359 protein-coding genes, 9 tRNA genes, 9 pseudogenes, 1 CRISPR repeat array and 1 riboswitch (2 of these 379 only partly in view) are annotated in these 461,373 nt (G+C 72.2%); of the genes and pseudogenes, 217 read left to right on the plus strand and 160 right to left on the minus strand.

From position 1 onward, the window contains the following. Positions 1 to 30, minus strand: partial view of a helix-turn-helix transcriptional regulator gene (locus OG711_RS25945; RefSeq protein ID WP_073793780.1) — the 5' portion only. The gene continues 186 nt to the left of window position 1, outside the view; only the first 30 of its 216 coding nucleotides appear in the window; its start codon is at positions 28 to 30; its stop codon lies off the left edge, out of view. Between the two features lie 489 nt (positions 31 to 519). Further along, positions 520 to 1,443, minus strand: a complete 924-nt coding sequence (locus OG711_RS25950; RefSeq protein ID WP_329560739.1) for a sugar phosphate isomerase/epimerase family protein — start codon at positions 1,441 to 1,443, stop codon at positions 520 to 522. 338 nt (positions 1,444 to 1,781) lie between these two features. Between OG711_RS25950 and iolC the strand changes: the two genes are divergently transcribed. The 7 genes from iolC (at position 1,782) to OG711_RS25985 (ending at position 12,535) form a co-directional block, all read left to right on the plus strand. Further along, positions 1,782 to 2,720: a 5-dehydro-2-deoxygluconokinase gene (gene iolC, locus OG711_RS25955; RefSeq protein ID WP_266518226.1), complete on the plus strand. Its 939-nt coding sequence runs from the start codon at positions 1,782 to 1,784 to the stop codon at positions 2,718 to 2,720. Between the two features lie 65 nt (positions 2,721 to 2,785). Further along, positions 2,786 to 3,643 carry a Cgl0159 family (beta/alpha)8-fold protein gene (locus tag OG711_RS25960; protein WP_107499424.1) on the plus strand — a complete coding sequence of 286 codons (858 nt, stop codon included), beginning with the start codon at positions 2,786 to 2,788 and terminating at the stop codon, positions 3,641 to 3,643. A gap of 127 nt (positions 3,644 to 3,770) precedes the next feature. Next, complete coding sequence (gene iolB, locus OG711_RS25965; protein ID WP_073793777.1) at positions 3,771 to 4,607, plus strand: 5-deoxy-glucuronate isomerase; 837 nt, start codon at positions 3,771 to 3,773, stop codon at positions 4,605 to 4,607. Positions 4,608 to 4,731: 124 nt separating this feature from the next. Continuing rightward, entirely contained in the window at positions 4,732 to 6,615 is a 1,884-nt protein-coding gene (gene iolD / locus OG711_RS25970; protein ID WP_329560741.1) for a 3D-(3,5/4)-trihydroxycyclohexane-1,2-dione acylhydrolase (decyclizing), read from the plus strand. A 74-nt stretch (positions 6,616 to 6,689) separates the two neighbouring features. Further along, the gene (gene mmsA, locus OG711_RS25975; RefSeq protein WP_073793775.1) at positions 6,690 to 8,192 is read left to right on the plus strand and encodes a CoA-acylating methylmalonate-semialdehyde dehydrogenase; all 1,503 of its coding nucleotides are present in this window, start codon (positions 6,690 to 6,692) and stop codon (positions 8,190 to 8,192) included. Positions 8,193 to 8,897: 705 nt separating this feature from the next. After that, the gene (locus OG711_RS25980; RefSeq protein WP_329560743.1) at positions 8,898 to 11,561 is read left to right on the plus strand and encodes an alpha/beta fold hydrolase; all 2,664 of its coding nucleotides are present in this window, start codon (positions 8,898 to 8,900) and stop codon (positions 11,559 to 11,561) included. A gap of 116 nt (positions 11,562 to 11,677) precedes the next feature. Next, positions 11,678 to 12,535 carry an ABC transporter permease gene (locus OG711_RS25985; RefSeq protein WP_073794361.1) on the plus strand — a complete coding sequence of 286 codons (858 nt, stop codon included), beginning with the start codon at positions 11,678 to 11,680 and terminating at the stop codon, positions 12,533 to 12,535. A gap of 103 nt (positions 12,536 to 12,638) precedes the next feature. Here the strand turns inward: OG711_RS25985 and OG711_RS25990 are convergent, their stop codons facing one another. Continuing rightward, positions 12,639 to 12,803, minus strand: coding sequence for a hypothetical protein (locus OG711_RS25990; protein WP_266515677.1), 165 nt, complete (start codon positions 12,801 to 12,803; stop codon positions 12,639 to 12,641). 229 nt (positions 12,804 to 13,032) lie between these two features. Here OG711_RS25990 and OG711_RS25995 point away from each other — a divergent pair, with 229 nt between their 5' ends. From OG711_RS25995 to OG711_RS26005, 3 genes are all read left to right on the plus strand, one after another. Next, on the plus strand, positions 13,033 to 14,202 hold the full coding sequence (locus OG711_RS25995; RefSeq protein ID WP_266515674.1) for a sensor histidine kinase: 1,170 nt from the start codon (positions 13,033 to 13,035) through the stop codon (positions 14,200 to 14,202). Continuing rightward, entirely contained in the window at positions 14,190 to 14,843 is a 654-nt protein-coding gene (locus OG711_RS26000; protein ID WP_073793772.1) for a response regulator transcription factor, read from the plus strand. The genes OG711_RS25995 and OG711_RS26000 overlap by 13 nt, the downstream gene beginning before the upstream one ends. Before the next feature lie 217 nt (positions 14,844 to 15,060). Then, positions 15,061 to 15,591 (plus strand): SET domain-containing protein-lysine N-methyltransferase, encoded by a 531-nt coding sequence (locus OG711_RS26005; protein ID WP_266515668.1) that lies wholly within the window; start codon positions 15,061 to 15,063, stop codon positions 15,589 to 15,591. A 218-nt stretch (positions 15,592 to 15,809) separates the two neighbouring features. Here the strand turns inward: OG711_RS26005 and OG711_RS26010 are convergent. After that, positions 15,810 to 15,882: transfer RNA gene (locus OG711_RS26010), tRNA-Arg, on the minus strand. A 288-nt stretch (positions 15,883 to 16,170) separates the two neighbouring features. Here OG711_RS26010 and OG711_RS26015 point away from each other — a divergent pair. The 7 genes from OG711_RS26015 to OG711_RS26045 all read left to right on the plus strand — a co-directional run bounded on the left by OG711_RS26015 (position 16,171) and on the right by OG711_RS26045 (position 26,670). Continuing rightward, positions 16,171 to 17,973 carry a GTPase domain-containing protein gene (locus tag OG711_RS26015; RefSeq protein ID WP_329560747.1) on the plus strand — a complete coding sequence of 601 codons (1,803 nt, stop codon included), beginning with the start codon at positions 16,171 to 16,173 and terminating at the stop codon, positions 17,971 to 17,973. 53 nt (positions 17,974 to 18,026) lie between these two features. Next, entirely contained in the window at positions 18,027 to 20,480 is a 2,454-nt protein-coding gene (locus tag OG711_RS26020; protein WP_405674976.1) for a GTP-binding protein, read from the plus strand. A gap of 415 nt (positions 20,481 to 20,895) precedes the next feature. Continuing rightward, positions 20,896 to 21,534, plus strand: coding sequence for a single-stranded DNA-binding protein (locus OG711_RS26025; RefSeq protein ID WP_329560751.1), 639 nt, complete (start codon positions 20,896 to 20,898; stop codon positions 21,532 to 21,534). Between the two features lie 390 nt (positions 21,535 to 21,924). Continuing rightward, positions 21,925 to 23,391 carry a TQXA domain-containing protein gene (locus OG711_RS26030; RefSeq protein WP_405674078.1) on the plus strand — a complete coding sequence of 489 codons (1,467 nt, stop codon included), beginning with the start codon at positions 21,925 to 21,927 and terminating at the stop codon, positions 23,389 to 23,391. Between the two features lie 355 nt (positions 23,392 to 23,746). Beyond that, positions 23,747 to 25,411 (plus strand): energy-dependent translational throttle protein EttA, encoded by a 1,665-nt coding sequence (gene ettA, locus OG711_RS26035; RefSeq protein ID WP_073793769.1) that lies wholly within the window; start codon positions 23,747 to 23,749, stop codon positions 25,409 to 25,411. Between the two features lie 6 nt (positions 25,412 to 25,417). Next, complete coding sequence (locus OG711_RS26040) at positions 25,418 to 25,882, plus strand: acyl-CoA thioesterase (protein WP_073793768.1); 465 nt, start codon at positions 25,418 to 25,420, stop codon at positions 25,880 to 25,882. After that, on the plus strand, positions 25,879 to 26,670 hold the full coding sequence (locus tag OG711_RS26045; protein WP_266515660.1) for a hypothetical protein: 792 nt from the start codon (positions 25,879 to 25,881) through the stop codon (positions 26,668 to 26,670). Before OG711_RS26040 ends, OG711_RS26045 begins: the two co-directional genes overlap by 4 nt. 259 nt (positions 26,671 to 26,929) lie before the next feature. Here OG711_RS26045 and OG711_RS26050 read toward each other — a convergent pair whose 3' ends face one another. The 4 genes from OG711_RS26050 to OG711_RS26065 all read right to left on the minus strand — a co-directional run bounded on the left by OG711_RS26050 (position 26,930) and on the right by OG711_RS26065 (position 35,994). After that, complete coding sequence (locus OG711_RS26050) at positions 26,930 to 27,961, minus strand: ABC transporter ATP-binding protein (protein WP_266515658.1); 1,032 nt, start codon at positions 27,959 to 27,961, stop codon at positions 26,930 to 26,932. A 76-nt stretch (positions 27,962 to 28,037) separates the two neighbouring features. Next, a complete protein-coding gene (locus OG711_RS26055) occupies positions 28,038 to 31,262 on the minus strand; it encodes an FtsX-like permease family protein (RefSeq protein WP_329560754.1) in 3,225 nt (1,074 codons plus the stop codon). A gap of 422 nt (positions 31,263 to 31,684) precedes the next feature. Continuing rightward, positions 31,685 to 35,071 (minus strand): ABC transporter permease, encoded by a 3,387-nt coding sequence (locus tag OG711_RS26060; protein WP_329560757.1) that lies wholly within the window; start codon positions 35,069 to 35,071, stop codon positions 31,685 to 31,687. Between the two features lie 509 nt (positions 35,072 to 35,580). After that, positions 35,581 to 35,994 carry a globin gene (locus tag OG711_RS26065; protein WP_073793765.1) on the minus strand — a complete coding sequence of 138 codons (414 nt, stop codon included), beginning with the start codon at positions 35,992 to 35,994 and terminating at the stop codon, positions 35,581 to 35,583. 97 nt (positions 35,995 to 36,091) lie between these two features. Between OG711_RS26065 and OG711_RS26070 the strand changes: the two genes are divergently transcribed. After that, entirely contained in the window at positions 36,092 to 37,096 is a 1,005-nt protein-coding gene (locus OG711_RS26070) for a methyltransferase domain-containing protein (RefSeq protein WP_073793764.1), read from the plus strand. Positions 37,097 to 37,207: 111 nt separating this feature from the next. Here the strand turns inward: OG711_RS26070 and OG711_RS26075 are convergent, their stop codons facing one another. The 13 genes from OG711_RS26075 to OG711_RS26135 form a co-directional block, all read right to left on the minus strand. Next, complete coding sequence (locus OG711_RS26075) at positions 37,208 to 38,425, minus strand: FHA domain-containing protein (RefSeq protein WP_073793763.1); 1,218 nt, start codon at positions 38,423 to 38,425, stop codon at positions 37,208 to 37,210. 98 nt (positions 38,426 to 38,523) lie between these two features. Next, on the minus strand, positions 38,524 to 39,867 hold the full coding sequence (locus tag OG711_RS26080; RefSeq protein WP_073793762.1) for a vWA domain-containing protein: 1,344 nt from the start codon (positions 39,865 to 39,867) through the stop codon (positions 38,524 to 38,526). Positions 39,868 to 39,945: 78 nt separating this feature from the next. Continuing rightward, complete coding sequence (locus tag OG711_RS26085) at positions 39,946 to 41,418, minus strand: protein phosphatase 2C domain-containing protein (protein ID WP_329560759.1); 1,473 nt, start codon at positions 41,416 to 41,418, stop codon at positions 39,946 to 39,948. A 3-nt stretch (positions 41,419 to 41,421) separates the two neighbouring features. After that, positions 41,422 to 44,127, minus strand: a complete 2,706-nt coding sequence (locus tag OG711_RS26090) for a serine/threonine-protein kinase (RefSeq protein WP_329560762.1) — start codon at positions 44,125 to 44,127, stop codon at positions 41,422 to 41,424. After that, positions 44,124 to 45,452, minus strand: a complete 1,329-nt coding sequence (locus OG711_RS26095) for a hypothetical protein (RefSeq protein WP_073793760.1) — start codon at positions 45,450 to 45,452, stop codon at positions 44,124 to 44,126. The genes OG711_RS26090 and OG711_RS26095 overlap by 4 nt, the downstream gene beginning before the upstream one ends. A 187-nt stretch (positions 45,453 to 45,639) precedes the next feature. After that, positions 45,640 to 46,614 carry a glutamate ABC transporter substrate-binding protein gene (locus OG711_RS26100; protein ID WP_073793759.1) on the minus strand — a complete coding sequence of 325 codons (975 nt, stop codon included), beginning with the start codon at positions 46,612 to 46,614 and terminating at the stop codon, positions 45,640 to 45,642. A gap of 14 nt (positions 46,615 to 46,628) precedes the next feature. Further along, on the minus strand, positions 46,629 to 48,101 hold the full coding sequence (locus OG711_RS26105; protein WP_073793758.1) for a hypothetical protein: 1,473 nt from the start codon (positions 48,099 to 48,101) through the stop codon (positions 46,629 to 46,631). Positions 48,102 to 49,139: 1,038 nt separating this feature from the next. Beyond that, positions 49,140 to 50,153 (minus strand): N-acetylglucosamine kinase, encoded by a 1,014-nt coding sequence (locus OG711_RS26110; RefSeq protein WP_073794348.1) that lies wholly within the window; start codon positions 50,151 to 50,153, stop codon positions 49,140 to 49,142. Beyond that, positions 50,150 to 51,415, minus strand: coding sequence for a 6-phospho-beta-glucosidase (locus tag OG711_RS26115; protein WP_329560766.1), 1,266 nt, complete (start codon positions 51,413 to 51,415; stop codon positions 50,150 to 50,152). The genes OG711_RS26110 and OG711_RS26115 overlap by 4 nt, the downstream gene beginning before the upstream one ends. A gap of 8 nt (positions 51,416 to 51,423) precedes the next feature. Beyond that, the gene (locus tag OG711_RS26120) at positions 51,424 to 52,338 is read right to left on the minus strand and encodes a carbohydrate ABC transporter permease (RefSeq protein ID WP_073793756.1); all 915 of its coding nucleotides are present in this window, start codon (positions 52,336 to 52,338) and stop codon (positions 51,424 to 51,426) included. Between the two features lie 3 nt (positions 52,339 to 52,341). Continuing rightward, positions 52,342 to 53,286, minus strand: a complete 945-nt coding sequence (locus tag OG711_RS26125) for a carbohydrate ABC transporter permease (RefSeq protein ID WP_073793755.1) — start codon at positions 53,284 to 53,286, stop codon at positions 52,342 to 52,344. Positions 53,287 to 53,288: 2 nt separating this feature from the next. Further along, positions 53,289 to 54,629, minus strand: coding sequence for an ABC transporter substrate-binding protein (locus OG711_RS26130; protein WP_073793754.1), 1,341 nt, complete (start codon positions 54,627 to 54,629; stop codon positions 53,289 to 53,291). Positions 54,630 to 54,955: 326 nt separating this feature from the next. Then, the gene (locus OG711_RS26135; RefSeq protein ID WP_329560771.1) at positions 54,956 to 56,212 is read right to left on the minus strand and encodes an ROK family transcriptional regulator; all 1,257 of its coding nucleotides are present in this window, start codon (positions 56,210 to 56,212) and stop codon (positions 54,956 to 54,958) included. 1,105 nt (positions 56,213 to 57,317) lie between these two features. Between OG711_RS26135 and OG711_RS26140 the strand changes: the two genes are divergently transcribed. Then, positions 57,318 to 57,521 carry a DUF397 domain-containing protein gene (locus OG711_RS26140; protein ID WP_073793752.1) on the plus strand — a complete coding sequence of 68 codons (204 nt, stop codon included), beginning with the start codon at positions 57,318 to 57,320 and terminating at the stop codon, positions 57,519 to 57,521. 87 nt (positions 57,522 to 57,608) lie between these two features. Here the strand turns inward: OG711_RS26140 and OG711_RS26145 are convergent, their stop codons facing one another. The 3 genes from OG711_RS26145 to OG711_RS26155 form a co-directional block, all read right to left on the minus strand. After that, positions 57,609 to 57,776 (minus strand): hypothetical protein, encoded by a 168-nt coding sequence (locus OG711_RS26145; RefSeq protein WP_178391170.1) that lies wholly within the window; start codon positions 57,774 to 57,776, stop codon positions 57,609 to 57,611. A gap of 99 nt (positions 57,777 to 57,875) precedes the next feature. Beyond that, a complete protein-coding gene (locus OG711_RS26150; RefSeq protein WP_329560775.1) occupies positions 57,876 to 58,238 on the minus strand; it encodes a hypothetical protein in 363 nt (120 codons plus the stop codon). Continuing rightward, positions 58,235 to 58,426 (minus strand): hypothetical protein, encoded by a 192-nt coding sequence (locus tag OG711_RS26155; protein ID WP_329560776.1) that lies wholly within the window; start codon positions 58,424 to 58,426, stop codon positions 58,235 to 58,237. Before OG711_RS26155 ends, OG711_RS26150 begins: the two co-directional genes overlap by 4 nt. Before the next feature lie 376 nt (positions 58,427 to 58,802). Here OG711_RS26155 and OG711_RS26160 point away from each other — a divergent pair, with 376 nt between their 5' ends. The 4 genes from OG711_RS26160 to OG711_RS26175 all read left to right on the plus strand — a co-directional run bounded on the left by OG711_RS26160 (position 58,803) and on the right by OG711_RS26175 (position 61,642). Further along, positions 58,803 to 59,627, plus strand: coding sequence for a helix-turn-helix domain-containing protein (locus tag OG711_RS26160; protein WP_329560778.1), 825 nt, complete (start codon positions 58,803 to 58,805; stop codon positions 59,625 to 59,627). Next, on the plus strand, positions 59,624 to 59,833 hold the full coding sequence (locus tag OG711_RS26165) for a DUF397 domain-containing protein (protein WP_073793749.1): 210 nt from the start codon (positions 59,624 to 59,626) through the stop codon (positions 59,831 to 59,833). Before OG711_RS26160 ends, OG711_RS26165 begins: the two co-directional genes overlap by 4 nt. Before the next feature lie 124 nt (positions 59,834 to 59,957). Next, positions 59,958 to 61,001 carry a DNA polymerase III subunit beta family protein gene (locus OG711_RS26170; protein WP_329560780.1) on the plus strand — a complete coding sequence of 348 codons (1,044 nt, stop codon included), beginning with the start codon at positions 59,958 to 59,960 and terminating at the stop codon, positions 60,999 to 61,001. After that, positions 60,998 to 61,642, plus strand: coding sequence for a hypothetical protein (locus OG711_RS26175; protein WP_329560782.1), 645 nt, complete (start codon positions 60,998 to 61,000; stop codon positions 61,640 to 61,642). Before OG711_RS26170 ends, OG711_RS26175 begins: the two co-directional genes overlap by 4 nt. Before the next feature lie 9 nt (positions 61,643 to 61,651). Here the strand turns inward: OG711_RS26175 and OG711_RS26180 are convergent, their stop codons facing one another. Further along, on the minus strand, positions 61,652 to 62,713 hold the full coding sequence (locus OG711_RS26180) for a mechanosensitive ion channel family protein (RefSeq protein ID WP_266515603.1): 1,062 nt from the start codon (positions 62,711 to 62,713) through the stop codon (positions 61,652 to 61,654). Positions 62,714 to 63,147: 434 nt separating this feature from the next. Here OG711_RS26180 and OG711_RS26185 point away from each other — a divergent pair, with 434 nt between their 5' ends. Then, on the plus strand, positions 63,148 to 63,684 hold the full coding sequence (locus OG711_RS26185) for an HNH endonuclease (RefSeq protein WP_073793747.1): 537 nt from the start codon (positions 63,148 to 63,150) through the stop codon (positions 63,682 to 63,684). A gap of 550 nt (positions 63,685 to 64,234) precedes the next feature. On the opposite strand, the gene OG711_RS26190 is transcribed toward OG711_RS26185, so the two are convergent. Continuing rightward, the gene (locus OG711_RS26190) at positions 64,235 to 67,288 is read right to left on the minus strand and encodes a beta-N-acetylglucosaminidase domain-containing protein (protein ID WP_329564036.1); all 3,054 of its coding nucleotides are present in this window, start codon (positions 67,286 to 67,288) and stop codon (positions 64,235 to 64,237) included. Positions 67,289 to 67,741: 453 nt separating this feature from the next. On the opposite strand from OG711_RS26190, the gene OG711_RS26195 reads away from it, so the two are divergent. From OG711_RS26195 to OG711_RS26205, 3 genes are all read left to right on the plus strand, one after another. After that, positions 67,742 to 68,155 (plus strand): hypothetical protein, encoded by a 414-nt coding sequence (locus OG711_RS26195; RefSeq protein ID WP_329560785.1) that lies wholly within the window; start codon positions 67,742 to 67,744, stop codon positions 68,153 to 68,155. A gap of 120 nt (positions 68,156 to 68,275) precedes the next feature. Further along, a CRISPR array of direct repeats spans positions 68,276 to 68,548; the repeat unit is 29 nt; unit sequence GTGTTCCCCGCAGGCGCGGGGGTGGTCCC. Positions 68,549 to 68,767: 219 nt separating this feature from the next. After that, a complete protein-coding gene (gene malQ / locus OG711_RS26200) occupies positions 68,768 to 70,954 on the plus strand; it encodes a 4-alpha-glucanotransferase (RefSeq protein ID WP_329560787.1) in 2,187 nt (728 codons plus the stop codon). Positions 70,955 to 71,077: 123 nt separating this feature from the next. Further along, positions 71,078 to 71,263, plus strand: coding sequence for a hypothetical protein (locus OG711_RS26205; RefSeq protein ID WP_073794336.1), 186 nt, complete (start codon positions 71,078 to 71,080; stop codon positions 71,261 to 71,263). A 164-nt stretch (positions 71,264 to 71,427) separates the two neighbouring features. Here OG711_RS26205 and OG711_RS26210 read toward each other — a convergent pair whose 3' ends face one another. Further along, complete coding sequence (locus tag OG711_RS26210) at positions 71,428 to 72,003, minus strand: MarR family winged helix-turn-helix transcriptional regulator (protein WP_329560789.1); 576 nt, start codon at positions 72,001 to 72,003, stop codon at positions 71,428 to 71,430. Between the two features lie 164 nt (positions 72,004 to 72,167). Here OG711_RS26210 and OG711_RS26215 point away from each other — a divergent pair, with 164 nt between their 5' ends. Further along, positions 72,168 to 73,106, plus strand: a complete 939-nt coding sequence (locus OG711_RS26215; protein ID WP_329560792.1) for an EamA family transporter — start codon at positions 72,168 to 72,170, stop codon at positions 73,104 to 73,106. Positions 73,107 to 74,031: 925 nt separating this feature from the next. On the opposite strand, the gene pepN (OG711_RS26220) is transcribed toward OG711_RS26215, so the two are convergent. Next, complete coding sequence (gene pepN / locus OG711_RS26220; RefSeq protein ID WP_329560794.1) at positions 74,032 to 76,599, minus strand: aminopeptidase N; 2,568 nt, start codon at positions 76,597 to 76,599, stop codon at positions 74,032 to 74,034. Positions 76,600 to 76,759: 160 nt separating this feature from the next. Here pepN (OG711_RS26220) and OG711_RS26225 point away from each other — a divergent pair, with 160 nt between their 5' ends. Then, positions 76,760 to 77,290: a DUF1203 domain-containing protein gene (locus OG711_RS26225; RefSeq protein ID WP_329560795.1), complete on the plus strand. Its 531-nt coding sequence runs from the start codon at positions 76,760 to 76,762 to the stop codon at positions 77,288 to 77,290. 523 nt (positions 77,291 to 77,813) lie between these two features. Here the strand turns inward: OG711_RS26225 and OG711_RS26230 are convergent. After that, positions 77,814 to 78,842, minus strand: coding sequence for an aspartate-semialdehyde dehydrogenase (locus tag OG711_RS26230; protein WP_329560797.1), 1,029 nt, complete (start codon positions 78,840 to 78,842; stop codon positions 77,814 to 77,816). Between the two features lie 363 nt (positions 78,843 to 79,205). On the opposite strand from OG711_RS26230, the gene OG711_RS26235 reads away from it, so the two are divergent. After that, positions 79,206 to 79,748 (plus strand): sigma-70 family RNA polymerase sigma factor, encoded by a 543-nt coding sequence (locus OG711_RS26235; RefSeq protein WP_266518217.1) that lies wholly within the window; start codon positions 79,206 to 79,208, stop codon positions 79,746 to 79,748. 1 nt (position 79,749) lies between these two features. After that, a complete protein-coding gene (locus OG711_RS26240) occupies positions 79,750 to 80,649 on the plus strand; it encodes a hypothetical protein (protein ID WP_329560799.1) in 900 nt (299 codons plus the stop codon). Positions 80,650 to 80,763: 114 nt separating this feature from the next. On the opposite strand, the gene OG711_RS26245 is transcribed toward OG711_RS26240, so the two are convergent. Beyond that, entirely contained in the window at positions 80,764 to 84,087 is a 3,324-nt protein-coding gene (locus OG711_RS26245) for a S8 family serine peptidase (RefSeq protein ID WP_329560801.1), read from the minus strand. Between the two features lie 344 nt (positions 84,088 to 84,431). Here OG711_RS26245 and OG711_RS26250 point away from each other — a divergent pair, with 344 nt between their 5' ends. The 3 genes and pseudogenes from OG711_RS26250 (at position 84,432) to OG711_RS26260 (ending at position 86,441) form a co-directional block, all read left to right on the plus strand. After that, positions 84,432 to 84,944, plus strand: a complete 513-nt coding sequence (locus OG711_RS26250; protein WP_266515574.1) for an NUDIX hydrolase — start codon at positions 84,432 to 84,434, stop codon at positions 84,942 to 84,944. A gap of 170 nt (positions 84,945 to 85,114) precedes the next feature. Beyond that, positions 85,115 to 85,678: pseudogene (locus OG711_RS26255) on the plus strand (serine hydrolase); the annotation flags it as partial. 139 nt (positions 85,679 to 85,817) lie between these two features. Continuing rightward, entirely contained in the window at positions 85,818 to 86,441 is a 624-nt protein-coding gene (locus OG711_RS26260; protein ID WP_329564043.1) for a serine hydrolase domain-containing protein, read from the plus strand. A gap of 709 nt (positions 86,442 to 87,150) precedes the next feature. Here OG711_RS26260 and OG711_RS26265 read toward each other — a convergent pair. Together OG711_RS26265 and pepN (OG711_RS26270) are read right to left on the minus strand one after the other, a co-directional pair. Next, entirely contained in the window at positions 87,151 to 88,305 is a 1,155-nt protein-coding gene (locus OG711_RS26265; protein WP_329560803.1) for a hypothetical protein, read from the minus strand. 433 nt (positions 88,306 to 88,738) lie between these two features. Beyond that, positions 88,739 to 91,327 carry an aminopeptidase N gene (gene pepN, locus OG711_RS26270; protein ID WP_329560805.1) on the minus strand — a complete coding sequence of 863 codons (2,589 nt, stop codon included), beginning with the start codon at positions 91,325 to 91,327 and terminating at the stop codon, positions 88,739 to 88,741. Between the two features lie 233 nt (positions 91,328 to 91,560). Between pepN (OG711_RS26270) and OG711_RS26275 the strand changes: the two genes are divergently transcribed. Further along, positions 91,561 to 92,199, plus strand: coding sequence for a DsbA family oxidoreductase (locus OG711_RS26275; RefSeq protein ID WP_073793736.1), 639 nt, complete (start codon positions 91,561 to 91,563; stop codon positions 92,197 to 92,199). A 149-nt stretch (positions 92,200 to 92,348) separates the two neighbouring features. Here the strand turns inward: OG711_RS26275 and OG711_RS26280 are convergent, their stop codons facing one another. The 3 genes from OG711_RS26280 to OG711_RS26290 all read right to left on the minus strand — a co-directional run bounded on the left by OG711_RS26280 (position 92,349) and on the right by OG711_RS26290 (position 95,717). Beyond that, entirely contained in the window at positions 92,349 to 93,107 is a 759-nt protein-coding gene (locus OG711_RS26280; RefSeq protein ID WP_329560807.1) for a DUF4240 domain-containing protein, read from the minus strand. Positions 93,108 to 93,408: 301 nt separating this feature from the next. Beyond that, entirely contained in the window at positions 93,409 to 94,050 is a 642-nt protein-coding gene (locus OG711_RS26285; RefSeq protein WP_073793734.1) for a superoxide dismutase, read from the minus strand. Positions 94,051 to 94,268: 218 nt separating this feature from the next. Then, positions 94,269 to 95,717 (minus strand): amino acid permease, encoded by a 1,449-nt coding sequence (locus OG711_RS26290; protein WP_079185072.1) that lies wholly within the window; start codon positions 95,715 to 95,717, stop codon positions 94,269 to 94,271. Positions 95,718 to 96,320: 603 nt separating this feature from the next. Between OG711_RS26290 and OG711_RS26295 the strand changes: the two genes are divergently transcribed. After that, on the plus strand, positions 96,321 to 96,914 hold the full coding sequence (locus OG711_RS26295; RefSeq protein ID WP_329560812.1) for a biotin transporter BioY: 594 nt from the start codon (positions 96,321 to 96,323) through the stop codon (positions 96,912 to 96,914). Between the two features lie 175 nt (positions 96,915 to 97,089). Here the strand turns inward: OG711_RS26295 and OG711_RS26300 are convergent, their stop codons facing one another. Together OG711_RS26300 and OG711_RS26305 are read right to left on the minus strand one after the other, a co-directional pair. Beyond that, positions 97,090 to 98,454, minus strand: a complete 1,365-nt coding sequence (locus tag OG711_RS26300) for an FAD-binding oxidoreductase (protein ID WP_329560813.1) — start codon at positions 98,452 to 98,454, stop codon at positions 97,090 to 97,092. Positions 98,455 to 98,546: 92 nt separating this feature from the next. Further along, positions 98,547 to 100,199 carry an amino acid permease gene (locus OG711_RS26305; protein WP_329560815.1) on the minus strand — a complete coding sequence of 551 codons (1,653 nt, stop codon included), beginning with the start codon at positions 100,197 to 100,199 and terminating at the stop codon, positions 98,547 to 98,549. 139 nt (positions 100,200 to 100,338) lie between these two features. Between OG711_RS26305 and OG711_RS26310 the strand changes: the two genes are divergently transcribed. After that, a complete protein-coding gene (locus tag OG711_RS26310) occupies positions 100,339 to 100,824 on the plus strand; it encodes a ribose-5-phosphate isomerase (protein ID WP_073793732.1) in 486 nt (161 codons plus the stop codon). 145 nt (positions 100,825 to 100,969) lie between these two features. Continuing rightward, complete coding sequence (locus tag OG711_RS26315; protein WP_329560818.1) at positions 100,970 to 101,809, plus strand: Fpg/Nei family DNA glycosylase; 840 nt, start codon at positions 100,970 to 100,972, stop codon at positions 101,807 to 101,809. Between the two features lie 58 nt (positions 101,810 to 101,867). On the opposite strand, the gene OG711_RS26320 is transcribed toward OG711_RS26315, so the two are convergent. After that, positions 101,868 to 103,097 (minus strand): GNAT family N-acetyltransferase, encoded by a 1,230-nt coding sequence (locus OG711_RS26320; protein WP_073793731.1) that lies wholly within the window; start codon positions 103,095 to 103,097, stop codon positions 101,868 to 101,870. 199 nt (positions 103,098 to 103,296) lie between these two features. Between OG711_RS26320 and OG711_RS26325 the strand changes: the two genes are divergently transcribed. Together OG711_RS26325 and OG711_RS26330 are read left to right on the plus strand one after the other, a co-directional pair. Continuing rightward, on the plus strand, positions 103,297 to 104,445 hold the full coding sequence (locus OG711_RS26325; protein WP_073793730.1) for a PP2C family protein-serine/threonine phosphatase: 1,149 nt from the start codon (positions 103,297 to 103,299) through the stop codon (positions 104,443 to 104,445). 87 nt (positions 104,446 to 104,532) lie between these two features. Continuing rightward, on the plus strand, positions 104,533 to 105,618 hold the full coding sequence (locus tag OG711_RS26330; protein ID WP_329564045.1) for a sugar ABC transporter substrate-binding protein: 1,086 nt from the start codon (positions 104,533 to 104,535) through the stop codon (positions 105,616 to 105,618). A gap of 20 nt (positions 105,619 to 105,638) precedes the next feature. Here the strand turns inward: OG711_RS26330 and OG711_RS26335 are convergent, their stop codons facing one another. Beyond that, positions 105,639 to 106,853: a cation:proton antiporter gene (locus OG711_RS26335; protein ID WP_073793728.1), complete on the minus strand. Its 1,215-nt coding sequence runs from the start codon at positions 106,851 to 106,853 to the stop codon at positions 105,639 to 105,641. Positions 106,854 to 107,443: 590 nt separating this feature from the next. Here OG711_RS26335 and OG711_RS26340 point away from each other — a divergent pair. Beyond that, positions 107,444 to 108,262, plus strand: coding sequence for an ABC transporter ATP-binding protein (locus OG711_RS26340; RefSeq protein ID WP_266515548.1), 819 nt, complete (start codon positions 107,444 to 107,446; stop codon positions 108,260 to 108,262). Continuing rightward, the gene (locus OG711_RS26345) at positions 108,262 to 110,742 is read left to right on the plus strand and encodes an FtsX-like permease family protein (RefSeq protein ID WP_329560823.1); all 2,481 of its coding nucleotides are present in this window, start codon (positions 108,262 to 108,264) and stop codon (positions 110,740 to 110,742) included. The genes OG711_RS26340 and OG711_RS26345 overlap by 1 nt, the downstream gene beginning before the upstream one ends. 601 nt (positions 110,743 to 111,343) lie before the next feature. Here the strand turns inward: OG711_RS26345 and OG711_RS26350 are convergent. Next, positions 111,344 to 112,561, minus strand: a complete 1,218-nt coding sequence (locus OG711_RS26350) for an acyltransferase family protein (RefSeq protein ID WP_329560825.1) — start codon at positions 112,559 to 112,561, stop codon at positions 111,344 to 111,346. A gap of 724 nt (positions 112,562 to 113,285) precedes the next feature. On the opposite strand from OG711_RS26350, the gene OG711_RS26355 reads away from it, so the two are divergent. Then, positions 113,286 to 113,480 carry a hypothetical protein gene (locus OG711_RS26355; RefSeq protein ID WP_073793725.1) on the plus strand — a complete coding sequence of 65 codons (195 nt, stop codon included), beginning with the start codon at positions 113,286 to 113,288 and terminating at the stop codon, positions 113,478 to 113,480. 311 nt (positions 113,481 to 113,791) lie between these two features. Here OG711_RS26355 and OG711_RS26360 read toward each other — a convergent pair. Further along, positions 113,792 to 113,865 (minus strand) — tRNA-Gly (locus OG711_RS26360). Between the two features lie 149 nt (positions 113,866 to 114,014). On the opposite strand from OG711_RS26360, the gene OG711_RS26365 reads away from it, so the two are divergent. From OG711_RS26365 to clpX, 5 genes are all read left to right on the plus strand, one after another. Next, positions 114,015 to 114,091 (plus strand) — tRNA-Pro (locus OG711_RS26365). Positions 114,092 to 114,315: 224 nt separating this feature from the next. Continuing rightward, positions 114,316 to 115,710, plus strand: coding sequence for a trigger factor (gene tig / locus OG711_RS26370; protein ID WP_073793724.1), 1,395 nt, complete (start codon positions 114,316 to 114,318; stop codon positions 115,708 to 115,710). A 463-nt stretch (positions 115,711 to 116,173) separates the two neighbouring features. Further along, entirely contained in the window at positions 116,174 to 116,782 is a 609-nt protein-coding gene (locus tag OG711_RS26375) for an ATP-dependent Clp protease proteolytic subunit (protein WP_073794309.1), read from the plus strand. Between the two features lie 122 nt (positions 116,783 to 116,904). Next, positions 116,905 to 117,585 carry an ATP-dependent Clp protease proteolytic subunit gene (locus OG711_RS26380; RefSeq protein ID WP_073793723.1) on the plus strand — a complete coding sequence of 227 codons (681 nt, stop codon included), beginning with the start codon at positions 116,905 to 116,907 and terminating at the stop codon, positions 117,583 to 117,585. Between the two features lie 155 nt (positions 117,586 to 117,740). Then, a complete protein-coding gene (clpX, locus tag OG711_RS26385; RefSeq protein ID WP_073793722.1) occupies positions 117,741 to 119,027 on the plus strand; it encodes an ATP-dependent Clp protease ATP-binding subunit ClpX in 1,287 nt (428 codons plus the stop codon). Positions 119,028 to 119,150: 123 nt separating this feature from the next. Here clpX and OG711_RS26390 read toward each other — a convergent pair whose 3' ends face one another. Next, positions 119,151 to 120,095 (minus strand): hypothetical protein, encoded by a 945-nt coding sequence (locus OG711_RS26390; protein ID WP_266515537.1) that lies wholly within the window; start codon positions 120,093 to 120,095, stop codon positions 119,151 to 119,153. A 136-nt stretch (positions 120,096 to 120,231) separates the two neighbouring features. Between OG711_RS26390 and OG711_RS26395 the strand changes: the two genes are divergently transcribed. From OG711_RS26395 to obgE, 23 genes and pseudogenes are all read left to right on the plus strand, one after another. Further along, positions 120,232 to 122,856, plus strand: coding sequence for a valine--tRNA ligase (locus tag OG711_RS26395; RefSeq protein ID WP_073793720.1), 2,625 nt, complete (start codon positions 120,232 to 120,234; stop codon positions 122,854 to 122,856). A gap of 175 nt (positions 122,857 to 123,031) precedes the next feature. Further along, on the plus strand, positions 123,032 to 124,546 hold the full coding sequence (gene folC, locus OG711_RS26400; RefSeq protein WP_073793719.1) for a bifunctional tetrahydrofolate synthase/dihydrofolate synthase: 1,515 nt from the start codon (positions 123,032 to 123,034) through the stop codon (positions 124,544 to 124,546). Between the two features lie 2 nt (positions 124,547 to 124,548). Continuing rightward, on the plus strand, positions 124,549 to 124,920 hold the full coding sequence (locus tag OG711_RS26405) for a DUF4233 domain-containing protein (protein WP_073793718.1): 372 nt from the start codon (positions 124,549 to 124,551) through the stop codon (positions 124,918 to 124,920). Positions 124,921 to 124,988: 68 nt separating this feature from the next. After that, the gene (ndk, locus tag OG711_RS26410) at positions 124,989 to 125,402 is read left to right on the plus strand and encodes a nucleoside-diphosphate kinase (protein ID WP_073793717.1); all 414 of its coding nucleotides are present in this window, start codon (positions 124,989 to 124,991) and stop codon (positions 125,400 to 125,402) included. A 444-nt stretch (positions 125,403 to 125,846) separates the two neighbouring features. Further along, positions 125,847 to 126,866 carry a rod shape-determining protein gene (locus OG711_RS26415; protein WP_073793716.1) on the plus strand — a complete coding sequence of 340 codons (1,020 nt, stop codon included), beginning with the start codon at positions 125,847 to 125,849 and terminating at the stop codon, positions 126,864 to 126,866. Positions 126,867 to 127,500: 634 nt separating this feature from the next. Further along, positions 127,501 to 128,457 carry a rod shape-determining protein MreC gene (gene mreC, locus OG711_RS26420; RefSeq protein WP_073793714.1) on the plus strand — a complete coding sequence of 319 codons (957 nt, stop codon included), beginning with the start codon at positions 127,501 to 127,503 and terminating at the stop codon, positions 128,455 to 128,457. Positions 128,458 to 128,467: 10 nt separating this feature from the next. Beyond that, positions 128,468 to 129,142 (plus strand): rod shape-determining protein MreD, encoded by a 675-nt coding sequence (gene mreD / locus OG711_RS26425; RefSeq protein WP_073793713.1) that lies wholly within the window; start codon positions 128,468 to 128,470, stop codon positions 129,140 to 129,142. Next, entirely contained in the window at positions 129,139 to 131,313 is a 2,175-nt protein-coding gene (gene mrdA / locus OG711_RS26430) for a penicillin-binding protein 2 (RefSeq protein WP_073793712.1), read from the plus strand. The genes mreD and mrdA overlap by 4 nt, the downstream gene beginning before the upstream one ends. Beyond that, entirely contained in the window at positions 131,313 to 132,512 is a 1,200-nt protein-coding gene (rodA, locus tag OG711_RS26435) for a rod shape-determining protein RodA (RefSeq protein ID WP_073793711.1), read from the plus strand. The genes mrdA and rodA overlap by 1 nt, the downstream gene beginning before the upstream one ends. Positions 132,513 to 132,770: 258 nt before the next feature. Next, on the plus strand, positions 132,771 to 134,438 hold the full coding sequence (locus tag OG711_RS26440) for a CYTH and CHAD domain-containing protein (protein WP_329560835.1): 1,668 nt from the start codon (positions 132,771 to 132,773) through the stop codon (positions 134,436 to 134,438). A gap of 62 nt (positions 134,439 to 134,500) precedes the next feature. Continuing rightward, positions 134,501 to 136,426: a TIGR03960 family B12-binding radical SAM protein gene (locus tag OG711_RS26445; protein WP_073793709.1), complete on the plus strand. Its 1,926-nt coding sequence runs from the start codon at positions 134,501 to 134,503 to the stop codon at positions 136,424 to 136,426. 188 nt (positions 136,427 to 136,614) lie between these two features. Beyond that, complete coding sequence (locus OG711_RS26450; protein ID WP_073793706.1) at positions 136,615 to 136,806, plus strand: hypothetical protein; 192 nt, start codon at positions 136,615 to 136,617, stop codon at positions 136,804 to 136,806. Next, positions 136,790 to 137,317, plus strand: a complete 528-nt coding sequence (locus OG711_RS26455; RefSeq protein ID WP_073793705.1) for a DUF6879 family protein — start codon at positions 136,790 to 136,792, stop codon at positions 137,315 to 137,317. The genes OG711_RS26450 and OG711_RS26455 overlap by 17 nt, the downstream gene beginning before the upstream one ends. After that, positions 137,314 to 138,144 (plus strand): helix-turn-helix domain-containing protein, encoded by an 831-nt coding sequence (locus OG711_RS26460; RefSeq protein ID WP_329560839.1) that lies wholly within the window; start codon positions 137,314 to 137,316, stop codon positions 138,142 to 138,144. The genes OG711_RS26455 and OG711_RS26460 overlap by 4 nt, the downstream gene beginning before the upstream one ends. 85 nt (positions 138,145 to 138,229) lie before the next feature. Beyond that, positions 138,230 to 138,439, plus strand: a pseudogene (locus tag OG711_RS26465) (DUF397 domain-containing protein); the annotation flags it as partial. A 130-nt stretch (positions 138,440 to 138,569) separates the two neighbouring features. Then, the gene (locus tag OG711_RS26470; protein ID WP_073793703.1) at positions 138,570 to 139,046 is read left to right on the plus strand and encodes a hypothetical protein; all 477 of its coding nucleotides are present in this window, start codon (positions 138,570 to 138,572) and stop codon (positions 139,044 to 139,046) included. Between the two features lie 131 nt (positions 139,047 to 139,177). Beyond that, complete coding sequence (locus tag OG711_RS26475) at positions 139,178 to 140,428, plus strand: hypothetical protein (RefSeq protein ID WP_329560844.1); 1,251 nt, start codon at positions 139,178 to 139,180, stop codon at positions 140,426 to 140,428. Positions 140,429 to 140,475: 47 nt separating this feature from the next. After that, entirely contained in the window at positions 140,476 to 141,291 is an 816-nt protein-coding gene (locus OG711_RS26480) for a TIGR03936 family radical SAM-associated protein (RefSeq protein ID WP_329560846.1), read from the plus strand. A gap of 236 nt (positions 141,292 to 141,527) precedes the next feature. Next, on the plus strand, positions 141,528 to 142,064 hold the full coding sequence (locus tag OG711_RS39250; RefSeq protein WP_329560848.1) for a hypothetical protein: 537 nt from the start codon (positions 141,528 to 141,530) through the stop codon (positions 142,062 to 142,064). After that, positions 142,061 to 145,744, plus strand: coding sequence for an Rne/Rng family ribonuclease (locus OG711_RS26490; RefSeq protein WP_329560850.1), 3,684 nt, complete (start codon positions 142,061 to 142,063; stop codon positions 145,742 to 145,744). The genes OG711_RS39250 and OG711_RS26490 overlap by 4 nt, the downstream gene beginning before the upstream one ends. 302 nt (positions 145,745 to 146,046) lie before the next feature. After that, entirely contained in the window at positions 146,047 to 146,367 is a 321-nt protein-coding gene (rplU, locus tag OG711_RS26495; protein ID WP_073793699.1) for a 50S ribosomal protein L21, read from the plus strand. A 14-nt stretch (positions 146,368 to 146,381) separates the two neighbouring features. After that, positions 146,382 to 146,636, plus strand: coding sequence for a 50S ribosomal protein L27 (gene rpmA, locus OG711_RS26500; protein WP_073793698.1), 255 nt, complete (start codon positions 146,382 to 146,384; stop codon positions 146,634 to 146,636). A 178-nt stretch (positions 146,637 to 146,814) separates the two neighbouring features. Beyond that, the gene (gene obgE / locus OG711_RS26505) at positions 146,815 to 148,251 is read left to right on the plus strand and encodes a GTPase ObgE (RefSeq protein ID WP_329560853.1); all 1,437 of its coding nucleotides are present in this window, start codon (positions 146,815 to 146,817) and stop codon (positions 148,249 to 148,251) included. Between the two features lie 230 nt (positions 148,252 to 148,481). Here obgE and OG711_RS26510 read toward each other — a convergent pair whose 3' ends face one another. Both OG711_RS26510 and OG711_RS26515 read right to left on the minus strand, forming a co-directional pair. After that, complete coding sequence (locus tag OG711_RS26510; RefSeq protein ID WP_329560855.1) at positions 148,482 to 152,048, minus strand: bifunctional glycosyltransferase/CDP-glycerol:glycerophosphate glycerophosphotransferase; 3,567 nt, start codon at positions 152,046 to 152,048, stop codon at positions 148,482 to 148,484. A gap of 21 nt (positions 152,049 to 152,069) precedes the next feature. Next, entirely contained in the window at positions 152,070 to 154,301 is a 2,232-nt protein-coding gene (locus OG711_RS26515; protein ID WP_266515496.1) for a bifunctional glycosyltransferase/CDP-glycerol:glycerophosphate glycerophosphotransferase, read from the minus strand. 339 nt (positions 154,302 to 154,640) lie between these two features. Between OG711_RS26515 and galE the strand changes: the two genes are divergently transcribed. Continuing rightward, positions 154,641 to 155,612, plus strand: a complete 972-nt coding sequence (gene galE, locus OG711_RS26520; RefSeq protein ID WP_329560857.1) for a UDP-glucose 4-epimerase GalE — start codon at positions 154,641 to 154,643, stop codon at positions 155,610 to 155,612. Between the two features lie 237 nt (positions 155,613 to 155,849). Here galE and OG711_RS26525 read toward each other — a convergent pair whose 3' ends face one another. Beyond that, on the minus strand, positions 155,850 to 157,832 hold the full coding sequence (locus tag OG711_RS26525) for a hypothetical protein (protein ID WP_329564048.1): 1,983 nt from the start codon (positions 157,830 to 157,832) through the stop codon (positions 155,850 to 155,852). 538 nt (positions 157,833 to 158,370) lie between these two features. On the opposite strand from OG711_RS26525, the gene proB reads away from it, so the two are divergent. From proB to OG711_RS26550, 5 genes are all read left to right on the plus strand, one after another. After that, positions 158,371 to 159,489 carry a glutamate 5-kinase gene (gene proB, locus OG711_RS26530; RefSeq protein WP_073794300.1) on the plus strand — a complete coding sequence of 373 codons (1,119 nt, stop codon included), beginning with the start codon at positions 158,371 to 158,373 and terminating at the stop codon, positions 159,487 to 159,489. 822 nt (positions 159,490 to 160,311) lie between these two features. Then, positions 160,312 to 160,770 carry a hypothetical protein gene (locus OG711_RS26535; protein WP_073793693.1) on the plus strand — a complete coding sequence of 153 codons (459 nt, stop codon included), beginning with the start codon at positions 160,312 to 160,314 and terminating at the stop codon, positions 160,768 to 160,770. 135 nt (positions 160,771 to 160,905) lie between these two features. Continuing rightward, the gene (locus OG711_RS26540; RefSeq protein WP_329560859.1) at positions 160,906 to 162,219 is read left to right on the plus strand and encodes a glutamate-5-semialdehyde dehydrogenase; all 1,314 of its coding nucleotides are present in this window, start codon (positions 160,906 to 160,908) and stop codon (positions 162,217 to 162,219) included. A 113-nt stretch (positions 162,220 to 162,332) separates the two neighbouring features. Next, positions 162,333 to 162,908 carry an SCO2584 family spore wall biosynthesis protein gene (locus OG711_RS26545; protein WP_399502814.1) on the plus strand — a complete coding sequence of 192 codons (576 nt, stop codon included), beginning with the start codon at positions 162,333 to 162,335 and terminating at the stop codon, positions 162,906 to 162,908. A gap of 100 nt (positions 162,909 to 163,008) precedes the next feature. Next, positions 163,009 to 164,079 (plus strand): SCO2583 family membrane protein, encoded by a 1,071-nt coding sequence (locus OG711_RS26550; RefSeq protein ID WP_266515490.1) that lies wholly within the window; start codon positions 163,009 to 163,011, stop codon positions 164,077 to 164,079. Between the two features lie 117 nt (positions 164,080 to 164,196). Here OG711_RS26550 and OG711_RS26555 read toward each other — a convergent pair whose 3' ends face one another. After that, positions 164,197 to 165,351, minus strand: coding sequence for a M48 family metallopeptidase (locus OG711_RS26555; protein WP_329560862.1), 1,155 nt, complete (start codon positions 165,349 to 165,351; stop codon positions 164,197 to 164,199). A gap of 341 nt (positions 165,352 to 165,692) precedes the next feature. On the opposite strand from OG711_RS26555, the gene OG711_RS26560 reads away from it, so the two are divergent. The 9 genes from OG711_RS26560 (at position 165,693) to OG711_RS26600 (ending at position 171,272) form a co-directional block, all read left to right on the plus strand. After that, positions 165,693 to 165,851, plus strand: coding sequence for a hypothetical protein (locus tag OG711_RS26560; protein WP_099284147.1), 159 nt, complete (start codon positions 165,693 to 165,695; stop codon positions 165,849 to 165,851). Positions 165,852 to 165,960: 109 nt separating this feature from the next. Further along, positions 165,961 to 166,587: a nicotinate-nucleotide adenylyltransferase gene (gene nadD, locus OG711_RS26565; RefSeq protein WP_073793689.1), complete on the plus strand. Its 627-nt coding sequence runs from the start codon at positions 165,961 to 165,963 to the stop codon at positions 166,585 to 166,587. Positions 166,588 to 166,603: 16 nt separating this feature from the next. Beyond that, positions 166,604 to 168,802, plus strand: a complete 2,199-nt coding sequence (locus OG711_RS26570; RefSeq protein ID WP_329560865.1) for an LCP family protein — start codon at positions 166,604 to 166,606, stop codon at positions 168,800 to 168,802. Positions 168,803 to 168,956: 154 nt separating this feature from the next. Beyond that, a complete protein-coding gene (gene rsfS, locus OG711_RS26575) occupies positions 168,957 to 169,415 on the plus strand; it encodes a ribosome silencing factor (protein WP_073793688.1) in 459 nt (152 codons plus the stop codon). Then, positions 169,412 to 170,092, plus strand: a complete 681-nt coding sequence (locus OG711_RS26580) for a histidine phosphatase family protein (protein ID WP_073793687.1) — start codon at positions 169,412 to 169,414, stop codon at positions 170,090 to 170,092. The genes rsfS and OG711_RS26580 overlap by 4 nt, the downstream gene beginning before the upstream one ends. A 113-nt stretch (positions 170,093 to 170,205) precedes the next feature. Next, positions 170,206 to 170,278: transfer RNA gene (locus tag OG711_RS26585), tRNA-Ala, on the plus strand. A gap of 349 nt (positions 170,279 to 170,627) precedes the next feature. Next, positions 170,628 to 170,825 (plus strand): hypothetical protein, encoded by a 198-nt coding sequence (locus OG711_RS26590; protein ID WP_073793686.1) that lies wholly within the window; start codon positions 170,628 to 170,630, stop codon positions 170,823 to 170,825. Between the two features lie 3 nt (positions 170,826 to 170,828). After that, positions 170,829 to 171,062: a hypothetical protein gene (locus OG711_RS26595; RefSeq protein WP_016643127.1), complete on the plus strand. Its 234-nt coding sequence runs from the start codon at positions 170,829 to 170,831 to the stop codon at positions 171,060 to 171,062. 137 nt (positions 171,063 to 171,199) lie between these two features. After that, positions 171,200 to 171,272, plus strand: a tRNA-Ala gene (locus tag OG711_RS26600). Positions 171,273 to 171,373: 101 nt separating this feature from the next. Here OG711_RS26600 and OG711_RS26605 read toward each other — a convergent pair. Further along, a complete protein-coding gene (locus OG711_RS26605) occupies positions 171,374 to 172,984 on the minus strand; it encodes an NADH-quinone oxidoreductase subunit NuoF family protein (protein WP_266515460.1) in 1,611 nt (536 codons plus the stop codon). After that, complete coding sequence (locus OG711_RS26610) at positions 172,981 to 174,183, minus strand: cytochrome b/b6 domain-containing protein (RefSeq protein WP_329560869.1); 1,203 nt, start codon at positions 174,181 to 174,183, stop codon at positions 172,981 to 172,983. The genes OG711_RS26605 and OG711_RS26610 overlap by 4 nt, the downstream gene beginning before the upstream one ends. Positions 174,184 to 174,855: 672 nt before the next feature. On the opposite strand from OG711_RS26610, the gene leuS reads away from it, so the two are divergent. From leuS to OG711_RS26665, 11 genes and pseudogenes are all read left to right on the plus strand, one after another. Then, positions 174,856 to 177,846: a leucine--tRNA ligase gene (gene leuS, locus OG711_RS26615; protein WP_329560871.1), complete on the plus strand. Its 2,991-nt coding sequence runs from the start codon at positions 174,856 to 174,858 to the stop codon at positions 177,844 to 177,846. 186 nt (positions 177,847 to 178,032) lie between these two features. Continuing rightward, the gene (locus OG711_RS26620) at positions 178,033 to 178,827 is read left to right on the plus strand and encodes a hypothetical protein (RefSeq protein ID WP_266515453.1); all 795 of its coding nucleotides are present in this window, start codon (positions 178,033 to 178,035) and stop codon (positions 178,825 to 178,827) included. A 74-nt stretch (positions 178,828 to 178,901) separates the two neighbouring features. Continuing rightward, complete coding sequence (locus OG711_RS26625) at positions 178,902 to 179,750, plus strand: DegV family protein (protein ID WP_329560874.1); 849 nt, start codon at positions 178,902 to 178,904, stop codon at positions 179,748 to 179,750. Positions 179,751 to 180,622: 872 nt separating this feature from the next. Next, a complete protein-coding gene (locus tag OG711_RS26630; protein WP_405674091.1) occupies positions 180,623 to 181,309 on the plus strand; it encodes a helix-hairpin-helix domain-containing protein in 687 nt (228 codons plus the stop codon). Further along, positions 181,306 to 183,207: pseudogene (locus OG711_RS26635) on the plus strand (ComEC/Rec2 family competence protein); the annotation flags it as partial. The gene OG711_RS26630 and the pseudogene OG711_RS26635, both read left to right, overlap by 4 nt. Before the next feature lie 119 nt (positions 183,208 to 183,326). Continuing rightward, positions 183,327 to 184,793 carry a hypothetical protein gene (locus OG711_RS26640; protein WP_329560876.1) on the plus strand — a complete coding sequence of 489 codons (1,467 nt, stop codon included), beginning with the start codon at positions 183,327 to 183,329 and terminating at the stop codon, positions 184,791 to 184,793. A gap of 95 nt (positions 184,794 to 184,888) precedes the next feature. Next, complete coding sequence (locus OG711_RS26645) at positions 184,889 to 186,718, plus strand: hypothetical protein (RefSeq protein WP_329560878.1); 1,830 nt, start codon at positions 184,889 to 184,891, stop codon at positions 186,716 to 186,718. Then, the gene (locus OG711_RS26650; RefSeq protein ID WP_329560879.1) at positions 186,715 to 188,814 is read left to right on the plus strand and encodes an integrase; all 2,100 of its coding nucleotides are present in this window, start codon (positions 186,715 to 186,717) and stop codon (positions 188,812 to 188,814) included. The genes OG711_RS26645 and OG711_RS26650 overlap by 4 nt, the downstream gene beginning before the upstream one ends. Next, entirely contained in the window at positions 188,811 to 189,260 is a 450-nt protein-coding gene (locus OG711_RS26655; protein WP_329560881.1) for a hypothetical protein, read from the plus strand. The genes OG711_RS26650 and OG711_RS26655 overlap by 4 nt, the downstream gene beginning before the upstream one ends. 487 nt (positions 189,261 to 189,747) lie before the next feature. Beyond that, positions 189,748 to 191,229: an AAA family ATPase gene (locus tag OG711_RS26660; RefSeq protein ID WP_329560884.1), complete on the plus strand. Its 1,482-nt coding sequence runs from the start codon at positions 189,748 to 189,750 to the stop codon at positions 191,227 to 191,229. A gap of 77 nt (positions 191,230 to 191,306) precedes the next feature. Further along, positions 191,307 to 192,080, plus strand: a complete 774-nt coding sequence (locus OG711_RS26665; RefSeq protein WP_329560886.1) for an HNH endonuclease — start codon at positions 191,307 to 191,309, stop codon at positions 192,078 to 192,080. Positions 192,081 to 192,431: 351 nt separating this feature from the next. Here the strand turns inward: OG711_RS26665 and OG711_RS26670 are convergent, their stop codons facing one another. Together OG711_RS26670 and OG711_RS26675 are read right to left on the minus strand one after the other, a co-directional pair. After that, the gene (locus tag OG711_RS26670; protein ID WP_329560888.1) at positions 192,432 to 193,544 is read right to left on the minus strand and encodes an XRE family transcriptional regulator; all 1,113 of its coding nucleotides are present in this window, start codon (positions 193,542 to 193,544) and stop codon (positions 192,432 to 192,434) included. 76 nt (positions 193,545 to 193,620) lie between these two features. Further along, complete coding sequence (locus OG711_RS26675; RefSeq protein WP_329560890.1) at positions 193,621 to 194,448, minus strand: hypothetical protein; 828 nt, start codon at positions 194,446 to 194,448, stop codon at positions 193,621 to 193,623. A 323-nt stretch (positions 194,449 to 194,771) separates the two neighbouring features. Between OG711_RS26675 and OG711_RS26680 the strand changes: the two genes are divergently transcribed. The 4 genes from OG711_RS26680 to holA all read left to right on the plus strand — a co-directional run bounded on the left by OG711_RS26680 (position 194,772) and on the right by holA (position 198,240). Then, positions 194,772 to 195,410, plus strand: coding sequence for a ComEC/Rec2 family competence protein (locus OG711_RS26680; RefSeq protein WP_329560892.1), 639 nt, complete (start codon positions 194,772 to 194,774; stop codon positions 195,408 to 195,410). A gap of 243 nt (positions 195,411 to 195,653) precedes the next feature. Beyond that, positions 195,654 to 196,538, plus strand: coding sequence for a YceI family protein (locus tag OG711_RS26685; protein WP_329560894.1), 885 nt, complete (start codon positions 195,654 to 195,656; stop codon positions 196,536 to 196,538). A 207-nt stretch (positions 196,539 to 196,745) separates the two neighbouring features. Next, positions 196,746 to 196,991 (plus strand): hypothetical protein, encoded by a 246-nt coding sequence (locus tag OG711_RS26690; protein WP_073793678.1) that lies wholly within the window; start codon positions 196,746 to 196,748, stop codon positions 196,989 to 196,991. 262 nt (positions 196,992 to 197,253) lie between these two features. Continuing rightward, a complete protein-coding gene (gene holA, locus OG711_RS26695; protein ID WP_266515445.1) occupies positions 197,254 to 198,240 on the plus strand; it encodes a DNA polymerase III subunit delta in 987 nt (328 codons plus the stop codon). Positions 198,241 to 198,749: 509 nt separating this feature from the next. Here the strand turns inward: holA and rpsT are convergent. After that, positions 198,750 to 199,016, minus strand: coding sequence for a 30S ribosomal protein S20 (gene rpsT, locus OG711_RS26700; protein ID WP_073793676.1), 267 nt, complete (start codon positions 199,014 to 199,016; stop codon positions 198,750 to 198,752). 303 nt (positions 199,017 to 199,319) lie between these two features. On the opposite strand from rpsT, the gene lepA reads away from it, so the two are divergent. The 4 genes from lepA to hemW all read left to right on the plus strand — a co-directional run bounded on the left by lepA (position 199,320) and on the right by hemW (position 207,825). Beyond that, a complete protein-coding gene (gene lepA / locus OG711_RS26705; protein WP_073793675.1) occupies positions 199,320 to 201,197 on the plus strand; it encodes a translation elongation factor 4 in 1,878 nt (625 codons plus the stop codon). A 444-nt stretch (positions 201,198 to 201,641) separates the two neighbouring features. Continuing rightward, positions 201,642 to 203,531 (plus strand): AMP-dependent synthetase/ligase, encoded by a 1,890-nt coding sequence (locus tag OG711_RS26710; RefSeq protein ID WP_266515440.1) that lies wholly within the window; start codon positions 201,642 to 201,644, stop codon positions 203,529 to 203,531. A gap of 294 nt (positions 203,532 to 203,825) precedes the next feature. Next, entirely contained in the window at positions 203,826 to 206,081 is a 2,256-nt protein-coding gene (locus OG711_RS26715) for a SpoIIE family protein phosphatase (protein WP_329560897.1), read from the plus strand. 511 nt (positions 206,082 to 206,592) lie between these two features. Continuing rightward, a complete protein-coding gene (gene hemW, locus OG711_RS26720) occupies positions 206,593 to 207,825 on the plus strand; it encodes a radical SAM family heme chaperone HemW (protein WP_073793672.1) in 1,233 nt (410 codons plus the stop codon). A 16-nt stretch (positions 207,826 to 207,841) separates the two neighbouring features. On the opposite strand, the gene OG711_RS26725 is transcribed toward hemW, so the two are convergent. Both OG711_RS26725 and OG711_RS26730 read right to left on the minus strand, forming a co-directional pair. Further along, on the minus strand, positions 207,842 to 208,651 hold the full coding sequence (locus OG711_RS26725; protein WP_329560900.1) for a DUF3097 domain-containing protein: 810 nt from the start codon (positions 208,649 to 208,651) through the stop codon (positions 207,842 to 207,844). A gap of 360 nt (positions 208,652 to 209,011) precedes the next feature. Beyond that, a complete protein-coding gene (locus OG711_RS26730; protein ID WP_329560902.1) occupies positions 209,012 to 209,752 on the minus strand; it encodes an MBL fold metallo-hydrolase in 741 nt (246 codons plus the stop codon). Between the two features lie 182 nt (positions 209,753 to 209,934). Here OG711_RS26730 and hrcA point away from each other — a divergent pair, with 182 nt between their 5' ends. The 7 genes from hrcA (at position 209,935) to OG711_RS26765 (ending at position 219,869) form a co-directional block, all read left to right on the plus strand. Then, a complete protein-coding gene (gene hrcA, locus OG711_RS26735; protein WP_073794294.1) occupies positions 209,935 to 210,951 on the plus strand; it encodes a heat-inducible transcriptional repressor HrcA in 1,017 nt (338 codons plus the stop codon). Next, positions 210,952 to 212,088, plus strand: a complete 1,137-nt coding sequence (gene dnaJ / locus OG711_RS26740; RefSeq protein ID WP_073793669.1) for a molecular chaperone DnaJ — start codon at positions 210,952 to 210,954, stop codon at positions 212,086 to 212,088. A gap of 317 nt (positions 212,089 to 212,405) precedes the next feature. Further along, positions 212,406 to 213,479, plus strand: a complete 1,074-nt coding sequence (locus OG711_RS26745) for a nitronate monooxygenase (protein ID WP_329560906.1) — start codon at positions 212,406 to 212,408, stop codon at positions 213,477 to 213,479. Continuing rightward, positions 213,476 to 214,234 (plus strand): 16S rRNA (uracil(1498)-N(3))-methyltransferase, encoded by a 759-nt coding sequence (locus OG711_RS26750; protein ID WP_329560908.1) that lies wholly within the window; start codon positions 213,476 to 213,478, stop codon positions 214,232 to 214,234. Before OG711_RS26745 ends, OG711_RS26750 begins: the two co-directional genes overlap by 4 nt. Positions 214,235 to 214,779: 545 nt before the next feature. Continuing rightward, positions 214,780 to 218,361: a S41 family peptidase gene (locus OG711_RS26755; protein WP_329560910.1), complete on the plus strand. Its 3,582-nt coding sequence runs from the start codon at positions 214,780 to 214,782 to the stop codon at positions 218,359 to 218,361. A 242-nt stretch (positions 218,362 to 218,603) separates the two neighbouring features. Beyond that, positions 218,604 to 218,957: a histidine triad nucleotide-binding protein gene (locus tag OG711_RS26760; RefSeq protein ID WP_073793666.1), complete on the plus strand. Its 354-nt coding sequence runs from the start codon at positions 218,604 to 218,606 to the stop codon at positions 218,955 to 218,957. A gap of 6 nt (positions 218,958 to 218,963) precedes the next feature. Beyond that, positions 218,964 to 219,869, plus strand: a complete 906-nt coding sequence (locus OG711_RS26765; RefSeq protein ID WP_329560913.1) for a ribonuclease Z — start codon at positions 218,964 to 218,966, stop codon at positions 219,867 to 219,869. Positions 219,870 to 219,967: 98 nt separating this feature from the next. Here the strand turns inward: OG711_RS26765 and OG711_RS26770 are convergent, their stop codons facing one another. The 5 genes from OG711_RS26770 to OG711_RS26790 all read right to left on the minus strand — a co-directional run bounded on the left by OG711_RS26770 (position 219,968) and on the right by OG711_RS26790 (position 221,970). Then, positions 219,968 to 220,183, minus strand: coding sequence for a DUF397 domain-containing protein (locus OG711_RS26770; RefSeq protein ID WP_329560915.1), 216 nt, complete (start codon positions 220,181 to 220,183; stop codon positions 219,968 to 219,970). Between the two features lie 78 nt (positions 220,184 to 220,261). Further along, positions 220,262 to 220,471, minus strand: a complete 210-nt coding sequence (locus OG711_RS26775) for a DUF397 domain-containing protein (protein WP_399545118.1) — start codon at positions 220,469 to 220,471, stop codon at positions 220,262 to 220,264. Positions 220,472 to 220,578: 107 nt separating this feature from the next. Beyond that, positions 220,579 to 220,785, minus strand: coding sequence for a DUF397 domain-containing protein (locus OG711_RS26780; RefSeq protein WP_329560917.1), 207 nt, complete (start codon positions 220,783 to 220,785; stop codon positions 220,579 to 220,581). 142 nt (positions 220,786 to 220,927) lie between these two features. Next, complete coding sequence (locus tag OG711_RS26785) at positions 220,928 to 221,140, minus strand: DUF397 domain-containing protein (protein ID WP_329560920.1); 213 nt, start codon at positions 221,138 to 221,140, stop codon at positions 220,928 to 220,930. After that, positions 221,140 to 221,970 (minus strand): helix-turn-helix domain-containing protein, encoded by an 831-nt coding sequence (locus tag OG711_RS26790; protein WP_266515404.1) that lies wholly within the window; start codon positions 221,968 to 221,970, stop codon positions 221,140 to 221,142. The genes OG711_RS26785 and OG711_RS26790 overlap by 1 nt, the downstream gene beginning before the upstream one ends. 706 nt (positions 221,971 to 222,676) lie before the next feature. Between OG711_RS26790 and OG711_RS26795 the strand changes: the two genes are divergently transcribed. From OG711_RS26795 to OG711_RS26805, 3 genes are all read left to right on the plus strand, one after another. Beyond that, the gene (locus tag OG711_RS26795; RefSeq protein ID WP_329560922.1) at positions 222,677 to 223,033 is read left to right on the plus strand and encodes a hypothetical protein; all 357 of its coding nucleotides are present in this window, start codon (positions 222,677 to 222,679) and stop codon (positions 223,031 to 223,033) included. Continuing rightward, positions 223,030 to 223,227, plus strand: a complete 198-nt coding sequence (locus tag OG711_RS26800; RefSeq protein WP_143201314.1) for a hypothetical protein — start codon at positions 223,030 to 223,032, stop codon at positions 223,225 to 223,227. The genes OG711_RS26795 and OG711_RS26800 overlap by 4 nt, the downstream gene beginning before the upstream one ends. A 753-nt stretch (positions 223,228 to 223,980) precedes the next feature. Next, on the plus strand, positions 223,981 to 224,619 hold the full coding sequence (locus tag OG711_RS26805; protein ID WP_329560925.1) for a hypothetical protein: 639 nt from the start codon (positions 223,981 to 223,983) through the stop codon (positions 224,617 to 224,619). A gap of 189 nt (positions 224,620 to 224,808) precedes the next feature. On the opposite strand, the gene OG711_RS26810 is transcribed toward OG711_RS26805, so the two are convergent. The 3 genes from OG711_RS26810 to OG711_RS26820 all read right to left on the minus strand — a co-directional run bounded on the left by OG711_RS26810 (position 224,809) and on the right by OG711_RS26820 (position 227,348). Next, positions 224,809 to 225,321: a hypothetical protein gene (locus tag OG711_RS26810; protein WP_329560927.1), complete on the minus strand. Its 513-nt coding sequence runs from the start codon at positions 225,319 to 225,321 to the stop codon at positions 224,809 to 224,811. 496 nt (positions 225,322 to 225,817) lie between these two features. Continuing rightward, entirely contained in the window at positions 225,818 to 226,411 is a 594-nt protein-coding gene (locus OG711_RS26815) for a hypothetical protein (RefSeq protein ID WP_329560929.1), read from the minus strand. Between the two features lie 25 nt (positions 226,412 to 226,436). After that, positions 226,437 to 227,348 (minus strand): NucA/NucB deoxyribonuclease domain-containing protein, encoded by a 912-nt coding sequence (locus OG711_RS26820; protein ID WP_329560931.1) that lies wholly within the window; start codon positions 227,346 to 227,348, stop codon positions 226,437 to 226,439. A gap of 1,398 nt (positions 227,349 to 228,746) precedes the next feature. On the opposite strand from OG711_RS26820, the gene OG711_RS26825 reads away from it, so the two are divergent. Beyond that, positions 228,747 to 229,049 carry a DUF7677 family protein gene (locus OG711_RS26825; RefSeq protein WP_218623293.1) on the plus strand — a complete coding sequence of 101 codons (303 nt, stop codon included), beginning with the start codon at positions 228,747 to 228,749 and terminating at the stop codon, positions 229,047 to 229,049. A gap of 1,991 nt (positions 229,050 to 231,040) precedes the next feature. Continuing rightward, complete coding sequence (locus tag OG711_RS26830; protein ID WP_329564058.1) at positions 231,041 to 233,260, plus strand: glycosyl hydrolase family 18 protein; 2,220 nt, start codon at positions 231,041 to 231,043, stop codon at positions 233,258 to 233,260. Between the two features lie 99 nt (positions 233,261 to 233,359). Here OG711_RS26830 and OG711_RS26835 read toward each other — a convergent pair. After that, a pseudogene (locus tag OG711_RS26835) lies at positions 233,360 to 234,721 on the minus strand (MFS transporter); the annotation flags it as partial. A 579-nt stretch (positions 234,722 to 235,300) separates the two neighbouring features. Between OG711_RS26835 and OG711_RS26840 the strand changes: the two are divergent. The 6 genes from OG711_RS26840 to OG711_RS26865 all read left to right on the plus strand — a co-directional run bounded on the left by OG711_RS26840 (position 235,301) and on the right by OG711_RS26865 (position 240,357). Continuing rightward, positions 235,301 to 236,431, plus strand: a complete 1,131-nt coding sequence (locus tag OG711_RS26840; RefSeq protein WP_329564060.1) for a PfkB family carbohydrate kinase — start codon at positions 235,301 to 235,303, stop codon at positions 236,429 to 236,431. Positions 236,432 to 236,702: 271 nt separating this feature from the next. Then, the gene (locus tag OG711_RS26845) at positions 236,703 to 237,761 is read left to right on the plus strand and encodes a PhoH family protein (protein ID WP_073793649.1); all 1,059 of its coding nucleotides are present in this window, start codon (positions 236,703 to 236,705) and stop codon (positions 237,759 to 237,761) included. Between the two features lie 12 nt (positions 237,762 to 237,773). Continuing rightward, the gene (ybeY, locus tag OG711_RS26850) at positions 237,774 to 238,271 is read left to right on the plus strand and encodes an rRNA maturation RNase YbeY (RefSeq protein WP_073793648.1); all 498 of its coding nucleotides are present in this window, start codon (positions 237,774 to 237,776) and stop codon (positions 238,269 to 238,271) included. A 5-nt stretch (positions 238,272 to 238,276) separates the two neighbouring features. Continuing rightward, complete coding sequence (locus OG711_RS26855; protein ID WP_073793647.1) at positions 238,277 to 239,608, plus strand: hemolysin family protein; 1,332 nt, start codon at positions 238,277 to 238,279, stop codon at positions 239,606 to 239,608. Next, positions 239,608 to 239,964: an MmcQ/YjbR family DNA-binding protein gene (locus OG711_RS26860; RefSeq protein ID WP_329560935.1), complete on the plus strand. Its 357-nt coding sequence runs from the start codon at positions 239,608 to 239,610 to the stop codon at positions 239,962 to 239,964. Before OG711_RS26855 ends, OG711_RS26860 begins: the two co-directional genes overlap by 1 nt. A 45-nt stretch (positions 239,965 to 240,009) precedes the next feature. Further along, complete coding sequence (locus tag OG711_RS26865) at positions 240,010 to 240,357, plus strand: cytidine deaminase (RefSeq protein WP_073793645.1); 348 nt, start codon at positions 240,010 to 240,012, stop codon at positions 240,355 to 240,357. Positions 240,358 to 241,220: 863 nt separating this feature from the next. On the opposite strand, the gene OG711_RS26870 is transcribed toward OG711_RS26865, so the two are convergent. Further along, positions 241,221 to 241,571, minus strand: a complete 351-nt coding sequence (locus tag OG711_RS26870) for a MerR family transcriptional regulator (RefSeq protein ID WP_329560938.1) — start codon at positions 241,569 to 241,571, stop codon at positions 241,221 to 241,223. A gap of 90 nt (positions 241,572 to 241,661) precedes the next feature. On the opposite strand from OG711_RS26870, the gene OG711_RS26875 reads away from it, so the two are divergent. Both OG711_RS26875 and era read left to right on the plus strand, forming a co-directional pair. Next, entirely contained in the window at positions 241,662 to 242,456 is a 795-nt protein-coding gene (locus OG711_RS26875) for an aminotransferase class IV family protein (protein WP_329560940.1), read from the plus strand. Positions 242,457 to 242,659: 203 nt separating this feature from the next. Continuing rightward, entirely contained in the window at positions 242,660 to 243,619 is a 960-nt protein-coding gene (gene era, locus OG711_RS26880; protein ID WP_099282063.1) for a GTPase Era, read from the plus strand. 56 nt (positions 243,620 to 243,675) lie between these two features. Here the strand turns inward: era and OG711_RS26885 are convergent, their stop codons facing one another. Next, positions 243,676 to 244,392, minus strand: a complete 717-nt coding sequence (locus OG711_RS26885) for an SGNH/GDSL hydrolase family protein (RefSeq protein WP_073793642.1) — start codon at positions 244,390 to 244,392, stop codon at positions 243,676 to 243,678. A 150-nt stretch (positions 244,393 to 244,542) separates the two neighbouring features. Here OG711_RS26885 and OG711_RS26890 point away from each other — a divergent pair, with 150 nt between their 5' ends. Then, positions 244,543 to 245,199, plus strand: a complete 657-nt coding sequence (locus tag OG711_RS26890) for a TetR/AcrR family transcriptional regulator (protein ID WP_079185064.1) — start codon at positions 244,543 to 244,545, stop codon at positions 245,197 to 245,199. 521 nt (positions 245,200 to 245,720) lie between these two features. Here the strand turns inward: OG711_RS26890 and OG711_RS26895 are convergent. Both OG711_RS26895 and OG711_RS26900 read right to left on the minus strand, forming a co-directional pair. After that, positions 245,721 to 245,987 carry a protealysin inhibitor emfourin gene (locus OG711_RS26895; RefSeq protein WP_073793641.1) on the minus strand — a complete coding sequence of 89 codons (267 nt, stop codon included), beginning with the start codon at positions 245,985 to 245,987 and terminating at the stop codon, positions 245,721 to 245,723. 19 nt (positions 245,988 to 246,006) lie between these two features. Continuing rightward, positions 246,007 to 247,074: a M4 family metallopeptidase gene (locus OG711_RS26900; RefSeq protein ID WP_266515373.1), complete on the minus strand. Its 1,068-nt coding sequence runs from the start codon at positions 247,072 to 247,074 to the stop codon at positions 246,007 to 246,009. A 437-nt stretch (positions 247,075 to 247,511) separates the two neighbouring features. Here OG711_RS26900 and leuA point away from each other — a divergent pair, with 437 nt between their 5' ends. The 5 genes from leuA (at position 247,512) to OG711_RS26925 (ending at position 255,119) form a co-directional block, all read left to right on the plus strand. Beyond that, positions 247,512 to 249,206 carry a 2-isopropylmalate synthase gene (leuA, locus tag OG711_RS26905; protein ID WP_266518187.1) on the plus strand — a complete coding sequence of 565 codons (1,695 nt, stop codon included), beginning with the start codon at positions 247,512 to 247,514 and terminating at the stop codon, positions 249,204 to 249,206. A 165-nt stretch (positions 249,207 to 249,371) separates the two neighbouring features. Beyond that, positions 249,372 to 250,094, plus strand: coding sequence for a TerB family tellurite resistance protein (locus OG711_RS26910; RefSeq protein ID WP_329560949.1), 723 nt, complete (start codon positions 249,372 to 249,374; stop codon positions 250,092 to 250,094). Between the two features lie 679 nt (positions 250,095 to 250,773). Beyond that, positions 250,774 to 252,789, plus strand: coding sequence for an MMPL family transporter (locus tag OG711_RS26915; RefSeq protein ID WP_329564063.1), 2,016 nt, complete (start codon positions 250,774 to 250,776; stop codon positions 252,787 to 252,789). Between the two features lie 37 nt (positions 252,790 to 252,826). Continuing rightward, complete coding sequence (locus tag OG711_RS26920; RefSeq protein WP_405674102.1) at positions 252,827 to 254,404, plus strand: sensor histidine kinase; 1,578 nt, start codon at positions 252,827 to 252,829, stop codon at positions 254,402 to 254,404. A 46-nt stretch (positions 254,405 to 254,450) separates the two neighbouring features. After that, positions 254,451 to 255,119: a response regulator gene (locus OG711_RS26925; RefSeq protein WP_073793637.1), complete on the plus strand. Its 669-nt coding sequence runs from the start codon at positions 254,451 to 254,453 to the stop codon at positions 255,117 to 255,119. Positions 255,120 to 255,263: 144 nt separating this feature from the next. On the opposite strand, the gene OG711_RS26930 is transcribed toward OG711_RS26925, so the two are convergent. Further along, entirely contained in the window at positions 255,264 to 256,277 is a 1,014-nt protein-coding gene (locus tag OG711_RS26930) for a saccharopine dehydrogenase family protein (protein ID WP_329560951.1), read from the minus strand. A gap of 95 nt (positions 256,278 to 256,372) precedes the next feature. Between OG711_RS26930 and OG711_RS26935 the strand changes: the two genes are divergently transcribed. Together OG711_RS26935 and OG711_RS26940 are read left to right on the plus strand one after the other, a co-directional pair. Continuing rightward, a complete protein-coding gene (locus OG711_RS26935; RefSeq protein ID WP_073793635.1) occupies positions 256,373 to 256,963 on the plus strand; it encodes a TetR/AcrR family transcriptional regulator in 591 nt (196 codons plus the stop codon). 462 nt (positions 256,964 to 257,425) lie between these two features. Further along, positions 257,426 to 263,281: a DUF7927 domain-containing protein gene (locus OG711_RS26940; RefSeq protein WP_329560953.1), complete on the plus strand. Its 5,856-nt coding sequence runs from the start codon at positions 257,426 to 257,428 to the stop codon at positions 263,279 to 263,281. A gap of 136 nt (positions 263,282 to 263,417) precedes the next feature. Here the strand turns inward: OG711_RS26940 and OG711_RS26945 are convergent, their stop codons facing one another. From OG711_RS26945 to OG711_RS26955, 3 genes are all read right to left on the minus strand, one after another. Further along, the gene (locus OG711_RS26945; protein WP_073793633.1) at positions 263,418 to 263,654 is read right to left on the minus strand and encodes a hypothetical protein; all 237 of its coding nucleotides are present in this window, start codon (positions 263,652 to 263,654) and stop codon (positions 263,418 to 263,420) included. 75 nt (positions 263,655 to 263,729) lie between these two features. Beyond that, complete coding sequence (locus OG711_RS26950) at positions 263,730 to 265,157, minus strand: serine hydrolase domain-containing protein (protein ID WP_329560955.1); 1,428 nt, start codon at positions 265,155 to 265,157, stop codon at positions 263,730 to 263,732. Beyond that, a complete protein-coding gene (locus OG711_RS26955) occupies positions 265,154 to 265,402 on the minus strand; it encodes a hypothetical protein (protein WP_245876990.1) in 249 nt (82 codons plus the stop codon). Before OG711_RS26955 ends, OG711_RS26950 begins: the two co-directional genes overlap by 4 nt. Before the next feature lie 211 nt (positions 265,403 to 265,613). Between OG711_RS26955 and OG711_RS26960 the strand changes: the two genes are divergently transcribed. From OG711_RS26960 to OG711_RS26985, 6 genes are all read left to right on the plus strand, one after another. Further along, on the plus strand, positions 265,614 to 266,615 hold the full coding sequence (locus OG711_RS26960; RefSeq protein WP_329560958.1) for a GbsR/MarR family transcriptional regulator: 1,002 nt from the start codon (positions 265,614 to 265,616) through the stop codon (positions 266,613 to 266,615). 274 nt (positions 266,616 to 266,889) lie between these two features. Then, positions 266,890 to 267,408 (plus strand): toxin-antitoxin system HicB family antitoxin, encoded by a 519-nt coding sequence (locus tag OG711_RS26965; protein WP_073793630.1) that lies wholly within the window; start codon positions 266,890 to 266,892, stop codon positions 267,406 to 267,408. An 81-nt stretch (positions 267,409 to 267,489) separates the two neighbouring features. Then, positions 267,490 to 268,335: a DUF4097 family beta strand repeat-containing protein gene (locus OG711_RS26970; RefSeq protein WP_073793629.1), complete on the plus strand. Its 846-nt coding sequence runs from the start codon at positions 267,490 to 267,492 to the stop codon at positions 268,333 to 268,335. Positions 268,336 to 268,434: 99 nt separating this feature from the next. After that, positions 268,435 to 269,466 (plus strand): ATP-binding cassette domain-containing protein, encoded by a 1,032-nt coding sequence (locus OG711_RS26975; RefSeq protein ID WP_405674988.1) that lies wholly within the window; start codon positions 268,435 to 268,437, stop codon positions 269,464 to 269,466. Beyond that, a complete protein-coding gene (locus OG711_RS26980; RefSeq protein WP_073793627.1) occupies positions 269,463 to 270,254 on the plus strand; it encodes an ABC transporter permease in 792 nt (263 codons plus the stop codon). The genes OG711_RS26975 and OG711_RS26980 overlap by 4 nt, the downstream gene beginning before the upstream one ends. Before the next feature lie 92 nt (positions 270,255 to 270,346). Continuing rightward, positions 270,347 to 271,246, plus strand: coding sequence for an aminoglycoside phosphotransferase family protein (locus OG711_RS26985; protein ID WP_266515332.1), 900 nt, complete (start codon positions 270,347 to 270,349; stop codon positions 271,244 to 271,246). 90 nt (positions 271,247 to 271,336) lie between these two features. On the opposite strand, the gene OG711_RS26990 is transcribed toward OG711_RS26985, so the two are convergent. The 7 genes and pseudogenes from OG711_RS26990 to OG711_RS27020 all read right to left on the minus strand — a co-directional run bounded on the left by OG711_RS26990 (position 271,337) and on the right by OG711_RS27020 (position 273,619). After that, complete coding sequence (locus tag OG711_RS26990) at positions 271,337 to 271,546, minus strand: DUF397 domain-containing protein (RefSeq protein ID WP_266515329.1); 210 nt, start codon at positions 271,544 to 271,546, stop codon at positions 271,337 to 271,339. Between the two features lie 49 nt (positions 271,547 to 271,595). Then, positions 271,596 to 271,799, minus strand: coding sequence for a DUF397 domain-containing protein (locus OG711_RS26995; RefSeq protein WP_266515326.1), 204 nt, complete (start codon positions 271,797 to 271,799; stop codon positions 271,596 to 271,598). A gap of 55 nt (positions 271,800 to 271,854) precedes the next feature. Then, positions 271,855 to 272,046 (minus strand): annotated as a pseudogene (locus OG711_RS27000) (DUF397 domain-containing protein); the annotation flags it as partial. Positions 272,047 to 272,049: 3 nt separating this feature from the next. Next, a pseudogene (locus OG711_RS27005) lies at positions 272,050 to 272,241 on the minus strand (DUF397 domain-containing protein); the annotation flags it as partial. Between the two features lie 37 nt (positions 272,242 to 272,278). Beyond that, positions 272,279 to 272,482 (minus strand): DUF397 domain-containing protein, encoded by a 204-nt coding sequence (locus tag OG711_RS27010; protein ID WP_329560970.1) that lies wholly within the window; start codon positions 272,480 to 272,482, stop codon positions 272,279 to 272,281. A gap of 94 nt (positions 272,483 to 272,576) precedes the next feature. Then, the gene (locus tag OG711_RS27015; protein ID WP_329560972.1) at positions 272,577 to 272,786 is read right to left on the minus strand and encodes a DUF397 domain-containing protein; all 210 of its coding nucleotides are present in this window, start codon (positions 272,784 to 272,786) and stop codon (positions 272,577 to 272,579) included. Next, the gene (locus OG711_RS27020; RefSeq protein ID WP_073793621.1) at positions 272,783 to 273,619 is read right to left on the minus strand and encodes a helix-turn-helix domain-containing protein; all 837 of its coding nucleotides are present in this window, start codon (positions 273,617 to 273,619) and stop codon (positions 272,783 to 272,785) included. Before OG711_RS27020 ends, OG711_RS27015 begins: the two co-directional genes overlap by 4 nt. 106 nt (positions 273,620 to 273,725) lie before the next feature. On the opposite strand from OG711_RS27020, the gene OG711_RS27025 reads away from it, so the two are divergent. From OG711_RS27025 to OG711_RS27035, 3 genes are all read left to right on the plus strand, one after another. Next, positions 273,726 to 273,983 carry a hypothetical protein gene (locus OG711_RS27025; protein WP_329560974.1) on the plus strand — a complete coding sequence of 86 codons (258 nt, stop codon included), beginning with the start codon at positions 273,726 to 273,728 and terminating at the stop codon, positions 273,981 to 273,983. Next, entirely contained in the window at positions 273,980 to 274,240 is a 261-nt protein-coding gene (locus tag OG711_RS27030) for a DUF7848 domain-containing protein (protein WP_073793619.1), read from the plus strand. Before OG711_RS27025 ends, OG711_RS27030 begins: the two co-directional genes overlap by 4 nt. Before the next feature lie 340 nt (positions 274,241 to 274,580). Next, positions 274,581 to 274,949: a hypothetical protein gene (locus OG711_RS27035; protein WP_073793618.1), complete on the plus strand. Its 369-nt coding sequence runs from the start codon at positions 274,581 to 274,583 to the stop codon at positions 274,947 to 274,949. A gap of 235 nt (positions 274,950 to 275,184) precedes the next feature. On the opposite strand, the gene OG711_RS27040 is transcribed toward OG711_RS27035, so the two are convergent. Further along, the gene (locus OG711_RS27040) at positions 275,185 to 276,570 is read right to left on the minus strand and encodes a hypothetical protein (protein WP_329560977.1); all 1,386 of its coding nucleotides are present in this window, start codon (positions 276,568 to 276,570) and stop codon (positions 275,185 to 275,187) included. A gap of 830 nt (positions 276,571 to 277,400) precedes the next feature. Then, complete coding sequence (locus OG711_RS27045; RefSeq protein WP_329560979.1) at positions 277,401 to 277,805, minus strand: hypothetical protein; 405 nt, start codon at positions 277,803 to 277,805, stop codon at positions 277,401 to 277,403. Between the two features lie 167 nt (positions 277,806 to 277,972). Here OG711_RS27045 and sigJ point away from each other — a divergent pair, with 167 nt between their 5' ends. Next, the gene (gene sigJ, locus OG711_RS27050; RefSeq protein WP_329560981.1) at positions 277,973 to 278,932 is read left to right on the plus strand and encodes an RNA polymerase sigma factor SigJ; all 960 of its coding nucleotides are present in this window, start codon (positions 277,973 to 277,975) and stop codon (positions 278,930 to 278,932) included. An 83-nt stretch (positions 278,933 to 279,015) separates the two neighbouring features. After that, positions 279,016 to 279,489 (plus strand): NUDIX hydrolase, encoded by a 474-nt coding sequence (locus OG711_RS27055; RefSeq protein ID WP_329560983.1) that lies wholly within the window; start codon positions 279,016 to 279,018, stop codon positions 279,487 to 279,489. 57 nt (positions 279,490 to 279,546) lie between these two features. On the opposite strand, the gene OG711_RS27060 is transcribed toward OG711_RS27055, so the two are convergent. Beyond that, positions 279,547 to 279,924 (minus strand): VOC family protein, encoded by a 378-nt coding sequence (locus OG711_RS27060; protein ID WP_266515299.1) that lies wholly within the window; start codon positions 279,922 to 279,924, stop codon positions 279,547 to 279,549. A 181-nt stretch (positions 279,925 to 280,105) separates the two neighbouring features. Between OG711_RS27060 and OG711_RS27065 the strand changes: the two genes are divergently transcribed. From OG711_RS27065 to OG711_RS27075, 3 genes are read left to right on the plus strand one after another with little or no spacing between them, the layout of a single operon-like run. Continuing rightward, a complete protein-coding gene (locus OG711_RS27065) occupies positions 280,106 to 280,300 on the plus strand; it encodes a hypothetical protein (protein ID WP_329564067.1) in 195 nt (64 codons plus the stop codon). A 16-nt stretch (positions 280,301 to 280,316) separates the two neighbouring features. Next, positions 280,317 to 280,811, plus strand: coding sequence for a DUF6879 family protein (locus OG711_RS27070; RefSeq protein ID WP_329560985.1), 495 nt, complete (start codon positions 280,317 to 280,319; stop codon positions 280,809 to 280,811). Continuing rightward, positions 280,808 to 281,644, plus strand: coding sequence for a helix-turn-helix domain-containing protein (locus OG711_RS27075; RefSeq protein ID WP_329560987.1), 837 nt, complete (start codon positions 280,808 to 280,810; stop codon positions 281,642 to 281,644). The genes OG711_RS27070 and OG711_RS27075 overlap by 4 nt, the downstream gene beginning before the upstream one ends. Before the next feature lie 21 nt (positions 281,645 to 281,665). On the opposite strand, the gene OG711_RS27080 is transcribed toward OG711_RS27075, so the two are convergent. After that, positions 281,666 to 282,781, minus strand: coding sequence for a DUF5937 family protein (locus OG711_RS27080; protein ID WP_329560989.1), 1,116 nt, complete (start codon positions 282,779 to 282,781; stop codon positions 281,666 to 281,668). Positions 282,782 to 283,244: 463 nt separating this feature from the next. Here OG711_RS27080 and recO point away from each other — a divergent pair, with 463 nt between their 5' ends. The 3 genes from recO (at position 283,245) to OG711_RS27095 (ending at position 285,499) form a co-directional block, all read left to right on the plus strand. After that, positions 283,245 to 283,994 (plus strand): DNA repair protein RecO, encoded by a 750-nt coding sequence (gene recO, locus OG711_RS27085; RefSeq protein WP_073793610.1) that lies wholly within the window; start codon positions 283,245 to 283,247, stop codon positions 283,992 to 283,994. 15 nt (positions 283,995 to 284,009) lie between these two features. Next, complete coding sequence (locus tag OG711_RS27090; protein WP_073793609.1) at positions 284,010 to 284,840, plus strand: isoprenyl transferase; 831 nt, start codon at positions 284,010 to 284,012, stop codon at positions 284,838 to 284,840. Positions 284,841 to 284,914: 74 nt separating this feature from the next. Next, a complete protein-coding gene (locus OG711_RS27095) occupies positions 284,915 to 285,499 on the plus strand; it encodes a YcxB family protein (RefSeq protein ID WP_329560992.1) in 585 nt (194 codons plus the stop codon). 105 nt (positions 285,500 to 285,604) lie between these two features. Here the strand turns inward: OG711_RS27095 and OG711_RS27100 are convergent, their stop codons facing one another. The 4 genes and pseudogenes from OG711_RS27100 to OG711_RS27115 form a co-directional block, all read right to left on the minus strand. After that, complete coding sequence (locus OG711_RS27100) at positions 285,605 to 286,018, minus strand: Fur family transcriptional regulator (protein ID WP_073793607.1); 414 nt, start codon at positions 286,016 to 286,018, stop codon at positions 285,605 to 285,607. A gap of 398 nt (positions 286,019 to 286,416) precedes the next feature. After that, positions 286,417 to 287,319, minus strand: a pseudogene (locus tag OG711_RS27105) (metal ABC transporter permease); the annotation flags it as partial. 10 nt (positions 287,320 to 287,329) lie between these two features. Continuing rightward, complete coding sequence (locus OG711_RS27110; RefSeq protein ID WP_073793606.1) at positions 287,330 to 288,145, minus strand: metal ABC transporter ATP-binding protein; 816 nt, start codon at positions 288,143 to 288,145, stop codon at positions 287,330 to 287,332. Positions 288,146 to 288,465: 320 nt separating this feature from the next. Beyond that, a complete protein-coding gene (locus OG711_RS27115; RefSeq protein WP_266515284.1) occupies positions 288,466 to 289,629 on the minus strand; it encodes a metal ABC transporter substrate-binding protein in 1,164 nt (387 codons plus the stop codon). A 253-nt stretch (positions 289,630 to 289,882) separates the two neighbouring features. Here OG711_RS27115 and OG711_RS27120 point away from each other — a divergent pair, with 253 nt between their 5' ends. Then, positions 289,883 to 291,265 (plus strand): glycine--tRNA ligase, encoded by a 1,383-nt coding sequence (locus OG711_RS27120; protein WP_073793604.1) that lies wholly within the window; start codon positions 289,883 to 289,885, stop codon positions 291,263 to 291,265. A gap of 399 nt (positions 291,266 to 291,664) precedes the next feature. Next, positions 291,665 to 293,197 carry an MFS transporter gene (locus OG711_RS27125; protein ID WP_329560996.1) on the plus strand — a complete coding sequence of 511 codons (1,533 nt, stop codon included), beginning with the start codon at positions 291,665 to 291,667 and terminating at the stop codon, positions 293,195 to 293,197. A 72-nt stretch (positions 293,198 to 293,269) separates the two neighbouring features. Here the strand turns inward: OG711_RS27125 and OG711_RS27130 are convergent, their stop codons facing one another. Continuing rightward, positions 293,270 to 293,677, minus strand: a complete 408-nt coding sequence (locus tag OG711_RS27130; RefSeq protein WP_073793603.1) for a RidA family protein — start codon at positions 293,675 to 293,677, stop codon at positions 293,270 to 293,272. Between the two features lie 235 nt (positions 293,678 to 293,912). Here OG711_RS27130 and OG711_RS27135 point away from each other — a divergent pair, with 235 nt between their 5' ends. Next, complete coding sequence (locus tag OG711_RS27135) at positions 293,913 to 294,050, plus strand: hypothetical protein (protein ID WP_329560998.1); 138 nt, start codon at positions 293,913 to 293,915, stop codon at positions 294,048 to 294,050. An 87-nt stretch (positions 294,051 to 294,137) separates the two neighbouring features. Here OG711_RS27135 and OG711_RS27140 read toward each other — a convergent pair whose 3' ends face one another. Then, positions 294,138 to 294,938: a CPBP family intramembrane glutamic endopeptidase gene (locus OG711_RS27140; protein ID WP_329561000.1), complete on the minus strand. Its 801-nt coding sequence runs from the start codon at positions 294,936 to 294,938 to the stop codon at positions 294,138 to 294,140. Between the two features lie 275 nt (positions 294,939 to 295,213). On the opposite strand from OG711_RS27140, the gene OG711_RS27145 reads away from it, so the two are divergent. After that, entirely contained in the window at positions 295,214 to 295,903 is a 690-nt protein-coding gene (locus OG711_RS27145) for a peptidoglycan recognition protein family protein (protein ID WP_241561814.1), read from the plus strand. Between the two features lie 22 nt (positions 295,904 to 295,925). On the opposite strand, the gene OG711_RS27150 is transcribed toward OG711_RS27145, so the two are convergent. The 5 genes from OG711_RS27150 to OG711_RS27170 form a co-directional block, all read right to left on the minus strand. Further along, entirely contained in the window at positions 295,926 to 296,426 is a 501-nt protein-coding gene (locus OG711_RS27150; RefSeq protein WP_329561003.1) for a GNAT family N-acetyltransferase, read from the minus strand. Positions 296,427 to 296,510: 84 nt separating this feature from the next. Continuing rightward, positions 296,511 to 296,768, minus strand: a complete 258-nt coding sequence (locus OG711_RS27155; protein ID WP_079185058.1) for a hypothetical protein — start codon at positions 296,766 to 296,768, stop codon at positions 296,511 to 296,513. Then, positions 296,765 to 297,340, minus strand: a complete 576-nt coding sequence (locus tag OG711_RS27160) for a hypothetical protein (protein ID WP_329561006.1) — start codon at positions 297,338 to 297,340, stop codon at positions 296,765 to 296,767. Before OG711_RS27160 ends, OG711_RS27155 begins: the two co-directional genes overlap by 4 nt. An 18-nt stretch (positions 297,341 to 297,358) precedes the next feature. Continuing rightward, a complete protein-coding gene (locus OG711_RS27165; protein WP_329561008.1) occupies positions 297,359 to 297,580 on the minus strand; it encodes a DUF397 domain-containing protein in 222 nt (73 codons plus the stop codon). Then, entirely contained in the window at positions 297,550 to 298,404 is an 855-nt protein-coding gene (locus tag OG711_RS27170; protein WP_329561010.1) for a helix-turn-helix domain-containing protein, read from the minus strand. Before OG711_RS27170 ends, OG711_RS27165 begins: the two co-directional genes overlap by 31 nt. Before the next feature lie 119 nt (positions 298,405 to 298,523). Here OG711_RS27170 and OG711_RS27175 point away from each other — a divergent pair, with 119 nt between their 5' ends. Both OG711_RS27175 and OG711_RS27180 read left to right on the plus strand, forming a co-directional pair. Then, a complete protein-coding gene (locus OG711_RS27175) occupies positions 298,524 to 298,817 on the plus strand; it encodes a hypothetical protein (protein WP_073793596.1) in 294 nt (97 codons plus the stop codon). 26 nt (positions 298,818 to 298,843) lie between these two features. Next, on the plus strand, positions 298,844 to 298,978 hold the full coding sequence (locus OG711_RS27180; protein ID WP_329561013.1) for a hypothetical protein: 135 nt from the start codon (positions 298,844 to 298,846) through the stop codon (positions 298,976 to 298,978). 231 nt (positions 298,979 to 299,209) lie between these two features. On the opposite strand, the gene OG711_RS27185 is transcribed toward OG711_RS27180, so the two are convergent. Together OG711_RS27185 and OG711_RS27190 are read right to left on the minus strand one after the other, a co-directional pair. Next, positions 299,210 to 300,313, minus strand: a complete 1,104-nt coding sequence (locus tag OG711_RS27185) for a serine hydrolase domain-containing protein (protein ID WP_329561015.1) — start codon at positions 300,311 to 300,313, stop codon at positions 299,210 to 299,212. Positions 300,314 to 300,472: 159 nt separating this feature from the next. Beyond that, on the minus strand, positions 300,473 to 301,957 hold the full coding sequence (locus OG711_RS27190; protein ID WP_329561018.1) for an MFS transporter: 1,485 nt from the start codon (positions 301,955 to 301,957) through the stop codon (positions 300,473 to 300,475). Between the two features lie 270 nt (positions 301,958 to 302,227). On the opposite strand from OG711_RS27190, the gene dusB reads away from it, so the two are divergent. Continuing rightward, positions 302,228 to 303,298, plus strand: a complete 1,071-nt coding sequence (dusB, locus tag OG711_RS27195; RefSeq protein ID WP_329564069.1) for a tRNA dihydrouridine synthase DusB — start codon at positions 302,228 to 302,230, stop codon at positions 303,296 to 303,298. Positions 303,299 to 303,506: 208 nt separating this feature from the next. Here dusB and OG711_RS27200 read toward each other — a convergent pair whose 3' ends face one another. Then, positions 303,507 to 305,462 carry an amylo-alpha-1,6-glucosidase gene (locus OG711_RS27200; protein ID WP_329561020.1) on the minus strand — a complete coding sequence of 652 codons (1,956 nt, stop codon included), beginning with the start codon at positions 305,460 to 305,462 and terminating at the stop codon, positions 303,507 to 303,509. Continuing rightward, positions 305,455 to 306,957: an MGH1-like glycoside hydrolase domain-containing protein gene (locus tag OG711_RS27205; protein ID WP_329564071.1), complete on the minus strand. Its 1,503-nt coding sequence runs from the start codon at positions 306,955 to 306,957 to the stop codon at positions 305,455 to 305,457. Before OG711_RS27205 ends, OG711_RS27200 begins: the two co-directional genes overlap by 8 nt. A gap of 420 nt (positions 306,958 to 307,377) precedes the next feature. Between OG711_RS27205 and OG711_RS27210 the strand changes: the two genes are divergently transcribed. Next, the gene (locus tag OG711_RS27210; protein WP_266515238.1) at positions 307,378 to 308,577 is read left to right on the plus strand and encodes an ROK family protein; all 1,200 of its coding nucleotides are present in this window, start codon (positions 307,378 to 307,380) and stop codon (positions 308,575 to 308,577) included. A gap of 611 nt (positions 308,578 to 309,188) precedes the next feature. Here the strand turns inward: OG711_RS27210 and OG711_RS27215 are convergent. Continuing rightward, on the minus strand, positions 309,189 to 310,046 hold the full coding sequence (locus OG711_RS27215) for an SMI1/KNR4 family protein (RefSeq protein ID WP_329561022.1): 858 nt from the start codon (positions 310,044 to 310,046) through the stop codon (positions 309,189 to 309,191). A gap of 538 nt (positions 310,047 to 310,584) precedes the next feature. Here OG711_RS27215 and ppdK point away from each other — a divergent pair. From ppdK to OG711_RS27235, 4 genes are all read left to right on the plus strand, one after another. Then, complete coding sequence (gene ppdK / locus OG711_RS27220; protein WP_073793590.1) at positions 310,585 to 313,311, plus strand: pyruvate, phosphate dikinase; 2,727 nt, start codon at positions 310,585 to 310,587, stop codon at positions 313,309 to 313,311. Between the two features lie 428 nt (positions 313,312 to 313,739). Then, complete coding sequence (locus tag OG711_RS27225) at positions 313,740 to 314,723, plus strand: ArsR/SmtB family transcription factor (protein WP_073793589.1); 984 nt, start codon at positions 313,740 to 313,742, stop codon at positions 314,721 to 314,723. 180 nt (positions 314,724 to 314,903) lie between these two features. Beyond that, a complete protein-coding gene (locus OG711_RS27230; protein ID WP_266515233.1) occupies positions 314,904 to 315,839 on the plus strand; it encodes an oxidoreductase in 936 nt (311 codons plus the stop codon). 161 nt (positions 315,840 to 316,000) lie between these two features. Continuing rightward, positions 316,001 to 316,657, plus strand: coding sequence for a hypothetical protein (locus OG711_RS27235; protein WP_178391164.1), 657 nt, complete (start codon positions 316,001 to 316,003; stop codon positions 316,655 to 316,657). A gap of 422 nt (positions 316,658 to 317,079) precedes the next feature. Here OG711_RS27235 and OG711_RS27240 read toward each other — a convergent pair whose 3' ends face one another. Both OG711_RS27240 and OG711_RS27245 read right to left on the minus strand, forming a co-directional pair. Beyond that, positions 317,080 to 317,766 carry a class F sortase gene (locus OG711_RS27240; protein ID WP_266515230.1) on the minus strand — a complete coding sequence of 229 codons (687 nt, stop codon included), beginning with the start codon at positions 317,764 to 317,766 and terminating at the stop codon, positions 317,080 to 317,082. Positions 317,767 to 317,879: 113 nt separating this feature from the next. Further along, positions 317,880 to 318,395 (minus strand): hypothetical protein, encoded by a 516-nt coding sequence (locus OG711_RS27245; RefSeq protein ID WP_329561027.1) that lies wholly within the window; start codon positions 318,393 to 318,395, stop codon positions 317,880 to 317,882. 415 nt (positions 318,396 to 318,810) lie between these two features. Here OG711_RS27245 and OG711_RS27250 point away from each other — a divergent pair, with 415 nt between their 5' ends. Both OG711_RS27250 and OG711_RS27255 read left to right on the plus strand, forming a co-directional pair. Further along, positions 318,811 to 319,533: an NADPH-dependent FMN reductase gene (locus tag OG711_RS27250; RefSeq protein WP_329561029.1), complete on the plus strand. Its 723-nt coding sequence runs from the start codon at positions 318,811 to 318,813 to the stop codon at positions 319,531 to 319,533. Between the two features lie 633 nt (positions 319,534 to 320,166). Continuing rightward, positions 320,167 to 320,655, plus strand: coding sequence for a gamma-glutamylcyclotransferase family protein (locus OG711_RS27255; RefSeq protein ID WP_329561031.1), 489 nt, complete (start codon positions 320,167 to 320,169; stop codon positions 320,653 to 320,655). A gap of 4 nt (positions 320,656 to 320,659) precedes the next feature. Here OG711_RS27255 and OG711_RS27260 read toward each other — a convergent pair whose 3' ends face one another. After that, the gene (locus tag OG711_RS27260) at positions 320,660 to 321,271 is read right to left on the minus strand and encodes a SanA/YdcF family protein (RefSeq protein WP_073794242.1); all 612 of its coding nucleotides are present in this window, start codon (positions 321,269 to 321,271) and stop codon (positions 320,660 to 320,662) included. A 305-nt stretch (positions 321,272 to 321,576) separates the two neighbouring features. Here OG711_RS27260 and OG711_RS27265 point away from each other — a divergent pair, with 305 nt between their 5' ends. From OG711_RS27265 to OG711_RS27280, 4 genes are all read left to right on the plus strand, one after another. Further along, positions 321,577 to 322,932 (plus strand): deoxyguanosinetriphosphate triphosphohydrolase, encoded by a 1,356-nt coding sequence (locus tag OG711_RS27265; protein WP_073793586.1) that lies wholly within the window; start codon positions 321,577 to 321,579, stop codon positions 322,930 to 322,932. Between the two features lie 176 nt (positions 322,933 to 323,108). Further along, entirely contained in the window at positions 323,109 to 324,371 is a 1,263-nt protein-coding gene (locus OG711_RS27270; RefSeq protein ID WP_073793585.1) for an NAD(P)/FAD-dependent oxidoreductase, read from the plus strand. A gap of 147 nt (positions 324,372 to 324,518) precedes the next feature. Then, the gene (gene dnaG / locus OG711_RS27275; protein WP_266515214.1) at positions 324,519 to 326,429 is read left to right on the plus strand and encodes a DNA primase; all 1,911 of its coding nucleotides are present in this window, start codon (positions 324,519 to 324,521) and stop codon (positions 326,427 to 326,429) included. A 293-nt stretch (positions 326,430 to 326,722) separates the two neighbouring features. Next, complete coding sequence (locus OG711_RS27280; RefSeq protein ID WP_405674115.1) at positions 326,723 to 327,826, plus strand: RNA polymerase sigma factor; 1,104 nt, start codon at positions 326,723 to 326,725, stop codon at positions 327,824 to 327,826. 132 nt (positions 327,827 to 327,958) lie between these two features. Here OG711_RS27280 and OG711_RS27285 read toward each other — a convergent pair whose 3' ends face one another. Further along, positions 327,959 to 328,420, minus strand: coding sequence for a hypothetical protein (locus tag OG711_RS27285; protein ID WP_073793582.1), 462 nt, complete (start codon positions 328,418 to 328,420; stop codon positions 327,959 to 327,961). 294 nt (positions 328,421 to 328,714) lie between these two features. Here OG711_RS27285 and OG711_RS27290 point away from each other — a divergent pair, with 294 nt between their 5' ends. Further along, positions 328,715 to 331,903 carry a helix-turn-helix transcriptional regulator gene (locus OG711_RS27290; protein ID WP_329561035.1) on the plus strand — a complete coding sequence of 1,063 codons (3,189 nt, stop codon included), beginning with the start codon at positions 328,715 to 328,717 and terminating at the stop codon, positions 331,901 to 331,903. Positions 331,904 to 332,003: 100 nt separating this feature from the next. On the opposite strand, the gene OG711_RS27295 is transcribed toward OG711_RS27290, so the two are convergent. Together OG711_RS27295 and OG711_RS27300 are read right to left on the minus strand one after the other, a co-directional pair. Continuing rightward, positions 332,004 to 333,755, minus strand: coding sequence for a hypothetical protein (locus OG711_RS27295; RefSeq protein WP_329561037.1), 1,752 nt, complete (start codon positions 333,753 to 333,755; stop codon positions 332,004 to 332,006). A gap of 370 nt (positions 333,756 to 334,125) precedes the next feature. After that, positions 334,126 to 335,481, minus strand: coding sequence for an esterase-like activity of phytase family protein (locus OG711_RS27300; protein WP_329561039.1), 1,356 nt, complete (start codon positions 335,479 to 335,481; stop codon positions 334,126 to 334,128). A 442-nt stretch (positions 335,482 to 335,923) separates the two neighbouring features. Between OG711_RS27300 and OG711_RS27305 the strand changes: the two genes are divergently transcribed. From OG711_RS27305 to OG711_RS27315, 3 genes and pseudogenes are all read left to right on the plus strand, one after another. Continuing rightward, complete coding sequence (locus tag OG711_RS27305) at positions 335,924 to 337,177, plus strand: helix-turn-helix domain-containing protein (protein WP_329561041.1); 1,254 nt, start codon at positions 335,924 to 335,926, stop codon at positions 337,175 to 337,177. Between the two features lie 72 nt (positions 337,178 to 337,249). Beyond that, positions 337,250 to 337,913 (plus strand): annotated as a pseudogene (locus OG711_RS27310) (HAD family hydrolase). 125 nt (positions 337,914 to 338,038) lie between these two features. Then, entirely contained in the window at positions 338,039 to 338,815 is a 777-nt protein-coding gene (locus OG711_RS27315; RefSeq protein ID WP_329561043.1) for a fumarylacetoacetate hydrolase family protein, read from the plus strand. On the opposite strand, the gene OG711_RS27320 is transcribed toward OG711_RS27315, so the two are convergent. After that, positions 338,801 to 340,093 carry a tetratricopeptide repeat protein gene (locus tag OG711_RS27320; protein WP_329561045.1) on the minus strand — a complete coding sequence of 431 codons (1,293 nt, stop codon included), beginning with the start codon at positions 340,091 to 340,093 and terminating at the stop codon, positions 338,801 to 338,803. The genes OG711_RS27315 and OG711_RS27320 overlap by 15 nt on opposite strands. Before the next feature lie 238 nt (positions 340,094 to 340,331). Here OG711_RS27320 and OG711_RS27325 point away from each other — a divergent pair, with 238 nt between their 5' ends. Then, the gene (locus OG711_RS27325; RefSeq protein WP_329561047.1) at positions 340,332 to 340,748 is read left to right on the plus strand and encodes a hypothetical protein; all 417 of its coding nucleotides are present in this window, start codon (positions 340,332 to 340,334) and stop codon (positions 340,746 to 340,748) included. Beyond that, entirely contained in the window at positions 340,745 to 341,053 is a 309-nt protein-coding gene (locus tag OG711_RS27330; RefSeq protein ID WP_266515189.1) for a hypothetical protein, read from the plus strand. The genes OG711_RS27325 and OG711_RS27330 overlap by 4 nt, the downstream gene beginning before the upstream one ends. Before the next feature lie 21 nt (positions 341,054 to 341,074). Here OG711_RS27330 and OG711_RS27335 read toward each other — a convergent pair whose 3' ends face one another. The 5 genes from OG711_RS27335 to OG711_RS27355 all read right to left on the minus strand — a co-directional run bounded on the left by OG711_RS27335 (position 341,075) and on the right by OG711_RS27355 (position 343,491). Next, on the minus strand, positions 341,075 to 341,398 hold the full coding sequence (locus OG711_RS27335; RefSeq protein WP_329561051.1) for a hypothetical protein: 324 nt from the start codon (positions 341,396 to 341,398) through the stop codon (positions 341,075 to 341,077). Between the two features lie 211 nt (positions 341,399 to 341,609). Continuing rightward, complete coding sequence (locus OG711_RS27340; protein ID WP_329561052.1) at positions 341,610 to 342,461, minus strand: helix-turn-helix domain-containing protein; 852 nt, start codon at positions 342,459 to 342,461, stop codon at positions 341,610 to 341,612. Positions 342,462 to 343,101: 640 nt separating this feature from the next. Continuing rightward, positions 343,102 to 343,175 (minus strand) — tRNA-Ile (locus OG711_RS27345). Positions 343,176 to 343,340: 165 nt separating this feature from the next. After that, a tRNA-Asn gene (locus OG711_RS27350) sits at positions 343,341 to 343,413 on the minus strand. 5 nt (positions 343,414 to 343,418) lie between these two features. Next, positions 343,419 to 343,491 (minus strand) — tRNA-Asn (locus tag OG711_RS27355). Between the two features lie 148 nt (positions 343,492 to 343,639). Here OG711_RS27355 and OG711_RS27360 point away from each other — a divergent pair. From OG711_RS27360 to OG711_RS27375, 4 genes are all read left to right on the plus strand, one after another. After that, a complete protein-coding gene (locus tag OG711_RS27360; protein ID WP_073793573.1) occupies positions 343,640 to 343,942 on the plus strand; it encodes a YtxH domain-containing protein in 303 nt (100 codons plus the stop codon). 83 nt (positions 343,943 to 344,025) lie between these two features. Continuing rightward, positions 344,026 to 345,486: a xylulokinase gene (locus tag OG711_RS27365; protein WP_073793572.1), complete on the plus strand. Its 1,461-nt coding sequence runs from the start codon at positions 344,026 to 344,028 to the stop codon at positions 345,484 to 345,486. A 545-nt stretch (positions 345,487 to 346,031) separates the two neighbouring features. Then, positions 346,032 to 347,768, plus strand: a complete 1,737-nt coding sequence (locus OG711_RS27370) for an ABC transporter ATP-binding protein (RefSeq protein ID WP_073793571.1) — start codon at positions 346,032 to 346,034, stop codon at positions 347,766 to 347,768. A gap of 17 nt (positions 347,769 to 347,785) precedes the next feature. Beyond that, the gene (locus OG711_RS27375; RefSeq protein WP_399545285.1) at positions 347,786 to 349,693 is read left to right on the plus strand and encodes an ABC transporter ATP-binding protein; all 1,908 of its coding nucleotides are present in this window, start codon (positions 347,786 to 347,788) and stop codon (positions 349,691 to 349,693) included. A gap of 256 nt (positions 349,694 to 349,949) precedes the next feature. On the opposite strand, the gene OG711_RS27380 is transcribed toward OG711_RS27375, so the two are convergent. From OG711_RS27380 to OG711_RS27395, 4 genes are all read right to left on the minus strand, one after another. Further along, positions 349,950 to 350,750, minus strand: coding sequence for a ScbR family autoregulator-binding transcription factor (locus OG711_RS27380; protein ID WP_329561061.1), 801 nt, complete (start codon positions 350,748 to 350,750; stop codon positions 349,950 to 349,952). Positions 350,751 to 351,042: 292 nt separating this feature from the next. Continuing rightward, entirely contained in the window at positions 351,043 to 352,713 is a 1,671-nt protein-coding gene (locus tag OG711_RS27385; RefSeq protein ID WP_329561063.1) for a GAF domain-containing protein, read from the minus strand. A 171-nt stretch (positions 352,714 to 352,884) separates the two neighbouring features. Then, on the minus strand, positions 352,885 to 353,928 hold the full coding sequence (gene mreB / locus OG711_RS27390) for a rod shape-determining protein (protein WP_073793567.1): 1,044 nt from the start codon (positions 353,926 to 353,928) through the stop codon (positions 352,885 to 352,887). A 203-nt stretch (positions 353,929 to 354,131) separates the two neighbouring features. Then, complete coding sequence (locus OG711_RS27395) at positions 354,132 to 355,022, minus strand: NAD(P)-dependent oxidoreductase (RefSeq protein WP_073794237.1); 891 nt, start codon at positions 355,020 to 355,022, stop codon at positions 354,132 to 354,134. Positions 355,023 to 355,201: 179 nt separating this feature from the next. Here OG711_RS27395 and OG711_RS27400 point away from each other — a divergent pair, with 179 nt between their 5' ends. Further along, entirely contained in the window at positions 355,202 to 355,531 is a 330-nt protein-coding gene (locus tag OG711_RS27400; RefSeq protein ID WP_073793566.1) for a winged helix-turn-helix transcriptional regulator, read from the plus strand. 198 nt (positions 355,532 to 355,729) lie between these two features. Then, positions 355,730 to 356,965 (plus strand): MFS transporter, encoded by a 1,236-nt coding sequence (locus OG711_RS27405; RefSeq protein WP_266515169.1) that lies wholly within the window; start codon positions 355,730 to 355,732, stop codon positions 356,963 to 356,965. 229 nt (positions 356,966 to 357,194) lie between these two features. Here the strand turns inward: OG711_RS27405 and OG711_RS27410 are convergent, their stop codons facing one another. Further along, on the minus strand, positions 357,195 to 358,097 hold the full coding sequence (locus tag OG711_RS27410) for a LysR family transcriptional regulator (RefSeq protein ID WP_329561067.1): 903 nt from the start codon (positions 358,095 to 358,097) through the stop codon (positions 357,195 to 357,197). A gap of 251 nt (positions 358,098 to 358,348) precedes the next feature. Here OG711_RS27410 and OG711_RS27415 point away from each other — a divergent pair, with 251 nt between their 5' ends. Beyond that, positions 358,349 to 358,792: a hypothetical protein gene (locus OG711_RS27415; protein WP_329561069.1), complete on the plus strand. Its 444-nt coding sequence runs from the start codon at positions 358,349 to 358,351 to the stop codon at positions 358,790 to 358,792. 229 nt (positions 358,793 to 359,021) lie between these two features. Here OG711_RS27415 and OG711_RS27420 read toward each other — a convergent pair whose 3' ends face one another. Further along, a complete protein-coding gene (locus OG711_RS27420; protein WP_329561071.1) occupies positions 359,022 to 361,808 on the minus strand; it encodes an AfsR/SARP family transcriptional regulator in 2,787 nt (928 codons plus the stop codon). 140 nt (positions 361,809 to 361,948) lie between these two features. On the opposite strand from OG711_RS27420, the gene OG711_RS27425 reads away from it, so the two are divergent. Next, the gene (locus OG711_RS27425; RefSeq protein WP_073793563.1) at positions 361,949 to 362,254 is read left to right on the plus strand and encodes a beta-Ig-H3/fasciclin; all 306 of its coding nucleotides are present in this window, start codon (positions 361,949 to 361,951) and stop codon (positions 362,252 to 362,254) included. 195 nt (positions 362,255 to 362,449) lie between these two features. Here OG711_RS27425 and OG711_RS27430 read toward each other — a convergent pair whose 3' ends face one another. The 6 genes from OG711_RS27430 to OG711_RS27455 all read right to left on the minus strand — a co-directional run bounded on the left by OG711_RS27430 (position 362,450) and on the right by OG711_RS27455 (position 372,939). Next, a complete protein-coding gene (locus tag OG711_RS27430) occupies positions 362,450 to 366,175 on the minus strand; it encodes an SAV_2336 N-terminal domain-related protein (RefSeq protein WP_329561073.1) in 3,726 nt (1,241 codons plus the stop codon). A 125-nt stretch (positions 366,176 to 366,300) separates the two neighbouring features. Then, the gene (locus OG711_RS27435) at positions 366,301 to 367,344 is read right to left on the minus strand and encodes an AAA family ATPase (protein ID WP_073793561.1); all 1,044 of its coding nucleotides are present in this window, start codon (positions 367,342 to 367,344) and stop codon (positions 366,301 to 366,303) included. Between the two features lie 43 nt (positions 367,345 to 367,387). Then, positions 367,388 to 369,310 (minus strand): VMAP-C domain-containing protein, encoded by a 1,923-nt coding sequence (locus OG711_RS27440; protein WP_329561075.1) that lies wholly within the window; start codon positions 369,308 to 369,310, stop codon positions 367,388 to 367,390. Continuing rightward, positions 369,307 to 369,678: a CU044_2847 family protein gene (locus tag OG711_RS27445; RefSeq protein ID WP_266515147.1), complete on the minus strand. Its 372-nt coding sequence runs from the start codon at positions 369,676 to 369,678 to the stop codon at positions 369,307 to 369,309. The genes OG711_RS27440 and OG711_RS27445 overlap by 4 nt, the downstream gene beginning before the upstream one ends. A 521-nt stretch (positions 369,679 to 370,199) precedes the next feature. Next, positions 370,200 to 371,678 (minus strand): acyl-CoA synthetase, encoded by a 1,479-nt coding sequence (locus OG711_RS27450; protein WP_073793560.1) that lies wholly within the window; start codon positions 371,676 to 371,678, stop codon positions 370,200 to 370,202. 82 nt (positions 371,679 to 371,760) lie between these two features. After that, the gene (locus OG711_RS27455; RefSeq protein WP_079185051.1) at positions 371,761 to 372,939 is read right to left on the minus strand and encodes a MerR family transcriptional regulator; all 1,179 of its coding nucleotides are present in this window, start codon (positions 372,937 to 372,939) and stop codon (positions 371,761 to 371,763) included. Between the two features lie 137 nt (positions 372,940 to 373,076). Here OG711_RS27455 and OG711_RS27460 point away from each other — a divergent pair, with 137 nt between their 5' ends. After that, on the plus strand, positions 373,077 to 373,961 hold the full coding sequence (locus tag OG711_RS27460; RefSeq protein WP_073793559.1) for an ATP-grasp domain-containing protein: 885 nt from the start codon (positions 373,077 to 373,079) through the stop codon (positions 373,959 to 373,961). Positions 373,962 to 374,898: 937 nt separating this feature from the next. Here the strand turns inward: OG711_RS27460 and OG711_RS27465 are convergent. From OG711_RS27465 to OG711_RS27505, 9 genes and pseudogenes are all read right to left on the minus strand, one after another. Continuing rightward, positions 374,899 to 375,480: a hypothetical protein gene (locus OG711_RS27465; RefSeq protein ID WP_073793558.1), complete on the minus strand. Its 582-nt coding sequence runs from the start codon at positions 375,478 to 375,480 to the stop codon at positions 374,899 to 374,901. Between the two features lie 35 nt (positions 375,481 to 375,515). Continuing rightward, complete coding sequence (locus tag OG711_RS27470) at positions 375,516 to 375,746, minus strand: Trm112 family protein (RefSeq protein WP_073793557.1); 231 nt, start codon at positions 375,744 to 375,746, stop codon at positions 375,516 to 375,518. Between the two features lie 5 nt (positions 375,747 to 375,751). Further along, a complete protein-coding gene (locus OG711_RS27475; protein ID WP_329564073.1) occupies positions 375,752 to 376,702 on the minus strand; it encodes a hypothetical protein in 951 nt (316 codons plus the stop codon). A gap of 14 nt (positions 376,703 to 376,716) precedes the next feature. Further along, the gene (locus OG711_RS27480) at positions 376,717 to 377,508 is read right to left on the minus strand and encodes a class I SAM-dependent methyltransferase (RefSeq protein ID WP_245876988.1); all 792 of its coding nucleotides are present in this window, start codon (positions 377,506 to 377,508) and stop codon (positions 376,717 to 376,719) included. After that, positions 377,505 to 378,893 (minus strand): condensation protein, encoded by a 1,389-nt coding sequence (locus tag OG711_RS27485; RefSeq protein ID WP_329561081.1) that lies wholly within the window; start codon positions 378,891 to 378,893, stop codon positions 377,505 to 377,507. Before OG711_RS27485 ends, OG711_RS27480 begins: the two co-directional genes overlap by 4 nt. Next, a complete protein-coding gene (locus tag OG711_RS27490; RefSeq protein ID WP_329561083.1) occupies positions 378,890 to 383,407 on the minus strand; it encodes an alpha-(1->3)-arabinofuranosyltransferase domain-containing protein in 4,518 nt (1,505 codons plus the stop codon). Before OG711_RS27490 ends, OG711_RS27485 begins: the two co-directional genes overlap by 4 nt. Further along, on the minus strand, positions 383,404 to 384,210 hold the full coding sequence (locus tag OG711_RS27495; protein WP_073793555.1) for a class I SAM-dependent methyltransferase: 807 nt from the start codon (positions 384,208 to 384,210) through the stop codon (positions 383,404 to 383,406). The genes OG711_RS27490 and OG711_RS27495 overlap by 4 nt, the downstream gene beginning before the upstream one ends. Before the next feature lie 396 nt (positions 384,211 to 384,606). Beyond that, a pseudogene (locus tag OG711_RS27500) lies at positions 384,607 to 385,758 on the minus strand (glycosyltransferase family 4 protein); the annotation flags it as partial. A gap of 594 nt (positions 385,759 to 386,352) precedes the next feature. After that, the gene (locus OG711_RS27505) at positions 386,353 to 387,330 is read right to left on the minus strand and encodes a DUF3068 domain-containing protein (RefSeq protein WP_329561085.1); all 978 of its coding nucleotides are present in this window, start codon (positions 387,328 to 387,330) and stop codon (positions 386,353 to 386,355) included. Positions 387,331 to 387,652: 322 nt separating this feature from the next. Between OG711_RS27505 and OG711_RS27510 the strand changes: the two genes are divergently transcribed. After that, positions 387,653 to 387,805, plus strand: a complete 153-nt coding sequence (locus OG711_RS27510) for a hypothetical protein (protein WP_178391163.1) — start codon at positions 387,653 to 387,655, stop codon at positions 387,803 to 387,805. Between the two features lie 75 nt (positions 387,806 to 387,880). Then, positions 387,881 to 389,161: a helix-turn-helix domain-containing protein gene (locus OG711_RS27515; protein WP_329564075.1), complete on the plus strand. Its 1,281-nt coding sequence runs from the start codon at positions 387,881 to 387,883 to the stop codon at positions 389,159 to 389,161. Positions 389,162 to 389,404: 243 nt separating this feature from the next. Here OG711_RS27515 and OG711_RS27520 read toward each other — a convergent pair whose 3' ends face one another. Then, positions 389,405 to 389,842 (minus strand): MarR family winged helix-turn-helix transcriptional regulator, encoded by a 438-nt coding sequence (locus OG711_RS27520; protein ID WP_073793553.1) that lies wholly within the window; start codon positions 389,840 to 389,842, stop codon positions 389,405 to 389,407. A gap of 200 nt (positions 389,843 to 390,042) precedes the next feature. Here OG711_RS27520 and OG711_RS27525 point away from each other — a divergent pair, with 200 nt between their 5' ends. Together OG711_RS27525 and OG711_RS27530 are read left to right on the plus strand one after the other, a co-directional pair. After that, a complete protein-coding gene (locus tag OG711_RS27525; protein WP_329561089.1) occupies positions 390,043 to 391,062 on the plus strand; it encodes an NADP-dependent oxidoreductase in 1,020 nt (339 codons plus the stop codon). 100 nt (positions 391,063 to 391,162) lie between these two features. Next, a complete protein-coding gene (locus OG711_RS27530) occupies positions 391,163 to 391,948 on the plus strand; it encodes an EI24 domain-containing protein (RefSeq protein WP_329561091.1) in 786 nt (261 codons plus the stop codon). 513 nt (positions 391,949 to 392,461) lie between these two features. On the opposite strand, the gene OG711_RS27535 is transcribed toward OG711_RS27530, so the two are convergent. After that, positions 392,462 to 393,754, minus strand: a complete 1,293-nt coding sequence (locus OG711_RS27535) for a pyroglutamyl peptidase (protein WP_329561094.1) — start codon at positions 393,752 to 393,754, stop codon at positions 392,462 to 392,464. Positions 393,755 to 393,896: 142 nt separating this feature from the next. Further along, positions 393,897 to 394,469 (minus strand): TetR/AcrR family transcriptional regulator, encoded by a 573-nt coding sequence (locus OG711_RS27540; protein ID WP_266515113.1) that lies wholly within the window; start codon positions 394,467 to 394,469, stop codon positions 393,897 to 393,899. A gap of 156 nt (positions 394,470 to 394,625) precedes the next feature. Between OG711_RS27540 and OG711_RS27545 the strand changes: the two genes are divergently transcribed. Further along, positions 394,626 to 397,154: a glycoside hydrolase family 3 protein gene (locus tag OG711_RS27545; protein ID WP_329561096.1), complete on the plus strand. Its 2,529-nt coding sequence runs from the start codon at positions 394,626 to 394,628 to the stop codon at positions 397,152 to 397,154. A 109-nt stretch (positions 397,155 to 397,263) separates the two neighbouring features. Here OG711_RS27545 and OG711_RS27550 read toward each other — a convergent pair whose 3' ends face one another. Continuing rightward, positions 397,264 to 398,187 carry an SGNH/GDSL hydrolase family protein gene (locus OG711_RS27550; RefSeq protein WP_073793548.1) on the minus strand — a complete coding sequence of 308 codons (924 nt, stop codon included), beginning with the start codon at positions 398,185 to 398,187 and terminating at the stop codon, positions 397,264 to 397,266. 419 nt (positions 398,188 to 398,606) lie between these two features. Between OG711_RS27550 and OG711_RS27555 the strand changes: the two genes are divergently transcribed. Next, positions 398,607 to 399,101: a DUF3145 domain-containing protein gene (locus OG711_RS27555; protein WP_073793547.1), complete on the plus strand. Its 495-nt coding sequence runs from the start codon at positions 398,607 to 398,609 to the stop codon at positions 399,099 to 399,101. Positions 399,102 to 399,491: 390 nt separating this feature from the next. Here the strand turns inward: OG711_RS27555 and fabF are convergent, their stop codons facing one another. From fabF to OG711_RS27580, 5 genes are all read right to left on the minus strand, one after another. Beyond that, positions 399,492 to 400,754 carry a beta-ketoacyl-ACP synthase II gene (fabF, locus tag OG711_RS27560; protein WP_073793546.1) on the minus strand — a complete coding sequence of 421 codons (1,263 nt, stop codon included), beginning with the start codon at positions 400,752 to 400,754 and terminating at the stop codon, positions 399,492 to 399,494. Between the two features lie 76 nt (positions 400,755 to 400,830). After that, a complete protein-coding gene (locus OG711_RS27565; RefSeq protein ID WP_073793545.1) occupies positions 400,831 to 401,079 on the minus strand; it encodes an acyl carrier protein in 249 nt (82 codons plus the stop codon). A gap of 75 nt (positions 401,080 to 401,154) precedes the next feature. Next, the gene (locus OG711_RS27570; protein WP_073793544.1) at positions 401,155 to 402,156 is read right to left on the minus strand and encodes a ketoacyl-ACP synthase III; all 1,002 of its coding nucleotides are present in this window, start codon (positions 402,154 to 402,156) and stop codon (positions 401,155 to 401,157) included. A gap of 25 nt (positions 402,157 to 402,181) precedes the next feature. Beyond that, complete coding sequence (locus tag OG711_RS27575) at positions 402,182 to 403,156, minus strand: ACP S-malonyltransferase (protein ID WP_266518167.1); 975 nt, start codon at positions 403,154 to 403,156, stop codon at positions 402,182 to 402,184. 90 nt (positions 403,157 to 403,246) lie between these two features. Beyond that, complete coding sequence (locus OG711_RS27580; RefSeq protein ID WP_266515100.1) at positions 403,247 to 404,674, minus strand: PucR family transcriptional regulator; 1,428 nt, start codon at positions 404,672 to 404,674, stop codon at positions 403,247 to 403,249. A gap of 1,183 nt (positions 404,675 to 405,857) precedes the next feature. Between OG711_RS27580 and OG711_RS27585 the strand changes: the two genes are divergently transcribed. Next, positions 405,858 to 406,625 carry a pirin family protein gene (locus tag OG711_RS27585; RefSeq protein WP_329561101.1) on the plus strand — a complete coding sequence of 256 codons (768 nt, stop codon included), beginning with the start codon at positions 405,858 to 405,860 and terminating at the stop codon, positions 406,623 to 406,625. A 318-nt stretch (positions 406,626 to 406,943) separates the two neighbouring features. On the opposite strand, the gene OG711_RS27590 is transcribed toward OG711_RS27585, so the two are convergent. Next, complete coding sequence (locus tag OG711_RS27590; protein WP_266515094.1) at positions 406,944 to 407,783, minus strand: serine hydrolase domain-containing protein; 840 nt, start codon at positions 407,781 to 407,783, stop codon at positions 406,944 to 406,946. 274 nt (positions 407,784 to 408,057) lie between these two features. Here OG711_RS27590 and OG711_RS27595 point away from each other — a divergent pair, with 274 nt between their 5' ends. Both OG711_RS27595 and OG711_RS27600 read left to right on the plus strand, forming a co-directional pair. Next, positions 408,058 to 408,543 carry a MerR family transcriptional regulator gene (locus OG711_RS27595; RefSeq protein ID WP_073794199.1) on the plus strand — a complete coding sequence of 162 codons (486 nt, stop codon included), beginning with the start codon at positions 408,058 to 408,060 and terminating at the stop codon, positions 408,541 to 408,543. After that, on the plus strand, positions 408,540 to 409,550 hold the full coding sequence (locus tag OG711_RS27600) for an aldo/keto reductase (RefSeq protein ID WP_329561104.1): 1,011 nt from the start codon (positions 408,540 to 408,542) through the stop codon (positions 409,548 to 409,550). The genes OG711_RS27595 and OG711_RS27600 overlap by 4 nt, the downstream gene beginning before the upstream one ends. A 215-nt stretch (positions 409,551 to 409,765) precedes the next feature. On the opposite strand, the gene OG711_RS27605 is transcribed toward OG711_RS27600, so the two are convergent. From OG711_RS27605 to OG711_RS27635, 7 genes are all read right to left on the minus strand, one after another. After that, on the minus strand, positions 409,766 to 411,016 hold the full coding sequence (locus tag OG711_RS27605) for an acyltransferase family protein (RefSeq protein ID WP_405674997.1): 1,251 nt from the start codon (positions 411,014 to 411,016) through the stop codon (positions 409,766 to 409,768). 134 nt (positions 411,017 to 411,150) lie between these two features. Further along, positions 411,151 to 412,308, minus strand: coding sequence for an alpha/beta hydrolase (locus OG711_RS27610; protein WP_405674121.1), 1,158 nt, complete (start codon positions 412,306 to 412,308; stop codon positions 411,151 to 411,153). 644 nt (positions 412,309 to 412,952) lie between these two features. Then, on the minus strand, positions 412,953 to 413,630 hold the full coding sequence (locus OG711_RS27615; protein ID WP_266515082.1) for a response regulator: 678 nt from the start codon (positions 413,628 to 413,630) through the stop codon (positions 412,953 to 412,955). Continuing rightward, positions 413,627 to 415,033: a sensor histidine kinase gene (locus tag OG711_RS27620; protein WP_329561110.1), complete on the minus strand. Its 1,407-nt coding sequence runs from the start codon at positions 415,031 to 415,033 to the stop codon at positions 413,627 to 413,629. Before OG711_RS27620 ends, OG711_RS27615 begins: the two co-directional genes overlap by 4 nt. 103 nt (positions 415,034 to 415,136) lie before the next feature. Then, a complete protein-coding gene (locus OG711_RS27625; protein WP_329561113.1) occupies positions 415,137 to 416,003 on the minus strand; it encodes a DUF4429 domain-containing protein in 867 nt (288 codons plus the stop codon). 75 nt (positions 416,004 to 416,078) lie between these two features. Beyond that, positions 416,079 to 417,290 (minus strand): alpha/beta hydrolase, encoded by a 1,212-nt coding sequence (locus OG711_RS27630; protein WP_073793537.1) that lies wholly within the window; start codon positions 417,288 to 417,290, stop codon positions 416,079 to 416,081. Positions 417,291 to 417,514: 224 nt separating this feature from the next. Next, complete coding sequence (locus OG711_RS27635; RefSeq protein ID WP_073793536.1) at positions 417,515 to 418,183, minus strand: TetR family transcriptional regulator; 669 nt, start codon at positions 418,181 to 418,183, stop codon at positions 417,515 to 417,517. 102 nt (positions 418,184 to 418,285) lie between these two features. Between OG711_RS27635 and OG711_RS27640 the strand changes: the two genes are divergently transcribed. Both OG711_RS27640 and OG711_RS27645 read left to right on the plus strand, forming a co-directional pair. Then, complete coding sequence (locus OG711_RS27640; protein ID WP_266515067.1) at positions 418,286 to 419,908, plus strand: MFS transporter; 1,623 nt, start codon at positions 418,286 to 418,288, stop codon at positions 419,906 to 419,908. A gap of 207 nt (positions 419,909 to 420,115) precedes the next feature. Further along, positions 420,116 to 420,601: a peptidase inhibitor family I36 protein gene (locus tag OG711_RS27645; RefSeq protein ID WP_329564078.1), complete on the plus strand. Its 486-nt coding sequence runs from the start codon at positions 420,116 to 420,118 to the stop codon at positions 420,599 to 420,601. 69 nt (positions 420,602 to 420,670) lie between these two features. Here OG711_RS27645 and aceE read toward each other — a convergent pair whose 3' ends face one another. Beyond that, positions 420,671 to 423,418 carry a pyruvate dehydrogenase (acetyl-transferring), homodimeric type gene (gene aceE, locus OG711_RS27650; RefSeq protein ID WP_329561118.1) on the minus strand — a complete coding sequence of 916 codons (2,748 nt, stop codon included), beginning with the start codon at positions 423,416 to 423,418 and terminating at the stop codon, positions 420,671 to 420,673. A gap of 557 nt (positions 423,419 to 423,975) precedes the next feature. On the opposite strand from aceE, the gene OG711_RS27655 reads away from it, so the two are divergent. The 6 genes from OG711_RS27655 to OG711_RS27680 all read left to right on the plus strand — a co-directional run bounded on the left by OG711_RS27655 (position 423,976) and on the right by OG711_RS27680 (position 428,937). Then, complete coding sequence (locus OG711_RS27655; RefSeq protein ID WP_073793532.1) at positions 423,976 to 424,413, plus strand: DUF3052 domain-containing protein; 438 nt, start codon at positions 423,976 to 423,978, stop codon at positions 424,411 to 424,413. A gap of 462 nt (positions 424,414 to 424,875) precedes the next feature. After that, positions 424,876 to 425,334, plus strand: a complete 459-nt coding sequence (locus tag OG711_RS27660) for a peroxiredoxin (RefSeq protein WP_329561120.1) — start codon at positions 424,876 to 424,878, stop codon at positions 425,332 to 425,334. Positions 425,335 to 425,448: 114 nt separating this feature from the next. Further along, the gene (locus OG711_RS27665) at positions 425,449 to 426,024 is read left to right on the plus strand and encodes a TerD family protein (RefSeq protein ID WP_073793530.1); all 576 of its coding nucleotides are present in this window, start codon (positions 425,449 to 425,451) and stop codon (positions 426,022 to 426,024) included. A gap of 217 nt (positions 426,025 to 426,241) precedes the next feature. After that, positions 426,242 to 426,817, plus strand: coding sequence for a TerD family protein (locus tag OG711_RS27670; RefSeq protein WP_073793529.1), 576 nt, complete (start codon positions 426,242 to 426,244; stop codon positions 426,815 to 426,817). A 73-nt stretch (positions 426,818 to 426,890) separates the two neighbouring features. Then, the gene (locus tag OG711_RS27675) at positions 426,891 to 428,033 is read left to right on the plus strand and encodes a DUF475 domain-containing protein (RefSeq protein ID WP_329561122.1); all 1,143 of its coding nucleotides are present in this window, start codon (positions 426,891 to 426,893) and stop codon (positions 428,031 to 428,033) included. A gap of 166 nt (positions 428,034 to 428,199) precedes the next feature. After that, a complete protein-coding gene (locus OG711_RS27680; RefSeq protein WP_073793527.1) occupies positions 428,200 to 428,937 on the plus strand; it encodes a TerD family protein in 738 nt (245 codons plus the stop codon). Between the two features lie 59 nt (positions 428,938 to 428,996). Here OG711_RS27680 and OG711_RS27685 read toward each other — a convergent pair whose 3' ends face one another. Beyond that, positions 428,997 to 429,899 (minus strand): TerD family protein, encoded by a 903-nt coding sequence (locus tag OG711_RS27685; protein ID WP_329561124.1) that lies wholly within the window; start codon positions 429,897 to 429,899, stop codon positions 428,997 to 428,999. Between the two features lie 197 nt (positions 429,900 to 430,096). On the opposite strand from OG711_RS27685, the gene OG711_RS27690 reads away from it, so the two are divergent. The 3 genes from OG711_RS27690 (at position 430,097) to OG711_RS27700 (ending at position 435,039) form a co-directional block, all read left to right on the plus strand. Next, entirely contained in the window at positions 430,097 to 431,263 is a 1,167-nt protein-coding gene (locus OG711_RS27690) for an HpcH/HpaI aldolase/citrate lyase family protein (RefSeq protein WP_329561126.1), read from the plus strand. A 456-nt stretch (positions 431,264 to 431,719) separates the two neighbouring features. Then, entirely contained in the window at positions 431,720 to 434,188 is a 2,469-nt protein-coding gene (locus tag OG711_RS27695) for a phosphoribosyltransferase (protein ID WP_405675000.1), read from the plus strand. After that, positions 434,185 to 435,039, plus strand: coding sequence for an HAD family hydrolase (locus tag OG711_RS27700; protein ID WP_329561128.1), 855 nt, complete (start codon positions 434,185 to 434,187; stop codon positions 435,037 to 435,039). Before OG711_RS27695 ends, OG711_RS27700 begins: the two co-directional genes overlap by 4 nt. Here the strand turns inward: OG711_RS27700 and OG711_RS27705 are convergent. Further along, complete coding sequence (locus OG711_RS27705) at positions 434,954 to 435,634, minus strand: DedA family protein (RefSeq protein WP_329561130.1); 681 nt, start codon at positions 435,632 to 435,634, stop codon at positions 434,954 to 434,956. The two genes, OG711_RS27700 and OG711_RS27705, sit on opposite strands and share 86 nt — an antisense overlap. A 132-nt stretch (positions 435,635 to 435,766) precedes the next feature. On the opposite strand from OG711_RS27705, the gene OG711_RS27710 reads away from it, so the two are divergent. Both OG711_RS27710 and OG711_RS27715 read left to right on the plus strand, forming a co-directional pair. After that, positions 435,767 to 435,961 carry a hypothetical protein gene (locus OG711_RS27710; protein ID WP_329564274.1) on the plus strand — a complete coding sequence of 65 codons (195 nt, stop codon included), beginning with the start codon at positions 435,767 to 435,769 and terminating at the stop codon, positions 435,959 to 435,961. Beyond that, complete coding sequence (locus OG711_RS27715; RefSeq protein WP_329561132.1) at positions 435,952 to 436,596, plus strand: response regulator transcription factor; 645 nt, start codon at positions 435,952 to 435,954, stop codon at positions 436,594 to 436,596. The genes OG711_RS27710 and OG711_RS27715 overlap by 10 nt, the downstream gene beginning before the upstream one ends. Positions 436,597 to 436,634: 38 nt before the next feature. Here the strand turns inward: OG711_RS27715 and OG711_RS27720 are convergent, their stop codons facing one another. From OG711_RS27720 to OG711_RS27730, 3 genes are all read right to left on the minus strand, one after another. Continuing rightward, positions 436,635 to 436,856 (minus strand): FmdB family zinc ribbon protein, encoded by a 222-nt coding sequence (locus OG711_RS27720; protein WP_073793521.1) that lies wholly within the window; start codon positions 436,854 to 436,856, stop codon positions 436,635 to 436,637. 83 nt (positions 436,857 to 436,939) lie between these two features. Then, a complete protein-coding gene (locus OG711_RS27725; RefSeq protein WP_405675003.1) occupies positions 436,940 to 438,523 on the minus strand; it encodes a coiled-coil domain-containing protein in 1,584 nt (527 codons plus the stop codon). 119 nt (positions 438,524 to 438,642) lie between these two features. Further along, positions 438,643 to 439,458: a DUF4097 family beta strand repeat-containing protein gene (locus OG711_RS27730; protein WP_329561134.1), complete on the minus strand. Its 816-nt coding sequence runs from the start codon at positions 439,456 to 439,458 to the stop codon at positions 438,643 to 438,645. A 391-nt stretch (positions 439,459 to 439,849) separates the two neighbouring features. Here OG711_RS27730 and OG711_RS27735 point away from each other — a divergent pair. Continuing rightward, a tRNA-Val gene (locus OG711_RS27735) sits at positions 439,850 to 439,921 on the plus strand. 84 nt (positions 439,922 to 440,005) lie between these two features. On the opposite strand, the gene OG711_RS27740 is transcribed toward OG711_RS27735, so the two are convergent. Further along, on the minus strand, positions 440,006 to 440,350 hold the full coding sequence (locus OG711_RS27740) for a hypothetical protein (RefSeq protein WP_073793518.1): 345 nt from the start codon (positions 440,348 to 440,350) through the stop codon (positions 440,006 to 440,008). A gap of 168 nt (positions 440,351 to 440,518) precedes the next feature. Between OG711_RS27740 and OG711_RS27745 the strand changes: the two genes are divergently transcribed. Next, positions 440,519 to 440,761 (plus strand): DUF2277 family protein, encoded by a 243-nt coding sequence (locus OG711_RS27745; RefSeq protein ID WP_073793517.1) that lies wholly within the window; start codon positions 440,519 to 440,521, stop codon positions 440,759 to 440,761. Positions 440,762 to 440,882: 121 nt separating this feature from the next. On the opposite strand, the gene OG711_RS27750 is transcribed toward OG711_RS27745, so the two are convergent. From OG711_RS27750 to OG711_RS27765, 4 genes are all read right to left on the minus strand, one after another. After that, on the minus strand, positions 440,883 to 441,518 hold the full coding sequence (locus OG711_RS27750) for a DedA family protein (RefSeq protein ID WP_073793516.1): 636 nt from the start codon (positions 441,516 to 441,518) through the stop codon (positions 440,883 to 440,885). Between the two features lie 520 nt (positions 441,519 to 442,038). Next, the gene (locus OG711_RS27755; RefSeq protein ID WP_073793515.1) at positions 442,039 to 442,494 is read right to left on the minus strand and encodes a DoxX family protein; all 456 of its coding nucleotides are present in this window, start codon (positions 442,492 to 442,494) and stop codon (positions 442,039 to 442,041) included. Positions 442,495 to 442,884: 390 nt separating this feature from the next. After that, positions 442,885 to 444,657, minus strand: a complete 1,773-nt coding sequence (locus tag OG711_RS27760) for an alkaline phosphatase D family protein (RefSeq protein ID WP_329561138.1) — start codon at positions 444,655 to 444,657, stop codon at positions 442,885 to 442,887. Between the two features lie 146 nt (positions 444,658 to 444,803). Continuing rightward, the gene (locus tag OG711_RS27765; protein ID WP_073793514.1) at positions 444,804 to 445,499 is read right to left on the minus strand and encodes an HNH endonuclease family protein; all 696 of its coding nucleotides are present in this window, start codon (positions 445,497 to 445,499) and stop codon (positions 444,804 to 444,806) included. 631 nt (positions 445,500 to 446,130) lie between these two features. On the opposite strand from OG711_RS27765, the gene OG711_RS27770 reads away from it, so the two are divergent. Together OG711_RS27770 and OG711_RS27775 are read left to right on the plus strand one after the other, a co-directional pair. Then, on the plus strand, positions 446,131 to 446,712 hold the full coding sequence (locus OG711_RS27770; RefSeq protein ID WP_073793513.1) for a TMEM165/GDT1 family protein: 582 nt from the start codon (positions 446,131 to 446,133) through the stop codon (positions 446,710 to 446,712). A 185-nt stretch (positions 446,713 to 446,897) separates the two neighbouring features. Then, positions 446,898 to 447,557, plus strand: coding sequence for an HAD-IA family hydrolase (locus tag OG711_RS27775; RefSeq protein WP_266514973.1), 660 nt, complete (start codon positions 446,898 to 446,900; stop codon positions 447,555 to 447,557). 159 nt (positions 447,558 to 447,716) lie between these two features. Here OG711_RS27775 and OG711_RS27780 read toward each other — a convergent pair whose 3' ends face one another. Beyond that, complete coding sequence (locus OG711_RS27780) at positions 447,717 to 449,420, minus strand: peptidoglycan-binding domain-containing protein (protein ID WP_329561143.1); 1,704 nt, start codon at positions 449,418 to 449,420, stop codon at positions 447,717 to 447,719. A gap of 707 nt (positions 449,421 to 450,127) precedes the next feature. On the opposite strand from OG711_RS27780, the gene OG711_RS27785 reads away from it, so the two are divergent. The 7 genes from OG711_RS27785 to OG711_RS27815 all read left to right on the plus strand — a co-directional run bounded on the left by OG711_RS27785 (position 450,128) and on the right by OG711_RS27815 (position 460,087). Next, on the plus strand, positions 450,128 to 452,173 hold the full coding sequence (locus tag OG711_RS27785; protein ID WP_399502427.1) for a DHA2 family efflux MFS transporter permease subunit: 2,046 nt from the start codon (positions 450,128 to 450,130) through the stop codon (positions 452,171 to 452,173). Positions 452,174 to 453,149: 976 nt separating this feature from the next. After that, positions 453,150 to 453,220: riboswitch (cobalamin riboswitch) on the plus strand. A 139-nt stretch (positions 453,221 to 453,359) separates the two neighbouring features. After that, entirely contained in the window at positions 453,360 to 454,628 is a 1,269-nt protein-coding gene (locus tag OG711_RS27790; RefSeq protein WP_329561145.1) for a prenyltransferase/squalene oxidase repeat-containing protein, read from the plus strand. Between the two features lie 137 nt (positions 454,629 to 454,765). Next, positions 454,766 to 455,443 carry an SCO2322 family protein gene (locus OG711_RS27795; protein WP_329564087.1) on the plus strand — a complete coding sequence of 226 codons (678 nt, stop codon included), beginning with the start codon at positions 454,766 to 454,768 and terminating at the stop codon, positions 455,441 to 455,443. A 13-nt stretch (positions 455,444 to 455,456) separates the two neighbouring features. Then, a complete protein-coding gene (locus OG711_RS27800) occupies positions 455,457 to 456,665 on the plus strand; it encodes a CbiQ family ECF transporter T component (protein WP_405674126.1) in 1,209 nt (402 codons plus the stop codon). Further along, positions 456,662 to 458,272 (plus strand): ABC transporter ATP-binding protein, encoded by a 1,611-nt coding sequence (locus tag OG711_RS27805; RefSeq protein WP_329561147.1) that lies wholly within the window; start codon positions 456,662 to 456,664, stop codon positions 458,270 to 458,272. The genes OG711_RS27800 and OG711_RS27805 overlap by 4 nt, the downstream gene beginning before the upstream one ends. Beyond that, positions 458,269 to 459,186 carry an ECF transporter S component gene (locus tag OG711_RS27810; protein ID WP_329561149.1) on the plus strand — a complete coding sequence of 306 codons (918 nt, stop codon included), beginning with the start codon at positions 458,269 to 458,271 and terminating at the stop codon, positions 459,184 to 459,186. The genes OG711_RS27805 and OG711_RS27810 overlap by 4 nt, the downstream gene beginning before the upstream one ends. 445 nt (positions 459,187 to 459,631) lie before the next feature. Then, positions 459,632 to 460,087: a lytic transglycosylase domain-containing protein gene (locus OG711_RS27815; protein WP_073793507.1), complete on the plus strand. Its 456-nt coding sequence runs from the start codon at positions 459,632 to 459,634 to the stop codon at positions 460,085 to 460,087. Between the two features lie 84 nt (positions 460,088 to 460,171). On the opposite strand, the gene OG711_RS27820 is transcribed toward OG711_RS27815, so the two are convergent. After that, positions 460,172 to 460,321, minus strand: a complete 150-nt coding sequence (locus tag OG711_RS27820) for a hypothetical protein (RefSeq protein ID WP_266514962.1) — start codon at positions 460,319 to 460,321, stop codon at positions 460,172 to 460,174. Positions 460,322 to 461,110: 789 nt separating this feature from the next. Here OG711_RS27820 and OG711_RS27825 point away from each other — a divergent pair. Further along, positions 461,111 to 461,373 carry the start of a hypothetical protein gene (locus tag OG711_RS27825; protein ID WP_073794178.1) on the plus strand. It continues 1,300 nt past the right edge of the window, so only the first 263 of its 1,563 coding nucleotides appear in the window; it begins with the start codon at positions 461,111 to 461,113; its stop codon lies off the right edge, out of view.

The following is a 461,373-nucleotide window of genomic DNA, read 5'->3' on the forward strand; positions in this document are numbered from 1 at the left end:
CTTGTACGACCAGAGCCTCTTGTCGGTCACAGCGGTACCTCCCCACGAGTGCCACAGGGGCGGCAGGGGGGCCGCCGGTGAGCTGGGCACCGCGTTGGTGATCACTCAGCCTGTGCCCAGGGGCCGATCCGGGGAGAGGGGACAAGAGGGACTGTCGGGGACGCGTGACGCAAGTCCCGCGTACTCGGGACATGTGTGACAGAAAGCGAATCTTTGTGACGTGAGTGATGCAAGCGGTCGGGCGGTTCCGCTGGCGGTGCGCTCGGCAATCCGCGCACAGCGCGGGAACGTTCAGCCTGAACGTTTCTGCGAAATCATGTGTCAGGGCCCTCGCCGCGTCCGCGCGGGCGCGACCTCGCGGACGGGCGCACGGGTCGCCATGGAGGGCTCACCGCTCGTCCGCCCCGGTTTCCCTGCCGCCCGGGCCCCTGCGGGTGCCAGACGGTCGCACAGGGCCCTTCTTGAGCCTCCTGGGCTGGAAGCCCGCCGGTCCGTCTGGCAGGGTGCGCCGAGGCACCGTCAGGCCCCGCAGGAGCGGAGATAGGCGCGGGTGCGGCGGGCGATGGGGAGCGGCTTGTCCGGCTCGCAGGGGTACATGTCCTGCTCCACGATGGCGAACAGCTCCACCCCGAGCCGCTGGGCCGCGGCGAGGACGGGTTCGAGCGCGGGCACCCCGGTCGGCGGTTCGCACATGACGCCCCGGGCCACGGCCGGGCCGAAGGGCGTTTCCTGGGCGCGCACTTCGGCGAGCACCGCCGGGTCGACCTGCTTGAGGTGGAGGTATCCGACGCGCTCCCCGTAGGTCTCGACGAGTTTGACGCTGTCACCGCCGCAGTAGGCGTAGTGCCCGGTGTCGAGGCACAGCGACACCAGGTCCGGGTCGGTGCCGTCGAGGAAGCGGGTGACGTTCTCCTCGGTGTCGACATGGGTGTCGGCGTGCGGATGGACGACGATCCGCAGGCCGAATCGTTCCCTCACCTCGCGTCCCAGCCGTTCCGTCTGCGAGGTCAGTGCCCGCCACTGGGCGGCGGTGAGGGTGCGGTCCTCCAGCACCTCGCCGGTCCTGTCGTCCCGCCAGAACGAAGGGATGACGACCAGATGTCCGGCGCCCATCGCCTGGGTGAGGGCGGCTACCTCGGCCACATGGGCCCATGTGCTGTCCCATACGGCGGAGCCCCGGTGCAGTCCGGTGAAGACGGTTCCGGCGGACACCCGCAGGCCCCGGCGGGCGGTCTCCTCGGCCAGGACGGCGGGATCGGTGGGCAGATAGCCGTAGGGGCCGAGCTCGATCCACTCGTACCCCGAGGCGGAGACCTCGTCCAGGAAGCGCCGCCACGGCACCTGCCGCGGATCGTCGGGGAACCACACACCCCAGGAATCGGGCGCCGAGCCGATACGGATTCGGGAGAGCGGGGAGGACGGGTTCCCGGCCGGAGTGGTCATACGGCTCAGACTTCCGGCCGTCCGAGAAGGGTGTCAAGGACTGGTCCGAATGTCCGGACAAAATGTTGACAGGGCTCGGTGACCGGCATTAGACCTGACACGACAGCAGGACCGGAACGGCCCCGGGCGGGACGGCCGGACCGGAGCGGGGCACCGGTGTGTGTCCCGGTCCGCCGGATGTCCGACGGTGGCCGCTGACCGCCGTCGCGAAGGCGGCCGGGCGCGGCGCCGATACAGGACACCGGCGCGCAGGCCGAGGAAGGGACGTGCAGGTGACCGGCCCGCAGGACGAGAACCGCGAGGACGACGGTCCCGGTACCCCGTACGACGTCATCGTGATGGGCCGGATCGGTGTCGACCTGTACCCGCTCCAGACCGGGGTACCCCTCGCCGACGTCACCACGTTCGGGAAGTTCCTCGGCGGATCCGCGACCAATGTCGCGGTCGCGGCGGCCCGGCTCGGCCGGCGTACGGCGGTCATCACCCGCACCGGGCCCGACCGGTTCGGCGACTATCTGCACCAGGCGCTGCGGGACTTCGGTGTGGACGACCGCTGGGTCACCCCGGTCGAGGGCACCCAGACCCCCGTCACGTTCTGCGAGGTGTTCCCGCCGGACGACTTCCCGCTGTACTTCTACCGCCGCCCCAAAGCGCCCGACCTGGTCATCCACCCCGCGGAACTGGACCTGCCCGCCATCGCCGCCGCCCGGGTGTTCTGGATGACCGGCACCGGCCTCAGCGAGGAACCGAGCCGTACGGCGACCCTCGCCGCCCTCGCGCACCGCGCCGGGGCCGCCGGGCCGGGAGCCACCGTGTTCGACCTGGACTGGCGGCCCATGTTCTGGCAGGACCCCGAGAGCGCCCGCCCCCACTACGCGCGTGCCCTGCGCCACGCCACCGTGGCCGTCGGCAACCTCGACGAGGTGGAGATCGCCACCGGGGAACGCGAGCCGCACGCGGCGGCCCGCGCGCTCCTCGCCGCGGGTGTACGGCTCGCCGTGGTCAAGCAGGGCCCCAAGGGCGTCCTCGCGCTCTCCGCCGACGGGGAGAGCGCCGAGGTGCCGCCGCTGCCGGTGACCGTCCTCAACGGCCTCGGCGCGGGCGACGCGTTCGGCGGTTCGCTGTGCCACGGTCTGCTGGCCGGCTGGGACCTGGAACACACCATGCGGTACGCGAACGCGGCGGGCGCGATCGTCGCGTCCCGACTGGAGTGCTCGTCCGCGATGCCCGTACCCGCCGAGATCGAGGCCGCCCTCGCCGCGGGGGAGGTCCGGTGAGCCCCCGCACACCGCTGTCCGGGCGCACCGGTGCCACCGCCCGCCCCCATGTCGACCCGGGCGCGCTGGCGCGCACCCGCGCGCGCCACCCCGAAGCCGTCGCGGAGGCCGCCGCGCGCCGGGTGCGAAGGCCCCTGCTGGGTGACTCCGGACGGCTGATGATCGTCGCCGCCGACCACCCCGCGCGCGGGTCCCTCGCCGTCGGTGACCGGCCCTTCGCCATGGCCAACCGGGCCGATCTGCTCGAACGGCTCTGCGAGGCGCTGTCCCGCCCCGGGGTCGACGGAGTGCTGGCGACCGCCGACGTCCTGGACGATCTGCTGCTGCTCGGCGCCCTCGACGGCAAGGTCGTCATGGGCTCCATGAACCGGGGCGGACTCGCCGGTTCCGCCTTCGAGCTGGACGACCGCTTCACCGGGCACCGGCCGTCCGACCTGGCCCGCCTCGGCTTCGACGCGGGCAAGCTGCTGCTGCGGATCGACTACGACGACCCCGGCTCGCTCACCACCCTGCACACCGCCGCGCGCGCCGTGGACGAGATGGCGGGCCTGCGGCTGCCGGTGTTCGTCGAACCGTTCCTGTGCCGCCGCGCGGACGGGACGCTCCGGACGGACCTCGGCGCCGACGCGGTCACCCGGTCGATCGCCATCGCCTCCGGACTCGGCGGCAGTTCCGCGTACACCTGGCTCAAGGTGCCCGTCACCGACGACCCCGACGACATGGCCCGGGTCATGGAGACCTCCACGCTTCCCGCCGTGCTGCTCGGCGGCGATGTGGGCGACGACCAGGACGCCGCCTACGGGAGGTGGCGCGACGCCCTGCGGCTGCCGACCGTACGGGGCCTGGTGGTGGGCCGTTCGCTGCTGTACCCGTCCGACGGTGATGTCACGGCGGCGGTCGACACGGCCGTGGCACTGCTGTGAACGCCGGGGGCGGGCCCCTGCCCGGCGCACCGCGAACGCGCTCCACGCGCGCGGTGCGTCCTGCCACCGGCACCCGTCCGGGCCACCGCGAGGCACCACATGCCCGTGCGACGGGTAGGGGAACACCGTGAGCGACGACAACCTGTACCTGCCCCGGGGCTCGGCCGTGGACGGCCCCTACGACATCGGCGTCGGTCCCGGGTCGCCGGGACGGCCCGGCTGGTCCTTCACCAGCCTGCGGGTCCTCACGCTGGACCCCGGTGCGTCGCACACCCTGGACACCGGGGAGAGTGAGTGGATCGTGCTGCCTCTCTCAGGTGGCTGCACGATCGGGGTGGAGGGCGGCATCATCGAACTGGTGGGCAGGGAGGACGTGTTCGGGCAAGTCAGCGACTTCGCCTACCTCCCGCGCGACACCCACGCCCAGATCGCCTCCGGTGCGGGAGGCCGCTTCGCCCTGGCAGGAGCGAAGTGCGAGCGCCGACTCCCCGCCCGCTACGGCCCCGCGCCGGAGGTTCCCGTCGAGGCCCGCGGCAGCGGGGTCAGCGCCCGGCAGGTGCGCAACTTCGCGTCCGCGGACGCCTTCGAGTGCGACCGGCTCATCGCCGTCGAAGTGGTCACCCCTGGCGGCAACTGGTCCTCCTACCCGCCGCACAAGCACGACGAGCACCGCCCGGGGCAGGAGTCCGTGCTGGAGGAGATCTACTACTTCGAGTGCGAGCCCGCCGAGGGCGGCCGCCCGGGCTTCGGCTACCAGCGGGTGTCCCCCTCGCGCGCGGGCGGCGCCGACGTGCTCGCGGAGGTGCGCTCGGGGGACGCCGTCCTGGTGCCCGACGGCTGGCACGGTCCGTCGATCGCCGCGCCCGGCCACCGTATGTACTACCTCAACGTGATGGCGGGACCGGGTCCCGGACGGGAGTGGCGGATCAGCTTCCACCCCGACCACGGCGAGGGCTACCGATGAACGACGACCACCGAGGCACCAGGGCCACCAGATCCGCCGACGACAGCCGCACGCACGGCAGCCGCCCGGGGGACAGCCGCCCGGCGGACAGGGCGACGGGGGCACCGCAGACCAGGAGGCACCGATGACCGCGCCGATCAGGCTCACCGTCGCCCAGGCGCTCGTCCGCTTCCTCACCGTCCAGTTCACCGAACGCGACGGGGAACGCCATCGGCTCATCGGCGCCACCTGGGGCATCTTCGGCCACGGCAACGTCGCCGGTATCGGGCAGGCGCTCCTGGAGAGCGCCGCCGACATGCCGTTCCACCAGGGCCGCAACGAACAGGCGATGGTCCACGCGGCCGTGGGCTACGCCCGCCAGAGCGGACGGCTGTCCACCCACGCCGTCACCACGTCCATCGGCCCCGGCGCGACCAACCTCGTCACCGGCGCCGCGCTCGCGACCGTCAACCATCTGCCCGTCCTGCTGCTGCCCGGCGACACCTTCGCCACCCGGCCCGCCGACCCCGTCCTCCAGCAGCTCGAAGTGCCGTACGCGGGCGATGTGTCCGTCAACGACTGCCTGCGGCCCGTGTCCCGCTACTTCGACCGGATCACCCGCCCCGAGGCGCTGATCCCGGCGGCCCTCCAGGCGATGCGCACGCTCACCGACCCGGCCGCCACCGGGGCCGTCACCCTCGCGCTGCCGCAGGACGTGCAGGCCGAAGCGTACGACTGGCCAACGGAGTTCTTCGCGGAACGGATCTGGACGGTCCGCCGGCCACCGCCCGACCCGGACGAGCTGACGGCCGCCGTCGCGGCCGTACGGGCCGCCCGGCGCCCACTGGTCGTCGCGGGCGGCGGAGTCCGCCACAGCGCCGCCGAGGACGCGCTACGGGCCTTCACGGCGGCGACCGGCGCCCCCGTCGCGTCCACCCAGGCCGGCAAGGGGGCCCTCCCCTGGGACGACCCGGCCGATGTCGGCGGAATCGGCCACACCGGTACGGCCACCGCCGACGCGCTCGCCCGGACCGCCGACCTCGTCCTCGGCGTCGGCACCCGCTGGACCGACTTCACCACCGCGTCCGGCACCCTCTTCGCCCCCGGCACCCGCTTCCTCAATCTGAACATCACCCCCTACGACGGCCACAAGATGGCGGGCCTGCCGCTGATCGCCGACGCCCGCGCGGGCCTCGACGCGCTCACCCGCGCGCTCACCGGAGCGGACCCGTACCCGCCCGACCCCGCGTACCGCGCCGAGTACACCCGGGCGAAGGCCCACTGGGAGACCCGCGTCGACACCGCCTACGCCGCGCCCGACCCCACCGCCCGCCCCACCCAGACCCAGGTGCTCGGCGCCCTCGACGCCCTGGTCACCGCCGACGACATCGTCGTCAACGCGGCCGGCTCCCTCCCCGGCGACCTGCACAAGCTCTGGCGCGCCCGGTCCCGTGACCAGTACCACCTGGAGTACGGCTACTCCTGCATGGGCTACGAGATCCCCGCCGCCATCGGGGTACGGCTCGCCGCACCCGGCCGGCCCGTCTGGGCGCTGGTCGGCGACGGCACCTATCTGATGATGCCCACCGAGATCGTCACCGCCGTCCAGGAAGGCGTACCGATCAAGGTGGTGATCCTCCAGAACCACGGCTACGCGTCCATCGGCGGACTGTCCGCGTCGGTCGGCGCGGAACGCTTCGGTACGGCCTACCGCCACCGCGCCGACGACGGCACCTTCACCGGCGCCCCGCTGCCCGTCGACCTCGCCGCGAACGCCGCCAGCCTCGGTATGCGCGTCCTGCGCGCGCGGACGGTCGGTGACCTGCGTGAAGCACTCGCCGTCGCCCGCGCCTCGGACGTACCCACATGTGTCTACACGGAGACCGAAACGCCAGACACAGTGTCGGGCGCGCCCCCGGCACAGGCGTGGTGGGATGTGCCCGTGGCCGAAACGGCGACCCGCGCGGCCGCCGTCGAGGCCCGCGAGGAGTACGACCGGCAGGTGACGGCCCGCCGCCGCTCCCTGTGAACGGCGCGCCCGTCCCGCGCGCCCCGAGGGATACGGCGCCCCCCGACGCCCGCTTCGAGAGTAGGGAACTTGTCATGACGAAGACCGTCCACCACTGGATCGGCGGGACGACCGTCGAGGGCGCCTCGGGTACCTACGGCCCGGTCACCGACCCGGCGACCGGCCAGGTCACCACCCGGGTCGCGTTCGCGGACGCCGACGAGGTGGACGCGGCGGTCGCCGCCGCGCGCGAGGCGTTCGCCACCTGGGGCACCTCGTCGCTGGCCAAGCGCACCTCGGTGCTGTTCGCGTTCCGCGCGCTCCTCGACGCCAACCGGGACGCCATCGCCGAACTGATCACCGCCGAGCACGGCAAGGTCCACTCGGACGCGCTCGGGGAGGTCGCGCGCGGTCTGGAGGTCGTCGACCTCGCGTGCGGGATCGCCGTACAGCTCAAGGGCGAACTGTCGACGGAGGTCGCGAGCCGTGTCGACGTCGCCTCGATCCGCCAGCCGCTCGGGGTCGTCGCCGGCATCACGCCGTTCAACTTCCCGGCGATGGTCCCGATGTGGATGTTCCCGCTCGCCATCGCGTGCGGCAACACCTTCGTCCTCAAGCCCTCCGAGAAGGACCCCTCCGCCGCGATGAAGCTCGCCGAGCTGCTCGCCGAGGCGGGCCTGCCGGACGGGGTCTTCAACGTCGTGCACGGGGACAAGGTCGCCGTCGACCGGCTCCTCACCCACCCGGACGTGGCCGCCGTGTCGTTCGTCGGCTCCACCCCGATCGCCCGGTACATCCACACCACCGCGTCCGCCCACGGCAAGCGCGTACAGGCGCTCGGCGGCGCCAAGAACCACATGCTGGTCCTCCCGGACGCCGACCTCGACGCGGCGGCCGACGCCGCCGTCTCCGCCGCGTACGGCTCCGCCGGGGAGCGCTGCATGGCCATCTCCGCGGTGGTCGCCGTCGGCGCCGTCGGTGACGAACTCGTCGCCCGCATCAAGGAGCGCGCCGAGAAGATCAAGATCGGCCCCGGCAACGACCCCGCGTCCGAGATGGGGCCGCTGATCACCGCCGCCCACCGCGACAAGGTCGCCTCCTACGTCACCGGTGCGGCGGCCCAGGGCTCCCAGGTCGTCCTCGACGGCACCGGGTACACCGTCGAGGGCCACGAGGACGGCCACTGGATCGGGCTCTCGCTGCTCGACCACGTCCCGACCACGTCCGACGCCTACCGGGACGAGATCTTCGGCCCCGTGCTGTGCGTGCTGCGCGTCGACTCCTACGACGAGGGCATCGCGCTGATCAACGCGTCGCCGTTCGGGAACGGGACCGCGGTCTTCACGCGCGACGGGGGTGCCGCGCGGCGCTTCCAGCTGGAGGTCGAGGCGGGCATGGTCGGCGTGAACGTGCCGATCCCCGTGCCGGTGGGGTACCACTCCTTCGGTGGCTGGAAGGACTCCCTCTTCGGGGACCACCACATCTACGGCAACGACGGAACGCACTTCTACACACGCGGGAAGGTCGTCACGACCCGCTGGCCCGACCCCTCCGAGGCCCCCACCGGGGTCGACCTCGGCTTCCCCCGCAACCACTAGTCCCCGTCACGGGGAGTCCCGCGGTCACGTCCACCTCGGGTCGGACGTGGACCCGCTCCAGGGTTCCCCGTGCCGGGCCCACTTGTCCCTGTACGGGTCGTCCGTGGGTGCGCAGTTCCCCGCGCCCCTCAGGTCGCGCCCCTTGCGGTTCCCGTTCGGCTGCGGATAGCCCTTGGCCGCTCGCGCAGTTCCCCGCGCCCCTTGGGTTCCACACCTGGACGTACTTGTTCCTGTGCGGGTCGTCCGGGGGTGCGCAGTTCCCCGCGCCCCTTTGGGGGCGCCCCATCATGTTGTCCGTCGTCTGCGGAACCATCCTCCCCGCGCACCCGCCCGGCTGCGGGAGGGGGTGGGCGGGAATCTCTGCCCGCAGACTCCGACGCCACCAGTACGGCCACTGGACGTCCGTACCGAGCGTGTCGGATCGAGGACGGAGAATCCCGACCGGCACCGACCCGAAGAACAAGCCGGACGCGCCCCAAAGGGGCGCGGGGAACTGCGCAAAAGACGAGAACAGCCCCGCACTCGACGGACAACGAACAGGGGCAGCATCCAGGGGCGCGAGGAACCGCGCAGAACGAGAACCGCCCCGCACCCGAGGGACAACAGCAGCAGGCAGCATCCAGGGGGCGCGGGGGCACCCCCCCCCGCAAGCACTCCTGGGCACCCACAAGGTGACCGGCCACCCCCTCCGCTTACGGTTGTCGCATGGATCTGCGACTGCCCACCCCACCAAGGCCCCGCCGGCCAAGGCGCCTGCTGGCCGCCGTGGCCGGTGTCGCCCTGCTCGCCGGGGCCGGTACCTGGACGGCCGCCGCGTCCGACGACGCCCCGTCCGTCCGCAGAGCGGACCGCGCACTGGACTCGGGCGGCACCCGGATCGACACCTCGTACTTCACCACCCCCGGCGCCGGCAAACGCCCCGCGGTCCTCCTCGGCCACGGCTTCGGCGGCAGCAAGGACGACGTCAGGGAGCAGGCCGAGGACCTGGCCCGCGAGGGCTACGCCGTGCTCACCTGGTCCGCCCGCGGCTTCGGTGACTCCGGCGGCCGGATCGGCCTCAACGACCCGCGGACCGAGGTCGCGGACGTCTCCCGTCTGATCGACTGGCTGGCCGACCGCCCCGAGGTCGAACTCGACAAGGCGGGCGACCCGCGCGTGGGCATGACGGGCGCCTCCTACGGCGGCGCGGTCTCGCTCCTCGCCGCCGGACACGACGGCCGGGTCGACGCACTCGCCCCGCAGATCACGTACTGGAACCTCGCCGACGCCCTGTTCCCCGGCGGCGTCTTCAAGAAGACCTGGGCCGGACTGTTCATCAACAGCGGCGGCGGCTGCGACCGCTTCACCGCCGAACTGTGCCGGATGTACGAGCGGGTGGCCGAGAGCGGGGTGCCCGACGACCGGGCCCGCGCGCTGCTGGAGGCCCGTTCCCCGGTCGCCGTCGGTGACCGGATCAAGGTCCCCACCCTTGTCGTCCAGGGGCAGTCGGACTCCCTGTTCCCGCTGGACCAGGCCGACGCGATGGCCCGCGCGATCCGCGCGAACGGCGCACCCGTGGACATGGACTGGATCTCCGGCGGTCATGACGGCGGCGACATGGAGCGCGACCGTACGCACGACCGGATCGGCGCCTGGTTCGACCGGCACCTCAAGGGCGACGACAGCGTGGGCACCGGCCCCGCGTTCCGGGTCACGCGCACCGGCGGGGTCGACTCCACCAACGGCGCGGCCCTGCTGCGCGGCGCGAGCGGCGACTCCTACCCGGGGCTGCGCGGCGACCCGCGCGACATCGCGTTGACGGGACGTGAGCAGACGTTCGACAACCCGGCGGGCGCCAGTCCGCCCGCCGTCTCCGGGCTGCCCGGGTTCGGCGGCGCGGGCGGGGGCGGCGGCGGGCTGTCCCAGCTCTCCGCGCTCGGCGTCGGCCTCTCCCTGGACTTCCCCGGCCAGTACGCCCGTTTCGACTCCGCGCCGCTGACCGAGGACCGGCGCATCACCGGCACCCCCAGTGTCCGCGTCCGGGTCACGTCCACCAGTGACGACGCCGTGCTCTTCGCCAAGCTGTACGACGTGGCGCCGGACGGCGAACGGCAGGTGCTGCCGGCCCAGCTCGTCGCCCCCGTGCGCGTGGCCGACGCGAAGGACGGCAAGGACGTCACACTGACGCTGCCCGCCATCGATCATGAGGTGGAGCGCGGCCACAAGCTGCGGCTCGCCGTGTCCTCCACCGACCTCGGCTACGCCTCGCCGCTCGCCCCCGCCCGGTACACCGTGTCCGTCCAGGGCGAGCTGTCGGTGCCCACCGCGCCCGGGGTGACCACCGCGGCCGCGCCGCTGCCCGCCTGGGTGTGGGCGCTGCCCCTGGCCGCCGTGGTCATCGGCGCGGCCCTGCTGCTCACCGCCCGCCGCCGGACGGCCGCGCCCGCGCCCGACCCGGCGCTCGCGGACGTCCCCCTCCAGATCACGGACCTCAGCAAGCGGTACGCCAAGTCCGCCGACCGCTACGCGGTACGGGAGCTGTCGTTCCGGGTCGAGCGGGGCCAGGTGCTCGGACTGCTCGGACCCAACGGCGCGGGCAAGACCACCACCCTGCGGATGCTGATGGGTCTGATCCGGCCCGACCAGGGCGAGATCCGGGTGTTCGGCCACGCGATCCGTCCTGGCGCCCCGGTGCTGTCCCGGGTCGGCGCGTTCGTGGAGGGCGCCGGATTCCTCCCGCACCTGACCGGCCGCGAGAACCTGGACCTGTACTGGCGGGCCACCGGACGCCCCACCGAGGACGCCCGGATGGCGGAGGCCCTGGAGATCGCCGGGCTCGGCGAGGCCCTTCAGCGCGCGGTGCGCACGTACTCCCAGGGCATGCGGCAGCGTCTCGCGCTCGCTCAGGCCATGCTCGGGCTGCCCGACCTGCTCATCCTCGACGAACCCACCAACGGCCTCGACCCGCCGCAGATCCGCGAGATGCGCGAGGTCATGATCCGCTACGCGCGCGACGGACGGACCGTGATCGTCTCCAGCCATCTGCTGTCCGAGGTCGAGCAGTCCTGCACCCATCTCGTGGTCATGGACCGCGGACGGCTCGTCCAGGCCGGACCCGTCGCGCAGATCGTGGGCTCCGGGGACGCGCTGCACGTGGGACTCGCGGGCGAGGTGTCCGACCCGCTGGTCGAGAAGATCGCCGTACTGCCGGGAGTGGCGTCGGCGGTCCGCTCGGAAGGCGGACTGCTCGTCCGTCTCGCCGAGGCGGGCCCCGAGGCGTCCCGAGAGCTCCTGGTGGAGCTCGTACGGCTGGAGGTGCCCGTCGAGTCGATGGGCCCCCACCGCACGCTGGAGGACGCGTTCCTGACCCTGATCGGAGGACCCCAGTGACCACCACCGGACCTGTGGGCGTCCGCCCGGACGGCGAAGGACCCCCGGACGGCGAAGGACCCCCGGACGGCGAAGGACCCCCGGACGGCGAAGGGCACCCGCTCCGTGACGGCGCGGTGGCCGTGCAGAGCGCGCCGGGCTACCGGGCCCGGGGCACCCTGCCCATCAGGGTGGAGTTGGTGCGCCAGCTGGGGCGGCGGCGGACGCTCGTGATGGGCGCCATCCTCGGACTGCTGCCGTTCGTCCTCGCCGTCGCGTTCGCCATCGGGGGCAGCCCCGACGAGCGCGGTGGCCCGGGTGAGCGGATCTCGCTCATGGACACCGCCACCGCCTCGGGGGCGAACTTCGCCGCCACCTGTCTGTTCGTGTCGGCCGGGTTCCTGCTGGTGGTCCCCGTCGCGTTGTTCTGCGGGGACACCGTCGCCTCCGAGGCGAGCTGGTCGTCGCTGCGCTACCTCTTGGCCGCGCCCGTGCCCCGGGCCCGGCTGCTGTGGTCGAAGCTCGTCGTCGCCCTCGGTATGAGTCTCGCGGCGATGGTGCTGCTGCCTCTCGTCGGGCTCGCTGTGGGATCGGTGCTGTACGGCTGGGGCCCGCTCGCCATCCCCACCGGCGGCACGCTCGACGCGGCGACGGCCGCACAGCGGCTCGTGATCGTCATCGCGTACATCTTCATCTCGCAACTCGTCACGGCGGGCCTCGCGTTCTGGCTGTCCACCCGCACCGACGCCCCGCTCGGCGCGGTCGGCGGCGCGGTCGGGCTGACGATCGTCGGGAACGTCCTCGACGCGGTCACCGCACTCGGCGACTGGCGGAACTACCTGCCCGCCCACTGGCAGTTCGCCTGGGCGGACGCCGTACAGCCCCGGCTGGAGTGGAGCGGCATGATCCAGGGCGCGGCCGTCTCGCTCACCTACGCGATCATCTTGTTCGCCCTGGCCTTCCGTGGCTTCACCCGCAAGGACATCGTCTCGTAGGGCACCTCCGGCTCCCGCCGGTCACCCGTCACGGCGCCAGGTCGCAAGAGGGGTGGGTCGGTGGGAGCCGACGGACGCGCCCGCCCCTGACCGCCTCACCGGCTCAGGACTCCGCTCTGCGCGTCCGGTAGATCGCGATCGCGCTGCCGACGGCGACCGCGCCCGCGGGGAGACTGACGGCCAGATGCGTCCCCTCCGACAGGACGAAGCTCGACACGGCGTTGAGGGCGAGAGCGGTCACGAACAGGAACCACAGGAAGGGCCGCACGGTCGGATGATCCTTTCGAGGCGTGGCGCGCACCACGGGGAGCGCGCGCAACTGGAGTGGGCGCCGCCGGAGCGAGTGCGGCGTAAGCGCGTACCCCTCAAGGATCACCGCCGACGGAACGGTCCGGTAAGGGGGCCGGCCACCGTGTCCGTGGTGGAGCAGGCTCCACCACGGACCGGGGGGACCACCCACCTGAGCGGCGCCCACCAGGTCGTTTAGCCTGATCGGCATGGAGAGACCGATACGGGAGGCGGCGCAGGCGACACGCCGCCTCGGTATATCCGCAGGCTTCACCGTCGTGTCGTACTTCTTCATGCCCGTCCTCGCGTTCACGGCCGTCGGCAGCGTCATCGTCATCGGCGCGGGAACGCTCCCGGAGACCACACTGCTGCTGCGCCGGGTCGCCGGGGCCAAGCGGAAGCTCGTGGGGGAGTGGACCGGGACCCCCGTCCCGGAGGCGTACACACCGCTCGAAGGCACGCTCGTGGAGCGTGTCAGAGCGGCGCTCGGCGACCCGGGTACCTACCGCGACCTGCGCTGGCTCGGCGCGCACTACGTGTACGGGCTGCTGCTGGCGTGCGCGACCCCCGCCCTGTGGGTGGTGGGCCTCATCGTGGACTTCGTCTGGCACGGCATGGCAGGACGCCGCCCGGTCGTCCTGCCGCTGATCGGGCGGCTCGCGGAACTCGACGCGGACTGGTCCCGCACCCTGCTCGAACCGTCCCCCGAGGCCCGCGACAACGCCCGCCTCGCCGAGCGGGTCGCCGAGCTGACGGTGACCCGCGAGGGCGCGGTCGCGGCGCACGGCGCGGAGCTGCGCCGTATCGAACGCGACCTGCACGACGGCGCCCAGGCCCATCTCGTCGCCCTGTCCATGCGGGTGGGGCTCGCCAAGCGCGCGTACGAACGTGATCCGGACCTGGCCCGCCGGCTTCTCGCCGAGGCACAGGACCAGGCCGAGGAAGCCCTCACCGAACTGCGCCACGTCGTACGGGGCATCCATCCGCCGATCCTCACCGACCGGGGCCTGCTGGGCGCCGTCCGGGCGCTGGCGGCGGGCAGCGGGCTGGCCGTGGAGGTGACCGACGACGGGGTGGAGGCCGCCGGGGCCCGCGCCTCCGCGGGGATCGAGGCCGCCGGGTACTTCGTCGTCGCGGAGGCCCTGACCAACGCGGCGAAACACGGCGGCGGCGAACACGCCGGGGTGGAACTCCGCAGGGCGGGTCGCGCGTTGCAGATCACGGTACGGGACGACGGGCGGGGCGGGGCGGACGAGTCGGGCGGCAGCGGGCTGCTCGGCATGCGGCGCCGGGTGGCCGCGCTCGACGGCACCGTCCGGCTGACCAGCCCCGTCGGGGGGCCGACCGTGATCGATGTGGAGCTGCCGTGCGCCTGGTGATCGCCGAGGACAACGCCCTGCTCAGGGAGGGCCTGACGCTGCTGGTCACGACCGCGGGACATGAGGTGGTCGCGAGTGTGGGCACCGGCCCCGAGGTGCTGCCCGCCCTCGTGGCCCACCGCCCGGACGTCGCGGTCCTCGATGTCCGGATGCCGCCCGGCTTCCGTGACGAGGGTCTGCGCGCCGCGCTCGCCGCGCGCCGGGAGATCCCGGGCCTGCCGGTCCTCGTGCTGTCCCAGTACGTGGAGGAGACCTACGCCGCCGAACTGCTCGGCGGCGGCGCGGGCGGCGTCGGATATCTCCTCAAGGACCGCGTCGGCCGGGTGGACGAGTTCCTCGACGCGCTGGAACGCGTCGCCGCGGGCGGTACGGCTCTGGACCCGGAGGTCGTCACCGAGCTGATGTCCCAGCGCCGGGACGACCCCCTGGGGACCCTCACACCCCGCGAGCGCGAGGTGCTGCATCTGATGGCCGAGGGCCATGACAACGCCACCATCGCGACCACCCTCGTCATCACCGAACGCGCCGTCAGCAAGCACATCGGCAACGTCTTCCTGAAGCTCGGCCTTCCCCCGACCGACACCGGCCACCGCAGGGTCCTCGCCGTCCTGGCCTACCTCGAAAAGCGGTTCACCCGCTGAACCCGCTGAACCCGCTGAACCCGCTGAACCCGCTGAGGCGGCACCCCCGGCCCGGCCGCCGGTCCGGGGCGGGGCCGTGCGACGGGGCCGGTAAGGGTCTGGTGCCCGACCCGGTTGTGCGGTTGTGTGGGGGCGTCCGCGTTCTGATCTCGCCGGGTGCCCGACCTGCGGCTGAGACGAGCGTGCGCGCGCCGGGCGATGACCGAAGGGCTCATCGATGAGTGTTCAGGAGTCTGCCGATCCGTCGAGGACGGTCGTTCTCCCCGGTCGGGAGCAGGGAGTCGAACTGCGGGAGTCCGGCGACAAGGGAGCCGGCGTGTTCGCCGTGCGGCGGTTCCGGACGGGCGAGCTGGTCCTGGCCGGAGCCATCGGGGCGGAGCTGGACCGCAACGACGCGCACGCCTCGCAGGTCGCGCTGGACCGCTTCGTGCGGCACGAGGGCATGATGCCGAGCGTGAACCACTCCTGCGATCCGTCGTGCGGGATCAGGCTGAACGCCTCCGGCGCCCATGACCTCTTCGCCCGGCTGCCGATCACCTCCGGCGAGGAGATCACCTTCGACTACGCGATGCGCAACCACACCGTCGACCACTTCCCCGCCCGGTGCCGCTGCGGGTCGGCCCTGTGCCGTGGCCGGATCACCGGCTGGAAGGACCTGCCCGCCGACCGCAGGAACGCCTACCAGGGCTTCGTCGCCCCCTACCTCCTCACCGAACCCCCCGCCCCGGCCCGCCCCGGCCCCGCGTAGCCCCCGCGGCGGTATCTCCCGCACCTCCCGCACCTCCCGCCCCGAACCGCCCGGAGCTCTCCAGGAACCCGCCCCGGCACGCTCCCGAACCTCCCCCGGAACGCTCCAGGAACCCGCCCCGGAGCCTTCGCCGGGAGGCAAGGCGCTTGTCCTATCAGCGATGTGCATCCGGACATGAAGAAGCCTCACCGGCGTTTCCGCTGGTGAGGCTGGGTTTGCGCCCCCGGCAGGACTCGAACCTGCGGCCAAGCGCTTAGAAGGCGCCTGCTCTATCCACTGAGCTACGGGGGCCGGGTGACGGCCGGGTGGCCTGGTGCCCGGGGGGTGGTCCGGGGACCGTGTCCGGGACAAGGATAGGGCTCCTGATTCCTAGTACCCGGCGCTTCGCCTCCGTGGCTCGATGTGGAGGTTCGGTGAAGCGGTCCTGATAATCGCAGGCAGGTGCGAATCGTGCATCGCTTTTCGCGTCTCGCGCCCCGGGTGTTGTGCACTCGTTATGCCTGCGCCCCACTCACGCCTTCCGTCCCAGGTGTCCGTTCGGCCGTTTCCTGCCGGGTCGTCGGCGCGCAGGATACCCATATGCTTCAGAAAGTCGCCAAAGTTGGGCATTCTTCGCATGTGGTGACCTTGGACGTACGGCCTCAACTGCTCGACGCTCTCTCCGCACTGCGTGAGCGGGTCGCCGCCGCCCGCTTTCCGCTCCCTCTCCCGGGGGCGCCACGCGCGCGTGCCAACCGCGACGAGCTGCTCGCCCAGCTCGACGACTACCTGGTGCCACGGCTCGGAGCCCCCGACGCACCGCTGCTGGCCGTCATCGGGGGCTCCACCGGCGCCGGGAAGTCGACCCTGGTCAACTCCCTCGTGGGCCGCCAGGTCAGCGAGGCGGGCGTACTGCGCCCGACCACCCGGGTCCCCGTGCTCGTCTGCCACCCGGAGGACCACCACTGGTTCAGCGGCCTGCGGGTCCTCCCCGGCCTCACCCGGGTCTGGGTACCCCCGCAGGACGCCCTCGGCGGCGACGCCCACGACCTGCTGCCCGGCCACGGCCACAGCCACGGCCGAGGCGGCGGACACCGGGACGGCGACGGCCCGGACGAACGGCAGCTGCGCATCGAGACGGCGACCGCCCTGCCCCGCGGACTCGCCCTCCTCGACGCCCCCGACATCGACTCCCTCGTAGCCCAGAACCGCCTCCTCGCCGCCCAGCTCATCTGCGCCGCCGACATCTGGGTCATGGTCACCACCCCCGCCCGCTACGCCGACGCCGTCCCCTGGCATCTGCTGCGGACCGCCAAGGAGCACGACGCCACCCTGGTCAGCGTTCTCGACCGGGTGCCGCACCAGGTCGTCGGCGAGGTGTCCCGTCAGTACGCGGCCCTGCTCACCAAGGCCGGACTGGGGGACGTACCCCGGTTCACCGTCCCGGAACTCCCCGAGTCCACCGGCGGCGGCGGACTCCTCCCGTCCACCGCCGTCGCCCCGCTGCGCGCCTGGCTCACCCAGCGCGCCCAGGAACCCACCACGCGCGGGCACACCATCATCCGGACCGCCGGCGGCATGCTCCACTCGCTGCGCTCCCGGATGCCGGAACTCGCCGGGGCCGTGGCCGCACAGCACGCCGCCGCCGTCCGGCTCACCGCCGTCGTGGAGGACGTGTACGAAAGCGAGCACGCGCGCGTGAGGGGCCGTCTCCAGGCCGGAGCGGTGCTCTCCGGGGACGCCCTGAAGCGCTGGCGCAGCTACCCCCTCGACTGCGGCCCCGGAGAGCTCCTCGACACCCTCGTCGAGAACCTCGGCGCTCTCCTGCTGTGCTGCGCCACCGCCGCCGACGAACAGATCGACGAACGGTGGCGGCGCGAACCCGGCTGCGCGGCGCACGGCCTGACCGCCCGTGACCCCGACCTGGAGAGCGCCGAGCACCGTGTCGGGATGGCCGTACGGCGCTGGCGGCGCGAGCTGGAGGAGTACTGCGAGGACGAGGTGCGCGACGTCGACCGGAGCACCGCGCCCGATCCGGAGGCCGTCGCCGCGATGCTCGCGGTGGCCCTCCTCGGCGGTCCGCGCGGTCGCGCGGCCGGGGAGAGCCTCGCCGACCGCATCGGCGCGCAGAGCGCGCTCAGACTGCGCGAGAGGGGCGGCCGGCTGGTCTCCGACTACGTCGAGAAGGTGCTCTACGCCGAACGGGAACGCCGTCTCGCCCCGCTGGACGCCCTGGACATCCGTCCCGAGCCCCAGTCCGAGCTCATCGCCGCCCTGTCCGTCCTCCAGCGTGAGCAGCGGCGGCAGGGGGAGCCCCCGGACGCGCCCGCGAGCGACGACGCCCCGCAGGGCCGGAAGGCGCAAGAGGGACACAGCCGTCAGAGTGATCCGAGGGAGAGGTGACCGCGGTGACCGCCGTGACCGACCACACCGACCGTGCCGATGGCGCGGACGGCATGACGACGCACGCACCGCACGCGGCGCACGGCGAGCGCGCCGGGGAGGCCGGGGAAGCGGGGAAGGCCGAACAGGGCGAGCGGGGGGCCGGGGACACCGCCGAGCAGGGGGAGCACGCGGACCAGCCGCGGGACACCGAGAGCGGCGGCCGGACGGACGACCCGGAGCGCGCGGAGGTGTCGGACGATGTGGAGGAGCCGGGGCGGTCGGGGCAGTCGGAGGAGCCGGGGGAGCCGGATGAGCTGCGGCGCCCCGAGCCGGTGGGGCCGGTGGGATCGGTCGGGTCTGCGGGCTCGGTGGGCTCGGTGGGGCGTCATGACGGTCGCTCAGGTCACCCCGGTCACCAGGACCATTCCGCGGGTCACGGGGAGCACACCAGGTCCGTGGAGGACCCTCGGGGCACCGGTGGCGCACGGGGCGGCGGCGCCGAGGACACCGACCGGGCGGCCGTCGGTTCCGATGACACCCGGGCTGGTGCTGGTGCCGGGACTGCGGCGCCCGGAAACGGCGGTCGCGACGGGAACGGGGCCGTCGACCCGGACGAGGACGAGGACGCGCGCGCGGGAAGCGCGGAACGCGACTCCTCCGTGTCCCCCGGTACGTCCGCGGGTACGTCCCCCGTCGCGGATGCCGCCGCCCCCTCCCGTACCTCCCTGGGGACACGCTTCCGGACCGCCGCCGAAGCGCCCTTCACGCGTGCGCGTGCGCGTCGCGAACCGGGTGCGGACAGCGGGCGGGTCTGGGACGACGGACTGATCGCCCGACGGGTCACCGACGCCGACGTGGCCACCACGGGCGTGGTGGACCACACCGCCCCGCACGCCGCCGCGCCCCGTACGGACACCGCCGCGGCCGGGTACGACACGGAGCTGCGGGGGCGGCTCGACGCCCTGCGTGAGCTCGTGGGGCTCTCCCGGGCGCGGCTCGACCGGGCCACGCTCGCGGAGGCCGGGCGGGTGCTGGACGAGGCCACCGCGCGGCGACGGCTCTCCGACCGGCACACGGTCGTCGCCGTCGCGGGCGCCACCGGCAGCGGCAAGTCGACACTGTTCAACGCGCTCGCCGGGGTCAACATCTCCGACACCGGGGTCCGCCGCCCCACCACCTCCTCACCGATCGCCTGCACCTGGACGGACGGCGCCGCCGGGCTCCTCGACCGGCTCGGTGTGCCGGGACGGCTGCGGCGCAGGCCCGTGCCCCACGCGGGAGGCGAGGTTCAGCTCGACGGACTCGTCCTCATCGACCTCCCCGACCACGACTCGGCGTCCGTGGTCCACCGGGAGCAGGTCGACCGGGTCCTCGCGCTGGTGGACGCCGTCATCTGGGTGGTGGATCCGGAGAAGTACGCCGACGCCGTGCTCCACGAGCGGTATCTGCGGCCCCTGGCCGGGCACGCCGAGGTGATGTTCGTCGTCCTCAACCAGATCGACCGGCTGCCCGGGGACGCCGCCGACCAGGTGCTGGACGATCTGCGGCGGCTCCTGGACGAGGACGGGGTCGCCCTCGGCGAGTACGACGAGCCCGGTGCCACCGTCCTCGCGCTGTCCGCGCTGACCGGCGAGGGAATGGACCAGCTCAGGGAGGCGCTGGACCAGTTCCTCGCCGAACGCGCCGCACCGGCCCGCCGGATCGCGGCCGATGTGGACGCCGCCGCGAGCCGTCTGCGGCCGGTGTACGCCGCCGCCCGCCGGCCGGGGCTGACGGAACGGGCCCGTGACGAGTTCTCGGACCGTCTCGCCGAGGCGGTCGGCGCGAGCGCCGCCGGTGACGCCGCCGAACGCGCCTGGCGCCGCCACGCCGGTACCGCCTGCGGGACCCCCTGGCTGCGGTTGTGGCGCTGGTACGAGTCCCGGCGCGACCCGGCGTCGGTGTTCCCGCAGCCCCCCGCGCCGGTGGACGAGGAGTCCACGGCCCGTCAGCGTGTCGAGCAGGCCGTGCGCACCGTGGCCGACCAGGCGGCGTCGGGACTGCCGACCCCATGGGCCCAGGCCGTGCGCGAGGCCGCGGTACGGGGCGCGTCGGGACTCCCCGAGGCCCTGGACCGCCTCGCGATCGCCGCGGGAGCGTCCGGACGGCCGCCCCGGCCTGGCTGGTGGCCGTTCGCCGTGCTCGCCCAGGCGTCGATGACGGTTCTTCAACTCGTCGGGGCACTGTGGCTGGTCGGCCAGATCGTCGGGATGATGTCGCCCAACCTGGGGGTGCCGGTCCTGCTGATGGTGGTCGGCATCGTCGGCGGCCCCTTGGTCGAGTGGCTGTGCCGACTGGCCGCCCGGGGTCCGGCCCGGCGGTACGGGACCGAGGCGGAACGGCGGCTGCGGGAGGCCGCGGCCGGGTGCGGACGGGCCAAGGTGCTCGATCCGGTGGCGGCGGAGCTGCTGCGGTACCGGGAGGTCCGTGAGCAGTATCTGCGGGTCACGGGGGTGGTTCCGGTGCCGCTCGGCGCGGGCGGGTAGCGGGTCGCGGGTCACACGGGTACCGGGGCGGGCGGCCCCGTCGGAGGGAGTGGGCAGCAGCGCCGGCGGATCGGCGGCGAGCGCCCGCGCTACCCCCACCCGCTGCTGCTGCCAGGGCGGCCCGGAGCGGGCCCGTCCGGGGTGGGCCCGGCTGGCGTGGGCGGATGGCGTCATCCGTTCGGGTGGCGGGGTTTTCCACAACCGTCGCGCCACACACAGGGCTCAGCGGGATCGGGCCCGGCCGGGCACTCTGGAATCCGGCCCGGGAAAGCGCGGTGCACCTCGCGTGGCCCGGGAGCCGGTGGGGCCGGCGGCCTTGTGCCGTCGTGCCGTCCACCGGTGTCCGCGAATCCACGGGGGATCGCGGAACCCGGTCGTGCGGGGAGTGCCCGCGCGGGTCCGTAGGGGGTAGGCAATGAACGACACGCTGGTGACAGTGGTGGGCAACGTCGCGACGGCACCGGTCTTCCGGGAGTTGCCGACGGGCGCGGTGGTGAGGTTCCGGATCGCGGCGACATCGCGCTACCGGGACCGGGGGCGGGATTCCTGGATCGACGGCCACACCAACTTCTTCACGGTGTACGCGTGGCGGGCGCTCGGGGAGAACGCGGCGGCGTCCCTGTCCGTCGGCGAACCGGTGATCGTGCGGGGCCGGTTGAAGGTGCGGCAGGAGGACCGGGGCAACGGCCAGCAGTGGTTCAGCGCGGACATCGAGGCGAGCTCCATCGGTCACGACCTCGCCCGGGGCACCACGGCGTTCCGCCGTGACAGGCCCGGCCCGCGCTCGCGCGCCGACGGTACGGCGGAGGGCGGCGGCAGCGGGACCCCGGCCTCCGCCCCCGGCAAGCCCGGTGCTCCCGGTGCTCCCGGCGGTCCCGGCGCGGCGGTCGGCGGGCAGGCGCCCGCTCCGCCGGGGCCGGACGACGGATTGTGGGACACGGGAGCGGTGCCCGACGGCGCGGTGGGCCCACCGGCACCACCGACCTCATCGGCCCCACTGGCACCACCAGTCCCACCCGCCCCGGCGCGCAGGCGTCCGACGCCGGTCGTTTGAACGAGGCGGGTACGGGAGCCGGTACGAGCCCGTGCGCGCGGGCGGGGCGGGTGTGGGGCGGGTCCGGGCCCGGGTCCCAACCCGCACGCCGGTCCGTACCGTGTCGCGACCGTCGCCGCCGCTGTCACCGCGACCGCGACGTTCCCGAGGCCGTGAGGGTCACCGCAACCGCCGCGGCCACCCCCGTACGAATGCGTGGATTTGTCGATAAGCCCAGGTCGGAAGCGTGAAAAGCGATAACGATTCCGAGTCGGAACGGTTATCCGACGGTATGTGTGGGGCGACCGGTGTGCCGGACTTCTTAGGATGCCGGGACAGCTCATGGAGCATCTCGTTCTGCTGGTGAGGACCACCCCCCACGCCAACGGGCCTCACCCGAAAGGGAATTCTGTGTATTCAGTCAGCTCTCCCCCGAGGAGGAGCATCTGTCGTACGGCCGTCGTGGCCCTGGCGTCCGGCCTGTTCGTCACGGCCATGGTGACCGGTGCCCCGCTCGCCGCCGCCGGTGAGGGCGCGCAGGATCAGGGCGGAGCCACCGCCACCCTCGCCGGTCTGGAACTGTCCGGTGCGGCGATCGTCCGGGTGAACGGCGAGGAACGACACGTCCAGGCCGGTCTGTTCGAGATGGCCGTGGACAACGGCGGCATGCTGCGGACCTATGGCGTCGACCTCGACGCCGCGACCCAGCGGGACGCCAGATATCAGGAAACCCCCTGGGCGGGCACCTCGCTCGGGACCAACGCCGCCGCCGGGAAGGTGCGCTGGATTCTGCGGAACTCGTATCCGCAGGTCAACGATCTCGCGGAGCTCGCCCGCCGCGCCGGCGCGCCCGGTCTCACCGAGCAGGACGCGGCGACCGGCACCCAGATCGCGATCTGGCGCCACTCGGACGGCGCCGGGGCGCGCAGCGGCACGGAGCGGACCGCGCGCGAGATCCCCCGGATCACGGCGGTCGACCCGCAGGCGGAGAAGCTCGCGGACCATCTGGAGCGCAAGGCCCGCAGCCTCCCCGAACCCGAGGCATCGCTGCTCCTGGACGACTCCGCGCTGTCCGCCCGGACCCCGCCCACCGCGCGGGACGACGGCCGGGTCGGCCCGGTGAAGGTGCGGTCCAACGCCCGGCAGGCGATCGTCCAGCCGGACGCGCGGGCCCTGGCGGCCGGGGTGCGGATCGTCGACGCCAAGGGCCGGCCGGTCACGACCGTACGGGACGGCGGCGAGCTGTACTTCGCGATACCCGAGGGCGCAGCGCCCGGTTCGGCGGCGCTGACCGTGCAGACCTCGACCACGGTGCCCGTCGGCCGGGCCCTGGCCTCCGGGAGCCGCAGCCAGACCCAGGTACTCGCCGGGTCCAGTGTGTCGACGGTCTCCGCGACGGCGACCGTGAACTGGGCGGGCGCCGGTCCGATACCCGCGCTGTCCGGCGAACGGAACTGCGCCGAAGGCGGCCTCGACCTCACCGTCGGCAACGCCGGCGACGAGGTGTTCGCCTTCGAGCTGATGGGCACCCGCCACCGGGTCGCCGCGGGGCGCACCGGCACGGTGACCGTGCCGCTCAAGGAGGACCAGAGCTACGACTTCACGATCAGGGGACCGTACGGCTACGAGAAGCGGGTCGACGGCATCCTGGACTGCCGTACCCGCAGCGGTGACACGGAAGGTCCCCGCCCGATGTCGGCGCCGAGCCCGGCGTCCGCGGGGGTGCTCGGCGGTGACAGCGGCAGCACGGTGGACCTCGCCGCGACGGGCAGTTCCAGGGCGACCTTCGTGATCGGAGGCGTCGCCGTGGCGCTGGTCGTGATCGGCGGAGCGGCGATGCTGATCCTGCGCCGGAAGCCCTCCGGCCGGGACGAGTGAGCGGCGCGATGAGGTGCGGACCGCGGCATTCCGGTGTGAGCTGAGTCACTCCGGTGGGAGGGTGTGCGGTGTGGAACGGCCTTCGCGTGGGGCCGTGTCACCGGTCCGTCACCCTCCGGGAGCCCTTCCCCCGCTTCGGCGGGGGTACGGATACCGGCGGTCCGGTCCGGCCTTGAACGGAGGAACGGGCAGGTGACGCCCGGTACGCGGGGACCGGCGGAGGGTTCGCGGGGAGAACGGGTTTCGTCCGCAACCCCCCTGTACGGCAAGATGGACAGGTCTGCCCTCACGCGGCGGAGCAACATGCGGAGTCACATGTTGACACTTCACGTTTCAAGCTGCCGGACGGTTTCCCTTGGCTGAGTACATCTACACCATGCGCAAGGCGCGTAAAGCGCACGGCGACAAGGTGATCCTCGACGACGTCAACCTGAACTTCCTGCCTGGCGCGAAGATCGGTGTCGTCGGACCGAACGGCGCCGGAAAGTCGACCGTCCTGAAGATCATGGCGGGCCTGGAGCAGCCGTCCAACGGTGACGCGTTCCTCGCGCCGGGCTTCAGCGTCGGCATCCTCCTCCAGGAACCGCCGCTCGACGAGACGAAGACGGTCCTGGAGAACGTGCAGGACGGCGTCTCTGAGGTCAAGGGCAAGCTCGACCGCTTCAACGCGATCGCCGAGCAGATGGCGACGGACTACTCCGACGCGCTGCTGGAGGAGATGGGCAAGCTCCAGGAGGAGCTGGACCACGCGAACGCCTGGGACCTCGACGCCCAGCTCGAACAGGCCATGGACGCCCTCGGCTGCCCGCCCGGCGACTCGCCCGTCACCAACCTCTCCGGTGGTGAGAAGCGCCGCGTCGCGCTCTGCAAGCTGCTGCTCGAACAGCCCGACCTGCTGCTCCTCGACGAGCCCACCAACCACCTCGACGCCGAGTCGGTGAACTGGCTGGAGCAGCACCTCGCCAAGTACGCCGGCACCGTCGTGGCGATCACCCACGACAGGTACTTCCTGGACAACGTGGCCGAGTGGATCCTCGAACTCGACCGGGGCCGTGCCTACCCGTACGAGGGCAACTACTCCACGTACCTGGAGACCAAGCAGACCCGGCTCAAGGTCGAGGGCCAGAAGGACGTCAAGCGCGCCAAGCGGCTCAAGGAGGAGCTGGAGTGGGTGCGCTCCAACGCCAAGGGCCGGCAGGCCAAGTCGAAGGCGCGTCTGGCCCGCTACGAGGAGATGGCCGCCGAGGCGGACAAGATGCGGAAGCTGGACTTCGAGGAGATCCAGATCCCGCCGGGCCCCCGGCTCGGCAGCATCGTCGTGGAGGTCGACAACCTCTCCAAGGGCTTCGGCGAGAAGCTGCTGATCGAGGACCTCGCCTTCACGCTCCCGCGCAACGGCATCGTCGGTGTGATCGGCCCCAACGGCGCCGGCAAGACCACGCTGTTCAAGATGATCCAGGGCCTTGAGGACCCGGACGGCGGTTCGATCAAGGTCGGCGAGACCGTGAAGATCTCGTACGTGGACCAGAGCCGCGAGAACATCGACCCGAAGAAGAGCCTGTGGGCCGTCGTCTCGGACGAGCTGGACTACATCAAGGTCGGCCAGGTCGAGATGCCGTCGCGCGCGTACGTCAGCGCGTTCGGCTTCAAGGGCCCGGACCAGCAGAAGCCGGCCGGCATCCTCTCCGGCGGTGAGCGCAACCGGCTGAACCTCGCGCTCACCCTCAAGCAGGGCGGCAACCTGCTGCTCCTCGACGAACCGACCAACGACCTCGACGTCGAGACCCTGTCGTCGCTGGAGAACGCGCTGCTCGACTTCCCGGGCTGCGCGGTGGTCGTCTCCCACGATCGCTGGTTCCTGGACCGCGTCGCCACGCACATCCTGGCGTACGAGGGCGAGTCCCGGTGGTTCTGGTTCGAGGGCAACTTCGACTCGTACGAGAAGAACAAGATCGAGCGGCTCGGCGCGGACGCGGCCCGTCCGCACCGTGCCACGTACAAGAAGCTCACCCGGGGCTGACCGGCCATGACCCGTCACCTCTACAGCTGCCCGCTGCGCTGGTCGGACATGGACGCGTTCGGCCATGTGAACAACGTGGTCTTCCTCCGCTATCTGGAGGAGGCGCGGATCGACTTCATGTTCCGGCTGGCGCCCGGTGACGGGTCGCCGTCGTTCTCGGGCGGGTCCGTCGTGGCCCGTCATGAGATCGACTACGTCCGGCCGCTGGTGCACCGCCACGAGCCGGTCGTCATCGAGTCCTGGGTCACCTCGATCCGGGCGGCGTCGCTGACGATCGCCTACGAGGTCAAGGACCACGAGGGCGCGGACGAGGTGTACGTCAGGGCCTCCACCGTCGTCGTGCCGTTCGACCTGGAGGCGCAGCGGCCCCGGCGGATCACCGCGGAGGAGCGGGAGTTCCTCCAGCGGTACGTTCCCCCGGCCGCCGACGGCGCCGAGGGCGCCGACGCGCAGGAGGCCGTGGCGGCATGACCCGGATCGTGGATCTCGCCGACGCCGGGGAGGCGGCGGACCTCGCCGGATTCCTCGGCCGGCTGCTCCACTACGACCGGGGCGCGGCGGTCCGCCTCCAGGCGGCGGGCACCACCCTCGCGGTCTTCGGCCGCCCCCCGTCGTTCGAGGTGCTGGCGATCCGTACGGCACGGCTGGCCAAGCCGTACGAGCACGGCATCGAGGACACGCTGGACATCACGGTGTCGGCGGGTGAGCTGCTGGAGTCGATCGATGACAACGACGGGACGGCGCGGGTGCCCGACGCGGTGACCGGGCCGCCTTGGGCCGGGGTGCTGCCGCCGCGGGGCGGCTGGCATCCGGAGCCGGGGCTGCCGTCCCCCGGGGCCGTACGGGCGATGATCGCCCAGGCCGTGGCCGAGTTCCGGAGCCGGACCGAGGGGCTTCCGGAGGCCGAGCGGGGCAGGGCCGCGCTGGACCGTATCGGGCGGGAGATCTGGTCCCGGCCGCTCGGTGACAGCGATCTGCCCGTGCGGGCCGCGCATGCCGCCCACGCGCTGGGGTTCCTCCCCGGTGCCGACACCGGTGCGGATGCTGGTGCGGGCGCCGATGCCGGTGCGGGTCCCCGTCCCGGTCATGGGCATGGCTCTGCGCCGGGTGGGGCGGGGTCCGGTGGTGGGTCCGGGCGGGGTTCCGGTGTGCCGCTGACGTTGTTGGCCAGTGGTGCGTGGCTCCGGCTGCGGACTCCGTACGGGTCGGTGGCGGTGCGGCGTGCGGGCACGGGGGCGTTGAACGTCAGCCCTGTCTGAGGTCCCACACCCCGGCGTCACCTTTTCCCGTGCGGGTCGCCCGTGGGCGCGCGGTTTCTCGCGCCCCTGAGGCCGCGCCCCTTGCGCTCCCCGTTCGGCTGCGGACGGCCCTTGGTTGCTCGCGCGGTTTCCCGCGCCCCTGGGCACTCGTCCCTGGGCGCACTTGTTCCTGTGCGGGTCCGACGTGGGGCGCGGTTCCCCGCGCCCCTTCGGGGCGCCACATCCTGGCGTACCCGGCCCGGTGCCCAGGTCCGGTGGGTCACTCCGGGTGGGGGGTGGGGGAGTGGTCCGCGGGCCATACGCCGATGTGGTCCTCCTCGCGTTCCAGCAGGACCCGGTCCCGCATCCCGAGGCTCTCGGTGTACTCGGCGGGCAGCTGGAGCCGTCCCGCGCGGTCCAGCATCGCGTACTCCCGCGCGACCAGGGACTCCTCGCCCGTCGCCGCGTCGACCTCCGTACGGCGCAGCACCTCCGTGGACGTACGGCCGTCGCGGATCGCGACCGTGCGGCGGACCTCCCCGGCGACCGCCTGGTCGTGGGTGACGATGACGACCGTGGTGCCGAGCTGTTCGTTCGCCGTGCGGAACGCGGCGAAGATCTGCTCGGCGGTGTGCGAGTCGAGTTCCCCGGTCGGCTCGTCGGCCAGCAGCACCGACGGGTTGTTGGCGAGGGCCACGGCGATCGCGGCGCGCTGCTGCTGTCCGCCGGACATCTGGTGCGGACGGCGGTCACGGCAGTCCGCGACCTCCAGCATCCCCAGCAGTTCCACGGCCCGCTCCGACCGCGCCCGGCGTGAGCGCGGTCCGTCCGGACCCGGAGCGCCCCGCAACTGCATCGGCAGGGTGACGTTCTGCGCGGCCGTCAGATAGGGCAGCAGGTTCCGGGCGGTCTGCTGCCATACGAACCCGACGACCTCGCGGCGGTACGCCAGCCGCTCCTTCGCGCCCATGGTGAGCAGATCGCGGCCCGCGACGCTCGCGGCACCCGCCGTCGGCTCGTCCAGGCCGGCGAGGATGTTCATCAGCGTGGACTTGCCGCTGCCCGACGCGCCCACCAGCGCCATCAGTTCGCCCTCCCGGACCAGCAGGTCCAGGCCCTGGAGCGCCTGCACCTCGACCCCGTCCGTGGAGAAGATCCGCACCAGCCGGTCACAGCTGATCAGCGCGTCGTGCCCGAACGCGGGCCGGGTGCGCCGGTCGGCGGCACGGCGTTCCAGCTCCGCGAGCGAGGTGGCCTGACCCTTCCCGGCGGGGGAGGAGGTGCTGGGGCCGGTGGTCGAGGTGGTCGTCATGAGAGGTGCTCCCGGGGTGGGGCCGTCGGTGTACGGGACACGTCGTGGTGGGTCGTGGTCGTCGTCGGGCTCGTGGTCATCGGTCGCCGATCCTCAGCTCCTGGACGGAGTCGTGGCGGCCGGTCCACCACGCCTGGAGGGCGGCGACACCGACCGTCAGCACGACGACGGCGAGGGAGGGCACCAGCAGCGACACCGGATCGGCCCGCAGCCCGGCGATCGGGGCCGTCGTCCCACCGGCCGCCGCGGCGAGCGCGACGGCCGTGAGGTCGGTACCGGGCGCGAGCAGCCGGATCGCCGCCCACCCCGCCACCGCGCCACCGGCCGACGCGAGCAGCGCCTGTGGGAGCGATTCCAGGACGAGCAGCCTGCGACCGTCGCGGCGGGTCAGCCCCATGGTGCGCAGCCGCGCCAGCAGCGCGGCCCGCTCGGGAGCCGCGCGGGCGAGAGACAGCAGCAGTGCCAGGGCCGCGTATCCGGCGCCCGCGGCGACGGCGGCCAGATAGATCCGCTCGGCGCCCGACTGGAGGGGCGAGTCGGCGTAGCGGGCGCGCTCCTCGGTGCGCAGATGGACGACCGTCTCGTCGCCCGCGGCCTTGGCCAGTGGTTCCCGGTCGAGCCGGTCACCGGTCAGCAGAAGGGTGGTCGGCCGGAGCGGTCCGCCCAGGGCGCGGGCGTCCACGACGAGGAATCCGGCGGCCTGGACCGCCGGTGTCGAGGCGCGGACGGCGGCCACCCGGACCTTGACGCGTTCCCCGTCGACGAGGAGGGTGACGGGCTTGTCGCCGAGGCGGGCGGCGGTGGCCGGGGCCGCCAACGCGGGCACCACACGGCCGTCGCCGTCGCCGGAACCCTGGGCATTGCCGGAACCACCGGAACCACCGGAACCGTCGCCGCCCTCGCCGGAACCCCCGGAACCCCCGGAACCCCCGGAATCGCCGGAACCCCCGGAATCGCCGGAACCCCCGGAATCGCCGGAACCCCCGGAATCGCCGGAACCCCCGGAATCGCCGGAACCCCCGGAATCGCCGGAGCCCGCGGAACCGTCGCCGCCCCCGCCGGTCAGGACCGAGGGCGGGAACGCCCCGACGCCGACCCGCTCCGACAGCCGCGCGTACGCCTTCGCGTCGACCACGGCCAGCGGCACCCGCAGGTCAGGACCGGTCGCGCCGGCCCCGTCCGCCCCGTCGGCCGTGCCCGAGGACGACGTACCGGACGCGGACCCCGAAGCGGACGCGGACCTCGAAGCGGACCCGGACCCCGAAGCGGACCCGGACCCGGAAGCGGACCCGGACCCGGAAGCCGTGTCGGTGTCCGTCGTGGGGTCGCCGCCCAGGCCCTCCGCCATGGCGGTGTAGTCGACGGCCGCCTCGGTGACGCCGTCCACCCCGTCCACCGAGGCGACCCGCTTCGCCGCACCCGCGTCGAGCAGGTACCGCGCGTCGACGCGGGCGTCCGCGCCCGTGGCGAGGAGGGCGGCCCGCTCCCGGGTGTCCGCGACCCCGGCCAGTACCGAACCGCCGAACGCCGCCGTGGTCAGGGCGGTCAGCAGGGCCAGCAGCGGCAGCACCGCCGAGGCCGAGCCGCGGGCCGCGCGGGCCAGCGCCAGCTTCCCGGTCAGTCCGCGCAGGCGGCCGACCGGGCGGGCCAGCGCCCGCAGCGGCAGCGGATGCAGCCGGACGAGCAGCAGCGCGGCGATCACCCCGACCAGCACCGGGGCCAGGGCCACCAGGCCCTCGCCGCCGGAGGTGCCCCGGCGGCGGAGCGCCACGACGGCGCTCACGGCCACCGCCAGCGCGGTCAGTTCGGCGACCGTACGGTGCCGTGAGGGGCGGGCGCTCGTCAGATCCTCCCGGTCCTGGGAGACCCGTACGGGCCGGTGCGTGGCCATCGCGCGCACCGGCAGTGCCACGCAGGCCACGAGGGTCACCGCACCCGCGGCACCCGCCGCGACCCATGGGCGCCCCTCCCCCACGAGGAGCAGTGCCGTCAGGAAGCCCAGTGCCCCGGCGGGCACGGCCACGACGGCCGTCTCCGCGAACAGCCGTCCGCCGAGCGCGCGCAGCGAAGCGCCCCGCGCCCGCAGCACGGTGAACTCGGCGTGCCGGCGGCCCGCCGCGAGTCCGCCGGACATCAGCAGCACCACCAGCGCGACGGTGGCCGTGCCGGTCGCGGCGACCGTGATCAGCGGGGTGATGCCGGCACTCAGCTTCTGGTGCGCGATGAGGACGTCGTCCAGCTCGGTGCGCGCGGCGGTGTTGACGTCGGTGACCCGGCGGACCTCCAGCAGCCCGCCGCCGTCGACGGTCGCCGTCACCGCGGCCTGGAGCGCGGACAGTTCGCCGCCGTCGAGGCTCCCGGTGTCCGGGGCGATGTTCCAGTACCGCTCGGGTTGGCCCGGGATGTCGAGCAGCGCGGGGGCGGCGTCCGGCGGCAGCAGCAGTCCGGCCAGCCAGTACGTGGGCGGGTCGGGGACGCGGCTCGGGACCCGCACGAGGCTCGGGGTGCGCAGCACGTCATGGGTGGACCAGTAGGCGCCCCGGGGGTTCTCCGGGGTGACGATGCCGGTGATCCGGATGCCCAGCGGACCGCGCAGCTCACCCGGGATACGGATCAGCGCACCCGTCTTGATGTGCAGCCGGGCGGCGGTCTCCTCGGTGACGACGGCCTCGACCTCGGGGCTGCGGGACGTGACGGTGCCGTCGGTACGGGGCATCCGGCCCTCGCGGACCCGGGCGTGCGAGGCGAGGTCCTGCTGGGTGGAGAGCACGAAACGCGGGTGCAGCCCCCGGGGGCGGGGCAGCCACTTCTCCCATGACTCGGGCGGCTCGGAGGTACGCACCCCGAACGAGGACTGGTCGCGGTCGGCGGCGATCGGGGCCCGCAGCGCGTCGATCACCCCCTCGTACTCAGCGCGGATCTTGTCCGCGCCGAGGGCCGCCTCGCGTTCCTCCGGGGAGTGCTCCAGACCGGGCTGGGGGGCGTTGAACTGGATCGTGGTGCGGTGGGGCGTCGTCTCGGCGACGGCCTGGCGCAGTGCCTTGTCCCGGCTGCTGTCCATGGCGAGCGGGAACGCGGCGGCGAGGGCCGCGGTCAGCAGGACGAGCAGCGCGAGTGCGAAGGCCGTGCCCGGGGCGCTGCGCAGCCGGGTACGGACCCAGGGCACGGTGTGCCGTCCGACCCGCCGGTCCTCCGCCGCGCCGCCGCCCTCCGGGGGTGGGGGCGCGGGCCGGGAAGCCCGCCGTTCCCGTGCGGGTTCGTCGGGTTCCTCCGTGGGGCTGTTCGCCGCCTGTTCGTTCACTGTCCGCTCGTCCGTCCGCCGGTCGGTCGACCTCCGGCTCGCCGTGGGGGTTCGTGGGGTGGGGTGCGTCGCCTGGCCGCCCGATGACGGTGGACGGTCCACGTTGCCGTCGCCGTCCCGGTCCCGGTCCGGGGACCCGTCCTGATCGGGGGCCGTCGGCCGGTGGTGTCGGACCGGGTCCGCCGTCCCGTACCGGTCCGGGCCCGGCGCTGGTGGCTCGTGTCGCTCCGGCAGATCGTCCCGGCCCAGGTCCCGTTCCCGGTTCTGACCCCGGCCCGAACCTGAACCTGAACCCGAATCCGAACCTGAAGCCGGACCGTCGCCCGAGTCCCTGCCCGCGCCCGAGCCCGCCCCCGAACCCGGGTCCCGCCCCCGCCCTCGCCCCCGCGGCCCGTCCCGCTCAGGCCCGTCGTCCCGTTCCGTCATCGTTCGACGACCTCCCCGAGCGCGCTCGCCAGCCGGGTCGGTCCGCGCAGCGGCAGGGCGGCGGTGATCAGCAGCGGGCCGAGCGCGACCAGGGCCAGCAGCAGGGCGACCTGGCCGGGCGGCAGTTCCACGAGGACCTGGGGCACGGGCTGGGTGGCGCCGGGGGTGAGGACGATCAGGGGTACCACCGCCCGGGTGAGGACCGTCCCCAGTGCCACACCGACGAGCAGGGCCACCGTCACGAGGATGCCCTGCTCGGCGGCGACGAGCCGGGCGAGCCGTCGTCTGGGGGTGCCGAGCGCCCGGAGCACGGCGAACTCGGCGGCGCGTTCCCGCAGCGCCCCGGCGGTGCTCACCCCGAAGCCCACCGCGGCGAGGGCCGCCGCCGTCAGGGCCACCGCGGTGAGCGCGGAACCGGGGCCCGCGCCCAGCGGGTCGTCCCGCAGAGCGTCGGCGATCTCGTCGCGCACGATCACCGACGCGGGGTCCGCGTCGGAACGGGACCGCAGCGCCGAAGCGGCCTCGGCGGACCGGCCGGGACCGGTCGTCAGCCACCACTCGTTGGGCGCGGGACCCGCACCGGTCTTCTGGACGAACATCCGGTTGACGGCCGCCAGGTCCATCAGCAGCGCACCGCCGTCCCGTTCGGCCACCGAGGAGGCCCCCGCCTCGGTGACGGACCCGTCGATGTCCGTCAGGGCCGCGCTCCGGGTGTCCGGTGCCGTCGTCGGCAGCGCCCGGACACTGCCGGTGATCCGTACGGGCAGGTTGACGCCGTTCACCGGGACCTCCACCCGGTCACCGGTGCGCGCGCCCAGGACCTCCAGGAAGCGGTCGGTGGCGATGGCCGTGAACTCGGTCGGTGCGGGCCGGTCCGCGATCAGCCGTACGGTGATCTCGGCGGGCATGGGGAACCAGCCGTCGGCCTCGACATGGGTCTGACCGGTGGTGTAGGTCATCGCGAGCCCGCCGCCCGGCTTCTTGTCCAGGGGGGTGCCGGCACGCTGCTCGGGGCCGGACACCGTCTCCTCCCCGGCGGTTTCCTTCGCCCCCAGCCAGTCGGCGCCGAGCGCGATGTCCCGCGGCCCGTCCCGGCCCTCGGCGGCGGTGGCCCGCAGGCCCTCCAGGGTGAGGGTGTGCTGTTCCTCGCGGCCCACCGGCTGCTGGACACCGACTTCCAGCCCGACCAGCGTGAGCGGCTCGGCGGCCCGGCCGTCGGACGCCTTGGCGGCGCCCGTGAGGTCCAGGGCGATCCGGTGCCGGTCGCCGTCGGCGGGCAGGTTCCCGCCGGGCAGCCGGTAGGTGACGCCGTACCGGTCCTCCAGGACCACCGACACCTTGGGCGGGCCGTCGGGCTCGCCGCCCTCGGGCACCTCCCCCGGGCCGGGGACCGACCGCAGCCGCATGTCCAGGGCCAGTTCGCCGGTGCCCTCGGGGATCGGTGTCCCCTGGGGTCCTGCGCCCGTGTCCCGCTTCAGATCCTTGGTGAGGTTCCCCAGGTCCTCACGTATCAGGGTGCTTCCGGCGCCGCGCGCCATGTCGAGCGCGAGGACCGTCGCCTCGCGCCCGCCGGACAGCTGCATCGAGGTGCGCAGCGCGGGCGCCGCCCCCTCGATCCCCGGGGTGTCCTCGTACCGTCCCGCCTGCCCGAGCTGGGCCGCCCCCGAGGTGAGCACCCGGATCGGGGCCCCCGCCCGGAAGTCCGCCTGGTCGTCCTGCGAGCGGTCCCACGAGGCGCCCTGACCGATCGCCAGCATGCCCATCGCCACCGACAGGACGAGCAGCAGCACCGGCCCCGCGCCCCGCAGCGGACGGCGGCTGAACTGCCAGCCCGCGAGGGCCGAGGTCAGTCCCCGCCCGCTTGCCGCCCGGCGTTCCGCGAGCCGGGCGACCGGCGGCAGCAGCCGCAGGGTGAGCACCGTACCGGCGAGCAGCGCCAGCGCGGGCGCGGTCACCAGCAGCGGGTCGATGCCCAGCCGGCCGGTCCGGTCCCCGCTCAGCGCGCCGGAACCGGAGGTCTGCTGGTCGAGCTGCCAGTAGGCGACGCCCGCGACGACCAGCAGCGCCAGGTCCGCCCCGGCCCGCAGCGGACCGGGCAGCGCGCGGGCGCGCGGCGGCCCCGCGGGGGTCGCCGAACCGAGCGCGGGCAGCGTCACCGCCAGCGCGCAGCCCAGTGCGACGGTCGCCGCGACCAGCCACACCGTGCCCGACGCCTCCGCGTCGACGCGCAGCCCGATCCGGGACAGCGCGCCCTGCCCGGTCAGCAGTCCGGTGAGCGGGCCCGCGAGCAGCGGGGCGAGCAGGGCGGCGGGCACCGCGAGAAGCAGGGCCTCCAGGGCGGCGAGCGAGGCGATCCGGCCGCGCGACGCGCCACGCGCCCGCATCAGCCCGGTCTCCCCGGCGCGTTCGGAGCTCAGCAGCCGCGCGACCAGCAGCAGGGTGTACCCGGCCAGCAGACAGAGCTGGAGCGCCACGATCAGCAGCGTCGAACGGGACACCAGCATCGCGCGTTCGGCCCGGTCGAGGACCCCGGGCAGCCCGGTCGACACCTCGTCGCTCCCGGCGAGCGCGGCGGACCCGCGCAGCGCTGCGGTGCCCTCCCGCGCGGCGTCGCGCAGCGCCCCGATCCGTTCGGTGGTCATCGCGGAGAAGTCCCCGGTCGCCAGCCACGCCGTCTCGCCCCTGCTGACCCGCCCCTCGGCGGTGAGCACCGAACGGTCGGTGAGCAGCGGCCCGTACGTCGCGAAGGACACCTTCTGCGCGCCGCGCCCGCGCAGCGGGTCGAGCTGCCAGTACGCGGCGCCGGTGGCGACGGGCCGGTACACACCGACGATCCGTATCCGCACGGCGGGGCCGTCGCGCCGGTCGCCCAGGGTGAGGGCGGAGTTCCGCGCCCCGGGGCGCACCCCCAGCTCGGCGGCGGCCGTCTCCGGCAGGGCGACCTCCACCCGGCCGCGCGCCGAGGGGCGCGGCAGCCGGCCGTCGGTGACCCGGACCTGCGCCGGGTCGAGGGCGGCGAACTGGGTCAGATACGGGTTCCCGGCGCGGGCCGCGGGCGGCTGGAGGGACCGGGGGAGCGAGTAGGGGCCCGAGCGCACCAGATCGGTCACGGTGACGGGAAGCCCGTCGAACGCGGTCCTGGCGGCGTCCCGTACGGCGCTCTCGGCCGTCTTCCGCTCCGGGGTGCCGACCTCCGCCCTGGCGAGCAGCGCGGTCTCGGCGGTGTCCCGGGTGCGCAGGGAGTGCCGCAGCGCGGCGTCCCCGATGCCCCCGGAGAAGGCCGCCAGCGTGGAGAGGACCGTGGTGGTCAGCACCACGGCGATCAGCGCGGCGGCGAGCAGCAGGCGGTGCGCACGGACGCGCGCCAGTACGAACCCCGTCACTGCTGTTCCGCCCCCGTGTCCCCGTGCGTCCGCGCCGCGGATGCCTCATTCGTCGCTGTGCGGGCCGTACCGCTGTCGCGCGGTCCGCCGCCGCGGCGCCGGTCGTCGCCCGCGCCTGTCGTGCCGTCCGTGTCGTACGGGGGCACCGGGACCGGACAGACCGGTGGGCCACGCGTGTTCGACGAAGGTCCCCTGGATGTTTTCAGAGGTTCCCCGGCCGGGGAAAGGGGATGGACCGGAAAATGACGACCGGAATCCGACTATCGGGAGGTCGGGGACGGTTCCGGCGCCCCGGAGCGTCCGGGAACGGGCATGGCGAAGCCGCCCCTGGGCACCGGACCGGGGACACCGGGAACCGGCTGCTGAGAACCGGGCCACCGAAACCCGCGACATCGGACAGCGGGGCACCAAGCCACCAGGGCACCAAGCCACCAGGGCGCCGGACAGCGGGGCGGCGGACAGCGGGGCGGCGGACCCCGGTTCGTCGTCGGAGGAGGGGGAGCCGGGCGTCAGCCCTCAGTGTTGATCATGGAAGCGGCGGCGTACGTCATGTACCGCCACAGCTGCTCCTCGTGCTCCTCGGCCAGCCCCAGCTCGTCCACCGCGTCCCGCATGTGCCGCAGCCACGCGTCGTGCGCGGCGCGGTCCACCTGGAACGGGGCGTGCCGCATCCGCAGCCGGGGATGCCCGCGGGTGTCGCTGTACGTCCGCGGACCGCCCCAGTACTGGATGAGGAACAGCGTGAAACGCTCCTCGGCGGGCCCGAGGTCCTCCTCCGGATACATCGGACGCAGCAGGGGGTCTTCCGCGACCCCCTGGTAGAACCTGTGCACCAGACGGCGGAAGGTCTCCTCACCACCGACCTGCTCGTAGAAGGTCTGCTCCTGAAGCGTGCCTCGCCGGATCTCGTTCACACCGTCCATGGTCTCAGACGGGATGACGGAGGACCCGGGTCCTAGGACCCGGATACGGGGCCCCGGAGCCCTCGCGCAGCCCGCCGCGGCACAGCACAGTGGAGGCATGGCCCCGCATCCCGCGCCCGACGACCCCGCCGCCCCCGGTGACGACCTGGAACGGATCGCCGCCGAGGCCCGCGCGGGACTGGTCCGCGCGATCGCCGCGAGCGGCGCCTTCGAGGCCGACCCCGGCTGGCGGACCGCGTTCGAGGAGGTGCCGCGCCATCTCTTCGTGCCCTACTACTGGATCGGCACGGCCGGCGGCCATGAGCGGCTGTGGCGCGAGGACCCGGACCCGGCCCGGCGGGTGCGCTGGGTACGCGGCGCCTACGCGGACGCCCCGCTCGCGACCCGGCTGCGCGACGGTGAGCTGCTGTCGTCGTCCAGCCAGCCCTCGCTGATGGCCCGGATGCTGGCCGAACTGCGGGTACGGCCCGACTCCCGGGTCCTGGAGATCGGCGCGGGCACCGGCTACAACGCGGCGCTCCTCGCCCACCGGGTCACCGACGCCCGGGTCACCACCGTCGACCTCGACACGGAGATCACGGAGTCCGCGCGCACCCATCTGCGGGCCGCCGGACACACCCCCACAGTCGTCACCGGCGACGGCGCCCGGGGCTGGCCGGGCCGGGCCCCCTTCGACCGGATCATGGCGACCTGCACCCTGCCGTCCGTACCCCGGGCCTGGCTCGCGCAGTGCGCGCCGGACGCGCTGGTCCTCGCGCCGCTCGCCACGGGACTGATCCGTCTCACCGTGCGCGGCCCCGACCAGGCCGAGGGCCGCTTCCTGCACACCTCGGCGTACTTCGTGCCGCTGCGTGGCGCGGCCCGCCATCTGCCGGAACCCGGCTACTCGGGCGGGCTCCCGCGCCGCGCCCTGCACAGCGAACTGTTCCAGTTCCTGCTGGCGCTGACCGCCGGGACCCTGGACCCGCACGACGCCCTCACCCTGTGGCAGCGGGAGGGCCGTCCGGCCCGGGAACGCTACGGGGTCACCGTCCGCGGCGAGCACTCCTGGGCCTGGCTCGACGACCCCGACGGCCCGTACGCCTGGCCCCTCCCGCACTGACCCGGCACCGAACGAACGGGGACGGGAGCGGCGGGGGCATCGACGGGAACGGCTGTCGGGGCACGCGGGATCCCGCGTGCCCCGACAGCCGTTCCCGGACGGAAGAAGAAGCTAGCCGCGGTGGATCGTGATCGTCGTCCACGCCCCGACATGCACCCGGTCGCCGTCCTGGAGCGGTACGGGGGCGAACGGCTGGATCGGCTCGTCGGAGCCGTTCACGGTGGTGCCGTTGGTGGAGTTCTGGTCCACGATCGCCCAGCCGCCGTCCGGCTGCTGCACCAGCTTCGCGTGCTGGTGCGAGACACCCGGGTCCTCCGGCGGCACGGACAGGTCGATGTCCGGGACCTCGCCCGTGGAGTGCCGCCGCCGGCCGATGGTGATCTGGTTCCCGATCAGCGGACGCTGCTGCTCCGGCGAGTACGCGGGCAGGTTCAGCCCGGCCGCCTCCGGCCCGGAACGCTGCATCATCGCCAGGAAGTAGTCACGGTCCGGACCGATCGTCGCCGACCAGTTCGCGGGCTGCTGATAGCTCCCGGGGCCCGGCTGGGTGTACGGCAGATGATCGCCGCCACCGGGGCCCTGGCCGCCCGGTCCGCCCTGGCCGTGCTGACCGCCGTGGCCGTGCTGACTCCCCGGGCCGTGCTGGCCGTGCTGGGAGCCCGAGGGCGGCGGGATCACCCAGTCGTCACCGTTGCCGTTGCCGAAGCCCTGCCCGGGGGGCGGGGGAGGCGGCGGCCCCTGCCGCGGTCCGGCGTCCGGGAAGGAGCCGGGGTACGCGGGCGGCGCGGGGGGACCGGACTGCTGCTGGAAGGCGCTCGGCGCGCCGGGACCGCCCTGCGGCGGGGGCGGCGGTCCCCCGGGGGGGCCGCCGAACGGCGGGATCGGCTCGGCGGGCCGGTTCACCTGCGAGGGACGGGACCCCTGGTACCCGAACGGGTCGTGCCCCGAAGCCTGCGGGGGCCCGCCAGGGGGTCCTCCCGCGGGCGGCGGGAAATGCGACGGCGCGGGGCCGGGCCCGGGACCGCCGCCCGGCGGACGCGGCGCGGCCGGGGTGTACGACGTGGCCGTGTTGGTGAGGAAGTTCCACCGGCACTCCTCGCAGAACGGTGCCCCGCTCTCCCGGGGGGTGTGGCACTGCGGGCAGTACTCGGGCTGTATGGGGTCCTGTACCGCGCTCCCCGACGACTGCCCGCCGTGCACGGGCGGCGGGTAGCCGTACCCCTGGGCGGACGGCGGCGGTGGCGGCGGCACGGCACCGGCCATGCGGTGACCGCAGACCTCGCACCAGTCGTCCGAACCCGATTGGTGTCCGTTCGGGCAGGTCGGCATGTCGGCGCCTCCCCCTCTCCTCTTCCGGCCTGGGCCGGATGTCGGTCCGCCCGGCCGGGGGCCGGACGGGCAACGGCGGTGAGGCCGTTACCGTCTGCTCACTTCTTCACGCGGACGGTCTTGGTGGACCGTGTTTCGAGAGTCATCTCGTCGGCCACTTCGACCTTCGCCTTCAGTCGCACAGTACCCGCAGCCGCGTCGACCACGTCCACCACCTTGGCGAGCAGTTTGGCGGTGTCCGCGTTCCCGGAGGCGCTCGCGAGCTGGACCGCGCGGCCCAGTTTCGCCGTCGCCCCGTCCACATCGCCCGATTTGCGGGCGTCCAGTCCCTGCTGGATGACGCGTGCCAGTTCGGCCTGTCCGGTGTAGTGCGCGACCTGCGGATTGATCGACGTGGACGCCGCCATGTCGTCCGTCCACACCGCCCGCACCAGGTCCTGGGAGAGGGTCCGCGTCGTCCCGTCGGGCTCCCCGATCACCAGGGACACCCGCGCCGCGAGCATCTCCTGACCGATGGAGGCGGCGGGCACCTCGACGCATACGTGGTAGTCACGGGACTCGTCGCCCCATGAACCGGTGGGGTAGTCGCCCGCCCGGGGACCCGCCTCGGTGCGCCGCCCGGTCAGCTCCTCGACCTTCGGCGCCACCTGCTTCACGAACTTGACCTCGGCGCCCATCGGGGTCCACAGCCGCAGTCCCACATCGGCGATCTCCTTGCCCATCGCCGCCTCCATCATCCCGGTGAAGTCGGCGGCGAGCCCGGACGGATCGGCGACGATGTCCGCGGTGCCGAGCAGCGCGGAGGCTATCGCTGTGACCTCTTTCACTTCCCAGTCCGTACCAACACCGCGGGCGTCACAGGTGAAGCGGCCCGCGCACGCGTCGAGGGCGGACCGCAGCGCCTCGGGCGTCTCGTGCTCGTTGCGGCCGTCGGTGAGCAGGATGCCGTGCCGGATCGCGACGTCCGCCGAATCCAGCAGATGGTCGGCCAGCCGCAGCCAGGTGCCGATCGCGGTGCCGCCCCCGGACGTCAGCTGGCGCAGCGCCTCCTTGGCCTGACCCCGGGTCGTCGCGCTCGCCACCGCGAGGCCCTGCCCGCCCGGGTAGACCTCCTTGGCGACATGCGTCCCGGCGACCACAGCGAACCGCACCCCGTCCCGCAGGGTGTCGATCGCGGCGGCCGTCGCGTCCCGGGCGCCGCGCATCTTCGTCGCCGGGTAGTCCATCGACCCCGAACAGTCGACCATGATCACCACGGCCGCGTCGGGGACCTGCCCGGGCCGGTACGACGGGGACCCGCCGGCCACCTGACCGACCGTGCCGCCACCGGTCGCGGTGACCGTCACGATCGCGTTGACCTCACGCCCGCCCTCCGGCAGGTATTCGTTCTGGTACACCTCAACCGAGAACCGCGGTACGGACGGTTTCGAGAAATTGGCCATGGTCTCCGCTCCCCCTCGTGGTCCCACGACGCGTGGGCGTGCTGCTGTCATCGACTCCGGTGACGGTGGCCCCCCCGGTCACGGACCGCCGGTGGCCGTCCGCTCCGCCGCCGCGCCCCAGGCCGATCCTGCCCCTTGCCCGGGGACCGGGAACGGAACCAGGGCCACTGTTACGTTGTCGTGGCCCCCGCCGTCCAGGGCGTGTCCGACCATCGTCCGGGCCGCCTGGAGCGGCCGGTCCGCCGCGTCCACCGGCAGCACCGAGGCCATCTCGTCCGCCGACTCGGCGTAGTTCCACAGACCGTCGGTGCACACCACGACGATCCCGGGCCGGTCCGGTTTGAACGACACGGTGTGGGGCTCCAGTTCGTACGCGTCGGCGCCGAGCCAGCCCGTGATGGCGTGGGCGCGCTCGTCGGCGTACGCCTCGGCCTCGCTCATCAGGCCCGCCGCGACCATCTGCGCCGCCCAGGAGTCGTCCTCGGTGAGCCGCGCCGACGGGCCCTCGCGGTCGATCGGCACCCAGTAGGCGCGGCTGTCGCCGACCCAGCCGATGATCAGCAGGTCCTTGGCGACGATCGCGCCCACCAGGGTGCACGCGGGCGCGTTCTGGTGGGCGGCGTGCTCCTGGTCCGCGCCGCCGTCCCCGGCCAGCGCGTTGACCGCCTCGGACGCGGCCAGGATCGCCTCGTGCATGGCCGCCTGCGGATGCGTCCCGAGGGCCAGCAGATCGAGGACGCGGGCGCTCGCCGCGCGGGACGCCGCGAGTGACGCCTCGTCGGGACGGCTCGCCGACGACACCCCGTCGCACACGATCGCCACCACGGCCGGGGAGCCGTCGGGCAGCGTGGCGGGGGAGACGGCGTACGCGTCCTCGTTGCGGTGATGGCGCAGCCCCCGGTCGCTGACCGCCGCGAGGGTGTCCAACGACGTCTCCATATGGTCGCGTTCCCTCGGCTGGGCCTTGCCGCAGTGCTCGCAGTAGTCGTCCAGGGCCACTCGGCCCACCCCGCAGAAGACACAGGTGCGGGGGCTCGCGCCGGTCCCCGCGGGCGGCTGCGCGGCGGGCTCGTGCCCCGGGTCCTCACCGGTGGGCGTCCCCGCTTCCGGTGCCTCGGGGGCCTCGCCGGCGGGACGGGCCCGGGGGTCGGGGGCGGGCAGCGGGTAGTCGCCGGTGCCGGTGGGGCTTTCGGACGGGTCGTCCGTGCGGTAGCGCGGGCCGGTGCCGTCGGACGCGGGCTCTCCCGGGGGGAGTTCGCCGCCGCCGGACGTGGTGCCCGGGAGATCGGTCGCCAGATGCACCGGCGCGGGGGTGTCCGCGCTGTCCACCTCCGGCGCGGTGGGCCACCGCACCGCGCCCGCCGGGGCACCCGGGACGGCGCCCACGGCCCCGGGGCTCTGCATCGCGATGGTCGGATGGTCCTCCTGGCCGGTCCCGTCCGGCGACACACCGCGACCGCAGAACCCGCAGAACCGGTCACCCGGCTCCAACGGCTCCGCACACCTGGGGCACCGGGAACCGGCTGCCGACTCGGGCTGCTCCGACGACATCAATCACACCCATGTCCGGGGGCGGAAACGGTTGGCACGTTCCACCAGTTCGATCCTCTCCTCGCCGCCCCGCGCGAGCCGCGCCAGCGTGCGGTACGACCGTTCGAGCCCGAACCGCAGCCCGCGCTCGTCGAGCTCACTGCCGAGCAGCGCGGTACGGCCACCCGCGGCGCCCGCGGGGGCGGACCCCCGGCCACCGGAGAGTACCCAGTCCAGCGCCGTGCCCAGTACCTCGGCCGACAGCCGCTCCCGCCGGACCGCGTCGAGACCGAAGCCCTCCAGCGCCTCCACCTGGCCCGCCGCGGCCGTCAGATCGTCCAGCAGCGGCTCGTCCGGCCCCGCGCCGGGGCGCCCCCGCAGCCGGGCGCGGACCGCCGCCACCCGGGCCGCCGTGTAGTGGATCGAGGACTCCGGCACCGACTCCAGCGCCCGGACGGCGCCCCCCCGGTCACCCGCCGCGAGCCGCACCCGGGCCAGCCCGAACGCCGCCGAGACATAGCTCGGGTCGGTCGTCCACACCAGCCGGTAGTACTCGGCGGCGTTGTCCAGCTGACCCAGCACCTCCGCGCACACCCCGAGCGCCAGCTTGGGCGCGGGCTCGCCGGGGAACGCGTCGTACACCGCGTCGAAGGACAGCGCCGCCGTCTCGTGGTCGCCCGCCGCGAGCGAGCCGATACCCCGGTACCAGACGACCCGCCAGTCGTCGGCGTGGTCCCGCTCCAGCGCGGCCAGCGCCCGCCCGGCCCCCGCCTCGCCCATCTCCAGCAGGGCCCGCAGCTCCCGCAGCCGCAGCTCCAGCGACGTCCCCGGCGCGGATCGCAGCGCGCCGATCAGCTCGGCGGGCGCCGAGGTCGCCATCAGACCGGCGAGGAAACCGGCGTTGGGGTCGTGCGGGTCGACATGCGGCACGGGCAGCGCCAGCGCCGCCGCGGTCGCCCCCAGCGGAAGAACCGGCGTGCCGGTTCGCGCCGGGCCGGGGGCGAGGGCGGCGGGGGAGGACGGCCCGCCGCCGGTCCCGGGCGCCCCGCCCTGATGCGGGACGGTGGCCGCGCCGGGGGTACCGGCGACCGGGACGGCTCCCGTGGCGCCGGGTCCGCCGTTCGACGGTACGGGGGCGGCCAGGGCGGCGGGCCCGGGTGCGCCGGGCAGCGCCGTACCGCCGGGCAACGGGCCGCCGGGCAGCGCCGTACCGCCGGGTGTGCCGGGGACGGCCCTCCGGCCGCGCGCTCCGCCCGAGGTCCGCTCGCCCAGCAGCGACACCTCCACCCCGGCCGTCCCGAACAGCACGGTGTCCGTGACCTTCAGCTCCGGGCCGAACAGCGTGGACAGCGCGGGCTTGGGGCGGCCCGTCTGGACGGCGACGACCTCCCGCAGCACACCCGTCAGCTGCTCCGCCATCTCCTGCGCGGACGCGAACCGGCGCGCCGGGTCCGGGTCGGTGGCCCGTACCAGCAGCCGGTAGAACGACTCGTACGTCCGGAAGACCTCGATGTTCTCCGGATCGGGCAGGGAGTCCACGAACACATTCGTGTAGCCCTGGAAGTCGAACGTCAGCACCGCGAGCGTCCGCGCCACCGTGTACAGGTCCGACGCCACCGACGGACCCACGTCCGCGACCTCCGGGGCCTGGTACCCCACCGTCCCGAAGATGGCCGACTCCTCGTCGTCGGTACGCCGTACCGCGCCCATGTCGATCAGCTTCAGCTGGTCCTCGGTCTGGATGGCGTTGTCGACCTTGAAGTCGCAGTACAGCAGATTGCGGCTGTGCAGATGCCCGAGCGCCTCCAGCGCCTCGATGCCGTACGCGCACGCCTGCTCCACCGGCAGCGGGTCGCGCTTGCCGGTGGGGGTCCGCCGCTCGTTGGCGATCTCCTTCAGCGACTTGCCGCCGACGTACTCCATGACGATGTACCCGTCCAGCGAGCCGGTGCGCTGGTCGAGATGCTCGACGAAGTTGTAGATCCGGACGATGTTCGCGTGCTCGATCTCGGCGAGGAACCTGCGCTCCGATATCGCCGCCGCCATCGCGTCCTGGTCACCCGTGTCCAGCAGACCCTTCAGCACCACCCAGCGGTCCGCCACCGCGCGGTCTATCGCCAGATAGATCCAGCCGAGCCCGCCGTGCGCCAGACAGCCCATCACCTCGTACTGCCCGCGCACGATGTCCCCGCCGCGCAGCTTCGGCACGAACGAGTACGGATGGCCGCACTTGGTGCAGAACCCCTCCGTACGTCCCTCCCGCTCGCCGCGCGAACGGCCCACCGGCGCCCCGCAGTCCGAACGCGAGCAGAACCGCTTGCGCTCCGGGACCTCCGGGTTGTCCAGCACCATCACACGCGGATCGGGACGCGGCACCCCCGGCACCTCGACCAGGCCCGCGCCGAGCCGCCCCCGGCTCGTCGCCGACGCCGCCGCGCCGGAACTGCGCACCGACACCGACCGGGCCGTCAACCGCCCCGACACCGACCGCGACAGCCGCCCGGACACCGAACGGCGCGACGCCGACGACCGCGACGAGGTACGGGACGACGCCCGGGAACCACGGGTCGACGTACTGCGCGAACCCCGGGTGCCGCCCGTGCCACGGCTGCCGGACCCGCCCGGCGCGACCACCGGGGCCAGACCGCAGGTGCCGCAGTACAGCTCACCGCCGCCCATGTCCTCGTACAGGCCCTCGCATTCGGGCCGCTGGCATGTCGTCTCGGTCATCGCTCCCCCCTCCGGTCCATGGGACCGCTCTGCTCGGGCACCGCGGGCACCAGCACCTCGGCCGCCGCCCGCTGATAACGCAGCACCGCCGACTCCGCCGCCCGCAGATCGCACGGCGCGCTCCACAGCATCCGGCGCGCCACGTCGTACCGCTCGATGAGCAGCGGGTCCTCCGCCATGCCGTGCCGTGCCACCTTCGCCTTGTACGCGTCCAGCCTGCCCCGCAGCTCCGCGCGGACCGCGAGCGGGGCCGTCACCGCCGTGAGCGACTCACGCGCCCGCAGCAACTCGTCCTCCGCGCGCCGCTCCAGCGCCTCCAGCAGCGGCGACAGCCGGTGCCACTGCCCATGGCGACGGTACTCCGCCGCCGTCGACACCTGCTCCTGGAGGGCCGTGGAGGGACCCGACACGGCCGGGACCTCCGAAGCCGCGATCTTCGCCAGCACCTCCCCGCGCGCGGAACGGGCCTCCGCGAGCGTACGGTCCGCGCGGGACAGGATGTCCCGCAGCCGCATCAGCCGTGACTCCGCGTCCTGACGCACCGTCAGCACCGCGTCGATCTCGCGCCGCACCTCGTCCAGGGCGCGGGCCTCCCGGTCGTACCGCTCGGTGTCCGGACGGCCGCCGCCGGGCGCCGAACTCCCGCGCGCGGGGCGCCAGAACTCCAGCGGGTCCGACACGACCTGCTCCCGCAGCGCCGTCAGCGTGCGGGTGATGCGCTCCAGATCGTCGCCCGAGGGATGCTCACCGGGCCGCACCCCCACCGAGTGGGCGAGCCCGCGGGTGCGCTGGAGCTCCGCCGCCAGCAGATCGATCCGCGCGGGCAGCGCCGACCACACCGCGTCCGCCGCGACCACCACGTCCAGCGAGGCCGCGTACAGGTCGTTCATCCGGGAGACCAGGTCCTCCAGGGTGAAACTGCTGCTCAGCTTCGCCGGGCCCGTGATCGCCGGCATCGGCTGCCCGCCCGGGACGGGCTGCCCGCCGGGCACGGTGACGCTCTCCCCGCGCAGCAGCTCCGTGAGCCGCGTCAGATCCTCCTGGTTCGACCAGCGCCTGCGGGCCCGCAGCTCGCGCGCCGACCGCAGCACCTCCGTGTAGCGGTCGAAGTACGTCCACAGCAGGGTGATCGCGCCGTCCGTCACGGCCCACCGCTCCTGGGTGACACCGGTCAGCCGGGCGCCTTCGAGGAGCCTGCGGCCCGCGTGGTCCTGAAGCGCGAGGAGCGAGGTCTCGATCGCCTCGTGCTCCGCGCCGAGCCGCGCCAGCGCACGGTCCACCTCGTCCCGGTCCATCACCGGACCAGCGGGACCCGTGCCGCCCATCGATCACCTCGCCGTTCTCCGTGCCGCTCCGGGGACCGGGTCCGGTCCGCCGCCGTCCTGCCCTGCGGTGCTCTGCCCTGCGGTGCCCTGTCGTGCCCGGCCGTCGTGGTGCTCAGCCCTCGTGGTGCCGGGCCCTGCCGCCCATGTCCGGCCGTGCGGTCGGTGTCCGGCGGGCCGGTGCCCCCGCTCAGTCGCGGTACTGCGGCTCGGGCGGCTTCCCGCCCTTGCCGAGGTCCTCCGCCAGCCAGTCGTCGTACGACTCCTGCCAGTCGCCCCGCCGGTAGTCCACCAGCACCTGGTTGACCCGGCGGACCAGATCGTCCGCGCCCTTCTTCATCGCGACGCCGTAGTACTCGGTGTTGTACGGCTTGCCCTTCAGCTCGACGGTCGGGTCCTGCGCCGCCTGACCCGCCGCCAGCGCGCTGTCGGTCACCACCGCGTCGACCTCACCGAGCTGGAGCCGCACCAGGCAGTCCAGCTGGTTGGGCACCGTCACCGAGATGTCCGCGCCGAAGCTCCGCTTCTTGAGTTCCGTCTCGGCCGTGGAGCCCGTCGCCGAGCAGACCCGCTTGCCGGCCAGCGTGCCGTTGAAGCCGGTGATCGGCGAGGTACGCGGAGCGAAGACCTGCACCCCCGTCTTGAAGTAGGCCGTCGAGAAGTCGACTTCCTTGAGGCGCTCGCAGGTGATCGTCATCGTCCGCACGATCATGTCGACATGCCCGTCCTTGAGGGCGGGTATCCGCTGGTTCGTCGGAATGGCCCGGTACTGGACCGTACCGCCCTCGGGGAGTATCGCGTCGGCTATCGCCCGCGCCAGATCGATGTCGAACCCCTCAAGGCTGCCGCTCTCCTTGTTCGGGTCGCGGTAGCCCCAGCGGTAGCTGTTCTGGTCCACGCCGATCACCAGCCGGCCCCGCTCGCGGATCTCGGACACCGTGGGCCCGGCGTTCGACGTCGAGGGCCGCAGGCTCGACGCCTCCGGCTTGCAGTCCGCCGCCTTCGTCCGGATGACGTCGGCCACCCCCGTGCCGCCCAGCGCGGGGGCACCGCTCCCGCCGCCGCGGGTCACCGGCAGCAGGACGAAGAGCGCCGTCAGCACACAGGCCACCGCCATCGCGGCGACCCCGCCCCAGCCCCGCAGGCTCACGCGTCGCGCACGCATCGTCGCGTCCCCTCTCACCGGTACTCCGAAAGCCTGCGGCCGATACCCAGCAGCGCGCCGGCGGCGGCCAGCACCGCGCCCGCGGCCGAACCCGGCGCCAGGCCCGTCATCGCGCCCCGGCCGCTCTCGGCCGCCTTCTCGAACTCGCCCCGCTCGTGCGTGAGCGCCTTGTCCAGCGCGGCGTCGACCGCGTCGAAGCACTCGCCCGTGGACTTGTCGTCCCCCGTGCCGATGATCTTGTTCAACGCGCCCTGGTAGTCCCCCGCGTCGTCCCGCTCACGGGCCACGTCATGACGCTTCTGCCATTCCTTCATCGCGTCCGTCGCGTCCGACACCGGGGTACTGCCGTCCGTGTCGTCCGCGAGCTCCGACGCCTGCGCCAGCAGACCCGGTGTGCCCGCGGAACCGGCGAGCAAACCCATCTGCTCGTCGAACGCCACATCGAACTTGTCGACCTGGTCGTCGCCGACCTTCACCGTCTCCGCGCCCCGGCTCACCAGCGTCAGGTTCTCGTTGCCCCGCGCCTTCAACGACGCGATACGGGCGTCGTTCAGCACGTTCAGCGAGCGTACGCCGTGCTCGTAGGAGTCGTTGAGCCCCGAGCGCGCCACGGTGTGGCCGACGGCCAGCCACAGCACCACCACCGTGGACGCCGCGGTCGCCCCGAGCAGCCCGTGGTTGAACACCCGGTTCGTGCGCCGGTAGTTGCGGCGCTGCGCCCAGCCCAGCGCGCCGAGCGCCACCACGCCGAGGGCCAGCGCCACCCACGGATAGGGCGTCGCGCTGTCGTAGTCCGTCCGCAGGCGCGTGTTCTCGCCCTTGTACAGCTTCTCCGCCGCCGGAAGCATCTCCGTCTGCATCTTCTCGTTGGCGTACCGCAGATAGGCGCCTCCGAGGGGAAGGCCCTGGCGGTTGCTCGCGCGGGCGCGCTCCACCAGACCCGTGTACTGCGGGAGCAGCCGGTTCAGCTCGGCGATCGCCGCGGCCGACGCGGAGCCGGGCTCCGCGCTGGTCGCCGCCGTGGCCAGCTTCTCCGACGCCGTCTCGATGTCCTGCCGGTAGCGCCGGGTCACCTCCTGCGGCTCCTGGCCGCCCGCGAGGAATCCGCTGGACGCCGCGGTGTTGGCGTCCGCCAGCGAGCGGTACACCGCCGCCGCGTCCCGGGTGAGGGGCTGGCTGCGCTTCAGCACGTGGTCCGCGGCGGTCGCGCGGTCCGTCATCTGCCAGGCCGTGACCCCGCCGAACGCGAGTACGAGCGCCGCGAGCACGGCGCCGATGATCCTGAGCCTGCCGGGCTCCGTCGTCGCCGCAGCGCGCAGCCGGTCCACGCCTTCGGCCCACGCCGTGCGGGGCGGCGGGGGCGGCGGGGCGCCGGGCGGGGGTGGCTGCGTCGTCGGTACGGGCGGCTGGGCGCCGGGCTGTACGGTGCCGTTCGGCTGCGCGCCTCGGCTCGGCGTCTGCGTCAATGCGACCTCCCCCGTGGTCATCCGTGTGCGTTTCCTCGCGTGTGCGGTGCGGCAAGTATCGCGGTGCGAGCGGTGCCGCGCACCGGCATTGACTCGATCTTGTGCCCCCCTTGGTGAATACGTCCCCCAGCCCCCATCGGTTCCACGAGGTCGCCTTCGCTTGCGCCTTTGAGGTCCGTCCGGCGGGACGCACTTGTCCCTGTGCGGGTCGTCCCGGGTCTGTCCGGCTGGGCGAACTTCGTTCCTGTGCCGTCGCTCGGTGGTTTCGCGCAGTTCCCCGCGGGTCGCCTTCGCTTGCGCTTCTGAGGTCCGTCCGGCGGGGCGAACTTCGTTCCTGTGCCGTCGCTCGTCGTTTTTGCGCAGTTCCCCGCGCCCCTGTCGGGGCGCCTTCTGCCGGTTCTTTGGGTCGGTGCCGGTCGGGATTCTCCGTCCTCGATCCGACACGCTCGGTACGACGTGACCTTGCCCGACTGAAGAGCATCGGAGTCTGCGAGCAGAGATTCCCGCCCACCCCCTCCCGTAGCCGGGCGAGTCCGCGAGGAGGGTGGTTGAACCCCGGCCCCGGGCTGATGCCGGCCCGCACCCTGACGACAGCCCCAGGTGGGCGCCCCCAAAGGGGCGCGGGGAACTGCGCGAAGACGAGGACGGCCCCGCACCCGAAGAGCGACCGCAAGGGGGCAGCATCCAGGGGCGCGGGGAACTGCGCGAGCAACCAGGGGCCATCCGCACCCGAACGGGAACCGTAAGGGGCGCGACCTCAGGGGCGCGAGGAACTGCGCACCCCCGGACGTACCTGCACGGGAACAGGTACGCCCAGGTGTGGAACCCCAGGGGCGCGGGGAACTGCGCGAGCAACCAGGGGCCATCCGCACCCGAACGGGAACCGTAAGGGGCGCGACCTCAGGGGCGCGAGGAACTGCGCACCCCACGAGCGACCTGTACTGGGACAAGTGCGTCCAGCACAGGAGACCCAGCGGCGCGAGCGAAGGCGACCCGCGGGGAACTGCGCACCCCACGAGCGACCCGCACGGGGACAAGTGCGTCCAGCCCAGGGACCGGTCAGGGCGCCCCAGGTGTGAAGTGCTGGCGGACACGTGTGAACGCCTCCGCCTCCGCCCGGACATGGTCCAGCCCCAGCAGCGCAGCGCCCAGCACGGGCCGCGCGGAGACCACCTGCGCGACCGCCTTCGGCGCCCGCGCCGCGAGCCGCTCCCGCACCCCCTCGTCCAACTGCGGATGCCGCGCGGCCAGCACCCCGCCCCCGAGCACCACGGGCACCACCTCGTCCAGCAGCTCCAGCCGCCCCAGCGCCACCACGGCCATGCTCACCACCTCGTCGGCGAGCCGGTCCACCAGGGACCGGGCCACCGCGTCCCCCTCCAGCGCCGTCGCGAACAGCACGGGCGTCAACTCGTGCCACCGCGCGAAGGGGATGTGCCCGAGATGCAGCGCCTCGATCAGCGCGGGCATCGAGTCCAGCCCGAAGTGCGCCGGCACCGTACGGGCCAGCGCGCTCGGCGCGCCCCGTCCGTCCTCGGCGCGCGCCGCGTGCCACAGCGACTCCTCCGCGAGCCCGAAGCCGCCGCCCCAGTCCCCGGAGATCTTGCCGATCGCGGGGAACCGCGCGGTCCGCCCGTCGGGCCGCATCCCCACGCAGTTGATGCCCGCGCCGCAGACCACGGCCACCCCGAGGGGTTCGGTGACCCCGGCCCGCAGGATGGCGAACGTGTCGTTGCGGACGTCCACACTGCCCCGCTCGCTCCAGCCCCGGCGGCGCAGCGCCTCGGCGAGCTGGGCCTCCTCGACCGGGAGGTCCGCGTTGGCGAGGCACGCCGACACATGGCCGACGGAGTCGGTCCCGGCCTCGGCGAGCGCGGCCCGTACCGCCACGGCGAGGACGTCGACCGCCGCCTCCACCCCGACCTTCGGCGGCTGGAACCCGCCGCCGCGGCCGGTCCCGGCGACGGTGCCGTCCGCCAGGACCACCGCGACGTCGGTCTTGCTGTTGCCCGCGTCGATCGCGAGCACCGCGGCCCCGGCGGGGGGCGGCGGTCCGGGCACGGAGCCGGTCATGCCCACGTGAGGTGCTCCCGGTTGTGGCTGATCAGTTCGCCGGTGAGGGCTTCCGCGTACTCGTACTGGCCGATCAGCGGATGGGACAGCAGCGCCTTGAACACCCGGTCACGGCCCCCGCGCAGCGCGGCGTCCAGTGCCAGGTCCTCGTACGTGGTGACGTTCGCGATCAGCCCCGCGTACAGCGGGTCCAGCTTCGGCACCGGCAGCGGGCTCGCGCCGTCCCGGCCGACGGACGCCTGCACCTCGATCACCGCGTCGTCCGGGAGGAACGGCAGGGTGCCGCGGTTGAGGGTGTTGACCACCTGGTACGGGCTGCCGCCGCCGGCGAGCAGCGCGGCGGCGAGGTCCACGGCGGCCTCCGAGTAGAAGGCGCCGCCCCGCTTGGCGAGCAGCGCGGGCTTCTCGTCCAGCGCGGGGTCCCCGTACATCGCGAGGAGTTCCTTCTCCATCGCGGCGACCTCGGCGGCCCGGGACGGCTTGGTGCCCAGTTCCCGGACGACCTCGTCGTGCGCGTAGAAGTAGCGCAGGTAGTACGAGGGCACCACGCCGAGCCGGTCGAGGAGCGGGCGGGGCAGGCTGAGCGAGGAGGCGATGGCGTCGCCGTGGTCCGCGATCAGCCGGGGCAGCACGTCCTCGCCCTGGGGTCCGCCGAGGCGTACCCCGGTCTCCCAGGTGAGGTGGTTGAGCCCCACATGGTCGAGGTGGACCTGGCCCGGGGTGACGTCCAGCATCGCGGCGAAGCGGCGCTGGAAGCCGATGGCGACGTTGCACAGCCCGACGGCCTTGTGCCCGGCGCTCAGCAGAGCCCGGGTCACGATGCCGACCGGGTTGGTGAAGTCGATGATCCAGGCGTCCGGGTTGGTGCGCCGGACGCGCTCGGCGATGTCGAGGACCACCGGCACGGTCCGCAGCGCCTTGGCGAGGCCGCCCGCCCCGGTGGTCTCCTGGCCGACGCAGCCGCAGGTCAGCGGCCATGTCTCATCGTCGTTGCGGGCGGCCTGGCCGCCGACGCGCAGTTGCAGCAGGACCGCGTCGGCGCCCTCGACGCCCGCGTCGAGATCACCGGTCGTGGTGATGACGCCGGGGTGGTCCTGCTTGGCGAAGATCCGCCGGGCGAGTCCGCCGACCAGCTCCAGCCGGTCGGCGGCCGGGTCGACGAGGACGAGTTCCTCGATGGGGAGGGTGTCCCGCAAGCGCGCGAACCCGTCGATGAGTTCCGGGGTGTAGGTCGATCCTCCGCCGACCACGGTGAGCTTCATCAGTTGTTCTAGCCCTTCACTCCAGTGAGCGTGACACCCTCGACGAACGCCTTCTGGGCGAAGAAGAAGACGAGGATGACCGGTGCCATGACCAGCACGGTCGCGGCCATGGTCAGGTTCCAGTTGGTGTGGTGCGCGCCCTTGAAGGACTCCAGTCCGTAACTGAGGGTCCAGGCGGCGGGGTTGTCGGACGCGTAGATCTGTGGTCCGAAGTAGTCGTTCCAGGCGTAGAAGAACTGGAACAGGGCGACCGCGGCGATGCCCGGCTTGGCCATCGGCAGGACGACCCGCAGCAGGGTCCGCAGCTCCCCGCAGCCGTCGACCCGTGCCGCGTCCAGGTACTCGTCCGGGATCGTCAGCAGGAACTGGCGCAGCAGGAAGATCGAGAACGCGTCGCCGAAGGCCATCGGGATGATCAGCGGCCAGAGCGATCCCGACATGTCCATCTGCTTCGCCCAGAACAGGTACATCGGGATGATGATGACCTGCGGTGGCAGCATCATCATCGAGATGACCAGCATGAGAGACAGCCTGCGGCCCCGGAAGCGGAACTTGGCGAGCGCGTAAGCCACCGGGATCGAGGAGACCACCGACAGCACGGTCCCGAGGCCCGCGTAGAGCAGCGTGTTGCGCCACCAGGTGAGGAAGCCGGGGGTCTCCCACACGGTGAGGTAGTTGTCGAACTTCCAGTCCCGCGGCCACAGATCGCGGGTGAGTGCCTGCTGGTCGCTCATCAGCGAGGTCAGCAGCACGAAGACGAACGGCAGCAGGAAGAACAGGGCCGCCGCCACGCCGAGCGAGTGCACGGCTATCCAGTGCAGCAGGGCCTTGCGGCGGGCGGTGCGCTGGGCGGGTGTGACGGGTCGGGACGCGGGCCGTGCGGTGGGCACGGCCGGGTTCTTCTTCTCGGTCGGCTGGGCCATGGTTCAGTCACCTGTCCCGATGAGGCCGCCGCGGCGCCGCATGAGCAGTGCGGTGAACGCCATGGCGAGGACGAACAGGACGAGCGCCCCCGCACAGGCGGTGCCGTAGTCGAAGCGCTGGAAGCCGACGTTGTAGACCAGCTGGGGCAGGGTGAGCGTCGACGCCTCCGGATAGCCGGGCTCGAACGGCTGGCCGGACCCGCCCATGCGCCCGGAGGCGACCTTGGCGGCGACGATCGGCTGGGTGTAGTACTGCATCGCCGCGATCACACCGGTCACCACCGCGAACAGGATGATCGGGGAGATGTTCGGCAGCGTGACGAACCGGAACCGCTGGAAGCGGGAGGCGCCGTCCAGTTCAGCCGCCTCGTACTGCTCCTTCGGCACGTCGAGCAGGGCGGCCATGAAGATGACCATGAGGTCGCCGATGCCCCACACGGCCAGCACGGTCAGCGCGGGCTTGGACCAGTCCGCGTCGTTGAACCAGCTGGGCGCGGAGATCCCCACCGACTCCAGGACGGAGTTGACGGGGCCGGTCCCCGGGTTGAGCAGGAACACGAACGCCAGCGTCGCCGCGACCGGCGGGGCGAGGTAGGGCAGGTAGAACAGGGTCCGGAAGACTCCTGTACCCGACTTGATCTTGGTGATCAGCATGCCGATGGCCAGCCCGAAGGTGACCCGGCAGGTGACCATCACCAGGACCAGCCACAAGGTGTTCTGCATCGCGGGCCAGAACTTCGGGAAGTCGTTGAAGAGGTACGACCAGTTGTCGAACCCGTTCCAGGTCGGCGGCGTGAAGCCGTCGTACTGCATGAACGAGAAGTAGACGGTCGACACGAGCGGGTACGCGAAGAAGACCGCGAACCCGATCAGCCAGGGCGAGAGGAAGGCCAGCGTACGAAGCGCCGATTTCCGGCGCTTCGCACGCAGCGTGTACTGGGTGGCCACGGTTACCGGGTGACCTTCGCGAGGTCCGTGTCGATCTGCCGCGCGGTCTTCTCCAGACCGGCCTTCAGGTCCTTCACCTTGCCGGCCTCGAACTGGTAGCCGAAGTCCTGGAGCGTGTTCTGATAGCCGATCCCGTCGACCGCGCCGGGCGAGGTGTTCGACTTGGGGTGCTTGGCGATGTCCAGGAACGTCTTGAACCGCGGGTCCAGCTTCAGATCCGGGGAGTCCAGGGCGGCCAGGGTGGACGGGACGTTCTTGATCCCGTTCGCGAACTGCACGACCGCGTCCGTGTCGGTCGTCATGTACTTCATCAGCTTCCAGGCCGCGTTCTTCTTCTTGCTCTGCGGCGCGATGCCCATGATCGTGCCCGACAGATAGCCCTTGCCGTAGTCGGCCGCCTCGTCGTCCGCGACGGGCAGCGGCGCCACCCCGATCTCGAAGCCGGGATCGGTCGCCTCGGCCATCCCGAGCCGCCACTCACCGTCGAGCTGCATGGAGACCTGCCCCAGATGGAACGGGTGCTCCGCCGCCCATTCGTCGCCGAAGGTGGTGCGGTACTTCTCCAGCTTCTTGAAGCCGCCGAGTTCGTCGACCATCTTCTTCTGGAACGTGTACATCTCGGCGAAAGACGGGTCCTTGGCGATGTTGGACTTGCCGTTCGCGTCGAAGTACGCGTGGTCCCACTGCGACATGTAGTGCGAGACGACCGTCTCGTAGCCGTGGTAGTTCGGCATGAACCCCAGGGTCTCGTAACTGTCGCCCTTGGTCTTCGTCAGCTTCTTGGCGACAGCGAGGAACTCGCTCCAGGTCCTGGGCGGCGCCTTGATCCCGGCCTTCTTGAACTCGTCCTTGTTGTAGTAGAGGCCGTACGCGTCCGAGAGCAGCGGCAGCGCGCAGCGCTTGCCCTCGAACTGCGTGTACTCCAGGAGCACCTTCGAGAAGGTCTTCTCCAGGTCGACCTTGTCCTTCTCGATGAACGGCGCGAGATCCGTGAAGGCCCCCGACGAGCAGAACTTGCCGATGTTCGCGGTGGTGAACGAGGACACCACATCGGGCCCCTTGGAACCGCCCGCGCGCAAAGCCTGGTTCAGCTTGTCGTCGTTGATCCCGCCGACGACCTTCACCTTGATGTTCGGGTGGGCGTCCTCGAAGCGGCCGATGTTCTCCTTGATCGCCTTCACCTCGGACGGCGCGGTCCAGCCGTGCCAGAAGGTGATGCTGGTGTCCTGGGACGCGTCGTCGTCGGCGCCCGTGTCGGACTGGCCCGTACAGGCCGTGGCGAACAGGGCTATCGAGGTGGTCACGGCGAGCGCGGTCGCTGTCTTCCGGCGGAGTCCGGGCATGACGGTGTCTCCCTTGCGCGGGTCGGGACGAACGGGACGAGGTGCGTGCGCCGTACGGGACGGGTGGTGCGGGCGGTGCGGGGGCGGTGCGGTGCGTGCGCGTTCCGTACGGCGGTGCCGGGCCCGGCCGACCTTGCGGGGGTGTTGTGGTGCGGTTGCCGGCCGGGCGGGGTCGGCCTTGCTGGGCTGAGCTGGGTCGAGCTGAACCTTGCTGGGCCTTGCGGGTTGTACGGGTTGTGCGGCTTGTACGGCTTGTGCGGGTTGCGCTGGGGGTGGTCGTGCGGTGGGACGGCGGTGCGAGTACTGCTTTGTGGTGCGGGTGGGGTCTAGGGGGCGCGGGAGGTGTCGAAGACCTCGTCGCGGGTGGCCGCGAGCGCGCTCTCCAGGGCGCCGCGCAGTACGGGGTGTCCGGTGACCTCGCCGAGGACCAGCTTCGGCCGGGACGCGGCCAGGTCGTCGAGCTCGGCCTGGACCAGTGCGCGCAGGGGCTCACCGCCCGCCGCGAGCACCGTGCCGCTGAGCACGATGAGTTCGGGGTCGAGCACCGAGACGAGCGAGGCCAGCCCGGTCGCGAGCCCGGTGGCGTACGTACGCAGCAGTTCCTGGTACGGACCGCCCTGCCCGCCGGTGTGCCGGGAGGCCTCGGGGTCCGCGAGGTGTTCGGCGGCGCGCCGGATCAGGGCCGCGGCGACCTCGGGGTGGGGGCCCTGGGGTACCGGGGTGATCCCGAGGGACCGGGCGAGTCTGCCGACGACCTGGGCGCCCGCGAGTTCCTGGTAGCCGCCGCTGTTGACCCGGGTGACCTGGCGCATCAGCGGGGTGCCGGGCACGGGCAGGAACCCGACCTCGCCCGCGCCGCCGGTCCAGCCCCGGTGCAGCCGTCCGCCGAGGACCAGGGCGGCGCCGAGTCCGTCCTCGTTCCACAGCAGGACGAAGTCGTCGTGGCCGCGGGCCGCGCCGAGCCGCTGTTCGGCGACGGCCGCGAGGTTCACGTCGTTCTCGTACCCGACCGGCAGCGGCAGGGCCGCGGCGAGGTCGTCGAGCAGGGTGGGGGAGTGCCAGCCCGGCAGATGCGAGGCGTAGCGCAGTCGGCCGGTGTTCGGGTCGAACGCGCCCGGGGTGCCGATCACCAGGCGGTGCAGGTCCGCGCGGACGAGTCCGGCGGCCGTCAGCGCGCCGTCCAGCGCCTCCGTGACCAGGTCCACCACGGGTCGGGTGGCGTGGCGGCCCGGGGTGCGCAGGGCGGACTCACCGACCACGCGGCCGGTGATGTCCGCGACGGCGGCGCGGATGCCCTCGGGCCTGACGTCCAGGCCCGCCGCGTGGGCCGCGGTCGGGTCGACCGCGTAGAGCTGGGCGTTGGGGCCCGGCCGGCCTTCCGTGGTGCCGGTGGCGCGGACCAGTCCCGCCGTCTCCAGGCGGGCCAGGAGCTGGGACGCGGTCGGCTTGGAGAGGCCGGTGAGCTTCCCGATCCTGGTACGGGACAGGGGGCCTTCGGCCAGGAGGAGGTCCAGGGCCGCGCGGTCGTTCATCGCGCGGAGGACGCGGGGGGTGCCCGGGGTGCCGGTCGGACCCGTCGTCATGCCGGACTCTCACCTGCCTTTCCCTGTCGGGGGCGGCCACTGTTAGGAAACTTTCCTGTCTGATGCAGGAAAGTAGGGCGTGCGCCCCCGGGCCGTCAAGGGTTCGGCCCGCGTTGGCCATTACGGTGCGCCTTCGCTTGCGCTTCGTAGGTCTGTCCGGCTGGACGTACTTGTTGCCTGTGCCGTCGCTCGTGGGGTGCGCGGTTCCCTGCGGGCCGCCTTCGCTTGCGCTTCCCAGGTCTGTCCGGCTGGGCGCACTTGTCCCTGTGCCGTCGCTCGGTGGGTGCGCAGTCCCCCGCGGGTCGCCTTCGCTTGCGCTTCGTAGGTCTGTCCGGCTGGGCGCACTTGTCCCTGTGCCGTCGCTCGTGGGGTGCGCAGTTCCCCGCGCCCCTGGGTGCTGCCCTCTTGCGGTCGCTCTTCGGGTGCGGGCCGGTTCTCGTCTTTTGCGCAGTTCCCCGCGCCCCTTTGGGGCGCACCCGGCTTGTTCTTCGGGTCGGTGCCGGTCGGGATTCTCCGTCCTCGCTCCAACGCGCTCGGTACGGACGTTCAGTGGCCGTACTGGTGGCGTCGGAGTCTGCGGGCAGAGATTCCCGCCCACCCCCTCCCGCAGCAGGGCGAGTGCACGGGGAGGGGGGCTGGTGCGGCGGGTCAGGGTCTGTCGGGCGGTCATTGGGCTGTGGGAGGATGCCGCGCGTGATTCGCATGCGAAGGGGCCGTGCCTCGTAGAACACCAGCTTCACTTCGGGCACGGGAGCGTGGCTGGGGAGGACCCTGGGTGCGGTATCGCGATGTCCCAGGTCTGTCGGGAGCGGCGAATGCCGCCGTCCGTGTCCTTGAACGGAAGCGATTGTCCCCGGGCATCGTGTCGGTCGCGCTGAGCGTGTGGTCCGTGCGCGTCCACGGCACCGAGCGCCGGTGGAGGCGTTGGGAGGCCGAGTTCACCGGCGAAGGGTGGTCGGTTCCCTCGCTTGCGCAAGGGAACGTCCGGTCGCTGTGCACCGCTTGGCGCAAATCTTCGGCGCGGCGTTGTCATTGGATGGCAGACGGCGATCTCGACGACCCGCTCCATCAGGAAAACAGCTTTGGAAAGGAAGGGACTGAAGCGATGACTGCTGCGAGCTCGTCTCCTACGGGCTGGATGGCCTCCAGCTACAGCACCAACGGGGGCAACTGCGTCCAGTGGGCCCCCGGCCACGCGGCCGTGCACGGGGTCGTGCCTGTTCGGGACAGCAAGGTGGCCGCCGGGCCCGTGCTCATGGTGAGTATTGAGGGGTGGGCCGGGTTGGTCTGTCTTGCGCGGCGGGTCTGAGTCGTTGCCGCGTCCCGTTCGGTGATCGGAGAAGGGGCTCACTCCCCGGGGTGGGCCCCTTTGCTGTCTGCCTGGGACGGGGGACGGTCATGTGCTTTCGTGCTCTTCGCCGTAGGTGATGTCCAGCTCTGCGGTAAGGGCCTCGGCCAGTTGGAGGGTCTGGGCCCGGTCGATGATCACTTGGCGGAGTGAGCTGAGGCCGCGGAGCTGGGAGAGGTCGTTGCCTCGTAGGTCCAGGCCCGTACGGGTGCTCATCGCGGTGCCCTTCATCTTTGTGTGAGGCGCGAACGTGCTGATCGCGTGGGGTGCTGCGGGCGGATAGCGTGGCACTCTCTGCTGCCGCGCGGCTGTGGGCTAGAACTTGAGATCGAACGGGCTCTCGACGGCCCAGGAGCACGGTCCCGGGTGCGCACCGAACAGGAGGCATGGTTCGTCGTTGAGCTCGGACGGGCAGGCGCCTGCCCTCTCCACCCTGACGGCGCCACCCGCAGGGTTCCATCGGGCCCATACCTGGACGTGCGAGTCCTCCTGGTGCAGGAGGTACGCCGCACACGGGACGCCGCGTGGGTGTGCGGCCAGTTCGCAGCTCGTCACTTCCTCCTCCAGCCGGGAGTGATAGCGGTCGAGGTGTTCCGCGTGGCAGCGGATGTCCTCGGTGATGACCAGAGGCTCAAGGCAACGGGGGCGCTTTCCACGGAGTCGATGCGCGCCCTTCATTTGTCGACCTCGCGCTGGTCGCAGAGGCCGCAGGGGAAGGGGCACTTCGGGGGGTCCGCGCCGCGTGGGAGGTACACCACCCCGGTTTCGGGGTCCTGCGCGCCCCCGTACTCCGTCCACCACCCTGTCGGGCTGTTCTCGTACGGGGTTCCGGCGAACGGGTCCGGCTCGGGGCGGGTGTTCACCATGGCCTCCCGGGTTCGGCCCCGTGACGCCGGCCGTTGATCTCGCGTACCCGCGCGCGGAGTTCGTGAAGGGCGGGACTGTCGGCGGACTCTTCTGGCTGCCGGTCGGGGCACTTGGTGTGCCCGCACCGGCAGGGCGGCCATGTGAGCGCGTGACTCGCCGGCGGGTCGGCACCCTCGAAGGCGGTGCTCCGTACCTGGGGATTCGCGTTGTCGGTCGTGGCTGGGTCTTCATGGCCGTGGGTGAACGGATGCATGGTGATGGCCTTTGCGGGACTTCTTCGGTGTTCGGATCGACACCCAGAGTGACCGGATCGGCGTACCCTTAGGAAGGGGAAAACGGTTTCCAAACCATGTGGAAAACAAGGGAGTTGAACGCATGAGCGAAGGGATGGAAGCTCCTGCGAACGGCCTTGAGTGGTTCGGGCGCGAGGTAGCGGAAGCATTGCGGCACAAGGGGGCCACACAGCGGCAGCTGGCGTCGTTCGTCGGATACAAGGAGCCGTATGTGTCCAAGGTGAAGAACGGCAGACAGCTCCCGTCCCCGCTGTTCGCGGATCGGTGCGATGCCTACTTCAACACGTCGGGATGGTTCACCCGCCTTCTCGTCCGGGTGGGTGAACAGGGGCATCCGGAGTGGTTCATCCCGTACGTGCGTCTTGAGGAGAAGGCCACTCAAGTGCAGGACTTCTCGCCGATCCTGGTGATGGGTCCCCTTCAGACACCGGAGTACGCGGAGGCTCTGTTTCGCGCTGCTCATCCCCGTGCGGGGGATGCGCAGATCCGGGAGAAGGTAGGCGCTCGGTTGGCCCGCAGAGCGGTGTTGGAGCGGCCTGATCCGCCTCTACTGTGGGTCGTGTTGGACGAGGCTTGCTTGTGGCGGGAGGTCGGGGGACGCGAAGTGATGCACCAGCAGCTTGAACACCTCGTCAAGGATTCGGAAGACGCCAATGTGACGCTTCAGGTCCTGCCGTTCGATTCTGGTGCGCCACCTGCCGCAGACGCGTTCACGTTGCTCGTGTTCGATCAGGACGGGTCGAGCCCCGTTGTCTACACGGAGGCGATGGGGCTGGGCCGCGTGGTCGACTCCCCGTCCGTCGTGGCTTGCGGGGCGGCTTGGTTCGAGCGGCTTCGCGCAGACGCACTGTCGCCGGAAAAGACCCGTAGCTTGCTACGGGACAGGGCTAAGGAGTACGCAAGATGAGTCATCAGGTTCCAGCCATACGTTGGGTCAGGTCCAGCTACAGCAGTGGTGAAGGTGGCCAGTGCGTGGAATGGGCCCCCGGCCACGCGGCCGTGCACGGGGTCGTGCCTGTTCGGGACAGCAAGGTGGCCGCCGGGCCCGTGCTCATGGTGGGCGTCGAGGGGTGGGCCGGGTTGGTCGGGCTTGCGCGGCGGGCTGATGTCTGAGGCGTCGCCGCGTCTTGTTCTGTGATCGGAGAAGGGCTCGCCCACCGGGGTGGGTCCTTCTTCTGTTGCTGTGGGTTGACCTTCGGGTTGGTGGAAGGGGGACTGTGGGGGTGTGGATGAGCTGATGAGTATCGGGGTGTTCGGGCGGCGTGTGGGGCTCAGTGCGGGAGCCTTGCGGTTCTACGACGACTGCGGGGTGCTGCGGCCCGCGCGGGTGGACGGGGACACGGGGTACCGCTTCTACGCGGAGGGACAGGTGGAGCGTGCCGTACGGGTGCGGCGGTTGCGGGCGGCCGGGGTGCCGTTGGCCGAGGTGACGGCCGTGCTCGACGGGGACCCGGCGGGTGCCCGCGCGCTGCTGGAGGCGCATGCCCGGCGGATGCGGGAGACGGCCGAGGCGGCTCGTGAGGCCGTGGGGGAGTTGCTGCGGGAGCTGCCGGAGGGCGTCGCCACCGCGCGTGTCGGCGGGGCGGAGTTCGCGAGCGCCGTACGGCAGGTGGTGTCCGCGACAGCGAGCGGGGCCGTGCGGGAGGAGTTCCCCGTACTGGGGTGCGTCCTTGTGGAGGTGGACGGGCCGGAGGTGCGGCTGGTGGCGACGGACCGGTACCGGCTGGCGGTCAGGACGCTGCGGGCGGACGCCGATACGGGCGGCCCGCGCCGTTTCCTGGTCGGGGCGGAGCACGCAGGGGAACTGGCGCGGTGGGCGGTGCGGTGGCCGGAGGTACGGGTCGAGGCAGGGCCGGACGGGGTGCTGTTGCGGGGGCCGGACGGGGCCCGGACCGTGACCGTTCACCCGGGGGAGTACCCGGACTGGCGGGTGGTGCTGGACGGGCTGGGGGCGGTGCGGAACCGGGTCGTCGTGGACCGGACGGAACTGCGCAGCGCCCTCGCCGGGGCGTCGGGGCCGGTCGTCACCCTGTCGGCCGGTGACGGGGGACTCGCGGGGCCGGGCGGGCCCGTACCGCGTGCGCTGTGCGACGGGCCGCCGCTGCGGATCTCGTTCGATCCGGAGGTGCTGCTGGCGGCGGTCGACGCGGGGGTCGGGCCGGACGTCCTGCTGGAGATCCGCTCCGCGACCGGCCCTGTGGCGGTCCGCTCCGCCGACCAGGGCAGTTTCACGACCCTGGTGATGCCCGTCCGTGAGACCTCGGAAGGGGACGGGTCATGAACCCGGGGAACGCGGTGGTGCGGCTGTGCGCCGACGGGATGCGCGCCGAGACCGAGGGGCGCGCCGACGACGCCAGGGAACTGTTCGAACGGGCGTGGGACCTCGCCGCCGACGACTACGAGGCATGTGTCGCCGCGCATTACCTGGCCCGCCATCAGACGAGCCCCGAAGGGGTACTCCGCTGGAACCAGGAGTGCCTCGACCGGGCCGACCGGGTGGGCGACGAACGGGTCACGGGCTTCTATCCGTCGCTGCATCTGAACCTGGGCAGCGCCCACCGGGAGCTGGGGCGGACGGACCTCGCGCGTGAGCAGTTCGTACGCGCCGCCGCGCGGCTGGACGGTCTGCCGCCGGGGGAGTACGCGACGGGGATGCGGTTCGCGGTCGCGGAGGGGCTGCGGGCCACCGGCGGGGCTTTGCCGCGGGACACGGACAGCGGGCTCGGGGAACTGCTGGCGCGGCTGTGCGCGCGGGCGGACCTCAAGGCGCTGGGGATGATCCTGCCCGCCCACCTCGGGGACCTCGGGTCGCGGGACGACCGGGCCCGGCTGGTCACCGCGCTGGGTCTGGTGCACGCGGGCCGGTGGCTGCCCCAGGACGAACAGGAGGCCCTGGGGCGGGTGATCGGCGCGCTCGGCTGAGCGCCCGGGTCACTTGGTGAGGTTCTGCGGCGGTATCGGGGAGGCGGCCATCGACTGCGGCGAGGCGGCGTTCGCGTAGGCGGACGGGGCGGCGACCCCCGCGGTCGGGTCGGCGGGGGCATCGCCTTCCTGCGGTACGGGCAGCCCGCCGACGATACGGATGCCCGCCTCGTCGAACGCCCGCTTGATCCGCCAGCGCAGCTCCCGCTCCACCCCGAGCGACTTGCCCGGCATCGCCTTCGCGGTGACACGGATCACCATTTGGTCCAGCAGCACGCTGTCCAGGCCGAGGATCTCGATGGGGCCCCACAGCTGCTCGTTCCACGGCTCGTCCTTGGCCATCCGCGCACCGACCTCGGCGAGCTTCTCGCGGACCCGGTCCAGGTCCTCGCTGGGCCGTACGGTCACGTCGACACCGGCCGTGGACCAGCCCTGCGAGAGGTTGCCGACCCGCTTGACCTCGCCGTTGCGGACGTACCAGATCTCGCCGTTGTCGCCGCGCAGCTTCGTCACCCGCAGCCCGACCTCGATGACCTCACCGGAGGCCACCCCCGCGTCGATGCTGTCCCCCACCCCGTACTGGTCCTCCAGGATCATGAAGACACCGGACAGGAAGTCCGTGACGAGGTTGCGCGCGCCGAAGCCGATCGCGACGCCCGCGACACCGGCCGACGCCAGCAGCGGGGCCAGATTGATCTGGAACGTGGAGAGGATCATCAGCGCGCCGGTGCCGAGTATCACGAACGACGCCACCGAGCGGAGCACCGAACCGATCGCCTGCGAGCGCTGGCGGCGGCGTTCCACATTGACGAGGAGTCCGCCCAGCGCGGTGCCGTCCACGGCCTGCACGGTGCGGTTCATACGGTCTATCAGCTTGGTGATCGTGCGCCGGATGACCACCCGCAGGACGACCGCGATCAGGATGATCAGCAGTACCCGCAGGCCGATGCTCAGCCAGGTGGACCAGTTCTGCTCGACCCAGCTCGCCGCGTTGGTCGCCGTCTCCGACGCGTCCTCCAGGGTGACGGGACCCGGGTCGGTGTCGGCGGCCGACAGGACGGACAAGAACACGGCAGGTACCTCCAGGCGTAGCGGCCCGCCCGTCTCGGGGCCGAGCGCGAGGCGCACGGAACGGGCAGACCCACCACACTAACGGGGCAGTGCGGGCCGATCTATGTCCGCTTCGTCACGTATCGCGCCTTTGGTGGGGGTGGCCCGCAGGCTTCACCTGGGCGGGAGCGAGCCCTGGCCCCGGCCCCGCTGTGGCCGACCCCACACCGGGCGGCGTGCCCGCCACGGGGCCGCGCGGGGACCGGACCCCGGGCAGGTGGCGAGGGGTGCGGCCACACGGGAACGGACAGCTCGGGCGACGGGTGCGGGGGTACGGGGCAAAACTCCCTCACCCCGTTACCGGGAGGTGGTGGCGCTTCGACCAGGCAAGAGGGGAGACTGAATCAGATCGTCCCGGCGCGAGCCACGCGCCGCCGGCGTACAAGGAGGCATCCGTGCCGCATGTCCTGGTCCTCAACGCGTCGTACGAGCCGCTGGGCGTCGTACCGCTGCGCCGCGCGCTCGTCCTCGTCCTGGAGAACAAGGCGGTCTGCCTGGAGGAATCCGGCGCCTTCATGCACAGTGCGACGGTGACGGTGCCAGCGCCCAGTGTGGTCCGCCTCAAGCGGTTCGTCCGGGTCCCCTATCGGGGGCCCGTTCCTTTGACCCGGCGGGCCCTGTTCGCGCGGGACGGCGGCCGGTGCATGTACTGCGGTGGGGTCGCGACCAGCGTCGACCATGTGATCCCCCGCAGCCGTGGGGGGCAGCACGCGTGGGACAACGTCGTCGCGTCGTGCCGTCGCTGCAATCACGTCAAGGCGGACCGGCATCTGGTGGAGATCGGGTGGCGGCTGCGGCACCAGCCGGCGCCGCCGAGCGGGCTCGCGTGGCGGATCATCGGTACGGGGCATCGTGATCCGCGGTGGCTCCCTTACCTCCAGCCGTACGGGGCGGACGCGGTGATGGCCCGCATCGACGGCGTCTCGGCGTGACGCCTTCGCTTGCGCTTTCCAGGTTTCCCGTGCCGGGAGTACTTGTTCCCGCCCAGGCCGTTCGTGGCTGCGCAGTTCCCCGCGCCCCTTAGGCTGCGCCCCTTGCGGTTCCCCTCCGGCTGCGGGTGGCCCCTGGTTGCTCGCGCAGTTCCCCGCGCCCCTGGATGCTGCCCCCTTGTTCTTGTCCGTCGGGTGCGGGTTGCCCTCGTTTTTGCGCAGTTCCCCGCGCCCCTTTGGGGGCACTCCTCTCCTCGTGCAGTCGCTCGGCTGCGGGAGGGGGTGGGCGGGAATCTCTGCCCGCAGACTCCGATGCTCTTCAGTGGAGCAACTGCACGACTTACCGAGCGTGTCGGATCGAGGACGGAGAATCCCGACCGGCACCGACCCGAAGAACCGACAGAACGCGCCCCAAAGGGGCGCGGGGAACTGCGCAAAACCACCGAGCGACGGCACAGGAACAAGTGCGCCCAGCCGGACAGACCTCACAAGCGCAAGCGAAGGCGACCCGCACAGGGAACAAGTGCGCCCAGCCGGACAGACGCCGTGACCCTCAAGGGCGAATCGCGTGGGCCGTGACCGACCAGAGGGAGTACCCGAAGCGCGTCCCGCGGCGGTCCATCTGGACACGAATGTGCCGGACATCCCGCGCGTCCATCCGGACGGACTCCGTCCCGCCCCGCCCGTCCGCGACGGTCGCGGCGGTACGCCACGTACGACCGTCGGACGACACCTGCACCCGGTACCGGGACGCGTGCACCTCCCACCGCAGCGAGACCATCCCGAGCCGCACCGGCTCGGCCAGCTCCATCTGCCACCACGCGTCGTCCTCCACGGGCGAGGACCACCGCGTCGCGGGGTCCCCGTCCACCACCGCGGCGGCCGGGAAGTCCGGGGTCTCGTCCCCGGAGGAACCGGCCCGCGCCCCGGCCGCGAGATCCGGACCGGCCGTACGGGGGAAGGCCCGGACGGTCAGCACCCGGGTCTCGCCGCCGAAGGACACGGCCACGTCGTACGTGCCGGAGGGGGTGTCCTTCGCCGCGGACACGCTCAGCGGCACGTCCAGCCGGGTACCGCGGGGAACGGTCGTCTCCTTGGGCACCCGGACCTCGATGCCCTCGGGCGCCCGCACGGTGATTTTGCCGCGCACCGCGGCGGGCCGCTGCGAGGTGAGCCGCACGGCGACCCGCGCCGGATCACCGCCGATCGCCACATCGGCCTCCTCGCGGGCCAGCGAGAACGCGGTGGCGCGGGTGTCGGCGTACCAGGGGACCAGATGGCGCACCCGGGACGGCTGCGGCCCGGAGACCCGCAGCGCCTCGGCCCGGAGGGCATCCGCACGCAGCTCCGTCCAGCCACCGCCACCGAGCTCGCCCACCCGCCGCCAGCCCGCCCCGGGCACCAGCGCCTCGACGGTCCCGGAGACGCCCTGTTCGGTGAGCACGGTCACGGCCAGCAGCTCGCGCGGACGGTCGAAGGGCACCGTCCGGCCGTCGCCGGAGCCCGTCGGGTCCGGCTCACGGGCCACCCCCGACCAGTGGTCGAAGGAGGTACGGGCCCGCTTCAGGAAGGGCTCCAGGACACCCGCTCCGACGGTCACCGTCGCGGCCTTCCGGGTCGCCGTCGCGAGGTCGAGGTCACGGGCCAGCGCCCAGGCCGCCGGACCGTCGCCCCGGTCCTGCGCGGCCAGCAGATCCAGCGCGGTGAGCCCGGCCGTGCCGTACCGGGCGAGCTGGTCGGCCCACGGCCGCACCTCCCCGTACAGCTCGGTGCCCGCGAGGTCGCGGGGCACCCGGGCCAGCTCCGTGAACGCGTCACGCAGGGCGCGTTCGGCCTTGTCGCGTTCCTTGCCGGGGGCCGGCCGGCTCCGCCAGTACGCGTCGATGACCGGACGCAGATACGCGGACTCCTCCGCCCCCAGCACCGATGACGCGTCGTGCGCGGCGAGCGCGGTGACGGCCGCCCGGGTCCGTTCCGTACCGCCCTCGGCCACCGCCGCGATCGCCGCCCGCCAGGACTCGCCCGGCCGGTACGCGCGGGGGTTCCACGCGAAGTCGGCGGCCGTGAACAGCGGGATGCGGGACGCCACCGGCTGCTGCATCGCGTTGCCGAGCAGCGCCGCCGAACCGCCCGCGACGGCCGGCTCCCGGCCCAGATAGGGGCCGAGGAAGACCCGGTCCCGGGCGAAGTCGTTCACCGGGTAGTTGTCCATGGTGACCAGCGGGTGCCCGAACGCGGCCCGCGCCCCGGAGAGTTCCCGGCCCGTGATGGTGCGGGGCACCACCCCGACCCCGGTCCATACGATCTCCACCTTGCCGCCGGGCCGCGCGGAGCGGTCCAGTTCGGCGGCGAGCGCGCGGCGGTAGGGGGTCGCGCCGTCCTGGTAGTACTCCGTCGGCATCAGCGACAGCGGCGCCGAGCCGGGGTAGCGGTCGGCGAGGTACCCGGCGACCGTGTTGGCGACCCGGGCATGGGCCTGCGCCGCCGCCTCGGGCCCGGAGCCGAACGCGCGGGCGTCCCGGGCGCAGTGCCACTCGCTGTAGCTGACGTCCTGGAACTGGAGCTGGAAGGCGCGGAAGCCCAGCGCCCACATGGCGTCCATCTTGCGGGTGAGCGCCTTGACGTCGGCGTCGGACGACAGACACATGCCCTGCCCGGGAGCCACCGCCCAGCCGAGGGTGACATGCCCGCGCTCCGCCCGGTCGGCCAGCTCGCGGAACATGGCGCGCTGCTCCGCCGGGTACGGCTCCCGCCAGCGCGCCTGACGGTAGAGGTCGTCCCCGGACGCGTACAGATAGCGGTTCTGCTTGGTGCGGCTGAGGAAGTCGACCTGGTCGAGACGCTGTTCCCGGGTCCACGGGGTGCCGTAGAAGCCCTCGGTCATCCCGCGCACGGCCGAACCGGGCCAGTCCCGGACCGCGACGGAGGCGATCCGGCGCCCCTCGACGAGCTGACGCAGTGTCTGCGCGGCGTGGAACTGGCCGTCCTCGCCGGTCCCCGCGAGCACCACGGTGTCCCGGCCGCTGTCCCGGCCGACCGCGAGCCGGTAGCCGCCGGACGGCATGTCGCCGCGCGCGGGCGTGCCGAGAGCGCGCAGCGTGGCGTCCAGCCGCGCCTCGAAGCTGCCGCCGCCCAGCGGACCTACCCCGGTGTCCTGCCCGAGGCGCACCACCAGGGCGGGCGCGGCGGGCAGCGGGTCGTCCGCGGCGGTCCGGGTCACCCGCCGGGCGCCCGCGTCGGTGAGCATCCCGGTCAGCGTGTCCACGGCCCGCTCGTCGGTGCCGTCACCGGTCACGAGGACCACGTCGTCCCCGATCCGGGCGGACGCCTTGCCGGGGCGCAGATACTGCGGTCGCGGCCATACGTCGGGCACCGGCCCGGCCTTCACACGTTCGCCGGGCGTCAGCGCGGAGGCGCCGGAGACCCCGGGTACGGGCGCGGGGGCCGTCGCGCCGCTCGCACCGGGGGCGTTGCCGGTCTGCTGCGGGACGCCGCCGGGCGTGGCGCCGACGGGCGCGCCGGACTGCTCGGCGGGTCCGGCGGCGGTCGGACCGTTCGACGCCACCGGGCCGAAGGCGCTGGGGCCGCCGCCGAGGGCGCCCGCCATGACGGCCACGGCCAGGGCCCCCGCCTTTGTCCTGAGTCTCACCGCGTCCGCCCTTTCCCGAGGCCACCGGGCCGCACACCCTGTCGGCGCGACAGCGTGCCCGCCGGTCGGCGGTGCCGGTCGCGACGAGGGGACCCGGCCGCCCGAAGCGTCACCGACCACACCACTCGGCGGGGGAGGTGTCAACGTCCTTGGCCGTTGTGCCCCGATTGCCCGGACTGTGAGGTGTCCGGCGCGCGCTGACGGAACATCGGTCCGGGGTCTCATACGTCGGCGGGAGCGTGTTTGTTCGACGGCCGCCCGGACGGTGTCCCGATGTGACCGGGAACACGGTCCTCATCGGCCACGTCTGTACCGGCTCGCTCTGGGTAGGTGTGCCGGGATCACGGCTCCTCGTGCTGCGGCGACCGGCGCGGACCGGGCGGGCCCACGACGTACGCGAAGGAGACCGTCATGGCAGCATCGGCCCATCTTCTGCTTTCCGCCCTGGCCCCCCGCCCCGAAGCCCGCACGGGCCGTGGGGGCCCGTCCGGGCCGCGCACGCCGGATCCCACGGCCGTGGCCACCGAGGCCCGCTCCAAGCCGGTGCTGCGGGTCGTCCCGGCGCTGCCGGGGCAGACTCCCGCGCCCGACGACGACAGCCGGGATACCGGGGCGCGGGTGACGCGGGACGGCCGCCGTCCCGCCCGTGCGGCGGCCCCCGAGGGCCTGTCCCCGTACCCGGCGCCCGCGCCCCTGACCAGCGAACCCCCGCTCGCCGACACCGTCCCCCTGACCAGCGAGTCCCCCTACACCGGAACCCTCCCGCTCACCAGCGAGCCCTCGACCCCCACGACGGCCTACGGCCAGGACCCCTCGGTGGCGTAGCGGGGCCGCCCGCCCGTACCCCCGTCACTCGGCCGGTTCCGTTGCCGCAAGCAGTGTGGGAGTGTGATGCGACCGAAGGAAAACGGCCCGACTTCCTGAAAGACCCCCAGGTCGGGAAGGGTGTTCCCCGCAGGCGCGGGGGTGGTCCCCCGATGTCAACGGTGAGGACTTCCGCTCCGTGGTGTTCCCCGCAGGCGCGGGGGTGGTCCCATTCTCGGCGGGACGACCGCGCTCGTCGTCCTGTGTTCCCCGCAGGCGCGGGGGTGGTCCCGTGACACTGGAGGTCACCCTGGTCGGCCCCCTGTGTTCCCCGCAGGCGCGGGGGTGGTCCCCGTACGCAGCGCGGACCAGCGACGAAGAGGCCGTGTTCCCTGCAGGCGCGGGGGTGGTCCGCCGAACGCGTCGATCTGCGCGATGGCCAGGTCGTGGTCCCCGCACACGCGGGGGTGAGCACCAAGCGGTCCAGTTCCGGTACGACCCCCTCCGGCCGGGGTACCGGGTCCCCCGGCGCGCTCGGGTCCGTTCCGCGCTGATCGGACATGATCAAGGTAATTTCGTTCGCATTCGGTGAGATCTCGCCAGATCCATCCTGATCCGAACGAAAGGCACCGGATGACCCTTGCCCGGCTCGCCGCCCTGTACTCGGTCGACACCTCGTACTCCCCGTCCCCCGGCCGTACGGTCACCGTGGCGGAGAGCGCGGTCCGCGCGGCCCTCGCCGCGCTCGGGGTGGACGCCGACGGCCCCGGCGCCGTCGCGCACGCCCTCGCCCGGCGCGAGACGGAACTGCGGGAGCGGCTGCTGCCGCCCACGCTCGTCTGGTGGCCGGGCCGTGTCCCCGAGGCGCTGGCCGCCCTCCCGCCCGGCACCCGGGTGGACGTCGTCCCGGAACCGGACGCGGACGCCGCCCCACGCGGACCGCACACGTCCGCCCCGCCGCCCGGCGGCCACGCCCCGATCAGCTGGACGATTCCCGCCGCGGGCGCCCCCGCCCCGGAGCCGCCCCCCGGAGTGCCGTACGGGGTGCACCCGCTGACCGCGACCACCCCCGACGGCCGCACCGCGCGGGTGAACCTCGTCCTCGCCCCCGCGCGGGCCCCCGCCCCCGGCCCCCGCGCGTACGGGTTCCTCGTCCAGCTCTACTCGCTGCTGTCGCGGCGCTCCTGGGGCATGGGCGACCTGGGTGACCTCGGGGAACTCGCCGCCTGGGCGGGCCGCTCGCTCGGCGCCGGATTCGTCCAGGTGAACCCGCTGCACGCCGCCGTGCCCGGTACCCCCACCGACCCGTCCCCCTACCGGCCCGCGTCCCGCCGGTTCCCCGACCCCGTCCATCTGCGGATCGAGGACGTCCCCGAGTACGCGTACCTGGACCCCGCCGCCCGCCGCCGCGCCGATGAACTCGCCGCCCGTGCCGCGAAGCTGCGCGCCGGGGTGCTCGACGGGGACGCCCGGATCGACCGGGACGCCGTATGGGAGCTCAAGCGCGCGGCGCTCGAACTGGTCCTGGACGTACCGCTCGGCCCCGGACGGCTCGCCGCGTACCGGGAGTTCCTGGCACGTGAGGGGCGGGCGCTGGAGGACCACGCCACGTGGTGCGCCCTGGTGGAGCGGTACGGACCCGACCGGACCGGCTGGCCCGCCGGGCTGGACGACCCCCGCTCACCAGGGACCGCGCGGGCCCGTGGCGAACTGCGGGACCGCTACGACTTCCACCGCCGGGCGGCCTGGCTGACCGACTGCCAGCTCGCCGCCGCGCAGCGGGCCGCGCGGGACGCGGGCATGCCGGTGGGCCTGGTCCACGACCTCGCCGTCGGCGTCCACCCCGACGGCTCCGACACCTGGGCCCGGCCGGACGGCTTCGCCGCCGGGATGTCCGTCGGCGCGCCCCCCGACGCGTTCAACGAACGGGGCCAGGACTGGGGTCTGCCGCCCTGGCGCCCCGACCGGCTCGCCGCCGAGGGCTACGCGTCCTACCGGATGCTGCTGCGCGCGCTGTTCCGGCACGCGGGCGCCCTGCGCATCGACCATGTGATGGGCCTGTTCCGGCTGTGGTGGGTCCCCGAGGGCAGCCCCCCGGCCGACGGTACGTACGTCCGCTACGACGCCGACGCGATGCTCGCCGTGCTGGTCCTGGAGGCCGACCGGGCCGGGGCCCTCGTCATCGGGGAGGACCTCGGCACGGTGGAGCCGGGCGTCCGCGAGACGCTGCGGGAACGCGGGGTGCTGGGCACGTCGGTGCTGTGGTTCGAACGCGACTGGGCGGGCACCGGCCGACCGCTGCCGCCGGACGCGTGGCGCGCCGACTGCCTGGCCACCGCCACCACCCACGACCTGCCGTCCACCGCCGCCCGGCTCACCGGCGCCGACACCGGACTGCGGCACTCGCTGGGGCTGCTGGCCCGCCCGCTCGCCGAGGAACGCGCCGCGGCCGAGGGGGAGCTGGCCGAATGGCTGGAGCTCTTCGTCCGGCTCGGTCTGCTGACACCGGACGGGGGCGGCGCCGATCCTGGCGGGGACGGGGGCGGCGACTCGTACGGGGACGGGGACGAACAGGAGCGGGTCCGCGCGGTGCACCGGTTCCTGCTGCGGACCCCGGCCCGGCTCGTGGGTGTCTGGCTGCCGGACACGGTCGGGGACCGCCGTCCGCAGAACCTCCCCGGTACCTGGGCCGAGTACCCGAACTGGCGGTTGCCGCTGGCAGGCGCGGACGGACGGCCGGTCAGCCTGGAGGACCTGGCGGCCTCGCCCCGGCTGCGCGCGCTGGCCGATGTGCTGCGCGGGACCCCCGGTGACGGGTGACTGACGAGGCCGCTCCGGCGTGTACGGGACCCCGGGCGCGCGTGGCGTCCGGGCGTTCGCTACGTTGGCACCGTGAAGAAGAACGCCCTGCGCGCCGGCGCCCTGGCCTCCGGCACGACGCTGATGATGCTGCTCATGTCGTCCCCCGCGCTCGCGCTGACCCGCGACGACGGTGACGACCCGGCTCCCCGCCTGAGCGTCGTGGAGACGCTGGGGCTCTTCGTGGTCACCCCGATCGTGCTGTTCCTGGTGATCGCCGGTCTGGTGATGGTGGCCGACCGGCCCGCCAAGCAGCCGAAGCAGGGCTGACCTCCGCCGACTCCGCCACGAGGGCGGCGACCGCGTTCCGGCGCGGTCGCCGCCCTCGTGCTGCGTGGGCCCGGGTACGGGGCCCAGGTGCGGGACTGGGCGCGGGCCCGGGTGCGAGTCCCAGCGTGGGGCCGGGCATGGGACGGCTGGGCGTGAGGCCCGGCTCAGCCCTTCTCCCGGCCTGTGTCCGCCCCCGCCCCCGTGTCCTTGTCCGAGTCCGCGCCGCCCGGCTCCTCGGCCCGCGCGAGCAGTGGACGCAGCAGCGCGGCCAGTTCCTCCGCCTGGCTGTCGTCGAGGACGGACAGATGCGCGCGCTGGATGTCGAGCCCGGCGACGACCGCCCGGTCCACCAGCGCGAGCCCTTCCTCCGTCAGGCTCACCCGTAGCCCCCGCCGGTCGTGCGGATCGGGCGCGCGGCGCAGCAGTCCGGCCCGCTCCAGCTTGTCCAGCCGCCCCGTCATGCCCCCGGTCGTCAGCATCAGCGTCGCGGAGAGCTGCCGGGGGGAGAGCGTGTACGGCTCCCCTGATCTGCGCAGGGTGCCCAGGACGTCGAACTCGCCGCGGCTGATGCCGTAGCGCTCGTACGCCTTCTCCATCTTGTCGGTCACGGCACGGGACAGCCGGAAGACCCGGCCGAACACCTCCATGGCCCGGGTGTCGAGTTCGGGCCGCGTCCTGGCCCACTGGCCGATGATCGCGTCGACGGGGTCCGGCGGGGGCGCCGGGGGGAGCTGGTTCATGGGGGAATTATCGACGAGCGGTCGCTTGCTTGTAAACGAGCTGCTTCCCGAAAAGTGAATTAGTGGCGAGAGGCTTGACTAGAAGTAGCTTACGGCTAATCTACTTATGTGCGAGCGACCGTCGCTCGTACGGGCCGACCGGCCACGCTCCCCGGGGGGACGCCATGAACCGCACCGCCACCATCGCCCTCACCGCGCTCGCCCCCGTCTCCTGGGGCTCCACCTACGCGGTGACCACGGAGTTCCTGCCACCCGACCGCCCCCTGTTCACCGGGCTGATGCGGGCACTGCCCGCCGGACTCGCCCTCCTCGCGATCACCCGGCTGCTGCCCACCGGGGCCTGGTGGTGGAAGTCCGCGGTGCTCGGCGCGCTGAACATCGGGGTCTTCTTCCCCCTGCTGTTCCTCTCCGCGTACCGGCTGCCCGGGGGGATGGCCGCGGTCGTCGGGTCGCTCGGACCGCTGTTCGTCGCCGGGTTCGCCGCGCTGCTGCTCTCCGAGCGGCCCACCACCCGGACGCTGCTCACCGGGATCGCGGCGGCGCTCGGGGTGAGTCTCGTGGTGCTCAGGGCGACCGGGTCCTTCGACACGATCGGGGTCGCCGCGGCTGTCGGCTCCAGCCTTTCGATGTCGGCGGGGGTCGTGCTCACGAAGCGGTGGGGGCGGCCCGCGGGGGTGGGGCCGCTGGCGCTCACCGGATGGCAGCTGGCCTGGGGCGGGCTGCTGATGGCTCCGCTCGCCCTCGCGGTCGAGGGCGCGCCGCCCGCGCTCGACGGGCGGGCCGTCGCCGGGTACCTGTATCTGGCGGTCGCGAACACGGCGATCGCGTACTGGCTGTGGTTCCGGGGGATCGGGACGCTGTCCGCCACGCAGGTGACGTTCCTCGGACCGCTGTCGCCGCTGACCGCGGCGGTGATCGGGTGGATCGCGTTGGGGGAGGCGCTGACGCCGCTTCAGGTGGTGGGAATGGGGGTCGCGTTCGCCGCGACGGTTGCCGGTCAAGTGACCGTCCGCCCTCGTTCGACCCGTACCCCGTCGGTTGCTGCCCCGGGCGCCGAGGTTCCGGCCGTCCCGAAGCGGTCTGACCTGCGGGTCGCGCCATAGGTACCTGTGCGGGTCGCCTTCGCTTGCGCTTCTCAGGTCTGTCCGGCTGGGCGTACTTCGTTCCTGTGCCGTCGCCCGTGGGGTGCGCAGTTCCCCGCGCCCCTTTGGGGCGCATCCGGTCGGTTCTTCGGGTCGGTGCCGGTCGGGATTCTCCGTCCTCGCTCCAACGCGCTCGGTCGGACATCCCCCTTGCCCGACTGAAGAGCATCGGAGTCTGCGGGCAGAGATTCCCGCCCACCCCCTCCCGCAGCCATGCGACTGCGCGAGGAGGGGGGACAAGCAACAGCAAGGGGCTGAGGGCCCCTTCAGGGGCGCGGGGAACTGCGCACCCACGGAGTACCCGCACGGGAACAAGTAAGCCCAGGTGGGGAACCCCAGGGGCGCGGGGAACTGCGCGAGCAACCAGGGACCACCCGCACCCGAACGGGAACCGTAAGGGGCGCAACCTAGGGGGCGCGGGGAACTGCGCAAAAGACGAGGGCGGACCCGCACCCGAAGAGCGACCGCAACGGGGCAGCATCCAGGGGCGCGGGGAACTGCGCACCCCTGTCCGACCCGCACGGGAACAAGTACGCCCAGGTATGGAACCCCAGGGGCGCGGGGAACTGCGCGAGCAACCAGGGACCATCCGCACCCGAACGGGAACCGTAAGGGGCGCAACCTAAGGGGCGCGGGGAACTGCGCAAAGGACGAGGGCGGACCCGCACCCGGAGAGCGACCGCAATGGGGCAGCATCCAGGGGCGCGGGGAACTGCGCACCCACGGACGACCCGCACAGGGACAAGTGGGCCCACCCGGACGGACCTCACAAGCGCGAGCGAAGGCGACCCGCACAGGAAACCCGGGGGACGGGGGACCGGAACCCCCGGACGCGGAACCCCGGGGCCGGGCACCGGAGGGGTGACCGGCCCCGGGGAGGGCGGGGTTACGCCGATGCGTCGGCGGACTGCGCCCGCAGGGCCCGCTCGACCCCCGACTTCGCCTCGGAAACGAGGCGGAGCAACGACGCCCCGGGCCCAGCGGCAGCGCCCCACGCGTCGGTGGCCTCAACGGTCCCCGAAGACACCTGGAGCACGGGGTACAGCCCCACCACCACCTGCTGGGCCATCTCGTGCGAACGGGACTCCCAGACGCCCTTCACCGCGGCGAAGTACTTCTCCGTGTAGGGAGCCAGCAGCTCACGCTGATCCGTCTGCACGAAGCCCGCGATCACCGCTTCCTGCACCGCGTTGGGCAGCTGGTCCGACTCCACGACGGACGCCCACGCCTCGGCCTTCGCCTCCGCCGTGGGCCGCGCGGCCCGCGCGGCAGCCGCGTGCCGCTCACCCGCGGCCGTCCGGTCCCGCTCGTACTCCGCGGAGATCTCCGCCTCGTCGAACCGGCCCACCGCCGCGAGCCGCTGCACCAGCGCCCACCGCAGCTCGGTGTCGACGGCCAGCCCCTCGATCGTCCGCGTACCGTCCAGCAGCGCCTCCAGCAGATCGAGCTGCTCGGGCGTACGGGCGGTCGCCGCGAAGGCCCGCGCCCACGCCAGCTGATGGTCGCCGCCCGCCTCGGCGGCCCGCAGATGCGCCAGCGTCGCGTCGGTCCAGCGGGTCAGCCCCGCCTCCCGCCAGGACGGCGCCGCGTACAGGTCCAGCGCGAGCTTGACCTGCCGCTGGAGCGACTGGACGACCCCGATGTCGGACTCCTTCGCGATCCCCGAGAGCACCAGCTCCAGATACTCGCGCGCCGGCAGCTCCGCGTCCCGCGTCATGTCCCACGCCGACGCCCAGGACAGCGCCCGGGGCAGCGACTCGGCGAAGTCGCCCAGGTGCTCGGTGACGAACGCCAGCGACGCCTCGTCGAGCCGGACCTTCGCGTACGACAGGTCGTCGTCGTTGAGCAGCACGACCGCCGGCCGCGCCTTGCCGACCAGCTGCGGTACGTCGGTCAGCTCGCCGTCCACGTCCAGCTCGACCCGCTCACCGCGCACCAGCTTGCCCGCGCCGTCCAGGTCGTAGAAACCGACCGCGATCCGGTGCGGGCGCAGCGTCGGCTCGCCCTTCGCCCCGGCGGGCAGCGCGGGTGCCTCCTGACGGACCGCGAAGGAGGTGATCACCCCGTCCGCGCCGGTGGAGATCTCGGGCCGCAGGATGTTGATCCCGGCGGTCTCCAGCCACAGCTTGGACCAGTTCTTCAGATCACGGCCGGAGGTCTCCTCCAGCGCGCCCAGCAGGTCCGACAGCCGGGTGTTGCCGTACGCGTGCGCCTTGAAGTACTTCTGCACGCCCTTGAAGAACTCGTCCATGCCGACATAGGCGACGAGCTGCTTGAGGACGGAGGCGCCCTTCGCGTACGTGATGCCGTCGAAGTTGACGATGACATCGTCCAGATCGCTGATCTCCGCCATGATCGGATGCGTCGACGGCAGCTGGTCCTGCCGGTACGCCCATGTCTTCATCGAGTTCGCGAACGTCGTCCACGAGTGCGGCCAGCGCGAACCCGGCGCGTACGCCTGGCAGGCGATCGACGTGTACGTGGCGAACGACTCGTTCAGCCACAGGTCGTTCCACCACTCCATGGTGACCAGGTCACCGAACCACATGTGCGCCAGCTCGTGGAGGATCGTCTCCGCGCGGACCTCGTACGCCGCGTCCGTCACCTTCGAGCGGAACACGTACTGGTCGCGGATGGTCACCGCGCCCGCGTTCTCCATCGCGCCCGCGTTGAACTCCGGCACGAAGAGCTGGTCGTACTTCGCGAACGGGTACGCGTAGTCGAACTTCTCCTGGAACCACTCGAAGCCCTGACGGGTCACGTCGAAGATCGCGTCCGCGTCCAGGAACTCCGCGAGCGACGGACGGCAGTAGATGCCGAGCGGCACGGACTGCCCGTCCTTCTCGTACACACTGTGCACCGCGTGGTACGGGCCCACGATCAGCGCCGTGATGTACGTCGAGATACGCGGGGTCGGCTCGAAGACCCACACGTCGTCCTTGGGCTCCGGCGTCGGCGAGTTGGAGATCACCGTCCACCCGGCGGGCGCCTTCACGGTGAACTGGAACGCGGCCTTCAGGTCCGGCTGCTCGAACGACGCGAACACCCGCCGCGCGTCCGGCACCTCGAACTGCGTGTACAGATACGCCTGCTGGTCCACCGGGTCCACGAAGCGGTGCAGACCCTCACCGGTGTTCGTGTACGCGCAGTCCGCGACCACACGCAGCTCGTTGCGCCCCGCCAGCAGCCCCGGCAGGGTGATCCGCGAGTCGGCGAAGACGGCCGCCGGGTCGAGCGCGGTGCCGTTCAGCACCACCTCGTGGACCTCGGGGGCGACCAGGTCGATGAAGGTCTCCGCGTCCGCCTCGGCGGAGTCGAAACGGACCGTCGTCACCGACCGGTACGTCCCGCCCTCCTGGGCGCCGCCGAGATCGAGATCGATCCCGTACGAGTCCACGGTGAGCAGCGCGGCGCGGCGCTGCGCCTCTTCGCGGGTCAGGTTCGTGCCAGGCACGCGGTCATCTCCTAGGTCGCATGACGTATTCGTGACGTTTCCCGTCATCCTTCCATGCGCCGCCGGGCGATCGCCCTGGGATATCGGGCCGTCCGCGCGCGTCGGGCACGAGGTCCGGATTCCGCCGGAAACCCGCTGGTGGGGGAGGCACGCTGAGGGCATGACCATGACCACGACCACTTCGCGCCCGCGCCACCCCGCCCACCCCATCGACCCGGCCACCCTGACGCAGCTGAGGGCCGCTGATGACGCCGGACACGCGTGCGAGGCGTACACCGACGAGGAGGGCGGGGCGCCGCTGCGGTGCTGTCTGCGGCGCAGCCGCCCCGGTGAGTCCGTCGCGCTAGTGTCGTACGCGCCGCTGCGGCGCTGGGCCGCCGAGCGCTGGGCCCGTCCCGGGGCGTACGACGAGCAGGGGCCCGTCTTCATCCACGCGGAGGACTGCGGGGGGCCCGTGGCCGGTGCGGCCGGGTATCCGTTCGCCCGGCCCGGGGCGCTGCGGGTGCTGCGGCGCTACGACGCGGACGGGCGGATCACCGGAGGACGGTTCATGGAGATCCCCCAGGAGCCGACCCCCGCTCTCGACGAGGCACTGGACGAGGCGTTCGCGGACCCGGCGGTGGCCCTGGTCCAGCTGAGAGCAGCGGAACACGGCTGCCTGCTCTTCACCATCCACCGCCCCCACCCCTGACCCGCCCCCGCCCAGTTCCCCGCGCCCGGTCAACCCCAGGCGCGCGGGGAACCGCGCGAAACCACCGAGTACCGCACAGGAACAAGCACGATCAGCCGGGAACCCCAGGCGCGCGGGGAACCGCGCGAAGCCGACCGGAACCCGCACAGCGACGGAACCACCCACGGGTGGCCCCAAAGGGGCGCGGGGAACTGCGCGAAACCACCGAGTACCGCACAGGAACAAGCACGATCAGCCGTGGAACCCCAGGGGCGCGGGGAACTGCGCAAAACGGACCGGTACCCGCACAGCGACGGAACCATCCACGGGTGGCCCCAAAGGGGCGCGGGGAACTGCGCGAAACCACCGAGTACCGCACAGGAACAAGCACGATCAGCCGGGGAACCCCAGGGGCGCGGGGAACTGCGCGAAGCCGACCGGAACCCGCGCAGCGACGGAACCACCCACGGGTGGAACCCACAGACACGGGCACCGGACCGACCACGGGGACCCGGAACAGCTACGGGCCCCCGCACGGGCCCCGCTACGACGAAAGGCTGGCGGCAACCAGCTCCGCGATCTGCACAGCGTTCAGCGCAGCGCCCTTGCGGAGGTTGTCGTTGGAGACGAACAGCGCCAGCCCGTGCGCGACGGTCTCGTCGTCCCGGATACGCCCCACGTACGACGCGTCCCGCCCCGCGGCCTGAAGCGGCGTGGGGATCTCGGACAGCACCACCCCGGGCGCCCCGCCCAGCAGCTCGTACGCGCGCTCCACACTGATCGGCCGCGCGAACCTCGCGTTGATCTGGAGCGAGTGCCCCGAGAAGACCGGCACCCGCACACAGGTCCCGGACACCTTCAGCTCCGGGATCTCCAGGATCTTGCGGGACTCGTGCCGCAGCTTCTGCTCCTCGTCGGTCTCGAAGGAACCGTCGTCCACGACGCTCCCGGCGAGGGGCACGACGTTGAACGCGATGGGCCGCTGGTAGACCGCGGGCTCGGGGAAGTCCACGGCGTCCCCGTCGTGCGTGAGCTTGTCCGCGTCGGCCACGACCTTCTGCACCTGTCCGTGCAGCTCGGCGACCCCGGCGACCCCGGACCCGGACACCGCCTGGTACGTCGCCACGACCACCGCTTCGAGCCCGGCCTCCTCGTGCAGCGGACGCAGTACGGGCATCGCGGCCATCGTGGTGCAGTTCGGGTTGGCGATGATCCCCTTGGGCCGGTCGGCGATCGCGTGCGGGTTCACCTCGGACACCACCAGGGGCACCCCGGGGTCCCGCCGCCACGCGGAGGAGTTGTCGATCACGACGGCGCCCTGCGCGGCGACCTTCTCCGCGAGCGCGCGGGAGGTCGCGCCGCCCGCGGAGAACAGCACGATGTCCAGATCGCTGTAGTCGGCGGTGGCGGCGTCCTCGACGGTGACCGCGGTGCCCTTCCAGTCGATCGTGGAACCGGCGGACCGGGCCGAGGCGAACAGGCGCAGCACGCCGACCGGGAAGTCCCGCTCGGCGAGCACCTTGCGCATGACCGTGCCCACCTGACCGGTGGCTCCGACGATTCCGATCCTCACGGTGACTCCTTCTGGGTGCTGTGCCCCGGGGCGTCGGCTGCCCGCCCGGGTGTACTACGGCGTCCGTACCGCGCTGTACGGGGATTCTGAGGTGTTTCGTCCCCGTACGTACACCTCTGCTGACGTACAAGGACGGCCGAACGGTTCCATGATGCGTCTGTCCACGTCCCGTGTGTCCAATCCAGCGTCCCTCTTCCCGGGAAGTGGGACGCCCGGTCACTCCGCAGCGCCCGGGTCCCACCTTCCGTGCGCGCGGACCGGGCGGAGAACCCGTTCGAACGTTTCCGTGTCCTCCGGCGTCATAGGAGCGACACAGGGCCCGGGGGACCCCGGAGCGCGGGGCGAGGGGAGGAGCGGCCATTGCTGTGGCGACGAGTCCGGGACACGGTCCGGGAGCCGTCCCGGGAGACCGCCCGGGACGCGGACCCGCTGGACGCGGCACAGGAGGACCGGGTACGCGCGGTCCTGGCGCTCGGGGGAGTGCCGCGGTCGGACCTGCCGGACGGGGTGCAGCAGGTCCGGCTGCGGCTGCTGGAGCGCGCGGCGAAGGGGCAGGAGGCACCCCGTGACGTGGCGGCGTGGGCCGCCGTGGTCGCCTCCAACCTCGCGATGGACTGGCACCGCTCCAGACGCCGTCAGGAACGCGTCGGTGAACGTCTCGCCTCGCTGCCCGCCGAGCAGCCGGGCGGCGGCGAGGACACCCGGGTCCTGTCGGTCGCCCTCGCCCAGGGGCTGGACGGCCTCCCGGACAGCCAGCGCCAGGTGATCGTGCTGCGCTTCTACGCCGACCTGCCGGTACGGGAGATCGCGGACCGGCTCGGCGTCCCGGAGGGCACGGTCAAGAGCAGGCTGTACACGGCGGTACGGGCCCTGCGCGCGCGGCTGCACGAGGACGAGGTGGTGTGAGATGACCGAGGAGCTGCCCCACGACGACGTACTGATGTCGGCGATCCTGGACGAGCCCCTGCCCCCCGGACGGTCCGCCGATCCGGCGACCGCCGCCGCCCATCGCGCGGCCGTCGCCGACCTCGCCGAACTCCGCGCCGGACTCCGGCTCCTGGGCGACACCCTCGCCCGCGACCCGTCCCCCGACCCGGCCTCGGACCCTTCCGGTGCCGCCGGTCCCTCCGACCCGCCCCCCGACCCGTCCTCCGCCCCGTCCTCCGGCACGGCCCCGACCCCGGACCCGGAGGCGCCCCCCGTCCCCACTCCCGCCCCCGCCGCGTCCAGAGCCCCCCGCCCCGCGTCCCGTCGCCCGCCCGGCCGGCGGGACGGTCGCCGGATCGCCCGGCGGTTCGCGGTCGGCGTCTCGGCGCTGACCTGTGTCGCCGCGCTGGCGGCCGGGGTGAGCTGGCTGAACGCGACGGGCGGTCTCGGCGCGAGCTCCGAGAGCGCCAAGGCCGCCGGGGAGCCGGCCACGCGACCGCTCCCGTCGGACGCGGACCGCAAGGGCGACAACGCCTCGCTCGGCCCGGAGGGCTTCGTCGCCTGCTCGCGTCTCATCTTCGAGGGGACGGTCACCCGGGTGGAACCCGTCCCGGGCGCCCCGCGCGACCGGATCACCCTGGACGTCGAGCGGCACTACAAGCCGGACAAGGGACCAGGGCGCATCACCGTCACCATGGACCACGACGTCGACCCCCGGCTGACGCCCGGTCAGCGCACCCTCATCAGCGTCCCGAAGGGCGAGGACCACCCCGACAACTGGGCCACCGGCGAGGACATGGCGGAACTGCGTGAGCTGGTCGTAGGGGCGCTGCCCGGCGCGAAGGCGATCGAGTGCGACGGCGCCGGACCACGCGGCTGACCGGGGGCCGCGAGGCTCGGGACACGGGAAAGGGGCGGACTCCCGAAGGAGCCCGCCCCTGGCGCGTACCGGCGGATCACCGGGGCCGCGTGGCCCCGGACCCGGTACGCGGTACTACGGAACGACCTTGTCGACCCTCACGCTGCCGACACCTGTGACCGAACCGCGCTCGTTGACGAGCTGCACATCGCCCTGGAGCTGACGGTCGGCGGCGACCGAGGAGTTCGCGACGACCTCGGCCGGGACCTGCACCGAGCTGCCGAGACCCAGCGGGAACCGCTTCGTCTCGTCGACCGTGATCGAGCCCAGCGAGGGCGCGACGAACAGGTCGAGGTAGTCGTACGCGGTGGGGCCGTTCTGCACCGCGTAGCCGACGACCTCGACGGTGTACGTCCCGGCCGCCGGGTTGCGCACCGACACCGCTTCCTCGGAGTTCGCGTCCGCGTCGTCCGCGAGGAGGTTGCCCGCCGCGTCGTACAGGAAGAGGTCCAGGTCGGCGCTGGCGATCGCCGTGTTGCCGATCGAGGCGTCGAGCCTGGCCGTGCCCTGCGGCACGGTGACCTCGAACCTCTGGCTCTCCCCCTCACCGATCGACGGCCGCTGCGACTTGGCGGAGCTGAGCGGACCGCCCTTCAGCGCGCCCTCCAGCTTCGCGAAGTTGTTCGTGACCTTCCAGGAGACGGGGGCCGGGACGCCGACCTTCGCCTCGGGGAGCGACTGGGTCGCCGGGTCGAAGGAGGCGCCCAGCACCGTCGCGTCCAGCTTGAACGGGTTGTCCAGCAGCGGCGACGTACGGCGCGACTCGACCTCGATCTCCCAGACGCCCGGCGTCGGGTTGAGGTACGAGCGCACGTCGGGACGGCACTGGTTCAGCGGGTGCTCGTAGTTCGGGTAGCAGAAGATGGTGCTGGAGTCCTCCATCTGCACGCCGTACGGGTGCAGCGTGATGAACCGGGTCTGGCTCTTGGCGGCCAGGCCGCTCATCTTGACCTCAAGGCTCTTCGCGCCCTCGGGGACCGTCACGAAGTACGACTGGTGGCTGTTGCGCGTCGAGACACCGGACGCCGAGAACACCGACGACGGCTTGGCGATCGGCGTGGAGACCACGACCGTCGACATGATCTGGTGGTCGACGCCCTCGGTGCGCTCGTCGTCCACCTCAAGGATCGCGCTGTGCACGCCGCCCGAGACCGGACGCGCCTGGACCTTGACGGTCACTGGCTTGTTCAGCGGCAGCAGCACCTCGTCGTCGCCGACGATGCGGAACGTGTTCTCGTGGTTGTTCTCCAGGTCCAGCTCATGGCGGACCGGGCGGTCGGGGCCGGAGGTACGCGTGACGACCACGTCGTACGTCTTGCGCTCGCCCTTCTTCAGGCCGCCCTCACGGTCGTAGAGACCGGTGCCGAAGCCCGGGTCCTTCAGCGCCCAGTCGATGTTGGTGTCGACGGGGGCCTTGACCGAGTACTCATGGGCGGTCGCGCCGCGCCGGATCGACTTCCAGGCGCCGACCACGTCGAGCAGACCGGTGCCCTGCGCGTGCGCCTGCTCGCCCCGGACCTCCTTGGTGGTGGAGGTCAGCGCGGTGCGCAGCTTCGCCGGGGTGAGGTCGATGCCCCGCTGCTTCGCCGCCGACAGCAGCAGCGCCGAGGCGCCCGCCGCCTGCGGGGACGCCATCGAGGTGCCCTGGAGCATCGAGTAGCCGGGCGGCAGCTGGTAGCCGGCCTCGGCGACCGGACCGCCCGCGGTCCAGGTCTGCGTGGTGTTGATGGCCGCGCCGGGCGCGGAGACGACCGGGGCGAAGCCGCCGTCCTCACGCGGTCCGCGCGACGAGAACGGGATCATCGCGTACGACTTGCGGACGCCGGAGCCGTAGTTGGCGGCCCAGGTCTCCTTGGAGATCGTCGCGCCGACCGAGACGACCTTGCTCGCGAGGCCCGGGTCACCGATGGTGTTCACACCGGGACCGTCGTTGCCGGCCGCGATGACCAGCTGCACACCGTAGGTGTCGATGAGACGTGTGTAGAGCTCGGCACGCGCGTTGTTGCCGTCGTTCAGCGCGGGGAGCCCGCCGATGGACATGTTGACGATGTCCACACCGCGGTTGACGACGAGGTCGATCATGCCCTCGGTCAGCGCGATGTTGGTGCAGCCGCCGCTCCAGGAACAGGCGCGCGAGGAGACGACCTTGGCGCCGGGCGCGGCACCGTTCATCTTCCCGCCGAACAGGCTGTTGGCCGCGGCGATACCGGCGACATGGGTGCCGTGGTCGCCCTCGATGATGCCGATGTTGACGAAGTCGGCCTTCTTGCCGACCCAGTCACCGCCGTACGGGTCGGTCGGCACGTCCTTGCGGATCTCGATCACGAACGGCACCCGCTCGGCGATCGCCGTCGCCGGGTCGTCCGTACCGAAGTACCCGACCTGGAAGCCGTCCTTGTAGGGCTTCAGGGCCGAGTCGTCGGTGAAGTTCTGGTTGTTGTTCAGGTCGACGCGTACGGTCCCGGCGGCCGGGTCGTACAGCAGCGCCCATACGTCGGTGGTGTCGCCGTCGCGGTTCAGGTCGCCCTTGGCGTCGCCGTTGGCGGTGACGCTCTCGCGGAAGGTGCTGATCTGGTAGCTGCCCGCGGGGGCGGTCCAGGTGGTGTTCGACCAGGTGAAGTCGGGTCCGGTGACCGGGTTGGTCATCCGCCGCCAGGTGCCGTCCGAGTCGAGGATCGGGTCGGTCGCGGTGACCCAGTCCACGATCTTGCGCTCGCCGGTCGTCGTCTTCTGGAGCGACGGGTGTCCGAGGTCCACACCGGAGTCGATGACCCCGATGGTGACACCGCGGCCGTCGGCCTTCGGGTTCTGCTGTACGAAGTCGACCGCGCCCGTCTCGAAGGACGGGTTGTACGGGTTCTTCGCGGGGGTGTCACGGCCCGGCGCCGGGTACGAGCCGGGGGCCGGGGAGCGCTTGCCGGACGTGCCCTTGGCGCCGCCGGAGGGGGAGGGGTCGTCCAGCTCGATCTCGTGGCGCAGGTCGATGCCGTGCACCGACCGCAGCTTCCCGGCCGCCGCGATGGCCGCTTCGGCCTTCGCCGTCGGGACGGTCGCGCGGACATAGCCGAGCTTGTCGTGCGTGCGGGCCACCGAGCCGCCCTGGACGGCGTCGAGCTGGTCCTTGACCTGCTCGGTCGCGCCGGGCGCGGTGGCGATCATCATCGTGACGTTCTTCGCGCCACTGGCCTTGGCGGCGACGAGGAGGTCCGCGTCGGCGGAACCGAGCTTCTCGTCGGCCGACTTGACGGCGGCGTCGGCCGGGACAGGCTCGCTGTCCGCGGAGAAGGCCGAGGGCAGGGGGCCGGCGGCGGAGAGCGCGGCGACCAGGCCCGCGGCCACGGCTATGCGTGCCGCGCGTCTCGCACCGGAGCGGGGTGCCCGCTGGGGGTTGGGGGTCATCTGCATCCCTGTACGTGTAGGAGCGGACGGTTCGGGTCTCCCCGGCCCCGGGTCAACGCGCGTCCACCACACCGTTTCCGGTGCCGCGCCGCCGGACGGACCGTCCGGCCGCGCGCCGGGCCCGAGCCCGGGACGGTCGTCGTGGTGACCGACCGTGTCCGTCGTTGTTCCGGATTTCGGGGCCGGATGACCGCTCAGCTTTACGTACGAGGTCGATGTTTGGGGAGAGTTGGCCGGGGCATGTCGTGCCCATGGCGCACTTCCGCCATACGCCATGGGCCGCATGGCGGGCGAAAGCCGCATTTGTCCCCGCCGTCCGGAGGGCCGCGTCGTAACGTGCGCGCATGCGGAACGTACTGAGAGTCGCTGCCTACGCCGTCTGCGTGGACGACGGACAGATCCTCCTCGCCCGATGGGTCGCCCGCGACGGCGCCCGCCGCTGGACCCTGCCCGGCGGCGGCATGGACCACGGCGAGGACCCGTACGACACCTGTGTCCGCGAGGTCGCCGAGGAGACCGGCTACCGCGTCGAACCCCACACCCTGCTCGGCGCCGACACCCTGATGCGCCCCCGCGAACCCCGCCCGCTGCGCCGCTCCGCCGAGGTCCACGCGCTGCGGCTCGTCTACGAGGCCCGGGTGACCGGCGGTTCGCTGCGCGACGAGAAGGACGGCTCGACCGACCGGGCGGCCTGGCATCCGCTCGCCGAGGTCCCCGGACTCGTCCGGGTCGATCTCGTGGACCACGGGCTGCGGCTGTGGCGCGAACGCCCACCGGCCGGACGGTTCGGCGTGCCACCGCGCCCGCAGGACGAACAGAGCGCGAACCGGTACGACGGTTCACCTGATCGGGGCTGATCACGGGGAAAGAGGCAACCGCTCCCGCCATCCGGGGTGTCCTGCTGGAGGAGCTCTCGCGCGCCGCGGTCCGCACCACCGGACCGGCGGTCCGTGACGGCCCGACCGTGACGACCGAAGGAGCAGGGGCAGACATGGCAGCAGGACGCGCGCGCACCGCGCTCGTGGGGATGGCGGCGGCGGTCGCCGTCACCGCGTTCACCGTCCCGGCCCACGCGGCGGGTCCCGGGGGGACCGTACGTATCCCGTCCGCCGTGGCCCCGCCGCCCGGCCCGGTCCCCGCGGTCCCGTACGGCATCCTCAGCGATGTCGCCGCGACCCCGCCGCCCCTCGTACCGGACGCCGTACGGGACCCGGGTCCCCGCGCCGCCGTACCGCGCGCACTGTTCGGCCCCCTCCGCCCTGTCGCCCCCGTCCGGCCGCTGCGCGACGACCACGGACCGACCGCGCGCGCCCTGGAGGACCTGGTCCGGGCGGGGGTCCCCGGGGTGACCGCCCAGGTCCGGGACCACGCGGGCGTCTGGCGCTCCGCCGCCGGAACGGGTGACCTGCGCGCCGGTACCCCGCGCGGCACCGGCGACCACTACCGCGTCGGCAGCATCACCAAGACCTTCGTCGCCGCCGCCCTGCTCCGACTGGAGGCCGACGGACAACTCGACCTGGACGACACCGTCGACCGCTGGCTGCCCGGACTCGTCCGGGGCCACGGCCACGACGGCCGCCGGATCACCGTCCGCCAGCTCCTCAACCACACCAGCGGTATCCGCAACTACACCGCCGACGAGGACTTCGACCGCGAGTACTTCCGCGCCCCCGGGTTCTACGAGCACCCCATACCACACTGTCGCTCCGGGGGACCTGGTACGCATCGCCCTGCGGCATCCCGCGGACTTCCCGCCCGGCACCTCCTGGAACTACTCGAACACCAACTACGTCCTCGCCGGGATGGTCATCGAGCGGATCACCGGCCGCCCCTACGGCGAGACCGTCCGGGACCGTGTCATCCGCCCGCTCGGACTGAGCTCCACCACCGTCCCGGGCGCCGACCCCCGGATGCCGCGTCCCAGCGGCCACGCCTACTCCAAGCTCTCCGCGGACCCGGCGGCCACCCGGGTCCACGACGTCACGCACTTCAGCCCGACCCTCGCCCACGCGGCCGGCGAGATCATCTCCACCTCGGCCGACCTCACCCGCTTCTACTCGGCGCTGCTGGGCGGCCGGCTGCTTCCGCCGGAGCAGCTCGCCGCGATGACGACCACGGTGGAGTCCCCGCGGCACCCGGGGGCGGGGTACGGGCTCGGCATCGTCAGCCGCACGACGAGCTGCGGGGTCCAGCTCTGGGGCCACGGGGGCGGGATGCCCGGCTCCCTCTCCCAGGCCGTGAGCACACGCGACGGCCGCAGGGTCCTGGCGTACAACCTCAACGGCGACTGGACGGAGGCCGCCGGAACGATCGAGGAAGCGGAGTTCTGCGCAGACGGTTCCCCCGTTTCCTGAGCCACCCGCCTCGCTCGCGCCCCCGAGGTCTGTCCGGGTGGGCGCACTCGTCCCCGTACCGTCGTTCGTGGGGTGCGCAGTTCCCCGCGCCCCTGAGGTGCTGCCCCATTGCGGTCGCTCTTCGGGCGCGGGTCGGTCCTCGTTTTCGCGCAGTTCCCCGCGCCCCTTTGGGGGCGCCCTCCTGGGGCTGTTCTCCGTCTGCGGGGGCGGGGTTGGACCATCCTCTTCGCGCAGTCGCATGGCTGCGGGAGGGGGTGGGCGGGAATCTCTGCTCGCAGACTCCGATGCTCTTCAGTAGGACCACATGTACGTCGTACCGAGCGTGTCGGATCGAGGACGGAGAATCCCGACCGGCCCCGACCCGAAGAACCGACAGGGGGCGCCCCAAAGGGGCGCGGGGAACTGCGCACCCGACGAGCGACGGCACAGGAACGGAGTACGCCCAGCCGGACAGACCTGGGAAGCGCAAGCGAAGGCGACCCGCGGGGAACTGCGCAAAACCACCGAACGACGGCACAGGAACGAAGTACGCCCAGCCGGACAGACCTGGGAAGCGCAAGCGAAGGCGACCCGCGGGGAACTGCGCGAAACCCACGAGCGACGGCACAGGAACGAAGTACGCCCAGCCGGACAGACCTACGAAGCCGAGCGACAGCACAGGAACGATGTGCGCCCCGCACAAGAAACCCAGGGGCGCCGGCCAAGGCACTCAACGGGGGAGAACCGCGACGTAAGCCGCAGGTTCCCGGTCCCCCGCCGCGGTCAGAGCGGCCCGCACCACCGTGGCCTGCTGCTCCAACCCGTCCCGCAACTTGCGGGGCGTCACATGCACCACCGTGATCCCGAGCCGCTCCAGGTGGTCCCGCCGCCGCGCGTACTCGGCCCACTCCGCCTGCTCCGCCGCCCCGTCCTGACGCCCCCCGGGCCGCGGCGCCCGGGTGTCCAGCTCCACGGCGACCGCGTGCTCCGGCCAGAACGCGTCGACCGCGCCCAGATACGGACCGTCCGGAATCCGCAGATCCACGTTCCACACCGGCTCGGGCAGCCCGTACTCCGCCACCATCCGGTACAGCCGGTCCTCCGCCACCGACCGCCCCTCCGCGAGGAGCGCGTCCACCGCGTCCACCACGTACGGACGCGACAGCAACCGCGCCTGGGTCAGCTCCCGCACCAGGGAGGCCGGTTCGCAGTGCCCGTCCCGGACGGCCTCGGTGAGCAGGGTCCGGACCGTGCCCCCGTCGGTGAGCTGCGCGACGGCGTCGGCGACCGCCCGGGCCACGGGTGCCAAGGGAACCCCGTCCACCATCCGTGCCGTCGGGAGCGCCGCCGTCCGCACCAGCCGCACCGACGGCGTCGACCGCAGCCTGCGGGTCCGGGGCACCAGCACGTCGAACCGGTCGAGCGCCGGCAGCGCGGCCACGCCACGGAACCCGTACAGCGCGAGAGCCGCCGCGCCGGTCACCAACGCGTCCCGGTACGGCGCCGGTTCCCCGTACGGCGGCGCGTCCCCGCCGCGCTCCCCGCGCTCGGACTGCTCCGGCGGCTCCTGCGCGGCGGGCTGGACGGGGACCCCGCCCCGGGCCACCGGCACGGGCACCCCGCTCCGGGCCACCGGACGGCCCGCGTACAGCAGGGCCGCGTGCAGCCGCTCCTCGCTGGTGGGCGGACCCTGGTGCAGCAGGTACACACCGGGGAGGTACTGCTGCCAGACCCCGCCCGGACGGCACCGCGCGTTGGTCTCCGCGGCGCTCACCCCGCGCACCCGCAACTGCGCGGCGCTCAGGACGCGGAGCCGGACATCACCGGCACCGCGGAGGTGGGGGAGCTGAGGGGCGCGGGGCGAGAGCGGGGCGTTGTGGTTCATGGCCGCAATCTCCCCACCATCGACCACCCCTTGAACCCCTGTTACGTATCTGTCGGCATTTCAGGACAAGACCACCCTCGGGCCCGTCCGATCCCCGCCGAAACCCCCGCCCCCCCGAAAGCCTGACACCCGGACCGCCGGGTCCCGGCGCGAACACCCCCGCGCACGCCCGGCGGCGGGCCGGTGGGCGGCGGTGGACAGGGTCCCGGCGCGGAGTCCCCGGCCGCCGTGCGATCCCCCGGGCGACCCGCACCCGAAAGGCGGGCGCACGGGGGCACCCGCCCCGGGCGCGGGACGGCCCCCCGAACAACCACCCGCCGCCCGCGACCACCCGGGGGCCACCCGTGACCGACCCGGGGACGGGGAAGACCGGCACCCGGTGAACGGGCGACCCCCGTCACAGAGCTGCGCCCGCACCCCCGAGGTCACAAGGTCACAGACCCGCGCCCACACCCCCCGCGTCGCACACCTGCGCCCGCAGTGCCCGCGCGAGGTCGTCCCGCGCCTCCAGCACGAGCCGCCGCAGCGCGGGAGCCGCGTCGGCCCGCTCGGAGAGCCACGCGTCGGCCGCGTCCAGCGTCGCCTTGTCCCCCTGCACACCCGGGAACAGGCCCCGCACCACGTCCATACCGATCTGGATGGACCGCTCGGCCCACACCCGCTCGATCGCGGCGAAGTACTTCGGCGTGTACGGCGCGATCAGCTCCCGCTGCGACGGGCGGGCGAACCCGGCGATGGTCGCCTCGACCAGCGCGTTGGACAGCGTGTCGGACTCCACCACGTCGGCCCAGGCACGTGCCTTGACCTCCGCGAGGGGTCGCGCGGCCAGACACCGCACCTGGTGGCGCCGCCCGGACGCCGTGTCGTCCCGGGCCAGTTCCGCCGCGATCGCGTCCTCACCGACCGCCCCGTACGTGGCCAGCGGCTCCAGGAACGCCCAGCGCAGTTCCTGGTCGACGTCGAGGCCGTCGATGCGCGCGGTGCCGTCCAGGAGTCCCGCCAGCAGCCCGAGTTCGGTGTCGGCGCAGGCCGTCGCGGCGAGGAAACGCGCCCAGACGAGCTGGTGCTGACTGCCCGGCTCGGCGATACGCAGCTCCCGCACGGCCCCCTGCGCCAGCGCGGCGCCGCCCTCCGCACGCCACTCGGGCGCCGCGTAGTGGGTGACCGCCGAGCGCACCCAGGTGTGCAGCATCTGGAGCACCCCGATGTCGGTCTCCCGCCCGGCGAACCGCAGCACCAGGTCGACGAAGTCGCGGGTGGGCATCAGCGCGTCCCGGGTGAGGTTCCACAGGGCGGACCACACGAGCGCCCGCGCCAGCGGGTCGGTCAGGTCACCGAGCCGCTCCCGCAGGGTCTCCAGGGAGTTCTCGTCGAAACGGATCTTGCAGTACGTGAGGTCGTCGTCGTTGACCAGCACCAGCTCCGGGGCGCGCTCGCCGACCAGCTCCGGAACCAGGGTCCGGGGCCCGTCGACGTCGACCTCGGCGCGCGCGTAGCGCACCAGCTCCCCGCTCACGTCCTCGCGCGCGTACAGCCCCACCGCGATCCGGTGCGGACGCAGCTGCGGATACGCCTCCGGGGCCTCCTGGAGCACCGCCAGCTCACTGATCCGCCCCTCGGCGGTCAGCAGCACCTGCGGGGTCAGCGCGTTCAGCCCGGCGGTCTGGAGCCAGGCGCGCGACCAGGCGGTCATGTCCCGGCCGGAGGTCTCCTCCAGCACGGTCAGCAGATCGCTCAGCTCGGTGTTGCCGTACGCGTGCCGCTTGAAGTAGCGGCGGGCGCCCTCCAGGAAAGCGTCCTGACCGACGTACGCCACGAGCTGCTTGAGGACGGAGGCGCCCTTGGCGTACGTGATCCCGTCGAAGTTCAGCTTGGCGGCCTCCAGATCACGGATGTCGGCCGTGATCGGATGGGTGGACGGCAGCTGGTCCGCGCGGTACGCCCAGGCCTTGCGGTTGTTGGCGAAGGTGATCCAGCCGTCGGTGAACCGGGTGGCCCCGACCATCGAGAACGCGCCCATGAAGTCGGCGAACGACTCCTTCAGCCACAGGTCGTCCCACCACCGCATGGTCACCAGGTCGCCGAACCACATGTGCGCCATCTCGTGCAGGATGACGTTCGCCCGCGCCTCGTACGCCGCCCGGGTCACCTTGCCCCGGAAGATGTACTCCTCCCGGAAGGTCACACAGCCCGGGTTCTCCATCGCGCCGAGGTTGTACTCGGGGACGAACGCCTGGTCGTACTTGCCGAACGGGTACGGGTAGTCGAAGTGGTCGTGGAAGAAGTCCAGGCCCTGCTTCGTCACCAGGAACACGTCGTCCGCGTCGAAGTGCCTGGCGAGGCCCTTGCGGCACAGCGCGCCCAGCGGGATCTCCAGCGTCGTCCCGTCCGCGAACGTCCGGCTGTAGCTGTCCGTCACGTAGTGGTAAGGCCCGGCCACGACGGCCGTGATGTACGTGGAGATCGGCTTGGTCTCCGCGAACCGCCAGACCCCGTCCACCTGCTCCCCGGCGCCGTTGCCCCACACCGTCCAGCCCTCCGGGGCCCGTACCTCGAAGCGGAACGGGGCCTTCAGGTCGGGCTGCTCGAAGGTGGTGAACACCCGGCGCGCGTCGGCGGGCTCGTACTGCGTGTACAGATAGACCTCGCCGTCCTCCGGGTCGACGAAGCGGTGCATGCCCTCACCGGTGCGGCTGTACGCGCAACGCGCGTCAACCACCAGTTCGTTCTCCTCGGCGAGATCCTCCAGCGCGATCCGCGAACCGTCGAAGACGGCGCCCGGGTCGAGGTCCTTGCCGTTGAGGGACACCGACGTGACCTGGGGCGCGACGAGGTCCGCGAAGCTCGTGGCCCCGGGCTCGGCGCAGCGGAACCGGATCGTGGTCACGGACCGGAACGTGCGCGGCTCGTCCTCCACGTCCCCGATCGCGGAGCGCAGGTCGAGGGCGACCTCGTAACCGTCGACGGACAGCAGCGCGGCCCGCTCCTGGGCCTCGTCACGGGACAGATTCTCACCGGGCACGGGCGGCACTCCCTTGTGGCTCGCTTGGTCTGAGTACGTGCTGGTCACTCGCTGGTCCCGGTACGCGCTGGTCCCGGCACCCGGTGGTCGATCCTGCCATGGGCGCCCGTGCCCGGAGGGGGCGCCCCACCAGGGTCCGCCGACCGGGAATGCCCTGGGTGACCTGTGGTGTTCTTCACAGATGAGTGCAGTCCCTACCCACGTGTGCGCGCCTCCGGGCGCTGAGGAGAGACATGGCTGAGACGTCGCAGAAGACTCCCGTCGACTTCTGGTTCGATCCCATATGCCCCTGGGCCTGGATGACCTCCCGCTGGATGCTGGAGGTCGAGAAGGTGCGGGATGTCGAGGTCCGCTGGCATGTGATGAGCCTCTCCGTGCTCAACGAGGACAAGCTCGACGAGCTCCCCGAGCAGTACCGCGAGGGAATCCGGCAGGCGTGGGGCCCGGTGCGTGTCGTGATCGCCGCCCAGCAGAAGCACGGCGACGAGGTCGTCGGCCGCTTGTACACCGCGCTGGGCACCCGTTTCCACAACCGGGGCGAGGGCCCGAACCGTGAGGCGGTCCTCGGCGCGCTGGCCGACGCCGGGCTGCCGGAGTCGCTCGCCGACTACGCGGAGTCCGACGAGTTCGACGCGGAGCTGCGCGCCTCCCACAAGGAGGGCATCGACCTGGTCGGCCAGGAGGTGGGCACCCCTGTCATCGCCGTCCCCGGCGCGGACGGTGAGCAGGTCGCCTTCTTCGGTCCCGTGGTCACCCCGTCGCCCAAGGGCGAGGACGCCGCGAAGCTGTGGGACGGGACCTTGCTGGTCGCGTCCATTCCCGGCTTCTACGAGATCAAGCGGACCCGCACCCAGGGCCCGGTCTTCGACTGACACCTCTGAGGCGGCGGGCCCCGCACCCCGGTCCGGGGCCCGCCGCCTCCCCTCGGCGCCGTACCTCGAACCGGCGCCGCACCCCGTGGCTCACGCGGCGGCACCGCACTCCGTACCGACGCCCCCCGCCGGTCACCGCCCCGCTCCCGTCACCGCGCGCCTCCGTCCTCCTCCGGCGCCGCGCCGGTGCCGTCACGGTCGTCGGCCCTCCCGGTCGCGTCGCCCTCGGCGGTCCCATCGGCCTCATCGGTCCCGTCCTTGAAGAACAGCGCGGCGAGCGCCGGGAGTCGGCGGGCGATCTCCCGCTCGTCGTCGAAGTCGAAGGACCAGTCGGGGTCGAGGGGCGCGTAGCTGACGCTCCATGTCGCGGGCAGCTGCTCGCCGGTGGCCGCGTGGTGCGCGTCCCACGCGACGCCGAGCACACGCTCGCACTCCAGCTCGGCCCAGCTGCCGGCCACCTCACGTACCGCGTCCAGCCCGGCCAGCGCGTCCGGGTCGGCCACCACCCGCTCGAACACCTCACGGCCCTGGCCTATCAGCCAGGCCCGGAAGTAGTCGAAGCCGTCGTCCGAGCAGCCGCCGTTGACCGTGTACGCGGCGGCCCACAGCGGGGCCCGGTACGACTCGGCCATCAGGTCCCACAGGACCTGCTGGGCGGCGCTGATGTGCTCGGCGGGCCGCTCGGCCAGCAGTTCGGCGACGCGGTCGGCCACCGCACGGGTGTCCGGCCGCCCGGCTCCACCACCCTCCCCGTCCGCCCGAGCCCCCGACCCGCTGCCGGCCCCTGACCCGTCACCCGGCCGCGACCCGCTGCCCGGCGCCGACCCGCCACCCGTTGCCGGTACCGCCCTCGCGGCCACATCGGCGCGGGCCCGCCCCACCAGGTCCCAGAACTCCGTCTTGTCCATGCCCCCAAGCGTGCCACCGGGGTCTGACAACCGGCCCTGACCTGCCGCTTCCCCGCACCCCGGGAACGCTCACCGGGATCACCGACCGGACCACCGACCGGTCCCGCTCACCAGGGAACGCCCCGGGATCGCTCACCGGAAACGCGGAAGGCCCCGCGAGTCATGTCCTCGCGGGACCTTCCGTTACTTCACCTGCCCGGTGGATCGGTGAGAAGACGATCACGAGCAGGATCTTGGGTGCGCCTGCCCCGGAAGCGGCCCTGACCCGGGGTGCGGCGCGCGCCGCGCTGCGGACGTGCCGTCAGGGCGCCAGGATGAGGTTGTCCACCCGCTGCTTGGCCGAGGCGTAGCGCTTGGCCACGTCCTGCCAGTTGACGACCGCCCACATGGCGTCGATGAAGTCGACCTTCTGGTTGCGGTACTGGAGGTAGAACGCGTGCTCCCAGGCGTCGAACACGAGGATCGGCGTCGAGCCCTGGCCGACGTTGCCCTGGTGGTCGTACACCTGCTCCACGATCAGCTTCCCGCTCACCGGCTCGTAGGCGAGGACGCCCCAGCCGGAGCCCTGCGTCGTGGCCGACGCCTTGGTCAGCTGCGCCTTGAAGTTGGCGTACGAGCCGAACGAGTCGGCGATCGCGTCGGCGAGGTCGCCCACGCCGTCGGCGGACAGGGGCTCGCCACCGCCGTCACCGGTCATGTTGTGCCAGTAGATGGAGTGCAGGATGTGGCCCGACAGATGGAAGGCCAGGTTCTTCTGGAGGCCGTTGATGGAGCCCCACTGGTCCTTGTCCCGGGCCTCCTCCAGCTGCTCCAGGGTGTCGTTGGCGCCCTTCACGTACGCGGCGTGGTGCTTGTCGTGGTGCAACTCGATGATCTCGGGGCTGATCACCGGCGCGAGCGCGGAGTAGTCGTACGGCAGTTCGGGAAGTGTGTAGACGGCCATCGCGGTCCCCTCTGACCTCTTATTGCAATGTACTTGCATCTGCACGCTACCAGCAGTAAAACGCGGACGCAGGGCCACCCCCGTCCGGCGAACGGAGCACGGCGAGGCTCTGTGCGACGGCGCCGTAGGCGCATCGCGCGGACCGCACGGACCGCACGGCAAAGCCGAAGGGGGCCCCATGGGGACCCCCTTCACTCAGGAACGACCGGCCTGCCGGATCACTCCTCGCGCCCCGCGCGGGAGCGCAGCCGCTGCCACAGGTACCCGCCCAGCGCGAGCGCCAGCACCATCGCCCCGGTGGAGTACAGCTGCACCCGGGTGCCCGGCTGGCGGGCCATCAGGACGAAGATGCCCGCCATCGCCGCCAGCGAGACCCAGGTCAGCCCCGGGTACGCCCACATGCGCACGGTCAGCCGCTCCGGCTCCTCCCGCTCGATCCGCCGCCGCAGCATCAGCTGCGAGACGGCGATGAAGATCCAGACGACCAGGATCACCGCCCCGATCATGTTGAGCAGCCAGCTGAAGATGTCGTCGGGCCGCCAGTAGCTCAGCAGCACGCACAGGAACCCGAACACCGACGACGCCAGCACCGCGACCCGGGGCACCTGCCCCGTCACCCGGCCCAGCACCTTCGGCCCCTGTCCGCGCGCGACGAGCGAGTACGCGATCCGGGAGGCGCCGTAGATGTTGGCGTTCATCGCGGACAGCAGGGCCACCAGGACGACGACGTTCATGATCTGTCCGGCGCCGCTGATGCCCAGGGTGTCGAGGGTGGCCACATAGGGGCCCTTGTCGACGATGTTCTTGTCGTCCCACGGCACCAGGGTGACGATCACGGCCATCGACCCGATGTAGAACAGCGCGATACGCCACATCGCGGTCCGCACCGCCGTCGCGACACCCCGCACCGGGTCCTCGGACTCGGCCGCCGCGATGGTCACCGTCTCCAGCCCGCCGTACGCGAACACCGACGCCAGCAGTCCGATCACCAGTCCCTCGGTGCCGTTCGGCAGGAATCCGCCGTCGCCGGTCAGATGGGAGGTGCCGGGGGCGTCCGTCCCGGGCAGCAGTCCGGCGATGGCCAGGGCGCCCAGGATCAGGAAGAGGGCGATCGCGCCGACCTTGAGCGCGGCGAACCAGAATTCGAACTCACCGAAGTTGCGCACCGCCGCCAGGTTCGACAGACAGAACACCGCCATGAACAGCGCGACCCACGCCCACTGCGGGGTGCCGGGCAGCCACCCGGTGACGATCGAGGCGGCCCCGATGGCCTCCAGGCCGACGGCCGTGCACAGCAGCACCCAGTAGGCCCATCCGGCGGTGAAGCCCGCCCAGGGGCCGATGGCGCGCTCCGCGTGCGCCGAGAACGACCCGGACGACGGGTACGCCGCCGACATCTCGCCCAGCATCCGCATCACGAGCATCACCAGCAGCCCGGAGCTCGCGTACGCCACCACGATCGACGGACCCGCCGCGGCGATCCCGGCCCCGGAGCCCACGAAGAGACCCGCGCCGATCACCCCGCCGAGGGCGATCATCGACAGATGGCGCTGCTTGAGGCCGTGCCCCAGCGCCCCGTCCGGCGCCTTCCCGGGGCCCGCCGCACCGGCGCCCTCGGCCGGATCCGGACCTGATTCCACGCGCGCGTCGGCGCCTGTTCGAGCCATGGTGTGAGGGACTTCCGTGAGGTGGGGGTGGTGGGGGAGCCATCAGTGTGACGTACAAGCGTGGCGCGCCCAAGGCGTCGGCGGAACCGGGGTGAGGGGGGAGCGTGAAGGGTGTGGAGGGCCCGCACACGCGTGCGGGGGGCGTGCGGAGATCCCCGCGAAGCGCGCGTGGGGCGGGTGCGGCCCGATGGCCGACCAGGGCCGGAGCGGGGGGCGGACGGGAGCCGGTGGAGTCCCGGCGGCGGCGGGAACCGGCCTCCGCCCGCGGGCCGATGGGAGCGCGGACGGGGACGGTGGGTAGGAGGACGGGAGCCGAACGGGAGCGGGGCCGGGCCCGGTCGCGCGGGCCCGGCCCGGGGGCCGACGGGGGCCGGGCCCGCGGCCGGGGCGCGTCCCGGACGGCCGTCCTCCGGGGGCGCTTTGGTGGGACTCCACAGCGCCGCAGTGACCAGTGTCACCTTGACCCCGGGATTCCCGCAGGGGCTTTGTGGAGACCGCACCAACGCCCGGTGACGCCCTTGTCGGCCGCTGACGGTGATCGCCGCGCGACCCCTGGGATAGCGTCGCCGTGTTCCGAACCGTCGCCAGCACCGGGGAGCCCCGTTGAGCACCGCACCCATCTCCGTCCGCCCCGGCGAGGTCCTCGCCGACCTCCTCCCCGCCTCCTCGGTGGCCCGGGCCCGGGTCCGGGACGCCGTCCTCGTGGTCGGCGGCGCCGCGCTCACCGGGATCGCCGCCCAGCTCGTCGTCCCGGTCCCCGGCTCGCCGGTGGCCGTGACGGGCCAGACCTTCGCGGCGCTCCTCGTCGGCACCTCGCTCGGCGCGGGCCGCGGCTTCCTCGCGCTGGCCCTGTACGCGCTCGTCGGCATGGCGGGCATGCCCTGGTTCGCGAACGGCACCTCCGGCGCGGGCGGCGCGACGTTCGGCTATGTGCTGGGCATGCTGCTCGCCGCGACCGTCGTGGGCGCCCTCGCCCGTCGCGGCGGCGACCGCTCGGTGCTGCGCACGGCGGGCACGATGGTGATCGGCTCGGCCATCATCTACGCCGTCGGAGTCCCCTACCTGGCCGCGAGCACTCCGCTGTCGCTGACCGGCGCGGTCGCCGCGGGCCTGACGCCCTTCCTGATCGGTGACGCCCTCAAGGCGGCCCTGGCGATGGGCGCGCTGCCCACCGCCTGGCGCCTCGCCAAGGGCTGACCCGAGCACCGATCCCGAGCGAGCACCGATCCCGAGCACCGACCCCGAGTACCGATCCCGAGCACTGCCCGGGGTCGGTGCTTCCCGGGACGTCGTTGACCGGGACCGCCACCCCGGGAAGCGGGGCCGGACCGCCGACCTGGACCGCAGCCCCGGACCGTCGGACCACTCCCGTTCAGCCGTCCAGGTGACGGCTTCCCACGAAGAGGCCCGTCGGGTCGTACGTCTTCTTCAGCCCGGCGAGCCTCCCGCGCGCGTGCGCCCCGTACAGGGCCCGCGCGCGTTCCTCGTGGCCGTCGCCGTCCGCGTCCCCGAACGCGAAGTTCAGCGAGCGGCCCAGGGCCGACGGGGCGAGCAGCGGCAGCACGCGCGCGTAGTGCGCGCGGACGGCCGCCGGGTCGGTGCCCTGGAGCATCGACAGCAGCCGCACCAGGAACCGGCCCTCCCGGTAGGGCACCGCGTTGGGCACGGCGGGCTCCCGGCCGAGGGCGCCGCCCAGATGGGTGATCTGCGTGATCGTCATCCCGGGCGCGTCGGGTCCGGTGAGCGCCAGCAGTTCCGCGCCGGCCGCCGGGGCGAGGTCCCGCACCACGGCGTTGTCGCCGTAGTACGCGTGCGGGGTGTCGGGCTCGTCGTGGATGTGGCCGCTCCCGGTGTAGGGGATCGTGCGCAGGGTGTCCTCGGTGACCGGGCCCACCGCGCGCAGCGGCGCCATCAGCCGGGCGCCCTCCTCCGGGTCACCCGTGTACGCGACGCGCACCGTGATCGTGTAGCGGCCCCGCAGCGCGGGCGGGAGCATCGGCGCGTCGGGAAAGGGCAGCGCGGCGAACGTCGACGACATGGCGTCCGGCAGACCGGCCGTCCACCCGGTCCAGGCCCGCAGCAGCGCGCCCGGGTCGGTCTCCCGTCCGTCGAAGGACAGCCCGCCCCCGTACACATGGGTGACGGGCACCAGGCCCGTCTCCAGGGCCGTGACGACGCCGAAGCCGTGCCCGGCGCCGCGCAGCCCCCAGAACAGCTCCGGTTCGCTGTCCGCGGTGACCCGCAACTGTTCGCCCCCGGCGGTGACGAGGTCGACGGACCGGACATGGTCGGCGGCGTAGCCCCAGGAGCGTCCGAGGAGTCCGAGTCCGCCGCCGAGGGTGTACGAGACGGCGCCCACCCCGGGTGACGACCCGCTCAGCGGGGCCAGGCCGTGCGGGGCGGCGGCCTCGATGACCTGGCTCCACCGCGCGCCCGCCCCGATCCGCGCCACACGCGCGTGCGGGTCGATCCGTACCTCGTCCAGCCGCCGGGTACTGATCAGCATCCCGCCCTCGCTGTTCCCGGGCGTGCCGTGCCCGGTGGCCCGTACCCGCACCGGCAGGCCCGCCTCGCGCGCGTGGGCGACGGCGCCGACCACCTCCGCCACGGACGCCACCGGGCGCACCTGTTCCGGCCGCTGGGTGAATCCGGTCTGGAATCCGCTGGTCTCCCGCGCGTACGCGCTGTCCCGCGCTCCGAGCACGACACCGTTCGTGCCGACGTTCCGCAAGGTCACGACAAGGCCCTCCGTGGTTACCGGCGGGGCACCGGCTGTGCGGTGCCCCGCGCTGACGAGGAGACGCTCCCGTCCCAACCTGACAGATCCCGTCAGGTTTTCCCGGACAGGTCGTGGGATTCGCTGTCCGCGTGTCCGGCGGTGCGCCGGCCGCGCAGCTCCCGGACGACGGCGATCGCCACGACCACGGCGGCCACCAGCAGCGACAGCAGCACCTGCTCACGCCCGACGTCGTCGAACAGCATGTAGACGAGCACGAAGACGATCATGCCGATCGTCGCCCAGGTCAGATACGGGAACAGCCACATACGGACGACGAGCTTCTCCGGGGTCTCCTGTTCGATCACCCGGCGCATCCGCAGCTGGGTGCAGCAGATGACCAGCCAGACGAACAGCGCCACCGCGCCGGAGGAGTTCAGCAGGAACGCGAACACGGTGTCCGGCCACAGGTAGTTGAAGAACACCGCGACGAACCCGAACACGACCGAGCCGAGGATCGCCGGACGCGGCACCCCGCTCGTGGTGGTGGTGGCGAACGAGGCCGGGGCGTCCCCGCGGCGGCCCAGCGAGAACGCCATCCTGGACGCCGTGTAGAGGCCGGAGTTCAGGCACGACAGCACGGCGGTCAGCACGATCACGTTCATGACCTCACCGGCGTGCGGGATGCCGATCGAGTTCAGCGCGGCCACATAGGAGCCCTCGTCGGTGATCGACGGGTCGTTCCACGGCAGCAGCGTCAGCACCACGAGGACGGAGCCCAGGTAGAAGAACCCGATACGCCAGATCACGCTGTTGGTGGCCTTGGAGACGGCCCGCTGCGGGTCCTGGGACTCACCGGCCGCGAGCGTCACGATCTCGCTGCCCATGAACGAGAACACCACCATCAGGATGCCTGTCAGGATCGACCCCCAGCCGTTCGGCAGGAAGCCCCCGGTGTCGGTGAGATGGGCGAATCCGGCGCCCGGGTTGTCGGAGCCGGGCAGCAGCCCGAACACGGCCAGCAGTCCGACGACGATGAACCCGCCGATCGCGACGACCTTGATCCCGGCGAACCAGAACTCGAACTCACCGTAGGAGCCGACGGACACCAGATTGGTCGCGGTGAGCACCACCATCACCGCGAGCGCCCAGGCCCATTGCGGTACCGCGGGCATCCAGCCGTTCAGGATCACGGCCCCGGCGGTGGCCTCCACGGCCAGCACCACGACCCAGAAGAACCAGTACAGCCAGCCGATGGAGAACCCCGCCCAGCGGCCGAGCGCCTGGTCCGCGTACTCGGAGAACGATCCGGACGCGGGGCGCGCGGCGGCCATCTCGCCGAGCATCCGCATCACCAGCACGACCATCGTGCCGACCAGGGCGTACGACACCAGGATCGCGGGCCCGGCGGCGGCGATCCCGGCGCTGGAGCCGACGAACAGCCCCGCGCCGATGACCCCGCCGATGGCGATCATCGACAGATGCCGGTTCTTGAGCCCGGCCTTCAGCTCCCCGCCCGCCGCCGGTCCGCCGCCGGAGCCCCCGGAGCCGCCGGGGGAGGGGGCGCTTCGGGGTGTGCCGGAGCCCGGGGGCGCGTTCCCTGGCGCGCCGGGCCCGCCGCGCGCCGCGTCCGGCGCGGCCGTCCCCGCCCCGGCTCCCGTTCCGCTTCCGGTGCCGGCCGCCGCGCCGCCGTGACCGCCGTCGCCGCGGGCTCTGCTGTTCTCGTCGTTCTCGTCTGCCTTCGCGAGGTGGTGCTGCGATGCCATGGACGATCCTTGTCTCGGTTCACGGACCCGCGCGCCGGGCGCGGGACGAGCACGGGACAGGAGCCGCGCCGGGGAGCGCGGGACCTGCATCCCGACCCATGCGCGTCTGCCCACCCGGCGGCATGCCACACTCGGGGCCATGCGCGTGTACCTCGGCTCGGATCATGCCGGCTACGAACTGAAGAACCACCTCGTCGAGTGGCTCACGGCCCATGGCCACGAGCCCGTCGACTGCGGGCCCCACGTCTACGACGCCCTGGACGACTACCCGCCGTTCTGTCTGCGGGCCGCCCAGCGGACCGCGGCCGACGAGGGCTCCCTGGGCATCGTCATCGGCGGCTCCGGCAACGGCGAGCAGATCGCCGCGAACAAGGTCGCCGGTGTACGCGCCGCGCTGGCCTGGAGCGAGCAGACCGCCGCCCTCGGCCGTGAGCACAACGACGCGAACGTCGTCGCCGTCGGCGCCCGGATGCACAGCACGGAGGAGGCCACGAAGTTCGTGGAGATCTTCCTGGGCACCCCGTTCTCCGCCGAGGCCCGCCACCAGCGCCGTATCGACATGCTCTCGGCGTACGAGACCACCGGCGACCTCCCGCCGGTCCCCGCCCACCACCCGCAGCCGTAACACCCGGCGGCGCCCGCCCCTTTGGAACGGCGGGCGCCCCCTCACGGGCGCGCACCGGTACCCGTCGGGTGCCGGGCGGAGATCCCACGCCCCGCCGTCCCGCCCGTCCCGTCCCACGTCCCCGAGGACCCGAGGAGCCGTGCTCGTGCCGGAAGGGCACACGATCCACCGACTCGCCCGCGACCACCGGGAACGCTTCCTGGACCGGGCGCTCCGGGTCAGCAGCCCCCAGGGCAGGTTCGCCGACGGCGCCGCCCTGCTGGACGGCAGCCCCCTGAGCGAAGCCGAGGCGCACGGCAAGCATCTGTTCCTCGGCTTCCCCGGGGCGGGTGAGAGCCGCTGGGTCCACATCCATCTCGGGCTCTTCGGCAGGCTCGACTTCGGCACGGCCCCCGTCCCGCCGCCCACCGCCACCGTCCGGCTCCGGCTCGCCACCGCCGAGGCCTACGCCGATCTGCGCGGGCCCACCACCTGCGCCCTGATCACCGACGGCGAGAAGCGCGCGATACACGACCGGCTGGGCCCCGACCCGCTGCGCGACGACGACCCCGGTCCGGCCTGGACGCGGATCTCCCGCAGCCGGGTGACCGTCGCCGCGCTGCTGATGGACCAGAAGATCGTCGCGGGCGTCGGGAACGTCTACCGCGCCGAGGTCCTCTTCCGGCACGGCATCGACCCCTACCGCACCGGCCGGGACCTGGACCGCGCCGAATGGGACGCCGTCTGGGCCGACCTGGTGGACCTGATGCGCGAGGGCGTCCGCAACAACCGCATCGACACCGTGCGCCCCGAACACCTCCCGGAGGCCATGGGCCGTCCGCCGCGCGTCGACGACCACGGCGGCGAGGTGTACGTCTACCGCAGGGCGAACCAGCCCTGCCACATCTGTGGCGGCGAGATCCGCACCGCCGGTCTCGCCGCCCGTAATCTCTTCTGGTGTCCCACCTGTCAGCCGACGGCCGGAAAGGCCCCAGAAGACCGCTGAGGGGCTTTCCGGGGCCTTTCCGGCGACCCTCCGGCCCCGGGGGCCGTGAGGCCGTCCGCTAGAAGCCGTGCGGCAGCCAGGGCGCCACGGACGAACCGAAGGCCGTGTCCGCCTCGGCCAGGGCACCCTCACGCAGTTCCCGCACCCGGCCCGCCGCGCCGAGCGCCGTGAGACCGGTACCGCCCAGATAGGCGGCGCCCAACTCGGCCACCGACAGCTCCAGATCGGCGGCGTCCCCGGTCCGCTCGCAGGTCGCGCCCTTGTGGTCGCCGGTCAGCCGCCAACGCCCCGCGTTCCAGGGGCAGAAGTCGTCCGTCACCTCGAACACCACGTCCACCGGAGTCCGGTACGTCCGCGCCTCCAGCGCCGCGCCCACGTCGACCAGCCGCACATGCAGCACGTCCCGCACCCCGAGCCGGCAGCGCCGGATGTCCGACACCAGATGCTGCCAGGCGTCGTCCACCGGACGGTTGCGCACCACCAGGGTCGACATCAGGTCGATGTTGAACAGGAACCGCCACAGCGCCGCGTACGACCCCGGGTCCAGCGCCTCCAGGTCCCGCAGGGTGACGACCCCCTCGGGCCCGGCGTCCGCCCACTCCGGCTTGGTGTGGAAGCGCGCGTACCCGACGATCCGGCCGTCCCGCTCCGCGACCACGCAGTTCAGCGGCGAACCGCCGCCGCGCCCCGACTCCGGGTCCAGCAGCGGCAGCCGCTCCCAGCCCGCGCCACGCGCCAGCATCCCCGGCCGCCCGGCGACCTGCCGCGCGTACACCGCCTCGCACTCCTCCTGGACGTCCGCGGGTACCGCGAACCGCAGCCGCACCCCGTCGGCCTCCGGCGGCACGGACAGCGTCACGCGCGCGGTGTCGATGCTCGCGGTCAGCTGATGACTGCCGATCCCGTACCCGAACCGGCCGTAGATCGCCGGCTCCGACGCCGTCAGCACGGCCAGCGGCTCACCCAGCGCCCGGACGTCGTCCAACTGCCGCCGCATCATCGACGACAGCACCCCCCGGCGCCGGTGCGTCGCCGCCACCGTCACCATGGTCACGCCCGCGGCCGGCACCAGCGCGCCACCGGGCACGGTCAGCCGGAAACTGAACGCCCCCGTCGTCCCCACACACGTGTCGCCGTCCCATACCCCGAGGGAACGTTCCGCCTCGGTGAGCGCCTTCCACAGCGCACGCTCCTCAGGCGCTTCGGCCGCGCCACCGAAAGCCCGTTCCAGTGTGGCGAACCACACATCCCAGTCGTCCGGGTGCAATACCCGCAGCTCTGTCGTCATGTAGACATGCCTATCAGGGCGAAGCAGGATGAGCGAACGGATTCCGGTCCGCCGGGACCGGGCCTGCGCCGGCGCTCCACAGGTCTGCCGACGGCCTGTGCGAAAGGGGGGTTCACCTGTGCTTTTCCTGGTCCCGTCGTGCCGCCGGGAGGGACCTCCCGTGCGCCCGAGCCCACCCGCTGGATAGGGTCCGGGTGCGATGGCACGACGACGAGCGGAAGCAGAGACGTTCCCGGCCCGGATGAGGAAGCAGCTCCACCGGGTCCGCGTCGGCGTGCGCAAATCAGGGGTCGACTACTTCCGGGGCGACGGTTCCGACTGGATCGCGCTGGCCGGTCTGATGCTCACCGTCCCGCTGATCGCCGCGGGCACCCTCGTCAACTCGGTGTGGTTCTCCCCGGCCGCCCTGGTCCTGCCCATCGTCGCGGGCGGCCTGCTGCTGCGCCCCGCGAGCCTCCTCGCGCTGTACGCGGCCGCCGCGACCGCCCTCATCGTGGAGTCCGTCCGGCTCGGGCCCTATGCCGAGGGCCCGGCCAGGGTCACCCCCGGAGTGGTCCTCGTCGTTGCCGCGTGCGGCTTCTTCGGCCTGCTCATAGCCCAGTTCCGCAGCCGGGTCGGCGTGCCCTGGCGACGCGGCGGCACGATGCTGTTCGACCTGCGCGAACGCATCCGCGTCCAGAGCAAACTGCCCTCCCTGCCACGCGGCTGGCACCGCGAGATGGCCCTGAGACCCGCCGGCGGCCAGTCCTTCTCCGGCGACTTCGTCGTCGCCGCCCGCACCGGCGGCGGACGCAGCCTGGAGGTCGTCCTCACCGATGTGTCCGGCAAGGGCATGGACGCCGCGTCCCGCGCCCTGCTGCTGTCCGGGGCCTTCGGCGGACTGCTCGGCTCGCTCCCCCCGCACGACTTCCTGCCCGCCGCCAACGGCTATCTGCTGCGCCAGGACTGGGACGAGGGCTTCGCGACCTCCATCCATCTGGTGCTCGACCTGGAGTCCGGCGACTACGAGCTCTACTCGGCGGGCCACCCACCGGGCATCCAGCTCAGCGCCGGTTCCGGCCGCTGGGAGGAGAAGGCCGCCGAAGGCCCGCTGCTGGGGGTCTACGACGGCGCGCAGTTCGACCCCCTCAAGGGCTCGCTGCGCCCCGGGGACGTCCTGATGCTGTTCACGGACGGCCTCGTGGAGACCTCCGAACGCGACCTCGAAGAGGGCATCGGACGGCTGACCGGCGAGGCCGACCGCTATGTGGCCGGCGGTTTCCGCGGCGCGGCCTGGCACCTCATCGAAGCCGTCGCCAAGGACGTCAACGACGACCGCGCGCTGCTCCTCATCTGCCGCGACACCTGACCCGTACTTCGCCCTCGCGGAGCGTGCCCCCCTTGCTACGCTCGGCGCGGAATCCGGCGCGCTGGTGGGGGAGTGGCCTTGGACCGAGTGCGGCGGCTGCGCGGTGTGCTGGTCCCCGAGATCCTGATCTCCGTGGTGAGCGGGGCCGTGCTGGCCCTGGCCGGGAACGCGCTGGCGGCACTCACGGGCGTGCTGTCGGACAGCAGGGTCCCCTTGTGGGTGTTCGCCGCGATCGCCTCGGTGTCCATGCTGGCCGGGTTCCTGTGCGCGCGGCTGCTGCCCCGTGACGCGACCCAGGCGTTCCTCCTGGTGTCGTCCTTCACCCGGACCCGCTATCTCTCCCTGCTGCTCGACCACACCGTGCGCTCGCTCGACCGGCACGGCGTCGACCTCCTGGTCAAGCTGCCCCCGTACGACTTCAACGGGCGCAGCCAGATCCTCCAGATGGACGCCCTGCGGGCCAGGAAGGACCGGTTCATCGGGGGCCTGGTGGTGCCCCGTCAGCCCGAGCGGATGCGGCGTGAGCTGCTGGAGTTCTGCGCCGGGCTCGGGCTGCCCGTGGTGTTCGTGGACGTCCGGCCCTTCCCCCGGGCGGAGGACCAGCCCGAGCGGACCGCGTTCGTGGGGTGCGACCCCGACGAGATAGGGGAGCGCGCGGCGAGCTGGCTGGGCCGCGAACTGCTCGAAGCGGGCAAGGAACGGCCGTCCCTGCTGGTGGTCGGCGGTGACGCCCAGACGGGCCGGCAGGAACGCTTCACGGAGCGGATACGTGAGCTCGTGTCGCCCGTGCGGCTGGACGTCAGCGAGGAGGGGCGGTTCACCCGGGAGAGCGGCCGGGACATCGTCGACCAGCATCTGCGCCATCTGCTCAGACGCGCACAGGGGCTGGACGCGATCTACTGCACCAACGACGAGATGGCGCTGGGCGCGCTCGACGCGCTCCGGGAGCACGAGGCGCGCGGCAACCACCACGACGGCCTGATGGTGGTGGGGGTGGACGGGACACCGGACGCGCTCGCGGCCATCAAGTCCGGTACCCCCTTCCGGGCGACGATCGTCCAGGACACCGAGCGGATCGCGGACATCGCCGTCGATCTGCTGCTGCGGATGGGGGCCGGTGAGCGCGTACCGGCGGAGAACTCCGTCCCCACCACGGTGTATCCGCCGCGCTAGGGGGTGGGACGGCCGGGCCGCTACACGGCGGCACCGGCCGGGCTTCCCTCCCTCGTGTCCTGGGCGGTGTCCGGTCCGCCGGGTCCGTCCGGTCCGGAGCGTCCGCCGGGCAGTACCCGCGCGAGCCAGTGGGAGCGTCCGGCGGCCATCGGCCCGAGGACGGCGAGCAGCAGCACGTATCCCGCGATGAACGGCGACAGCCGGTCGTCCAGTCCGGCGCCCGCGGCCATGGTCGCCAGGATCAGCGCGAACTCCCCGCGCGCGAGGAGCGTCGTGGAGATGTTCGCGGCGGGTCCGGGACCGAACCCGTAGAGCCGGGCGGCGCCCACTCCGGCGAGGACGTTCATGAGGAGCGTCAGCACGACGGCCGCGAGGACGGGCCACAGCACCACCGGCAGGTCACCGGGGGCGATGGACAGTCCGAACGCGAAGAAGAAGATCGCGCCGAAGGCGTCCCGCAGCGGATGCACCAGCTGCCGGATGCGCTCGCCGGACGTGGTGCTGCCGAGCATCAGACCGACCATGAACGCGCCGATGGCGTCGGCGACCCCGAACCACTCGGACACCCCGGCGACCAGTACGGCGGCCCCCAGGAAGGAGATGACGAGCAGCTCGTCATCTTTGGTGGCGAAGAGCCGTCCCACCACGTTCGTGCCGAACCGGGCGGCCAGCGCGAGCAGCAGCAGGAACCCGAAGGCCTTCCCGCCGTCGGCGGCGGCGGCGGAAAAACTGTCGGCGCCGGACAGGATGGGCTGGAGCGCCGCGAGATACAGGGCGAGGAAGATGTCCTCGACCACGATGATCCCGAGGATCGGCTTGGTCTCCGGGTTCCCGAGACGCCTGGTGTCGACGAGCACCTTGGTGACGATCGCGGACGACGAGATCCCCAGCACACCGGCCAGGACCAGCGCCTCCGAGGTCCCCCAGCCGAGGGCGAACCCGAAGCCGAGGCCCGCGCCGACGTTCAGCACGAGATAGACCGTCCCGGCGAGCGCCATCCGGCGGCCGCCCGCCTTGAGGTCGTCCAGATGGAATTCGAGACCGAGGTAGAAGAGCAGCAGCACCAGGCCGAGCGCGGAGAGCATCTCCAGGTCGTGCGGGTCGGCGACCAGCACGAAGCCGGGTGTGTGGGGGCCGAGGAGTATCCCGGCCAGGATGAAGAGCGGGATGGTAGGCAGTCCGATACGGCCGCCGAGCCGTGCCAGGACCGCGGCGGCGAGAAACGCGCCGCCCATGGCGATCAGTGTGTCCGCGTGTCCGATGGGCTTCCTCCTCCGTGCGATTGGGCAAAGGGGGCGTCAAGAGAACGTCAATACTTAGCTTACCGAACGATTGATATAGAAAGTATCGCCGCGACCGGAGATGAGTGCTGACCCCCATACGGACCCCGGCACCCCGCCCCCCGGACCCGCCCCACAGCCACACCGGTCGTACACCGGCCGCACCCGCCATCACCCGGGCCCGCACCGGCCATCACCCCGGCCCGCACCGGCGATCACCCCGGCCCGCACCGGCGATCACCCCGGCCCGCACCGGCCATCGCACCCGCCGTCGCACCGGGTTGCCCGCCGCACCGCATCCGCCCCGCCCCCGTACCAGGTCGTCCCCCGCACCGGACCCGGCCTCCCTCCCTGCCCCGGACAAGGGGCCGCAATCGGGCCCGGCGGTCGTCCCCTCCACCCCCCGGGGGAAAGAAACCCCAGGTCGGGGGGTGGGGAGAACCCCACCCCCCTTCGGCGGCGCACCTCATGGTGCGCCGGTCCCCGGCTCCGTAACTTCGAAGGCGGCACCACACGACGAAGATGAATCAAGAGAGGCGGAGGCCATGCGCTTGCGCAGGACCCGTGACCCGAAGCGCCCCGTGCAGGCATCCGCACCCCACACCTCCCGGACCTGGGCGGTGGAACTGCGCGCCGTCCAGCGGCGCTACGGCAAGGGCAGGGCCACCGTCCACGCGCTCCGCGGCATCGACCTCGCCCTCCCGCACGGCAGCTTCACCGCCGTGATGGGCCCCTCCGGGTCCGGCAAGTCGACCTTCCTCCAGTGCGCCGCCGGCCTCGACCGCCCGAGCGACGGGACGGTCCGCCTCGGCGGCACGGACATCACCACCATGAACGAGAACAAGCTCACGGAGCTGCGCCGGGCCCGTCTCGGCTTCGTCTTCCAGGCGTTCAACCTGCTCCCCTCCCTGACGGTCGAGCAGAACGTCCTCCTCCCGATGCGCCTCGCGGGCCGCCGCCCCGACCGCCACCGCGCGGCGGAGGTCCTCGGCCAGGTCGGCCTGGGCGACAAGGGCCACCGCCGGCCGTCCGAGCTCTCCGGCGGCCAGCAGCAGCGCGTGGCCGTCGCCCGCGCCCTGGTCACCCGCCCCGACGTGATCTTCGCGGACGAACCGACCGGCGCCCTGGACACCACCACGGCCACCGAGATACTGGGCCTGATGCGCACCGCGGTCGACGGACTCGGCGCCACCGTCGTGATGGTGACCCATGACCCGGCCGCCGCGGCCTGGGCCGACCGGGTCCTGTTCCTGGCCGACGGCTCGCTCGCCGACCAACTCGACCACGCGTCCGCGCAGACGATCGCCGCCCGGATGACCGACCTCACCACGCGCCACCGCCGCACCGCCGGAGCGGTCGCCTGATGCCCCGGACCAACGGCCTCGCCCGCGCGGCGGTCCGCTTCAAACCCGCCGCCTTCATGGGCACCTTCGTCGCCCTCTTCATGGCCGCGATGGTCGTCACCGCCTGCGGTGTCCTCCTGGAGACGGGCCTGCGCGCCTCCGTCGCGCCCACCCGCTACGCGTCCGCGCCGGTCGTCGCCGCGGCCGACCAGCGCGCCCACTTCCTCACCGGCACCGGCGAGGAACGCACGGACAACGGCGCGCCCGTCCCCGACCGCGCCCGGCTCGACCACGCCCTCGTGGCCCGGGCCGCCGCTGTCGACGGGGCCCGTGCCGCCGTCCCGGACGTCACCTACCCCGTCCGCGCGGGTGGCCATACGCTCACCGCGCACGGCTGGGGAGCGACCGCCTTCACCGGGGAACAGCCGTCGAAGGGGCGGGCCCCGGGCAGCGGCGAGGTCGCCCTCACCCAGGACACCCCCGTACGCACCGCCGACGGCGGCGCCCCCGCGGTCGGTGACCGGGTCACCCTCACCACGGCCGACGGCCCGCGCGACCTCCGGGTCTCCGCGCTCGTCGCGGGCAGCACGCCCACCGTCTGGTTCGACGACCAGGAGGCCGTCCGGCTCTCCGGCCACCCCGGCCGGGTCGACGCCATCGCCGTCCTGCCGAAGGGCGGGGTCTCCACGTCCGAGCTGAAGGCCCAGGTCGGCGCCGCGCTCGGCAAGCACGCCATGGTCCACACCGGTGACAGCCGGGGCAGCGTCGAGGAGACCCGCGTCGACGACGCCGAGGAACTCCTCGTCGGGATCGGCGCCTCCTTCGGCGGCGTCGCCACCATGGTCGCCGTCTTCACCGCCGCCGGTACGGTCGCCCTCTCGGTGGGCCAGCGCGCCCGTGAGTACGCGCTGCTGCGCGCGATCGGCACCACACCCCGCCAGATCCGGCGCACCATCGCCACGGAATCCCTGCTGGTCGCCCCCATCGCGGGAGCGCTCGGCTGTCTGCCCGGGATCGCGCTGGCCTCCTGGTGGTTCGGTCAGCTCCAGGACAAGGGCGCGGTCCCCCGCGCCGTGGACCTGGCGGTGTCCCCGCTGCCCCCGCTGGTCGCGGTCGGTGCCGTGGTCCTCACCGGACTCGCCGCGGGCTGGGCGGCGGCGCGCCGGCCCTCCCGCGTCCGGCCGGGCCAGGCACTGGCCGAGGCGGCCGTCGAGCGGACCCGGCCCGGCTGGATACGGATCGGCCTGGGCGTCGCCGCGACGGCCGGCGGTCTCACCTTCGCCGGACTCGCGCAGAACATGTCCGGGGACGACGCGGCGAACGCCGCACTCGGTGTCGTCATGCTCTTCATGATCGCGGTCGCCCTGCTCGGACCGCTCGTGGCACGCGCCTGCGCCGCCCTCGTGGGACTGCCACTGCGCGGCGCCGGGCCCTCCGGCTCCCTCGCGGCGGCCAACTCCCGCAGCAACGCCCGGCGGCTGGCCTCCGCCATCACCCCGATCGTGCTCGCCGTCGCGTTCGCCTCGACCCTCGTGTTCATGCACACCAGCCAGGACCGGGCCACGGCCCGTCAGCAGAGCGCCGGGATCACCGCGGACCACATCGTGCGGCCCCCGTCGGGCGGGCTGGACCCCGGTGCGGTCGCCGAGGCGGCCGGGCGTCCCGGTGTCACCGCGGCGGTGGGGCTCCTGAGGACCACGGTGCTGTTCGAGTCGGGCTCGGGCGCGAGCGCCATGCTGCAAGCGGCCTCGACCCAGGGCGTCAGCGGCTCCACCCAGCACCTGGGCGCCGTCCAGGACCTCGACGTCCGGACGGGCGCGCTCGACCTCGCACCCGGCCGGGTGGCCCTCGACACCCGCGTCGCGGCGGGCGCCGATGTCCGGGTCGGCGACCGGATCACCCTGCGGCTGCCCGACGGTACGAAGTCCTCCCCGAAGGTCGTCGCCACCTATGAGCACGGACTGGGCCTCTCCCAGGTCACCATGGCCCGGGGCGACCTCGCCCGTCATGTCACCGACGCCTTCGACAGCGAGCTGTGGGCCAAGGGCGGCTCCGCCGGGGACCTGGCCGCGTACGGCACGGTGCTGGACCGGGACGGCTACCACACGGCGGCCTCGGTGGAACGCGAGCTGAACGCCTGGGCCAACACACTGATGGCGGCCGTCCTCGGCGGCTTCGCCGCGGTCGCGGCGGGCAACACCCTGGTCATGACGGTCCTCGACCGGCGTCGGGAGCTGGGCATGCTGCGGCTGATCGGTTCCACGCGGCGTCAGGTGCTGCGGATGATCCGCTGGGAGGCGCTGCTGGTGGCTGTCGCGGGAGTGGTCATCGGCAGCGCGATAGCGCTGGCGACGCTGGTCCCCATGGTGCGGGGCCTCACCGGCGGGGCACCGTACGTCCCGCCCCTCCTGTACGGGGCGTTCGTCGCCGCCGCGATAATCCTGGGCCTCGCCACCACAGCCCTCCCGGCCCGAGCCATCCTCCGCACCCCCCGCACCTAGCCCTCCGGGGTTCCCTGGGCTGGTCGTACGTGTCCCGTGCGGGTCGGACGTGGGTGCGCAGTTCCCCGCAGGTCGCCTTCGCTCGCGCCCCCGAGGTTCCCTGTGCTGGTCGTACTTGTTCCCTGTGCGGGTCGTTCGTGGGTGCGCAGTTCCCCGCGCCCCTGGATGCTGCCCCCTTGCGGTCGCTCTTCGGGTGCGGGTCCGCCCTCGTCTTTGCGCAGTTCCCCGCGCCCCTTTGGGGGCGCCCACCTGGGGCTGTTCTCAGGCTGCGGGTGGGGTCAGTCTGCGGGCCGGCGTCAGCCCGGCTGGGGTTCACCCCCCCTCCTCGCGCACTCGCCGGACTACGGGAGGGGGTGGGCGGGAATCTCTGCCCGCAGACTCCGATGCTCTTCAGTCGGGTAAGGGGGATGTCCGACCGAGCGCGTTGGAGCGAGGACGGAGAATCCCGACCGGCACCGACCCGAAGAACCGACCGGGGGCGCCCCAAAGGGGCGCGGGGAACTGCGCAAACCCACCGAGCGACGGCACAGCAACGAAGTACGCCCAGCCGGACAGACCCAGGGGCGCGAGCGACGGGGCGCGGGGCGACAGGGTCACGGGGTCACCCGGGAGAGTGAACCCGTTCGCGCGCGACCTCCGCCGCATCCTTCCGCATGGCCCACGCCAGCCTCGGCTCCAACGCGAACCCCAACGCCCGCCGCACAGGCGGCGTACACATAAGAGTCACCGCGCCCCCCGCGACCAGCGTCACGACCACCTGCCCGTAGGGCTCATGCACCCACGGCGCGTCGTACCAGCCCCAGAAGCGGGACCCCTTCGCGAGGAACCCGTGCAGCAGATACCCGCACAGCGTGCCCGCGCCCAGCACCGTGAACCAGGTCCGGCGCCGCGGCACCCAGGACAGGAACCCCACGGTGAGCGCCATCGAGCACCCGAACAGCGCGAACGTCATCACCGGCCCGGTCCACCAGGGCGCGCCCAACTCCTGCGCGCTGCTGCTGTGGTAGAGCCAGCCCGTCTCCATCCGGGGCACCGCCCACCAGGCGACGACCAGCGCGGCGGCGAACACCGGCAGCGACAGCAGCCGCACCTCACGGCGCCGCATCAGCTGGAAGTGCTCGGGCCGCGCGCGCAGACCGATGACGAAGAAGGGGAGGAACTGGAGGACCCGCTGGAGGTCGAAGTCGTCGCCGATGCTCGGCGAGACGGAGGCGAGCGCGGCGATCCCCAGGGAGACGGGCACCGGCCAGCGCACCACCCTCCACAGCGGGGTGGACACCCGCCAGACGAAGAGGGCGATCAGGAACCAGGTCAGGTACCACGGATCGAGCAGGCTGAGCTGGTGCCCGGGATCGTCGTCGGCCCAGCGCTTGAAGACGGTGTACGCGATCTCGAAGGCGATGTACGGCGCGACCACCGTGGTCAGCAGCTTGCGGACCCGGGCGGGACTCATGTCGAAGTTCCGCGAGAAGTAGCCCGAGATCAGGATGAAGGCCGGCATATGGAAGGCGTACACGGTCAGATAGAGCGCGTTCGCGGTGCGGCTCTGATCGGTCAGCGGCTCCCACGCGTGTCCCATGGCGACCAGCACGATGGCCAGGTACTTGGCGTTGTCGAAGAACGGGTCGCGCTGCGCGGCGGGCTTGCCCGCGTCCCCGGAGGGGGTCGACGCCGCCGGGGGACCGCCGCGGCGGGTGCGGGGGGTCGGCACGCCGTCGGCGGGTTCGCTGTGGTCGGTCGGCGTGGTGGTGCGGTCCGGTCCGGTGGCCGACGGGGTTGGTGCGGAATGACGGCCGGACGGTCGTAGCGAGTTGATCACAGGCCCTCCCACCAGGAGCTGGGGGAAACGATCCGTGACCTCACCGCGCGTGCGTGGGGCAGGGCAGTGGGAAACATTTGAGGAACCCTAGCGTCGGGGGCGGCATTTGGTGAAACGCGCCCCGAGGTTTCTCGCTCCGTATCTCGCGGAAATCGACCCATGCGATGCGCCTACCCCGTATTCGGAGAAGTGCACCTGCGGGTTGCGCGTCCCTGGTCAGAGCCCTGAAGGTGGCTTGCGCAGCACCAGAGTTGACTGTTACGTACGCTTTCTTCCGGCTTAAACGGTGCATAACGTGCACGGGTGTCACCGGCGGAATGTTCGCCCATCGCCCATTCGGGGGACACCCCCGGCCGAACGGACGACCCGGCCGTGATGCCGGCGGTCGTGTCTTCCGGGATAGCGGCTCGGCGCATTCGAAATACCTGCGAACAAACTGTGTGAACCTCGAAACGATCGGCTTGAATTCAACCGGCGGGACATGCGGGAATTCCCGGCTTCCCCGTCCGGGACCCACCCCGCCCTCCGCGTGCCCGGGGCTCCGGCCAGGGGTCCCGCCCCTCTCGCGCGGCCCTTCGCGCGAGGTCCGCCGTCAACCCGTATCCCGACGATCTGTCACCGGCCGCATGGTCCGGGCCGGTTGGTGGCACGATGGTTCTGGCGGGGCGTGCGGGGTCGCACCCCCGGCCGGGGAGCCTGAACCGACCGAGGGTGTGTGATGAGAGTGGCCATTTCGCTGTCAGTGGTACTGCTGTTGGCGATCATCCTCGTGGTGCTGATCAGGGGAGGATCGCTCAAGGCGGGACCCGCCGTCGTCGCCATACTCTTCGGCTTCTTCCTGGCTTCCACGGGGATGGCCGACGACATCGAGAACTTCCTGGACGCCGTGGGCAACTCGATCGGCTCGATCGACCCCTGACCGGCCCGGACCGACGGTCCCGTCACCGACCCGTGGCCGCACGCCGGGCCACGGGCCTCTTCGCGCGCCCACGGTCCGCGCCCGTGCGCGAAGTGGGGATGAAGCTGTCCCCTGCGGCGGAGCGGGAATGGCCGAGGCGTGCCACGTCCCCGAGCGAGGCGTGCGCGCGACAGGGCCGGAAAAGCCGGGGGCCGGAAGAACCGCGGCGCCGGGCAAGGTCGCCGGGCAGAGCCGCAGGGCCGGGAACGCCGCGGGGCCGGGTCGGCGGACGCCCCCTCAGGGACATCCCTCCGACCCGCCCCGGTACGGCCTGGAGCGGGCGACGGGAATCGAACCCGCGTAGCTAGTTTGGAAGACTAGGGCTCTACCATTGAGCTACGCCCGCACGGTCGCGCCGCAGGTCAAGGACCGCGGCACGGGCAGCATCCTAGCGGGTCGCGGCCCCTCGTCGCACACCCGTGTCCAGGAGCCACGCCGCCCGCGAAATGCGGGAGCCCCGCAGCCTGCGGCCATGTACCCTCTGTGTCGCACCGACGGGGTGTGGCGCAGCTTGGTAGCGCGTCCGCTTTGGGAGCGGAAGGCCGTGGGTTCAAATCCCGCCACCCCGACCACATGAAGATCACCTTTGGGGCGCGTATCGCCTGCGGTTACTATGCAGGTTGCGCGCCCGTGTGTCCGCACGTTCAGTACACAGCACCGCCACACCGAGAATCAGGTTCGGCGGGTCTGTGACACGCACACGTACGTCTCTCGGGGCCGCGACTCCGCCGAGGCTCCCCGTTCCCGGGTGCGGCCAGGTAGCAACCCAAGCAGTCAGCCACAAGGAGACCGAACCGTGAAGAGCGCCGTGGAGACCCTGAACCCGACTCGGGTTCGGCTCACTGTTGAGGTGCCCTTCGAGGAGCTCAAGCCCAGCCTCGACGCGGCGTACAAGAAGATCAACCAGCAGGTCACGGTGAAGGGTTTCCGGAAGGGCAAGATCCCGGCCCGGGTCATCGACCAGCGCTTCGGCCGTGGTGCCGTGCTGGAGGAGGCCGTCAACGACGCGCTTCCGAAGTTCTACACCGAGGCCGTGAACGAGGCCGAGCTGAATGTCCTCGGACAGCCCGAGGTCGACATCACGGAGCTGAAGGACGGCGAGACGCTGAACTTCACCGCCGAGGTCGACATCCGTCCGGCGATCGAGATCCCCGACTACTCGGGTATCGAGGTCGAGGTCGACGCCATCGAGGTCACCGACGAGGACATCGCCAAGGCCGTCGAGGAGCTGCGCGAGCGCTTCGCGTCCACCTCGCCGGTCGAGCGCGCCGCCCAGGACGGTGACGTCCTCACCCTCGACCTGGAGGCCAAGGTCGACGGCGAGGTGCTGGAGGACGGCGTCGCCAGCGCCGTGTCCTACACCATCGGCTCGGGTGAGCTGCTGGAAGGCATCGACGAGGCCGTGAAGGGCCTGGAGGCCGGGGCTGAGGCCACCTTCACCTCCGAGCTCAAGGGCGGCTCCGCCGCGGGCAAGGAGGCCGAGGTGACCGTCAAGGTCAGCCAGGTCGCCTCCCGTGAGCTGCCGGAGCTGGACGACGACTTCGCGCAGCTCGCGTCGGAGTTCGACACCCTCGACGAGCTCAAGGACGACAGCCGCAAGCGGCTGGCGAACATGAAGCAGTACGACCAGGCCACCCAGGCCCAGGAGCGGGTCCTGGAGAAGCTGCTCGAACTGGTCGAGGTGCCCGTCCCGGACAAGCTGCTCGAGGACGAGATCAACACCCGCAAGCACAACCTTGAGCACCACCAGCTCGGCCAGATGGGTCTGACCCTCGACAAGTACCTGGAGATCCAGGGCAAGACCGCCGAGGAGTTCGACAGCGAGACCAAGGACGCCGCGCTCAAGGGCATCAAGACCCAGTTCGTCCTGGACGAGCTGGTCAGCAAGGAGAAGCTGAACGTCAACCAGGAGGAGCTCACCGAGCACCTCATGCGGCGTGCGGCGTCCTCCGGTATGTCCCCCGACCAGTTCGCCCAGGCCGTCGTCGAGGGCGGCCAGGTGCCGATGCTGGTGGGCGAGGTCGCCCGCGGCAAGGCGCTCGCCGTCGTCGTCGAGTCGGCCACCGTCAAGGACACCAACGGCGAGGTCGTCGACCTGGACGACGAGGACGAGGAGGAGACGGTCACCGAGGCCGCCGCCGAGCCGTCCGAGTCCGCCGAGGCGAAGTCGGACGCGTCCGACCAGTCCTGATCCACGCGGTACACAGCGGCACCCCGAGGGGCCCGGAAAGCGTCACGCTTCCCGGGCCCCTCGGCCGTTCCCGCACCCCGTACAGGCCACCCGCGGGCCCCCGCCGGACCCGCACCCCGGCCCCCGCCGGACTCGTCCTCCGGCCCCCGCCGGACCCCCTCCCCGGTACCGGCCGGCGCCGCCCCGCGCCCCCGTCCTCGTACACCCGTGCCCAAGGGGGACAAGGGGGACGGGTCCCACCCGGCCGCTCGCCGGGCCCGGTGCCGACGACCTGCGCTGACAGCGAACAGTTCCTTATGCGGGATGGCCCCCGGCCCCCATCGCGTTAGGGTCCATGAATACGAGGGCAGGGGAGCCCCCGGACCGCCGCGACGCGGCGCAGCGAGGGCCCCATGCCCCAGCAGAAGACGTGAGACGGCCCGGCGCCGTCGTAAGACGAGCAGGTGGATACGTGACGAATCTGATGCCCTCCGCCGCCGGTGAGCCTTCCATCGGTGGTGGCCTCGGCGACCAGGTCTACAACCGGCTGCTCAACGAGCGGATCATCTTCCTCGGCCAGCCGGTCGACGACGACATCGCCAACAAGATCACCGCACAGCTGCTGCTCCTTGCCTCCGACCCGGACAAGGACATCTTCCTCTACATCAACAGCCCCGGCGGCTCGATCACCGCGGGTATGGCGATCTACGACACCATGCAGTACATCAAGAACGATGTGGTGACGATCGCCATGGGCATGGCGGCCTCCATGGGCCAGTTCCTGCTGTCCGCGGGTACCCCGGGCAAGCGGTTCGCCCTGCCGAACGCCGAGATCCTGATCCACCAGCCGTCCGCGGGTCTCGCGGGCTCGGCCTCGGACATCAAGATCCACGCCGAGCGGCTGCTGCACACCAAGAAGCGGATGGCGGAGCTGACCTCGTTCCACACCGGTCAGACCGTCGAGCAGATCACCCGTGACTCGGACCGTGACCGCTGGTTCGACCCGATCGAGGCCAAGCAGTACGGCCTGATCGACGACATCATGCCCACCGCGGCCGGTATGCCGGGCGGCGGAGGCACCGGGGCGGCCTGAGTCCGGACGGCCGGTGCGGGCAAGGGGCCGGGGCGAGGAAGCCCGGTGCCCCGCCCCCGCCCGGGCCGCACGACCCCCTCAGCGCCCCCAGCCGACCGCCACAGCGCCTATCAGGAGAGACAGTGAACGATTTCCCCGGCAGCGGCCTCTACGCCCGTACGCAGGCTGAGTACGCCGGCCCCCGAGCCGAGTCCCGCTACATCATCCCCCGCTTCGTCGAGCGCACCTCGCAGGGTGTGCGCGAGTACGACCCGTACGCGAAGCTCTTCGAGGAGCGGATCATCTTCCTGGGTGTCCAGGTCGACGACGCCTCCGCCAACGACGTCATGGCGCAGCTGCTGTGCCTGGAGTCGATGGACCCCGACCGTGACATCTCGCTGTACATCAACAGCCCCGGTGGCTCGTTCACCGCGCTCACGGCGATCTACGACACGATGCAGTTCGTGAAGCCGGAGGTGCAGACGGTCTGCATGGGCCAGGCTGCCTCCGCCGCCGCGATCCTGCTCGCCGCCGGCACGCCCGGCAAGCGCATGGCCCTGCCCAACGCGCGGGTGCTGATCCACCAGCCGTACAGCGAGACCGGCCGCGGACAGGTCTCCGACCTGGAGATCGCCGCGAACGAGATCCTGCGGATGCGCGCCCAGCTGGAGGACATGCTGGCCAAGCACTCCACCACGCCGATCGAGAAGATCCGCGAGGACATCGAGCGCGACAAGATCCTCACGGCCGAGGACGCGCTGGCCTACGGGCTGATCGACCAGGTCATCTCCACCCGGAAGATGAACAACACCTCGGTCGTCTGACCCATCACGGCATGATTTGCTGCCTCTTGGCGTGGTCCACGTCGAAGTGAACCGCGCCAAGAGGGGCCCGAACGGGGGGCCCGGCAAGGTACCGTCGGATATGAGGCACCAGGAGTCGCTTACGCGGCGTCTCCCAGGCGAAGGGGAAGCACCTCGTGGCACGCATCGGTGACGGCGGCGATCTGCTCAAGTGCTCGTTCTGTGGCAAGAGCCAGAAGCAGGTCAAGAAGCTCATCGCAGGCCCCGGTGTGTACATCTGCGACGAGTGCATCGACCTCTGCAACGAGATCATCGAGGAGGAACTCGCGGAGACGAGCGAGGTGCGCTGGGAGGAACTGCCCAAGCCCCGCGAGATCTACGAGTTCCTTGAGGGATATGTCGTCGGCCAGGAGGCCGCGAAGAAGTCCCTCTCGGTCGCGGTCTACAACCACTACAAGAGGGTCCAGGCAGGTGAGAGCGGCGGGTCCCAAGGACGCGACGACATCATCGAGTTGGGCAAGTCCAACATCCTGCTGCTCGGACCCACCGGTTCCGGCAAGACGCTGCTCGCGCAGACGCTCGCCCGGATGCTGAACGTCCCGTTCGCCATCGCGGACGCGACGGCGCTGACGGAGGCGGGTTATGTCGGCGAGGACGTCGAGAACATCCTGCTGAAGCTGATCCAGGCCGCTGACTACGACGTCAAGAAGGCCGAGACCGGCATCATCTACATCGACGAGATCGACAAGGTCGCCCGCAAGAGCGAGAACCCGTCGATCACCCGCGATGTGTCGGGCGAGGGCGTCCAGCAGGCCCTGCTGAAGATCCTGGAGGGCACCACCGCCTCCGTACCGCCGCAGGGCGGACGCAAGCACCCGCACCAGGAGTTCATCCAGATCGACACCACGAACGTGCTGTTCATCGTGGGTGGCGCCTTCGCGGGGCTGGAGAAGATCATCGAGTCCCGGGCGGGTGCCAAGGGCATCGGTTTCGGGGCGACCATCCGCTCCAAGCGGGAGCTGGAGTCGAAGGACCAGTTCGAGGAGGTCATGCCGGAGGACCTGGTGAAGTTCGGGATGATCCCCGAGTTCATCGGCCGTCTCCCGGTGATCACCTCGGTCCACAACCTGGACCGTGAGGCCCTGCTCCAGATCCTGGTCGAGCCGCGCAACGCGCTCATGAAGCAGTACCAGCGCCTCTTCGAGATCGACGGTGTGGAGCTGGACTTCGAGCGCGGCGCCCTGGAAGCCATCGCCGACCAGGCGATCCTCCGCCAGACCGGCGCGCGCGGTCTGCGCGCCATCATGGAGGAGGTCCTGATGTCGGTGATGTACGAGGTGCCGTCCCGCAAGGACGTCGCCCGGGTCGTCATCACCGCCGAGGTCGTCAAGTCGAACGTCAACCCGACCCTGATCCCCCGGGACGCCCGGGGCCGCGGGCCGGGCGAGCAGAAGACGGCGTGACCGTGACCGTGTGAGGCGGCGCACGGCCACCGGCCGGACGGATACGTACAGGAGGGGCCCCGGACGACATGTCGTCCGGGGCCCCTCCCGCGATCCCGCACCCGCTTCGGCGCGGGTCATGGGTCAGTTCTTCACGCGTACGTCCTTGCGGACATCCGCGGTGACCTGGGCGGAGACGTTCAGCGAGACGCCGGTGCCGCTCTCGGCCGGGATCACCAGGGCCAGGGTGCTGTAGTCGGCCCACATGCACAGGTACTGGGTGTCGAGCTTGCCCGTCTCGTCCTTGGCCTGGGCCTTCTGGCACTTCATGACGGCGCCGTCGAGTCCGTCCGGGGTCACCTTCTCGGGGGCGCCGAGGACCTTGAGGGCCTCGCCCTTCTCCTTGGCCATCCCGGTGAACGCGGAGTCCAGGGCGGCCTCCGGGTCCTTCACCTTGCCGTACAGGCCGACGAAGGTGACGGCCTTGGAGCCGGCGATCTCCTCCGGGGTCGGCTGGGTGCCGCCGCTCATGTCGAACGTCGAGTAGATGCCGGTGACGGCCTTGGCCTCGGTGACCCCGCTCTTCGCGAGCTCCTTGGCGCTGTCGGACGTCGAGGCGTCCTCCGGCGGGTTGTCCGGCGACATCCGCTTGTACTCGCCGTCCAGGATGCTGGCCGGTGTCGTCAGCTTGTGCGGCCCGTCGTCCGACAGGGCGGAGCTCCCGCCCGAGCCGCCGACGACGAGGTACACACCGACGCCGATCGCCGCGACGACCGCGACGGCACCGATGATCAGGCCCGTCTTCTTCTTGCCGCCGCCCGGTGCCGGGGGCTGCGCGTAGCCGTAGCCGGGGTCCTGGCCCGGTGCCTGCGGCTGACCGGGCTGACCCGCCTGCGGGTAGCCGTAGCCCGGCTGCGGGGGCTGCGCTTGCGGGTAGCCGTACCCCGGCTGAGGAGGCGGCTGCTGCGGATAGCCGTAGCCGGGCTGCGGAGCCTGCGGCTGCTGGCCGTAAGGCCCCGGCTGACCGTACGGCCCGGGCTGCTGCGGCTGCTGCTGCCCGTCGTACGGGCCCGGCTGGTTGTAGCTCATGCGGACGTTCCCTCCCCGATGTTTACGTGTTCCCGACATCCTGACGCAACGGACCGGCGAAGTGACCGGCGGGGGCCGCACCGTTACCAAAACAACGGGTTTCAGTGCGGGACCGTGACGCCTCTAAACTGACCCCGTGACCGAGAACTCTCAGCAGCAGAATCCAGCGCCCACCTCCGAACTGCCGACCCAGTACGCGCCGGCCGAGGTAGAGGGGGAGCTGTACGAGCGCTGGGTGGAGCGTGGTTACTTCGCCGCCGACGCGGCGAGCGACAAGCCGCCGTTCACCGTCGTCATCCCGCCGCCCAACGTCACCGGCAGCCTGCATCTCGGGCACGCCTTCGAGCACACGCTGATCGACGCGCTGACCCGCCGCAAGCGTATGCAGGGCTTCGAGACGCTGTGGCAGCCCGGTATGGACCACGCGGGCATCGCCACCCAGAACGTCGTCGAGCGTGAGCTGGGCAAGGAGGGCAAGTCCCGGCACGACCTCGGCCGGGAGGCGTTCGTCGAGCGGGTGTGGCAGTGGAAGGACGAGTCCGGCGGGCAGATCTCCGGGCAGATGCGCCGTCTCGGTGACGGTGTCGACTGGGACCGTGAGCGCTTCACCATGGACGAGGGCCTTTCCCGGTCCGTCCAGACGATCTTCAAGCGGCTCTTCGACGACGAGCTGATCTACCGCGCCGAGCGCATCATCAACTGGTGTCCGCGCTGTCTCACCGCGATCTCCGACATCGAGGTCGAGTACCAGGACGACGACGGTGAGCTGGTCTCCATCCGCTACGGCGAGGGCGAGGACTCCCTGGTCGTCGCGACGACCCGCGCGGAGACCATGCTCGGTGACACCGCCGTCGCCGTGCACCCCGACGACGAGCGCTACCGCCACCTCGTCGGCCGGACGATCGCCCTGCCGCTCACCGACCGGCGGATCCCCGTCGTCGCCGACGAGCACGTCGACCCCGAGTTCGGCACCGGCGCGGTCAAGGTGACGCCCGCCCACGACCCGAACGACTTCGAGATCGGCCGGCGGCACGGTCTGCCGTCCATCAAGGTCCTCGACGAGCGCGCGATCATCACCGTCCCCGGGCCCTTCCAGGACCTGGACCGGATGGAGGCCCGTTCCGCGATCGTCGCCGCGCTGCGCGCGGAGGGCCGGATCGTCGCCGAGAAGCGCCCGTACACGCACTCCGTCGGCCACTGCTCGCGCTGCCGCACCACCATCGAGCCGCGGCTGTCCCTCCAATGGTGGGTCAAGGTCGGGACCCTCGCCAAGGCCGCCGGTGACGCGGTCCGCGACGGCCGGGTCGACATCCACCCGAGGGAGATGGAGAAGCGGTACTTCGACTGGGTCGACAACCTGCACGACTGGACGATCTCCCGCCAGCTGTGGTGGGGCCACCGCATCCCCGTCTGGTACGGCCCGAACGGCGAGGTCGTCTGCGTCGGCCCCGACGAGCAGCCGCCGTCCGGTGCGGGCTGGCACCAGGACACCGACGTCCTCGACACCTGGTTCTCGTCGGGCCTGTGGCCGTTCTCCACGCTCGGCTGGCCGGAGCGGACCGACAGCCTCGCGAAGTTCTATCCGAACTCCGTCCTCGTCACCGGCTACGACATCCTGTTCTTCTGGGTCGCCCGGATGATGATGTTCGGTCTGTACGCGATGGACGGCACGCCCCCGTTCCGCACGATCGTCCTGCACGGCATGGTCCGCGACCAGTTCGGCAAGAAGATGTCGAAGTCCTTCGGCAACGCGGTCAACCCGCTCGACTGGATGGACAAGTACGGCTCCGACGCCCTGCGCTTCACCCTGGCGCGCGGCGCCAACCCGGGCGTCGACGTGCCGATCGGCGAGGACTGGGTCCAGGGCTCGCGCAACTTCGCCAACAAGATCTGGAACGCCACCCGGTTCGCCCTGATGAACGGGGCGACCGTCGAGGGCGAGCTGCCGTCCGCCGAGGAGATGTCGGCGACCGACCGGTGGATCCTGTCCCGGCTGAACGCGACCGTCGCGGAGGTCGACGCCCTCTACGACGACTACCAGTTCGCGAAGCTGTCCGACGCGCTGTTCCACTTCGCGTGGGACGAGGTCTTCGACTGGTACGTCGAGCTGTCCAAGACCACGTTCATGGGCGGCGGCGAGGCGGCGAAGGTCTCCGGCCGGGTCCTCGGCGAGGTGCTCGACGTCACCCTGCGGATGCTGCACCCGATCGTGCCGTTCGTCACCGAGACCCTGTGGACCACCCTCACCGGGGGCGAGTCCCTGGTGATCGCGGACTGGCCCAAGGACAGCGGCTTCCGGGACACCGCCGCCGAGCGGGAGATCGGCACCGTCCAGCAGCTGATCACCGAGGTCCGCCGCTTCCGTGCCGACCAGGGCCTCCAGCCCGGTCAGCGGGTGCCCGCCCGGCTCGGTCTCGACGGTTCGCCGCTCGCCCCGCACGAGGCGGCCATCCGGCAGCTGCTGCGGCTCCAGCCGGAGGGCGGGAGCTTCGCCGCCACGGCGACACTGCCGGTCTCCGGGGTCGAGGTCGCCCTGGACCTGTCCGGGACGATCGACATCGCCGCCGAACGCAAGCGGCTGGCCAAGGACCTCGGCGCGGCGGAGAAGGAGAAGGCCCAGGCCACCGCCAAGCTCGGCAACGAGGCGTTCCTGGCGAAGGCGCCCGACCAGGTCGTGGACAAGATCCGGGGCCGGCTCACCAAGGCGGACGAGGACATCGCCCGTATCCAGGCGCAGCTCGACGCCCTGCCCGCCGCCTGATCCGCCCGGCCCCGCCAGGGGCCACCGCACCCCGCCCTCCCCGGCCCGTCCCGGGGAGGGCGGGGTGCGTAACTGCCCCCGGCTCCGCCGCCCCGGACGGGTTCCCGGCCCGTCCGGCCGGTGGGACGGCGGCGGCGGGTGAGCCGCTGTCGGTGGGCCTCCGTAGACTGGGCGCGTGAGCCAGTACCCCCCGCGTGACCCGGACCGTGACCCTCTGGACCAGTTCGACGAGATCGTCGAGGCCGAGACCGGTCGCGACCCCGATCTCGCCGCGATCGAGGCAGGGAGCCGCACCCTGCGCACCCAGGGCGGTGCCCCCTCGCCGGATCTGCCCGGCCGCCCCGAGGACCCCGAGGTGGACCGCGCGCTGCGCGAGGTCGAGACGGAGCTGTCGAGCCGCTGGGGCGAGACCAAGCTGGAGCCGTCCGTCACCCGGATCGCCTCCCTGCTGGACATCCTCGGCGACCCCCAGCGCACCTATCCGTCGATCCACATCACCGGCACCAACGGCAAGACGTCCACGGCCCGCATGATCGAGGCCCTGCTCGCCGCCTTCGATCTGCGCCCCGGCCGGTACAGCTCGCCGCACGTCCAGTCGATCACCGAGCGGATCAGTCTGGACGGCGCCCCGATCGACCCCGAGCGGTTCGTGGAGACGTACCGCGACATCAAGCCGTACATCGAGATGGTCGACGCCCAGCAGGAGTACCGGCTGTCGTTCTTCGAGGTGCTGACCGCGATGGCGTACGCGGCGTTCGCCGACGCCCCGGTCGATGTCGCCGTGGTCGAGGTCGGCATGGGCGGCACCTGGGACGCCACCAACGTCATCGACGCCTCGGTCGCCGTGGTCACCCCGATCGACCTGGACCACACCGACCGGCTCGGCTCGACACCCGGCGAGATCGCGGGGGAGAAGGCCGGGATCATCAAGCAGGACGCCACGGTCATCCTCGCCCAGCAGCCCGTGGACGCGGCGCAGGTGCTGCTGAAGAAGGCCGTCGAGGTCGACGCCACGGTGGCCCGGGAGGGCCTGGAGTTCGGCGTGGTGGCCCGGCAGGTGGCCGTCGGCGGTCAGCTGCTGACCCTGCGCGGTCTCGGCGGCGAGTACGAGGAGGTCTTCCTCCCGCTGCACGGCGTCCACCAGGCGCACAACGCGGCCGTCGCGCTCGCCGCCGTCGAGGCGTTCTTCGGGGTGGGCGCCCAGCGCTCGGAGCCGCTCGCCATGGACACCGTCCGCAAGGCGTTCGCGTCCGTCACCTCCCCCGGCCGGCTGGAGGTCGTGCGCCGTTCGCCGACCGTCGTGCTGGACGCGGCGCACAATCCGGCGGGCGCGCGTGCCGTCGCCGGTTCGCTGGACGAGGCGTTCGGCTTCAGCAGACTGATCGGTGTCGTCGGGGCCAGCGCGGAGAAGGACGTCCGGGGGCTGCTCGAAGCGTTCGAGCCGGTCTTCACCGAGGTCGTCGTCACCCAGCACACCACCCATCGCGCGATGGACGTGGACACGCTCGCCGCGATCGCCGTGGAGGTGTTCGGGGAGGAGCGCGTGCAGGTCGAGCCCCGGATCGACGACGCCATCGAGGCGGCGATCACGCTCGCCGAGGAGGACGGCCAGTTCTCCGGCGGGGGAGTGCTCGTCACCGGTTCCGTCTTCACCGTCGGGGATGCCCGACTGCTCCTCGGGAGGGGCTGACTGTGCGGGTTCTCTGTTCGTCCACACTGCTCGGTGAGTTCTTCGTGATCGGTTTCGCCGGTCTCGTCGCCATGAAGGACCCCGATCTCTCGCTGGGCGCGGTATGGGGGGTGTGCGGGGCCCTGATGGCGCTGAGCCTGCTGCTCTGCGGCTTCGTCACCCGGCCGCTGGGCGTCCAGCTGGGCTGGGCGCTCCAGGGGCTGCTGGTCCTCAGCGGCTTCGTCGTGCCGATGATGTTCGTGCTCGGGCTGTGCTTCGGCGCGCTGTGGTGGGCGTCCCTGCACTACGGCCGCAAGGTGGACGAGGTGAAGGCCCGCTGGGCCGCCGCGCAGGAGGGGACGGCGACGGCCGGGCCAGGGCCTGACGCTGCGTGACGGAGGGGTGTGCGGTGCCTGTAACCTCTGAGGACCCGTACACCAGGTGACCGAAGGAGCCGCACACCATGACCCAGCGCAGCCTCGTCCTCCTCAAGCCCGATGCCGTGCGGCGGGGTCTGGTGGGCGAGATCGTCGGCCGTATCGAACGCAAGGCCGACTGGCGGATCACCGCGCTGGAATTGCGGACGCTGGACCGGGAGACCCTGGAGCAGCACTACGCCGAGCATGTCGGCAAGGTCTTCTACGAGCCGCTCGTCACGTTCATGTCCTCCGGCCCGGTCGTGGCGCTGGTCGTCGAGGGCGAGCGGGTCATCGAGGGCATCCGGGTGCTGGCCGGTCCCACCGACCCGATCACGGCGGCCCCCGGTTCCATCCGCGGCGACCTCGGCACCATCACCCGCGAGAACCTGATCCACGCGTCCGACTCCGAGGAGTCCGCGAACCGCGAGCTGAAGATCTTCTTCCCGAACCTGGCCTGACCGGCCCCCCGCGCCGCGCGTCCGCCGCCACCCCGTCCCCGTGTCCAGCTCCCGGGTGCGGGGTGCGCCGTCCGGGACACGCCCGGCGGGTCCCGTCCGGTGGTGTCCACCCGGTCGCGCAGGACCCGCCGACGACATGTTCACGTAGAGAATTTCCTGACGGGACGTCATCGGGGTCCGCATTCCGAACAGGATTCCCCGCGAAAAAATCAGCTGGACCATGGACATATGCGCGCCGATCGGGGGAACGCATGGCTCCATCCGCACGTCCCCAATAGCGGGGCAGTGCTTCATCTGCTGACAATGGCGAGGACCTTAGCGCCGTGTCCGTGCGGGCGAGACTACGATGGAAGCCTTCACGCCACACAGCACCCACATGCCGACCTGAAAAGCACTCAACACGCTCCACTTGGGAAGGCCAGACGCATCCTCATGGGGAACCACATGTCGTTCATCGGCCGTGACATGGCTGTCGACCTCGGGACCGCCAACACGCTGGTGTACGTCAGAGGCAAGGGGATCGTGCTCAACGAGCCGTCCGTCGTCGCGATCAACACCAACACCGGTGGCATCCTCGCGGTCGGTTCCGAAGCGAAGAAGATGATCGGACGCACCCCCGGCAACATCGTGGCCGTGCGTCCCCTGAAGGACGGCGTGATCGCCGACTTCGAGATCACCGAGCGGATGCTCCGCTACTTCATCCTCAAGATCCACAAGCGGCGCTATCTCGCGCGCCCCCGGGTCGTCGTCTGCGTCCCCTCGGGCATCACGGGAGTGGAGCGCCGCGCCGTCATCGAGGCGTCGTCGCAGGCCGGTGCCCGCCAGGTGCACATCATCGAGGAGCCCATGGCGGCCGCCATCGGCTCCGGGCTCCCCGTCCACGAGGCCACCGGCAACATGGTCGTGGACATCGGCGGCGGCACGACCGAGGTCGCGGTCATCTCGCTGGGCGGAATCGTCACGGCGCAGTCGATCCGGGTCGCGGGCGACGAGCTGGACAACGCGATCATCCAGCACATCAAGAAGGAGTACAGCCTTCTGCTGGGCGAGCGCACCGCCGAACAGATCAAGATCACGATCGGCTCCGCGTACGACCTCGACAACGACGAGCACACCGAGATCCGCGGCCGCGACCTGGTCTCCGGCCTGCCGAAGACCGTGGTCATCTCGGCCACCGAGGTCCGCAAGGCCATCGAGGAACCCGTCAACGCGATCGTCGACGCCGTCAAGACGACCCTCGACAAGTGCCCGCCGGAGCTGTCCGGCGACGTCATGGACCGGGGCATCGTGCTGACCGGCGGCGGCGCCCTGCTGCGCGGCCTCGACGAGCGGCTGCGCCGCGAGACGGGCATGCCGATCCATATCGCCGAGAACCCGCTCGACTCCGTCGCCCTCGGCTCCGGGAAGTGCGTCGAGGAGTTCGAGGCGCTCCAGCAGGTGCTGGACGCCCAGCCGCGCCGATGACGCCCGGGTTCCGCCGTGGACCCCGGGCCCCGGCCCCGATACCCCGGCGGACGCCCCGCCCGTGACCACCCCCGGGGGCCCCGGCCCCCGGCCCGGCGTCCACACCGCCGCTCCCGGCCACCGCGGCACCCGGCCGGCCGCCGGGCAGCGGATATCGGGTATCGGCACCGGGCGGGTGCCGACCGTACGGCCCGTCCGGCGGGACCGGGAACGTCAGCGGGACCGGACGTCAGCCGGACCGGCAACGGAAACGGGACCGGCAACGGAAGCGGGACCGGCAACGGAAGCGGGACCGGCAACGGAAGCGGGACCGGTATTCGAAATCGGGGCCAGGATCAGTACCGGTACCGGTACCGGTACCGGCACCGGTACCGGCACCGGCACCGGAACGCAGGCGCAGGCGCAACGACACCCACCGACATCCCCCACAGCCCCGGCCCCGATCCCCGGCCCGGCCCACATCCACAGCCCGCAGACACACATAGCCACATAGCCACATAGCCACATAGCCACATAGCCACATAGCCACATAGCCACATAGCCACATAGCCACATAGCCACATGGCTCCATAGCTCCATAGCTCCACAGACAATCCCCACAGACATTCCGACGAGGAAGGCACGGCCGCCGCACGTGAGGGACACACGAGAGAGCCGACTGCTCCTGGTGCTGCTGATCGTCATCGCGTTCGCGTTGATCACGGTCGACATCAGGGGCGGCGAGGACTCACCGGTCGACGGCGCCCGCAGAGCCGCCGCAGCGGTACTCGGACCGGTGGAGAACGGCGTCTCCTCGGCGGTGGACCCCATCGGCAACGCCATCGGCGCCGTCCGCGACTCCGGGGAACGCCACGACCGGATCGCCGTACTGGAACGGGAGAACGCCGGGCTCAAGGCCCGGCTCGGCAGCGACGACCGCAACCGCAGCCGGGTCCGCCAGCTCGACGCGATGCTGAAGACGGCGGGCGCCGGACAGTACGGCATCAAGGCGGCCGAGGTCATCGGGATAGGAGCAGCGCAGGGCTTCTCCTGGACCGTCACCATCGACGCGGGCGCCAAGGACGGCCTCCGGCGCGACATGACCGTCCTCAACGGCGACGGCCTCGTCGGCCGGGTCACCACCGTCGGCCCCTCCACCGCCACGGTCCTGCTCGCCAACGACCCCGACTTCACCGTCGGCACCCGGATGGAGAAGACCGACGAACTCGGCTTCGCCTCCGGCGGCGGCGACGGCCCGCTGCGCGTCCAGCTCCTCAACGGCAAGTCCAAGGTCAAGAAGGGCGACCGGCTCGTCACCTTCGGCTCGGAGGCCGACAAGCCGTTCGTCCCCGGGGTCCCCGTCGGCGTGGTCACCCGCGTCGACCCCTCCGGCGGCGACCTCACCCGCACCGTCTACGTGAAGCCCTACACCGGCTTCACCAAGCTGGACATCGTCGGCGTCGTCGTCGAGGCACCGCGCGAGGACCCGCGTGACACCGTGCTGCCGCCCGCCGCCAAGCCGACCCCCACGCCCACCGTGACCGTCACCGTCACCCCGTCCCCGCAGGCACCCGGCGAGCTCGCGCAGTCCGGTCAGCCGCAAGAGCAGTAGGAGCTGGACCATGCGCTTCAACCGGATGCTGCTCTCCGCCACCCTGGTGGTGGTCGCCCTGGTCCTCCAGGTGAGCGTCCTCGCCCGGCTGCAACTGCCCGGCGCCGTCCCCGACCTGCTGCTGCTCACCGTCCTCGGCCTCGCCCTGGTCTACGGCCATGTCAGCGGCGCCCTGATCGGCTTCGGCGCGGGACTCCTCGCCGACCTCGCCCCGCCCGCCGACCACGCGGTCGGGCGGTACGCGCTGGTCCTGTGCGTGATCGGCTACCTCGCGGGACTCGCCAAGCCGGAGAACGGCCGGCTGATGTCCGCCGTCGGACCCATGTTCGTCGTCGTCGGCTCCGCCATCGGCTCCACCCTGCTGTACGCGGGCGTCGGCGCCCTCGTCGGTGACACCGCCGCCCGCCATGTGGGACTCACCAGCCTGCTGTTCACCGCCGCGCTCTACGATCTGCTGCTCGCGCCGTTCACGGTGCCGTTCATCATGGCCCTCGCCAGACGTGCCGACAACGACCCGCTCGCGGAGACCAACGCCGCCGCCAAGAGCGATGTCTCGGCGGGCTGGCTGTCCTCCGGCACGGGCCTGCGGATCGGCAACCAGCGCGGCGGACTGCGGGTGAAGGCGGCGCGGGCCCGGGTGGCACGCGCGGGACGTATCAAGGTCAAGGGGGCCAAGCGACTGTGACGAACATTCCGGAGACCGGACGCACACCCCGGGTCCAGGTCCGGCTCGTCGTCATCCAGGTACTGGTGGTGTCGCTGCTGCTCACCCTCGGCGGACGCCTCTGGTACCTCCAGATCCGCAACGGCGAGGAGTACGCCGAGGAAGCCTCCGGCAACCACGTCCAGCAGGTCGTGCAGCCCGCCGTGCGCGGCTCCGTCCTCGACGCGCGCGGAGTGCCCCTCGCCGACAACGAGACCCGGCTCGTGGTCTCCGCGTCCCGCACCGACCTGATGAAGATGCCGGACGACGGCAAGGCGGCCCTCACCCGGCTCGCCGAGGTCCTCGGGATGAAGCCCAAGGAGGTCACCGACAAGGTCCGCCTCTGCGACGCCGAGACCAAGCAGCCCTGCTGGAACGGCTCCCCCTACCAGCCGATCCCGATCACCGACGAGGCCACCCCGAAGCAGGCCCTCCAGATCCGGGAACGCTCCGAGGACTTCCCCGGCATCACCGCCGAACCCACCGCCGTCCGCCGCTACGCCGCGCCCGGCGACGCCAACACCGCCCAGGTGCTCGGCTATCTCTCCCCCGTCACCGACGCGGAGATCGAGAAGGCCAAGGACAGCGACTCGCCGTACCTGCGCTCCGACCAGGTCGGCCGCAGCGGACTGGAACGGCAGTACGACAAGGAACTGCGCGGCAAGGCCGGCATCACCCGCTACGAGGTCGACAACCTCGGCCGGGTCATCGGCGAGGCCAAGAGCGACAAGGCGGAACCCGGCGCCAACGTCGTCACCAGCATCGACGCCCGCGTCCAGCGGGTCGCCGAGTACGAGCTGCAAGCGGCGCTCAAAGAGGCCCGCAAGGTCTACGACGACAACACCAGCATGAACTACAAGGCCGACTCCGGCGCCATCGTCGTGATGGAGGCCAAGACCGGCCGGGTCGTCGCCATGGCGTCCAACCCCACATACGACCCCAACGCCTGGGTCGGCGGTATCTCCGGCAAGGACTACGCCCGCCTCACCGGCAAGAACTCCAACTACCCGCTGCTCAACCGGGCCATCCAGGGCCAGGCAGCCCCCGGCTCCATCTTCAAGGTCGTCCCCGTCGCCGCCGCCGTCAACGCCGGATACGGCTTCGACGACAACTACGAGTGCTCCAGCTCGTACGCCATCGGCGGCCAGGTCTTCAACAACTTCGAGTCCAAGGGATACGGCTCGATCGACCTCGGGCAGGCCCTGGAGGTCTCCTGCGACACCGTCTTCTACCGCCTCTCCCACGAGGAGTGGAAGCGCGACGGGGGCATCAAGCCCAAGAACAAGACCAACGACTGGTTCTACAAGACCGCCCACCAGTTCGGCCTCGGCAAGGAGACCGGCATCGACCTCCCCAACGAGGTCACCGGCCGAATCCCCGACCGGCAGTGGAAGAAGGACTTCTGGAAGGCCAACAAGGACGCCTGGTGCAAGGCGGGCAAGAAGGGCGGCGACTTCATCCAGCAGCTCTCCTACGAGAACTGCCTCGAAGGCAACCTGATGCGCGCCGGTGACTCCGTCAACTACAGCATCGGCCAGGGCGACACCCTGGTGACCCCGATCCAGATGGCCGCCATCTACGGCGCCATCTCCAACGGCGGCACCCTCTACCACCCCAGCGTCGGCAAGGCGGTCATCAGCCCCGACGGCAAGCAGGTCCGCGAGATCGCGCCCCGCGCGGGCGCCAAGCTCCCCATGACCCGCAAGACCCGCGACGAGATAGACGGTGCCCTCGAAGGGGTCGCCACCCGCGGCACCGCCGCCTGGCGCTTCGGCGGCTGGCCCCAGGACAAGATCCCGATGCACGCCAAGACCGGCACCGCCGAGGTCCACGGCAAGCAGACCACCTCCTGGTTCGCGACCTACACCGACGAGTACGCCATCGTCATGACCATCGCCCAGGGCGGCACCGGCTCCGGCGCCTCCGCGCCCGCCGTCCGCAACGTCTTCAACGCGCTCTACGGAGTCAGCCCCGAAGGCAAGATCGACCCCAGGAAGGCCCTGCTGCCCCAGCCGCAGAAGAGCCTGCCGAGGATCGGCCGCGACGGCGCCATCGACTCCCCGAGGATCAGGCCCTACGACCCCCAGCCCGAGCCGTCCCCGAGCACCCAGGCGCTCGCCGGACCGCCCGCGACGACCGGCAGGCGCGACTGATGAGCGGCTCCCACGGCTTCTCCGTCTCCGGCTACGGCCCCGAACGCTCCTGGCTGTCCCGGGTCACCGCCCGGGACGGCCTGCTGCGCCGCCTCGACTGGCCGATACTGCTGTCGGCCCTCGCGCTCTCGCTGATCGGCGCCGTCCTCGTCTACTCCGCGACCCGCAACCGCACCGAGCTCACCGGCGGCGACCCCTACAACTTCCTCTTCCGCCATCTGCTCAACACCGGTATCGGCATCGTCCTGATGATCGGCACCATCTGGCTCGGCCACCGCAATCTGCGCACCGCCGTGCCGATCCTCTACGGCGTCTCCGTCTTCCTCGTCCTGCTGGTGCTCACCCCGCTCGGCGCCACCATCAACGGCGCCCACGCCTGGATCGTCATCGGCGGCGGCTTCACCCTCCAGCCCTCCGAGTTCGTGAAGGTCACGATCATCCTGGGGATGGCGATGCTGCTCGCCGCCCGGGTCGACGCCGGTGACCGGGCCCACCCCGGCCACCGGACCGTCGTCCAGGCCCTCGGTCTCGCCGTCATCCCGATAGTGATCGTCCTGCTGATGCCCGACCTCGGGTCGGTCATGGTGATGGCGATGATCGTGCTCGGGGTGCTGCTCGCCTCCGGCGCCTCCAACCGCTGGGTCTTCGGGCTGCTCGGCACCGGCGCGCTCGGCGCCATCGCGGTCTGGCAGCTCAACGTCCTCGACGAGTACCAGATCAACCGTTTCGCCGCCTTCGCCAACCCGGAGCTCGACCCGGCGGGCGTCGGCTACAACACCAACCAGGCCCGGATCGCCATCGGCTCCGGCGGACTCAGCGGGATGGGCCTGTTCAAGGGTTCCCAGACCACCGGCCAGTTCGTCCCCGAGCAGCAGACCGACTTCGTCTTCACCGTCGCCGGTGAGGAACTCGGCTTCGTCGGCGCCGGACTGATCCTCGTCCTGCTCGGCGTCCTGCTGTGGCGCGCCTGCCGGATCGCCCGCGAGACCACCGAGCTGTACGGCACGATCGTCGCCGCCGGGATCATCGCCTGGTTCGCCTTCCAGTCGTTCGAGAACATCGGGATGACCCTCGGCATCATGCCCGTCGCGGGTCTGCCCCTGCCGTTCGTCTCCTACGGAGGGTCCGCGATGTTCGCGGTCTGGGTCGCCGTCGGACTCCTCCAGTCGATCCGGGTGCAACGGCCCCTGTCCGCCTGACCGGTACGGGCCGCCTCACCGGTACAGGGTGCCTGGCCGGTACAGGGTGCCTGGCCGGTACGGCGTGCGCGGGCGCGCGGCGGGGACGGCCCCCCGTGCGGCAGCAGGCCCACGCATGCGCCAGGGGGAGTTCACGCGTGCGGCAGCCCGGCCACCGGGCTCCGCGAGGGTGGTCCACCGGCCAATTCCGCACGACGACCGGCCGCGCACCCGACGCGAGGGCTGCCCCGGACGGATAAATCCGTCTACATTCGGTGCATGGCGGACACAAAGCGTGAGATCGAGCGTAAGTACGAAGCCAGGGGCCGGGACACCGACGCGACGTCGCTGCCGGATCTGACCGCGGTCGGCGGTGTCTCGGCCCTCGTCCACCGCGGGGTCACCGAGCTGGACGCCGTCTACTACGACACCGCCGACCAGCGGCTCGCCGCCGCGTCGATCACCCTGCGCCGCCGCACCGGCGGCGACGACGCCGGATGGCATCTGAAGCTCCCGGTCGCCGACGGCGTGCGCGACGAGATCCGCGCCCCCCTGTCCGCCGGGGTGCCCCGGGCCCTCGTCGGCCTCGTGCGCTCCCGTATCCGGGACGCCCCGCTGCTGCCCGTGGTCCGGCTGCGCTCCCTGCGCGACGTCCACCACCTCGTCGACTCCGACGGGGCGCTGCTCGCCGAGCTCAGCGTCGACGTGGTCACCGCCGACCGGCTCTCCGGCGGCGACGGCAGCACCGGCTGGACCGAGATCGAGGTCGAGCTGGCGGACGACCAGGAGCCCGCGTTCCTCGACAAGGTCGAGAAGAAGCTGAAGAAGGGCGGACTGCGCCGCTCGAAGTCCGCCTCCAAACTGGCCCGCGCCCTCGCGGAGACCGCACCCGCACCCGTACCCGCACCCGTGCCCGTAGCCGCGCCTGAGCCCGCCGCCGAGGCCGTACCGGTGTCCGATGCCGTGTCCGCCGAAGCCGGACCCGCGCCCGACGCCGTGGCCGCACCCGGGGCCGCGCCCGTCTCCGCGCCCGGGGCCGGACCTGATCCCGTCGTGCCGCCCCACACCGCCGCCGCCCCCGTCCTCGCCTATATCACCGTGCAGCGGGACGCCCTCGTCACCCTCGACCCCGCCGTCCGCCGCGACGAGCACGACTCGGTGCACCGGATGCGGGTCGCCACCCGCCGGATGCGCAGCACCTTCCGCTCCTACGGCAAGGTCCTCGACCGCACCGTCACCGACCCCATCGCCGACGAGCTGAAGTGGCTCGCCGGGGAGCTCGGTGTCGACCGGGACGCCGAAGTGCTGACCGAGCGGCTCACCGGCCATCTCACCGGACTGCCCCGCACCCTCACCGCCGGACCCGTCCGCACCCGGCTGCGCACCTGGGCGCACGCCCGGCGCGGCGGCTCCCGCCGACGGCTGATCGCCGTACTGGACGGCAAGCGGTACCTCACCCTGCTGAACCGGATCGACGCCCTGCTCGCCGCCCCGCCGCTGCTGCCCGCCGCGCACCGGGACCCCGCCAAGGTGATCCACAAGGCCGCCGCCAAGGACTTCGGCAAGCTCTCCGCCTTGGTCGAGGACGCCCTCGCCCGGCCGCGCGGCCCCGAACGCGACCTCGCCATGCACGACGCCCGCAAGAAGGCCAAGCGGCTGCGCTACGCCGCCGAGGCCGCCCTGGACACCCTCGGCGCGCCCGCCAAGGACGCCGTACGCGGGGCGAAGGCCCTGCAAGGGCTGCTCGGCGAGCACCAGGACAGCGTGATGACCCGGGGCGCTCTGCGGGACATCGCCGCCCAGGCCCAGGGCGCCCGCGAGAGCTCCTTCACCTACGGTCTGGTGTACGGCCGCGAGGAGCACCTGGCGGCCGGGTACGAGGACGCGCTGCCCGAGGCGTGGGAGGAGGCCCAGCGGCGAACCCGGGAGATCCGCGGAACGCGCTAGGCTTGAGGGTCACCCGCCTCTTTCGCGGGATGTCCCCCGTTCAGCTCACGAGAGACACCACGATGCCTGTCGAGTCGGTCTTCCCACGCCTGGAAGCGCTTCTCCCGCACGTCCAGAAGCCCATCCAGTACGTCGGTGGGGAACTCAACTCCACGGTGAAGCCGTGGGACGCCTGTGACGTCCGCTGGGCGCTCATGTACCCGGACGCCTACGAGGTGGGGTTGCCCAACCAGGGCGTCATGATCCTCTACGAGGTACTGAACGAGCGCGAGGGCGTCCTCGCCGAGCGCACCTACAGCGTGTGGCCGGACCTCGAAGCGCTGATGCGCGAGCACGACGTGCCCCAGTTCACGGTCGACGGGCACCGCCCGGTCAAGGCGTTCGACGTGTTCGGGCTGAGCTTCTCCACGGAGCTGGGCTACACCAACATGCTCACCGCCCTGGACCTCGCGGGTATCCCGCTGGAGTCCAAGGACCGGGACATCGACGACCCGATCGTCCTCGCGGGCGGTCACGCGGCGTTCAACCCGGAGCCGGTCGCGGACTTCATCGACTGCGCGGTCATCGGCGACGGCGAGCAGGCCGTCCTGGAGATCACCGACATCGTCCGCGCCTGGAAGGCAGAGGGCCGTCCCGGCGGGCGCGAGGAAGTGCTGTTCCGGCTCGCGCGCACCGGCGGGGTGTACGTCCCCCGGTTCTACGACGTCGAGTACCTGCCGGACGGCCGGATCGGCCGGGTCGTGCCCAACCGCTCGGGCGTGCCGTGGCGGGTGTCCAAGCACACCGTCATGGACCTCGACGAGTGGCCCTACCCCAAGCAGCCCCTCGTCCCCCTCGCGGAGACCGTCCATGAGCGGATGTCCGTGGAGATCTTCCGCGGCTGCACCCGGGGCTGCCGCTTCTGCCAGGCGGGCATGATCACCCGTCCGGTCCGTGAGCGCAGCATCACCGGTATCGGCGAGATGGTCGAGAAGGGCCTCAAGGCGACCGGCTTCGAGGAGGTCGGTCTGCTGTCGCTGTCCAGCGCCGACCACACCGAGATCGCGGACGTGGCGAAGGGCCTCGCGGACCGGTACGAGAAGGACAAGATCGGACTGTCCCTCCCGTCGACCCGGGTGGACGCCTTCAACGTCGACCTGGCGAACGAGCTGACCCGCAACGGCCGCAGGTCCGGGCTGACCTTCGCCCCCGAGGGCGGCTCGGAGCGGCTGCGCAAGGTCATCAACAAGATGGTCTCCGAGGAGGACCTGATCCGTACGGTCGCCACCGCCTACGGCAACGGCTGGCGCCAGGTGAAGCTGTACTTCATGTGCGGTCTGCCCACCGAGACCGACGAGGACGTCCTCCAGATCGCCGACATGGCGATGAACGTCATCCAGAAGGGCCGTGAGGTCTCCGGCGCCAACGACATCCGCTGCACGGTGTCCATCGGCGGGTTCGTGCCCAAGCCGCACACCCCCTTCCAGTGGGCGCCCCAGCTCTCCGCCGAGGAGACGGACGCCCGGCTCGGCAAGCTGCGGGACCGTATCCGCGGCGACAAGAAGTACGGCCGCTCCATCGGCTTCCGCTACCACGACGGCAAGCCCGGCATCGTCGAGGGCCTGCTGTCCCGCGGCGACCGCCGCCTCGGCCCGGTCATCCGCGCCGTCTACGAGGACGGCGGCCGGTTCGACGGCTGGCGTGAGTACTTCTCGTACGACCGCTGGATGGCCTGCGCGGCGAAGGAACTGCCCGCGGTCGGTCTCGACGTCGACTGGTACACCACCCGCGAGCGCACCTACGAGGAGGTCCTGCCCTGGGACCACCTCGACTCCGGCCTCGACAAGGACTGGCTCTGGGAGGACTGGCAGGACGCCCTCGACGAGACCGAGGTCGACGACTGCCGCTGGACCCCGTGCTTCGACTGCGGGGTCTGTCCTCAGCTGGACACGTCCATCCAGATCGGCCCCACGGGTAAGAAGCTGCTGCCGCTGACGGTCGTGAAGTAGCGGCGCACCGGCCTGACCGGGACACCCGCCGAAGTGAGAGGCGGCAGGACAGCGATGTCCTGCCGCCTCATTTCTGTCCCCGTTGCGGGAGCCCGGCCGGTTTCCAGTAGTGGAAACCCGAACCCCTTGTCTCTCCCCGGCCGGGACCGCGAGCATCTGTCGGGACACCCGAAGAGCAGGGGGAACATGTGAAGCTGACGCGGCTGGTGGGCGAGTGCGAAGAGGGCGAGTGTCCTGCCCTCTACCTCACGAACCGGGGCACGCTCGCTGTCCAAGGGGCCAGGATCACCGAACACGGACTGGAGATCCCCGCCCACGAAACCCTGGTGGAGATCCCCGTGGAGCTCATCCGAAAGGCCGTTCGTGACGATCTCATCTAGGACGCTGGGGGATTGCTTCAAGGAATTCGACCGGGAGGCGTTCCGGCTGGAGACCCTGGACGACTACAGCAAGTCGGGCGGTGCCGACGCGTACCGGGCGTTTCTCGCAGGTGAGCCGCAGCCGGAAGAGTACAAGACGGCCGCGTGGGTGAAGACGGTCGGGGATGCGGTCCGGTCGGGAAAGCGGATCTACCGTGTCCATGTCCTGGCCCGTCCGCTGACGGACTATCTCCGGTTCGAGCTCTCCTGGGGATACCGTCGGAACATGGCGGCCGGGGAAGAGTTCTTCATCCTGGACACGACGCACCAGGAGAACCCGATTCCTCAGGCGCCGGACTTCTGGCTGTTCGACGAGCGGACCGTCGGAGCCATGAAGTACGACGGGGACGGCCGGTACCTGGGTACTGATTTCCATGGGGAGGAACAGCTCTCCAGGTTCTTGGCCTACCGGGACACAGCCATGGACCGGGCTGTGCCGTTCTCCGAATGGTGGACAGAGTACGGCGGGTGAAGAAGTCCGGCCTCGGGCCAGCGCTGCGGGAACTGCGGGAGTCCTCCGGACTGGAGGCCAAAGCGGTCGCCCGTAGCGCTGTCATGTCCCGTTCCAAGCTGTCCAAGATCGAGAACGGGAAGACAGCTCCGAGCGTCACGGACGTCGACTGTATTCTCACCGCCATCGGTGTCTCGGACGAAGTCAAGGGCGAGTACATGGCGGCGGTCAGAGAGGCCACCACGGAGGTCACGGCGTGGCGCCTCGTGCGGCGGCTGGGGTACAGCCGGAAGCAGGAGCAGGTAAAGGCACTTGAATCACAGACAACCCTGCTCCGCCTGTTCCAGCACTCGCTCGTCCCTGGTCTGCTCCAGACCCCTGAATACGTGAGAGCGGTCTTCGCCGGGAAAGGTCTCACCGAAGCGCAGCTGGAGCGAACCGTCGGTGTGAGGCTGGCTCGGCAAAGCATCCTGTACTCGGAAGAGAAGGCGTTCCGTTTCATCATCACGGAATCCGTCCTCCGGTGGCGCATCGTTCCACCACTGGTCATGGCGGGACAGCTCGACTGGCTGATCTCCGTGTCCCGGCTGCCCGGCGTGGACATCGGGATCGTCGGGCTGTCCGCCGCGCAGACGGAATTTCCGGGCCACTCGTTCTCCATCAAGGACGAGCGTACGGTGACCGTCGAGATGATCCATGCGGAAACAGTGATGACAGATCCCAGGGACATCGCGCTGTATGTTGCCAAATTCGAACGGTTCAGTGGTGTCGCTGTTTCCGGCGACGATATGCGCACCCTGATCGCGGCCATTCGGGACGAGCTTTTTCGTGAACAGGAAACCGTCTAGGAACCGGCCCGCTGTCCGGACATGATTGGTCCCGACGCATTCGGATGAAGGCGAAAGGCGACGCGATGACGACCGATCTGTACGGGCTCTCCCCCTCCACGGAGTCGCGTTCTCGAAGGCATGCGGTGGCAACACGCACCCGGACGGTGAGTCGTGCGTGACGCTCGCGAGGATCGCGCCGGGTGCCTGGGCCGTGGGTGACAGCAAACGGCCGGACGCCGAACCGCTGCGCTTCACCACGGAGGAGCTGGCCGCGGCGGGTATCGACCCCGTGTGGTTCGGCCTCCCCGCCTGAAGCGCGGGCCCGGCCTGAAGCGCGGCCCGGTCCGAAGCGCGGCCCCGCCTGAACGCGGCCACACCTGAACCGAGGGCCCCGTCCCGCACCGGCGGGCGGGGCCGTCGCCGTCCCTTGGAACGGAGCGGCAGTGCACCACCACGGCTACGCATGGCTCGGGGAGAAGAAGACGTTCGACAAGGAGAGCATCCGCAGACCCCCTGGTCAGGCCCCGACGGCGACCAGTGAGACGGAGGTGCGCGACCGGTACCGCGAAGCCGTGAGCGTGTTCCCGACCTCTGACGTGCCGCCGGTCCAGACCGCGCACTGGCTTATGAAACCGCCCTCCATGATCCGGGGGACATGGGCCGAACCCAAGGAAGCCGGCGTATGGCTGGGCCTCCAACTCGCCGAGTTCGCTCCTCGGTTCGCCTCTGGGCAGGACCGGGAGGCGATCAGGCTCGTCCTCCTGGTGAAGACTGCCGTCGAGCGGCTGACATGGGGAGGGGACGTCTCCCTCGGCCACTATCTGAAGGGCGCGGTCTTCCACTCGGTGGCCCTGGTCACCTGCTCCCCGAACCGCGCCTCTCCCGACCTGCCCTGCCCCTCCCGACAGCCCCGTATCTGACAGCCGGCGGGTCCCTGGCACTCGCCGGGTGCCCCCGGGCAAAGGGGGAGTGACGGTACATCGCGTAACACCTTGGGCACAGAGCCGACCCCGGGGAAACGATCCGGGGCCGGTCCGTGTCTCCTGGGGGCATGGACCTGAACAAACAAATGAGCGAGCGGGCGCGGCAGGGGCCCGCGCGGGAGGCCGAGGGGCGGCTCGCCGTCGCGGTCCGGCTGCCTGTGCGCATCGTGGTCCTGGTGCTCGTCGTGCCGGTACGGCTGCTGTGGGACGTGCTGGTCGCGGGGGGCGCGCTGCTGAACCGGGCCGTGCTGCGGCCGGTCGGCCGGGGCCTCGCCGTGCTGGGGCGGGTCCTGGTCGTGACCCCGCTGAACTGGTGCGTGCGGTGGATCGCCGTACCGCTGGGCCGGGGCACGCTGTGGACGCTGAAGGGGCTGTGGGCGGGATGCGCCTGGCTGCTGCGGGTCCTGGTCGCCGTTCCGGCGAAGTGGCTGTACGCGGCCGTGCTCACCCCGCTCGGGCGCGGCCTCGCCCGCGCGGCGGACGGTGCCGGGGTCGGACTGCTGTGGGTGCTCCGGGTGCTGGTCGTCGTCCCCGTGTCCTGGCTGTGGACCTGGGTGCTCGCACCGGTCGGCAAAGCGGTCGGGTACGTCCTGGTCAAGGGCGCCCGTGGTGTCGGTATCGGCCTCTACTGGACGCTGCGGGTCCTGCTGTACTACCCCGCGCTCGGACTGTGGCGGTGGCTGCTCGCCCCGGTGGGCCGGGGGCTCGCCGTCGTCGGGCGGGAGGTCGGGGACGCCTTCGGGCACGCCTGGCGGATCGCGGGCCGGATCTCCCGCGCGGTCGGCCGGTTCCTCGGCGGGCTGCTGCGGCTGCTGGTCGTGGGCCCCGCCGTCCGTTTCTACCGCGCGGTCTGCGTCCCGGTGGGCCACGCCGTCCGGGACACCCTGTGGCGGCCCGCCGCGCGGCTCGCCCGGGAGGCCGGCCGTGCGACGCGCCAGGCGCTCGGGACCGTCCGGGACACGGCCCGCCAGACCCGCGCCGACATCCGCCGGGCCTTCTCCGGTGCCCGGCGCGAGCCGGTCGCCGTGGCCGTACCGGCCGCCGCGCGGGAGCCCGCGGCGACCGGTGCCGCGGGCGGTTCCACCGCCGGTCCCGCACGGGTCGGCGCTCCCGGGGGCGGACGGTACGGCGACCCGCTCGCGCCGGCCGTCGCGAGCGGGCCCGTACCCCGTCCCGTACCGCTGCCGGGGCCGGGGGAGGGCGTACCGGGGACCGCCGTGGCGGGCGGGTCGCGCGCAACGGGTTCCGGGCCACGGGAACCCGGCGGCGATCCGCGACGTACTCTAGGTAGCAGCACGACCGCACTCACGAAGGACTGACGACACTGGGCAAGCGACAGCCCGAAGGCCCTCCGCCCGCACCGGCGGTGCAGCGCATCAGACTGCGCTACACCAAGCGTGGCCGCCTCCGGTTCACCAGCCACCGTGATTTCCAGCGCGCGTTCGAGAGAGCGCTGCGCCGAGCCGAGGTGCCGATGGCGTACTCGGCGGGGTTCACGCCCCATCCGAAGGTGTCGTACGCCAATGCCGCACCCACCGGCACGGGCAGTGAGGCGGAGTACCTGGAGATCGCGCTCACCGAGCCGCGTGACCCCGACGGGCTGCGGGCCCTGCTCGACGAGTCGCTGCCCACCGGGCTCGACATCGTCGACGCGGTCGAGGCCCGTACCCCGGGTCTCGCGGACCGGCTGACGGGCTCCGTGTGGGAGCTCCGGCTCGACGGTGTCGAGCCGGAAGCGGCACACCACGCCGCCGCCGCCTTCCTGGCGGCGGAGTCGGTCGAGGTCAGCCGTCAGACGAAGAACGGCGTACGTACGTTCGACGCGCGCGCCGCTGTCGCCCAGCTCACGACCACCGGGCCCGGTGCCCCGGGCACGCACGGAACCCCGGCTGATGGGCCGGGCGACCGGCCCTGTGCGATACTGCGCCTGGTTGTTCGGCACGTGACGCCTGCCGTACGACCCGACGACGTCCTGTCCGGTCTCCGAGCTGTGGCCGACCTGGCGCCGCCGGTCCCCGCAGCGGTGACCAGGCTGGCGCAGGGGCTTTTCGATGACGAGACCGGCACGGTGACCGACCCGCTCGCGCCCGACCGCGAGGCAGTCGTGGCCGCCCCAGTTCATGCTTCAGGGACCGCCGAGGCCGCCGCCGCGAAGGCGCCGACGCCGGAAGGCCCCGCGTAAGGACGTACGTCGTAGCGCCGCCCTTGTATCCGGGAGCCACCTGGGTCGGGCAGCGCACCGACCACAAGACTTTCGCCAGGCCGTACGCGACATGGTGTACGGAACCGGCGAGACAGGACACAGATCGCTCCCGAGCGGCGCACGCGCCCCGGACGGCGGCTCCGCGCAGGACGCGCGAGCCGCGGACGTCAACCGGATCAGCGCGGCGCCCGGGAGCCGACGGGAGAACCGCCCGCATGCTCGAACCGACCGAACCCGTAAAGGGTTCCGCCACCGACAACGATCCCGCCGCCGGGGCCGACAGCCCCAGCGACACCCTGCCGCCGCGCCGCCGGCGCCGCGCCGCCTCCCGCCCCGCGGGCCCCCCGGTCGCCGATCCGGCCATACCGGCCGCCGCCGGGGCCGACACCGCCGAGGCAGCGGCCTCCGGTACGGCCGTCCCGGCCGACGACCCGGCGGAGACCACCGAGGCCACCGAGGCCCCCGCGCCCCGCCGCCGCCGTGCCACCCGCCGCGCCACCGCGCCCACCGGGGCGCCCGCCGCCGAGGTGACCGCACCGGCCGCCGCCGAGCCCGCCGCCCCGGACGAAGCGGAGGAGGCCGCCGAGGCCGCCGAACCCGCCGTCGGGGCGACCGAGGCCGCACCGCCCGCGCGCACCCGCCGCAGGGCCACCCGCCGTGCCGCCGCCCCGCGGGCGCGCCGCAGGCCACCGAGGAGGTCGCCACCGCGACCACCACCCCCCAGGCCACCGCACCCGAGGAGGTCGCCGTGACCGCGACCGACCAGCCGGAGGTTCCCGCCTCCGCCACCGACGACACCGCCGCGCCCAAGCGCGCCCGCCGCCGCGCCACCCGCGCCGCCGGGACCGCCGCCGCGCCGCAGAACAGCACCCCCGCGGCCCAGGCCGCGCCCGCCGCCGAGGCGGCTCCCGAGCCCGCCGCGGCGCCCGCCGAGAGCCCCGCGCCCGCCGAGAGCACGGAGGCGCCCCGCACCCGCGGTCGCCGCCGGGCCACCCGCGCCGCCGCCTCCGCCGCCGAAAGCGACACGGCCCCGGCCGTCGAGCCCGCCGCCGCGCCCGTGGCCGAGGAGCGGGCCGCCGAGCCCGCGCCCGCCGAGGACGCCGCCCCCAAGCGCCCCCGCCGCCGGGCGACCCGCGCCACCCGCACCGTCGAAGCCGCGCCCGCCGAGGCCCAGGAAGCCGCGCCCGCCGCACCCGTGGAGGCGCGGCAGAGCGCCCCCGAGGCCGACGAGGCCCCGCGTGGCCGTGGCCGCCGCCGGGTCGCCCGAGCCGCCGTCGGATTCTCCGAGCCCGCCCAGCAGCGCACCCGCGGCAAGGGCGACGACCGGCCCGCACGGCCCGCCGTGGCCGTGTTCCAGCCGCCGGTCTTCGCCGAGCCGATGTTCCAGACCCCCGAGCGCGCCGCAGCCGAGGCCGCCCAGGCCCGCAACGCCGTCGTCGAGGAGGAGGCCGAGCCCGAGGACACCGCGACGGCCGAGGCCGCCGAGCCGGTCGTGGAGGCCCCCGAGGCCCCCGCTCAGGAGGCCCAGGAGGCCCAGGACGACACCGCCGGTTCCCGCCGCCGTCGCCGCCGCCGGGTCGCCGTCCCCGCCACCACCACGGACGCACCCGTCGCCGACGCGCCGGCCCCCGCCGCCGAGCCGGTCGAGGAGCCTGCCGAGGCCGCCGGGAGCGACACCGAGGACGAGGAGCGCGCCGACGCCTACGGCGACGACCACGACGACAGCGACGGGCCCGGCTCACGCCGCCGTCGCCGCCGTGGCGGCCGCCGGCGCCGTCGGGGCGAGCACGCCGAGGGCAACGGCGACTCCGCCGACGACACCGAGGACGACGGCGCCGCCGACGAGGACACCGACGAGCAGCGCCCCGCCGAGCACGACGACCACGACGACAGCGACGACCAGGACGGCTCGGGCTCCAGCAGCAGCCGTCGCCGTCGCCGCCGCAGGCGCCGGGCCGGTGACAGCTCCGGCGAGGCCGTCGCCCCCACCGGGGCCGACGACCCGGAGCGCACGGTCGTCAAGGTCCGCGAACCCCGTAAGAAGGAGGAGCGGCCCGCGTCCGACGAGGTCCAGTCCATCAAGGGCTCGACCCGCCTGGAGGCCAAGAAGCAGCGCCGCCGCGAGGGCCGTGAGCAGGGCCGCCGCCGGGTGCCGATCATCACCGAGGCCGAGTTCCTCGCCCGTCGCGAGGCCGTCGAGCGGGTCATGGTCGTCCGCCAGCACGGCGAGCGCACCCAGATCGGCGTCCTGGAGGACGACGTCCTGGTCGAGCACTACGTCAACAAGGAGCAGTCGACCTCCTACGTCGGCAACGTCTACCTCGGCAAGGTGCAGAACGTCCTGCCGTCGATGGAGGCCGCCTTCATCGACATCGGCAAGGGCCGCAACGCCGTCCTGTACGCGGGTGAGGTCAACTTCGAGGCCCTCGGCGGCGGTCCCCGCCGGATCGAGAGCGCGCTGAAGTCCGGCCAGTCCGTCCTCGTCCAGGTCACCAAGGACCCCATCGGCCACAAGGGCGCCCGGCTCACCAGCCAGGTCTCCCTCCCCGGCCGCTACCTGGTGTACGTGCCCGAGGGCTCGATGACCGGGATCAGCCGCAAGCTGCCCGACACCGAGCGGGCCCGGCTGAAGTCCATCCTCAAGAAGGTCGTCCCCGAGGACGCGGGCGTCATCGTGCGCACCGCCGCCGAGGGCGCCAGCGAGGACGAGCTGCGCCGTGACGTGGAGCGCCTCCAGTCGCAGTGGGAGGACATCAAGAAGAAGGCGAAGACGGGCAACGCCCCGACGCTGCTCTACGGCGAGCCGGACATGACCGTCCGGGTCGTCCGCGACATCTTCAACGAGGACTTCTCGAAGGTCATCGTCAGCGGTGACGAGGCCTGGGAGACCATCCGGGGCTATGTCGCGCATGTCGCGCCCGATCTGGTCGACCGGCTCCAGCGCTGGACCTCCGAGGTCGACGTCTTCGCGACGTACCGCATCGACGAGCAGCTGATGAAGGCGCTCGACCGCAAGGTCTGGCTCCCCTCGGGCGGCTCCCTGGTCATCGACAAGACCGAGGCCATGATCGTGGTCGACGTCAACACCGGGAAGTTCACGGGTCAGGGCGGCAACCTTGAGGAGACCGTGACGAGGAACAACATCGAAGCGGCGGAGGAGATCGTCCGTCAGCTGCGGCTGCGGGACCTCGGCGGCATCGTCGTCATCGACTTCATCGACATGGTCCTGGAGTCCAACCGCGACCTCGTGCTGCGACGGCTGCTCGAATGCCTCGGCCGGGACCGCACCAAGCACCAGGTCGCCGAGGTCACCTCGCTGGGTCTGGTGCAGATGACCCGCAAGCGGGTGGGCCAGGGCCTGCTGGAGTCCTTCTCCGAGACCTGTGTCCACTGCAACGGCCGCGGTGTCATCGTCCACATGGAGCAGCCCACCTCCACCGGTGGCGGCGGCAAGCGCAAGAAGCGCGGGCGCGGCGCCGGTGGCGAGCACGACCACGAGCACACGCACGAGCACACCCAGGACACCGCGCACGAGGCCGTGGCGGAGCACCCGGAGCACGAGTCGGCCGCCGAGGTCGAGGCGGAGGCGGCCGAGCCCGTCGCGCTGAGCGCGCCGGAGTTCGCCGCGGACGAGGAGCTGTACAGCAGCGTCGCCGAGGCGGAGGCAGCGGCGGGCCGTGGCCGTTCGCGCCGTCGGGCGACCCGTCGGGCGTCCGCCCCGGCCGGTGCGCCGCGCGGTGCCGAGGCTCCGGCCCCGGTCGCGGAGCCCGTGGCCGAGGAGGCCGCGCCGGCCGCCGAGCCGGTCGCCGCCGAGCCCGAGGCCGCTCCCGTCGAGCCGGTGGCGGAGGCCGCTCCGAAGGGGCGCACCCGTCGCCGGGCCACCCGTAAGGCGTCCGCTCCGGCGGGCTCCCCGCAGGGTGCGGCGCCGGCCGCCGAGGCCGAGGTCACGATCCCGGTGGCGGCCCCGGAGCCGCAGCCGGTCGCGCCGGAGCCCGAGGCCCCGGCCGCGGAGGCCGCCGAGGCGGCTCCCGCCCGTCCCAAGCGGCGTGCCGTCCGCAAGGCCACGGCGCCCACCGCGTCCGAGGAGGCGGCCGTCGTGGTCGTCCCCGCGGCCGAGACGCCTGTCGAGGCGAACGAGGCGGCGGGCCGTGACGAGGAGGCCGTGGCGGAGGCCGCGGCCGACGAGACCTCGGCGGACGAGGAGGCCGCGCCGGTGAGGAAGACCGCGCGCAAGGCCGCCAAGAAGGCGCCCGCGGCGAAGAAGGCACCCGCCGCCAAGAAGACGGCGGCGAAGAAGACCGTGGCCAAGAAGACGACGGCGAAGAAGGCCACCACGGCCAAGAAGGCCGTCGCCAAGAAGACGGCGAAGAAGACCGTCGCGGCGGAGCAGGCGGCGGGTCCCTCCGTCACCGCCACCACCGACGACGCGTGAGTGTGTGCCCCCGTACGGTGCGCGCCGGTTCCTCCGGCGCGCACCGTACGGGGGCGCTGTCCTTCCGTGGCGGTCCCCGTCACGGCGGGTGGCCCGGACGGGGCCGGTTTGACCCGTGTGGGTGGGGGACCGTAACCTTGACCGTCGGCGTTGTTGCGTCGCGCTTCTGAGCAAATCCCTCCAGGTGGGGCCGTTCGGCCGAACCGGAGAGGCCGCTCATCCTTGCGGATCATCGGGCCCTCGGGCCTGTGTGGGCGGCTGGCTTCAGAGGTTCCGTTTCGAAAACAGAGAGTGAGACCCGCGTGTACGCCATCGTGCGCAGCGGTGGTCGCCAGCACAAGGTTGCTGTCGGCGACACCGTTGAGGTTGACAAGATTTCCACCGGCAAGGTCGGCGACACGGTCGAGCTCTCGACCCTGCTCGTGGTCGACGGCGACGCCGTCACCAGCGACCCGTGGGTGCTGGCGGGCATCAAGGTCCAGGCCGAGATCGTGGACCACCACAAGGGCGCCAAGATCGACATCCTGCGCTACAAGAACAAGACCGGCTACCGCCGTCGTCAGGGCCACCGCCAGCAGTACACGGCGATCAAGGTCACGGCGATCCCCACGGCTGCGAAGTAAGGGACTGAGGAGAGATGGCACACAAGAAGGGCGCATCGTCCACCCGGAACGGTCGCGACTCGAATGCCCAGCGGCTCGGCGTGAAGCGCTTCGGCGGTCAGGTCGTCAACGCGGGTGAGATCCTGGTCCGTCAGCGTGGCACCCACTTCCACCCGGGCTCCGGCGTCGGCCGTGGCGGGGACGACACGCTGTTCGCGCTCCTGCCCGGTGCGGTGGAGTTCGGCACGTTCCGTGGCCGCAAGGTCGTGAACATCGTTCCGGTCGCCTGATCAGGCAGCCGTAGAGCGGTTCTCTTTCGCGGAGGCGGACCAGGTTTTCCCGTGCACCATGGTGTGCGGGGAAGCTGGTCCGCCTTCCGTTTGTTGTAGATCGAGCCGGCGTCTCTTCGCCGGAACGGCGAGTACGCCGTACCGCACAGACATCCGTAGTAACTGGAGGCACTGAACCATGACCACCTTCGTGGACCGCGTCGAGCTGCATGTCGCCGCGGGTAACGGGGGCCACGGCTGTGCCTCCGTTCACCGGGAGAAGTTCAAGCCGCTCGGCGGCCCGGACGGCGGCAACGGTGGCCGGGGCGGTGATGTGACCCTGGTCGTCGACCAGTCGGTCACCACCCTGCTCGACTACCACCACAGCCCCCATCGCAAGGCGACCAACGGCAAGCCCGGTGAGGGCGGCAACCGCTCCGGCAAGGACGGTCAGGACCTGGTCCTGCCGGTGCCGGACGGCACCGTCGTCCTCGACGGCCAGGGCAATGTCCTCGCGGACCTCGTCGGCCACGGCACCACCTATGTCGCCGCGCAGGGCGGCCGGGGCGGGCTCGGCAACGCCGCGCTGTCGTCGGCCCGCCGCAAGGCGCCCGGCTTCGCGCTGCTGGGTGTGCCCGGCGGCCTCCAGGACGTGGTCCTGGAGCTGAAGACGGTCGCGGACGTGGCGCTCGTCGGCTACCCCAGCGCGGGCAAGTCCTCGCTGATCTCCGTGCTCTCGGCGGCCAAGCCGAAGATCGCGGACTACCCCTTCACCACCCTGGTGCCCAACCTCGGGGTGGTGACCGCGGGCTCGACCGTCTACACCATCGCGGACGTGCCCGGACTCATCCCGGGCGCCAGCCAGGGCAAGGGCCTCGGCCTGGAGTTCCTGCGCCATGTGGAGCGGTGCAGCGTCCTCGTCCATGTCCTCGACACGGCGACGCTGGAGTCGGACCGTGACCCCGTCTCCGACCTCGATGTCATCGAGGAGGAGCTGAAGAGCTACGGCGGGCTGGACGACCGGCCCCGCGTCGTGGTCCTCAACAAGATCGACGTCCCCGACGGCAAGGACCTCGCGGAGCTGGTCCGCCCCGATCTGGAGAAGCGCGGATACCGTGTCTTCGAGATCTCGGCGGTCGCGCACACGGGTCTGAAGGAGCTGTCCTTCGGGCTCGCCGACATCGTGGCGAAGGCGCGTGCCGCCAAGCCCAAGGAGGAGGCGACCCGGATCGTCATCCGTCCCAAGGCGGTGGACGACGCGGGCTTCACCGTCACTCCCGAGGAGGACGGCCTGTACCGGGTGCGCGGCGAGAAGCCGGAGCGCTGGGTGCGGCAGACCGACTTCAGCAACGACGAGGCCGTCGGCTACCTCGCGGACCGGCTCAACCGGCTCGGTGTCGAGGCCGCGCTGATGAAGGCGGGCGCGCGCAGCGGTGACGGGGTCGCGATCGGACCCGAGGACAACGCGGTGGTCTTCGACTGGGAGCCCACCATGATGGCCGGCGCGGAGATGCTCGGCCGCCGCGGTGAGGACCACCGTTTCGAGCCGCCCCGCCCGGCCGAGCAGCGCCGCCGGGACAAGGAAGCGGAGCGGGACGAGGCCCAGCGCGAGTACGACGACTTCGAGCCGTTCTGACCGGCCCGAACACCGTCACGGCGCCCCCGGCAGGTTTCCCTGCCGGGGGCGTCCCTGTTCCTACCGGGCTCCGAAGCCCCCGCGCACCCCAGGGCGGGCGGAGGCGGACCCGTGTATCCGCAGGTCCGTGTATCCGCAGGTCCGCAGATCCCGGGGACGGGGCCGGGGACGCGTACGGGGCCGGGAGGTAACCTCCCGGCCCCGTACGCGTGGGCCGAACGGCCCACACCTCAGCCCTGGCGGGCCTGCTCCAGCATCCGGTCCACGACCCGCTTCGACGCGGACCCGTCGTCCAGGTCGCAGAACAGGTGGTGGAAGCGGTCGAACCGCGCCTGGTACTCCACCTTGACCTCCTCGATCCGCCGGATCGACTCGATCAGCTCCTCCGAGGTACGGATCAGCGGACCGGGCGAATCCTCCTCGAAGTCGAAGTAGAACCCGCGCAGCGTGTCCCGGTAGTGCTCCAGGTCGTACGTGAAGAACAGCATCGGCCGCTTGAGGTGCGCGTAGTCGAACATCACGGACGAGTAGTCGGTGATCATGATGTCCGCGGCCAGGTACAGCTCGGCGATGTCCGGGTACTCGGAGACGTCGTACACGAAGCCGTTGCCCGCGCCGGGCACCGCGTCCACGATGTTCGAGTGGCGCCGGACCAGCAGCACATGGTCGTGGCCCAGCCGGGCCTTCGCGTCCTCAAGGTTGATCTTCATGTCGAACCGGTACTGGCCCGCGCTGTGCGACCGGTCGTCCCGCCAGGTCGGCGCGTACAGCACGACCTTCTTCTCCGGCGGCAGCCCCAGCTTCGTCTTCACCGACTCGGTGATCTTGTCCCGGTCGGGGGAGTACAGATAGTCGTTGCGGGGGTAGCCCGCCTCCAGGATCTCCCCGTCGTACGAGAAGGCCCGCTTGAGGATCGGGGTGGAGAACCGGTTGGACGAGACGAGCAGGCTCCAGTTGTTGGCCTCCAGGGCCAGCCGCGCCTGGTACTCGCGGTCGAAGTGCAGCGTCTCGATGTCGTGGCCGATCTTCTTCAGCATGGTGCCGTGCCACGTCTGCACGATGACCTGGCCCGGCCGCCGCTCCACCCACTCGGGCAGATGCCCGTTGGTGACGATGTAGCGGGAGGTCGCCAGCGCCTCGAACCACTCCCGGCCCCACATCCGGACCTTGTCGGCGGACGGCGGAAGGACCACCTGTCCGTCGCGCACGGCCCACAGGTACTTGAGGTCGCTGCCGCGCGACAGCAGCTCCTCGTGCATGGCCCGGGGGCTGTCGGAGTACTGCTTGCCGTTGTAGCTGAAGAAGAACACCTGGTCCTTCAGCGGCAGCTGACGGCTGGGCTCGTACACCTCGCGGCGCAGCTGGAGCTGACGGTAGGGGCCGCGCTCCATGTCGTTGAGCTCGGAACGGCAGTTGAGCTGGGGGAAGTCGCCCCAGCGGTTCTCGAACCAGTAGCGGCGGCCGGCGATCACCGTATGGAGCGGGAAGCTCTTCGCCGCGAGGCGCTCGATGACGAACGCGGCCTTCGGCACCTCGTCCTGGTCCGGCAGCCGCAGGAAGATGTTCCAGCGGCCGGCCTTCAGCGAGACGTTGCCCGCGCCGCCCAGCGACGAGGGGTCGAACGCCACGGCGAAGCGCCCGTCCGACTGCCACTCGACGGGCACGGTCCGCTCGTCGTACCGGCCACGGGCCTTGACCAGCAGTTCCGCGCCGATGAGCCGCTCGCTGCTGTAGCCGTTGAGGACGAGCTTGCCGCCGCGCTCGGCGATGGCGGTCAGCACCGCGCGACGGGCCCGCCCGACGACCTTGAGATAGCCGTTGTTGCCGGAGATCATCGCGATCTCATGGTGGGCCGCGTCCGGTCCCATGGACGCCGGGAGGTCCTGGCGCAGGTCCACCAGGCCGTCCCGCATGACACTGCTGTAGCGGTGCTCGGTGCCGTCCGCGTCGGTCGCGACGAGGACCGTGCTCCACATCCGGCGGCGCGGCTGGGCCTTGCCCTCCAGAGCCGGGTTGGGGACCAGCGCCACCTCCGCGAGCGGCACCCGCGCGGTGAAGACCCGGCCCGCGGACGTGATCTGCACGTCGGCCGGGTACTCCATGGCCTCGCCGCTCTTGGAGTTGCTGAGCCGCAGCGTCAGGTTCTCGGCGGACGGCGCCCCCGCGCGCAGCTCACCGATGACCACGAGGTGGTCGTCCTCGACCCGGCGGTCGGTGATGACCGCCTTGACCTTCTCCAGCCGCAGCTTCAGCGCACTGCGCTCCACCACGGGGAGCAGCCGGTGGTCGTTGTCGAGCCAGTGGTACATGGGGAAGTTCGCGGCCGAACCGCCGCGCGCCCAGACACCGCTGCGCCGCACCAGACCGGAGGCGTACACATTGATGCCGACGTGCCAGATGCCCTCCTGCCAGGCTCCGCCCTTGCGCAGCTTGGCCGGGTCGACGGTCAGTTCCCAGCCGGCCCAGTCGTAGTTGTAGCGCTTCTGACCGGAGTCGGTGGTCGTCTCGGGCCGGTGGACGTTCTTGGCGGGCGCGAAGATACGGCGGCCCGACTTGCCGTGCTTGAGCTGGACGACCTTCACGCTGCTGCGCTTGGAGGCCATGTCGACCTTGTCGATCCACGCGTCACCGGACAGCACCAGCTTGCCGTCGTGCCATTCCACCGAACGCAGCGGCGCCTTCAGCGCGAGGTCCTTGTCGATCCGCAGGGCGGCCTTCGGCAGCTCGATACCGGCCGCTTCCAGCGGCGCGAACCCGGCGTACTTGCGGAACGTGCCGGTGACCTCGATGGGGTCCTTGCGGCGCTGCGAGGCGAGCAGCGCGATCAGCTCGGCCATCTGGTGCTTGCGGACCAGCAGCCACTGCACCCGCAGGCTGATCGGCAGCGCCATGACGATCTTCTGGTCGATCGTGTCGAGATAGCGGTTGGTGGCTTCGAGGAACGCCGCGTGGAACTCCGCGTCGGCCTCGGGGAGCACCCGCAGGAACAGCCGCAGGTCGTCACGGAGGACCCGGTTGTCGTACTTCCGCTTGTACTCGGCGAACTCGGGGCCGGGCTGGGCGGCCAGGAACTCACTGACCATGCTGACCGCGGCGACCCGGTCCCGGATCGCCTGCGGCTCCTTGCGGCGCTGGGTGATCGACGGGGCCGCCTCGCCCTCGCGCAGCCGCCAGAAGTACGTCGGCTCACCGATGATGTCGATGGCCTCGGCACGGTAGTGCGCGGGCAGCACGACGGGGATGTCCTCGTGCAGGATGCCCTCGGGGAAGGAGAAGCCGTACTTCTCCCAGAAGGTCCGGCGGAACACCTTGTTGCAGGCGATACGGTCCGCGACCAGCTTCGGCATCTCCGAGATGTGGGTGCGCTGCTGCGCCTCACCGGAGAGCATCTTGAACAGCGGCACCTGCCAGGACTTCTCGCCCCGCAGATGGAAGACGTTGCCGGTGCAGAAGTCCGAGCCGGACTCGTCCAGGCTCGTGACCATCAGCCGGTAGGCGTCCGGCGGGATCACGTCGTCGCTGTCCACGAAGGCCAGGAACTCCGACACGGGGGACATCCGGCCGATGCCGGTGTTCCGGGCCGCCCCGAGACCGCCGTTCTCCTTGCGTATGAGCTTGAAGCGGGAGTCGCGGGCCGCGTACTCGGCGGCGATGGCCGCCGAGCCGTCCGGGGACCCGTCGTCCACCATGAGGACTTCGATCTCACGCAGCGTCTGCGCCTCCAGCGAGTCGAGGCACGCCGGAAGGTACTCCTCCACGTTGTAGATGGGTACGACGACACTGAGCCGGGGGGCCATGTGACGTGGGTTTCCTTTCGTTCAGGCCCGCTCGACCAGTTCGAGCAGCTGGGCGGGATACGGAGCGTGTGAACGCTCGTCGAACGGCACGAGGGGGAGCGGGGTCTGCTCGCCGAGGAACACCCGGCGCACCACCCGCTCGGCGGCCCGGCCGTCGTCGAACTCGCAGAACCTGCGGCGGAACGCCGACCGCAGCCGCGCGGCGTCGGCGCCGCGCCACTCGTCGGAACGCAGCAGGGAGATCAGCGCGTCCTCGGAACGGGCCACCGGACCCGGCGGCTCCGCCATCAGGTCGAAGTAGGTGCCGCGCACCACCCGGTACACGTCCCAGTCGTCCGCGAAGACGACGATCGGACGGTCCAGCACGGCGTAGTCGAACATCGCCGACGAGTAGTCGGTGATCAGCGCGTCCGCCGCCAGGTACAGGTCCTCGACGGGGTGCGTCCCGGACACATCGATGACCCGGCCGCTGCGCTGGAGGTCCGCGAGCTGCGGTGACGAGGAGTAGAAGTAGTGACCGCGCACCAGCAGCGTCACGTCCTCCCCCAGCTCCTCGACGATCCGGGCGAGGTCCAGCCGGGAGCGGAACTCGCCCTGGTACTCGCGGTGGGTCGGCATGTAGAGGAAGGCGGTCGTCGAGTCGGACAGCCCGAGCGCGGCACGGGCCCGGCGGACATCGTCCGCGGTGCCGTTCACCAGCACGTCGTTGCGCGGGTAGCCGGTCTCCAGCGAGGTGTACGAGCAGGGGTAGACCCGCTCCCAGACGGTGGTGGAGTGGCGGTTGGAGGCGAGGCTGTAGTCCCAGCGGTCGCAGCGCTCCAGCAGCTTCTCGAAGTCCATGCTGGTCGACGCGGGGTACTTCCGCTGGTCGAGCCCCATGGTCTTCAGCGGGGTGCCGTGGTGGGTCTGGAGATGGATCTGGCCCTCGCGCTTGACCAGCGCGTCGGCGAAGTTGACGTTGTTCACCAGGTACTTGGCGCGGGCGAGCGCCGACCAGTACTCACGGGAGCCGACCCGGACGATCTCCACGCCCTTCGGCACCCCGGCCGTGCTGTCGGCCCGCACCGCCCACACCTGCCGCATCCGCGGGGCCAGCCGCGCCAGCTCCGCGGCGATCGCGGCCGGGTTGCAGGAGACGCTGCGGCTCCAGTACGCGGAGAACAGCGCCAGGTTCTCGTCGATCGGGGCGCGCAGCTGCGACTGGTAGTAGAGGCCCATCGCGCCGCGCTTGGAGCGCTTGACCGCGGCGGTGGCCCGGCGCTTGACGGCCGCCCGGGTCCGGACCGCCTTGGTGGCGCCCACCAGCGCGGAGTAGGAGTCCCGCTCCAGCATCGCGTACTTGTAGCCGACGTGGCCCGACGGGCGGGTGAAGCCCTCCGGGACCCGGGCGGCGTAGTCGGCGGCGGCCCGGTGGAAGAACTCGGCGCGCGCGTCCTGCGGGAGGCGGTCCGGACGGCCGAGGATCGTCAGGTACTGGTCGACCATCTTGCGGAACAGCCGGGGCCGCCACCGGTCCCGCTCGGGGCGCGCCGCCAGGAAGCCGAAGACCCGCTCGTACTGCTCGAACACGTCGAAGTGGTTGCGGCTGACCGTACCGAGTATGTTGCCGCCCTCACGGCGCTGCCGGTAGTGGACGCACACCCGGTCCAGTACGGCGATGCGCTCGGCGGAGATCAGCGCGCAGAACGTCCAGGGGGCGTCCTCGTAGTACCCGGGCGGGAAGCGGAGGCCCTCGCGCTCCACGAACTCCCGGCGGTACGCCTTGTTCCACACGATCTGGAGCAGGTCCAGCAGCTCGGGGCGGTCCTGGAGGGGGAGTGCCCCGTCGCCCTCGTCGCGCAGTACGCCGGCCCACTTGTTCGGCTGTATCTCACCGCTCCAGTAGGTGCGCACATAGTCATAGACAAGGATGTCGGGGTCACCGGTTGCCTCAAGGCGGTGGCCTATTGCCGCCAGCGCGCCCGGGTCCAGGGTGTCGTCGCTGTCGAGGAAGAGGACGTAGTCGCCACGGGCCTGCGCGAGGCCGGCGTTGCGGGCGCGGCCGAGGCCGACGTTCTCCGTGAGGTGGATCACGCGTATTCGGTCGTCGCGTGACGCGTAGTCGTCGAGTATCGCGCCGGATCCGTCGGGCGAGCAGTCGTCGACCGCGACGACCTCGAAGTCCGTCCAGTCCTGGCGCAGGATCGAGTCGAGACACTCGGCCACATAGCCTTGCACCTTGAAAACGGGAACGACGAGCGTGAGTCTGGGCATCCTTCAACCTGTTCCGAGAACTGTCCGGGGGAGCGTCGGGCTGCGCTGGGACTTCGCCGGACCAGTGCCGAGACCGCGCCGGCCAATCCTAAAGGATTCACCCGAAGTTTCCCGGGGGCGGTAGCACACCGTCGCACTCCTGTGACGGTCGAAACCCGTACCCGGATCGGATGGTAATGGTCGGTACATGACCGGCACACGATCGGCTTCGATCGTGGAGAGATGTGTCACAGAACCGGCCGTTCACCGCAAAACCAGCAAGCCGTACGGAATGTCCGATTCGATTTTCGGGCGCCGCCGGGTGATTCTGCCTCGGACAGCGTCGACGAAGGGAAGTCCATGAGCTGGCTGGTGACGGGCGGTGCCGGATACATCGGGGCGCATGTCGTGCGCGCGCTGACCGAGGGCGGCCAGCGGGTCGTCGTCTACGACGATCTGTCGACCGGAAGCCGCGACCGGCTCCCGGACGGGGTGCCGCTCGTGGTCGGCAGCGTCCTGGACCGTCTCGCGCTCGACGCGGCCCTGCGCGAGCACGGGGTGACGGGCGTGGTGCACATCGCGGGGAAGAAGCAGGTCGCGGAGTCCGTCGAGAAGCCGCTCTTCTACTACCGCGAGAACGTCACGGGACTCCAGACCCTCCTCGACGCCATGCGTGACGCGGACATCGACCGGCTGGTGTTCTCCTCGTCCGCCGCCGTCTACGGCATGCCGGACGTGACCCTCGTCACCGAGGACACCCCCTGTGCCCCGATGAGCCCCTACGGCGAGACGAAGCTGATCGGCGAGTGGCTGATCAACGGCGCCTCCCGCGCGTACGGGCTGCGGGCCGCCTCGCTGCGGTACTTCAACGTCGCGGGCGCCGCCTCCGCCGAACTGGCCGACTCCGGGGTCTTCAACCTGATCCCGATGGTCTTCGAGCGGCTAGAGGCCGACCAGGCCCCGCTGATCTTCGGCGACGACTACGCCACCCCCGACGGCACCTGCGTACGCGACTACATCCACGTCCAGGACATCGCCTCCGCGCATCTCGCGGCCGCCCTGCGGCTCACGGACGCCGAGCCGGGCACCGCGCTCACCCTCAACATCGGCCGCGGTGAGGGCAGCTCGGTCCAGGAGATGGTGGAACGCATCCTCAAGGTGACCGGGCGCGAGGACATCGCCCCCGAGGTCACCGCCCGCCGGCCGGGCGACCCCGCCCGGGTCGTCGCCGCCGCCGACCGTATCCGCGCGGAACTCGGCTGGTCCGCGCGGCACGGGGTGGACGAGATGATCGAGTCGGCGTGGGCGGGCTGGCGCCACCGCCACCCCTGACCTCCGGCCGGGTCGGTCCTGATCCCCGGCCCGGTCGCCGACCTCCGGTGACCTCCGGACCGGCCCTGCCTGGCGGCCCCGGCCCGGACCTCCGGCCTGGTCCTGGGGCCCGGGCGCCCGGCGCACCGCGTACAAGGCGCCCGGCGCACCGCGTACGAACGGCGCAGGACCCGCACGCCCGGCGTGCGGGTCCTGCGCCGTTCCCGCCGGTCCGCCCCTGGCCCGGGGCGGGACCGGCTAGCCCTCCACGGTCCGCGACGGCACCGCGCCCCGCGCGGACGCCTCCCGCCGGGGCGCGCCCGGCTGGGTCGGGATCGCCGACACGATCCGCTCCCGGTGCGCCCGCGCGGCCTCGGCCAGGGCCCGGACCCCGTCCTGGAAGCGCAGGGCCGACGCCTCGGAGGCCGGTCCCAGCAGCCGGGTCCGGAGCGTGGCCCGCGCCCCGGCCAGTCCGTCGCGCGCCGGATGCCGCACCATGTCCAGCAGCTCCGCGACCCCGGCGCCGTCCGGGGTGAGGATCGCCGCCGCGCCGACCGTCGGGAACACCTCCCGGAACGTCTCCTCCGGCAGCCCGCTGGTATTGGCCACCGCGTACGGCTTCTCGCTCGCCAGATAGTCGGAGACCACGCTCGACACATCGCTGATCAGCAGATGCGCCTGGTCGAAGCAGGAGTACAGCGCGGGCCGCGACCCCGTCACGACCTGGTGCTCACCGGCCGGGAGCGACGCCCAGTAGAGGTCCTCCCAGCGCGCGGTCGCCTCCGCCACCGCCTGTGCGCGGCCCGGCTCCGGCGTGGACTGGAGCAGCATCCGCTCCGCCTCGTCCGCCGCCGTCCGGAACCCGCCGTTGGTCAGCCGCTCCAGCTCCGCCGTCGCCCGCTCCAGTTCCGCCGTGACCGCGGGGTCGGGCCGCGCCGCCTCCCGGCGCGCGTTCGCCGCCCGGATCAGCTCCTGGACACGGAGGTTCGCCGCGCCCGCGCACGGATCGACCGAACCGGTCATCGGATGCGGCTTGTACAGCAGCCGTACCCCCGGGTCCGCGAGCAGTTCCCGGACGATGTTCTCGCCCGCCTCGACGACCGAGGTGTTGCCGGGATTCCCGTCCCAGCCCTCCCAGGTCGGCGCGTACAGCACGGTGACCGGACCGCCCGCGGGCCCGCCGGTGTCCGCGCGGATACCGTCCAGCTGGGGACGCCCGACCTCCACGATGTCCTTGTCCTCGACACCGACATCGGCGAGCGCGTACCGCTCCCGCGCCGCGGTGCCCGCCACCCACACCTCGTCGTAAGCCTTCGAGTACGGGTTGACCGACGACAGCTTGTCGCTCTCCCCGTGGTTCACGAACGCGTGCTTGATCGTCGGGATGCGCAGCACCTGCGAGGTCTTCCCGGAGTTCGCCGGATGCAGCAGCACCTGGAGCGTCGAGTGCTCCAGCCGCATCAGGTCGGCGACCTTCGGCACGCACACGATCGGGAGGTCCGTCGCACCGATCTTCTGGAGCATGAACCGCTCCCGCAGCACGATCAGCGGACGGCCCTCCACCTTGCCGAGGGTGTCGAGCCACATGTTCGCCTGGTAGGCGGACGACGTGCCGCCGGAGAAGTACATGCCGACCGTCGGCCGGTACTCCGCCAACCACGCGTCGAACCATTCGAGGACCTCCTCCGGCCGCGCGGGACGCCGTCCCGGCAGCAGCCGCACCAGCAGCTCGGCGAGGCCCACCGCCCCGGCGGCGATCGACAGGCCCACGCCCGCCGCCGCGTACCAGGGCCGGTCGGTGAGGGCCGTCGCCATCAGCCCCGCCGTGGCCGGCAGTCCGAAGAGCAGCAGCCGGTTGCTGGGCCTGCGGGCCAGCAGCGCGGGCGGCGCCGCACTGAGCCGCAGCGCCGAGGCGTCGATGTTGCGGGTGACGACCGGCAGGGTACGGGTGCGCCGCACCAGCAGCGCCGTGGCGTGGCACGCGAAGTGCAGGGCGTAGAACGTCAACAGCCCGAGCAGCAGCGGCAGGTACACCGTGCGCTGCTCCGGCTGGTGCTGATGGCCGAGCAGTCCGGCGACCAGCAGCAGATCGCGGAGCACCACACGGACGGTGACATCGGCTCGGGTACGGGCGATCGCCGACGCCACCGGCCGCTGCCAGCGGTGCAGTACGCCCTCGGCCGCGAGTCCGGCCGCGGTCGCCGCGACCAGCAGCCGGATGTCGGGCAGCAGGGCTCCCATGACCTGGGCCGCGAACGACAGCACCAGGACAGCGGGAAGGCCGAGCTTCCCCACGCGGAGCAGGGTTGGGGGGATGGAACGCAAGATGGGGACTCTCCTAGCAGCTCGAACGCGAGATCCGCGCGGGCGTGTGGGGAACGCGGCGCGGCTGTCGGGCTTGCTGGTCAACGCTGGGGCGGGGGTACCGGTATCGGGTTCGTTTCCGGGTTCACGCTATGGAATCGTTCCCTGTGGTCAGTGACCCACCCGTGAGATTTCCGTGAGAGGGACGCAACGGTTCCAGTCACCGGACCGGCACGGGGGCCGTCGCAGGTCTCCCGTAGATTGCGAAGCGGCGTCCGGCGTTGTGCCGGGACCGGTGTGCGGGGCGGCTGGGAGGAAGCGCGTGTCAGGGGCAAGGCGGGTGCCGGGAACGGAGCGGGACACGGGCGGCCGGGACGGTACGGGCACCCGGGAGGGTACGGATTCCGGTCAGGGCACGGACGCCCGGGAGGGTACGGACGCCCGGCGGGACGCGGACACCGGGCGCGACGCGGACATCCGGCGGGGGGTCGGGCAGGCGCACCGGATCGTCGTCAAGATCGGGTCGTCCTCGCTCACCACCGCGGCGGGCGGACTCGACGCGGACCGGGTGGACGCCCTCGTGGACGTCCTCGCCAAGACCCGCGACGGCGGGGCGAGGGAACTCGTCCTGGTGTCCTCCGGCGCGATCGCGGCCGGACTCGCCCCGCTCGGGCTGCGCCGCCGCCCCAAGGACCTCGCCCGGCAGCAGGCCGCCGCCAGCGTCGGCCAGGGGCTGCTCATGGCCCGGTACACCGCGTCGTTCGCCCGGTACGGCATCCGCGTCGGCCAGATCCTCCTCACCACCGACGACACCAGCCGCCGCGCCCATCACCGCAACGCGTCCCGCACCCTCGACAAGCTCCTCGCGATGGGGGCGCTGCCCGTCGTCAACGAGAACGACACCGTCGCCACCGACGAGATCCGCTTCGGCGACAACGACCGGCTGGCGGCCCTGGTCGCCCATCTGGTCCGCGCCGACCTGCTCGTCCTCCTCTCCGACATCGACGGTCTGTACGACGGTGACCCGAGCCGCCCCGGCACCTCCCGGCTCGCCGAGATCCGCGGGCCCGCCGACCTCGACGGGGTGGAGATCGGCAGCACCGGCCGCGCCGGGGTCGGGACCGGCGGCATGGTCACCAAGGTCGAGGCGGCCCGGATCGCCGCCGCCGCCGGGATTCCCGTCGTGCTGACCTCCGCCGTCCACGCGGCGGACGCCCTCGCCGGACGGGACACCGGGACGTTCTTCCACGCCACCGGCCGCCGCTCCGCCGACCGGCTGCTGTGGCTCCAGCACGCGTCGACCCCGCGCGGTGCCCTCACCCTGGACGACGGCGCCGTACGGGCGGTCGTCGAGGGCCGCAAGTCGCTGCTGCCCGCCGGGATCGCCGCGGTCGAGGGCGAGTTCACGGCGGGTGACCCCGTCGAGCTCCGTGACACCGCGGGACGGGCGGTCGCCCGCGGTCTCGTCAACTTCGACGCGAAGGAGCTGCCCCAGCTGCTCGGCCGCTCCACCCGGGACCTCGCCCGGGACCTCGGGCCCGCGTACGAGCGGGAGGTCGTCCACCGCGACGATCTGGTCCTGCTCGCTCCGTGAGACAGGGGTCCCCGTCCGGCGGACATCCCGAACGCCAGTGCCGGTACCGATGACCGAAGAGGCCCGGACCGCCGTGTGACCAACGGCACGATCCGCGCGTCCTACCGGGTGGGGCGAGTCGCACGGTGCCGTTCCGGGGACGCCCCCGGAACCTGGACCGGCCCGCGCGACTCGCCCCACCCTTCGAACGTCCTGCCAGCTGGACGCTCCGTGCGGTGTCCGCCCGGGGGCTGGTCCGCGCGATCCCGGCCGGGGGCGCGGCCTGCCAGGTGGACGTTCCGTGCGGTGTCTGTCCAGGGGGCGGCCCCCGGACCCCCGGCCGGGGTGTCACTTACCGCACGATCCGAACGTCCTGCCAGGTGGACGTTCCGTGCTGCGTCTACCCGGGGGGCGGCCCCCGGACCCCCGGCCGGGGTGTCACTTACCGCACGATCCGAACGTCCTGCCAGGTGGACGTTCCGTGCTGCGTCTACCCGGGGGGCGGCCCCCGGACCCCCGGCCCAGGTGTCACTTACCGCACGATCAGAACGTCCTGCCAGGTGGACGTTCCGTGCTGTGTCCACCCGGGGGGCGACCCCCGGACCCCCGGCCGGGGTGTCACTTACCGCACGATCAGAACGTCCTGCCAGGTGGACGTTCCGTGCTGTGTCCACCCGGGGGGCGACCCCCGGACCCCCGGCCGGGGTGTCACTTACCGCACCATCCGAACGTCCTACCAGGTGGACGTTCCGTAAAAGTGCCCCATCGGAGTCGATCGGCTGTCAACTTTGTTGCAGGGACCAGCGGCATGACCATTGCGTGAAGGAGGTCGTCGTGAGACGAGTGCGCCAAGGGGCGGCAACACGTGGCGCCCGTGCCTCCCACACCCTCCAGTCGGTGGGGGAGGAGCGCGCGGTGACGAACCTGGCGGGCGGAACGGCCGGGGAGGGCCCGGGGCCGGTGGCCCGGCTGTGGCACGTGACGCTCAGCGTCTCCGGCGCCGAGGCGCCGCTCGCGGAGGTGAGACGGGGGCTGGAGCAGCTCGCCCACGACCACCCCTTCCTACTGACCAGCCGGTACGCGCGCGACCACGCGGAGATCCGGTACTGGGAGGAGGCACGTGACCTGCACGACGCCGCCGCCGTCGCGCTGCGGCTGTGGGGCGAGCACCGGCAGACCGCGAAGCTGCCGCCGTGGGAGATCGTCGGCCTTGAGGTGATCGACCGCGAGACGTACCACCAGCGCGTCGCGGCGGGCTACGGCCCGGCTCCGGCGACCCCCGTCGGGGTCCACCCGTACTGAGCCGCCGCCGGGCGCGGGGTGCGCGGCGGGCCGCCCGGGACCACCGGCGACCCGCGCCGTTCCATCCTCCGGACGCCTGTCTCGGGGGATGGGACAACCGCCGACGGCCGCGCGGCGGCGCATTACCCTGCCGTCATGACGTCGCTGCCGCCGCATCCCCCGCTCTCCGCGCCCTCGCCGTACGACAACATGTCCGAGGTCGCCCGCGCCGCCTACCGGGCCCGCGCCGCCGCCGCCGACATCGCGCCGCTGCCCAGGGCCACCAAGGACGACGCGCTGCTGGCGATCGCCGACGCCCTGGAGGTACGGGCCCGCGAGATCGTCGAGGCCAACGCCCGGGACATCGCCAAGGCACGCGAGGCGCGCACCAGCGAGGCCATCGTCGACCGGCTCACCCTGACCCCGGAGCGGGTCCGCGCCATCGCCTCCGACGTACGGGACGTCGTCGCGCTGCCCGACCCCGTCGGTGAGGTCGTCCGCGGCTCCACCCTGCCCAACGGCATCGACCTGCGGCAGGTCCGGGTCCCCCTCGGCGTCGTCGGGATCATCTACGAGGCCCGGCCCAACGTCACCGTCGACGCCGCCGCGCTCTGCCTCAAGTCCGGCAACGCGGTCCTGCTGCGCGGCTCGTCCTCCGCGTACGAGTCGAACAGCGCACTCGTCCGGGTGCTGCGGGACGCCGTCGGCGGCGCCGGACTGCCCGCCGACGCCATCCAGCTCGTCCCCGGCGAGAGCCGTGAGTCGGTCCGGGAACTGATGCGCGCCCGCGGCCTGGTCGACGTGCTCATCCCGCGCGGCGGCGCCTCCCTGATCCGTACGGTCGTGGAGGAGTCCACCGTCCCGGTCATCGAGACCGGCACCGGCAACTGCCATGTCTACGTCGACGCGCAGGCCGACCTCGACATGGCCGTCGACATCCTCATCAACTCCAAGGCGCAGCGCCCCAGCGTCTGCAACGCCGCCGAGACGCTCCTCGTCCACGCGGACATCGCCGACGCCTTCCTGCCGCGCGCCCTCGAAGCGCTCGCCGAGGCCGGGGTCACCGTCCACGCCGACCCCCGCGTCCAGGCGTACGCCGAGGGCAGCAAGGCGACCGTGGTGGAGGCCACCGCCGAGGACTGGGACACCGAGTACCTCTCGTACGACATCGCCGCCGCCGTCGTGGACTCCCTCGACAAGGCCGTCGAGCACATCCGGCTGTGGTCCTCCGGTCACACCGAGGCCATCGTCACCGGTTCGCAGCAGGCGGCCCGCCGCTTCACCCAGCTGGTCGACTCCACGACGGTCGCCGTCAACGCGTCGACCCGCTTCACCGACGGCGGACAGTTCGGCTTCGGTGCCGAGATCGGTATCTCCACCCAGAAGCTGCACGCCCGGGGCCCCATGGGCCTCCCCGAGCTCACCAGCACCAAGTACATCGTCACGGGCGACGGGCACATCCGGGGCTGACCCCGACCGGGCGCCCACCCCCCCCCGGACGGCCCCGTCCGCGCCGGGGGACGGGCGGCCTGGAATCCTCCGTCCGTCTGCCCAAAACGACCCCCCGGGTCTACTCTGGAGACGTGCCGGAGGACGTGGGGGGCAAGCCGCTTCCGGGCGGCGAGGAGCCCGACGACCGCGACCACGGAAGTGCGGACGAGGAGTTCGCCTCCGTGGTCCTCGACGAGGACTTCATCCGGGCCGCCGAGATCCGCGAGCCCAGCGCGGTGGAGCGACTGCTCGCCGCCGCCGAGGCCCGGGCCGAGGCGACCGAGGCGGAGGCCCGCCGCACGGGCTCACGCGCGGGTCGCCATGACGACCCGGACGGCTCCGACCAGGACGGATTCGGTCCGCACCGCGACTACGACCCCGACGACCGGTACGCCCGGGACATCCTGGAGGAGTCCTACGGCCGCTCCGCCACCTTCATGGGACACGCCCGCTGGCACCGGCCCGTGGCCTGGCTGCTCGCCCTCGTCATGGGCGTCGGCATGGTCGCCCTGGCCTTCGCCGCGGTCTACCGGGGCGCCTCCTCCAGCCGGCAGGACCCGGTGCCCCGGCCCAGTTCCACCGGACTGGAGAAGAGCCTCCCGACGGGCCCCGCCACGTCCGCCGACCACTCCCGGCCCCCCGTGACGGCACTGCCCCGCACCCCCTGACACCGCACGGCACCGTAGGGTTCCGGCCGCCCTCACCCCTGGGGCAAGTTGTCGCGCGGCAGCGCGTTTACCGTGCCCTCTTCAGACCTACCCTGAAGGTATGGGCGGGCCAGGAGACCCACCGCCGGGGACACCCGAGGGCGGCCCCGGCGAGGACGAGTACCGATCCGTCGTCTTCGACGAGTCGTTCGTCCGTGCTGCCCGGCTCCAGGAGTTCTCCGCCGAGGAACGCATCACCGAACACGCGCCCGCCGTCCGCCGCCGCGCCCCGCAGCGCCGTGGCGGTATGCCCCGGCAGGCCCTGCTCCTCGTCCTGCTGATCGCCATGGCCTTCGTCACCGCCGTCTACCTCGGTGTCCGCCATCCGTACGACACCCCGGTGGTCAGACCGCCCGGCGCGCTGCGGATGACGGTCATCCCGCTGGCGCCCTTGTCCGCCGTGCCCGGGGGCGTCCCGTCCCGGCTCTACGCGCACAGCCCCGCCGCCCAGTTCCGGATCGGGGCCGAGGGCATCACCCTTCCGGCCGCACGGCGTACGGCGAACTTCTCCGACAGCCAGGTCGTCACCGCGCTGACCACCGCCAAGGACTATCTGGTGGAGTCCTCCCTCGACCCGGACGTGCTCACCGGCCGCGCCGTCCGGCCGGTGCGCATCCTGCTGGACCCGGAGCAGCTCACCCAGTTCGACCGCAGCTTCGCCCGCCCGGCCACCGACGGACTGCACGCCGCGACCGGATGGCTGGTGCGGTTCGACCCCGCCCGCGCCGCCCTCGCGGAACCCCGCGTCCATGTCCAGGGGACGCTGCGGGCCGCCGAGACCGGGCCGGACACCCTGGAGGTCAGCAGCGACCACACCTTCGTGTACGCGCTGCGGCCCGCGCGGGGCGGACCCTCGGCACCGGCGTCGCTGTTCACGGTCCGCCGCGAGCTGCTGTTCCGGTTCGACCGGGACGATCTGCGGCGGCATCAGACCGAACTGGTGATGTCCTACGCGCAGGCCGGGCCGCTGGCCTGCGCGGCCGACTGGGCGAGGCATCTGCGGCCACTGCTCGCGGGGCAGGTCCCCGGGGCGGGGACGCCCCCGGGGACCGACCCCTACGCCACGGGCACCCCGACGAGTCTGTGCGGGACGCTCTCCTCGAACGCCCAGCCGGATCCGCCCCGCGACTGAGTCCCGCGGTGAGGTTCCACGGGGCACCGGGCTCGTCGGGGCACCGCAGTGTCCGGCTCGGCGGGCGCGGATCGCGGGACCCGGGGCGCTCGGGCCGCGGCGCGGGACGCCAGGCGCTCAGGTCGCGGAGGGGCCGCCCTTGGCCTCGCCGCTCCCGCCGCTCTCCTCGCCGGAGGCGTCCGGACCCCTGCCGGAGCCGCCTGAGCTCTTGCCGGAGCCGCCGAACCTGCTGCGCACCCGGCCGCCGAGGTCGCCCGCGCCGCCCGCTATGTCGGTCACCAGCTTCATCAGCGGGTCCTTGGAGTCACGGACATCACTGGCGTACGCCGAGGCCGACTGACGGAACGAGTCCGTCACGGAGGTGTCCTTGTCCTCGTCGCGGCGGGGGTAGTGACCGTCCATGAGCCGCTGGTGGTCGCGGGACTCGGCCCACTTCTTGAGCTCGGCCGCCCGCACCGTGGTGAAGGGGTGCGTACGGGGGAGCACGTTCAGGATCTTCAGGACGGAGTCCCGCAGATCGCCGCCCTGCTCGTACTCCTCGGCCTGCTTGAGGAACGCGTCGACGTTCATCTCATGGAGGTGGTTGCCGCCCGCCATCTTCATCAGGCCCCGCATCGACGCCTGGAGGTCCTGGCCCACCAGGAGCCCCGCGCGGTCGGCCGACAGCTCCGACTTGCGGAACCACTCGCGCAGCGCCGTCACGATCGCCATGATCGCGACATTGCCGAGCGGTATCCACGCCACCCGCAGCGCCAGATTCGTCAGGAACAGCAGGACCGTGCGGTACACCGCGTGCCCCGACAGGGCGTGCCCGACCTCATGGCCGACTACGGCCCGCATCTCCTCCTCGTCCAGCAGCTCGATCAGACCGGTGGTGACGACGATGATCGGCTCGTCGAGACCGATGCACATCGCGTTCGGCTGGGGATTCTGACTGACGTACATCGCGGGGACCTTCTCCAGGTCCAGGATGTAACACGCGTCCCGCAGCATGTCGTTGAGATGGGCGAACTGGGCGTCGGAGACCCGCACCGAGTCCGAGAGGAACAGCAGCCGAAGGCTCCGCTCGGGAAGCAGCCCGCTCAGCGCCTTGAACACCGTGTCGAAACCGCTGAGCTTGCGCAGCGCCACCAGCGCCGAGCGGTCGGCCGGATGCTCGTACGCCCGCGAGGAGATACCGGGGAAACGCCTGCGCCGCCTGCCGGGCAGATTCTCCGCGCCGGTGTCCTCGCCCGTCGGCCGCGGTGTGCCGTTGGTGTTGTCGTCGCTCATGACGCCCCCCATGTCTCGCGTTGTCGTCCGGTTGAACGGGTGGCCGTCCGCTTCGGTTCCCGTGCCGCGCCGTTCCGCCCGGACGGTTCGTCACGACGGCTCGTCACCGACGGCTCGCCGCGGGCGCGGGGCGCGGTCGTGGAAAGGGACGCCGAACAGCGCCGTGCCGTTGCCCGGGGTCCGGTCGGGACTCCCCGGGTGACGGGGCGTGACCGCCGCCGCGGCGACCCGGGTCCCCGTAACCACGGCCCTCCCGCGAATCCGCTTTACCTCACGCTTACGATGGCCTCAGAGGCTTCCTGTCTCCAGCCCGTTCCCACTCCGGATTGGTCCTCCCGAAGATGACTCTGCACAGCAACGCGGCCCAGCTCGTCACCCTCGCCGAGGGCGGGCACCACGGCCCCCACGCGAGCATCAACCCGTTCGTCACGGGTGGTGGCGCCCTTCTCGCCCTGCTCCTGCTGCTCTGGATCACCACCCGCTTCAACCGGGACCGCTGACCTTCGTACGCAGGCGGATCACCGGCCCGCTGAGCCACCGCGCCCGCCGAACGTGACGGAATCCCTCCGGCGTCCGGTCCCGCGGTACGGGCCGGTAGGGTCTGCACGCATGGGACAGCAGGACATGCCTACCGGCCCGGCGGACAGCGGCAAGCGCCGCCTCGGCGTCATGGGCGGAACGTTCGACCCGATCCACCACGGGCACCTCGTGGCGGCGAGCGAGGTCGCCGCGCAGTTCCATCTCGACGAGGTCGTGTTCGTGCCGACCGGGCAGCCCTGGCAGAAGAGCGACACGCGCGTGTCGCCCGCCGAGGACCGCTATCTGATGACGGTCATCGCCACCGCGGAGAACCCCCAGTTCTCCGTGAGCCGGATCGACATCGACCGCGGCGGCCCCACCTACACCACCGACACGCTGCGTGATCTGCGCGCGCTCAACCCGGACACGGACCTCTTCTTCATCACGGGCGCCGACGCCCTCGGCCAGATCCTGACCTGGCGGTACACGGAAGAGCTGTTCTCCCTGGCACACTTCGTCGGGGTCACCCGGCCGGGCCACCCCCTCACCGACCCCGGACTCCCCGAGGGCGGTGTCTCCCTCGTGGAGGTCCCGGCACTCGCCATCTCGTCCACCGACTGCCGCGCGAGAGTCTCGGCGGGAGCCCCCGTCTGGTACCTGGTGCCCGACGGCGTGGTGCGCTACATCGACAAGCGCGACCTGTACCGCGGCGACTGAACCGGGAGGGGGACCTGTGAACGGTCGAGACGACCGCTACGACGGCCATCCGGGCGGGACGGACCCCGAGGGTTCCGACGGCTCCGACGGATTCGCCAGCTACGAACTGGCCGGTTACGACGAGTACGGCCGTCCCGTCTACCAGCAGGCGAACGCCCCCGAGCAGTCCCGCCGGCAGCCGGAGTGGACCGACCCGTACGGCGGCCAGGGCCAGGCACCGGGGCAGTCGTACGACGCCCAGCAGGGCTACGGCACCCCGGACGCCCAGGGTTACGGCACCCCACAGGACCACGGCGGCTACGGCGAGCAGCAGCAGTCGTACGGCACCTTCCCGGCCGACCAGCAGCAGCCCTACGGCACGGCCACGGGCTACGACCCGGCGCAGGGCCAGGGCGGCGGCTACGGGACCGGCCAGGGCTACGGCGACTCCTCCCAGGGCTACGGCAACACCGGGCAGAACTATGGCGACACCGGGCAGGGCTACGGTGACCCCTCCCAGGGCTACGGGAACGCCGCTCAGGGCCACGAGAGCGCCGCTCAGGGCCACGGCGACGCCCATGGCGGCCAGGACCAGGGCTACGGCTCCTACGCGGCCCCAGCGCCCTCCTACGGCGATTACGGGGACGGGCCCGGGGCCCAGGGCCAAGGCCAGGCCGACCCATACGACCCCTACGGCCAGGCGGGCGCCGCCGGACAGCGGCAGCACGCCGACGCGCCGGCCCCCGGCACCGCCGAACAGACCGCCTACATCCCCCAGCAGACCGCCGCGCCCACCGCCGCCCACCCGGCCGGACCCACGGCGTACCCGGGCCACGGGACGGACCCCGGACAGACCGCCGGCGGCCCCGGGACGCAGTACGCGGCCGAGGCCGCCGCACCGGACACCGCGGCCGGGCCGACCGGTCCGGACGCGTCGGACCAGGCGGACGGACAACGCGACTACCGCACCGAACAGTTCGCCTTCGTGGAGGAACCCGAGGGCGAACCCGAGGACGTCATCGACTGGCTCTCGTTCACCGAGAACCGCACCGAGCGCCGCGAGGAGGCCAAGCGCCGCGCGCGGGGCCGGGTCGTCGCGCTCGTCGTCGTCCTCGCGCTGATCGTGGTCGGCGGCGTCGGCTATCTGTGGCTCGCCGGCAAACTGCCCGGACTCTCGGACGACGAGGGGTCGAGCGGCCCAGCGGCGGGACCGCAGAAGCGCGACGTGGTCCTCGTGCACCTGCACAACACCAAGAAGGGCGGCACCTCCACCGCGCTGCTCGTCGACAACACCACCACCAAGCAGGGCAACACCGTCCTGCTGCCCAACGCGCTCTCCGTCAGCGCCGACGACGGCTCCACCACCACGCTCGCCAAGTCCGTCGAGGCCGACGGCTCCAGCGGCACCCGCGAGTCCGTGGACACCCTCCTGGGGACCCGTATCGAGGGCACCTGGCGACTGGACACCCCGTTCCTGAGCAACCTGGTCGACCTGGTCGGCAACATCGACGTCGACACCGACGCGAACGTGCCCTCGGAGAAGGCCAGGAAGGGCGAGGCGCCGCTCGTCAAGCAGGGCGCCCAGCAGACCCTCAGCGGGCGGATGGCCGTCGCCTACGCCACCTACCGCGCCCCGGGGGAGGGCGAGGAGTTCCAGCTCGCCCGCTTCGGCCAGGTCATGCAGGGCATCCTGCGCAAGATCTCGTCCGACGCCGGGTCCGCCACCGTCACCGTCGAGTCGCTCGCGCAGATCCTCGACCCGTCCCTGTCGGAGAAGGACCTGGGGGCCTTTCTGGCGAGGCTCTCCGACCGGGCCAAGGGCGGCGACTACAAGACCGCGCTGCTGCCCGTCGAGTCCGACGGCGCGCTCACCGCGCAGGCCACCGAGACCGTCGTCAAACCGCTGCTCGGCGGCACCGTGAAGAGCCCCGAACAGGGCGACGCCGTCCGGGTCAGCGTCCGTGACGCCGGCGGCTCCGGTGACGCCACCGAGGCCGCGCGGGTCGTGCTCGTCAACGGCGGCTACACCTTCGTCGAGGGCGGCAAGGGCGACGCCGTCGCGGCGACCCGGGTGCTCTACGCCAGTGACGCCCGCGAGTCCGACGCCGTGGAGGTCGCCAAGACCCTGGACCTGCCCGCGTCGGCGGTCCGCAAGGGCGAGGTCGACGGCAACGCGGAGGTCGCGGTGGTCCTCGGTCCGGACTACACCCCCAAGAAGGGCGCCGACAGCCCGTAGCGAGCGTTCGGAGCGGGGGTCCACGCGCGCGTGGCCCCCCGCCTCCGCCCAGGCGGGGCGTATTCGTGCGGCCACGGAAGGTGACCGTTTCGTGAGCTGTCAGCGGTCCGTGAGACGCTTGGGAGACACCCGACCGTCGAAGGAAAGCCGCGCAGTGACCGCAACTGACCGTTCCCTTGAGCTGATCTCCGCCGCCGCACAGGCCGCTGCCGACAAGCTCGCGCACGACATCATCGCCTACGACGTCAGTGACGTCCTGTCGATCACGGACGCCTTCCTGCTGGCCTCCGCGCCCAACGACCGCCAGGTCAAGTCGATCGTCGACGAGATCGAGGAGCGGCTGAGCAAGGAGCTGGGCGTCAAGCCCGTGCGCCGCGAGGGCGACCGCGAGGCCCGCTGGGTCCTGCTGGACTACGTCGACATCGTCGTCCATGTGCAGCACAGCGAGGAGCGCGTCTTCTACTCCCTTGAGCGGCTGTGGAAGGACTGCCCCGAGATCGACCTGCCCGAAGAGGCCAAGGCGACCCGCGGCAAGGGCGCCGAGCACTCCCAGCGCACCCAGGCGGCCGAGGAGGCTTCAGGGCTGCGCGAGCTCGGCGGGGAAATGCTGTGAGCGCTTCCTCCCGCACGGACCTCAAGCCCTTCTCCGAGTCGGGCCCCAGCCGCCGGATCATCCTCTGGCGGCACGGCCAGACCGCGTGGAACCTGGAGCGGCGCTTCCAGGGCACCACGGACATCGGCCTGACCGGTACGGGTGTCCTCCAGGCCCGTCGTGCCGCCCGGCTGCTCGCCTCGCTGAACCCCGACGCGATCATCGCCTCGGACCTCCAGCGCGCGGCCTCCACGGCCGCCGAGCTGGCAGCGCTCACCGGCCTCGACGTCACCCACGACGAGGGCCTGCGCGAGTCGTACGCGGGCGTGTGGCAGGGCCTCACGCACGACGAGATCATCGCGCGGCACGGTGACGAGTACGCGGCGTGGAAGCGCGGCGAGCCCATCCGCCGGGGCGGCGGCGAGCTGGAGACCGAGGTCGCCGACCGCGCGGCCCCCGTGGTCCTCGCGCACGCCGAGAAGCTTCCCGACGAGGGCACGCTGGTCGTCGTCAGCCATGGCGGCACCATCCGCACCACCATCGGGCGCCTCCTGGGGCTCGACTCCCACCACTGGGAGAGCCTCGGCGGCCTGTCCAACTGCTGCTGGTCCGTACTGGGCCGCGGCGCGCGCGGCTGGCGCCTGCTGGAGCACAACGCGGGCACCCTCCCGGAGCCGGTCCTCGGCGACGACGACTGACGGGTTCACGCCACCGCGTGACCGGTCGGGCGGCCGTCGGCACGGATTTCACTTTCCGGCGGCTCCCAGGCTAAAGTTCTTCTTGTTCAGCCCGCAGGGCGGGAAGAACGCAAGGGGCTATAGCTCAGTTGGTAGAGCGCCTGCATGGCATGCAGGAGGTCAGGAGTTCAATTCTCCTTAGCTCCACACTTGGAAGGGCGATCGGTACCGCGCGGGACGCGGCCCGGTCGCCCTTCGCGTATGCCCGTGCCGAGACAGGACGCCTGTGCGGGGCACGGGTACTGGACAAACGCGGGTTCTTGGTGGCCATTTTCCCGGCCCGCGCGGTTGCCCGGCGCTCCGTCGAGGTACGTGGAGGGGCACAGACGTATCGCACCGGTGGACGCGTTCCCCGCGCACGGGTCCTCGTACAAGCCTGGGCCCTGGGCGGACGCCGTGTCCGGACCGGTACGCGTACGTCGCTGACCGTGGTGCTCCCGTCGTGGCAGAATCAAACGGCCGGATGGGGGACGCGTCCCGACGGGAGGGAGAAGCGATGCCTGCGAGCATCCGCGAGGGGGAAGACCACCTCCTCGCCCTGGCGGTGCCACGCGGGGACGGCATACTCCCCGGGCGCCCCACCAGGTCCCTCATCGACTGCCCCTCCTGCGGCTCCACCCAGGTCGCCCAGCTGCTCGGCGACAACGGCGGGGTCTCCTTCATGTGCACGGCCTGCGGCCACTCCTGGAGCTGATCGATGGGTGCACACAGGCGCAAATGCGATTGGTGCGGCAGCGGGACGCCGATCGTCCGGGACATGGAGCCGGTCAACCCGGACTACCAGTACTGGTGCGAGGAATGCGCGCGGGCGCTGATCATAAAAGGCGACCCCATCGAGACCTATCGTGAGCTGGAGGGCGAGCCGATCTACGGCCGGCTGCTGGACGAGCACTGCACCCTCAAACGCTTCTACTCCTTCGCCACGGCCTGATCCGCCCGCCCGCCCCGGCGGGGGACATCCCGGGCGGAATCCTCCGCGCCGCCGCGAACCGGAATCGATTTGGTGAACGGCTGGGAGGACCGTTAATGTTGGCGTCGCCGCCGGGGAGACCGGGCGGTGCACCACGAGGGGCTATAGCTCAGTTGGTAGAGCGCCTGCATGGCATGCAGGAGGTCAGGAGTTCAATTCTCCTTAGCTCCACAAGCGGTTGACGGAAGGTCCCGCCCGGTACTCCGGGCGGGACCTTCCGCGTCCACCCCGTCGTCTCAGTCAACGTCCCGCGCGCGTGCGTGCGCGTGGTCTCACTCCCGGCCGCTGCCCAGGGCGCGGCGGCCCCGGCCCGGCTGGAGCATCGGCAGCACCGAACGGCCCGCCGCCTTCGCGGGGTCCTCCTCCAGCCGCAACGCCAGGGCCGGGCAGCGGCGCACGGCCCGCACCGCGCGGGCCTGCGAGTAGCGCGGCACCGCGGCCTCCGCCACGGACGGATAGCCGTCCTGCCCGAGCTGGATCAGCTCGGGCACGATGTCGGCGCACAGCCCGTGCCCCTGGCACAGCGTCCAGTCCACCGCGAGGCGCTGTCCGCTGGGGCCCGCGTCGCCCCCGGTCCCCGTGCCCGGCGCGGGCTCCTCCTGGAGCGGCAGCACGCCCCGCACGGGACGGCCGCAGCCGCTGCCGAGCACATGCGCCGCGAGGTCGTCGGTGAACGCGGAGACGGAGGACTCGATGAACGCCGCGGAACCGTCCGGGTGCTTGCACGCGCCCCGCCGCTTCACGGCGTGGGTGATCTGTCGCAACGCCTCCAGTGCGGCCGGTCCGCCGCCGTTCAGCACGTCCTCCAGGCCCCGGGCGGCGGCCGGGAGCCCCCGGTAGCAGGGGCCGCACTGCCCGGCGCTCTCGCCCGCCAGCCACCGCGCCACCAGCAGGGCCTCGCCCAGCGGACAGGTGTCCTGGCCGAGGGGCAGGATCGCGCCCGCGCCGAGCGCGCCGCCCGCCGCCTCCAGCGCCGCGCGGGAGACGATCGCGTCGTGCGCGGTGGCCGTGTCGAGCCATCTGCCGTGGTAGCCGCCCGTCAGCACGCCCTGCGGCAGCGGCGGGGCACCGGCCAGTTGCAGGACGTACCGCAGGGGGACACCCGAGGGCGCCTCCAGGACCATCGGCCGGGCGACCGCGCCGGACACCGTCAGCAGCACCGTGCCCGGCTCGTCCCGCAGACCGGTCCTGCGGTACCGGTCGGCGCCCGTCCGGGCGGCTATCGCGAGCTGCGCGAACGTTTCCGCGTTGGACAGCAGTGTCGGGGCGCCACCGACACCCGCCTCCGAGGCGCGCACCTTGCGCCCCGGAGGCCGGGCCGGGCCCCCGTCGGCCGAGCGGATCAACGCCGACGACTCACCGGTGACCATGCGCACCGGGTTGCGCTGCACCCGCGCGCGCATGGAGGCCCCGCGCCGGTTCGACAGACCGCGCTCGGCGAGCGCCCGCTCCATGGACCGCTGGGTGGACTCCCGGGTCACCCCGACCACCAGGGTCCGCGCGCCGAGGGCCTCCGCGGCCAGCAGCGCGCCGTCGAGGACGAGATGCGGGGCCCGGTTGATCAGGACCGTGTCCTTGCGGCACGCGGGCTCGTCCTCGCTGCCGTTGACGACGACCACGGGGCGCACTCCCCGGCGGATCGCGGCGTCGGCCACGGAACGCAGTTTCCTGGCGAACGGGAACCCGGCGCCGCCGCGCCCCCGCAGCGAGATCCGCTCGGCCAGCGCGGCCAACCGCTCCCCGCCGATCGGTTCGAGGGGACCGTGCACCTGGAGATGCGTGCCGAGGTCGAGCCGTTCCACGAGGTCGAACCCCGAGGTCAGCTGAGGCAGTCCGACGACCCGGACCTCGGGCACGTCGGGCAGGGCCGCTCCGCCGTTCAATTGGCTCCTCCGGTGGGCGCGTTCCAGGGCTCACCGGAGCTGGGCGCCTGGAAGGGCCCCGGGAGCTGTTCGGTGGGGGTGTGGCCGGTCGCGGGGTACGTGGGGGTGCTTCCGTAGGGGGTCGAGGCGAGCGGGTCGTAGAGCGACCGCGGGGCCTCGGCGGGCGGCCGGGGTGACGGGGCCGGCCAGCGCTCCGCGCCGTCGCCCTGGCGGGGGACGCCGCCGGTGGGCCGCACATCCACGGGGACCCGGCTGCCCGGGTAGCTGTCCGGTACCGCCCGGTGGTCGTCGGGGAAGGCGCCGGGCGGTGCCTCCGGGTACGGCGGCGGGGGCGTCGGGACGGCCCGGTACGCGGCGGCCATCCCGAGCCCGCCGCCCGGTTCGTCGGGGCGCCCCGGGGACGCGGTGACCCGGGCGGCCGGGGCGGGCGCCGGGGGTTCGCCGGAGCGGGGCCGGAGCGTGGTGGACAGGGGCGGCGGACCGGTGTCCCACGCGCGGGATGCCGTGGCCCACCCGCGCGTGGGGGGCGCGACACCCGGCAGCGGCATCTCGGCGGTGTCGCGCGGGGCCCGGCCGCCCGGCCGATGGCCGGACCCCAGGACGGCGAGCACCTGGGCGGTGACCCTCCGCCGCACCGGGGCGGGCGCCGCACGCAGCCCGAGCGCCCCGATGACGGCCACCAGGCTCATGCCGTACAGGAACGTGATCCACCCCGCCGCGGGGCGTCCGGCGAACAGCCCGTGCACCAGGGCCGAGCACCAGGCGGGGTACGCCAGCGTGTGCACCGCACGCCAGCGGGCGGCCACCGGGGCCGGGGAGGCGAAGGCGCTGCGCAGGGCGCCGGTGAGGCCCGTGGCGACCATCAGCAGGGCCGCCAGCGAGCCGAACCCGATGAGTCCGGCGGCGCCGTCCACGCCGAGCCCGAAGGGGACCAGGGCGGCGAGGACGGTGGTGTGGTCCAGCGCGATCTTGACGCTGATGTGCAGCAGGAGGAAGACGATCGCGGCGACGGCCGTCGCGCGGTGGATGCCCTGGGCCACCAGTCGCTGACGGGAGTTCAGGAAGACCCGGTCCGACGCGACGAGTCCCCAGAGCACCGAGGAGGTGAGCGAGACCAGGGAGAGCACTCCCGCGCCGTGGTTGACGAAATCACGGAATCCCTCACCTCCGATGACGGCGAGCAGGGGTATCAGCAGCATCACTCCGGCTGCCGTGCCTCCCCGGGCCCACGGTTTAGGGGCGCGGGAGGGGCGGACTTTCCGACGAGGGTTCATGGGGCGACTCCGAACGACGCGGCACAGTGGTCCCGCCGCCGCACTCTAAGTGGCCCCATACCGAGGGGTGCGGGGTTTGAGTTATTACCCTGTTATCAAAGAGGCGCATGATCTTTGTGTTGTCCCGTTAGCGGGCGGTACGCGAAGTAATCGATGGCCAATGATTCTGTGTGCCGATCCTCATCAAGGCGTCACCGGTCTCTCACATGACGCCGGACACCGCGCCCCTTCGGTCGCATCCACGCACGCGTGGGGACTCCCGTGCCGGACGCCCCCACCCACAGCTCGCCACCGGTCACCCCGCGCGCGTGAGGGCGTTCCCATGTCCGGGTGAGAGGGCTCCCACGCGCGCGCGGCGACCGCACGCCTGTACCGTCGCGACGATGCGGGCCCTGCGGTACCCTGGCGCCATGCGTGCCGTACGCCTTCTGCTTAGCGGGCCGCGCTGATCAGTCCCGACGGATGACGAATCCGGTCGGCATCGGCGCGGCGCCCCCTCCTGTGCGAGGGGTTTTTTCGTTTCCGGACCGTGCCGCGACCGGACCCGAACGGGTCGACGCCCGCAGGCAGATGACGATCGATGGAGCTTTAGGGATCATGAGCGAGACGAATTCTTCCCCCGCCGCCGCGGAGAGCGCCCCCGAGGGGCCCGCGGGCGGGATCGCCCAGGCCGCCGTCGAGGCGGCCGCTCCGCACCGCTACACGGCCGCCATGGCCGCCGGTATCGAGGCACGCTGGCAGGACTTCTGGGAGGCCGAGGGCACCTACGAGGCGCCCAACCCGACCGGTGACCTGGCCGGTGACCCCGCCACCGTCGCCCGCCCCAAGAAGTTCATCATGGACATGTTCCCGTACCCCTCGGGCGCGGGACTGCACGTCGGCCACCCCCTCGGGTACATCGCCACCGATGTGTACGCCCGCTACCAGCGCATGACCGGGCACAACGTCCTGCACACCCTGGGCTTCGACGCCTTCGGCCTGCCCGCCGAACAGCACGCGGTCGCCACCGGCACCCACCCCCGGGTGTCCACCGAGGCGGCCATGGACAACATGAAGCGGCAGCTGCGCAGGCTGGGCCTGGGCCACGACCAGCGCCGCTCGATCGCCACGATCGACCCCGCGTACTACAAGTGGACCCAGTGGATCTTCCTCCAGATCTACAACTCCTGGTACGACGACGAGGCCGGCAAGGCCCGCCCGATCGACGAGCTGATCGCCCAGTTCGCCTCCGGTGAGCGCGCCGTACCGGGTGCCACGCGCGCGTGGCCCGAGCTGGACGCCGCCGAACGCGCCGAGGTCCTGAGCGGCTACCGCCTGGCCTACGCCTCCGAGGCACCCGTCAACTGGGCGCCCGGTCTGGGCACCGTCCTGGCGAACGAGGAGGTCACCTCCGACGGCCGTTCCGAGCGCGGCAACTTCCCCGTCTTCAAGTCGAAGCTGCGCCAGTGGAACATGCGCATCACCGCCTACGCGGACCGCCTGCTGGACGACCTGGACGGCCTGGACTGGCCCGAGGCCATCAAGCTCCAGCAGCGCAACTGGATCGGCCGCTCCGAGGGCGCCCGCGTCGACTTCCCGGTGAGCACCGACGGCCCGGGGGCCGTCCCCGCCACCGGCGCCGTCTCCGGCGGCCCGGCCACCGCGCCCGGCACCGGCGTCATCACCGTCTTCACCACCCGCCAGGACACCCTCTTCGGGGCCACCTACATGGTGCTGGCGCCCGAACACGACCTGGTCGACCGGATCGTCCCGGCCGCCTGGCCCGAGGGCACCCACGACGTCTGGACGGGCGGCCACGCCACCCCCGGTGACGCCGTCGCCGCCTACCGCAAGCAGGCCGCCGCCAAGTCCGACGTGGAGCGGCAGGCCGACGCCAAGGAGAAGACCGGCGTCTTCACCGGCGCCCACGCCACCAACCCGGTCAGCGGCGAACAGGTCCCCGTCTTCATCGCCGACTACGTCCTCATGGGCTACGGCACCGGCGCCATCATGGCCGTGCCCGCCCACGACACCCGCGACTTCGCCTTCGCGCGCGCCTTCGAACTGCCCATGCGCTGCGTCGTCGAGCCGAGCGACGGCCGCGGCACCGACCCCGCCGAATGGGACGACGCCTTCGCCTCGTACGACGCGCGGATCGTCAACTCCGCGGGCGACGGCATCACCCTGGACGGCCTGGACGTCACCGCCGCCAAGGCCCGTATCACGGAGTGGCTGGAGCGCGAGGGCATCGGCCACGGCACCGTCAACTTCCGGCTGCGCGACTGGCTGTTCAGCCGCCAGCGCTACTGGGGCGAGCCCTTCCCCATCGTCTACGACGAGGACGGCGTCGCCCACGCCCTGCCCGAGTCGATGCTGCCCCTGGAACTGCCCGAGGTCGACGACTACTCGCCGCGCACCTTCGACCCCGACGACGCCGACACCCGCCCCGAGACCCCGCTGTCGCGCAACGCCGACTGGGTCAACGTCACCCTGGACCTCGGCGACGGCCCGCGCGCGTACCGCCGCGAGACCAACACCATGCCCAACTGGGCGGGCTCCTGCTGGTACGAACTGCGCTACCTGGACCCGCACAACGACCAGCGGCTGGTCGACCCCGACATCGAGCGCTACTGGATGTCCCCGCGCGCGGGGATGCCCACCGGCGGCGTCGACCTGTACGTGGGCGGCGCCGAACACGCCGTCCTGCATCTGCTGTACGCCCGCTTCTGGTCGAAGGTCCTGTTCGACCTGGGCCACATCTCCTCGCCGGAGCCGTTCCACAAGCTGTTCAACCAGGGCATGATCCAGGCGTACGTCTACCGCGACAGCCGTGGCATCGCCGTACCCGCCGCCGAGATCGAGGAGCGCGACGGCGCGTTCTTCCACCAGGGCGAGCGGGTGAGCCGACTGCTCGGCAAGATGGGCAAGTCCCTGAAGAACGCCGTCACCCCGGACGAGATCGCCGCCGAGTACGGCGCCGACACCCTGCGGCTGTACGAGATGGCCATGGGCCCCCTGGACGTCTCCCGGCCGTGGGACACCCGCGCGGTCGTCGGTCAGTACCGGCTGCTCCAGCGGCTGTGGCGCAACCTCGTGGACGAGACGACCGGCGACGTCACCGTCACCGGCGACGAGCCCGCCGAGGACACGCTGCGCGCCCTGCACAAGGCCGTCGACGGCGTCCGCCAGGACCTGGAGGGGCTGCGCTTCAACACCGCGATCGCCAAGCTCACCGAGCTGAACAACCATCTGACCAAGGCGAACGGCCCCCTCCCGCGCGCGGTGGCCGAGCCCCTGGTGCTGATGATCGCGCCGCTGGCCCCGCACATCGCCGAGGAACTGTGGCGCAAGCTGGGCCGCACCGACTCGGTCGTCCACCAGGACTTCCCGGTCGCCGACCCCGCCTACGTCGTGGACGAGACCGTGACCTGCGTCGTCCAGATCAAGGGCAAGGTCAAGGCCCGGCTGGAGGTCTCCCCGTCGATCTCAGACGAGGAACTGGAGCGGATCGCCCTGGCCGACGACAAGGTACGGGCCGCGCTGGACGGCGCGGGCATCCGCAAGGTCGTCGTGCGGGCGCCGAAGCTGGTCAACATCGTCCCCATGTGACCCGCCGATCCACCGGCCCGCCCGCTTGAACGGCCCGGCCCCCGGGGACACTGTCCTCGGGGAGCCGGACCCGGTCGGCGGGCCGGGGGTATCCCCTACGGGTGGGACGGGGGCCGGGATGGAACTCGCGCACCGCCTTTTGCGTTTACCGTTGAAGAGACGTCGCAGGACCGGGAGAGGACCGTCATGGAAGCCGTGATCGCCGTCGTGGCGTTGCTCTTCGTCCTGCTGGTCGCGCTCGGGGTGTACGCCACGGTCAAGGTCGTCGGCGCGGCCAAGCGCGGCGTGGACCGCACGATCCACCAGGCGCGGCGCACCGTCGAGGACACCACCCTCAAGGCGAAGTCCTACACCCAGCCGGGTGCCGCCGGGGAGCTGGCCCAGCTGCGGCTGAAGCTGCGCACCTCCATGCGGGCCACCCAGGACGCCCTCCAGGCGGCCGTCGGCGAGGACGAGTCGCTGCGGGAGTCCCTCAGCCTCTTCGACCGGCTCAGCACCCACGGCCATGAGCTCGACCGCGAGCTGAAGCGGCTGGAGACCGAGCCCGACCGCTCCCGGCTCTCCGCCGCGCTGCCCGAGATGCGTGAGCGCACCGACCAGATCACCAAGTCCGCCGACGCCCTGCGCTGGGCGGCCCGCGACCGCGCCCACCGCTTCGCCAACGACGACCTGGACTCCCTCAGCCTCCAGATCGACATGGAGGCGGGCGCCCTGCGGCACTGGACCACCGAAGCGGGCCCCGGCGCGCAGGACCCGGCCGGCGCACCTTCGTCGGCGTCCACCGCGTCCGCGTCCGCCGAGCCCGCCAAGGACGGCCCCGCGCCCTGGCCCGCGCCCGCCGGTCCCGAAGGCCGCGCCGGGGCCCAGGAGCAGACCTGGCCCGCAGGCGGTGCCGAGCCGGCCGCTCCGGCCATCGCGCCGCCCGTCGCCCGGCCCACCTACTCGTGGGAGAAGAAGCCCCGCCCGGAGAGCACCACCTGACCGGGCCCCTCCGGTCACCGCTCCCCGACGGCCCGGACTGCCGCTCCGCAGGCCCGGCGGGTAATCTCCAGCCCATGTCCAGCCATGTCGCCATCGTCACCGATTCCACGGCCTACCTGCCGGAGCGGGCGATGCGGCAGCACGACATCACCTCGGTTCCGCTGACCGTCGTCCTCGGTGACCAGGCGCTGGAGGAGGGCACCGAGATCTCCGCCCGCTCGCTCGCCCAGGCCCTCCAGAAGCGCCGCCCCGTCACCACCTCCCGGCCCGCCCCCGAGGTCTTCGCCGCCACCTACCGCGAGGTCGCCCGGTCGGGAGCCCCGGGCATCGTCTCGCTCCATCTCTCCTCGGAACTGTCCGGTACGTACGACGCGGCCGTGCTCGCCGCGCGGGACGCTCCGGTGCCCGTCCATGTGGTCGACACCGGCATGATCGCCATGGCCCTCGGGTTCTGCGCCGTCGCCGCGGCCCAGGCCGCCGCGGCGGGCGCGGGGATCGACGAGGCGGTCGCCGCGGCCGAGAAGCGCGCGGCGGCCACCTCCGCCTACTTCTACGTCGACACCCTCGACTATCTGCGACGCGGCGGACGGATCGGGACGGCCCAGGCGCTGTTCGGGTCCGCGCTCGCCGTGAAACCGCTGCTCCAACTGGCCGACGGGCGGATCGAACCGCTGGAGAAGGTACGCACCGCGGCGAAGGCGATCGCCCGGCTGGAGGAGATCGCGGCGGACCGGGCGGGGGTCGGGGGACCGGTCGACATCGCGGTCCATCACCTCGCGGCGGCCGAGAAGGCCGCGGCGCTCGCCGAGCGACTGCGGGAACGTATCCCCGGGCTGGGGGAGTTGCACGTCAGCGAGGTGGGCGCGGTGATCGGGGCGCATACCGGGCCCGGGCTGCTCGGGGTCGTGGTGTCCGGACGGTAGTCCCTCGCGGGTCGCCTTCGCTTGCGCTTCGTAGGTCTGTCCGGCGGGACGCGCCTGTTCCTGTGCGGTCGCTCGTGGGTTTTGCGCAGTTCCTCGCGCCCCTGGGTTTCCTGTGCTGGGCGCACTTGTTCCTGTGCCGTCGGTCGGTGGTTTTGCGCAGTTCCTCGCGCCCCTGGGTGCTGCCCCTTCGGGTCTGTTCGTCGGGTGCGGGTCTGTCCTCGTCTTCGCGCAGTTCCTCGCGCCCCTTTGGGGCGCGTTCTGTTTGTTCTTCGGGTCGGGGCCGGTCGGGATTCTCCGTCCTCGCTCCAACGCGCTCGGTACGGGCGTTCAGTGGCTGTAGTGGGGGCGTCGGAGTCTGCGGGCAGAGATTCCCGCCCACCCCCTTCCGTGAGTCCTGCGACTGCGCGAAGAGGGGGGTCCCAAGTGTGTTCCGGAGGTGTCCGTCACTCCTTCGGGGGGTGGAGTTATCCACAACCGGGGTGCTGTCCACGGGAATCGTTCATGATCATCGCGGGTCGGGCGAAATCCCTACCGTCGAAGGCATGAGTTCTCGAATTCTTCCTGGTGAGGGTACGGATGCGTCGGCGGAGCTCGCGGAGCCCCCGGCCGAGGTAGCGCGGCGGCGGCGCGGGCCGAGTGGAGCGGGCAGCGGTCCCGGCCGGGCCGCGGGGTCGGACGGGCGGGTGCGGCGGCGGGCGGACGCGTCGTTCGCGGAGTACGGGCGGCGGGGACCCGGGCCGGGGGAGCGGTACGGGCCGTTGGGTGGGGGGTCTTCGCGCCCCGGGCCGCAGGGGTCCGGTCCCGGCGGGCGGGAGTCCGGGGGGCGACTGCCTCCGGGCCCCGACGCTGAGCTGTCGCGTGGGGCACGGGCGGTGCTCGCGGTACGCGAGCGGCTGCCGCTGTGGCTCCGGACGCGCTGCGGGCTGGAGCGCCGGAGCCTGGTGGCGCTGACCGTCGTCCTGGTGATCGCGGTCGGGTTCGCCGTCCAGCACTTCTGGGCCGGCCGTCCGCAGCCCGTACGCGCCCCGGAGCTGGTGCGCGCGGCTCCTCCCGGACCGACCGCGTCCGCGCGACTCGCCGGGCCACGGGTGGTGGTCGACGTCGGCGGCAAGGTACGTGATCCGGGGCTCCAGCGGCTGCCCGCCGGGTCCCGGGTGGCCGACGCGCTGGGCGCGGCGGGCGGCGTGAAACCGGGCACGGACCTCACCGGGCTCAATCGCGCGCGGATGCTCGTGGACGGTGAGCAGATCGTCGTGGGGGCACGTCCCGAAGGGCCGGGGACGGCGACCGGTGCCGGGTCGGTGGCCGGTTCCCCAGCGGGGCCGGTGACCGGCGCCGGACCTTCCGCGGGCGGCGCACCGGGGTCCGCGCCGCTCACGCTCAGCTCCGCCACCGCCGCCCAACTCGACACACTGCCCGGGGTGGGACCGGTGCTCGCCCAGCGGATCGTCGACCACCGCGCCCAGCAGGGCGGCTTTCGCACCGTGGCACAGCTCCGCGAGGTGACCGGGATCGGTGACCGGCGCTTCGCCACGCTGAAGGACCTGGTCCGGCCATGAGCGGGGCTCCTGGGGTCGTCTCCTCCGGCAGCCCAGCCCTTGGCAGCACAGCGCGTGGCAGCACAGCATCCGGCAACACGGCGCTCGGCAACACGGCCGCGGACCTCCGGCTGGTGCCGCCCGCGCTCGCCGTGTGGCTGACCGCCGCGCTGCTCCTCGGAGCCTCACCGTGGTGGACGGCGGGGGTGGTGCTGTGCGCCGCGGTCGGGGCCGTGGCGCTGCTTGTGCCCTGGCGCCCGAGCGGTGGCCGGACGGCGGCACGGCGGGTGACCTGGGCTGCGGTGCTGCTGTGTGTGGCGGCCTCGGCTGCCGCGGCCGGTCTGCACGGGGCCGATCTATGGCGGGGGCCGGTCCCGGAGCTCGCCGACCGGTACGCGGCGGCGACCTTCGAGGTGGAGGTGGCGGCGGACCCGCGCCGGGCGCGCCCGCGTCCGACGGGAGCCGCGGCGCCGCCGCTCGTGCTGGTCGACGCCCGGGTGGTCCGGGTGACGGCGGCGGACGGCGCGGTCACCCGGACCCGTACGCCCGTGCTGCTCATGGTGGACGCCGGCCGGGCGCCGGGGCGGTGGCTGGAGGTACTGCCGTCCACCCGGCTGCGGGTCATGGGACGGCTCGCCCCGCCCCAGCGGCGCGGCGGTGACATCGCGGCCGTCGTACGGGTCGACGGGGAGGGACCGCCGCGTGTGGTCGCCCCGCCGTCGGCGGTGCAGCGGATCGCCGGGGAGTTACGGACGGGCCTGCGCCGGGCCACCTCGGGGCTGCCCGAGGACGCGCGGGCGCTGTTGCCGGGACTGGTGGTCGGGGACACCTCGCGGGTCACCCCGGAGCTGCGGGACGCGTTCGAGAGGACGGATCTGACGCACCTCATGGCGGTGAGCGGTTCGAACTTCGTCGTGCTGCTCGCGTTGCTCGTCGGCCCGCCGGGGATGTCGCAGTCCGTGGAACGGCGGGGGCTGGCGCCCAGGCTCGGCATCGGACTGCGGGCGACGGCGGTCCTGGCCGCAGGGCTCAGTCTCGGGTTCGTCGTGGTGTGCGGACCGGAGCCGAGTGTGGTGCGGGCGGCGGCCTGCGGCGGGATCGCGCTGCTCGCGATGGTCACCGGACGCCGGAGATCGTTGCTGCCCGCGCTGGCGGCGGCCGTGCTGTTGCTGGTGCTCCATGACCCGTGGCTGGCCCGGAAACCGGGCTTCCTGCTGTCCGTCCTCGCGACGGGCGCCTTGCTCACGGTGGCGCCGGGGTGGAGCGCGGCACTGCGGCGGCGCGGTGTGCCCGGCCGGGTCGCCGAGGCGCTGGCGGCGGCGGCCGCCGCCCAGGCGGTGTGCGCGCCGGTGGTGGCGACGTTCGCGCAGCGGGTGAGTGTCGTCGGGGTGCCGTGCAATCTGCTGGCGGAGTTCGCGGTGGCGCCCGCGACGGTCCTGGGGTTCGGCGCCCTGATCACGGCGTGGGTGGCGATGCCGGTGGCGGAGGTCATCGCGTGGTGCGGCGGCTGGCCGGCGGGGTGGATCGCCGGGATCGCCCGGACGGGGGCCGCCTTGCCGGGCGGTTCGCTGGGGTGGCCGGGCGGCTGGCGGGGCGCGCTGCTGCTGGCGGCGGCGGTCGCGCTGGCCGTGCCGACGGTACGGCGGTTGCTGCGGAGTCCGGCCCTCGCGTCGGCGTGCGCCTTCGCCCTGGTGCTGGCCGTGGTGCAGCCGGTGCCGCTGACCCGGGTCATGACGGGATGGCCGCCGCCCGGGTGGCGGTTGGTGATGTGCGATGTGGGGCAGGGGGACGCGTTGGTGCTGGCGGCGGGTGGGGGCAGTGCGGTGGTGGTCGACGCGGGACCCGATCCGGGGCGGGTCGACCGGTGTCTGCGGCGGCTCCAGATCACCCGGGTGCCACTGGTGCTGCTCACCCACTTCTTCTTTCCGCTGTTCAGATCTGTCTCATGAGATCTGTGGTTCAGTCTCGTTCCGTTGTGGCGGTATGAGACAGGTGAGCCGACAGGAGTTTCTCTCCGGGCCCCTGGGAAGGGGCGAGAGTGGATCTTGCTTTTGTGCAGTCCGGACTGTTGGAGAGGTTCCTGGACAGCGACGTCATCTCCGCGGCGGAGGTGGACGCGATGCTGAAACGGCGAGGTGTGCTCGACGGGACGCCGGTTCTCCTCGACGAGGAGACGATGATGCCGGTGCCGACCCTGTGCGAGTACGGCCGGTATCTGTCAACGGCACTGTTGGACGAGACGACGCTCAAGGATTACGGCCGGGTGATCAGCCGACTGAACAACTACCTAGTCAAATTGGAAAGTGACGTTTTGTCGGCGGTGGAAACGGATCTCGTCTCTTACCGCAGTCATCGGACGCAGTGGCAGGAGAAGCCGATCGGCGGCTCGGCATGGGGCAAGGAGTCATTCGTCCTGGACGACCTCTATGGGTTCCTGGTCGACCGTGGATTCCTGTCACACCGGCCAGCCCGGGTAGCGGCGCGAGGACGCAACGCGCTGGCACCGCGCGTCCGGTCGAGCAAGGACATCCGGCACCTGACCTTCGATCAGTACCGGTACTTCCGGGACGTGGGGTTCGGCGGCCAGCTGCCCGACGCCCAGGTTGACCTGCATTTTCGTGGATGGTCTCCGCTGCGCAACCGGGCTGGCTCGGATATGGCCCTGGGGTCGGGGATGCGATGGCGGGAATGGTCCACAGTGCTGATGCCAGAGATCGGCCTGTGGCCTGGGATGCCGGGCGGGGCAGCGGAGTTCACGGTCCAGGCATGCGCGAAGTACGGCAAGGCTCGCCCCATCTATGTCCCCGAAGACGCGGTCGGATCCGCTGACCTGTTCTGTCTATTGGAGCGTCCGGACATCGTCCGCCGGGCCGCGCGGACTCTGGAGCGCAAAGCCCGCGACCTGTTCGTGGTGAGCAAGGTGGACGTGGCTGGCGGACGGGTGCGGGGTGTACAGGACGGCGTTGTGCGCGAATATCAGATGTCGGCGATGCCCGCGAAACTGCGGCGGATCGCTGTTCACGAGGGCGAGTTCGGCCTGGAGGCATTGTCCCTGTTCGTCTGCCGCGGCGGGCTGATGCCGGGGGCGGACGCCTGGAAGGGTTACCGCCATCGGGCCTGGGTGCGCATGAACGCGCTCGCTGACGAGACCACGCCGCTTCTGCCCGTCCGGCGGTGGAGATGGCACGACCTGAGGCACACATACGCTCTGCGGCTTTTGACCTACCTGGAGAACGTCATGGACGGCGAGGAGCCGAACCTGCAGGCCCGTCGGCGCCGGCATCGTTCCTACCTGACGGGGCACCTCCGGCATAATCCGCTGCTCATTGTCAGCCGTAGGCTCGGTCACGCAAGTCCGGAGACCACGTACCAGTACCTCCAGTACACGGACGATCTGATCAACGAATTCGAGAACGCGTTTGCCTGCTGGGTGGGCGACGACGAGGCGACCTACGCCGAGATCGCCACGCATGCCCTGACCGCAGCAGACGAGGGCCGTCGATGACCGCGCCGAGCAGGAAGCGCCGGACCAAGCAGGAACGCGAGCGGTTCCTCGCAGCCTTGGCGAACCCTGTCCCGGCTGGAGGTGTCGGCCCCCGCGTGGTGCAGACCCCCGGACGCCTTCTGGCGGTGGATCCCGCAAATTACCGTTCCTCGCTGCTGGCCATGCAACTGGCGGACGAGTGGACTGAGTACGTCGCTGCCACCGCGATCGGGGCACACGCGCGGAATTACCAGCAGGCGATCGACCGCCTCTGCCAGCACGTCGACAAGGTGCTCGGCCCTGCGGCCGAAGAAGCCAGCCTGGCCGATCCGGACCTCTTCGACATCCTGGTGAAATGGGAGCTGTCCCTAACTGAAGGCTATGCCTCGGGTTCAACAAAGCCGGGCCTGCTGGCTGCCTCGTTGCGTGTGCTGATCATCCGCCGGGACGACCACTCTGACCGCGTGGTCGCTGCGGACCTGGCACGCCTGGCCCGCGGTCCGGCGCTCCTCGGCAGCGGCGAGAAGGCAGAGCGAGATGAATTCACCCGCCCGGAGAAGCGGGCCCTGGTTCGCGCAGCCTGGAAGAGCGCGCACGCCACCCGCAAGCGTCTGAACGACGGCTGGGCTCTGGCCGAACAGGGTCGCCACCCCGATGAGGGAAGCTGGACCAACATTCCTGACCTGCTCTGGGGCCTGGCCCGCGAGCAGATCGTTGCCGAGGACTTGCGCCGGTTCGTGCCCGGGTCACTTGAGTGGCCGAAGGAACTGATGGAGTTCACCGCTGGGCCCGGCAAGGTCCCGTATCCGCAGACCGCGCGACCTCAACTGGCGCGCAGGCTGTTGGCATCGTTGTATCCAACCAACCTCGACCTTCATGCTTTCCGCGTCTTGCTGATGGATGCCACCGGCCACACCTCCGAGGAGGTCGCTGGCTTCGGAGAGGCGGATGTGGAATTCCTTCCTAAGGGTGTTCGGCTGACCTTGCTCAAGAATCGCGCCGGACGGCTGCGGCGCCGGGCGTTCCGGGACCAGGACCCGCCCGATGCTCCAGCACCGGATGGCGATGGACAGCTCACCGTGAACTGGCCGCGGCGGGAGGCCAGCGAGGTGGTCCGGCAGCTTATGGATCTCACAGCCCGGGTTCGCGCCAAGGCCCCGCACATCGCCGACACCCTCTTTGTCAGCGCCAGCGTCCGCCCCGACTACACCACCGTGTTCGACCAGTGGAACCCGCGCTTCCCAGGAGGACGCTTCTCCGAGTGGCTGGCTGTCATGGACGTCGAAATTGAGGGAGACCAGCACATCGGTCGCCTGCGCAAATCGACCAAGGTCGAGAAGGCCATCGTCACCGAGGGTCGCATCGACGCCGCTGCGGATGACCACACCGAGGAGACCTTCGCCCGTCACTATGCCCAGGGCACCACACTGCGGATCCTGTCCGGGCGGACGATCGCCACGGCTCAACAGCATTGGTTCGACACGGCTCTCGGCCGAATCTACGGCCCCACCGTCATCTCTGACGCCGAAAGCATTGACCAAAAACTCCTGGAGGACGTCGGCTTGTCCGCGCAGGAGGCTGAGGACATCATGACCGGCCAGCTCGACATGGGCGTCTCCCACTGCAAGAACCCATACCAGGGGCCATACAGTCGCCCCGGCGAACTCTGCGCCGTCGCTCCTCTTCGCTGCCTCGAGTGCCGCAACGCCTGGATCCTGCCCGACAACCTCCCTCAACTCCTGCTCTTCAAAGCGCACCTGGAACGACTTCGTACGCTTCTGACACCGCAGGCCTTCAGCCGGCTATGGGGGCAGAGCTGGGTGAACCTGAACACCGTCCTGGACGACCGTACGCCTGAGGAACGTGCCCAGGCCCGCAAGCACATCGAAGCCGGCGAGGCGTCCCTCGACCTGCCGTTGGCCGCCCATACGGAGTTTGACGCATGATCCTGACTTTGCCCCAGCAGCGACATCCGTCGCTGTTCTTGAACGACGAGCCTGTCGTCCAAGGCCAGCCACTGCTGCCCGAGGCCCGTAAACCCGGCGCCTACGTTCCCCGATTCGGCGACACCGTCCTGTGGAACTTCAACGGTGTCCTCAAACGGCCTGCAAACGTTGCCCCCAGCAGCTGGAAGATCCACTTCAGTCTGGAGCTGGAGGACCTTTACTGGAACCTGCTGGCGCGGGAGCTGACGATGATCACCTTCAATCAGCGCCACCCTGCAGTTCTCAAGAGCGGCGTCATCCTCGAAGGTCTCACCAGCCCCCGCAGTCTGGCCCAAGCCACCTCCCACCTGCGGACGCTCGCGCGATGGGCCCGCAAGAACGGGCTTGCCGCTTACCCGGACGGATGGACGGTGGAGGATCTGCGGCAGCGCATCGCCAGCATGGCCACCGACGGTCTCGCCCCGGCAACGATCAGAGGCCACGTGGGCACCTTGAAAAACCTGGCAGCAGTTGGGCCCGTCTTGAGCCTGCCATGGCCAACGGGAGATCCATGGCCTGGCCAGAGCGCGGGCGATGTCGCCAAGGTCATTTCCACCGGAGTCATCTCAACCCCCACGGTTCACCCGGCGACCTGGTTCCCGCTAATCCGCGCCGCCTGGGCCTACATTCATGACTTCGCCCCTGACGTCCTGCGCGCCGACCGCCGCCTCCACGAACTGAGAGCCGTCGCCCACTCGTCAGCCCGAGGCATCGATAGGCGACTTGAGGAGTGGCTTGCGGACACTCAGAACAAGATCCCCGTCCATCCCGCATCCCTGTCCGACCAGACCCCACAGGTTCAGTGGAGGCTTCTGACGCTCCTGCTCGGCTACAAGCCCGTCGTTCGCACACAGATCGCCCAGACCGACCGGCCGGGGAAGAGACGCCGACGCACCCTGATCCTGGACGCAGTTGCCGAGGGCCGGACCACGACTCACGCACTGACTGGAGAACTCCTCCAGGTCACCCGACCGGATGGCAGTATTGGGCCCTGGCACCCAGGCCTCGACCAGCGGACCCTGTTCGAGGCAAAGAAGGCACTGCGTGACGCAGCATTCGTGCTGGTCGTGGGCTTGTCGATGATGCGCGACTCGGAGATCCACGAGATCCTGCGGAATCCCGTCGTCGACCACTACAACACCCCTGCCATCGCCTCCACGAAGATCAAAGGCACTACCAACCGCCCACGCAAACATTGGTGGATCGCCGAACCGCTCGTGGAAGCCCTTGAGGTCGCCGAGGCCGTCTCTCTACACCCCGAACGAGTCTTCGCACCCGTCCGTGCTTCCAGGCAGGACGACGGCACCCTGGTGGGAGTCCAGATGCTGGCGGCGTTCGTGACGTTCACCAACGAGGGCCGGGCCTGGACCGGGCTCGATGAGATTCCCACCGCCTACATCCGCCCGCACATGTTTCGCCGGACCATGGCGATGCTCACCGACCAGTTCCCGGGCTCCGAGATCGCCACCGGGATCCAGCTCAAGCACCTCGCCACGAGAGCCCTGGCCAATGCCACAACCCGTGCCTACGCCGCCTCCACCAAGGAATGGGCCAAGTATCTAGAGGACGCCCTCGACAACGTCAAGTTCCGCAAGATCAAGGACCTCTACCAGCGTCACAGCGCAGGCGAGGAGATCGGGTTCGGGCCTGGCGCCGAACGCGTCAAGGACGCCTTCGACCAGATCGCCGCCACCGTCAAGGCCCGCAACGGCGACGCCCGCACCGCCGACACCCTCTTGCGCACCACGCGGATCCACATCCGGTTCGGCCTGCTCAACAACTGCACGGCCGACCACACCAATCCCGTCGGTGCCGTCTGCCTTGAGAACGCGATCGTCCCCGAAGGACATGTCGGCCCGCTTGACGAACGCTGCCGGCCCGACCGATGCGCGAACAGCATGATCGGCCCCGAGCATCTACCAATTTACGACTCGCACCAGCGCACACAGCTCCAGCTCATCAATAACCCCTCCATGCCGACCTGCCGCCGCGACCTCGCCGAACGCGAACTCGACATCACCCGCAACGTCCTCAAGATGGCGGGTGTGTCCCAGTGACCGGGCCCGTCGATGTTGACCTCAAGGACCAGGTCAGCCCCAAGACCGCCGCCGCCCTGGGGGCGGCGATGACGCGCCTTATTGAAGGCCGCCCCCAGCGGACCGACGGCCGCCTCACCAAAGAGAATCTCTACAAGGAGGCCCAGGTCAGCCGCGCGACCATGAACAGGGCGCACGCCACCCTGGCCGAATGGGATGCCTACCTTGCAGCCCATGGCAAGGCCACCCCTGGCGAGGCAAAGCGCGACGTGACCATCGCCGACCTCAAGAAGCGCCTGACCAAGAAGACCCAGGAGTGCACGTTCCTGGAGAACAAGCTCAAGGCTGCCCACACCGCGATCGCTGCCCTCTTTCACGACAACGAAGCCCTCCGGCAGCAGCTCGGCAAGGACGTCTCCAGCACCGTCACACCCATCCGTCCCCGCGGGCCCAGGCAAGGACGCTAAGCCAGACCAGACGAATTTTGAGGACCACGGAGGCCGCGCTCGGCAGAAAGGTCAGATCTGCCGAGCGCGGCCGCCAGGCAGCGACGACGAGTCCCTTCCAGGGCAGCTGGACGAACTCGCGTACAGCTGGCTCGCGTACCGCCAGGGAGCGAAGGCTGCCTTGGACGCGCGGACGTAGTCCTGGATCCGGCCTACCGGACGCGGGCAGGGCGTCCACACTGAGGTTGCCAGGTTCGAGGCCGACGATGCGGAGCTCGCTTCCCTGTCAGTCGCCATGTCTAGATTTCGGGCCTACGTTCCGGGTTTTGGGATGCGGGCAGGGAGTTCGGTCAGGGCATTGGTGGAGATCCGTGGACGATTGCGGCAGGTGACTGCTTCACTTAGCGAAACACGGTTGTGACGTGCTCAGGGGGTCGCAGTGCACTTTTCCGTTTCGCCAGTCCGTGTCTTTCCTCGGGCGGCCCAGCCAGGGAAGCCTCGCGTCTACTTGGTCACCGATGACTGGGACGACTGGTTTCAGTTCAATACGCAGTACGACCTGCGCTACCAGGACGAGCACGGCGACATCCATGATGTTGGCCAGGTCAAGATTGGGCAGTTCGACATGGCGGCAGACCAGAGCCGTCCCGATCTGCCCAGCACGTTCTCGCAGCTCGACAACCGCTTCTTCTCGGTTGGGCAGGATGACAGCTACTACCAGAGTCTCAATCGATTGGGCAGCAAAGTCAGAGATGAGATCCTTCGGGGTCTACATGACATTGCCCTGGATTCAGCTCTCTATACACGGGCCTTGCGTGAGAACGTAACGGGTACGTCGCTCCTCCGATCTGTGAGTCGAGCGACTGTAGAAATTCAATTTCGCCGTCTCGCCCGAGGTGGGCGCCGACTCTCGCGATATCACTTCACGTATGAACTACCTTCGACACCTAGATCTCAGCAACCTGCCTTGTCCTTGGAGTTCGAGGTAGTGCCAGAATCCGAACCGCCTACTAATATTCACGTACTAATTGGGCGCAATGGAGTCGGCAAGACCCATCTACTCAACCATATGGCCCGCGCACTAGCGGATCCCCACGCCGACCCAGAGGAAGTTGGCACATTCACGATGAGAGGTTCTGACAGGAACCGGCTCGCAAATCTTGTTTCGGTCACTTTTAGTGCCTTTGATCCGTTCGAGCCTATCAGCCAGCCTCGTGATAAGACGAAAGTGGTACTGCCTTATGCTTATATTGGCCTGAAGCGAATTGGATCTAAGGTCGACGGAAAACCCCTGCCGCCTAAGGATCCGCGAGCACTAGCCAGTGAATTTACGAAGAGCGTGCAAGTCTGCGTTCAGGGTGCCCGCCTGGTGCGCTGGCGTAGAGCGCTAGAGATGCTAGAAGCTGATCCAATCTTCAGCGATGCGCGCGTTGCCGATCTCGCTGAGTCTGCGGCAGACGCCGCCGATCTCGCTGAAAGGGCAAGTCTGCTCTACCGGAACCTTAGTTCGGGTCATAAGATCGTACTGCTGACAATAACTCGCCTCGTTGAAACCGTTGAGGAGAGTTCTCTGGTTCTCCTGGATGAGCCAGAGGCCCACCTTCATCCACCGCTACTGAGTGCTTTTACTCGCGCTCTCTCTGACCTTCTGATCAATCGAAATGGCGTTGCTGTGATTGCCACTCACTCGCCCGTTGTATTGCAAGAAGTGCCGCGAAAGTGTGCATGGCGGTTGAGGCGTTCCGGGCGAGAGGTATTGGTGGAGCAGCCCGGTGTGGAGACCTTCGGCGAGAACGTCGGCGTGCTTACCAGAGAGATCTTCGGATTGGAAGTTACGCGCTCCGGTTTTCATCGGGTGCTGCAAGAAGCCGTAGAGGGTGGCGCTTCCTATGAGGATATCTTGGAGCGATTCGATGGGCAGTTGGGTGGGGAGGCTCGCGGGCTAATTCGTGCCCTGGTTGCAGCGAGGGTCCAGGAGGGTGAGCTCTGATGTGGAGAGTTGACCGACCCGAAGACACGGCGAAGGATACCTTCCGGTTGTGCATTAGTCGCGTGCGCGTCGCGGACTTGAAGAAGCGTCTCCAAGAGGCCGAAGGGCAGGTTGTTGCAGCTGGTAAAACGTATGTCGAGGCCGCCGAGTCGGCGACTCTTCATGATCTAGATGTAGAGGACTTCGAGCTCACCAGAGTCGGCACCTCAGAGATGGTCACCGTCTATAGCGGTCGCATGGCTGGTAAGAGATCCCCTGGGCGGGTAGTCTACGACGCGCTTATATTGGGTGCTAAGGATGGCTGTTGCCCGCTTTGTGGCCAGCGTACGGTATCCACCCTCGACCATCACCTGCCTAAGTCTCTTTACCCGGCCTTGGCGGTTAACCCACTGAACCTGGTTCCTGCCTGCTCTGATTGTAATAAGCTGAAGCTGGACGTCGTCCCATCCAGTGCAGAGGATCAGACGCTTCATCCGTATTTTGATGACGTCGAGGGGCAGGCTTGGCTCCGTGCTCGAGTTGTTAAAACCTCTCCAGTTGCACTGCAATTCTTCGTGGATACTGCGTCGGATATGGATGAGATCCTCGCTCGGCGCGTGCGTGCACATTTCAAGAAGCTGAGGCTCTCCTTCCTCTACGGTTCTCAGGCCGCCCAGGAGCTAAGTAATATTCGTTTCCGCTTGCTCGACATCTATGCAAGTGGTGGAGCCCTTGGGGGGCAGCAGGTACAGCAGCACTTGGCCGCAGAGGCGAAAAGCCGATGTAAGGCAAATGTGAATAGTTGGCAGACTGCGATGTATGCGGCTTTGGCTAGCAGTTCGTGGTTTTGTAATGGGGGGTTCGACGCATGATGATGAGGGAGCGTTGACTTTGCTGGCACCTGCAGTTCGTCTGGTAAAGGACGGAACCGGGATTAAGCAGTCGGCAGCGGAGTACGGGGCGATCACGTCGTAACGTCAGCCGGGAGCGATAGCCTGGTTCTGGTGCGTCGAGCGGGCCGAAACGTCGTCACATACCAGGACGCCGGCGGGCGTCCATCTTGGCTGGTCCTCCACTGTCTCACGGCGCCTTGATCCTGTGTGTTCCATGACCAAGTCACAGCTTCCCGGCCGTGCCGCGGCCGGGAAGCTGTGAGTGGTAAAGATGTAGCCGTCCTGGCTTTGTGGTGCATGCCGGGATGGTCTATCGGCGCGTGTCTTGACTTATCCTTCAACAAGTTGAAGGAAGCCGTACGCGTTATCGGGGGAATCAGACGGTTCTTCGGTGTCGGGATTAGGCTTCAGGTTGATCCGAGGGCGCGTCATTGTGGCTGTCGTGTACACCTGATCGGCCAGCTCGGCGGGCAGGCCGGATCGTGCAACGATTTCAGCAAATGGCACGCCGGTCTCCTCACACAGTCGAACCGCTGACTCAAGGAGCGCGGGGGATTCGCGAGGGCCGAGATCGCATGGTTCCGGATCTCCATGTTGAGAAAGCGCCATCATCGCCCTTTTGTAGGTGGTATCGCGAAACACGCCAATAGAGTGCGCACGGTAAACGAGAGCCTTTAGCGAGGTGCCCCATCTGAGCTTTAGGGAGTAGAGAGTCTCCCAATCCAGGCGTCGCGGCAATTCATCGGCAATTTCGGCGCGAGGCATCAAAAATTCTGCAGCGAAGTCGTGCGCTTGATTCTCTACAATTCTGCTGCCGGGTTCGGCATCGAGATGCATAATCAGATGCCCTACTTCGTGAGCGACATCGAAGCGGGAGCGGGGTAGATCATTCTTGAGAGGATTGCGAAAAATGATTGGCCGGCTGCCGTACCAATGAGAGAAGGCGTCGACCCGCTCGGAGACCGGCGGGAGTTCCATGACTACGACGCCGTGTGCTTCTAGGAGTCGGGTCACGTGGGGCAAGGGGCCGCTCTTCACGCCCAGGGCGGAACGGGCCTGCTGAGCAGCGGCCGCTACCTCTGAGCGCGTTGGGTCCGAAGGGATTGGTAGTCGTGGCAGGACCACGGTCGGGAGTTCGACGTACTTCTCAACCGTGGTCACCAACTGCCAAGCGATCTTTCCGAATGCAAGAGCTTGGTCCCGTTGCAGTTGAGTCGTTGCGCGAAGGCTGCGGAAGTGGGCGGCGCTCGGCATGGCTGGATGGGGGTGCCCGCTCGCGAAGAACGCGGCTGGCACCCCTAGCGCCATTGCAAGCTGAGCAACGACAGAAGCTGATGGCCGGCTCTGCGCAAGCTCGTACTGGCTCACTGCCGCAGGCGTCAGTCCTACTTGCTTGGCCAATTCGTTCTTGCGCAATCCGCGCAACTGCCGTGCAGTGGTCAAGGATTGAGGGTCGAACGCGCGAGACGCGAAACCGGCCTCTCCCTGACGATGGTGCGTCGTGGACATCGTTGAAATCTCAGTCTTCTTGGTTTTGAGTCTTCGGCTGCTCGTCCGGATCATTCCGGCGACGCTTCAGGGGGATCTTGGACTCGCCGAGGTCCATGAAGTTCTGCTGTTCCTTCGAGCCGCTCTCCTCAGGGAATCCTTCATCATCGCGCGGTTGCTCGGCAGTACCAGCCGGCCGCAGGGAGTCGGTGGGGTCCGCGGAGGCTGAGGCCTTCTCGAGATCCTCGGGCTTCGCCTGTGTTCTTGGAGCTGGCAGCGATACCTGCAAGCCGTTGTGCAGCTGCGCTGTCCCGTCGAGCCAGGGAGAACCACCTGCCCGGTTGTCTCGGGGGAGACCCAACTCGATGACACAGCCACCGGTCTCAGGGTCGCCTGTGTGCATAATGCGGACATGCCCCTGCGTGATCGCCGGGGCGAAGGCCGAATCCCATCCGGACTCTTCGCTCAAGGCGAGCTGAACGCCAGCGGAGCTGTTGGCCACAGCGCCACGCAGTCGCGGACTACTCCCGTCCCAGCGGACCTTCTCCAGCGCCGCCGGGATCTTGTCGGGTGTGGTGAAGCGGAACTTATAGAACCGCACTACCCACGGCCCACTGGTGATCTCGACTGCGCCACCCGCCACGATGCGAGCCGAGATTCCAGCCTGCACCAAGCGCAGCCGAACCAGGTTGGCGATGTTTCGCCAGGTTTGCTGCCCGAACGTGCCCATGTCGTCGCCGAACCTGGGCTCGAAGCGGTCGGCGTTGGTTTCGTAGACCTGCTGAGTGACTTCCTCAACGATCCCAAGTACGCCGTCTCGGCGCAGATCTGTCATGGCTTGCCGCAGAGTCATATCCACGGGGAGAACATAGCAGAAGGCCACCGTTTCTGCGTGAGAATCAAGTAGGCGATGTGTGGCGCTTCTGGCCAAGCGGCCTCGTGTGGAAGGGCACCACCGACAGGCTGCCTACCGATGATCTTGTTCAGCCTGGCAGTTGCTTCGCAGTCATGGCGTGCGCCTCGGTGGAGGTCGCATCTACTGACGCCCCTTCAGGGATGGCGCTCTTCGAGGGGTTACCTGCAGCTGTGTCAGCGGCTGCATAGACGGTGATGTTTCCTGAAGCTCCACGAGCAACGGTGTTCCCTGGTCCAGCGCGTAGCTCGTGATCGGCCTGATGTCTCATGAGACATGCTGAGCGCGAAGAAGTGTGCCATCTGGACCATGTGGCGGGACTGGAGGGGGTGTTGCGGGGCCGGGACGTGGGGGTGATCGAGACGACGGGTCTCGCGGAGCCCGCCGCGCAGGCCGCGGCGGTGCGACGGACCGCCGCCGGGCGGGGGATCGCGCTGCGGCACGCGGTGGCGGGGGAACGGCGGCGCACCGGACCCGTCGAGTGGGAGGTGCTGTGGCCGCAGGACACACGGGCGCCCGGTGCGATGGGTCCGCTGGAGCCGAACGACGCGAGCGTGACGCTGTTGGTGCGCAGCGGCGGGCTGCGGATGTTGTTGCTCGGTGATCTGGAGCCGCCCGCGCAGCGGGCGTTGGTGCGGGGGCCGCTCGGCGGCCGGTCCGCGCGGGTGGACGTGGTGAAGGTGGCGCACCACGGGTCGCCCTTCCAGGACCCGGAGCTGCTGGAGCTGACCCGTGCGCGGCTCGCCCTGATCTCCTGCGGCCGGGACAACCCGTACGGGCATCCCTCGGCGAGGACGATCGGGGCGCTGGAGGCGGCCGGGGCACAGGTGTCGCGCACGGACCGTGACGGTTCGGTGGCCGTGCTCGACGGGGACGGGCGGGGTCCCGCGACGGTCGCGCACCGCTGACCGGCACCGGGCATCGCGTTGGCAAAGCGGAGGGGGGAGGGGGAGAGCGGGCGGAACGGTGGGAACGGAGCCGCGGATCAACGTGCGAGGGAGAGAATGGGCGGTGCCGGGGAAGTCGCGGGCAGCGGGACCGGACGGTGGGGGTGGTGCGGATACGGCGCGCGTTTGCCGGGAATGCGCTGCGGATGGTCGAATGCGTTATCGAATCGAACGACGTCGCGCCGCACTGGAGTGTTTTCGGGAATGCTGGGCCGTTGGCTGGGAAATCGTAGGAACGCTCAGCGGGTTGGTCCCGTGTCGGCGGTGAACGTCCCGCAGAGCGCCGGGGTGCTCGGTTGCCGGGTGCTCGACCCGGTGCACGAACCGGCGCGCGGCGCGACACTGACCGTGACGGACAGCGACGGACGTATGACGGTGAACGGCGGCACGGACCCGTACGGATCTTTCGTGGCGGCCGTACCGGCGGGGGAGTACCGAATCGTGGTGACCTCGGACGGCTACGCACCGTACCGGGCCGATGTCACGGTCGCGGAGGGCACGCACTCCTCCCTCGGTGACGTGGTGCTGCAACTCGCCCCGGCGCAACCGCTGCCCTCGACCGGGGACTGGGAGATCGAGCCCACGCATTCCTCGATCGGTTTCACGGCACGGCATATCGGGCTGGCGCGGATTCACGGACGGTTCAACAGGTTCGCGGGGGCGTTGCGGATCGGTGAGCGGATGGAGGAGTCGGCGATGCATGTGGTGATCGACGCGGCGTCCATCGACACCAATGTGCGGATGCGTGACGATCATTTGCGGTCGGCGGACTTTCTCGACGTCCAGCGCTTTCCGACCCTGGAGTTCTACAGCGAACGCTTTGCTCACCGGGGTGGTCAGCGATGGGGGATCACCGGGGCCCTGTCGCTGCACGGGGTGACACGGACCGTGACGCTCGACGCGGAGTACCTGGGCCTGGGCAACGGTATGGAGGGCGAGACACGAGCCGCGTGCCGGGCCACCACCGAACTGCACCGTGACGACTTCACGGTCAGCTGGCAGACGATGCTCGCGCGCGGGATAGCCGTGGTCGGCCCGAGTATCGGGATCACCCTCGACGTGCAGGTCGTCCCCATGGCGGCGGGGTGACCCTCGGCCGTTGACCGCCGGTAGTCGTGACGCCCGCCGGTAGCCGTGACGCGTGACGCCCGCTGGTCGCTGACGGCCGGACCTCCGCTGGCGGCTGGACTTCCCGCTGACCGCTGACCGCTGACCGCTGACGGCTGGACCTCCCGCTGACCGCTGACTGGGCCGGCCGCTGTCCCGGGCGTTCCGCCGGTGCCGGACAATGTTCCGGTGAGCGATGTGAGACATGTGCTGGTGCTGCCCGACCGGGACGCGGCGGAGGAAGCGGCCGAGGCGTTGGGCGACCGGTTCGGGGTGCGGGAGGAACCGCAGCTCGTCCGGGACGCGCTGGCGGGGGAGGACGACGCCGAGGACGCCCAGTGGCTGGTGGTCGTCGAGGACCCCGACGCCCGCTTGGACGCCGCCGCGCTCGACGCCTTCGCCGGTGAGTGGGACGGCTGGCGCGAGGCGCCGTAGCGGCGAGCCGGCCGTGCGGGTGCGGCGGCCGTACCTGGTCGGTTCCGGCGGCCGTACCCGGCGAGTTCTTCGGTGCCGCCCGGGTGGGTCGGCATCCACGCCAGGGTAGCGCGACACCGTTGAGGCGAGGTACCCCGCGCCACCCGGGAAACGGGACCGCCAGGGGAACGGGACTCCCCGGCAACGGCTCCCCCCGCAACGGAACCGCTCAGCGCGTCGTCCACGCGGGGACTGTCGGTGGGGCGTGGGATGCTGGACCGTGATGGCCAAGAAGACCGCAAACGACGATCCGCTCGCCCCCCTCACGCTCGCCGTGGGCCAGGAGGACCTCCTGCTCGACCGCGCCGTGAAGCAGGTGGTGACGGCCGCCCGCGCGGTCGACGCGGACACGGACGTCCGTGACCTCACGTCCGATCAGCTCCAGCCCGGCACCCTCGCCGAGCTGACGAGTCCTTCGCTGTTCGCCGAGCGCAAGGTCGTCGTCGTCCGTAACGCGCACGACCTGTCCGCCGACACCGTCAAGGACGTGAAGGCGTATCTCGGGGCGCCCGCCGAGGAGATCACGCTGGTGCTGCTGCACGCGGGCGGTGCCAAGGGCAAGGGCCTGCTGGACGCCGCGCGCAAGGCGGGTGCGCGGGAGGTCGCCTGCCCGAAGATGACGAAGCCAGCGGACCGGCTGGCCTTCGTCCGGGGGGAGTTCCGCGCGCTCGGCCGGGCGGCGACCCCGGAGGCGTGCCAGACACTGGTCGACGCGATCGGCAGCGATCTGCGGGAGCTGGCGTCGGCGGTGGCGCAGCTCGTCGCGGATGTCGAGGGCACCATCGACGAGGCGATCGTCGGCCGCTACTACACGGGCCGGGCCGAGGCGTCGAGCTTCACGGTCGCGGACCGGGCGGTCGAGGGACGGACGGCGGAGGCGCTGGAGGCGCTGCGCTGGTCGCTGTCGACGGGTGTCGCGCCCGTGCTGATCACCAGCGCGCTGGCGCAGGGGGTGCGGGCGATCGGGAAGCTGTCGTCCGCGCGGGGCGGCCGTCCCGCCGACCTCGCCCGGGAGCTGGGTATGCCCCCTTGGAAGATCGACCGGGTGCGTCAGCAGATGCGCGGCTGGACCCCGGACGGGGTGTCGGTCGCGCTGCGCGCGGTCGCGGAGGCCGACGCGGGGGTCAAGGGCGGCGGTGACGATCCGGAGTACGCGCTGGAGAAGGCGGTCGTCACGATCGCCCGCGCGGCCCGTTCGCGACGAGGCTGAGGCCCGTTCGACGTGACGTGACGTGACGTGACGTGACGTGACGGTGTGGGTGTCCCGCACCCGGCTCCCCGTACCGGCCCCATACCCAGAGCCCCCGGTACCCCAGAGCGCCCCGTAGTCACGGCCCCGTACCCGTACGACTCAGTATCTGCGGCTCCCGTACCCGCAGGCGCGGCCCCAGGTCCCCGTACGCATACGGACGGCTCCCGTACGCATGCGGAACGTAAGCGTACGTAACGTGCAGATGTGAAAACGCCGAGGACCCCGGGTCCGGCGCCTGGGGAAGGCGGCGGACGCGGGGTCCTCGGTTCACGATGCTGAGCCCGTACCCGCGTGGCGAACGCAGGCCGCGTACAGGCTCGGGGTGCCGGACGGGAGCGGAGAGAGAGGGCCCGCTGGGTCCCTTCCGGCGGTCAAGTCGGTGCGGACGGGTCCGTCGGTCCCGGCCCTGGGGGCCGGGCGGTCCGTGCCGCTGCCGGGTCCGTGGGGCGGGGCCCCACGCCCTCGGCTCAGCCCTTGAGGGAGGCGACCTGCGAAGCCAGGGCCGACTTCTTGTTGGCGGCCTGGTTCTTGTGGATGACGCCCTTCGAGACGGCCTTGTCCAGCTTGCGCGAAGCCTCGCGGTTCGCGGCGGTGGCCTTCTCGACGTCGCCGGCGGCGACGGCCTCACGGGTACGGCGGATCGCGGTCTTCAGGGAAGACTTGACGGCCTTGTTGCGCAGCCGCGCCTTCTCGTTGGTCTTGATCCGCTTGATCTGGGACTTGATGTTCGCCACGAATGAGCCTTCTCAGGTTCAGAGGCGCGCACGGACCTCGGTCCGTACCCGCCGATGATTTGAATCTTCGGGTGGCGCCACGGGCCAGGACCGGAGAACCGGCCGGACCGGGGTGCCGAGCGGACACCGGGACCCGGTGCGCCGCGCGTGTCCCCGCTGAGAGGGGCAGGAGACACAATGACCTAGGTTATCAGCCGTGCTCCCGGCGGCCCAAACCGGTCGCAGTGCCGCGCCCATGGGACGATGGAGGCTACGTAACGATCCGCGCCGAGGCGTGAGAAGCCTCAAGAGACAGGACCCTGCGTGCCCGCGACCACTCCCCATGTGCCTGAGCCGAGCCGTACCCCGCCGGCTCTGCTCCGTAATTTCTGCATCATCGCGCACATCGACCACGGCAAGTCCACGTTGGCCGACCGTATGCTCCAGCTCACCGGAGTGGTCGAGCAGCGGCAGATGCGCGCCCAGTACCTCGACCGCATGGACATCGAGCGTGAACGCGGCATCACGATCAAGTCCCAGGCGGTGCGGCTGCCCTGGGCCCCCACCGGTGGGCCCGACGTGGCCGACACCCACATCCTCAACATGATCGACACCCCGGGGCACGTGGACTTCACGTACGAGGTGTCGCGGTCGCTGGCCGCGTGCGAGGGGACCGTCCTGCTCGTTGACGCCGCGCAGGGCATCGAGGCGCAGACCCTCGCCAACCTGTACCTGGCGATGGAGAACGAACTCACGATCATCCCCGTCCTCAACAAGATCGACCTGCCCGCCGCGCAGCCGGAGAAGTTCGCCGAGGAGCTGGCGAACCTGGTCGGCTGCCAGCCGGAGGACGTGCTGAGGGTCTCCGCGAAGACGGGACTCGGCGTGGACGCGCTGCTGAACCGCGTCGTCGCGGAGGTCCCGCCGCCCGTGGGGGTCGCCGACGCGCCCGCCCGCGCCATGATCTTCGACTCGGTGTACGACTCGTACCGCGGTGTCGTCACCTATGTCCGGGTCATCGACGGTCAGCTCAGCAAGCGTGAGCGGATCAGGATGATGTCGACGGGCGCCACCCACGAGCTGCTGGAGATCGGGGTCACCTCGCCCGAGATGCTGGCCTCCGACGGGCTCGGCGTGGGCGAGGTCGGCTATCTGATCACCGGGGTGAAGGACGTCCGGCAGTCCAAGGTCGGTGACACCATCACCAGCCTGCACAAGGGCGCGACCGTGGCCCTGGGCGGCTACAAGGACCCCAAGCCGATGGTCTTCTCGGGGCTCTACCCGATGGACGGCTCCGACTACCCCGATCTGCGCGAGGCGCTCGACAAGCTCCAGCTCAACGACGCCGCGCTGGTCTACGAGCCGGAGACCTCCGCCGCGCTCGGCTTCGGCTTCCGCGTCGGCTTCCTGGGGCTGCTGCACCTCGACGTGATCCGGGAGCGGCTGGAGCGCGAGTTCGGCCTCGACCTGATCGCGACCGCGCCGAACGTGGTCTACCGCGTGATCATGGAGGACGGCGTCGAGCACGTCGTCACCAACCCGAGCGAGTTCCCCGAGGGGAAGATCGCGGAGGTGTACGAGCCGATGGTCCGCGCGACGATCCTCGCGCCCAGCGAGTTCATCGGGTCGATCATGGAGCTGTGCCAGGCGCGGCGCGGGACCATGCTCGGGATGGACTACCTCTCCGAGGACCGCGTGGAGATCCGTTACACGCTGCCGCTCGCGGAGATCGTCTTCGACTTCTTCGACCAGCTCAAGTCCAAGACCCGTGGTTACGCCTCGCTGGACTACGAGACCACCGGCGAGCAGAGCGCCCATCTCGTCAAGGTCGACATCCTGCTGCACGGCGACAAGGTCGACGCGTTCTCCGCGATCACGCACCGGGACGCCGCGTACGCGTACGGGGTCCGGCTCGTCGCGAAGCTGCGGGAACTGATCCCGCGGCAGAGCTTCGAGGTGCCCGTCCAGGCCGCGATCGGGTCCCGGGTGATCGCCCGGGAGACCATCCGCGCCATCCGCAAGGACGTGCTCGCCAAGTGCTACGGCGGTGACATCTCCCGTAAGCGGAAGCTGCTGGAGAAGCAGAAGGAGGGGAAGAAGCGGATGAAGATGGTCGGGTCCGTGGAGGTCCCCCAGGACGCGTTCATCGCCGTGCTGTCGAGCGACGACAGCGGTCAGAGCGGCGGCAAGCCGAAGAAGTGACGCAGCGGAGCGGGCCCCGAGGGGGTCCGTGACGGTCGTCGGGCTCGGGGACCGGTTGGGGGGACATCCCTCCGCCGGTCCCCGAGGCCGTTCCGCCGGACCGTTTCCCCGGACGTTTCCCCGGCCGTTCCGGGGCGGCGATTCTCCCCCGCCCGGCGCGCCCGGTCCCGGCACGGACCGTGGAAGTGACAGCTCACGGGCCGCGGGGTGACAGCTCGGGGGCCGCGGAAGTGACAGGCCGCGGGCCGCGGAGTGAAAGCTCACGGACCGCGGGCGTGGCAGGACAGGGCCCGTGGAAGTGACAGCTCACGGACTCTTACGCGGCGGGCGACCTCGCTCTACTCTGATCACTGCCCGGTAGTTACTGGTGAGTTAAACAACAAGCCGAAACCAAGCAGCCGCACGCAGTCGGACGCACGCACTGTCGCGGGCCCGGAGGATGTCGTGAGCGACACACAGACCCTGATCGAGAACCGGCCGCCCTCGGTGGCGAATCTGTTCCTGGAGCGCGTCGTCAAGACACCGGACGCCGAGGCGTACCGGTATCCCGTACCGGCCGCGTCCGGCACGGGACCCGATGAGTGGAAGTCCCTGACCTGGGGTGGGACCGCCGAGCGGGTGTTCGCCATCGCCGCCGGACTGGTCGATCTCGGGCTCCGGGCCGAGGACCGTGTCGCGCTGATGTCCGCCACCCGGGTCGAGTGGATCCTCACGGACCTGGCGATCCTGTGCGCGGGCGCCGCCACGACCACCGTCTATCCGCAGACCAACGCCGAGGAAGCCGCGTTCATCGTCGCGGACTCCGCGAGCAAGGTCCTCATCGCGGAGAACGCCGAACAGCTCGCCAAGGCCCGAACCCAGCGCGCCGCGCTGCCCGAGCTGGACCATGTCGTCCTCATCGACGCCGCCGGCCACCAGGCCGACCCCGGTGACCCGGAGGGCTGGATCCTCACCCTCGCCGAGCTGGAGGCCCGGGGCGCCGCCCTGCTGGAACGCGAGCCCGGTGTGGTCAAGGACCGGGTCGCCGCGATCACCGCCGACCAGCTCGCCACCCTCATCTACACCTCCGGCACCACCGGCCGCCCCAAGGGCGTACGGCTGCCGCACGACAACTGGTCGTACATGGCCAAGGCGATCGCGGCGACGGGTCTGATCGGCGCCGACGACGTGCAGTACCTGTGGCTGCCGCTCGCCCATGTCTTCGGCAAGGTGCTCACCTCCGGACAGATCGAGCTCGGGCACGTCACCGCCGTCGACGGCCGTATCGACAAGATCATCGAGAATCTGCCGGTGGTGCAGCCGACCTACATGGCGGCCGTACCCCGCATCTTCGAGAAGGTCTACAACGGCGTCGCCGCCAAGGCCCGCGCGGGCGGACCCGCCAAGTACAAGATCTTCCAGTGGGCCGCCGGGGTCTCCCGCGAGTACGCGCGGACCAGCCAGGACAGCTTCCGCCGCACCGGCCGCGCCGATGTCCCGTTCGGGCTGCGCTCCAAGCACAAGGTGGCCGACGCCCTCGTCTACAGCAAGCTCCGCGACGCGTTCGGCGGACGGCTGCGGGCCTGTATCTCCGGCTCTGCGGCCCTCTCCCCGGAGATCGGGTTCTTCTTCGCCGGGGCCGGGGTGCACATCCTGGAGGGCTATGGCCTCACCGAGTCGTCGGCGGCGTCGTTCGTCAACCCGGGCGAGGCGTACCGCACGGGCACGGTCGGCAAACCGCTGCCCGGTACCGAGGTGCGGATCGCCGAGGACGGCGAGGTGATGCTGCGCGGCCCCGGCATCATGCAGGGCTACCACGGACTGCCCGAGAAGACCGCCGAGGTGCTGGAGAGCGACGGCTGGCTGCACACCGGGGACATCGGGGAACTCTCCGAGGACGGCTATCTGCGGATCACCGACCGCAAGAAGGACCTCATCAAGACCTCGGGCGGCAAGTACGTCGCCCCGGCGGAGGTCGAGGGACTGTTCAAGGCGGTCTGCCCGTACGTCTCCAACATCGTCGTCCACGGCGCCGACCGGAACTTCTGCACCGCGCTGATCGCCCTGGACGAGCCCGCGATCCTCGGCTGGGCCGCGGAGAACGGCCTGGAGGGCAAGTCGTACGGCGAGGTGCTCGCCGCGCCGGAGACGAACGCGCTCGTCCAGGGCTATGTCACGGAGCTGAACCAGGGGCTCCAGCGCTGGCAGACCGTGAAGAAGTTCCGGCTCCTGCCGCGCGACCTCGATGTCGAGCACGGCGACCTCACCCCGAGCCTCAAGCTCAAGCGGCCGGCCGTGGAACGTGAGTTCAAGCACCTTCTCGACGAGATGTACACAGGGGCCAGGGAGGCCTGAGCGGACGCCGCGGCACCGGGCCCATGGGTCCGGGTACGCCGTTCTCCGTACCGGACCGGCCCGGTACGGAGCGGGTGTTCTCAGTCGCACGGCCAGTACACGTCCCCTGATCGGGACGGGGCACTTCGGTCACCCGGCGCGTACGGGTGCGCTCGGTCTGTCACTCTGTCCGTGTCGCCCGAGGCGTATTCGCCCGAAGTTCCCAGCAGTTGAGGAGTGGGGTCCGTTCCGATGCGACGGGAGAACACGGTCCGTGCCGGAGTACGCCGTGGCCGGGGGCGCCCACGGGCGCGCGTGGCGCGCACATCGCTGCCCGGGAACTCCGCGGCGCCCTCGGCCGCGCGGGTGTTCGCCCGCAGCGTCCTCGGGGAGTGGTCGCGCGGCGGCACGCCGGGCGCGCCGTCCGGCCGGGTACGGATACCCGAGCGGCTGATGCAGGACGCGACCCTCCTGGTCAGCGAACTGGTCACCAACGCCGTCGTCCACGCGGGCACGGACGTGGGACTGCTCTGCCGCTGGGAGGAACGGTCCGCCGACACGGAGGACGAGGGCGGGGACGGGGACGAGGGCGAGGGCGAAGGCGAGGAAGCGGACGAGGTCGGGGGCGGGGACGGTACCGAGGGCTCCGGGGGCTCCGGCGGCTCCGAGGGTTCTGACGGCTCCGCGGCGGACTCCGATGACATCGATGGCGCGGCGCACGGGCACGACGGGGACGCCGGCGGGCACGACCCCGGCGCACTGGTCATCGAGGTGTCCGACCAGCACCCCGCGCGCCCCATCAACGGCGCCCCCGCCGCCCGCAGCAGCGACGCCCCCGAGTACGGCCGGGGGCTGCAACTGGTCGCGCGGCTCGCCACCGCCTGGGGTGTCACCTACCGCTCCGGTACCAAGACCGTCTGGGCGCGGCTCCCCGCCCACCGCCCCGACCACCCCGCCGCCGGACCGGACGCCCGGCCCGACGAGGCGATGCCGGGGTACGAGGCCGTCGCCGGGTACGGCGTGATGGCGGGCTCCGAGCCCGGCGGGCCGCGCCCCACCGGACCCGGCTGGCCCGAACCGGGCGACGACACCGGGGGAGCGGCACCCGGGCACACCCCCGGACCGGCCGGACCGCTGCCCTCCGGCCCGGCGCCCGCCCTCCCGTCCCGTGTCCCCGACGGCACCGCCGCGTGCGCCCGGAGCGGCGAGGAGGGCAGCTGCGCGGAGGACGGTTCGTGCGGTCAGGGCGGCCAGGACTGGGTCAACCGGGGCGCGCTGTCCTTCCTCGCGGAAGCCTCCGAACTGCTCGCCGGACAGCTCGACGAGGACCTGGTCGCCGCCCTGGCCGGGCAGCTCCTCGTACCCCGGCTCGCGGAGTGGTGCGCGGTCTGGCTCAGCGACGAGGCCGACCGCTCCGGCTCCGACCCCGGCGCGGGTGCCACGACCGGCGGCGGCCCCCGGCTGGCCCGGGTGTGGCACGGCAGCGAGAACCGGATGGAGGAGCTGCGCCGCGTCCTGGAGAAGGAACCGCCTGTCCTCGGCGGGGACCCGGCCCGGTCCGGTCCGCTGCCCGTCCCCTGGCCCGGCGCGTCGTTCGGGGAGGCCGAGCCGACCGGCGCGGCCGTGGCGTTCCGGCTGGTCGCGGGCGGCCGTCCGCTGGGCGCCCTGCTGATCGGCCGGTCCGGGGCGACCCGGTTCCCCGACGAGGTGACCGGGCTGGTCGAGGACTTCTGCCGCCGGGTCGCGCTCGCGATCGGCGCGGCCCGTCAGTACGCCCGGCAGGCCACCATCAGCCGGGTCCTCCAGCGGGGGCTGCTGCCCAGCGCCGTCGCCGAGATCCCGGGCATGCGCAGCGCCCTCGTCTACGAGCCCCGGGAGCGGGGCGGCCCCGGCGGCGACTTCTACGACGTGTTCCCCGCCGGGGACGGCCGCTGGTGCTTCGCCCTCGGCGACGTCCAGGGCAAGGGCCCCGAGGCGGCCGTCGTCATCGGGCTGGCCCGGCCCTGGCTGCGGCTGCTCGCCCGCGAGGGGTACGCCGTCGGCGCGGTGCTGGACCGGCTCAACCAGCTGCTGCTCGACGACGCGACGGAGGCGGCGGACGCGGGGGCGCGGGCCCTCGCGGGTACGGGCGGCATCGGGATGCCGCCCGAGGGTTTCATGCCGCGGTTCCTGTCCGCGCTGTACGGGGAGCTCGTGCCCACCCCGCACGGTGTGCGGTGCACCCTCGCGTCGGCCGGACACCCGCTGCCGCTGGTGCTGCGGCCCGACGGGGAGGTGTCGGTGGTGTCCGGGCCCCAGGTGCTGCTCGGGGTGGTCGAGGACGCGACGTACTGGGCCGAGTCCTTCGATCTCGCGCCCGGCGACACGCTGCTCTGCGTCACGGACGGGGTCACGGAGCGGAGGTCCGGGCGGCGGCAGTTCGATGACGGTGAGGGGCTCGCCGTGGCGCTGTCCCACTGCGTGGGGCTTTCGGCGGAGGCGGTGGCGGAGCGGATCCGGGCGGAGGTCCACGGGTTCGCGGTCGAGCCGCCTGAGGACGACCTGGCGATCCTGGTCCTCCAGGCGACGTAGCCGTGCGGCCCGCCCCGGGTTTTCTGCGCGGGTCGCCTTAGCTTGCGCTTCCCAGGTCTGTCCGGCGGGGCGCACTTCGTTCCTGTGCCGTCGTTCGTGGGTTTTGCGCAGTTCCCCGCGCCCCTATCGGGGCGCCATCTGCCGGTCCTTCGGGTCGGGGCCGGTCGGGATTCTCCGTCCTCGATCCGACGCGCTCGGTACGACGTCCAGCGGAGCTACTGAAGAGCATCGGAGTCTGCGGGCAGAGATTCCCGCCCACCCCCTTCGGTAGTCGGGCGGGTGCGCGGGGAGGAGGGTGAAAGACAACCTCAGGAGGCTGAGGCGCCCCAAAGGGGCGCGGGGAACTGCGCAAAGACGAGGGCGACCCGCACCCGAGGTACAACGGATCGGGGCAGCATCCAGGGGCGCGGGGAACCGCGCGGGCCGCCGGGTGCCCGTATCGACGTGAGAACGCTCACCTGGGGTGGTCCGGAGGGGCGGGGGGAGGTGGGCCCGGGGGGACAATGGGGGTATGCCTTCCGTACTCCCCGAGGGGGAACCCGTGCCCGAGAGCGGCGTGCTGCCCCCCGCCGCGCTCGAAGGCGCGGACACCCGGCCCCTCGGGTTCTACCTCCACGTCCCCTACTGCGCGACCCGCTGCGGTTACTGCGACTTCAACACGTACACCGCCACCGAACTGCGCGGCACGGGCGGCGTCCTCGCGTCCCGTGACAACTACGCGGCGACCCTTGTCGACGAGGTCCGCCTCGCCCGCAAGGTGCTCGGGGACGACACCCGTCCGGTCCGGACCGTCTTCGTCGGCGGGGGCACGCCCACCCTGCTGCCCGCCGACGACCTGGTGCGGATGCTCGCCGCGGTCCGTGACGAGTTCGGGCTGGCGCCCGACGCGGAGATCACCACGGAGGCCAACCCCGAGTCCGTCGACCCGGCGTATCTGACCGCCCTGCGCGAGGGCGGCTTCAACCGGGTGTCGTTCGGGATGCAGAGCGCCCGCCCGCACGTCCTGAAGATCCTCGACCGCACCCACACCCCCGGCCGCCCCGAGGCGTGTGTCGCGGAGGCGCGGGCCGCCGGGTTCGAGCACGTCAACCTGGATCTGATCTACGGCACCCCCGGTGAGTCCGACGACGACTGGCGGGCCTCCCTCGACGCGGCGATCGGCGCCGCGCCGGACCATGTGTCGGCGTACGCGCTGATCGTGGAGGACGGCACCCGGCTGGCCCGCCAGATCCGCCGCGGGGAGATCCCCATGACCGACGACGACGTCCACGCCGACCGCTATCTCATCGCCGACGAGACCTTCGCCGCCGCCGGGTACGACTGGTACGAGGTGTCGAACTGGGCGAACTCGCCCGGCGGCCGCTGTCTGCACAACGAGCTGTACTGGCGGGGCGCCGACTGGTGGGGCGCGGGACCCGGTGCGCACAGCCATGTGGGCGGGGTGCGCTGGTGGAACGTCAAGCACCCCGGCGCGTACGCCGCCGCCCTCGCGGAGGGGCGTTCGCCCGGGGCGGGACGCGAGCTGCTGTCCGACGAGGACCGCCGGGTGGAGCGTGTGCTGCTGGAGCTGCGGCTGCGGGACGGCTGCCCGCTGGACCTGCTGCGTCCGGCGGGCCTCGAAGCGGCGGGGCGCGCGCTCGGGGACGGGCTCCTGGAGCGCGCGCCCTTCGAGCGGGGGCTGGCGGTGCTGACCCTGCGGGGACGGCTGCTGGCGGACGCGGTGGTCCGGGACCTGGTCGACTGACCCGCCGCCGGGGCCGTCAGCTCGTGCCGACCGTCACATGGTCGATCAGATGCTCCACCGGGCCCAGCAGCTCGGGTTCCAGGTCCTTGTACGTACGGACCCGGGACAGGATGTGCTGCCAGGCCGCGCCCGTGTTCGCGGGCCAGCCGAGGGCCGCGCACACGCCCGTCTTCCAGTCCTGTCCGCGCGGGACCTGCGGCCAGGCGCGGATACCGACGGACGCGGGCTTCACCGCCTGCCACACATCGATGTACGGATGCCCGACGACCAGGGTGTGCGGGTCGGTCACGGAGGCCGCGATACGGGACTCCTTGCTGCCCGGGACCAGATGGTCGACCAGGACGCCGAGACGGGCGTCGGGGCCCGGGCCGAATTCCGCGACGATCGCCGGGAGGTCGTCCACGCCCTCCAGGTACTCCACGACCACGCCCTCGATACGGAGGTCGTCGCCCCAGACCCGTTCGACGAGTTCCGCGTCGTGGCGGCCCTCGACGTAGATGCGGCCCGCGCGGGCGACCCGGGCCCGGGTGCCGGGGACGGCGACGGAGCCGGACGCGGTACGCGCCGGCCGACGGGGCCCACCGGCCGGGGGGCGGGTCAGGGTCACCGGCCTGCCGTCCAGCAGGAAGCCCCGGGGTTCCAGGGGGAAGACCCGGAGCTTGCCGAAGCGGTCCTCCAGGGTGACGGTGCCGGCCTCCACGCGGGTGACCGCGCCGCAGAAGCCCGTGGTCGCCTCCTCCACGACAAGGCCCGCCTCCGCGACGACCTCGGCGATCGGCCCCTTCTTCTTCCAGGGCGGTGTCAGATCCGGAGAGTACTGGCGCATCCCCCGACGATAGTTCCCCACTCGCGACAGACACCCGTTCCCGGGGTCCCGTCTGCCCGCACCCGGGAGCCGGCCTCAAGGGTCGCCCCAAAGGGGCGCGAGGAACCGCGCACCCCCGGACGACGGCACAGAAACAAGTACGGCCACCCGGCCAGACCTCAGGGGCGCGAGGAACCGCGCACCCCCGGACGACGGCACAGGAACAGGTACGCCCACCCGGCCAGACCTCAGGGGCGCGAGGAACCGCGCACCCCCGGACGACCCGCACAGGAACAGGTACGCCCACCCGGACAGACCTCGAACCACCTGTACAGGAACAAGTGCGCCCGGCACAGCGAACCCAAAAGCCAGCGCACCGATTCAGCGGAGACGCCCCAGCACCACCCGCTGCTCCCGCAAGAACCCCGCGTCGACCACCGCCCCGTGCCCCGGCACGTACACCGCCCCCGCGCCCCCGAGCCCCAGCAGCCGGTCCACCGCGAAAGGCCAGCGCAGCGCCTCCGCGTCGGGGCCCGCCTGCGGTTCCCCGGACTCCTCCACGAGATCACCGCAGAACACGACCGCGGGTTCCCCGGGCACCAGCACCGCGAGATCGTTGCGGGTGTGTCCGGGGCCCACGTCCGCGAGGACGACCACGAGCCCCCCGAGATCCAGCGACAGCGACCCCGTCACCTCCACCCCGGGCGAGGCCAGCGCCTCCGCGGCCCGCGCGGCGTCGTCCGGCGCGACCCCGTGCCGTACCGCGTCCGCCCGCAGCTCCTCGCGCCCCGCGGTCAGCACCGCCCCGATCCCCGCCGCCCCGTACACCCGCGCGGTGCCGAAGACGGACGCCCCCATCACATGGTCGAAGTGCGCGTGCGTCAGCGCGACATGGGTGACCTCGCGGACACGCCCGGGTCCGCCCCGCAGCAGCCGCCGGGTCTGCTCCCGCAGCTCGGCCCCCTCCCGCAGGGTCGACCCCGCGTCGACCAGCAGGGCCGCACGGTCGCCCACGACCAGCCCGACCGTGCAGTCCCAGCCCGGCAGCCGCCGCCGCCCCGCCCGGGGAGCCAGCCGTTCCCAGCCCTCCGCCGCCCAGTCGGTCTCTTCCGTTCTCCGCATACCGTGACGCTAGGTCATCCCCGCAGGACGCACGACGGCACCCGTCCTGAGCCTCGTGTGCCCCGGCCTTGCTACGTGCGCACCCACCGGCCGTACACTGGGCCGGGGAACTCTGGCACTCGACCGTCATGAGTGCCAAGCAGTGGAAAGAGCTGGGGCAGGCGAAGCGGGAGGTGTGCGCGATGCTCAGTGAACGCAGGCTGGAAGTGCTGCGCGCCATCGTCCAGGACTACGTCGGTACGGAGGAGCCCGTCGGCTCCAAGGCGCTGACCGAGCGGCACAGTCTCGGTGTCTCCCCGGCGACCGTCCGCAACGACATGGCGGCGCTGGAGGAGGAGGGGTTCATCGCCCAGCCGCACACCAGCGCGGGGCGTATCCCCACCGACAAGGGGTATCGCCTGTTCGTGGACAAGCTGGCGGGGGTCAAACCGATGACGGCGCCCGAGCGGCGCGCCATCCAGAACTTCCTCGACGGCGCGGTCGACCTCGACGACGTGGTCGGCCGTACGGTGCGGCTGCTGGCGCAGCTCACCCGGCAGGTCGCCGTCGTGCAGTACCCGTCGCTGACCCGTTCGACCGTGCGGCACGTGGAACTGCTGTCGCTGTCGCCCGCGCGCGTGATGCTCGTCCTGATCACGGACACGGGCCGGGTCGAGCAGCGGCTGGTCGACTGCCCGGCGCCCTTCGGGGAGAGCTCGGTCGCGGATCTGCGGGCCCGGCTCAACAGCAGGGTCGCCGGCCGCCGCTTCGCGGACGTCCCGCAGCTCGTGCAGGACCTCCCCGATGTCTTCGAGAACGAGGACAGGGGTACCGTCTCGACTGTCCTCTCCACCCTGCTGGAGACCTTGGTCGAGGAGATCGAGGAGCGGCTGATGATCGGCGGAACCGCCAATCTGACCCGCTTCGGACATGACTTTCCTCTCGTGATCCGGCCCGTCCTGGAGGCCCTTGAGGAGCAGGTCGTGCTCCTCAAACTCCTTGGTGAGGCGAAGGATTCGGGCATGACCGTACGGATCGGTCATGAGAACGCCCACGAGGGGCTCAACTCCACGTCCGTCGTGTCGGTGGGCTACGGTTCGGGCGGCGAGGCAGTCGCCAAGCTCGGCGTGGTCGGCCCGACCCGCATGGACTACCCGGGAACGATGGGAGCAGTACGCGCAGTGGCACGTTACGTCGGACAGATCCTGGCGGAGTCGTAAGTGGCCACGGACTACTACGCCGTACTCGGCGTACGCCGCGACGCATCCCAGGACGAGATCAAGAAGGCGTTCCGCAGACTCGCACGCGAGCTGCATCCGGACGTCAACCCCGATCCGAAGACCCAGGAGCGGTTCAAGGAGATCAACGCCGCCTACGAGGTGCTGTCGGACCCGCAGAAGAAGCAGGTCTACGACCTCGGCGGCGACCCGCTGTCCGCGTCGGGCGGTGCGGGGGCCGGTGGCTTCGGCGCCGGTGGCTTCGGCAACTTCTCCGACATCATGGACGCCTTCTTCGGCACGGCGTCGCAGCGCGGTCCGCGCTCGCGGACCCGCCGTGGCCAGGACGCGATGATCCGGCTGGAGATCGAGCTGGACGAGGCGGCCTTCGGGACCACCAAGGACCTCCAGGTCGACACGGCCGTCGTCTGCGGCACCTGTAGCGGCGAGGGCGCGGCTCCGGGCACCAGCGCGCAGACCTGTGACATGTGCCGGGGCCGGGGTGAGGTCTCCCAGGTGACCCGCTCGTTCCTCGGCCAGGTCATGACCTCGCGCCCGTGCCCCCAGTGCCAGGGCTTCGGCACGGTCGTGCCGACGCCGTGCCCCGAGTGCGCGGGCGACGGCCGGGTCCGGTCCCGTCGCACCCTGACGGTGAAGATCCCGGCGGGCGTCGACAACGGCACCCGTATCCAGCTCGCGGGCGAGGGCGAGGTCGGCCCCGGCGGTGGCCCCGCCGGTGACCTCTATGTCGAGATCCATGAGCTGCCGCACGCGGTGTTCCAGCGTCGCGGGGACGATCTGCACTGCACGGTCACCCTCCCGATGACAGCTGCCACGCTCGGTACGAAGGTGCCGCTGGAGACGCTGGACGGGATGGAGGAGATCGACATCCGGCCCGGGACCCAGTCCGGGCAGTCGATCCCGCTGCACGGCCGGGGTGTCACGCATCTGCGGGGCGGCGGCCGGGGCGATCTCGTCGTCCATGTCGAGGTGCAGACCCCGTCGAAGCTGGACCCCGAGCAGGAACGCCTGGTGCGGGAGCTGGCCAAGCTGCGCGGCGAGGAGCGGCCGACCGGTCAGTTCCAGCCAGGTCAGCAGGGCTTGTTCTCCCGGTTGAAGGACGCGTTCAACGGTCGCTGAGCCGTCGTCCGGCGCCGCGTCGCTGGTACGTGGACGCGGCGCCGGACATCTGTCCGTGACGCGTCGGCGCGCGGCGGTCTGGACCGGCGCCGAACCGGTTCCCGAGCGGTTCCCGAGCGGTGTCCCGGGGGTGGCTTGTCCCCGCCCCCGGCCCTACGGTGCGTACTCGGCCACCCATACTCGTAGAACCGTCAATTACCGCCCTGACCAGCGGAAACAGTGGTCTTTAGAGGGGCTGTCAGTACGCTCTCGCGGCTGAATATGCCAGGCACACGGCTGGATTCGGACTTGCGCGGGCGACGTGACAACATGCCGTCATGTCCTCCGCACTGACCGATCTCCTCCCTCGTCCGATCGTGCAGGCCCCGATGGCGGGCGGTGTGTCCCGGCCTCTGCTCGCCGCCGCCGTGTCCGACGCGGGCGGGCTGGGATTCCTCGCCGCCGGGTACAAGACCGCCGACGGGATGTACCAGGAGATCAAGGAACTGCGGAGTCTGACCGCCCGGCCGTTCGGCGTCAATGTCTTCATGCCCCAGCCCGAGTACGCCGACCCGGCCGTCGTCGCCGTGTACGGCCATCAGCTCGCGGGCGAGTCCGCCTGGTACGACACCGAGCTGGGTGACCCCGACCACGGCCGCGACGACGGGTACGACGCGAAGCTCGCGATCCTCGTGGACGACCCCGTCCCCGTCGTCTCGTTCCACTTCGGCTGTCCGATCCCCGGGGTCCTCGACTCGCTGCGCAAGGTCGGCACCGTCACCCTCGTCACCGCCACCACCCCCGAGGAGGCGCTGGCCGTGGAACGGGCGGGCGCCGACGGGGTGATCGTCCAAGGCATCGAGGCGGGCGGCCACCAGGGCACCCACCGGGACACCACCGAACACGACGGCACCGGCATCGGGCTCCTCACCCTTGTCGCCCGGGTCCGGGAGGCCGTGGAACTGCCGGTCGTCGCGACCGGGGGACTGATGCGCGGCAGCCAGATCGCCGCCGTCCTCGCCGCCGGGGCCGACGCCGCGCAGCTCGGCACCGCCTTCCTCCCCACCCCCGAGTCCGGCGCCCATCTGCTGCACAAGCACGCCCTCACCGACCCGCTGTACGCGCGCACCGAACTCACCCGCGCCTTCACCGGCCGCCCCGCCCGCGGCCTGGTCAACCGCTTCCTGCGCGAGCACGGCCCGTACGCCCCCGCCGCGTACCCGCAGGTCCACCACCTCACCGCCGGACTGCGCAAGGCCGCCGCGCGGGCCGCCGACCCGCAGGGCATGGCCCTGTGGGCCGGACAGGGCCACCGGCTCGCCCGCGAGATGCCTGCCGGACAGCTCATGGACGTCCTGTACGACGAACTCGCCGACGCCGCCGAGACCCTGGCCTTCGGGAGGGCTTCATGACCGCACCCGTCTTCGTCGTCGACGACCTCGCGAGCGTCAGGTCCGGGCCCGGCGGACGCTTCGTCCTCGACGGTCCGGAAGGGCGGCACGCCGTGTCCGTCAAGCGGCTGCGTGCCGGCGAGGACGTCGTCCTCACGGACGGGCGGGGCGCCTGGGCCGACTGCGTCGTCCTCGCCACCGAGGGCAAGGACCGGCTCGTCGTCCAGCTCGACTCGGTCAGCGAGGAACCCGCCGAGACGCCCCGGATCACCGTCGTCCAGGCGCTGCCCAAGGGCGACCGCGGGGAACTCGCCGTCGAGACCATGACCGAGACCGGTGTCGACGCGATCGTGCCGTGGGCCGCGTCCCGGTGCGTCACGCAGTGGCGCGGCGACCGGGGCGCGAAGGCCCTCGCGAAGTGGCAGGCCACCGCCCGGGAGGCCGGGAAGCAGTCCCGCCGGGTGCGGTTCCCCGAGGTGTCCGACCTCATGACCACGAAGCAGGTCGCGGGGCTGCTGGCCGGCGCGGATCTCGCGGCGGTCCTGCACGAGGACCGCGAGCACGGGAGCGTGCCGCTCGCGACGGCCGAACTCCCCGTGGACGGGGGGATCGTGCTCGTCGTGGGGCCCGAGGGGGGTGTCTCGCCGGAGGAGCTCGCGGTGTTCGCGGGGGCCGGGGCGGGGACGTACCGGCTGGGGCCGAGCGTGCTGCGGACGTCCACGGCGGGGACGGCCGCGACGGCACTGGTCCTCGGCCGGACGGGCCGCTGGTCCTGACCCCTACGGCCCGCCGCGTTTCCTGGATCGCACCCGCGCGCCCCTTGGGTCACCCCACCTGGACGGACTTGTCCCTGTGCGGGCGGTTCGTGGGTGCGCGGTTCCTCGCGCCCCTGAGGTCTGCCCGGCTGGGCGTGGTCGCTCCCGTGCGGGTCGCTCGTGGGTTCGCGCAGTTCCCCGCGCCCCTTGGGCCTGTGCCTCCGTCGTTGTCAGACTGCGGCAGCACCCGCCCCAAAGGGGCGCGGGGAACTGCGCACCCCGGACGTACCCGCACGGGAACAAGTAGGTCCAGGGGGACGAACCTCAGGGGCGCGGGGAACTGCGCACCCCGGACGTACCGCACGGGGACAAGTAGGTCCAGCGGGACGAACCTAAGGGGCGCGGGGAACTGCGCGAACCCCTGAACCACCCCGCACCGGAGCCCGCACCGGAACCCGCACCGGAGCCCGTACGGGCAACCCCGGGGACCCGGGGACGTGGGGTGACGGGCGGTGAGGTGATCGAAACCGCTGACCGGCGGAGCCACCGCTGCCTAGGGTGATCGGGTGACTCAGTCTGCGTACTTCCGGTACCCCCATGTCCACGGCGAGTTGATCGCCTTCACGGCAGAGGACGACGTCTGGATCGCGCCACTCGACGGCGGCCGCGCATGGCGGGTCAGCGCCGACAACGTGCCCGTCAGCCACCCCCGTATCTCCCCGGACGGCACCACCGTCGCCTGGACCTCGACCCGCGACGGCGCCCCCGAGATCCACGTGGCCCCCGTGGACGGCGGCCCCTCCCGGCGGCTCACCCACTGGGGCGGCCCCCGCACCACCGTCCGCGGCTGGACCCCCGACGGCCGGGTCCTCGCACTCGGCGCCCACGACCAGGCGAGCACCCGCCGTTCCTGGGCCCGCGCGGTCCCCCTCGACGGCGGCCCCGCCGAGACCCTGCCCTACGGACCCGTCGGCGACGCCGTGTTCGGCCCCGGCGGACGGACCGTCCTGCTCTCCGCGCCGATGGGCCGCGAGGCCGCCTGGTGGAAGCGCTACCGGGGCGGCACCGCGGGCAAACTCTGGATCGACCGCGACGGCGACGGGGAGTTCGTCCGGTTCCACGAGGACCTCGACGGCAACATCGAGTACCCGCTCCAGGTCGGTGAGCGCGTCGCGTTCCTCTCCGACCACGAGGGCGTCGGCGCGCTCTACTCGTCCCTCGCGGACGGGACGGACCTGCGCCGCCACACCCCCGTCGACGGCTTCTACGCCCGCCACGCGGCCACCGACGGCACCCGCGTCATCTACACCAGCGCCGGTCAACTCCTGCTCCTGGAAAGCCTGGACAGCCTGGACAGCCTGGACAGCCTGGACGACGTGAACGGCCCGGCGGGCTCCGACCGCCCGACCACCGGCCCCCGCCCCCTGACCGTCCGTCTCGGCGGCCAGCGCACCGACCTTCAGCCGCATCCCGTCAGCGCCGCCCGCTGGTTCGGCGCCGCCGCCCCCGACCACACCGGACGCGGCAGCGCGCTCGCCGTCCGGGGCGCGGTGCACTGGGTCACCCACCGCGAGGGCCCCGCCCGCGCCCTCGCCGCCGAGCCCGGGGTACGGGCGCGGCTGCCCCGGACCTTCCGGGTGGCGGGGGAGGAGCATGTCGTCTGGGTCACCGACGCGGAGGGCGAGGACGCGCTGGAGTTCATCCCCGCGACCGGCACCCCGAGCGCCACCGGTACCCCGGACGCCACGGGCACCCAGAGCGCCACCGGCACCCCGAGCGCTCCGGACGCCACCGGCACCCCGAGCGCCACCGGAGCCTCCGCCGACGCCCAGAACGGCACCGGCACCGGCACTCCGAACGGGGACGCCACCCCGAACACCACCGGCACCCCGGACGCCGACGCCACCCTTCCGGACAAGGCCCCCGGCGCCACGGCCGACGCGACCCCCCAGACCACCCAGACCACCCCGACCCCCGACAAGACCACCACCACCTCGGGCCCGGCGACCACCCCCGACCCGCCCACGGAGGACACCACCTCCCCGGCGCGGGCGGCCCCCCGGCGAATCGCGCGCGGCCAGCTCGGCCGTGTGGTCGGACTGGCGATGGCCCCCGACGGCGGACGGGCCGCCGTCGCCGCGCACGACGGACGCGTCCTCCTCGTCGAACGGACCACCGGCGACGTCCGCGAGATCGACAGCAGCGAGTACGGCGACGCCTCCGGACTGACCTTCTCCCCGGACTCCGCCTGGCTCGCCTGGTCGCACCCCGGACCGGGCCCGCTGCGCCAGCTCAAACTCGCGCACACCGCCGACGGCACCGTCACCGAGGCGACCCCGCTGCGCTTCCAGGACCACTCGCCCGCCTTCACCGCCGACGGCAGACACCTCGCGTTCCTCTCCGCCCGCGCCTTCGACCCCGTCTACGACGAGCATGTCTTCGACCTCGCGTTCGTGGAGAGCGCCCGGCCGCATCTGATCACCCTCGCCGCGACCACCCCGTCCCCCTTCGGACCCCAGCGCCACGGCCGCCCGTTCGAGACCCCCGACAAGGACGAGACCCCCGACAGCGAGGGCGCCCCCGCCACCCGTATCGACCTCGAAGGGCTCGCCGACCGCATCGTGCCGTTCCCCGTGGAGGCCGGCCGCTACTCCACCCTGCGGGCCGCGAAGGACGGCGTGCTGTGGCTGCGGCACCCGGTCGTCGGTGTCCTCGGCGCCACCCGCGCCACCCCCGACGACGCGGAACCCAAGACCGAGCTGGAACGTTACGACCTGGTCCAGCGACGGGTGGAGCATCTGGCGGGCGACGCCGACCACTACGCCGTCAGCGGCGACGGCAAACGCGTCCTGCTGTGGACCGACGGCAAACTCAAGGTCGTCCCCAGCGACCGGCGCGCACCCGCCGACGAGGACGGCGACAGCAATCTCACCGTCGACCTCTCCCGCGTCCGCCAGCAGATCGACCCGGCCGCCGAATGGCGGCAGATGTACGCGGAGGCCGGACGGCTGATGCGCGACAACTTCTGGCGCCCCGACCTCGGCGGCGTCGACTGGGACGGCGTCCTCGACCGCTACCGACCCGTCCTCGACCGGATCGCCACCCACGACGACCTCGTCGACCTGCTGTGGGAGGTCCAGGGCGAACTCGGCACCTCCCACGCGTACGTCATCCCCAGCGGCGGCGGCTGGGGCTCGTCCGACTCCCAGGGGCTCCTCGGCGCCGACCTCACCCGGCACGCCGACGGCCGCTGGCGGATCGACCGCGTCCTGCCGTCCGAGACCTCCGACCCCCGGGCCCGTTCCCCGCTCGCCGCGCCCGGCGTCGCGGTCCGCGTGGGCGACGCCGTCGTCGCGGTCGGCGGACGCCCCGTCGACCCGGTCACCGGCCCCGCCCCCCTGCTCGCCGGGACGGCGGGCAAACCCGTCGAACTGACCGTCCTGCCCGGCGCGGGCGGCGAGCCCCGGCATGTCGTCGTCGTCCCGCTGGACGACGAGGAACCCCTGCGCTACCACGCCTGGGTCACCGACCGGCGCGCCCATGTCACCACGCTGTCCGGGGGGCGCCTCGGCTACCTCCACGTCCCCGACATGATGGCGCCCGGCTGGGCCCAGATCCACCGCGATCTGCGGGTCGAGGTCACCCGCGAGGGCCTGATCGTCGACGTCCGGGAGAACCGGGGCGGCCACACCTCGCAGCTCGTCGTGGAGAAACTCGCCCGCCGGATCGTCGGCTGGGACCTGCCGCGCGGCCAGGCCCCGACCAGCTATCCGCAGGACGCGCCACGCGGCCCGGTCGTCGCCGTCGCCAACGAGTTCTCCGGCTCCGACGGCGACATCGTCAACGCCGCCATCAAGGCCCTCGGCATCGGCCCCGTCGTCGGCACCCGGACCTGGGGCGGTGTCGTCGGCATCGACAGCCGCTACCGCCTGGTCGACGGCACCCTCGTCACCCAGCCGAAGTACGCGTTCTGGCTGGACGGATACGGCTGGGAGGTGGAGAACCACGGCGTCGACCCGGACGTCGAGGTCGCCCAGACCCCGCAGGACCACGCGGCCGGACGGGACCCCCAACTGGACGAGGCCGTCCGTATCGCCCTCGCGTCCCTCGCGGAACGCCCGGCCCGCACCCCGCCGCAGCTCCCCTGACCGGATGGCCACGGGCGCGGTTGCCCTGACCCCGCCCTGACCACCGGTCCGGTTCATCCGACCCCGGCCCGGCCACCGTGCGGTTCATCCGACCCGGCCCGGCCACCTGTGCGGCGCCCCGTCCCCCGACCGGGCGCCGCACGGGTGACCCCCGGACGGCGCCCCCGCCCCGGATAGCATGCGAACCGACGCCCCGGCACCGCCCGTGTGCCGCCCCGATCACCGAGGAGACGTGACGAAACGTGGCCGGAGAGCCGCAGGCCGACTGCCTGTTCTGCAAGATCGTCGCTGGCGACGTACCCGCGACGGTCGTCCGCGAGACCGACACCACGGTCGCGTTCCGGGACATCAACCCGCAGGCGCCCACCCACATCCTGGTCATCCCGAAGGTCCACCACCCCGACGCGGCCTCGCTCGCCGCCGCCGAACCGCAGATCGCGGCGGACGTGCTCAAGGAAGCCGCCGAGGTCGCCGCGCAGGAACAGGCGACCAGCTACCGGATCGTCTTCAACACCGGCTCCGGCGCGGGCCAGACCGTCTTCCACGCCCACGCGCACGTCCTGGGCGGCCGTGGCCTCCAGTGGCCCCCCGGGTGATCCGCCGTGTCGGTACGTGAACTCGTCGTCCTCGGCACCGCCAGCCAGGTACCCACCCGGCACCGCAACCACAACGGCTATCTGCTGCGCTGGGACGGCCAGGGCATCCTCTTCGACCCCGGCGAGGGCACCCAGCGGCAGATGCTGCGCGCCGGGGTCGCCGCGCACGACATCGACCGGATCTGCGTCACCCACTTCCACGGCGACCACTCGCTCGGCCTCGCCGGGGTCATCCAGCGCATCAACCTCGACCGCGTCACCTACCCCGTCACCGCCCACTACCCCGCCTCCGGCCAGCACTTCTACGACCGGCTGCGCCACGCGACCGCGTACCGCGAGACGGTACGGCTGGACGAGGCACCCGTCAGCGGCGACGCCGCCGTCCTCACCCACTCCGGCCCCTACCGGCTGGAGGCACGCAGGCTCTCCCACCCCGTCGAGGCGTACGGCTACCGCCTGGTGGAGCCCGACGGCCGCCGGATACTGCCCGCGCTGCTCGCCGAACGCGGCATCTCGGGCCCGGACGTCGGCCGCCTCCAGCGCGACGGCGAGCTGCGGGGCGTCCGCCTGGACGAGGTGAGCGAGGTCCGGCGCGGCCAGCGGTTCGCCTTCGTCATGGACACCCGGCTCTGCGACGGCGTGCACGAACTCGCGGCCGGCTGCGACATGCTGGTCATCGAGTCCACGTTCCTCGCCCCCGACGAGTCCCTCGCCACGGAGTACGGCCACCTCACAGCGGCCCAGGCCGCCCGCGTGGCCACCGAGGCAGGCGTCCGCCACCTCGTCCTCACCCACTTCAGCCAGCGCTACCCCGACCCCGAGGCCTTCGAACAGGAGGCCCGCGACGCGGGGTTCGAGGGCGAACTGACGGTAGCGGCGGACCTGATGAGGGTGTCGTTGCCGAAACGGTGACCCGGTCTCGACACGGAGAAGCCCCGCCGCTCCGGAGGAGGGAGCGGGCGGGGCGTGGCACATGTGCGGGTGGTGGTGCGGTTCGGTACGGCGCGGTTCTACAGCGCGGTGGACCGGGCGAGACGGACGAGTCCGGCGAACGCGTCGGCGGACACCATCAGTACGGGGTCGTCGGTGCGTTTGCTGTCCCGGATGGGGACGGTGCCGGTCGCGGTGACGTTGGACGGGGCCCACTCGACGCAGGCGCCACCGTTCTCGGTGCTGTAGGAGGACTTGACCCAACGGAACTGGGGAGCGTTGGTCTTGGCGATCACGCAATGCCCTTTCGTAGGTGGTCGACCTCGGCGAAGGACTTCGCCTGAGCGCGGCAGCTTTGAGCTGGAGCCGCGTTTCTACAGTGCGCTGGACCGGGCGAGACGGACCAGTCCGGCGAAGGCGTCGGCGGAGAACATCAGTACGGGGCCGGTCGGACGCTTGCTGTCCCGGACGGGGACGATGCCGGTCGCGGTGACGTTCGAGGGGGCCCACTCGACACAGGTTCCACCGTTGTCGGTGCTGTGGGAGGACTTGACCCAGAGGATTGCAAGGGAGTTCATTGTCATGGGATGCCCTTTCGTGCTCGGTCGGAAGAGCCCCGCCACACCCCTGGTTCCGGAGGGTGGCGGAGCTGCCGGATGAGAACGGATGGGAGGTGCAACGCCCCGGATGATCAGATGGCGCTGAACTCTTCAGCCTTGATGGCTGCCACGAAGGTGGTGAACGCGGTGCTGGGGAGCTTTAGCACCGGCCCACCCGCAGTCTTCGAATCACGGACGGGAACGGTGCCTCGTGAGGCCGCGAGATTGGCGGCGACCTCCACGCAGGCGCCACCGTTGCCGCTGTAGGAAGACTTGAACCAGAGGGGAATGTCCGTCACGGGGTGCCCTTTCGTCACTGCGATCACGCCCACCGATGCCGCTTCAGGCAGCGATTCGGTCTGGGGTCGGTTTGGAGCCCCACCGCTCCGGAGGAGGGAGCGGCGGGGCGTGGCGCACGTGCGGGGTGGGGCGGTTCGGCTTCTACAGCGCGGTGGACCGGGCGAGGCTGACGAGCCCGGCGAACGCGTCGGCGGACACCATCAGGACGGGCCCGTCGGCGCGCTTGCTGTCCCGGATGGGGACGATGCCGGTCGCGGTGACGTTGGACGGGGCCCACTCGACGCAGGACCCGCCGTTCTCGGTGCTGTATGAGGACTTGACCCAACGGAACGGGGAAGCGTTGGTCTTGGCCATCACAAAGTGCCCTTTCGTAGCTGTTCGATCATGGCGACAGACTCCGCCTGAGAGACTGCCCCGATCTGAAGCTGATGGTAGTTCCTCACCAGCGGCAGTACGGATGACAGCTCACGGTCCAAGTACCCCTGGATCTGCGACTCTACGTAGGACATCAAGGACCGGTCAGGCAACGTCAGCAGGTGAACCAGCCGGACGAACGGCTTCCGCTCCCCCATGGAGAACGGGGCAATCTGTAAGCCGGAGTTCGGAAGCGAGGCGAACTCGATCAGCCGTGCCAGCTGAGCGTCCATCACGTCGGCCCCGCCAATGGGCCTGCGGATACAGCTCTCGTCCAGCACCGCGAAGATGAGCGGGGGCGGAGTGCGGTTGAGTGCCGCTTGTCGCCCTATGAGGTAGTCGACTCGTTCAGCGGCCTGTTCGGGTGTGATGTCCCCTCGCTCCACGGCACCGTCTGCCAGCGCACGTGCGTACTCGCGGGTCTGAAGCGGCCCGGGAATCACTCCCGACTCGAACAATCTGATCTCTGCCGCTCGACCTTCATGCGCCACGTATTCCGGAAACCCCTCCAGAAGTGCCGTCTGCCGCACCGCCATGCTCTGTCGCTCGAACTGGTCTCCGGTATCGAATACCCGGTCAACACTTGCCGCGAACCGTCGAGTTGGTGGGCGGCGTCCAGTTTCAACGGCGGAGATATGCGACCCGGTACACCCGATGCGCTCTGCCAGCTCGTCCTGAGTCCAGCCACGGGCATCCCGCTTCATGCGCAGACGTGCACCGAAGGCTGCTTGAGGGCCGTCCTCGGGGTCCAGTTGTTTGCGGTTCACCATCCGAATCCCAACCAACCAATCAAATATCGCAAGTTGAACAGTGCTCCGAATCTAGGCCAACCTGAAGCCCTCCGGTAGTGGAGTCGCTACAGAGAGGTACGGCCGTGTCCGGTGAAAACGTAGCCACAGAGCGGCATGAACCCCAACTCAAGGTTGGGGAGCTGGTATTCGACAGGTCCAGGGGAGTCCTCGGGGTGGTCATGGATCTGATCACGGGGACGGGTTCGGGACGGTGCTGTCTACGGCCGCCCCGGGGTGGTGTCGAGTGGGACGCGTCGTGTGCGGACGTTCGGCCGGCCACGGTGACGGACCAGCTCCGCCCCGCGCTGACCGAGGTGAACACGCGGAGCCGGGTGGAGCGGATGTGGGGATGACCGGCCCGAACGCGCGACTTCCTCGCTGACGCAAGGGCGACTTCAGACCACCGCTTCGCGTGGCAGCGTCCCTCCCCCGACGCTGCGGAGGACACGCGGAGCGGTACCCCCTCGGACCGGTGTGGTCATCACGCGGGCCGAGGGAAGGGGAGCGGATCGGTCCGCTCCCGGCCCCGGTCACTCTCGCCCGCCCTGTAGGAGCGGCCGGGGCCACCCGCCGGCGGGCGATGAGCCGCAAGCACGGCTCCGCTCACAAACAAAAGCGCCCCGAAGGACCGTTGCACCGGTCCGTCGGGGCTCGCCGCAACAGCTTCGAAGGAGCTGAACGACGTATGCCAGATGTTATCGTCCGGGTGATCGCGTGGGCGCTCGGAGTCCTTCCGGGTACCCGCCGCACCCGTCCCGGACGCCACAGCGCCGAGTACCTCGCCGTCAGGGGCGAGCCCGTCCCCCTGGTCATCTGCGCCGCGCGTACCCCCATCCCCGCACACGTTCTCGCCAGGTCGGTCCCGTCGCCGTGGGGGCACAGGGTTCCGCCGTACCTGCGGGACTGGATCGGGGAACAGGAGGAACGGGCGAGGCAGCACGAGCGGCGGATGGCGGCAGCGGCGGCGACGTTCGGTGTGGACCTCCCGTTCACGTTCGACGGTTCCGGGGTGACGAGGGCCGGGGCGGAGGTGTCCGCATGAGGCTTGACGACTTGTTCCCCCGGGTGCCGCCGGTCTCGGGTGAGCACTGCTGCAAGTGCGGACGCTGGACGGAGGTACCGGTGGTCATCGGCTACGGAAGCATGAGCGGCGGCGCCAGCGTCACCCACTACGTATGCGCGCAACACGTACACACCCGAAGCCCCTGCACAGCCGACCACACCCAGTACGAGTAGAGCCCCCCTCATGTCCCGTACGGCACCCCGCCTTCGCACGCCTCGCCTCCCGACCGGCCCTGACGCAGACGCACATCCACCGCAGCAGGGCCGGACCGCACCCCCGCGATCGCGGGGACCACTTCACACGCTCCAGGGTGTACTCGACGCACTTCGGAGCATCCCCGCAGACGCGGGGACCACCTGATCCCGCCGCACTACGACGCCGCCAAAATGGGACCACCCCCGCGCGTGCGGGGACGACAAGACCACGCGGGAGTTCATCGAATCCGTGGGCGGACCACCCCCGCGCGTGCGGGGACGACACTTCCTGACCTGCGGTTCTATCCGGCTGAGGGGCCGTTTTCCTTTAGTGGGATCGGGGCCTTAGGTGGGGGCATCGGGTGGTCCCTTCGGTGGGAGCCAACAGGGGTGTGGGAAGCGGTCGTTCTGGTCGGTCTCTGCGGCGGGTCGAGCCTACGGGGTGAATCCGCCGGGCGGGTTGCGAGTCCGCATGTCGCAGGGCCTGTCAGCGTCCCCGTAACGGTTCCGGGGTGCCAGCCTTGTCCTCCTGCCTGGTCCGGGCGCGCGACTGCGCGGGACCCGTCGGATCTCTGCGGGGCATGCAGGGAAGGCCCGCCATCACCACATCCTGCCGCAGCCGTAGCCCTGTTGTTGGGTCGGTTGGGCAGTGGTCCGGCGAATGCGGGACACTGCCCCTCGCGTCCGGGCTGTGCCGCGCGGGCGTGATGTTGAACGGCATCTGGGGGGCCAGTGACTGATCAGCCGAAGAGACCGTTGCACCCGGACGAGGAGCCGGTCCGGTTCCACAACGGGAACACGCTCGACAACATGCCGGTGCCGCCCGAGTACCGGCCCGGGAGCAGCCGTACCCCGGGATGGAAGCTCGCGGTGGCGGCGGTCGGGAGTGGCGTCCTGGGAGCGCTCGTCATCGTCGGTATCGGCAGCCTCATGGACAGTGGCCCGCGGGAGCCCGTATCAAGGCCTGGTGCTGCGGCGAGTGCGGCGGTCGAGCGGAAGCCGTCGGTCTCTCCGAGTACGCAGGTGCGGCCTTCTGCGGCGGCGGAGGTGGAGGTGAAGGCGGCGCCGCTGGAGCAGGTGCGGATCATCCAGACGCCGCCGACGGGCGGTGACGCGGGTTCGACGTACTGCCTCTCGTACACCGGCTCGTCGTCCGGTGCGGAGCGGGAGGCGATCCTGCTGATGGGCGCCGCGGGCTACCAGTGCGACGACCACTTGCGGTTCGACCCGAGCGGGGAGACCTCCGCCTTCTCGACGACGGCACCGGAGTGCGGGGGCGGTTCGCGCCCGGCGGTGCTGTCGTTCGCGGAGACGGGAGGCTGGGAGGGCGAAGTGATGTACACCTGTCTCACGGGGCAGCGCGGGGCGTAGGTGGGCCTACGGCTTGCCGCTCTTCGCCTCATCGCCCTCTTTGCCGGCGCGGGCTCCGCGCTTGCGTGCGAGCACCTGGCTGGGGCGTTGCTCCTGCGGAGGCGGGACTTGGGCCGACCGTGGAGGGACGAGCATCGTGCTGTTCCGGCTCGTGGACGAACATGGGGGAGGGCGGCGCGGGCGCTCGGGTCATGCGTGAGCTCGTACGCGGTGCCGCTCCGCGTAGGACCAGGTCACCGCCGTCATCAGCGCCGGGATGGCGAGCAGCGGGGCGAAGGTGAGCGCCCAGACGGTCTGTGCGGGACCGCTCGCGAGGTACGTCTGACTCTCGACGGTGAGGGCGACCGCGATCTGCCACAGCGCCCCGACGACCAGGACGGCGGAGGCTGTCCAGGCCAGTCGGGAGAGGGTCCAGGGCCGCAGCGGCTTCCACCGGTCGCTGACGAGCAGTAGCGGGAACAGGGCCGCCAACTCGCTGATGACGGCCAGTCCCACGACGTACGCGATGCCCCACCCGGGGATGTCGAAGACATCGCGCAGGACCTGGTCGCTGTACCCGACGTAGATGCCGGAGGCCATGGCGATCCGCCACAGTCCGGAGGGGACGGCGCACAAGGCGATGGCGTGGGCGGCGCGGCGTGCCCAGGTGGGCGCGAGGGGTGCAGCGGAGGGTGTGGGGAGCGCTGTCGTCATGACGTCCATGCTGGCGGTGGACGTGGCGGTTCGGCGTCGCTCTCGGGGAGGGCACGTACCTTGCCTGGTTCCACTTTTGGGCGGGTGGGCTCTCCGCCGGGAGGGTGAGCGCCCTGGGGTTCTGGGGTGGTTGGGGCGGGCGGCGGTGTGGTGGGTGGCCCCCGCGTGTGCGGGGACGACGCGCCCCGGGGGCCGGTGCCTGCGGGGACCCGGGGACCACCCCCGCGCGTGCGGGGACGACGGCTCGCCGAACTCGGCGACGTAGGCCGCGTAGGGACCACCCCCGCGTGTGTGGGGCCGACGAGTACGGCGGGTTGAACTGATAGACGCCGCGCGGACCACCCCCGCGTGTGCGGGGCCGACACTCCGGCCGGACAATGCGCGAGACCCCGCTGCGGACCATGCCCGTGTGCGCGGGGATCACAGCGCGAACGCCGAGAATCGGCAGCGAGGCCGCGGACCTGGAACCGGCTCGTGAGGCCTTCAGCCCTACGAGCCAGTCTGTTCAGGCGTCGTTCTGCCAGGAGCGGCGGAGGTTTTCACGCTCCTGGGCGTCCTGGCCGCGGGGTGTGCCGAGGGTCGTGGTCGTGTCCGGGAGCGGCCTGGTGCGCTGGTGCGCGCCGTAGGTGTCGCCGGTCCTGACGATGGTGGGTGGCGTGGGTTCGGCGGGCCAGCACTGGATGAGGTAGTGCTCGGTGACGTCGTCGGGGGTGAGGTCGACGGCGGTGTCCCGTCCGCGGACGTGGACGCGCAGCCGGTAGGTGCCGGGGCCGGCGGTGGTGAGCGGGGGGAGTTCCTCGTCCAGGTCGTGCATGAGCGCGGCGACGGCGAGGGTGCCCGAGGGTGAGGGGAAGGAGAGTTCGCTGATCTCCTCCCAGGGCCCGGGATCGTGGGTGGGCGGGTGGTGGTGGCTGCTGACGGTGACGTGGACGGAGCCGCTGTGGATACCCGTGAGGATCTCGACCTGCCCGTCGCAGACGGCGACGAGCCCGGTGATGGAGGCATCCACCTCGTCGGTGTCGACAACGGGTCCGTCCTCGTCCAGGACGAGGAACTGGTGGTAGTCCACACGCACCCGCGTGGCAGATGAGCTGCTCATCGATACGCCTCCAGTACGAGACGGTCTACGGCTTGATCCAGACCAGGTACCGGTCCGCCTCGATGATCCGGTTGTAGGTGAAGAAGCCGCTGAGGGCGTTGCCGCCCTTTCGGTTCTGCTCCGCGTTGATCATTCGCCAGCTGAATCCGTCACGCCCCGTCGCGGCCCCTTGCCAGGTCGAGGCGAAAGGATACTCGTCGCAGGACTTGCCCGTGGGCCTCGGGCGGCTCGTGGGGCAGGCCTTCTTGCGGTTCCGGTCCTGCTTCGTTCCGTCCGTGAGGCGTGTCAGGTAGCGGGTGGTGCGGTGCTTGCCGGGCAGGTTTTTCTCGTCCTGTGCGTACGCGATGTGCTTGGCGAGCTCGGGGTAAGGGCCTGTCTTCGAGTACACCATCTCCGGGATGTAGCCCGGATTGACGCAGCCCACCTGGCGGGTGCGTCCGGGCAGCGCAGTGTCGCAGCGCACGTCGGACGTGCTCACCTCCGCCGGGTTGGACGACCCCCACCGGGGGTTGGTCATCCTCCACGAGATGACGCCGCGCCCGCTGCCCTGCTGCCCGCGGCGGGACGTGTCGATCGTCGTGTCGATGTAGAACTGCCCGTACGGGGATTTGGTGGCGCTGATGGTCTGCGAAGGGAAACTCCCGTTCGCGATTTTGCATTTCTTCTTGCATTTTGCCTTTCCTGCGGTCTTTGTCCCGGCGACCGCTGCGCCACCCGAGCGCCTGACCTCCAGGAGCGCTATCTGGTACGCCCACCGTTTGCCGTCACGCGCCGAGTGCTCGTAGCCCACCGCGAGATAGTTGATCCGGCCGAGTTCACGGCCTCGGCTGTCACGGACGATGAGTTCGTACCCCCAGACGCCGCAGCCCTTGATCCGGGTGACGTACCAACCGTTGGCGACACCGTGGTCGTCGCACCAGTCCGGCCACTTCCACATCCGGTCACGGGCCGCCGCCCGCAACTGCGTCGCCGCCGCAGTCCGTGCGTCAGCGGGTACAGCCGCAGGGCGCAGGCAAGCGGATTCCCGTCCTGCGGCGGATGCCGCCTCCAGTGCGGCCCGGCAGTCCTCGTCAGCCGACCGCACGTCCGGCGACCGCCCGTCCATCAGCAGTCCGACAGGCTTCGGGTGGGACTCCGCCCTGCTTCCGTCGGCCGACGTTGACAGCGCGGCCGGTTCTGGTGCGCGGGCTGACGCTGTCCCGACGGTCACCGATGCGGCCACGAGACCGCTGAGCGCTATTCCCGATATCAGCAATTCCCTTGAACGTCCCACTGCTCCCCCTGGTGTGGCGGTCGGCGAAGAGAGGTGACACCAATTCGGTCACACACCAGATTTCATCACCGGACCGCACGTGATAACAGGCAGATGCGCGCCGAATTCCGTAACGCGACCGGTCAAAGTTACGGAGGGTCGAAGTTGACGGCGTGTCGGATTGACTGGACTTGATTACTTGGTGACCCGTCGGTGCCGGAATGACGGCTGGCAACCGGAAAACTCACCGAGCATGTAGCTCTAGGCGCACCTGCTCCTCCTGGCATTTAGCTCGGCCGCAAAAAGAACCTCAGCAGCCGTTATCGAGGGCAATGGCGGACCGTCCCCGCGCGTGTGGGAACACGGCTTCGGCCGCGCGTCGCAGCCCCGCGTGTGCGGGCCGACTCGACGCCGTCGTTCCGCGTAGGGCTGAAGCGGCGACCACCCCCGCGTCTGCGGGGCTGAACGCAGCACGTCGTCTTCCCCGAGCCCGGCGTGAGGACCACCCCCGCGTGCGCGGAGCCGACTCGCTGCCCGAGGCGGAGGGGCGCGTCGACTGGGGACCACCCCCGCGTGTGCGGGGCCGACACCATCCGGACCAACGAGGTTTCCTTGGCCCCCGGACCACCCCCGCGTGTGCGGGGCCGACGCTGCGCCACGCGTGGCGTGCAGTCAAGCCGGGGGACCACCCCCGCGTGTGCGGGGCCGACACTTACTGACCTGCGGGTTTATCTGGCCAAGAGCCCGTTTTCCTTTAGTGGGGTCGGGGGCCTCGGAAACGGCATCGGTTGCCTCTCGGTGGAAGTGGTCGGTGGACATCCACCGTTCGACTGGCCGGGTTCCACGATGGAGCAAGCCTATGAGGGAATCCGCATTGGGCGGTGTGATCCAGCAGGTTGGCTCGCGGCTCCGAGACGCCGGGCGGACCTAACGTGTTGGCTCGCTGGTCGAATCTGCCAGCACCCCGCCCACGTCGTCCTCGCTGAAGCCTCCAGTCTGCGCTTCGCCCATGTCCAGCCGAGGGCCGGCCCGGCCAGCGAGGCGAGCCAAACGCCTTGCACCGCTCTCATGGAAGATGACCTTGTGACACACCTTCCGACAGATGTACGGGCCGCTCTCAGGCTCTTCGCGTTCTACCTGGGCAACGGCACACTGGAAGTCGAGCTGCTGGACGGGATCGACTACCGTGCCCATCTGCTCGTGTTCGGCTCCGACCTTGAGATGATTTTCGCGATCTTCTGCAATGTCCTCGAAGTGGATGAGCACGGCCACACGCTCAACTACGGCGATGCCGAGTACCGCGCGGCCCAATGGGTCCGCAGGCGCTGTGACCCCGCGTACCAGGTGGAGCCACCGTTCGAAGCGTGGGAGACCGAGCTTCACTGAAGTCCGGACTCACAGTCACCGAACCTGTCTGCGGCCGTGGGCAACACGCAGCGCGGCCAGAACCACTGCTCACTCTCCGTTGACCGCCACACTCGTCGTCAGCAGTGGAAAACCCCCACGCGGGGGCGGCAGTGGCCAGGGCTGCAAGGCGCCCATCCAGGGCCACCCCCGCGTACACGGGGACCACTCGTACGTCGACCGGCTCGACCCGAGGAACGCCGGACCACCCCCGCGTGCGCGGGGACCATACTTCCCGACCTGCGGGTTTCTTCCGCCGAAAGGCCCGTTTCCTTTAGTCGGATCAGGCCCCCCGTGCGAGGCCAGCGCGCGCTTCTTCGGGTGTGTACCCGGTAGTCCTGTGCGCTTCGTCGTGACAGGTTCTCGGTGATCGTCCTAGTTTATGGGGCTCAGGCGGGCCCGTACGTGTGATCCAAGAGGTGTACCGGACGGTGTGGCCGCCTGTCCTTGTTGCCGTGCGGTGTCCGCCGGGACTGTCGTTCGGCGGCCAGCCGAGTCGCCGGAACCGGTGGGCCTTCTCGTTGTCCGGCTTCGCAACGGCTGAACTGAGCCAGCGTTGTGGGGGCTGTGGCCGTGGTCGGTGCATGGGGCATGGGCAAGTTGCGGCGTCACAGCGTGTGTTGGAGGTGCGGAACGTTCCCGTTCGTCCAGGTATCCGGGGCGACGGGCTTCGAGTGGGGCGACGTGCCGGGGCCTGGCGGGGGCTCGGGTATGTGGCGCAATCGGATGGGTCCGGGCGGGTTCCCGGTGTGGTCCAGACCAAGTAACTTCAAATTGTCATGTACGTACGGGAGTTCCGGTCCCTCGCCGCCCGGTCACGTACACGCCTCCTCGGAACACGCGCCGACGCCCACCCCCATCGCGTCACCTCGCGCCACCGCATCACCGGAGTCACCGTCCCACCGGAGCGGCACCCGCACCCCACGAACGCCCCGCGAACCGCCTCGCGCAACGAACGGCGAACCACCCCGCACCAAGCGCAGACCGGTACCCCCAGCACCCCCGCCCGTTCCCCCCAGCGCTCCCCGCGTCCCCGCCAGAAGCGCACCGCACTCATCACCCCACCGCACAGCGAGTCCCCACCCCACCCCAACCCATCACCCCACAACGCAGGCATCGCGTTCCCCACGGCACCCACCACCGCATCCCTGCTGACGCGTACACACACGCCAACGCCCCACCCCCACAAGCACAGCGCGCGAGCCCAGCACCCGCCGCCCTGCCTCCCACGCAAGGCGTCACCCCGCACCACCGACGCACAGCGCAGCCACGCCTCACCCCCACACGAGGCACCGCCGTAGGCCCCGCGTACCGCACCGCCCCACCCCTCACCCGTGAGGCGCAGCCGCCCACCGGCGTACCGGACCCATCCCACCCGCACGGCGCCGGCACCGCACCCGCCCTCGTACCTGTACCGGCACAGCCCCAAGTACCGGCACTCGTACAGCCAACGGCATCGGCACCGCCCCGGGACCAGCGACAGGCGCACCGCACACCGCACCCGCACCGCACCGCCCGCATCACCCCACCGCACCCGTACCGCCGGACACCGCACCCGCACCCGCTCACCCCACCGCACCCGCTCACCCCCCACCCCCCCACCGTCCGGCACCGCCTCACCCCACCCAACCGCCTCCTCCCGACCTCCCGACCCCGCTGCTCCCGATTCCTCCCCCACCTCACCAGGGAGAGCCATGTTCCTGACCGACATCCGCAACCGCAGACGCAATCGCAGAGCCGACCGTGGAACCGACCGCACAGGCACCCGCAGAGCCGCCCGCCGGGCTGACCGGCAAGCCGACCGGGCCGACCGGCGAGTCAGCGCCCCGCAAGGTACTGACCCGCAAGGCACCGACCGGCGAGGGACCGCCCCCCGAGGTACCGTCGGGCCGTTCCGGCGGACGTTCCGTGGGCGGCCGTTGCGGCACAAGCTGCTGACGCTGCTCGCCGTGCTGCTGCTGCCGCTCGCCTCCATGACCGCCCTCGCCGCGCCCGCGCAGGCCGCCGGGACCCTCACCGCCAGTTTCAGTTCCGAGAACAACGGGTCCTGGTGGCGCGGCATCTACACCGTGCGCAACACCGGGACCGCGCCCGTCACCGGGTGGACGCTCTCGTTCGAGCTGCCCGCCGGGGTGACCGTCAGCGGGCACTACCACGGGGACGCGACCGTCAGCGGGCGCAAGGTCACCGTCAAGAACGCGCACTACAACGCCACCATCCCGGCGGGCGGGACCAGCGAGCCGTGGAGCTACTGGTTCATCGGCAACGGGCCCGTCGGCACGCCCACCGGGTGCACCGTCAACGGGGACAAGTGCGACGGCACACCCGATGTGCCGCCCACCCCGCCCGGCCGGCCGCAGGCCACCGCCGTCACCGCCCGGACCGCCGCGCTGACCTGGAGTGCCGCGAACGCCGGTGACTACCCCGTCGCCTCGTACGAGGTGCTGAGCGGTACGAACGTCCTCGCCGTCACCGACAGCGTCAGCGCGACCCTCACCGGGCTGACGCCCGCGACGAGCTACACCGTCACCGTCCGGGCCAAGGACACCCGGGGCAATATCGGACCCGGCAGTCCGCCGTTCACCTTCAGCACCGTGGACCCGGCGACCGACCCCGTGGCACCCACCGCGCCGGGCAACCTCCGCAGCACCAGCAAGACCGCGTCCACCGTCGCCCTCGCCTGGAACGCGGCCACCGACAACGTCGCCGTCGCCGCGTACGACGTGTACCGGGGGGCCAACCTGGTCAAGACCGTCTCCGCGACCACATCCGCGACCACCGTCGAGGGACTGTCCCCGGCCACCGCCTACACCTTCACCGTGAAGGCACGGGACACCGCCGACAACTCCTCACCCGCGTCCAACGCGGTGAACGTGACCACCGACGACGTCGCCGGGCCCGGGAACTACTACAAGGTCGGCTACTTCACCCAGTGGGGCATCTACGGGCGCCAGTTCTTCATCAAGAACCTCGACACCTCCGGCGCCGCCGCCAAACTCGACGTCGTCAACTACGCGTTCGAGAACATCGACCCCGTCAACCTGACCTGCCAGGCCGGGGTGACCAAGGGGGTCTCCGGCAATCCGCAGGACCCGAACGAGGGCACCGGCGCCGGTGACGCGGACGCCGACTACGGACGGCCCATGTCCGCCGCCCAGTCCGTGGACGGCGTCGCGGACGACGGCTGGGGCAAACTGCGCGGCAACCTCAACCAGATCAAGAAGCTCAAGGCCAAGCACCCGCACCTGAAGTTCGTCGTCTCGCTCGGCGGCTGGACGTTCTCCAAGTTCTTCTCGGACGCGGCGGCCACCCCGGCCGCACGGGAGAAGTTCGTACGCTCCTGCGTCGATGTGTGGATCAAGGGCAATCTGCCCGTCTACAACGGCGCGGGCGGCCCCGGCACCGGCGCCGGTGTCTTCGACGGCATCGACATCGACTGGGAGTGGCCCGGCGCCGAGGGGCACCCCGGCAACAAGTGGGGCGCCGCCGACAAGGACAACCTCACCGCCCTGCTCGCCGAGTTCCGCAAGCAGCTCGACGCCCTCGGCGGGGAACACCGGCTGCTGACGGCGTTCACACCCGCCGACCCCGCCAAGATCCAGGCGGGCTGGGACCTGTCAAAGATCTTTGACTACCTCGACTTCGCCAACGTCCAGGGGTACGACTTCCACGGGGCCGGCAGCGACAACTCCTGGGAGCCGAACCGCACCGGGCACCAGGGCAACCTCCACCGGGACGCCCAGGACCCCTACGCGTTCGACTTCAGCGTCGAGAAGGCGATCCAGACCTACCTCGACGCCGGGGTCAGCCCCCGCAAACTCACCGTCGGCTTCCCCTTCTACGGCCGCGGCTGGAAGGACGTGGCCGCCGGGCCAGCCGGGACCAACGGTGAATGGCAGACCGCCAACGGCGCCGCCACCGGGCAGTTCCCCGAGGAGGCCGGGACCCGCGGGTACCACAACCTCATCAGCAACTACCCGAACATGACCGTCCATCACGACGAACAGTCCGTGTCGACGTACGGCTACACCGGGCCGAACGGCCAGTGGTGGTCGTTCGACGACGCCTGGTCCATCGGCAAGAAGTCCGAGTGGATCAGGAACAAGGGGCTCCTCGGGGCCATGATCTGGGAGATGTCCGGTGACACCCCGACCGGCACCCTGATGAACGCCCTGCACACCGGGTTGCCCTAGCCGCCCGGCCGTGGTGCCGCCGGGTCCGGGGTCCGTCCCCGGCCCGGCGGCATCCCGCGCGGTACCACCGACACCGGCACTGCCACCGTCCCCGGACCCTGGATCGAGGGCGGTGGCGGTGCCGGTACCGGGCTCAGCCCCGACCGCGACCGCTACTCCGACCCCGCCGCCGACCCCGTCCACGATCCCGTCCGCCCGGGCCGCCGGCACCTCCACCGGCACCGGCACCGGCACCGGCACCGGCACCGGGCCGTCCACGTCCACCACTGGCCCACCGCTCCCGTCCGCGCCCCCACCCTCACCCTCACCCCCGCACCGCACGGCCTTCCGTACCAACGGACGCCCGCCCGTGTGCAGGGCCACGCCCGCCAGCGGCACCGACAACAGCAGCAGCGCGCCGCCGAGGACCAGCCCCATCACCGGATACCCGGCGTGCTCCGCCAGCAGACTGCCCGTCAGCGGCCCGCACGCCGTGCCCAGCGACGACGCCGACCCCACCAGCACCGCCCACCGGCCCCGCCCGTCCAGCGAGGCCGCGAGTCCGATCAGGTACGACATCACCAGCGGGTAGCAGGCGTTCCAGACGATCTCCCCGGCCGCGAACGACGCCAGGCCCCCGGACCCCGCGGTCAGCGCGATGCAGCAGGCGATCAGCGCCGTCCCCGCCCCGATGGGCAGCGCCCGGCCCACCCTGGCGCCCAGCGCGCCCGCGCCCAGCACCCCGAGCAGCCCGGCGCCGAGCGCCACCGCGAACACCGCGCCCACGGTCACCTCACCCAGCCCCGCCTGTTCGGCGCCGATCCGGCCGCTGACCCCCCACAGGGCGTTCTGCGCCATCGACCAGAACACCATCGCGCCCGCGAGCACCGGGCCGGAACGCCGGTAGGGCAGCGGACCGGCCGCCGGGGCCGACGCACCGGCCAGAACGGGGCCCGCCAGCCGGGCCGTCGTGGGCCACACCAGCAACGCGGTCAGCGCGAGCGCCCCGAACGGGACCGTGTGCCCGGGGCCCAGATGCGGGATCGTCAGATACAGGGCGCCCGCGAGGGCCGAGACACCCAGCAGGCCCAGCGTCGTCTGCCGCTGCGGATCACGCCGTCCGGCGATCCCGGTCGCCGCGACGGTGGTCGCCGTACCCGTCCCGAGTCCGCCCACCAGCGCGCCCAGCACCGTACCCGTGACCGTGTCGGCGAACGCCGCCGTCCCGTACCCGGCCAGCGCGAGCAGCAGGCCCGCCCGCGCGGTGCGCCGCGGCCCGTACCGCTCGATCCGGGACGCCAGGACGAGACCCGCGCCCGCCGAGCACAGCAGCAGCGCGCTGCCGAGGGTTCCGGCCTGGGCGACGGACAGCGCGAGGGTGTCGTCGAGCCGGCCGACGACCGTGGGCAGCAGATACGGCGTGAGATACCCGGCCGTGAACAGCGAGACCAGGGGCCAGGCGGGGCGGGGCAAGGGGGACACGGGCGTTCCCGGTGCGTGCGGGGGAGCGGGGGAGCGGGGCATGGGGAAGGGGGGGCGGGCATGGGTGGGGCAGGTTGCGCGGCACCGTGAATCGGCGCGGGCAATTTGTATCAACCGGAAGGAAGTAGACGAAGTGACCTTGCCGTGACCTACGGGACATTTTTAATGAAAAGTGTTTGCAATTACGCAACCCGGGTACACACTCCTGTTCCGGACGATGATCATCCGCCCCGCGAACCCGCTCCGTGAACCCGCCCCGCGAATCCGGGTCACGCACCCCGCCCGCACCCGGCTCCCACCCGGCCCGCACCCAGGCGGAACCCCTCCCGCACCCAGGCCGCACTTCTCCCGGACGTACGGCCCGCCCCCTCCCGGACGCGCCGCCCGCACCCCTACCGCACCCCTTCCGGACGCGCCGCCCGCACCCCTCCCGCACCCCTTTCGGGCACACTGACCTGAACCCGCACCATCCAGGGGGAGCGCACCGTGACCACGTACGACGGAGAGCCGCCGCAGAGCCGCCACCGCAGCACCGGGGGCCCCGGCCCCGAGCCCGTCCCCGACTCCGCCGAGGCCGCGCTGGAGCACCGGGACCGGGAGGCCAGGACCCGCCCCCGTCCCCGGCCCCATCTCGACCCGCTCGCCGCGCTCCGCACGCCCGGTGACCCGCCCTGCGACGTGTACCTGACCGGGCCCGTCTACCTCGACATCATCCTCACCGGACTCGACTCCGCGCCCGTCCGCGGCACCGAGTCCTGGGCCCGGGGCATGGGCTCCAGCCCCGGCGGTGTCGCCAACATGGCCACCGCGCTGGCCCGGCTCGGACTGCGGACCTCGCTCGCCGCCGCGTTCGGCGACGACCACTACGGCGAGTACTGCTGGGACGCCCTCGAACAGGGCGAGGGCATCGACCTCGGGCCGTCCCGCCGGGTCCCCGGCTGGCACTCCCCGGTCACCGTCTCCATGGCGTACGAGGGGGAGCGGACCATGGTGTCCCACGCCCACGAACCCCCGGCCGCCGACGCCGTCGGCATCGCCGCGACCCCGCCCGCCCGCGCCGCCGTCGCCTCCCTGGCCCCCGGCACCCGCGACCCCTGGATCGCCCGCGCCGCCCGCGCCGGGACCCGGCTCTTCGGGGACGTCGGCTGGGACGAGACCGGCCGCTGGGACCTGGACGCGCTGCCCGACCTCGCCCACTGCGAAGCCTTCCTGCCCAACGCCCAGGAGGCCATGAGCTACACCCGCACCACCTGTCCGCGCGCCGCCGCGCACGCCCTCACCGAACGGGTCCCCGTCGCCGTCGTCACCCTCGGTGCCGAAGGCGCGTACGCCGTGGACGGGCGCACCGGCGAGACGGCCGTCGTCCCCGCCATCGAGGTCGAGGCGCTGGACCCGACGGGCGCGGGCGATGTCTTCGTCGCCGGGTTCGTCACCGGCACCCTCGCGGGCTGGCCGCTGGCCGACCGGGTCGCCTTCGCCGGACTGACCGCCGCGCTGTCCGTCCAGGAGTTCGGCGGCTCGCTCTCCGCGCCCGGCTGGACCGAGGTCGCCGCCTGGTGGCGCCGGGTGCGCGACTACGGCCCCCAGGACCCCGCGGCCCTCGCCCGCTACGCCTTCCTGGACTCCCTGCGGCCCCCGCTGCCCGCCGCCGCCCGGCCCTGGCCGCTGCGCCGGGCGGTGCCCACCATCGGCTTCCGCAGCACCGTCTGACCCCCGCCCCGCGCGAGGACCGGGGCGTCCCTCGCGCGGGAACCGTGGGCGATCCCCGAGCGAGGGCCGTGCCGACCTGCGAGCGAGGGCCGTGCCGACCTGCGAGCGAGGACCGAGGCGGCCTGCGCGCGGGGACCATGGCGGCCCCCGAGCGGGGGTCGCGAAAACTCCTCGGCCCTGGCGCGGGGTGCGTCGTACCCTGGGCAGTGCAACGGCGCCTCGTACCGACGCGCCCCGCCCGAGGAGGACCAGCAGGCCACAGAGCCGGCCCATGACGCAGACACCCACAGCTCACGAACCGGCGGAGGGCCAGTCCCGCGCCCGGTTCACCGTCCCGGCCAAGCACCCCATGGTCACCGTGCTCGGCTCCGGGGACGCACTGCTCCGCGTGATCGAGAAGGCCTTCCCGGAAGCCGACATCCATGTCCGGGGCAATGAGATCAGCGCGGTCGGCGAGGCCCGTGAAGTGGCCCTCGTGCAGCGGCTGTTCGACGAGATGATGCTGGTGCTCCGCACCGGGCAGCCGATGACGGAGGACGCGGTGGAACGCTCGATCGCCATGCTCAGGGCCAGTGAGGCGGGCGAGGGCACCGGTGAGGAGACCCCCGCCGAGGTCCTCACCCAGAACATCCTGTCCTCCCGTGGCCGCACCATCCGCCCCAAGACGCTCAACCAGAAGCGCTACGTCGACGCGATCGACAAGCACACCATCGTCTTCGGCATCGGCCCCGCGGGCACCGGCAAGACCTATCTGGCCATGGCCAAGGCCGTCCAGGCCCTCCAGTCCAAGCAGGTCAACCGCATCATCCTCACCCGCCCCGCCGTCGAGGCCGGCGAACGCCTCGGCTTCCTCCCGGGCACCCTCTACGAGAAGATCGACCCGTATCTGCGCCCCCTGTACGACGCGCTCCACGACATGCTCGACCCGGACTCGATCCCCCGCCTGATGGCCGCGGGCACCATCGAGGTGGCGCCCCTGGCCTATATGAGGGGAAGGACCCTCAATGACGCCTTCATCATTCTCGACGAGGCGCAGAACACGAACCCCGAGCAGATGAAGATGTTCCTCACCCGGCTCGGGTTCGAGTCGAAGATCGTCATCACCGGTGACGTGACCCAGGTCGACCTGCCGAACGGCACCAGGTCCGGTCTGCGGCAGGTGCAGGACATCCTCGAAGGGGTCGACGACGTCCACTTCTCGCGGCTCACGTCCCAGGACGTCGTACGGCACAAGCTGGTCGGCCGTATCGTCGACGCGTACGAGAAGTACGACCACGCGAACGGCACCGACCACGGCTCCCACCAAGGCCGCGGCGGCAGAGGGAAGTAGACCGGCACCACCATGGCGATCGACGTCAACAACGAATCCGGCACCCAGGTCGACGAGCACGCGATCCTGGACATCGCGCGCTACGCCCTGGGCCGGATGCGTATCCACCCGCTCTCCGAACTGTCCGTGATCGTCGTGGACACCGACGCCATGGAACAGCTCCACATCCAGTGGATGGACCTGCCAGGGCCCACCGATGTCATGTCCTTCCCGATGGACGAGCTCAGGCCGCCCGCCAAGGACGACGACGAGCCACCGCAGGGCCTCCTCGGGGACATCGTGCTGTGCCCCGAGGTCGCCGAACGGCAGGGCCGTGAGGCCGACACCGACCACACCATGGACGAGGAGCTCCAGCTCCTGACCGTCCACGGTGTGCTGCACCTGCTCGGCTACGACCATGAGGAGCCCGACGAGAAGGCCGAGATGTTCGGCCTCCAGGCCGCGATCGTCGACGGTTGGCGGCAGGAGAAGGGCCTCACCGGCCCCTCGCCCGCCCCGACCGTCTCCTGAAGCCGATGAGTGCCCCCCTCATCCTCGGCGCGGTCCTGCTGGTCGTCGTCGCCTGGCTCGCCGCCTGCGCGGAGGCCGGTCTGGCCCGGGTCTCCAGCTTCCGCGCCGAGGAAGCCGTCCGCTCCGGCCGCCGCGGCGGCGCCAAACTCGCCCGGATCGCCGGCGACCCCACCCGCTACCTCAACGTCGCCCTGCTGGTCCGGGTCGCCTGCGAGATGGCCGCCGCCGCCCTCGTCACCTACGCCTGCCTCCAGGAGTTCGACCGCACCTGGGAAGCGCTGCTCCTCGCGATCGGCGTCATGGTCCTCGTGTCGTACGTCGCCGTCGGCGTCTCCCCGCGCACCATCGGCCGCCAGCACCCGCTGAACACCGCCACCGTCGCCGCGTACGTCCTGGTGCCGCTCGCCCGGATCATGGGCCCCATCCCGTCGCTGCTGATCCTGCTCGGCAACGCCCTCACCCCCGGCAAGGGCTTCCGGCGCGGACCCTTCGCCTCCGAGGCGGAGCTGCGCGCGCTGGTCGACCTCGCGGAGGCCGAGTCCCTGATCGAGGACGACGAGCGCCGGATGGTGCACTCCGTCTTCGAACTGGGCGACACCCTCGTACGGGAGGTGATGGTCCCCCGCACCGACCTCGTCGTCATCGAGCGGTACAAGACCATCCGCCAGGCCCTCACCCTCGCGCTGCGCTCCGGCTTCTCCCGTATCCCCGTCACCGGGGAGAACGAGGACGACGTCGTCGGCGTGGTGTATCTCAAGGACCTCGTCCGCAAGACGCACATCAGCCGGGACGCCGAGTCCGAGCTGGTGTCCACCGCGATGCGGTCCGCCACGTTCGTGCCCGACACCAAGAACGCGGGCGACCTGCTGCGCGAGATGCAGCAGGAACGCACCCATGTCGCCGTCGTCGTGGACGAGTACGGCGGCACCGCCGGGATCGTCACCATCGAGGACATCCTGGAGGAGATCGTCGGCGAGATCACCGACGAGTACGACCGTGAGCTGCCGCCCGTCGAGGACCTGGGCGAGGGCCGCTACCGGGTCACCTCCCGCCTCGACATCGGCGACCTCGGCGAGCTGTACGGGCTGGAGGCGTACGACGACGAGGACGTGGAGACGGTCGGCGGACTGCTCGCCAAGGCCCTCGGGAAGGTCCCCATCGCGGACGCCTCCGCGTCGGTGCCGCTGCCCGACGGCCGGGAGCTGCGGCTCACCGCGGAGGCCGCCGCCGGACGCCGCAACAAGATCATGACGGTGCTCGTGGAGCCCGTCGGACGGGCCCGGCCCGCCAAGGCCGGCGGCCGGGAGAGCGGCGGGGCGCGGGGGGCGGGCCGCTGATGACCCCCGCCGCGCTGCGCTCCCTGTGCCTGTCGTTCAACGCCTCCGTCGAGGAGTTCCCGTTCGGGCCGGAGGCGTCGGTGTTCAAGGTCTCGGGCAAGATGTTCGCGCTGTCCCGGCTGGACGCGCGGCCCCTGACCGTGAACCTGAAGTGCGACCCGGACGACGCCGTGCGGCTGCGCGCCGAGCATCCCGGGGCCGTGCTGCCCGGCTACCACATGAACAAGCGCCACTGGAACACCGTGACGGTCGGGGAGCTGCCCCGGCGTCAGGTGCGCGAACTGGTCGAGGACTCCTACGACCTGGTCGTCGCGGGGCTTCCGAGGGCGGAACGGCTGCGGCTCGACCGGCCCTGAACCCGGGCCCGCCGGGTGCGGTGGGGCGCCGCATAAGCTGGGGCCATGAGCGAGAGTGAGCTGGGGCCCGAGGACCGGAAGATCGTGACCCTCGCGCGGTCCGTGCGGGCCCGCAACGGGGTGGCCGAGGGGGCGGCGGTACGGGACGCCACGGGGCGGACGTATGCCGCCGGGACGGTCGGGCTGCCGTCGCTGCGGCTCAGCGCGGTGCGGGCGGCGGTCGCGATGGCGGTCGCGTCCGGGGCGGAGTCGCTGGAGGCGGTCGCGGTCGTCACGGAGGCCTTGGCGGCCGGCGACGAGGACCTTGCCGCGGTCCGGGACCTCGCGGGGCCCGGTACGCCGGTCTTCGTCGCGGGGCCCGACGCGAGCCTCCGGGCGGTTCTCTCTACCTGACTTCCCCACGGTCGCGGTTCCTCGCGCCCCTGGGTTGCCTGTGCTGGGCGCGGTTGTTCCTGTGCGGGTCGCTCGGTGGGTGCGCAGTTCCCCGCGCCCCTGAGGCGCTGCCCTCTTGCGGTCGCTCTCCGGGTGCGGGCCGGTCCTCGTTTTCGCGCAGTTCCCCGCGCCCCTGGGTTGCCTGTGCTGAGCGCGGTTCTTCCTGTGCCGTCGCCTGTGGGGTGCGCAGTTCCCCGCGCCCCTGGGGGGTGCCTCTTGCGGTGTGCGTCTACCTGCGGGTACCCGCACGGGCACAGGCGCGGCGAGTGGCACAAACCCAGGGGCGCGGGGAACTGCGCATCCACGTACGACCCGCACAGGGACAAGGTACGTCCAGGTGGGGAACCCTAGGGGCGCGGGGAACTGCGCATCCACGTACGGCCCGTACCGGGACAAGGTACGTCCAGGTGGGGAACCTCAGGGGCGCGGGGAACTGCGCACCCCCGGACGGCCCGCACAGGGACAAGGTACGTCCAGGTGGGGAACCCTAGGGGCGCGGGGAACTGCGCATCCACGTACGGCCCGTACCGGGACAAGGTACGTCCAGGTGGGGAACCCTAGGGGCGCGGGGAACTGCGCATCCACGTACGGCCCGTACTGGGAAAAGTGCGTCCAGGTGGGGAACCCTAGGGGCGCGGGGAACTGCGCATCCACGTACGGCCCGTACCGGGACAAGGTACGTCCTGGTGGGGAACCCCAGGGGCGCGGGGAACTGCGCACCCCACGAGTGACGGGACAGGGACAACCGCGTCCAGCACACGAAACCCGGCGGCGCGAGCGAAGACGGGCCGCGGACCGGGTGGGGCCGTACGGACCGGGTGGGGTCATACCGGGGACAGGTAACCCGCGAGGGCTTCGCGGCTTCTGCGGAGGCCGTCGATCCGCGCGTCGGTCGACGCCAGCTCCCGCCCCAGCACCTCCCGCACCTCCCCGCACAGCTCGAACGCGAACCCCGCGCCCTCGCCCCGCGCGCACGGCAGCAACTCCCGGATCACCTCCGTGGACAGCCCCGCGTCCAGCAGCGTCCGCACCCGCCGCACGGTGGCCTGCGACTCCTCGTCGTACTCCCGGTAGCCGTTGACCCCGCGCGCGGCGCTCAGCAGCCCCTGCGCCTCGTAGTACCGCAGGGACCGCTTGCTGACCTCGGTGCGCCGGGCCAGTTCCCCGATCAACATGTGTTGTTCCCCCTCGACTTGACCTTGTCACCGGTGTCACCCCTTAACGTCCTGCTGGAAGCAGTTGATTCCGATCCACCGGAGGACACCATGAACTTCGTCGTGCAGCGTGACGGCCGGACGGCCACCGCCGGGGACCTCGCGGCGCTGGCCTTCGCGGGCCACGCCCACTTCACCGCCATACAGGTCCGCGACGGCCGGGTACGGGGCCTCGACCTCCATCTGGAACGGCTCAGGTCCGCCTCCGTGGAACTGTTCGGGCGGGCGCTGCCGGAGGACCGGGTGCGCGCCCTGCTGCGGACGGCCCTCGCGGACGGCCCGGCCGACCTCTCCCTGACGGCGACGGTGTACTCACCGGCGGGGGAGTTCACCGCGGCGGACGCGGAGCCCGAGGTGCTGGTCCGCACGGGTGAACCCAGCTCCGGCCCACCGGGACCGCTGGCCCTGGCGGTCGTCGGGCACGAACGGTTCCTGCCGGCCGTGAAGCACGTCGGCGAGGTGGCCAAGACCCATCTGCTGCGGCGGGCCGTGGAGCAGGGTTTCGACGACGCCGCGTTCACCGACCGCACGGGCGCGTTCAGCGAGGCGACGATCTGGAACCTGGCGTTCTGGGACGGCACCTCGGTGCTGTGGCCGGACGCGGAGATGCTGCGCGGGACGACGATGGGCATCGTCAGCCGCCGCCTGGAGGCCCTGGGCGTCCCGCAGCGCGTGGCGCGGATCACCCCGGACGACGTCCCGGAGCTGGCCGGGGCCGTCGTCATGAACTCCTGGACGCCGGGTGTGGCGGTGCGCCGTATCGGGTCGGCGGACCTGCCGCAGGCCCCGGCCTTCCTGGAGGCACTGCACCGGGCCTATGACTCGGAACCCCTCGTCACCCCATGACCACGGCTGCCGGAACGGTGGGCGCGCGGGGCGCGCCCGGGTCCCGTGGTACGGGCTGCCCTCGCCCTGTACCGGGCGGCCCCCCGGCCGTCCGGTACAGGGTGAGGGCAGCCCGTACCGGGCGGCCGGGGGGCCGTCCGGTACGGGCGCGAGCCGTGATCGAAAGCGGGTGCGGTGCCACAGGGCCCGGCGGATCGGGGACAATGGGCGGCATGAGTGTTCGCACCCCGTCATCCGAGCCTTCCGAAGCCACCCACCGGGCGGGCTTCGCCTGCTTCGTGGGGCGTCCCAACGCCGGCAAGTCCACCCTCACGAACGCTCTGGTCGGTCAGAAGGTGGCGATCACCTCCAACCGGCCGCAGACCACCCGGCACACGGTCCGGGGCATCGTGCACCGCCCCGAGGCCCAGCTGGTGCTGGTCGACACCCCTGGCCTGCACAAGCCCCGTACGCTGCTCGGCCAGCGGCTCAACGACGTGGTGCGCGCCACCTGGGCCGAGGTCGACGTGATCGGGTTCTGTCTGCCCGCCGACCAGAAGCTCGGCCCCGGTGACCGTTTCATCGCCAAGGAGCTCGCGGGTATCCGCAGGACCCCGAAGATGGCGATCGTCACCAAGACGGACCTGGTCGACCAGAAGACCCTCGCCGAGCAGCTGATCGCGGTGGACCAGCTCGCCAAGGAGCTGGGCTTCGAGTGGGCCGAGATCGTGCCGGTGTCGGCGGTCCAGGGCCAGCAGGTGGGTCTGCTGGCGGATCTGCTGGTGCCGCTGCTGCCCGAGGGTCCCGCGCTGTACCCGGAGGGCGATCTCACCGATGAGCCCGAGCAGGTCATGGTGGCCGAGCTGATCCGTGAGGCCGCGCTGGAGGGGGTGCGGGACGAGCTGCCGCACTCCATCGCCGTGGTCGTCGAGGAGATGCTGCCCCGCGAGGACCGGCCCGCCGACCGGCCCCTGCTGGACATCCACGCCTTCGTCTACATCGAGCGCCCGAGCCAGAAGGGGATCGTGATCGGTCCCAAGGGCAAGCGGCTCAAGGAGGTCGGGATCAAGTCCCGTCAGCAGATCGAGGCGCTGCTGGGCACCCCGGTCTTCCTCGATCTGCATGTGAAGGTCGCCAAGGACTGGCAGCGCGACCCCCGTCAGCTGCGCAAGCTGGGCTTCTGACGGATCCGCGGGCCTCTTGCGCCGCGCCGCCCGCCTGTCCACACTGCCGGACCCGGTCACCGTACGGGGTCCGGCAGCAGTGTTTCCGTGAGGGTCGACAGACGGCCCGCGAGGACCCGGGCCCAGGCCCGGTAGCCCTCCGGGGACGGGTGGAACCGGTCCTCGGCGATCCAGGACCCGGGGATCTCGGGCATTCCGCCGGAGTACAGATGGTGCACGCCCGGGTCCTGGCGCGCGAGGGCCAGCAGCTGCCGGTCCAGCAGCCGGACGTACTGTCCGAGCGGCGCCCGCATCGCCGCGGGGAGCCCTTCCACCCCGCGCAGGTCGGGCAGCCCGGTGAACACCACGGGGACGTCGTCCCCGAGCCGCAGCCGGATGTCCCGGACCAGCCGCCGCGCCTCGGCGCGGAAGGCGCGGGGGCGGCACAGCCGCAGCGCGTCGTTCGTCCCCGCCACCACGAGGACCAAGTCGGGGGTCCAGCGGCTGGTCGGGTCGGTCAGCCCGGTCAGCAGGGAGCGGCGGACGTACGGGAGGGTCGCCCCGGCCCGTGCGGAGACCCGCCAGGAGACGGGACGTCCGGTCATCCGGGTCAGGGCGGCGGCGAGGTGGCCCGCCAGGGCCTCGCCGAGGGCGGGTGCGCCGACCCCGGCGGCGACCGAGTCCCCGATCATCACGAGCCGCAGCGGCGGGCGGGCGGGGCCGGGCCCGTGGTGTTCGGTGAGCCCTTCGGTGGCGCCGCCCGCCTCGGGCAGCCGGGTCAGCTGGCGGCGCATGTTGCGGACACTGCGCGGGAGCAATGGGTCCTCTTCCGTATCGGTCGCTGGGACGTGCCGGTGCACCGGAACCGGCATGCCGGTTCCGTTCACAGGTGATCGCCCTCACCCATAACACCGTTATGTCTATAACAGCGTTATGGTGGCCTGGTGTCAACCGAGGAACGGCGAGAGCCCACCGACGTACGCCGCTGTCTGCTGGACCAGGCCGCCCGGATGCTCGCGGACGAGGGCGCCGCGGCGCTGAGCGTCCGCCGGCTGGTCAAGGCCGTCAGCGCGTCGACCATGGCCGTGTACACCTACTTCGGGTCGATGCCCGGACTCGTCCGCGCGCTGATGAAGGAGGGCTTCGACCGTTTCCACACCCGGGTCGAGGCCGCCTCGGCCGCCCACCCCGACGACCCCGTCGCCGAACTCGCCGCGCTGTGCCGCGCCTACCAGGACTTCGCCCGCGAGGAGCCCGATGTGTACGCGGTGATGTTCGGCGGCTCCGCGATCGCCGGGTTCGAGCAGACCGAGGACGACCGCAGGCTGGGTGTCCATGTGCTGCGCGCCCCGCGGGACGCGATCCGCCGCTGTGTCGCGGCGGGGCGCTTCCGGGCGGGGGCCGATCCCGATCTGCTGGTGCGGCAGCTGTTCTGCCAGATGCATGGGCTGGCGCATCTGGGGCGGGCGGGGTACATCACCGGTGCGTACGGCTCCGCCGAGGTGTTGCGGGGGTTGGTGCTCGACTTCGCGCGCGCGTCCGGCGACACGTCGCGCCGTGCGGCGGCCTCGGTGACTGCGGGGCTGGCGCCGCTGTCCTGAGCCCGTCTTGGGCTCGCGCCGCTGGGTTTCCTGTGCGGGGCGCGGTGTTTCCTGTGCGGGTCGCTCGGTGGGTGCGCAGTTCCCCGCGCCCCTGAGGCGCTGCCCTCTTGCGGTCGCTCTTCGGGTGCGGGCCGGTCCTCGTTTTCGCGCGGTTCCTCGCGCCCCTGGGTCTGCTGTGCTGGGCGCGGTTCTTCTTGTGCGGGTCGCTCGTGGGTGCGCAGTTCCCCGCGCCCCTGGGGTTCCACGCCTGGGCGTACTTGTCCCTGTGCGGGTACGGACGTGGGTGCGCGGTTCCTCGCGCCCCTGGATGCTGCCCTCGTGCGGTCGCTCTTCGGGTGCGGGCCGGTCCTCGTTTTCGCGCGGTTCCCCGCGCCCCTGGGTTGCCTGTGCTGGGCGTGGTTGTTCCTGTGCCGGTACCCCGTGGGTGCGCGGTTCCTCGCGCCCCTGTGGTGGTGGGGCGGGGCTGGGGGCACACGCCTGCCCCCGCCCCGGTCCGGTCCGGTCGTCAGAGGGGCAGGGGGTCAGGCGCCTTCCTTCAGGACTCGGGAGACGAGTTCCCGTTGCGCGTCCGTCAGGGTCGGGTCCGCGTAGTGCAGGGTCCGGCCGTCGACGGTGACCTCGTACGAGAAACCGTCCGGGACGCCCGTACCGGGTACCGGACTCGCACCGGCCAGGGCCTGCTCGGCCAGGGCGTGCCAGTCCGCGGCGTCGGCCCGGCAGGCGGTGTCGACCTCCGCCTGCCGCTCGATCCCCGCGAACCCACCTGTGCGCCGCACGAAGATACGCATGACTGTCCGCATACCCCGATCAGCCCGTCGGGACGCCCACGGACGACCACGCCTTGCGGACGGCCTCCAGTTCGTCACCGTCCCCGAAGACGCTCCGGGCGGTGGCCAGGGTCAGCCGGGCGAAGTCCGCGAAGTCCGCGTCCGACGCGAGCTCGCCGCTGGTCAGCGTGTCGTACCAGATGCGGCCCGCCCGCTCCCACGCGTTGCCGCCGAGGTCCGTGGCGAGCAGGTAGAAGGCGTGGTTGGGGATGCCCGAGTTGATGTGCACGCCGCCGTTGTCGCGGCTGGTGCGCACATAGTCGTCCATCGTCGCGGGCTGCGGGTCCTTGCCGAGCACGTCGTCGTCGTACGCGGTGCCGGGCGCCTTCATCGAGCGCAGCGCCGTCCCGGTGACCGAGGGGCCCAGCAGCCCCGCGCCGATCAGCCAGTCCGCGTCCTCGGCGCGCTGTCCGAGCGCGTACTGCTTGATCAGTGAGCCGAAGACGTCGGACACCGACTCGTTGAGGGCGCCGGACTGCCCGTAGTACTCCAGGTTCGCCGTGTACTGGACGACGCCGTGCGTCAGCTCGTGGCCGATCACGTCCACCGGCAGCGTGAAGTCGAGGAACAGGTCGCCGTCCCCGTCGCCGAAGACCATCTGCTCGCCGTTCCAGAAGGCGTTCGCGTAGTTCTCGCCGTAGTGCACGGTCGCGATGAGCGGCAGCCCGGAGTCGTCGATGGAGCGGCGGCCGTACTCCTTGAGGTACAGGTCGAAGGTGGCGCCCAGTCCGGAGTACGCGCGGTTGACCGTGGCGTCGCCGGTCGGCTCGTCGCCCTCGTCGCGGACCTTGCGGCCGGGCAGCACCTCCCGGGTCCGGGCGTCGTGGACCCGGCGGTCCGGGGTGTCGGAGACGCCGGTGACGGCGCTCAGGACGGCGCCGCGCACGGCGGTGATCCGCCGCCGGGTGCGCTGGGCGGCGTCCAGTTCCAGGGTGCGGCGGGCGGCCGCCGAGATGACGGAGTCGGCGGCCTCGGCCAGTTTGTCGAGGACGTGCGGCGGGATGACGGTGCAGAAGACGGGCTCGTGGCCCGGACGCTGAGATGCCATGCCTCGCAATGTGGCACTGGGTCATCGAGTTGTCACCCGTTGTCACGTGGATTGGTGAAAAGGAGTGAAACAGGGCTGTTCCCGGGCGTGGGAGGGTTCCTATGGGCCATGGGGCCCGCCCTGGACCCTTCGCCCCGACCCGCCCCATCCGTCCCGCATACTGGGACAGGGCACCGGTCCGGGGGAGGCTCGGCTAGGCTGCGACCACCATGCGTTTCGGGCTGCTTCTCCTTAGCTGCCGCGGCGAGGGCCTGTAAGTCGTAGGCCGACCCCCTCCCCGCGGAGTTCGGTGTTGCGCTCAGCCGTCGGCCGTCCCCCGTGGACCAAGAGGAGCCCTACGCATCATGTCCAGCCCTTCCCGCCCCGCCGCCCCCGCGTCCGCCGTCGGCAGTCCCACGCCGGTCACCAACGCGACGCACCTCCAGCGGGCCACCACGATGCCGACCCACAAGTACCGCCCGTACGAGCAGGTCGACATCACCGGCCGGACCTGGCCCGACCAGCGTGTCACCAAGGCCCCCCGCTGGCTGTCCACCGATCTGCGTGACGGCAACCAGGCCCTGATCGACCCCATGTCGCCCGCCCGTAAGCGCGAGATGTTCGATCTGCTGGTGAAGATGGGCTTCAAGGAGATCGAGATCGGCTTCCCGGCCTCCGGGCAGACCGACTTCGACTTCGTCCGGTCGATCATCGAGGACGAGCACGCGATCCCCGACGATGTCACGATCTCCGTACTGACCCAGGCCCGCGAGGACCTGATCGAGCGCACGGTGGAGTCCCTGGTCGGTGCCAAGCGCGCCACCGTCCATCTGTACAACGCGACCGCGCCCGTCTTCCGCCGGGTCGTCTTCCGCGGCTCCAAGGACGACATCAAGCAGATCGCCGTCGACGGCACCCGGCTGGTCATGGAGTACGCGGAGAAGCTGCTGGACGACCGCACCACCTTCGGCTACCAGTACAGCCCGGAGATCTTCACCGACACCGAGCTGGACTTCGCGCTGGAGGTCTGCGAGGCGGTCATGGACGTCTGGCAGCCCGAGGAGGGCCGCGAGATCATCCTCAACCTGCCCGCGACCGTGGAGCGGTCCACGCCGTCCACCCACGCGGACCGCTTCGAGTGGATGAGCCGCAACCTGTCCCGCCGCGAGCACGTCTGCCTGTCCGTGCACCCGCACAACGACCGCGGCACCGCCGTCGCCGCCGCCGAGCTGGCCCTGATGGCCGGCGCCGACCGTATCGAGGGCTGCCTGTTCGGCCAGGGCGAGCGCACCGGCAACGTCGACCTGGTCACCCTGGGGATGAACCTGTTCTCGCAGGGCGTCGACCCGCAGATCGACTTCTCCGACATCGACGAGGTCCGCCGCACCGCCGAGTACTGCAACCAGATGGAGGTCCACCCCCGTCACCCGTACGTCGGTGACCTCGTCTACACGTCCTTCTCCGGCTCCCACCAGGACGCCATCAAGAAGGGCTTCGACGCGATGGAGGCCACCGCCGCCGCCCAGGGCGTCACCGTCGACGACATCGAGTGGGCCGTGCCGTACCTGCCCATCGACCCCAAGGACGTGGGCCGCTCCTACGAGGCCGTGATCCGCGTCAACTCGCAGTCCGGCAAAGGCGGCATCGCCTACGTCCTGAAGAACGAGCACAAGCTGGACCTGCCGCGCCGGATGCAGATCGAGTTCTCCCGGATCATCCAGGCGAAGACGGACGCCGAGGGCGGCGAGATCACCCCCAAGGACATCTGGAACGTCTTCCGGGACGAGTACCTGCCGAACCCGGACAACCCGTGGGGCCGCGTCCAGCTGCGCACCGGCCAGTCCACCACCGACACCGACGGCATCGACCGGCTCACCGTCGAGGCGACCGTCGACGGCGCCGACACCGCGCTGAGCGGCACCGGCAACGGCCCGATCTCCGCGTTCTTCGACGCCCTCCAGTCCATCGGCATCGACGTACGGCTGCTGGACTACCAGGAGCACACGATGAGCGAGGGCGCCTCCGCGCAGGCCGCCTCGTACATCGAGTGCGCGATCGGCGACAAGGTCCTGTGGGGGATCGGCATCGACGCGAATACGACACGCGCCTCGCTGAAGGCCGTTGTCTCCGCCGTCAACCGGGCCACCCGCTGACGACCCCCGTCACCTGCGGTTCCCCCGGCACCGGACGCCCCAGTGGCACCCGGTGCCGGGGCGTCTCCCGGCCACCTTCACACCAGGGGTACTGACGCCGCCCGCCTCATGTGGCTAACATCACGCCAACACGGCGATGTTGCCGGGGCGTTACGGAGGTGCGAGGTGCTGCCAAGCAGGGGACGGTACGGCCGTGCCGTCCGCGGTGCCCGCCGGTCCCGCCTCATGGGCGTCCGGACCGTGTGGACGACCGTGTCCGACGGGGAGTTCTACTGCCCCGGATGCGGCGGCGACCGCAACTACCAGCGGCGCACCGGACGGCGCAGGTTCACCGTGCTCGGGCTGCCGCTGGTGCCCCGGGGGGCCGCCGCGCCCGTCGTCGAGTGCGTCAGCTGCCAGGAGCGGTTCGGTACCGACGCGCTCGACCATCCGACCTCGCAGCGGTTCTCCGCGATGCTGCGGGACGCGGTGCACACGGTGGCGCTCGCGGTGCTGGCCGCGGGGGGTACGGGGGCCCGGACGGCCGTGGACGCGGCGCTGGCCGTCGTCCGGGACGCGGGGTACCGGGACTGCGACGGGGAGCAGCTCGTGACGCTCGTCGAGGCGTTGTGCGCGGAGCCCGGGCGGTTGCCCGGGTTCTTCGCGGGGTCGGGGGCGGGGGCCTCGGGGCTCACCGTCGAGCTCCGTGAGGCGCTCGAACCGCTCGCGCCTCATCTGGCTCCCGCGGGGCGGGAGGCGCTGCTGCTCCAGGGGGCGCGGATCGCGCTCGCCGACGGGGCCTATACGCCCGCCGAGCGGGACACGTTGACCACTGTCGGTTGTGCCCTCACGCTCACCACGGAGGATGTCACCCGCCTCCTGAAGTCGGCCCGTCCCACACCCTCCTGAGGGTTTCCCCCGGGTCGCCCTCGCTTGCCGCCCCGAGGTCTGTCCGGGTGGACGCGCTTGTTACCGCACAGGTCGTTCGTGGGTGCGCAGTTCCCCGCGCCCCTGGATGCTGCCCCCTTACGGTCGCTCTTCGGGTGCGGCCCGGTCCTCGTTTCGCGCAGTTCCCCGCGCCCCTGAAGGGGCACCCCTCTCCTCCCGCAGGCGCTCGGCTACGGGAGGGGGTGGGCGGGAATCTCTGCTCGCAGACTCCGATGCTCTTCAGTAGCTCCGCTGGACGTCGTACCGAGCGTGTCGGATCGAGGACGGAGAATCCCGACCGGCACCGACCCGAAGAACAAGCCGGATGCGCCCCAAAGGGGCGCGGGGAACTGCGCGAAACCACCGAGTGACGGCACAGGAACGAAGTACCCCCAGCCGGACAGACCTGGGAAGCGCGAGCGAGGACGACGGGGACGGGACCTACTCCCCGGGGAGTAGCGGGCACCGGTTCGCTCCCTGGGACGTAGCCGGAAGCTCGCACCCGGGTCCGACGGAAGCCCCGTGCCGTGGCGGAATGCTGGAACACGTGACGACAACGACATCCACCACCCACCCCGAGCCCCGGAACACCCCGCGGCCCCGGAAGCCCGGGAGGTCCCGGAGAACCGCCGTTCCCTGGGCCGTCCTCGGCCTCTGGGTCGTGCTGCTGGCCCTCGTCGTCCCCTTCGCGGGGAAACTCGGTGACGTCCAGCAGGACCGCGCGGTCGACTACCTTCCCGCCGGCGCCGACAGCACCCAGGTCGCGAAGATCCAGGACAGCCTCCCGGGCGGCGAGACCACCGAACTGGTCCTCGTCTACCACCGCGACGGCGGGCTCACGCCCGCCGACCGCACCACCGCCGAGGACCAGATACGGGAGATCGGCGCGGCCCATGAACTCGCCGCCACCCCCGAGGGCATCCCGTCGGAGGACGGCGCCACCCTGATGTACCCGGTGGCGACGAACGCCCCGGGCCAGGACGAGGAGGCCCGGGCCGCGTTCGTCAAGGACGTCCGGGCCACCGCGACCGGCACCGACGGCCTCGGAGTCGAGGTCGGCGGCTCCGGCGCCATCCAGTTCGACGCCGAAGAGGTGTACGGCTCGCTCGGCGGCCCGCTGTTCCTCACCACCGTCGGTGTCGTCGCGCTGATGCTCATCGTCATCTACCGCAGCCCGTTCCTGCTGCTGATCCCGCTGATCAGCGCCGGTATGGCCGAGGTGCTGGCCCGGGCGGGCGCCTACGGCCTGAACCGGCTCTTCGACACCCCGGTCACCACGCAGAGCGCGTCGATCATGACCGTCCTCGTCTTCGGTGTCGGCACCGACTACGCCCTGCTGCTGGTGGCCCGCTACCGCGAGGAACTGCGCCGCGTGGAGCGCCCGTACGACGCGATGGCCGCCGCCCTGCGCGGCTGCGGGCCCGCCGTCATCGCCTCGTCCGGCACGGTCGCCGTCGGTCTGCTGTCGCTGCTCGTGGCGGATCTCAACAGCAGCAGCGGGATGGGCCCGCTCGGCGCCCTCGGGGTGCTGTGCGCGCTGCTCGCGATGGTGACCCTGCTGCCCGCCCTGCTGCTGCTGTTCGGCCGCCGGGTGTTCTGGCCGCTGATACCCGCGTACGGCAGCGAACCGAAGGCACGCAGGTCGCTGTTCGCGGCGATGGGCAGCTCCGCCGGCCGCTACCCGTACCGGGCGCTGATCGGGGGCGCCGCGGTCCTCGGCGCACTGGCGCTCGGGGTGTTCGCCATGCCGGGCACCCTCAAGCAGGAGGACTCCTTCACCGACAAGCCCGAGTCGATCGCCGCGCTGGAGACCCTCGGCGAGGCGTTCCCCGACCGCGGTTCCCAGCCGATCACCGTGATCACCCCCACCGGCCGCGCGGCCGTGACCCTCACCACCGCCGAACGGGTCCCGGGCGTGGAGGCCGTCGCACGCGGACGCAGCGCCGACGGCTGGACGGAGCTGTCCGTCATCGCCTCCGCGAAGCCGGAGTCGGCCGCCGAGACCAGGACGATCGGGGAACTGCGCTCCGCCCTCGACGACTCGTACGTGGGCGGTCCGAGCGCGCAGCAGATCGACCTGGAGAAGACCCACTCCCGGGACACCACGCTCGTCATCCCGCTCGTGCTCGTCCTGGTGCTGCTGATCCTGATCCTGCTGCTGCGCAGTCTGGTCGCGCCGCTGCTGCTCATCGCCGCGGTGGTCGCGGTGTGGGGCGCCTCGCTGGGTATCGGGGGCCTCGTCTTCGGCCCGCTGTTCGGCTTCGAGGGCATGGACCCGGGGCTTCCGCTGCTGTCGTTCGTGTTCCTGGTCGCCCTCGGCGTCGACTACGGCATCTTCCTGATGCACCGGATGCGCGAGGAGTCCCTGGCGGGCGCCGAACCGGGCCCGGCCGCGCTCAGCGCGCTGCGCAGCACCGGCGCCGTGATCGCGTCGGCGGGACTCGTCCTCGCGGCCACCTTCGGGGTGCTGCTCAACCTCCCGATGGTGATGCTCGTACAGCTCGGCTTCGTCGTCGCGGTCGGTGTCCTCCTCGACACCTTCCTGGTGCGGACGTATCTGGTGACCAGCGCCAGCGTCGCCCTCGGCCGCAAGGTGTGGTGGCCCGGCCCGCTGTCCAAGCGCGCGCCGGTGCCCGTGCCCGACCGCCCCGCAGAGGAACCCGTCCCCGTTCCGTGAACCCGCGGGCGCCCCTCCCTCCCGGAGGGGCGCCCTCATGCCGCAGGATGGCCCCGTGGAATCCCACCGCACCGCCGAACGAGCCGACTTGGCCCCCCAGGGCGCGCCGGACGCGCCCCCTGTGGCCCGCCACGGCCCTCCCGAGGGGTCCGGCGCCCCCGCGACGCCCGCCGGGCCCGGACGGGCCTGGCGGGGCTTCCCGCGTGACGACCAGGCCCTCGCCGCCGGGACACCCGACCGCCCGGGTCCGGTCTGGCGGAGCTGTCTGCGTGACGACCGGGCCCTCGCCGCCGCCTTCGCCGCGTCCGCGGTGATCGTCGCCGTGCTGTGCGACGCCGAGGGGGGCCTCGACGCCCTCGGCTGGGCGCTGCTCCTCGCCGCCCATGTCCCGGCGGCCTTCCGCACCCGGGCGCCGCTGTGTTCGTTCCTCGGGGTCGTCGCGTTCGTCGCCCCGTACCACGCCCTCGACTACCATCACGCGGCCTCCGGCCCGGTCACCTACCTCGCGCTGTACACCGTGGCCGTCCTCGGCACCCCCCGGCGGACCGTGTACGTGGGGCTCGGCACCGTCGGACTGTCGGTGTCGATCATGATCAGGGTCAGTCCCCACAAGGCCATGGAACTGCTCCAGATATCCGGCTGGGTGGTCGCCGTCCTCGTCGTCGGCGAGTACGTTCGGGTGCACCGGCGCAATGTCCGCGCCGCCACCGAACGCGCGGAACGCGCGGAACGCACCCGCGAGGAGGAGGCCCGCCGCCGGGTCGCGGAGGAACGGCTGAGGATCGCCCGGGACCTGCACGACCTGCTCGCCCACACCATCACCCTCGTCGGGGTGCAGACCTCCGTCGCCGCGCACGTCCTCGCCGCCGACCCCGACCGCCTCGACCGGGCCGCCGTCGCCCGCGCCCTCGACGACATCGCCGACACCTGCCGCACCGCGCGCGGGGAGCTGCGCGCCACCCTCGAAGTGCTGCGCGCCGACGCGCCCGGTGAGCCACGCGGCCCGCTGCCCGGTGTCGGCGGACTCGTCCACCTCGCGGAGTCCGCGCGCGCGACCGGCGCCGCCGTCACCCTGACCGTACGCGGCGCCCTCGACACGGAACCGCCCCCGGCGGTCGGCGCGGCGGTCTACCGCATCGTCCAGGAGGCCCTCACCAACGCCGTACGGCACGCGGGGACCGGCGTCGCGGTGGCCGTGACCGTCCGGGCCGCGAACGGCCTCCTGGAGGTCCTCGTCACGGACGACGGCGCCCCCGGCTCCCACCCGGCCCGGCGACCGCTCACCGCCCCCGTGAGCGGGCACGGCCGGACCTCCGTACCGTGCCCGGACATCCTGGCGGCGTCGCACACCCCCAGCGGCCCGGCGGCGCTCCCCGCCGACCCCGCGCAGCCGCCGGGGTTCGGACTGATCGGTATGCGGGAACGCGCCCGCAGCGTGGGCGGCACCCTGCAAGCCGGTCCCAGCCCGGACGGCGGCTTCACCGTCGCGGCCGTCCTGCCCCTCGCCCCCGTGTTCCCCGCCGGGGCGGCGGCGCCCGAACCCGCCGCCCCCGAAGAGGTGCCCGGCCGCCCGTGGCAGGGTCGGTGGTGCGCGGGGGAGGCCACCACCGCGTGAGAGAAGCGGTGCGTACGACGCCGAACGACACTCCCAGGGGGACCCCGTGACGATCCGTGTGCTGCTCGCCGACGACCAGACGCTGGTACGGGCCGCCTTCGCGATGCTCGTGGAATCGGCGGGCGACATGGAGGTGGTCGGCCAGGCGGGCACCGGCCGGGAGGCCGTCGACCTGGCCCGCACCGCACGGGCCGACCTGGTCGTCATGGACATCCGGATGCCCGACCTCGACGGGATCGAGGCGACCCGGCTGATCGCCGCCGACGAGGACCTCGCGGGGGTGAAGGTCCTCGTGCTCACCACGTACGACACCGACGAGCACATCATCGACGCGCTGCGCGCCGGTGCCTCCGGTTTCCTGGTGAAGGACACCCGGCCCGCCGAACTCCTGGACGCGATACGGCTCGTGGCGGCGGGCGAGGCCCTGCTGTCGCCCGGTCCCACCGCCCGGCTGATCGCCCGCGCCCTGCGCGCCCCGGACCCGGGCCCGGGGCGGTCGCCCGGCCCCGAGACCCTGACCGAACGCGAACGCCAGGTCCTCGGGCTGGTCGCCCGGGGCCTGACCAATCAGGAGATCGCCCTCTCGCTCGGGCTGAGCCCGCTCACCGCCAAGACCCATGTCAGCCGCATCATGGGCAAACTGGCCGCCCGCGACCGCGCCCAACTCGTCATCGTCGCCTACGAGTCCGGCATGGTGACCCCCGGAACGCTCTGACGGCGTACCTCCGCCCGGCCGGGCCGACCCGCACCGGATGCCGTGACCATGGCGGCTGCTCCGTGAGACGTCCCAGGTCGGCTCCTCCTTTCCCGACCGGATGCCATGACCGTGCTGGGTGCTCCGTGAGACATCCAGGGCGGGTCAGCCGCCTCCAGGCGCGTCGATGAAGGTGGCGCCGGTCTCCTCCAGCCGCTGCACCGCGTAGGCCGGGTCGAGCAACGACTCGGGGGTGTGGATGCCCGGTGCGACCGCTTCGCCGCGCAGTCCGAGCAAGCGCTCGACGCCGAGGGCGATGCCGGTCGCGGTCAAGGGGCGCTGCCCCGCCGGGTGGACCAGGTAGCGGCTCGTACTGATCGGCGCACCCTCCCGGTCCGTTCCTTCGAGGTCGATCCGGACCTCGAAGGAAGCGGGTTCACCGCGGCGCCGGCCCGTGGATTCACCGACGGCGAAGTCGAAGCGGACATCGGGGGCGTCCGTCGCGAGGGCGAGGCTCGGTACGTCGAGGATGGCGATGCTCCGGCCGGGCAGACCGGTGCCGTCGGTACCGCGCACATCCGCCTGTGCGTCGGGGTCGGTGACCCAGGTGAAGACGCCGTCCCGGCGCACGAGTCCCGCCGTGGTGGCCGTGGACCACCGCTCCAGATCCGCGATTCCGGCAGGCCCGCCGGTGTCCGTCTCGTCCAGTACCGCACCGATCCGGATGCTGTCGACCCGGCCGAACCGCCGGGCGGTGTGCAGGGCCGCGAGGACGACGGTACCGGCGCAGTAGTGGCTGGCCACCAGGATCGGCGCGGCGTTCGCCCGCTGGGCGCCCGCGACGACCTCCGGCGCGATGTCCGTCAGACCGCTGGAGATGCTGAGGTACGGCAGCCCGTGACGCTGCGCGTAGCGCAGTCCGTGCAGATGGTCGTCCCAGAGCGCGGCGACCACCGCCGAGTAGTGGTGGTCGGCCGGGAGGCCGAGATCGCCGCGCCGCAGATCGATGGTCGTGGCCGTGGCGGTGCCGAGTTCGTCGGCGACCCGCTGGGCGCGGTCGAGGTCGCGACCCGCGATCGTCAGCGGCAGCGCCGGGTGCCATCGCCGCAGGAGGGCGGCGGCCCCCGCTCCCGCCTGGCCCGTGCCGCCCAGGATCAGTACCGATTCCGACTGTCCCACTGTGGGTTCCCCTCACATCCATGAAGCTACATTTTGTAGCCTACGTTTTGTAGCTTAGATTGGGACGGGAACGCAAGGGAGTGAGAGGGAGGACCATGGCCGCCGCACCGACCCGTCTGTCCAAGCAGGCCAGGCGGGAGCAGCTGCTCGACACCGCCTTGGTGATCGTGCGCACCCGGGGCGCCGACGGGCTGACCCTGGTCACCCTCGCGGAGGAGGCCGGGGTGAGCAGGCCGATCGCCTACGACCACTTCGCCACCCGCCCCGGCCTGCTGCTCGCGCTCCACCAACGGCTCGACGACCGCCACCGGGCCGCGATCACCCAGGCGTTGCGGGACGCCGAACCCAGCGCCGGCGAGGTCGCCCGCGTCATCAGCGCCGCCTACTTCGCCTGCGCCACCGACATGCCGGAGCTCGGCGCCGTCTCCGCCGCGCTGAAGGGGAACCCGGAGATGGAGGCGGTCCAGCGCGAGTCGACCGACGGCTACACGGACCTGATGGCCGCCGCGCTGCTGCCGTACTCCGGGCTCGCGCCCCAGGCCCTGCGGCTGCGGTGCGTCGGCGTGCTGGGTGCGGCCGAGGCGATCGCCGCCGAGCTGAACGGGGAGCGGGCGACCGACGGCGAAGCGGTCACCGCGCTGACCGGCCTGATCCTGGGCAGCCTTGACGCCGGGGCCGACCGTTGAGCCTTGACCCTGCCTTTCGGGCCCTGCCCTGTGAGGTGCGGCAGGCGAGGCGTTCGGAGCGGCGGAGGCGTAATTCCCGACAGTGAATCGTGGACCCGTCGAACCCGCTTCTCCGGCGTGAATTCAGCCGGTTGATATGTCGATGAATTGCCGTGCGCGGCTGTCGGTCCGGGGTGCTGCCGTGGGAACGGCCGTGGTGTCCAGGGTGCGTGGCATGCGTCACAAAGCGGGTCATTCGGGAACTTGATATGTCCGTATTGGTTGATGTGATGAGATCCGTACTGTTACTGTCTGACTGATAGTCAGCTACGGAACGCGATGTTCCGGCTGTGTGCGAACTCGCGTGTCACCGCCCCAAGACGTGCTGAGCACCCCTTTCGGTCATGCGCCCGACGCCGGATCCGGTGCCTCTCCGGCATGCCTCGAAGGCAATGCCCCGCGCGTGAATCCAGGAGGAATTCGGTGGCGTACCGCAAAGGCACTCTCCGGGCGGCGATACGCAGGCGCGGCACCTTCGCCGCACTGGCCGCCTTCGCCTTGGTGGCGGGGCTGTTGATGCCCGCGATGACCGCGCAGGCGGCCCCGGGGACCGCCGTCCTCGATGTCTCCGTGGAGGCCGTCGACCCGACCACCGGGGCGCCGCAGACGACGGCTTCCTTCGGCACGCACGACAACTCCGTCGCGTACAAGGTCGGGTACTCCTGCGCCGCCTCCGACTGCGTGGGCGCCACCGTGCGGATGTCGCCGTCCCAGCCGGACCCGTACGGGCTGTCCGCCGCGCCCCTGCTCTCGTACACGAACTGGACGCCCCCGGCGGGACTTCCGGGCGCGTCGGTCGGCGGTACGGACGCGACGGGCCGGACCATCACCCTCGGTGATCTCACGGCCGGCCGTTCGGGCACCTTCCTCGTCGTCTACACCATCGCCAGCAGCGGCTCGTACACGACGCCCAAGCCGGCCCAGTACTACCCGTCCGGGTTCAGCGTCCGGATGTCGGCCACCATGGACGCCACCAGCGCGGTCGGCCCGGCGACGGCCGACGCGGCACCCGTGACCTGGACCAGCTCCGTACCGTCCCCGTCCATCGCCATGGCGAGCCCCGGATCGGTCAGACCCGGGACGAACGTGTCGTGGAACGTCTCGATGGGCACGGGCTCCTTCGCGCGGATCAGCGGCTCGGTCATCACCGGCACCTCACAGTGGATCGCGGCCGGCAACTACACCGTGGTCGAGAAGCTGGACCCCCGGGCCGTGTACGTGTCGAGCAGCGGTGGCGGGGTCTACGACCGGGCCGCGCACTCGATCACCTGGTCGCTCGGTACGAAGGACGCCCCCGTGGCCACGGCGTCCGGCGGCTGGGGGTGGGCCGGTGTCGGGCAGTGGACCAGCCGCGCGCCCTACACACCGCGCTCGGTCACGGTGAACTACCCGGTGGGCGGGTTCACCTCCGACCCCGGCGGCTGCGACTTCGAGGAGCGGGTGACCACCACCGCCGAGGTGACGGCCACCTACCTCGACCCGGAGCGCACCACCAGGAGCGCGTCGTCCACGATGTCCCACACGGTGTCCTGCTACGACCCCTTCCCCCGGGCCGATGTGGCGAAGGACTCCACGAACAGCGGCTCCAGCGGCGCGGTCCGGCTCCTGAACGTACCCCCGGACGTGACCGGACTGACCTGCCCGTCCGGCGGTCGCGACGACTGGAACCGCGTCTGCGCGCCCGGTTCGGCCCTCGCCCCGTTCGCGGACAGCCTCTACTCCTGGTCCGTGGTGGCCCGCAACCAGTCGAACGCCGCCGGGGTCGCCGTCATCGAGGACGACACCCTCGGCCAGCCGGACGCACCCGTCGACCGGATCACGACGACCAGCACGACCCCGGCCGCCACCATCGCCTGGACGCTGAACAACGGCACCTCCGGTACCTCCAACGGCACCGCCAGCGCGCCCCCCGGCACCTGGTACACCAAGGCGCGGATCACCAGCGGCACCCTGGCACCGCCGAACATCCGCCCCGGTGACACCGGCTCGAACGGCTTCGGCGCCTACTTCTCCTACCCCGTGAAGAAGACAGCGCCGATCGGTGAGCGGCGCACCAACACCGCGACCGCGACGATGTCGTGGCCCGGCAGCGGACTCGACCCGAGGGAACTCGGCCCGGTGTCCCGCACCATCCAGTTCCGCGCGTACCCGAAGACCAACGCCGCGAAGCCCGCCTTCGCCGCCGCCTTCGCGACCACCCCCGTGATCGAGGGCGGGGGCAACGCCGTCCCGGGCAAGAAGGTGACCTTCAGCCTGCGGGGCGCTACCTCGGGCATCCCCGCCGACGCGGACATCACCCCGCAGTACGTGTTCCTCGCACCGGCCGGCTGGACCGTCGACGCCGACTCCGCGTCCTTCCCCGCCGGGTCGGTACCGGACGGTGTGGTCCTCGACCACACGACGAAGACCGTCGGCGGGGTGTCCCGTGAGGCCGTCGTGGCGACCTGGCCGAGCGGGGTCTCCTTCGGGGAGAACACCACCTGGCCGAACATGACCGTCGCCGCCCGGCCCGGCTTCGGCGTCACCGCCGGGACCAGGAGCACGGCCACCGCCTGGGCGGGCGACTTCCGGCACACCTGGACCAGCGCCGAGGCCACGTACGCGAACGCCGTCCAGGACGCCCCCGACATCGACGGCGACGGCTCGACGGACGAATGGTTCTCCAGCGCCGCGCAGAACGTGACGGTCTCCTCCGCCGACGGGCTGAGCGCCGTCAAGGAGATCTGTCTGCCGACCCCCGGCGCGCCCGACGGATGCGCCTGGCTGTCCGACCCCGACCAACTGGTGGGCGTCGCGCCGACGGCCACCGACATCCGCTACCGGGTCACCCTGAAGAACACCGGGAACACCACGCTCAGCGAGGTGGTCGCGTACGACGTGCTGCCGCACACGGGCGACCGGGGCACGAGCGCCGGTACCGCGTCGACCCCGCGCGGCAGCACCTTCGACGAGACGCTCGACAGCGTCCCGGACATCTCCGCGAACCTGCGGCTGGAGTACTCGGCGTCCACGAACCCCGCGCGCGCCGAGGTGAACCCGGCCGCGCCCGGCACCACCGACGACTGGGGCCCCGGCCCGGCGGGGAAGAAGGCCGTCCGCGCGACGGTCACCGGTGACCTCGCACCCGGCCAGGAAGCGGCCTTCGTGTTCGTCGCCGCGGTCGCCCCGGGCACGGAGGCGGACGCCGTCGCGTGCAACTCGGTCGCCCTCGACAGCCGTCAGACGCTGCCGTCGGAACCCCGCCCGGTGTGCGCGGCGACCCAGGAGGCCGACCTGGAGGCCGGTGTCCCCGAGCGGCTGCCGTTGCAGGTGGGCCGCCCCGGAGTGCTGCCGTTCACCGTCACCCACGGCGGCGGTTCGCGGGAGACGGCCGCGACCGTGACCGTCGCGGTCCCGGCCGGTCTGACGGTCGACAGCCTGACGCCGCAGGGCTGGACATGCACCGCCGAGCCGGGCAGCGCCCCGCTCGACGGCCCGCTCACCCTGACCTGCGCGCCCGTGGACGACGACGGCGAGCCGAGACCGCTCCGCAAGGGCGTGACCACCGCACTGGACGTACCGGTCACCCCGACCACGTCGGGCCGGATCTGCGTCCCCGCCTCCGTCACGGGCCCCATGCATGACCCGCGCCCCGCGAACAACGAGGCCACGGGGTGTGTGCGGGTCGGCCCCGCGACCGCCGGACTCGCGCTGACGAAGACCGACGGCCGGGACGACGTGGCCGTGGGCGAGGAGTACGGCTACACCCTGGAGGCGGCCAACCTGCTGCCCGGCGAACGGATCACCGGCGCCACCCTCACCGACACCCTCCCGGACGGGCTGGAGTTCGTGTCCGCGACCGACGGCGGCACCGTCAGCGACCAGGGCGACGCCGACGCCTTCGGCAACCGGCCGGGCGGCACGGTGACCTGGACACTGGGTGACCTGGGCCGTGCGGGGGTCCCCTCCCCGGACGGCGACCGTACGACGGGCGGTACCGGTGCCACCGCGACGGTCGAGGTGCGGGTGCGGGTGCTGCCCGGGGCCCGCGGCGCGGTCGTCAACTCCGCCCGCGTCACCGCCCCCGACCCCGCCCACAGCGGGCGGACACTGACCGCCGACGTCTCGGACACCGACGCGGTCCGCGCCCTGACCCTGACCAAGGTGTCGGGCATCCCGTCCGCCGGGGTCAGCGCCGGTGACACCGTCACGTACACGGTGACGGCGACGAACTCCGGGACGGCCGACCACACGCTGTCCACCCCCGCCGTGCTCACCGACCATCTGGACGGAGTCCTGGACGACGCGTCGTTCGTGACCGGTTCCGCGTCCGTGACCACCGGCGGCGGCCCCTCCGAGCCCCTGCCCGACCCGTCGGACGGAGTCCTGCGGTGGGCGGGCGCCCTCGCGGTCGGCGACACCGTCACCCTCACCTACCGGGTACACGTCGACAGCGACAGCGACGGCGACCACACGCTGCGCAACACCGCGTACGGCGCCGACGAAGGAACCGTCTGCGACAGCACGGCCGGCCGCGACGAGGACGGGGTGCCCTGCGCCACGACCACCGACGGCTTCGCCCCGCTGCTCGCCAAGTCGGTCCGCTCGGCCGAGCAGCGCGACGACGGCCGCTGGACGGTCGTCTACGACCTGGAGGTCACCAACCCCGACCCGCACCGCCCGGCCCGCTACGACCTCGCGGACGACCTCCGCCCCGGCGCGGGCATCGACGTGACCGGCACGAGGGTGAGCGCCCCGGACGGCGTCACCGGGAACGACGACTGGAACGGCACCGGCGAACTCGCCACGGACGTGGAACTCCCCGGCGGCGCCACCCACGAGTGGGCCGTGACCGTCACCGCCGACGCGCACGGCACGGCCGGGACCGCCCCGGGGCTCTGTGTCGACGGCGCCGCGGGCGGCTTCGCCAACCGCGCCACCCTCACCCTCACCGACGGCTCGCGGCGCACCGCGGACTCCTGCGCCGCCCCCGCGAAGCCGACCGTCACCAAGACGGTCGACGGCGCGCCGCGGCGCAACGCCGACGGCACCTGGGACATCGGCTACGTCATCACCGTCACCAACGAGTCGCGTACCGCGGCCGGCGGTCTCGTCCACAAGCTGGACGACACCCTGTCGTTCCCCCGGGGCGTCCGCGTCCTGAAGGTGACGGCCGACAGCGGCGGCGCGACCATGAACCCGCGCTTCAACGGCGGCCTCACCAAGGTCGGCGACGCCACGGTCACCCCGGACACGGCCCTGTTCACCGGGACGCACCGGGTTCCGGCGGCGACCGGCGACGGCCCCGGGACACGGGAGTACCGGGTGACGGTCACGGCGCGGTCGGACGCGATGCACCTGACCGCCGAGGACGTGGCGTGCGGCCCTGAGGGAGGCCGGGGTTACGGCAACTCCGTGTCGCTGACCTCGACGGACACGGTCGTCGGCCGGGCCACCGCCTGCGCCGCGATCACCGTCCCGAAGCTCCACTTCACGAAGACCGCCGACACCTCGGGCCCGGTGCACCCGGGCGACACGGTGACGTACACGGTCACGGCCCGCAATGTCGGTGACGCGGACTTCGTGGCGGGCGACCCGGCGGGCGTCGAGGACGACATGTCCGATGTCCTCACCCACACCCGGTTCAACGGCGACGCGAAGGCCACCGCCGGGAAGGTGGTGATCGGTGACGCACGGATGCTGTGGTCGACCCCGGTCAGGGCGGGCGGCACCGAGACACTCACCTACTCGGTCACCGTCAAGAAGGTCACCGGCGAGGGCGCCCGTATCGTCAACGGCCTCTCCCGGATCGGCGTCACCCCCGACAAGGACCCCGGCCCCGGCCCCACGCCCACACCTGGCACGAACCCGAGCGGTGCGCCGAGCGGCGGGTCCGGCGGTATCGGGAGTGGTGGCGGGAGCGGGAGTGGTTCGGGTAGCGGTAGCGGCTCGGGCGGTGCGTCCGGTGGTTCCGGTGGTTCCGGCGGCGCAGGGTCCGCGAACGGCGGCTCCGTTGAGGGTGGTTCCGGTAGCGGTGCGAACGCCGGTGCGGTCGGTGGCTCCGTCGGCGGTGCGGCCGGTGGTGCCGGTGGGCGGCCGGGGGAGTGTCCCGCGCGGGCGTCCGCCGTCCCCGGTCAGAACTGCGTGGTCACGACGGCCGTGACGCCGAAGCCGTCGTCCTGGCTCGCGAGCACCGGGTCCGACCTCGTCGCCACCGCATTCGTCGCGGGTGCCGCCTTCCTCGGCGGCGCGGCACTGCTGATCACCGCCCGACGACGCGCCCACCGCGCCAGGCCCTGACCTCCGCTCTCCCGTCCACCTCGCTCCCGCGACCCCTCAGGGCCCGCCGCCCCCGGACCTCCCCGCACAGGGCCAGGTGGGTTCGGGTGCGGAGGCCTGGGGAGCGGTGCGCCGGGGAACCGGGCCGCCCGACGGGTCAGCCATGGCGGCGCGCGAGCGCGTCACCCGCCGCCCCCACCGCGACACCGAGGATGACCATTGCCGCGTAGCTGTACGTCTCATATCCGTCCACCGTGAGATAGCGGACGAATCCCATGAAGTGAATCCAGCCGAGCCACTCGCGCAGCAGCCCGCTCGCGCCGCCGACGACCAGGATGAAACAGATCAGTCCGGTGAAGACGGTCAGGGGGGAGTTGGGGGTGGAGGAAGTCATGGCTCGAATCTAGGCAGGCGTCGCCACTCCCCGGAACGGGCTCGGGGTGGTGGTCCGTCGACCGAAGTCGGTGGTTCACGGCGCGGGCTCGTACTTAAGTCGCGGAGCCGTCCGGGGAATCGGGCCGGGGCTCGTCCTCGGGTGCGTCCGGCCGTTGGTGTGGAGGTACCGGGCGGTGCCGTCCGTGAAGTCGTGGAGCGCGACCGTCCGGGCGTCCTCCAGCGGGTCGGTCGGCGGCATCAGGAAATGCGTTCCGCTGACCGGGAGCAGTTCGTGGCGGACGCGGTCGGGCTTTTGGAGGAACGCGGCCGTCGTCGGGTCGAGGTCCAGGGTCACGTACAGCCTTCCGCGCTCGCCCGACACCTCGTACCGTGCGCCGGGCCGTTCGTAGACGCCCGTGTACCGGGACGGGTCGAGGTCGAGGGCCGGGTCCGGTACGGGCGGGCCGGGGACGGTGGCCGTGCCGAGGCCGGTCAGGATCTCGTGGAACACCGCCCGGAAGAAGCTCTCCCGGGGTCCGCCGTTCGTCAGCATGACGACGGCGGTGCCGGAGTCCGGCAGGAGCCGCAGCCGGGCGTGCTGGCCGATCGTGCTGCCGTCGGACGCGTAGACGGTCTCGCCGTGCCAGTCGCACACCATGAGACCGAGCGCCCACTGCGGCCCGAACAGATACGGGTCCGGCACCGGCACCCGTGAACTCCTCATCTCCCGGACGCTCTCCGCCGGGACGACGCGCCTTCCGTTCGGCGCGATGCCTTCGTGGAGGAGGACATGCGCCAGGGCGAGCGTCTCCCGGGTCGTGGAGGTGATGTTGCCGCCGGGGCCGAAGGCGCGCGGCAGATGGTCCACCGGTGTGACGAGGGGGCCTTCCGCCAGGGAGCGGATCAGGTGCCCGGTCGCGGCCCGGGTCGCGTCGACCTGTTCATGGCGGGTGTGCGTGCTGGTCAGGCCCATGGGGTCGAAGAGGCGGTCCCGCATGACCTCGTCCCAGGGTTTGCCGTCCCGTACCTCCAGGACGCGCGCGAGGATCGCGTAGCCCAGCGCCGCGCTGTATCCGTGGGTACTGCCGACCGGGAAGACCTGGGTCGCGCCGGCCGCGTTCCCGACCATCCGCTCCAGGACGTCGTCGCCCTCGCCGGGATCGCCGTAGGACTCCTCGGTACCGCCGGTGTGGTGCAGCAGGTGGCGTGGTGTCACCTTGGCGGACGCCTCCGGATCGGTCACCGTGAAGCCGGGCAGCCATGTCCGCACCGGCTCGTCCAGATCCGCCTTCCCCTCGGCGACCAGCTGCATGAAGGCCAGCGCGGTCCATGTCTTGGTCTGGGAGCCGCACTGGTAGACGGTGTCCGTCGTCACGGGCTGCCGCGTCTCCACGTTCCTGACGCCTGCCGCGAGTTCGGTGATCCTCCCGCCGTGGAGCACGCCGATCGCCGCGCTCGGTATCCCGTACTCCGCCAGCAGTTCGGCCAGCCGCGCCACGATCCGCGGTACGTCGACCGTCATCGCGGGAGACCGACCGCGTTCGCGGCGTCCGCCTCGAAGTACTCCGTCGTGGCGTAGGCACCGGCGTGCGCCTCGAAGAATTCCCTCACCCCGTCCACGGAGTCATGGCTGATGATGTTCACCGCCTTGGCCCCGCCCTTGCTCGCCACCGCCAGCGTCCATCCGGCGCCCTGGGGGAGTCCGGCGTGTGCCTTCTTCAGCCCGCTCCAGAACTTGTCGTCGTCCGACACGGTCGACACGGCCATCACCTGCATCATCTGCGCCCTCTCTTTCCGGATGGCGAAAAGCTACGTTGCGTTTTGGTCCGGGTCAACGAAAGGTGGCATGGAAAGGGCAGGTAAACACCAATCGTTGCAACGGAGTTGCGATTGAATGCAACTGTTCGGCCGTGCCCGCGAGGGCCGTTGCAATGTGTGTCGCTGAACGCAGTTGAACGCAAGGGGAAGAGGTGTTCCGGTGCCGGGAGGCAGGCTGACCCATGAGGACCGGTGTCTGATCGCCGGGTGGCTGGCCGACGGGCTCGGGTACGCCGAGATCGGCCGGCGGCTCGGCCGTCCGACGTCCACGATCAGCCGCGAGGCCGCCCGCAACAGCGCGCCGGGCGGCTACCTCGCCGACCACGCCCAGGGGGCCGCCGACCTCCGCGCCCGCCGGAGCGGACCGGCGCGACCGGTCCGGCCCGGACCTGCGGCCGACGAGGGGTTGTCGGGGGATGGGTCGTCGCCCGGGGGTGGCCCGTCGTCCGGGGAAGGGTGGTCGTCCGAGGGCGGGCGGTGGTCCGGCGAGGTGCGCGCCTTCGTGGACCGCTTCGCGGGTCTGCTGGCCGCGACGGGTCTGCCCCGGATGACCTCCCGGGTGTTCGTCTCCCTGGTCACCGCCGACGCCGACGGTCTGACGGCGGCCGATCTGGTGCGGCGGCTCCAGGTCAGCCCGGCGTCGGTGTCCAAGTCCATCGGCTCCCTCGAAGCGATGGAGCTGGTGGTGCGCCGGTCCGATCCCGGTCGGCGCCGCGAGCGGTATCTCATCGACGACGATGTCTGGCTCCGGGCGTGGCAGGCCGACACCGGCGCGCACGGCGAGATCGCGACCGCCGCGCTGCGGGGCGCCGAGCTCTTCGGCGCGGACACGACGGCCGGGGGACGGCTCGACAGGATGGGCCGGTTCTTCGCCCGGCTGAGAGACCAGATGCGCGACAGCACCCTCGCGGACGCCGTCGCGTACGACGTGCTGACCGTGCTCGCCGCCCTGGTCCACGCGGGTCGGCCGCTCACCCTGGACGCGGTGGCCGCCGCGCTCGGCTGGCCCCGGCACCGCGCCGTCGCCGCCCTCGACGCGCTCCGGCGGCGGCCGGACCTCGCCGACCCCCTCGCCCTGCGGACCGTCGGACCCGGGACGTACGCCGTCACCGCCAGACCGGACCGTCTGACCCCGGCGCAGCGCGAAGCGCTGGAGAGGTGACCCGCGCGGAGCGTGGCGATACGTGGCACCGCATGGCGTCACGTGGCACCGCGTGGCGTCATGTGGCGCCACGTGATGCCATGCGGTGCCACGTCGCCGCGCCAGGCGCTGTGTGACATCACCCGGCGACTGTGTGGTGTCATCGCTTCACGCGCCTCCGCAGCGCTGCTGACCTGCGGCAATGCGACCAAGGCGTGACGGGGGAGCCCGTCTCGCCCTGCCGGTGGCACCCCCGGACTTGCGGATGGCGCCACTGTGGTGCCATGATGGCGTCATGGACCTCACGCCGTACGTCGAAACACTCCGCAGGGAACTGGCGGTGGCCGCCGAAGCCGGGGGTGACGAAGCCCGCGAGCTCGCCGAGCGGCTGACCGCTCCGCTGGAGTCGGCCACCCGTCTGACCCTGCTGAACGTGCTGTCCGCCGCCATGGACGAGATCACCCGTGAACTCGCCCCCGGCTCGGTCGACGTACGACTGCGGGGCCTCGACCCCGACTTCGTGGTGGTGCTGCCGCAGCACGAGGAGCGCACCGCGCCGCACGAGGCGCAGCCGCCCGCACCGCTCCCGGCCCCGGCCTCCGCCGACACCGACGAGGGCGGCACCGCCCGCGTCAATCTGCGGCTGCCGGCCCACCTCAAGGCGCGCGCCGAGGAGGCCGCGAGCCGCGAGGGCCTGTCGGTCAACGCGTGGCTGGTGCGGGCGGTTTCGGCCGCGGCGGACGGCGGCGCCCGGCCGCGGCCGGCCGAGAGGTCCCGCACCGTCGGACAGAGCTTCACGGGCTGGGTGCGCTAGCCGCGCCCACGCCCGCCCACTTCACACCCATCACGTCCCACCAGCGGGGACGGCCCACGGACTCATGAGGACGGGACAGCCATGCCTTCTTTCGACACGCCCGAACCCATCTCGGCCAACGCTCACGTCTCCGCCGGTTCCATCCAGTTCACCGCGGCCAAGACCCTTGAAACGGTCGTCGAGGTACGGCCCCGCGACCCGAAGCGGAGCCAGGACGTACGGGCCGCCGAGCAGACCGAGGTGACGTACGTGAGCGGCACCCTGACCGTCAGGACGCCCAAGGCGCGTTACCTCGTCGGGCCCTCCGGCACCGTCGATGTGACGGTCGAACTGCCCACGGGCTCGCACCTCGACGTCACCGGCGCCTGGGTCCAGGTGCTCGGTGAGGGGCGGCTCGGCGAGGTCCGGGTGAAGAGCTCGTCCGGTGACGTCCGGCTGGACACGACCGGCCCGCTGCACCTGACCGCCGCGCACGGCTCGATCACCGTCGAGCGGGTCGACGGCTCCGCCGAGATCACCACCAGCTCCGGCAGTCTGCATATCGGCACCGTCGACGGCCCCGCCGTACTGAAGAACTCGCACGGCAGCACGACCGTCGGCAGCGTGACCGGCGATCTGCGGGTGAGGGGCTCCAACGGCGACATCACCATCACCCGCGCCGAGAGCTCGGTCGCCGCCACCACGGCGCACGGCACCCTGCGCGTCGCCGATGTCGCCCGTGGCACCGTCCAGTTGGAGACCGCGTACGGCGCCATCGAGATCGGCATCCGCGAGGGCACCGCCACCTGGCTCGACGTCAGCTCCCACATGGGCCAGGTGCGCAACACGCTCACCGCCTCCGCGAGCCCCGACGAGTCCGAGGACACCGTCGAGGTCCGCGCCCGTACGCGCCACGGGAACATCGACATCCGCCGCGCCCGCGTCTGAGCCCCGCCCTTCCCCGGCGCGCTCCACCTCTCCACCTCTCCACCTCCCCCTCCGTCCCCACCAGCCCCCGATCGGGAGAGCCACATGGCTTCATCTGTCATGCCCACGCCCAGGCGCGGCACCAGCAAGGACCAGCCCGCCGCCGTCTCCGCCACCGGCCTGCGCAAGTCCTACGGTGACAAGCTCGTCCTCGACGGCGTCGACCTGCACATCCCGGCGGGCAGCGTCTTCGCGCTGCTCGGCCCGAACGGCGCCGGCAAGACCACCGTCGTCAAGATCCTCTCCACGCTGCTCTCCGCCGGTGAGGGCTCCGGCGGCATCCGCGTCGGCGGCCACGACCTGGCCACCGACCCCCAGTCGGTCCGTGCCGCGATCGGTGTCACCGGCCAGTTCTCCGCCGTGGACGGCCTGATCACCGGCGAGGAGAACATGCTCCTCATGGCGGACCTGCACCATCTGCCCCGGCGGGAGGGGAAGCGGGTGGCCGCCGAACTGCTCGCCCGGTTCGGCCTGACGGAGGCCGCGAAGAAGCCCGCCTCCACCTACTCCGGCGGGATGAAGCGGCGGCTCGACCTCGCCATGACCCTCGTCGGCGACCCGCGGATCATCTTCCTCGACGAGCCGACCACCGGCCTCGACCCCCGCAGCCGCCACAACATGTGGCAGATCATCCGCGAACTGCTCTCCGACGGCGTCACCGTCTTCCTCACCACCCAGTACCTGGAGGAGGCCGACCAGCTCGCCGACCGCATCGCGGTCCTCCACGACGGCAGGATCGCCGCCGAGGGCACCGCCGACGAACTCAAGCGGCTCATCCCCGGCGGACACATCCGCCTCCGCTTCGACGACCCGGCCGCGTACCGCTCCGCCGCCGTCGCCCTGCGCGACGCCACCCTCCCCCCGGCTCCCGGCCCCGCCCGGCCGGGGGGCGCCCCCGACGACGAGTCGCTCACCCTCCAGATCCCCAGCGACGGCACCCAGCGCGAACTGCGCTCCCTCCTCGACTGGCTGGACTCGATCGGCGTCGAGGCCGACGAACTGACCGTGCACACCCCCGACCTCGACGACGTCTTCTTCGCCCTGACCGGCGGCAACGACGCGACCGACCAGACCAAGGAGACCGTCCGATGAGTGCCCTCTCCCTCGCCGTGCGCGACTCGTCCACGATGCTGCGCCGCAATCTCCTGCACGCCCGGCGCTATCCGTCCCTGACCCTGAACCTGCTGCTCAGCCCGGTCGTGCTGCTGCTGCTCTTCGTCTACATCTTCGGTGACGTGATGAGCGCGGGCATCGGCGGCGGCGGCGCGGACCGCTCCGACTACATCGCCTACATCGTCCCCGGCATCCTGCTGCTGACCATCGGCAGCACCACGATCGGGACGGCGGTGTCCGTCTCCAACGACATGACCGAAGGCATCATCGCCCGCTTCCGCACGATGGCGATCCACCGCGGTTCGGTGCTCGTCGGGCACGTCGTCGGCAGTGTGGTGCAGTGCATGATGAGCGTGATCCTCGTCGGGGCCGTCGCGGTGGCCATCGGGTTCCGGGCCCAGGACGCCACCGCCCTGGAGTGGCTGCTGGCGCTGGGACTGCTGACACTGGTCGCCCTGGCCCTCACCTGGATCGCGGTCGGCATGGGCCTGATCAGCCCGAACGCCGAGGCCGCCAGCAACAACGCCCTGCCGCTGATGATCCTGCCGCTGCTGTCCAGCGCCTTCATCCCGGTCGACACGATGCCGGGCTGGTTCCAGCCGGTCGCCCTGTACCAGCCGTTCACCCCCGCCATCGAGACCCTGCGCGGGCTGCTGCTCGGCAGCGGGATCGGCCACAACGGATGGCTCGCCGTCGTCTGGTGCGTGGGCCTCGCGCTCCTCGGCTACTTCTGGTCCACCTCGAAGTTCAACCACGACCCGAAGTAGCCGGCCATGACGGCCGGGTCGCCCATCCGGCGACACGCCGCCACGACGGAATCCCGTCGTGGCGGCGTCGCCGTTGATGATTGGGTGAGGCGATGGACGACTTCGAGATCGACGAAGGACTGGTGCGCGCACTGGTACGGGAACAGCACCCGGACCTGGCGGGACCGGACGTACGTGAGGTCACCGGCGGCTGGGACAACCAACTCTGGCGCCTCGGGGAGGAGTTGGCGGTCCGCATCCCCCGCTCGGAACGCGCGCCCGCCCTCCTGCGCAAGGAGCACCGCTGGCTCCCCGCCCTGGCCCCACGCCTTCCGCTGCCCGTCCCGACCCCCGTGCGGATGGGCGAACCGTCCGCCCGATTCCCACGGCCATGGACCATCGTGACCTGGGTCCCCGGCACACCGGCCGACCACGCCCCCCTCAGCCACGACAGCGCGGCCGGTACCTTGGCGGACTTCCTCGAAGCACTCCACACGGAGGCGCCCCCGGAGGCACCGGTCAGTCCGGACCGCGGCGTTCCCCTCAAAACGTTCCACGGGACCGTCGAGAAGATACTGGAGGAAGTCGCCGCCTCCGGGACGCCCGCCGCTGAACTCGACCGTGTCCAGGCCGTATGGGACGACGCCCTCGCGGCGCCCGAATGGGACGGCCCGCCGCTGTGGCTGCACGGCGACCTCCACCCGGCGAACGTCGTCACCACGGACGGCACACTCGCGGGCGTGATCGACTTCGGTGATACGTGCAAGGGCGACCCGGCGGTCGATGTCGCCGCCGCGTGGGTGCTGCTGCCCGCCGGTTCGGCCGCACGGTTCTTCGACACGTACACCCGCGCGGACGAGGCGATGATCCGCCGCGCCCGGGGCCTGGCCGCGGTGAAGAGCCTCGTCCTCATCCGCATAGGCCAGGCCGGCGACCAGGGCCTGCCCGGCGGCAAGCCGACGTGGGGCCCGGCGGGCCGGGCCGCGCTGGACCGCACGCTGGCGCCGCTCTAGGAGGCTGCGGCCCCCGCGTGGGACGGGCTCCCCCGGGCTCCGCTCGGCGCTGGGTCCGAGCGGGGCTCGTGTGCGTGCTGCGCGGGTGCTTCAGAGCGCGCCGAACTCTCCGGCTTTGACTCCGGCCACGAAGGACGTGAACGCGGTGGCGGGGATGTCGAGCACGGGTCCGTCCGGGTTCTTGGAGTCGCGGACGGGGACGATGCGGTGGGCGGCGGCGAGGTTGGCGGCGACCTCGACGCATTGGCCGCCGTTGGAACTGTACGAGGACTTGTACCAGCGGGGGAACTCCGTTGCCATGTGGGTCCTTTCGTCGGCCGGACGGGCCTCTCAGCCCAGGAAGCGAACTTCAGCTCACGTCGGCGCGGCGGGCGAGTGCCACCAGTCCGGTGAACGCGCGCGGGGTGAGTGTCAGGACCGGACCGCTGATCTGCTTGCTGTCCCGGACGGGGACGGTCGCGCAGGTGGCGACGAGGTTCGTGGCGACCTCGATGCAGGCGCCGCCGTTCTCACTGAAGGAGGATTTGTACCAGCGAGGAGACTCGGCCGTCACTGGGGTGTCCTTTCGCCGTGCGGATTGGACGGGATTCTCGTGGTCGGGGCGGACTTCAGCTCACGTCGATGGTGCGGGCGAGTGCCACAAGCCCGATGAACGCGCTGGGGGCGAGCGTCAGGACGGGGCCGTCGGTCTGCTTGCTGTCCCGGACGGGGACCACGCCGTGCGAGGCGACGAGGTTCGTGGCCACCTCGACGCAAGTGCCACCGTTGTTGCTGTACGAGGACGTGGACCAGCGGGGCGATCCTCCGGCCTTGACTCCGTTGACGAAGGACGTGAACGCGGTGGCGGGGATGCCGAGTACGGGACCGTCCGGGTTCTTGGAGTCGCGGACGGGGACGATGCCGTGCGAGACGGCTTGGGCGGCGCCAATTTCGATGCAGTCGCCACCGTTGGAGCTGTACGAGGACTTGTACCAGTGCGGGGACTCGGTCGTCATCGGTGTCCTTTCGCGGGTCTAGGGGCCGGGACGGACTTCAGCTCACGTCGGTGGTACGGGCGAATGCCACCAGCCCGGTGAAAGCGCTCAGGGAGAGCGCCAAGACGCGGCTGTCGGTCTGCTTGCTGTCCCTGACGGGGACTACGCCGTGGGAGGCGACGAGGTTGGTGGCGACCTTGATGCAGGCCCCGCCGTTGCTGCTGTACGAGGACGTGAACCACTGCGGGGATTCGACCGTCACTGGGTGTCCTTTCGGAACTTGATGACTGGGCAACGGGTCGAGCCCCGCTCGGCGCTGGTTCGAACGGGGCTCGTGAGCACTCTGTGCGGGCGGCTCAGAGCGATCCGAACTCTCCGGCCTTGACTCCGGTCACGAAGGACGCGAACGCGGTGGCGGGTATGTCGAGCACGGGTCCGCTCGGGTTCTTGGAGTCGCGGACGGGGACGATGCCGTGGGTGGTTGTCAGGTTGGCAGCAACCTCGATGCACTGGCCGCCGTTGGCGCTGTACGAGGAAGTGAACCAGCGGGGGGACTCGGTCGTCACGGAATGCCCTTTCGGATCTGGCTAATCATGGTCACGGACATTGATTGGGATGGTGCTTCGGCCTGTAGTTGATGGTAGGCGCCCAGTAGGGGCAGCACGAACTTGTTGTCTCGTTCGAGGTGTCCTCGATGTGCGGACTCGGCGTACGACATGAGAGACCGGTCAGCGAGCGTCAGTACGGTGATCGGCAAGTTGAACGGTCTGCGGTCACCCATAGCGAAAGTCGCCACCTGGAGAACGGTGTTCGGGAGCGCGGCGAACTCGACCAGCCGCGCCAACTGCCCGTCCATGACGTCAGGTCCACCGATGGGTCGCCGAATGCAGCTCTCGTCCAGCACCACGAAGACTAGGGGTGGTGTCCGCCGGATCAGGGCGGCTTGGCGTTCCGCGATCAGTGCGGTTCGCTCCCGTGCTTGGTCGTCTGTGATCGCCCCCCGCTTGACCTCGCTCGCTACCAGTGCCGTCGCGTACTCCGGCGTCTGGAGGAGTCCAGGCATCACGCCTACTTCATACAGCCTGATCTCCGCTGCCCGAGCCTCGTACCCGACGAACTCCGGAAAGCCTTCCAACAGGCTGCCGTGCCGGATCTCCCCCCAGGCGCGTTCGAACGACTCTGTAGTCCCATCGAGTTCGAAGGCTGAGTCAAGACTGCGCGAAAACCGACGAGTCGGGGACTTACGTCCGGTTTCAACGGCTGAAATGTGCGTGCTGGAATATTCCATCCGATCGGCCAACTCGTCTTGCGTCCAGCCGCGTCGCTCGCGTGAGCTGCGCACCTGTGCCCCGAATGCTGCTTGGGGTGATGCGTCTGGGTTCAACTCCTTGCGGTTCAACGGCGATCACTGACCTTTCGTTCCTATCGGACAGGTTGAACAGCTCCCAACTCTAGGCAACGCTGTGCCCCCTCAGTAGTGGATCGGCTACACAGAGGAGTGGTCCATGTCTGGCAAATTCGTTCGATCGGAGCAGCCGGAATCACCGCCTGTTCCGGAGATCGGCACGCTCCTGGTGGATGTATCGCGGTACCAGGTCGGTGAGTTCCGGGGCGAGTGGTGCGGCTGGTGGTGCTTGCGGCCCGTGTGCGGGGGCACCGAGTGGGCCGTCAGCCCGGGGGACACGCAACTGGCGAGTCCGGAAGAGCGGTTGCGCGCCGAGACCGCCCGCGCCAACGCGCGAAGCCGGGGTGAACTGCTGTGATCCGCGCCCGCTATCGGCATGTGCGGTGGACGAGTACGCCGAACGTCACCGCTCACGCGCCCCCGACACTGCACCTGTTCCGCTGCACGACCAAGGACAGGTCCGGCAACCCGTGCGGTGCGGAGTCAGGGGAGTCGGAGGAGTTCGACACCGCGCAGGTCTGGAAGTTCCGCCACCTGCGGGACCACCAAGGGCACACCGAGTACGAGCAGGTGGTCCGCCGCGCCTGGCACCTGGTGCCCGAGGACTCCCGCTGAACGAGCGGCGCGAACCGTTGCCGCAAGTGCGGCGCACCGCAGAGCTGACCCGGAGCACGCAAGGGGAGGGGCGCCGCGAGTTCACGGCGAGTGCGGGGGAGAAGGACTCAGCGGCGAACAACGCCCGATTCCGGCAGCTGCTCGCCTTTCCGCACGGATGAGATCCCGGATGGGAGCGGATGCCTGGCGCGACTCCTCGCCCTGACACCGCCCCGGACGCACCGACCGGACCGGCCCCCCATCAGCCGCCATCCGGACAACGAAGAGAAGCGCCCCGACAGATCGCTCGAACGGTCCGCCGGGGCTCGCCGCCACAGCTTTCTGAGGAGCTGAACGACGTATGCGTGATGCTATCGCCCGTGCCCTCGTACGGGTGCTGAACGTCCTCCCCTGGACCCGGCGCACCCGTCCCGGACGCCACAGTGCCGGACACCTCGCAGTCCGGACCGGGCCCGTCCCCTTGGTCATCTGCGCCGCCCGTACCCCGATCCCCGTACACGTCCTGGCGCGGTCCGTCCCGTCGCCGTGGGGGCACCGCGTCCCGCCGTATCTGCGGGACTGGATCGGGGAGCAGGAGGAGCGCGAGCGGCAGTACGAGAGGCGGGCGGCGGTCGCGGCGGCGACCCTCGGGGTGGACCTGCCGTTCACGTTCGACGGCTCCGACGTGACCAGGGCCGGGGTCAGGGCCGGGGCCGGGATGCCCGCATGACGTACGACGGACTCTTCCCCCAAGTGCCCCCGGTGCGCGGTGAGCACTGCTGCCTGTGCGGGCGTTGGACCATCGCCCCGGTGGTCATCGGGTACGGAAGCATGAGCGGGAGCGTCAGCGTCACGCACCACGTGTGCGCCGAGCACGTCCACACTCGGGGCGCGTGCACCGCCGACCACACCCAGCGCGGCCAGCCGCGCGTCGGCCAACGCCCACCCGCCGAACGAAGCGACGGCTAATCCCTGACCTTGAGGTGGCGCATCCGGGTCGCGCCGTTGCTGTCGGTGCCGCCGGCCTCGGCGTTGGTGATCTTGCCGCCGGTGAGGACGAACATCAGGTGCAGACGGACCGTCCGGGGGCCGGAGGTGACCGCGTACTCGGTCATGATGTGTGTGGTTCCGCCGTACTGCTGCTGCCTCGCCGCGTTGATCACCGCGATCTGGGTGAAGCTCGTCAGAAGGGTGTCCGTGGTCTCGTCCCTGAGCCAGCCGATGATGTAGCCGCTGCCGCCGGTGGCGGAACCGAGCGCGTACCGTACGTCGCTGTCGATGTGGTACACCCCCGCTTCCGGGAGCACGATGTCGGACTCGGGGATCGGTACGTCGGTGCCTGTCCGGGCCAGGAGGTCGGCGTGCTGCCTCTCGGCGTTGCGGAACGCGCTCACCGGGGTGAGGCGGGCGCCGATCCGCCACCTTTCGGGGCAGCCGGGCGTCCCGGTGACGTCGATGTCCACGGACCGCTGGGTGCTGATGTTGCCGCCAGGGGCGATACCCGTCAGGTCGATCCGTGGCACGAGCAGCCCGCCGGTGGTGTTCCGTGCGGCGTTGCACGGGGACGGGTCCAGAGCGGGTGTGTCGGGCGCGTACAGACACCCGTCGCTGCCCCGGGTGATGGCGTTGCCCCGGTCCGTGGAGACGCACGGAGGGCGGGCGGTGGCGCAGCCGTCCTGGCAGGAGGCGACCGGGACGACCGGCGGGACCGGGGCGTAGGGGATCGAGCCGTCCAGGGTGTCGGTCGTACAGGTGACCGCGCCGTCGCAGTCACGGCAGGTCGTACGGAGGAACGGCCTGCCGCAGCCCGGGGCGGACGCCTGGACGGTAAGGACGAAGCTGTCGACGGTCCACTGCTTGGGGCCGACCCGGCAGGTGTCGTCGTTGCCTGTCTCCAGGTTGAGCTCGACGACGACCCTTCCCGCGAGGACATCCGCGAGGGGCACGGTGGTCGGTGGGATGACGCCGTTGTCGTCACCACCCGGCGGCAGATCGGGTGGGCCCAGGAGATCGGTGCGGATCGGGGTCGTGCCGTTCCACAGGGCGAAACGGCCGTAGAGCTGACAGGCGGTGTTCCTGCCGTCGTTGTGGACATGGACCGAGGCGCTGACGGTGACGCTGGTGGGATCGCCGCGCAGTGTCGTGGGGTCGATGTGCACGACGCCGGCGAGCCAGGTGTGCTGGCCGTTGTGCGTTCCGTCGTCGGCCGGGAACGTGCCCGTGCCGCTGTTCAGGATGGTCTGGGCGACGACGGGGTCCACCGCTGCGTGGGTGTTGGCGATGGTGTAGTACGGCGTCGGGTCGGTGCTGGTCGCGGTCGCCGTGACCCGGTACGGCGCGGAGTCGCGCAAGGGGGTCGTCTCGCAGTGTTCGCCCGGCTTGGAGCCGGTACAAGCGACCGGGGGACAGGGGGCGGGCGGACAGGCCGGCTTGGAGGGCCGGCAGCCGCCGATGACGAGGGGGGACTGCCCACATCCGCATGCACTCATGGGTCAACTCCTGCTGTGGGGTGGAGTGGTGGCAGTGGCAGCAGCGCTTTGCCCCGCGCCACTTCGGCGCGGCTGGGGCACGAGGGGGTGGTCCGGCTGGCTCGTCGGCCGGAACGGATGAAGGGCGAGAGGGCCCGCGCGTTGAGGCATTCCGGCGGACCTGAAGTCGGTGGCCGCGTGGCCGGAGGGCGGAAGAGGACCGTCCGGTGGACGCTCACCTGGTCGTGGCCGACATGACGTCGATCGCCATCCGGCTGTGTGTTCCCGCAGCCGGTCGTTTCCTTGGGGTGGGAGACAGAAGCGGCCGTTTCGGCCCTTCTTCGCGATGCCGCTACTGGTACCGGGCGAACCGCGTCGGGCGCTCGGACACAGGAACCTGAAGCTCAGTCACTTGTCGTCTTCGGTCTACTTCGTAGCCCTTCCTAATGTACTGTTTCATGATCTGTCGGGCATTACCCCGTTAGAGTGGCCGACTTCACCGTCATGGCCGTGGCAGAGCGGCCACTTTTCTGCTGGCGCGAGCCGGGAACGGCTGACCGGCTGGGCCCCGTTACCCCCGGATCCCCGTGCCGATCGCCCGATGACCTGTACCGCGTGCCACGACGCCGAGTCCCGATGACGGAGCCGACGGAGGTGACGGAGCCGACGGCCGACGGAGCCGAGGGAGCCGACGGCCGATCGTCGCGCGGCGGCTACGACCGGGTGCCGGAGCGCTGCGACCGCCTGGCCGACAGCACCTGGACCAGCGCCAGCACGCTCAGGCCGAACATGAGCATGCCCAGGGGGACATGGAGGGACGTCACGTGCGCGACGCCCGACGCCACCTGCACCGAGGCGAGTACCAGGAACCCGGTCGCGTACAGGATCGGGCGGGGCGGGCCGCCGCCCGGTCGCCACGTCAGGATCGCGGCGATCACGTACAGCATCGACGCGGCGTACAGCACGCGTGATCCGATGTCGTGCAGGGCGTAGCCGTGGGACGAGGACAGGAGTATCCCGGCGGTGACGGTCTGGAAGAGCAGGGCCAGGGTCTGGAGGGATATCGCGACCTGGAGGAAGGTGTGGCTGCGGTGCCCTGCCGTCGTCCGTGCGGCCATGGCTCGGTCCCTTCTTCGCCTCGCGGCGGCGGATCGGTAGTGTCTCGGTACTCCGACGACGTGGGCTCGCGGGATGTGAGGCGGGACGCCGGAGCCACGGTCCGGTGCGGTGTTCCGCCGAGGCGGGAGCGGGAACGGCCGGGACGAACCAGGGAGAAGGCGCGACCATGAGCAGCCCGTCCAGTACGCCGTCCGAGCCCGTGCGTGATCGGTCCGAGCCGACCCTGGGCGTGGTCGTCGGTGAGCGGCGGCGGCTGATCAACATCGGTTACCGGCTGCTCGGTTCACTGGCCGAGGCCGAGGACGCCGTCCAGGAGACGTACGCCCGCTGGTACGCGCTGTCGCGGGAGCGGCAGGAGGCCGTCGAGTCACCGGGTGCCTGGCTGACGACGGTGGCCACCCGTGTCTGCCTGGACGTGCTCGGCTCGGCGCGGGTCCGGCGCGAGCGCTACGTAGGGGAGTGGATACCCGAGCCGCTGCCCGACCGTACGGAGTGGATGAGCGGGCGCGCGGGCGGCGGCGGGGCGGGGTCGGCCGACCCCGCCGACCGGGTCACCCTGGACGAGTCGGTGAGCATGGCGTTCCTCGTCGTGCTGGAGTCGATGACACCGGCCGAACGCGTGGCGTTCATCCTGCACGATGTCTTCCGGTACCCCTTCGCGGAGGTCGCGGGGATGGTCGGCCGGACACCGGCGGCCTGCCGTCAGCTGGCGGCCTCGGCCCGCAAGCGGGTGCGTGCCGCGAAGGCCCCGGCCGTTCCGGCGGCAGGGCAGGCCGGTGTGGTGCGGGATTTCAAGGAGGCGTGGGAGGCCAAGGACATCGAGGCGCTGGTCGGTCTTCTCGACCCCGGCGCCACGATGGTCGCGGACGGCGGCGGACTGGCAGGCGCCGCCCTCCGCCCGGTCGAGGGCGGCGAGCGCATCGCGGAGTACCTGATCCATATCGCGGCCAAGGCCCCCGGGCTGACGCTGCTGGAGCGGACGGTCAACGGCCGCCCCGGCCTGGTCGCCCAGCACGACGGCGTCACCGTGACCGTGGCCGCGTTCGGCCTCACCGGCGGCCGGGTCACCCACATCTGGGCCGTCCGCAACCCGGAGAAGCTCCAGGCGTGGAACGAGCGGAGCTGACCGGCCGCCGCCCCCCCGTCCCGGCAGCCGGGCGCACCTCGGCGGACGGAGCGCCGCACCGCACTTCGGGTAGCGTCCGCCGGATGAGTTTCCGGCTGGCGGCGTACGCCGTGTGCGTCGAGGACGGGCGGGTGCTGCTCGCCGCCCACGTACCGGCGAAGGGTGGGATCAACTGGACGCTGCCGGGCGGCAGGGTCGAGCAGGCGGAGGATCCGTTCGACGCGGTGATCCGGGAGGTCGCGGAGGAGACCGGTTGCGAGGCGGTGGTCGAACGGCTGCTGGGCGTGGACTCCAGGATCATCCCCGCCGCTGAACGCGCTGTCCCCGGTGGACCGGAGCACCAGAACGTCGGCGTCTTCTACCAGGTCCGTATCACCGGCGGCAGACTCCGGCCCGAGCCGAACGGGGCGACCGCCGGGTGCGTCTGGACCCCGTTCACCGAGGTCGCGGGCCTGCGGCGGTCATCGCTGGTCGACATCGGCCTCGACCTGGCGCGGACCCTCCCGGCGACCGGCCATGTCGCTCCCGTCCCGGTAGGCGGCCTGATCCAGCACTGATCCCGTAGCGAGACGGGGCCGCCACCCAGGACCGCGACGGATGACCACGGGTCGGCGTCAGTGGCGCACCAGGCAGAACGGGTGGCCCGCGGGGTCCGCGTAGACCCGCCAACCCTGGTCCCCCGGGCCCGCGTCCAGCAGCCGTGCGCCCAGCGCCAGGACTTCCGGCTCTGCCCGGTCCAGGTCGGGGACGCCGAGGTCGAGATGGAACTGCTGGGGGCGCGCCGGGTCGGGCCACGCGGGCGGACGATGATCCCGTACCCGCTGGAAGGCGAGGACCTGACCGCCCGGGGTGTGCACGGTCGACCAGTCACCGTCCACCGCCCAGCGGGGGTCCGGCCGGTCGACCGTCCCGCCGAGCAGCGCGGCGTAGAACGCGGCGAGCCGCGCCGGTTCGGGACAGTCCAGCACCACGCACTGCAATTCCGCGATCATGCGCCCGATGGTAGGGCGTCACGGTTTCCCGTTCCGGAAAGAGGAACCTCTTGCCCCCGGCCCCGGCGGGCCGGAACCATGGGACGGAGGCAGCCCGGGACCACGGCAAGCACCGCCCGCGAAGGGCGGTGCGGTGAGGGGAACGCTCATGAGGGACAGCGGCACAGCTCGCACCGAGCGCATGCAGGTGACCGTACTGGCGACAACGTGCGACAAGAAGGACTGCCCCACTCTCTACAAGACGGACCGGGGCACGATCCTCGTTCAGGGCGGGACACCGACGGATCACGGGCTCGTGATTCCCGCACACGAAGCCCTCGTGGAGATTCCGATGGAACTGATCCGCAAGGCGTTCGGGGTCCCGGTCGGTGACTGACCGCACCCTGGGGTCCATGTTTGACGGCTTCCAGCGGGAAGCGTTCCGGCTGGAGACCCGTGACGACTACAGCAACTCGGGCAGCGTCGAGGCGTACCGGCTGTTCCTCGACGGTCGCCCGAAGCCGCAGGGCTACAACGCCGACTGGCTGGACGAGGTGCGTGTGCATGTCGGCGCCGGACGCAGGGTCTATCGAGTGCACGTGGTCACGCGCCCGCTGACGTCCTATCTGCGCTTCGAACTGGGGTGGGGCTACGCGACGAACGCGACGGCGGGTGAGGAGTTCTTCATCCTCGACGTGACCCGGCTGACCGATCCGCTAGTAGGCGTTGAGGACTTCTGGCTGTTCGACTCGGTAACCGCGGTGCCGATGCGATACACCCACGACGGTAGATTCCTTGGGGCCGACGTACTCCCTGATGATCAGGGCGACCAGTACGTCGGCTACCGGGAGATGGCGCTGGCTCACGCTGTGCCGTTCGCGGATTGGTGGGCAAAGTACGCCGAGTGAACCGTTCAGAGCTTGGTGTCGCGCTGCGGGTGCTGCGGAACGCTTCCGGGAAGGCGGGGAAGGCGGTGGCCCGTGGCGCTGTCATGTCCCAGAGCAAGCTCAGCAAGATCGAGACAGGGAAGCTGTCGCCGAGTGCTGACGACGTCGATCGCATCCTGACCGCCATCGGCGTCTCGGACGACGTCAAGGCGGAGTACATGAACGCCGCGCGCGCCGTCGCCACGGAGGCCACGGCGTGGCGCCTGATCCAGCGTGCGGGGCTCCACAAGGCGCAGCGGCAACTCCAGGCCGTAGAGGCCAGGATGAGCCTTCTGCGGCTGTTCCAACCCGCGCTGGTACCGGGTCTGCTCCAGACCCCGGAGTACATGCGCGCGGTCCTGTCCCGTCACGAGGATCTGTCCGAGGAGACGGTCCGCCGGACGGTCGCCGCGCGACTTGAACGGCAGGAAGTGCTGTACGACGAGACCAAGACGTTCCGGTTCGTGATCACCGAACCGGTACTCCGCTGGCTGATCGTTCCACCCGTGGTCCTGGCCGGTCAGCTCGACCGGCTGGCGTCGTTGTCCCGCCTGCCGAACGTGGACGTGCGGGTCGTGCCGCTGGCCGGGCGGAAGCATGACTTCCCGAACCACGCGTTCGTCATCCGGGACGACCGGGCCGTGACCGTCGAGACCGTGCACGCGGAAGTCGTCGTCACCGACCCCCGGGACGTCGCCCTGTACGTCGCGAAGTTCTCCGGGTTCGCCCGGCACGCCATGGGCGGCGACGAGTCGACGAGACTGCTGGAGTCCGTCAGGGACGAGCTGTCGCGAAGCCGGGAAGGCGACCAGTAGTCCGACGGCCGGGTCCCGCCGTCAGCGCAGGATCGCTTCGAGGAAGTCGCCTCCCAGTCGCGCCACCACCCCCACGTCCAACTGGTGCTGCACGTACCGTCCGTGCCGCCTCGTGGTGAGCATTCCTGCCTCGCGCAGGGCTTTCAGATGGCGTGACACCTCGGGCGCCGTCATCCCGAAGCCCTTCGCCAGCTCGCTCGTCGTGCACGGGGCGCGGGCCAGTTCCCAGCACAGGCGTATCCGGACCGGGTGGGCCAGCGCCATCAGCCGCTTCTCCACCAGCTCGGACGTGCCCGGTCCTGGCCGCACCTCCGGCGAGGCGACCGGGTACCCGACCACGGGACGCCACCCCGGCGCGTGCCGCACGATCAGATGCGGCCACCCGAACGCGCTCGGTACGAACGTGACACCGGGGGCGACACCCTGCTGTACGGCGTCCGCGCGGGCGTGGGACAACTTGTCGACGGTGATGCGCCGGCCCCGTGCGTCCTCCTCCAGGGCCACGGTCGGGGAGACCGCCTTGAGCGCGTCCGTGAGGCTCCTGCGGCGCAGCAACTCTCCCTTCTCCGCCGCGTCGGCGGAGAGTTGCGGGAGCACGCGCTGCCAGACCCCCGCGAAGAACGCCTCGTCGCAGTCCTCCAGCAGCCGTCTGATCCAGGCGCGGGCCGCCGCCGGGTCCCTCAGCAGACGCTGTGCGAAATCGAGTTGCCGGGGGCCGCGCGCCGACGCCCGCTCCAGCGCGGCGTCCCGGGCCGCGTCGTCCACCAGCGGGGAGCGCCCGCCCGCGCCGCGCAGCTCGCAGCCCGCCGCGTTGATCTCCAGCGCGGCCCCGACGTACGTCTCGTCGTCCAGCTCGTCCACCATGTCGAGCTCCCGCGCCAGCGTTGCCGACGGCGCCGGGCGGCCGGGCAGCAGGATGTCCGACCGCGTCGACCGCCACAGGAACTCCGCCTCGGCCATCCGGCTCAGCAGATCCGGCTCCAGCCCCGCGGCGGTCGAGGCCGCCCAGCCGCGCAGGCCCGGGTGGTGGCCGGGTTCGGAGAGCACGTGCAGGGCCGCCCCGAGCTCGGCCAGCGGCGACGGCCCGAAGGTGACGCGCTCCTGCGGCAGCCCCGTGATGTCGATGTCGACGCTCATCTCCCCATGGTGCACGGGCCCACCTGCCATGGGGTGCCCGATCGGCCACGTCCGTCATTCGTCGTACGGAGACGGAGATCCGGTCACCGCCCCGGCCCCCGGTACTGGTCCACGCGGCCCGTCCCGTACCGCCCCGTCCCGTCCCGTCCCGTACCGCCCCGGCCCGTCCCGTACGGCGCCGGCTCGCACCACAGCGCACCGCACCCCCAGCCCGCACCGTACGGTCACGGTCCGTGACCCGACAGGCGGGCCGGGCCCCGGGGGCGCGCCGAAACGCGTCCGGTCCGCGCCGGACCCCCGCCGCGAACCGGACTCCCGCCCCGCCGCGGACCGGACTCCCGCCCCGCCGCGAACCGGACGCCCCCGCCGCAGATCGGACGCCGCCGCGAACCGGAACCGTCGAAGCGCACCGGAACTCTTCGGAGCGGTCCGCCGGGCCCCGTACGTGCGGGAGAATGAACGCATGAGTCTGTTCCGGGACGACGGGGTGGTGCTGCGGACCCAGAAGCTCGGTGAGGCCGACCGCATCATCACGCTTCTGACCCGCGGCCACGGACGCGTGCGCGCGGTCGCCCGGGGAGTACGGCGCACGAAGTCGAAGTTCGGGGCCCGCCTCGAACCGTTCTCGCACGTCGACGTGCAGTTCTTCGCACGCGGCAGCGAACTGATCGGCCGCGGTCTGCCCCTGTGCACCCAGAGCGAGACGATCGCGCCCTACGGCGGCGGCATCGTCACCGACTACGCCCGGTACACCGCCGGTACGGCCATGCTGGAGACCGCCGAACGCTTCACCGACCACGAGGGCGAGCCCGCCGTCCAGCAGTATCTGCTGCTCGTCGGGGGGCTGCGGACCCTCGCCCGGGGCGAGCACGCGCCGAATCTCGTCCTCGACGCGTTCCTGCTGCGCTCACTCGCCGTGAACGGCTACGCGCCCAGTTTCGGGGACTGCGCCAAGTGCGGAATGCCCGGGCCGAACCGGTTCTTCTCGGTGGGCGCGGGCGGCTGCGTATGCGGGGACTGCCGGGTGCCGGGCAGCGTCGTACCCTCTCCGCAGGCCCTGGAACTGCTCGGGGCGCTGCTCACCGGCGACTGGCCCACCGCCGACGCGTGCGAGCCGCGCCATGTCCGTGAGGGCAGCGGGCTGGTGTCCGCGTATCTGCACTGGCACCTGGAGCGCGGCCTGCGCTCCCTGCGTTACGTAGAGAAGAGCTAGGAGAGACAACCCCGCATGGCACGACGTGGAATCCTGGGCCGGTCCCGGCGCGAGTACAAGATCCCCGAGCTGCACCCGTCCGGCGCCACCGCCCCGAAGATCGCCGGGGAGCTGCTGCCCAAGCACGTCGCCGTCGTGATGGACGGCAACGGCCGGTGGGCGAAGGACCGCGGGCTGCCGCGCACCGAGGGGCACAAGGTGGGGGAGGGCGTCGTCCTCGACGTGCTCAAGGGCTGTCTGGAGGTGGGGGTCAAGAATCTCTCCCTGTACGCCTTCTCCACCGAGAACTGGAAGCGGTCGCCCGACGAGGTCCGCTTCCTGATGAACTTCAACCGGGACGTGATCCGCCGCCGCCGCGACGAGATGAACGAACTCGGCATCCGTATCCGCTGGGCGGGACGGATGCCCAAGATGTGGAAGTCCGTCGTCCAGGAACTCCAGGTCGCCCAGGAGCAGACCACGCAGAACGACGCGATGACGCTTTACTTCTGTCTCAACTACGGCGGGCGCGCGGAGATCGCGGACGCGGCGCAGGCCATCGCCCGGGACGTGGCCGCCGGGAAGCTCGACCCGTCGAAGGTCAACGAGAAGACGTTCGCCAAGTACCTGTACTACCCGGACATGCCCGACGTCGACCTGTTCCTGCGGCCCAGCGGGGAGATGCGCACCTCCAACTACCTCATCTGGCAGAGTAGTTACGCCGAGATGGTGTTCCAGGACGTGCTGTGGCCCGATTTCGACCGCCGGGACCTGTGGCGCGCGTGCGTCGAGTACGCCTCCCGTGACCGCCGTTTCGGCGGCGCCATCCCGAACGAGCAGCAGCTCGCGGCGGGCAGCGGACGCTGACGCGGGGCCCCCGGGAGCGGGGTTCCGGCGTGCTCCGCTCGGAACGGAACCACGTACTCCACAGGGGGCATCTCGTGACGGACACGACACCGGTGACGGCCGGGACGGCTCAGGCCGCCGAACAGGCCGGCGGGACCGCGTCCGGCGGGCCGGTCGAGCTGCACTACCGGACGACGATCAAGCACTGCCGTGAGGCACTGTCCCTGCGGCCCAAGGTGGTGCGGGGTGCCCGGGCCCTCCAGGTCTGCGTCCTCCTGCTCGCCATGGCCGCCGGGGGCGCCCTCCCGGTGGCCCTGTTCGGCCGTGACCAGCCCGTCTGGGGCGTGTTCTGGGCGGCGCTGGCCATCGTGACGGCGCTGATGTGGCTCAGCCTGATCCAGAACAGCTACATCCGCTCGTACCAGCGGATCGCGGAGCACCAGGGGCCCGTGCACGCCGTGGCGGACGACGAGGGGGTCAGGTTCAGCACCGAGAAGATCGTGTCCTGGACGAAGTGGTCGATGTACGGCCGCTACGCGGAGGGCCCGACCGTGTTCGCCCTGTTCACCGGGGACAAGTCGACGGCGAGCTTCTTCGCCCTGCCGAAGGCGGGCGTCGCGGCGCCGCAGGACGTGGACCGGCTGCGGGAGCTGCTGGACCGGCACCTGCGGCGCGGCTGAGACGACCGTCCCTTTCGGCGGGGCGGGGCGAGGCCGGGCCGGGCGGGGTCCTGAGGGGCGCGGGCGCGACCCGGCCGCGCCCGCTCCCGGGAACCGTCGGCCGGGTCAGCCGGCCTCGGCGGTCCGCGCGCACTCCGCGCACGTACCGAAGACCTCGACGGTGTGCGCCACGTTCACGAAGCCGTGCTCGACGGCGATCGCCTCCGCCCATTTCTCCACGGCCGGGCCCTCCACCTCGACGGCCTTGCCGCAGGCGCGGCAGACCAGATGGTGGTGGTGCTCACCGCTGGAGCAGCGGCGGTAGACGGACTCGCCGTCCGAGGTGCGCAGGACATCGACCTCACCGGCGTCGGCGAGGGACTGGAGCGTGCGGTACACCGTGGTCAGACCCACGGAGTCGCCCTTGTGTTTGAGCATGTCGTGCAGCTCCTGGGCGCTGCGGAACTCTTCCACCTCTTCGAGCGCCGCCGCCACGGCCGCGCGCTGGCGGGTGGACCTGCCTCGAACCGGGGCTGTCACGTTGGCCTCCTCCTGGTCTCCTGCCCGGCCATTGTGCCAGGCGGGTACCCCCCCGGTCGTCACATGAACACGTGGGGCCCCGGGGACCCCGGGGACGTGGCCGTGCGCGAGTGGTGTTCCGCGGGACGGAGCCGGCCGGTCGTACGGGGCCGGGCCGCTGGTCAGGCGCGCGGCGACGGGACCTCCACCCCGGACTCCCGCCCCGTTTCCGTCGCGGCTCCCTTGCCGCCGGACCGCCCGGGAACCGGCTTGTTCCCGCCGGACGACCCGTGGGACCGGCCCGGAATCGGCTCGTTCCCGCCGGAGCCCCGCTGCACCGGCTGCGGCTGAGTCGGCTGGACCGGCTGAACCTGCTGAGTCGGCTGAACCGCCTCGTTCCCGCCGGGCGCCCGCCCGGTCCGCGTGTCGGGCACGGCGCATTCCAGGGGGAAGCCGCCGTCGTGACCGGGCTCGCCGCTCTCCGCGGCCCGCGCCGCCGCCGCTGCCCTGGCCCGGCGCCGGGCCAGCGGGGTGGCCAGCGCGGTCAGCGCGATGAACACGCCGATCGTCAGCAGGACGATCGTCGCCCCGGGCGGGACGTCCTGGTAGTACGAGGTGACCGTGCCGCCCAGCGTCACCGTGACGCCGATCGCCACCGCCACCGCGAACGTCGCCGCGAAGCTGCGGGTGAGCTGCTGCGCCGCCGCGACCGGGACCACCATCAGGGCGCTGACCAGCAGCAGCCCCACGACCCGCATCGCCACGGTGACGGTGACCGCCGCCGTGACCGCCGTCAGCAGGTTCAGGAACCGCACCGGCAGTCCGGTGACCCGGGCGAACTCCTCGTCCTGGCTGACGGCGAACAGCTGCCGCCGCAGTCCGACCGTCACCAGCACCACGAACGCGGCCAGCAGGCAGATCGCGAGGACGTCCTGCGACGACACCGTGGACAGCGAGCCGAACAGGTACGAGCTGAGGTTGGCGTTCGAGCCGCCGGGCGCCAGGTTGATGAACATGACACCACCGGCCATACCGCCGTAGAAGAGCATCGCGAGCGCGATGTCCCCGCGTGTCTTGCCGTACCAGCGGATCAGTTCCATGATCACCGCGCCGAGCACGGCCACCGCCATCGCCATCCAGACCGGCGAGGTCGACAGCAGGAAGCCGAGGCCGACGCCGGTCATCGCGACATGGCCGATGCCGTCGCCCATCAGGGCCTGGCGGCGCTGCACCAGATAGATGCCGACGGCCGGGGCCGTGATGCCGACGAGTACGGCGGCGAGCAGGGCCCGCTGCATGAAGGCGTAGTCGAGAATCTCCATCAGCGTGTCCTCAGCTCAGCAGTCCTGTGCGCACCGGCTCCGGGTGGGCGGTGTGCGGATGGACATGGTCGTGACCGGGCAGGGCGTGCTGGCCGACGGCCCTCGGGGGCGGGCCGTCGTGCAGGACGCAGCCCTCCCGCAGGACGACCGCCCGGTCGATCAGCGGCTCCAGCGGGCCCAGCTCGTGCAGCACCAGCAGCACGGACGCGCCGGAGGCGACCTGGTCCCGCAGGGTCGACGCCAGCACCTCCTGGCTGGACAGGTCGACGCCCGCCATCGGCTCGTCCATGATCAGTACTTCCGGTTCGGCGGCGAGCGCGCGGGCGATCAGCACCCGCTGGTGCTGGCCGCCGGACAGCGCGTCGACCGGGTCCCCCGCCCGGTCGCCCATCCCGACCCGCTCCAGCGCGGACCGTACGGCCGCCCGGTCGGCGCGCCGCAGCAGGCCGAACCGGGTACGGGCGAGCCGGCCCGAGGACACGACCTCGGTGACGGTCGCGGGGACCCCGCCGGACGCCGTGGTCCGCTGCGGTACGTAGCCGATCCGGGCCCAGTCGCGGAAGCGCTCCCTGGGGACGCCGAACAGGTCGATCGTGCCGCCGGTGACCGGCACCTGTCCGATGACGGTGCGTACCGCCGTGGACTTGCCGGAGCCGTTCGCGCCGAGCAGGGCCACGACCTCGCCCCGGTGGACGGTGAGGTCGATGCCGCGCAGCACGGGACGCGAGCCGAGTTCGGCCGTCACCCCGCGCAGGGCGATGACCGGGTCGCCGTCCCGTCCCGGTTCGGTGGCGGAACGTTCCGCCTTGCTCTGCGTGTCACCCATGGCCCGTGTCCCTTCCGATCGCCGTTCCGGTCCGTTTCACCGTGGCCGGTACTGCCGCTGTCGCCGGTACCGCTCGTCCTGCCGGTACCGCTCGTCCTGCCGGTACTTCTGCCGGTACTTCCCGCTGCTTCTGCTGCCGGTTCTGCTTGTTCCGTTTGTTCCGTCGGGTCCCGCACGTTCCGCTGCTTCTGCCGGTCCCGCTCGTTCCGCTCGTTCCACCGGTTACAACCGTTTCCGCCGCTTCCGACGGTTTCGACGCTTCGGCTGTTGTGCTGGACATCACATGTCCGTGGCCGCCGCCGGTTCCGTCGCCCGGTGGTTCACTTCGCGCCGAGCGCGGTCCGCAGGGCGGTGAGGTTGGCCTCCATGACCTGGACGTAGTCGTCGCCCTTGGATTTGTCGGTGATCCCCTCGACCGGGTCCAGGACGTCGGTGCGCAGCCCGGCGTCGTTCGCGAGGGTCTTCGCGGTCCGGTCGGAGACGAGCGTCTCGTAGAAGACGGTGTCGACCTTGTCGGCCTTCGCCGTCTGCTGGAGGGCCTTGATCCGGGCGCCGCTGGGCTCGCTCTCCGGGTCGAGACCGGTGATCGACTCCTCGATGAGGCCGTAGCGGTCGGCGAGGTAGCCGAAGGCGGAGTGGGTGGTGATGAAGACGTCGGTGCGGGTGTCGCGCAGCCCGCCCTCGAACTTGGTGTGCAGCGCGTCCAGCCGCTTCACCAGGGCGTCCGTGTTCTTGTCGTAGTCGGCGGCGTGGTCCGGGTCGGCCTTCGCCATGGCCTTGCCGAGCCCCTTCGCGACCTCGGCGTAACGCACCGGGTCCAGCCAGATGTGGGGGTCGGGGCCGTCGTGGGAGTGCCCGTGGTCGTGCCCGTCGTGCCCGGCCTCCTCCTCGGCGGCCTTCTCCTCCCCGGCGGGCTTCTCCTCTTCGCCGTGGCCGTGCCCGTCCTCCGCGTGGCCTTCTTCCGCGTGGCCGTGCCCGTCCTCCGCGTGACCGTGCTCGTCGGCGTGCTCACCTGCGGGTTCGCCGGACTTCGAGGGCTCCGCGGACTTCGAGGGCTCCCCGGACCCGGCGGACTTCTCGGACCCGGCGGACTTCCCGGGCTCCGGGCCGTCCTTCTCCAGCGAGGTCAGCGTGGTCGCGTCGACCTTCGTCCGGGCCTCGGACTGCTGGACGGCCTCGTCGACGGCGGGCTGGAGGCCCTTCAGATAGAGGACCAGGTCGGACTCCTCCATCGCGGCCGTCTGCCGGGCGCTGATCTCCAGGTCGTGGGGCTCCTGGCCGGGCTCGGTCAGGGTCGTGACCTCGACATGGCCGCCGCCGATCTCCTCGGCGAGGTACTGCATCGGATAGAACGACGCCGTGATGTCCAGCTTGCCGTCACTCCCGCCGGCCGCGTCCGAGGAGGAGCAGCCGGACAGGGCGCCGAGGCCGAGGAGGGCGGTGGCCGCCACGGCGGTGCCGGGTATCAGACGTCGTACGTTCATGACTCTCATTTTCAACAATTGTGGAAACGATTGTCAATAAACCGGGATGTCGTCCGCGTCACCCGAACGAGTCGGCGGTGTCCTGGGTGATCATGGTGTCGCGGGGCGCCTCGCGCGTACCGGTACCAGGGCGGGCAGGCCAACCGGAGTTGGCCCGGCCCCCGCCCGCGCCGGTAACCTGATGGCTTCGCTCTGAAGCAATCGCTTCGCGCCGTCGTCATCCGTCGTCATCCGTCGTAATGAAGAGAGCACCGTGGCCGCCGACAAGATCGACACCATCGTCAGCCTGAGCAAGCGCCGTGGCTTCGTCTACCCCTGCAGTGAGATCTACGGGGGCCAGCGCGCCGCCTGGGACTACGGACCGCTGGGCGTCGAGCTCAAGGAGAACATCAAGCGTCAGTGGTGGCGCTACATGGTCACGTCCCGTGAGGACGTCGTCGGCATCGACTCGTCGGTGATCCTCGCCACCGAGGTGTGGGAGGCGTCGGGCCACGTCGCGACCTTCAGCGACCCGCTCACCGAGTGCACCTCCTGCCACAAGCGCTACCGCGCGGACCACCTGGAGGAGGCGTACGAGGCGAAGCACGGCCGGCTTCCCGAGAACGGCCTCGCCGACATCAACTGCCCCAACTGCGGCAACAAGGGCCAGTTCACCGAGCCCAAGTCGTTCTCCGGTCTGCTCGCCACGCACCTCGGCCCCACCCAGGACACCGGCTCCGTCGCGTATCTGCGGCCCGAGACCGCGCAGGGCATCTTCACCAACTTCGCCCAGGTCCAGCAGACCTCGCGCCGCAAGCCGCCGTTCGGCATCGCGCAGATGGGCAAGTCCTTCCGCAACGAGATCACGCCCGGCAACTTCATCTTCCGGACCCGCGAGTTCGAGCAGATGGAGATGGAGTTCTTCGTCAAGCCGGGCGAGGACGAGAAGTGGCAGGAGTACTGGATGGAGCAGCGCTGGAACTGGTACACCGGTCTCGGCCTGCGTGAGGAGAACATGCGCTGGTTCGAGCACCCGGCGGAGAAGCTCTCCCACTACTCCAAGCGCACCGCCGACATCGAGTACCGCTTCCGCTTCGGCGGCAACGAGTGGGGCGAGCTGGAAGGCGTCGCCAACCGCACCGACTACGACCTGTCGGCGCACTCCAAGGCGTCCGGCCAGGACCTCTCGTACTTCGACCAGGAGGCCGGCGAGCGCTGGACCCCCTACGTCATCGAGCCCGCCGCCGGTGTCGGCCGCACGATGCTCGCCTTCCTCCTCGACGCGTACATCGAGGACGAGGCGCCCAACGCCAAGGGCAAGCTGGAGAAGCGGACCGTGCTGCGCCTCGACCCGCGCATCGCGCCCGTCAAGGTCGCCGTCCTGCCGCTGTCCCGCAACCCGGAGCTGTCGCCGAAGGCGAAGGGCCTGGCCACCGCGCTGCGCCAGAACTGGAACATCGACTTCGACGACGCGGGTGCCATCGGCCGCCGCTACCGCCGCCAGGACGAGATCGGTACGCCGTTCTGCGTCACCGTCGACTTCGACACCCTCGACGACAATGCGGTCACCGTGCGTGAGCGCGACACGATGAAGCAGGAGCGGGTCTCCCTCGACCAGATCGAGGGCTACCTGGCCTCCCGTCTGATCGGCTGCTGAACCGCCGTACACCTGGAACCCCGGCCCCGTGCACCACGTACGGGACCGGGGTTCCGGCGCGTCCGGGGCGATGCGGCGCCCTGGGGAGTACGTGGAGTACGTGCCCGGGGTACCCCGGGCGCCTGGAGCGCTCGGGATGTCTGGGGTACCCGGGGTGCCTGGAGTGCCCGGGATGTCTGGGGTACCCAAGGTGCCTGGGGTACCCGCAGGCCGGATATCGCCTCGCGGGGTGCCTGCCAGGCCGGATATCGCCTCGTCCACTGGGCCGGGGCGCCTCCGCCCCGCGCCGTAGGACGATCGTCCCACTGGACCTCAAGCTCACTTGAACTTCTACGTTCGTGACCGTTCCAGGCCGGCCCGGGAGGACCCGGGCCTTCCCCCACCGAAACGGAGCGAACGTTGAACGCTGCCCGTGAAGTACCGCCGTCACGGCCGAATCCGGGTGCGACCCTCGCCGTCGTCCTGCTCGGGGTCCTCGTCGTCCCGATGTCGATCTCGGGCGCCGCCGTCGCCCTGCCCGGCATCGGCAGGGATCTCGATACGTCGGGCGCGCCCCTGATGTGGGTCGTGCACATCTACAACCTGCTCTTCGCGACGGTCACCCTGGTCGCGGGCTCGCTGTCCGACCTCTTCGGGCGGCGGCGGATCTTCGTCACGGGCGGCGCGCTCTTCGCCCTCGGGTCGCTCGTCAGCGCGCTCGCGCCGCACATCCTCGTCCTCGATCTGGCGCGGGCGGTCGCCGGAGTGGGCGCGGCGGGTGTCCTCGCGAGCGCGGGGGCCATCCTGGCGACGACCTTCGACGGCGCCGCCCGGACCCGGGCGTTCGCCGCGATGGGGACCGTCGTCGGCGTCGGCATCGCCTTCGGCCCGACCCTCTCGGGCTGGCTCGTCGGCGGGCTCGGCTGGCGCGCTGGGTTCCTCTTCTACGTAGTCGTGCAGGCCGTCGTCCTGGTGGGCAGCGTCCGTATCGCCGAGTCCCGGGCCGCCGAACGCCCCCGGGTCGACAAGCCCGGCGTGCTCACCTTCGTCCTCGGGCTGGCGCTGGTGATGACCGGGCTGGTCGAGGGCCCCGAGATCGGCTGGGGCGACCCGCTCATCGTGGGCGCGCTCGTCCTGGGCGTCCTGCTGCTCGGGGTGTTCGTCCGGGTGGAGCGCCGCAGCGGCCATCCCGTCCTGGACCTCACCCTGATCCGCAACCGCCGCTACACCGCGTGGTGCGTGGCGACACTGGTCACCTCGGTCGGGTTCATGGGCACGCTGACCTTCCTGCCCACGTACTTCCAGGGCGCCTCCGGCAGCTCGGCCTCCGGTGCCGGGGCGACGATGCTCCTGATGACGGTCCCGGTCCTCGTCGCACCGCAGTTCGGCGGCTGGCTGATCACCCGGGGGGTCCCGGCGCGGCTGCTGATGGGGCTCGCGCTGCTGCTCATCGCGGTCGGCAGCGCCTGGCTCACCGTGCTGCGGCCGGGGATCGGGGCCCTCGAACTGTCCGGTCCGCTGGTGCTCGTCGGTATCGGAATGGGCGTGTCCTTCGGCATCACCGACGGCCAGGCGATGAGCCAGGTCGAACCGGAACGCGCCGGGATGGCCGCCGGGTTCCTCAACACCGTCCGGGGCGGCGCGGAGGCCCTGGTCCTGGCGGTGTTCGGCTCGCTGCTGATCAGTCTGCTCCAGAGCCGGGTCGGCTCGGCGGCGCTCGCCAAGGAGATCGCGGCGGGCAACCTCCCGGCCGGCCCCGGCCGGGGCGCCCTGGCGGACGCCTTCACCAGCGCGTGGCACATCGCCCTGTGGTGGGTGGCGGGCGCGTGCGTGGCCGGCGCGGCGGTGGTGACGGCGATGCTGTCGGGGCGGTCGGGGACGGCGGCGGACGCAGCCGAGCCGTCGGGGTCCCCGACGGCGGACGGGGTGACGGGTACGGGTACGCGGCGGTAACGGCAGGGCCTCTCGTGAGGGCTCTCACCGGCGACGGTCCGGGTTCGGCGGTACCGGACACGCTGGACCAGGTCAGTCGAGGACCGCGGTGGCCTCGACCTCCACCAGGTGCTCGGGTACGTCCAGTGCCGCGACGCCGATCAGGGTGCCCGGCGGTACGGGGGCGGCTCCGAGCTTGGCGGCTGCCCTCGTGACCCCCTCCGCGAACAGGGGCATCTTGTCGGGGGTCCAGTCCACGACGTACACGGTCAGTTTCGCCACGTCGTCGAACGAGGCGCCGACCCCCGCCAGGGCGGTGGCGACGTTCAGATAGCACCGCTCGACCTGCGCGGCGAGATCACCTTCACCGACCGTGACCCCGTCGGCGTCCCAGGCGACCTGCCCCGCGACGAACACCAGCCTCGACCCGGACGCCACCGACACCTGCCTGTACGCCCCGACCTCCGGCAGCCCCTCCGGGTTCACCAGCGTGATGGCCATACCGCCCGCCTCCTTGTCGCACGAGCCCGAGGGCCCGCTTCCCCACGGGCGGAACGTCGCCCGATGGTCTCCAGTGGTTACTGGGGAACCGTAGGAGAGTGGCCGCTGACATGGAAGAACGCACTTTCCGGTGACTGGGGAACCTGATGGTGACCATGGCATCAAGGGCTCGCGCGCGGAACTCCTTCGCAGCCGCCGCATCCTCCGGGACACCCTTGCCACGTAGGGCCGGACCTTGTGCTCTTCGTGGGACGAGGACGACGAATTCGCCGCGTACGGCCTCAGCACCGAGGAGATCGCTGCCCTACGCGCCTGGGCGCTGGACTGGGTCACCGACCTCAGCGGCCGCCTCCACGACGACCCCGTGGACTGAAACGGCCGTCGATCCTGATCGAGCCTTCTGTCCCCGTGTGTGCGTGACAGCCCTGGCCCGTTGCACCCGTACTGGTCCCACCGACGGTCAGCCCGGGGCGCCCGCGCGGACCGGTTCGATCGTGCGGCGCCTGACGAGCAGTACGACGATCAAGGTGACCTGGAGGGCGATGACCAGGGCCATGCCCAGGTAGGTCTTGGGCTGGTCGCCCACCTGGCTGGAGAACAGGCTGATGTCCCAGAGGCCGTGGACCAGCATCGGCAGCCAGATGGCGCCGCCCACCCGCAGGCACAGATAGAAGAAGTAGCCCGAGGTGGTGACGACGAGGGCCTGTACGACGGCCTGTGCACCCGTGCCGAAGGCGTTGCTGACGTGCACGAGACCGAAGACGAGCGAGGAGCAGAGGGCGACCTTGCCCTCGGTGAGCCCGGCCCGCCGGAAGACGTGGACGCCGATGCCCCGGAACATCAGTTCCTCACCGACCCCCACGAACAGCCCGAGCAGCAGCACGCAGAGCACCAGCGAGACGCTCTGGTCGGCGAGGTGGCCGTAGTTCAGGCCCAGCACGGCGACGGCGATCATCGAGATCGGCACCCAGCGCACCCAACGCCGCACCGGGGCGCGGTAACTCAGCACCTCGCCCCACCAGCCGAGCCAGGTGACCACCCCGGCGGCGAACACGATCGACGCCCCGATCGGGATCAGCGCGTTGCGCACCAGGGCCTCGGCATCGGGGAACGCGCTGTCCGAGTCGCCGGTGTCCACGCCGATCAGCAGACCCAGGCCCTGGATGATGCCCGCGTAGACGATCACCACCACCAGGAACCACGGCCATGACAGCCCGCGGCCGGGCCGGCCGTCCTGTTCCGCTTCCACCCTGTCGAGCACTTCCGCCCCTTCCCCGGGCGGCGACCGCGCCCCGCCCCCACCGGGCGCGGTCGCACGTCGCCGCGGCTTCCCCGACAGAATCTCATGCGGAATAGAACGAATGTGCCGGATCATCCCCTGACCAGCCTTAACACTTCGGTGTTCACGGGGTCGGCGCTGATGTCTGTTCGTTACATTGCCATCAAGGTGCCATCATGTGCGCGGTTCAAGGTGGGCGGCATGCCGATCCCCGTTAACATCCCCGCGGTCCCCGGTGTACGGACGCGGAGGTGCCCGTGACAGGGCAGCGCCGGCGTCCGGCCGAGCCCACCCGGCGCGGTGTGTTCGTCATCGGCGGGGGGCTTCTCCTCGCTCCGGCCGTCGCGATCCTGCTCGGGCAGGACCGGACCGCGCAATCGGTGGCGCCCCGGACGCAGGCCCGCGCCCAGCCGCCCAGCATGGAGCCCGCCTCCACCCCGCCCCGGCCTCCCGGCTGGATGCCCGGCGTCCTCAGGAAGCCGATCGACAAGAACTTCCGCCGGGGCGGGCGGAGCGGACAACAGGGCCTGATCATGCATGTGCAGGAGGGCGAGGGCTCGCTGTTCGAGCGCTTCTCCGACCCCTCGACCAGGAGTTCCGCCCATTTCTGGGTCTCGCAGGCGGGCGTGATCGAGCAGTACATATCCGTCCACGACCGCGCCTGGACGCAAGGAGCGGGCAACGTCGGATGGGCCTCCCTGGAGACCTCCGGCTTCGCGAGCAAGCCCCTCACCACCGCACAGGTCGCCTCGGTCGCCCGCGTCTACGCCTGGGGCGCCCGTGAACACGGCTGGCCGCTCGAAGTCGCCGACTCCCCGGACGGCCGTGGCCTCGGCACCCACGAGATGGGCGGCGCCTCGTGGGGCGGGCACGCCTGCCCCGGACCGATACGGGCGGGACAGCGCGACGCGGTCATGCGCCGCGTGCGACGGTTGTCCCGGGCCTGACGGAACACCCCTGGTCCCGGGCTCAGTTCACGTACGGGCTGCGGCGTTCCAGCAGGACCACGTCCCGCCAGACCCCTTCGCGGCGGCCGATCCGTTCCCGGGTGCCGACCACCCGGAAGCCGGTACGCAGGTGCAGCGCGATGCTCGTGGTGTTCTCCGGGAAGACACCCGCCTGCACGGTCCAGATCCCCGCCGCGTCCGTCGACTCCAGCAGCGCCCGCAACAGCGCGCCCCCGACGCCCCGGCCCCGCGCGTCCGGGTCCACGTACACCGAGTGCTCGACCACTCCCGCGTAGACCTCCCGGTCGGACACCGGCGACACGGCGGCCCAGCCGAGTACGCGACCGCCGCCGTCGAGCGCCACCAGCCGGTGCGCCCGCAGCTTCGCCCCGTCGAACTTCTCCCAGGTGGGCGCGGCACTCTCGAACGTCGCGTCACCCCCGTCGATCCCGAGCCGGTAGATCGCCAGCACGCGCGCGGAATGCTCGGGCCGCATGGGGGTGATGCGTACGTCGTCGCTCATGAACGGTCCCTGGGGTGGTGTCCTACAGATACGGCGGTAGGGTCCCGGACGGTGACCGGGCGCCTGGACGTTCGTTGGGCTGCGTCAGCCATGAATGATCTTGACCGCTGTGACCACCAGGGACGGTGGCCCGCCGACGTAGTAACGGACGATCGCGCCCGCGACGGTCGCGTGCCGCCGGGTCGGCTCCTGCCCGGGTACCGCCGGCCTGGAGCCGTGACCGTAGGGGTCGTTGCCCAACGTGGACGCCATCGCCGCGTCGAATCTGGCGCGGAAGGCGGCCGGCATCTGGCCGCGGACCTTCTCGGCCTCGCCCGCGTACTGGATGCGGTAGCGGCTCACGCGCCCTCAGCTCCTTGGTCGGACGAGCGCTTCTCAGCGGCCTTCAGGTCGGCGATCAGGGCGTCTTCCTCGGCCATTTCCTCCGGCGGGTAGCCCCAGCGCAGGGCGGCGTAGGTCAGCTCGTGCCCCGGAGTTCCGGTGATCTCGGCCTCGAAGTCAGGGAGTCTTTCGGTGTCCAGGGCGGCGCGGATGCCCTCGATCGTCGCCGGGAAGGTCTTCGACCCGACAGGGAAGCCCGTGGACCACACCGCAGGGGCGACCTCACCCGCCGCTTCGTCCAGTGGCGGGTGAGTGGGGGCTACCACCTCTCCGTTCTCGTCCAGCACACCGCTGAAGTCACCGCTCTTGAGACGGCCGACGGCTTCCGGATCCGCTTCCTCGGCGTCCGGCGGCAGCGCCCAGCCGAGAATCACGTACACCAGGTGCTTGGCCGGGGTCCGGGCGATCTCGGCGTCGAACTCCGCGAGTCCCCTGGCCTCCAGGGCGGCTCGTACACCCTCGATGCTCGACGGGATCTCGATCCGCCCTCCGTCGAGGGGAACGCTCCACACCGGCCCGTTGCGCGTGGTCATGCCTGGTCCTCATTTCCCTCAGCCGCCGAGCGTGTCCCTCGTCCGGACCGCTCCGATGAACGCCGTCCAGGCCGGGGCCTGGACGAGGAGTATCGGTCCGTCGGGCCGCTTGCTGTCCCGTATGGGGACGGCGTCCGGTACGCCGCTGGCCACTTCCAGGCAGTCGCCACCCTCAGCGTTGCTGTAGCTGGACTTGCGCCAGTCGAGGGCTACGGGTGGGGCCTGTCGGGTTGCTCGCACGTCGTACTGCCCTCCATCAAGTCCTTGAGGAACTGAGCGGACTCGGCGGGTGGCAGTGCGGAGTCCCGCAGCAGATCGTAGGTCAGGTGCAGTTGCTCGACCTGGTCCGGTGCCTCGATCAGGTCGGCGGTCCGATTGCCCTCCAGATAGGCGACGAACCTGCCGGATTGCAGCCACAGAAGGGTCAGTGACTCGCCCAGGAGACCGTGTAGCCCGGCTGAGAACGGCAACACGTGAAGCTGGATGTTGGGCGCCGCTGCCGCGTCGCACAAGGCCGCCATCTGCTCGTGCCAGACACGCTTGTCCTTGGTGGCTCTGCGCAGCACTGATTCATCCATGATCACCCGGTAGTGCTGCGGGTCGTTCCCTCGCACCATTGCCTGTCGGGCCAGCCTGGCGGTCACCACGTTCTCGCGAGCCTCTTCGGTGTGTGGGCGGTGTGTCTGTACGAGTTCCCGCATGTATCCCTCGGTCTGGAGGAGTCCGGGAAGGGTGCTGAACGCGTACTGGTACCGGACGGTCGCCTGGCGCTCGCGCTCCATGAAGCGCTTGTACTTGTCGGGGTGGAGGTCGTGTTGCACCAGCTCCCACAGATCCTGGAGGTGACGCCCGGTCCCGTAGACCGCGTCCAGCGCGGCCAATGCCTCCGGGGTGCCGCTGCTCTTGCCCGTCTCCAGCTTGTGCAAGTAGGCGCGGTCGTACGTCGTCAGGTCCGAGAGCGCCGCGAGACTCCGGCCCGACACCGTTCGCAGGCGTGACAGTTCTTCGGCGAGGACTCTCTTGGCCGAGGCCCGTCCATCCCGGCCGGACACATGTGCGGGCATCGCAACCCCCTTGTTGCAGCGGCTTTTTCGGCTACGGCCGACCCCTGTCGAGCGTACCCGCGGCCACCGACACTCGTAGCTGAACCGCTACGCACGGCTACGAAAGGGCTTGCCGCACGATGAGCGCGCAACCGATCACCCCCACCGGCATCACCATCAACCGGGCGCCCGGGGAACCGATCCACCGGGTCATCAAGGGCGATGCCCCGGACATGGTGTTCCTGCCGCTGACGGTGGTCCAGGGCGACACCCCCGTCCCCGCCGGAACGGGGCTCATGCTCAGCGAGCGGGAAGCGGCCCGGCTCGTGGATCAGTTGAAGGACGTCCTCCAGCGGGTACGGGGCGGGCGGCTCACGGCCGTCGTCGTCCCCGGCACCGTCACGCGCCGCGAGACGGAGGCGGGGGAGGCGTGAGGCGGCACCGGCATCGGAAACGGCGTGTGCCCCGGCGGAGCCGTTCGCTGCGGCAGGCGGTCGCGCGCAACCTCGACGCCCTCGTCCCGTTCGCGATCTACGCGATCAGTTTCCTCGTCATCATGAGCGCCTACCTCAAGCCCCACTGGTACCTGCCGTGAAGGCCCCGGACGCGGCCGGTGGCCGTCCCTGTCCCTTCTGTCACGCGCGCGGGCGGGTCTCGGACGGGTCGATGTCCGGCCCGCCGCGCGAGCGTGAGTGCCGCCGATGCCGGGGCACCGGCGGCTACGACCCGGCCCGGGACCCCGTACGGCAGTCCCCCTGTGACTGCCGTACGGGCGGCGGCGGATGAGTGGGCGCGGTGCGTGCCCGCTCATCCGGACCGGCGGGGGTCAGGCCGTGTGCCGCCGCACCAGGGCGATGATCGCCGTCGCCGCTTCGAAGTCCGGGCCGAGGCGGTTCTTGGTGACCGCGAACGTGACGCCTGTCGCGGTGTCGGCGCCCGCCCAGCTGCCGCCCATCCCGCCCATGCCGAAGACGGTCGTGCGCGGGTCGGGCTCGGCGCCCGGGGCGCCGAGGCTGTAGCCGAGGCCCAAGGTGCTGGGCATGCCGAACACCTCGTCGGGGCCGCTGGACGCCACCTCGGTCACCTCGCGCAGCCGTTCCGGGGTGATCAGCCGGAAGCCGTCCACGTCACCGAGCATCGCCGCGTACATCCGGGCGATCGCGCGGGCGGAGGTCTTGCCGCCCGCGGGGATGTCGGCGGCGAGGACGTCGGCGCGGTTGCCGAGCGCGGCGTTCGGGAACGTCCACAAGGGGCCCGCCTTCAGCATGGGCGTCTCCGGCGGGAGCATGCTCATGTCGAAGTCGGAGGGGACGTCCTCCAGGACCGCGAGCCGGTGGTGCTCCTGCTCGGGCATGCCGAAGTACAGTTCGTCGGCGATGCCCAGCGGCCCGGTGACGTCGTCGCGCAGCACCTGCGAGATGGTGCGGCCCGTGGCGCGGCGGACGATCTCCCCGATCAGGTAGCCGAACGTGTAGGCGTGGTAGCCGAGTTTGGTGCCGGGCTCCCACCAGAGCTCGGCGTCCGCGAGGGCCGCGCACATGTGGTCCCAGTCGCAGACCTGTTCCACGGTGGTGTCGAGCGGGATGCCCGGGACGCCCGCCGTGTGCGCGAGGACGTGCCGTACGGTCACCTTCTCCTTGCCGTGGGCGGCGAACTCGGGCCACAGCTCCGCGACGGGGGTGTCGTAGCCGAACACGCCGCGGTCCACCAGGAGATGGGCTATGGCGGAGGTGGCGCCCTTGCCGATGGACCAGTTGTAGAACGGGGTCGACGGGGTCACCTCGCGTCCGGTGGCCGGGTCGGCGGTACCGGCGACGGCCTCCGCGACCAGCGAACCGTCCGCGTACACGGCGGCCTGCACCCCGCGTTCGGCGCCGCTCGCGACGAGCTGGTCGACGGTGTCCTGGAGTTCCCGCTGAAGATCGGCCATCGTGCCGTCCCGCCTTTCGTGCCGTACGGGGCGCGTCCGGTGACGGCGTGCTCCCCGGGCCCGCCGCGCCGACGGGCCTGTCTGAGGGGAGACCTTAGGCGGGTCCGGAACTCATCGGTGTCCGGGCGGCGGGATCACGCCGACCGCCGGGTCCGCCGCTCACCCATGGCTGTTCCCGTCCCGGAGGGCGGGGGCCGGATCCGCCAGTCCGCGGGCGGTGCGGCGGGCCGTGCGTTCGGCCCAGCGGCCCGTGGTCAGCAGGCCCAGGACCAGGACGACCGTGCCGCAGCCCGCGATGATCCACCACGCGGGCCGCGCGGCGTCGACGAACTCCGTCCGGTACGCGGCGGCGCTCACCCCGGTCGCCAGCACCGAGCCGATGACCGCGACCCCGAGGGTGGTGCCGGTCTGGCGGCTGGTGGAGGCGATCGCGGCGGCGACCCCGGCCTGCGCGTCGGGCATCCCGGAGACGGCGGTGTTGGTGATGGGCGCGTTGACGAAGCCGAAGCCCAGGCCGAACAGCGTGTACCCGAGGAGCAGCCCGAGGTCCGAGGTCTCGACGGCGAACGCGGCGAACAGCACGCCCGTGGTGGCGATCGCGACCCCGGCGATCACCAGCGGCGGACGCGGTCCCTTCACCCCCAGCAGCCGTCCGGACAGCGGGGAGCACAGGAACGCCATGGCGGCCATGGGCAGCATCCACAGTCCGGCGCGCAGCGCGGACAGCTCGCGCACCTCCTGGAGGTACAGGGTGCTCAGGAACAGGAAGCCGCCGAGCGCGGCGAACGCGCACACCGCGATCACGGTCGCCCCGGTGAACGGGGCGCTGCGGAAGAAGCGCGGATCGATCAGCGGCTCCGGGTGCCGCGACTCGTAGCGGACGAGGGTCACGAGCGCGGCGACGGCGACGGCGGCGCAGCCCAGGATCAGCGGGGACGTCGCCCCGGCGTCCGGCGCCTCGATGATCCCGTACGTCAGCGAGCCGAGCAGCGCGATCACCAGCAGCTGTCCGACGGGGTCGGGCCGGCGGGGCCGGGGCGCCCGGGACTCGGGGACGAACCGCAGGGTGAGCAGCAGCGCGGCGATCCCGACCGGGACGTTGATCCAGAAGATCGACCGCCAGCCGACGGTGTCCACGAGCAGTCCGCCGACCAGCGGGCCCGCCGCCATCGAGATCCCGACGACCGCGCCCCAGACCCCGATGGCGCGGGCCCGCTCACGCGGGTCGGTGAAGGTGTTGGTGATGATCGACATGGCGACCGGGTTCAGCATGGAGCCGCCGACCGCCTGGATCATCCGGAAGGCGACGAGCCAGCCGAGGCCGGGGGCGAGCGAGCAGAGCAGGGAACCGGCGGAGAACACGGCCAGACCCGCCACGAAGACCCGGCGGCGGCCGATCCGGTCGGCGGTGGAGCCCGCGAGCATCAGCAGCGAGGCGAGGACGAGGGTGTACGCGTCGATGGTCCACTGGAGGTCGGACAGGCCGGCGTGGAGGTCGCGCTGGAGGGTCGGCAGGGCGACGTTCAGGATGGTGGTGTCGAGGCTGACGATCAGCAGGCTCATACAGCAGATCGCCAGCACGAGCCGGGGGTTGACCTGCGTGTTCGCCGGTGCGCCCAGCCGCTTGGGGGTCGATTCCCGCATTCATTAATAGTACGTCTAACTAACGACCTTGAGGTGAGGCGCGCCGTGCGGGACAATGGTCGGATGCCCGTGTCCCCGTCCCCGTCGATGGCCGAACCCGCGATGACTTCCGCAGCTGACTTCCCCGCCCCCGCGAGCCCACCCGCGAGCGCCGCCGTGCGTGTGCCCGCCGGTCCCCCCGGCCCCGGCCCCGCCCCGGCCGCCCTGCCGTCCGGGGGCGGGCTGGCGATCGGTCCGTACCCGGTGGTCCCGCCCGTGGTGCTCGCCCCCATGGCGGGCATCACCAACGCGCCCTTCCGCACCCTGTGCCGGGAGTTCAGCGGCGGGAAGGGGCTCTTCGTCAGCGAGATGATCACCACCCGGGCGCTGGTCGAGCGCAACGACAAGACCATGCAGCTCATCCGCTTCGACGCCAGCGAGACGCCCCGTTCCCTCCAGCTGTACGGGGTCGACCCGGCGACCGTCGGCAAGGCCGTCCGGATGATCGCGGACGAGGGGCTCGCCGATCACATCGACCTGAACTTCGGCTGCCCCGTCCCGAAGGTCACCCGCAAGGGCGGCGGCTCGGCGCTCCCGTACAAGCGGCACCTGCTGCGGGCGATCCTGCGCGAGGCCGTGACCGGCGCCGGGGACCTCCCCGTCACCATGAAGATGCGCAAGGGCATCGACGACGACCACATCACGTACCTCGACGCGGGCCGGATCGCCGTCGAGGAGGGCGTCACCGCGATCGCCCTGCACGGCAGGACCGCCGCCCAGCACTACGGCGGCACGGCCGACTGGGACGCGATCGCGCGGCTCAAGGACCATGTCCCGGAGATCCCCGTCCTCGGCAACGGCGACATCTGGTCCGCCGCCGACGCCCTGCGGATGGTCCGCGAGACCGGCTGCGACGGCGTGGTCGTCGGCCGGGGCTGCCTGGGCCGTCCCTGGCTCTTCGCCGACCTCGTCGCCGCCTTCGAGGGCACCGGCGAACCGGCCGCGCCCTCGCTGGAACGGGTGGCCGCCGTGATGGTCCGGCACGCGACCCTGCTGGGGGAGTGGCTGGGCGACGAGGCGCGGGGCGTCATCGACTTCCGCAAGCACGTCGCCTGGTACCTCAAGGGCTTCGCGGTCGGCTCCGAGATGCGCAAGCGCCTGGCGATCAGCTCGTCGCTCGCACAACTGTCGGAGGGCCTCGCGGAGCTGGACCTCGCCCAGGACTGGCCGCTCGGCGCGGACGGCCCCCGGGGCCGCACCTCCGGCAACAACCGCGTCGTCCTCCCCGACGGCTGGCTGAAGGACCCGTACGACTGCGCGGGCGTCAGCGAGGAAGCGGAGCTGGACACCTCCGGCGGCTGAGCCCGTACGGCCGGTGCGGTCGAGTCCGTACGGTCGTCGGTGGTCGGCCCCGGCCCGTCCCGTCCGGTCAGTCGCCCGTTCGGCACGGGGCGGGTCCGGCACACCTGGGCCCGGAGCCCGGCGACTCACCCGTTCGGGGACCTCACGCCGTTGACGCGAGGGCCGCCGACCGTCCCGCCAGGGGCTCTGCGGACTGCCCCGCCGGGGCCTACAGACCGCCCCCTATGGCCGTCAGCAAGGCGAAGGGTGCCGCCGCCGAACGGGACTCCCGGACGCACGCGTGCGGGTACGGGACGGGCTCCGGGTGGGTCTCGCGGGAGTAGCCCGCCAGTACTTCCGGCAGCCGGCCGCCCCCGGCCCGCGCGGCGGCCAGCACCCCGCGCGCCACCGTCCGGGCCTCGTCGTGCAGCCCGTAGCGGGCCAGGCCCAGGGCGATCAGGGCGTTGTCGTGCGGCCACACCGAACCCCGGTGGTACGACAGCGGGTGATAGGCGGGCTGTCCGGCGGCCAGCGTCCGCACCCCCCACCCCGAGAAGAAGTCCGGCTCCAGCAGCCGCCGCCCGACCACCACCCCGTACTCCTTGTCGAGCAGCCCCGACCACAGCAGATGCCCCGCGTCGGACGCCAGCGCGTCCAGCGGGCGCCCGTCGCCGTCCAGCGCCAGCGCCGGGAACGCGTGGCCCGCCATCCAGAAGTCCCGCTGGAACCGGTCCCGCAGATCCGCCGCCACCCGCATCAGCAGCTCCGCGTAGTCGTCGTCGTCCCACACCGTGCGGGCCAGGAACGCGGTGCGGCGCAGCGCGTCGTACGCGTAGCCCTGGGCGCCCGCCGCGACCACCGGACCCGTCGGACGGGTCCCGTCCGCGCGGCAGATCGCGCCGGGGGAGTCCTTCCAGTTCTGGTTGGCCAGCCCGCCCTCGTCCGCGTGGTAGACGAGATAGCCGTACGTGCTCAGCCCGCCGTGCTCCAGCATCCACGCCATCGCGGCCCGCGCCTGCGGCTCCAGCCGCCGGGCCAGGGAACGGTCACCGGTCGACTCCGTGTACGCGTCCAGGAGGACGAGGAACAGCGGGGTCGCGTCCACCGAACCGTAGTAACGGCCGTACGGGACCTGGTCGAAGTGCGCCAGCTCGCCGTGCCGGACCTCGTGCACGATCTTCCCCGGCTGGGCGACGACGCCCCGGGACATCTCCCGTTCCGTCGCCTGAGTCGCCGCCAGCGCGGGCAGCGTCGCCGCCGCCAGGGCGGGCAGATGCGGCAGCAGGAACAGCGAGGTCAGCAGGGCGTCCCGGCCGAGCAGCGCCGGGAACCAGGGGATGCCCGCCGCCGGGACCCGCAGCTCCTCGCCGTCCGGACCGGCAGCCCGCACCCGCAGCACCGCCAGATCCGCGAGGCCCCGCGCGCACGCCTCCGTCAGCTCCGGCCAGCCGGTGTCCGGGACGGCCGTGCACTGGGCCGCCAGCTCCTCGCGCAGCGCGTCGAGGTCGCCCGCCGCCTGCGCCGGGGAGTCCGGCACCCGGGGCACCGAGACCTCCCCGTGCGGATGGGCGGTCACCCGCAGCCGTACCTCCGTCTCCGCGTGCGGCGCCAGCTCCAGCGCCCACACCAGCCGCCGCGCCCCGGTACCCGTCTCCTCGACGGCGTCCGGGGCGGGATCGGCCGTGATCTCCGTGCGGGAAAACCATTCGCCACGGCGGTAGCCGAACATCACCCCGCCGTCCTGGGCCTCGCGGGTGCGGACCGTACCGGTCTTCGCGTACGTCCGGTGGTCCCGGCGCAGCTCGAACGGGTCGGTGAAGTCGGCGTCCACCGTCAGCCCCAGCCGTACCGTCGTCGGCACCGAACGGTTGCTCACCACCCGCAGCGACTCCACGAGCCCGTGCTCGCCGATGCCCTGCTCCCGGATGACCGTGCAGGACGGCGGCTCCTGACGGCCGCCGCGCGGCACCAGGACGCAGCGCGCCGTGTCCCCGGGACCCACCGGGGACAGCGTGTCCGGGACGGCGCCGTCCACGGTGAGCTGCCAGCGGCTCAGATGACGGGCGTCCCGGACGAACAGCCCGTCCGGTGAATCGCCGCCCGTCCGTACCCCGGTGATGTCCCCGCCGGAGCCGACGGCGGCGAAGGTCCCGCCGTGCACCAGCACATGACGCCGCTCACTCATCGTCGGCCTCCCACTTCGATTCCCTCGCCCCGCGCCCGTCGTCCGTGCCGCCCGCGCTGTCCGCGCCGTTCATCCTGCCCGCGCTGTCCATGTTGTCCGTACTCGTCGCGCTCGTCGTGCTCGTCCTGCCTGTTGTACCCGTGTGGCCCGGGCCGTTCGCGCACGTTGCCGGGTCCTTGACGTCCGGCGAGGTGCCGGTGACGGCCAGGTCCAGGGCCAGCGCCGCCGTCCACGAGAAGTCCCGGGCACCGCGCGCCTCACCGGAACGGGGGTCCACGTACTCCGCGAACCCGGACTCGCCGGCCGTCGCCAGCAGCGCGGAACGCAGTGCGTCCGCCGCCGTGCGCTCGCCGTGCAGCCGCAGCCCGCGCTCCAGCAGCCAGTTGACGTTGAACCACGCCGGACCCCGCCAGTAGCGGCGCGGATCGAACGCGGCGCCCGTCAGGTCGTAGCTCGGGACCAGCCGGGCGGCGCCGCCCAGGCCGAAGTGCGGTCCCCGCAGCGTGCGCAGCAGCGCGGCCACCACCGGGCGCGGCAGCGCGGGCAGCGCCAGCGGCACCAGGCCCGCCGCCCCGCGCTCCGGGACGAGAGAGTCCGTGCGCAGGTCCCGGCAGAGGAACATCTCCCGCTCCGGGTCCCACAGCCGCCGCACCAGCGCGGCGGTCAGCCGCTCGGCGCGCGCCTCCCGGGCGGACCCGTCGCCGCGCAGTTCGGCGGTGATCCGGGCGAGCGCGTGCTCGGACAGGATCAGCAGCGCGTTGAACGCCGGGTCCTCCACGGCGAACTCCCCGAACACCGCCGGGGAGTCGGCGTACCCGCTGTCCCGGTAGCCGGTGGCCAGCCGTACGTAGCGCCGGTAGTCCAGATCCGTCGGCCGGTCCCCGGCCGCGCCGTGGGCCAGGTCCGCCCGGTGGAACGAGCCCGGCGGCGCGGGCTCCACCCGGGCCAGCGGGGCGTCCCAGCACGGGCTGTTGTCCATCCCCTGCTCCCAGGGGTGCACCACGGCGGCCAGCCCGCCGCCGCCCGCGTCCCGGCGGCCCAGCAGATAGCGGTGCCAGGCCGCGAGCCCCGGCCGCAGCCGCGCCAGGAAGCCCCGCGCGCGGGACAGCGCCGGGTCCGCGAGGTGTGTCAGCCACACGGCGAGCGCGTGCACCGGGGGCTGCACCAGGCCGGAGGTCGCCACCGCGCGCGGGGCGCCCGCCGCCCGGCCCGCGCTCCCCGACCGCCAGAAGTCCGGGCCCGGGAAGTACGCGCCGGACGGGACCCCGGGGTTGAACACGATGTGCGGCACCCGGCCGTCCGCCCACTGGGCGCGCATCAGCGTCTCCAGCTCGGTCTGGGCCCGCAGCGGCGACACATGACGCAGCCCGATCGCGACGAACGCGGAGTCCCAGGACCACTGGTGCGGGTACAGCGCGCGGGACGGCACGGTCGACGTGCCCGTCCAGTTGGCGTCGAGGACCCGAGCGGCACGCTCGGCGAGGCTCCCCGGCACCGGGGGACCGGCCTCGGGGGAACCGGCCTCGGGGGAACCGGGGGGCGCGGGACCGGGCGGCGGGGCGGACGGTGGATGCTGGGTGGTGCGATACACGCGGGTCTCCCCGGGCCGTGGTTTCGGGGACGGGTCGTGGGCGTGAGGGTGGGTGCGGCGTCGGGCGTGAGCTTGGGGCGCGGGTGCGGCTGAGCGCGTGGCGTCGGGCGTGAGTCTGGGTGCGGGTGGGGGTGCGGGTGCGGGTGCGGTGCCGGTGGGCGGGAGCCGGGGTGCGGGGGTGTGCGTGGCGGGGGCTGTGACCGTGACCGTGGGTGCGGCTGGGTGGCGGTGCGTCAGTTCCGCTGTGCGCGCCGCCGGGTTATGTCTGTTCGGTACGCAGAACTCAATATGTAACGTGCGATCGGTCGACGCAAGGGGGTACGCATGGGCGGGCAGCGGACGACATCGGGGGACCTGCTTCAGTTGGTGCGCAGCGGACGGGCCACCACCCGTGGGGCGCTCCAGGAGGCCACCGGGCTGTCACGGGCGACCGTGGGACTGCGGCTCGACCGGCTCTTCCGGGCGGGCTGGCTGCGGGAGGGCGTGGCCGGACCGGTCGGCTCACCTCTCGGCGGACGCCCGTCGGCGCGGCTGGAGTTCGACACCGTCCACGCGGTGGTGCTCGCCGCCGACCTCGGCACCCGGCACGCCCGCGCCGCCGTCCTCACCCTCGACGGGACACCGCTCGCCGAACACACCGGGCCGCTGCGGGTCGAGGACGGCCCCGAGTCCGTGCTCGGCGAACTCGGCGGCTGGTTCGCCGGGTTGCTGGACCGCGCGGGCCGGGACCCCGCGCGGGTGTGCGGGATAGGGCTCGCCGTCCCCGGGCCCGTCGACACCGCGACCGGGCGGGTCGTCCAGCCGCCCATCATGCCCGGCTGGGACGGCCACGACATCCGGGGACGGCTGTGCCACGCCTTCACCGCCAGGACGGGCACCGGGGACGTACCCGTCCTGGTCGACAACGACGCCAACCTCATGGCGTACGGGGAACAGCGCGCGTCCTTCCCCGGATGCTCCGCGTTCGCGCTGGTCAAGGTGTCGACCGGGATCGGGGCCGGGGTGATAGTGGACGGGTCGGTGTACCGGGGGATCGACGGCGGGGCCGGGGACATCGGGCACGTCCGGGTACCGGCCGGCGCGGACGCGCTGTGCAAGTGCGGGTCCTACGGCTGTCTCGCGGCGGTCGCCAGCGGGCGGGCGCTGGCGCGGCGGCTCACGGACCTCGGGGTGCCCGCCGCGTCCGGGTCGGACGTGGGGGCGCTGCTCGCCGCGGGGCATCCCGAGGCGGTGCGGCTGGCCCGGGAGGCCGGGCGGGCGGTCGGGGAGGTACTGGCGACGGTGGTCACCCTGCTGAACCCCGGGGTGCTGATGATCGCCGGTGACCTCGCGGGGACGGCGTTCCTCACGGGCGTACGGGAGTTGCTGTACCAGCGGGCGCTGCCGCGGTCCACCGCCCGGCTGGAGGTGGTCACGGCGCGGCTCGGGGAGCGGGCGGGGCTGGTGGGGGCGGGGGCGATGGTGGTGGAGGAGTTGTACGGGGCGGAGCGGGTGGAGGAGCGGTTGTCCGCGCTGGGCGTGTAGGGGGTGGGTTTCTCTCCCGCCCACCCACCCCTCGGCTCCCGCCCGGCGCCGGCGGGCCCGGGTTCGTCCGGGTGGGCGTACTTCGTTCCTGTGCGGGTCGCCTTCGCTCGCGCTTCCTAGGTCTGTCCGGGTGGGTGTACTTGTTCCTGTGCCGTCGCTCGGTGGGTGCGCAGTTCCCCGCGCCCCTGAGGTGCTGCCCTTGACCGTTGCCCTTCGGGTGCGGGTCCGCCCTCGTTCTTGCGCGGTTCCCCGCGCCCCTGGGTCTTCTGTGCCGGGCGTACTTCGTTCCTGTGCCGTCGTTCGTGGGTTTCGCGCAGTTCCCCGCGCCCCTGGATGCTGCCCCGGTTCGGTGTTCTTCGGGTGCGGGTCGCCCTCGTTCTTGCGCAGTTCCCCGCGCCCCTTTGGGGCGCGTCCGGCTGGTTTTTCGGGTCGGTGCCGGTCGGGATTCTCCGTCCTCGCTCCAACGCGCTCGGTACGGACGTTCAGTGGCCGCACTGATGGCGTCGGAGTCTGCGGGCAGAGATTCCCGCCCACCCCCTCCCGTAGCCGGGCGAGTGCGCGAGGAGGGGCGTTCCGCACCTGAAGGGCGGCATCGGGGGCGCCTCCGGTGATCAGGAAAGGTCGTCCGGGGAGCTGCATGCCTGGAACCAGTGGGCGCGGATGGCGGCCGGGTGGGAGAAGGGGTGGCGTGGGCCGGCGAGCTGGCGGTGGAGGAACTCCGTCGCGGTGCAGTCGAACCGGGTTCCGGGGTCGGGGCCGACATCCGTGACGTACACGGTCCACCGGTCGGGGTCGGGGTCTTCGGTGACCCAGTAGAACGACTGCTCGTGCTCGTTGCCCGCCCAGGTGAGTATTCCGCCGGATGCAGGGAAGGGCGGGTGTGGCTCCCAGGGGTCCTGGCCGAGCTTCTTGTTGGTCTCGGCGTACGAGATGACCTCCTCGGGCATCAGGATCTGGAAGAAGCCGTCGAACTGGCCGCGGCCGAAGACCTCGACGAGACGCTTGTAGTCGCTGGGCAGGCGGTTTCCCAGCCGGGACTCGACCGACGCCCAGTCGACCTCGTAGGCCCTCGGGATCCAGCCGGTGAGGGTGACCAGCCGGTCCGGCCAGGGCTCGTCGGCGGACGTCCCGCCGGGGGCCGGTACAGGCCGGTGGGCGACGACCAGGAGGAGCCGGGCGGGGTCGGTGGCCTGGGCGTCGCCCAGCGCGACCCATCGTCCACCGGACGGCCAGGCATACCTCCAGCCGCCTGGTGCGACGGCAGGCAGCGACGGCGGCAGCTCGCTGTCCTCGGTGAGCGGCTCCCCGTACCAGTTGGCGAGTTGCTCCACGAGGTCGTCCAGCGGTGTCCCTTCCGGGACGGGTACGCACACATGCCCTGCCGGATGTGCCGACTCGCCGCATATCAGCTCGGTGGAGTCCGGCCACGTGAGGTTGCCCACCGACCACAGCAGTTGTCGTAGGTCCATGACGGCAGCCAACCACCCCCCACTGACATCGTCCCGGAGTTCCACGGCCTCGCGGACGCGCGGCGGAGCCGGTGCGAGGCCACTTGGCATGCCGTACGGCACCCGATACCCCGGCACCGGACCCGCCCGGCACCGGGAATCCCCGCGCACGGGGACTGTCCGGATCGTGGGATTCGGCGGGGCGGGCGGGGCGTGATTCGCGCCACCTTTGAGGGTGGTGCCGCTCTGATGAGCGATCGATCAGCGGATGCACTTCTCCAAGGGGTGGCACTGAGTGTCACCCCGTTCTTTTTTACTGCCCGAAATCAAATGTAGGGGAATCCGCTCAGGTGAGCGGAGTGGGTCATGTTCCGGTGTGCTTGGGTTCAAGAGGTGAACGCATCAGGGGTGCGGGTGTCACTCCGCTGCCGGTTTCGATCTGCTGGCGGACGAGTGGTTGCGGTCGTACGACAGGCAGGTGGACGTACCCATAAGCCTTTGATCTGGGTATGTTCCTCGCCGTCAGGGCAGCCAGCCGATCCTTGAGGAGTCGAGTCCCATGTCGAAGAACAAAGGTCCTCAGGTAGTGAAGTTCGTTTATGACTTCACCGAGGGAAACAAGGACCTCAAGGATCTGCTCGGCGGGAAGGGTGCGAACCTCGCCGAGATGACCAACCTCGGGCTGCCCGTGCCGCCCGGTTTCACCATCACGACCGACGCCTGCAAGGTCTACCTGGACAGCGGCGAGGAACCTGCGGCACTCCGTGACGAGGTATCCGCTCATCTGGAAACCCTCGAACAGCGCATGGGCAAGCGGCTCGGCCAGCACGACGACCCGCTGCTGGTGTCGGTGCGCTCCGGCGCCAAGTTCTCCATGCCCGGCATGATGGACACCGTCCTCAACATCGGACTGTCCGACGCCTCCGTCGAAGGGCTCGCCCGGCAGGCCGGCGACGAGCGCTTCGCCTGGGACTCCTACCGCCGCCTCATCCAGATGTTCGGCAAGACCGTCCTCGGGGTCGACGGCGAACTCTTCGAGGACGCCCTGGAGGAGGCCAAGGCCGCCAAGGGCGTCACCGTCGACACCGACCTGGACGCCGCCGACCTGAAGAAGCTCGTCAAGGGGTTCAAGAAGACCGTCCGCACCGAGGCCGGACGGGACTTCCCCCAGGACCCCCGCGAACAGATGGACCTCGCCGTCAAGGCCGTCTTCGAATCGTGGAACGGCGACCGGGCCAAGCTCTACCGCCGCCAGGAACGCATCCCCCACGACCTCGGCACCGCCGTCAACATCTGCTCCATGGTCTTCGGCAACCTCGGGCCCGACTCCGGCACCGGCGTCGCCTTCACCCGGGACCCCGCCAGCGGCCAGCAGGGCGTCTACGGCGACTACCTCAGCAACGCCCAGGGCGAGGACGTCGTCGCCGGAATCCGCAACACCGTGGCGCTCGCCGATCTCGAACAGCTCGACAAGGTGTCGTACGACCAGCTGATGCAGATCATGGAGACGCTGGAGAACCACTACAAGGACCTCTGCGACATCGAGTTCACCATCGAGCGCGGACAGCTGTGGATGCTCCAGACCCGGGTCGGCAAGCGGACCGCCGGCGCCGCCTTCCGGATCGCCACCCAGCTCGTCGACCAGGGCCTCATCGACGAGGCCGAGGCCCTCCAGCGGGTCACCGGGGCCCAGCTCGCGCAGCTGATGTTCCCCAAGTTCGACGAGGACGCCAAGGTCGACAAGATCGGCCGCGGCATCGCCGCCTCACCGGGCGCCGCCGTCGGCAAGGCCGTCTTCGACTCGTACACCGCCATCAAGTGGTCCCGGTCCGGCGAGAAGGTCATCCTCATCCGCCGGGAGACCAACCCCGACGACCTGGACGGCATGATCGCCGCCGAGGGCATCCTCACCTCCCGCGGCGGCAAGACCTCGCACGCCGCCGTCGTCGCCCGCGGCATGGGCAAGACCTGTGTGTGCGGCGCCGAGGAACTGGAGGTCGACACCAAGCGGCGGCGGATGACCGCGCCCGGCGGGATCGTGATCGAGGAGGGCGACGTCGTCTCCATCGACGGGTCCACCGGCAAGGTGTACCTCGGTGAGGTGCCCGTCGTCCCGTCGCCCGTCGTGGAGTACTTCGAGGGACGGATGCACGCGGGCGCCGACGACGCCGACGAACTCGTCGCCGCCGTGCACCGCGTCATGGCCTACGCCGACCGCGTCCGGCGGCTGCGGGTCCGTGCCAACGCCGACAACGCCGAGGACGCGCTGCGCGCCCGCCGCTTCGGCGCCCAGGGCATCGGACTGTGCCGCACCGAGCACATGTTCCTCGGTGAGCGCCGCGAGTACGTCGAGCGGCTGATCCTCGCCGACACCGACGAGGAGCGCGAGCAGGCCCTCGACCGGCTGCTGCCGCTCCAGAAGCGCGACTTCGTGGAACTGTTCGAGGCCATGGACGGACTGCCCGTCACCGTCCGGCTCCTCGACCCGCCGCTGCACGAGTTCCTGCCCGACATCACGGAACTCTCCGTACGTGTCGCGCTCGCCGAGTCCCGCAAGGACGCCAACGAGAACGATCTGCGTCTCCTCCAGGCCGTCCACCGCCTCCATGAGCAGAACCCGATGCTGGGACTGCGCGGGGTCCGCCTCGGCCTCGTCATCCCCGGTCTGTTCGCCATGCAGGTACGGGCCATCGCGGAGGCCGCCGCCGAACGCCGCGACGCCAAGGGCGACCCGCGCGCCGAGATCATGATCCCGCTGGTGGGCACCGTCCAGGAACTGGAGATCGTCCGCGACGAGGCCGAACAGGTCATCGACGAGGTGCAGCGCGCCGCCGGGCTCGACCTCAAGCTCTCGCTCGGCACCATGATCGAGCTGCCGCGCGCCGCGCTCACCGCCGGACAGATCGCCGAGGCCGCCGAGTTCTTCTCGTTCGGCACCAACGACCTCACCCAGACCGTGTGGGGCTTCTCCCGCGACGACGTGGAGGCCAGCTTCTTCACCGCGTACCTGGAGAAGGGCATCTTCGGGGTGTCCCCGTTCGAGACCATCGACAAGGACGGCGTCGGCGCGCTCGTCCGGGCCGCGGCGGAGGCCGGCCGGGCCACCCGCCCCGACCTCAAGCTCGGTGTCTGCGGCGAGCACGGCGGCGACCCCGAGTCCGTCCACTTCTTCCACGAGGTGGGACTGGACTACGTCTCCTGCTCCCCGTTCCGCATCCCGGTCGCCCGGCTGGAGGCCGGCCGGGCCGCCAGCGCGGGCCAGTCGAAGGGCAGCGACCACCGCTGACCCGGGTGGGCGGGGCGCCCGTCCGGTGAGGTACGGCCCCCGTCCCTGCACGTCGTTTGTCTCCTGCACGGCCACCGGTACGCGTGTTCCGGTGGCCCCGCGGAACCCGAGCCCGTGACCGCCGCCGGTCCCTCACCCTCGCCGACGCGGCGGCGGCACCGGGCGTCCGGGAGAAAAGGGGCGGCACCCCTGTGCGGGGGTGCCGCCTCTTCGGCGTTCGTCCGGCGCCCGCACGGGAACGCGCGGCGCCTTGGGGAGGAGTCGCATCCCCCGGGTCTCCTCCGGGAACCTGAATCCGTTCCGACGGGGACAGTGGTCCCCGTTCCGCCCCGGGCGCCGGACTGGCACCATGCTGAAGGCGCGTGGACCCCTCCCGCGAGCCCTTTCGGCACAGGCCGAAAAGCAGAGGTCAGGGGATCGGGGACACGGTGCTGCGCATCCACTTCACGCGGGACGACCTCGCGCGGGTCCGGGTCGTCGAACGCCCCCACCCGCTGTGGGAGACCGTGCTCAGCGTGCACCGGCTCCGGGACCGCTGGTCACCCACCGCCCTCGACACCTGGCGGGGCGCCGCCCGCCGCCGGCTGATGGCCGACCCGGTCCGCGGCCGGGACGCGTTCTCCCTGCTCGGGACGCTCATACCGCGCCGCGGCAACTTCCCCGACTTCCTCACCCCCACCGCCCTCATGGACAGCCCCGGCGACGACCTCGGCGGCGGACTCGACCAGATCCTCGCCACCCCCCGTACCCTGCTGCGCCGCGACATCGGCATGCTCCCCGACCCGCCCCGCCGCCTCACCGCCCTGAGCGACGGGGACCGCGACGCCCTGCGCCGGCTCGACTGCGCGCTGCGGACGTACCACGCCGCCGCCGTCGCCCCCCACTGGGCCGCCGTCCGCGCCGCCGTCGAGGCCGACCGGGCCCGCTCCGGGCGGGACCTGCTCGACGGCGGCACCGAAGGGCTGCTAGCCGGACTGCGGCCCGTGCTGCGCTGGGAACCGCCCGTCCTCACCGCCGACTACCCGGTCGCGCACGACCTCCATCTGGGCGGCCGCGGCCTGGTGCTCGTCCCGTCCTACTTCTGCAGCCGCCGCCCCGTCACCCTCATCGACCCCGAACTCCCGCCGGTCGTCGTCTACCCGGCACGCACCGTCACCGCCACCCGCACCCTGTACGAGGGACGGCACGCCCTGGAACGGCTGCTCGGCCGCACCCGGTCCGGGGTCCTCGCCGCCATCGGCGCGGGCTGCACCACCGGGGAGCTGGCGCTGCGCGCCGGGATCTCCCCGGCGTCCGCGAGCCAGCACGCCACGATCCTGCGCGAGGCGGGACTGGTCACCACGGTCCGGGCCGGCCCCAGCGTGCTGCACACCGTGACCGGCCTCGGGATCTCCCTGCTGCGGGGCGCCTGAGCACCCGGGGGGCGCCCCGGGAGCCCGCGCGCCGGGCGTGCGGGCTCCGCGCCCGGGAGCGCGGCCGGACCCGGCCGCGTACGCCGTGCCCATGGGCTTGCGGGAGCGTGACCCGCCGCGCCGGTGGACCATGAAAGGGTGCGGGGACGACGCGCCGACACCTCGCGAGGAGCATGCGCCATGAGCCGCTGGAGCGAGTACGACATCCCCGACCAGAGCGGCCGGACGGCCGTGGTGACCGGAGCCAACAGCGGGATCGGCTACTGCGCCGCCCGCGCGCTCGCCCGCCGGGGCGCCCGGGTCGTCCTCGCCTGCCGCAGCGAGGAGCGCGGCACCGCGGCCCGGGACCGGGTGCTGGCCGAAGTGCCCGGCGCGGAGGCGGAGTTCGCCCCCCTGGACCTCGGTTCGCTGGCCTCCGTGCGGGAGTTCGCACGGACCTGGGCACGCGACCATGACCGGCTCGACCTGCTCATCAACAACGCCGGGGTGATGGCACTGCCGCACCGCCTCACCTCCGACGGTTTCGAGACGCAGTTCGGGGTCAACCACCTCGGGCACTTCGCCCTCACCGGGGAACTCCTGCCCACCCTCCTCGCCACGCCCGGCGCGCGGATCGTCAGTGTGTCCAGCGGGGTGCACGCGCTGTCCAACATCGACATCCACGACCTCAACAGCGAACGCGGATACCGCCGCTGGATCGCCTACGCGCGCTCCAAGACCGCCAACCTCCTCTTCGTCCACGAGCTGGCCGCGAGGCTCGCCGCGGCCGGTGCCGACACGGTCGCCGCGGCGGCGCACCCGGGGTACGCCCGCACCAACCTCCAGACGGCCGGGGTCCGGATGGAGGGCCGCAGGACCGCCGAACGCGTCATCGAGCTGGGCAACCGGATCATCGCCCAGGGCCCCGAGGCCGGCGCCCTGCCCACCCTGTACGCGGCCACCGCCCCCGGCGTCGCCCCGGACTCCTTCACCGGCCCCCGGTTCCTCGGCTGGCGCGGCGCCCCCGCCCCGTCCTGGCGCGCGAGCTGGACCACCGACGACCGGGTCTCCACCCGGCTGTGGGCGGCCTCCGAGGCCCTGACCGGTGTCACGTACGGGGAGCTGGACACGCTCTGAGCCGGACGGCCCCCGGCCCGCCGGCCGCCCGCCGCCTCCGGTCGTCCGGAAGCCGTGACCCGGACATGGATACGTCATGAACTCGCCAAGGGATGGCGCCCCCGGGTCAGCGAAGCGTCAATCCCGCTGACGTGGGCTGTCCGTCGTTCTACGGTGCCCGCATGGGATGTGAAGGGACACGGTACGAGGGCGGCGACCGGGGCGAGGACGACGACGAGGAGGACGACGCGGACCGGCGGCCGGACGGACGCCGGGAACCGGTGTGGGTCACGGTCGGGCAGCGCGGCCCGGCGGCCCGGCACGGCCCGTTCACGGCCCCCGGGGTCGCCGCGGACCGGCGCTGGGCCACGGACCGCAGGGACGCGGTGTACTGCGCGTCGACCCTGCTCGGTCTGATCGGCCTGGTCGACATCGCGAACGGCACGCTGACCGCCGTCCGGGGGCTCCTGTGGCTCACGCTGGCGCTGCTGCTGTACGCGGTGCTGTACCCGCCGCTGGTCACGGCGGGGCCCGGATGGCTCGCCGTCCGGGGGCTGTGGCGCACCCGGCAGGTCGCGACGGACCTGCTCGTCGCCGCGCGGCACAGCGACGGGGTCCAGCCGAGGCTCGTGCTGCGGGACGCGCTGGGGAACCGGGTCGAGGTCGACCCGAAGGTCCTGACGGGCAATCCGCTGCTGTGGCACCGGCTCGACACGGGGGCGCGCCACGCGCGGGCGTCCGGACTGCTGCGCACCGGGACGGGGGTGCTCCAGCGGATCGGGGAGCGGATCGACGCGGAGGAGGGCCGGGGGGTGTTCGAGGCGTCCGACCTGTCGTGACCCCGCTGTTCCTCGCCGGGGGCCGTGGTCCCACCCGTGGGGCGGCTGTCCCTGTCCGGGTTCCGGCCCGCCTCGCGCGGTTCCCCGCGCCCCTTCGGGGGCACCGGGCCCGCAGGCGAACGCGGACAGTGGACGGGCCCCAAAGGGGCGCGGGGAACTGCGCACCCCACGAGCGACCCGCACAGGGACAAGTGCGCCCAGGGACGAGTACCCAGGGGCGCGGGGAACCGCGCACCACGGACCACCCGCACCCGACGGGTACCGCAAGAGGCGCCGACCCAGGGGCGCGGGGAACCGCGCGAAGGCGGCGGGGAGCCGGACGGGGACAGCCGCCCCACGGGTGGGAACCCAGGGCCGCGGGACACCGTCCCGGCGGCCCGAGGCGACCACGACGCACCCCGTGGGGGCACAACTCGTGTGGGCTATTTCGTCGAGGTGAGGTGGGCGAAGACGACGACGTTGCCCTTGTAGCCCGTCCGCTCGGAGTAGGGCCCACCGCAGGTGATGACCCGCAGCTCGGCCCGCCCCGCGGCCCCGTACACCTTCTCGTCGGGGAAGTCCTCGTTGTCGTACACCTCGACCGCGTCGACCGTGAACACCGCCACCGACCCGTCCCGCCGGGCCACCTCCACCGTCCGCCCCCGGACCAGCGCCCCGAGGCGGTAGAACACCGCGGGTCCCTCCGCGTTGTCGACGTGCCCCGCCACGACCGCCGTACCCCGCTCACCGGGTGTCGTCCCCGCCTCGTACCACCCCGCGAGGTTCTTCCGCTGGGGCGGCGGTACGTCCAGACTGCCCTGCGGGGTCAGCCCCAGCCCCGTCAGCGGCGCGTCGACCCCGATCGCCGGGACCCGGATACGGTCCGGCGGCGACGGGGCCATGGGCGCCGCGCCCGACCCCCGCCCCCCGGTACCGCCCACGGACGGCGCGGCCTGCGCGGCGGACGGCTGCGGCGGCGGATGCGACGTGGAGCCGTTGCGCAGCAGGAACGCCCCCGCGCACAGGGCGAGCACGGTGATCCCCGCTATCACCCCGTCCCCCGGGCCCCGCCCGGGACGGAACGGCCTCCGGCCGGGGGCGGCGGGGTCGTCGTGGCCGGGCTTGCGCATGAGGTCCCCCTCGGGTCGCTTGGTCTCTCCCGCGGCCCCCCTCCGGCCCGGCGAGGGGTCGCGGGACCGGAGGGGGGAGGGAAGGCGGTACCGGTGGACAGCGGAGGTGTCCGTCAGATCCCGTCGCCTCTCGCCCGGCGATGCAGGAGCCAGGTACCGCCCGCGGCGGCGACGGCCAGCGCCGCCACACCCGCCGCGGTCTGGACGGGGTCGGGGCCCAGTGCGCCGCCGACCCCCGTGTTCACATGCCCCTTGGGGTGCGTGGGCAGCGCAGCCCCGGCCAGCCCCACCCACAGGTCGGCCGTGGCCTGCTTGCCGTCCGCGCAGCTCACGGCGATCTCGTACGTGCCCGGATGCGCGGACGAGGGCACCTTGAACTGACCGACGGACTGCCCCATATGACTGCTCGGCGCCAGCGTGAAGGTGCCCGCGCCGACCGAGCTCGCGTCCCCGGCCGCGGTGCCGCCCGCCCCGCAGCCGCCCGTGTTCATGGTGACGAGGTCGCCCGGCGAGGCGGAGGACGGGAAGAGCCGGGTGCCCTTCGCGTCACCGCCCCACGTCGGGGCCGCGGCGAGCGCCGCCGTGGCGACGGCGAGCGCGGCGGCGCTCAGCAGACGGGCAGTACGCATGACTCGCTCCTAGGGAAGCGCGCGCCCCGCGGCCCCCAAGTGCCGCTGCGTCGGTCGCGCCCTCGCACCCCGAGAAAACGGCCCCCCGGCCCCCGCCGCCTCCCGGCGCCCGGCCCCCGGTTCCGGCGAACGGCTGACTCCCGCGCCCTGCCGCACCCTGTTTCAGCAGGTCATGGACGTGCGAAGGGAAATGTGCGGGAGCGCGTCCCGCAGGGCTGTGAACGGGTGACGGTCGGCCGGACGGCGTATATGACGGGGCGTCCGGCGTCCCGCGTTCCCCGGCCGGGGGCTGACGGTGCGTCGGGCACGGTTCCCGGGATGCGGACGGGTGCCGGGCGGGTGCCGGACGCGTGGCGGGCGGGGCGGGTGCGGCGCGCTTGACCTCAAGTTTGGTTGAGGGAACACGCTGTGGCACATGAACACCGAGAACGCGGCCTTCGGGGCCGCAGCATCCACCGTGCCCACCGCCACCGCCACCCCGATCACCTCTCCCGTCGAACCCTCCTGGTCCGGCGGGCCGGGGGTGGCGACCGAACCGGACGGGCCGGAGGTCCGGCCTCCGGCGCCCCTGCGGATCGCGGTCGTCCTGGGCAGCAACCGGGACGGCCGGTTCGGGCCGGTCGTCGCCGACTGGCTGCTCAAGGAGATCGGCGTCCGGCCCGAACTGCGCGCCGAGCTCGTGGACGTCGGCGCGGTCGACCTGCCCACGACCCTTCCCGGGCGACCGTCGCCCGAGGTGGCCGCGGAGGTCGCCAAGGTGACACCCACGCTGGCCGACGCCGAGGCGTTCGTCGTCCTCACCCCCGAGTACAACCACTCGTATCCCGCCGCGCTGAAGAACCTCATCGACTGGCACTACGACGAGTGGCAGGCCAAGCCCGTCGGCTTCGTCTCCTACGGGGGGATCTCCGGGGGGCTGCGCGCGGTCGAGCATCTGCGGCAGGTCTTCGCCGAACTGCACGCGGTCACCGTCCGGGACTCGGTCTCGTTCGCCAACGCCGGGTCGCAGTTCGACGACGACGGGGCCCATCGGGACCCGTCCGCCGCGGGGGCCGCCGTGAAGTCCCTGCTCGATCAGCTCACGTGGTGGGGCCTGACCCTCCGCGAGGGCAAGGAGGCCCGCCCGTACGGGTCGTGAGCGGGTCGCCTTCGCTTGCGCTTCCGAGGTCTGTCCGGCTGGGCGTACTTCGTTGCTGTGCCGTCGCCTGGTGGTTTCGCGCAGTTCCCCGCGCCCCTTTGGGGCGCGTCCGGCTTGTTCTTCGGGTCGGTGCCGGTCGGGATTCTCCGTCCTCGCTCCAACGCGCTCGGTACGACGTGACCTTGCCGGACTGAAGAGCATCGGAGTCTGCGGGCAGAGATTCCCGCCCACCCCCTTACGTGAGTCCTGCGACTGCGCGGGGAAGGTGGTTCCGCAAGCGAAGGACCTTCACCTGGACGACAGCCTGAGGAGCGCCCCCAAAGGGGCGCGGGGAACTGCGCGAAGACGAGGGCGGACCCGCACCCGAAGGACAACGAACAGGGGCAGCATCCAGGGGCGCGGGGAACTGCGCACCCACGTCGGTACCCCCACAGGGACAAGTGCGGCCAGGTGTGGAACCCCAGAAGCGCCAGCGAAGGCGACCTGCGGGGAACTGCGCACCCCACGAGCGGCCCGCACAGGGACAAGTACGCCCGGCACAGGAGACCTCAGAGGCGCAAGCGAAGGCGACCCGTGGCCCGACCCGGGATAATCGGCGTCCGTAACCGCACCGGGAGAGGACGGACATCGGATATGAGCATGACGGACGGACCGCGGGGGGCCGCCACGGCACTGCCCTTCTTCGTCTACGGCACGCTGCGGCCCGGCGCGTCCTGTCACGACGCGTATCTGCGCGCGGGCACCGCCCACGACGAGCCCGGGACGCTCCCCGGCGCCGCGCTGTACGACGGGCCCGGCTACCCGTACGCCGTGGAGGTCCCCGGGCCCGGCCGGATACAGGGCGAACTGGTCACCGCGCTGGACAGCGACTACCCGGGGCTGCTGGTCTCCCTCGACGAGTTGGAGGAGTACCACGGCCCCGGGGACCCGGGCAACGAGTACGAGCGGGTGATCCGGGACGTCCACCGCGCCGACGGCTCCACCACCCCGGCCTGGGTGTACCTCGCGGCCCCGTCCGTGGCCGACGGACTGCGCCGCGACGGCACCCGGCTGGCCGGGAGCGACTGGCTCGCCCACACCGCGCTCACCGGGGAACAGCCGGAACCGACCGGGGCCGCCTGACCGCTCAGCGCCCGGTGGCCAGCGCCGCCGCCACCCCCGGCTCCTTGGGGCCGAGGAACCGGGGGCTCGGCCGGAGCACCACGTCCGACGCGGCCTTGGCCGAGGCCATCAGCTCGCGGGTGGCGCCGTAGTACCAGACCGCGTTGCGGCGGTCGGGCACGCCCACGCCGTACGAGGTGATCCCCGCGGCGCGGCACAGGGCGACCGCCCTGCGTATGTGGAAGCCCTGGCTGATCAGGACCGCCCGGTCCACCCCGAACACCTCACGGGCCCGTACGCACGAGTCCCAGGAGTCGAAGCCCGCGTAGTCGCTGACGATCCGCCGGTCCGGGACACCCTGGCGGGTCAGATAGGCGCGCATGGTGTCCGGCTCGTCGTACTCCTCGCGGCTGTTGTCCCCGGTGACGAGGATGACCTCGACCCGGCCCGCGTGGTACAGCCCGACCGCGGCGTCCAGCCGCCGGGCCAGATACGGGGAGGGCTCGTCGCCGCGCAGCCCGGCGCCGAAGACCATCGCCACCTCGGTACGGGGCACGTCCCCCGGGTCGCGCAAGGAGCTGTCCGCGGACAGATAGACCCAGGTGGGCGGTATCAGCCCCAGTACGCACAGCACCATCACGGACTGCACCGCGATCCGCTGCCCCCGCCTGCCGCGCGGCAGCCGTGGCCGCAGCGAGCGCCACGGCACCCGCGCCACCTCCCGCGCCGTACGGGTCACCACCCGCGCCGCCGTTCGACGAACCCCCCGGACGAGCCGCATCCCCAACCCCCAAAGCAATGGCCGACCTCGTGTCACCCAGAGTAATCCACCCCGCAGACAACGCCCCGGCCCCGGCGTCCGCCGCGCACCGCGGGCGCCCCCGGGTCCGCCCGGCGGGCGGCTCGCGCGCGAACCCGGTCCGGCCGTCTACTGTCGTGCCCATGCACGGCGAAGGCACCACCACGTCCACCCCGGCACCCGCCACGGTCCCCTACGACTCCGCGGACGAGGCGCGCTGGGCGGGCGAGGCCGACAAACGGCCGGGCCGTACCGCGTTCCAGCGGGACCGGGCCCGGGTCCTGCACTCCGCCGCCCTGCGGCGGCTCGCCGGGAAGACCCAGGTGGTCACCCCCGGCACCCGCGGCCCGGCCTGGGACCCGAGCCCCCGCACCCGGCTGACGCACTCCCTGGAGTGCGCCCAGGTGGGCCGGGAACTGGGCGCGGCCCTCGGCTGCGACCCGGACCTCGTGGAGACCGCCTGCCTGTCGCACGACCTCGGGCACCCCCCGTTCGGTCACAACGGCGAACAGGCCCTCAACGAGGTCGCCGCCGACTGCGGCGGCTTCGAGGGCAACGCGCAGTCCCTGCGGCTGCTCACCCGGATCGAACCGAAGCGCTTCGCCCCCGCCGGGCACGGCGGCGGCACCGCCCCCGTCAGCGTCGGACTCAACCTGACCCGCGCCGCACTCGACGCGGCGACCAAGTACCCCTGGCCCCTGGGCGGCCACCCCACCGACCCGGCGTCCCCGAAGTTCGGTGTCTACGAGGACGACCGGCCGGTCTTCGACTGGGTCCGCGAGGGCGTCCCGGCCGGCCGGACCTGCTTCGAGGCGCAGGTCATGGACTGGTCGGACGATGTCGCGTACTCGGTGCACGACCTGGAGGACGCGCTGCACGCGGGCCATGTCGACCCCCGGGTGCTGCACGCCGAACCCGAGCGCCGGGACGTCTACGAGGTGGCGATCGGCCGCTACGTCCCCGCGGACACCGACCCGGAGGAACTCGCGGCGGCCCTCGACCGGCTCCTCGCCCAGGAGTGGTGGCCGCACGGCTACGACGGCTCCGCGTCCTCGCAGGCGGGCCTGAAGGACGCCACCAGCCAGCTCATCGGCCGCTTCTGCGTGGCGGCGGAACACGCCACCCGCGCGCGGTGGGACCCCGGCCACACCGGGCTGCGCCTCACCCGCTACGCCGCGGAGCTCGTCGTCCCCCGCGAGGCCCGCCTCGAATGCGCGGTGCTCAAGGCGGTCGCCGACCGGTACGTCATGCAGCGCGCCGAACAGGCCCTGATCCGGGCCGAACAGCGGGTCGTCGTCGCGGAGCTGGCCGAGGCCCTCGCGCGGCGCGCCCCCGAGGGGCTCGACCCGCAGTTCCGCGCGCTGTTCGAGACGGCACCCGACGCGCGCTCCCGCAAACGGGTGATCGTGGATCAGATCGCGTCCCTCACGGATGTGTCCGCGGGCGCCCTGCACGCCCGGCTCACGGACCGCCCCGGCGCCGCGCCGACCGGCCTGTGACAGGACTGGACGGGCCCCGCGCGGGGCACACGACCGGGGGCGCGGAACAGGAACGGAATCCCGCGTACCGCCACGGGGTGTGACGGGCGATGGCCTGATCGGGTCACTCCCTCTTCCCGCATCACCCTGTGTGCGGGACGCTCGCTCCTGGCGGAATGCTTACGAGGAGGCATCAAGTGGTCGACGCGGATCAGACGTTCGTCATCATCGGTGGAGGGCTCGCGGGCGCCAAGGCGGCCGAGACCCTGCGCGCGGAGGGGTTCACCGGGCGGGTGATCCTCATCGGGGACGAACGCGATCACCCCTACGAGCGCCCGCCCCTGTCCAAGGGCTATCTGCTGGGCAAGGCCGAACGCGACAGCTTCGGCGTCCATGAACCGGCCTGGTACGCGCAGCACGACATCGAACTGCACCTCGGCCAGACCGTCGACCTGATCGACCGCACCGCGCGGACCGTGCGGCTCGGCGACGGCACGGCCATCGCGTACGACAAGCTGCTGCTGGCGACCGGCGCGGAACCGCGCCGCCTCGACATCCCCGGCACCCAGCTCGCCGGGGTCCACCATCTGCGCCGCATCGCGCACAGCGACCGGCTGCGCCAGGTCCTGACGAGCCTGGGCCGGGAGAACGGCCATCTGGTGATCGCGGGCGCGGGCTGGATCGGGCTGGAGGTCGCGGCGGCGGCCCGCTCCTACGGGGCGGAGGTCACCGTGGTGCACCGGGGCCCGGCCCCCCTGCACAGCGTCCTCGGCCCCGAGCTCGGGCAGTTCTTCGCGGACCTGCACCGCGAGCACGGGGTGCGGTTCCACTTCGGCGCCCAGCTCACGGAGATCGTCGGCCAGGACGGCATGGTCCTCGCGGCCCGCACCGACGACGGCGAGGAGCACCCGGCGCACGACGTGCTCGCCGCGATCGGCGCCGCGCCCCGCACCTCCCTCGCGGAGGCCGCGGGCCTGGAGCTGGTGGACCGCTCCGAGGGCGGCGGCATCGCCGTGGACCTGGGGCTGCGCACCTCCGACCCGGACATCCACGCGGCGGGCGACATCGCGGCCCCGCACCACCCGCTGTTCGGCACCCGGCTGCGGGTCGAGCACTGGGCCAACGCCCTGAACGGCGGCCCGGCCGCCGCCCGCGCGATGCTCGGCCAGGACGTCACGTACGACCGCGTGCCGTACTTCTTCTCCGACCAGTACGACGTGGGCCTGGAGTACTCCGGCTGGGCGCCCGCGGGCTCCTACGACCAGGTCGTGATCCGCGGCGATCTCGGCAAGCGGGAGTTCATCGCGTTCTGGCTGTCGGAGGGCCGCGTCCTGGCCGGGATGAACGTCAATGTGTGGGACGTCACCGAGCCGGTCCAGGCACTGATCAGGTCACGCGCGCGGGTGGACCCCGACGCGCTCGCCGACCCCTCGGTGCCCCTGGCGTCACTGGTCCCCTGAGGCCCCGCGGGGCCTCGCGCACACCCGGGCGCCCCGGGCCCGTCCCGTTCCGGCGGGGCGTGCCCGGGCCTCCCGGGAGCACGTCCGGAGGGTCCCCCGGAGCACACGCGGCGCGGGAGTGTCGGTGCGTCGCCGTAGAATCGCGGCGTGGCAGGCAGGATCAATGACGAGGACGTGAAGGCGGTCCGGGACGCGGTCCCGATCGACGCCGTGGTGTCCGAGTACCTCCAGCTGCGCGGCGCGGGCGGTGGAAACCTGAAGGGCCTGTGCCCCTTCCACGACGAGAAGTCGCCGTCGTTCCAGGTCAGCCCCAGCAAGGGCCTCTTCCACTGCTTCGGCTGCCAGGAGGGCGGCGACACCATCACGTTCGTGATGAAGGTCGACCACCTGTCCTTCTCGGAGGCCGTCGAGCGGCTCGCGGGCACCGCCGGCATCACCCTGCGCTACGAGGAGGGCGGGTACAACCCCAGCCATCAGCGCGGTGAGCGCATCCGGCTGGTGGAGGCCCACAAGGCCGCCGCGGTGTACTACGCCGAGCAGCTCGACTCCCAGCCCGAGGCGGAGATCGGCCGGACGTTCCTCGCGGAGCGCGGGTTCGACCAGTCGGCGGCCACCCACTTCAGCGTCGGCTACAGCCCGGCCGGCTGGGACCACCTCACCCGCTTCCTGCGCGGCAAGGGCTTCACCGACAAGGAGCTCCTGCTGTCCGGGCTCGCCCAGGAGGGCCGCCGCGGCCCCATCGACCGCTTCCGGGGACGCCTGATGTGGCCCATCCGGGACATCTCCGGCGAGGTGGTCGGTTTCGGTGCCCGCAGGCTCCGCGCCGACGACAACGGCCCCAAGTACCTGAACACCCCCGAGACACCCATCTACCGCAAGTCCCAGGTCCTCTACGGCATCGACCTCGCCAAGAAGGACATCGCGAAGGCCAGCCGCGCGGTCGTCGTCGAGGGCTACACCGACGTCATGGCCTGCCATCTCGCCGGGGTCACCACCGCCATCGCCACCTGCGGCACCGCGTTCGGCGCCGACCACATCAAGATCCTGCGCCGCCTCCTCATGGACAACGGCTCCGCGCGCGTGATCTTCACCTTCGACGGGGACTCGGCCGGCCAGAAGGCCGCCCTGCGCGCCTTCGAGGACGACCAGAAGTTCGCCGCCGAGACCTATATCGCCATCGCCCCCGACGGGATGGACCCCTGCGACCTGCGGCTCGCCAAGGGCGACGAAGCCGTCGCGGAGCTGACCGAGCCCCGTACCCCGCTGTTCGAGTTCGCGCTGCGCCAGATCGTCGCCCGCTACGACCTCGACACCCCGGCGGGCCGCGCCGCCGCGCTCGACGAGGCCGCCCCGGTCGTCGCCCGGATCAAGAACAGCGCCTCCCAGCACGAGGTCGCCGTCCAGCTCGCCGGTCTCGTCGGCATCCTCGACACCCAGTTCGTCGTCAAGCGCGTCGGCCAGATCGCCCGCTGGGCCCGCGACCGCGGCGGCCAGGGCCCCGCACCCGAGCGCGGCGCCCAGCGGACCGCCGCCGGTTTCGACGAGAGCGGGGCGGGCCGCCCCCGGGGCGCCGCCCTCAATCTGCGCAACGCCGTCCACGCGACCGAACGCGAACTGCTCAAGCTCGCCCTCCAGCGCCCTGAGCTGGTCTCCCCGGCCTTCGACGCGTACGGCGTGGACGAGTTCACCGCGCCGCCCTACGCGGCCGTCCGGGAGGCCGTGATGGAGGCGGGCGGCGCCGAGCACGGCGCGCGCGCCCCCCAGGAGTACCTGGTGCGGGTCCGCGAGGCCGCCCCCGACGACCAGGTCCGCGCGATGGTGACCGAGCTGGCCGTCGAGGCGATCATGCGCCGCACGGTCGACGAGCTGTACGCGGGCGAGCAGCTCGTCGCGGTCCGCCGCCGCGCGGTCGACCGCCGGGTCCGGGACATCCAGTCGACCCTCACCCGGCTGGGCTCCGGCGGGGACCCGGCCCATCTGGCCGCCGTCCAGAACGAACTGTGGGTCCTCCAGCAGTACGGTCAGTCGCTGCGCGAGCGGGGCGCGGACGCCCTGTAGGGCCGTCCCGGCCAGGCTTCCGGCGCACCCGTCCCCCGGACCCGCCCCGTAACCGGCCGGTCACGTACAGAGGTAAAAAGTCGTCGCACGCCCCTCGTGGCAAGGATGTGTCGTAGAGCACACTGGGGAGCGGTGCCTGAGTCCTCGGAGCGCGGCCGGTTCGTCCATGGCGGACCCCGGACCCCCGCGGTTCCGCTCATCGCGTACGGGACGGCGGCGGCGAGGCCGCCCCTACCGCTCCCGTCGTACCGCTGTCGCTCGCTCCAGCAGCGAACCCCTTGGAGGTCGCCGCCGTGCAGACCCGGACCCTCGCGCAGCTCCCCACCGACACGCACGTCCCCCCGGCCGCCGCCGGGGCGGAACCCGAACCGCTCAGGGCGGTGCCCGCGCAGAGCCGCGCGAGGGTCCGTCCGCAGACGCCGCCCGGCCCCGGCGCGGACACCGGGCCCGCGGCGGACCGGTCCGCCGCCCGCGCGGACCACGGCGGCCCCTCCTCCGACCTGTTCCGCCAGTACCTGCGGGAGATCGGCAGGATCGGACTGCTGACGGCCGCCGACGAGGTCGAACTGGCCCGCCGGGTGGAGGCCGGGCTGTTCGCCGAGGAGAAACTGGGCTCCGCGCCCGATCTGGACTCCCGGCTCGCGGGCGACCTCGACCGGCTCGTCGTGATGGGCCGGATGGCCAAACGCCGTCTCATCGAGGCCAATCTGCGCCTCGTGGTGTCCGTCGCCAAGCGGTACATCGGCCGCGGGCTGACCATGCTGGACCTGGTGCAGGAGGGCAATCTCGGACTGATCCGGGCCGTCGAGAAGTTCGACTACGCGCGTGGCTACAAGTTCTCCACGTACGCGACCTGGTGGATACGCCAGGCGATGTCCCGCGCGCTCGCCGACCAGGCCCGCACGATCCGGGTGCCCGTCCATGTCGTCGAACTCATCAACCGCGTGGCGCGGGTCCAGCGCCGGATGCTCCAGGAACGCGGCTGCGAACCGACCGCCGAGGAGGTCGCCGCGTATCTGGAACTCACCCCGGAACGCGTCGGCGAGGTACTGCGGCTCGCGCAGGAACCCGTCTCGCTGCACGCCCCGGTCGGCGAGGAGGACGATGTCGCCCTCGGCGACCTCATCGAGGACGGGGACGCCGCCTCACCGGCGGAGTCGGCCGCGTTCCTGCTGCTGCGCGAACACCTCGACGCGGTCCTGTCCACCCTCGGGGAACGCGAACGCAAGGTCGTCCAGCTCCGCTACGGCCTCATGGACGGCCGCCCCCGCACCCTGGAGGAGATAGGGCGCATCTTCGGCGTCACCCGCGAACGCATCCGCCAGATCGAGTCCAAGACCCTCAACAAGCTCCGCGACCACGCCTACGCCGACCAGCTGCGCGGCTATCTGGACTGAGGGCGTCGCGTGCGGTGGGTGCCGGGTGCCGGGTGCCGGGTGCCCGGCAGTACCGGGGGACGCCGGTCGTCGTCCCGGACGGGTGAGGGGGCACCGCGGCCCGCGGTGCCCCCTCACCCGTCCGTCCGGCCGCTACAGCGGCAGCACCGTGTACGTCAGGGTGTAGCTGTAGTCGCCGTTCTTGACCACCCGGGCGATGTTGGTCGCGTTGACCCGGGCGTCGTTCAGCTCGAACACCCCGAGCTTGTCGTCCGGGTCGATGTAGTCCGGGTCCTGCTCCCACAGTTCGACGTTGAGGGGTGTGCCGCCCTCGAAGATGAACCGCTCCGGGTCGATCGCCGAGTAGTCGACGGTGCCGCGCTCGGCGCAGGTCGACGTGGGGACGACGACCCCGCCGTCCAGCTTCAGATACAGCTCGTCCTCGCCGCTCTCCGAGATGTTGACGCATCGCAGCAGGTTGAGCTGGACCTTGTACAGCTCACCGGGCACGAGCGGGGCGGGCTGGGCGGCCGAGGCCATCGGCGCGGTGAGCGCGAGTGCCGCCCCGAGAACGGCGGTGGTCGTGGCGAGCCTGCGGAACACAGTGGAACGCACTGGAGTCTTCCTCCCCCTAGATCCTGGTGGCCGGAACCGTTCGTGGTCGCGGCCGTCGCCCTGATGGGCAGGAACAACGTCCCGCACCGCCACCACCCGGGCACAGAGCAGCCCACTGCTCCATCACGCGCCGCCGCCTACCCCATCCCGGCACCACCGGCCGGAACCCGGTTTCGGCCAAGGGTGTGTCACCCCGTGCCTCCGCGCCCCGCCGCCTGGCACTCTGCGGGACGGCGGACGCGGCGGACATCCGGCAGGGGGCCGGACCACCCCGCACGCCAGGGGGACCGGGGGATGGACACGAACACGGACGCGGTCACGGTCACGAACGCGCCTACGGATACGGATACGGGCGCGGGCGCCGACTCGTGCGCCGGCACGGTCACGTACAGGGACGCGGGCGCGCTCACGGACGGGGACATGAGCGCGTACGAGGACGTGGGTGAGTACGGGGCCCCAGGCGGGTACGGGGACGTGAGCGCGTACGGCGTCGGCCGGGCGGCGGGACACTCCCCGCCAGGGGCGACGACGCCCGGTGAACGGGACGCGCCGGGGGCCCGGCCGATGCCCGGGACCGGCACGGGACGGCCGGGGGCCCGGCTGCCCTTCGCCGGTCGCGCCGCACAACTCGGAGCGCTGGAGCGCGCGTTACGCCGCCCGTCGTGCCGGGCCGCCGTCATCACCGGCGCGCCCGGTGTCGGCAAGAGCAGGCTCGCCGAGGAGTTCCTGACCCGGGCCCGCCACCGCGGCGGCCACCGCGTGCTGCGGGTCCAGGCCACCGACGCCGCCCGCGCGATGCCGCTGTCGGCGCTGGCCCCGCTCCTCCCGTACGACAGCGAGGTCGACGGCCCCGCCGGGTTCTTCGCCGAGGTCCGCCGCCGGGCCGCCGCCCACCGCGCCACCGCCGGACCGACCGTCCTCGTCGTCGACGACATCCACCTCCTCGATCCGACCTCCCTCGCCCTGCTGTCGCTGCTGCTCGCCGACGCCACCCTGTTCCTCGCCGCGACCCTGCCCGACGGCGCCCCCTGGCCCGACGCGCTGCGCGCCCTGTGGCGTGACGACGCCCTGCGCCACCTTCCGCTGCCCGCGCTGACCGCGCGGGAGAGCGCCGCGCTGCTGGCGGCGGCCGTCGGCGGCCCGGTCGCCGCGCCCACCGCGCGCGCCCTGTGGGAAGCCAGCCGGGGCAACCCCCTGCTGCTGCGGGAACTGCTGCGCGCCACCCTCGCCGAGAACGGGCTCGGCGAGGTGCGGGGCGTGTGGTGCCTCAACCGCCCGCTGCCCGAAACGCTGCCCGCCACGGTCGCCGACGGGCTGTCCGGCCAGGGGCTCGACGCGCTTGCCCCGGACCGGCGCGCCCTGCTGGAACTCCTCGCCGTGTGCGGCCCGATCGGACTGCGCGACGGCCTCGCCCACAGCGGGCCCGAGGTGCTCGCGGAACTGGAGGACCGCCGTCTGATCGTCTCCCACGTCGACGGCCGCCGCGAGCAACTGACCCTCGCCCACCCGCTGCACGCGAGGGTCCTGCGCGCCGGTGTCAGCAGGCTGAAGGCCCGCGCGCTGCTCCTCGGGCAGGCCGACCGGGTACGCGGCCACGGCGCCCGCCGCGCGGGCGACGCCCTCACCGTCGCCTGCTGGGAACTCGACGCCACCGGCACCGCCGACCCGGAACTGCTGGTGCGGGCCGCGGGCCGGGCGCTGTACGCGGACGATGTCGACACCATGTGCCGACTGGCCCGCGCCGCCCTGGTCCACGGCCCGCACCCCCGCGCCGCGCTGATGCTCGGGGAGGCGCTCGGCCAGCGCGGCGCCTTCACGGAGGGCATCGCCGTACTGGAACGGGCGTTCGCCGCGGCCGGGCCCGAGGACGTGGGGTCCGTCGCGGTGACCCTCGCCGTCCACCACTTCTACGGTCCCGGGCGGCTGGACCGGGCCCTGGCGGTCCTCGCGGAGGCCGTCGGGCGGGCGGGCCCCTCGCCGGTCCTCACGGGGTGGGAGGTCACCCTGCTGACCGCCGCGGGCCGCACGGACCTGGCCGCCCACGCCCTCGCGGGCTGCCCGGAGTCCCCGCCAGGCCCGGAGTCCGCGCTGGACCCGTCGTCCGCGCCGGGCCCGTCGTCCGCCCTGGTACGGTCCCCGTCCCCGTCCGGACCTGACGCCTTGGTACCGGACCCCGGCCCGTCGCTGCCCGGACCACCCGTCCCCGCAGCGAACCCCGCACCCGCATCGGTCCCCGTACTGCCCAGGTCACCCGCAGCGAACCCCGCACCCGCATTCGCCCCCGTACCGGACCCCGCCCCCGTACCGGACCCCGCCGGAGTCCTGCTGCTCCAGGCCCGGCTCCGGGTCGAACTCGCGGAAGGGCGGGCCGAGGACGCGGTGCGCAGCGGGCGGGCCGCGTACACCGCGCACCGGGCGGTGACCGAGCGCACCGAGGTGTTCTACCCGGCCCGCAGCTCCTATCTGATCGCGGCGGCCCTGCTGGAGGCCGGGCGGCTCGACGAGGCGGACCGGACCGCCCGGGACGGGCTGGAGGAACTGCTGGCCGCGCCGGTGCCCGCGCTGGTCACCTGGTTCGGCTGGGTGCGCGGCAGGATCGCGCTGGACCGGGGGCGGCCCGCCGAGGCCGCCGCGCACTTCAGGGAGGCCCGCGCACAGGCCCATCTGTGCGGACACCGCTTCGCGGAACAGCGCGTCCTGGCCGGACTGGTCCTCGCGCGGGCGTACACGGGCCATGCGGGGGCCGCGGCGGCGGAACTGGCGGCCGTCGCCGAGGGCCCGGACGGGCCGTGGCGGCAGGCCGACACCCTGCGCGCGCACGCCTGGGCGCTGCGCTGCCAAGGCCGCGCCGGGGAGGCGGTGGCCGTACTGGGCACGGCCACCGCCGACGCCCTCGCCCACGGGGAACGCGCCGTCGCCCTCACCCTCCAGCACGACCTGGTGCGCTGGGGCGAACGGTCCGCCGCCGACCGGGTCACGGACCTCGCGGCGACCGCGCAGGGCCCGTACGAGGCCGCCCGCGCCGCCCACGCGCGGGCCCTCGCCGCAGCGGACCCCGACGCGCTCACGGCCGTGGCCGACACCTGGACCGCCCTGGGCACCGTGCTGCTCGCCGCCGAGACCCTGGCACAGGCCGCGTCGCTCTGGCGGGAACCGGCACCGGGCGAACGGCACCGGACCCCCGCCCGGGTCGTCGCGGAGCGCCGCGCCACGGCCCGCGCGCTGCTGCTGCGGGAGCGCTGCGAGGGCGCCGCGACCCCGGCCCTGGGCGTGCTGACGGAACGCGGTCCGGGCGCCCCGGCGGCGCTGAGCGCCCGTGAACTGGAGATCGCGCACCTCGCCGCGCGGGGCCGCACCAGCAAGGAGATCGCCGCGCACCGCGGGTTGTCCGTCCGTACGGTCGACAACACGCTGGGCCGCGTCTACCGCAAGCTGGGCGTCAACGACCGCGCCACGCTGGGCCGGTTGCTCGCCCCGCCCTGAGCGGCCGGGGCACTGCCGACCACGTGGTCACGTCGACCACGGCACCCGTCGCGCACCCGGCACGGGAACCCGTCAGCGGCCCGGACCACCGCGCACCGCTTCACCCACCCCCCGTACCGTCACCACCACGATCGGGACGACGACCGGGACGGCCACCACGACCGCGTACCCGCTCCGGCCCGAGCATCTCCCTGACCGCCACCAGCAGCGACCTGCGGAGCACCACCCGCGCGCCGGGCGCCGCCGCGAGCGGTTCGTCGCGCTCGCCGAACCCGTCCGGCAGCGGCGGCAGCCCCAGCGCGGCGAACGCGTCCGCGAGATGGCGCCGGGGTGCGCCCGAGTCCCGCAGCACGGCGGTCAGCGGGCGCGGGTCGGTGACTCCGAGCGTTTCGGTGAAGGCCGCCGAGACCGCCGACGCCGCCGTCAGACCGGGCACGTCCGCGACGCCCCGCCATCTGTGTGCGGCGATCTCCTCCCCGTCCCGCACCAGGGTCAGCGTGTACGAGTCGCCCTCCTGTTGCGCGACCACCACCGGCCACTGCTCCCCGCGGCTGAGGATGCGCGCCAGCCGGACCGCCCCGCCCAGCGCGAAGACGGCCCGCCGCCCGGCCCCGCGCCCGTCGGCGGCGTCCACCGAAGGGGCCGTCTCCAGATAGGTACGGCCGCCCGGCGCGGGCGCCAGCCGCAGGGTGGTGCCGGTGAGCAGCACCGCCTTGACGACCTGTTCCGGCGGCGCCCCGCACAGCGTGACGGCCTTGGCCTGCGGCGGCGCGACGGTCCCGGCCTGCGCCGGTGCGACGGCCGGGGCCCGGACCGCGCCCCGGAAGTACGGCGTCCCGCGCGCCACCCGCATCCGCACCAGCCGCCGCGCCTCGATGAACGTCTCGCGGGGCGCGCCGAGATACGTCCAGGGCAGGGCGCGCGCGTCCGTCCCGATCAGCCGGAACGTCTCCAGCGCCGCGGTGGGCCGCCGCGCGGAGCGGAACAGGGCCAGCGCCAGATGGTTGCGCAGCCCGGCGGCCATCGGGTCACCGGCCGAGAACCGCGCCGACAGCTCCACACCGTCCGCGACGGCCTCCTTGACCAGGGCCCGCGGTACGGGTCCCTCGCCGTCGCGGACGGTGTACTCCAGGGAGTACTCGGTCACCGCCCACAGGGGCAGCCCCCGCAGCGGTGACCCCTCCGGCGCGGACCCTGCCGCCGACCGGGCGAAGGCGAACATCTCCGCGTACGAGCCGAACCACTTGTCCGACAGATACGGCAACGCCCGCTCGTGCAGCGCGAGATCGTGCGGCGCGCGGAGCTGGCCCTGCGCGAGGTACTCCTCGAACACCTCGCGCGGCGCGCCCAGCCCCCGGGCGTGGGTGAGGAGGATGCCCCAGGGAGTGGGGTCGTCGGGGCCGAGTTCGGCGGCGGCCCGCAGCAGGGGCGCGGTGTCCGCCAGCGCGGTGCGGAACGCCTCGAACTGTTCGCGGGGGATGGTTCCGGGCCCCGTCATCGTCCGGATCTCCCAGGCCCGCCGCACCGCGAGTTCGGCGCGCACCAGCGCGGCGCCGGGGTCGGCCGGCCGGTCCCGGAACCAGTCCTCCAGCCAGCCGACGTGGTGCAGCGCCAGGGTGACGAGTCCCGTGAGGTGGTCCGACCGGAGCTGCCAGTCGGCGGCGGCCCGGGTACGGGCCAGCAGCGCGGCGGCGGGCTCCCACGAACCGCGCCGGGCCGCGTCCAGGGCCCGCGCCAGGTCCTCGTCCGGCGCGTCCACGACGATCTCCCCGTCCGGAGGCAGTCCCTCGGCGGTCGCGGGCAGATGCCGGACCACCCGCGGCATGGTCAAGAAGTCGGACAGTCGGGCCATGGTGTGCGCTTCCCTCCCCGCGCGGAGGCGACTCCGCACCCAGTCCCGCAGATTACTCCTGGCCCCACGCGGCCCGTCCCTCACGAGCCGCCCGACGGCGCGGGGCGGGGCTCGCCGGGGCCGAGTGACGGGGGAGCGCGACGGCCGGCCGACCGGGGCGAGGGACGGAAGGGGCCAACGGAACCGGCAACGGAACGGGCCGACGGAGCGGGCCAACGGAACAGGGCAACAGAACGGCGCAACGGAACAGGGCAACGGAACGGGGCGTTCCCCATGACCCCGCCGGGCCACGGAGGAACGCCCCGCTTCCAACCGTTCATATGGTGCACACCGTCCGCCTGGCGTCCCCACGCCCGTCGGACGGCGTGTGTCAGCCGCGCAGCGGGCCGGGCAACCGTACGTGGATCACGGTGGTGTTGAGCCCGCTGTCGCGCAGCCGGCCGTTCCCGTCGAACGCGTCGGGACCGTCCGTCATGCCGAAGTCGTTGTCGTTGATGAGGGCGAGCGTGTCACGGCCCGCGACGGCGATCCCCTCGACCTTGCCGGGGACCCCCGCGACCTTGCCGAAGTCCACGACGAGCCGCTTGTCCAGGACGTTCACCCCGGCGCCCGCCAGATCGGCGGTCTGCTCATAGCTGGGGGAGGTCGCCGGGTCGTCCCAGCGGCTGTCGAGGATGCCCTTGCCGCGCGGCAGGGTCACCCGGTGCACCCGGGAGGACCGGTCGGTCCGCTCCTGCACCAGTACGGTCCGGGGGCCGAGGGCGACCAGCGAGGACACCTTCAGCTCCGCCGGGTCGGTCTCGGCGGGGTCCACCTCGGTGACCGGGTCCAGCCGGTACGCGTACTCGGCCGTGACCTCGCCCTCCTCGGGCGAGAACCGCAGCAGCCGCAGATTGCGCGACGCCTCGCCCGCGGCCTTGTCGGGCACGAGCAGCGGACTCTGGACGGCCATCAGCAGATCGCCGCCGGGCAGCACGGTCAGGGACTCGAAGCCCCGGTTCTGCTTGCGCTGGAGCAGGATCGACGGCAGCGCCTCGACCACCGGGTAGTCGGCGCCGCGCAGCTTCAGCCCCTCGGGCACGTACCGGGCGAGCACCCGGCCCTTGGCGGAGACATGCACCAGGGACGGGCTGTACTCGTCCACCAGCCAGAACGTGCCGTCCTTGGCACGCGCCAGGCCCTCGGTGTCCAGCCCGTTCGGGTTGACGGACAGCGGGTCCTTGGCGTCGAACGTGAAGGGCGCCTCGTCGCGGCCGGTCTGGTTGGGCAGTCCGGTGACGGCCTTCCCGGACGCGGTGGTCACGGGGATGCCTCTGAGCACCTGGACGCGCTCACCGGTGACCTTCACCCGGACGATCGCCGGATTGAACTCGGGGACGGCGAAGGTGCGCCGCTTGACCCCGTCGACCTTGATCTGGCCATTGGGGCCGCGGTCGGTGAGGGCCCAGAACTCCCCGGGCCGGTCGGCGGGATACAGATCACTGCCGATCCCGAGGTGGACGCCACGGTCGTCACGGACCGAACCGGGTATCAGGGAATTGCTGAACCCGGCCAGCGGTATCTCGTCCAGCACGGCCGTTCCCACGACCTCCGGTCCCGTGGACCGGTCGGACGCGGTGTCGGTCGGCGTGCCTGTGGCGCTGGCGGCCACGACCACGGCGCCGACCAGGGCGAGGGGCGTGGCCAGGGCAAGGGTCCGCCGCAGCGGACGTGAGCGGGGGAACATCGGGCCTCCGGATGGGGGTGAACCGGTGCGCGCCGCGGACGGACGCGGACGTCCGGACCGAGGGACACCGGAGGGGCTGGTTCCCGGACAGGTGATCGAACTCTCGCGCACCGAACCGCCGTTCGGCGCCGGTTCACCGCACTTCGGCCGGACTTCACCCCCACATCCCACCAAGGACGCCAATGTCCGGGGGAGTTCACCAGCGGATGCACCACACCGTAGACCCACCGATCACCGGCCGTACTGGCCGGAATCCGCCCTTTCTTGGCGACTGGTCGACCTCTGCCCGCTCCCTGGTCGACCATCACAGCGCCCACCCGCGCGAGGCTCGACCCGACGGAGCCCGACGGAAGCCGGTCCACGGGTGCCGGGGCAGATCCCCGGTACCGTTTTGCCGGAGGCGCGATCCCATGGAATGCCACCGAACAGGATGAGGGCCGGTATGCCGTACCGCATGGAGGAACAGGAGGCGATCGGCCGCCGCGTCAAGCGTCAGCGGCTCCGCCTCGGGATGACTCAGGCCGATCTGGCCGCGGCGGTCCGGAGATCCCAGGGGTGGCTGTCCAAGGTCGAGCGCGGCACGATCGAACTCGACAGGACCGGGCTCATCAACATGCTCGCCGCCGCGCTCCACTGCCATCCGAACATACTGCTGGAACGTCCCTATGTGGGCGACGCGCACGAGAACCAGTGGCAGGTGGCCGCCGCGTCGATCCTCCGCGAACTGCGCCGCTACGATCTGACGCCCGTGTTCGACGGGACACCGCGCCCTTCGTCCGAGGTGTGGCAGGACATGACACGTCTGCACCGGCTCCGTGACGCGGCGGCGAACGTCGCCATCCTCAAGTGCCTGCCCGACCTGTTCCGCGAGGCACTCGCCCTGGCCGACCGTTCCACCGGTCACGAACGCGAGGAGGCGTTCGCGATCTACGCCGTCGCCTGCAAGTTCGCCCACACGGCGGCTCACTCCCTCGGCCACCCGGAACTCGTCGCGATGTCCTGCGAACGAGCTGCATGGGCGGCGCAGTTGTCCGGCGATCCGCTGATGCCCGCGGTGGCCGACTGGATGCGGGTCTGGGACATGTGGGCCACGGCCGACTGGCAGGACTCCGTGTCCCTGTCCGACAAGGCTCTCGCCACGATCCAGCACCAGTGCGACGCCGGTGACCCGCTCGCCCTCCGGGTATGGGGAACGTTGCAGCTCCGCGCGGCCGTGTCCTGCGCCAGGGGCGGTGACACCGGTGAGGCGGACGCCCGACTGGACCACGCCGAAACGGCGAGCACTCGCCTGTCCGTACTCGGCGGACCACCGGTGCACGACCGCCACTCACTGACGTTCTCCGGCGGGAACGTCCAGATCCACCGCATCAGTGTCGCCCTGGAGTCCGGGGACCAGACGAAGGCCCTCACACTGAACCGGCGCGCCGACCCCGGTCGCCTCGCCGCGCTGCCCAAGTCCCGTCAAGGACACCACCACATGGATCTCGCACGGGCGTGGCTGTGGGAAGGGGACCGCGACCAGGCGCTGGACGAGCTGGGGACCGCCGAGCACCTCGCCCCCCAACTGGTCCGCAACCACCCCCTCGCGCGGGCCACGCTGAGAAGGATCGTCCACGGCGAACGGGCCGGAGTACCCGAACGGCTACGAGCCATGTCCAACCGATTCCACCTCGATGACCAGGCCGCGTGCCACTGATTCGCAGTGACCTCCCGAGCACCAGACACCCGCTCCGGTTCGACGTGACGCCCGGTGGATAGCCTGAAGCGCATGATTCGAGCTGTGGTTTTCGACGTGGGTGAATGCCTCGTGGACGAGACCCGGGAATACGGCACGTGGGCCGACTGGCTCGGCGTACCGAGACATACCTTCACCGCGATGTTCGGGGCGGTGATCGCGCAGGGCCGCGACTACCGCGACACCTTCCAGGAGTTCCGGCCCGGGTTCGACCTGTACGCCGAACGGAAGAAGCGGGTTGCGGCCGGTCAGCCGGAGCGTTTCGGCGAGGACGACCTCTACCCCGATGTCCGTGACAGTCTCACCGCGCTGCGCGACGGCGGCTTGTGGCTGGGCATCGCGGGCAATCAGACGGTGCGCGCGGGTGGCATCCTGCGGGAACTGTTCGCCCAGGATGTCGACCTGATCGGCACCTCGGACGACTGGGGTGCCGCCAAGCCGGACCCGCTCTTCTTCGACCGCCTCGCGGAGGCGGTCCCGTTCGCCAAGGCAGAGATCCTCTACGTCGGTGACCGCGTCGACAACGATCTGCGCCCCGCTGTCGTCGCAGGAATGGAGACGGCACTTCGTACGTCGCGGACCGTGGGCGACGATCCAGTGGCATGACGAGGAGGCGACGAAGCTCCCGACCTTCCGGGTCCACAGCCTCCTGGAACTCCCGGCATTGATCGGGGCCTTCAACGCGCAAGGCCACTGACCGCGCTCAGACCCCTCTCGCGGGGCCTGCCGCTACTCCGTGGAGGACTCACGGCGCCTACGGGATCGTGGAGTCGTGACACCGTCTGGTTCCCTGGTTCTTCTCACGAGCCCGCAGGAGGAGACGTGATCTACGTACGGTTCGAATGGCGGGACAGCGTTCGGTACGGGCGGATGCCGAGTTCCGGAGGGACTCGTGTCGAGGTGCTGACGGGGGACCCGATACGGGGGAGTGCGGTCCCTGACGGGCGGGCCGTCGGTGTGGAAGAAGTGCGCATGCTGGCACCGCTCGTGCCCGGGAAGATCATCGCAGTGGGACGGAATTACGGGGATCACATCGCGGAGACGGGTATGGGCGCCCCGGTGGTGCCCCGGCTGTTCTTCAAGCCGCCGTCGTCGGTGATCGGACCCGCCGAGTCAATCGTCTGTCCGCGCCAGTCCCACCAGGTCGAGCACGAGGCCGAGCTGGCCGTAGTCATCGGCCGCACCGCGCGGAACGTAGCCTCTGAGCAGGCCCTGGACCATGTGTTCGGCTACACCTGTGCCAACGACGTCACCGCACGGGACATCCAGAAGGCGGACGGGCAGCCCTCCTGGGCCAAGGCGTTCGATTCGTTCTGCCCGCTGGGCCCGGTCATCGCCACCGGATTGGACCCCACCGGCCTTGACGTGAGCTGTCATGTCAACGGAGCCCTGACTCAGCACGCGAACACGTCGCTGATGCTCACGTCCGTCGCGGATCTGGTCGCGTACATCAGTGCGGCTGTGACCCTCGATCCGGGCGACGTGATCCTCACCGGCACCCCCGCGGGGGTCGGGCCGATCACGCCCGGCGATGAGGTGGCGGTCACCGTCGCAGGGGTGGGCACGCTGCGCAACCCGGTCGTTTCAGGAGCGCAGTAACTCCGCGAACTGCCGTCCGGCAGGCATCTCCGTGTGTCCCGCTGTCATCCTGAAGTCCTGTGAGTACCGCATGACCATTCCGGTGCGGTGCTCGGCGGGCAGGCGGAGCAGCGCGTCCCCCGCGACTCTGTATGCCTCCTCGGGCTCACCCGACTGAGCGAGGCAGGTTGCCCGGTCGATGCGGATCAGAGCGGGATCGAGGTACTCGCCCGGCGCGTAGGAGGAGAGGGCCCGACTCTGCGCGGGGAATGCCTCTTCGGGACGTCGCAAGTGTGTCCACGCGTTGCCCAGATGGAAGAGGAACTGACGTTCGGTATAGCCGAGCGCGACATCCTCACGGTCCTCGGCGGTGAGGTGACCGAACATGTCCTCGGCCTGCCGCAGCAGCGGCAGCGCCTCACCGACCCGGCCCATCCGGGCGAGGGCGCGAGCCTCCACCACCAAGGCCCGGGTGGAAGCGGGACCGATCACCGTTCCCAGGCTCCGACGTGCACGAGACGCCTCGGCGTAGGCGGTCGCCGGGGTCCCGTAGTAGAGCGACACGATCGCGGACCGGACTGCCAGCGTTCCCTCCAACTGCTGGTCCCCGGACTCCGACGCTGCCAGACGCCCGGTGTGGAAGAACCCACGGGCCTCCCGGTGCTCCCCGAGTGCCGAAGCGAAAATACCTGCCAGCGCCGCTAGTTGCGCGGCCACGCGGCACAGGCGCCGACGCTGCCGTATCGGCTGGCGCTCCTCCAGTAGGCGTCCCACCTCGGCGAAGTCCGCGAGCAGGTCTGCCAGAAGATCCTGCGGTGGAAGGGCCTGATAGGCGCGTGCGTAGTCCCGGGCGGTCTCCTCCCACCGATCCAGCGTTGCCTCACTGATCGTCGTGCCTTCCAACGCGGCATCCATCCGGCGACGTGTGTCCCGCATGAACTCGACCGCGGCGGGGCTGGCCGCCGCGGCTCCGATCAACCCGAGCAAGGACCGCCTGTTCACCTCGTCCTCCAGCACATGTGTGGTCCCCCGGGCTGCTTGCAGGAGCGGTCCTCCCGCCGCATCGCCCGGCGTGAGCAATTCCTGTGCCGTGCGCCCTGGGAACAGTCTCTCCAGCACCTGGCACGCCTCGTCCCGAGGCTGCCCCTTCACCTTCCCCGTACGCCATCGGTCGAACTGGCGCCGTTCCAGTACGAAAGTGAGCCTCAGGGCGCGGGCAACCGGCTGTGCCTCACGCATGAACCTCGCGTACCCCCAGCCACGCTGATTGAGGAGTTCTCCGAATGTCGTCAAGGCCATGAGCCGATGGTGACCCACGACCCGGCTTCCCTACCCATCCATGTCCAAGAAGTCCAAGAGATGACCAAGCCGAGTCGGGGCACGACGGCAGCGGCCATTTCAGGCGCGTAGCGGTGTCCAAGCCGGTGCAACGACGATGCGGGCACCCGGTGATCGGCCGTGAGGCACGACCACCGATGAGTCCCGGCGACCGCGCGAACGGCCCGGGGGCTGATGGCCGACCGGCGAAGGAGCCGATGTGGAGCAAGAATCGAGCGTGGGCCCGACGGGGAGCAGAGAAACGGTCACGCCCCTGCTCAGTGACCGTTTGACGAGTTGGGTCCATACCCGTGATCCCGGTGAGCGAGCGGCAGTGGCGGCGCTGCTTGAAGAAGGCGACATTCTCGCGCGTGGGGACGTACGGCATCTGTTGGTCGTGGAGACTGAGGCCTTCGTGTTCTGCGACTGGCCCCGGTTCGAGGCGCAGTACCGGTGTGCCTTGGTGTTGGACGAGGGGGAAGACGCGTTCCTGACTCTTGTCCTCGCGACTGCGTTCCCCCGGCTGGTGCCGTTGTGGAAGGTCGAGGTGCTGGGGGACCGGCGGCTCGGGATCGTGCTGCGGGCGCTCGCGCGTCTGGCGGGCAGCGGGACGATCGCCGTGGGGAGCCGGTCATGACGACGGTGATGATCTGCTCCCGCTGCGATCGGGCCATTGCCCCCGGTGAGCCGTACGAGGACCAGTTGCGGCATTCCGCGTCGGGGCCGGGGATCACGTTGCACCGGCACGGGACGTGCCCTGATGAGGTCAGCGGCGCGGACCGGGACCCCGCCGCGCTGGAGGCCGCCCGTTACGCGGCCTGGTGCCAGCTGCTGACCCACCTCGGGGCCTGCCCGGAATGCCTCAGCGACGGCCCCTGGGACTGCGGGACGGGCCGGGACCTTCGCAGGGCGTGGAGGGTGGCGGAACGCGACGCGCGCTGACCTTCCCGGTCGAATGCCCGGTCACTCGGTCAGCGTGTGGAACGCCTTGCGGTAGTGCGTGGTCGAGTAGTGGTAGGCGGTGGGCTGGTCCGGTGCACTGGTCTCGATGAGGTGCTGTGCCCTGGCCTTGAGGTCCGCGGCCCAGGCGAGGACGTGCGTCTGGGCGCTGCTCCCGCAGTCCTCCGGCTCCCCGGCGAGGCACAGCGGGAGGTCGGGGCCCACCTTGTTGGCCGCGTGCCGGACGTAGCGGGCGATCTGGAGCCACTGTGCTTCGGTGCGCTGGGGTGGTTGCCGATCCATGGCGACAGGGGCGATCGGAGCGGCTTCGGCTGGGTGCTGGCTCACACTGTTCCTCCGTCTGGTCCGCGAATGCGCCGCCGATCGTAGCCGGACCGGGTCAGGCGACAGGTCCGCTGTCAGGTGGCGGTCGGCGGAGCCTCGGCCTGTGCCGGCCGCTCACCTGCCCAGGTGAAGGAGCCGACGGTAGGGCGCGTATCGCCGCAGGTCGGTTCCTGGCGACCCCGCGACTGCGGGGATCTTGCCCCGTCTGCACGGGTCAGCGTGGATTCAACGCACGCCGCGCGGCGTTGACCACGTTCTGCGCGTCGGCCCCGTAGACCGCGGATTCCTGCAAGGTCTTCCAGGTGCGGAGGTACAGGGCAACGCTCTGTGCGTCATCGAGCCACATCTCGGCATGCCATACCTCGGTGACCACCTGACGGTCGTCATAGATCCAGAAGCCTGTGCCGGGCGGGACTTCGAGCGACGAGGTGAGTGGCACGATCCCCAGCTCCACGGTGTCCATCCCGATGACCCCCGAGAGCCGGTCGAGTTGGGCGAGGAGTGTGGAGGGTGAGCAGACGAGGGATCGGAGCACCGGCTCCCAGAGGATGATGTGGTACCGCCGGTCCCCGCTGTAGAGGAGTTCCTGCCGCTTCATACGGGACCGAACGGCGGCTTCGACATCCCGGGGTGAGCGGTGGAGTTCGGCGGAGCGGGTGAGGACGGCCCGTGCGTAGTCGGGTGTCTGAAGGACTCCGACGATCCACGAGGACTCCCAGGCCCGAAGGACCGCAGATCCGGCCTGGGCCGCGTTGTGGGCGTCCTGCACGGGCCGGTGCCCGGCGACCAGCTGCCGCCGCCAGGAGCGGATGTGCGACTCGAACCCGGCCAGCCGGGAACGCAGTTCCTCGTATGCGTCGGGCCGACCGCACGCGTTCGCCCACTGGCGCAGGTCGTCGGGTGTCGCCGTCTGCTTGCCCAGTTCCAGCTTGGAGATACGGGAGTTCGGCCAGCCGAGAGTGCGGGCGAGCGCCGTACCGGTCAGCCGGCCCTCGGGGGCCGTGAGACGGAGCTCCCTGAGCCGCTGCCCGAGAGCTTCGCGTGCCTGCTGATAGTCCGTGCTCACCGGTACATACTCGCCCCTGCTACCCGTCGGTGGCGATCGAGGCCTTGAACCGCGCGTACGGCACCGCGTAGTGGCGGGCTACGTCGCACAGCCGGTTGTACTGGTTGACGCGGGCGGGTTCCGAGAACGGGGCCTTCGTGTTCTGCGACTGGGCTCGGTTCGAGGCGCGGTACCGGTGTGCGCTGGTGTTGGACGAGGGGGAGGACGCGTTCCTGATGCTTGTCCTCGCTACTGCGTTTCCCCGGCTCGTTCCCTTGTGGAAGGTGGAGGTGCTGGGGGACCGGCGGCTGGGGATCGTGCTGCGGGCGCTCGCGTGTCTCGGGGGGTCCACCGCCATCGCCGTGGGGACCCGGTCATGACGCTCCGCGGCCACGGCGACCGGCCCGGACGCGGGGGACGGGAGCGTGTCGTCGTGCCGGGCTCCCGCTGACGCGGTCGGCGGACGGGAGCCGTCGCCTCCGCTCCCATCCGCCCGCGTGCGGCGTTCGTCCGTGCTCCGCGCTGCGCCTCTGTGGGGGCGCACACAAAGCGGGGCTTCGTCGTGGCGGGGAGGGGCGTCCCGCCGGTGGGTGGCGCGCGGCGCTGCGTGCCTTCGGGCCGGACCGGCAGGTCGAATCGTTCCTGCTGGGGGGCCCTGCGGTGGGGCGGGTGGGACTCGAACCCACGGCCGACGGATTATGAGTCCGCTGCTCTAACCGGCTGAGCTACCGCCCCCTTGCGGCGTGTCGCGTACATATGTACGCGCCGTGTGCCGCAGCATAGCCGCTCATACGATCTCCTGCTTCGGATGGTCGGCACTGCTGACCAAGGAGACCTCCGGCGTGCCCGCATGGTTCCACCGGACATGAAAAAGGACCCCTAAGGGGTCCCTCTCGGCTGCTCCCCCGACTGGACTCGAACCAGTAACCTGCCGGTTAACAGCCGGCTGCTCTGCCAATTGAGCTACGGAGGATCGAGCTCCCCCGACTGGACTCGAACCAGTAACCTGCCGGTTAACAGCCGGCTGCTCTGCCAATTGAGCTACGGAGGATTGCCTCGTCGCATCGATCGAGCCTGCCTGGGTACTCGCCAGAAGGCGGTCGCTCGCTGCGACACATACATTAGCGCAAGCAGGGGGGTGCTCCGCCAATCGGTGTCCCCGCGATCCGCAAACCGAACGCAACGGAAGGGTGGCTGCCATGCGCTACCGGCTCACATTCGTCATCGGGCTGGCCCTCGGCTACGTGCTGGGGACCAGGGCCGGACGGGAGCGGTACGAGCAGCTCAAGAAGTCCGCGCGGCAGTTCGCCCAGAACCCCGCCGTCCGCAACGCCGCCGAGAGCGCGGCCCAGCAGAGCCGTGAGGTGGCGGGCAAGGCCCTGCACTCCGTGACCGAACGGGCGGGGGACCGGATCCCGGACTCCGTGGCCGACCGGGTGCGGTCCCTGCGCGAGCGCAGCCGCGGCGGACAGGGCGACGACTGGGGCACGACCAACACCTGATCCGCCCCGCCGGGCCCGCGCTCCGGGCCGTTCCTCCGGCACCACGGTAGGGGTCACCCCCGAACGTGGTGCAGAATTCCGGCATGGGGATAGTCGCCGGTCTGGACAGTTCGCCCGATTCCACGCGCATCGTCGTCTGTGACACCGACACGGGTGCCGTACTCAGGCAGGGATACGCCCCGCACCCCGTGGCGGCGGCCGATCAGGGGGACGGCGGGCGTCCCGCCGACGTGGACCCGCAGGCGTGGCTCCTGTCGCTGGGCGACGCCGCGGGCGGCGGGCTCCTCGAAGGGGTCCAGGCCATCGGGGTGTCCGCGCAGCAGAACGCGCTCGTGCCCCTCGACCACCAGGGCGGCACCGTCCGCCCCGCGCTGATCGGCAACGACCGCCGCACCCAGGCCGCCGCCGCCGACCTCGTCGACGCGCTCGGCGGCCGGGAGGCGTGGGCCCAGGCCGTCGGCTGCGTCCCGCAGCCCGCCCACCCCGTCGCCAAGCTCCGCTGGCTCGCCGCCAACGAACCCGACAACGCCCAGCGCGTCGCCGCGGCCGTGCAGGCCCACGACTGGCTGGTGTGGCAGCTCCTCGGCCGCCCGGCGCGCCGCACCACCGACCGGGGCGGCGCCTCCGGCACCGGCTACTGGTCGGCCGCCACCGGCGGCTACCGGCCCGACCTGGTCGAGCTGGCGCTCGGCCACCAGATCCGGCTCCCCGATGTCCTGGGTCCCGCCGAGGCCGCCGGGACCACCCCGGAGGGCCTGCTGATCTCCGCGGGGACCGGCCAGACCATGGCCGCCGCGTTCGGGCTCGGCATCGGGCTCGGGGACGCGGTCGTCTCGCTCGGGGCATCCGGCTCCGTGATGGCCGTGCACCGGGAGCCCCTCGCGGACCCCGGCGGCATGATCACCTCCCTCGCCGACGCGACCGGGATGCATCTGCCCGTCGTCCACACCCTCAACGCCGTCCGCACCCTGCGCGGCGCCGCCGAACTGCTCGGCCTCCCCGACCCCGCCGCGCTGTCCGAGCTGGCGATGAAGTCCACGCCCGGCGCCCACGGGCTGGTCCTCCTGCCGTATCTGGAGGGCGAGCGCACCCCGCATCTGCCGCACACCGCCGGGACCCTCGCCGGACTGCGGCGCGAGGCCATGAAGCCCGAGCATCTGGCGCGCGCCGCGTTCGAGGGGATGCTCTGCGGCCTCGCGGACGCCCTGGACGTGCTGCGCGGCCGGGGCGTGGAGGTGCGGCGGGTGTTCCTGCTGGGCGCCGCCGCGGACCTGCCCGCGGTGCAGGCCGCCGCCCCGTCGCTGTTCGGGGCGCAGGTCGTGGTGCCGCAGCCCGCCGAGTACGCGGCGCTCGGCGCGGCCCGGCAGGCCGCCTGGGCGTTCGGGGTGTCCCGCGGGGGGCTCGACCCGCACACGCCGCCGGCGTGGCCCGGCGCGACGGGACAGGTCTTCGCGCCCGGCGAGGAACTGGCCGCCGGCCAGGCGGTGCGCCAGCAGTACATGGCCGTACGGGAGCAGATCCACCCCGGAGCCTTCTCGCTCTGACCCGGAACCCGGACCCGGACCCGGACCCCGGCGCCCATACCCGGAACCAGGCGCCCGTACCCGTACCCGCTCGCCTCGCCCGGGGCGTCTCCGCTCCGGCGCGCTCCCACCTCCCCCGGACTTCGGCACCGGCACCGGCACCGGCACCGGACCGCACCGACCGCCCGGGACCCCGGCCCCGTACCGCTCCCTCCGCCCGGGGCCCCGCCCCGGGCGCTCCCGCTTCGCCCCGGTCCCGCTCAGCGGCCCGCCCCGTACCGCCCGTCAGGGCCGGGATGGGCCGCTGACGTGCGTATGGGTTCTTCTTGGCGTGCTCTTGGGCCAATAAGCCGGGTGAACGGGTGGTGCGTGACGGACGATGGGGCGTGAAGTGATGAGTGTTGTCCGGCCCCCACCCGCCCAGCGGCCCGGCCCGCCGAAGCAGCCCGGCCACCGACCGCCACCGCCCGCCCCGCCGACCGCCAGCACCCGCCCCGCCGACCGCCAGCACCCGCCCCGCCGACCGTCCGCCCCCGCCGGCCGAACCCAGTGAGCGAGACCCGCACGTGCTCATACGACTGCTCCGGACCTACCTCGGTCCCTACCGAAAACCCATCGCCGTGCTGGTGGCGCTCCAGCTGCTCCAGACCAGCGCCACGCTGTACCTGCCCACGATGAACGCCGACATCATCGACCGGGGTGTGGTCAAGGGCGACACCGGATTCATCATGTCGTTCGGCGGGCTGATGATCGCCGTCACCCTGGTGCAGGTGGTGTGCAACGTCGGTGCCGTCCGGCTCGGCGCCCGCAGCGCCGCCGCGGTCGGCCGGGACGTGCGCGGCGCCGTGTTCGACCGGGTGCAGTCGTTCTCCGCGCGGGAGGTCGGCCACTTCGGCGCGCCCACCCTGATCACCCGGACCACGAACGACGTCCAGCAGGTCCAGATGCTGACCCTGATGGCGTTCACCCTGATGGTCACCGCGCCGATCATGTGCGTCGGCGGGATCGTGATGGCCCTCGGGCAGGACGTGCCGCTGTCGACGGTGCTGATAGCGGTGGTCCCCGTGCTCGGGATCAGCGTCAGCGTCATCGTCCACAAGCTGCGTCCGCTGTTCCGGGCCATGCAGGTACGGGTCGACACCGTCAACCGGATGCTGCGCGAGCAGATCACCGGCAACCGGGTCATCCGGGCGTTCGTCCGGGACGGCTACGAGCAGAAACGCTTCCGGGGCGCCAACGAGGACCTGACCGAGATGGCGCTCGGCTCCGGCAAGCTGCTCGCGTTCATGTTCCCCATCGTGATGACCGTCGTGAACGTGTCGTCGGTCGTCGTCGTCTGGTTCGGGGCGCACCGGATCGACAGCGGGGCCATGGAGATCGGGTCGCTGACCGCGTTCCTCGCGTACCTCATGCAGATCGTGATGTCCGTGATGATGGCCACCTTCATGTTCATGATGGTGCCGCGCGCGGAGGTGTGCGCCGAGCGTATCCAGGAGGTGCTCGGCACCCAGTCCAGCGTGGTGCCGCCCGCCGCGCCCGTCCGCGAGATGCGCACCCATGGGCACCTGGAGCTGCGGGAGGCCGGGTTCCGCTACCCGGGCGCCGAGGAACCCGTCCTCAAGGGCGTCGACCTGGTGGCCCGGCCGGGCCGGACGACCGCCGTGATCGGGTCCACCGGCAGCGGCAAGACCACCCTGCTGGGCCTGGTGCCCCGGCTCTTCGACGTCACCGAGGGCGCCGTCCTGGTGAACGGCGTCGACGTACGGGACATCGACCAGCGGCTGCTCGCCCGGACCGTGGGCCTCGTCCCGCAGAAGCCGTACCTCTTCGCCGGGACCGTCGCGACCAACCTCCGCTACGGGAACCCCGACGCGAGCGACGAGGACCTGTGGCGGGCCCTGGAGGTCGCCCAGGCACGCGACTTCGTGGAGTCCCAGCTCGAAGGGGGGCTCGACGCGCCCATCGCGCAGGGCGGCACCAATGTGTCCGGCGGCCAGCGGCAGCGGCTCGCCATCGCCCGCACCCTCGTCCAGCGCCCCGAGATCTATCTCTTCGACGACTCGTTCTCCGCACTCGACTACGCCACCGACGCCGCGCTGCGGGCCGCGCTCACCGCGGAGACCCGGGAGGCGACCGTCGTCATCGTCGCCCAGCGCGTCTCCACCATCAGGGACGCCGACCGGATCGTCGTCCTCGACGAGGGCCGCGTCGTCGGCGCGGGCCGGCACGCCGAACTGATGCGGGACAACGAGACCTACCGGGAGATCGTGCTCTCCCAGCTGACGGAAGCGGAGGCGGCCTGATGGCGGCGGGACGCAGCATGATGGCCGGGACGGGACCCGACCATCGGTCCATGGACTTCAAGGGCTCCGGCAAACGGCTGCTGGGCCACTTCCGGCCCGAACGCGCCACCATGTACGGGATGGTCGGCTGCGCCCTGATCAGCGTCGCGGTGTCGGTGCTCGGCCCGAAGATCCTCGGGATGGCCACCGACCTGATCTTCGCCGGGATCGTCGGCCGCCCGATGCCCGCCGGGCAGACCAAGGAACAGGCCCTCGCGCAGCTGCGCGCCGACGGTGAGGGCAAGGTCGCCGACATGCTCTCCGGGGTGGCCTTCACCCCCGGCGAGGGTGTCGACTTCGGGGCCGTCGCCTCCGTCCTCGGTTTCGCGCTGATCACGTTCGTGATAGGCGGACTGCTGATGCTGGTGGCCACCCGGCTCGGCAACCGGGCCATCAACAGGACCGTGTTCCGGCTGCGCGGCGAGGTCCAGGCGAAGCTGTCGCGGCTGCCGCTGGCGTACTTCGACAAGCGGCAGCGCGGCGAGGTGCTCAGCCGTGCCACCAACGACCTCGACAACCTCGGGCAGACCCTCCAGCAGAGCCTCGGACAGCTCGTCAACTCGCTGCTGACGATCCTCGGTGTGCTGGTGATGATGTTCCTGATCTCACCGCTGCTCGCGCTGGTCGCGCTCGTCACCGTCCCGCTGTCGTTCCTGATCGCGACGAAGGTCGGCAAGCGGTCCCAGCCGCAGTTCGTCCGCCAGTGGCGCACCACCGGCACCCTCAGCGCGCATGTCGAGGAGATGTACACCGGGCACACCCTGGTGAAGGTCTTCGGACGGCAGGACGAGAGCGCCAAGCGGTTCGCCGAGGAGAACGACGCGCTGTACGAGGCGACCTACCGGGCCCAGTTCACCAGCGGGCTGATGCAGCCGCTGATGTTCTTCGTGTCCAACCTGAACTACGTCCTCGTCGCCGTCGTCGGCGGGCTGCGGGTCGCCTCCGGCGCGCTGTCCATCGGGGACGTCCAGGCGTTCGTCCAGTACTCCCGGCAGTTCTCCATGCCGCTGACCCAGGTCGCGTCGATGGCGAACCTGGTGCAGTCCGGGGTCGCGTCCGCCGAGCGGGTCTTCGAACTGCTCGACGCCGACGAGCAGGCCCCCGACCCCGAGCACCCCGTGCGGCCCGTGGAGCGCACCGGGCGGGTCGCCCTGGAGCGGGTGTCCTTCCGCTACGAGAAGGACCGGCCGCTCATCGAGGACCTGTCGCTGACCGTGGAACCCGGGCACACCGTCGCCATCGTCGGACCGACCGGGGCGGGCAAGACGACCCTGGTCAATCTGCTCATGCGGTTCTACGAGGTGACCGGCGGGCGGATCACCGTCGACGGCGTCGACATCGCGAAGATGTCCCGCGACGAACTGCGCGCCGGGATCGGGATGGTCCTCCAGGACACCTGGCTGTTCGGCGGGACCATCGCGGACAACATCGCCTACGGCACGTCCCGGGACGTCACCCGTGACGACATCGAGGAGGCGGCGCGGGCCGCGCACGCGGACCGGTTCGTCCGGACCCTGCCCGACGGGTACGACACCGTCATCGACGACGAGGGCGCCGGGGTCAGCGCGGGCGAGAAGCAGCTGATCACCATCGCGCGGGCCTTCCTGTCCGAGCCGGTGATCCTCGTCCTCGACGAGGCGACCAGCTCCGTCGACACCCGCACCGAGGTACTGATCCAGAAGGCGATGGCCCGGCTCTCGCACGGCCGGACCTCGTTCGTCATCGCCCACCGGCTGTCCACGATCCGCGACGCGGACACCATCCTGGTGATGGAGCACGGTTCCATCGTCGAACAGGGCACCCACGAGGAGCTGTTGCGGTCCGGGGGCGCCTACGCCCGGCTGTACGCGGCGCAGTTCGCCCAGGCGGTGGCGGAGGTCGACTGAGCCGTGCCGCCCACCGGCGGCGCGGTCGCGTGGGCGGTCGCGGCGGCTGGGCGGGCGGTCGTAGCAGTCATGGGTGGGCGGTCGTAGCGGTCACGGGTGGTGCGGTCCGTGCGGACGGTTCCGGCGGCCATGGGTGGCCACGGGCGGCGCGGCCCGTGGGCGGTCGTGGCGGTCCGTTCCGTCGTCCCGGGCGCCCCTGCTGTCCCTGACGCCCCCTGGCACCCCCTTGCGAGGGCGCCAGGGGTCCGTCAGGGCCTCAGCGCACGGCGGTCGGGGTCCGGCGGGGGGAGGGGATCCCGTGCTCCCCGGTGGGCCGCTGAGCGCCGGACGACAGGTCGGCCGACCGCTCCGTGCCGGGCCGCTCCGCCGCCGGGCGCCCGTCACCCGCCCGCTCGGTGCCCGCGGCGGTGCCGACGCGGGCGGCGAGGAGCCGTTCCGCGCGGTCCGCGCCGAGGTCGAGGGTCGGCAGCAGCGACGGCTGCGCGATGCTCGGCAGCACATGCTGGAGCAGCACGATCACCCGGTGCGTCAGATCGGCCCGCTCGCACAGGGTCTGCGACATCCCCTGGATGCCGGTGAACGCGCCCGCGAGCAACTGCGCGGTGTCGTCGGGGACCACGTGCGGCAGCAGCTCGCCGTGCCGGTCGGCCTCCGCGAGGACCTGGCCGATCCGGTCGATCCACGACTGGTACGGGGTGCCGTGGAACGGCGCCGGGTCGTCGCCGTGCTCCCGCCGGTGGTCCATCGCGAGGCCCACCCCGGCGCGGGTCAGCGGGTCGTGGCGCAGCTGATGGGCGAACAGCATCCCGTGGTCCACGAGTTCCTGGAGCCGGGTGCGCTGCGGTGGCAGTTCGCCCACGTCCAGCTGCGCCGCCACCACGCCCAGCGCCAGTTCCTCCTTGGACGCGAAGTGGAAGTACAGCGCGCCCTTGGTGACCCCGGCACGCTGGAGGATCTCGGTGATCGTCGCGGAGCTGTAGCCGCGCTCGTCGAAGACGGCCGCGGCCGCCAGGAGGATGGACTCGCGCGTCTGGATCGCCCGTGCTTGTCGTGCCATGGAGTCAGGTGCCTGCTTCCCCGTCGGGGCTTCTACGTCCGAGCTGTGGTCAGGTCGACACGGACAGAAAACCGGACTCGTCACCCGCTTGTCGAGGGCCATGAGAGACCCCTCATCAGCGACGCGTCACCGACCCCGCCAAGCCCCCGGTCGCGGACGCCTCCGCCGCCCTCCCCTGAGCGGGCCCGGGACGCCGCCCCGGGCGGTGCCGTACGGGGCCCGCCGCCGCTGCCGGTACCTGATCCGAGGCCGCTCCCGGTACCGCCCCGGGGCGTTGCGCGGGGGAGTGGTGTCAGGCTCCCGGGGCCGGTCCGATCGGTGAGCGCCAGACCAGCGCGGTGCCTTCGCCCCGCGGCCCGGACCCGTCGTCCGCCGACGCCGTGCCGTCGTCCCGGACGGTGAGCCGTACGCAGGGCCGCCCGTCCGGCAGGAACGTCGTGACGTCCACGGCGACCGCCACCCGGGTCACCCCCGTCCGGTGGGCCGCCTCCGACAGGGCGCGGCGCAGGACGACGAGGAGCGGCCCGGCGACCGGGTCGTCCACCAGGGTGTCCACGGCGCCCAGGAACCGCAGCGACGGCGGGAAGCCCAGGACGGCGCCCGCCGCGGCCGTCTCGCGCAGCACCCGGCCCCGGAGGGTGGTCGGGGCGTCGGCGGGCGGCTGCTGGAGCGCGAGGATCGCCGTACGGACCTCCTGGATCGTGGACTCCAGCTCGTCCACCGCGAACGCGAGACAGTCCCGTACCGTACGGGCCGCCCCGGCCTCGGCGGCCCCGGTCCCGGCCCCGGGGGCGTCCCCGTCCGCCGCCCGCTCCGCGCGGCGGTGGGTCGACTCCAGCATCAGGCCCGTGGCGAACAGCCGTTGGACGACCAGGTCGTGCAGATCGCGGGCGATCCGGTCCCGGTCCTCGTACACGGCGAGCCGTTCGCGCCGGGTCTGGGCGTCCGCGAGGACGAGGGCGAGCGCCGCGTGCGACGCGAACCGGGCGGCCATCGTCCGCTCCACCGCGCTGTACGGGCGGCCCCCGCGGACGCGCGGCAGCGCGAGGGTGCCGATCAGCCGTCCGCCGGACTGGAGCGGAAGCATCATGCTGGGGCCGAAGCGGGAGCGCACCGGGGTGGCCATCCGGGGATCGGTCGCCGAGTCCGTGATGAACACCGGCTCACCGCCGAGGAGTTGGTCCAGGATCGCGCTGCCCGGCGGGATCGTCGCGCCGAGGAGTTCCCCGGCCGGGTCCGGCGCGGACGCCGCGACGATCTCCATCCCGCCCGCCCGGGTCGGCTGGAGGATCGCCCCGGCCGCCGCGTCCGCCAGCAGCCGCGCCCGCTCCGCGACCGTCACCAGCGCGTCCGTCGCGGACCCGGCGGTCAGCAGCGCGGTCGTCACCGCCGCCGCGCCCTCGATCCAGCGTTCCCGCAGCCGCGCGGCGCCGTACAGCCGGGCGTTGCCGATCGCGATGCCCGCCTGGGACGCGAGGACCCGCAGCAGTTGCGCGTCCTCCTCGGTGAACGGGCCGCCCCGCTTCCCGGTCAGATACAGATTGCCGAACACCTCGTCCGCGACATGGATCGGGACGCCGAGGAACGACCGCATCGGCGGATGGCCGGGCGGCAGCCCCCGGGCGCGGGGATCGGTGGTGAGATCGTCGATCCGCAGCGGGCGGGGATCGTCGATGAGGGCGCCGATCAGCCCGGAGTGCCCGTCGGGCAGGCCGCCGATCCGGGCGCGCGCCGCCGCCGGCAGCCCGGTCGTGTACAGGTCGCGCAGACGGGGGCGGTCCGGGCCGCCGCCCAGGTCCAGGACGCCCAGCGCCCCGTACCGGGCGCCCGTCAGCCCGGCGGCGCGTGTCACGATCCGCTGGAGGGTGGCGGGCAGGTCGAGTTCCGTCCCGACCTCCAGGACCGCTTCGAGGAGAAGCGGCAGCCGGGACCCGCCCGCCGCCGTACCGTCGTCTTCGCTCACCGTTCCAGGATGCCGCCTGGGCCGCCCGCTCCCCGGCAGCGGCGCCGTCGCGGGGGTCGCGGGAGGTGTCCCGTCCGTCGGAGGCGCGGAGGCGCGGAGGTCCGGCGGTCCGGCGGACGGGCTCGGGTCGGGCTCGGGTCGGGTTCGGGTCGGCTCGGCCCGATGGTCGGGTCAGCCGGACAGCGGGTCCAGCAGCATCGGGGCGATCCGGCCCTCCAGCATCGCGCCGAGACCGAGGATCGCGCAGACGTCGGGGCGTTCCGCGATGTGCACCGGCATCCCCGTCGCGTCCCGCAGCATCTGGTCCAGGCCCGGGAGCAGGGCGCTGCCGCCGACCATCATGATGCCCCGGTCCGCGAGGTCGGCCACCAGGTCCGGCGGGCAGTCCCGCAGCACCTTGCCGATACCGTCGAGGACCGCCGTCAGCGGGGTGTGGATGGCGTCCCGCACCGCCGCCGTGTCGACCTGGACCGAACGGGCCAGCCCGGTGGCCACGTCCCGGCCGTGGATCTCGGTGGACGTCGGACCGTGCGGGGTGAGGCCGTTGCCGGAGAGGGCGAGCTGGAGCGGGCGCACCGACTGCGACGGCAGCATCAGTTCGTGCCGGTGCCGCAGATGCTGGACGATCGCGTGGTCGATGGCGTCCCCGCCGACCGCGATCCGCTCCGCCGTGACGATCGACCCGAGCGACAGCACCGCGACCTGGGTGGTCGCGGCCCCGCACACCAGGATCATCGTCGCCTCGGGCCGCTCCACCGGCAGCCCGCAGCCGACCGCCGCCGCGAGCAGCGTGTCGACCAGCTCCACCCGGCGGGCGCCGAGCCCGACCATCGTCTCCACCGCCGCGCGCTGCGCGAGCGGGTCCGCGTCGTGCGGGGTGCACGCGGCGGCCCGCAGCCGGGGCTTGCGCCGCAGCGCGCGGCGCAGCTTCTCGCCGATCAGATGACGGAGCATCCGCTGCGCCATCTCGATGTCCACGACCGAGCCGCCGGACACCGGGCGCACCACCCGGATGTAGCCGGGGGTGCGGCCCGTCATCCGTTCCGCGAACTCGCCCACCGCGATCAGCGATCCGGTGCGGGTGTTGACGGCGGCGACGCTCGGCTGGTCGACCACCAGTCCCGCGCCCTTCACGAACACCCGGGTGCGGGCGGCGCCCAGGTCCACCGCGATATGGCACCGACGCAACTGGTCCAGGCTGGCACTGCCGGTCATGGGCGTTTTCCTCCCGAGGGCGCGGACCGTACGGCGGCGCCGTGCGGCGTTCTTCCTCCGCATCGTCCGGCCGCGCGGGGGCCCACGCATCGCGGGTGGGCCGGGCGGGGGGCCGCCGCCCGGGTGACGCCGGGGGCCGTTCGCAGTAGGGGACCGGGCCCGGGACGGGGCGAACGGGGGAGAGATCCGCGCCGTCGCGCGTGTCACACCGTCCGGCGCGGCTTCTTGAGCATCTCGGTCAGCGCCGCGACGCTGTGCTCGCCGTGGCCCGCCTCCGCCGCCCGTCGCACCAGGTCGTCGAGGGGGGCCGTCCAGGACGTGTCGACGCCCGTCTCCCGGGTCAGTTCCGCGTCATGGGCGGCTCCGGCGAGGAACAGATTCACGGACGAGGCCCCGTCGGTGTAGTCGCCGCTGTCGATCTCGGCGGCGTAGACGGGCAGCAGCGACTTGATCATGTCCAGCCACTTGCCCGCGAACCGCACCATGCCCGCCGCCTCCAGCCCCCGGGACCGCAGGGCGGCGGCGCCCTGGAAGAACCCGACAAGGGCGGGCAGCAGCATGGCGCCCACCGCCATCTCGTACAGGGCGGCCAGATCGGCCTCGTCCCCGAGGTGGACGGTGTCGCCGCCCAGCACCTCCAGCGTGGTCACGTACTCGTCGAAGACGGTCCGGTCGCCGCTGTAGTAGAGCAGGGTGTCCGGTGCCCCGACGGCCGCGGGCACGTTCTTGACCGCCCCGGCGAGGAACCGGGCGCCGAGACCGTCCGCCCAGGCGGCCGTCTCACGGGCCCCGGCCGGGGAGCCGCTGTTCAGGGTGACGAGGGCACGCCCCGTCAGTTCCGCCGCGGCCGGGGCCAGGGCCGCGCGGGTGTCGTCGAAGGTGGTCAAGCAGGTGATGACCAGGGGACTCGCGCCGACCGCCGCCGCCACCGAGGGGGCGAGGACCGCTCCCTCGGCGGTCAGCGGCGCCGCCTTGGCCGGGGTGCGGTTCCATACGGTCGTCGGATGTCCGGCGTCGTGGAACGCACCGGCCAGCGCCAGGCCCATCGAGCCGAGCCCGATCACGGTCACGGGTGTGCGGTGGTTCATGGTCATGTTCCCGCTCCAGGAGATGTCGGATCGCCGGACGTCCACGGCATGCCGGCCCGCCGCGCCCGCCCCCCGCTCCGTGGTGTTCCCGGCGCGGCGCCCGTCCCATACTGGGTTCGCACGCGCATTCCCTCAAGTACCGACATTTTTGTCGGGTACTCACATTCCTGTCAGGAGGAACGCCGGTGACCAAGCGGAGATACACCTGCGGACTCGACGCCGCCATCGCCGTGATGGGAGGCAAGTGGAAGGGCCTCATCCTGTTCTCGCTCGGTGACGGGCCGCTGCGTTTCGGGGAGCTGGGGCGCACGGTGTCCGGTATCAGCGAACGGATACTGATCCTCCAGCTCAGGGAGATGGAGGCCAGCGGACTGGTGCACCGCGAGGTCCACCCCCAGGTGCCGCCCAAGGTGGAGTACTCCCTGACCGCGTTCGGCCGCTCCCTCAACGACGCGCTCGCCCCGCTCGGCGAATGGGGCGAGGAGCACCTGGAACGCATCGAGGCCATCCCCTGAGCGGATCGGCCGGAAAGAACCGGTGCATGCTGCACTTATGGGGCGGGTGCGTTGCTACCATCCGCTGTGACCAGTGCGAAGTCCGGTAGTCCGGAGAGCGGTACGGGGGGTGACCGCGACAGCGGTGGCCCTATAGGTCCCCCGGGCCCCGCCAGTCCCGCAGGCCCCGCGAATCCCGCCGGTCCCGCAGGTCCGGTCGTGCGGCGGCGGGTGCTCGCGGATCTGACGCCGCTGCGGACCTCCCTCGACTTCCGGCGGCTGTGGATCGGCAGCACGGTCTCCTGGGTGGGCCAGGGAATGACCTCCCTCGCCGTCTCGCTCCAGGTCTACGACCTCACCGGTTCCAGCTTCTCCGTCGGCCTCGTCGGACTCTTCTCGCTGATCCCGCTCGTGGTGTTCGGACTGTACGGGGGCGCCGTCGCGGACACCGTCGACCGCCGCAAGCTGGGTCTGTGGTCGTCCGCCGGGGCCTGGGTGCTGTCCCTCGCGCTCGCCGCCGCCGCGTTCGCCGGGTACGCCGATGTCCGGTTCCTGTACGCGATCGTCGCGCTCCAGTCGGTGTGCGGGGCGCTCAACGGGCCCGCCCGGTCCGCGATGATCCCCCGGCTGCTGCCGCCCGAACAGCTGCCCGCCGCCAACGCGCTGGGGTCCATGACCACCACGTCCGGGCTGATGCTCGGGCCGATGCTGGGCGGCCTCATCGTCGGGGCGTGGGGCTACCAGGCCGCGTACACCGTCGACGCCCTCACCTTCTCCGCCGCCCTGTACGCCATGTGGCGGCTGCCCTCGATGCGGCCCACGGGCGCGGCGGAACGGGGCGGCCGGGCCTCCGTCCTGGACGGGCTGCGGTTCCTCGCCACCCGGCCCAACATCCGGATGACGTTCTTCACCGACCTGTGCGCGATGGTCCTCGCCCACCCCCGCGCGCTGTTCCCCGCCGTCGCGGTGCTCTGGTACGGCGGGGACGCCACCACCACCGGACTGCTGGTCGCGGCCCCCGCCGTGGGCGCGCTGCTCGGCGGGGTGTTCTCCGGCTGGCTGGGGCGGATACGGCGGCACGGGCTCGCGATACTGCTCGCCGTGGGGTCCTGGGGCGCCGCCGTCACCGTCTTCGGGCTGACCCGCAACCTCTGGCTCGGGATGCTGTTCCTCGCGCTCGCGGGTGCCGCCGACACCACGTCCATGGTGTTCCGCTCGACGATGCTCCAGTCGGCGACGCCCGACGAGATGCGGGGGCGCCTCCAAGGGGTGTTCATCGTGGTCGTCGCGGGCGGTCCCCGGCTCGGTGACTTCCTCGCGGGCGCGGTGGGCGACCTGACCTCGCCCGAGGTCGCGGTGGTCGGGGGCGGGATCGCGTGCGTGGTCGCTGTGGCGGTGCTGGGGGCGGTGTGGCGTGACTTCGCCCGCTACGACGCGCGGTCGCCCGTGCCGTAGGCGTGGGCGCCCGGTGCGTAGCGTCCTGGGGTTCGTCGCTGTTCCTCTGCGGGGTGCTTGTTCCTTGCGGTTCCTGGGGTTCCACACCTGGGCGTGGCTTTTTCCTGTGCGGTCGGGCGGGGGTGCGCAGTTCCCCGCGCCCCTAGGGTTCCACGGTCACATGTACGTGTTTCCTGTGCGGTCGGGCGGAGGTGCGCTGGGGGCCTCGTCGGAGCTTTCGGGGCCGGTCTCACTGCTGGAGGAAGCCGCTTCCGATTTTCTGGGCGATGCGGGCGAAGGACCGGTTGCGGGGGACGTCGTTGGTCTTCAGCCAGGTCGCGGCCCACTCGATGGGGGGTGCGTCGCTGAAGGGGACGTAGACGACGTCGGGACGGCTGTAGAAGCGGAGGACCTGGGCTCCGACGATGACCGCGCCCGCGCCGGCCCCCGCCTGCTGAAGAGCCTCCTGGAACGTGTCCACGCGCGGCCCGCCGACGATGGTCGATCCGGCGGGGGTACGGCGGGGGTGACGGTCGGCGGGCCACGCGCCCGGCGTGGTGTCGGTCGGCCGCAGCACGACGACGCCGACGAGGTCCTCCATCGTCACGCTCGCCCTGGTCGCGAGCGGATGCCCGGCCGGGACCGCGAGCATGCGCGCCTCGGAGAACAGCACGGGGCCGACCGTGATGTCGGGCGCGGAGAGCGGCAAGCTGATGACCAGTACGTCGAGGTGTCCGCCGCGCAGTCGCGCCAAGGCGTCGACGACCTGGACCTCCCGGATATGGACCGGCGCGCCGAGTTCGCCGTCCGTGAATTCCTGTGCGGCCCTGTGCATCACCTGACCGGCGAGCGCACCGACGAAACCGACCCGCAGCGAGCTGTCGGAACCACGCGCAGCCTGGGTCGCGCGCGCGAGTCCCGTCTCTATCTGCTCGTAGCCGCTCTGAAGATCGTCCCGTAGCTGGCGGCCTATCTCCGTGAGTTCGACGGTACGGCTGCTGCGGTCGAAGAGCAGGGTGCCCACCCGCCCTTCGAGCTTCTTGAGGATCTGGCTCACACGGCCGGTCGTCACGTGCAGCCGCTCCGCGGTGCGACCGAAGTGCAGCTCCTCGGCGAGCGTGAGGAAGACCTGTAGTTCGAGGCGTTCCAGCATGAGTCCTCCTCTTCGAGCGGGGTGACCGCAGAACCGTACGAGGCTAAACGTTCGTTGAGCAATCCTGTCTTGTTCACCCCTTGCGCACCCTGCACGATGAACGCAGTCAAGGCGTGCCGATGACGTCCGCGATCGAAAGACGCGCTCGTCACGACGGCTCAAGGTTCTCCGTGAGGTATTCGCGGACAGCCTGCGCCGGGAAAGCAGGGCGTGCTCATTTCGTATGCCCTCATCTCGAAGGGGACATGAAGATGAAGTTCAGGACGGCCACGGTACGGGCGCTCGCCGCTTCGGTGTTCGCTGCGGGAGCGCTCGTCGCGGTCGCGGCCCCTCCGGCCAGCGCGGCGCCCAACGTCACCTTCACGAGCAGGGCCGACCCGCTGGACATGGGTTGGGCGGAGATCGTGATGTACATCAACGGAGATCGCGCGGGGACCGGGCAGTGGGCGGGTGACCCGGGCGACTTCGGCTCCTCCACGGGAGACACCATCATCGCCCGCGACTCGGCCTCCGACGGCTACGGCATCCAGGTGACCCTGGACGGTTCCCGGGTGGCGACGACCCGAGGGCACAACGCCCCCTACACCGACAGGGCCAGCGGGAATCTCCCGGAGGGCAGCAGGCACGACATGGAGGTCTGCGTCGTGAAGGGCAGCTATTCCGCGTGCGGCACGGTCTACGGCGTCAAGGCGTGACCCGGTCCGGTCCGTCGGAGGCGGGAAGGACACACGGGGTCTGAACCCGCCGCGCGCACCGCGCCGCACACCCCTGGGACCACCGGCGGGGACCGGGGTGTCCCGGGGGTGTGCGGCGCGTTACGCGTCGTGTTCTCGGGGAAGGTGTCCGCGGGTACGCGTCGTGTACCCGGTCACCGTGTCCGCGGGACGCGCCCGTCAGCGCGGGCGCGCGGACCCATGCGCGGGGTCAGTCCTGCTGACGGGGGCTCCTCAGTTCGGCCAAGCGCTTCCGTACCGTTTCGGCCTCCGGGTCCCACAGGGCGTCGAACATCGCGGCGGCCCGCCCCCAGACCTCCTCGGCAGCCGCCGGACGGCCGGTCACCAGGTGGGTGTCGCCCAGTCTGACCAGGGTCTCGGCCTCGTGGTAGCGGTCGGCCGAGGACCGGAACAGCGCGATGGCCTCCTCGTAGCAGGCCACCGCCCGGTCGTAGCGCGCCAGATGGTGATAGGCGAATCCCAGGCTGTCCAGGGTGGCGGCCTGGCCGTTGCGGTCGCCCGCCTGCCGCTGGCGGTCGAGCGCGCGGGTGCAGTGGTCGATGGCGGCCGGGTGGTCGCCCTCGGCGGCGTGGAGCCAGCCCATCGCGTTGAGGGTGCGGGCCTCGCCGTCCCGGTTGCCGGAGAGCCCGTACAGCCGCAGCGCCTCGCGCCCGTGCTCCAGCGCCTCCGCCAGCCGGCCGCCCATGTAGCAGAGCTCGACGTAGTTGTGCAGGGTCTGGGCCTGGCCGTTGTGCTCGCCCAGCCGCTCGTACAGCCCGAGGGCCCGGCGCAGCAGCCGCTCGGCGGTGTCCAGGGCGCCGAGCCTGGCCTCGGCGCGGGCGAGCAGCCGACAGGCCATGGCCTCGCCCACCTCCTCGCCGGACCGCTCGGCGGCGGCCAGCGCGGTCTCCTGGACCGCGCGCTGGTCCTGCCACAGCCCGAGGGGCGCCAGATAGGCGGTGAGCGCCCAGGCGAGCTGCCAGCTGTAGGTCTCGAAGCCGCGCGCCGCGGCCTGCGCCACCGTCCGCAGCAGTACCTGGCGCTCGTCGGCGAACCACCCCAGGGCGGCCTCGGCGTCGCGGGCGCGGTCGCCGCTGTTCGACGGCAGCGGGGGCACGGGCACGACGGCGGGCCACTGCGGCTGCACGAGCACCGCGGCGGCGTGCGCGCGGTGCAGACAGTGGTCGTAGAACCGTTCCCGCGCCTGGAGCACACCGGCGGACGGTTCGGTGGTGCGGACCAGCGCGGACGCGTATGTCCGCAGCAGATCGTGGAACAGATAGCGGCCGGGCCGGTGTTCGGTCAGCAGATGCAGCCGGGTCAGCTCCCGCAGCAGGGGCCTGACGGAGTGCGCCGGGGCACCGGCCAGCGCGGCGGCGGCGTCCAGGGTCAGATCGGGTCCCGGGTGCAGTCCGAGCAGCCGGAACAGCCGGGCCGCCTCCTCGGTCAGGGCCAGATACGACCAGGACAGCACCCGTTGCGCGTCACCGTCCTCCAGTACGTCCAGCAGGGCGCCGCTGGGGCGGAGTTCGGCGGCGAAGGCGTGCAGGGGGAACGCCGGGTGGTTCGCCACGCGGGCGGCGACGACGGCGAGGGCGAGGGGCAGCCGTCCGGTCAGGGTCACGATGTCGGCGGCGGCGTCCGGTTCGGCCTCCACCCGCGGGCCCACCCGGCGGGCCAGCATCCGGGCCGACTCCGTCGCGCTCAGCACATCGAGGGTCAGTGACCGGGCCCCCTCGGACGTCACCAGCCCCGCCAGCCGGTTCCGGCTGGTGACGACCACCACGCTGTTCCCGGCGCCGGGGAGCAGCGGCCGGACATGGGCGGAGTCGCGGGCGTTGTCCAGCACCACCAGCATCCGGCGGGTGGCCAGCAGACTGCGGAACAGGCCCGCGCGGGCCTGTGTGCCGGAGGGTATCCGGGCCTGCGGTACGCCGAGCGCCTGGACGAAGCCCTGGAGGGCGTCGGACGCGGACACCACCCCGCTCTCGTCGTACCCCCGCAGATCCACATGGAGCTGCCCGTCGGGGAACCGGTCGGCGACCCGGTGGGCCCAGTGCAGCGCGAGTGTCGTCTTGCCGACACCGGCCATCCCCGAGACGGCGGTGATCACGACACCCGGCGTCTCGCCGTCCGCGCGGTGGAGACCGGCGTCGAGCGCGGCGAGGGCCTCCTCCCGGCCGACGAAGTCGGGGGTGATGAGGGGGAGCTGGCGGGGCCGGGGCGGGGGTGGCGGGGAGTCGCCGATGGTGGCGGTCGACCGCTGCTTGAGGATGTCCGCGTGCAAGCGCGTCAGCTCGGGGCCGGGTTCCAGACCGGTCTCCCGGACCAGCGTGTCACGCACCTCGCGGTACGCCTCCAGGGCGCCCCCCACATCGCCCACCCGGTACAGACCGAGCATCAGATGGCCCCAGGCCCGCTGCCGTGACGGATGGGACGCCACCAGTTTCCGCATCCGCAGCACCGCCTGCGACAGATCGCCCTCCGCGAGCAGCGCCTGGGCGTAGTCCTCCTCGGTGTGGCACCGGCGTTCCTCCAGACCGGTCGCCCAGGACTCCAGGACGTCCGGCAGCACGAGCCCTTCGAGGACCCGGCCGCGCCAGACGGCGAGCGCCCTCGACAGCTCCTCGCGGGCCAGGGAGGGGTCATCGGCGGCCAGGGCGCGGCGGCCCCGGAACGCGGCCTCGTCGAAGCGTTCCACGTCCGTCCCGCCCGGTGGGACACGGAGCAGATAGCCGCCACGGGTGTGCGGCATGCCGTCCCAGGAGCCGTCGCCGCCCAGGGCGCCGCGCAGCCCCCGCGCGTAGGTCCGCAGATTGGCGGCGGCGGACGCCGGCGGGTCCTCGCCCCACAGGGCGGCCACCAGCACACCGGTCGGCACCGTCCGCGAGGGGCGGCTGAGCAGGGTGGCCAGCAGCAGGCGCTGCTTGATGGAGCCCAGGGCGAGGTGCCGGCCGTCGAGGGTGACCTCCAGGGGGCCGAGGAGAGCGAAGCGCACCGTCACCAACCATGTCGCGAGAGCGGGACCCGTGACACGGGCCGTCCGACGCCGAGTTGTGCGGACGTCGTGCGCACATTGTGCGCGCGTCAGCCTAACCTCCGGGCTGTTGTGAACAACCTCCAGGCAAGGAGTACTTGATGCTTACCTCCCGGAAGGCCGCCCAGGCCGCCGTGACCGCGGTCGCTCTCGTCGGTTCGCTGGCTGTCTCGGCGCCGCCCGCGGCGGCGGCGACCACGGCCCCGTCCTGCATAGGCCGCATGGTCACGGAGACCACCAACGGCTTCGACGTCCTGCTCAGCAACAACTGCTCCGGCACCCGTTCGGTGCGGGTCGTGGTGTCCCTGGCCCCGGACAGCCGCTGCTACAAGCTGGCGCGCGGCGCGAGCGACCTGTACATCTACACCGGGGTCCTCGGAAACTACGACCGTACGGTGAACTGCTGACGGACCGCACGGACCGCACGGACCGCACGGACCGCCGAAGCGTCGGCCGCGGGGGTGCCTGACGACGTCGGACGGCCCGTACCACGCCCCGGTCGGCGGCACACCGGGTGAGGGCGGGGTGGACCCCGGGGCGGACATGGGGCGTGCGGGCGTCCGCCCCGGAGCCCCGTGACCGGTCCGTGTGACCCGGCCCGGTCAGCGGGAACGGGCCGGGGGCGGGCCGGTGAGCAGGGCGTAGGAGCAGACCGGGCCGCGTACGCCTCTGCGGTACAGGGGGCGGAACACCGCCTGGGGCGGTACCGGGGCGGTGGCCAGGGACTCCTCGTGGAAGCGGGACACGGCGACGAGGACGCGGGCGCCCGCGTCCCGCAGCCGGTCCCCGAGGACGGACCGCAGGGCCGACTCGGAGCGCGCGGGGGAGTCGGCCAGGGAGTCCTCGTGCAGGAAACTCACCAGCAGCGGCGGCAGCTCCGCCGCCGCCAGCGCGCCGGGCAGCTCCAGGACGACCGCGGGCAGCAGCGCCAGCGCGGGGCCGCCCGGCGGGACCGCCATCACGTACCCGGTCGGCGTGGACCGCAGCCCGCCGGGGCGCCGGGTCAGCCCGGCGAGGACCCGGTGCAGGGACTCCCGCACCGCCGGGGCCAGCGGGGCGCGGGGCGCGATGTCGAAGGAGACGTCGAACGCCACGGACGACACCGGATGCCGGGCCGGGCCCCCGTTCCCCTCCCGCGTCCGGGTCCCCGGGGCCCACGGGCCCGAGTCCGTCCCCGGGCCGTCCGCCGCGGCCTCCCGGGCGTCCGCCACCTCCCGGTGCAGCGCGTCCATCACCGGACCCGGCCGCCCGCCGGCCGCCCGCAGGCCGTCGTACACCTCCAGCGCCTCGTCGTGGCGCCCCAGTTCGTACAGGGCCCGCATCCGCAGGGCCCGCAGTCCCACATGCTCCGGGTGTTCGCGGACCCGGGCGGCGAGGTCGTCGGCCACATCGGCGAACCGGCGCTGCTCCAGGTCCAGTTCGGCGAGGGTGGTGAGGAGTTCCAGCCGCAGCGCGGTCAGCCGCTCGCGGTGGGCCGCCGCGCCCGGCCCGGGGACCCCGTCCAGCGGGGTGCCCTGCCAGAGCTGGAGGGCCGTGCGGATCGCCCGGGACGCCCGCGCCGGGTCGCCGTCGCCGCGCAGGTTCCGCGCCTCGGCCGCCAGGGAGTCCAGGTCCAGCAGGTCCACCTGGTCCGGGCTGATGTGCAGGGCGTAGCCGTCGGGCAGCCGGGCGACCGTGCAGGGGCCGAGGGCCCGCCGCAGCCGGGACACATGCTCGCTCAGGACCGCGCTGGCATGCGCGGGCCGCTCCGCGGGGTCCCACACCTCCTCGACGAGCCGGTCGTGCGTCACGGTACGGCCGTGCCGCAGCAGCAACTGGACGAGCACGGCCAGCCGTTCACCGCCCGTGGCCGAGTCCACCAGCACCTGGTCGGAGTTCCTGGTCAGCCGGACGGGACGGGGTCCGCCCGCGGGGTCCGGCGGAGGGGCGCCGGTGCGCCACACCTGGACCGGGCCGAGCAGCCGGTAGCGCAGATACGGCGCCGATCTGCGGGCGTGGCCGCGCAGTTCGGGGTTCCGCAGCCCGTTCAGGGCCTGGACGGAGTCGTCGGCGGAGCCGTGCAGCAGGGCCGTGAGCGCCTCGGACACCGGGGCGCGCAGCGGCTGGGGCAGCCTGTTCAGGTTCCGTGGCGTCGGGTGCGCCTCCGCGGTGGACGAGGACGACGCGAGGAACGCCAGCGCCGATCCCAGCCGCCGCAGATCCTCCCGCCGCCGGTCGGGGCCCGGTGCGCGGTCGAGCTCGAAGAGGGTCAGCCGCGGCGTCCCGTCGGGGAGGACGACCACACTGTGCGTGCCGACGGAACCGTGCACCACCCCATGGCGGCCCAGCGCGTCCAGCGCGGCGGCGAGCCCCGCCGCCACGGAGACGAACAGCCGGGCGGGGAGCACGAACCCCTGCGGCGCGGCGAGCGCGTTCAGCGGGATGCCGTCCAGGTGCTCCATGGCGATGAAGCGCGCGGCGCCGTGCCGTCCCGAGCCGAGGACACGGACGATGTTCGGGTCGCGCAGTTCCCGCAGCAGCCGGACCGTACGCTCGAAATGGGCGGCGTCCTCCGGCTCGCCGACGGAGAACGCCTGTATCACCACGGTCCGGCTCCCCACCCGGTCCCCGGCCAGCCACAGCCCGCCGCCCGGCCGGATCGGGTGCTCCAGCCGGTATCGGCCACCGACCACCACACCGGTGTCGAAGTACGGGGCGTGCGCGGGCGGTCCGTCCTCTTCCGGGTCCGGCCCCGGGTCCGTCACCGCTGCCGGTTCCGCCGGTCCCGCCGTCTCCACGGCCTCCCAGGACAGGAGGTCCGAGGGCCGCGGTGATCCCTCGTCCGGGGCCGGGCGCGGGGCCGGGGGGCGTCCCGCGTACCGCAGGCTGTCCGCGCCGACCGTGGCGACCGGTGGGCCGCCGGGCGCGCCCCCGGCGGCGGCGTCCGGTACCGCGACCTCCATCGGGAAGCCGCCGGGCACCGTGCCCGCGCCCGCGTCGATCAGGGCGCCGACCCGGGCCAGCAGCGCCTCGGTACGGCTGCGGGTGGAGCGGGGCAGCGAGCGCAGCAGCACCTCACGCACCCCGGGCCGGAACGCGTACCAGCCGGAGGGCCGGGCCCCGCCGGTGAGCATCCCGCTGAGGACCACCTCCGCCAGATGCTGCGGGCTGGGACGCGCCTCGGTCGCCGCCTGGACGAGCCGCATCACCGGCAGCCTCGGGGTGCCGAGCGCGAGGTGCCCGGCGAGCCGGAACGCCTCCGGCGAAGCCGTCGCGCGGAACCGGGCGACGAGATCGGTGGCGGACAGGTTCCGCGCGTCGTCCCGCGCGGGATCGTCCGTGGCGACGGGCACCGGCCGGTGGTGGAGCCGGGCTGCGGCCCCCGGCTCCCGGGTGCCGCCGGGCCCGGCGATCAGCGCCGACCAGTGGCCCAGCCAGCCGGGTCCCACTTCGAGCACGGGCAGCGCGACCGGGGCGGGGCCAGGCCGGGGCACCCCGTCGGGCGCGACGGGGTCGTACGGGGTGAACACCAGCGCCGAGTTGGGGGCGGCGGGCGCGGGCGACGACAGCCGGCCCGGGGCCGCCGGGAGCGCGGTGGCCCGCCACAGCCGCTCGGGCAGCGGCTGGAGCACGGCGACGGGCATCCGGTCGGCCCACCGGCGCAGGGTGCCGTACCAGCGGACCCCGGCGGGGCCGTCCCACCACTGGGGGCCCACACAGTCGCTGAACAGCAGGGTCACGGTCCGTCCGTCGGCGAGCGCGGGCACCGGTCCGCCGCGCGGCCCGCGTACCGTTCCGTCGGCGTCCGCGCGGTACACCTCCACCGTGCGGAACACCCCCGACCGTTCCAGCACGGTCCGCAGCTCCCGTACCAGCGGACGCCACAGCGGCATCGTCGGCCCGGTGTCATGGACGAGATGGAGCCGCAGCCAGCGCTCACGCGCCGGGCGCAGCACCGGCAGCCAGGAGCGGGGACCCGGTCCGAGGCGCGCGATCCGGTCGGCGGTCGCCTCCTCGTCCAGCTCCCGGCCGTGCGGGGCGGGCACCTTGCGGGCCAGCGGACGCAGCGCCCGCTGGAGGGCGAGCGGCCGGGCCAGCATCGGCGGCGCGGGCACCAGCAGCGCGGCCCGCCCGACCGGATCGGGGCGGTCCGCCACGGGGGCGCGGCGCGGGCCCGGGGAGATGGACGACGGCCCGCTCCCGTCCGGTGCCCGGCTCCGGCGGCGGCGGCCCGTCCCGGCCGGTCCCGGGGCCGCCGGTCCGCTCGTCGCCGTCGGGGCCGTCGTCGCCGTCGGGGCCGGGGTCCGGGCCGGGGAGATACGGGACCAAGGGAGTTCCGGGGTGGTCACCGGGAGCGCACCGGCCCGCCAGCCACAGGAGTTCGGCGAGTTCGGTGGGCGTCGGCGCGGTGCCCCGCGCGGCGTCGGTGAGGACGGCCGCCAGCCGGGCGACGGGCGACGGGAGGGGACCGGGCTCAGTAGGCATCGTCGTCGCTGTCCGGGGTGCGGCTCAGATACGGCATCAGCTGTTCGGCGAGCGCGTCCCGGGACACCCCGGTCAGCCCCGCCGTCCCGGTCAGATAGATCGCGTTGAGCAACTGGTCCGTCGCGAGGCCCCCGCTGTCCGCCCGCTCCAGGAACCGGGAGATCAGGGTCCGCGCGTAGGCGTCCGGTTCCCCCAGGTGCGCGGTGACGATCCGGTCCAGCTGGGCGCCGTCCGGCCGCCGCAGCCGCAGCGACAGACAGCGCCGCAGGAACGCGGGCGGGAACTCCCGCTCCCCGTTGCTGGTCAGCACCACGAACGGGAACGCCCGGCAGCGCACCGCGCCGCCCGTGACGGCCACCCGGTCCCGGCCGCCGTCCACCATCACCTCCGCCCGGGGGGTGCGCCGGGCCGCCCGGACCAGCTCGGGGATCTGGTACTGGCCCTCCTCCAGGACATTGAGCAGGTCGTTCGGCAGATCCAGGTCGCTCTTGTCGATCTCGTCGATCAGCAGCACCCGGGGCCGCCGGTAGGGCAGCAGGGCGGTACCGAGCGGACCGAGCCGCAGATGGTCCTGGAGCTCCTCGCCGTCGTCCTGCGCGCCGGTCGCCGGTTCGCCGCCCGCCCGCGCCGCCGACTCCCGGGCCGCGTACAGCCGGGACAGCGCGTCGTACTGGTACAGCCCGTCGTGCAGGGTGGAACGGCTGGTGATGTTCCAGCGCAGCACCGGCCCCAGCCGCAGCTCCCGGGCGACCGCGTACGCGAGCGACGACTTGCCGCTGCCGGGCGGACCGGTCACCAGCAGCGGACGCCGCAGATACAGCGCCGCGTTGACCAGGTCCACGCTCCGCGGCGGCGCCTGGTACGTCCGGGCCCGGTGGGCGCGGTCCGGGGACGCGGCGGCCGTGTCCTCGTCCGGGGCGGGTGTCTCCAGCGGGGGACCGCCGTCGAAGGCCCGCCACGGCGGCGGCGCGGGCAGCGCGTCGATACCGTCGTGCGGCTCGTTCGTACCGGTGTAGACGGGCCACAGGGACATGAGCCGGACTCCTCGGGTCTGCGGACGGGGCTGGTCGGCGGGGTCAGCCGACGGGTGACGCGGCATGGCCGGGGGGTTCGGGGAAGCAGCGCGGGTCCTCCCACAACAGGGTCAGATCCCTGGCCCAGTGGCTTCCCGGGTCGTCGGACAGATACACGACGCTGCGCAGCGCACGGATGTGCGACGGCAGCTCCGCCGGTGGCAGCCGGGCCACATAGGCGGTCAGCTCGTCCAGGAACTCCCTCCCCGCGCAGGGCTCCCCGTCACCGTGCCGGCCGTCGCAGCCGGTGCGCGGCCACAGCAGCACCGGTACGGAGCCGTTCAGCCCGGCCGCGAACAGCCGCTTCATCCGGGGGGACGTGGGCGGCGCGGTGAACCCCATCATCTGGCCGTCCTCCCAGAGCCGGACGGTGAGCCTGCCCTGGTCCTCCGCGCTGCCGCACTCCACCCGGTACAGCTCGGCGCGCTCCCGGGCGTCCAGCCGCTCCCACTTGCGCAGCAGCTCATGCCGGCGCCCGCCCTGCCTGCGCCGCTCCCGGTCCAGCACCACCAGCGGGTACAGACAGCCCAGCGGGCTCGGGTCACCGGCGCCCCGGGGCCAGCGGTCCACCGGCTCGTTGAGCAGGGCGCGCGGTACGACGAACGCGATCAGGACCGGCGCGCCGTGCGGCAGTTCGTGGAACGCCTCGTCCACGCGCTCGGCGACGTACCGGGGCAGCGCGCGCTTGGCGAGGGTGCGGGCGCCGACCACCCGGCGGTGCCCGTCCCGGTACGCGGACACCTGCGCCAGGTACTGGCCGCGGCCGGAGCCGGAGCGCTCCAGCTCCACGACGATGGGCGACCAGGCGGGCGCGGGCCGCTCCCCGGGAACGCCGCCGGAGGGACGCTCCCGGTACACACCGCCGGAGGGCGCCGGGACGGCCGGGTGCGGGGGTGGTGGGTACGCCGTGGGTGCGGGGGGCGTGACGGCGGCCGTGGGCGCGGGGGCCGTGAGGGGTGCGGCGGGGGGCGGGGGGCCGCCGCGGGCGGCCCATCTGCGCAGCCCGTACCGCACCTCCGGGTCGGACACGAAGTCGGCGAGCCGGTCCGCGAACCGGGCGGGCGCCGCCGGGTCGTCGACCTCCGACAGCAGGTACCAGACGACGTCCCACAGCGCGGGGAACCCGCCCGGCGGCAGCGGCGGTCCGCCCACCGGGTCGACGGACTCGGCGTAGAGCCGGTCCGGCACGCACTCGGGGCCGTCCGCCCCGGCGGCCGTCACCAGCCGCCGCAGGGTCTCCTTGTCGGCCCGCCCGAACCCCCGGGTCGGGATCAGCTCGGTGAGCCGGGCCCAGTACCGCGCCAGCACCGCCACGGGCAGCATCCGGCCGCCGCGCGCCGGGCCGCCCCGGTCCGCCGAGGTCACCATGCCCACGGCCCGGCCGGTGTCCGCGAGGACCGCCGCGGCCCCGCTGAACCCGGGGGCGATCGGCCGGCCGTGCCCGGTCCACGGCTCCAGCTGCACCCATTCGTCGCTGATCCGCTGGGTGGCGGTGGCCCGGTACTCGGCGAGGACGCCCTCGTCGAAGCGGGCGGGGAAGCCGTACACGAGGAGTCTGCGCGGCGGGTCGCCGTAGCCGTCGCCGGGCGCCGCGAACTCGACCGGGGCCAGGGACACCGTCCGCTCCAGTTCCAGTACCGCGACGTCCCCGGTGTCCAGGTCGCCGCCGCCCCAGCCGCCGTGCGCCACCACCCGGGCCGCGACGCCGCCGAGCGGGCGCGCGTGCGGGAACGTCACCGTGACGTCCGCGCCGGTGTGCCGCTCGCGGACGACATGGGCGCAGGTCAGCACCTCCCGCTCGGAGACGAGGAAGCCCGCGCCGACCTCGCCGCCGCAGTCCACCCGGGCGTGCCAGGAGGCCGCGGCCGGGAGCCCGGCCGGCGGGACCCGGACCCCGGTGCCCGCGCCGGGACCGTCCGCCGTCATGATCCGGCGGTCGGCTCCGGGGACGGGGCGGCCCCGGCCGCCGGGTCCGCGCCGCCGGGCGACCAGGTCAGCCGGACCGTCAGATGGCCCTCGGCGGAACCCTTCACGATCACCGCGCCGCTCTCGGCGGTGAGCTTCACGCCGAACTCGATCTCCACGGAGTCCGGACCGAGGGTCCCGTCCCGGAACACCCGCAGCGCGGCCTCGGCCGCCGCCCGCGCCCCGTCCAGGGACGACTCGAAGGTCCGGGCGGCCTGCGCGGGGCCGCCGCCCCGGGACACCGGCCGGGAGCCGCCCCGGTCCGCGTCGTCCGTGCCGACGAGGACTGCCGCGCCGCCCTCGGTCCTGAACTCCACCAGCTCGTCCACACGACCCCCGTGCCAGCCCGCACCGTACAGATCCGTACCGGCCGCGCGGGGGGCGGGAGCCCAGGCGGTCCCGGCGAAGCACATTGTCCCCGAAGGGAGTTGCCGCTGTCAGGGGAAACGCCGCAACACGCGCGGGGGCGCCGCCTCCCCGTGGGACCGGGGGAGACGGCGCCCGCGCGCCTTCGCCGTGACGTCAGACGAGGCGGCCGACGATGTGGAGGAGGCCGGCGAGGACGTCGGTGAGGAAGTTCATGCTGTGGTTCTCCTTGCTGGGATGCCGGTGTGGGACTCGCTCCCGCCCGCTCCGCCGCCACCCGTCTTCCGCGAACCAGGAGGGCTCACGGGGGACATACGGGGACGACCGGGAGGAACAGGAGAGGCGAAGTGACGGTATGCATCCCGTCGTTCGCACACCGTGATCATCCCTGACCGTCGGTGCCCGGGGCAATCATCAGAGCGACGATCACCTGTTCCAGGGAACAACTGCCCCACCGTTCGAACCCCGTTCGACATGTCCCGGCTCAACCGCCCTGTGTCAGCGCCCGCTTCAGGACCTTGCCCATGTCGTTGCGCGGCAGCTCCGCCACGTACCGCACCACCCGCGGCCGCTTGTGCGGGGCCAGCGCCGCCGCCACATGCTCCGCCAGCTCCCGCGCCCCGGGCGGGTCCGCCGGGTCGGCGGCGACCACCCAGGCCACCACCCGCTCCCCGAGATCCGGGTCGGGCTCGCCGGTCACCGCCGCCTCCCGCACCCCCGGATGGTCCAGCAGCGCGTTCTCGACCTCCCCCGCCCCGATCTTGTAACCACCGCTCTTGATCAGGTCCGTGGCCTTGCGCCCGACGATCCGCACATACCCGTCCGGGTCCAGCACCCCCATGTCCCCGGTACGGAACCAGCCGTCCGCCGTGAACGCCGAGGCCGTCGCCTCCGGCCGGTTCAGATACCCCGTGAAGAGATTCGCCCCCCGCACCTGGATCTCCCCGACCTCCCCGGGACCCGGCGCGGTCAGCGCCGCCCCCGACTCGTCCACCAGCCGCAGCCCCACCCCCGGCAGCGGCGGCCCGACCGTCCCCGCCCGCGCCTCACCGTCCGCGTGGACGGCCGTGTTCATCAGCGTCTCCGTCATCCCGTACCGCTCCACCACCCGCCGCCCGGTCGCCGCCGCGATCCGCTCGTGGTCCCGCAGGGGCAGCGCCGCCGAACCGGACACCAGCAGCCGCGCCCCCGCCAGCGCCCGCGTCAGCGCCGGGTCACCGGGCAGCGCCTCCGCGATCCGGTGGTACATCGTCGGCACCCCGAACAGCATCGTCGCCCCGGCGCCCAGCTCCCGGGCCACCCCCTCCGTGCTGAACCGCCCCAGATGCCGCACCTCACCCCCGAGCCGCAACGGCCCCAGCGTCCCCAGGACCAGCCCGTGCACATGGAACAGCGGCAGCCCGTGCACCAGCACGTCGTCACCCGTCCACGCCCACACCCGCGCCAGCGCGTCGAGGCTCGCCGCGAGCGCCCGCCGGGGGAGCACCGCGCCCTTCGGCGCACCGGTCGTCCCCGAGGTGTAGACGACGAGCGCGGGCACCTCCCCGCCCCACCCTTCTTCCCGTACGGGCTCCCCTGCCGGCTCCGCGCCCGGACCGCCGTCCGGCTCCGCCGACACCTCCAGCCGGGGCACGCCCCGCAACGCCGCCGGGAGCTCCGTACCCGGTGCCACCAGCACCCGCCGCGGCGCGCTGTCGGCGACCACATGCGCCAGCTCCGCCGCACCCGAGGCGGGATTCAGCGGCACCACCGCCACCCCCGCGAGCAGCGCGCCCACCACCCCGACCGCGGTCTCCGGCGACGGGACCGCCCACACCGCGACCCGCCCCTCCCCGGCGACCAGCCGCCCCACCCGCCCCGCGGCGGACGCCAGCGCCCCGTACGTCAGCGAGCGGTCACCGAAGCGGAGCGCGGGCCGGTCCGCCGCGCGGGGGTCCGTCAGGGCCGGGAAGAGAACGGTCACGCGTGCTGCTCCTCGTCTGGGAGGTCCGGGACGGACACCGCCCCGCGCGGCCGGACGCCGCACCCGCAAGCTTGCACCCTCCTCAGCCGCCGGGGGCCCGCTCCGCGACCTCCGCGACGACACAGCTCAGATGGTCCGGCGCCCCCGCCTCGTACGCCCGCGCACGCAGCTCGCGCACCGCCGCGGCCGGGTCCGGGGCCGCCACGAGCACGCTCCGCAGCCGCTCCCCGGGGACCACCGCCGACAGTCCGTCCGAGCACAGCAGATAGCGGTCGCCCGGCCGGGTGTCGTGCAGCCGGATGTCCGGTACACCGTGCCCGCCGGAGCCCGTCAGCGCCCGCAGCAGCAGCGACCGCCCCGGATGCGACCGCGCCTCCTCCTCGGTGAGCCGGCCCTCCTCGACCAGCGAACCCGTCACGGTGTGGTCCTCCGTGACGAGGAACAGCTCACCGTCGCGCAGGACATGCGCCCGGGAGTCCCCGATATGGACGAGCGCCAGCCGCGAGGCGGTCCACAGCAGCGCGGTCAGCGTCGTCCCGACCTCCGCCCGGCCCGCCGCCCCGGCCGTCCGCACGGCGACCTCGCGTACCGCGCGGGCCGCCCGCGCGACCGCGTCCTCCAGGGCGTTCAGTACGTCGCCCGGGTCCAGTGTCCCGCCGTCCAGGGCCTTCAGCGCCTCGACGGCCGCGGCGCTCGCGGGCGCCCCGCCCGGCCCGAAGCCGTCCGCGACGGCCAGCAGCCGGGTGCCCGCGTGGACGGCGTCCTGGTTGCCGGGACGCACCAGGCCCCCGTCCGACAGGGCCGCGCAGCGCAGTTCCAGGGTCATGACAGGCTCCTTCGGTCGTAAGGGTGCGGAGAGCTGGTCGACGAGGAACTCCGCGAGGTCCCGACGGGCCGAGGTCTCCGCCTCCACCTCGGCCCAGTACCGCCGCACCGCCTGTGCCGCGCGTGGCGGCGCCAGGGCCGTCACCTCACGGATACGGGCCAGCGGCATCCCCAGCCTGCGCAGCCACGCCACCAGACGGGCCCGCTCCAACTGGTCCGGCGAGTAGAAGCGGTAGCCCGACCGGGGGTCCACCCGGGCCGGACGCAGCAGGTCCAGCTCGTCGTACAGCCGCAGGGCCTTCGGCGACAGCCGGGCGGCCCGCGCGAACGCGCCGATGGTCAGCGAGGCACCGGCCCCCGGGCCGTCCCCGCCGCCGTCCCCGCCGCCCGTGCCCTCGCCGCCCGTGCCCTCGCCGTCCGGGAACCCGCCGTTCATGACCGCCCACCCCGCTCCTCGTCCTGTCCCCGATCCTGGGGCTTGACCGAGGGGCAAGGTAAAGCGTGGTGTCCCGGACATCCGGAGAGTTACCCTGCGTCCGGTCCGTCCGTCCGCCTTCCACCAGGAGCTCCGCCGTGTCCCGCACCCCCAGGATCGCCCTGGTCACCTACCGTCCCCGCCCCGGCGGGGTGACCGATCCCGACCTCCCGGCGATGCTCGACGCGCTGACCGCGGCGGGCGCGGCCGGACAGGCGGTGGCGTGGGACGACCCCGGGGCCGACTGGGCCTCCTTCGACCTCGCCGTGGTCCGCTCCACCTGGGACTACACGCAGCGGGTCACCGAGTTCCTCGCCTGGGCCGACCGCTGCGCCACGCTGACCCGGCTGGTCAACCCCGCGCCGGTGCTCCGCTGGAACAGCGACAAGCGCTACCTGGACGACCTCGCCCGCGCGGACGTGCCCGTGGTCCCCACCCGCTTCGTCCCGCCCGGCGCGGAACCCGGCTTCCCCGACGGTCCGTTCGTCGTCAAGCCCACCTGGGGCGCGGGCGCGCGGTACGCGGCGCGGTACGAGGACGGCGGCGCGGGGGCCGTGCGGCGGGCCCGGGAGCAGGTCTCGCGGATGCACGCGGAAGGGCTCACCGCGATGGTCCAGCCCTATATGCGGGCCATCGAGACGACCGGGGAGCGGGCCCTGGTCCATATCGGGGGGACCTTCCACCACGCGATACGGAAGGGGGCCGTCCTGGAGGCCGGGGCGGCCTTCGACGCGGCCAAGACCGCGCATCCCGGGGTGCGGGGGTGGACGCCGGGCCCGGCGGAGCTGGCGGTGGCGCGGCGGGCGCTGGCGGCTGTCCCCCTCTCGGGGGCGCCTGTCTACGCTCGGGTGGATCTCGTCGACGGGGACGACGGGGTGCCCCGGGTCATGGAGCTGGAGCTGATCGAGCCGAACCTGTTCCTCGGCCTCCACCCCGAGACGGCGTCGGCCCTGGCGAAGTCCCTCACGGGGTGCGTCGCCTGAGGTCCGCCGTGGCCGGCCCACTTGTTCCTGTACGGGAGTTCCCGCGGGTCGCCTTCGCTTGCGCTTCCTAGGTCTGTCCGGCTGGGCGTACTTCGTTCGTGTGCCGTCGTTCGTGGGGTGCGCAGTTCCCCGCGCCCCTGGATGCTGCCCCTTCGGGTTTGTTCGTCGGGTGCGGGTCGGCCCTCGTTTTCGCGCAGTTCCCCGCGCCCCTTTGGGGCGCGTCCGGCCGGTTCTTGGGGTCGGTGCCGGTCGGGATTCTCCGTCCTCGCTCCAACGCGCTCGGTACGACGTGTCCTTGCCGGACTGAAGAGCATCGGAGTCTGCGGGCAGAGATTCCCGCCCACCCCCTCCCGCAGCAGCGCGACTGCGAGAGGAGGGTGGTTCGACCCCGCCCGGCCCGGAGCCTGACCACACCCGCAGACTGAGAACAGCCCCAGGTAGGCGCCCCTTCAGGGGCGCGGGGAACTGCGCAAAGACGAGAACCGGCCCGCACTCGACGGACAACACCAGCCAGGCAGCGCCCCGACAGGGGCGCGGGGAACTGCGCGAAACCACCGAGCGACGGCACCGGAAACAAGTACGCCCACCCGGACAAACCTCAGAAGCGCAAGCGAAGGCGACCCGCGGGGAACTGCGCGAGCAACCAAGGACCACCCGCAGCCGAACGGGAACCGTAAGGGGCGCGACCTCAGGGGCGCGGGGAACTGCGCGAAACCACCGAGCGACGGCACAGGAAACAAGTACGCCCAGCACACGAAACCCAGGGGCGCGAGGAACTGCGCACCCCACGAGCGACGGCACCGGAACAAGCGCGCCCACCCGGACGGACCTCACAAGCGCAAGCGAAGGCGACCCGCGGGGAACTGCGCACCCACGAACGACCTGTGCGGGAACAAGTGCGCCCAGCACAGGAACCCAAGGGGTACCAGGGGAAGGGTCACCCGGGGGAGATCCGCTGGAGGAGGCCCCACGTGAACTCCGCTGTGTACGCATAGGGCGCACCGCTCGCGGTGAACGCCAGTCCCCACCGCCCGGGCGCCGACCCCTGCAAAGGCCGCGCCGGCGGGAACGCCGAGGCGACCTCGTCGACGGTCACCGACCAGGGCACGAGGTCACCGACCCCCCGCAGCACGGGCCCCGCACACCCCGGCGCCCGTACGAGCCACTCGTTCCACACCGCCCCACCGGGCCCCGTCAGCACCTCGAACCGCAGGTCCGGCCACAACGGCACCGGCCACAGCAGCGCCTCGCACTCCAGGTCCCCGACCCGCCGGGCGGACCGCGACTCGGGCGGCCCCAGCACCGACCGGTAACGCCCGGCGGCCCCCCGCCCCCGCGGGGACCGGGACATCGCCTGCCACCGCCGGTTCGCCTCGCGCATCTCCGTGACGGACACCCCGAGCGTCCGTCGCGCGTCCGCCACCAGATCCGGTTGGTGGTCGGCCATCCTCCGCAGCAGCACCAGCTGGAACTCCAGCGGACCGAACGGGGCACCGGGCACGGACGGGGTACGGGGCATGTCCCCATCGTGCCGCACCGGCGCCGGGGAACCGCTCAGCCGTCCGCCGGGGCCCCGGCCGTGAACCGCTCGTGCTCCGCGTCCGTCACCGCCGTCCCCGATGCGGGCAGCAACTGCGGCACCCCGTCCACCACCGGGTACAGCCGCCGCAGCCGCGGGTTGTACAGGGCCGTCCCGGGGGCGCCCCCCTCGGGACCGACCAGACGCAGCGCGCCCTTGTCCAGCGGGCACACGAGAAGGTCGAGCAGCGGATCGTCAGGACTCATGGGGGTCAGCTCCTTGCGGTCGGACACGGCGGGGTCGGGGTCGGGACGGCGGGACGGTCGGGTACGGCGGGACCGGGCGGGGAGTCGTGCTTCGGCATCGCGAGGAGGACCGACACCGCGAGGACCGTCCCCGCGACCCGCAACGCGAGCCGTACCGGATCACCGGGCAGCGCCTCACCGAACGCGAGGGTCCCGAGGACGGCCGAGAACACACAGGACACCGTGGTGCACACGGGCACGATCAGGGACGCCCGGCAGCGCTGGAGCGCCGCCTGCGACATGATCAGCCCGAACACCCCGGTGCACAGCAGCAGATAGGGATACGGCGAGCCGAGCAGCCCGAGCAGCGCCCCGCCCGGTGCCCGCGCGAGGTCCGGCAGATGCCCGGAGACCCCTTTGATCGCCAGCGAGCTGACCCCGTAGAGCAGCCCGACGGCGACCCCGTACTCGACACCGGCCGTCGGCATCCGGTGCCGCCGTCCGGCCCGCCGTTCGGTCACCGCGTACAGCCCGAGGCCCGCCGCGAGCGTGGGCACGCACACCAGCAGGATCACCCCGGCCGGGGCCCCCGCGCCCACCGCCTCCGCCGACCCGGCGCCGTGCGGCAGCGACAGCACGACCATCAGCAGCGCCAGCAGGATCGCCCCGATCGCGTACCGCTCACGCCCCGAGGTCTCCTCACCGAGGACCCGCGACGACAGCAGCAGGAGCAGTACGAGCCCCGACACGAAGATGCCCTGCGCGGCGGCGATCGGCAGCGTCCGGTACACGGCGAGCTGCGCGCCGAACCCGGCGGCCAGCGCCAGCGCGCCGCCGATCCACAGCGGACTGCGCAGCACCAGCCACAGCAGCCGCACCGGTTCGCGCACACTCACCGCGGGCAGCCGCGCGAGCGCCCGTTTCTCCAGCACGAACCCGGTGCTGTAGAGCACGTTCGCGAGCAGCGCGGCGGCCACCCCCCACCCCACGGCTACGTCCTTCGCGCGTGCAGCAGCAGGATCGAGGAGAGGGACGGCGCCGCGCAGGCCAGCCGGTCCAGGCCGCGCAGCGGACGCGGCACCCCGTGGAACGGGGCGCCCGCGAGCCGGACCACCTCGAAACCGGACGCCGCGACGAACTCCCGCAGCGCGCGTGCCGTGTAGAGCCGCAGATGACCGACGACCTCCCGGCCGGGCCGCCCATGGATGCCCCGCAGGCTGACCTCGGAGAACACGGGCTGCACCCCCGCGAGGAGCAGCGCCCGGTTGTACCAGGCGGCCAGGTTCGGGGTGGACAGCATCAGATGCCCGCCGGGCCGCAGCACCCGGCGCAGCTCGTCCAGGGCGCTGTCGGGGTCGACGAGGTGCTCGATGACCTCGCTGAACAGCACGGCGTCCGCCGAGCCGGAGCGCAGCGGCAGCCCCCCGTCGGTGAGTTCGCCGCGTACGACGTCCGTGAGGTGGGCGCGGGCCCGGCGCAGCGCGTCCTGCGACCAGTCGACGCCGATGACCCGGTGCCCGGCCAGCAGCGGCGCCGCGGTCCGCGCCGCGGTGCCGTCGCCGCAGCCCACGTCCAGGACCACGGCCGGGCGTCCGGCGGCGGGGCCGAGGGCGGCGGCCAGCATCCGCGCCTGCCGCAGACTGCGGGCGTCCCCCGACGCGACGGGCACCCCCGGGTCCTCGTAGAAGTCCCGCAGTCCGCGCGGCGCGCTGCCGTCCCCGCCCCGTCCGTCGTCCGCCGCCCGGTCACCGGTCCCCGTGCCGTCCCGCGTGGTCCGTGTCATCGGGTCCCCTCCCGCGCCCCGTCCCCGGCCACCGGGGGCCGGGTCAGGTCCAGATACCGCTCGAACAGTTCCCGCAGCCGCGCGCCGTCCGCGTCCCCGAGCAGCGCCGTCGACCAGCGCAGCACCACATGCAGCCGTCCGGCGGTGGAGGCGACGGTCACCGTGAACCCCCGGGGCATCCGCGCGGGCGCGGAGATCCACAGCGCGTCGGACCGGCCGGCGTCACCGAAGTCCAGCGGGTAGGGCACCCGTCCGATGTTGCTCACCAGGGTGGTGGACATCCAGGGCGTCAGCGCGCGGCGCAGCAGCCGGGTGACGGCCGCCCGCCAGAGCACCGGGAGCACCGGCGCGGTCAGCAGCGTCGCCCCGCGCCCGAGTTGCGGCCGCTCCGCCGCCTTCAGCGCGCGGGTACGGTCCGCGGTCCGCGTCAGCAGTCCGCGCACCGCCGCCGGGTGCCACTCGTCGCCGCCCCAGGCGGCGGGCCGCAGTTCCGCGGCGGTGAACGGCACCTCGACCAGCCGGGTGCCGTTCCCGATCGGCATCCCGGGCCCGCGCGGCCGGTCGTCCACCGGCATGGTGATCCGCACCGGGCGCGGCCGTTCCCCCCGCGTCCGGTTCCAGTGCGCCACGGTGAGCGCGGTGGCCACCATCAGCTGGTCGTTCACGGTGTACGGGGCGCCGGGCGGGCGGCGCGGGACATCGAGGTCGAGGACGAGCATCCCGTTGCCGGGGCCGGACGCCCCGGCGGGCCGGGCCGGGGTGCCGGGGGCCAGCCGGGCGGGCCGCGCCCAGGGGGAGGGGCCCGGCGCCGGGTCGGCCGGGCCCGGCCCGGGGGCGTGCCGGGCCGGGACGGGCGGGGACGACGCGTCGTCACCGGCGCCGCCGTACAGCCCGGCGGCGGTCGCGAGGACACGGATACCGGCCGGACCGTCCAGCGCGGTGTGGTTGAGCGTCAGGAAGAGCACCGTCCCGCCGGGCCGCGCGGGGTCCTCGACCGCCTCCAGCCGGATCGGCGGGGACGCCGACAGCGGGGGTGCCGTCGCGAGGGCACGGGCCCTCGCCCGCTCCAGCGCGCCGGGTCCCGGCGCGGGGAACGTCACCACCTCCGTGTCGGGACCGTCCGTCAGCTCCCAGTTGTAGCGCCGCCGGTACCAGGGGCCCGGCGCCTCCCGCATCAAGGCGCGCGGGTGGCGCCGCAGGGCCTCGCCGAACGCCCGCCGCAGCCGTTCCGGGTCGGGCCGCCCCGGCAGCCGCACCTCGATATGGACGGTGTCCGGCTCCGTCTTGTGGACGCAGTGCCGCGACACCTCGTCGACGACGGGGAAGGGCACCCGGACCGGGCCCGCCGGTGCGGCGGGCCGGGCCGGGCCGTCCACAGCGGTCACCGAGCGCCCCCGCCCGCGTCCCGTGCCCCGGAGCCGGGCCCCCGCGCGGTGACGGTCCGCCCGTCCCGGCCGTCCTGCCCGGCCGTACGCTTCGCCTCGTCCGGCCCGTCCGCCCCGTCCGCTCGACCCGCCCCGGACGTTCCCGCAGGTGCGGCAGGTGCGGCAGGTGCGGCAGGTGCGGCAGGTGCGGTCGGAGCCGCGTCCGAACCTGCGGGGACGGCCGAAGCGGAACCCTGACCGGCAGGACCGGCAGGACGCGCGGTCGGCGTCCCCGCCGGCGCGGGCTGCACCGCGGGCGCCCCGTACGGCTGCGCCGGAAGCACCGCCGTACCCGTGGGACCGGCCGCCGCCGGACCGGCGGTACGGCGGCGGTGTCCGCCGCCGCCCCCGCCGACCGTCACCAGCGACGCGAACAGCGCGATCAGCGCCAGCACCTGCGCGAGCGGGCCGAACGACCCCTCGCCCGCCGCCGGAGCCTCGCCCGCGCCGGTCGCCGCCACGACACCCGCGGCCGTCATCGATACGAACGCGATCGGCACCAGCAGGGTGTGACGGCGCAGCGCGAGTACCGCCAGGAACGGGACGAGCAGGGCGAACCAGCCCGCGATCACCACGGCCACCAGGGTCAGCGCGACCGTGCCGAGAAGGGTCCCCGGACCGTTCACCGCCGCCGACGGGCCGTGCGGGTTCTCCTCCTGGCGGCGCCACAGCACCAGACCGACCAGACCGAGCAGCGCGGCGAACCCGACGACCAGCCCGATCTCGTACGTCCGCGCGGGCTCGTAACTCAGGGTGACCTTGCCGCCCTCGCCCTCGGGGACGCGGAAGCCCTGCTGCCAGCCGTCGAGCCGGACCGAGGTCAGCTCCTTGCCGTCGAGGGTCGCCTTCCAGCCCTCGTTGACGTTCTCGTACGTCGTCAGGTACGACTCCGCGCCGGAGCCGACGGTGAGCTGACGGCGGTCGCCGAGCCAGTCGTCGACCTTCAGCTCACGTGTGGCCGTCGCGGGTGCGGCGGCCTCGCCCCGGGTGAGGGTCGCCGCGGTGACGGCCAGCGGACCCTCGTCGCCCGCCTCCAGGGTGTGCGTGCCCGTGCCGAGTGTGAGTTCCGCGTCCGGCTCGTCCCGCTGGCACAGCGTCACGTCGACGGGCCGCCGTTCCACCAGGTCCTGGACGACGCCCTTGGCGCTCGTCGCGTGGAGGACCCCGTCGATCGCGACCGCCGGACCCTCGCCGCACTCCAGGGTGAAGCTCCGCCCGTCGGACGGCCGTTCGGTGCGGTAGCCGTCGGGCTCCAGCGCGGGGACGGTGATCTCCGTCAGGCCGACCGGCAGCCGCAGATCGTCACCGGCGACCGGGTTGTGCAGGGTGACCTCGGAGGTGGCGGTCACCCTGATCTCCAGCTCATCGGTGGTGATCGGGTCGAAACGCACCCAGCCGTTGTCGTCCACGTTCGCGATCGCCGCGCCGTCCGGCGAACTGATCTCGACCTTCGTCGGGCGGGCCGACAGGCCGCCCGCGCCGGTCAGCACCAGCCGGTCCACCGGCCGCTTGTCCCGCCAGGCCAGCCGGACCACCGGCTCGTCCCCGGCGATCCACGCGGTCGTCAGATCCCCGTCGGTGAGATTGCGCGCCGACAGCTGCGCGCCGAGGCGCGCGGTGGAGGCGGCCGTCGCGACGACCTGGTTGCGGGGCCGCTCGGTGCCCGCCCCGTACAGCAGCTTGTCCAGCGCCTCACCGGGGACCGGCACCGCGCTCATCCTGACCTGGTGCGCCCCGCCGTCGGAGGTGGTGAAGGAGCGGTGCAGCCCCGACTCCGTACCGGCGGGGGACAGCCCGCCCGGGTCGGCCGTCCGGTGCAGCGACACCGTCTCGGCGCCCGCGCGGGTGGCGTTCTCGGCGTCCGTGGGCAGCTTCAGCATCCGGGTCACCGACACATCCGGGATCTCGATCTCCGAGAAACCGGCACCGGTCAGCCCGGGGCCGCCCGACTCGGTCTCCACGATCGTGATCCTCAGCCAGTCCGTCCCACCCGGCGGGGACTTGATGTCCTGGGGCTTCCCGTTGGCGCGCAGCGGACTCGTCTCGCTGCCGCGCTCGGTCTCCACCCGCACCTTCGTCGGCGCGGCCCGGGTCCCGTTCTGCGGCAGCGGGGTGACCGTCAGCGAGGACGGCATCTCCGTCGTTCCCTCGAACGCGATCCGCAGCCACTCACCGGCCGCGTCCCCCGAGGTGCCCACGGCCCACGCGGTGTCCGGGTTCCCGTCGAACGCGTTCACCGGGTCGTACTGCGGCAGATGGAACAGCCAGTTGCCGCTGGACGACGCGGTCACCGCGCGGGCGCCCCGCAGTTCGGCGACCGTCTGATGCCGGACACCGCTCTTCGGCAGGATCTGGTGCGGCTCGTCACCCGGGTCCTGCACACTCCCGGAGTGGTTCCGCTCGTCCTCGGTGTACGTGTACGAGGTGTTGGTGTTCACCAGGCCGAAGCGGGTGTCGGCGCGCCGCAGCCCGTCCCCGACCACCTGGAGCGCGGGCTTGTCGACGCCCGGGTGCCCGTCACCGGTCAGGACCGTCGGACGGTCGCGCAGCGACGGGTCGCCCGACAGCGGCAGCAGCGTCTCCGGTCCGCCGGACACCACGGCCGTGTCGGCGGCGGCGTAGATCCCCGCCTGGCCGGGCCGCTTCGTACCGGCCGCCGGCTCGTAGATCTCCACCGCGCGCTGCTGGGCGAACAGCCCCTCGACCTGGAGGGGGGTGTCGTCCGCGATCCGCCCGCCGGTCATCACCGGGCCGAAGCCCTCGACGCGCTCGTACCCGGACTGCTCCAGGGTCCGCTTCACCGTCGTCGTCGGGACGTATCCGATCTGGTCGGGGTCCAGGTCGTTGCGGACGACGACATGGTGCAGCCCCGCCCGGCTCAGGAAGTCCCGCAGCCCCGGTACCTCGGCACCGGTCAGCAGCGCCTGCTCCACGGCGTCCATCGCCCGCCGGTTGCCCGCCGTCCCGAACGGGACGTAGTCGCGCTGCGCCCAGCGGGACTTGGCGAGCACGTCCAGCGGCTGGTCGATGGGGGAGCCCCACGTGTAGACGCCGTGCGCGGTCGCGGGCACCACCAGCGCCCGGCTGTCCGGGGTGTTCTTCTCCAGCCAGCCCGCCGTGGTCTCCCAGTAATCGGGCAGCTTCTGGAACGAACCCGGCTGGAGGATCGAGCCGTTGACGTACGGCAGCGCGAGACCCGGCACCACGAGCACCGCGGCGACCGCGGGCGCCCAGCGGCGGCCCCGCACCGGCCGCGCCCCGTGCTCACGCACCGCGACGGCCAGCAGATGCGTCAGACCCAGCACCAGCGCGAGCGCGAGGCCCGTCTGGAACTTGTAGATGTTGCGGAACGGCACCAGCACACCGTCCAGCAGATCCTGCACGAAGCCGTGGAACGGACCGCCGAACGTGCCGCCGTACCCGGCCAGGGTCAGCAGCGCCACCGTCAGCACCGTCAGCGTCAGCCAGCGCCGCTCCGGCACGTCCCGGCGGGCCAGCCCCGCGAGACCCAGCGCGGCGGCGACCGCCGACGCCACGATCACCAGCACCGACGACGCGACACTCCACCCGGCGGGCAGCCACGGCTCACCGAAGTTCAGATACGCGACCCAGTTCCCGGCGCCGCGCAGCGCCTCCGTCGCGGCCATCGTGTCGGTGGTGACCCGGGAGGTCTCCACGTACGGCAGGAAGTTCTCGCCGTACACCCCGAGCAGCAGCAGCGGGACCACCCACCACAGGGTCGCCAGCAGCACCCCCGGCACCCACCACAGGATCAGCGCCCGCCGCCGCGGACCGCGCGGCCGGGTCAGCAGATACAGCGCCACCGGCAGCAGCGACGCCAGCGTCGACGCCGCGTTCACCCCGCCCATGCACACCACGAGCAGCGCGGAACGCAAGGCCGCGACCCGCGCGCTGTACCGGTCGTCGACCAGCGGCAGCAGCACCCACGGCAGCAGCGCGCCGGGCAGCGCCGCCGCCGACGTGGAACCGACGACGATCGTGTACGTCGGCCACAGCGCGTACACCGCCGCGCCCAGCAGCCGCGTCGAGCGGTTGCCCACGGCGAGGCGTTCCATGAGCCGCAGCGCGCCCCAGAACGCGGCCGTCACCACGATCGACAGCCACAGCCGCTCCGCGAGCCACACCGGGAGCTGCGCCAGATCGGCGAGCCCGTAGTAGGGGAGCATCGGGAACGCGTAGCCGATGTACTGGTCGGTGAGCGTGCCGAAGCCCGCCCGGTCCTGCCACAACTGGCCGAGGTCGCCGAGGAACTGCCAGGGGTCGACCGTGACCCCGAGCTTGGTGTCGAACGTCATCCGTCCTGGTGACACCACCAGGAACAGCGTGAACACCACGGCCCAGAAACCGGCGAGCCACCGGCGCGACCGGGGCACCCCGGGAGGGCCTTCGGTGGTGCTGGTGGTGCGCGGGGCGGCCGGAGGGGGAGCCTGGGCCGCCGGGGCCGTACTGGTCATGGACACCGCCTGAGGATGAGGAGAAGGTTCCAGGTGGCGAATTCCCGCAGGCCCGGCACCCGGGTCACCGCACCGGCCAGGAACGGCCAGTAGCGGGACCGGGCGGACACCACGGTGACATCGGTCCGCGCCCTCACCTGGCGCAGCGTCGGACCTACGTGCACGGCGAAGAGGTTCTCGCCGAGGATGTGCTTGGCGGGGCGGCCGGAGCGCCGCTCGTAGCGGTCCCGCGCCCGGCGGGCGCCCAGATAGTGCCAGGGCGCCCCCTCGTGACCGCCCCACGGGGAGAGCCAGTTGGTGAACGAGACATAGATCAGCCCGCCGGGGCGGGTGACGCGGACCATCTCACTGAGGAAGGTCTGCGGATCGTCCACGTGCTCCAGGACGTTCGAGGAGAAACACACATCGGCGGTGCCGTCCGCGAGCGGCAGCAGATAGCCGTCCGCGACGACCGCGCCCTCGGGCGGGGAGCCGCCCAGTTCCCGGGGGTCCGGCTCGAACAGCGCCGCACACGCGCCGCGCCGCCGGAACTCCCGGGTGAAGTACCCGCCGCCACCGCCGATGTCGACGACGGTCCGCCCGTCGAGCGGCCCGCCGTACGCCTCGACCTGGTCGGCGGCGTCCTGGGCGAGCAGGGTGTAGCACGCCTCGGGGTCGTCCTGTTCCCGCAGGAACGCGCGGAACAGCGCGGCCGACCGCCGGAAGGAGGGGTCCTTCCGCCACGGCCGCCGCGGACCGTCCGCGGGGCGCGCCGGGGGGCGGCCCGCACCGGTACGGCCGACTCTTGGACCAGGGGCTTGCATCGGACCTCACTTCCGCCGGGACGGCGGTGCGCCGCCCTCGTCGGCACCCGGGACCCGGGCGGACGCAGGGACGGACAGGGGAGCGGGGACGGGGGCCGCGGACGCCGCGGACAGGGGTGTCCGCGCGGCGGGCACGGTGGGGACGGGTACGGGGGCGGCGGATACGGGCGCGGGTGCGGCGGGCACGGGTGCGGGTGCGGGTGCGGCGGTCAGGACCGTGCCGCCGGACGGGGCGGACCCACCGGACCGGGACCGGACGGGCCCACCGCTCGGAACCGGCCCACCGCTCGGAACCGGCCCGCCGCTCGGGACCGGCCCGCCGGACGGGATTCGTGCGGCGGGTACGGTCGCCACCGGTACGGGGGCGGGGATCGGCGCGGACGCCGTCACGGGGGCGGGGCGCTGTCCGGTCGCGGCCTCCACGGCCACGTCCCGGAACGCGCGCACCGTGTTCGCCCACGTGTAACCGGCGGCCCGCTCACGCGCGGCGGCGCCCATCGACGCCCGCCGCCGCTCGCTGAGGGCCAGCGAGCACCAGGCGGCGGCGAACGAGCTCTCGCCCCGGGCGAGCACCCCGGTCACCCCGTCGTCGACGGAGTCCCGCAGCCCGGGTACGTCGAAGCCGACGGTCGGGGTCGAGCACATCGCCGCCTCGGTGACCACCAGCCCCCAGCCCTCGACGGCCGAGGGATGCAGCAACAGCCAGGCCGCGCACAGCAGACGGTGCTTCTCCGCCTCCGTGACATGTCCGGCGAACTCGACCCCGGGACCGGCCATCCGTTCCAGCCGGGCGCGTTCGGGGCCGTCCCCGACGATGACGAGCCGGCCGCCGGTCACCAGCCGGACCCGCTCCCACAGCCGCAGCAGCAGATCGATCCGTTTGTACTCGACGAGCCGTCCCATCGCGAGGAACAACGGCTCACCGGAGCGCGGGAGTTGGGGTCCCGGTTCCTCGACCCCGTTGTGGACGACCCGGACGCGGTCGCGTTCCACGCCGATGGCGCCCAGCGCGTCGGCGGTGGAGGACGACACGGCGACCATCAGATTGCGCCGCTGGCCCTCCCGCAGCGCCCAGTGCTCCAGCTTGCGGCCGAGCCGTCCGGCCGGGGCGAGGGGACCCCCGCCGAAGCGCATGTCCCACAGATCGGTGTGGACGTGGTTGACCAGACAGAGGGTGGGACCCCGGTGCCAGAGCGGCGCCAGGTAGGGCATGCCGTTGCACACCTCGACCAGCAGATCGCAGTCACCGACCTGGCGGGCCAGGGTCCGGCGGGCCCGCAGATAGTGACCGAGGTCGCCGCCCGCCGACACGACCCGGTAGTCGCGGCGGGCGGCCGGCCCGCCGCACACCAGGGTCACCTGGTGCCCGAGCCGGGTGAGGCCGTCGGCGAGTTTGTCGACGAGCAGTTCGGAGCCCCCGGCGGCCGGGTTGCCGAGGTCACGACGGGTGAGGAACACGATGCGGCGGGGCGTTGCGGGCGGCGCCGCCGGTGGCTGCGCGGACCGCGGTGCGGCCGTGCGCGGCGAAGCGGGCACGTGCTGGGGCATGTGGTGCTCCAACTCGTCTCGGGGTGAGCAACCGTGGGGACGGTCGACGAACGGGGTCGGTGCGGTGCGGTGGTGGTGCGGTGGTGGTGGTGCGGTGCGGTGCGGTCGTGAGCGGTGCGGGTGGTGCGGTGGTGCCGTGCCGTGCCGTGCTGAGAGGTGCGGTGACGGGCGGTGGTTCGCGGTCCGGCGGGTTCGCCGTTTCTGTGCGGTGCATGACACCGCGGTGCCGGGACCGCGCCCCGGGGGGAAGAGGGTGCGGCGCGGTCCCGGCACCGGTCGGGTACTCCGAGCGGTACGTCCGAGCGGTACGGGTGGGGATGGGCGGTACGGGTGGAGAGGAGCGGGCGGTGCGGCGCGGTACGGAACGCCGGACGCCGTACGGGAAACGGCGAGGGCGGTCGGTACGGGTCGCACCGAGGTCACGGAACGGTTCGGAACGGGGCGAGCGGACCCCGGTACGGGACGGGGTCGTGCTCGAATGTGCTGGGGTGCTGCACGGATGGTGTTGGGTGGGATGGACAGTTTTCGCCCAGCCGTTCGCTGCGGCTACTCACCGAGGTGACAAGTTCGGCACCTGTTACCCCCCGTACCCCCTCAGCTGGGTGACAGTTCGGCCGCCGGAGCCGCCCCGTCGTCCTTCCGGCGCCCCCGGACGACGAGCACCGTGCCCGCGGCGGCGAGCAGCAGGCCCAGCACCCCCGCCCCCACCGGCACCGTCAGCCCCACCAGGACCAGCCTGCGTCCGTCCGCGGCGGCCAGCTCGACCTGCTTCTTCTGGGTGTCCTTCGTGAACGCGATGCGCTCGCTCTCCAGCAGCACCACCTCGTCGGTGTCCCCGCCGGGCGCCCGCAGCGTCTTGCGGGGGCCGATCGCCGCGAACAGGATGCGGCCCGTGCGCTGGTCGGCGACCAGTTCGATGCCGTGGTTGGCGTACCACTCCTCGGCCAGCACCTGGCCCCGCGCGGGCTGCCCGACGAGCATTCCGGGCACCTGCCGTGTGCCGGTCTTCACCGCGTCGACCTTCGCCGTGAACCGGTATCCCTCATGGCCCTGGATCTTCTTCGTGCCCTGGTAGGCGAGCTGCACGGTCCCGCCGAGCGTGTTGTCCCACCAGCTGTACGAGCGCTTCTCCACGCCGAACGGGAACTTCAGATACGCCTCGCCCTCGAAATAGGGGCTCTCCTCGCAGCAGTGGACCGGACGGTTGGTCTTCCGGTCGGTCACCCAGCGTTCCAGCGTCCACTGGAGCGCGTCGTGCGGATCGGCGGCCGGCAGCGAGGCGTCCGTGTCGACGCTCGTCGCGACGTCCCAGATGGCCCGGCCGCTCTTCTCGCTGTCGGCCACGTCGCCGCGCACCTTACGGGTGATGGTGAGCGGTGTGCCCTTGACGGTCTTGACCTTCTTCGTATCGAAGTAGCTGCCCTGACCTGCGAAGACAGTGGTGACGTCGGTGTCGATGGGGGTGCGCTGGGCACGGGGTTCCACGTACCAGGCGAGCATCGCGGCGAGCACCAGCAGGAAGGTGCCTGCGCCGAGCAGGACGAGGGACAGGGGTGAGGCGGTACGTCGCATCCGGGCACTCCAGGGGAGGGGTCGGGACAGCTCGACACGGTGAGGTGGATCGAAGGAGGACGCCGTCACGAGGTGACGGAGCGTGAGCGCGCGGCGAGGAAAAGCGAGGGCGCGTTATGGGCCGGGAACCGTAGGCGCACCCTTGACTAGGTGTCAATGCTTGTCGAGACTGACCCCAGCCGGACGGGACCGGCACGCGTCGCCACAGGACGGCCGATGGCCCTCAAGCCTGTGACCAGCGGCGCACAGCGTACGGATCATGGATCGTGTGGATCTTCCAGGGTGGGGACGACCTTTCGACCGGAGAGGCTGGACCCAGCACATGCCCAGACTGCTCGCCGCCACGATCACCGTCGTGGTCGCCGCCGCCCTAGCCGCGGGCACCGCCGTCGGTGTCGTGGCACTGCTCGACGCCACCCCCGAACAGCCCAACACCCCGCTCGTGACGTACGAGACGGCCCCGCAGGAGCGCTGACCCGTGGCCGTCGTCCCCTCCCCGTCCCCGGCTCGCCGGGGCACCCCCGGACCACCGGGCGCACCGGCCGGCCCCGTGCCGCCCGGCCCCGGCCCGCACCCCGGGGGACCGCTGTCGGCCTGGCACGACGTGCCCCGGACCCAGGTGCGGCAGTTCGCCGCGCTCGCCATGGCCGAGGTGCCCGTCCTCGCCGAGGAGATCCTCGGCGAGATCCGCCGTGAGTACCCCCATCTGCCCGTCATCCTCGACGACTCCGGCGAGCCCAAGTCCCTCGTCGGCATCCGCCGCGCCATCGAGGTCTTCGTCCAGCATCTGGATTCCCCCGAGGACCGGCCCCGGGTCCATCCCGAGGTCTTCCAGGACTTCGGCCGCGGCGAGGGACTCGGCGGGCGCACCCTCGACTCGCTCCAGGCGATCTACCGGATGGGCGTCCGGCTCGCGTGGCGCCGCCTCGCGGAGATCGGCCAGCGCGTCGACATCCCGCCGCCCGCCATGTACGAACTCGCCGACGCGGGCTACGAGTACCTCGACGGACTCGTCGACCAGTCGGTGCGGGGCTACGCGGAGGCCGCCGCCCGGCAGGCGGGGGAGCGGCTGCGGCTCCAGCGCAAGCTGATGGAACTCCTGCTCGCCGAACGCGTCCGTTCCCCGGCCGGCCCCGAGGCCGCGCACGGCCCGCACGGACCGCCCGAGTTCGCCGTCGCCCTCGCGGAGCGCGCCGCGCGGATCGGCTGGCCGCTGCCCACGACGGTCGCCGCGGGTGTGCTGCTGCGGCCCGCGCGGGAAGCGGTGGCGCCGGCCGTCGGCCAGGGCGTGCTGCTGGACATGGAGGCGGAACTGCCCCGGGTGGTCGTGCCCGAACCGGACGCGGCGGGCCGCCCGGAACTGCTGCGCCGGGCGATGACCGGCTGGTCCGGCGCGATCGGTCCGCCGGTGCCGCTGGTCGACGCGGCGAAGTCGCTGCGCTGGGCCGAGGCGGCCGTCCGGCTGATGGAACGCGGACTGCTGCCCACCGGGGAGGTGCTGCTGTGCACGGAGCACACCCAGGCCCTGGTGCTGCTCCAGCCCGAGGAACTGATCGACGACCTCGCCCGCCGGGCCCTCGCCCCGCTCGCCGACTGCGGTCGCACCCATGGGCGGCGGCTCGCGGAGACCCTGCTCGCCTGGCTGGAGACCCGGGGCGGCGCCCCCGAGGTCGCCGGCCGGCTCGGCGTCCATCCGCAGACCGTGCGCTACCGGCTGCGGCAGATCAGGGAGCTGTGGGGCGACGAGATCGACGACCCGGACCGCCGGTTCGAACTCGAACTCGTCCTGCGCGCGCAGCGGTTGCGCGGCGAACTCGGCACCTGGACCTGACGCCCGGCCCGCGTTCCGGCCCGCGCCCCGGCCCGTGTTCCCGCCTGGGCTCCGACCCCGGCTCCGACCCCGGCTCCGGGCTCCGGTGAACGCCGGGCGCCCGGCGCGCGTATCAGGGGGCGGCCCGTGACCCCCCGGCACGGGCCGCTCAGACGAGACCGCTCCCGCCGGCCTGACCGATCAGGCCGGTCGGACCGGTCAGACCGTTCGGAGCAGTCTGACCCGGCGGACCCGGCGGACCGGTCAGACCGGGAGCATCCGGCGCAGCAGATCGCGCAGGGCGAGCCGTTCGGCGTCGGAGAGCGCGGCGAGGGGTTCCCGGGCGAAGTCCAGGGAGTCGCGCAGGACGCGGGCGAGCCGCTGCCCCTCGGGGGTGGCGGCCGCCAGCTTCACCCGCCGGTCGTCGGGGTCCGCGCGGCGTTCCACCAGCCCGCGGACCTCCAGCCGGTCCACGATGCCGGTGATGTTCGACGGTTCGCACTTGAGGCTCTCCGCGACCCGGCGCATCGGCAGCGGCCCGAGCGACAGCAGCGCGAGCGTCCTGGCCTGCACCCCGGTCAGCGCGTGCCGCCCGGCGACCTCCTCGTACTCCTCGTGGTACCGCGCGACGACGGCGCCGATCAGTTCGACGACCTCCAGGGTCAGCGGATCGACGGGCGGGGTGCGGTGCTCGGTGGCCATGCGGATCAGGTTACCCCGATACTTGACATCATGAAATATTAAGACAAGTATTTGTTTCAGAATATGAAGTTTCACCATGTGAAGTACGGCCCGTGCGGTACCGCGCATGACGTACCGCACACGGCGTACCGCGTGGAGCGCGGTGTGTGCCCGACCGGCAGCGCGCGTCCGACCGCCCGACCCAGGAGGAGAGTCCCCCCATGACCGCCACCCCCACCACCTCCCGTGAATGGCTGCTGCTCAGCCGCCCGCACGGCTGGCCGCAGCCCTCCGACTTCGCCCTGCGCGAGACGGAGATCCCCGAGCCCGGCCCCGGACAGGTCGTGGTGCGCAACCTCCATCTCTCGGTCGACCCCTATATGCGGGGCCGGATGAACGCCGTGAAGACCTACGTCGACCCGTACGAGCTGGACCGGCCGATGCTGGGCGGCGCGGTCGGCGAGGTCATCGCCTCCCGGGACGAGGGCGTCGAGGTCGGTGACCACGTCCTGCACTTCCTCGGCTGGCGGGAGTACGCGGTGTTCGACGCGAGCCACGCCGTCAAGGTCGACCCCGGCCTCGCCCCGCTCAGCACCTACCTCGGTGTGCTCGGCATGACCGGTCTCACCGCGTACGCGGGACTGCTCCGCGTCGCCGCGCTCCAGGAGGGCGACACCGTCTTCGTCTCCGGCGCGGCCGGGGCCGTCGGCTCCCAGGTCGGCCAGATCGCCCGGCTCAAGGGCGCGGGCCGGGTCATCGGCTCCGCGGGCTCCGACGACAAGGTCCGCCTCCTCACCGAGGAGTACGGGTTCGACGCCGCGTTCAACTACAAGAACGGCCCCGTCCACGAGCAGCTGAAGGCCGCGGCGCCCGACGGCGTCGACGTCTACTTCGACAATGTCGGCGGCGACCACCTCGAAGCGGCGATCGGCAGCCTCAACCGGGACGGCCGTATCGCGATCTGCGGAGCGATCTCCGTCTACAACGACACCGAGGCGTCCCCCGGCCCCCGCAACCTCGCCCGGCTGATCCAGACCCGGGGCCGTATCCAGGGCTTCCTCGTCGGCGACCACTACGACCTCCAGCCGGAGTTCGTCCAGGAGGTCGGCGGCTGGGTGCGGTCCGGGGAGCTGAAGTACCGCGAGACCGTCGTCCACGGCATCGAGAACACGCTGGAGGCGTTCCTCGGGGTACTGCGCGGCGACAACACGGGCAAGATGATCGTCACCCTCGACAGCTGACCGGGCCCGCCCGTCACAGCACCGACACGACCGTCACAGTGTTCTGACGGCCGCGTCGCGGCCGTCAGGACCCCCGCCCCGCCCCGGGTATCGTGCGCCTATGCGTGATCTTGGGGTGGGGTTCAAGTATTTGGTGAGCGGGCAGCGCTGGGTCGCCGCCCACGGCAAGGCGTTCGGCCTCGGACTGATACCGGGACTCGTGACGCTCGTCCTCTACGCGGGTGCCCTGGTGGGCCTGTTCCTGTGGGGCGACGACTTCGTGGGCTGGGCGACCCCGTTCGCCGACGACTGGGGCTCGCCCTGGCTCGGCCTGTTCCGCGGCTTCCTGACGGCCCTGCTCTTCGGGCTGTCGCTGCTGCTGGCCGTCGTCACCTTCACCGCCGTGACGCTGCTCATCGGCCAGCCCTTCTACGAGGAGCTGTCCGAGCAGGTCGACCGGGACGTGTCCCCCGACGGGACCGCTCCCGTGTCCGACCTGCCGCTGTGGAAGGAACTGTGGATCTCCGCGCGGGACAGTCTGCGGATCGTGGCCCGCGCCGCGGTGTGGGGCGTGCTGCTGTTCGGCCTCGGGTTCATCCCGGTCGTCGGGCAGACGCTGATCCCCGTGATCGGGTTCCTCGTCACCGGCTTCTTCCTCGCGGAGGAGCTGACCGCGGTCGCGCTTCAGCGGCGCCGCATCAATGTCCGTACGCGTCTTCAGATGCTGCGGGACCGCCGCATGATGGTCTGGGGCTTCGGTACGCCGCTGGCGCTGGCCTTCCTCGTGCCGTTCGTCGCGGTGTTCCTGATGCCCGGGGCGGTCGCGGGGGCGACGATGATGGCACGGGACCTGATGGGCGAGGACCAGAAGCCGTCCGGCTCGGTGGCGGACGCGGACGCGGCGTAGTCCTCGCTTCTGAGGTCTGTCCGGGTGGGCGCGATTGTTCCTGTGCCGTCGTTCGTGGGTTTCGCGCAGTTCCCCGCGCCCCTTTGGGGCGCGTTCTGTCTGTTCTTCGGGTCGGTGCCGGTCGGGATTCTCCGTCCTCGCTCCAACGCGCTCGGTCGGACGTACATGTGGTCCTACTGAAGAGCATCGGAGTCTGCGGGCAGAGATTCCCGCCCACCCCCTCCCGCAGCCGAGCGACTGCACGAGGAGGGGGGTCCAACCGCAGCCCCGGTTGATGCTGGCCCGCAGCCTGACGACAGCCCCAGGGGGCGCCCCCGAAGGGGCGCGGGGAACTGCGCGAAGACGAGGGCGACCCGCACTCTAGGAGCGACCGCAAGGGGGCAGCATCCAGGGGCGCGGGGAACTGCGCACCCACGGGCAACCCGCACGGGGACAGGTACGCCCAGGTGGGGAACCCCAGAGGCGCGAGCGAAGGCGACCCGCACGGGGACAGGTACGCCCAGCTGAAGGAACCTAGGGGCGCGGGGAACTGCGGACCGCGACCGTCAGGACCGTGCGGATCTGGGACACGATGTCGACGCGGTTGCGCACATGCCCGGGATCGCTCACCACCCCGGCCACGGGATCCGTGTTACCCGCCCCGAACTCCAGCACGGGCGTGTGCAGATGCCCCACCGGCAGCCCCGCCGGACCGAACCGGTCCCGCAGCAGCGTCGCCCGGTACGCGATCTCGTTGGACAGATAGTTGCCCCCGCCCCCGGCCCGCGCCGTGGACCCCGCCGTCGGCCCGTCCGCCCGGTCCACCGCCGCCGTACCCCCGAGCGGGATCTCCGTCACGGACGTGTTGTCCCGTACCGGGAACCGCCCGGTCGGCGCGGCCACGATCGCCGCGTACGGCAGGCTGCTGGACGACCACTGCGGCTGGACGCCGGTCAGCCCGGCGACCGGCACGGTCTCCGTACGGGAGACGTTGGCGTTGTCGGGGAAGCCCCCGCGCCATGCCCCGTTGGTCCGCTCCACGTCGAAGCGGCCCACCCGGCCCTGGCTGATGGTGGTCAGCAGATCGATGTCGTCGAGATGGGGCCCGAGCGTCCGCTCGACCTCACCGTCCGCGAAGTCCTGCCAGCGCACCGGGAACAGCGCGGTCTCGATCCGCGCGGGCCCCCGCGCGGTCCGGATCACCGTGCCGTCCAGGGCGAGCGCGGCGGCGCCCGAAGGATTGCTGATCCGGATGTCGCGGTCGAGGGTGAACGGGTCGAACCCGGTCACCAGTATCCGCAGCGGCGCCCCCGCCCCGCGCCGGTCACCGTCCCGTTCCGGGAAACGGAGGGAGTCCTGCCCCCGGGACACCGTCTCCAGCAGCTCGACGAGCCGCGCCCGCCGCTCCCCGCCCAGCTCGAACCCAGGCTGCCAGGAGCGCAGTTCCCGGCTCATCGCCAGCCGCGCCCAGTACAGCGGCCGGTCGTCGTCCCGGCTCAGGTCCCCCCGTACCGGGCCCCGGCCCTGCGCCCGGTCCACCGCGCGGTCCCACAGCGCCGAGCCGTGCCGGTCGACGGCCCGCCGCGCCTCGCCGTAGGAGTCCGCGGAGGCCAGCGCACGGCCGAACGCGGGGGTGAGCGCGGCAAATCCGGAGCGCCGCAGGATCTCCTGCGGCACGGCCCGGTCGAGCCGCCGTTCCTCGGCCGTCGGGGTGCCGATGTCCGCGCCGGCCGCCGGGGCGGCCGTCGCGGGGGAGCCGGTGAGGCCGAGCAGGAGTGCTGCCGCGAGCGCCACCGTACGTGTCGCCGTCCGTGTCGAACCGTGCACGTGAGACCTCCGTTGCCTGTGGGGTGGAGTGAGTATCGCGGTACGGGAGTTCCCCGCACCAGCCCCACAAGTTCCCGCACCAGCCCCCCAGGCCCCCGGGGACGGCATCCAGGTCCCGCCCCGCGCACCGTCCCCGCCCCGGTCAACTCCCCGTACGGGGCTCCGTACCCAGGAGGGTCAGGAACGCGCGGAACGCCTCCGCCATGTCCACCGCCTCCGGATCGAGCAGCCACTGGTACTGGAGACCGTCCATGACCGCGACCAGCAGGGGCGCCGCCTGCTCGGGGGTGAGGCCGGACGGCAGCCGCTCCCCGTACTCGCCGCGCAGCGACCGCGCCATCTCCGCGCGGACCCTCGTGTACCGCAGGGTGAAGTACGGGCGGGCCGGATGGTCCTCGGTGACGCTCTCCCCGAGCAGCGCGGAGAACGTCTGCACCACCCCGGGCCGCATCACGTTGTACTCGACGAGCGCGGTGAGCAGATCGGCGCGCCAGCCGGACCCTGGGGCCGAGTCCCACTGGTCGCGCTCCGCGAGGACCGCCACGAGCAGGTCGTCCTTGGTGGGGAAGTAGTGCAGCAGCCCCTGCTGGGTGAGCCCGACCCGCTCGGCGACCGAGGCGAGGCTCGCGCCGCGGTAGCCGCGCTCCGCGATCGCCTCCAGCGCGGCCCGGACGATCTCCGCCCGCCGCGCGTCCTTCCTGGTCCTGGGCGTCATCCGCCGGTCCCCTCTCCGCTGCCCGTTGCCGTCCCCAGGACCGTACGACATCGTTTGATAACGAGAAGATAACGAAACCTACCGATTCACAGGTACGGGTGCAGGATGGAAGGACCGGAACGGGCCGGACCCGCGCCCACCCCCAGGAGGAACGCCATGACGGACCGCACCAGCCGCACCCCGGCCGACCGGGCCAGGGAGGCCGCCGCCGACGCCGCGCTCGCCCGGCTCGACCTGGACACCAAGGCGCGGCTCCTCGCCGGACAGGACATGTGGTCGCTGCCCGCCGTCCCCGGGATCGGACTGCGGTCCCTGGTCATGTCGGACGGCCCGGTCGGTGTCCGCGGAGTGCGCTGGAGCGCCGACGACCCGTCCATCGCCCTGCCGTCCCCGACCGCGCTCGCCGCCGCCTGGGACCCGGACCTCGCCCACCGCGCCGGAGTCCTCCTCGCCCAGGAGGCACGCCGCAAGGGCGTCCACGTCCTGCTCGCGCCGACCGTCAACCTGCACCGCTCACCGCTCGGGGGACGCCACTTCGAGGCGTACAGCGAGGACCCGCTGCTGACCGGCGCCGTCGCCGCCGGATATGTGCGGGGCGTGCAGTCCGGCGGGGTCGGCACCACCGTCAAGCACTTCGTCGCCAACGACGCCGAGACCGACCGCTTCACCGTCGACAACCGGGTCTCCGCCCGCGCCCTGCGCGAGCTGTACCTGGCCCCCTTCGAGACGGTCGTGGCGAACGCCCACCCGTGGGGCATCATGACCGCCTACAACTCCGTCAACGGCACCACCATGACCGAGCACCGCTACCTCGTGAACGAGGTCCTGCGCGGCGAATGGGGCTTCGACGGGTACAACGTCTCCGACTGGCTCGCCGCCCGCGACACCAAGGCCGCCCTCGAAGGCGGCCTCGACGTCGCGATGCCCGGCCCCCGGACCGTCTACGGGGACACGCTGGCCGCCGCGGTCCGCGCGGGGGACATCGACGTGGCCCATGTCGACCGGGCCGTCCGGCGGGTCCTGCTGCTCGCCGCCCGCACCGGCGCGCTGGACGGCGCCGAACCCGTCGTCACCGAGCCGCCCGCGACCGTCGACGGCCGCGCCCTGGCCAGGGAGATCGCCCGCCGCGGCTTCGTCCTCGTCCGCAACGAGCCGGTCCCCGGCACCCCGACCGGGACCAGCGGGACCGCACCCGGTACCGGCACGGCCGCTCCCGCCCCGGTCCTGCCGATCGCCGCCGGGGGGCGGATCGCCCTGATCGGCGCCGCCGCCCGCGACGCCCGGGTCCTCGGCGGCGGCTCCGCCACCGTCTTCCCCGACCGGATCGTCTCCCCCCTCGACGGCCTCACCGCGGCCCTCCCCGAAGGGAACCTCAGCTACTCCGTCGGCGCCGACCCCAACGACGAACTCGACCCCGCCGCAGCGGGCTTCGCGCTCCAGGCGATCTGCCGCGCCGCCGACGGCACCGTCCTCGCCACCGCCGGTCTGCCGGGCGGACACGTCCAGTGGCTCGGTGACGACCTGCCCGACGGTGTCACCCACGACGCCCTGCACAGCGTCGAGATCACCGGGACGTTCACCCCCCGCGAGTCCGGCGAGCACACCTTCGGCACCCGCGGCCACGGCGCCCTCACCCTCACCGTCGACGGCCGGGAACTGCACTCCGGCGACGACTCCACCGGCGCCGGAGACGACCCCTTCGCCGCGTTCTTCGGCGAGGCGAGGGAACGCGGCCACGTCACCCTCACCGAAGGCGTGGACGTCCCGGTGTCCCTGCGGTTCACCCCCAAGGCGAACACCTCCGCCCCACTGGCCGGGGTGGTGTTCTCCCTGCTGCACCTCGGACCCCGCCGCGACCCCGCCGACCTCGTCGCGGAGGCCGTCCGCGCGGCCCGCGCCGCCGACACCGCCGTCGTGGTCGTCGCCACCACCGAACGCGTCGAGTCCGAGGGCTTCGACCGCACCGGCCTCGCCCTGCCCGGCCACCAGGACGAACTCGTCCGCGCCGTCGCCGCCGCCAACCCCCGGACCGTGGTCGTCGTCAACTCCGGGGCCCCCGTGGAACTCCCCTGGCAGAGCGACGTACCGGCCGTCCTGCTGACCTGGTTCCCCGGCCAGGAGGGCGGCGCCGCACTGGCCGATGTCCTCCTCGGTGCCGAGGAGCCCGGCGGACGCCTGCCCACCACCTGGGGCACCCTCGCCGACACCCCGGTCACCCGGGTGGTCCCCGAGGACGGCGTCCTCGACTACACGGAGGACGTGTTCATCGGGTACACCGCCTGGGAACGCGCCGGAGCCTGGCCCGTCCACCCCTTCGGACACGGCCTCGGCTACACCGACTGGACCTACGAGTCGCTCACCGTCGAGGGCGAGGCGCCCGACGCGCTCACCGTGCGGGTACGGGTCCGCAACACCGGGCTCCGCGCCGGACGCGAGGTCGTCCAGGTGTACCTCGCCCCCGCCGACCCGGCCCGCCACGGACGGCCCGCCCGCCGCCTCGCGGGATTCGCCGGGGTCGAGGCGGCGCCCGGCGGGACGGCCGAAGCCGTGATCACCGTGGCCCGCCGCGCGTTCGAGGTCTGGGACGAGCAGACCGTGGGCTGGTACCTCGCGGACGGCCCGTACACCGTCGAAGCGGGCCGCTCCGTCGCCGACCTGCGGCTGCGGGCGGACCTCAAGGTCTGAGAACGGTTCCGCGCGGGCGCCCGCACCGGGCCCCGCGCGGTCCACCCCCGGCACACCGGACGCGCCCCGCGACCGCCAGGACGCGGGCAGTGTCAGGACGCGGACGCTGTCAGGACGCGGGCGGCGTACGGGAGGTCACCTTGCGGTAGGCGATCTCCGCCAGCCGCGACTGACCGTCCTTGCTCGGGTGGAACCAGTCCCAGGTGCTCAGCTGCGTGTCGTCGAACCGGTACCCGAACACCGCGCCCCCGTCGTAACGGCACCGCAGATCCTTCGCACAGACCTCCTTGAGGGCCGTGTTGTACCGCACCACCTGCTCCCGCACCCGGTCCCGCCGCGCCTGCGACTTGCTGTCCAGCGCGTCCGAGTCCTTCAGCATCGACGGGCAGATCCCCAGCTTCCACACCTCCTTGCCCAGCGCGTTCCCCCGGCCCGCCTCCCACAGCCGCTTCAGGTCCGGCACGCTCGCCACGTACACCTGCGACGTGGGCGACGTCCGCCGGAGCGTGCGCATCGCCTGCTCGAAGTCCGCGCGGAAGTCCTCCACCGGGGTCATCGCCGCCACCGACGACCGGCACGCGTCATTGGCCCCCGCCAGCACCGTCACCAGCCCCGGCTTGTGCGCCGCCGCCTGCCGCATCTGCTCCGGCAGATCCACCATCCGGGCCCCGGTCCGCGCGTAGTTCCAGCTCCGCCGCTCCGCACCCGTCCGGCCCAGCAGCCGGACCGCCAGACTGCGGACCGTCGCGTCGGAACCGGTCGCCCAGGACGCCTCCGGACAGTCCGACAGCACCGAGCAGGCGTCGAACGCCCGGGTGATCGAGTCCCCGATCGCCGCCATCGACCGGGGACTGCGGTCCCACAGCCGCTTCGGTTTCGCCTTGTCCGACGCGCTGAACGGAGCGGGCTCGTCACCGCCCACCGCGTCGCACCCGCTCAGTCCCACGACCCCCGCCAGCACCGCCGCGGCCGTCACCACGGCCTTCCGCGAACCCCGGCCGGCCGGGCCTGGACGGTGTCTACGCCTGCGCATCTCCGGCTCCCCTCTGTCGCCTTGCACGACGTGCTGACGGCCCCCAGGGTTGAGCCGCCAGGAAAACCATGACCCGCGACACCCCGCGGAAGCCGTGGCCGGCACCTCCGACCGGGTGTCCGGGGCACGTCCCCGAGAGTGAAAGCCCGGGGCTCGCGACGGGCGGGACCGACGGTACGTCACCCTCCGCGCCCCGCCGCACGGTAGCCTCGGCCCCGAGGTGCCCGTCACTGCCCCTCCAGGCCGTGACAGGGCGGGCTTGCCGTCCCCGTGGCACCGAGCAGCTGAGGTTCCGGTAAATTACATCACGTCACATCTGTCTGTTTTCATTGGCTTTCCGCTGGTTCTGAGGAAAAATCGCTCGGCACGGGCGCGAGGCCGCCGGACCAGGCGACCCTCGCCCCACCCTGGAGGTCCCGGTGACGACACGTGGAGTCCTGTACGTGCACTCCGCACCGCGCGCGCTGTGCCCGCACGTCGAATGGGCGGTAGCGGGCGTACTCGGAGCGCGCGTCAACCTCGACTGGATCAGGCAGCCCGCCGCACCGGGCACCTGGCGGTCCGAGTTCTCCTGGCGGGGCGAGGTCGGCACCGCCTCCAAACTCGCCTCCGCGCTGCGCGGCTGGGACCTGCTGCGCTTCGAGGTCACCTCGGAACCCTGCGCCAGCGCCGAGGGCGAGCGCTACAGCTCCACCCCCGACCTCGGCATCTTCCACGCCGTCACCGGCATCCACGGCGACATCCTCATCCCCGAGGACCGCCTGCGCGCCGCCCTCGCCCGCTCCCAGCGCGACGAGACCGACCTGGAGGCCGAGATCGCCAAACTCCTCGGCAAACCCTGGGACGACGAACTCGAACCCTTCCGCTACGCAGGCGAAGGCGCCCCCGTCCGCTGGCTCCACCAGGTCGTCTGACCCCCACGGACCGGTCGCGCGGCCAACCGCGCAGATCACGAGGGCGCACCCGCACCCGTAGGACTACCGAGTGGGGCAGCCCCCAGGGGCGCGGGGAACTGCGCAAAAACGCGAGGACGCACCCGCACCCGAATAACCTCCGAGTGGGGCACCTCCCAGGGGCGCGGGGAACTGCGCAAAACGCGAGAGCGCACCCGCACCCGTAGAACCCCCGAGTGGGGCAGCATCCAGGGGCGCGGGGAACTGCGCACCCACGAACGACCCGCACAGGGCCAACCGCGCTCAGCCGAGGAAACCCCGGCCCCCGCCAGGACCTCCGGGGACGGCGAAAGGGACCCCCACCACCAGGCGGAGGCCCCTGCACCACGGGCAGCAGGCGCGAAGCGCCGGCTAGACCGATCGAAACGCCAGCACGACGTTGTGCCCACCGAACCCGAACGAGTCGTTCAACGCGGCGATCCGCCCCGGCGGCAACGCCCGGGCCTCCCCCCGCACCACATCCGCCTCGACCTCGGGATCAAGATTGTCGATGTTGATCGTCGGCGGAGCCGTCCGGTGGTACAGCGCCAGGACCGACGCCACGGTCTCGACCCCGCCCGCGCCCCCCAGCAGATGCCCCGTCATCGACTTCGTCGCCGAGATCGCCATGTGGTCGACATCGTCGCCGAACACCTTCCGCAGCGCCTTGACCTCCGCGACATCACCCTGCGGGGTGGACGTCGCGTGCGCGTTCACATGCACGATCTCCGCCGGCTTCAGATCCGACGCGTCCATCAGATGGTGCAGCGCGCGCGCGATCCCGCTGCCGGAGGGCTCCGGCTGCGTGATGTGGTGCGCGTCCGACGAGATGCCCTGGCCGACGGCCTCCGCGTAGATCCGGGCACCCCGGGCCTTCGCGTGCTCCTCGGACTCCAGGACGACGACGCCCGCGCCCTCGCCCATCACGAACCCGTTGCGGTCCGCGTCGTACGGACGCGAGGCCCCTTCCGGGTTGTCGTTGCTCTTCGACATCGCCATCATGTTGCCGAACGCGACGATCGGCAGCGGATGGATCGACGCCTCCGTACCACCGGCCACCACGACGTCCGCACGGCCCGTGCGGATCATCTCGATGGCGTACCCGATGGCCTCCGCGCCCGACGCGCACGCCGACACCGGGGTGTGCACCCCGGCCCGCGCGCCCAGCTCGATCCCCACGTTCGCCGCCGGGGAGTTCGGCATCAGCATCGGCACCGTGTGCGGCGACACCCGGCGGACACCCTTCTCCTTCAGCACGTCGTACTGGTCGAGAAGCGTCGTCACCCCGCCGATACCCGACGCGATCACCGCGCCCAGCCGGTCGGGATCGACGGACACGTCCTCACCGGCCTTCGCGGTGAAGCCCGCGTCCCGCCACGCCTCCTGGGCCGCGACCAGCGCGAACTGCGCCGAACGGTCCAGCTTGCGGGCCTGCGGGCGAGGCAGCACCTCGCCCGGTTCCACGGCGACCCGGGCGGCGATACGGACCGGCAGGTCCGCCGCCCACTCCTCCTGGAGGAGACGGACACCGGAACGCCCGGCCACCAGACCCTCCCAGGTCGAGGCCACGTCGCCACCCAGCGGTGTGGTTGCGCCGATACCGGTGACGACCACGGTGCGATTGGTCGAGTTCACAGGAATTCTTTCTCCACGGTTACGAGGGATTCAGCGGCGCCACCGCCGGGTGGCGGCAGGCTTGCCAGGCCTGCGATCAGGCCTGGTTCTTCAGGATGTACGCGGTCGCGTCACCGACCGTCTTGAGGTTCTTGACGTCCTCGTCCGGGATCTTCACCTCGAAACGCTCCTCGGCCGCGACGACGACCTCGACCATCGACAGCGAGTCGACGTCCAGGTCATCGGTGAAGGACTTGTCCAACTGGACGTCCTCGGCGGGGATGCCGGCGATCTCGTTCACGATCTCTGCGAGACCCGCGACGATCTCTTCCTGAGTGGCGGCCATTTCGGCGCTCCTTCTTGTCCTGTCCAGAGGGTGTGCTCAGCAGTTTCCGTACGGACCGTAGATCCGCACGACTGCCTAGGGGAGGGTAACGACCGTGGCGGCGTACACGAGACCCGCCCCGAATCCGATCACGAGCGCGGTGTCGCCGCTCTTCGCCTCACCGGTCGCCAGAAGCCGCTCCATTGCGAGCGGGATCGAGGCGGCCGACGTGTTGCCGGTGGTTTCCACATCACGGGCGACCGTCACATGCTCCGGCAGCTTCAGTGTCTTCACCATCGAATCGATGATCCGCATATTGGCCTGGTGCGGAATGAAGACGTCCAGGTCGTCCGCGCTGATCCCGGCCGCGTCCAGCGCCTGCTGGGCGACCTTCGCCATCTCGAACACGGCCCAGCGGAACACCGCTTGGCCCTCCTGCGTGATCGCGGGAAACTTCTCGACCGTGCCGTCCCGGTAGTCCGTCCACGGCACCGTCTGCTTGATGGTCTCCGACTTGTCGCCCTCGGAGCCCCACACGGTCGGCCCGATCGCCGGCTCCGCCGACGGACCCACGACCACCGCGCCCGCGCCGTCCCCGAACAGGAACGCCGTCGCACGGTCCGTGAGGTCCGTCAGATCGCTCAGCCGCTCCACACCGATCACCAGCACGTACTCCGCGCTGCCGTCGACGACCATGCCACGCGCCAGCGTCAGCCCGTAGCCGAAACCCGCGCAGCCCGCCGAGATGTCGAACGCGGCGGCCTTACGGGTACCGATCCGGTCCGCGATCTCCGTCGCCACCGCCGGGGTCTGCTTGAAGTGCGACACCGTCGACACGACGACCGCGCCGATCTGCTCCGGGGTGATCCCCGCGTCGGCGATCGCCTTCCCCGACGCCTCCAGCGACATCTCCGTCACGGTCTCCTGGTCGTTCGCCCAGTGCCGGGTGGCGATCCCGGACCGCGAACGAATCCACTCGTCGGACGAGTCGATCGTCTCCAGGATCACCTCGTTCGGGACGACCCGTGTCGGACGGTAACCGCCGACACCCAGGATGCGCGCGTACTGCGCACCCCTACCGGTCTTGATCTTCGCCATGCTCTCCGGACTCTCCTTCTCAGGCTCAGGCCGTCTGCCCGGCGTGCTCGGCGATCAGCGCCCGAGCGGCGTCGAGGTCGTCAGGGGTCTTCAGGGCCAGGGTCGGCACACCCGGCAGCGCGCGCTTGGCGAGACCCGTCAGGGTCCCACCCGGGCACACCTCCACCAGCGCCGTCGCCCCCAGCTCCTTGAACGTCTCCATGCACAGGTCCCAGCGCACCGGGTTCGCGACCTGCCCGACCAGCCGGTCCAGCACCTCGCCGCCCGACGCGACCGCACGGCCGTCCTTGTTCGACACGTACGCCACCGCGGGATCCAGCGGAGCCAGCTTCCCGGCCGCTTCCCGCAGCACGTCCACCGCCGGGGCCATGTGCCTGGTGTGGAACGCGCCCGCCACCTTCAGCGGCACCACCCTGCGCACCCCCTCCGGCTTGTCCTCCGCCAGCGCGGCCAGCTCCGCGGCGGTACCCGCCGCCACTATCTGACCCGCGCCGTTCACGTTCGCCGCGGTCAGCCCCAGCTTCTCCAGATACGGCAGCACGACCTCCGGGTCACCGCCCAGCAGCGCCGCCATACCCGTCTCGGTGGCCGCGGCGGCCTCCGCCATCCCCAGCCCACGGGTACGCACCAGCCGCAGCGCCTCCGTCGGGGACAGCACCCCGGCGAACGCGGCGGCGGTGATCTCCCCGACCGAGTGACCCGCGACGACATCCGCCGACAGCCCCGCGAGCGGCGTGGCGGCCGTACGGTCGGCGGCATCCACCGGGTCCGCACCGGTCAGCGCCGCCGCGGACAGGATTCCGGCCGCCACCAGCAGCGGCTGCGCCACCGCGGTGTCACGGATCTCGTCCGCGTCGGCCCGCGTCCCGTAGTGGACGAGGTCGAGGCCGATGGCGGACGACCAGGACGCCACCCGGTCGGCGGCACCGGGCAGGTCGAGCCAAGGAGTCAGGAAGCCGGGCGTCTGCGCGCCTTGGCCGGGAGCGACGAGTACGAGCACACTCACACTCTCTCTTGTCGACGGCGGAAGCCGCCCGTGGGGACAGGGACGAAGAACCGAGGGGGGAATTGTAGGCCCCCTACAAGGCGCCTACGTCGGAACGTCACCGTCGGCCAGCCGGCCGAGGATCAGGGCGATCCGCAGAGTGAACGCCGACCGTACGTCGGAGGGTGACCATCCGGTGACATCAGTCACACGTCGAAGCCGGTAGCGCACGGTGTTGGGATGCACGAACAGCATCCGCGCCGCCCCCTCCAGACTGCTCGCCTGCTCCAGATAGACACTCAGCGTCTCCAGCAGCGCCGAGCCCGCCTCCTCCAGCGGTCTGTAGATCTCCTCCACCAACTGCTCGCGTGCTGCAGGGTCCGACGCGATCGCGCGCTCCGGCAGCAGATCGTCCGCCAGCACCGGGCGCGGCGCGTCCTGCCACGCCCCGCACGCCTTCAGTCCCGCGGCCGCCGCCTGCGCCGACCGCGTCGCCGCCAGCAGGTCCGGGACGATCGGCCCCGCCACCACGGGCCCCTGCGCGTACGGCCCGATCAGGGCCTTCGCCACCTGCAACGGATTGTCGCTGCCGCCCGCGATCACCACGAGCCGGTCACCGAGGACCCCCGTCAGCACCTGGAGCTTCGCGTGCCGCGCGGCCCGGCGGATCGCCTCCACCGTCAGCTCGCTGTCCCCGTCCGGCGCGGTCCCCAGGACCACGCACACATGCTCGGGGGAGTTCCAGCCCAGCGCGGCGGCCCGGCTCACCGCGCCCTCGTCCGCCTCGCCCGACAGCACCGCGTTGACGACCAGGGACTCCAGCCGGGCGTCCCACGCGCCCCGCGCCTCCGCCGCCTGCGCGTACACCTGCGCCGTCGCGAACGCGATCTCCCGCGCGTAGACCAGCAGCGCCTCCCGCAGCACCGACTCGTCGCCCGGCGCCGCGACCTCGTCGATCGCGGACTCCATCACCTCGATCGTCGTCCGCACCATCTCCACGGTCTGGCGCAGCGTGATCGCCCGCGTCAGCTCGCGCGGCGCCGTCCCGAACACATCCGTCGAGATCGCCTGCGGCGCGTTCGGCCGCCGGAACCACTCGGTGAACGCGGCGATACCGGCCTGCGCCACCAGCCCGATCCAGGAACGGTTCTCCGGCGGCATCGCCCGGTACCAGGACAGCGTCTCGTCCATCCGCGCGATCGCCTGCGCGGCGAGACTGCCGGACGACTTCTCCAGCCTGCGCAGCGTCGCGGGGTGGGGGTGCGGCGGGGGAGGGTCCCCGGGGCCGGCCCCACGATGACCGTCGTCCCCGTCGTCGCCCCCACCGTTCCCGCCCCCACCCCGGCCGCCACCGGCCCTGCCGCCGCCACTGCCGCTGCCGCCCTGGCCTGAGCCGCCGGCGGTACGGGACGGGGCGGACCGGCGGGCCGGGTGCTGCGCGGACTCGGCGTCCTCATGGCGCTCGGCGGCCCGCCGGTCAGCGGCATCCGAGGCGGCACCGTCGTCCGAGGCCCCACTGTCCGGAACGCTCATACCGGTGAGGTCGGTGAGGTCGGTGAGGTCGGCGGGTTGTGTGGGTCCGGCAGGTCCGGTGGGTTCCGTGGGGCGGGTGGCTCCGGCGGGGATCGGGGCGGGGTCGGCGGTGCGGACCGGGCGGGTGGTCGTGGACGCGCCGGACGCGCTCGGCGCACCGGATGCGTCACGCGCACCAGGCGCACCGGACGCACCGACCGCCGTGGCGACGGCGACGGGCCGCGACAGCCGAAGTGCCTGAGGTAGCCGGGGCGACCGGGACCCCTGGGAACCTTGGGACCCCTGGGGCCGCTCGACGTGCTGGGATCGCTGGACGTGCTGGGCTCGACGGCCCCGTTCGGCCCGGGTGGGGGACGGCTCGTGGGGCGGCGGACCCACGGTGGCCCGGGAGCCCGCCGGACGCCCACCGGACCTGGGCGGGTCCCCGTACTCGCAGGAATCGGGGTGCACACCGCGCGGGGTCCCCCCGGAGCGCGGCGGCCCCGCGGAACGCCTCACGACGGACGTACCGGGGTCCGGCACACGTGGTCCGCCTGGGTCCGCGGCCCGTGATGAACCGGAGGCGGGGCCGCGCGATGCGCCGTGGGCTGCGGGATCGGTCTTGCCGACGTCGGGTTCGGGCACGATGACAAGACTGCCTTATCGGGACGGCCAAACGTATCCCCGGGGGCGACGACGGCCCGGGAACGGCACAGCCGGCGGACCCGCCGCCCCGACACCCGCCCCTCCCCAAGCACGCGCCCGGCCCCGACACTCCAGTCACCGCCACTCCCGCCCCCGCACGGGCAACACCCGCCCGCCCCACCGAATTCACGCACAGCCCGGCGCCGCCTGGACCGCCCGCACGGCCTGGGGCGCCCGCACGGCCTGGACCGCCCGCACGGCCTGGACCGCCCGCACGGCCTGGACCGCCCGGACTGCCCTGGGGCGCCCGCACAGCTCGCGTAGTCGGACCGCCCGGACCAGCCCGGACCGCCCGCACAGCCCGACCCGTCTGGACCGCCCGCAGGGCCTGGGGCGCCCGGACCGCCCGGACCGCCTGAGGTACCCGCAAAGCTCGCACCGCCCGGCCCGCCCGAGGCGCCCGCCCCCCTCAGCCTCGGGCCGTTGACCCGCCCGCTGCTTCGGCCCATGGACCCGGGCCGTCCGCCCGCCGTGATCCACCGACGGCTACCGTGGGGCCGTGACGGATGTGCGCCGCGCCGCTGAGCGCTACCCCGGAGGCGACCCCGAGGCCGGGATCACCACCCGGCACGCCTTCTCCTTCGGCTCCCACTACGACCCCGACAACCTCCGGTTCGGCGCGGTCATCGCCTGCAACGAGGAACGCCTCGCCCCGGGCGCCGGTTTCGACGAGCACCCGCACAGCCATACCGAGATCATCACGTGGGTCGTCGAGGGCGAGCTCACCCACCGCGACTCCGCCGGCCACACCAGCGTGGTGCGCCCCGGCGACGTCCAGCGCCTCAGCGCCGCGACCGGTGTCCATCACGTCGAACGCAACGACGGCCCCACCCCGCTGACCTTCGTCCAGATGTGGCTGGCCCCGCTGAACCCGGGCGGCGAGCCCCGCTACGAGGTCGTCCGCGGTATCGCCGACTCCACCCCGTACGCCGTCCCCGAGGCCGGGGCCGTACTCCATGTGCGCCGTCTCGCCCCGGCCCAACGCACCGCCGTCCCGGACGCCGCCCAGGTGTACATCCACGTCGTCCGCGGAGACCTCCGGCTGCACCCGACGGACCGCCCCGCACCCGGCGGCATCCCCCACGACCCCCCACATGGCGGGGAGTCCGACACGTCACGCAACGGGGAACCCGACACCCCCGGACCCGACACCCGCCTCGCCCCCGGTGACGCGGCCCGTCTCACCGACCCGAAGGGCCTGGAGCTCACCGCGACCTCCGCGGCCGAGATCCTCCTCTGGGAAATGAGCCCCAGCCCACCCCGCTGACCCCCACCAGCCCCCGGCCCGGCCCCGAGCGACGACACCCTCACCGTTCCGACGGCCCGCCCCCGGTGAGCCCCGACCGCACGGCCCGCGGACCCGCGCGGTACAGGCCGCGCATGACCAGACCAACGCGAACTCCTGCCGCGCATGCCACGCCAACGCACAGCCAGGCCATGCACGCCACGCCGACGCGACACCCAACCGACTCCTGTGTCACGACGACTCTTGCTGTCACGACGACCTCTGTATCGCGACGACTCCGGGAACGCGTCACCCCACCCGTAGGCCGTCAGCGGCGAACGGCCCGCGCACCGGCCGCCCTCACAACTCGGCGAGCACCGCGTCGGTCAGCTTCGGCCATACCTCGACCGCCCACGGGCCGAACGCCCGGTCCGTGAGCGCGACGCACGCCGCTCCGGCACCCCGGCCGTCCGACCACCGCGCGTCCGGGTCGATCCACAGGAACGTACCCGTCTGCCCGAAGTGCCCGAACGTCCTCGGCGACGACGAACTCCCCGTCCAGTGCGGCGACTTGGCGTCCCTGATCTCGAACCCCAGCCCCCAGTCGTTCGGGTTCTGGTGACCGTACCCCGGCAGCACACCCTTGGTGCCCGGGAACTGCACCGTCATCGCCTCCGCCACCGTCCGCGGGTCGAGCAACCGGGGAGCCTGCACCTCCGCGGCGAAGCGCACCAGGTCGTCGACCGTCGACACCCCGTCCTTGGCCGGGGAGGCGTTCCCGTCCAAGGACGTGTCCACCATCCCCAACGGCTCAAGCACCGCCTGCCGCAGATACTCCCCGAACGGGATCTCCGTCGCCTTCGCCACATGATCGGCGAGCACCTCGAACCCGGCGTTCGAGTACAGCCGCCGCCCCCCGGGCTCCGCCATCACCCTGTGCTCGTCGAACGCCAGCCCACTGGTGTGCGCCAGCAGATGCCGTACGGTCGCCCCCTCCGGCCCCGCCGCCTCGTCCAGCTCGACCGCGCCCTCCTCGTACGCCACCAGCACCGCGTACGCCGCCAGGGGTTTGGTCACCGAGGCCAACGCGAACCGTTGCCCGGTGGGCCCGAACGCCCCCACCAACTCCCCGTCGGCCCGTACCACCGCACCAGCGGCAGCCGGAACCGGCCACCCTTCCATCAACCCGAGGCTCTGCATGCTCCCGACCCTATCCACCCGCCAGGGAGGGGGCCCTCCCCCTCCCCTCCCACCCCGCCTAAACACGCTTGCCTGGAGTGCACTCCAAGGTCCTAGCGTGGCGGTCATGACGGTGATGGAAACGGTGACCCAGACCACGCCAGCCCCCACCCCGCTGACCCCCACCACGCCGACCCCGGGGGCCGGTCCGGACACCCGCTCCGGTCTCGCCCACCCCACAAGCCCCACCGGCCCGCGTCCGGCCGACGCGCACGCCCCCGCCGAAACGACGTACCTGACTCCCAGGGACGGCGTCACCACCTCCGTCCCGGGCCCGGACCCCGGGGAGCCGGCTTGTGCCGCCGAGCCCTCCCCGTATCCGCGCCCCGAAGGGCAGGACCGCTACACGATCAGCGAGGTCGCGGCACACACCGGTCTCACCGCCCACACCCTGCGCTGGTACGAGCGGATCGGCCTGATGCCGCACATCGACCGCTCCCACACCGGTCAGCGCCGCTACCGCAACCGCGACCTCGACTGGCTCGACCTCGTAGGCAAGCTCCGGCTCACCGGGATGCCGGTCGCCGGCATGGTCCGCTTCGCCGAACTCGTCCGCGACGGTGACCACAACTTCCCCGAGCGGCAACGGCTCCTGGAAGCCACCCGCCGCGATGTGCTGACCCGGATCGCCGAGCTCCGCGACACGCTCGCCGTCCTGGACCACAAGATCGACTTCTATTCCACAGCCGCTTCCCCCTCCGAGAGGAACCTCACCCAATGACGCGTCTCACGACCACCCGCCTCGGCGCCGACGGACCCCAGGTCGGACTCCAAGGACTCGGCTGCATGGGCATGACCTTCGCCTACGGCCCCACCGACACCGACGAGGCCCGAGCCACCCTGGAACGCGCCCTCGAACTCGGCGTCACCCTGTACGACACCGCCGACGTCTACGGCGCAGGCGACAACGAACGCTTCCTCGCCCCCTTCCTCCGGGCCCATCGCGACGAGATCGTCCTCGCCACGAAGTTCGCCCTGTCGATCGACCCCGACGACCCGACCAACCGCTCCATCAACAACGACCCCTCCTACATACGCTCCAGCGTCGACGCCAGCCTCCAGCGCCTCGGCATCGACACCATCGACCTGTACTACATGCACCGTCGCGCACCCGGCGCGCCCATCGAGGAGACCGTCGGCGCCATGGCCGAGCTGGTCCAGGCCGGCAAGGTCAAGCATCTGGGCCTCAGCGAGGTCACCGGCCAGGAACTGCGCACCGCTCACGCCGTCCACCCGATCGCCGCCGTCCAGTCCGAGTGGTCCCTCTTCAGCCGGGACATCGAACGGGGCGTCGTCCCCACCGCCGCCGAACTCGGCATCGCCCTCGTGCCCTACTCCCCGCTCGGCCGCGGCTTCCTCACCGGGTCCTTCGTCAGCGCCGACAAGGAACTCACCGCCGACGACTTCCGCCGTGAACTGCCCCGCTTCACCGGCACCAACGCCACCGCCAACGCCTCCCTCCTCACCCCCATCCGTACGGTCGCCGCCGCTCACCACGCCACCCTCGGCCAGGTCGCCCTCGCCTGGGTGCACCAGCAGGCCGACATCCACGGCCTGTCCGTGATCCCCATCCCCGGCACCCGCAGCCGCAGCCGTGTCGAGGAGAACACCGCCGCCATCCGTATCTCGCTCAGCGACGAGGAACTGTCCCTCCTCGACCCCCTCGCCGCCCAGGTCTCCGGCGAGCGCTACGCCGACATGACCTTCACCTCGGCGGGCCGCGAGTAACACCCCCAGGCGCCCGTGCCCCCCTGTCCGCAGACGTCACGACCCGCTGCCGGCAGCCGCGAGAGCAACACCCGGCCCTCGCCCCGGCCCTGACACCGGCCCCGACCCTGGCGCCCGACCTCGACCACTCACCCTGACCACTCACCTCGCCCGCCCACTCCACCGCCGGCCCCGCCGGGGCGTCCACGCTCGTGGGCGGCCCGGCGCCCGCCTGTCTACGCCAACCCCAGGGCGAATGCCGCGAAACCCGCCGCCAGCAGCCCGGCCACCGCCCTTCTGGTCCGACCCGTCCCCGCCCACGGGGACTCGAAGCCGCGCGTCCATCTGCCGACCACGACCAAGAGCAACGCGAACACGGGAATCCACGCCAACCGCGCTCCGATCCACCCCACGCTCTCCGGCGCCCCGACCAGGCCAGTCACCGCGCCGAACAGTGACGCCGGCACGGCCGCCACCAGCATCGCCGTCTGATGCCAGCAGAGGATCGTCATCGCCGACAGATTGATCACCACGACCGGAGCCCACAGCCCCGGCCTCCGCAACGCCCGGCCGATCCGGTCCCGCAGCAGCATCGCCGCCCCGCACTGCGCCGCGGCCAGTGCCAGCACCAGCAGCGACGGCGGATGGGAGTTCGTCCGCTCCGCTCCTGGCACCCCCACCATCGACGCCGGGTAGTGGAAGACCGCCAACAGCGCCACGAACAGCGCCACACCCCCGCCGAGCAGCACCCAGGCCCCGCGCCGCCCCAGCCGCGCCTGCGACCAGCACACCCCGAGCTGATAGGCGAACATCCAGCCCGGCAAGAGATTCAACAGGCTCAGCGAAGAAGGCATCGCCTCCGCGTAGGGGCCGTACCGCAGGAAATCCACCACCGCCACGGAACCGATCAGGGGAGCCGCCGCCCAGGCCCCCAGCCGCTCCGCCGCCCGTATGCACAGCGGTGTCAGGGCCGTGATCACGGCGTAGACGCCGACGAACCACAAGGGCTGGACCACCAGCGTGGAACCTGTCCGCAGCGTCGTCTCCGGTATCCCCGCGGCGGTCAGCACCGGTATCAGCACCGCCCACACCGCCGTCACACCCAGCACCGGCCGTCCCAGCCGCGCCAACCGCTGCCGGAGCCAGTCCGCCGCCGACCCGCCCCGCTGCCGGGTCCGTCGGTAGGACAGCGCCGAGGCGTAGCCGCCGACCAGGAAGAAGACTCCGAGCATCTGGAGCACCCAACTGATGGGCGCGAGCGAACCGAAGGCGGACAAGGGGCTCGCGTTGCGCAGGGCCCCGTCCGCGCCGAGCGTGAAGCCGCCCAGCAGCCAGTGCCCGGTGGGGACGGCCAGCAGAGCCATGGCCCGCAATCCGTCGATCGCCCGGTCCCGGCTCGGCGGGGTCTTCGCGTCTATCGCGCCGGCGGCGGCTCCAGCCCGGCCGATCGCCCGGCTGAGCGTCGATGAGCCCGGGACCCTCGCCATGAGCGGCTTCGCCCCCTGCGAGATGGGCTGCTTCGCCCCTTGCGAGGAGTCAGCTCCCCGGCGATCAGCGATGAGCGGTTCCGTCCTGCTGATCGGCGGTGCCGACCTGGTCGTCCTGCTGTTCATGATGCTGTTCATGACGCGACCTCCTGCCGTGCCCGGGTGTGACCCTGGTCCGTGTCGGCCCGGAGGCCGCTGCCGGCGATCCCGGTGCCGGTGGCGATGTCCGCGAAGGCGGCCAGCGAAGCGGTGCCCGGTGCGAAATAGCCGGTGTGGCCGTGGGCGTCATGGGCCGGGACCGGGCGGGCGCCGAACGCGGGTCCTGCGGGGTCCTCGCCGTGTCCGAGACCGAGGAACCGGACGTTCGGAACCTTGCCGATCCAGTCGCTGTCGTCCTTGGCCGCCCATACCCGGGCGTCCGTGCCCAGATCGGAGACGCTGTCCGCGCGCATTCCCGGTGAGCCGAGCACCACCAGGTCGGAAGCCATGAGGGAGGGCGCCGCCAGGCCGCAGACGACCGAGCCGTAGCTGTGGCAGAACACGGTCGGCGCCGGCCGACCCACCGCGTGCAGTCCCGCGACGAACCGGCTGAGCCGTGGCGCCCCGGCCTCCGCGAGCCCACCGGTGGCCGCGTCGGGACCGATGCCCACCGGTGTCGTGTAGCCCGCCCAGGCCACGACCGCCGTGCCGCCCCCTGCTGCCTGTCGCAGCGACTTGGCCATCCCGGACGGTGTGCCGTAGGTGTCGGTGGTCCGGTCGAAGGTGCTCACGTCGATGTCGGAGCCCGGAACGATCACCGAGACATGGCGCGCGGTCCCGAGGTCGCCGTGCACCTCGGCGATCTGCCCTCGCCCCCGGGGATCGAAGGCCAGTATCCGTCGGCCTGGTGCGAGCAGTTCGGAGTACCGGGTGATCCGTTCCCGGGCCCGCTGGCGGTCCCGGACCGGAAGTTCCCGGCTCGCCGCCTGCTTCTGCTGCTGTGCCCGGCTGTCCAGCAGAGCGCGCCTGTTCGCCTGGTACCGGAGGTCCAGCGGGGCGCCGTCGAGGTTGCCGACGACCCCGGGGTGTCGTTCGGCCAGCTTCTCGCGCTCCGAGTCGTCCAGCGTGCCGAAGAACCGGGCTGTCCCGGTGGGAGTCGTGGCGGCCGGGTCAGGCAGGTGGACCCCGAGGGAACGGTCCGCCCGCCATGCGGCGGTGCCGGGTGGTGGCCCGTTGAGCGGGACTTGGGCGTTCCCGACGGCCAGGCCGGTGGTCCCCGCGAAGGCCGCCGTGACCAGGGCCATCGCGATCAAGGTCCGCCTGCCCCGCCCGGCCCGCCGGCCCTGAGCGGGGACCCGGGAACGGAGTCGGCCGCGTGCTCGGACCCTGGCCGTGGAGGCCGATGGTTCGACAGGAGCGGTCGCCCCTCGGACCTTGTGATCCCGCACCCGCGCCATTGTCGTGGTGGCGCAGTAACTGCCCTGTCCTGCAAGCGAGTTGTGGTCCATCGCTCGCCCTCCCCGTCGGTCCGTTCGTCTGACGAGGGGAAGGTACGGAGCTGAACGCACGCCGCACGTCACACTGCGGAGCCAAGTCGCGGGTAGTACCGGGGTATGGGGTCGTCATACCCCGGTACCGGCTGGTCCCAGGGAGCCGAAGACCGGCCGCCTCCTGACGGCCCGAACCTTCGCGATCCGGCGCTGCGTGGCTCTTCCCTGGGCGCCTACGACAGGGCTGACGCGGGCGAACGGGCACCCAAGCAGCCCCGGCCGGGCCCCCGGCCGGGCACAGCGGCCGGGCACAGCGGGAGGGAACGGGAGAGGACGGGAGGGGACGGGCGTACGACCGCGCCCCCCGACCGTGGGACGGTCGAGGGGCGCGTGCGCGAACTGCCGGGGGACCGCAGCCTCGGCGTCCAGGTTCCGTGCGGGACCCGGACCGTTAGCGGTGCGTGGCCCTACCGCTCTCCGGGCGTGACGAGCCCCGACTCGTACGCGAAGATCACCGCTTGGGCCCTGTCCCGGAGCCCCAGCTTGGCCAGGACCCGTCCGATGTGCGTCTTGACCGTCTGCTCCGCGAGGATGAGCCGGTCGGCGATCTCCTGATTGGACAGGCCCCGGGCGATCAGCCCCAGTACCTCGGTCTCCCGTGGAGTGAGTCCGTTCAGCGCGAGGGACCGTTCACGCCGCGAGCTGGTCTTGCGCTCCGCGAACTCCGCGATCAACCGGCGGGTCACCGAGGGCGCGAGGAGGGCGTCCCCGCCCGCGACGACCCGCACCGCCGAGATCAGGTCCGCGGGCGGCGCGTCCTTGAGGAGGAAGCCCGAGGCGCCGGCGCGCAGTGCCTCGAAGATGTAGTCGTCCGCGTCGAACGTGGTGAGCATGAGGACCTTGGGCCGGTGCACCACTCCGGGCGGCGGGTCGAGCAGGACACGGGTGGCCGCCAGTCCGTCCATCTCCGGCATACGTACATCCATCAGCACGATGTCGGGGTGAGCGGTGCGACTGAGGACGACCCCCTCCTTGCCGTTCGGCGCCTCGCCCACGACGTCGATGTCGCTCTGCGCGGCGAGGAGCGCGGCGAACCCCGCCCGGACCATGGCCTGGTCGTCGACGATGATCACGCGGATGGTCATGGGCGAGGCTGCTCCTTGGTGCTGGTGGGACCGGCGGTCGGCGGTCGGTCGGGGGCGGGCGCGGTACCGCCCGGTTCGACGACGGGCATCCTGGCCGCGACACGGAACCCTCCGTCGGGCAGCGGCCCGACATCGAGTGTGCCGCCGACCAGCCGGACACGTTCCGCCATGCCGATCAGCCCGTGCCCCGTCGATCCATGTTCCAAGGGAGCGGAGGAGGGTCGCTTGGAGGGCCGGTTGACGACCGCCACGGTGAGATGTTTCCGGTCGGTGGAGACGAGTACCTCGGTGAGGGCGCCCGGGGCGTGGCGCACCACATTGGCCAGGGCCTCCTGGACGATGCGGTACGCCGACAGGTCCACGGCGGGCGACAGCTGAGCCAGTTCCCTGACGAGGGCGATCTCGGGGGACGACAGTACGACCGGCACCCCCGCGCGCACGGTGGCGTCGGCCAGATGTCTCAGCCGGTCGAGACCCGGCTGGGGAGCCCGCTCGCCCGCGGTGTCCTCGCTGCGCAGCACCGACAGCAGACGGCGCATCTCGCCCAGGGACTCCCGCGCCCCGGTGGCTATGGACTCGAATTCCTTGACCACGCCGGGGGGAAGGTTCCCCAGCCGGTAGGGGGCGGAGTCGGCCTGCACGGTGATCACCGACATATGGTGCGCCACGACATCGTGCAACTCGCGGGCGATACGCGCGCGTTCCTCCAGAAGGGCCCGGTGGGAACGCTCCGCTTCGTTGATGTCCTCCTGTTCGGCGAGCTTGTGCTGTGCTTCGCGGCGGTCCTTTATCAGCGTGCCGACCAGCAGCATCGCCCCGCTGAGGACGATCATCAGGACGCTGGTGTCCTGGCTGTCCGGGGCACTCAGCGCGGCGAGCAGCAGACTGGCGACCGTGGTCGTCAGCCAGACGGCGACCAGGGTGCGGCGTTTCTCCCGCAGGGCGAGCGCGAGGCTGAGCGCCGCGTACCCGACGATGGCCGGGGGGAGCCAGGGAGCCGGCCGGTCGGCCGTCGCGTCGAGGGTGGTCACGGCGCAGAGGACGTTCGCGCTGCCGATGATCCACCAGGCGGGCAGCGGTCTGGTCACGGCGAGGAGCAACGGCGCCGTCTGCGCGACCGCGAGGGCACCGGCGAGCGCTCCGGCGACCTCGTAGTCGCGGATGAGGACGCCGATGGTGGTGGGGAGCAGGCTCGACACGAGGGCCAGGGCGACCACGTAGGGGATCATCCGCATCCAGGACCTGGACGCCTGGGACAGCAGGGCCTCGGTGGATCCGGTCGGGGTGACGAGGGCGACGCCGACGTCGCGCAGTGCGTCCCGGGCCGTGGTCCGGGCGCGGTGTGCGAAGGTGCGCGGTGAGGTCCGCCCTGGCGGGCCTGGGGGTGGGGGTGCGGTGCTCATAGCCTGATCAGGGTAGGCACCGGTGTGCCGTTCTGCCGTCATACCGAGGTGCTGGACCGCATCTCATACCGGGGTATGAGGGAACCCTGGTCGCCCCTGGGGGTCACAGCTCGGCGAGCAGTTCCGCCTTCTTCGACAGGAACTCCTCGTCGGTCACCAGTCCCGCCTGGTGGAGTTCGCCGAGGTGCCGGATGCGGTCCGCGATGTCCGCGGGGTCGCGCCGGCCTGGCGGGGCGTGGAGGGCGGGGACGGCTCCGACCGGTCCGCACGACCGTACGGCGGCGAGTACCGAGGCGGCGAAGGGCAGGGACTCGTGCACGGGCCCGTAACCGAGGCCGAACACCACCGCCGCCGGGTCCTGGTCGGCCTGGGCGGGCTGCTGGGCGTTGTCACGGAGCAGCAGCCGCAGATGTCCTTCGAAGAGTTCGGGGGAGCGCCATTCGACTCCGTTGAGGTCGGCGACGGGGAACTTCTGGTCGCCGGCCTTCCATTTCGCGGAGGAGGCGCCGGTCCATGACCAGCGGTAGGAGACGGCTTTGCCGTCGAAGGCCGCCTTGCCGTCGTACGCCTTGAAGTGCAGGGGGGCTTCCGGCGCGGTCACGAGGTAGCGGTCCGGGGGTTCGCCGGTGCCGCTTTCGCCGATGAGGGGCCGCAGTTCGTCGGCGTAGTACTCGGCGAGTGTCGCGCGTTCCGCCGGGAGGACCAGGCGGTAGGGGTCGGCGCCTTCCTTGAGCTGTCCCGCCGCCGCGTCCATGAGCGGGTCGGCGCCGGGTCTCGGTACGGCGTGCAGGACGACCGTTCCGCGTCTGCCGGGGGTCACTGTGACGGCGGCGACCGCCTCGTGGGGGACCCGGCGTTCCCCGAGTGCCTGGAACAGCTTGGGCGTGCGTATCCCCCGTTCGAAGCGGATGAGCACGGAATCGGACTCGAACTCCCAAGCGGCGTGAAATCCGGCCAGTACATCACCCATGCTGGTCATCGTATGCGGCACGGGCGTCTCCGTCCCTCCCATAGGGGGCCGCACTTCTTACGTCTTCTACGCGCGTCAGGCCGCGGCGCCCGTGGACAGACCACTCCTGCAACTGTCGTCCCGGTCGGCACAACGCAACCCCTGGTAGGCCCCGACGCCGATCTCGGCGAAGTTGGTGAGGCTCTCGGTGCCGGGCTCGAAGTAGCCCGTGTGTCCGTCCGCTCCGCGCGCGGACAGCAGCCGGGCGCCGAACGCGGGGGAGACGGGGTCGGCGCCGTGGCCGAGGGAGCCGAGTTCGAGATGCGGTACGTCCTCGATCCAGTCGTCACCGTCCCGGGTGGCCCATACGCGCGCGTGGGTGCGCAGTTGGGACACCCTGTCGGCGCGCATTCCGGGGCTTCCGGCGACGGCGATGTCGCTGACACGGGACGGCAGCCCCGGGGCGGCGACCCCGCACAGGACGGAACCGTAGCTGTGGCAGTAGAGGGCGATCCCGCCGCGGCCCGGCAGGCCCCGCAGCATCGCGTTGAGGCGGACCGCGCCGCTCTCGGCCCGTATCGCCGTCGCGGCCTCGACGCCGAGCCCGTCGGGCGCCCGGTAGTCGGCCCAGGCGATCACCGAGGTGCGGGTCCGCGGGCTCGCCTCGCGTTCGGCGTCATGGAGGGCACGGGCCATACCGAGGGGCGTGGAGTACGCGCGGTCGTCCCGCTGGAAGGTGATCAGGGTCGTGTCGACGCCGGGTACGACGACGGAGACCCGTTGGGCGCGTTCCAGGTCGCCGAGGACCTCTGCCACCCGTCCGGGTCCGGTCGGGTCGAAGGCGAGGACCTGGCGGCCCGGCCGGCTGAGGGCGTCGTAGCGCTGCATACGGCGTTCGGCGTCCCGCTGGCCCGCCGCGGAGAGTCTGCTGTCCCGCGCGCGCTGCGACTCCTGCTCGCGGGCGATGCCGAGTGCCGTGCGGTTGGCGAGATAACGCAGGGAGACGGGAGCGCCGTTCATGTTGCCGACGGCCAGGGGATGGCGGTGGACGAGCAGGCGTTGCTGCTGGGCCGTGAGCGAGGCGAAGAACTGCGACAGCCGTGCCGGAGGGACCTGGGGGTCCGGGAGGGGGCGGCCGTCGAGGTGACCGCGCTCCCACGCGGAGAGCGCTGCCCTCAGGGCGGAACCGCGCTCGCCGCGGCCGTGCAGGGTCGTCCAGCCGGTGGTCGCCAGCATCACGAGGACGACGACCAGGGCGAGCACTGCCCGCCAGGCGCCGAGTTGAGGGGATGAGTCGAAGGAAGTCACTGCGGCACACCCTAGGAGAAGCCCGCACGACTGCGTGCGCTGGGTGACACGCATCACGATTTCACCGGTGCAAGTGTGTCAAAGGGGGCGCGAAAGCAGGGGGGTTGTCACGTTCCGTAGCCGCTGTGTGTGTCTCGCGCGCGGGAGTGCGCCGTCCGGCGTGCGGTCGGCGGTGCGCTCCGGTCGGGTCGGCGGCGCGTCCTGATCGGTGCCCGCGCGGGGCGTTATCGGGGCGATCGCGACGGGCCGGTGCGCCAGTCCCCGGCCAGGGCGGGGCCCAGATGGTCCAGATAGCGCGCGGTGAGGTCGCGGATGGACTCGATGCTGGTGTCCTCGCCCGCGCCCCACAGGCGGCCCGTGACCCGCATCACGCCGGTGAACACCGCCACCGCGACGCGTGGCCGGGGGTCCTCGTCGACGTCCAGGCCCTCGCGTTCCGCGACGAGCCGCGCCATCTGCTCCTCGACCTCCGAGGAGCGGCGGACATGGCTGGCGAGCAGGGAGGGGGTGGATTCGATCATCTGATAGGTGCGCATGTGCAGCGGCATGGGCACGGTCGTGTCGATGGTGTCGTCGACCGTGTCCCAGGTCTGGAGCACCGCGTTGCGCAGCGCCTCCAGCGGCCCCTCGGTCCGGGGGCGCTCGCGCAGCGCCGCCACGAAGTGGGACTCGATCATGTCCTGGACCGCGAAGACGACTTCTTCCTTGTTGCGGAAGTAGCGGAAGAACGTGCGCTGGGAGACGTCGACGGCCTCGGTGATCTCGTCGACGGTGGTTTCCTCGAACCCCTGGGTGGTGAACAGTTCGAGCGCCGCCCGCAGCAGTGCGTCCCGTGTGCGCGCCTTCTTCCGCTCACGCAGTCCCGGTCGGGGTGATGTCACGCCGCGCCCCATTTCCTCTGTTTCCGCAGGTCACTCTATCTGTGAGTAAGGTGACAGCTACCGGCTAGTGATTTTGTTTGTCAACTGTCAGAGGCTGACATTACTGTCCGCCGTATGACTAGTCAGACCACCGTCGACAAGACCGGTCCGGCGGACGAGGTGCCGACCCCGCTCGTCCCGGGCCCCACCAAGGCCCAAGGGCTGCGCGGCCACCCTTGGCTGACGCTCTTCGCCGTCGCGATCGGCGTGATGATGGTGGCCCTCGACGGCACCATCGTGGCGATCGCCAACCCCGAGATCCAGCGGGACCTCGGCGCGACCTTCGCGGACGTCCAATGGATCACCAACGGGTACTTCCTCGCGCTCGCCGTCTCCCTCATCACCGCGGGCAAGCTCGGTGACCGGTTCGGACACCGCCAGACGTTCCTCATCGGCATCGTCGGCTTCGCCCTCGCCTCGGCCGCCATCGGCCTGTCCGACGGCATCGCCTACGTGATCTTCTTCCGGGTCCTCCAGGGTCTGTTCGGCGCGCTGCTCATGCCGGCGGCGCTCGGCCTGCTGCGCGCCACCTTCCCCGCCGAGAAGCTCAACATGGCCATCGGCATCTGGGGCATGGTGATCGGTGCCTCCACCGCGGGCGGCCCGATCGTGGGCGGTCTGCTCGTCGAGCACGTGAGCTGGCAGTCCGTGTTCTTCATCAACGTGCCGGTCGGCGTCGTCGCCCTCGTCCTGGGTGTGCTGATCCTCACGGACCACCGTGCCAAGAACGCGCCGCGCTCCTTCGACATCATCGGCATCGTGCTGCTGTCCGCGGCCATGTTCTGCCTGGTCTGGGCCATCATCAAGGCCCCCGAGTGGGGCTGGGGCGATGGACTGACCTGGACCTTCATGAGTATCGCGGTGGCCTCCTTCATCCTGTTCGCCTTCTGGGAGACGAAGGTCGAGGAGCCGCTCGTCCCGCTCGGGCTCTTCCGCTCCGTGCCGCTGTCGGCCGGTGTGGTCCTGATGGTTCTCATGGCCATCGCCTTCATGGGCGGACTGTTCTTCGTCACCTTCTACCTCCAGCGGGTGCACGGGATGAGCCCGGTGCAGTCGGGCGTCCATCTGCTGCCGCTGACGGGCATGATGATCGTCGGCTCCCCGCTCGCCGGATTGATGATCACCAAGGTCGGCCCGCGTATCCCGCTGGCGGGCGGCATGGCCGTCACCTCGCTCGCCATGTACGGCATGTCGACCCTCGACGCCGGGACCGGCAGCTTCACCATGTCCATCTGGTTCGCCCTGCTCGGCCTCGGTCTCGCACCGGTCATGGTCGGCGCCACCGAGGTCATCGTCGGCAACGCGCCCATGGAACTGTCCGGGGTCGCGGGCGGACTCCAGCAGGCCGCCATGCAGATCGGCGGCAGCCTCGGCACCGCCGTGCTCGGCGCCGTCATGGCCTCCAAGGTCCACAGCGACCTCCCCGGCAACTGGACGGACGCCGACCTGCCGCCGCTCACCCCCGACCAGCTCGACCAGGCGGCCGAGGCCGTCCAGGTCGGCGCCCCGCCCATAGCCCCGGGCACCCCGGCCGACATCGCCGCGACGATCACCGGTGTCACCCACGACACGTTCATCTCCGGGATGAGCCTCGCCTGCCTCGTCGCCGCCGCCGTCGGCTTCGTGGCGATCTTCGTCGCCCTGCTCACCAAGCGGGGCGCCAACGCCCAGGCGGGCGCCTCGGCGGCCCACATCTAGCTGGTCGGCGCCACGTCGCCGACCAGCACCGGCCCGACCGCCACGGCAACACCGCGGACGGCCGCCAACGCTCGCGAAACCCCACCAGTTCCCGACCGGTGGGGTTTTCGCCTGTCCGGGTGGCACCGCCTCGGAACCCTTCCTTCCGCTCCGCCCCGCAGGTGACAGTGGCACCAAGTGATCAGTACGACACGGGGGTTCGACCACATGCGCACCAACCTGCTCCTCGCCACCGCCGCGACCGCCACGGCCCTGGCCCTCGCCGGTCCCGTCCACACGGGAGTCGCGGCCTCGCCCTCGGCCCGGCCCGCCGACGCACCGCACTCCCTCGGCACCACGACCCCGCACCGGACCGCCGGCGCACCCGCCGCCCGCAACGCCACCACCCCGGCCGCCATGACCCGCACCACGCTCGGCGCCTGCGGGCCCGGGGAACTGTGTCTGTGGTCCAAGCCGGACTTCAAGGGCACCCGGACCGCCCATGACCTGTCCGAGATCGACATCGAGAGCTGCGTACCCCTCCCGCAGGGGACCAGCGCGCAATCCTTCGCCAACCGACTCGGACGCCCCGTCACCACCTACCAGTCCGGCACCTGCGACGAGACCGGGGAGTTCGACACCTACCCCGGCGACGGCACCTGGACCCCGCAATCACCCCACCGGATCAGGGCGTTCAAGGTCTGGGAGAACTGACCGGCCGCGAAACGCCGACGGGGGCGGCGGGACCGAAGCCCCACCACCCCCGAGGAACAGCCCCGGCGACTACGCGTCGCCGCCCGCCGGCCCCGGATCGGCCGCCGCCACATCCAGCAGCTGATACCGGTCGATCGCCTGCTTCAGCGCCGCGCGGTCCACCTTGCCCTCCTTCGCCAGCTCGGTGAGCACACCCAGCACGATGGACTGCGCGTCGATATGGAAGTAACGCCGAGCGGCACCCCGGGTGTCCGCGAAACCGAACCCGTCCGCACCCAGCGACTGGTACGCCCCCGGCACCCAGCGCGCGATCTGGTCGGGCACCGAACGCATCCAGTCCGACACCGCCACGAAAGGACCCTCGGCCCCCGACAGCTTCCGCGTCACATACGGCACCCGCTGCTCCTCCTCGGGGTGCAGCAGATTATGCCGCTCCACCTCCACGGCCTCCCGGCGCAGCTCGTTCCAGGAGGTCGCCGACCACACATCCGCCCGGACGTTCCACTCCTCGGCCAGGAGACGCTGCGCCTCCAGTGCCCACGGCACCGCGACACCCGACGCCAGGATCTGCGCCCCGAACTCACCCCGCTCGCCCGCCTTCAGCCGGTGGACACCCTTGAGGATGCCCTCGACATCCACGTCCTCCGGCTCGGCGGGATGCTGCATCGGCTCGTTGTACACGGTCAGGTAGTAGAAGACGTCCTCACCCGGCGCGCCGTCGGCGGTCTCGCCGTACATCCGGCGCAGCCCGTCCCGGACGATATGGGCGATCTCGTAACCGTAGGCCGGGTCGTACGCGACACAGCCCGGGTTGGTCGAGGCGAGCAACTGCGAATGACCGTCGGCGTGCTGAAGGCCCTCACCGGTCAGCGTCGTCCGCCCGGCGGTCGCCCCCAGCACGAAGCCACGCGCCAGCTGGTCCGCCATCTGCCAGAACTGATCACCGGTGCGCTGGAAACCGAACATCGAATAGAAGACGTACACCGGGATCAGCGGTTCGCCGTGAGTGGCGTACGCCGAGCCCGCCGCGATCAGCGACGCCGTACAACCAGCCTCGGAGATACCGTCATGCAGCATCTGCCCCGTCGGGGACTCCTTGTACGCGAGGAGGAGGTCCCGGTCCACCGATTCGTACTGCTGGCCCAGCGGGTTGTAGATCTTGGCGCTCGGGAAGAACGAGTCCATGCCGAACGTGCGGTACTCGTCCGGCGCGATCAGCACGAAACGCTTGCCGATCTCCTTGTCCCGCATCAGGTCCTTCAGCAGCCGTACGAACGCCATCGTCGTGGCGATCGACTGCTGTCCCGAGCCCTTCCTGACGGCCGCGTACGCCTTGTCGCCGGGCAGCTCCAGAGGCTTCGCCCGCACGACACGTGTCGGGACATATCCGCCGAGCGCCTTGCGGCGGTCGTGCATGTACTGGATCTCCTCCGAGTCCCGGCCCGGGTGGTAGTACGGCGGCAGACCGCTTTCGAGCTGCTGGTCGGCGATCGGCAGACGCAGCCGGTCACGGAAGCCCTTCAGATCGTCGACGGTCAGCTTCTTCATCTGATGGGTCGCGTTACGGCCCTCGAAGTTGGGGCCGAGCGTCCAGCCCTTGACCGTCTGCGCGAGGATCACCGTCGGCTGACCCTTGTGCGCCTTGGCCGCCGCGAACGCCGCGAAGATCTTCTTGTGGTCGTGCCCGCCGCGCCCCAGATGCAGGATCTGGTCGTCCGTCATGTTCTCGACCATCGCGCGCAGCCGCTGGTCGTCACCGAAGAAATGGTCCCGGATGTACGCCCCGGTCTCCGTGGCATACGTCTGGAACTGCCCGTCCGGCGTCGTGTTCAGCCGGTTCACCAGGATGCCGTCCCGGTCCTGGGCGAGCAGCGGGTCCCAGGAGCGGTCCCACACCAGCTTGATCACATTCCAGCCCGCGCCCCGGAACTGGGATTCCAGCTCCTGGATGATCTTGCCGTTGCCCCGTACCGGTCCGTCGAGCCGCTGGAGGTTGCAGTTGACGACGAAGGTGAGATTGTCCAGCCCCTCACGGGCGGCGATGGACAGCTGGCCGAGCGACTCGGGCTCGTCCATCTCCCCGTCACCGAGGAAGGCCCACACATGCGACTGGGAGGTGTCCGCGATGTCCCGCGCCTGCATATAGCGGTTCATCCGCGCCTGGAAGATCGCCCCCAGCGGGCCGAGGCCCATCGAGACGGTGGGGAACTCCCAGAAGTCCGGCATCAGCCGGGGATGCGGGTAGCTGGAGAGTCCGTCGGGAGCCTTGGACTTCTCCTGCCGGAAGGCGTCCAGCTGCCGCTCGTCGAGGCGGTCCAGCAGGAAGGCGCGGGCGTAGATCCCCGGGGAGGCATGCCCCTGGAAGAAGATCTGGTCACCGCCGTGGCCCTCGTCCTTGCCGCGGAAGAAGTGGTTGAAACCCACGTCGTACAGCGACGCGGACGAGGCGAACGTCGCGATGTGGCCACCGACCCCGATCCCGGGACGCTGCGCACGCGAGACCATCACGGCGGCGTTCCACCGGGTCGCGTTGAGGACCCTGCGCTCGATCTCCTCGTTCCCGGGGAAGAACGGCTCGTCCCGGGTGGCGATGGTGTTGACGTAGTCCGTGCTGCGCATCTCGGGCACGGCCACACGCTTCTCGCGGGCCCGCTCGATCAGTCGGAGCATCAGATAGCGGGCCCGCTCACGGCCACGCTCGTCGATGGCGGCGTCGAGCGAGTCGAGCCATTCCTGGGTCTCCTCGGGATCGAAATCGGGGACCTGGCTCGGAAGGCCGCCAATGATGATCGGGTTGCGATCGAATCCGGAAGCCACGCTGTTCCTTCACTGTCCGGTGGCACGGCCGTGGGACATGCCACTGCTGGTGGGTGCGGCGTTCCCCATCGTGTACCGCAGGACAGGAAACGTCATCTGTACCGGGAGGTAACCGGGACCTCGGTCCGGCAGGGTGGGGCGGTTCGGCCAAATCGCAACGATACGCCCATCCCGTACCGGCCGAACGGGCGGCCGGGTGATCGCCGCCACCCGCTCCATGTGTCCCCCGCGCGCCGGAATGTCCCCTTGTGTTCACCTCGCCCGGCGCCTCGTCGATCTTTTGCCCCCGCGTCCGTCTCGGATGCGTACCGGTTTTTCCGCTGCCCCTACTTCGGTTCGCGAAACGGGCGAATAGGGCAGACTGTCGTGGTGTGTGTCACTGATTGCCGTGATTTCGTGCCTGGAGTTGCGTCGAGACGGCCGGGAACGTCACCGTTTCGGCGGTCTCGACGGCCGGGTACTTGCGCGATCCGTCCCGCCCGTGTGGACTACGGCCAATACCTCGCGCAGGCGCGAGGCCCGCAAGACAACATCCGAACATGATCAGGAGGCAAACGGTGAGCGCGACCGCGGACCACGCGGAGGAGCGGACGAACCCTGCCGCCAGGCTGGGGTTCCAGCCCGGGCAGGTGGTCCAGGAGATCGGCTACGACGACGACGCCGATCAGGAACTCCGCGAGGCCATTGAGGAGATCATCGGCAGCGACATCGTCGATGAGGATTTCGACGACGTAGCCGATGCCGTAGTGCTGTGGTTCCGTGAGGACGACGGCGATCTGACGGACGCGCTGGTCGACGCCCTCGGGCTGATCGACGACGGTTCCCCGGTCTGGCTGCTGACGCCCAAGACCGGGCGCGACGGCTATGTCGAACCCAGCGATATCAACGAGTCCGCACAGACCGCGGGTCTGTCCCAGACCAAGAGCATCAGCGCGGGCAAGGACTGGACCGGCAGCCGTCTGGTCACCCCGAAGGCGGCCGCCAAGAAGCGCTGACACCACCTCCTCGCGCGGGACATCCTCAACGGCTCCCGCGTCCGTGATCTCCGTGCGGGCCCCCGCCGACCGGCGTCGGCGGGGCTCTGCCGACGAATACACCCGCCGCCTGTGGCACCCCCACGGGCGGCGTTTTCCTTGCCGCGAGCCGCGAGCCGCGAGCCGCGAGCCGCGAGCCGCGAGCCAGTCGTGCCGCCCGCCGCCGGCCCGCCCCGGCCGCGCCGCCCGGTCCGCCGAGGCCGCCCGCCGCCCGCGGCCCTCCGCCCGGTCCGTCGAGGCCCGTCACGGCGCTCTGCCGCCCCCTCCGCCCCCAGTGGCCCCTCCTGCCCCCCGCGCCCCCGCGTCGGCCCCAGCGCCCCGTCCAGGGCCGTGGACGCCGCCCGCAGCCCCCCGTCGGGTCTGCGGGGCCGCTGCGTAGGCTGGTCGTCACCTGAACAGCCGCGTGGAAGGAACACCGTCACCATGGCGATCGAGATCGGCACCAAGGCCCCGGATTTCGAGCTCAAGAACCAGCACGGCGAGACCGTGCGTCTGTCCGACTTCCGCGGTGACAAGAACGTGGTGCTGCTCTTCTACCCGTTCGCGTTCACCGGGGTGTGCACCGGCGAGCTGTGCGCACTGCGTGACGAACTGCCGAAGTTCGTCAACGACGATGTGCAGCTCCTGGCCGTCTCCAACGACTCCCCGTTCACCCTGCGGGTCTTCGCCGAGCGGGAGGGCCTGGAGTACCCGCTGCTGTCCGACTTCTGGCCGCACGGCGACGCCTCGCGCGCCTACGGCGTCTTCGACGAGGACAAGGGCTGCGCGGTCCGGGGCACCTTCATCATCGACAAGGAGGGCGTCGTGCGCTGGACCGTCGTGAACGGCCTGCCGGACGCCCGGGATCTCGGCGACTACCTCAAGGCCCTCGACATCCTGTGATTCTTCGGGACCAAGCACTGCGGAGTGCGGGAACCCGTCACTAGGATCGAAACGTTGATCCGATACCACAGCACGACGGGGGCTCCGCGCCCCTGGACAACATCGGGAGGATTTGTGGGAGTCAGCCTCAGCAAGGGCGGCAATGTATCGCTGACCAAGGAGGCCCCCGGCCTGACCGCGGTCGTGATCGGTCTCGGCTGGGACGTCCGGACCACCACGGGTACGGACTTCGACCTCGACGCCAGTGCCATCCTGACCAACGCGGAGGGCAAGGTCACCAACGACCAGAACTTCGTCTTCTTCAACAACCTCAAGAGCCCGGAAGGCTCCGTCGAGCACACCGGTGACAACCTCACCGGTGAGGGCGAGGGCGACGACGAGCAGATCAAGGTGAGCCTGGTCGGGGTCCCGGCGGACGTCACCCGGGTCGTCTTCCCGGTCTCGATCTACGACGCCGAGAACCGCCAGCAGTCCTTCGGCCAGGTGCGGAACGCGTTCATTCGCGTGGTCAACCAGGCGAACAACCAGGAGATCGCGCGCTACGACCTCTCCGAGGACGCCTCCACCGAGACCGCGATGGTCTTCGGCGAGCTGTACCGCAACGGCGCCGAGTGGAAGTTCCGTGCCATCGGCCAGGGCTACGCCTCGGGTCTGCGCGGTATCGCGCAGGACTTCGGCGTCAACGTCTGAGCCGCCGCACACCGCATCACCGCGGTACCGCCCGCCGCATCACCGCGGTACCGCACACCGCACCACCGCCCGGCGCGGCGCCCGATCCGCGCGCCGCGCCAGGCGGTCGGCGGTCGTACGAACGCCCCCGGCCAGGGGGCCCGGGGGGCCACGGCGCAGTCCGTGGGTCTGGCGGTCCCCGGGAAGACGCAGTATCACCTCGGGGAGGAAGACGATCATGGGTGTCACGCTTGCCAAGGGAGGCAATGTCTCCCTGTCCAAGGCCGCGCCGAATCTCACACAGGTACTGGTCGGCCTCGGCTGGGACGCACGCTCCACCACGGGAGCCCCCTTCGACCTCGACGCCAGCGCTCTGCTGTGCACCGCGGGCCGGGTTCTCGGTGACGAATGGTTCGTGTTCTACAACAACCTCAAGAGCCCCGACGGCTCCGTCGAGCACACGGGTGACAATCTCACCGGTGAGGGCGACGGGGACGACGAGTCGGTCCTGATCGATCTGTCCAAGGTCCCGCTCGGCTGCGACAAGATCGTCTTCCCGGTCTCCATCCATGACGCGGACAACCGCGGTCAGAGCTTCGGCCAGGTCAGCAACGCTTTCATCCGGGTCGTCAACCAGGCGGACGGCCAGGAACTCGCGCGCTACGACCTCTCGGAGGACGCGTCCACCGAGACGGCGATGATCTTCGGTGAGGTCTACCGTTACGGAAATGAATGGAAGTTCCGTGCAGTGGGCCAGGGGTACGCGTCGGGCTTGCGTGGCATCGCCCTAGACTTCGGAGTCAATGTTTCGTAAAGCTGGGCCCGGTGCGGGGTGACCCCTGCCGGACTCCTACCGGGGAAATCCCCGTGACAGGAATGGGTAGCCAGTGATTCTGAGAACCTTCGGCTGGTCGTTCGCGGTCACCGCGCTCGGCCTCGTCGCAGCCTTGCTCTACGGGGGGTGGGTCGGGTTCGGGATCGTGGCGATCCTGTCCGTCCTGGAGATCTCGCTGTCGTTCGACAACGCGGTGGTCAACGCCGGAATTCTGAAGAAGATGAATGCCTTCTGGCAGAAGATCTTCCTCACCATCGGCATCCTGATCGCCGTCTTCGGTATGCGGCTGGTCTTCCCCGTGGTCATCGTCGCGGTCAGCGCCGGACTCGGTCCGATCGAAGCGGTCGATCTCGCGCTCAACGACAAGGACCGTTATCAGGAACTGGTCACCGACGCCCACGCGTCGATCGCCTCCTTCGGAGGCATGTTCCTCCTCATGATCTTCCTCGACTTCATCTTCGAGGACCGTGACATCAAGTGGCTGCGCTGGATCGAGCGCCCGCTGGCCAGGCTCGGCAAGGTCGAGATGCTCTCCGTGTGCATCGCCCTGATCGTGCTCATGATCAGCGCCCTCTATCTGGCGCCGCAAGCGCACCAGCACGGCGGTACCCACGCCGACAAGACGGAGACGGTGCTGCTGTCCGGGATCGCCGGTCTCATCACCTATCTGGTCGTCGGCGGTCTGTCCGGCTTCTTCGAGGGCAAGCTCGACGAGGAGGAGGAACGCGAGCACGAGGCGGAGGAAGCGGCCAAGCGCAGCGGGAAGCCCGTGATCCTCCTCGCGGGCAAAGCGGCCTTCTTCATGTTCCTCTACCTGGAGGTCCTGGACGCGTCGTTCTCGTTCGACGGGGTCATCGGCGCCTTCGCGATCACCAACGACATCGTTCTCATGGCCCTCGGCCTGGGTATCGGCGCGATGTACGTCCGGTCCATCACCGTCTATCTGGTCCGCCAGGGCACCCTGGAGGACTACGTCTATCTGGAGCACGGGGCGCACTACGCGATCGGCGCGCTCGCCGCGATCCTGCTGATCACCATCCGCTTCGAGGTCAACGAGTTCGTCACCGGACTCGTCGGCGTGGTCCTGATCGGCTGGTCGTTCTGGTCGTCCGTGCGGCGCAACCGCGCCCTGGTGGCGAGCGGCCACAAGGGCGGCGGCTCGGACGACGCGTCGAAGGTGACGTCCGGGGCCTGAGTATCGCCCTACCGTGGCCGGTTCCGGAGTGTGACGGCGCCCGCCACGAGGAACGCTCTCAACGGGGCGGTCGTGAGGCATGGTCCTCACGGCCGCCCCGCTGCAACGATCAGGAGAAACCCGGCCGACGGCCGGGCATCGGGACACCAGGGCATTGGGGGGCGGTATGTCCTTCTGGGACGGATTGTGGCCGGGACGCTCGGCGGACTTCGAGTCAGGGGCCTCGGCGAGCAACGCCATCGAACTGACCAAGCGGCGCCCCATGGTCTCGCTGACCAAGCAGGGCGCCGCCACCGGGAATCTGCGCGTCAACCTCTCCTGGCGGATGCGCAACTCGGACATCGGCGGCCCGGACCGCGGCGGACTGTTCAGCAGCCCGCTCAAGATGTTCAAACCCGATGTGGTCCAGGCCCACACCATGAGCATGGTCAATGTCGACCTCGACCTGGGCTGCCTCTACGAGCTGACGGACGGGACGAAGGGCGTCGTCCAGCCCCTCGGCGGCTTCTTCGGGGACCTGAACGGCGCGCCCTACGTCAAGCTCAGCGGGGACGACCGCTTCGGCTCGGGCACCGGCGAGACGCTCTTCGTCAACCTCGACCAGCGGGAGGAGATCAAGCGCCTGCTGATCTTCGTCTACATCTACGACCAGACCCCCGCCTTCGACCGCACCCACGCCATCGTCACCCTCTACCCGAGCAGCGGTCCCCGGATCGAGATCGGGCTGGACGAGCGCGCCCCGCAGGCCCGTTCCTGCGCGGTGTTCTCACTGGAGAACGTCAAGGACGAGCTGATCGTCCGCCGCGAGGTGAAGTTCGTCTACGGCTTCCAGGCCGAGCTGGACCGCCTGTACGGGTGGGGCCTCCAGTGGGGCCGGGGCTACAAGTCCAAGGCCGACCGCTGAACCCTCGCCTCCGGGGCACCCGAACCGGCCACCGGGCGACGGCCGGCCGGCCGGCAACCTCAGCGGGGCTGGAACTGCGGGCCCTGCGGCGGCAGCCGGAAGTCCGGGTCGGGAACGACCGCGGCGACCGGCTGCGGATAGCCGTACGAAGGCTGCGGGGCCCCCGGCTGCCCGGACGGCGGCTGAGGGTAGCCGTACGTGGGCCGCGGCGACGGGCCGGCCGTCGTCGCGGCCGGGGGATAGCCGTACGCGGGCCCGGCGGCCGGTTCCCGCGGGGCGGGCGGATACGCCGGATGGGGCGCGGTCTGCCGGGGCACGGTGTGCGCCGGGCCGGACGGGGCCGCCGCGGACGGCTGCGCGGGCGGCGGGACCGCGGCGTCCCGCACCTGCTCCGCGGCGTCCGGCTCCGGGTCCTGCTCGGACTCGTCCACCGAGATCCCGAAGTCCGTCGCGAGACCGACCAGGCCGTTCGAGTACCCGTCACCCACCGCGCGGAACTTCCAGCCGTCGCCACGCCGGTACATCTCACCGCAGATCAGCGCCGTCTCCGCGCCCGTCTCCGGCCTGATGTCGAAATAGGCCAGCGGCTCGTCGTCCGCCGCGTCCGCGTCATGCAGCTGGATGCACAGCGTGTGCACCCGCTCGAACGGCACATCGTCGGCCGACGCCACCAGCAGCACCCGGTCGACCTCGGCGGGCAGCCCCGCGAGATCCGCCTGAATGGTGTCGGTGAGCCCCTGGGACCCGCGCTTCTTGCCCAGCCGCCACACCTTGCCCGACGGATGCCGCGGCTGGTTGTAGAAGACGAAGTCCTCGTCGGACCGCACCCGCCCCCCGGACCCGAGGAGCAGCGCCGAGACATCGACGTCCGGGACGTCCTGCCCCGGGGACCAGCGCAGCACCGCGCGTACCGCCGTCGCTTCGAGCGGGACGTTCGACCCCTTCAGCATCGCGTGCGTCATACGGCCATCCTGCCTTCCCGGCGGTCGCCAGGACAACGCGGGGGACGTGCCGCGACAAGGAAAACGGGCCCCGCGGGCCGACACGGACCGCAGCTGATTACCAGAAATTCACGCCCCATGGGAACCCCTGACATACGTTCCTACGTACTATTACCGGCCACATTGCGTCGGAACATTCCGGCTTCACGGGGAGAGTCATGCGTCATTTCGGGCACATCGCCCCTGAGGTGCGTCAGCGCCTCTTCCACCGGGAGCCGTGCGACTTCACCGCCGACTCTCCCGCCCGGGTGCTCGCGGTCGCCCTGGGAGCGACCCTCTACACCCCCGCCACCAGGCCCGCGCTGGCCGACGCCATCCGCAAACAGGCCGCTCGTGGCGTGATGTCCATGGTGCTGTGCCTGGAGGACTCCATCGAGGACACCGAGGTCCCCGACGCCGAGCGGAACATCGTCCGCCAGCTCACCGACCTCGCCGCGCACCCCGGCGGTGACCTGCCGCTTCTCTTCATCCGGGTCCGTACGCCGGAGCAGATCCCCGACCTGGTGCGGCGCCTGGGCGCGGCCGGCGCGCTGCTGTCCGGATTCGTACTGCCCAAGTTCACCGAGGAGCGGGGCATCCCCTTCCTGGAGGCCCTCACCGCCGCCGAGTCCCTCCACGGCCGCAGACTGTTCGCGATGCCGGTGCTGGAGTCCCCGGAGCTGCTGTACCTGGAGACCCGCCGCGAGACCCTCACCGGGATCGCCCGTACCGTCGACAAGTACCGCGACCGCGTTCTCGCCCTGCGACTGGGCGTGACCGACTTCTGCTCGGTGTACGGGCTGCGCAGGCCGCCCGACCTGACCGCCTACGACGTCCAGGTCGTCGCCTCCGTCATCGGTGACGTGGTGAACCTCCTCGGCCGCGCCGACGGCACCGGCTACACCGTCACGGGGCCGGTCTGGGAGTACTTCCGGCTCCAGGAGCGCATGTTCAAGCCCCAGCTGCGCCGCAGCCCCTTCCTGGAGGGCCGCGCGGACGAGCTGCGCCAGACGCTCATCGAGCACGACCTCGACGGACTGCTCCGTGAGATCGAGCTCGACCGCGCCAACGGTCTGCTCGGCAAGACCTGCATCCATCCGTCGCACGTCCAGCCCGTGCACGCGCTGTCCGTGGTCAGTCACGAGGAGTACGGCGACGCGCGGGACATCCTGCGACCGGAGCGGGACGGCGGCGGCGTGATGCGTTCCGCCTACACGAACAAGATGAACGAGGTGAAACCCCACCGCGCGTGGGCCGAGCGCATCCTGCTGCGCGCCGAGGTGTTCGGCGTCGCACGCGAGGACGTCGGCTTCGTGGAACTTCTCGCCGCCGGGCTCTCCGGCTGAACACAAGGGACGATGGACGACGTGGTGTGGACGGGGACGTGGGTCGCGCGGCGGCTCGGGATCGAACTGGTGGGTGCCGAGGCGGGCGCCGACGCGGGCACCCCTGGGCGCCCGGGTGGCCGGCCAGGCCCCGCCGGAGGCGGATCGGGCCCCTCGGACGGTGGATCGGGCCCCACCAGCGGCCGATCGGGGCCTACCAGCGGCCGATCGGGGCCTGTCAGCGACGGATCGGGGCCTGGCGATCGCGGATCAGGCCCTACCGGCGGCGGATCGGGCCCTACCGGTGGTCAAGGGACCTCAGGAGACCGTGAGCCTTCGGCAGCCCACGAGCCCCCGGGCGGTCAGGAGCTCTCCGGCGGCCATGAGCTCCCGGGTGATGACGAGCTGTCCGGCGGCCACGACCTCTCGGACAGCCACGACCTCTCTGCCGGTCAGAGGCTCTCGGACGGTCACGAGCTGAGGCAGCTCCTCGGGCTCGCGCTGCGCCGCAATCCCAAGCGCGCCCACCTGCTCGTGTCGAACGTGCTCGGCAAGCACGTCCCCCGGTCACCCGCCGTCGTCCACGGACACGGCCATGAGCTCGGCCGCCGGGTGCTCGCCCTCCTCGGCCCCGAAGAGGCCCGCCGGGCCGTGGTCCTCGGGTACGCGGAGACCGCGACGGGTCTCGGTCACTGTGTCGCCGACGGGATCGGCCTCGCCCCCTACCTCCACTCCACCCGGCGCCCCGTGCCCGGCGTCGCCACCGCCGCCGGGTTCGAGGAGGCCCACTCCCACGCCAGCAGCCATCTGCTGCTCCCCGAGGACCCCGCGCTGCTCGCCGGGGACGGACCCCTGGTGCTGGTGGACGACGAGTTCTCCACCGGCAACACCGTCCTCAACACGATCCGCGCCCTGCACGCCCGTCATCCCCGTGAGCGGTACGTCATCGTCGCGCTGATCGACATGCGGTCGGCCGAGGACCGCGGACGGCTCGACGCGTTCGCCCGCGAGATCGGCGCGCGGGTGGATCTCGTGGCCACCGCGGCGGGCACGGTGCGGCTGCCCGACGACGTCCTGGCGAAGGGCCAAGCCCTGGTCGCCCGGTATGAGACCGTGCCCCCGGCACCCGACGAAGCCGTACCGACGCCGACGCCGACGACGCCAGGGGCAGTCCCCGCGAGCGGGCGGAACGCGGCCACCCATCCCACGCCCGGGCGCCCCACGACCGCGCCCGTCGTCCGCGCCGCCCTCGACTGGCCCGTCGGGATCCCCGACGGCGGACGGCACGGGTTCACCCCCGAGCACCAGGCCCGGCTCGAATCCGCGCTCCCGGCGATGGCCGCACAGCTCGCCCCCCACCTCCGCCCCGCGCCCGGCACGACCCGCCCGCGGGTCCTCGTCCTCGGCTTCGAGGAACTCATGTACGCCCCGCTCCGGCTCGCCACTGCGCTGGAGAACCTGCTCGACGCGGACCTCTTCTTCTCCACCACCACCCGCTCACCCGTCCTCGCCGTGGACGACCCCGGCTACGCCATCCGCAGCCGACTGGTCTTCCCCGCTCATGACGACCCGGGCGACGGACCCGGCACCCGCTACGCCTACAACGTGGCCGGCGCGGGCTTCGACACCGTCGTCGCCGTCGTCGACTCCACCGCGGACACCCCCGCCCTGCACGCCCCCGACGGGCTCCTCGCCCAGCTCGCCCGGCACACCTCCCGTGTCGTGCTGGCCGTCGTCCCCTCGTACATACCGCCCGCCGCGACGCGCGCCCCCGAAAGGCCCCCCATGCTCCCCGAGCCCCTCCGCGGCCCCGACTTCTCCTCCTACGCCTCCGAGGACGTGGGCTGGCTGCTCCAGGACCTCTCCTCGGTGCGGCTGGAGGCCCCCACCGAGGAACGCGAGGAGGCGATCCAGGCGGGCGGCGCCCACTACGCCGAGTCGCTGCCCGTCGAGTACCAGCCGAGCCCCCAGTACCAGGAGCTGTTCCACAGCGCCCTCACCGACGCGGCCCAGCGGATCGCCGGGGCCGTCGGCACCGTCACCGACATCGTCCTCGCGGAGCGCTCACCCCGGCCCGTCCTGGTCTCCCTCGCCCGCGCCGGAACGCCCGTCGGCGTACTGATGCGGCGCTGGGCCCGGCACCACCACGGACTCGACCTGCCGCACTACTCCGTGTCCATCGTCCGGGGCCGGGGCATCGACACCAACGCGCTGCGCTGGCTCGCCGCCCACCACGACCCCGCCGACATCGTCTTCGTCGACGGCTGGACCGGCAAGGGCGCCATCACCCGCGAACTCGCCCAGGCCCTCGAAGACTTCCAGGAGAGCACCGGCATCCGCGGCTTCGACCCCGGGATCGCCGTCCTCGCGGACCCCGGATCATGTGTACGCACCTACGGCACCCGTGACGACTACCTGATCCCCTCCGCCTGCCTCAACTCCACCGTCTCCGGGCTGATATCCCGCACCGTCCTGCGCGCCGACCTCGTCGGACCGGACGACTACCACGGCGCGAAGTACTACCGCGAACTCACCGGCGCCGATGTCTCCACCGACTTCATCGACCGGATCGCCGCCCGCTTCGACGAGGTCGCCGAGGCCGTCGCCGGGCGGGTCAAGGAACTGCTCGCGGCCGACCGGTCACCCACCTGGGAGGGCTGGGCCGCCGTCGAACGCATCAGCGAGGAGTACGGCATCCACGACGTCAACCTCGTCAAGCCCGGCGTCGGCGAGACCACCCGTGTCCTGCTGCGGCGCGTCCCCTGGAAGATCCTGGCCCGCGCCGACGCCGGGAGGGATCTCGACCACGTACGGCTCCTCGCCGAGCAACGCGGCGTCCCCGTCGAAGAGGTCCCCGGTCTGCCGTACACCTGCGTCGGCCTCATCCACCCCCGCTTCACCCGCGGCGCCACCGGCTCCGACGGCAAGTCGGTGGCCGCGCGATGAACACCGCACCCCACCGCACACAGGACAGCGACCCCCGCTCCGTCCTCGTCGCCAGTGACCTCGACCGCACCCTCATCTACTCCGCCGCCGCACTCGCCCTGGACGTCCCCGACGCCGAGGCGCCCCGGCTGCTCTGCGTCGAGGTCTACCAGGGCAAGCCCCTGTCCTACCTCACCGAGACCGCCGCCGCGCTCCTGGACGGACTCGCCCGCACCACGCACTTCGTCCCCACCACCACCCGCACCGTCGAGCAGTACCGCCGCATCCATCTCCCCGGGCCCGCCGCCCGGCACGCGATCTGCTCCAACGGCGGCCAGATCCTCGTGGACGGGGAGCCCGACGAGGAATGGCGGCGACAGGTCACGGGACGCATCGCGGACGAATGCGCCCCCCTCGAAGAGGTCCGCGCGCATCTGCGACACACCGCCGACCCGGCGTGGCTGCTCAAGGACCGCGTGGCCGAGGACCTCTTCGCCTACCTCGTCGTCGACCGCGCCCTGCTCCCCGGGACCTGGGTCAAGGACCTCAGCGCATGGGCGGGACCCCGGGGCTGGACCGTCTCCCTCCAGGGCCGCAAGATCTACGCCGTCCCGAAGCCCCTCACCAAGAGCGCCGCGCTGCGCGAGGTCACCCGGCGCACCGGAGCCACCCGCGTCCTCGCCGCCGGGGACTCCCTCCTCGACGCCGATCTGCTGCTCGCCGCGGACCGGTCCTGGCGACCGGGCCACGGCGAACTCGCGGACGAAGGCTGGCAGGCGCCGAACCTCACAGCTCTTTCTGAGAGGGGCGTCGCTGCCGGCGAGACGATCCTGAGGAGCCTGACCCGCGCCGCTGCCCCGGACCGGGCTTGAACATCCGCACCACCACGAAGAGGATCACCGCGAGGACGGCCAGCACCAGGACCACCTTCGAGTACGCCGAGACGTAGCCCGTCACCTCCGTCCAGTTCTCGCCGAGCAGATACCCGGCCATGACGAAGATGGTGTTCCAGATCGCGCTCCCGAGCGTCGTCAGCCCCAGGAACACCGGGATCGACATCCGCTCGATACCCGCGGGTATGGAGATCAGGCTCCGGAAGATCGGGATCATCCGCCCGAAGAACACGGCCTTCGTGCCATGGCGGGTGAACCACGCCTCGGTCTTCTCGATGTCCGCGACCTTCACCAGCGGCAGCTTGGACGCTATCGCGATCATGCGCTCGCGGCCGAGCATCGCCCCCACGCCGTAGAGGGCCAGCGCACCCACGACCGAACCGGCCGTGGTCCACAACAAGGCCGCCACCAGATTCATCTGGCCGGTACTCGCGGCGAATCCGGCCAGCGGCAGGATCACTTCACTGGGCAGGGGAGGGAAGAGGTTCTCCAGCGCGATGGCCAGTCCGGCACCTGGGGCGCCGAGCTGGTCCATCAAGCCGTTGATCCATTGTGGAGCGCTGCTTTCGATCATGTCTCCACGGTAGGAAATCTGAGCTGAAGGCACACTGAAGCGGACCACATCGTTACGGTGGTACGCGCCACAGGGAAGAACTGCGGTTTTCCACAATGTGCCGGGACCCGCCGGCTGGCTACCGTGATCGACGTGGACACAGTCGTACGCGGCGGGCTCAGACTCGCCACCGGACTCGTGCTCGGCGCCTGCACCGCGGTCGCCGAGCTGATATTCGTGCTGCTCACGGGTCTGGCCCGCAGAGCCGCCGCGCTGGACGGGACCTTCGATGTCGACAGCCCGGTCGGCGGACCGACCGTGATCACCGTGAAGCTGCCGTGCGGCTGATCCTGGCCGAGGACTCGACGCTGCTGCGGGAGGGTCTGGTGCGGCTGCTCGCGGAGGAGGGCCACGAGGTGCTGGCGGCCGTGGGCGACGCGGTGGCGCTGCTGGCCGCCGTCGAACGGGAGCGCCCGGACGTCGTCGTCGCCGATGTCCGGATGCCGCCGACCCACAGCGACGAAGGGCTCCGCGCGGCGCTGGAGATCCGGGACCGCTGGCCGGGTGTCGGGGTCCTGGTGCTGTCGCAGTACATCGAGAAGCGCTACGCCACGGAACTGCTCACCGGGCAGTCGGAAGGGGTGGGATATCTGCTGAAGGACCGGGTGGTCCAGGTCGACGAGTTCCTGGACGCGTTGGAGCGGGTGGCCAAGGGCCGGGCGGCCTTCGACCCGGAGGTGGTCCGCCAGCTCCTCGGCGGCAGCCCGCACGCCGATCTGCTGGGCCGGCTGACCGCGCGGGAGAAGGAGGTACTGGCGGAGATGGCGCAGGGGCACACGAACGCGGCGATCGCCGGGCGGCTGCACATCTCGCAGAGCGCGGTCGAGAAACACATCAACGCGATCTTCGACAAGCTGGAGCTGTCGGGGGAGTCCGGCTACTCGCGCCGGGTGCTCGCGGTCCTCCGCTATCTGGGGACATGAGGGCCACCGGGACCCGGCATGCCCCCCCGCCGTGGGGTTCAGCCGCAGCAGCCGCCCCCGCAGCATCCTCCGCCGCCGCCCGAGGCGGGACCGGGCGCGGGAGCGGCGGCGGACGAGCCGCCGACGGCCACGGTCGACAGGAGCTTCACGGTGTCGTCGTGACCCACCGGACAGGCGGCGGGGGCGGCGGACTCGGCCATGGGACGGCTGAGTTCGAAGGTGTCGCCGCAGGTGCGGCAGCGGTACTCGTAGCGGGGCATGGGGACAGGCTAGCGGGCGGACGGCCGGTGCCGCGCGGGTGCTTCGGGCCATCCGGGGCGGTGCGGGCGCGGTAGGGGTCGGTTCAGGCGGTGGTGCCGCGTTCCTCGCGGATACGGGACACCACGGTGGCCACCGTCTGCCGGACGGCCTCCAGCTCGGTCAGGAAGTGCCAGTAGTCCGGGTGGCGGCCTTCCAGGGTGGCGATGGCGAGCTCCAGCCGCCGTACCGACTCGTCCAGGGGGCGGGCGTGCCGGGGGTCGGGTGTGTGCCGGTCGGCCATGGCGAGGCGCTGGGCGTCCCGGATGGCGAAGCGGGTGCGGTCGATCTCGTCCTGGGGGTCCTTGGCGACGGCGTTGAGCCGCTGAAGGCGGTTCCCGGCGGCGGAGACGGCCTCGTCGGTGGAGTTGAGGAGGGCGCGGACGGTGGAGAGGAGGGAGGTGGCGTCCGGCCAGCGCTGGGCGTCGCGGGCGGCCTGGGCCTCGGCGAGCTTGGTCTCGGCCTGCCGGACGGTGGCGGCGGCCTGATCCGGCACCTGCTGGAGGTCCTGCCAGCAGGCGATGGTGAAGCGGCGGCGCAGCTCGCTGAGGATCGGTTCCACCTGCTCGGCGCGGGTGGTGAGGGCCTGGGCGCGGGTGCGCAGCGACACCAGGCGGCGGTCGGTCTCGGCGGCGCGCTCCGGGAGCCGCTCGGCCTCGGCCCGTACCGCCTCGGCGTCGCGGGCGACGTGCTCGGCACGCTGGAGGGTCTCGGGGACGCCGTGGCGGCCGGCCCCCTGGTTCAGCCTGGTCAGCTCGGGGGCCAGTGCGGCGAGGCGGGCGGCGAGGTCGTCGGCCCGCAGTCCGGCGGCCCGGGTGGCGTCGAGGGCGTTGCTCGCGGCGAGCAGGGACTGCCGGGCGCGCTCCACGGCGGGTGCGAGCCGGGCGAGCTGGGTCTCGGCCTTGTCGAGGAGCGGGCCGAGACCCTGGGTGAAGCGGTCGAGGTCGTCCTTGACCTTGTTCAGGGCGTCCCGGGCCTGGGTGAGCTCGGCGCGGGCACGGGAGGCGGTGGACGCCTCCAGATCGTCCCGGTCGAGGTCATGCGCGTCGACGGCGGCGATGTACTGGTGGCTGACCTCGTCGATACGGGCGCTCAGATCCGTGAAACCGGAGACGGCGCCGCGGGCCGGGGGCGAGTCGTCGACGGCGGTGATGGTCTCTATGGAGATCCGCAGATCGCGTTGCGCGGAGTCCAGTTCGTAGAACGCGGCGGCGGCGGCGTCCTTGGCCGCCTGGGCCTCGGCGCGCTGGCCCTCGCCGCGCCCGCCGAACCAGCGGCGGTTCCCGCCGCCCGAGAAGGCCGCCGGGAGGGTCACGGCGGCGAGCGCGAGCAGGGGAAGGGGCAGCAGGGCCAGTGACAGGAACCGACGGACGGCGGAACCGCCCGTCCCGGACCCATGACCGGACGCGTGGCTCTTCACGGGTGCGGTGGGGTGCGGACGGGCGCTGCTTGTGTCGCCGGGTGTGGCGGGGCGGGCGGTCCGGGGAACCGGCGCCGGGGTATGCGACGCGCCGGGGTCGGAGGGTCCGGCGGGCGGCACCGGGCCGGGTGCCGGGGAGTCGGGCCCGGCGTGCGGGTCCGTGGGGGTCGGTGGGCGTGGGGGATCAACGAAGTGGGGGGTGTGCAGCATCTGCCGTGCTGTCGGTGTGTACGGCTGCGATGGTGTCGCCGTCACTTCCCTCTCCCGTGCTGTGGTCCGCCGTGCCCGGTGTCATTGTCCCACCGGACCGGCGCGAACACACGGGGCGTTCAGTCCGCGTTCCGTACCGTGACACTTCCGTCGTTGCTCCGGGCGGACACGACATGGGCGCTGCGCCCGTCGCGGGGGACGGAGACCTTGACGCTGCCGTCGTCGCTCTTGGCGGAAACCGCGTAGGCGGTTCCGCCGCCGTCGCCGCTGTCGCTGTCTCCCGCGCGCGGGAGAGTGACCTCGACGGAGCCGTCGTTGCTGTCGGCGGTCACCCGGTCCGGGACGACGGCGAGCCGGAGCCGCACGGAGCCGTCGTTGGTGTCGGCCTTGACCTGCCGGGAACGCAGTCCGTCGGTGTGGATGCTGCCGTCGCCGCTGTGCAGGGTGAGCGGCCCGGTGGTGTCCGCGACGCGGACGGAGCCGTCGTCCGTGTCGATGCTGAGCGGGGTGCGGAAGCCGGAGGCGCGGACGGACCCGTCGTCGTTCTTGACCTTGACGGTCACGTCCCGGGGGATCTCGATCCGGTGTTTCAGCGCGCAGTCGGCGACGATGCCGGAGCAATGGAGACGGAGCTTGAGCCGGTCGTCCCGCATCGACCAGCTGACCGAGGGTTCGGAGCCGACCGCGACCTTGCCTTTGAACCAGCGGGTGACCTCCACCTTGTCGATGTCGGCGGGGACGAGTTCGAGTGCGGAGTCGTCGGAGTCGACGGTCAGGGTCCGGCCGGTCAGCGCGAACGAGCGGTGCTCGGGCGAGGTGTCGTCCTCGGGATCGGAGGTGCAGCCCGTGGCGACCAGGCCGAACGCCATGGTTCCGGCGGCGACGGCGAGCAGTGACGCGCGGCTCCGGCGTGGGCGGCTGGTACGAACGGTCATAGGAATCCCCCCTGGGACATGGCTGCGGCGGTACCCCGGTGCCTGGCCGGTCACGGTCGTCGGACACCGCCGCCACCGGGGTACTCCGACCGTAGGGAGCGGGGCGCCGCAGGGGCATCCGGGCCGCTACCGGAACGGGGGTGGGGATAACCCCCGCCCTCGGGACCCCGGGCCTCGGACTCCCGGGACCTCGGCTCCCGGCCCCCGGACCCCCGGCCTCGGGACCCCGGCGCGCTGTCCCCCCGCCATCCCGCCCTCCCCGGCATCCCGTCCCCAGCCCGCAGGCTCGGGACCGGTAGCGGATCGGACGGGGGCGGGGACGTCAGGACGGTCCCCGGGAAAGGTGTTTGCGGGGCAGGGGCGGCGGCAAGGTAGGCTGTCGACTCATTCCGGGCGCGTAGCTCAGTGGTAGAGCGCTGCCCTTACAAGGCAGATGTCGGCGGTTCGAAACCGTCCGCGCCCACCGGATGAAGCAGTACGAAAGCCCCGGTACTCCCTGTTCAGCAGGGTGCCGGGGTTTTTCGCGTGCCGTGTCGCCGGGCCGGTGTCACGGGGGCGGCTGGGGCGGGGGAGCGGCGCTCTGTTTGAGGGTCATGCGGGCGTCGACCTTCTGGGGGGCGGTGACCTCGGTCCAGAAGCGATGACACGTGACGAAGACTGCGAGCTCGCGTTCACGGGCGCGGAGCTTCTCGACCTCGGCCTGCTCGTCGGGTGACCAGCCGGGGGACGCGGGGCGTTCGATCCTGCGCCAGCTGGTGTCGTCGCTGAAGCCGTCGAGGGGCTCCACCGACCAGGGCAGGCGCTTCAGCAGGTCGAGGAGTTCCGCGCGCACCTGATGCAGCTCCTCCTGACCTGCGAGGAGATCGCTCGGGAAGTCGTAGGTCGCAGCCACGCGGTAATGGTACGCCTGTTCGATTTGGTGGGGCGACTTCCGCGATCGGTGGGCCGGGGGTGGGGTGGCGGGTCGCTGGGGCGGCGGGCCGGCGGACCGCCGGTGGTTGCCGGGTGCGGGGGAGTGAGGGGCGGGACAGGGGGTGGGTGGGAGAGGGACACTGGACGTATGTGCCGCAGCATCAAGACTCTCCGTCCGCCCGCCATCCCCGAAGAGGCCACCGAGGACGAGGTCCGGGCCGCCGCTTTGCAGTATGTGCGGAAGGTCTCCGGCTTCCGGGCCCCGGCCGCCCATAACCGTGAGGTGTTCGACGCGGCTGTGGACGCGGTGGCGGCGGCCACCGCCGATCTGCTCGCCGGGCTGGAGGTCCGGGGGAGCGGGATCGCTCCGCGCGCTTCCTCGCGGGTGTGAGTTCTTCGCCTCCGGCGTCACCCGGCCCCGTGCGGGTCACCGTGCGTTCGGGTCACCGTGCGTGCGCGACGGCCATGGGTGCGGGGCGGTTGCGGATAAGTGATTCGCCGCGCCCGGTGGGTCAGCTCGCCGCCGGGGTGCTCGCCGCCGGGGCGGGGCGGCGTACGACGTAGGCGGCGCCCGCGCCCGCCGCGAACAGCGCCAGCAGGGAGAACCCGGCTCCGAGCCAGGTCGCGCCGAGCCACTGCGCGCCCATGTAGCCGAGGCCCACGCTGTACGCGGCCCACGCGACACCCGCGAGTGCCGACCACGGCAGGAACTCGCGGATCCTGCGCTGGGCCGCCCCCGCGCCGAGCGAGACGATCGAACGGCCCGCCGGGGCGAACCGTGCGATCACCACGAGCGCGCCGCCGCCCCGGGCCAGTGCCGAGCCGAGCCGCGCCTGGGCGGAGGTCAGCCGCCGGGAGCGGGCGATGGCCCGGTCGAAACGGGGGCCGCCGCGTCGCGCCAGCCGGAACGCGCAGAGGTCGCCGAGCACCGAGGCGGTGGCGGCGCACAGGATCAGGACCAGGATGTCGGGGACGTCGTGCGGGACCTGTCCGGTAGCCGCGCCGGTACCCGCCGCCGCGGCAGTGGCGGCGGTGATCACGAGCACCCCGCTGGGCAGCACCGGGAGGAACACGTCGAAGAGGACCGACACCCCTACCAGGGCGTAGATCCATGGGCTGCCGGTCAGCGGCCCCACACTCTCCAGCACCGATACTCCCCCGGTCGGCATCGCGATGCCGCAGTGTCCGCGAGGTGCGGCAGTGTCGGCGCTTGGTGACAGCCATACAGCGTACGCGGCAGGTGACGTGCGTGATCCATCGGGGGCTCAAGTGTTCTCCACACCGTGTTCACCTCGTAGCCGTGCGTATGGCTGGAACTCGCCGTTGCGCAGCAGGGGGTCGAGCTGTACACGGACGGCGGCCGGACGTACGGACCGGTCGGACCGGAACGCCGTGCCGGTACGTCTTCGGGCGGGGCCGGTCCCGCGCGGGCGTCCTGGGCCGCGCCTTCGCACCGCCCCTCCGCGGGCGCTGCGGGCGGCGGAGCGACCTGGCGGACCGTCGTCCGTACCGGGCAAACGGGCGAGGCCCGTCGGCGGGTGCCGACGGGCCTCGTGGTGGTGACAGGCGCGACGCCGTGTGGGGAGCTCGCCGTCTGGGGGCGGCGAGCCGGTGTCGTCCTGGGGGTCGTACCGCTGGCCGGGATGGTCCGGACCAGGGGCGGTCAGATCAGGCCGAGGCCGTCGCGGTCTTCCGGGTCCGCTGCCGGGTCCCCGTGTCACGCGAGCGTGAGGCGAGGAGCCGGTCCAGCCCGAGGGCGCCGGAGCCGGTGAACACCAGCAGCAGGAACGCCCAGCAGAACATCGCCGACGCCTCCCCGCTGTTCTGGAGCGGCCACAGGGCCTCCGGCTGGTGGACCTTGAAGTACGCGTACGCCATCGAGCCCGAGGAGACGAACGCCGCGGCGCGGGTGCCGAGGCCGATCATCACCAGGCCGCCGCCGACGAGCTGGATGACGGCGGCGTACCAGCCGGGCCAGGTTCCGGCGGGGATGGTTCCGCCGCCGTGGGCGCCGCCGAGAACGCCGAACAGGGAGGCGGCGCCGTGGCAGGCGAAGAGCAGACCGACGACGATCCGGAACATTCCGATGGCGTAGGGCTGGGCGCGATCGAGACGACCAGTCATGTGGGGGGACTCCTTCGGTGTGGTGGGGGACGTAACCGAACGGAGTCATACGCTAGGAGTGCCGGAAGAGTGCTTGCAAGTTCAACATTCGGCCATAGATCGGCCTTCTCGTACGGGTTTCCGCGCGTTGGGCAGCCCTTCCGTCGGCCGCCGCACGCGCGGTGCGCACTCCCTCCGGCGGTCCGCCCCGGTGGCCGTCCGATCACGCGGAGTGAGGGGTGAGTGCTGCTGCCCGCGCGATCATCCCCAGGTGCACCAGGCACCCCCAGGGCGCCCGGCGCGCCGGGCGTCCCCAGTACTCCCGATGCCCCCGAGCGCTCCCCGTACGCGTACCTCTCCCGTCACCTCTCCCGTACGCGCGCCCTCCCGCGCCCGCCCGCACCGAGGCCGCTACGGGGTGAGTTCCGTCTCCCGTACCGTCTCCAGCCGGGCCCCGCCCTGCGCGTGTTCGCGTGCCTGGTCCAGTCTCAGGACCGAGGTGCGGCCCCGCAGGGTGAGTGTCATCAGCTGGTTGCCGAACCACGGGCCGCCCCGCTTGCGCCACCTGAGGCCCCGGGTGCCGGACCGGGCGTGGCCCGCGAAGGCCCGGCCGAGGGCCTGGGCCGGTCTGCTCCAGCCGAAGCGGAATCCCCAGGTGATCGACGCGGGAACGGAGTTGTGCACCGGAGAACAGGTCAGTTGCAGGACGCGGGCGGCGGGCGCGGAATCCGCGGGCCAGTGGGTGGGTTCCGCGAGGTACGCGTGGTGGACGTCGCCCGACAGGACGTACACCGAGGCGGGCGCCGACGGGCCCGAGCCCGCCTCCGCGATCAGGTCCGTCAGCCAGGCGAACGAGTTCGGGAAGGCCGCCCAGTGCTCCAGGTCGGCGCGGCGGCGCAGCCACTCGCCGAACCGTGCCCAGCGCGCCCCCCGGGTGCCCCGGCACAGCGAGGCGTCCCACTCCTCCGCGTCATGCACCAGCGGCGGCAGCAGCCACGGCAGCGAGGTACCGATCAGCAGATGGTCGTACGAGCCGGGGGTGTCGAGGGCCTGGGCGCGCAGCCAGTCGGCCTCGTCCGGGTCGACCATCGCCCGGTTCTGCTCGTCCAGCACCCGGGCCGCGCGGGTGTCGATCATCAGCAGCCGCGTCCGGCCGAAGTCCCGGCGGTAGCTCCAGCGCACGGCGGCCGGGTCGGCGTCGGCGCGGGCGGCGAAGGCCCGCAGCGCGTCGCTGCCGTCGGAGGCCTCGCGCACCTGGGCGTACAACGGGTCCGCGGCGAGTTCGGCCGGGGCCAGATTGCCCAGGTGCTGATGGACCCAGTACGACATGAGGCCGCTGAGGATGCGCTCGTTCCACCAGGGGGTGGCCCGCATCTCGGCGAGCCAGGACTCGCTGGTGTTCCAGTCGTCGATGACGTCATGGTCGTCGAAGATCATCAGGCTCGGTACGGTCGAGAGCAGCCAGCGGACCTCCGGGTCGAGCCAGGACTCGTAGTACAGCCGGGTGTACTCCTCGTAGTCCGCGACCTGGTCGCCCGGCGGCTCGGTCAGATCGCGGCGGGCGGCGAGCCAGCGGCGGGTCGCGGGGGAGGTCTCGTCCGCGTACACCTGGTCACCGAGCAGGAGCAGCACGTCGGGGCGGGGCCCGTCCGGGTCGGCGGCGAGCCGGGCGGCCAGGGTGTCCAGGGCGTCCGGGCCGACCGGATCCTTCTCCCCGTCGGGCGGCGCCGCCCAGCGGCAGGAGCCGAACGCCACCCGGACGGTACCGGTCTCCGCGTCCGTACCATCGCCGGCGTCCCCACCGACCCCCGCGCCCGGAACCTCCTCAGCGCCGGCCCCCGCGCCCGCGCCCGTGCCCGTACCGGCCCCGGCATCCGTACCGGAACCCGGGGCCCCCGGGGTGGTGATCGTGGAGGGCGGGAACGCGGCGAGGGCCGGATCGGCCGCGGGCCACACCCGTGCGCCGTCGAGCAGGACCTCGTAGGCGGTGCGGGTGCCGGGGGTCAGGCCCCCGACCGTGACCAGCGCGTAGTGATGGCCCTCGATCTGGAACGTACGGGCCGAGCCGACCGCGCCGTCCGCGCAGCGGACCTCGGCGGTGCAGGGGCGGCCCGCCTCGACCCAGACGGTCGCGGACGATCCGTCGACATACCTCAGCAGTGGTCCCAGACGCAGCGTCGCCACGGTGTTCACCCTCCTCCGTCGTCCCCGTACGGTACGGAACGACGGGCGGTCACGGGGAGGTTCCGGCACGGCGGGCGCACCGCCGGGGCCCCGCCGGGTGACGGGTGCCGCGCCCCGGGGTGCCGGGGCGCGGACCGGGCGGGCGGTCAGCAGCTGTTGAGGATGTTCCCCAGGGCGGTCTTCTCGGCGGTGTCGATCTTGAGGTCGTAGTGCTTCTTCACATGCACCCACATGCGCGCGTAGACGCAGTTGTACGAGGAGGTGGGCGGCAGCCATTCGGCGGGGTCCTTGTCGCCCTTGGCCTGGTTGACGTTGTCGGTGACCGCGATGAGCTGGGGGCGGGCGAGGTCGTTGGCGAAGGCCTGGCGGGTGCTGGTGGTCCAGCCGCTGGCGCCGGAGCGCCATGCCTCGGACAGCGGGACGACATGGTCGATGTCGACGTCGGACGCGGCGGTCCAGGTGGCGCCGTCGTAGGGCGAGAACCAACTGCCGGAGACGGCGGCACAGCTGGCGTTCTGGACGACGTTGGTCCCGTCCCGTTCGAGGACGACCTCACGGGTGTTGCAGGCGCCGGACACGGTGCTCCAGTGCGGGAACTTGTCGCGGCTGTAACCGGCCGACGAGCCCTCGGCGGCGACGGTGAGCTGGGTGAGGTAGGTCCGGGCGGTCGCCGCGCTGACCGGGGCCGGGGGAGCGGCCTGGGCGGGCGGCCCGGTGAGCACGGCGACGGCGGACAGGCTCGCCGTCAGCGCCACGACGGCACCGAGACCGCGGCCGCGGAGGAGGGATCGGGTGCGGGTGGGACCGGTGGATGAGGTGCGACGCGCGTAGAGGCCGGACATGAGGGCTCCCTTGGAAGTGGGGGGCAAGGCCCCTGGGTGGGGCGCGGCCACGCCGGCGCCCGGGGGTTGCCGGAGCGTGGTCGCCAGGTAACAGGGTTGCGTCATGGGCACGACACATCAAGGGGGTGACGGAGGATCATGTCCCTTGTGGGGTCGAATGGTTGTGAAATGTTCCGGCCCGGGCGGTTCGCGCGGACCGGGGTACGCCGTCGCGCGCGGGGCGGGAGTGCCGGGTGGGGTGCGGTGTGCGATGCGACCCGGTACGGCACGGTGTGACCCGGTACGGCATGGTGCTGTACGGCGCGGTGCGATCCGTCCCCGGCCCACGTCGCCCGGCCGCGTCCCCCGCCGTGACCCATGTCCCAGGGCGGGCGGGTCCGGCCTCCCGTACCATGGGTGGCGCAGAAGGGGAGTAGCTCTTCGCCGGACCGTCGACATACTGCTCAGCTCGTCTGAGCCGGCGCCCGGAGGCGGAGCCCTGATCCGGGATCGACCGGACCGGGCCCGTCAGCGAGACCTTCGGCCAGCAGTGCTGTCGTGCGCACCACCCGTGCGCGCGTCCGAGCGCTGCCGTGCCGAGGTGTCGTACGCGGTCGCTCTCGGCGGGGCAGCCCCGACCGATTGAGGAACCTTGATCAGCATCAGTGTGACGGCGCTCGTGTTCGGCGTCGTCTTCCTTGCCGAGCTGCCGGACAAGACGGCACTCGCCGGACTCGTCCTGGGGACGCGCTACCGCGCCTCGTACGTCTTCGCCGGGGTCGCCGCCGCGTTCGCCGTCCACGTCACCCTCGCGGTCGCCGCGGGCAGCGTGCTGACGCTGCTCCCCGGGCGGCTGCTCAGCGCCATCACCGGTGTGCTGTTCCTCGGTGGCGCGGCCGTGCTGTTCCTGAAGAAGAGCGACGGCGACGAGGAGATCCGCCAGCCCGCCGACCAGAGCTTCTGGAAGGTCTCGGGGGCCGGGTTCATGCTCATCCTGATCGCCGAGTTCGGTGATCTGACGCAGATCATGACCGCCAACCTCGCCGCCCGCTACGACGACCCGCTCTCCGTCGGACTCGGTGCCGTGCTCGCGCTGTGGACCGTCGCGGGGCTCGGGATCGTGGGCGGCAAGGCGCTGATGAAGCGGGTGCCGCTGACGCTGATCACCCGGATCGCCGCGCTGCTGATGCTGGGGCTGGGCGTCTGGAGCCTTTATGAGGCGGTGGCGGGCTGACCGTCCACTTTGTATACTCGTGAAACAAATGGCTCCGCCCGCACACCCCTGACCAGCGGGCGGGGCCGTTCTTCCGGGAACGGTTCCGGCGCGACCGCCCGGGCACGTCCCTGCCCGCCGTGACGGCGGGCCACGCGAACCGCGCGCGATGACCTCGTCCGCGGCCCGTCCCTTTGGAGCTGCTGATGACGGCCACGACCGTGCTGACCGCCCGTGCCCTGCTGCTGGACATGGACGGGACCCTGGTGAACTCCGACGGCCCGACCGAGCGGGTCTGGCGGCGCTGGGCCGCCGCGCAGGGGCTCGACGGGGACGCCGTCATGAGCGTGGTGCACGGCCGGCAGGGTCAGGCGTCCATGGCCGCGCTGCTGCCCGACCGGCCGATGGAGGAGAACCACCGGGACAACGCGCGTCTGCTCGCCGAGGAGAGCGCCGACATGGACGGTGTCGTACCGGTGGCGGGGGGCGCGGAGTTCCTGGCCTCGCTCGCCGCGGTGCCGCACGCGCTCGTGACCTCCGCGCCGCTGCGCCTGGCCGAGCGGCGGATGTCCGCCGCCGGGCTGCCCGTGCCTTCGGCCCGGATCACCGCCGAGTCGGTGGGCGCCAGCAAGCCCGACCCCGAGGGATTCCTCAAGGGCGCCGCCGAACTGGGTGTCCCCGCCGCGGACTGTGTGGTCTTCGAGGACTCCGAGGCCGGGATCAGAGCCGGACTCGCCGCCGGGATGCAGGTCGTCGGGATCGGCCCCCGGGCCCGCGCGCACGGACCGACCGTCCAGGTGGACGACCTCACCCGGGTACGGGTGTCCCGCGCGGACGACGGGACCGTGACGCTCCACATCGGCTGACCCGCCCCACCACCCGGCCGCCCTGCCCGACCCGCCCGACCCGGCCGTCGGTCATCGGCCGAGCCGCCCGTCCGTCCGTCATCGGCCCCGGACTCCCTCACGGGGGCCCGGGGCCGACGTGTGCCCCGGGCCGGGCCGGTCGTCCCCCGGCTGCCCTGTTCAGTCGTCCTCGTCGTCCTCACGGCCGCCGCTTCCGCCGCTCCCGTCGCTTCCGCCCCGCCCGCTACGGCCGTCGCCACCGCTGCCGGACCCGGAGGTCTCGCCTTCGAGGCTGCGGCGGGTGGCCGGGCCGTAGCTGCCCATCTCCTGCGGGACGCCCCGGGCGATCTGGTAGCGGATCAGGGCCTGGGAGACCTCGGAGTTGAAGACGCCGTTCTGGGCGCCGGTGTAGAGCCGCAGCTCCCACAGCCGCCGCTGGAGTTCCTGGACCGCCGCACCGCGGTCACCCACCCGCAGCGTGCCGTCCGTGACGGGCGGGGGCGCGGGCGCCGGTGCGGACGTGGTCGGCCGGGCGGTGTCGCGCGGGGCCGACGGGGACGCCGAGCCCTTCTTGTCGGGAGCCTTCGACGGGGTCGCCGTACCCCCCGGCTTCAGCGGCTGGGTGGAGGTGGGGGAACCGGCCGACGGGGACGCCGACGGCGAGGTGCTCCCGGTGGCCGGGCGGGGCGGCCGGGACACGGGGTTGCCGACCGGTGCCGTGTCCGGTTCCTCGGTGGCCGGGATACCGGTGTCCGGGACGCTGGTGTCCACCTCGGGCAGGGCCTTGTCGTGCGTCGGTTTGTCGTAGCTGAACAGTCCCGCGGTCACCGCCGCGACACCCGCCGCCGCGACCGCCATTCCCGAGGTGGCGATGATCGCGAGCCGGCGCCGCCGCTCCCGCGGGTCGGGCTCCTCGTGCTGCCCCGCACCGGGCGGCCCCGCGTAGACGGCGGCCGTCGTGTCGAACCCGGTGCCGGAGGGGTGCGTCCGCTCCGGGGGCGGGGTCGGCCGTACATCCGTCGCGGGCTGCACGACGGGCCAGGTGACCGGCGCGGCACCCTGTCGGTTCGCTGCCGCGGGGTCCTGGCGCGGGGCCGGGGCGGGCGGGGTCGGCAGGGGCGGCGGGGGGCCGGGCGGCGCGGGATGCGGACGGGGCGCGTCCGGGTCCGCCAGCGGAGGCAGCGGTCCGGCCGGGGGCATCGGGGTACCGGCGTGTGACGCGGTGCCGGGCGCGGTGGCCCTGCCGTGCGCGTCCGGTGCGGTGGCGTTGGCGGGGGCTTCGCCCGACGCGGCGGGTCCGGGGCGGGGTTCGCCGTCGGGTGTCCCGGGTGCGTTCGAGGTGCCTGGGGCGCTTGCCGTGCCCCGGGTGCTTCCCGTGGGCGGTGCGCCGGGGACGGACGGGGTGCCGGTCGGGACCGGTGTCGCCGGTGTCCCCGGTACGGCCGCGCCGCCGGGTATGTGCGGGGCGCCGGGTATGGGCGGGGTGGCCGCCGCGGCGGCCGCCGCCGCGCTCGCGCCCCGGGCGCGCAGCACACCCGCGCCCGGACCCGCTCCACGCCCCGTCACCGCGGGCCCGGCCGCCGGAGCGGCGCCGGGTGCGGCGCCGGGACGCCGTACGGACGGGGTGCCGGGCGGCGTCCCGGGACCGGTGGCGGGGGCGGCGGGGGTGCCGCGCCCGGGGGACGGTGCCGACGGGTTCGGCCGGGTACGGGCGGGGTACGCGGGCGGCGGCACCGTGGGCAGCGGGCCCTGCCGGGGCGGCGGGACGGCGCCCGCGCCGCTCACCGTCCCGGCGACGGCACCCGGACCGCGCAACGCGGGCGGTACGGGACCGGGGCCTCCGGGCGTCGTCCCCCGGGGGCCGGGCGCGGGGCGCGCGGTCACGCGGGGCAGCGGACGGGTGGCGTCCGAGCCGTCCGCGGACGCCGGTACGGCACCGGTACGGGGAACGCCCCGGCCCCGGCCGCCCTGAGCGTTCCCCTGGCCCTGATCCTGGCTCTGGCTCTGGCCCGAGCTCTGGTTCCCGCCCTGGTGGCTCTGCCCTGGGTGGCTCTGCCCTGCGTGGTTCTGACCCCCTGGGTGGCTCGGGCCCTGATGCCCCGGGCCCTGGTGCCCCGGGCTCTGGCCGGAGGCGCCCCGCCCGGAGCCCTGAGCAGCGCCCGCGCCCGTGCCGGTGACCGCGCCTGCGGCGGTACCCGTACCCGTGGCTGTGCCCGGGGGCGGGGGCGGGGGCGGGGGTCCGGGAGGTGCTCCGGCTTGCGCGGGGGCCGGGTCCGGGCCGTGGCCGACGTACGGGCGCACCTGGAGCGGGTCGAAGTGCTGTGCCCGCGCGGGGGGCCGGGCGTCGCGCGCCGATTCGTCGGGACGCGTCGCGCATCCGCAACTGCCCTGTGCGCCGGCCCCCCAGGGCGTACCGCACCGAGGACAAGCCTGTCCGTTCACCGTCTGGGTCCCCTCCCTCTGTTTGAGGGTGATTATCCAGACAACCGGTTCGGCCCGCAGGCGAGCGCCCCAACCGCCCGACAGGCCGTCCCCGGGCACACCCACCACCATGGGAGAGGCGGTGTCCCCGAGCGGGCCGAGGAGTGTCCATGACGCATGACGCCCACGGGGCGAGCGGCACGCACGCGCGGCTCTCGGGCAAGGGCGAGAACCGGCTCGACCGTTCTGTCCTGGTTTCGATCGGTGCGTTGCTGCTCGGGATGCTGCTCGCGTCCCTCGACCAGACCATCGTGTCGACGGCGCTGCCCACGATCGTCAGCGACCTCGGGGGGCTCGACCATCTGTCCTGGGTGGTCACCGCGTATCTGCTGGCGTCGACCGCCGCGACCCCGCTGTGGGGCAAGCTCGGTGACCAGTACGGCCGAAAACGACTCTTCCAGACCGCCGTCGTCATCTTCCTGATCGGTTCCGCGCTGTGCGGGATCGCGCAGAACATGCCGCAGCTCATCGGGTTCCGCGCGCTCCAGGGGCTCGGCGGCGGCGGGCTCATGGTGCTGTCGATGGCGATCGTCGGGGATCTCGTCCCGCCGCGGGAGCGTGGCCGGTACCAGGGGCTGTTCGGTGCGGTGTTCGGCACCACGAGCGTGCTGGGTCCCCTGCTCGGCGGGGTGCTCACCGAGCAGCTGAGCTGGCGCTGGGTGTTCTACGTCAATCTGCCGCTGGGCGCGGTCGCGCTGGTCGTCATCGCCACCTCGCTGCGCATCCCGCGCCGGGACACCCGGCACACCATCGACTACCTCGGCACGTTCCTCATCGCGTCCGTCGCGACCTGTCTGGTGCTGGTCGCCTCGCTCGGCGGCACGACCTGGGCATGGGACTCGGCGCCGATCATCGGTCTCGCGCTGCTCGGACTGCTGCTCGCGGTCGCGTTCGTCGCGGTGGAGCGGCGCGCGGCGGAGCCGGTGCTGCCGCTGAAACTGTTCCGCGTCCGTACGTTCACGCTCGCCGCGGTGATCGGGTTCATCATCGGCTTCGCGATGTTCGGCGCGATGACGTACCTGCCGACCTTCCTCCAGATCGTGCGCGGGGTGACCCCGACGATGTCCGGCGTGCACATGCTGCCGATGGTCGTCGGGCTGCTGCTCTCGTCCACGGTGTCCGGGCAGATCGTCAGCCGCACGGGCCGCTGGAAGGTGTTCCCCGTCGCGGGGACCGGGATCACCACGATCGGGCTGCTCCTGCTGCACCGGCTCGACGCGCACACCGGTACCGCGGAGACCAGCGCGTACTTCTTCGTGTTCGGGCTGGGGCTCGGACTGGTGATGCAGGTCCTGGTGCTGATCGCGCAGAACTCCGTGACGTACGAGGATCTCGGGGTGGCCACGTCCGGGGTCACCTTCTTCCGGTCCATCGGGGCGGCGTTCGGGGTGGCCGTGTTCGGCTCGGTCTTCGCGGGGCGGCTCCAGGACGCGCTGGCCGACGCGCTCGCGGGACGGAACCTGCCGGCCGGGGTCGATCCCGCGTCCCTCGCGGCCGATCCCCGGGGGCTCGACCAGATCCCGGCGGCGCTGCGGCCCGCCGTGCTCGACGCGTTCTCGTCTTCCATCACCGAGGTGTTCCTGTACGCGGCGCCGGTCGCGCTGCTGGGCTTCGTGCTCGCGTGGTTCTTCCACGAGGACCCCTTGCGGGGGTCGGTACGGGTGCCCGACGGCACCGAGACGTTCGCCAGCAATCCGGTGCAGCGGTCCTCGTACGACGAGTGCGTACGGGCGCTGTCCGTGCTCGGGACGAGAGAAGGCCGGCGGCACGTCTACGTGACGATCATCCAACGGGCCGGGTACGACCTGCTGCCCGCGGCGGGGTGGCTGGTGCTGCGGGCGCGGCGGGACGGGGGTGCGGACCCCGCGATGCTCGCGGAGCGGGCGGGGGTCCCGCTCGGGGTCGTCACCGCGGCGGCGCGGCAGGTGGAGGAGCGGGGGCTCGCGGTGCGGGACGGGCTGGCGCTGGTGCTCACCCCGCGGGGGCGGGAGGTGGGGGAGTCGCTGGCCGCGGCTCGGGAGGCGTCGTTGGCGGAGATGCTGGGGGACTGGTGGGGGCCTGGGCGGCCGACGGATCTCACCTTGCTGGTGAAGGAGCTGAGCGGGGAGCTGTGCGGGTCCGACGCGGAACGGCCCCGGGGCCCCGAGGAGCCCTGACCCGGGGTCCCCCCTCACCGGGTCGCCCCCGTGCCCCTTCCCCGTACCCCGGTTCCGGGCGAACTTGTCCCCGTACGGGTCGCCTTCGCTCGCGCTCCTGGGTTCTCCCGGCTGGACGCACTTGTTCCTGTGCCGTCGTTCGGTGGGTGCGCAGTTCCCCGCGCCCCTGGGGTTCTGCCCCTTCGGGCTTGTTCGTCGGGTGCGGGGCCGTCCTCGTTTTTGCGCAGTTCCCCGCGCCCCTGGGGTTGCGCCTCTTGCGGTTCCCGTTCGGGTGCGGGTGGTTCTTGGTTGCTCGCGCAGTTCCTCGCGCCCCTGGGGTTCCATACCTGGACGTACTTGTTCCTGTGCGGGTTGGACGGGGGTGCGCAGTTCCCCGCGCCCCTGGGTGGTGCCCCTTCGGGCTTGTTCGTCCGGTGCGGGTCTGCTCTCGTCTTTGCGCAGTTCCCCGCGCCCCTTTGGGGGCGCCCACCTGGGGCTGTCGTCAGGGTGCGGGCTGTCAGCGACCGGGGTCGGGGTTCAAACCACCCTCATCCCGCACTCGCTCGGCTACGGGAGGGGGTGGGCGGGAATCTCTGCTCGCAGACTCCGATGCTCTTCAGTAGGACCACTGGACGTGTTACCGAGCGTGTCGGATCGAGGACGGAGAATCCCGACCGGCACCGACCCGAAGAACAAGCAGATGGCGCCCCAAAGGGGCGCGGGGAACTGCGCGAAAACGACGAGCGACGGCACAGCAACGAAGTGCGTCCAGCACAAGAAACCCAGGGGCGCGGGGAACTGCGCACCCCACGAGCGACGGCACGGGACAAGTGCGTCCACCCGGACAGACCTCACAAGCGCAAGCGAAGGCGACCCGCGGGGAACCGCGAAACCACCGAGCGACGACAAGGGAAACAAGTACGCCCAGCACAGGGAACCTCGGAAGCGCAAGCGAAGGCGGCCTGTAAGGTTGGGGAGTCGTATCGCGCCCGTACGGGGGGAAGCCGGTGTAAATCCGGCGCTGACCCGCAACCGTGAGCCGCCCGCAAGGGCCCAGCCGGAATGCCCCGCACGGATCGTGACCGGCTCAAGCCACCGGGAACCGGTGACACGCACCGTCGAGGCAAACGGAGCCGAGCCGCCCAGGTGCCCACACCCCGCGCACCCGCGCGCCCGGCTCCCCGCAAGGGAGAGGCACCCGCCGATCATGAACGTCCGCCGCACAGTCACGGCCATCGCCGCCACCGCGGTGATCGCCGCGGCCGCAGCCCCGACGGCCACCGCCGCCCCGGTCACCACTCCCGCGACCCCCGAAGCCCCCGCGGCCCCCGACGCACCCGGTCTGCACGGCAGCACCGACCCCACCTACGACGGGGTGTGGCGTCAGTCGCTCACCCTCCTCGCCCAGGACACCACCGGGGTGCGCCCCGCCGCGCAGGCGGTCGACTGGCTCACCGCCCAGCAGTGCGCCGACGGCGCCTTCGCCGCGTTCCGCGCGGACCCGGCCGCGAAGTGCGGCGCCAAGACGCCCGTCGACAGCAACAGCACGGCCGCCGCCGTGCAGGCCCTCGCCGCGCTCGGCGGCGAGGACACCGCCGTACGCGACGCCGTCCGCTGGCTGAAGTCCGCGCAGAACCCGGACGGCGGCTGGGGCTACCTCCCCGGCGGCCCCAGCGACACCAACTCCACGTCCCTCGTCGCGGGCGCGCTCACCGCCGCCGGTACCGCGCCGGACGGCGTCCGCTCCAAGAAGGGCAAGAACGCGCACGACGCGCTGCTGAAGCTCACCGTGCCGTGCGACGCGGACGGCGGCGGCGCCTTCGCGTACCAGCCGGACAAGAAGGGCGTCCTGGCCGCCAACGCGGACGCCACCGCCGCCGGTGTCCTCGGCGGACTCGACCGCACCCTCGCCACGAAGGCCGCGCCCGCCGCCGACCCGGCCGCCCCGGCCACCTGCGCCGAGCCCCGTACCGCCGCGGACGCCGCCCGCAACGGCGCCGCCCATCTCGTCACCGCGCTCTCCGCCAAGGGCTATCTCGTCAGCAGTCTCGCCGGGGCGAAGGACCAGCCCGACCACGGCAACACCGCGGACGCGGTCGTCGCCCTGGCCGCCGCCGGACTCACCGACCGCGCGGACCGCACGGTCACCTGGCTGAAGCGCGACGGCGCGGCCTGGGCCGCCAAGAGCGGTCCCGCCGCCTGGTCCCAGCTCGTCCTCGCCGCCCACGCCACCGGCGCCGACCCCCGCGACTTCGGCGGCACGGACCTGGTCCAGCGCCTCAACGCCACCGGCCCGGCCCCCGAATCCGTCCCCGACGCCAAGGACACGGCGGCCGAGGACGGCAAGGACAACGCCAAGGACAGCAAGGACGACGACGGGGGCCCCGCCGTCATCTGGATCATCGGAATCGGACTGGTCGTCGGCATCGGGATCGGCATCCTGCTGAGCGGCCGCCGCAAGAAGCGGCAGAAGTGACCCCGCCGCCCCGGCCCACCGGAGAGCCGACCCGACGGCCCCTCGGAAAGCCCACGGGTCAGGCCACGGGACAGCCCGCCGACCGGCCCCGGCAGGCCCGCCGCAGCCACCGCCGGGCCCGGACCCCCCTCGCCGCCCTGCTGCTCGCCCTCCTCGCCGCCGTCACCGCCGTGACGACGGCCGCCGCACCCGCACAGGCCGCCGGATACCGGTACTGGTCCTTCTGGGACCTCACCGACGGCACCTGGACGTACGCGAACCAGGGGCCGTCGATCGCGCGGCCCGGGGACGGCGACGTCCAGGGGTTCCGGTTCGCGGTCAGCGAGAACTCGCAGGACGCGGCCAAACCGCGCGGACCGCACGACTTCGGCGCGATCTGCGGCGCCACCGACGCCCGCGACGGGAGCAAGCGCGTCGCGCTCGTCGTCGACTTCGGGACCCGTGCCGACGCCACCGGCGGGGAGAACCCGCCCGCGCCCCGTACCGCCTGCGCCCGGGTCGCCGAGGACGCGACCAGCGCCGAGGCGCTCGCCTCGGTCGCCGAGCCGCTGCGGTACGACAGCAACGCCCTGCTCTGCGCGATCGACGGCTACCCCCGCACCGGCTGCGGCGAACAGGTCTCCGGCGACACCCCCGGGGACACCCCCGGGGACAGCCCCGGGGACACCCCCGGGACCTCCGGTGACACCGGCACGGCCTCCGGCGACGCCGCCGACGCGGACAGCGGTGGCCCGTCCGCCGGGGTGTACGCCGGGATCGCCGCCGTCGTCCTGCTCGCCGCCGCCGCGCTGTGGCAGTCCCGCCGACGGCGCTGACCGGAGCCCGACCGTGCCCGTGACCCCGCCCCCGAAGCCCGCCGCCGAGCGCACCCCCGCCCGGCGCGCGGCGCGGCCCGCGCGCGGGCCGCGCCGCCCGTACGCGCCCGCCGCGACCCGGGCGAACGCGCTGCACCCCGGCGCCTGGTGGGTCTGGGCGCTCGGGCTCGGGGTCGCCGCGTCCCGCACCACCAACCCGCTGCTGCTCGGGCTGCTCGTCGCGGTCGCCGGGTACGTCGTCGCGGCGCGCCGCACCGAGGCGCCCTGGGCCCGCTCGTACGGCGCGTTCGTCAAGATCGCGCTCGTCGTCCTCGGGGTGCGGCTGGTCTTCGCGGTGCTGCTGGGCTCCCCGATCCCCGGCAGCCATGTCCTGGTGACCCTCCCGGAGGTCCCGCTGCCCGACTGGGCGCAGGGGGTGCGGATCGGCGGCCGGGTCACCGCCGAGGGACTCGTCTTCGCGCTGTACGACGGGCTGAAGCTCGCCACGCTGCTCATCTGCGTCGGCGCCGCCAACGCGCTGGCCAACCCGTCCCGGCTGCTGAAGTCCCTGCCTGGCGCCCTGTACGAGGCCGGGGTCGCCGTGGTGGTGGCCCTGACGTTCGCCCCCAACCTGATCGCGGACGTCCGGCGGCTGCGCTCCGCCCGCCGGCTGCGGGGCCGTCCCGACCGGGGGCTGCGCGGGCTGCTCCAGGTGGGGCTGCCCGTCCTTGAGGGCGCACTGGAACGCTCGGTCGCGCTCGCCGCCGCGATGGACGCGCGCGGCTACGGCCGTACCGCCGATGTCCCCGCCCCGGTCCGCAGACTGACCGCCGCGCTCACCCTCGGCGGACTGCTCGGGGTGTGCGCCGGGACGTACGGGGTGCTCGGCGCGGCGGGCGCCGGGTACGCGCTGCCGCTGCTGGCCCTGGGGACCGCCGCCGCGCTCGGCGGACTGTGGCTCGGCGGGCGGCGCTCGGTGCGCACCCGCTACCGCCCCGACGCCTGGGGCGCGCGTGCCTGGCTCGTCGCCGGTTCCGGCGTGGTGGTCGCGCTGGCGCTCATCCGGTTCGGGTCGCTGGACCCGGACGCCCTGCGGCCCGGGGTCGTCCCGCTCACCGCCCCGGAACTGCCGCTGTGGCCCGCCCTGGCGATCCTCGCCGGACTTCTCCCCGCGCTGATCGCCCCGGCGCCCGTCCGGCCCGGGGAACCGGCACCGGGGCCAAGGAAGGACACCCGCCCGTGATCCGCTTCGAGAACGTGTCCGTCCGCTACGACGGGCAGGAGCACCCCGCGCTGCGGGACGCCGACTTCGAGGTGCCCGAGGGCGAACTCGTGCTGCTCGTCGGACCGTCCGGGTCCGGCAAGTCCACCCTGCTCGGGGCGGTCAGCGGACTCGTCCCGCACTTCACCGGCGGCACCCTGCGCGGCCGGGTCACCGTCGCGGGCCGCGACACCCGTACCCATAAGCCGCGGGAGCTCGCCGATGTCGTCGGCACCGTCGGACAGGACCCGCTGGCCCACTTCGTCACCGACACGGTCGAGGACGAACTCGCCTACGGCATGGAGTCCATGGGCACCGCCCCGGACGTGATGCGCCGCCGGGTCGAGGAGACCCTGGACCTGCTCGGGCTCACCGAACTGCGCGACCGCCCGATCGCCACCCTCTCCGGCGGCCAGCGCCAGCGCGTCGCGATCGGCTCCGTCCTCACCCCGCACCCCCGGGTCCTGGTCCTGGACGAGCCGACCTCCGCCCTCGACCCGGCCGCCGCCGAGGAGGTGCTGGCCGTCCTCCAGCGGCTGGTCCACGACCTCGGGACGACCGTCCTGATGGCCGAGCACCGGCTCGAACGGGTCGTCCAGTACGCCGACCAGGTGCTGCTGCTGCCCGGCCCCGGCGAACGCCCGCGGCTCGGGGAACCCGGACGGATCATGGCCGACTCGCCCGTCCGGCCGCCCGTGGTGGAACTGGGACGGCTCGCGGGCTGGTCACCGCTGCCGCTGAGCGTCCGGGACGCCCGGCGCAAGGCCGGCCCCCTGCGCGAACGCCTCGCGGACGCCCCCCGGCCCGCCGCGCCCGCGCCCTCGGACCCGGACACCCCGCCGGTCGCCCGGCTCAGCGGGGCCGGGGTCCGCCGGGGCCACATCGAGGCGCTGCGCCGGATCACCCTCACCCTCGGACCGGGGGAGACCGTCGCGCTCATGGGCCGCAACGGCGCCGGGAAGTCGACCCTGCTGTCGGCCCTCGTCGGACTGGTCCGCCCCAGCGAGGGCACCGTCCGGGTCGGGGACGCCGTACCGCACCGCGCCAAGCCGCGTGATCTGATCCGCCGCGTCGGACTCGTCCCCCAGGAACCCCGCGACCTGCTCCACGCCGACACCGTCGCCGCCGAGTGCGCCGCCGCCGACCGGGACGCCGGTGCCGCGCCCGGCACCTGCCGCGCCCTGGTGAGCGACCTGCTCCCCGGGATCGCCGACGGCACCCACCCCCGTGACCTCTCCGAGGGACAGCGGCTGGTCCTCGCGCTCGCCGTCGTCCTCGCCGCCCGGCCCCCGCTGCTGCTGCTCGACGAACCGACCCGGGGCCTCGACTACGCCGCCAAGGCCCGGCTGCTCACCGTCCTGCGGGCGCTCGCCGCCGACGGCCACACCATCGTGCTGGCCACCCATGACGTGGAACTCGCCGCCGAACTGGCCCACCGGGTGCTGATCCTCGCCGACGGCGAGAGCGTCGCGGACGGCCCGGCCGCCGAGGTCGTCGTCGCGTCCCCGTCCTTCGCCCCGCAGGTCGCCAAGGTGCTCGGCACCGGACCGTGGCTGACCGTCGCCCAGGTCCGCGAGGCCCTGCGATGACGGCCCGCCCGCCGCGCCACGACCGGGCGGTCCGCGCGGTACGGCTCGGACCGCGCTCCGCCGCCGCCCTCGCGCTCGTCGGCGCGGTCGGTGTCGCCGGGTTCGGCTGGCCGTTCCTCGCGGACCCCGCCTCCTCCGTGAACGCGCACTCCCAGGACGCCCCCTGGCTCTTCGCCGCGCTCCTCGTGCTGCTCATCGGGGTGGTCGCGGCGACGATCTCCGAGTCCGGGCTCGGCGCCAAGGCCGTCGCGATGCTCGGGGTGCTCGCCGCGACGGGCGCGGCCCTGCGCCCGCTGGGCGCGGGCACCGCCGGGCTGGAGCCCATGTTCTTCCTGATGGTGCTCAGCGGACGGGTCCTCGGACCGGGCTTCGGGTTCGTGCTCGGCGCGCTCACCATGTTCGCCTCGGCGCTGCTCACCGGCGGCGTCGGCCCCTGGCTGCCGTTCCAGATGCTCGCCATGGGCTGGTTCACGCTCGGCGCCGGGCTGCTGCCCGGCCCCGACCGGCTGCGCGGCACGGGCGAACGGCTGCTGCTCGCCGCGTACGGGTTCGTGGCGGCGTTCGCGTACGGCACGGTCATGAACCTCGCGGGCTGGCCGTTCATGGGCGAGCTGACGTCGAGCGTGGCGTTCCGGCCGGGTGAGCCGGTCGGGGAGAACCTGGTCCGGTTCCTCGCCTACTGCGTCGCGACCTCCCTGGGCTGGGACCTCGGCCGGGCGGTGCTGACCGTCGTACTGACCCTGGCCCTCGGCGGGACCGTGCTGCGGGCGCTGCGGCGCGCGACCCGCCGGGCCGCCTTCGAGGCGCCGGTGGCCTTCGAGGAGCCGGTGACCGCCGGGGAGCCCGGGGCCGCCGGTGCCCCGCCCGGCGCGGAGGTACGGGCGGCGGCCGACGGGGTGCCCGGCGGGACGTAGGGACCGTGGTCCCGGTCACCTTCCGGGGCTCCCGGGCCCGCTCCCGACCCCCTGTCCGTGCGGCGCCGGTCACATTCCCCGGCGCCGCCGTGTGCCTCCGTGAACGCGGTCCGTGAGCCGCCGGGGGCCCCGCTGGTGAGGAGTCCCACAGGACTTCGCCCTCCACTACCCGGGGTCGTAGCCGCATTTCCTTGACGTGTTCGCGTCGTCAGGGGGTCTGACCTGGGGATTGAGAGCCAGCTCACAGAGCGGACCGATCGGGCACATGCGACTCCCACTAGTAAAAGGGGTCATTGCGGGAGCTTCCCCGGCCTGCTTCTCTGGATCGAGTCGCACGGCGCCGATGTGCCCACCCGGGCCACGGCGCCCACGCTTTCCCCCTCCCGGCCGAGCCGGGGCCACGGATCGCGTACGACCGTCCTCGACCCCGACCGGAAGGTCTTTCGTGTTCGCCTCCACCGCTTCCCTGATCCGTCGTACCGCTTCCCCGAAGAAGGCCCTCGCCGGTGCCGCCGTCGCCGCCGCCACGACCGGGATGCTTCTCGCCTCCGGCCCCGCGCAGGCCGCCACGCCCGCCCAGGCCGCTCCGGTGTCCGCGCAGACGGTCAAGGCGGCGTCGGCCAAGACGATCGCGAAGAAGCTGATCCCGGACAGCACGCAGTACACCGCCTTCGAGAAGATCATCACCCGTGAGTCCAACTGGGACGTCACGGCGCAGAACTCCTCCTCGGGCGCGTACGGCCTGGTCCAGGCCCTCCCGGGCACCAAGATGGCCACCCATGGGTCCGACTGGCGGACCAACCCCGAGACCCAGATCAAGTGGGGCCTCGACTACATGGAGGACCGCTACGGCAGCCCCGTCGGCGCCTGGAACTTCTGGAAGTCCAACGGCTGGTACTGACCCGGCCCGGCAGTGAACGACACGAAGCGGTGACGCCCCTGGAGGGCGTCACCGCTTCGCCGTGTCCGCGCACGGACCGCCGGGTCAGCGGCCCCGGTAGGCGTCCCGGACGGTGACCGTCGCGGTGGTGCCGTCCCGGTCGGCCACCCGCGCCCGCAGCGCGACACCCCGGCCCGCGGCCGGGTTCCGTACGCTCACCCGGCCGTCGCGGACCGGGCGCTCCCGCCAGGTCACGCCGCCGTCGTACGGGACGGCCACGGTGAGCGGGAGCGGCCGGTCCTGTGGTGAGCGCGGCGGTGACCGCGAGGGCGGTGACGAGGGCCCTGGCCCCCGGACCGCCGGTTCTTCCGTTGCGTGTGTGGTGCATGTCTCCCCTTGCCGCAGGTGCGGAGGAGCGATTCGAGCAGGGCCCGGCGGCCGGGCGGACCGGATCGCGGGGAACGGGGCGGCATTGCGCCAACGACGCGGTACGGGCCGGGGGCGGACGTCGCCCGTGACCGCCCCGGGATCCGGCCCGCACCGGACCCGATCGCGGCCCGCGCCAACGGAGTTGCTCTCATTCGGGGTTCGGCATGTCCATGCAGGTCGCACGGCTTCGTACGGTATCCGCGATCCGGAATCCGCCCCGGACGCCGCCCTCTCCGTACAGGTCGGGGGCGGTTCCCCGGGCCCTCCCGGGGCGGCCGGACACCGATCCGGTGGCCCGTCCCGGTGAACGTTTCCGCGTGATCTCGCGTCTAGGCTGAGGAACCCTGTCCCGCATCAGCCCTCCGGGCCCCAGCAGAAACGGTCACCGTGGTCGCCGAGCCGTCAGCCCTCACCGAGCCCCGCACGGACTCCGCACGGGAGGCGGCGCCAGGACCCTCACGTACGGCAGCACGGCAGTCCGGGACACTCACCCCGCAGCCGCGCGCACCGCAGCCGCCCGAGGTCACCCGGACCCCGCGGCTCCCCGGTTCCCCCGGCACCGGCACCACCCCGGCGGGCACCGGCACCGGCAGGGCCCCGACCCGCGCCGAGCGGCTGCGCGCCCTCGCCGAACGCCACCGCGTCCCGCTGATCGCGACCCTGCCCACCCTGCCGCTGTACGTGGTGTGGTGGGCGTTCCTCGCCACCGGCGGCGGCGACCTCGCCGCGCAGCAGGCCTGGGCCTGGTTCGGCTCGGAGCACGCGGACTCGCCGTACAACCTCTTCTGGTACGGCGGCACGCACACCGCCAACTACAGCCTCATCTCCCCGTACCTGATGGCCGCGGTCGGGGTACGCACGGTCACCGTGCTGTCCGG

The sequence above is a fragment of the Streptomyces uncialis genome (assembly GCF_036250755.1).
GTDB classification, from domain to species: domain Bacteria; phylum Actinomycetota; class Actinomycetes; order Streptomycetales; family Streptomycetaceae; genus Streptomyces; species Streptomyces uncialis.

Excerpts from the sequence above, each read along its gene's own strand:
- OG711_RS25980 (WP_329560743.1), top strand. The coding sequence starts at position 8,898 with ATGGATCTGCGACTGCCCACCCCACCAAGGCCCCGCCGGCCAAGGCGC.
- OG711_RS27680 (WP_073793527.1), top strand. The coding sequence starts at position 428,200 with ATGTCCTTCTGGGACGGATTGTGGCCGGGACGCTCGGCGGACTTCGAG.
- OG711_RS27775 (WP_266514973.1), top strand. The coding sequence starts at position 446,898 with ATGACGGCCACGACCGTGCTGACCGCCCGTGCCCTGCTGCTGGACATG.
- OG711_RS27070 (WP_329560985.1), top strand. The coding sequence starts at position 280,317 with ATGTTTGACGGCTTCCAGCGGGAAGCGTTCCGGCTGGAGACCCGTGAC.
- OG711_RS27080 (WP_329560989.1), bottom strand. The coding sequence starts at position 282,781 with ATGAGCGTCGACATCGACATCACGGGGCTGCCGCAGGAGCGCGTCACC.
- OG711_RS26590 (WP_073793686.1), top strand. The coding sequence starts at position 170,628 with ATGCCTGCGAGCATCCGCGAGGGGGAAGACCACCTCCTCGCCCTGGCG.
- OG711_RS27260 (WP_073794242.1), bottom strand. The coding sequence starts at position 321,271 with ATGGTGCTGTGCGTACTGGGGCTGATACCGCCCACCTGGGTCTATCTG.
- OG711_RS26440 (WP_329560835.1), top strand. The coding sequence starts at position 132,771 with ATGGCGGACACAAAGCGTGAGATCGAGCGTAAGTACGAAGCCAGGGGC.
- OG711_RS26810 (WP_329560927.1), bottom strand. The coding sequence starts at position 225,321 with ATGGACGTCATGACGACAGCGCTCCCCACACCCTCCGCTGCACCCCTC.
- OG711_RS25995 (WP_266515674.1), top strand. The coding sequence starts at position 13,033 with ATGGAGAGACCGATACGGGAGGCGGCGCAGGCGACACGCCGCCTCGGT.
- OG711_RS26130 (WP_073793754.1), bottom strand. The coding sequence starts at position 54,629 with ATGCCCGGACTCCGCCGGAAGACAGCGACCGCGCTCGCCGTGACCACC.
- OG711_RS27640 (WP_266515067.1), top strand. The coding sequence starts at position 418,286 with ATGACTAGTCAGACCACCGTCGACAAGACCGGTCCGGCGGACGAGGTG.
- OG711_RS27605 (WP_405674997.1), bottom strand. The coding sequence starts at position 411,016 with ATGGCGAGGGTCCCGGGCTCATCGACGCTCAGCCGGGCGATCGGCCGG.
- OG711_RS26745 (WP_329560906.1), top strand. The coding sequence starts at position 212,406 with ATGTCCTCCGCACTGACCGATCTCCTCCCTCGTCCGATCGTGCAGGCC.
- OG711_RS26860 (WP_329560935.1), top strand. The coding sequence starts at position 239,608 with ATGACCCCCGCCGCGCTGCGCTCCCTGTGCCTGTCGTTCAACGCCTCC.
- OG711_RS27265 (WP_073793586.1), top strand. The coding sequence starts at position 321,577 with ATGCACGGCGAAGGCACCACCACGTCCACCCCGGCACCCGCCACGGTC.
- OG711_RS27200 (WP_329561020.1), bottom strand. The coding sequence starts at position 305,462 with ATGAGTGAGCGGCGTCATGTGCTGGTGCACGGCGGGACCTTCGCCGCC.
- OG711_RS27245 (WP_329561027.1), bottom strand. The coding sequence starts at position 318,395 with ATGCGTACTGCCCGTCTGCTGAGCGCCGCCGCGCTCGCCGTCGCCACG.
- leuS (WP_329560871.1), top strand. The coding sequence starts at position 174,856 with ATGAGCGAGACGAATTCTTCCCCCGCCGCCGCGGAGAGCGCCCCCGAG.
- OG711_RS26165 (WP_073793749.1), top strand. The coding sequence starts at position 59,624 with ATGAGTCATCAGGTTCCAGCCATACGTTGGGTCAGGTCCAGCTACAGC.
- OG711_RS26070 (WP_073793764.1), top strand. The coding sequence starts at position 36,092 with ATGGCCCCGCATCCCGCGCCCGACGACCCCGCCGCCCCCGGTGACGAC.
- OG711_RS27425 (WP_073793563.1), top strand. The coding sequence starts at position 361,949 with ATGCTTACCTCCCGGAAGGCCGCCCAGGCCGCCGTGACCGCGGTCGCT.
- OG711_RS26375 (WP_073794309.1), top strand. The coding sequence starts at position 116,174 with ATGCCCTCCGCCGCCGGTGAGCCTTCCATCGGTGGTGGCCTCGGCGAC.
- leuA (WP_266518187.1), top strand. The coding sequence starts at position 247,512 with ATGCCGACCCACAAGTACCGCCCGTACGAGCAGGTCGACATCACCGGC.
- OG711_RS26510 (WP_329560855.1), bottom strand. The coding sequence starts at position 152,048 with ATGGCCCCCCGGCTCAGTGTCGTCGTACCCATCTACAACGTGGAGGAG.
- OG711_RS27185 (WP_329561015.1), bottom strand. The coding sequence starts at position 300,313 with ATGGCCGATCTTCAGCGGGAACTCCAGGACACCGTCGACCAGCTCGTC.
- OG711_RS26680 (WP_329560892.1), top strand. The coding sequence starts at position 194,772 with ATGAGACATGCTGAGCGCGAAGAAGTGTGCCATCTGGACCATGTGGCG.
- OG711_RS27705 (WP_329561130.1), bottom strand. The coding sequence starts at position 435,634 with ATGATCGAAAGCAGCGCTCCACAATGGATCAACGGCTTGATGGACCAG.
- OG711_RS27580 (WP_266515100.1), bottom strand. The coding sequence starts at position 404,674 with ATGAGCGTTCCGGACAGTGGGGCCTCGGACGACGGTGCCGCCTCGGAT.
- OG711_RS26945 (WP_073793633.1), bottom strand. The coding sequence starts at position 263,654 with ATGACTTCCTCCACCCCCAACTCCCCCCTGACCGTCTTCACCGGACTG.
- OG711_RS27685 (WP_329561124.1), bottom strand. The coding sequence starts at position 429,899 with ATGACGCACGCGATGCTGAAGGGGTCGAACGTCCCGCTCGAAGCGACG.
- OG711_RS27540 (WP_266515113.1), bottom strand. The coding sequence starts at position 394,469 with ATGACGCCCAGGACCAGGAAGGACGCGCGGCGGGCGGAGATCGTCCGG.
- OG711_RS26290 (WP_079185072.1), bottom strand. The coding sequence starts at position 95,717 with ATGGCTCGAACAGGCGCCGACGCGCGCGTGGAATCAGGTCCGGATCCG.
- OG711_RS26325 (WP_073793730.1), top strand. The coding sequence starts at position 103,297 with ATGGCACGACGACGAGCGGAAGCAGAGACGTTCCCGGCCCGGATGAGG.
- OG711_RS26345 (WP_329560823.1), top strand. The coding sequence starts at position 108,262 with ATGCCCCGGACCAACGGCCTCGCCCGCGCGGCGGTCCGCTTCAAACCC.
- OG711_RS27190 (WP_329561018.1), bottom strand. The coding sequence starts at position 301,957 with ATGCGGGAATCGACCCCCAAGCGGCTGGGCGCACCGGCGAACACGCAG.
- OG711_RS27300 (WP_329561039.1), bottom strand. The coding sequence starts at position 335,481 with ATGTTCCCCCGCTCACGTCCGCTGCGGCGGACCCTTGCCCTGGCCACG.
- OG711_RS26280 (WP_329560807.1), bottom strand. The coding sequence starts at position 93,107 with ATGGACAAGACGGAGTTCTGGGACCTGGTGGGGCGGGCCCGCGCCGAT.
- OG711_RS26540 (WP_329560859.1), top strand. The coding sequence starts at position 160,906 with ATGACGTCGCTGCCGCCGCATCCCCCGCTCTCCGCGCCCTCGCCGTAC.
- OG711_RS27660 (WP_329561120.1), top strand. The coding sequence starts at position 424,876 with ATGGCGATCGAGATCGGCACCAAGGCCCCGGATTTCGAGCTCAAGAAC.
- OG711_RS26935 (WP_073793635.1), top strand. The coding sequence starts at position 256,373 with ATGGCCGCCGCACCGACCCGTCTGTCCAAGCAGGCCAGGCGGGAGCAG.
- OG711_RS26045 (WP_266515660.1), top strand. The coding sequence starts at position 25,879 with ATGACCCGGATCGTGGATCTCGCCGACGCCGGGGAGGCGGCGGACCTC.
- OG711_RS26120 (WP_073793756.1), bottom strand. The coding sequence starts at position 52,338 with ATGGCCCAGCCGACCGAGAAGAAGAACCCGGCCGTGCCCACCGCACGG.
- OG711_RS27495 (WP_073793555.1), bottom strand. The coding sequence starts at position 384,210 with ATGCAAGCCCCTGGTCCAAGAGTCGGCCGTACCGGTGCGGGCCGCCCC.
- OG711_RS27785 (WP_399502427.1), top strand. The coding sequence starts at position 450,128 with ATGACGCATGACGCCCACGGGGCGAGCGGCACGCACGCGCGGCTCTCG.
- OG711_RS26320 (WP_073793731.1), bottom strand. The coding sequence starts at position 103,097 with ATGACGACAGAGCTGCGGGTATTGCACCCGGACGACTGGGATGTGTGG.
- OG711_RS26105 (WP_073793758.1), bottom strand. The coding sequence starts at position 48,101 with ATGACCACGGGGGAGGTCGCATTGACGCAGACGCCGAGCCGAGGCGCG.
- OG711_RS26975 (WP_405674988.1), top strand. The coding sequence starts at position 268,435 with ATGCCCACGCCCAGGCGCGGCACCAGCAAGGACCAGCCCGCCGCCGTC.
- OG711_RS26265 (WP_329560803.1), bottom strand. The coding sequence starts at position 88,305 with ATGAACCACAACGCCCCGCTCTCGCCCCGCGCCCCTCAGCTCCCCCAC.
- OG711_RS27230 (WP_266515233.1), top strand. The coding sequence starts at position 314,904 with ATGAGCCGCTGGAGCGAGTACGACATCCCCGACCAGAGCGGCCGGACG.
- iolC (WP_266518226.1), top strand. The coding sequence starts at position 1,782 with ATGGGCCGGATCGGTGTCGACCTGTACCCGCTCCAGACCGGGGTACCC.
- OG711_RS27395 (WP_073794237.1), bottom strand. The coding sequence starts at position 355,022 with ATGACCATGAACCACCGCACACCCGTGACCGTGATCGGGCTCGGCTCG.
- OG711_RS26240 (WP_329560799.1), top strand. The coding sequence starts at position 79,750 with ATGACCGAGGAGCTGCCCCACGACGACGTACTGATGTCGGCGATCCTG.
- OG711_RS26245 (WP_329560801.1), bottom strand. The coding sequence starts at position 84,087 with ATGACCCCCAACCCCCAGCGGGCACCCCGCTCCGGTGCGAGACGCGCG.
- OG711_RS26115 (WP_329560766.1), bottom strand. The coding sequence starts at position 51,415 with ATGAAGCTCACCGTGGTCGGCGGAGGATCGACCTACACCCCGGAACTC.
- OG711_RS27435 (WP_073793561.1), bottom strand. The coding sequence starts at position 367,344 with ATGTCCCTGTGGCCCGTCTACACCGGTACGAACGAGCCGCACGACGGT.
- OG711_RS26685 (WP_329560894.1), top strand. The coding sequence starts at position 195,654 with ATGCTGGGCCGTTGGCTGGGAAATCGTAGGAACGCTCAGCGGGTTGGT.
- OG711_RS26920 (WP_405674102.1), top strand. The coding sequence starts at position 252,827 with ATGCCGCAGGATGGCCCCGTGGAATCCCACCGCACCGCCGAACGAGCC.
- OG711_RS26085 (WP_329560759.1), bottom strand. The coding sequence starts at position 41,418 with ATGTCGTCGGAGCAGCCCGAGTCGGCAGCCGGTTCCCGGTGCCCCAGG.
- OG711_RS27330 (WP_266515189.1), top strand. The coding sequence starts at position 340,745 with ATGACGACGGTGATGATCTGCTCCCGCTGCGATCGGGCCATTGCCCCC.
- ppdK (WP_073793590.1), top strand. The coding sequence starts at position 310,585 with ATGTCGAAGAACAAAGGTCCTCAGGTAGTGAAGTTCGTTTATGACTTC.
- ndk (WP_073793717.1), top strand. The coding sequence starts at position 124,989 with ATGACCCAGCGCAGCCTCGTCCTCCTCAAGCCCGATGCCGTGCGGCGG.
- OG711_RS27625 (WP_329561113.1), bottom strand. The coding sequence starts at position 416,003 with ATGGGTGATGTACTGGCCGGATTTCACGCCGCTTGGGAGTTCGAGTCC.
- OG711_RS26050 (WP_266515658.1), bottom strand. The coding sequence starts at position 27,961 with ATGACGACCACCTCGACCACCGGCCCCAGCACCTCCTCCCCCGCCGGG.
- OG711_RS26725 (WP_329560900.1), bottom strand. The coding sequence starts at position 208,651 with ATGCGCCAGTACTCTCCGGATCTGACACCGCCCTGGAAGAAGAAGGGG.
- OG711_RS27055 (WP_329560983.1), top strand. The coding sequence starts at position 279,016 with ATGAGTTTCCGGCTGGCGGCGTACGCCGTGTGCGTCGAGGACGGGCGG.
- OG711_RS26895 (WP_073793641.1), bottom strand. The coding sequence starts at position 245,987 with ATGCGTATCTTCGTGCGGCGCACAGGTGGGTTCGCGGGGATCGAGCGG.
- OG711_RS26285 (WP_073793734.1), bottom strand. The coding sequence starts at position 94,050 with ATGGCCGTCTACACACTTCCCGAACTGCCGTACGACTACTCCGCGCTC.
- OG711_RS26175 (WP_329560782.1), top strand. The coding sequence starts at position 60,998 with ATGAACCCGGGGAACGCGGTGGTGCGGCTGTGCGCCGACGGGATGCGC.
- mreB (WP_073793567.1), bottom strand. The coding sequence starts at position 353,928 with ATGACCGGCAGTGCCAGCCTGGACCAGTTGCGTCGGTGCCATATCGCG.
- OG711_RS26140 (WP_073793752.1), top strand. The coding sequence starts at position 57,318 with ATGACTGCTGCGAGCTCGTCTCCTACGGGCTGGATGGCCTCCAGCTAC.
- OG711_RS27620 (WP_329561110.1), bottom strand. The coding sequence starts at position 415,033 with ATGAGCACCGCACCCCCACCCCCAGGCCCGCCAGGGCGGACCTCACCG.
- OG711_RS27550 (WP_073793548.1), bottom strand. The coding sequence starts at position 398,187 with ATGCGCAGGCGTAGACACCGTCCAGGCCCGGCCGGCCGGGGTTCGCGG.
- OG711_RS26865 (WP_073793645.1), top strand. The coding sequence starts at position 240,010 with ATGAGCGAGAGTGAGCTGGGGCCCGAGGACCGGAAGATCGTGACCCTC.
- OG711_RS27455 (WP_079185051.1), bottom strand. The coding sequence starts at position 372,939 with ATGAACGGCGGGTTCCCGGACGGCGAGGGCACGGGCGGCGAGGGCACG.
- dusB (WP_329564069.1), top strand. The coding sequence starts at position 302,228 with ATGGCGGGCATCACCAACGCGCCCTTCCGCACCCTGTGCCGGGAGTTC.
- OG711_RS26310 (WP_073793732.1), top strand. The coding sequence starts at position 100,339 with ATGCGCGTGTACCTCGGCTCGGATCATGCCGGCTACGAACTGAAGAAC.
- OG711_RS26750 (WP_329560908.1), top strand. The coding sequence starts at position 213,476 with ATGACCGCACCCGTCTTCGTCGTCGACGACCTCGCGAGCGTCAGGTCC.
- OG711_RS26550 (WP_266515490.1), top strand. The coding sequence starts at position 163,009 with ATGGGCGGGCCAGGAGACCCACCGCCGGGGACACCCGAGGGCGGCCCC.
- OG711_RS26170 (WP_329560780.1), top strand. The coding sequence starts at position 59,958 with ATGAGTATCGGGGTGTTCGGGCGGCGTGTGGGGCTCAGTGCGGGAGCC.
- OG711_RS27790 (WP_329561145.1), top strand. The coding sequence starts at position 453,360 with ATGAACGTCCGCCGCACAGTCACGGCCATCGCCGCCACCGCGGTGATC.
- OG711_RS27525 (WP_329561089.1), top strand. The coding sequence starts at position 390,043 with ATGACCGCCACCCCCACCACCTCCCGTGAATGGCTGCTGCTCAGCCGC.
- OG711_RS27295 (WP_329561037.1), bottom strand. The coding sequence starts at position 333,755 with ATGGCCCGACTGTCCGACTTCTTGACCATGCCGCGGGTGGTCCGGCAT.
- galE (WP_329560857.1), top strand. The coding sequence starts at position 154,641 with ATGAGCTGGCTGGTGACGGGCGGTGCCGGATACATCGGGGCGCATGTC.
- OG711_RS26560 (WP_099284147.1), top strand. The coding sequence starts at position 165,693 with ATGACTCTGCACAGCAACGCGGCCCAGCTCGTCACCCTCGCCGAGGGC.
- mmsA (WP_073793775.1), top strand. The coding sequence starts at position 6,690 with ATGACGAAGACCGTCCACCACTGGATCGGCGGGACGACCGTCGAGGGC.
- OG711_RS26160 (WP_329560778.1), top strand. The coding sequence starts at position 58,803 with ATGAGCGAAGGGATGGAAGCTCCTGCGAACGGCCTTGAGTGGTTCGGG.
- OG711_RS27615 (WP_266515082.1), bottom strand. The coding sequence starts at position 413,630 with ATGACCATCCGCGTGATCATCGTCGACGACCAGGCCATGGTCCGGGCG.
- OG711_RS26620 (WP_266515453.1), top strand. The coding sequence starts at position 178,033 with ATGGAAGCCGTGATCGCCGTCGTGGCGTTGCTCTTCGTCCTGCTGGTC.
- OG711_RS26340 (WP_266515548.1), top strand. The coding sequence starts at position 107,444 with ATGCGCTTGCGCAGGACCCGTGACCCGAAGCGCCCCGTGCAGGCATCC.
- OG711_RS26795 (WP_329560922.1), top strand. The coding sequence starts at position 222,677 with ATGCCAGATGTTATCGTCCGGGTGATCGCGTGGGCGCTCGGAGTCCTT.
- rpmA (WP_073793698.1), top strand. The coding sequence starts at position 146,382 with ATGGCACACAAGAAGGGCGCATCGTCCACCCGGAACGGTCGCGACTCG.
- OG711_RS27520 (WP_073793553.1), bottom strand. The coding sequence starts at position 389,842 with ATGGCCACCGAGCACCGCACCCCGCCCGTCGATCCGCTGACCCTGGAG.
- OG711_RS26155 (WP_329560776.1), bottom strand. The coding sequence starts at position 58,426 with ATGGTGAACACCCGCCCCGAGCCGGACCCGTTCGCCGGAACCCCGTAC.
- OG711_RS26525 (WP_329564048.1), bottom strand. The coding sequence starts at position 157,832 with ATGGGAGCCCTGCTGCCCGACATCCGGCTGCTGGTCGCGGCGACCGCG.
- OG711_RS27490 (WP_329561083.1), bottom strand. The coding sequence starts at position 383,407 with ATGACCAGTACGGCCCCGGCGGCCCAGGCTCCCCCTCCGGCCGCCCCG.
- OG711_RS26870 (WP_329560938.1), bottom strand. The coding sequence starts at position 241,571 with ATGTTGATCGGGGAACTGGCCCGGCGCACCGAGGTCAGCAAGCGGTCC.
- holA (WP_266515445.1), top strand. The coding sequence starts at position 197,254 with ATGGCCAAGAAGACCGCAAACGACGATCCGCTCGCCCCCCTCACGCTC.
- OG711_RS26110 (WP_073794348.1), bottom strand. The coding sequence starts at position 50,153 with ATGACCGGCTCCGTGCCCGGACCGCCGCCCCCCGCCGGGGCCGCGGTG.
- OG711_RS27175 (WP_073793596.1), top strand. The coding sequence starts at position 298,524 with ATGAGCGCGCAACCGATCACCCCCACCGGCATCACCATCAACCGGGCG.
- OG711_RS27565 (WP_073793545.1), bottom strand. The coding sequence starts at position 401,079 with ATGGCCGCCACTCAGGAAGAGATCGTCGCGGGTCTCGCAGAGATCGTG.
- OG711_RS27065 (WP_329564067.1), top strand. The coding sequence starts at position 280,106 with ATGCAGGTGACCGTACTGGCGACAACGTGCGACAAGAAGGACTGCCCC.
- OG711_RS26830 (WP_329564058.1), top strand. The coding sequence starts at position 231,041 with ATGACCGCCCTCGCCGCGCCCGCGCAGGCCGCCGGGACCCTCACCGCC.
- OG711_RS26800 (WP_143201314.1), top strand. The coding sequence starts at position 223,030 with ATGAGGCTTGACGACTTGTTCCCCCGGGTGCCGCCGGTCTCGGGTGAG.
- OG711_RS26210 (WP_329560789.1), bottom strand. The coding sequence starts at position 72,003 with ATGAACCAGCTCCCCCCGGCGCCCCCGCCGGACCCCGTCGACGCGATC.
- OG711_RS27360 (WP_073793573.1), top strand. The coding sequence starts at position 343,640 with ATGCGCTACCGGCTCACATTCGTCATCGGGCTGGCCCTCGGCTACGTG.
- OG711_RS26415 (WP_073793716.1), top strand. The coding sequence starts at position 125,847 with ATGTCGTTCATCGGCCGTGACATGGCTGTCGACCTCGGGACCGCCAAC.
- OG711_RS27090 (WP_073793609.1), top strand. The coding sequence starts at position 284,010 with ATGGCACGACGTGGAATCCTGGGCCGGTCCCGGCGCGAGTACAAGATC.
- OG711_RS27365 (WP_073793572.1), top strand. The coding sequence starts at position 344,026 with ATGGGGATAGTCGCCGGTCTGGACAGTTCGCCCGATTCCACGCGCATC.
- OG711_RS27645 (WP_329564078.1), top strand. The coding sequence starts at position 420,116 with ATGCGCACCAACCTGCTCCTCGCCACCGCCGCGACCGCCACGGCCCTG.
- OG711_RS27110 (WP_073793606.1), bottom strand. The coding sequence starts at position 288,145 with ATGGGTGACACGCAGAGCAAGGCGGAACGTTCCGCCACCGAACCGGGA.
- OG711_RS27290 (WP_329561035.1), top strand. The coding sequence starts at position 328,715 with ATGGACACGAACACGGACGCGGTCACGGTCACGAACGCGCCTACGGAT.
- OG711_RS27060 (WP_266515299.1), bottom strand. The coding sequence starts at position 279,924 with ATGATCGCGGAATTGCAGTGCGTGGTGCTGGACTGTCCCGAACCGGCG.
- OG711_RS26335 (WP_073793728.1), bottom strand. The coding sequence starts at position 106,853 with ATGGGCGGCGCGTTTCTCGCCGCCGCGGTCCTGGCACGGCTCGGCGGC.
- OG711_RS27380 (WP_329561061.1), bottom strand. The coding sequence starts at position 350,750 with ATGGCACGACAAGCACGGGCGATCCAGACGCGCGAGTCCATCCTCCTG.
- OG711_RS27590 (WP_266515094.1), bottom strand. The coding sequence starts at position 407,783 with ATGCAGAGCCTCGGGTTGATGGAAGGGTGGCCGGTTCCGGCTGCCGCT.
- OG711_RS27035 (WP_073793618.1), top strand. The coding sequence starts at position 274,581 with ATGCGTGATGCTATCGCCCGTGCCCTCGTACGGGTGCTGAACGTCCTC.
- hemW (WP_073793672.1), top strand. The coding sequence starts at position 206,593 with ATGCCTTCCGTACTCCCCGAGGGGGAACCCGTGCCCGAGAGCGGCGTG.
- OG711_RS26015 (WP_329560747.1), top strand. The coding sequence starts at position 16,171 with ATGCTTCAGAAAGTCGCCAAAGTTGGGCATTCTTCGCATGTGGTGACC.
- OG711_RS27025 (WP_329560974.1), top strand. The coding sequence starts at position 273,726 with ATGTCTGGCAAATTCGTTCGATCGGAGCAGCCGGAATCACCGCCTGTT.
- OG711_RS27470 (WP_073793557.1), bottom strand. The coding sequence starts at position 375,746 with ATGAGTCCTGACGATCCGCTGCTCGACCTTCTCGTGTGCCCGCTGGAC.
- OG711_RS27210 (WP_266515238.1), top strand. The coding sequence starts at position 307,378 with ATGGGCGGGCAGCGGACGACATCGGGGGACCTGCTTCAGTTGGTGCGC.
- OG711_RS26095 (WP_073793760.1), bottom strand. The coding sequence starts at position 45,452 with ATGGGCGGCACGGGTCCCGCTGGTCCGGTGATGGACCGGGACGAGGTG.
- OG711_RS26135 (WP_329560771.1), bottom strand. The coding sequence starts at position 56,212 with ATGACGACGGGTCCGACCGGCACCCCGGGCACCCCCCGCGTCCTCCGC.
- OG711_RS27530 (WP_329561091.1), top strand. The coding sequence starts at position 391,163 with ATGCGTGATCTTGGGGTGGGGTTCAAGTATTTGGTGAGCGGGCAGCGC.
- OG711_RS27745 (WP_073793517.1), top strand. The coding sequence starts at position 440,519 with ATGTGCCGCAGCATCAAGACTCTCCGTCCGCCCGCCATCCCCGAAGAG.
- OG711_RS26555 (WP_329560862.1), bottom strand. The coding sequence starts at position 165,351 with ATGAGCGACGACAACACCAACGGCACACCGCGGCCGACGGGCGAGGAC.
- OG711_RS26020 (WP_405674976.1), top strand. The coding sequence starts at position 18,027 with ATGACGACGCACGCACCGCACGCGGCGCACGGCGAGCGCGCCGGGGAG.
- mreD (WP_073793713.1), top strand. The coding sequence starts at position 128,468 with ATGCGCTTCAACCGGATGCTGCTCTCCGCCACCCTGGTGGTGGTCGCC.
- OG711_RS27240 (WP_266515230.1), bottom strand. The coding sequence starts at position 317,766 with ATGCGCAAGCCCGGCCACGACGACCCCGCCGCCCCCGGCCGGAGGCCG.
- OG711_RS26195 (WP_329560785.1), top strand. The coding sequence starts at position 67,742 with ATGGCAGCATCGGCCCATCTTCTGCTTTCCGCCCTGGCCCCCCGCCCC.
- OG711_RS27170 (WP_329561010.1), bottom strand. The coding sequence starts at position 298,404 with ATGCCCGCACATGTGTCCGGCCGGGATGGACGGGCCTCGGCCAAGAGA.
- OG711_RS27690 (WP_329561126.1), top strand. The coding sequence starts at position 430,097 with ATGCGTCATTTCGGGCACATCGCCCCTGAGGTGCGTCAGCGCCTCTTC.
- OG711_RS26040 (WP_073793768.1), top strand. The coding sequence starts at position 25,418 with ATGACCCGTCACCTCTACAGCTGCCCGCTGCGCTGGTCGGACATGGAC.
- OG711_RS27410 (WP_329561067.1), bottom strand. The coding sequence starts at position 358,097 with ATGCTGGAACGCCTCGAACTACAGGTCTTCCTCACGCTCGCCGAGGAG.
- OG711_RS27130 (WP_073793603.1), bottom strand. The coding sequence starts at position 293,677 with ATGGCCATCACGCTGGTGAACCCGGAGGGGCTGCCGGAGGTCGGGGCG.
- OG711_RS27440 (WP_329561075.1), bottom strand. The coding sequence starts at position 369,310 with ATGACGGCGGACGGTCCCGGCGCGGGCACCGGGGTCCGGGTCCCGCCG.
- OG711_RS26090 (WP_329560762.1), bottom strand. The coding sequence starts at position 44,127 with ATGACCGAGACGACATGCCAGCGGCCCGAATGCGAGGGCCTGTACGAG.
- OG711_RS26790 (WP_266515404.1), bottom strand. The coding sequence starts at position 221,970 with ATGGTGAACCGCAAACAACTGGACCCCGAGGACGGCCCTCAAGCAGCC.
- OG711_RS26025 (WP_329560751.1), top strand. The coding sequence starts at position 20,896 with ATGAACGACACGCTGGTGACAGTGGTGGGCAACGTCGCGACGGCACCG.
- sigJ (WP_329560981.1), top strand. The coding sequence starts at position 277,973 with ATGAGCAGCCCGTCCAGTACGCCGTCCGAGCCCGTGCGTGATCGGTCC.
- OG711_RS27670 (WP_073793529.1), top strand. The coding sequence starts at position 426,242 with ATGGGTGTCACGCTTGCCAAGGGAGGCAATGTCTCCCTGTCCAAGGCC.
- OG711_RS26855 (WP_073793647.1), top strand. The coding sequence starts at position 238,277 with ATGAGTGCCCCCCTCATCCTCGGCGCGGTCCTGCTGGTCGTCGTCGCC.
- OG711_RS26970 (WP_073793629.1), top strand. The coding sequence starts at position 267,490 with ATGCCTTCTTTCGACACGCCCGAACCCATCTCGGCCAACGCTCACGTC.
- OG711_RS26445 (WP_073793709.1), top strand. The coding sequence starts at position 134,501 with ATGCCTGTCGAGTCGGTCTTCCCACGCCTGGAAGCGCTTCTCCCGCAC.
- OG711_RS27255 (WP_329561031.1), top strand. The coding sequence starts at position 320,167 with ATGAGCATGACGGACGGACCGCGGGGGGCCGCCACGGCACTGCCCTTC.
- OG711_RS27810 (WP_329561149.1), top strand. The coding sequence starts at position 458,269 with ATGACGGCCCGCCCGCCGCGCCACGACCGGGCGGTCCGCGCGGTACGG.
- OG711_RS27235 (WP_178391164.1), top strand. The coding sequence starts at position 316,001 with ATGGGATGTGAAGGGACACGGTACGAGGGCGGCGACCGGGGCGAGGAC.
- OG711_RS27725 (WP_405675003.1), bottom strand. The coding sequence starts at position 438,523 with ATGCTGCACACCCCCCACTTCGTTGATCCCCCACGCCCACCGACCCCC.
- OG711_RS26775 (WP_399545118.1), bottom strand. The coding sequence starts at position 220,471 with ATGACAATGAACTCCCTTGCAATCCTCTGGGTCAAGTCCTCCCACAGC.
- OG711_RS26875 (WP_329560940.1), top strand. The coding sequence starts at position 241,662 with ATGAACTTCGTCGTGCAGCGTGACGGCCGGACGGCCACCGCCGGGGAC.
- recO (WP_073793610.1), top strand. The coding sequence starts at position 283,245 with ATGAGTCTGTTCCGGGACGACGGGGTGGTGCTGCGGACCCAGAAGCTC.
- OG711_RS27480 (WP_245876988.1), bottom strand. The coding sequence starts at position 377,508 with ATGACACGGACCACGCGGGACGGCACGGGGACCGGTGACCGGGCGGCG.
- OG711_RS26075 (WP_073793763.1), bottom strand. The coding sequence starts at position 38,425 with ATGCCGACCTGCCCGAACGGACACCAATCGGGTTCGGACGACTGGTGC.
- OG711_RS26595 (WP_016643127.1), top strand. The coding sequence starts at position 170,829 with ATGGGTGCACACAGGCGCAAATGCGATTGGTGCGGCAGCGGGACGCCG.
- OG711_RS26610 (WP_329560869.1), bottom strand. The coding sequence starts at position 174,183 with ATGCTGCTGATACCCCTGCTCGCCGTCATCGGAGGTGAGGGATTCCGT.
- OG711_RS27115 (WP_266515284.1), bottom strand. The coding sequence starts at position 289,629 with ATGAACGTACGACGTCTGATACCCGGCACCGCCGTGGCGGCCACCGCC.
- hrcA (WP_073794294.1), top strand. The coding sequence starts at position 209,935 with ATGCTCAGTGAACGCAGGCTGGAAGTGCTGCGCGCCATCGTCCAGGAC.
- OG711_RS26145 (WP_178391170.1), bottom strand. The coding sequence starts at position 57,776 with ATGAGCACCCGTACGGGCCTGGACCTACGAGGCAACGACCTCTCCCAG.
- OG711_RS27250 (WP_329561029.1), top strand. The coding sequence starts at position 318,811 with ATGAACACCGAGAACGCGGCCTTCGGGGCCGCAGCATCCACCGTGCCC.
- OG711_RS26650 (WP_329560879.1), top strand. The coding sequence starts at position 186,715 with ATGATCCTGACTTTGCCCCAGCAGCGACATCCGTCGCTGTTCTTGAAC.
- OG711_RS27720 (WP_073793521.1), bottom strand. The coding sequence starts at position 436,856 with ATGCCCCGCTACGAGTACCGCTGCCGCACCTGCGGCGACACCTTCGAA.
- nadD (WP_073793689.1), top strand. The coding sequence starts at position 165,961 with ATGGGACAGCAGGACATGCCTACCGGCCCGGCGGACAGCGGCAAGCGC.
- OG711_RS27755 (WP_073793515.1), bottom strand. The coding sequence starts at position 442,494 with ATGACTGGTCGTCTCGATCGCGCCCAGCCCTACGCCATCGGAATGTTC.
- OG711_RS26190 (WP_329564036.1), bottom strand. The coding sequence starts at position 67,288 with ATGGCGGGCGCCCTCGGCGGCGGCCCCAGCGCCTTCGGCCCGGTGGCG.
- OG711_RS26150 (WP_329560775.1), bottom strand. The coding sequence starts at position 58,238 with ATGAAGGGCGCGCATCGACTCCGTGGAAAGCGCCCCCGTTGCCTTGAG.
- OG711_RS26390 (WP_266515537.1), bottom strand. The coding sequence starts at position 120,095 with ATGAGCTACAACCAGCCGGGCCCGTACGACGGGCAGCAGCAGCCGCAG.
- OG711_RS26225 (WP_329560795.1), top strand. The coding sequence starts at position 76,760 with ATGACCATGACCACGACCACTTCGCGCCCGCGCCACCCCGCCCACCCC.
- OG711_RS26820 (WP_329560931.1), bottom strand. The coding sequence starts at position 227,348 with ATGTGGAAGTGGCCGGACTGGTGCGACGACCACGGTGTCGCCAACGGT.
- OG711_RS26275 (WP_073793736.1), top strand. The coding sequence starts at position 91,561 with ATGGCTGAGACGTCGCAGAAGACTCCCGTCGACTTCTGGTTCGATCCC.
- OG711_RS27510 (WP_178391163.1), top strand. The coding sequence starts at position 387,653 with ATGCCCAGACTGCTCGCCGCCACGATCACCGTCGTGGTCGCCGCCGCC.
- OG711_RS26305 (WP_329560815.1), bottom strand. The coding sequence starts at position 100,199 with ATGGCATCGCAGCACCACCTCGCGAAGGCAGACGAGAACGACGAGAAC.
- OG711_RS26475 (WP_329560844.1), top strand. The coding sequence starts at position 139,178 with ATGGACCTGAACAAACAAATGAGCGAGCGGGCGCGGCAGGGGCCCGCG.
- OG711_RS26515 (WP_266515496.1), bottom strand. The coding sequence starts at position 154,301 with ATGCCCAGACTCACGCTCGTCGTTCCCGTTTTCAAGGTGCAAGGCTAT.
- OG711_RS27150 (WP_329561003.1), bottom strand. The coding sequence starts at position 296,426 with ATGAGCGACGACGTACGCATCACCCCCATGCGGCCCGAGCATTCCGCG.
- OG711_RS27765 (WP_073793514.1), bottom strand. The coding sequence starts at position 445,499 with ATGTCCGGCCTCTACGCGCGTCGCACCTCATCCACCGGTCCCACCCGC.
- rodA (WP_073793711.1), top strand. The coding sequence starts at position 131,313 with ATGAGCGGCTCCCACGGCTTCTCCGTCTCCGGCTACGGCCCCGAACGC.
- OG711_RS26250 (WP_266515574.1), top strand. The coding sequence starts at position 84,432 with ATGCGGAACGTACTGAGAGTCGCTGCCTACGCCGTCTGCGTGGACGAC.
- ybeY (WP_073793648.1), top strand. The coding sequence starts at position 237,774 with ATGGCGATCGACGTCAACAACGAATCCGGCACCCAGGTCGACGAGCAC.
- OG711_RS26990 (WP_266515329.1), bottom strand. The coding sequence starts at position 271,546 with ATGGCAACGGAGTTCCCCCGCTGGTACAAGTCCTCGTACAGTTCCAAC.
- OG711_RS26950 (WP_329560955.1), bottom strand. The coding sequence starts at position 265,157 with ATGACGGTCGACGTACCGCGGATCGTGGCGCGGCTGGCCGAACTGCTG.
- obgE (WP_329560853.1), top strand. The coding sequence starts at position 146,815 with ATGACCACCTTCGTGGACCGCGTCGAGCTGCATGTCGCCGCGGGTAAC.
- OG711_RS26205 (WP_073794336.1), top strand. The coding sequence starts at position 71,078 with ATGATGCTGCTCATGTCGTCCCCCGCGCTCGCGCTGACCCGCGACGAC.
- OG711_RS26845 (WP_073793649.1), top strand. The coding sequence starts at position 236,703 with ATGACGCAGACACCCACAGCTCACGAACCGGCGGAGGGCCAGTCCCGC.
- OG711_RS27635 (WP_073793536.1), bottom strand. The coding sequence starts at position 418,183 with ATGGGGCGCGGCGTGACATCACCCCGACCGGGACTGCGTGAGCGGAAG.
- OG711_RS26815 (WP_329560929.1), bottom strand. The coding sequence starts at position 226,411 with ATGAGCAGCTCATCTGCCACGCGGGTGCGTGTGGACTACCACCAGTTC.
- OG711_RS27730 (WP_329561134.1), bottom strand. The coding sequence starts at position 439,458 with ATGACCGTTCGTACCAGCCGCCCACGCCGGAGCCGCGCGTCACTGCTC.
- iolD (WP_329560741.1), top strand. The coding sequence starts at position 4,732 with ATGACCGCGCCGATCAGGCTCACCGTCGCCCAGGCGCTCGTCCGCTTC.
- OG711_RS26980 (WP_073793627.1), top strand. The coding sequence starts at position 269,463 with ATGAGTGCCCTCTCCCTCGCCGTGCGCGACTCGTCCACGATGCTGCGC.
- malQ (WP_329560787.1), top strand. The coding sequence starts at position 68,768 with ATGACCCTTGCCCGGCTCGCCGCCCTGTACTCGGTCGACACCTCGTAC.
- era (WP_099282063.1), top strand. The coding sequence starts at position 242,660 with ATGGGCGGCATGAGTGTTCGCACCCCGTCATCCGAGCCTTCCGAAGCC.
- OG711_RS27375 (WP_399545285.1), top strand. The coding sequence starts at position 347,786 with ATGATGGCCGGGACGGGACCCGACCATCGGTCCATGGACTTCAAGGGC.
- OG711_RS25950 (WP_329560739.1), bottom strand. The coding sequence starts at position 1,443 with ATGACCACTCCGGCCGGGAACCCGTCCTCCCCGCTCTCCCGAATCCGT.
- OG711_RS27600 (WP_329561104.1), top strand. The coding sequence starts at position 408,540 with ATGACGCGTCTCACGACCACCCGCCTCGGCGCCGACGGACCCCAGGTC.
- OG711_RS27570 (WP_073793544.1), bottom strand. The coding sequence starts at position 402,156 with ATGGCGAAGATCAAGACCGGTAGGGGTGCGCAGTACGCGCGCATCCTG.
- OG711_RS27505 (WP_329561085.1), bottom strand. The coding sequence starts at position 387,330 with ATGCGACGTACCGCCTCACCCCTGTCCCTCGTCCTGCTCGGCGCAGGC.
- OG711_RS26100 (WP_073793759.1), bottom strand. The coding sequence starts at position 46,614 with ATGCGTGCGCGACGCGTGAGCCTGCGGGGCTGGGGCGGGGTCGCCGCG.
- OG711_RS26985 (WP_266515332.1), top strand. The coding sequence starts at position 270,347 with ATGGACGACTTCGAGATCGACGAAGGACTGGTGCGCGCACTGGTACGG.
- OG711_RS27700 (WP_329561128.1), top strand. The coding sequence starts at position 434,185 with ATGAACACCGCACCCCACCGCACACAGGACAGCGACCCCCGCTCCGTC.
- OG711_RS26080 (WP_073793762.1), bottom strand. The coding sequence starts at position 39,867 with ATGGCCAATTTCTCGAAACCGTCCGTACCGCGGTTCTCGGTTGAGGTG.
- OG711_RS27160 (WP_329561006.1), bottom strand. The coding sequence starts at position 297,340 with ATGACCACGCGCAACGGGCCGGTGTGGAGCGTTCCCCTCGACGGAGGG.
- OG711_RS26065 (WP_073793765.1), bottom strand. The coding sequence starts at position 35,994 with ATGGACGGTGTGAACGAGATCCGGCGAGGCACGCTTCAGGAGCAGACC.
- OG711_RS27415 (WP_329561069.1), top strand. The coding sequence starts at position 358,349 with ATGAAGTTCAGGACGGCCACGGTACGGGCGCTCGCCGCTTCGGTGTTC.
- OG711_RS26900 (WP_266515373.1), bottom strand. The coding sequence starts at position 247,074 with ATGGCATCTCAGCGTCCGGGCCACGAGCCCGTCTTCTGCACCGTCATC.
- OG711_RS26965 (WP_073793630.1), top strand. The coding sequence starts at position 266,890 with ATGGACCTCACGCCGTACGTCGAAACACTCCGCAGGGAACTGGCGGTG.
- OG711_RS27045 (WP_329560979.1), bottom strand. The coding sequence starts at position 277,805 with ATGGCCGCACGGACGACGGCAGGGCACCGCAGCCACACCTTCCTCCAG.
- OG711_RS27320 (WP_329561045.1), bottom strand. The coding sequence starts at position 340,093 with ATGGCCTTGACGACATTCGGAGAACTCCTCAATCAGCGTGGCTGGGGG.
- OG711_RS27465 (WP_073793558.1), bottom strand. The coding sequence starts at position 375,480 with ATGCCCCGTACCCCGTCCGTGCCCGGTGCCCCGTTCGGTCCGCTGGAG.
- OG711_RS26625 (WP_329560874.1), top strand. The coding sequence starts at position 178,902 with ATGTCCAGCCATGTCGCCATCGTCACCGATTCCACGGCCTACCTGCCG.
- OG711_RS27305 (WP_329561041.1), top strand. The coding sequence starts at position 335,924 with ATGCCGTACCGCATGGAGGAACAGGAGGCGATCGGCCGCCGCGTCAAG.
- OG711_RS27545 (WP_329561096.1), top strand. The coding sequence starts at position 394,626 with ATGACGGACCGCACCAGCCGCACCCCGGCCGACCGGGCCAGGGAGGCC.
- OG711_RS26955 (WP_245876990.1), bottom strand. The coding sequence starts at position 265,402 with ATGGCCGTGTCGACCGTGTCGGACGACGACAAGTTCTGGAGCGGGCTG.
- OG711_RS26215 (WP_329560792.1), top strand. The coding sequence starts at position 72,168 with ATGAACCGCACCGCCACCATCGCCCTCACCGCGCTCGCCCCCGTCTCC.
- OG711_RS26885 (WP_073793642.1), bottom strand. The coding sequence starts at position 244,392 with ATGCGCCGCCAGCTGACCCGGCTGCCCGAGGCGGGCGGCGCCACCGAA.
- OG711_RS26785 (WP_329560920.1), bottom strand. The coding sequence starts at position 221,140 with ATGGCCAAGACCAACGCTTCCCCGTTCCGTTGGGTCAAGTCCTCATAC.
- OG711_RS26005 (WP_266515668.1), top strand. The coding sequence starts at position 15,061 with ATGAGTGTTCAGGAGTCTGCCGATCCGTCGAGGACGGTCGTTCTCCCC.
- OG711_RS39250 (WP_329560848.1), top strand. The coding sequence starts at position 141,528 with ATGCTCGAACCGACCGAACCCGTAAAGGGTTCCGCCACCGACAACGAT.
- OG711_RS27215 (WP_329561022.1), bottom strand. The coding sequence starts at position 310,046 with ATGGACCTACGACAACTGCTGTGGTCGGTGGGCAACCTCACGTGGCCG.
- OG711_RS26730 (WP_329560902.1), bottom strand. The coding sequence starts at position 209,752 with ATGCGGAGAACGGAAGAGACCGACTGGGCGGCGGAGGGCTGGGAACGG.